The 461,373-nt window shown below is 42.3% G+C and carries 342 protein-coding genes and 4 tRNA genes (1 of these 346 only partly in view); 207 read left to right on the top strand and 139 right to left on the bottom strand.

Annotated features, from left to right (window positions below; genetic code table 11):
- Positions 1-115: 115 nt before the first annotated feature.
- From IZT61_RS03915 to IZT61_RS03890, 6 genes are all read right to left on the bottom strand, one after another.
- Complete coding sequence (locus IZT61_RS03915; protein WP_196099892.1) at positions 116-2,899, bottom strand: MSCRAMM family protein; 2,784 nt, start codon at positions 2,897-2,899, stop codon at positions 116-118.
- Positions 2,900-2,907: 8 nt separating this feature from the next.
- Positions 2,908-3,921 carry a hypothetical protein gene (locus IZT61_RS03910; protein ID WP_196099891.1) on the bottom strand — a complete coding sequence of 338 codons (1,014 nt, stop codon included), beginning with the start codon at positions 3,919-3,921 and terminating at the stop codon, positions 2,908-2,910.
- Positions 3,914-4,708 (bottom strand): fimbrial biogenesis chaperone, encoded by a 795-nt coding sequence (locus IZT61_RS03905; RefSeq protein ID WP_196099890.1) that lies wholly within the window; start codon positions 4,706-4,708, stop codon positions 3,914-3,916. Before IZT61_RS03905 ends, IZT61_RS03910 begins: the two co-directional genes overlap by 8 nt.
- Positions 4,709-4,786: 78 nt before the next feature.
- Positions 4,787-5,323: a hypothetical protein gene (locus tag IZT61_RS03900; RefSeq protein ID WP_196099889.1), complete on the bottom strand. Its 537-nt coding sequence runs from the start codon at positions 5,321-5,323 to the stop codon at positions 4,787-4,789.
- A 352-nt stretch (positions 5,324-5,675) separates the two neighbouring features.
- Positions 5,676-6,062, bottom strand: a complete 387-nt coding sequence (locus tag IZT61_RS03895) for a hypothetical protein (protein ID WP_196099888.1) — start codon at positions 6,060-6,062, stop codon at positions 5,676-5,678.
- 573 nt (positions 6,063-6,635) lie between these two features.
- A complete protein-coding gene (locus tag IZT61_RS03890; RefSeq protein ID WP_196099887.1) occupies positions 6,636-7,514 on the bottom strand; it encodes a helix-turn-helix domain-containing protein in 879 nt (292 codons plus the stop codon).
- 225 nt (positions 7,515-7,739) lie between these two features.
- Here IZT61_RS03890 and IZT61_RS03885 point away from each other — a divergent pair, with 225 nt between their 5' ends.
- From IZT61_RS03885 to IZT61_RS03865, 5 genes are all read left to right on the top strand, one after another.
- Positions 7,740-10,655: a triple tyrosine motif-containing protein gene (locus IZT61_RS03885; RefSeq protein WP_196099886.1), complete on the top strand. Its 2,916-nt coding sequence runs from the start codon at positions 7,740-7,742 to the stop codon at positions 10,653-10,655.
- 258 nt (positions 10,656-10,913) lie between these two features.
- Complete coding sequence (locus IZT61_RS03880; RefSeq protein WP_196099885.1) at positions 10,914-14,054, top strand: SusC/RagA family TonB-linked outer membrane protein; 3,141 nt, start codon at positions 10,914-10,916, stop codon at positions 14,052-14,054.
- 10 nt (positions 14,055-14,064) lie between these two features.
- Positions 14,065-15,594, top strand: coding sequence for a RagB/SusD family nutrient uptake outer membrane protein (locus IZT61_RS03875; RefSeq protein ID WP_196099884.1), 1,530 nt, complete (start codon positions 14,065-14,067; stop codon positions 15,592-15,594).
- Between the two features lie 472 nt (positions 15,595-16,066).
- Positions 16,067-17,470 carry a glycoside hydrolase family 30 protein gene (locus tag IZT61_RS03870; RefSeq protein ID WP_196099883.1) on the top strand — a complete coding sequence of 468 codons (1,404 nt, stop codon included), beginning with the start codon at positions 16,067-16,069 and terminating at the stop codon, positions 17,468-17,470.
- Between the two features lie 15 nt (positions 17,471-17,485).
- Complete coding sequence (locus IZT61_RS03865; RefSeq protein WP_196099882.1) at positions 17,486-19,240, top strand: cellulase family glycosylhydrolase; 1,755 nt, start codon at positions 17,486-17,488, stop codon at positions 19,238-19,240.
- A 37-nt stretch (positions 19,241-19,277) separates the two neighbouring features.
- Here the strand turns inward: IZT61_RS03865 and IZT61_RS03860 are convergent, their stop codons facing one another.
- Together IZT61_RS03860 and IZT61_RS03855 are read right to left on the bottom strand one after the other, a co-directional pair.
- Positions 19,278-19,841, bottom strand: a complete 564-nt coding sequence (locus tag IZT61_RS03860) for a PPC domain-containing DNA-binding protein (protein WP_196099881.1) — start codon at positions 19,839-19,841, stop codon at positions 19,278-19,280.
- A 77-nt stretch (positions 19,842-19,918) separates the two neighbouring features.
- Complete coding sequence (locus tag IZT61_RS03855) at positions 19,919-20,407, bottom strand: DUF421 domain-containing protein (RefSeq protein ID WP_196099880.1); 489 nt, start codon at positions 20,405-20,407, stop codon at positions 19,919-19,921.
- Positions 20,408-20,593: 186 nt separating this feature from the next.
- Between IZT61_RS03855 and IZT61_RS03850 the strand changes: the two genes are divergently transcribed.
- The 5 genes from IZT61_RS03850 (at position 20,594) to IZT61_RS03830 (ending at position 24,315) form a co-directional block, all read left to right on the top strand.
- A complete protein-coding gene (locus IZT61_RS03850) occupies positions 20,594-20,785 on the top strand; it encodes a hypothetical protein (protein WP_196099879.1) in 192 nt (63 codons plus the stop codon).
- A 125-nt stretch (positions 20,786-20,910) separates the two neighbouring features.
- A complete protein-coding gene (locus tag IZT61_RS03845; protein WP_196099878.1) occupies positions 20,911-21,675 on the top strand; it encodes a DUF72 domain-containing protein in 765 nt (254 codons plus the stop codon).
- A 65-nt stretch (positions 21,676-21,740) separates the two neighbouring features.
- Positions 21,741-21,917, top strand: coding sequence for a hypothetical protein (locus IZT61_RS03840; protein WP_196099877.1), 177 nt, complete (start codon positions 21,741-21,743; stop codon positions 21,915-21,917).
- Between the two features lie 397 nt (positions 21,918-22,314).
- Positions 22,315-23,463, top strand: coding sequence for a prolipoprotein diacylglyceryl transferase (locus IZT61_RS03835; protein WP_196099876.1), 1,149 nt, complete (start codon positions 22,315-22,317; stop codon positions 23,461-23,463).
- Between the two features lie 60 nt (positions 23,464-23,523).
- Complete coding sequence (locus IZT61_RS03830) at positions 23,524-24,315, top strand: inositol monophosphatase family protein (RefSeq protein WP_196099875.1); 792 nt, start codon at positions 23,524-23,526, stop codon at positions 24,313-24,315.
- 115 nt (positions 24,316-24,430) lie between these two features.
- Here IZT61_RS03830 and IZT61_RS03825 read toward each other — a convergent pair whose 3' ends face one another.
- The 6 genes from IZT61_RS03825 to IZT61_RS03800 all read right to left on the bottom strand — a co-directional run bounded on the left by IZT61_RS03825 (position 24,431) and on the right by IZT61_RS03800 (position 28,235).
- A complete protein-coding gene (locus tag IZT61_RS03825) occupies positions 24,431-24,982 on the bottom strand; it encodes a NifU family protein (RefSeq protein ID WP_196099874.1) in 552 nt (183 codons plus the stop codon).
- Positions 24,983-25,424: 442 nt separating this feature from the next.
- Positions 25,425-26,771: an adenylosuccinate lyase gene (gene purB, locus IZT61_RS03820; protein WP_196099873.1), complete on the bottom strand. Its 1,347-nt coding sequence runs from the start codon at positions 26,769-26,771 to the stop codon at positions 25,425-25,427.
- 124 nt (positions 26,772-26,895) lie between these two features.
- Entirely contained in the window at positions 26,896-27,087 is a 192-nt protein-coding gene (locus IZT61_RS03815) for a hypothetical protein (RefSeq protein WP_196099872.1), read from the bottom strand.
- A gap of 203 nt (positions 27,088-27,290) precedes the next feature.
- On the bottom strand, positions 27,291-27,509 hold the full coding sequence (locus tag IZT61_RS03810) for a hypothetical protein (protein WP_196099871.1): 219 nt from the start codon (positions 27,507-27,509) through the stop codon (positions 27,291-27,293).
- 140 nt (positions 27,510-27,649) lie between these two features.
- The gene (locus IZT61_RS03805) at positions 27,650-27,871 is read right to left on the bottom strand and encodes a hypothetical protein (protein ID WP_196099870.1); all 222 of its coding nucleotides are present in this window, start codon (positions 27,869-27,871) and stop codon (positions 27,650-27,652) included.
- A gap of 142 nt (positions 27,872-28,013) precedes the next feature.
- On the bottom strand, positions 28,014-28,235 hold the full coding sequence (locus IZT61_RS03800; RefSeq protein WP_196099869.1) for a hypothetical protein: 222 nt from the start codon (positions 28,233-28,235) through the stop codon (positions 28,014-28,016).
- Between the two features lie 204 nt (positions 28,236-28,439).
- Between IZT61_RS03800 and IZT61_RS03795 the strand changes: the two genes are divergently transcribed.
- From IZT61_RS03795 to IZT61_RS03770, 6 genes are all read left to right on the top strand, one after another.
- Positions 28,440-29,006 (top strand): RNA polymerase sigma factor, encoded by a 567-nt coding sequence (locus tag IZT61_RS03795; protein WP_196099868.1) that lies wholly within the window; start codon positions 28,440-28,442, stop codon positions 29,004-29,006.
- An 8-nt stretch (positions 29,007-29,014) separates the two neighbouring features.
- Positions 29,015-30,118 (top strand): S1C family serine protease, encoded by a 1,104-nt coding sequence (locus tag IZT61_RS03790; RefSeq protein ID WP_196099867.1) that lies wholly within the window; start codon positions 29,015-29,017, stop codon positions 30,116-30,118.
- Positions 30,119-30,508: 390 nt separating this feature from the next.
- On the top strand, positions 30,509-31,144 hold the full coding sequence (locus IZT61_RS03785; protein WP_196099866.1) for a peroxiredoxin: 636 nt from the start codon (positions 30,509-30,511) through the stop codon (positions 31,142-31,144).
- 206 nt (positions 31,145-31,350) lie between these two features.
- Positions 31,351-31,548, top strand: coding sequence for a cold-shock protein (locus tag IZT61_RS03780; protein WP_196099865.1), 198 nt, complete (start codon positions 31,351-31,353; stop codon positions 31,546-31,548).
- A 285-nt stretch (positions 31,549-31,833) separates the two neighbouring features.
- The gene (locus IZT61_RS03775; protein WP_230383839.1) at positions 31,834-33,018 is read left to right on the top strand and encodes a GAF domain-containing sensor histidine kinase; all 1,185 of its coding nucleotides are present in this window, start codon (positions 31,834-31,836) and stop codon (positions 33,016-33,018) included.
- Positions 33,018-33,212: a hypothetical protein gene (locus tag IZT61_RS03770; RefSeq protein WP_196099864.1), complete on the top strand. Its 195-nt coding sequence runs from the start codon at positions 33,018-33,020 to the stop codon at positions 33,210-33,212. Before IZT61_RS03775 ends, IZT61_RS03770 begins: the two co-directional genes overlap by 1 nt.
- Positions 33,213-33,214: 2 nt before the next feature.
- Here the strand turns inward: IZT61_RS03770 and IZT61_RS03765 are convergent, their stop codons facing one another.
- Together IZT61_RS03765 and IZT61_RS03760 are read right to left on the bottom strand one after the other, a co-directional pair.
- Positions 33,215-33,568, bottom strand: a complete 354-nt coding sequence (locus IZT61_RS03765; protein WP_196099863.1) for a nuclear transport factor 2 family protein — start codon at positions 33,566-33,568, stop codon at positions 33,215-33,217.
- Positions 33,569-33,625: 57 nt separating this feature from the next.
- A complete protein-coding gene (locus tag IZT61_RS03760; RefSeq protein WP_196099862.1) occupies positions 33,626-35,881 on the bottom strand; it encodes a glycoside hydrolase family 95 protein in 2,256 nt (751 codons plus the stop codon).
- Between the two features lie 159 nt (positions 35,882-36,040).
- Between IZT61_RS03760 and IZT61_RS03755 the strand changes: the two genes are divergently transcribed.
- Both IZT61_RS03755 and glgX read left to right on the top strand, forming a co-directional pair.
- Positions 36,041-38,194 (top strand): GH92 family glycosyl hydrolase, encoded by a 2,154-nt coding sequence (locus IZT61_RS03755; protein ID WP_196099861.1) that lies wholly within the window; start codon positions 36,041-36,043, stop codon positions 38,192-38,194.
- Positions 38,195-38,783: 589 nt separating this feature from the next.
- Positions 38,784-40,913, top strand: a complete 2,130-nt coding sequence (gene glgX / locus IZT61_RS03750; RefSeq protein WP_196099860.1) for a glycogen debranching protein GlgX — start codon at positions 38,784-38,786, stop codon at positions 40,911-40,913.
- A 5-nt stretch (positions 40,914-40,918) separates the two neighbouring features.
- Here glgX and IZT61_RS03745 read toward each other — a convergent pair whose 3' ends face one another.
- Both IZT61_RS03745 and IZT61_RS03740 read right to left on the bottom strand, forming a co-directional pair.
- Positions 40,919-41,104 (bottom strand): hypothetical protein, encoded by a 186-nt coding sequence (locus tag IZT61_RS03745; RefSeq protein WP_196099859.1) that lies wholly within the window; start codon positions 41,102-41,104, stop codon positions 40,919-40,921.
- 2 nt (positions 41,105-41,106) lie between these two features.
- The gene (locus IZT61_RS03740; RefSeq protein ID WP_196099858.1) at positions 41,107-41,328 is read right to left on the bottom strand and encodes a DUF3606 domain-containing protein; all 222 of its coding nucleotides are present in this window, start codon (positions 41,326-41,328) and stop codon (positions 41,107-41,109) included.
- 496 nt (positions 41,329-41,824) lie between these two features.
- Between IZT61_RS03740 and IZT61_RS03735 the strand changes: the two genes are divergently transcribed.
- The 5 genes from IZT61_RS03735 (at position 41,825) to IZT61_RS03715 (ending at position 47,046) form a co-directional block, all read left to right on the top strand.
- A complete protein-coding gene (locus IZT61_RS03735) occupies positions 41,825-41,998 on the top strand; it encodes a DUF3606 domain-containing protein (protein ID WP_196099857.1) in 174 nt (57 codons plus the stop codon).
- Positions 41,999-42,004: 6 nt separating this feature from the next.
- Complete coding sequence (ligD, locus tag IZT61_RS03730) at positions 42,005-44,704, top strand: DNA ligase D (protein ID WP_196099856.1); 2,700 nt, start codon at positions 42,005-42,007, stop codon at positions 44,702-44,704.
- Between the two features lie 188 nt (positions 44,705-44,892).
- Positions 44,893-45,189: a Dabb family protein gene (locus IZT61_RS03725; protein ID WP_196099855.1), complete on the top strand. Its 297-nt coding sequence runs from the start codon at positions 44,893-44,895 to the stop codon at positions 45,187-45,189.
- 449 nt (positions 45,190-45,638) lie between these two features.
- Positions 45,639-45,836, top strand: coding sequence for a hypothetical protein (locus tag IZT61_RS03720; protein ID WP_196099854.1), 198 nt, complete (start codon positions 45,639-45,641; stop codon positions 45,834-45,836).
- A 280-nt stretch (positions 45,837-46,116) separates the two neighbouring features.
- Positions 46,117-47,046 (top strand): NADP-dependent oxidoreductase, encoded by a 930-nt coding sequence (locus tag IZT61_RS03715; protein ID WP_196099853.1) that lies wholly within the window; start codon positions 46,117-46,119, stop codon positions 47,044-47,046.
- A gap of 129 nt (positions 47,047-47,175) precedes the next feature.
- On the opposite strand, the gene IZT61_RS03710 is transcribed toward IZT61_RS03715, so the two are convergent.
- Together IZT61_RS03710 and mgrA are read right to left on the bottom strand one after the other, a co-directional pair.
- A complete protein-coding gene (locus IZT61_RS03710) occupies positions 47,176-48,117 on the bottom strand; it encodes a cation diffusion facilitator family transporter (RefSeq protein ID WP_196099852.1) in 942 nt (313 codons plus the stop codon).
- 1,044 nt (positions 48,118-49,161) lie between these two features.
- Entirely contained in the window at positions 49,162-50,151 is a 990-nt protein-coding gene (gene mgrA, locus IZT61_RS03705) for an L-glyceraldehyde 3-phosphate reductase (protein ID WP_196099851.1), read from the bottom strand.
- Between the two features lie 180 nt (positions 50,152-50,331).
- On the opposite strand from mgrA, the gene IZT61_RS03700 reads away from it, so the two are divergent.
- The gene (locus IZT61_RS03700) at positions 50,332-51,504 is read left to right on the top strand and encodes an aldose epimerase family protein (protein ID WP_196099850.1); all 1,173 of its coding nucleotides are present in this window, start codon (positions 50,332-50,334) and stop codon (positions 51,502-51,504) included.
- 359 nt (positions 51,505-51,863) lie between these two features.
- On the opposite strand, the gene IZT61_RS03695 is transcribed toward IZT61_RS03700, so the two are convergent.
- The 3 genes from IZT61_RS03695 to IZT61_RS03685 all read right to left on the bottom strand — a co-directional run bounded on the left by IZT61_RS03695 (position 51,864) and on the right by IZT61_RS03685 (position 53,969).
- Positions 51,864-52,529, bottom strand: a complete 666-nt coding sequence (locus IZT61_RS03695) for an HAD family hydrolase (protein ID WP_196099849.1) — start codon at positions 52,527-52,529, stop codon at positions 51,864-51,866.
- 88 nt (positions 52,530-52,617) lie between these two features.
- A complete protein-coding gene (locus tag IZT61_RS03690; protein WP_196099848.1) occupies positions 52,618-53,262 on the bottom strand; it encodes a phosphatase PAP2 family protein in 645 nt (214 codons plus the stop codon).
- 356 nt (positions 53,263-53,618) lie between these two features.
- The gene (locus IZT61_RS03685; RefSeq protein ID WP_196099847.1) at positions 53,619-53,969 is read right to left on the bottom strand and encodes a hypothetical protein; all 351 of its coding nucleotides are present in this window, start codon (positions 53,967-53,969) and stop codon (positions 53,619-53,621) included.
- A gap of 991 nt (positions 53,970-54,960) precedes the next feature.
- Between IZT61_RS03685 and IZT61_RS03680 the strand changes: the two genes are divergently transcribed.
- Positions 54,961-55,653 carry a lysoplasmalogenase gene (locus IZT61_RS03680; RefSeq protein WP_196099846.1) on the top strand — a complete coding sequence of 231 codons (693 nt, stop codon included), beginning with the start codon at positions 54,961-54,963 and terminating at the stop codon, positions 55,651-55,653.
- Between the two features lie 51 nt (positions 55,654-55,704).
- Positions 55,705-56,961: a serine hydrolase domain-containing protein gene (locus IZT61_RS03675; protein ID WP_196099845.1), complete on the top strand. Its 1,257-nt coding sequence runs from the start codon at positions 55,705-55,707 to the stop codon at positions 56,959-56,961.
- 475 nt (positions 56,962-57,436) lie between these two features.
- Here the strand turns inward: IZT61_RS03675 and IZT61_RS03670 are convergent, their stop codons facing one another.
- The gene (locus tag IZT61_RS03670) at positions 57,437-58,249 is read right to left on the bottom strand and encodes an MOSC domain-containing protein (protein WP_196099844.1); all 813 of its coding nucleotides are present in this window, start codon (positions 58,247-58,249) and stop codon (positions 57,437-57,439) included.
- A gap of 965 nt (positions 58,250-59,214) precedes the next feature.
- Here IZT61_RS03670 and IZT61_RS03665 point away from each other — a divergent pair.
- Both IZT61_RS03665 and IZT61_RS03660 read left to right on the top strand, forming a co-directional pair.
- Positions 59,215-59,520, top strand: a complete 306-nt coding sequence (locus IZT61_RS03665) for a hypothetical protein (protein WP_196099843.1) — start codon at positions 59,215-59,217, stop codon at positions 59,518-59,520.
- A gap of 150 nt (positions 59,521-59,670) precedes the next feature.
- On the top strand, positions 59,671-60,534 hold the full coding sequence (locus tag IZT61_RS03660; RefSeq protein WP_196099842.1) for an NAD(P)H-binding protein: 864 nt from the start codon (positions 59,671-59,673) through the stop codon (positions 60,532-60,534).
- Positions 60,535-60,583: 49 nt separating this feature from the next.
- Here IZT61_RS03660 and IZT61_RS03655 read toward each other — a convergent pair whose 3' ends face one another.
- The 5 genes from IZT61_RS03655 to IZT61_RS03635 form a co-directional block, all read right to left on the bottom strand.
- On the bottom strand, positions 60,584-61,168 hold the full coding sequence (locus IZT61_RS03655; protein WP_196099841.1) for a PIN domain-containing protein: 585 nt from the start codon (positions 61,166-61,168) through the stop codon (positions 60,584-60,586).
- Between the two features lie 11 nt (positions 61,169-61,179).
- Positions 61,180-61,515: an STAS-like domain-containing protein gene (locus IZT61_RS03650; RefSeq protein ID WP_196099840.1), complete on the bottom strand. Its 336-nt coding sequence runs from the start codon at positions 61,513-61,515 to the stop codon at positions 61,180-61,182.
- An 87-nt stretch (positions 61,516-61,602) separates the two neighbouring features.
- Positions 61,603-62,478 carry a hypothetical protein gene (locus IZT61_RS03645; protein WP_196099839.1) on the bottom strand — a complete coding sequence of 292 codons (876 nt, stop codon included), beginning with the start codon at positions 62,476-62,478 and terminating at the stop codon, positions 61,603-61,605.
- A 201-nt stretch (positions 62,479-62,679) separates the two neighbouring features.
- Positions 62,680-64,860 carry a DNA/RNA helicase domain-containing protein gene (locus IZT61_RS03640; RefSeq protein WP_196099838.1) on the bottom strand — a complete coding sequence of 727 codons (2,181 nt, stop codon included), beginning with the start codon at positions 64,858-64,860 and terminating at the stop codon, positions 62,680-62,682.
- The gene (locus tag IZT61_RS03635; protein ID WP_196099837.1) at positions 64,861-65,184 is read right to left on the bottom strand and encodes a nucleotide pyrophosphohydrolase; all 324 of its coding nucleotides are present in this window, start codon (positions 65,182-65,184) and stop codon (positions 64,861-64,863) included.
- Between the two features lie 1,145 nt (positions 65,185-66,329).
- Here IZT61_RS03635 and IZT61_RS03630 point away from each other — a divergent pair.
- Positions 66,330-67,073 carry a hypothetical protein gene (locus IZT61_RS03630; protein WP_196099836.1) on the top strand — a complete coding sequence of 248 codons (744 nt, stop codon included), beginning with the start codon at positions 66,330-66,332 and terminating at the stop codon, positions 67,071-67,073.
- A 49-nt stretch (positions 67,074-67,122) separates the two neighbouring features.
- Here the strand turns inward: IZT61_RS03630 and IZT61_RS03625 are convergent, their stop codons facing one another.
- Together IZT61_RS03625 and mnmE are read right to left on the bottom strand one after the other, a co-directional pair.
- Positions 67,123-67,455, bottom strand: a complete 333-nt coding sequence (locus tag IZT61_RS03625) for a hypothetical protein (RefSeq protein WP_196099835.1) — start codon at positions 67,453-67,455, stop codon at positions 67,123-67,125.
- A gap of 218 nt (positions 67,456-67,673) precedes the next feature.
- Positions 67,674-69,032 (bottom strand): tRNA uridine-5-carboxymethylaminomethyl(34) synthesis GTPase MnmE, encoded by a 1,359-nt coding sequence (gene mnmE, locus IZT61_RS03620; protein WP_196099834.1) that lies wholly within the window; start codon positions 69,030-69,032, stop codon positions 67,674-67,676.
- Between the two features lie 546 nt (positions 69,033-69,578).
- On the opposite strand from mnmE, the gene IZT61_RS03615 reads away from it, so the two are divergent.
- Positions 69,579-69,860, top strand: a complete 282-nt coding sequence (locus tag IZT61_RS03615; protein ID WP_196099833.1) for a SelT/SelW/SelH family protein — start codon at positions 69,579-69,581, stop codon at positions 69,858-69,860.
- A gap of 4 nt (positions 69,861-69,864) precedes the next feature.
- On the opposite strand, the gene IZT61_RS03610 is transcribed toward IZT61_RS03615, so the two are convergent.
- Positions 69,865-70,077 carry a DUF6965 family protein gene (locus tag IZT61_RS03610; RefSeq protein ID WP_230383838.1) on the bottom strand — a complete coding sequence of 71 codons (213 nt, stop codon included), beginning with the start codon at positions 70,075-70,077 and terminating at the stop codon, positions 69,865-69,867.
- Positions 70,078-70,217: 140 nt separating this feature from the next.
- Between IZT61_RS03610 and IZT61_RS03605 the strand changes: the two genes are divergently transcribed.
- Positions 70,218-70,613 carry a DoxX family protein gene (locus IZT61_RS03605; RefSeq protein ID WP_196099831.1) on the top strand — a complete coding sequence of 132 codons (396 nt, stop codon included), beginning with the start codon at positions 70,218-70,220 and terminating at the stop codon, positions 70,611-70,613.
- Positions 70,614-71,294: 681 nt separating this feature from the next.
- On the opposite strand, the gene IZT61_RS03600 is transcribed toward IZT61_RS03605, so the two are convergent.
- Positions 71,295-71,501, bottom strand: a complete 207-nt coding sequence (locus IZT61_RS03600; RefSeq protein ID WP_196099830.1) for a hypothetical protein — start codon at positions 71,499-71,501, stop codon at positions 71,295-71,297.
- A gap of 6 nt (positions 71,502-71,507) precedes the next feature.
- Complete coding sequence (locus tag IZT61_RS03595) at positions 71,508-71,807, bottom strand: DUF3175 domain-containing protein (RefSeq protein ID WP_196099829.1); 300 nt, start codon at positions 71,805-71,807, stop codon at positions 71,508-71,510.
- A gap of 120 nt (positions 71,808-71,927) precedes the next feature.
- Between IZT61_RS03595 and IZT61_RS03590 the strand changes: the two genes are divergently transcribed.
- The 3 genes from IZT61_RS03590 (at position 71,928) to IZT61_RS03580 (ending at position 73,647) form a co-directional block, all read left to right on the top strand.
- Complete coding sequence (locus tag IZT61_RS03590) at positions 71,928-72,986, top strand: AI-2E family transporter (RefSeq protein WP_196099828.1); 1,059 nt, start codon at positions 71,928-71,930, stop codon at positions 72,984-72,986.
- 1 nt (position 72,987) lies between these two features.
- On the top strand, positions 72,988-73,350 hold the full coding sequence (locus IZT61_RS03585) for a response regulator (RefSeq protein WP_196099827.1): 363 nt from the start codon (positions 72,988-72,990) through the stop codon (positions 73,348-73,350).
- 111 nt (positions 73,351-73,461) lie between these two features.
- Positions 73,462-73,647: a hypothetical protein gene (locus tag IZT61_RS03580; RefSeq protein ID WP_196099826.1), complete on the top strand. Its 186-nt coding sequence runs from the start codon at positions 73,462-73,464 to the stop codon at positions 73,645-73,647.
- A gap of 1,000 nt (positions 73,648-74,647) precedes the next feature.
- On the opposite strand, the gene IZT61_RS03575 is transcribed toward IZT61_RS03580, so the two are convergent.
- Entirely contained in the window at positions 74,648-75,418 is a 771-nt protein-coding gene (locus IZT61_RS03575; RefSeq protein WP_196099825.1) for a response regulator transcription factor, read from the bottom strand.
- A 3-nt stretch (positions 75,419-75,421) separates the two neighbouring features.
- Complete coding sequence (locus IZT61_RS03570) at positions 75,422-78,583, bottom strand: ligand-binding sensor domain-containing protein (RefSeq protein ID WP_230383837.1); 3,162 nt, start codon at positions 78,581-78,583, stop codon at positions 75,422-75,424.
- Between the two features lie 604 nt (positions 78,584-79,187).
- Between IZT61_RS03570 and IZT61_RS03565 the strand changes: the two genes are divergently transcribed.
- The 6 genes from IZT61_RS03565 to IZT61_RS03540 all read left to right on the top strand — a co-directional run bounded on the left by IZT61_RS03565 (position 79,188) and on the right by IZT61_RS03540 (position 89,324).
- Complete coding sequence (locus IZT61_RS03565; RefSeq protein WP_230383836.1) at positions 79,188-82,319, top strand: SusC/RagA family TonB-linked outer membrane protein; 3,132 nt, start codon at positions 79,188-79,190, stop codon at positions 82,317-82,319.
- Positions 82,320-82,337: 18 nt separating this feature from the next.
- Positions 82,338-83,795 carry a RagB/SusD family nutrient uptake outer membrane protein gene (locus IZT61_RS03560; RefSeq protein ID WP_230383835.1) on the top strand — a complete coding sequence of 486 codons (1,458 nt, stop codon included), beginning with the start codon at positions 82,338-82,340 and terminating at the stop codon, positions 83,793-83,795.
- Positions 83,796-83,829: 34 nt separating this feature from the next.
- Positions 83,830-84,882: a glycoside hydrolase family 2 TIM barrel-domain containing protein gene (locus tag IZT61_RS03555; RefSeq protein WP_196099823.1), complete on the top strand. Its 1,053-nt coding sequence runs from the start codon at positions 83,830-83,832 to the stop codon at positions 84,880-84,882.
- A gap of 23 nt (positions 84,883-84,905) precedes the next feature.
- On the top strand, positions 84,906-86,621 hold the full coding sequence (locus IZT61_RS03550; protein ID WP_196099822.1) for an arylsulfatase: 1,716 nt from the start codon (positions 84,906-84,908) through the stop codon (positions 86,619-86,621).
- 751 nt (positions 86,622-87,372) lie between these two features.
- Positions 87,373-88,209, top strand: a complete 837-nt coding sequence (locus tag IZT61_RS03545) for an alpha/beta hydrolase (protein WP_196099821.1) — start codon at positions 87,373-87,375, stop codon at positions 88,207-88,209.
- Between the two features lie 107 nt (positions 88,210-88,316).
- Entirely contained in the window at positions 88,317-89,324 is a 1,008-nt protein-coding gene (locus IZT61_RS03540) for an LLM class flavin-dependent oxidoreductase (RefSeq protein WP_196099820.1), read from the top strand.
- A 32-nt stretch (positions 89,325-89,356) separates the two neighbouring features.
- Here IZT61_RS03540 and IZT61_RS03535 read toward each other — a convergent pair whose 3' ends face one another.
- Together IZT61_RS03535 and IZT61_RS03530 are read right to left on the bottom strand one after the other, a co-directional pair.
- Complete coding sequence (locus IZT61_RS03535; protein ID WP_196099819.1) at positions 89,357-89,737, bottom strand: transmembrane 220 family protein; 381 nt, start codon at positions 89,735-89,737, stop codon at positions 89,357-89,359.
- Between the two features lie 264 nt (positions 89,738-90,001).
- A complete protein-coding gene (locus IZT61_RS03530) occupies positions 90,002-95,581 on the bottom strand; it encodes an alpha-2-macroglobulin family protein (protein ID WP_196099818.1) in 5,580 nt (1,859 codons plus the stop codon).
- Between the two features lie 132 nt (positions 95,582-95,713).
- On the opposite strand from IZT61_RS03530, the gene IZT61_RS03525 reads away from it, so the two are divergent.
- Complete coding sequence (locus tag IZT61_RS03525) at positions 95,714-96,139, top strand: nuclear transport factor 2 family protein (protein WP_196099817.1); 426 nt, start codon at positions 95,714-95,716, stop codon at positions 96,137-96,139.
- Between the two features lie 117 nt (positions 96,140-96,256).
- The gene (locus tag IZT61_RS03520) at positions 96,257-97,408 is read left to right on the top strand and encodes an ATP-binding protein (RefSeq protein ID WP_196099816.1); all 1,152 of its coding nucleotides are present in this window, start codon (positions 96,257-96,259) and stop codon (positions 97,406-97,408) included.
- Positions 97,409-97,521: 113 nt separating this feature from the next.
- Here the strand turns inward: IZT61_RS03520 and IZT61_RS03515 are convergent, their stop codons facing one another.
- Both IZT61_RS03515 and topA read right to left on the bottom strand, forming a co-directional pair.
- The gene (locus IZT61_RS03515; protein ID WP_196099815.1) at positions 97,522-97,926 is read right to left on the bottom strand and encodes a hypothetical protein; all 405 of its coding nucleotides are present in this window, start codon (positions 97,924-97,926) and stop codon (positions 97,522-97,524) included.
- 189 nt (positions 97,927-98,115) lie between these two features.
- On the bottom strand, positions 98,116-100,662 hold the full coding sequence (gene topA / locus IZT61_RS03510; protein WP_196099814.1) for a type I DNA topoisomerase: 2,547 nt from the start codon (positions 100,660-100,662) through the stop codon (positions 98,116-98,118).
- Positions 100,663-100,861: 199 nt separating this feature from the next.
- Here topA and IZT61_RS03505 point away from each other — a divergent pair, with 199 nt between their 5' ends.
- On the top strand, positions 100,862-101,377 hold the full coding sequence (locus IZT61_RS03505; protein ID WP_196099813.1) for a glutathione peroxidase: 516 nt from the start codon (positions 100,862-100,864) through the stop codon (positions 101,375-101,377).
- Positions 101,378-101,614: 237 nt separating this feature from the next.
- On the opposite strand, the gene IZT61_RS03500 is transcribed toward IZT61_RS03505, so the two are convergent.
- Both IZT61_RS03500 and IZT61_RS03495 read right to left on the bottom strand, forming a co-directional pair.
- Positions 101,615-102,451, bottom strand: a complete 837-nt coding sequence (locus IZT61_RS03500) for an MBL fold metallo-hydrolase (protein ID WP_196099812.1) — start codon at positions 102,449-102,451, stop codon at positions 101,615-101,617.
- Between the two features lie 607 nt (positions 102,452-103,058).
- Entirely contained in the window at positions 103,059-104,075 is a 1,017-nt protein-coding gene (locus IZT61_RS03495) for a LacI family DNA-binding transcriptional regulator (RefSeq protein WP_196099811.1), read from the bottom strand.
- A 163-nt stretch (positions 104,076-104,238) separates the two neighbouring features.
- Between IZT61_RS03495 and IZT61_RS03490 the strand changes: the two genes are divergently transcribed.
- The 18 genes from IZT61_RS03490 to IZT61_RS03405 all read left to right on the top strand — a co-directional run bounded on the left by IZT61_RS03490 (position 104,239) and on the right by IZT61_RS03405 (position 134,905).
- Positions 104,239-104,379, top strand: coding sequence for a hypothetical protein (locus IZT61_RS03490; RefSeq protein WP_196099810.1), 141 nt, complete (start codon positions 104,239-104,241; stop codon positions 104,377-104,379).
- A 149-nt stretch (positions 104,380-104,528) separates the two neighbouring features.
- Positions 104,529-107,708, top strand: coding sequence for a SusC/RagA family TonB-linked outer membrane protein (locus tag IZT61_RS03485; RefSeq protein WP_196099809.1), 3,180 nt, complete (start codon positions 104,529-104,531; stop codon positions 107,706-107,708).
- Between the two features lie 4 nt (positions 107,709-107,712).
- Positions 107,713-109,425 (top strand): RagB/SusD family nutrient uptake outer membrane protein, encoded by a 1,713-nt coding sequence (locus IZT61_RS03480; protein ID WP_196099808.1) that lies wholly within the window; start codon positions 107,713-107,715, stop codon positions 109,423-109,425.
- A 36-nt stretch (positions 109,426-109,461) separates the two neighbouring features.
- Positions 109,462-112,536: a SusC/RagA family TonB-linked outer membrane protein gene (locus IZT61_RS03475; protein WP_196099807.1), complete on the top strand. Its 3,075-nt coding sequence runs from the start codon at positions 109,462-109,464 to the stop codon at positions 112,534-112,536.
- Between the two features lie 11 nt (positions 112,537-112,547).
- The gene (locus IZT61_RS03470) at positions 112,548-114,269 is read left to right on the top strand and encodes a RagB/SusD family nutrient uptake outer membrane protein (protein ID WP_196099806.1); all 1,722 of its coding nucleotides are present in this window, start codon (positions 112,548-112,550) and stop codon (positions 114,267-114,269) included.
- An 869-nt stretch (positions 114,270-115,138) separates the two neighbouring features.
- On the top strand, positions 115,139-116,968 hold the full coding sequence (locus IZT61_RS03465; protein WP_196099805.1) for a glycoside hydrolase family 2 protein: 1,830 nt from the start codon (positions 115,139-115,141) through the stop codon (positions 116,966-116,968).
- Between the two features lie 534 nt (positions 116,969-117,502).
- Complete coding sequence (locus tag IZT61_RS03460; RefSeq protein ID WP_196099804.1) at positions 117,503-118,594, top strand: endo-1,4-beta-xylanase; 1,092 nt, start codon at positions 117,503-117,505, stop codon at positions 118,592-118,594.
- A gap of 8 nt (positions 118,595-118,602) precedes the next feature.
- Positions 118,603-120,825 carry a glycoside hydrolase family 3 N-terminal domain-containing protein gene (locus IZT61_RS03455; RefSeq protein ID WP_196099803.1) on the top strand — a complete coding sequence of 741 codons (2,223 nt, stop codon included), beginning with the start codon at positions 118,603-118,605 and terminating at the stop codon, positions 120,823-120,825.
- Between the two features lie 1,355 nt (positions 120,826-122,180).
- Positions 122,181-124,823, top strand: coding sequence for a glycoside hydrolase family 2 TIM barrel-domain containing protein (locus IZT61_RS03450; protein WP_196099802.1), 2,643 nt, complete (start codon positions 122,181-122,183; stop codon positions 124,821-124,823).
- Between the two features lie 4 nt (positions 124,824-124,827).
- Positions 124,828-127,290, top strand: coding sequence for a glycoside hydrolase family 2 TIM barrel-domain containing protein (locus tag IZT61_RS03445; RefSeq protein ID WP_196099801.1), 2,463 nt, complete (start codon positions 124,828-124,830; stop codon positions 127,288-127,290).
- Between the two features lie 2 nt (positions 127,291-127,292).
- Positions 127,293-128,477: an alginate lyase family protein gene (locus IZT61_RS03440; RefSeq protein WP_196099800.1), complete on the top strand. Its 1,185-nt coding sequence runs from the start codon at positions 127,293-127,295 to the stop codon at positions 128,475-128,477.
- Position 128,478: 1 nt separating this feature from the next.
- Positions 128,479-129,648 (top strand): glycoside hydrolase family 88 protein, encoded by a 1,170-nt coding sequence (locus IZT61_RS03435; protein WP_196099799.1) that lies wholly within the window; start codon positions 128,479-128,481, stop codon positions 129,646-129,648.
- A gap of 386 nt (positions 129,649-130,034) precedes the next feature.
- Complete coding sequence (locus tag IZT61_RS03430; RefSeq protein WP_317193178.1) at positions 130,035-131,519, top strand: glycoside hydrolase family 30 protein; 1,485 nt, start codon at positions 130,035-130,037, stop codon at positions 131,517-131,519.
- Positions 131,520-131,540: 21 nt separating this feature from the next.
- Positions 131,541-132,365 (top strand): SDR family oxidoreductase, encoded by an 825-nt coding sequence (locus IZT61_RS03425; RefSeq protein WP_196099798.1) that lies wholly within the window; start codon positions 131,541-131,543, stop codon positions 132,363-132,365.
- 179 nt (positions 132,366-132,544) lie between these two features.
- Positions 132,545-133,714 (top strand): mannonate dehydratase, encoded by a 1,170-nt coding sequence (gene uxuA, locus IZT61_RS03420; protein WP_196099797.1) that lies wholly within the window; start codon positions 132,545-132,547, stop codon positions 133,712-133,714.
- Between the two features lie 84 nt (positions 133,715-133,798).
- Entirely contained in the window at positions 133,799-134,032 is a 234-nt protein-coding gene (locus IZT61_RS03415; RefSeq protein ID WP_196099796.1) for a hypothetical protein, read from the top strand.
- A gap of 88 nt (positions 134,033-134,120) precedes the next feature.
- The gene (locus IZT61_RS03410) at positions 134,121-134,561 is read left to right on the top strand and encodes a PaaI family thioesterase (protein WP_196099795.1); all 441 of its coding nucleotides are present in this window, start codon (positions 134,121-134,123) and stop codon (positions 134,559-134,561) included.
- 101 nt (positions 134,562-134,662) lie between these two features.
- Complete coding sequence (locus tag IZT61_RS03405; RefSeq protein WP_196099794.1) at positions 134,663-134,905, top strand: hypothetical protein; 243 nt, start codon at positions 134,663-134,665, stop codon at positions 134,903-134,905.
- 269 nt (positions 134,906-135,174) lie between these two features.
- Here the strand turns inward: IZT61_RS03405 and IZT61_RS03400 are convergent, their stop codons facing one another.
- The 12 genes from IZT61_RS03400 to trpS form a co-directional block, all read right to left on the bottom strand.
- Positions 135,175-136,446 (bottom strand): nucleoside recognition domain-containing protein, encoded by a 1,272-nt coding sequence (locus IZT61_RS03400; RefSeq protein ID WP_196099793.1) that lies wholly within the window; start codon positions 136,444-136,446, stop codon positions 135,175-135,177.
- A gap of 502 nt (positions 136,447-136,948) precedes the next feature.
- Entirely contained in the window at positions 136,949-137,461 is a 513-nt protein-coding gene (locus IZT61_RS03395; protein WP_196099792.1) for a hypothetical protein, read from the bottom strand.
- A gap of 127 nt (positions 137,462-137,588) precedes the next feature.
- Positions 137,589-140,447: a S9 family peptidase gene (locus IZT61_RS03390; protein ID WP_196099791.1), complete on the bottom strand. Its 2,859-nt coding sequence runs from the start codon at positions 140,445-140,447 to the stop codon at positions 137,589-137,591.
- Between the two features lie 1,390 nt (positions 140,448-141,837).
- Positions 141,838-143,628 (bottom strand): membrane protein insertase YidC, encoded by a 1,791-nt coding sequence (gene yidC, locus IZT61_RS03385; RefSeq protein WP_196099790.1) that lies wholly within the window; start codon positions 143,626-143,628, stop codon positions 141,838-141,840.
- Between the two features lie 21 nt (positions 143,629-143,649).
- Entirely contained in the window at positions 143,650-145,266 is a 1,617-nt protein-coding gene (locus tag IZT61_RS03380; protein WP_196099789.1) for a CTP synthase, read from the bottom strand.
- A 182-nt stretch (positions 145,267-145,448) separates the two neighbouring features.
- On the bottom strand, positions 145,449-146,207 hold the full coding sequence (locus tag IZT61_RS03375; protein WP_196099788.1) for a GLPGLI family protein: 759 nt from the start codon (positions 146,205-146,207) through the stop codon (positions 145,449-145,451).
- Between the two features lie 4 nt (positions 146,208-146,211).
- Positions 146,212-148,986 (bottom strand): outer membrane beta-barrel protein, encoded by a 2,775-nt coding sequence (locus tag IZT61_RS03370; protein WP_196099787.1) that lies wholly within the window; start codon positions 148,984-148,986, stop codon positions 146,212-146,214.
- 428 nt (positions 148,987-149,414) lie between these two features.
- Positions 149,415-149,876, bottom strand: a complete 462-nt coding sequence (locus IZT61_RS03365; protein WP_196099786.1) for an HAD domain-containing protein — start codon at positions 149,874-149,876, stop codon at positions 149,415-149,417.
- Positions 149,877-149,892: 16 nt separating this feature from the next.
- A complete protein-coding gene (locus IZT61_RS03360; protein WP_196099785.1) occupies positions 149,893-150,276 on the bottom strand; it encodes a hypothetical protein in 384 nt (127 codons plus the stop codon).
- A 215-nt stretch (positions 150,277-150,491) separates the two neighbouring features.
- Positions 150,492-151,034, bottom strand: a complete 543-nt coding sequence (locus IZT61_RS03355; protein ID WP_196099784.1) for a hypothetical protein — start codon at positions 151,032-151,034, stop codon at positions 150,492-150,494.
- 189 nt (positions 151,035-151,223) lie between these two features.
- A complete protein-coding gene (locus IZT61_RS03350) occupies positions 151,224-151,838 on the bottom strand; it encodes a deoxynucleoside kinase (protein WP_196099783.1) in 615 nt (204 codons plus the stop codon).
- 87 nt (positions 151,839-151,925) lie between these two features.
- The gene (gene trpS / locus IZT61_RS03345; protein ID WP_196099782.1) at positions 151,926-152,924 is read right to left on the bottom strand and encodes a tryptophan--tRNA ligase; all 999 of its coding nucleotides are present in this window, start codon (positions 152,922-152,924) and stop codon (positions 151,926-151,928) included.
- Positions 152,925-153,100: 176 nt separating this feature from the next.
- On the opposite strand from trpS, the gene IZT61_RS03340 reads away from it, so the two are divergent.
- The 6 genes from IZT61_RS03340 (at position 153,101) to IZT61_RS03315 (ending at position 156,344) form a co-directional block, all read left to right on the top strand.
- Positions 153,101-153,826, top strand: a complete 726-nt coding sequence (locus IZT61_RS03340) for a lysophospholipid acyltransferase family protein (protein WP_196099781.1) — start codon at positions 153,101-153,103, stop codon at positions 153,824-153,826.
- A 1-nt stretch (position 153,827) separates the two neighbouring features.
- Positions 153,828-154,118, top strand: a complete 291-nt coding sequence (gene gatC, locus IZT61_RS03335; RefSeq protein WP_196099780.1) for an Asp-tRNA(Asn)/Glu-tRNA(Gln) amidotransferase subunit GatC — start codon at positions 153,828-153,830, stop codon at positions 154,116-154,118.
- 115 nt (positions 154,119-154,233) lie between these two features.
- Complete coding sequence (locus tag IZT61_RS03330) at positions 154,234-154,992, top strand: ABC transporter ATP-binding protein (RefSeq protein WP_196099779.1); 759 nt, start codon at positions 154,234-154,236, stop codon at positions 154,990-154,992.
- Between the two features lie 168 nt (positions 154,993-155,160).
- On the top strand, positions 155,161-155,709 hold the full coding sequence (locus tag IZT61_RS03325) for a cob(I)yrinic acid a,c-diamide adenosyltransferase (protein WP_196099778.1): 549 nt from the start codon (positions 155,161-155,163) through the stop codon (positions 155,707-155,709).
- 84 nt (positions 155,710-155,793) lie between these two features.
- The gene (locus IZT61_RS03320; RefSeq protein ID WP_010603503.1) at positions 155,794-156,015 is read left to right on the top strand and encodes a DUF2795 domain-containing protein; all 222 of its coding nucleotides are present in this window, start codon (positions 155,794-155,796) and stop codon (positions 156,013-156,015) included.
- A gap of 170 nt (positions 156,016-156,185) precedes the next feature.
- Positions 156,186-156,344 (top strand): lmo0937 family membrane protein, encoded by a 159-nt coding sequence (locus IZT61_RS03315; RefSeq protein ID WP_109924584.1) that lies wholly within the window; start codon positions 156,186-156,188, stop codon positions 156,342-156,344.
- Between the two features lie 282 nt (positions 156,345-156,626).
- Here the strand turns inward: IZT61_RS03315 and IZT61_RS03310 are convergent, their stop codons facing one another.
- Together IZT61_RS03310 and IZT61_RS03305 are read right to left on the bottom strand one after the other, a co-directional pair.
- Positions 156,627-157,217: an HmuY family protein gene (locus tag IZT61_RS03310; protein WP_196099777.1), complete on the bottom strand. Its 591-nt coding sequence runs from the start codon at positions 157,215-157,217 to the stop codon at positions 156,627-156,629.
- Between the two features lie 31 nt (positions 157,218-157,248).
- A complete protein-coding gene (locus IZT61_RS03305; protein WP_196099776.1) occupies positions 157,249-159,321 on the bottom strand; it encodes a TonB-dependent receptor plug domain-containing protein in 2,073 nt (690 codons plus the stop codon).
- Positions 159,322-159,419: 98 nt separating this feature from the next.
- On the opposite strand from IZT61_RS03305, the gene IZT61_RS03300 reads away from it, so the two are divergent.
- Positions 159,420-160,367, top strand: a complete 948-nt coding sequence (locus IZT61_RS03300; protein WP_196099775.1) for a helix-turn-helix domain-containing protein — start codon at positions 159,420-159,422, stop codon at positions 160,365-160,367.
- Between the two features lie 6 nt (positions 160,368-160,373).
- On the opposite strand, the gene IZT61_RS03295 is transcribed toward IZT61_RS03300, so the two are convergent.
- Complete coding sequence (locus IZT61_RS03295; protein WP_196099774.1) at positions 160,374-161,396, bottom strand: LacI family DNA-binding transcriptional regulator; 1,023 nt, start codon at positions 161,394-161,396, stop codon at positions 160,374-160,376.
- A 159-nt stretch (positions 161,397-161,555) separates the two neighbouring features.
- Here IZT61_RS03295 and IZT61_RS03290 point away from each other — a divergent pair, with 159 nt between their 5' ends.
- Together IZT61_RS03290 and IZT61_RS03285 are read left to right on the top strand one after the other, a co-directional pair.
- A complete protein-coding gene (locus IZT61_RS03290; protein WP_196099773.1) occupies positions 161,556-162,908 on the top strand; it encodes a Gfo/Idh/MocA family protein in 1,353 nt (450 codons plus the stop codon).
- A gap of 395 nt (positions 162,909-163,303) precedes the next feature.
- A complete protein-coding gene (locus tag IZT61_RS03285) occupies positions 163,304-163,891 on the top strand; it encodes an RNA polymerase sigma factor (protein ID WP_196099772.1) in 588 nt (195 codons plus the stop codon).
- Here IZT61_RS03285 and IZT61_RS03280 read toward each other — a convergent pair.
- Positions 163,888-164,208, bottom strand: a complete 321-nt coding sequence (locus IZT61_RS03280; protein WP_196099771.1) for a hypothetical protein — start codon at positions 164,206-164,208, stop codon at positions 163,888-163,890. The genes IZT61_RS03285 and IZT61_RS03280 overlap by 4 nt on opposite strands.
- Positions 164,209-164,283: 75 nt before the next feature.
- Here IZT61_RS03280 and IZT61_RS03275 point away from each other — a divergent pair, with 75 nt between their 5' ends.
- The 12 genes from IZT61_RS03275 to IZT61_RS03220 all read left to right on the top strand — a co-directional run bounded on the left by IZT61_RS03275 (position 164,284) and on the right by IZT61_RS03220 (position 178,036).
- Positions 164,284-165,438, top strand: a complete 1,155-nt coding sequence (locus tag IZT61_RS03275) for a FecR family protein (RefSeq protein ID WP_196099770.1) — start codon at positions 164,284-164,286, stop codon at positions 165,436-165,438.
- 219 nt (positions 165,439-165,657) lie between these two features.
- Positions 165,658-168,888: a SusC/RagA family TonB-linked outer membrane protein gene (locus IZT61_RS03270; protein ID WP_196099769.1), complete on the top strand. Its 3,231-nt coding sequence runs from the start codon at positions 165,658-165,660 to the stop codon at positions 168,886-168,888.
- Positions 168,889-169,049: 161 nt separating this feature from the next.
- Complete coding sequence (locus IZT61_RS03265) at positions 169,050-170,612, top strand: SusD/RagB family nutrient-binding outer membrane lipoprotein (RefSeq protein WP_196099768.1); 1,563 nt, start codon at positions 169,050-169,052, stop codon at positions 170,610-170,612.
- A gap of 405 nt (positions 170,613-171,017) precedes the next feature.
- On the top strand, positions 171,018-171,236 hold the full coding sequence (locus IZT61_RS03260) for a hypothetical protein (RefSeq protein ID WP_196099767.1): 219 nt from the start codon (positions 171,018-171,020) through the stop codon (positions 171,234-171,236).
- A 145-nt stretch (positions 171,237-171,381) separates the two neighbouring features.
- Positions 171,382-172,476 carry an MBL fold metallo-hydrolase gene (locus IZT61_RS03255; RefSeq protein WP_196099766.1) on the top strand — a complete coding sequence of 365 codons (1,095 nt, stop codon included), beginning with the start codon at positions 171,382-171,384 and terminating at the stop codon, positions 172,474-172,476.
- Positions 172,477-172,522: 46 nt separating this feature from the next.
- The gene (locus IZT61_RS03250; RefSeq protein WP_196099765.1) at positions 172,523-172,885 is read left to right on the top strand and encodes a hypothetical protein; all 363 of its coding nucleotides are present in this window, start codon (positions 172,523-172,525) and stop codon (positions 172,883-172,885) included.
- A gap of 55 nt (positions 172,886-172,940) precedes the next feature.
- On the top strand, positions 172,941-173,729 hold the full coding sequence (locus IZT61_RS03245; protein ID WP_196099764.1) for a hypothetical protein: 789 nt from the start codon (positions 172,941-172,943) through the stop codon (positions 173,727-173,729).
- Between the two features lies 1 nt (position 173,730).
- On the top strand, positions 173,731-174,651 hold the full coding sequence (gene miaA / locus IZT61_RS03240; protein WP_196099763.1) for a tRNA (adenosine(37)-N6)-dimethylallyltransferase MiaA: 921 nt from the start codon (positions 173,731-173,733) through the stop codon (positions 174,649-174,651).
- Between the two features lie 126 nt (positions 174,652-174,777).
- Positions 174,778-175,293, top strand: coding sequence for an outer membrane beta-barrel protein (locus IZT61_RS03235; RefSeq protein ID WP_196099762.1), 516 nt, complete (start codon positions 174,778-174,780; stop codon positions 175,291-175,293).
- Positions 175,294-175,443: 150 nt separating this feature from the next.
- Positions 175,444-175,992, top strand: a complete 549-nt coding sequence (locus IZT61_RS03230; RefSeq protein WP_196099761.1) for a hypothetical protein — start codon at positions 175,444-175,446, stop codon at positions 175,990-175,992.
- A 96-nt stretch (positions 175,993-176,088) separates the two neighbouring features.
- A complete protein-coding gene (locus IZT61_RS03225) occupies positions 176,089-176,616 on the top strand; it encodes a DUF3347 domain-containing protein (RefSeq protein WP_196099760.1) in 528 nt (175 codons plus the stop codon).
- 130 nt (positions 176,617-176,746) lie between these two features.
- On the top strand, positions 176,747-178,036 hold the full coding sequence (locus IZT61_RS03220) for a citrate synthase (RefSeq protein WP_196099759.1): 1,290 nt from the start codon (positions 176,747-176,749) through the stop codon (positions 178,034-178,036).
- A 255-nt stretch (positions 178,037-178,291) separates the two neighbouring features.
- Here IZT61_RS03220 and IZT61_RS03215 read toward each other — a convergent pair whose 3' ends face one another.
- From IZT61_RS03215 to IZT61_RS03195, 5 genes are all read right to left on the bottom strand, one after another.
- The gene (locus tag IZT61_RS03215) at positions 178,292-179,410 is read right to left on the bottom strand and encodes a DUF3667 domain-containing protein (RefSeq protein WP_196099758.1); all 1,119 of its coding nucleotides are present in this window, start codon (positions 179,408-179,410) and stop codon (positions 178,292-178,294) included.
- Between the two features lie 20 nt (positions 179,411-179,430).
- Positions 179,431-180,780, bottom strand: a complete 1,350-nt coding sequence (locus IZT61_RS03210; RefSeq protein WP_394370734.1) for a nucleoside permease — start codon at positions 180,778-180,780, stop codon at positions 179,431-179,433.
- Between the two features lie 613 nt (positions 180,781-181,393).
- Positions 181,394-182,008 carry a bifunctional nuclease family protein gene (locus tag IZT61_RS03205; protein WP_196099756.1) on the bottom strand — a complete coding sequence of 205 codons (615 nt, stop codon included), beginning with the start codon at positions 182,006-182,008 and terminating at the stop codon, positions 181,394-181,396.
- Between the two features lie 71 nt (positions 182,009-182,079).
- Positions 182,080-183,048 (bottom strand): electron transfer flavoprotein subunit alpha/FixB family protein, encoded by a 969-nt coding sequence (locus IZT61_RS03200; RefSeq protein WP_196099755.1) that lies wholly within the window; start codon positions 183,046-183,048, stop codon positions 182,080-182,082.
- A gap of 111 nt (positions 183,049-183,159) precedes the next feature.
- Positions 183,160-183,897, bottom strand: coding sequence for an electron transfer flavoprotein subunit beta/FixA family protein (locus IZT61_RS03195; RefSeq protein ID WP_196099754.1), 738 nt, complete (start codon positions 183,895-183,897; stop codon positions 183,160-183,162).
- Between the two features lie 119 nt (positions 183,898-184,016).
- Here IZT61_RS03195 and IZT61_RS03190 point away from each other — a divergent pair, with 119 nt between their 5' ends.
- The 3 genes from IZT61_RS03190 to IZT61_RS03180 all read left to right on the top strand — a co-directional run bounded on the left by IZT61_RS03190 (position 184,017) and on the right by IZT61_RS03180 (position 186,793).
- Positions 184,017-184,352: a tetratricopeptide repeat protein gene (locus IZT61_RS03190; protein WP_196099753.1), complete on the top strand. Its 336-nt coding sequence runs from the start codon at positions 184,017-184,019 to the stop codon at positions 184,350-184,352.
- Between the two features lie 312 nt (positions 184,353-184,664).
- Positions 184,665-185,882, top strand: coding sequence for a chromate efflux transporter (gene chrA / locus IZT61_RS03185; RefSeq protein WP_196099752.1), 1,218 nt, complete (start codon positions 184,665-184,667; stop codon positions 185,880-185,882).
- A 293-nt stretch (positions 185,883-186,175) separates the two neighbouring features.
- Positions 186,176-186,793 (top strand): porin family protein, encoded by a 618-nt coding sequence (locus IZT61_RS03180; protein ID WP_196099751.1) that lies wholly within the window; start codon positions 186,176-186,178, stop codon positions 186,791-186,793.
- An 82-nt stretch (positions 186,794-186,875) separates the two neighbouring features.
- Here IZT61_RS03180 and dnaB read toward each other — a convergent pair whose 3' ends face one another.
- The gene (gene dnaB / locus IZT61_RS03175; RefSeq protein WP_196099750.1) at positions 186,876-188,441 is read right to left on the bottom strand and encodes a replicative DNA helicase; all 1,566 of its coding nucleotides are present in this window, start codon (positions 188,439-188,441) and stop codon (positions 186,876-186,878) included.
- A gap of 195 nt (positions 188,442-188,636) precedes the next feature.
- Between dnaB and rlmB the strand changes: the two genes are divergently transcribed.
- The 3 genes from rlmB to IZT61_RS03160 all read left to right on the top strand — a co-directional run bounded on the left by rlmB (position 188,637) and on the right by IZT61_RS03160 (position 190,187).
- Positions 188,637-189,404 (top strand): 23S rRNA (guanosine(2251)-2'-O)-methyltransferase RlmB, encoded by a 768-nt coding sequence (gene rlmB / locus IZT61_RS03170; protein WP_196099749.1) that lies wholly within the window; start codon positions 188,637-188,639, stop codon positions 189,402-189,404.
- A gap of 109 nt (positions 189,405-189,513) precedes the next feature.
- On the top strand, positions 189,514-189,861 hold the full coding sequence (locus tag IZT61_RS03165; protein WP_196099748.1) for a type II toxin-antitoxin system RelE/ParE family toxin: 348 nt from the start codon (positions 189,514-189,516) through the stop codon (positions 189,859-189,861).
- Positions 189,862-189,863: 2 nt separating this feature from the next.
- Entirely contained in the window at positions 189,864-190,187 is a 324-nt protein-coding gene (locus tag IZT61_RS03160; RefSeq protein ID WP_196099747.1) for a helix-turn-helix domain-containing protein, read from the top strand.
- A 120-nt stretch (positions 190,188-190,307) separates the two neighbouring features.
- On the opposite strand, the gene IZT61_RS03155 is transcribed toward IZT61_RS03160, so the two are convergent.
- Positions 190,308-191,399, bottom strand: coding sequence for a mannose-1-phosphate guanylyltransferase (locus IZT61_RS03155; RefSeq protein ID WP_196099746.1), 1,092 nt, complete (start codon positions 191,397-191,399; stop codon positions 190,308-190,310).
- A gap of 499 nt (positions 191,400-191,898) precedes the next feature.
- Between IZT61_RS03155 and recQ the strand changes: the two genes are divergently transcribed.
- Positions 191,899-194,088 carry a DNA helicase RecQ gene (gene recQ / locus IZT61_RS03150; RefSeq protein ID WP_196099745.1) on the top strand — a complete coding sequence of 730 codons (2,190 nt, stop codon included), beginning with the start codon at positions 191,899-191,901 and terminating at the stop codon, positions 194,086-194,088.
- A 721-nt stretch (positions 194,089-194,809) separates the two neighbouring features.
- On the opposite strand, the gene IZT61_RS03145 is transcribed toward recQ, so the two are convergent.
- Both IZT61_RS03145 and IZT61_RS03140 read right to left on the bottom strand, forming a co-directional pair.
- Positions 194,810-196,696: an OmpA family protein gene (locus IZT61_RS03145; RefSeq protein WP_196099744.1), complete on the bottom strand. Its 1,887-nt coding sequence runs from the start codon at positions 196,694-196,696 to the stop codon at positions 194,810-194,812.
- A gap of 35 nt (positions 196,697-196,731) precedes the next feature.
- Entirely contained in the window at positions 196,732-197,355 is a 624-nt protein-coding gene (locus IZT61_RS03140; protein WP_196099743.1) for a 7-carboxy-7-deazaguanine synthase QueE, read from the bottom strand.
- Between the two features lie 106 nt (positions 197,356-197,461).
- Between IZT61_RS03140 and IZT61_RS03135 the strand changes: the two genes are divergently transcribed.
- Entirely contained in the window at positions 197,462-197,797 is a 336-nt protein-coding gene (locus tag IZT61_RS03135) for a Rieske (2Fe-2S) protein (RefSeq protein WP_196099742.1), read from the top strand.
- A gap of 67 nt (positions 197,798-197,864) precedes the next feature.
- Positions 197,865-198,176 carry a hypothetical protein gene (locus IZT61_RS03130; RefSeq protein ID WP_196099741.1) on the top strand — a complete coding sequence of 104 codons (312 nt, stop codon included), beginning with the start codon at positions 197,865-197,867 and terminating at the stop codon, positions 198,174-198,176.
- Between the two features lie 126 nt (positions 198,177-198,302).
- On the opposite strand, the gene IZT61_RS03125 is transcribed toward IZT61_RS03130, so the two are convergent.
- Genes IZT61_RS03125 through ribD form a run of 4 tightly spaced genes read right to left on the bottom strand, consistent with a single transcriptional unit; the run spans position 198,303 to position 201,706 of the window.
- Positions 198,303-199,163 carry a nucleoside phosphorylase gene (locus IZT61_RS03125; RefSeq protein WP_196099740.1) on the bottom strand — a complete coding sequence of 287 codons (861 nt, stop codon included), beginning with the start codon at positions 199,161-199,163 and terminating at the stop codon, positions 198,303-198,305.
- Between the two features lie 23 nt (positions 199,164-199,186).
- Entirely contained in the window at positions 199,187-199,801 is a 615-nt protein-coding gene (locus IZT61_RS03120) for an IMPACT family protein (protein ID WP_196099739.1), read from the bottom strand.
- Entirely contained in the window at positions 199,791-200,654 is an 864-nt protein-coding gene (locus IZT61_RS03115) for a DMT family transporter (protein WP_196099738.1), read from the bottom strand. Before IZT61_RS03115 ends, IZT61_RS03120 begins: the two co-directional genes overlap by 11 nt.
- Complete coding sequence (gene ribD, locus IZT61_RS03110) at positions 200,651-201,706, bottom strand: bifunctional diaminohydroxyphosphoribosylaminopyrimidine deaminase/5-amino-6-(5-phosphoribosylamino)uracil reductase RibD (RefSeq protein ID WP_196099737.1); 1,056 nt, start codon at positions 201,704-201,706, stop codon at positions 200,651-200,653. The genes IZT61_RS03115 and ribD overlap by 4 nt, the downstream gene beginning before the upstream one ends.
- 20 nt (positions 201,707-201,726) lie before the next feature.
- Between ribD and prmC the strand changes: the two genes are divergently transcribed.
- Positions 201,727-202,635, top strand: a complete 909-nt coding sequence (gene prmC / locus IZT61_RS03105) for a peptide chain release factor N(5)-glutamine methyltransferase (protein ID WP_230383834.1) — start codon at positions 201,727-201,729, stop codon at positions 202,633-202,635.
- Here prmC and xerD read toward each other — a convergent pair.
- Complete coding sequence (gene xerD, locus IZT61_RS03100; RefSeq protein WP_196099736.1) at positions 202,632-203,531, bottom strand: site-specific tyrosine recombinase XerD; 900 nt, start codon at positions 203,529-203,531, stop codon at positions 202,632-202,634. The two genes, prmC and xerD, sit on opposite strands and share 4 nt — an antisense overlap.
- Positions 203,532-203,591: 60 nt before the next feature.
- On the opposite strand from xerD, the gene aroQ reads away from it, so the two are divergent.
- A complete protein-coding gene (gene aroQ / locus IZT61_RS03095; RefSeq protein ID WP_196099735.1) occupies positions 203,592-204,008 on the top strand; it encodes a type II 3-dehydroquinate dehydratase in 417 nt (138 codons plus the stop codon).
- A gap of 29 nt (positions 204,009-204,037) precedes the next feature.
- Complete coding sequence (locus IZT61_RS03090) at positions 204,038-204,751, top strand: TlpA family protein disulfide reductase (protein ID WP_196099734.1); 714 nt, start codon at positions 204,038-204,040, stop codon at positions 204,749-204,751.
- Positions 204,752-205,346: 595 nt separating this feature from the next.
- Here the strand turns inward: IZT61_RS03090 and IZT61_RS03085 are convergent.
- Both IZT61_RS03085 and IZT61_RS03080 read right to left on the bottom strand, forming a co-directional pair.
- Entirely contained in the window at positions 205,347-206,366 is a 1,020-nt protein-coding gene (locus tag IZT61_RS03085) for a glycosyltransferase family 2 protein (protein ID WP_196101201.1), read from the bottom strand.
- 4 nt (positions 206,367-206,370) lie between these two features.
- Positions 206,371-207,243, bottom strand: a complete 873-nt coding sequence (locus IZT61_RS03080) for a lysophospholipid acyltransferase family protein (RefSeq protein WP_196099733.1) — start codon at positions 207,241-207,243, stop codon at positions 206,371-206,373.
- A gap of 39 nt (positions 207,244-207,282) precedes the next feature.
- Here IZT61_RS03080 and IZT61_RS03075 point away from each other — a divergent pair, with 39 nt between their 5' ends.
- Entirely contained in the window at positions 207,283-207,894 is a 612-nt protein-coding gene (locus IZT61_RS03075) for a WbqC family protein (RefSeq protein WP_196099732.1), read from the top strand.
- Between the two features lie 3 nt (positions 207,895-207,897).
- Positions 207,898-209,019: a magnesium/cobalt transporter CorA gene (gene corA, locus IZT61_RS03070; protein WP_230383833.1), complete on the top strand. Its 1,122-nt coding sequence runs from the start codon at positions 207,898-207,900 to the stop codon at positions 209,017-209,019.
- A 336-nt stretch (positions 209,020-209,355) separates the two neighbouring features.
- Here the strand turns inward: corA and IZT61_RS03065 are convergent, their stop codons facing one another.
- Complete coding sequence (locus IZT61_RS03065; protein ID WP_196099731.1) at positions 209,356-209,514, bottom strand: hypothetical protein; 159 nt, start codon at positions 209,512-209,514, stop codon at positions 209,356-209,358.
- A gap of 225 nt (positions 209,515-209,739) precedes the next feature.
- Here IZT61_RS03065 and mgtE point away from each other — a divergent pair, with 225 nt between their 5' ends.
- Complete coding sequence (gene mgtE / locus IZT61_RS03060; protein WP_196099730.1) at positions 209,740-211,089, top strand: magnesium transporter; 1,350 nt, start codon at positions 209,740-209,742, stop codon at positions 211,087-211,089.
- Positions 211,090-211,112: 23 nt separating this feature from the next.
- Positions 211,113-212,114, top strand: coding sequence for a biotin synthase BioB (bioB, locus tag IZT61_RS03055; RefSeq protein ID WP_196099729.1), 1,002 nt, complete (start codon positions 211,113-211,115; stop codon positions 212,112-212,114).
- A gap of 93 nt (positions 212,115-212,207) precedes the next feature.
- Here the strand turns inward: bioB and IZT61_RS03050 are convergent, their stop codons facing one another.
- Positions 212,208-212,618, bottom strand: coding sequence for an organic hydroperoxide resistance protein (locus IZT61_RS03050; protein ID WP_196099728.1), 411 nt, complete (start codon positions 212,616-212,618; stop codon positions 212,208-212,210).
- A gap of 354 nt (positions 212,619-212,972) precedes the next feature.
- Here IZT61_RS03050 and IZT61_RS03045 point away from each other — a divergent pair, with 354 nt between their 5' ends.
- The 3 genes from IZT61_RS03045 to IZT61_RS03035 are packed head-to-tail and all read left to right on the top strand — an operon-like array spanning position 212,973 to position 216,856.
- The gene (locus IZT61_RS03045; protein ID WP_196099727.1) at positions 212,973-215,390 is read left to right on the top strand and encodes a gliding motility-associated C-terminal domain-containing protein; all 2,418 of its coding nucleotides are present in this window, start codon (positions 212,973-212,975) and stop codon (positions 215,388-215,390) included.
- Entirely contained in the window at positions 215,390-216,388 is a 999-nt protein-coding gene (locus IZT61_RS03040; RefSeq protein WP_196099726.1) for a PorP/SprF family type IX secretion system membrane protein, read from the top strand. The genes IZT61_RS03045 and IZT61_RS03040 overlap by 1 nt, the downstream gene beginning before the upstream one ends.
- A 3-nt stretch (positions 216,389-216,391) precedes the next feature.
- Positions 216,392-216,856, top strand: coding sequence for a hypothetical protein (locus tag IZT61_RS03035; protein WP_196099725.1), 465 nt, complete (start codon positions 216,392-216,394; stop codon positions 216,854-216,856).
- Here IZT61_RS03035 and IZT61_RS03030 read toward each other — a convergent pair.
- A complete protein-coding gene (locus tag IZT61_RS03030) occupies positions 216,826-218,985 on the bottom strand; it encodes an FUSC family protein (protein WP_196099724.1) in 2,160 nt (719 codons plus the stop codon). The genes IZT61_RS03035 and IZT61_RS03030 overlap by 31 nt on opposite strands.
- Positions 218,986-219,762: 777 nt before the next feature.
- Between IZT61_RS03030 and IZT61_RS03025 the strand changes: the two genes are divergently transcribed.
- Positions 219,763-221,112 carry a PhoH family protein gene (locus IZT61_RS03025; RefSeq protein ID WP_196099723.1) on the top strand — a complete coding sequence of 450 codons (1,350 nt, stop codon included), beginning with the start codon at positions 219,763-219,765 and terminating at the stop codon, positions 221,110-221,112.
- A 673-nt stretch (positions 221,113-221,785) separates the two neighbouring features.
- Here IZT61_RS03025 and IZT61_RS03020 read toward each other — a convergent pair.
- From IZT61_RS03020 to IZT61_RS03010, 3 genes are all read right to left on the bottom strand, one after another.
- Positions 221,786-222,997, bottom strand: a complete 1,212-nt coding sequence (locus IZT61_RS03020; protein ID WP_196099722.1) for a TCR/Tet family MFS transporter — start codon at positions 222,995-222,997, stop codon at positions 221,786-221,788.
- A gap of 37 nt (positions 222,998-223,034) precedes the next feature.
- Positions 223,035-224,459 carry an MATE family efflux transporter gene (locus IZT61_RS03015; RefSeq protein WP_196099721.1) on the bottom strand — a complete coding sequence of 475 codons (1,425 nt, stop codon included), beginning with the start codon at positions 224,457-224,459 and terminating at the stop codon, positions 223,035-223,037.
- Positions 224,460-224,696: 237 nt separating this feature from the next.
- A complete protein-coding gene (locus IZT61_RS03010; RefSeq protein WP_196099720.1) occupies positions 224,697-225,116 on the bottom strand; it encodes an acyl-CoA thioesterase in 420 nt (139 codons plus the stop codon).
- An 80-nt stretch (positions 225,117-225,196) separates the two neighbouring features.
- Here IZT61_RS03010 and IZT61_RS03005 point away from each other — a divergent pair, with 80 nt between their 5' ends.
- From IZT61_RS03005 to IZT61_RS02995, 3 genes are all read left to right on the top strand, one after another.
- Positions 225,197-225,457: a hypothetical protein gene (locus IZT61_RS03005; RefSeq protein WP_196099719.1), complete on the top strand. Its 261-nt coding sequence runs from the start codon at positions 225,197-225,199 to the stop codon at positions 225,455-225,457.
- Between the two features lie 43 nt (positions 225,458-225,500).
- Positions 225,501-225,965 (top strand): VOC family protein, encoded by a 465-nt coding sequence (locus IZT61_RS03000; protein ID WP_230383832.1) that lies wholly within the window; start codon positions 225,501-225,503, stop codon positions 225,963-225,965.
- Positions 225,966-226,029: 64 nt separating this feature from the next.
- Positions 226,030-227,184, top strand: a complete 1,155-nt coding sequence (locus IZT61_RS02995; RefSeq protein ID WP_196099718.1) for a serine hydrolase domain-containing protein — start codon at positions 226,030-226,032, stop codon at positions 227,182-227,184.
- A gap of 37 nt (positions 227,185-227,221) precedes the next feature.
- On the opposite strand, the gene IZT61_RS02990 is transcribed toward IZT61_RS02995, so the two are convergent.
- From IZT61_RS02990 to IZT61_RS02935, 12 genes are all read right to left on the bottom strand, one after another.
- A complete protein-coding gene (locus tag IZT61_RS02990) occupies positions 227,222-228,364 on the bottom strand; it encodes a ThiF family adenylyltransferase (RefSeq protein ID WP_196099717.1) in 1,143 nt (380 codons plus the stop codon).
- 2 nt (positions 228,365-228,366) lie between these two features.
- On the bottom strand, positions 228,367-228,651 hold the full coding sequence (locus tag IZT61_RS02985; RefSeq protein WP_196099716.1) for a MoaD/ThiS family protein: 285 nt from the start codon (positions 228,649-228,651) through the stop codon (positions 228,367-228,369).
- 2 nt (positions 228,652-228,653) lie between these two features.
- On the bottom strand, positions 228,654-229,064 hold the full coding sequence (locus IZT61_RS02980; RefSeq protein WP_196099715.1) for a Mov34/MPN/PAD-1 family protein: 411 nt from the start codon (positions 229,062-229,064) through the stop codon (positions 228,654-228,656).
- Positions 229,048-230,472 (bottom strand): polysaccharide biosynthesis protein, encoded by a 1,425-nt coding sequence (locus IZT61_RS02975; protein WP_196099714.1) that lies wholly within the window; start codon positions 230,470-230,472, stop codon positions 229,048-229,050. Before IZT61_RS02975 ends, IZT61_RS02980 begins: the two co-directional genes overlap by 17 nt.
- 498 nt (positions 230,473-230,970) lie before the next feature.
- Positions 230,971-231,043: transfer RNA gene (locus IZT61_RS02970), tRNA-Lys, on the bottom strand.
- A 165-nt stretch (positions 231,044-231,208) separates the two neighbouring features.
- Positions 231,209-231,907, bottom strand: a complete 699-nt coding sequence (locus IZT61_RS02965) for an NUDIX hydrolase (protein ID WP_196099713.1) — start codon at positions 231,905-231,907, stop codon at positions 231,209-231,211.
- A 2-nt stretch (positions 231,908-231,909) separates the two neighbouring features.
- Positions 231,910-232,581 carry an HAD family hydrolase gene (locus IZT61_RS02960; protein ID WP_196099712.1) on the bottom strand — a complete coding sequence of 224 codons (672 nt, stop codon included), beginning with the start codon at positions 232,579-232,581 and terminating at the stop codon, positions 231,910-231,912.
- A 231-nt stretch (positions 232,582-232,812) separates the two neighbouring features.
- On the bottom strand, positions 232,813-233,982 hold the full coding sequence (locus tag IZT61_RS02955; protein WP_196099711.1) for an alpha-hydroxy acid oxidase: 1,170 nt from the start codon (positions 233,980-233,982) through the stop codon (positions 232,813-232,815).
- A gap of 97 nt (positions 233,983-234,079) precedes the next feature.
- Positions 234,080-234,901, bottom strand: a complete 822-nt coding sequence (locus IZT61_RS02950; protein WP_196099710.1) for an amidohydrolase family protein — start codon at positions 234,899-234,901, stop codon at positions 234,080-234,082.
- A gap of 3 nt (positions 234,902-234,904) precedes the next feature.
- A complete protein-coding gene (locus tag IZT61_RS02945; protein WP_196099709.1) occupies positions 234,905-235,234 on the bottom strand; it encodes an L-rhamnose mutarotase in 330 nt (109 codons plus the stop codon).
- A 1-nt stretch (position 235,235) separates the two neighbouring features.
- Complete coding sequence (locus IZT61_RS02940) at positions 235,236-236,090, bottom strand: fumarylacetoacetate hydrolase family protein (RefSeq protein WP_196099708.1); 855 nt, start codon at positions 236,088-236,090, stop codon at positions 235,236-235,238.
- A gap of 486 nt (positions 236,091-236,576) precedes the next feature.
- Complete coding sequence (locus tag IZT61_RS02935; RefSeq protein ID WP_196099707.1) at positions 236,577-237,341, bottom strand: SDR family NAD(P)-dependent oxidoreductase; 765 nt, start codon at positions 237,339-237,341, stop codon at positions 236,577-236,579.
- 628 nt (positions 237,342-237,969) lie between these two features.
- On the opposite strand from IZT61_RS02935, the gene IZT61_RS02930 reads away from it, so the two are divergent.
- The 7 genes from IZT61_RS02930 to IZT61_RS02900 all read left to right on the top strand — a co-directional run bounded on the left by IZT61_RS02930 (position 237,970) and on the right by IZT61_RS02900 (position 254,087).
- Positions 237,970-240,702 carry an alpha-d-galacturonidase gene (locus IZT61_RS02930; protein ID WP_196099706.1) on the top strand — a complete coding sequence of 911 codons (2,733 nt, stop codon included), beginning with the start codon at positions 237,970-237,972 and terminating at the stop codon, positions 240,700-240,702.
- Complete coding sequence (locus tag IZT61_RS02925) at positions 240,699-242,270, top strand: MGH1-like glycoside hydrolase domain-containing protein (RefSeq protein ID WP_196099705.1); 1,572 nt, start codon at positions 240,699-240,701, stop codon at positions 242,268-242,270. Before IZT61_RS02930 ends, IZT61_RS02925 begins: the two co-directional genes overlap by 4 nt.
- Before the next feature lie 684 nt (positions 242,271-242,954).
- On the top strand, positions 242,955-244,532 hold the full coding sequence (locus IZT61_RS02920) for a glycoside hydrolase family 28 protein (protein WP_196099704.1): 1,578 nt from the start codon (positions 242,955-242,957) through the stop codon (positions 244,530-244,532).
- 1 nt (position 244,533) lies between these two features.
- The gene (locus IZT61_RS02915; RefSeq protein WP_196099703.1) at positions 244,534-247,341 is read left to right on the top strand and encodes a glycoside hydrolase family 95 protein; all 2,808 of its coding nucleotides are present in this window, start codon (positions 244,534-244,536) and stop codon (positions 247,339-247,341) included.
- A gap of 478 nt (positions 247,342-247,819) precedes the next feature.
- A complete protein-coding gene (locus IZT61_RS02910) occupies positions 247,820-251,305 on the top strand; it encodes a malectin domain-containing carbohydrate-binding protein (RefSeq protein WP_196099702.1) in 3,486 nt (1,161 codons plus the stop codon).
- A 227-nt stretch (positions 251,306-251,532) separates the two neighbouring features.
- Entirely contained in the window at positions 251,533-253,101 is a 1,569-nt protein-coding gene (locus IZT61_RS02905) for a sodium:solute symporter (RefSeq protein WP_196099701.1), read from the top strand.
- A 53-nt stretch (positions 253,102-253,154) separates the two neighbouring features.
- The gene (locus IZT61_RS02900; protein WP_196099700.1) at positions 253,155-254,087 is read left to right on the top strand and encodes a dihydrodipicolinate synthase family protein; all 933 of its coding nucleotides are present in this window, start codon (positions 253,155-253,157) and stop codon (positions 254,085-254,087) included.
- Between the two features lie 362 nt (positions 254,088-254,449).
- Here IZT61_RS02900 and IZT61_RS02895 read toward each other — a convergent pair whose 3' ends face one another.
- The gene (locus tag IZT61_RS02895; RefSeq protein WP_196099699.1) at positions 254,450-255,319 is read right to left on the bottom strand and encodes an AraC family transcriptional regulator; all 870 of its coding nucleotides are present in this window, start codon (positions 255,317-255,319) and stop codon (positions 254,450-254,452) included.
- Positions 255,320-255,558: 239 nt separating this feature from the next.
- Between IZT61_RS02895 and IZT61_RS02890 the strand changes: the two genes are divergently transcribed.
- From IZT61_RS02890 to IZT61_RS02870, 5 genes are all read left to right on the top strand, one after another.
- A complete protein-coding gene (locus IZT61_RS02890; protein ID WP_196099698.1) occupies positions 255,559-257,196 on the top strand; it encodes a fucose isomerase in 1,638 nt (545 codons plus the stop codon).
- A gap of 9 nt (positions 257,197-257,205) precedes the next feature.
- Positions 257,206-257,877 (top strand): DUF3826 domain-containing protein, encoded by a 672-nt coding sequence (locus IZT61_RS02885; protein WP_230383831.1) that lies wholly within the window; start codon positions 257,206-257,208, stop codon positions 257,875-257,877.
- A gap of 343 nt (positions 257,878-258,220) precedes the next feature.
- Complete coding sequence (locus IZT61_RS02880; protein WP_196099697.1) at positions 258,221-261,352, top strand: SusC/RagA family TonB-linked outer membrane protein; 3,132 nt, start codon at positions 258,221-258,223, stop codon at positions 261,350-261,352.
- A 26-nt stretch (positions 261,353-261,378) separates the two neighbouring features.
- Positions 261,379-263,214 (top strand): RagB/SusD family nutrient uptake outer membrane protein, encoded by a 1,836-nt coding sequence (locus IZT61_RS02875; protein WP_196099696.1) that lies wholly within the window; start codon positions 261,379-261,381, stop codon positions 263,212-263,214.
- Positions 263,215-263,243: 29 nt separating this feature from the next.
- The gene (locus IZT61_RS02870) at positions 263,244-264,188 is read left to right on the top strand and encodes a hypothetical protein (RefSeq protein WP_196099695.1); all 945 of its coding nucleotides are present in this window, start codon (positions 263,244-263,246) and stop codon (positions 264,186-264,188) included.
- Between the two features lie 237 nt (positions 264,189-264,425).
- Here the strand turns inward: IZT61_RS02870 and IZT61_RS22380 are convergent, their stop codons facing one another.
- Both IZT61_RS22380 and IZT61_RS02865 read right to left on the bottom strand, forming a co-directional pair.
- Positions 264,426-264,551 (bottom strand): hypothetical protein, encoded by a 126-nt coding sequence (locus tag IZT61_RS22380; RefSeq protein WP_262895707.1) that lies wholly within the window; start codon positions 264,549-264,551, stop codon positions 264,426-264,428.
- A gap of 239 nt (positions 264,552-264,790) precedes the next feature.
- Complete coding sequence (locus IZT61_RS02865; protein ID WP_196099694.1) at positions 264,791-265,297, bottom strand: hypothetical protein; 507 nt, start codon at positions 265,295-265,297, stop codon at positions 264,791-264,793.
- 819 nt (positions 265,298-266,116) lie between these two features.
- On the opposite strand from IZT61_RS02865, the gene IZT61_RS02860 reads away from it, so the two are divergent.
- From IZT61_RS02860 to IZT61_RS02825, 8 genes are all read left to right on the top strand, one after another.
- The gene (locus IZT61_RS02860; RefSeq protein ID WP_196099693.1) at positions 266,117-269,359 is read left to right on the top strand and encodes a SusC/RagA family TonB-linked outer membrane protein; all 3,243 of its coding nucleotides are present in this window, start codon (positions 266,117-266,119) and stop codon (positions 269,357-269,359) included.
- A 10-nt stretch (positions 269,360-269,369) separates the two neighbouring features.
- Positions 269,370-271,199 (top strand): RagB/SusD family nutrient uptake outer membrane protein, encoded by a 1,830-nt coding sequence (locus IZT61_RS02855; RefSeq protein WP_196099692.1) that lies wholly within the window; start codon positions 269,370-269,372, stop codon positions 271,197-271,199.
- Positions 271,200-272,430: 1,231 nt separating this feature from the next.
- Positions 272,431-274,086, top strand: coding sequence for a pectate lyase family protein (locus tag IZT61_RS02850; RefSeq protein ID WP_196099691.1), 1,656 nt, complete (start codon positions 272,431-272,433; stop codon positions 274,084-274,086).
- A gap of 164 nt (positions 274,087-274,250) precedes the next feature.
- Positions 274,251-275,882 carry a pectate lyase family protein gene (locus IZT61_RS02845; RefSeq protein WP_196099690.1) on the top strand — a complete coding sequence of 544 codons (1,632 nt, stop codon included), beginning with the start codon at positions 274,251-274,253 and terminating at the stop codon, positions 275,880-275,882.
- A gap of 823 nt (positions 275,883-276,705) precedes the next feature.
- Positions 276,706-279,861 carry a DUF6298 domain-containing protein gene (locus IZT61_RS02840; protein WP_196099689.1) on the top strand — a complete coding sequence of 1,052 codons (3,156 nt, stop codon included), beginning with the start codon at positions 276,706-276,708 and terminating at the stop codon, positions 279,859-279,861.
- Positions 279,862-279,863: 2 nt separating this feature from the next.
- The gene (locus IZT61_RS02835) at positions 279,864-281,264 is read left to right on the top strand and encodes a glycoside hydrolase family 140 protein (RefSeq protein ID WP_196099688.1); all 1,401 of its coding nucleotides are present in this window, start codon (positions 279,864-279,866) and stop codon (positions 281,262-281,264) included.
- Between the two features lie 478 nt (positions 281,265-281,742).
- Positions 281,743-282,678 (top strand): glycoside hydrolase family 43 protein, encoded by a 936-nt coding sequence (locus IZT61_RS02830; RefSeq protein WP_196099687.1) that lies wholly within the window; start codon positions 281,743-281,745, stop codon positions 282,676-282,678.
- Between the two features lie 221 nt (positions 282,679-282,899).
- Positions 282,900-284,732 (top strand): sialidase family protein, encoded by a 1,833-nt coding sequence (locus IZT61_RS02825; protein WP_196099686.1) that lies wholly within the window; start codon positions 282,900-282,902, stop codon positions 284,730-284,732.
- Here IZT61_RS02825 and IZT61_RS02820 read toward each other — a convergent pair.
- Entirely contained in the window at positions 284,704-285,270 is a 567-nt protein-coding gene (locus IZT61_RS02820) for a hypothetical protein (RefSeq protein ID WP_196099685.1), read from the bottom strand. The genes IZT61_RS02825 and IZT61_RS02820 overlap by 29 nt on opposite strands.
- On the opposite strand from IZT61_RS02820, the gene IZT61_RS02815 reads away from it, so the two are divergent.
- The 11 genes from IZT61_RS02815 (at position 285,245) to IZT61_RS02765 (ending at position 305,580) form a co-directional block, all read left to right on the top strand.
- Positions 285,245-286,600, top strand: a complete 1,356-nt coding sequence (locus tag IZT61_RS02815; protein WP_230383830.1) for a sialate O-acetylesterase — start codon at positions 285,245-285,247, stop codon at positions 286,598-286,600. The genes IZT61_RS02820 and IZT61_RS02815 overlap by 26 nt on opposite strands.
- Positions 286,600-289,377, top strand: a complete 2,778-nt coding sequence (locus IZT61_RS02810; protein ID WP_196099684.1) for a glycoside hydrolase family 2 protein — start codon at positions 286,600-286,602, stop codon at positions 289,375-289,377. The genes IZT61_RS02815 and IZT61_RS02810 overlap by 1 nt, the downstream gene beginning before the upstream one ends.
- A 391-nt stretch (positions 289,378-289,768) precedes the next feature.
- Positions 289,769-292,498: an alpha-L-rhamnosidase gene (locus tag IZT61_RS02805; RefSeq protein WP_196099683.1), complete on the top strand. Its 2,730-nt coding sequence runs from the start codon at positions 289,769-289,771 to the stop codon at positions 292,496-292,498.
- Positions 292,499-292,893: 395 nt separating this feature from the next.
- Positions 292,894-293,553: a DUF3826 domain-containing protein gene (locus IZT61_RS02800; protein ID WP_230383829.1), complete on the top strand. Its 660-nt coding sequence runs from the start codon at positions 292,894-292,896 to the stop codon at positions 293,551-293,553.
- Positions 293,554-293,802: 249 nt separating this feature from the next.
- Entirely contained in the window at positions 293,803-294,930 is a 1,128-nt protein-coding gene (locus IZT61_RS02795; protein WP_196099682.1) for a sialidase family protein, read from the top strand.
- A 194-nt stretch (positions 294,931-295,124) separates the two neighbouring features.
- Positions 295,125-296,525 carry an acetylxylan esterase gene (locus IZT61_RS02790; protein WP_196099681.1) on the top strand — a complete coding sequence of 467 codons (1,401 nt, stop codon included), beginning with the start codon at positions 295,125-295,127 and terminating at the stop codon, positions 296,523-296,525.
- A 152-nt stretch (positions 296,526-296,677) separates the two neighbouring features.
- Positions 296,678-297,580 carry a sugar phosphate isomerase/epimerase family protein gene (locus IZT61_RS02785; RefSeq protein WP_196099680.1) on the top strand — a complete coding sequence of 301 codons (903 nt, stop codon included), beginning with the start codon at positions 296,678-296,680 and terminating at the stop codon, positions 297,578-297,580.
- A gap of 152 nt (positions 297,581-297,732) precedes the next feature.
- Positions 297,733-300,234 (top strand): right-handed parallel beta-helix repeat-containing protein, encoded by a 2,502-nt coding sequence (locus IZT61_RS02780; RefSeq protein WP_196099679.1) that lies wholly within the window; start codon positions 297,733-297,735, stop codon positions 300,232-300,234.
- A gap of 99 nt (positions 300,235-300,333) precedes the next feature.
- Positions 300,334-301,419, top strand: coding sequence for a Gfo/Idh/MocA family protein (locus IZT61_RS02775; protein ID WP_196099678.1), 1,086 nt, complete (start codon positions 300,334-300,336; stop codon positions 301,417-301,419).
- Positions 301,420-301,582: 163 nt separating this feature from the next.
- Complete coding sequence (locus tag IZT61_RS02770) at positions 301,583-303,178, top strand: sodium:solute symporter family transporter (RefSeq protein WP_196099677.1); 1,596 nt, start codon at positions 301,583-301,585, stop codon at positions 303,176-303,178.
- Positions 303,179-303,414: 236 nt separating this feature from the next.
- Positions 303,415-305,580: an alpha-L-rhamnosidase-related protein gene (locus IZT61_RS02765; RefSeq protein WP_196099676.1), complete on the top strand. Its 2,166-nt coding sequence runs from the start codon at positions 303,415-303,417 to the stop codon at positions 305,578-305,580.
- 431 nt (positions 305,581-306,011) lie between these two features.
- Here the strand turns inward: IZT61_RS02765 and IZT61_RS02760 are convergent, their stop codons facing one another.
- The 4 genes from IZT61_RS02760 to IZT61_RS02745 all read right to left on the bottom strand — a co-directional run bounded on the left by IZT61_RS02760 (position 306,012) and on the right by IZT61_RS02745 (position 308,827).
- Positions 306,012-306,626 carry a tetratricopeptide repeat protein gene (locus IZT61_RS02760; protein WP_230383828.1) on the bottom strand — a complete coding sequence of 205 codons (615 nt, stop codon included), beginning with the start codon at positions 306,624-306,626 and terminating at the stop codon, positions 306,012-306,014.
- A 192-nt stretch (positions 306,627-306,818) separates the two neighbouring features.
- Positions 306,819-307,130, bottom strand: coding sequence for a helix-turn-helix domain-containing protein (locus IZT61_RS02755; RefSeq protein ID WP_196099674.1), 312 nt, complete (start codon positions 307,128-307,130; stop codon positions 306,819-306,821).
- Positions 307,130-307,474 carry a type II toxin-antitoxin system RelE/ParE family toxin gene (locus tag IZT61_RS02750; protein WP_196099673.1) on the bottom strand — a complete coding sequence of 115 codons (345 nt, stop codon included), beginning with the start codon at positions 307,472-307,474 and terminating at the stop codon, positions 307,130-307,132. Before IZT61_RS02750 ends, IZT61_RS02755 begins: the two co-directional genes overlap by 1 nt.
- A gap of 579 nt (positions 307,475-308,053) precedes the next feature.
- Complete coding sequence (locus IZT61_RS02745; protein WP_196099672.1) at positions 308,054-308,827, bottom strand: IclR family transcriptional regulator; 774 nt, start codon at positions 308,825-308,827, stop codon at positions 308,054-308,056.
- Positions 308,828-309,102: 275 nt separating this feature from the next.
- Here IZT61_RS02745 and IZT61_RS02740 point away from each other — a divergent pair, with 275 nt between their 5' ends.
- The 17 genes from IZT61_RS02740 (at position 309,103) to IZT61_RS02660 (ending at position 340,563) form a co-directional block, all read left to right on the top strand.
- Positions 309,103-311,862 (top strand): family 78 glycoside hydrolase catalytic domain, encoded by a 2,760-nt coding sequence (locus IZT61_RS02740; protein WP_196099671.1) that lies wholly within the window; start codon positions 309,103-309,105, stop codon positions 311,860-311,862.
- A 143-nt stretch (positions 311,863-312,005) separates the two neighbouring features.
- Positions 312,006-313,106, top strand: a complete 1,101-nt coding sequence (locus IZT61_RS02735; protein ID WP_196099670.1) for a glycoside hydrolase family protein — start codon at positions 312,006-312,008, stop codon at positions 313,104-313,106.
- A gap of 5 nt (positions 313,107-313,111) precedes the next feature.
- Positions 313,112-315,646: a beta-galactosidase GalB gene (gene galB, locus IZT61_RS02730; RefSeq protein ID WP_230383827.1), complete on the top strand. Its 2,535-nt coding sequence runs from the start codon at positions 313,112-313,114 to the stop codon at positions 315,644-315,646.
- Positions 315,643-319,368: a glycoside hydrolase family 2 TIM barrel-domain containing protein gene (locus IZT61_RS02725; protein WP_230383826.1), complete on the top strand. Its 3,726-nt coding sequence runs from the start codon at positions 315,643-315,645 to the stop codon at positions 319,366-319,368. The genes galB and IZT61_RS02725 overlap by 4 nt, the downstream gene beginning before the upstream one ends.
- Positions 319,369-320,170: 802 nt before the next feature.
- The gene (locus IZT61_RS02720) at positions 320,171-321,331 is read left to right on the top strand and encodes an ABC transporter substrate-binding protein (protein WP_196099669.1); all 1,161 of its coding nucleotides are present in this window, start codon (positions 320,171-320,173) and stop codon (positions 321,329-321,331) included.
- Positions 321,328-322,482 (top strand): CaiB/BaiF CoA transferase family protein, encoded by a 1,155-nt coding sequence (locus IZT61_RS02715; RefSeq protein ID WP_196099668.1) that lies wholly within the window; start codon positions 321,328-321,330, stop codon positions 322,480-322,482. Before IZT61_RS02720 ends, IZT61_RS02715 begins: the two co-directional genes overlap by 4 nt.
- Before the next feature lie 360 nt (positions 322,483-322,842).
- On the top strand, positions 322,843-324,006 hold the full coding sequence (locus IZT61_RS02710) for a CaiB/BaiF CoA transferase family protein (protein WP_196099667.1): 1,164 nt from the start codon (positions 322,843-322,845) through the stop codon (positions 324,004-324,006).
- Positions 323,999-325,237: an extracellular solute-binding protein gene (locus IZT61_RS02705; protein ID WP_196099666.1), complete on the top strand. Its 1,239-nt coding sequence runs from the start codon at positions 323,999-324,001 to the stop codon at positions 325,235-325,237. Before IZT61_RS02710 ends, IZT61_RS02705 begins: the two co-directional genes overlap by 8 nt.
- On the top strand, positions 325,234-326,316 hold the full coding sequence (locus IZT61_RS02700; RefSeq protein WP_196099665.1) for a Gfo/Idh/MocA family protein: 1,083 nt from the start codon (positions 325,234-325,236) through the stop codon (positions 326,314-326,316). The genes IZT61_RS02705 and IZT61_RS02700 overlap by 4 nt, the downstream gene beginning before the upstream one ends.
- A 128-nt stretch (positions 326,317-326,444) precedes the next feature.
- Complete coding sequence (locus tag IZT61_RS02695) at positions 326,445-326,888, top strand: MaoC/PaaZ C-terminal domain-containing protein (protein WP_196099664.1); 444 nt, start codon at positions 326,445-326,447, stop codon at positions 326,886-326,888.
- A gap of 459 nt (positions 326,889-327,347) precedes the next feature.
- On the top strand, positions 327,348-328,640 hold the full coding sequence (gene fucP / locus IZT61_RS02690; protein WP_196099663.1) for an L-fucose:H+ symporter permease: 1,293 nt from the start codon (positions 327,348-327,350) through the stop codon (positions 328,638-328,640).
- A complete protein-coding gene (locus tag IZT61_RS02685; protein WP_196099662.1) occupies positions 328,640-332,068 on the top strand; it encodes a glycosyl hydrolase in 3,429 nt (1,142 codons plus the stop codon). Before fucP ends, IZT61_RS02685 begins: the two co-directional genes overlap by 1 nt.
- A 264-nt stretch (positions 332,069-332,332) precedes the next feature.
- Entirely contained in the window at positions 332,333-334,354 is a 2,022-nt protein-coding gene (locus IZT61_RS02680) for an aceric acid hydrolase (RefSeq protein WP_196099661.1), read from the top strand.
- 86 nt (positions 334,355-334,440) lie between these two features.
- Complete coding sequence (locus IZT61_RS02675; RefSeq protein WP_196099660.1) at positions 334,441-335,868, top strand: sialate O-acetylesterase; 1,428 nt, start codon at positions 334,441-334,443, stop codon at positions 335,866-335,868.
- A gap of 246 nt (positions 335,869-336,114) precedes the next feature.
- Entirely contained in the window at positions 336,115-338,409 is a 2,295-nt protein-coding gene (locus IZT61_RS02670; RefSeq protein WP_230383825.1) for a DUF5703 domain-containing protein, read from the top strand.
- Positions 338,410-338,574: 165 nt separating this feature from the next.
- The gene (locus IZT61_RS02665) at positions 338,575-339,363 is read left to right on the top strand and encodes an SDR family oxidoreductase (protein ID WP_196099658.1); all 789 of its coding nucleotides are present in this window, start codon (positions 338,575-338,577) and stop codon (positions 339,361-339,363) included.
- Between the two features lie 180 nt (positions 339,364-339,543).
- Complete coding sequence (locus IZT61_RS02660) at positions 339,544-340,563, top strand: zinc-binding alcohol dehydrogenase family protein (protein WP_196099657.1); 1,020 nt, start codon at positions 339,544-339,546, stop codon at positions 340,561-340,563.
- A 356-nt stretch (positions 340,564-340,919) separates the two neighbouring features.
- Here IZT61_RS02660 and ctlX read toward each other — a convergent pair whose 3' ends face one another.
- Together ctlX and IZT61_RS02650 are read right to left on the bottom strand one after the other, a co-directional pair.
- A complete protein-coding gene (ctlX, locus tag IZT61_RS02655; RefSeq protein WP_196099656.1) occupies positions 340,920-341,831 on the bottom strand; it encodes a citrulline utilization hydrolase CtlX in 912 nt (303 codons plus the stop codon).
- A gap of 127 nt (positions 341,832-341,958) precedes the next feature.
- Positions 341,959-343,404 carry an arginine deiminase family protein gene (locus tag IZT61_RS02650; protein WP_196099655.1) on the bottom strand — a complete coding sequence of 482 codons (1,446 nt, stop codon included), beginning with the start codon at positions 343,402-343,404 and terminating at the stop codon, positions 341,959-341,961.
- Positions 343,405-343,661: 257 nt separating this feature from the next.
- On the opposite strand from IZT61_RS02650, the gene argS reads away from it, so the two are divergent.
- Positions 343,662-345,434, top strand: coding sequence for an arginine--tRNA ligase (argS, locus tag IZT61_RS02645; protein WP_196099654.1), 1,773 nt, complete (start codon positions 343,662-343,664; stop codon positions 345,432-345,434).
- Between the two features lie 145 nt (positions 345,435-345,579).
- Here argS and IZT61_RS02640 read toward each other — a convergent pair whose 3' ends face one another.
- A complete protein-coding gene (locus tag IZT61_RS02640) occupies positions 345,580-345,780 on the bottom strand; it encodes a YtxH domain-containing protein (protein ID WP_196099653.1) in 201 nt (66 codons plus the stop codon).
- Between the two features lie 118 nt (positions 345,781-345,898).
- A complete protein-coding gene (locus tag IZT61_RS02635; RefSeq protein WP_196099652.1) occupies positions 345,899-347,023 on the bottom strand; it encodes an AI-2E family transporter in 1,125 nt (374 codons plus the stop codon).
- 523 nt (positions 347,024-347,546) lie between these two features.
- On the opposite strand from IZT61_RS02635, the gene IZT61_RS02630 reads away from it, so the two are divergent.
- The 3 genes from IZT61_RS02630 to IZT61_RS02620 all read left to right on the top strand — a co-directional run bounded on the left by IZT61_RS02630 (position 347,547) and on the right by IZT61_RS02620 (position 352,858).
- The gene (locus IZT61_RS02630; protein WP_196099651.1) at positions 347,547-349,634 is read left to right on the top strand and encodes an FUSC family protein; all 2,088 of its coding nucleotides are present in this window, start codon (positions 347,547-347,549) and stop codon (positions 349,632-349,634) included.
- Positions 349,635-350,193: 559 nt separating this feature from the next.
- Entirely contained in the window at positions 350,194-350,427 is a 234-nt protein-coding gene (locus tag IZT61_RS02625; RefSeq protein ID WP_196099650.1) for a hypothetical protein, read from the top strand.
- A gap of 1,789 nt (positions 350,428-352,216) precedes the next feature.
- On the top strand, positions 352,217-352,858 hold the full coding sequence (locus IZT61_RS02620; protein ID WP_196099649.1) for a hypothetical protein: 642 nt from the start codon (positions 352,217-352,219) through the stop codon (positions 352,856-352,858).
- Positions 352,859-352,923: 65 nt separating this feature from the next.
- Here the strand turns inward: IZT61_RS02620 and pbpC are convergent, their stop codons facing one another.
- The gene (gene pbpC / locus IZT61_RS02615; RefSeq protein ID WP_196099648.1) at positions 352,924-355,305 is read right to left on the bottom strand and encodes a penicillin-binding protein 1C; all 2,382 of its coding nucleotides are present in this window, start codon (positions 355,303-355,305) and stop codon (positions 352,924-352,926) included.
- A 164-nt stretch (positions 355,306-355,469) separates the two neighbouring features.
- Between pbpC and IZT61_RS02610 the strand changes: the two genes are divergently transcribed.
- The 3 genes from IZT61_RS02610 (at position 355,470) to IZT61_RS02600 (ending at position 357,205) form a co-directional block, all read left to right on the top strand.
- Positions 355,470-355,841, top strand: coding sequence for a hypothetical protein (locus IZT61_RS02610; RefSeq protein ID WP_196099647.1), 372 nt, complete (start codon positions 355,470-355,472; stop codon positions 355,839-355,841).
- Between the two features lie 239 nt (positions 355,842-356,080).
- Positions 356,081-356,755 carry a competence protein CoiA family protein gene (locus IZT61_RS02605; protein WP_230383824.1) on the top strand — a complete coding sequence of 225 codons (675 nt, stop codon included), beginning with the start codon at positions 356,081-356,083 and terminating at the stop codon, positions 356,753-356,755.
- A gap of 87 nt (positions 356,756-356,842) precedes the next feature.
- Positions 356,843-357,205 carry a LytR/AlgR family response regulator transcription factor gene (locus IZT61_RS02600; protein WP_196099646.1) on the top strand — a complete coding sequence of 121 codons (363 nt, stop codon included), beginning with the start codon at positions 356,843-356,845 and terminating at the stop codon, positions 357,203-357,205.
- A gap of 60 nt (positions 357,206-357,265) precedes the next feature.
- Here IZT61_RS02600 and IZT61_RS02595 read toward each other — a convergent pair whose 3' ends face one another.
- The 4 genes from IZT61_RS02595 to IZT61_RS02580 all read right to left on the bottom strand — a co-directional run bounded on the left by IZT61_RS02595 (position 357,266) and on the right by IZT61_RS02580 (position 359,712).
- The gene (locus IZT61_RS02595; RefSeq protein ID WP_196099645.1) at positions 357,266-357,853 is read right to left on the bottom strand and encodes a DUF4142 domain-containing protein; all 588 of its coding nucleotides are present in this window, start codon (positions 357,851-357,853) and stop codon (positions 357,266-357,268) included.
- A 474-nt stretch (positions 357,854-358,327) separates the two neighbouring features.
- Entirely contained in the window at positions 358,328-358,537 is a 210-nt protein-coding gene (locus IZT61_RS02590) for a hypothetical protein (RefSeq protein WP_196099644.1), read from the bottom strand.
- 147 nt (positions 358,538-358,684) lie between these two features.
- Positions 358,685-359,401, bottom strand: coding sequence for a DUF481 domain-containing protein (locus IZT61_RS02585; protein WP_196099643.1), 717 nt, complete (start codon positions 359,399-359,401; stop codon positions 358,685-358,687).
- A gap of 59 nt (positions 359,402-359,460) precedes the next feature.
- A complete protein-coding gene (locus IZT61_RS02580; RefSeq protein ID WP_196099642.1) occupies positions 359,461-359,712 on the bottom strand; it encodes a hypothetical protein in 252 nt (83 codons plus the stop codon).
- A gap of 94 nt (positions 359,713-359,806) precedes the next feature.
- On the opposite strand from IZT61_RS02580, the gene IZT61_RS02575 reads away from it, so the two are divergent.
- Both IZT61_RS02575 and IZT61_RS02570 read left to right on the top strand, forming a co-directional pair.
- Positions 359,807-360,658 carry an SDR family oxidoreductase gene (locus IZT61_RS02575; RefSeq protein ID WP_196099641.1) on the top strand — a complete coding sequence of 284 codons (852 nt, stop codon included), beginning with the start codon at positions 359,807-359,809 and terminating at the stop codon, positions 360,656-360,658.
- A 36-nt stretch (positions 360,659-360,694) separates the two neighbouring features.
- On the top strand, positions 360,695-361,519 hold the full coding sequence (locus IZT61_RS02570) for an ion transporter (protein WP_196099640.1): 825 nt from the start codon (positions 360,695-360,697) through the stop codon (positions 361,517-361,519).
- Positions 361,520-361,590: 71 nt separating this feature from the next.
- Here the strand turns inward: IZT61_RS02570 and IZT61_RS02565 are convergent, their stop codons facing one another.
- Positions 361,591-361,908 (bottom strand): hypothetical protein, encoded by a 318-nt coding sequence (locus IZT61_RS02565; protein ID WP_196099639.1) that lies wholly within the window; start codon positions 361,906-361,908, stop codon positions 361,591-361,593.
- 147 nt (positions 361,909-362,055) lie between these two features.
- On the opposite strand from IZT61_RS02565, the gene IZT61_RS02560 reads away from it, so the two are divergent.
- Together IZT61_RS02560 and IZT61_RS02555 are read left to right on the top strand one after the other, a co-directional pair.
- Entirely contained in the window at positions 362,056-362,718 is a 663-nt protein-coding gene (locus tag IZT61_RS02560; RefSeq protein WP_196099638.1) for a DUF4142 domain-containing protein, read from the top strand.
- A 154-nt stretch (positions 362,719-362,872) separates the two neighbouring features.
- Positions 362,873-364,819, top strand: coding sequence for a glycoside hydrolase family 97 protein (locus IZT61_RS02555; RefSeq protein WP_196099637.1), 1,947 nt, complete (start codon positions 362,873-362,875; stop codon positions 364,817-364,819).
- 164 nt (positions 364,820-364,983) lie between these two features.
- On the opposite strand, the gene IZT61_RS02550 is transcribed toward IZT61_RS02555, so the two are convergent.
- Genes IZT61_RS02550 through IZT61_RS02540 form a run of 3 tightly spaced genes read right to left on the bottom strand, consistent with a single transcriptional unit; the run spans position 364,984 to position 366,903 of the window.
- Entirely contained in the window at positions 364,984-365,688 is a 705-nt protein-coding gene (locus tag IZT61_RS02550; RefSeq protein ID WP_196099636.1) for a DUF421 domain-containing protein, read from the bottom strand.
- Positions 365,685-366,386 carry a DUF421 domain-containing protein gene (locus IZT61_RS02545; RefSeq protein WP_196099635.1) on the bottom strand — a complete coding sequence of 234 codons (702 nt, stop codon included), beginning with the start codon at positions 366,384-366,386 and terminating at the stop codon, positions 365,685-365,687. The genes IZT61_RS02550 and IZT61_RS02545 overlap by 4 nt, the downstream gene beginning before the upstream one ends.
- A 25-nt stretch (positions 366,387-366,411) precedes the next feature.
- Complete coding sequence (locus IZT61_RS02540) at positions 366,412-366,903, bottom strand: BON domain-containing protein (RefSeq protein ID WP_196099634.1); 492 nt, start codon at positions 366,901-366,903, stop codon at positions 366,412-366,414.
- Between the two features lie 219 nt (positions 366,904-367,122).
- Here IZT61_RS02540 and IZT61_RS02535 point away from each other — a divergent pair, with 219 nt between their 5' ends.
- Positions 367,123-367,377 (top strand): hypothetical protein, encoded by a 255-nt coding sequence (locus tag IZT61_RS02535; protein WP_196099633.1) that lies wholly within the window; start codon positions 367,123-367,125, stop codon positions 367,375-367,377.
- Between the two features lie 104 nt (positions 367,378-367,481).
- Here IZT61_RS02535 and IZT61_RS02530 read toward each other — a convergent pair whose 3' ends face one another.
- Complete coding sequence (locus IZT61_RS02530; protein WP_196099632.1) at positions 367,482-367,739, bottom strand: hypothetical protein; 258 nt, start codon at positions 367,737-367,739, stop codon at positions 367,482-367,484.
- 196 nt (positions 367,740-367,935) lie between these two features.
- On the opposite strand from IZT61_RS02530, the gene IZT61_RS02525 reads away from it, so the two are divergent.
- The 4 genes from IZT61_RS02525 (at position 367,936) to IZT61_RS02510 (ending at position 374,288) form a co-directional block, all read left to right on the top strand.
- Positions 367,936-369,546, top strand: a complete 1,611-nt coding sequence (locus IZT61_RS02525) for an alpha-amylase family glycosyl hydrolase (RefSeq protein WP_196099631.1) — start codon at positions 367,936-367,938, stop codon at positions 369,544-369,546.
- A 2-nt stretch (positions 369,547-369,548) separates the two neighbouring features.
- Positions 369,549-371,357: a malto-oligosyltrehalose trehalohydrolase gene (gene treZ / locus IZT61_RS02520; protein ID WP_196099630.1), complete on the top strand. Its 1,809-nt coding sequence runs from the start codon at positions 369,549-369,551 to the stop codon at positions 371,355-371,357.
- Positions 371,358-372,231: 874 nt separating this feature from the next.
- The gene (locus tag IZT61_RS02515) at positions 372,232-372,486 is read left to right on the top strand and encodes a hypothetical protein (RefSeq protein WP_196099629.1); all 255 of its coding nucleotides are present in this window, start codon (positions 372,232-372,234) and stop codon (positions 372,484-372,486) included.
- 83 nt (positions 372,487-372,569) lie between these two features.
- Positions 372,570-374,288 carry an alpha-amylase family protein gene (locus IZT61_RS02510; protein WP_196099628.1) on the top strand — a complete coding sequence of 573 codons (1,719 nt, stop codon included), beginning with the start codon at positions 372,570-372,572 and terminating at the stop codon, positions 374,286-374,288.
- A 703-nt stretch (positions 374,289-374,991) separates the two neighbouring features.
- On the opposite strand, the gene IZT61_RS02505 is transcribed toward IZT61_RS02510, so the two are convergent.
- Positions 374,992-375,147, bottom strand: a complete 156-nt coding sequence (locus IZT61_RS02505; protein WP_196099627.1) for a hypothetical protein — start codon at positions 375,145-375,147, stop codon at positions 374,992-374,994.
- 138 nt (positions 375,148-375,285) lie between these two features.
- Between IZT61_RS02505 and IZT61_RS02500 the strand changes: the two genes are divergently transcribed.
- The 8 genes from IZT61_RS02500 (at position 375,286) to IZT61_RS02465 (ending at position 385,873) form a co-directional block, all read left to right on the top strand.
- The gene (locus IZT61_RS02500; protein WP_196099626.1) at positions 375,286-377,490 is read left to right on the top strand and encodes a hypothetical protein; all 2,205 of its coding nucleotides are present in this window, start codon (positions 375,286-375,288) and stop codon (positions 377,488-377,490) included.
- A 127-nt stretch (positions 377,491-377,617) separates the two neighbouring features.
- On the top strand, positions 377,618-378,130 hold the full coding sequence (locus IZT61_RS02495; protein WP_196099625.1) for a (2Fe-2S)-binding protein: 513 nt from the start codon (positions 377,618-377,620) through the stop codon (positions 378,128-378,130).
- Positions 378,123-379,136, top strand: a complete 1,014-nt coding sequence (locus tag IZT61_RS02490; protein ID WP_196099624.1) for an FAD binding domain-containing protein — start codon at positions 378,123-378,125, stop codon at positions 379,134-379,136. The genes IZT61_RS02495 and IZT61_RS02490 overlap by 8 nt, the downstream gene beginning before the upstream one ends.
- Positions 379,137-379,147: 11 nt before the next feature.
- Positions 379,148-381,385, top strand: coding sequence for a xanthine dehydrogenase family protein molybdopterin-binding subunit (locus IZT61_RS02485; protein WP_196099623.1), 2,238 nt, complete (start codon positions 379,148-379,150; stop codon positions 381,383-381,385).
- A gap of 446 nt (positions 381,386-381,831) precedes the next feature.
- Positions 381,832-382,923: a PQQ-dependent sugar dehydrogenase gene (locus IZT61_RS02480; RefSeq protein WP_196099622.1), complete on the top strand. Its 1,092-nt coding sequence runs from the start codon at positions 381,832-381,834 to the stop codon at positions 382,921-382,923.
- 298 nt (positions 382,924-383,221) lie between these two features.
- Positions 383,222-383,917, top strand: coding sequence for a CoA transferase subunit A (locus tag IZT61_RS02475; protein WP_196099621.1), 696 nt, complete (start codon positions 383,222-383,224; stop codon positions 383,915-383,917).
- A 204-nt stretch (positions 383,918-384,121) separates the two neighbouring features.
- The gene (locus IZT61_RS02470; protein WP_196099620.1) at positions 384,122-384,784 is read left to right on the top strand and encodes a CoA transferase subunit B; all 663 of its coding nucleotides are present in this window, start codon (positions 384,122-384,124) and stop codon (positions 384,782-384,784) included.
- Between the two features lie 360 nt (positions 384,785-385,144).
- Positions 385,145-385,873: a sterol desaturase family protein gene (locus IZT61_RS02465; RefSeq protein ID WP_230383823.1), complete on the top strand. Its 729-nt coding sequence runs from the start codon at positions 385,145-385,147 to the stop codon at positions 385,871-385,873.
- A gap of 16 nt (positions 385,874-385,889) precedes the next feature.
- Here IZT61_RS02465 and IZT61_RS02460 read toward each other — a convergent pair whose 3' ends face one another.
- Complete coding sequence (locus IZT61_RS02460) at positions 385,890-386,531, bottom strand: uridine kinase family protein (RefSeq protein WP_196099619.1); 642 nt, start codon at positions 386,529-386,531, stop codon at positions 385,890-385,892.
- Entirely contained in the window at positions 386,528-388,033 is a 1,506-nt protein-coding gene (locus tag IZT61_RS02455; protein ID WP_196099618.1) for a muramidase family protein, read from the bottom strand. The genes IZT61_RS02460 and IZT61_RS02455 overlap by 4 nt, the downstream gene beginning before the upstream one ends.
- Positions 388,034-388,310: 277 nt before the next feature.
- Here IZT61_RS02455 and IZT61_RS02450 point away from each other — a divergent pair, with 277 nt between their 5' ends.
- Positions 388,311-388,790, top strand: coding sequence for a Dps family protein (locus IZT61_RS02450; RefSeq protein ID WP_196099617.1), 480 nt, complete (start codon positions 388,311-388,313; stop codon positions 388,788-388,790).
- A gap of 207 nt (positions 388,791-388,997) precedes the next feature.
- On the top strand, positions 388,998-390,833 hold the full coding sequence (locus IZT61_RS02445; protein ID WP_196099616.1) for a UbiD family decarboxylase: 1,836 nt from the start codon (positions 388,998-389,000) through the stop codon (positions 390,831-390,833).
- A gap of 139 nt (positions 390,834-390,972) precedes the next feature.
- Here IZT61_RS02445 and IZT61_RS02440 read toward each other — a convergent pair whose 3' ends face one another.
- Genes IZT61_RS02440 through IZT61_RS02430 form a run of 3 tightly spaced genes read right to left on the bottom strand, consistent with a single transcriptional unit; the run spans position 390,973 to position 401,948 of the window.
- Positions 390,973-393,093, bottom strand: coding sequence for a fibronectin type III domain-containing protein (locus IZT61_RS02440; protein ID WP_196099615.1), 2,121 nt, complete (start codon positions 393,091-393,093; stop codon positions 390,973-390,975).
- A 3-nt stretch (positions 393,094-393,096) separates the two neighbouring features.
- Entirely contained in the window at positions 393,097-400,242 is a 7,146-nt protein-coding gene (locus IZT61_RS02435; RefSeq protein ID WP_196099614.1) for a hypothetical protein, read from the bottom strand.
- A gap of 2 nt (positions 400,243-400,244) precedes the next feature.
- Positions 400,245-401,948, bottom strand: coding sequence for a hypothetical protein (locus IZT61_RS02430; RefSeq protein ID WP_196099613.1), 1,704 nt, complete (start codon positions 401,946-401,948; stop codon positions 400,245-400,247).
- Between the two features lie 164 nt (positions 401,949-402,112).
- On the opposite strand from IZT61_RS02430, the gene IZT61_RS02425 reads away from it, so the two are divergent.
- From IZT61_RS02425 to IZT61_RS02405, 5 genes are all read left to right on the top strand, one after another.
- Positions 402,113-402,973 carry a LytTR family DNA-binding domain-containing protein gene (locus tag IZT61_RS02425; RefSeq protein WP_196099612.1) on the top strand — a complete coding sequence of 287 codons (861 nt, stop codon included), beginning with the start codon at positions 402,113-402,115 and terminating at the stop codon, positions 402,971-402,973.
- Between the two features lie 510 nt (positions 402,974-403,483).
- A complete protein-coding gene (locus IZT61_RS02420; protein ID WP_196099611.1) occupies positions 403,484-404,398 on the top strand; it encodes a LytTR family DNA-binding domain-containing protein in 915 nt (304 codons plus the stop codon).
- A gap of 65 nt (positions 404,399-404,463) precedes the next feature.
- Entirely contained in the window at positions 404,464-405,330 is an 867-nt protein-coding gene (locus IZT61_RS02415) for an AraC family transcriptional regulator (RefSeq protein WP_196099610.1), read from the top strand.
- Positions 405,331-405,455: 125 nt separating this feature from the next.
- Entirely contained in the window at positions 405,456-406,100 is a 645-nt protein-coding gene (locus IZT61_RS02410) for a hypothetical protein (RefSeq protein WP_196099609.1), read from the top strand.
- Positions 406,101-406,846: 746 nt separating this feature from the next.
- Positions 406,847-408,049, top strand: coding sequence for a thiol-activated cytolysin family protein (locus tag IZT61_RS02405; RefSeq protein WP_196099608.1), 1,203 nt, complete (start codon positions 406,847-406,849; stop codon positions 408,047-408,049).
- Between the two features lie 67 nt (positions 408,050-408,116).
- Here the strand turns inward: IZT61_RS02405 and IZT61_RS02400 are convergent, their stop codons facing one another.
- On the bottom strand, positions 408,117-409,628 hold the full coding sequence (locus IZT61_RS02400; protein WP_196099607.1) for an OmpP1/FadL family transporter: 1,512 nt from the start codon (positions 409,626-409,628) through the stop codon (positions 408,117-408,119).
- Positions 409,629-409,653: 25 nt separating this feature from the next.
- Complete coding sequence (locus IZT61_RS02395) at positions 409,654-410,619, bottom strand: hypothetical protein (protein ID WP_196099606.1); 966 nt, start codon at positions 410,617-410,619, stop codon at positions 409,654-409,656.
- 198 nt (positions 410,620-410,817) lie between these two features.
- Between IZT61_RS02395 and proS the strand changes: the two genes are divergently transcribed.
- The 9 genes from proS to IZT61_RS02350 all read left to right on the top strand — a co-directional run bounded on the left by proS (position 410,818) and on the right by IZT61_RS02350 (position 424,882).
- Entirely contained in the window at positions 410,818-412,290 is a 1,473-nt protein-coding gene (gene proS, locus IZT61_RS02390) for a proline--tRNA ligase (RefSeq protein WP_196099605.1), read from the top strand.
- A 57-nt stretch (positions 412,291-412,347) separates the two neighbouring features.
- Positions 412,348-413,526 carry a cystathionine gamma-synthase gene (locus IZT61_RS02385; protein ID WP_262895718.1) on the top strand — a complete coding sequence of 393 codons (1,179 nt, stop codon included), beginning with the start codon at positions 412,348-412,350 and terminating at the stop codon, positions 413,524-413,526.
- 119 nt (positions 413,527-413,645) lie between these two features.
- Positions 413,646-414,497 (top strand): TIGR02757 family protein, encoded by an 852-nt coding sequence (locus IZT61_RS02380; protein ID WP_196099603.1) that lies wholly within the window; start codon positions 413,646-413,648, stop codon positions 414,495-414,497.
- A gap of 121 nt (positions 414,498-414,618) precedes the next feature.
- Positions 414,619-415,233, top strand: coding sequence for a Crp/Fnr family transcriptional regulator (locus tag IZT61_RS02375; RefSeq protein WP_196099602.1), 615 nt, complete (start codon positions 414,619-414,621; stop codon positions 415,231-415,233).
- 464 nt (positions 415,234-415,697) lie between these two features.
- Complete coding sequence (locus IZT61_RS02370; protein WP_196099601.1) at positions 415,698-419,252, top strand: beta strand repeat-containing protein; 3,555 nt, start codon at positions 415,698-415,700, stop codon at positions 419,250-419,252.
- Positions 419,253-419,259: 7 nt separating this feature from the next.
- Positions 419,260-421,830, top strand: coding sequence for a DUF11 domain-containing protein (locus tag IZT61_RS02365; protein ID WP_196099600.1), 2,571 nt, complete (start codon positions 419,260-419,262; stop codon positions 421,828-421,830).
- A gap of 10 nt (positions 421,831-421,840) precedes the next feature.
- Complete coding sequence (locus tag IZT61_RS02360) at positions 421,841-423,133, top strand: gliding motility-associated C-terminal domain-containing protein (RefSeq protein ID WP_196099599.1); 1,293 nt, start codon at positions 421,841-421,843, stop codon at positions 423,131-423,133.
- Positions 423,134-423,141: 8 nt separating this feature from the next.
- A complete protein-coding gene (locus tag IZT61_RS02355; RefSeq protein WP_196099598.1) occupies positions 423,142-424,113 on the top strand; it encodes a PorP/SprF family type IX secretion system membrane protein in 972 nt (323 codons plus the stop codon).
- Between the two features lie 121 nt (positions 424,114-424,234).
- The gene (locus IZT61_RS02350) at positions 424,235-424,882 is read left to right on the top strand and encodes a response regulator (RefSeq protein WP_196099597.1); all 648 of its coding nucleotides are present in this window, start codon (positions 424,235-424,237) and stop codon (positions 424,880-424,882) included.
- Between the two features lie 14 nt (positions 424,883-424,896).
- Here IZT61_RS02350 and IZT61_RS02345 read toward each other — a convergent pair whose 3' ends face one another.
- The gene (locus IZT61_RS02345; RefSeq protein WP_196099596.1) at positions 424,897-425,082 is read right to left on the bottom strand and encodes a hypothetical protein; all 186 of its coding nucleotides are present in this window, start codon (positions 425,080-425,082) and stop codon (positions 424,897-424,899) included.
- 326 nt (positions 425,083-425,408) lie between these two features.
- On the opposite strand from IZT61_RS02345, the gene IZT61_RS02340 reads away from it, so the two are divergent.
- From IZT61_RS02340 to IZT61_RS02325, 4 genes are all read left to right on the top strand, one after another.
- Positions 425,409-427,370 carry an OmpA family protein gene (locus IZT61_RS02340; protein WP_196099595.1) on the top strand — a complete coding sequence of 654 codons (1,962 nt, stop codon included), beginning with the start codon at positions 425,409-425,411 and terminating at the stop codon, positions 427,368-427,370.
- An 810-nt stretch (positions 427,371-428,180) separates the two neighbouring features.
- A complete protein-coding gene (dinB, locus tag IZT61_RS02335; protein WP_394370733.1) occupies positions 428,181-429,455 on the top strand; it encodes a DNA polymerase IV in 1,275 nt (424 codons plus the stop codon).
- Between the two features lie 80 nt (positions 429,456-429,535).
- Positions 429,536-432,550, top strand: coding sequence for a DNA polymerase III subunit alpha (gene dnaE, locus IZT61_RS02330; RefSeq protein ID WP_196099594.1), 3,015 nt, complete (start codon positions 429,536-429,538; stop codon positions 432,548-432,550).
- Between the two features lie 114 nt (positions 432,551-432,664).
- On the top strand, positions 432,665-433,138 hold the full coding sequence (locus tag IZT61_RS02325; RefSeq protein ID WP_230383822.1) for a YdeI/OmpD-associated family protein: 474 nt from the start codon (positions 432,665-432,667) through the stop codon (positions 433,136-433,138).
- Positions 433,139-433,218: 80 nt separating this feature from the next.
- Here IZT61_RS02325 and IZT61_RS02320 read toward each other — a convergent pair whose 3' ends face one another.
- From IZT61_RS02320 to IZT61_RS02285, 8 genes are all read right to left on the bottom strand, one after another.
- Complete coding sequence (locus tag IZT61_RS02320) at positions 433,219-433,959, bottom strand: polyprenol monophosphomannose synthase (protein ID WP_196099593.1); 741 nt, start codon at positions 433,957-433,959, stop codon at positions 433,219-433,221.
- A 456-nt stretch (positions 433,960-434,415) separates the two neighbouring features.
- Positions 434,416-435,909, bottom strand: a complete 1,494-nt coding sequence (locus IZT61_RS02315; protein ID WP_196099592.1) for a peptide MFS transporter — start codon at positions 435,907-435,909, stop codon at positions 434,416-434,418.
- Position 435,910: 1 nt separating this feature from the next.
- On the bottom strand, positions 435,911-437,470 hold the full coding sequence (locus IZT61_RS02310; RefSeq protein WP_196099591.1) for a peptide MFS transporter: 1,560 nt from the start codon (positions 437,468-437,470) through the stop codon (positions 435,911-435,913).
- Positions 437,471-437,616: 146 nt separating this feature from the next.
- Positions 437,617-438,507 carry a hypothetical protein gene (locus IZT61_RS02305; RefSeq protein ID WP_196099590.1) on the bottom strand — a complete coding sequence of 297 codons (891 nt, stop codon included), beginning with the start codon at positions 438,505-438,507 and terminating at the stop codon, positions 437,617-437,619.
- A 74-nt stretch (positions 438,508-438,581) separates the two neighbouring features.
- Positions 438,582-439,757, bottom strand: coding sequence for an acetyl-CoA C-acyltransferase (locus IZT61_RS02300; RefSeq protein WP_196099589.1), 1,176 nt, complete (start codon positions 439,755-439,757; stop codon positions 438,582-438,584).
- A gap of 191 nt (positions 439,758-439,948) precedes the next feature.
- Complete coding sequence (locus IZT61_RS02295) at positions 439,949-440,143, bottom strand: Arc family DNA binding domain-containing protein (protein ID WP_196099588.1); 195 nt, start codon at positions 440,141-440,143, stop codon at positions 439,949-439,951.
- A gap of 1 nt (position 440,144) precedes the next feature.
- Complete coding sequence (locus tag IZT61_RS02290; RefSeq protein WP_196099587.1) at positions 440,145-440,663, bottom strand: hypothetical protein; 519 nt, start codon at positions 440,661-440,663, stop codon at positions 440,145-440,147.
- Position 440,664: 1 nt separating this feature from the next.
- On the bottom strand, positions 440,665-441,522 hold the full coding sequence (locus tag IZT61_RS02285) for an SPFH domain-containing protein (protein ID WP_196099586.1): 858 nt from the start codon (positions 441,520-441,522) through the stop codon (positions 440,665-440,667).
- Between the two features lie 322 nt (positions 441,523-441,844).
- On the opposite strand from IZT61_RS02285, the gene IZT61_RS02280 reads away from it, so the two are divergent.
- The 7 genes from IZT61_RS02280 to IZT61_RS02250 all read left to right on the top strand — a co-directional run bounded on the left by IZT61_RS02280 (position 441,845) and on the right by IZT61_RS02250 (position 449,647).
- On the top strand, positions 441,845-443,851 hold the full coding sequence (locus IZT61_RS02280) for an HD family phosphohydrolase (RefSeq protein WP_196101189.1): 2,007 nt from the start codon (positions 441,845-441,847) through the stop codon (positions 443,849-443,851).
- Between the two features lie 80 nt (positions 443,852-443,931).
- A tRNA-Ser gene (locus IZT61_RS02275) sits at positions 443,932-444,018 on the top strand.
- Positions 444,019-444,116: 98 nt separating this feature from the next.
- A tRNA-Pro gene (locus tag IZT61_RS02270) sits at positions 444,117-444,190 on the top strand.
- Positions 444,191-444,245: 55 nt separating this feature from the next.
- A tRNA-Pro gene (locus tag IZT61_RS02265) sits at positions 444,246-444,319 on the top strand.
- Positions 444,320-444,667: 348 nt separating this feature from the next.
- Positions 444,668-445,777 (top strand): glycoside hydrolase family 130 protein, encoded by a 1,110-nt coding sequence (locus IZT61_RS02260; protein ID WP_196099585.1) that lies wholly within the window; start codon positions 444,668-444,670, stop codon positions 445,775-445,777.
- A gap of 92 nt (positions 445,778-445,869) precedes the next feature.
- Complete coding sequence (locus IZT61_RS02255) at positions 445,870-447,096, top strand: sugar MFS transporter (protein ID WP_196099584.1); 1,227 nt, start codon at positions 445,870-445,872, stop codon at positions 447,094-447,096.
- A gap of 265 nt (positions 447,097-447,361) precedes the next feature.
- Complete coding sequence (locus IZT61_RS02250; RefSeq protein WP_230383821.1) at positions 447,362-449,647, top strand: GH92 family glycosyl hydrolase; 2,286 nt, start codon at positions 447,362-447,364, stop codon at positions 449,645-449,647.
- Between the two features lie 16 nt (positions 449,648-449,663).
- Here the strand turns inward: IZT61_RS02250 and IZT61_RS02245 are convergent, their stop codons facing one another.
- On the bottom strand, positions 449,664-449,867 hold the full coding sequence (locus IZT61_RS02245) for a hypothetical protein (RefSeq protein WP_196099583.1): 204 nt from the start codon (positions 449,865-449,867) through the stop codon (positions 449,664-449,666).
- A gap of 419 nt (positions 449,868-450,286) precedes the next feature.
- On the opposite strand from IZT61_RS02245, the gene IZT61_RS02240 reads away from it, so the two are divergent.
- Positions 450,287-451,711: a glycoside hydrolase family 125 protein gene (locus tag IZT61_RS02240; RefSeq protein ID WP_196099582.1), complete on the top strand. Its 1,425-nt coding sequence runs from the start codon at positions 450,287-450,289 to the stop codon at positions 451,709-451,711.
- A gap of 697 nt (positions 451,712-452,408) precedes the next feature.
- Here the strand turns inward: IZT61_RS02240 and araA are convergent.
- The 5 genes from araA to IZT61_RS02215 form a co-directional block, all read right to left on the bottom strand.
- Positions 452,409-453,899, bottom strand: coding sequence for an L-arabinose isomerase (gene araA, locus IZT61_RS02235; RefSeq protein WP_196099581.1), 1,491 nt, complete (start codon positions 453,897-453,899; stop codon positions 452,409-452,411).
- A gap of 582 nt (positions 453,900-454,481) precedes the next feature.
- Positions 454,482-455,183: an L-ribulose-5-phosphate 4-epimerase gene (locus IZT61_RS02230; protein ID WP_196099580.1), complete on the bottom strand. Its 702-nt coding sequence runs from the start codon at positions 455,181-455,183 to the stop codon at positions 454,482-454,484.
- A complete protein-coding gene (locus tag IZT61_RS02225; protein WP_196099579.1) occupies positions 455,180-456,880 on the bottom strand; it encodes a ribulokinase in 1,701 nt (566 codons plus the stop codon). The genes IZT61_RS02230 and IZT61_RS02225 overlap by 4 nt, the downstream gene beginning before the upstream one ends.
- Positions 456,881-457,546: 666 nt before the next feature.
- Entirely contained in the window at positions 457,547-457,792 is a 246-nt protein-coding gene (locus IZT61_RS02220) for a hypothetical protein (protein WP_196099578.1), read from the bottom strand.
- A 140-nt stretch (positions 457,793-457,932) separates the two neighbouring features.
- Complete coding sequence (locus tag IZT61_RS02215; protein ID WP_196099577.1) at positions 457,933-458,616, bottom strand: hypothetical protein; 684 nt, start codon at positions 458,614-458,616, stop codon at positions 457,933-457,935.
- A 618-nt stretch (positions 458,617-459,234) separates the two neighbouring features.
- On the opposite strand from IZT61_RS02215, the gene IZT61_RS02210 reads away from it, so the two are divergent.
- Both IZT61_RS02210 and IZT61_RS02205 read left to right on the top strand, forming a co-directional pair.
- Positions 459,235-459,573 carry a DUF3140 domain-containing protein gene (locus tag IZT61_RS02210; RefSeq protein WP_196099576.1) on the top strand — a complete coding sequence of 113 codons (339 nt, stop codon included), beginning with the start codon at positions 459,235-459,237 and terminating at the stop codon, positions 459,571-459,573.
- A gap of 113 nt (positions 459,574-459,686) precedes the next feature.
- Positions 459,687-460,139 (top strand): VOC family protein, encoded by a 453-nt coding sequence (locus tag IZT61_RS02205; protein ID WP_196099575.1) that lies wholly within the window; start codon positions 459,687-459,689, stop codon positions 460,137-460,139.
- Between the two features lie 85 nt (positions 460,140-460,224).
- On the opposite strand, the gene IZT61_RS02200 is transcribed toward IZT61_RS02205, so the two are convergent.
- A complete protein-coding gene (locus IZT61_RS02200; RefSeq protein ID WP_196099574.1) occupies positions 460,225-460,794 on the bottom strand; it encodes a dihydrofolate reductase family protein in 570 nt (189 codons plus the stop codon).
- 157 nt (positions 460,795-460,951) lie between these two features.
- Positions 460,952-461,373, bottom strand: the 3' portion of a protein-coding gene (locus IZT61_RS02195) for a DUF305 domain-containing protein (RefSeq protein ID WP_196099573.1). 31 nt of this gene lie beyond the right edge of the window; the window shows 422 of its 453 coding nt (coding positions 32-453); its start codon lies off the right edge, out of view; it ends in the stop codon at positions 460,952-460,954.

The following is a 461,373-nucleotide window of genomic DNA, read 5'->3' as shown; positions in this document are numbered from 1 at the left end:
AAATCAACCTACTTCTTCCCAATGCAGCAATCATTTCGACTACAGCGTACTTGAACCAATTTTTTCGGTAGCGTGACGGAGAAATATCAACTCCGCTTTTTACAAGAAATAAAGTCTAATTTTTGAAACGCTTAATTTCAATCTTTTTCTCGCGAACCTTCAACGTTAACGTTGGTATTGTTGCTTCTTTGCCTGCCGTTACTACAACCGCTGCATTTTTACCATCATAATACACGTTTTCCGGCAACTGCGAATTGTCGGGATAAATTTGATAAGCGCCTTCGGGTAGGTGTAGAGAGTATTCTCCATTTTCTCCCGTTTTTACGGTATGGATTGAACCGCTGGCATTTTGAACCAAAAGGGTAATCCCCGCCAATGAAGCATCAGTTTGTAAGCTTTTTTGCGTATTAAAGGCGATGGCAATTTTACCAACAGCGTTGCCACTTTTTTGCATTGGCACGCTGATCTTACTATTTTTCTGATCAACATTCACTGTCAATGGGCTTATCTGGTAACCGTCTTGCATGGGCATACTCAGCTGATAGTTGCCGTAAGGTACCTTAGAATACACTATTGTGCCGTTGGCTGGAATGATGAAAATAATGCCGTTAATTAATAAAGTGCCCGAATGAGCCGCTTCTTCGCCAGCATCAAAAACGCCGTTGTGGTTATTGTCTTTAAAGAAAAAGATTTCCAGATTACCCTTTTTTCCAGGCGTTTGCTGCTTCGGAGTGGGCAGCTTTTGTGTAATTCCGGCCTGCAAACTGCTAAAAGAAGAATTAATATATGAGGTGTTGTATCGATACTGGTAAGTACTTACATAAAAGATCGTTTTTGGCGTAATTGCGTATTCGCCCTTAATGGTATAAGTGAGGTTGCTTCCGTAAAGGCCGTCGTGATAATAAATCAACCCAGCATCGGCACGCAGTTTCTTATTAAAAAAGTACTTGTAAAGCGAGGGGTTAACGCTGTAACGATAGATCTCAACCTGATTTACGGCACCATTAAAAGCCTCGGCTAAAAGAAAGTTGCCTTTTTGAACGTACGTGCTCAAGTTAAACCAGCTTCCCGACCAATTGGCATTTAAACGCAGTTGAAGTTTACTATCTCCATCAAGCCCTTTGCTTATGCCGTTATCAAGAGAGAGATACACATTTTGCTTAAAATTGGTGCTGTGCCAATTTACCGATTCATTTAACCGGTACGCCGTCATTGTACTGGTTTGTTGGTTTATTGTATTATAAATGGCACTTTCCTGATCTCTAGAGGCAGTAACTGTAATGTTCAGGTTAGTGTTTAATGGTTTGGCCCAGCCAATTTCTGCACGCTGCAAAGCATATTCTCTTTGAAAGAAAAAGGTGTTGCGCTGATAGGCAGGGTTAAAAGAGTAATAACTAAAGCCCGCCCAGATGTTTTGCGTGCCCAAATAGCGACTAATACGTTCATTGAGTTGTATTACGCCTCTTCGGATACCAGGGTAATAGCCACTAGAATAAAAATTATTGCTGCTAAAATTGAATTTTCGGTAACTGCCACTAAAATTGGTTCCCAAAGAAAGGGAGGGTTTGATGTCGGTGTGGTCAAGCAAATTCTGCGATAGCCCTGCGCCGAGGTTTACGCTCATTAAAAGATTCCGTTTATTAAATAACGAAACTGAGTTCGAAGAAAGCAAGCTTCGGCTTTGCTCTAAAGGGGCATAATCAAAAATTAATGTATTGCTATATTCGCGACCGCTGCTATCCTTTAAATTGGTTTTAACATAGGCCGAATAGCCATAATCCAAATTGTCGCCGAGTAAATTGTACGATTTTTGAACCATAGAAGCCTCAAATCGATGGTTGTCCTCGTCGTTTCTCGAGTATACTTTAACGCCCCGTCCATTAAAAAAGCTTTCGAGGTTTTCGGATATGTTTCCCGCCGTTATCCCCGCATTCTTGGTTTCATAATTGATCCACGTATTGCTCAGCAGCGGCTTATTATTGATGCTGTTCCACTGATACGCATCGACGCTGATGCCCATTACGCCGTTTCCAAGCTGGGTTGTGGCGAGGCCGTTCAGTTGCCACGACTGCGAATCGCTAAAGAGATTTTGCCCGCTAAGCGATACGTGATTGTCTACGCCTATATTAACAATGTTCTGCTGAACCTGTGCATTAACAAACTGGCGGTTAGCGGAAGCATTTTGCACATGGCAAATGCCATTGCCAAACAGTTCTCCGTTTTGATACAGCCCGGCAACGTTAATGTAAAAATTGCCCATCTGGTAAAGGTCTCTGTTGATGATTTTTGCAAATTGAACTTCCTTGCTGGCGCCCGGCGAAAGCTGAACATCTTTTTGAAGCATCTGTTTCCCCTGTCCGTTATCACCTGGAAAAGAGGCAACCACCTTTAAAACCTCTATTTGATTGCCTGCATTTCGGACCATCACCTTTACGTTAAGCGAATCGCCAACCTGCTTAAGCAAGACGCTTGGGCTCAGTATCGATAACTCAACCGCACGCTGGGGCAGCATATTTACCTTCGCTTTAAACAAGGCCACAACTTTGCCTGTGCTGTCTTCGAGCTGAAACGACATCTGGCTAATCTTGATATCGGCATTTTGAAGAACCAAAAACCTAAAGGGGTAAAAAGTATGGTCGTTTCTGGCAACATTTACCTTAATCGGCTGATCTGATACAAGACCAAATCCATTCGGTAATATGGGCGTAATTTGACCCTTAAAAGCGGCGGCGCCAGCGTTTACCCGAATGCTTAACGAAACCAGTTTTTCTGTACCGATATGGATTACGCTATCCGTGCTAATTTTCACGGCAGCATCGTCTTGCGCTTTCGCTGTTAGGCAAAAACCAAGCACCAAAAGGCTGCAATAAAAAAATGTCTTAAGGCGAATAAGTTTCATCAGCTCATTTATTGCGGAATAATCTCGTAAACGAGAATTCCGCTATAAGTATCCGGAACAGCATTGATCAGGCGGCTGTCGTTGGCCTTTGTAAAATAACGGATATGATACTTGTAGCTTACGGCGCTAGTTGTTGCTGTGCTTCCACGGCCTATGGTTTGGGCTGTTTCGGCCAGCGGAACGGTTACAGCGGCGGAAGTGGTAGCCGATGTAAGCTGTAAGTTGGCTACCGAAACCGGGAGCGTCTTGGTGCCAGCGACAAAATTAGCGCTGTTGGTACGCACTTGTATGGCATAGGGCGTAGCGGCGGTTACAATTAATCCGTTACTATAGGTTATCGAAGCACCATTTACATAATCGTTCATGGTTTTAAGTTCGAGCAGGCCCGATCGGGCATTGTCTTGTACCTGTATGGCATAGGTGGCCGCCGGGGTGTAAGTTCCATCGGGGCGAATTTGAATGCCATTTGTAGCACTGGCCCGACTAAGCTCTGCTTTTCGGCTATCGAGTAAATTAAACGCCAGGTTAAGCGAATAAGCCTGCCAGGTTTTAAGTGCATCTATGTAAGTGCCTCCTTCGATAATTACATCAACAGTAAATACGATTTGTGAATAATAATCGTACAGCCCATTTCTGATTGGGTAATTTGACGTATTAATCAGCAATGCGGTATTACCCGGAGCGCTTAAGGGAACTGCGGTGGTGCCACTGCCTATTTGTTGAAACGTAGCGCCGTTAACTGCGCTTAGCCTCAGTTTAATTTTACTATAGGGCAGCGTTTTTCCTTCAGCGTTAGTAATCGGCTGATTGAGAATAGCGCCCAAGCTCCAGTTAGAATAACTTTTGTTATTTCCCTCGAGCGTAATCTGAACCTGAAATGCATTGCTAAAGGTATGGGTTTGCGAATTGGCAATTTCCATATACATCTGGTTACTTGCGGTAAGCCGTGGCTGACAAAAGCCTGCGAATGAAGTTAAAAGCACCAACAAGGCGGTGCCAATAAAAATAATAAATCTATTCATTCTTAAACTCCAATTCTGCAAGTTTCACCGTAGCTTCATCGCCGTAATTGAGCACTGCCGAGGCTACGTATTCGCCCTTTTCGAGCGTTGTGGGTAAAGAAAAAAGTATTTCACGCTTATTATTGGGCAACGAATAGAAGATCACATCTTTCAGTGTTTGCTTTTTGCCCGTTTGTCGGTTTAATAATTCGCAGCTTGCCGTACCATCGGCCCATACGTTGCCAATATTGGCAAAGCGAAGGATCAAATCGTTCTTCAGCTTGGAAAAATTTTGGATATCCAGATTGGGATTACGTGCAACAGGCAACCGTTGGTAAAGTTTTATCCCCGTACGCACGGCTACTTTAATATTGGTGCCTTTCTGGTTTACATCATCAATTGGGTTAAGCTGGCTAACATAAAGCATGGCCGTATGCACAGCAAGCGTATCTTTTAATGATGAAGGGGGTGCCATTTGGAGCTCAACGTCGCGGTGCTCGCCCGGAGCGAGCGAAAAAAATGATGAAGGTACAATGGATACCCATTTTGCACAAGATGATGGCGTAGTGCCCGCTTCGTAAATCTCGTTATTTCCTCTTTCATCGTAAGCCCAGTCGTTTAACGAAATGCTGAGGTCGAGTGTTGAGGTTTTACTTACATTGCTTACCGTTATTTTTTGGCTCTGCTGTTGTCCTGCCGCTACAGTAAAGTAAACCCTTGGCGGGGTAACCGATAAACCGGTTTGTGCAGTTACGTGCAACGAAAGCACAAAAACTGAAAGCAAGATGATGTAAAGAGATTTTTTCATTCGGGACGATTGTAAGGGCAAATATACAAAAAAGGCAACTTCGAGAGACCTCGAAATTGCCTTGTACTAATTTTTTAATTAGTTAGCCTCGATAGTGTAGGTAACTGTAGTAGTATAAACTGTTGGGTTTTCAGTTTTGAAATATTTATCTACATATTTCTGAGAACCAGCAGCTTTGTATGTGATGTTGAAGTTTTTATTTACACTACCGGTGTTGCTTGAAATAATAGTTTGATCGGTATTGCTCAGGTTACGGGCCGTGTAAGTTGCGTTTGCCAATTGGTTGCTTGTACCTGCCAATGGGCTAATGCTAACGTCGTTTGCGTCGATGTTTGATTTTGCACCAGTTAAGGTAGCAGCTGCAGATTTAACTTTAACGATAAATGCACCTGTGCTGTATACGGTTAAGTGATCGGCCTGAGCTAAACTTACTCCGTCTGCATAATCTGCAGTAGTTTTATAATCTAAGTTAACTGTTTTTTGTGTTGGGTTAACAGTAATGGTTTGAATTGGATACAAACGAATGTTTAGGGTTGCATTGTCTGTTTGTGCCGAAGCGGTTTTACCAATGATAGAAAGAATTACTGTTGCAAAAACTAATAGGGATGATTTCATGACTAATTGATTAATTTGTTTGTTTTTTTAAAATATTTTTTATTAAGTTTGTTTTCTACTCAAACGAAAGGCTATTCAAGTCTGTCTTTCTAACGTAACATCTTTGTGGCACTCCCGAAGAATTATGACGCAAAGGTATGGTCGCTACCATCTCCAAAAAATATTAAAAATCACCTAAAAAGTATTAAAAATTACCGTTGCTATAAAAACGTCTGTATTTATTTTTAACTTATTGATAATCAGTGATTTTGTTTTTTGTGTTAGTTGTTGACAAATGTCAACAGAAGTGTATTTGTCTATCTAGTTATACTAATTTTTCGGTTTTTTGACATTTTTTTTATTATTCATAGACTTACTTTCTGCGTAAAATCCGAGTACATGCACGTAAATTTTCACTCATAGCCATAAGTAACAAATGTGGTACAGTATGTGGAGGCTGTTTCGCAACTGCAGGTGCCAGGTTATTAAATGTAGGTGCTAGGTTATTAAATGCAAGTGCCAGGTTATTAAATGCAAGTGCTAGGTTATTAAATGAAAGTGCTAGGTTATTAAATGTAAGTGCTAGGTTATTAAATGCAAGTGCTAGGTTATTAAATGCAAGTGCCAGGTTATTAAATGCAAGTGCTAGGTTATTAAATGCAAGTGCTAGGTTATTAAATGCAAGTGCTAGGTTATTAAATGAAAGTGCCAGGTTAATAAATGCAAGTGCCAGGTGGGGCTGTTCATTAAACTGTGTCAAAAAGAAAATTAATAACTTTAAACACAGGAATTATGTCAGAACAACAAATTTGTAATCTCGTCTTAGCTAATACTGGATTTGAAATCCAGAGCTAGGGGAGTCAGGATTACAAATCCTGACTAGCGGGGATGCTTCCGCAATTTGCAATCTCGTCTTAGCTAATACTGGATTTGAAATCCAGAGCTAAGGGAATCAGGATTACAAATCCTGACTAGCGGGGTTACAAATCCTGACTAACGGGGTTAAATCCGATAGCTATCGGATTTGCACTGCTTTCATAACCTCTCCCTATGAACGTTCGGGTTAAAAGCAATGCCTCTGCGTTCCCTCTCCTCGAGGAGAGGGATGTACAGACAGCGCAAAAACCACCGACATTAAAAGGGAGAGGTTTAAGACGCCAAATTTAACACTTCCGTGATTTGCAATCTTGTCCTAGCTAATACTGGATTTGAAATCTAGAGCTAGGGGAATCAGGATTACAAATCCTGACTAGCGGGGATGGCGATTTGGCATGAGCGTCGTCATCCTGATACCGATAGCTATCGGTATGATTTTAGCCTTGCGGCCAATCCCTTATTCTGCGTTTATACTGTGTTGCAGGTTTCTGTATTTTTTTGGGCTGAAGCCGGCATGCTTGGTAAAAAATGCACTGAAATTGTTTTCTTCAGTGAAGCCCATGTCGAAGCTTATTTCTTTAATGGTGAGGTCGGTATGGGCAAGTTTACTTTTCGCTTCCTCAAAAATCTTTTCCGTTACCAGTTGCTTCGCCGAGCGGCCATATATGTTGGTAATGGCTTGATTTAAGCGCCGAGGAGTTGTGTGCAGCGCATTTGCATAATAATCGAGCTTTTTTTCGTTGCGGTAATTAAGGTGAAGAAGTTCCCTAAACCGAATCGCAATTTTTTTATCTTCGAGGTTATCGAAATGAACATCTTTACTGTGCAATCCCTGCGATAAAAATGCAGATCTGATCAGCATGGCCTGCACGGCGTTATGTACAATATCGCGTACCAAAGGAGCCTGAGAACTGCGGATTAGCTTCTCTAAAAACTCAAACTGCAACGTTACATATTCAGCAATATCAATGGATGGGCTGCTTAGGTAATTTTTGCTTAAATCGAAGAATAATGGGGTGTTTTGAATAAAATAGGCATCATTCGGGCTCCGGGCATAAAAACCATAGTCGAAATAAATCACCCAAAAATCATCGTTTTCTGCATTGATAAAAGAATGAAATCGATCGGGTCCTACAAACAGAAACTGGCCTAACGGAACGGTAAACTTTTCATTCTCGATACAGTGCTGTGCATCCTCGGTAAGTGCGTACAGAATAAAGAAATACGGCCATCTTCGGGAGATGTCGATGTCTTTAATTTGGTTATTTAAAACGGATGAACGACAAACATGGATCTGGTCTTTGGTGGTAAGATCAACCCTTTCACTACTACTCATTCTTGAAACAATCTAATCACGTACAAAAGATGTACGCCGTTTGCTAAGATAGTACTTTATCAGAATTTGGATAAACATTTTTACGATTTAAAAATATAAGTTGTTGGTTTTACTAAAAGTAGTCGAAATTGTATCACATAGTTTAATAGGTAAAAACATCGGGAATTATTTGGTAGGTGGTTTAAAATTATATCTTTATAATTGTGTAAATCATGCCCTAACCAAATGATCAGATTCTTTTTTTTCCTGGTGGCTTTTTTGACCATAGAAAGCGCTGTTGCTCAAGATTTGATGGGAATACCACAAATCAAAAACTATAATAATGAGGATTATAGGGCAGGGGTTCAGAACTGGGACGTAAAGCAAGGCCGCAACGGAATTTTGTACTTCGGCAATAATGAAGGCTTACTCACTTTTGATGGGCGTTATTGGAATTTATACCGTTTACCAAATTTTACCGCTGTCCGTTCGATTGGTATCGATGCCAAAAACCGGATTTACGTTGGTGGACAAGACGAATTCGGCTATTTTTTTCCGAATGCTCAGGGCATATTGAAATACACATCGTTGCTGCATCTGCTTCCAGAAAGCGCCAGAAAACTTGCTGACATCTGGGACATTTGTGTTGCGAATGATGAGGTTTTCTTCCGATGTGGCAATGCCGTTCTTCAATATAAAAATGATGTGGTAAAACAGTACAAACCGGCAACCAGCTGGCTGTTTTTGGGCCAGGTAAATAAAACGATTTTTGCGCAGGTTAGGGGGAGCGGCTTAATGGTTTATAACCAGGGTGTTTGGAAAACATTTTGCACGGATGAAGTGTTAAAACAGGCATCGGCTACGGCGATTATGCCTTTCGGCAGCGACACTTTGCTGATATCGACATTAAAACGGGGATTATTTCTGTTCGTTAATGGAAAGCTAAGGGCTTTTAAAACAAATTTTGATCAAATTTTGCTGAACGACCGGATTTTCTTCGCCAGCGGAATCAACGCAGAGCAGTACGCGATCGGAACAACCTCTGGCGGCATGTACATCATGAATAAATCTGGCGAACTGGCGCAAAAGTATAATTACCGGGAGGGCCTGCAGAATAATAATGTTCGCGGCATCTTGCTGGATAGGGATAAAAACATCTGGCTGGCTCTGGATGATGGGGTATCTTTTGTTGCAATCAATAGCGCTGTTAAAAATATTTATCCCGACCGCAATAAGCAGGTTACGAGTTATGCTTTCAGAAAATATGATCAATCGCTTTACATCGGCACGTCTAACGGCCTTTATGTATCGAAACTTTCGTCGGAAAGCAGCGATTTAAGTTATTCGAGCTCAAATTTTGTGGAGGTTAAAAATACCAAGGGGCAGGTGTGGGGCTTAAATGAGTTTAATAACCAACTGCTTATGGCTCACGAAGATGGCACTTCGATAATAAAAGACAATGTGGCAATGCCCTTGTATGCCCTGCCCGGAACGTGGATGTTCGAGCCTCTGGAAAACGTTTACCCGATTACCGATGTCATCGCAGGAACTTACAATGGCCTGCAAAAACTTTCGTTCAGCAACAACAAGTTCAACAATCTGGGTAAAATTGAGGGCCTAACGGAAACCCTGCGCTTTATTGTAGCCGATAACAATAACCCTGATATGATCTGGGCATCGCATCCTTATCATGGCGTTTACAAAATTGTTATGAGTCCGGACCATAAAAGTGTGCTAAGCACCAAAATGTATACGGATAAGGATGGGTTGCCGCTAAAGCTGTACAATTATGTTTATCGAATAAAAAACCGGGTGGTTATTGCCACCGTTAAAGGGATTTACGAGTTTAATGCAAGTAAAAACAGGTTTGTGCGACTAAAGATGTTAGGAAACGCGTTGAATCAAACCTCGATACAATACCTGAAAGAAGATAACGAGGGCAACATTTGGTTTGTAAGCAACAAAAAGGTGGGCGTTATCGATTTTAGCAGACCGGCAAAGGGCAGGGCCTTTAGCATAATTTATTTGCCTCAGCTTGATGGTAAAGTGGTGGGTGGCTTTGAATCCATTTATGTTTTGGATAGCAAGAATATATTTATTGGCGCCAATAAAGGGGCTTACCATATTAATTATAGTAAATACATTCAGAATATAACCCGGCCCAATGTTGTGCTCAGTACCGTTAAGTTGGAGGGTAAAACCGATAGCCTTGTTTTTGGTGGTTATTTTGTGAAAAACGATTCGATAACTGACAAACAAGACCGCTCAAAAATACCGGTATACACCTACAATTTGAACTCCATTCATTTTGAGTTTTCATCGACCATTTTCGAGCACGATAAAAACCTGAATTTCAGTTACCAGTTAAAGGGTTTTGATAACGAATGGTCGGTTTGGAGCAACAAAAGAGAGAAAGGTTATACGAATTTACCGGCTGGATGCTATACGTTTAACGTAAAGGCACGAGCCGAAACAGGTAACGAATCGAAAGTGGTAAGCTACACTTTTGAAATTTTGCCCGCATGGTACAATACTATTTGGATGAAAATGATTTATATCGCCTTAATTTTGCTGGTTGTTGTTTTGATAATCAAGTGGCAAAAAGGAAAACATAAAAAAGAGCAGGCCCGAATGACGTATCTGCACCAGTTAGAGCTGGAACGGAATGAAAAAGAAATTGTAAGGCTTCAAAATGAAAAATTGGAAGCGGATGTAAATTATAAGAATAAAGAACTCTCTACAATGACCTTACACCTGGTACAACGCGGAAGGGTGCTGGCCAAAATTAAGGAGGTAATTTCTACGGTGGTAAAAAACCACGATATAAACGAAAGCTCGCCGAGTTTTAGGCACCTTATTCGGTTGATTCGGGATGTTGAAAAGAAAGATCAGGAACTGGATCATCCAAGTGTGCATTTTAGCCATCTAAATACCGAATTCTTCAACAAACTCAAACATCAGTTTCCTGAGCTGAGCCAGAACGACCTGAAGTTTTGCGCCTACTTATCGATGAATCTTTCATCAAAAGAAATGGCACAACTGATGAATGTTACTATCAAGGCGGTAGAAGTTGGCCGATATCGCCTGAGAAAAAAGCTTCACCTTAAGCCCGAAACCAATCTGTACGAATTTTTAACCGATATTTCGAACCACCGGGCCTAGTAAACCTATGCTTTTGTCACATTTTCAGTTTAATGGGCCAGGTTTTGCATGTATCTGATTTTTAGCAGCTTAAAATCTGTGTGTAGGGCTGATGTAGGGCCGTATTTCTCCATTTTCTGAGTAAAAAAGGGCTTTTGTATGGTTCGTGTAGTAGCCGCAAATTGTGCTAATTTTTTTTCCGTCTATAGATTTGATTTTAGGATTTGGCCACCCAGCCGAATACTCAATTAACCAAATATTAACCTAAAACTAATTTCTATGAGAAGAAGATTTACGATCGTATTCTTCGTGTGCTGTATCCTGGCATTTCCACTTACTTTGTTGGCGCAGGACATTCCAGTTACAGGAAAAGTAACGGATGAAAAGGACGGTATGCCCTTACCAGGTGTTACTGTAAAACTCGATGGCACTTCGCGAGCGGCATCAACAGATGCTAATGGTGTTTTTTCTATTCAAGCCCCCGTTGGCGGTACACTTACGCTAAGCTTAATTGGCATGGCGGCCAAAAAAGTAACTGTTCCGGCCGGAGGAAGAATTAATGTGGCCCTTTCGGCAAGTACACAAGATTTAACCGATGTAGTTATTATCGGGTATGGTGTTCAAAAGAAAAGCGTGGTAACTGGAGCAATCTCCAGTGTAAGGGCGGCCGACCTGGAAAACCAACCGACTACCACTCGTTTAGAGCAGGCATTACAAGGCCGTACGTCGGGTTTAACAATTGCTGCCCAATCTGGTCAGCCCGGTTCAGCAGCAACGGTTCGGTTAAGGGGTTTCACCTCGTTCGGTGGTAAAAACGATCCTTTGTGGGTTATCGACGGCGTTGTGGTGGATAATGGCGGTATTGGCTATTTAAATCAGGCCGATATCGAATCGATTGAAGTATTAAAAGATGCAGCCTCCGCGGCCATTTATGGCGCAAGGGCGGCGTCGGGTGTAATTTTGGTAACCACTAAAAAAGGTAAGCTCGGCAGAGTTTCGTTAAGTTACAATGGATATTATGGCATTGCCAATGCGGCTAAAAAACTAAACCTGCTGAACGCCACCGAATATGCAACTTTAAGAAACGAAGCTTACACCAACGATTTTGTTTCGGGAACATTTACATTGCCTTATCCAAATCCGGAGTCGCTGGGTGAGGGAACCGATTGGCAATCGTATGTTTTTAACGATAATGCCGCACGCCAGAATCACGAACTGTCGATTAGCGGGGGCAACGAGAAATCGACTTTTTATTTATCTGCAGGCTATTTTAAAATCGATGGTATTGTGGCGAAAGAGGTTTCGAAATTTAACCGGGCAAACATCCGGATCAACTCTCAACACAAGTTGTACAATTGGTTAACCATTGGAGAAAACCTGGGTTACAGCCATGCTATTACCAATGCGGTAGGCAATACAAACAGCGAATTCGGCGGTCCGTTAAGTTCCGCAATCAATTTAGATCCGATTACGCCCGCCATTATTACCGACCCGGCCGTAGCAGGTGCCGCACCTTACAGCACGCAACCTGTTTTCAGAGATCAATTCGGTAATCCTTACGGCATTTCGACACGGGTAGCGCAGGAAATTACGAATCCACTTGGCGATATCCGCAGAAGAATTGGTAACTACAGCTGGGACCACAACATTGTTGGAAACGCTTTTTTAGAAGCGGAACCGATTAAAGGCTTGCGTTTCCGATCAACACTGGGCTCTAAACTGGCCTTTTATGGTAGCGACGGTTTTAACCCGATTTACTATTTAAACTCATCAACGTCAAATACCCGAACACAATTTGCGAGAAACATCAATTACATAATTACCTATAACCTCGAAAACACATTGACGTATACCCGATCGTTGGGCAACCACAATTTGAGTTTATTACTTGGTCAGGGCTCGTACAGCGATGGTTTCAGCCGAAGCGTAAGTACCACTTTCTATGATGTTCCGGCGCAGGATTTTTACTCGGCATCGATGCGGTTTAAGCCCGTTGCCGCCAATAGAACTTCAGATGGCAGCGAAGGAACTGATCATAAAGTGTTCTCGTTGTTTTCTCGTTTAACGTATGATTATAAAGAGAAATATCTGTTTTCGGCCTTAATCAGACGAGATGGTTCATCGCGCTTCGGTGCAAACAATAAATACGGATATTTTCCTTCTGCACAAATTGGGTGGGTACCTACAAAAGAAGATTTCTTTCCGCAAAACAATATTGTAAACTTCTTAAAAATCAGAGGAAGTTATGGCGTTACTGGTAACGATGGAATTGGCGATTTTGCTTATGTGCCACTCGTTGGCAGCGGCAGAAATTACACTTTCGGAAACGAGAACATTGTAAATATCGGCTACAGCCCGGCTGCTTCGGCAAATCCGGATTTGAAGTGGGAAGAAACACGTCAAACCAATATTGGTATCGACGCCACGTTATTTAATAACCTTACCCTCGTGCTCGATTGGTATAAAAAGAAAACCGTAGGTATTCTTCAAAACCCGCCCGTACCCGGTTATATCGGTAGTGGTAGCCCGGCAGCAAATATTGCCGATATGTCTAACTCAGGTTTCGAATTCGAACTCGGCTATCGTCAAAAATTTGGTGAGTTTAATTTTGGCATCAGTGGCAACGGCTCGTTCTTGAAAAATACAATCGACAAATTAAGTCCGGGCGTCAACTTTATCGATGATAGTCAGGCCACTTTTCAAACGCTGGGCAACATTACTCGCACCCAAATTGGCCATTCTTATAATGAGTTTTACGGCTATGTAAATGAGGGTATTTTTCAAAGTCAGGCAGAAATAAATGCCTACAAAGGTCCTAACGGCACCATTTTGCAGCCGTTAGCCAAGCCGGGCGATGTTAAGTTTGCCAACCTGAACAACGATGAGGTGATTGATGTTAACGACAGGGATTTTATTGGCAACGGCCTGCCGAAATTTACTTATGGCATTACCTTAAACCTATCTTACCGCAATTGGGATTTGGTTGCCTTTGGCAGCGGTGTTGCCGGAAACATGATTTTTCAGGGCTTGAGACGTCTGGACATTCCGAATGCAAACTATCAAACGTCGCGATTAAACCGTTGGACGCCCACAAACCCGTCAACTACACAACCGCGTTTAACCGATGCAGATCCTAACAAGAACTTAACGAAATTCTCATCGCTCTATCTCGAAAAGGGCGATTACTTTAGAATGAGGACTTTTCAGATTGGTTACACCTTGCCGAAAACTATTGTAAGCAAAGTTGGCCTGCAAAAATTTAGAGTGTATGTACTATCAGAAAATTTATTTACGGTAACAAAATATACAGGCTACGATCCGGAGCTGGGGTCTAACAACAGTGGAAACGCTTTCAGTATCGACAGGGGTTTATATCCTCAGGCTCGCTCTTTTGTATTTGGTATCAATGCTAATTTTTAATAGAATTAAAATGAAAAGAAAAATAACTTACGCAATTGTAATCCTGGCTGGGCTACAATTATTCGGGGGCTGTAAAAAATACTTGGAAATAAGTCCGCAGGAGCGTATTCTGCTCGATAATTATTATAAAACACCAGCCGAGGCTAAAGCTGCACTGGTGGCTATTTATGATCGTTTTGGTTTCCAAACTGGCGGTTTGTACGATAAAGTGGCCATTATGTGTGCTGCTTCTGACGATCAGATTGCCGGCGGCGGCGGGCCTTCAGATATTAACGATTTGCAGGTGGTAAACAACTTCACTTTAAATGCAACCACGGGCCCGCAAGGTTATCTTTGGAACAAGGGCTACGCTGGCATTTTTAGAGCTAATGTTTTTCTTTCCAAAATTGGCGATATAAATATGGATGCTACTACCAAGGCCAGCTACATTGCGGAGGCAAAAACGCTGCGGGCAATATTCTATTTCGATTTGGTACGCTTCTTTAAAAATATTCCCTTGCTTACGTCAGCTGTCGATCCCAAGGAGATTTATAATGTAGTGCAAGCACCGCCAGCTGAGGTGTATGCACTCATCGAAAAAGATTTGACCGAAGCCATTCCCGGTCTTCCCAATACCGTTGTTGCCCGTACCGATGGTGGTCGTATTACCAAGGGCGCTGCACAGGCTATGCTTGGCAAGGTGTATTTGTGGCAAGGAAAAAACGCACAGGCCGCAGAACAACTGGCCATTGTTAATGGTGCCACGCCGGGGCAGCCAAACGCAGTTTACGGTTACAGATTGTTACCAAATTTTGGCGATTTGTTTAAGGTGGCTAACAAATTTAACAGCGAATCTATATTAGAAATTGTACACGCCAACTCGTCAAATGGTGGCTGGGGCGATGCAGGTGCTTCGGAAGGAAACTTGTTGAACATTATTGTTGGACCTCGTGGTTATAAGCCCGGTCCGGGTGCGCCCGATTACTATTCGGGATACAGTTTCTTGTTGTTTACTAAAGAATTCTTCGATTTCATCCATTTCGACCCACGTAATAAGGCGACGGTTGCTAATTTAGACAGCCTCGAGAAAAACGGCATTGCAACCTACGAAAAAGGCTATCAGAATACGGGCTACTTTTTAGAAAAAACCATCGGCAGGGTAGCAGACAAAGCACCAACCGGTCAAACAGAATTGAATTTTCCTCAAAATTCTTACGAGATCCGTTTGGCAGATACGTATTTATTAGAGGCCGAGGCACTATTGAATAACAACGCCGCGGTTGGCGCCGGAAGCCGTGCTTACCAGTTGTTAAATGCAGTGAGGGCACGTGTCGGCCTAAACCCTGTGGCGGTAACGCTCGATAATATTATCAGAGAACGAAGACTGGAGCTCGCGGGCGAAGGACACCGTTTCCTCGACCTCGTGCGGTGGGGCAAAGCGGCAACAGTTTTAGCTTATAAAGGCTTCAAATCGGGTAAAAACGAGATATTTCCAATTCCTCAAGCCGAGTTGGCCAATACCAAGCTGGAACAGAATAAAGAATATGGAGGGACTAAGTAGTTGCATTAGTGGACGCTAGGGTTTAAGAGCTCTCCTGCCGACGCTTTTAAGCGGGGACTTCTAGAAAAGGTCGTCATTTCGAGCGCAGCCGAGAAATCTCTATCTAAGGTTCAAATCCGAAAAGTAATTTAAGTTACATAGCAATCCCTTTGGGACATCTGTAACCTACTCTTACCGTCCTTGCCCACTCGCTCGCCCTCTTTTGGCACTGGGGTTTTGGCGTTCTGCATCCGATAGCTATCGGATTCATCGCTTGGGGATCCTTCCGTTACACTCAGGATGACAGCGTTAATAAACCTGTCATCCTAACTCCTTTATTTTTTCAAAAAACTGCCCTCTGAGGATGACGACGCTTTTCAGAGGAGGACACATAGAAAAGGTCGTCATTTCGAGCGCAGCCGAGAAATCTCTATCTAAGGTTCAAATCCGAAAAGTTATTTAAGTTAGATACAATCATTTTAATACCATCTGCATGTTGAAACATAAAATCCCTATTTTAATAACAGCCATTCTCTTTAATTTTTTCAGCCCTGTTTTTGCCCAAAAGTTGGTTGAACAGTGGCTTACGAAGGCAGATCGATCGGCTTTGTTTGCTTTGCAGGATGAGAAGCTAAGTTTTACTGCCACCCGAAACAACCTGCCGGCAATAGTAGTTGATGATGACGAAAAATTTCAGTCGATTGATGGTTTTGGTTTTGCATTAACCGGTGGAAGCGCACAGCACCTTGTTAAAATGTCGGCGCCGGCCCGGGCAAAATTATTGAACGAGCTTTTTGGTGTTGATGGAAACAATATCGGCGTAAGCTACATTCGTTTAAGTATTGGGGCCTCAGATTTGAACGAGAAAGTTTTCTCCTACAACGATCTGCCGGAAGGAGAAACAGATTTAAACCAGTCGAAATTTGATTTGGGCCCCGATAAACTTGATGTGATTCCGGTAATGAAGGAAATATTGACTATTAACCCCGCCATAAAAATTATGGGTTCTCCGTGGTCGCCTCCGTTGTGGATGAAAACCAGTTACGACGCCCGGGGCGGCATGTTGAAGCCAGAATGTTATGCTGCTTATGCCAAATACTTTGTGCGCTACATTCAGGAAATGAAAAACGAGGGCATCACTATCGATGCGATTACGGTACAAAATGAGCCACTGCACCCGGGTAATAACCCCAGTTTATTGATGGTTGCGCCAGATCAGGCCAGCTTTATTAAAAACCATCTAGGCCCGGCTTTTCGAAAGGAAAATATTAAAACGAAGATCATTATTTACGATCACAATGCGGACCGGCCCGATTATCCGATCAGTATTTTTGATGATCCGGAGGCCAGTAAATATATTGATGGTTCGGCCTTTCATCTTTACGGTGGTAAAATCGAAGCGTTAACGGATGTTCACACGGCGCATCCTGATAAGAACATTTATTTCTCTGAGCAAATGGTGGTTGAACCGCCTAACGTCAAAACCATTGCCATTGCCAATCCGGTGGCGCGGCTTATTATCGGCGCAACGCGAAACTGGAGCCGAAACGTACTGGAATGGAACCTGGCTGCCGATCCTGAAAATAAGCCTTATACAGATAGGGGAGGGTGCTCCATGTGTCAAGGGGCGGTAACCATAAACGGCGATGAATACACCAAAAATCTGGCGTATTATTCTGTTGCCCATGCTGCTAAATTTGTGCGTCCCGGCGCCGTACGCATCGGCTCGAACAATCTGAGCAATCTGCCGAATGTTGCGTTTAAAACGCCCGGCGGTAAAAAAGTACTCATTGTAAGTAACCGATCTAAAGAGGTCTTAGCGTTTAATATCAGCTACAATGGCAAAAACCTTGTTACGAGCCTCGATGAAGGCGCAGTAGCAACCTATATTTGGTAATTAAATCACAAAATCATGTCTCGATCATATTCAGTTCTTTTCATTTTACTATGCAGCATCTTTAGTTTAAAAGGGTTTAGTCAAGGTTTTTTAAAAGTCGATGGCAAGAAAATCGTTGATGAAAAAGGCAACAACATCTTGCTTCGCGGGGTTGGTTTGGGCGGCTGGATGCTGCAGGAAGGGTACATGTTAAAAATTAACAAGGAAGCGCAGCAATATCGAATACGCGAACGTATAACGGCGTTGATGGGACCGAAGCAAACGCAAGAGTTTTATGATGCCTGGCTATCAAACCATATGCGCAAAATCGACGTAGACTCGATGAAACGTTGGGGGTTTAACTCCATTCGCTTGCCAATGCACTATAACCTGTATACGCTGCCCGTTGATGAAGAACCGGTACCGGGTAAAAATACGTGGCTCGAAAAAGGATTTGCACTTACAGATAGCTTACTCGCCTGGTGCAAGGCGAACCAAATGTATCTGATTTTAGATTTACATGCTGCGCCCGGCGGTCAGGGGAATGATTTAAATATCGCCGATCGAAACCCTTCAAAACCTTACTTATGGAATAGCGAGGCCAACCAGCAAAAAACCATTGCACTTTGGAAAAAACTTGCCGAGCGATATAAAAACGAGCACTATATTGGAGCTTACGATATCCTGAACGAGCCAAATTATGGTTTTCAAAATCCTGATGAAGATAAAAATGGAACGAAGGAAAAACTGAATGCACCGCTCAGGAAGCTGATGGTAGAGATTACAAAGGCCATTCGTGAAGTAGACCAAAACCACATTGTGATTATTGAAGGAAACGGTTGGGGGAATAACTACAACGGCATTTTCCCGCTATGGGATAACAATATGGTTTTAAGTTACCACAAATACTGGAATTTTAACGATCAGGCATCGATTGGGCATATTATAAAGGCCCGGGATGAACAAAATGTTCCTGTTTGGCTTGGGGAAACGGGCGAGAACTCGAACGTTTGGTTTACAGACGCGATTCAACTGCTCGAAAAGAACAACATTGGCTGGTCGTGGTGGCCACTGAAAAAGATTGGTTCTAACAATCCCATGGAAATTAAATCTAACCCGAATTACGATGCATTGGTGCGGTACTTAAATAATGGCGGCAACAGACCGAAAGATAGCAATGTGTATAGCGGCTTAATGGAACTGGCCATTTATTCGAGATTAGAAAATACAATCATTCACAGGGATGTAATTGATGCAATGATTCGCCAGCCTTTTAGCAATGAGACCAAGCCTTATAAACAGAATTTGATAAAAAATGGAAGTATTATTTACGCAGTCGATTACGATTTAGGACGAAACGGACAGGCATATTTTGATCATGATACAGCCGATTATCATGTGTCCACAGGAAAAAGATCGGTAGGTAACAGCGGCCGGATTTACAGAAACGACGGAGTAGATATTGCCAAAGATTCTACACAGTACGAAAAATATTATGTAACCAGAATTGAAACAGGAGAGTGGCTGCAATATACCGTTAACGTTGCCAAAGCGGGCAAGTACAGCTTAAGCATTAATGCCGCCGCAAATACCGACTCAGGAGCGATTACATTGCATATTGATGGAAAACCGATTGCAGCGCAGATCAAGATTGCCAAAACAGAAAGTGAAAAGAAATTTGATTCATTTGTTGTGCAGAATATTCCGCTTAAAAAAGGGGTACAGAAGGTTAAGGTTTTAATTGATAACGGCGGGTTTAACCTTGCGTATCTTCAGTTTGTAAGGGAGTAGCTTGTTGTAATGATTTCATTTGTCTTTCAGATGTAATTCATTTTTCCTGATCAGGATTGATAAAGGCGGCGCCAAACTCCGGATCGAGCTTTTTGTAAAGTGCTGTGGGTTCCGTTGTAATCACCAGTTCCATTGTTGGCCCAATAATCAGTTCCAAAAGATGACCGCCATGCACAATACCATCGCTTGTTGCGGCACTGAAATGCGTATGAGCAACAGGCTTTCCGTTGAATATTGCAATGTCGCCAATAAACGACGTAATTTCTGCCGTATCGATTGGGATAATTTTAAATTCTTTTCGTTTGTAATCGTACCAGCCTGCTTTTGCAGAAATTGCATCGCCGATAGCGGTATAATGTGCACTTTTTACGTTGTACTTCTGGGCAAACTCCGTCAATCCCGATACCACTTCATCCCCTTTAGAAAAAATTACCATGTACGTTTTCGCCTGGCCATTGGTACTGAGCAGTTTTACTTTCATTTTTGGTGCCCTGCCCAGTTCCACTGGCTTTGTTGGCGATACATACTGCTGCGCCTTAACCTGAAAAATACAGGTGCACAGTAAAACTGAAAGGCAAATGCTAAAAGTGCTGATTTTCATAACATCGATTTTAGGTATAACTACTATAAAAGGAACATTGTTTTGACTGAACGATCATTGCCTTGCCCATTCAAAGCCTACGAATGAATCAAAATGCTGATGCGGCCGTTCCGTTCCATATAAATGCGGTCAATTTTGGTCAATTCATCAGTGTGCAGGGTGTTGCGCACCTGTTCTATAATCTCGTCGCGACCAATTAACCCCTTTTTTAATGCTTCATTTAAAAATTTACCATTGCTGTAAAGTAGAATCCGCCGACCAGATATCAAACGGCCAAACAGCGGATGAGCGCTGGTTAACCAGGCCAATAACCGATGCAGGATTACGATGAGCAGACTGGAGACAATGATCGGAAGAAACGGAGAGGCCCCAACAACGCCCCGGCTCAGGATGGCGCCCAACAAAATAACAATGATATTATCAAGCGGACTTCGTAAAGCAAACGACCTTCGTCCAGAAATTCGAATAAGGACATAAGCCAATAAGAAAACAATTAGCGCCCTTACACACATTTGCAATGAAGATAGATCCTTTCCATGTCCGATGAGTTCTGCTACAGTTTCCATGAGAGTAATTCATTTGTTTCCGCTTAATCAACATCGTTTGCCGCTTTTTGGTTTGGCTGGCCTTGCTTACACCATCAGGTGGAGATCAATAAGTTTTTAAAACCTTTTCTTTTTCTGTATGGTTCTTTTAACATCTTAGCGTTAAGCTGAGCATTTTTTAAATGATTTAACTAAACATAAATAACAATGAAAGTACTGAGAACCTATTCAATAATGGCACTATTGGCTTCAAGCTTAGCGATTGCTTGCACAAATCCATCAGATCGGGTGGTTAAGGGCAATTCTTACAAAGATGAAGAAGATACGACCAAAAAGAAAAAAGATTCCATTCAGCCACAGGAGCGTGTAAACCCCGAAGATACCATCCGCAGGTACTAAAGCGGACTCCAAATGCAGCGGATGCTACTTAAATGCCTCCAGCTAATGAAGCTAGGCTGCCTCAAAACAGAGCCTAATTTTTGCTTTGGTCGAAAACCTTTTCCATGTCATTTGGTTGAAGGGATATGGAAAATACGACTGAAAATTTGTATTTGGGAACAAGCGGACTGGTATTACCCGTACCCAATAAAAGCTTTTATCCCGACGAGTTTAAGGCAACATCGAGGTTAACCTACTACGCCTCGTTGATGAACAGTATAGAAGTAAACAGCAGTTTTTACAAAATCCCGCAGGCGACGACAGTAAAAAGATGGGCGACAGAAGTACCCTCGCGTTTCCGTTTCACTTTTAAGCTGTTCAAAGGAATTACACATTGTCCAAACCTTGAGTTTGACCCATCGTTAGTGGCTGATTTTATGACGGCTATATCGCACGTCGAAAACAAATCGGGTTGCATTCTGGTACAATTTCCACCAAGCGTAAAGATCAGGCACCTTTTACCGATTTACAGGTTGATACAAACATTAAAAGAAGACGAGCGATCGTCGGCATGGAAGATTGCATTTGAATTTCGCGATGAATCGCTGTACGTTGAAGAAATTTACGATGAATTAAACGACGCCGGATTCATTTGTGTATTGCATGATAAAGGCAAGGCGTCGAGCCCTTTGCAGGCGGCCGCAGGAGCAGACGCTATTTATCTTCGTTTTCACGGCCCTGATGGAAACTATCGGGGAACTTACTCAGACGAGGTACTGTATGAGTATGCCGGCTACATCAATGAGTGGCTGGCCGAAGAAAAAAAGGTTTTTGTTTATTTCAACAATACCATGGGAGCAGCTTATCAAAACTTAAAATCTATCCAACAATACGTCGAGAATTACGATTAAATCGTTCAAATACCCGAAACAATGCCCAAACAAATCGTGTTATCAAATAAAAAACACTTACCGATATGAATACAGATCCAAGAGAAAACGAACAGGACGACGATAACAGTCAATTAAAAAACAGTCCGAACCAGCAAGAAGATGCTGATGATAACGATGTGCAACGCGGCCTCACCGGCGAAATAGACGATGAAGAAGACGTAAGCGGCGATTTGGCAGGAAACGCCGGTGGCAATACCTAAACTACGGCTCAGTTTAAACAACAGCCTAACCGGCACCCGGGTATAGTTCTGATAAAGACTGTTTCGGGTGACCGGCCAATTTCCACGCTCAATACCACTATTTATGTTCACTATTCCTTTCCGGTGAAGCCATTGCCGCTAAGCCACCGAAAAAACCCGTAGTCTCCGCTCATACAGTTATCTTGCTCCAACAATCTTTGCTATTCACTCAATCCGGTTTTCAAAGCATCGTGCTTATCCCATTTTTTCAACTTAAGATATTAGCTTGCATGTCGTCCATCATTTAAATTGCAAATATGGTGATTATTGCATTTTTAGGGCAAACCTTTGATTTTAGCGTCATTTTAAGCCTTTAGTCTCTCAACTTTCTTTGCTATCTTCGCAACAAATTATTTGTATGTTTCCTACTGTATCGCACTTTTTAGAGTATCTTTTTGGCATCAATTTACCCCTGCCATTTAACACGTTTGGCGTTTTTGTAGCGTTGGCGTTCGTTGCAGGTTATTGGGCGTTTACACAAGAGTTAAAGCGTAAAGAGGCTTTAGGTATTTTGCATCCAATTAAAAAGATGATTACCATAGGCAAGCGGGCAACAACCACCGAGCTCATTACCAACGGTATTTTTGGCTTTGTAATCGGCTACAAGCTCGTTTACGCCCTGGTAAACTATCAAATGTTTGTAAGCGATGCCCAGGGCATTTTAATGTCGGCAAAAGGAAACGTTCTTGGCGGTCTGTTCTTCGCAGGGTTGTTTGCCTATTGGGACTACAAGGAAAAAGATAAAAATAAGCTCGATAAACCTAAAGAGGTACAGGTAACCGTTCACCCTTACCAAATTATGAGCAATTTAATTGTTTGGGCTGCAATTTGGGGCTTTTTAGGTGCTAAGTTTTTCGATAATCTGGAGTATTGGGACGATTTTGTTCAACATCCGATAGAGCGATTACTGTCTTTTAGTGGATTGACATTTTACGGCGGATTGATTTGCGGAGGTGCTGCGGTATTGATCATTGCCAAAAGAAATGGTATAAAACCTCTGCATATGCTCGATGTGGGCGGCCCCGGAATGATGCTTGCGTACGCTGTTGGCCGTATAGGCTGTCACTTATCGGGCGATGGCGATTGGGGAATAGTCAATCCCAATCCGAAACCGTTCACGTGGTTGCCAGACTGGCTATGGTCGTACAAATATCCAAACAATGTGGTAGGCGAGGGCATTCCTATACCGGGCTGCACAGGCAAGTTTTGTAATGAGCTGGCTCAGGGTGTTTACCCTACGCCAATTTATGAAGTGATTGTTTGTTTGCTGTTGTTCGCTTTTCTTTGGAGCATCAGAGATAACATAAAAGCACCCGGACTGATGTTTGGAATCTACATGATATTAAACGGAATTGAGCGTTTCTGCGTCGAACTGATCAGGGTGAACTCAAAATACCACGTCTTTGGCCTTTCATTCACTCAAGCGGAAATGATTTCCCTGTTTCTGGTTATCGGCGGGATTGCCTTAAGCGTCTATGCCTTAAGAAATAAGAACGAACTGGCCTAAGCATTGCGCATAATTTCATATTTATGCCAACAACCTTAATCGGTTTTTTGTTAAAAAGTTATGAATTACGAATTACTATGCAACAAGGTAATATCAGTTGTAAGGCTTACGGGGAATTTTATCCGTAAAGAATCTTTGCAATTCGATGCCACGAAAATTGAGTACAAGGGTTTAAACGATATGGTCTCGTATGTTGACAAAACAGCCGAGCAAAAATTGGTTCAGAATCTGGAGAAATTGATTCCCGATGCTGGTTTTATTACAGAAGAAAAAACAATCTCAAGGACCGGGAAAACCTTTCAGTGGATAATCGATCCTTTAGATGGTACAACAAACTTTATCCACGGTATTCCGGCATACGGAATCAGCGTTGCCTTGTATGAGGATAATATGCCCGTAATCGGCGTAGTTTACGAGTTAAACCGCGGCGAAATGTTCTACTCATATAAAGGCGGAAATGCTTTTTTGAATAAAAAGGAAATCAGGGTCTCTGTAAACCCCGATTTAAAATCGAGCCTGTTGGCCACGGGTTTTCCATATTATCAGTTTGATAAGCAAGCGCAATATTTACGTCTTTTAGAAGAGATGATGCAAAAAACGCATGGCCTGCGTCGTATCGGCGCCGCCGCGATCGATTTGGTATATACCGCATGCGGGCGCTTCGATGCTTTTTTCGAATACAACCTGCAGCAGTGGGATTTTGCAGCCGGATGCTTTATCGTTCAACAAGCAGGCGGAGAAGTGTACGATTTTTCGGGTGGTAACCAGTACTTCGATAAAAGGGAAATTTTGGCAACAAATGGCAAACTAACGGCCGAAATACTAGAAGCAGTTACCAGGCACTTTAAATAATGCTATTTAGTTTGGAGCTGCCAATCTTAGCTTCGTAACTATTGAACAAAACAAAAAAAGCATGGCTAAATACAGCCATGCTTTTCATATCTATTAAAAAATGAAAAATGCTCAATTATAAAGCCTCAGAAACCACTTCGGTAACCTCGGGCACCATTCTTTGAAGCAGATTTTGAATGCCCGATTTCAGGGTAATTGTCGACGACGGGCAGCCGCTGCAAGAACCTCTCAACTCTACTGTTACTACTCCTTCATCAAAAGATTTATAGGTAATTGCTCCACCATCCTGTTCAACCGCAGGACGCACGTAATCGTGCAAAATCTGTTGAATTTTAATTTCTGTTTCCGACCCTTCAAAATTCGGGGCCTCATCTGCAGTTGCTTCCTTTATTTTTAGTTCAGATTCTACCGCACCTTTAACAAACTCTTTTAAAATAGCTTCGATATCCGTCCATTCCGCATCATCAGTTTTAGTAATCGTTACAAAATTACTGGCGAAAAACACGCCCGAAACGAAGTTAAACTTAAACAGCTCTTTAGCAAATGGCGAGTGTTCTGCACTTTCTTTAGTCGCAAAATCTTCACTTCCGTTTATCAACAGCTTGTTCACCATAAATTTCATGGTAGCCGGATTCGGAGTTTGCTCTGTATATACGTTAATCGTCATGTCTCAATCAATTTGAATTACACAAAATTAATAATAAGTAGCCAACAAAAAAGGTACACGCTGTCTGTTTAGCGTCAATTTAATCGTTTCGTTCTAAGCTTAAAATAGAAACATTTACATAAAAAACTCTTTAACGTAATTTGTATCGATTTTTATGCTACAGATTAAAACCACTATTGAGGTTTCGTGTAACTTGATAAACAACATCATCATATAACCACGCTCAAGGGGCTGTATCAAAAGGCAAAACGACGCCCTAAGCTCAGATCCGATAGCTATCGGATTCGCCTTGCGACTTGAGCTTGTATTAAGCGTCGAAATGCTCAAGATAAACTCAGTTGAAGACCTTTTCTGTAGAAAAAAACAAATAAACTTCGCCCTTGGACTCAGCTTGGGGTGACAATGTTTTTTTCCTAACTAAATGACATTGGTGCTGCTCTCACTAAAAAACACCCGTATAATTAAAAGGAGTAATTGTTCTTAATTGTGCCTTGATCGGTTCAGCAACGTCCAGGCCGCTAATAAAATCAGCAATGCTCGCCGCGTTTATTTTTGAATTCGTGCGGGTCAACTCTTTCAGCGCTTCGTACGGATTTGGATAATTTTCTCTGCGCAAAACCGTTTGAATCGCCTCTGCAACTACCGCCCAGTTATCTTCCAAATCGGCGTTCAAAGCTGTTTCGTTCAGCAAAATCTTGTTTAATCCACGCAAGGTTGCATTTATGGCAATCAACGTGTGTCCGAACGGTACGCCAATATTTCTCAGTACAGTCGAATCCGTTAAGTCCCTTTGTAATCTCGAAATTGGGAGCTTCGCAGCAAAAAATTCGAATAATGCATTGGCAATTCCGGCGTTGCCCTCCGCATTTTCAAAGTCGATCGGATTAACTTTATGCGGCATAGCCGATGAGCCGATCTCACCAGCCTTTATTTTTTGCTTAAAATAATTTTTTGAAATGTACGTCCAGATATCGCGATCTAAGTCGATAATGATGTTATTTATGCGTTTCAAGGCATCGCATTGGGCCGCAAACTGATCGTAATGCTCAATCTGCGTGGTGTACTGGGCCCGTTTTAAGCCCAAAGTATTGTTAACAAAGCCATTAGAAAAATCTACCCAGTTAACTTGTGGATAAGCAATGTGATGTGCGTTGAAATTACCCGTGGCACCGCCAAATTTGGCACTATTTGGTATTGCCTTCAACGCTTCAACCTGTATTTTTAAGCGTTCAGCAAAAACCAAAAATTCTTTGCCCAGTTTAGTCGGCGAGGCCGGCTGTCCGTGGGTATGAGCCAGCATCGGAATATCTTTCCATTCGGTAGCCAATGCGTCAATTTTCTCAATTAAGGCTGCAATTGCCGGGTAATAGCTTTCGTTTAGAGCCAGTTTAATTGAATAGGGGATGGCGGTATTGTTGATATCTTGAGAAGTCAATCCAAAATGGATAAATTCTTTGTATTCCTGAAGGCCAAGCCCATCAAACTTGCCTTTAATGAAATATTCGACTGCTTTAACATCATGATTGGTTACCTTTTCAGTTTCCTTGATCGTTAAAGCATCTGTTTCAGAAAAATTTTGGTGTATGCTGCGAAGTTCTCCGTATAAATTTTTATCAAACTGCGCTAAGCCCGGCAAATTAATATCGCACAATGCAATAAAATATTCTATCTCTACAAAAACGCGGTATTTTATTAACGCTTCTTCTGAAAAATAGGACGACAATTGCTCGGTTGTTTTTCTGTAACGACCATCAACTGGTGAAATTGCTTGTAGCGATGTTAAATTCATTATGCGGATTATAATTTTGCCGCAAAAATACGATTATTTGATTGAATTATGGTCTACCAATATCCGTAAAAAACAAAAAGGCTTTAGGTTTTACCTAAAGCCTTTTTGTTTAAAGAGCTAAAAACTACATTTTGGTTGCAGTGGTATCCATTGTAGTAGTAGTGTCCATTGTAGTTGAATCTTGCATTGTGGTATCAACAACAGTGCTATCACTCATGGTTGAATCAGCGCCATCAGCTTTCTTGTCTGAACCGCAAGCAGCAACTGTTAAAGATAAAGCTAAAGCTAAAAAGCCTAATTTGAATGAATTTTTCATTTTTTCTTGATTTTGTTGTGGGTTTAATTAATTACTTAATCGTTTATACCCGAAAAATAAAAAGGTAACCCGAAAAAGTTCATAAAAAAGTTAAATCACCGTTGAAAAGATGATCAAACACAGAAAAAAAAGCTAAACGAAAATGTTTATAAACAAAAAAGGCTCTAAGCGAACTTAAAGCCTTTTTGTATTGGTAAGTTAAATTAGTGTTTAACTTCAGTTTTTTCTGTAGTTACAGCAACAGTAGTATCTTTAACTGTAGAGTCAGAAACAGTAGTGTCCATAGTAGTGCTGTCAGTAACGATAGCTGAAGAGTCAGTTAAAGTAGTATCAGCGCCATCAGCTTTTTTTTCTGAGTTACAAGCAACAACTGATAAAGATAAAGCTAAAGCTAAAAAGCCTAATTTGAATGCATTTTTCATTTTTGAAATTTCTTTTAAGTAATTAATTACAGCTTAATACCGTAAATGCAAAAAGGTAACCCGATAAATAAAAAAAAGTAACTAAAAAAAAATGGTCTTAAAAATTAATTTAAGACCATTTCTTATAACTGGATTTAAAACTAGTGTTTAACTTCTTCAGTAGTTGTAGTAGTAGCTTTTACAGTAGTATCTTTAACTGTAGAATCATTAACCATTGTATCAACACCAGTTGTGTCAGTAACGATAGTAGAAGAATCAGTCATAGTAGTATCAGCACCGTCTGCTTTTTTTTCTGAGTTACAAGCAACAACTGATAAAGATAAAGCTAGAGCTAAGAAGCCTAATTTGAATGCATTTTTCATTTTGTAATTTCTTTTAGTAATAAGTTTAACGGTTAATGCCGCAAATAAGAAAAGGTAACCCAATAATTTTTTAAAAAAAACCGATAAAATAAAAATGGGCCTCAAAGTTAACCTGAGGCCCATTTTTTATAACAAGTTTAAACTAGTGCTTAACTTCTTCAGTAGTTGTAGTAGTAGCTTTTACAGTAGTATCTTTAACTGTAGAATCGTTAACAGTTGTATCAACTGAAGTAGTATCAGTAACGATAGTAGAAGAATCAGTTAAAGTAGTATCAGCGCCATCAGCTTTTTTTTCTGAGTTACAAGCAACAACTGATAAAGATAAAGCTAATGCTAAGAAGCCTAATTTGAATGCATTTTTCATTTTTCGAAATTTTTTAGTGGATAATTTTAGTTTTAATGCCGCAAAGGTAAAAAGGTAACCCGATAATTATAAAAAAAGTGAAAATATTTTTTCGCTTCCACAAGGTTACCGTTAACCTTCCGAATGTATTAAGGAATACATAGCAGCATTAATATTTTTTTTATCTAATATTGGGTTACTATTTAAAGAAAAATGTATTAACTAGTGAATAATAGTTTAAAGAGTTCAGTTCCAACAGATAGAGAGGTTATTTTAGGGATTCTAAATAACTCGGAAGATACACTTAACAAATTGTATAAGGCCAATTATGCAATGATTTTGCAGTTTATCCTTAACAACAATGGCGATGAGGATGATGCAAAAGACGTTTATCAGGAGGCTATAATCATCTTGTACAATAAGGTTAAGAAAGGAGATTTCGAACTAAGCAGCAAGTTAAAAACCTACATTTATTCGGTGTGCAGGCGCATTTGGCTAAAGAAACTAAGCCATAACAGCAAAAAAACCGGCAACATTACCGATTATGAAGATGTTTTAATTGTTGATGAAGATGTAGAACAGCACGAGGAGCGGGATTTGCACTTTGTTAAAATGCAATCGGCGCTTGAGCACTTAGGCGAGCCCTGCAAAACCATTATTCAGGACTTTTATATACACAATTTATCCATGCAGGATATTTGCGAAAAGTTTGGCTATACCAATACCGACAACGCAAAAACACAGAAATATAAGTGCCTGCAAAGATTAAAGAAAATATTTTTTCAACCATAGTAATTGAAATGAGAAACGATTTGGAGTTAGATGCAATTATTGAAGACTATCTTTTGGGTAAACTTAATCCTCAGGAACAAGAAGCCTTTGAACAATTACGCAGAAATGATGCTACGGTAGACCATAAAGTGGTTTCGCACAAGTACTTTTTAGAAGCTATGGAAATGTTTGCCGCACAGCTTCGCCTGAAAGAACAATTGAACAATATACACGAAGAAATCGATGTAGAAACACTCGCAAACGCTTTAAAACCGCATCCATCTAAAGTGGTGCAGTTGTGGCGCAAACACCAGTCGGCAATTGCCATTGCCGCATCTTTTCTTATTTTATCTTTGGTGTCTGTTTATTCAATTCAGCACAATACCAAGCAAGATATTCGTTATAGCCAAATGAGCAGGGAGCTTTCGCGGGTAAAAACCTCAACAAAAGATCTTATCAGAACCATACAGTCTACAAACTCGAACGATACACAGAACAAAAACACCAGTCCCGCCAATTTCGGAGGTACAGGGTTCGCTATTTCATCAAATGGTTATATTTTAACCAATTTGCATGTAATTAAAGGCGCCGATTCACTTTATGTGCAAAACAGCAAAGGCGAATCGTTTAAGGTTAAGGCCACTTATACCGATCCGCAGAACGATATAGCCATTTTAAAGATTAGCGACGAAAGTTTCAGTACACTTTCTGCCATTCCATATACTATTAAGCGAAGCACCAGCAGCATAGGCGAGGTTGTTTACACCCTCGGCTACTCTAAAGATGATGCCGTTTTGGGAGAAGGATATGTGAGCTCTAAAAATGGTTTTATTGGCGATACGACTCAATATCAGGTGTCTATCCCGGTAAACCCAGGAAACAGCGGAGGGCCGCTTCTTGATAACAACGGAAATTTGGTCGGAATTATTAGCGGAAAGCCCGACCAGACAGAGGGTGCTGCTTTTGCCATCAAATCGAAGTACATTTTAGAGGCCATGCGGGCAATCCCTCAAGATTCGTTAGGTAAGAATAAGCTTTCGGCCAGTAAGAAAAGCGCTTTATCAGGTTTAAAACGGACCAAGCAAATCGAAAAATTGCAAGATTATGTTTTCATGATCAAAGCATATAACTAGTTTAACCCCCAATAATTAATATTCTTGAAACCCTGTTGATAAATATCTTCAGGGTTTTTTTGTTAAAGCCGCTACCGCTGCGGAGTGCTCGTTTTCCAATCGCGGCGGTATACTTAATCGACTTCAGCACGGCGTGGCAGCCAGGCAAAGCGCAAATAAATGCCTGCAATGAACGCTCGCCCTCACCAACATGATTCGTGATCTTTATATCATGAACATCAAACCAGAAAAATGCCGCATCAAGCTTTGCATGCCGTGGCCGCTAAGCAAAGCTTACATTTAGCGCCAATTATAACGGTTTATAATTTTTCTGTCTAAATAATAGAATATCTATGTATTTAGTATGGTATTGATTAGATTTGTTTATATCAACATTAAAACAATAATATTATGAGTATAAGATTAGGCGATGTAGCCCCGAATTTTACGGCCGATACATCAATTGGAACAATCGATTTTTATGAATACCTCGGCGATAGTTGGGGAGTTTTGTTTTCGCACCCTGCAGATTACACACCAGTTTGCACTACGGAGCTCGGACGTACCGCTTCGTTAAAAGATGAATTTGCAAAACGCAATGTAAAAGTACTGGCGTTAAGCGTCGATTCGGCAGAATCGCATAAAGGCTGGATCAACGACATTAATGAGACGCAGAACACGAATGTTGAGTTTCCGATTATCGCCGATCCCGATAAAACGGTTGCGAATTTGTACGATATGATTCATCCAAACGCTTCAGAAACGTTGACTGTAAGATCGCTTTTCGTAATCAGCCCCGATAAAAAGGTAAAACTAATGATCACATACCCAGCATCGACCGGGCGAAACTTTAATGAAGTGTTAAGGGTGATCGATTCGTTACAACTTACTGCAAATTATAGCGTAGCAACTCCGGCCGACTGGCAAGACGGCGACGATGTAATTGTGGTAAACAGCATAAAAACTGAAGAAATAGCGGGTAAATTTCCAAAAGGACACAAGGTTATCAAACCATACCTGCGTACTACGCCGCAACCAAATAAGTAAAACCATTTTTTTTACGTTTTAAAGAGAATTTTTTTCAAAATATTTCGGCCGGGTTGAATTTTTAAAGCAAATTATTATATTTGGTAGGTTTTGCTTCAATATTCGTCCTTAATCTGGTTGTTTTTCCTGAAAATAATAATTCGATTGAATGAAATACCTGATCAAAACTTAAGGGTTTAATTATTTTATACAATTTTTTTATTTTTATGGCAACCGGAAAAGTCAAATGGTTTAACACCGAAAAAGGTTTTGGATTTATTGTTCAAGAAGACAATAAAGATTTATTTGTCCATTTCAAAGATGTTTTGGGCGGAATAGATAGTTTAAGAGAAAATGATAGCGTAGAATTTGAAGTCGCTGAAGGAAGAAAGGGACTACAAGCTGTTAACGTGAAGAAGATATAGCTGGAATAGTAGAATTCCGCTCAATAGAAGCTGTCTTGAAAAAAGGCAGCTTCTTTTTGTTTTTGTGCTATTGTATTCTTTTTTTGCGAATACCAGCATCTAAATTCAGTTAATGAGGTTTAAATTGGTGCGCTACATCTGGTTACCAAAAACGGAAGACGCTCTTTTTCCCGCATTTCTACACGGCATTTATACGATGATATGTAAAACAAATGTTAGAACTTTCCATTTTGTTCTTTTCGTGTTTAAATGTTTGTAAATTAACCGCAATAATAATTACAGACTTTGCAAAATCTCCCTGAAAACATTCTCGCAGACATAGAATCCATCGGTAAAATCCCTGCCGTGTCGCATATTTTAGAAATCGTATGCCGCAGTACGGGCATGGGCTTTGCGGCCGTGGCCCGGGTTACTTCCGACCAATGGATTACCTGTGCGGTATTAGATAAGATAAACTTTGGGCTATTGCCTGGTAGCGAGTTAAACCTCGAAACCACCATTTGCAACGAAATAAGGGAACATCACAAAGTGGTGGTGATTGATCATGTTGCAGAAGATGAGGAGTTTGCCAATCATCACACGCCTTTACTTTATGGCTTTCAGAGCTACATCTCGGTGCCGATTATTTTAAAAAACGGCGAATTTTTTGGTACGCTGTGTGCTATTGATCCCAGTCCGGCCAATTTGAAGAACACTTCTGTTGTTGGCATGTTCAAAATGTTTGCAGACTTAATCGCCTTTCACCTAGATGCCTTGCAGCAAATTGCCATTTCCGAACAAACCTTGCAAAAGGAGCGGGAAACGGCCGATTTCCGCGAGCAGTTTATCGCCATTCTCGGTCACGATTTGCGCAATCCCCTAAATGCAGTGTCGAGCAGTGCGCAGTTACTCGCCAGACTTAGCCATGAAAATCGGGCGCAGCGGTTGATCACTATCATTAAAGACTCATCGTTCAGGATGAACGGCTTAATTGAAAACATGCTCGATTTTGCGAGTGGCAGGTTGGGCGATGGCATTTCGATTACAAGAACGCCGAATGAGGATTTAGAACAAGTGCTGATTCAGGTAATTGAAGAAATGCAGGCGATATCGCCAACAAGAAAAATCAAGATTGATTTTAATACCGTGCATCCGGTTAGTGTTGATGGAAAACGCATTGCACAACTTTTTTCGAACTTGTTGGGTAACGCCATAACTTACAGCCCGGCTGATGCCACCATCGAAATTACAGCATCGAGCACCGAAGATGAATTTAATCTTTGCGTGGCCAATCCCGGTAAGGCCATTCCGCCAGCGGCTATGGAACGCCTTTTCCAGCCATTTTCCAGAGGAGAGGTGGAGCCAAGCCAGAAAGGACTCGGCCTTGGCTTGTACATTGCATCAGAAATTGCAAAGGCACACGGCGGCGGTTTAACCGTATCGTCCAACGTAGAAAAAACGTGTTTTACACTTTCAATACCTTCAAAGTAATGGTTATAGTAAACGAAGATACGCCAACTACCAGCTTGCTCGATTTGCAGGCTGGCCATCAAATTAGCAATGGCCTGATTAACGGTACCATTTCGCAAATCGATATTCAGGAAACCGACAGCTATTTAATGTTTTTGTTTCTGCTCGATAACGAGCAAGAGATCACCGTGAAGAAAATAAGGCAGGTTTGCTGATTTTACAGCACGGGCCTGGGATCGAAAATTACCTCGAAAGATTTGATCTTTTCATCTTCAATTTTATACCATGCGCAACAACGGATGGTTTTGCCCGCCATATCAATATCGTACCACGTACAAACATCGTTACCTTCGGCAAAAATCTTTTGTACGCGATATTTAAGCTTCATTTTTTGCATATCGGCTATGTAAGCTTCAGCGCCCTTGCGTTCGGCCATTACACCTTTAAAATGCATATCGCTGGCTAGCTGTTCTTTGGCGAGGTCGAAATCCTCATCGTTTAATGCGTTTAAAAAAGTTTGAACTACAACCTTTGCATTGTGTTCGTTCAGGTTTTGCGTTTGTACAGCCATAGTAATATACAAATTTAATAATAACGTTTGTTGTTTTCTGTATTGCTGCAACAGCCGCTAATCTGCCGATAATTGATAAGTTTTGCCTTTTTCTGTGTTAAACTGATATAAAAAACCTTTCTCGGAGCTTAAATCCTTAAATGATTTAGCCGAAGCAGATAATTTATTGGGGCTTCGAACGGTACAATCCCCTCCGGATAGCGACTTGATAATTACGACTTTTATCTTTCCATTTTGCCACTGCAGATCCTCGATTTCGAAATTACCTCTGCCGCGTAAGCCCTGTACGTTTCCACTGTTCCACGCATCGGGAAGTGCAGGCAGCAAATGTAGCTCGCCCGATTGGCTCTGTAACAACATTTCGGCAACGCCTGCTGAGTATCCTAAATTGCCATCAATTTGGAAAGGCGGGTGCGCACAAAGGAGGTTCGAATAAATTCCACCGCCCTTCGTGTAGCTTGTTCCACCTATGCCCACAGGCGTAATAAAATGCTGCAAAATTTTGTAGGCATGATTTCCGTCAAGCAGTCGGGCCCAAAAATTCATTTTCCATGCCATCGACCATCCGGTTGATTCATCGCCACGGGCCGTTAGCGTTATTCGGGCCGCTTTCGCCAATTCTGGTGTTTTTACCACACTAATTTCTCTGCCGGGATGCAGGCCAAAAAGATGCGAAACATGCCTGTGTTGATCTTTCGGGTCATCACGATCCGTTTCCCATTCTTGCAACTGGCCCCATCTTCCAACTTTTGGTCTTAACAAATGCGCCTTTAAATCGGCAATATGATTTTTATAAGCGCTATCGATGCCCAATACCTCTGCAGCCTCTATGTAGTTGGTAAACAGATCATAAACAATCTGCTGATCGTGGCTAACACCATCCTCCGTAGGCCCATGTTCGGGCGACCAACCCAACGGAGAAACCAGCGTTCCATCTGGTCTTCGCTTCAGGTGATCGTCCCAAAACTCGCAAATCTCTTTCATAACCGGATAAGCAAAATTCTTTAAGTAAGCCGTATCTCTTGTAAACGAATAATGCTCCCACAACGCCTGCGCATACCAGGCGCTGCCAGGCGTGTTCCATAAAAAACTCATTCCGCCAAAAATGTTGTTCTCCGTTTTAACCGTCCACCCCCGGGTATTAGGGAACTTTTTTTGCGTTTGTATTTTTCCTACTGCTCGCATGCTATTAATGTAATCGAGGTAGGGGATGTGGCATGCCGAAAGATTAGTCGGCTCAGCAAGCCAATAATTCATTTGAACGTTAATGTTCGAGTGGTAATCGCTTCCCCACGGCGGTGTATTGCTTTCGTTCCAAAGTCCTTGCAGGTTTGCCGGCAGGCCGCCCGCCCGCGATGAACTGATGAGCAAATACCGACCGTACTGAAAAATCAGTGCCTCCAGTTCTGGGTCGCCCTTTGTTTTATAGTTAACAAGGCGCTGCTGTGTTGGCAACGAACTTTGGGCCAATGGTGTCTGCCCAATATTGATAGCCATTCGGTTAAACAAAGACTGATAATCGTTAACATGAGCCTTTAATAATTCGGCATATTTCTTTTTCGATACAGGGTTGATGATGTTTGCTATTTTGCTTGCGGGCGCTTCGCCCTTCCAATTTTGCTCCCTTTTGTTACTATAATCCGTTGCGGCAGTGAGGACTACCGTGATTGCGTCGGCATTTTCTACTTTAATTTTTTTGCCATCTATTGCCTTCATGCTCCCGTTTTCGATGGTAATTAGCGCTGTTGCCTGATAAGCCATTCCGTTTGCAAGTGTTCCCTTAATTTCGATGGTCGACTTTTTTGCACTGACTAGCCCTTCATGCGAATCGGTAAGGCTTATGACTGCGTTATAGACCCGTTTTTTGTTTGCCGAAAGCTTCAGCACCATTACCTTATCCGGGAAACTACAAAAGTATTCGCGGTTAAACTTTGTTCCGTTTTGGGTATATTCAACCTCATGAACCGCCTTTTTTATATCGAGCTTGCGGCTATAGTTCGAAAACCGTTCGCCACCATTTTCAAGGTTGATAAACAAGTCGCCAAAAGCCTGGTACATCCCTCTATCATTTTCGTCGCCGGTCCATAACGTGTTGTCGTTAAATTGAATGTGCTCTCGGTCAACGCCGCCAAAAATCATTCCCCCAATCCGGCCATTTCCTATTGGATAGGCTTCCGTCATCCAGTTTTTGGCAGGTTTATCGTCCCATAAAACCAGCTTGGCTTTTTTTTGGGCATGTAAAGCATCATTTAAGCAACATAAAATAAAGATTAACAGGACAATATGACAAGCAGGTTTGGCGAAAAAACACATAGATTTATATTTAGTAAAATCAAATATAATATTATTTAAACGAGATTTTTTCCTCGTTACTTGTCTGCGGGGCATGTTAGTAACGTTTATGATATTTTCTGATGGCTAAATTTTTGAATTTCTATATTTGGCTTACACACACTAAATCGATTTAGAATAATGAAAACTCTAACCAAACATTTTTCTATCGCATTGTTAATGCTTTTATTGGCATTGAGCAATGCGCAGAGCCAGCAAAAAACAGCATTTACGAAATATGTAAACACTTTTATCGGAACAGCGCCACTAACTGATCCCAAAATTTTAGGATACGAGCTACCGGAAGGATGGCGATCGTGGGCGGGACTTTGTTTTCCAGGCAGTTCGTTGCCCAATGCAATGGTACAGCTAAGCCCGATGACGGAGTACGGATCTGGTGCTGGTTACGAGTATGAAGACGACACCATTTTGGGTTTTACGCACACCAACAAGGGGCATTGGAACCTTTGCAACATTCCGATTTTGCCCATGTCCAAACCAAAGCCAAAATTCGGATCAAAGTTTTCGCATCAGAAAGAGCATGCCGCACCCGGTTTTTATCAGGTTTATTTAGATGATTATCAAATCGATGTGAGCTTAACCTCTACGCTTCGTTGCGGATATCATCGTTATGAGTTTAAGGATAACAGCGACAGGCAGATTCTTTTTGATATGGGCAAGGCCAACAGCCGGGTTTCAAGATGGAACTTATCGCAGGATGGCGACTTTGCCGTTCAAGGCTTCCAAAGTGGCGAGAATGTTTATTTCTACGCTGTTTTGAATACCAAAATTGCCAAACTTGATAAAATTGACGATGGCAAAAGAACAGGCTATGCCATTCTTCATTTGGAAAACGGTGCAACGCAACCAGTTGAGCTTAAAATTGGCTTATCATTCGTGAGCACAGAAAATGCAAAGCAAAACCTTGCAGATGAGATCGGAGGGCAGAGCTTTTCGCAAATCAGAACTGCTGCAACTAAACAGTGGGAAGCCTTGCTTTCTAACATCCAGGTAAAAGGTGGCACCGCTAAACAAAAAGAGTTGTTATACAGCAGCTTATATCGCTCATTTTTATGGCCAGCTTTAAGGAGCGATGTAAATGGCGAATATAAGGATGCCAAGGGACAAATAGTAAAAGGGGAGTTTAGGTATTACACCGAGCCATCGCTTTGGGATACTTACCGCAATAAAGATGTGCTGCTGGGTTTGGTTACACCGGATGTAACTTTGGACGTGATCAAATCGATGATCGACGTTGGCGAGAAACGCGGATTTATGCCTACATTTTTTCATGGCGACCACGGTACATCGTCGGTTGCGGGAGCGTATTTGAGGGGAATAGACAATTTCGATATTAAAAGTGCTTACCGCGTTTTTTTACGAAATGCCAATGTGGAGGGTGGCGCCCGTCCCTTTATCAGCGAATACATCGCCAAGGGTTATATTTCTGATCCTGATGTTAAAAACCCGCATGTAGAAACCAAGGCAAAAGCTGGCGTATCGAAAACGTTGGAATATGCTTATGATGATTATTCGCTGGCGCAGATTGCGAAGAAACTTGGCGATTCGGCCAATTACAAAACGTTAATGGCCCGATCGAAGAATTACAAAAATGTATTCGATCCGGCTACACGATTTATGCGAGGAAGATTAGAGAATGGCGATTGGATCACACCCTTTAATCCGCAATACCCGTATTACGAGTATATGTATCGCGAAGCAAACGCCTGGCAGGTTTCTTTTTATGCGCCGCACGATATGAAGGGGTTAATTGAACTTTACGGCGGGCCGAAAGGGTTCGAATCCAAGTTAGATTCGTTGTTTACCGTTCCGTGGAACCCCAAATACATTGCACGCAACGTAGAAACAATGATTGGCCAGTATTGCCAGGGAAACCAGCCAGACCACGAAGCACCATTTGCTTACACCTTTATTGGAAAGCCCGAAAAATCGCAAAAAATAATCGATAAAATCTTAAACGAACTTTATGGAATAGGCAAAGAGGGATTGGCGCTTTCGGGAATGGACGACGCCGGAGAGATGTCGTCATGGTATGTGTTTACGGCGCTGGGTTTGTATCCGTTTTCCGCTACCGACCCAACCTACATTGTTACCGCTCCGCTGTTTGATGAAGTGAAATGGAAAACAAGCACCGGAAAAATAGTTACGATAAGTAAACCGGGCAAGGGCAGGGCAATCACTTCTATACAGGTTGATGGCAAAACAAACAACGGCTACTTTGTATCACACGATTTATTTAAAAACGGTGGAAAAATAATAATTAATACGAAATAGTTAGCTGTATAAGTCGTGTTGATTAATAGAGGTTTGATTTTTGGGTTGTTTATGTAATAGTTGAAGATTCGTCTTCATCGGAAGCTGTCATTGCCAGTTTTAATCATTTTTTTTAAAACTGTTGTTGCTTCTTAGAAGAATGGCTCTTAAGAAGGGTCGTCATTTCCAGCCTAGCCGAGAAATCTTTGGCTACCGTTCAATGATTTGTTCTCCAACGGAGCTTCTGTAGAACTCTTCGGTTCAGCGGACGATTTCTATATTGTTTTATGGAAAAATTTCCACCACATAGATAACATAGATTTTAGTTCGGCGAAGCTTGTATGAGCAGAAGCAATCTGATTTTACGAGAAAAGATGTACCTCGCATCCGAGAGCTATCGGATGAAGATTGTTCAGATTTTAACAATCAAACTGACGTTAGAACTACCCGAATTAAAACTTAAACGGCGTTTTCTCGGCTCGGGCCTGCCTCAATTTTGCAAGCGTCGTTTAAATTTCTAATATCTAAAACTATTCTGTAGAACATCGGATTTATATAGGTGTACATTGCTGTACAGAACAATTTAACAACGATTTTTTATCTAAATAAGATGCCTGAATATTTACAATTTCCTGGAGACGCTTATCCCCTGGGTGCTACATGGGATGGCAACGGCGTAAATTTTGCCATATACGCAGAGAATGCAACTGCGGTCGATTTATGTTTTTTCGATCACGAACACTCAGAAACCGAAACGGTGCGAATCAGTATTCAAGAGCGCTCACACCAAATCTGGCACGCCTATATTCCCGATATTCAACCCGGTCAGTTGTACGGTTATCGGGTATACGGCCCTTACAAGCCTCAAAACGGCCATCGGTTTAATGGCAATAAGGTGCTTTTAGATCCTTACGCCAAGGCGGTTGCCGGAAACATTCAATGGAACCCGGCATTGTTCGGCTACCAGCTCGGCTCAGATGAAGCCGATTTAAGTTTCAGCGAACTCGATAATGTAGCTTTTGTACCCAAATCTGTCGTTGTCGATCCGAGTTACGACTGGGAAGACGATCGATCGCCGAAAACCGATTATCATCAAACCGTTATTTACGAAATGCATGTTAAAGGGTTTACCAAAACTCATCCCGGCATCCCCGAAAATATTAAGGGAACCTATGCCGGGTTGGCGCACCCCACATCCATCAATTATTTAAAAGAACTGGGTGTAACAGCGGTTGAGCTTATGCCCGTTCATCAATGTATTTCCGATCATCATTTGGTTGAAAAGGGCCTTTCCAATTATTGGGGCTATAACACCATCGCTTTCTTTGCACCCGATTCACGTTTTGCATCGTCTGATATTCGCGGTGGCCAGCTAAATGAGTTTAAAGATATGGTTAAGGCGCTGCATAAGGCGGGTATTGAGGTAATTTTGGATGTGGTGTATAACCATACCGGCGAAGGCAACGAGCTTGGTCCCACGCTATCGTTTAAGGGTATAGATAACAGCTCTTATTATCGTTTAGAAGAAAACAAGCGTTATTATACTGATTATACAGGTACCGGAAATACGCTTAACTCGATGCTTCCCAATGTGTTGCGCTTTATGATGGACAGTTTGCGCTATTGGATTACGGAAATGCATGTAGATGGCTTCCGCTTCGACCTGGCTTCAACACTGGCAAGGGAATTACACGAGGTTAACCGCTTAAGCGCTTTCTTCGATATTATTCATCAAGACCCGATTATTTCGCAGGTAAAGCTCATTGCCGAGCCCTGGGATGTTGGTGAGGGTGGCTATCAGGTTGGCAAGTTTCCGCCCGATTGGGCCGAATGGAATGGCATGTATCGCGATGTGATGCGAGATTACTGGCGGGGAAACCCGAATATGCTCGGTGAATTTGCGCAACGCTTTTTGGGTAGTCCCGATCTTTACGAAGGAGATTACCGCAGGCCAACCGCCAGCATTAACTTCATTACGGCGCACGATGGCTTTACGCTTCACGATCTGGTTTCGTACAACCATAAGCACAACGAAGCAAACTTAGATGACAATACCGACGGTGAAAGCCACAACAAATCGTGGAACTGCGGTGCCGAGGGCGAAACCGACGATGTAAACATCATTAATCTCCGTAATCAGCAAAAGCGGAACTTTTTAGCCACTTTGTTTTTATCCCAAGGTATTCCGATGCTTGTTTCGGGCGATGAAATGGGGAAAACACAACACGGAAATAACAATACCTATTGCCAGGATAACGAAATTTCGTGGCTCGAGTGGAGCAATGTAGACCAGTCCTTACTTCATTTTACCAAAGAATTAATCAAGCTGAGACTAAATCATCCTAGTTTAAGGCGCCGAAAATGGTTTAAAGGAAAAGAAGTTGGCGACGACGGCGTGAAAGATGTTGCCTGGTTTACACCCGATGGGAACCCCATGAAAGGGCATAACTGGGAAAAAGATTTCGCCAGATCGATAGGCATATATTTTCATGGCGAGGGCATTCAAAGTAAGGGGCCAATGGGAGAGGACATTTACGATAATCATTTCTTCATTATATTCAACGCCCATTTTGAATCGTTGGAATACAAATTGCCTAAAGAAGATTACGGAAAAACGTGGCGTAAAATAATAGATACCGCAAACAACGAAATCTCACCATCAGACCTCGAAACCTTTAGCGCCACAGAAACGATAATTACAAGTGGAAGATCGGTGGTGGTATTAAAATCGGAGGAATAAAAATGTTAAAGTAAATTCGATAAGCCATTTTTTGGATGGGGAATCTTTAAGATCCGGATTTTTGCTGCCGGATTTTTTAAAGGATTCCCTTTTTCCTTCACATTGAATACTTCGGTGTTGTGGGGTAAATCTAACAAATGTGCAGAATCGACAATTGGCTCGCTACCTTTTTGCTTTTTTAAGGTACTCATCGTTACGAGTTTAAAAAGTGTTGATACGAACTGCCGGATTTGATTTTCTCCATTGTTAAAAATTCTTTTAAACGCGTAAATTCCATGCTTTGAATTGCTTTAATGGCCGATTTAAGTTTTTCGCCACTAACACCTAATCTGGTAGCCCAGTAATTTCTGTCTTGCTCGTCAGCAATCTCAATAAACTCTTTCCTGGCGTTCATTGAAGGGAGTTGATGTTCCATACTGTTTATATTTAGTTATTGATAAAACAATTTAGCTCATATTTGGTTTGCCCAATCTGGCAAATTTTTTAAATTTTTATAACCGATAAATTGGATTCGTTTTTAAGGAAACAGCTACTCCAAAAGCTTTTAATTTATTTGGAAATGAGCGTCGGTATTTCATCGGTTCTATAGTCCCGTACCGAAGGCATTCCTTTAGAGCCATCCGCTGTAGCCCTCACCGAAAAGGTTTCGGGGCTGCCGCTGCTGTCGGGTTTATTAACAGTGGTTCTGCGCAGCGGCTTTTGTAGCTAAACCCGATTGGAACGGATGCCAATCCGATAGCTAAATACACTGCCCGTTCATTTCCCAAAAAAAGCTGCTATACATCCGGCTCCCTACGCACTTGCCGTGTTTTACCAGCCCCGTTTAGCCCATCCGCTTAGCTACAGACCAATAACCAAAAACTTTTTGCCTTTTTTCGCTGTTTCATACATAAATTCTAATCAAGTAAAACATGGATAATAAACTAAAAACCGGTGCTGCTGATCGCGGAAGGATCAACATCAACGAAGGGTATGAAGTAGATTATTGGTCTAATAAATTCGGTGTGAGTAAAGATAAACTGAAGGCAGCTGTGCAAACGGTGGGTACTTCTGCGTCTGCGGTGCAAGAATATCTAAAAAAATAGTTGCCAATGAGCCTTGAGAAATATACTGCAAAACGAGACTTCACCAAAACCGCCGAACCGAAGGCCGGACGAAGTAAGGACAAGAATAAGCTGCTTTTTGTAATTCAAAAACACGATGCAACCCGCCTGCATTACGATTTCAGGTTGGAAATGGATGGTGTTTTAAAAAGTTGGGCGGTGCCAAAAGGTCCGTCTACCGACCCTAAAGTTAAGCGCCTGGCCATGATGGTTGAAGATCATCCTTTTGATTACAGAAATTTCGAGGGAATTATCCCCAAAGGGGAGTACGGCGGTGGAACCGTAATTGTTTGGGATGAAGGAACGTACGAACCTATTGAGGAGATTAAGGGCAAAAAAGCGCAGGAAAAACACTTGCTTAAGCAACTGAACGAAGGCTCACTAAAGATTAAGCTTCACGGTGAAAAACTCAATGGCGAATTTGCATTGGTAAAAACGCATGGAATGGGCGAAAACGGCTGGCTGTTAATTAAACATAAAGACGATTATGCCTCAACTAAAGACATTACCAAGCAAGATAAATCCATTCTATCTGGCAAAACCATAGAAACGATGGAGAAAACATCAGAAAAGGTTTGGAAGGATGGTAAAGAGCAGAAAGTTAAAAAAAAACCAAAAGCCGCAGTCAAAACGGATAACAAAAACGAAGAGGCCGTTGGCGCTGATGTTAAGCTGAACGTTCAGGATATTTTGAAAAAGGCGCCCAAATCGGCCATGCCAACCGGAATGAAACCGATGTTGGCCACGCTGGTTGACGAACCTTTTGATAATGAAGACTGGCAGTATGAGGTAAAATGGGATGGCTACCGGGCGCTTGCTTTCTTAAATAAGGGCAATGCAGAGCTATTTTCGAGAAACAATAAATCGTTCGACGATAAGTTTTATCCCATCCATAAGTTGTTAAGCAAGTGGAAACTGAACGCAGTTTTCGACGGCGAAATTTTGGTGCTCAACGAAAAAGGAATCTCAAACTTTGGCGCTTTACAAAACTGGCGAAGCGAGGCCGATGGCGAGCTGGTCTATTATATTTTCGATTTGCTGTGGTACGAAGGGAAAAATTTGATGGACCTTCCGCTTGTGGAGCGACAGGCTGTTTTGAATGAAATATTGCCAACCGACGATGACCGCGTGCGCTTGGGCAAAGTCTTTAAAGCCAGTGGAATCGACTTTTTCGCGGCAGCCCAAAAAATGGGTCTCGAAGGAATAATTGCAAAAAAAACCGATAGCCTGTACTCACCCGATCGCAGATCGAAAGAATGGCTAAAAATTAAGGTACACAAGCGTCAGGAGGTTATTATTGGCGGCTTTACCAAAAATGAAGATACGTCTAAATCGTTCAGCTCCCTGTTGTTAGGCGTTTACGAAGGAAAAAAATTGCGGTATGTAGGCAAGGTTGGAACGGGTTTCTCAGATAAGGTGCAAAAGGAAATGATGAAACTTTTTAAGCCATTGATTATTGATGAAACGCCTTTTGAAGAAATTCCTGATGTCAATAAGCCATCGCGATTTAGGCCCAATCCGCCCCGGGCCAAAGCCACCTGGTTAAAACCCGAACTGGTTTGCGAAGTAGCTTTTACCGAGGTTACCGACGATGGTGTGTTCAGGCACCCTTCCTTTCAAGGCATGCGTGAGGATAAAAAAGCCACTGATGTAGTACGCGAAAAGGAAGCAGAAACCGACGAAATTATCGAGCAGGTTGAAAAGGAAGAAGATAAACACCATACTGCCGTAAAGCCCCCCAAAGGCAAAGAGCCGAAAACGCTTTTAAACCCTAAAGAACAAACGCAGGTAAGGAAGATAAAAGGGCACGAACTTAAATTTACCAACCTGAGCAAAGTGTATTGGCCTGAGGATAAGGTGACCAAACGCGATATGTTTAATTATTATTATCAGGTTGCCGAATATATAATGCCTTATTTAAAAGATCGGCCCCAGTCGTTAAACCGATTTCCCGGTGGCATTCACGGCCCGAGTTTTTACCAGAAAGATGTGAAGGGCAAAGCGCCCGATTGGGCAAAAACCTTCCCTTACCATACCAGCGATGGCGAGGATAAAGAATATTTGGTGGGTACTGATGAAGCCTCGTTGCTTTGGATGGCCAGTTTGGGCTGCATAGAAATGAATCCCTGGTTTAGCCGCGTTCAAAGCCCCGATAACCCTGACTATTGCGTTATAGACCTTGATCCCGATAAGCATACTTTCGATCAGGTTGTGGAAGCCGCACAGGAAACCAAAAAAATTCTTGATGCCATTGATGTTCCCAGTTTTTGCAAAACCTCCGGCTCAACCGGCATGCATATTTACATTCCGCTCAACGCAAAATATAGTTACGATCAAAGCCAGATGTTTGCCAAAATTATAGTCAGCCTCGTTCATCAGCAAATACCTGAATATACATCGCTCGAAAGGATGATTTCGGCACGTAAAGGAAAAATGTATCTCGATTTTCTGCAAAACAGACCCGGCGCAACTATTGCCGGGCCGTACTCTTTAAGACCTAAAGTTGGCGCTACGGTGTCTATGCCCTTACATTGGGACGAGGTGAAGCCGGGCCTAAAAATGAAAGACTTTAACATTTTTAATGCCATCGATCGGTTAAGGGTAGAGGGCGATTTATTTAAGGGTGTATTAGGCAAAGGAATTGACCTCAAAAAAGCGATAGAAAAGGCGAAAACGGTGTTTGGTTAATTGAAACATTCGTAAACTGGCCGTTCCAACCATAGTTGGGGCGGTGTTTTACCGAGTCATCCAATGAATATAAGCAGTAAACAGGTATTCATCGGATCACTTATTTAGCGTACCACGCTGTTTGCTTACTTTGCATTACACCGACTTCGATGTTATCACTTTCATTATATTTGAGAAAAATATAAAAAATGATAGCTCACCACGTACTATTCTGGCTAAAGGCCGATACCACCGAAGCTCAAAAAGCAGCTTTTCGCAATGGATTACAATCATTAGAGAAAATAGAAGTTGTTCAGCAATTTCATGTTGGCACCCCCGCTCCAATTGAAAGGGCTGTTGTAGATACGACTTACAGTTTTAGCCTGATCTTATTTTTCGAAAATTTACAAGCACACGATGTTTATCAGGTTCACGACATACACAAGGCTTTTCTCGACGAATTTAGAGAACTATTTGAAAAGGTAATCATTTACGACGCAAATTAATATCAAGAGGCTGTCTCCTAAATAGAGTTTGTTATCCTGAGCTTGTCGAAGGATTATCGAAATGCCTAAAAGGGCGCATCGACTACTTATCCCGACTCTTTTTAAAAGCTCAAACTGATAAATCGCGATCGGATTAACTTTATGAGACAGCCTCTTTTTTTCGTCAATAACCGCTTTGAAACCTTTGCTGCGTTAACAGACACAAGTGCATACCTCGTGATTTGCGCTTGTTATTCGCGCTTTGTTTCCAGTGATTACTTATGCGTGGTAGATGTTATCGCTAAAAAGCGATGCTAGCCGATAATGCAGCATTTTTTTTACACAGAAAGCGGTTTGTGGCTCCGGGAGGCTTTTAAACAACATAATTATGTACTTACTTTTAAGTATTTTTAAAACTACTTAGAGTAAGAAGATATTTTGTAGCGTTTATTATCGTATTATTACAATATATGAAAAAATCGCCCATGTTAATTAAAAGATGTTTAGCCAACCGAACGCAATTAGAAAGAATAAAAGTTGGTGATTTGATAGCCGATGAATTTGGCAAATATGGAAAAGTTAATAATATAGAAAAGGTTCATTACAAAAAGGAACTGCACTACTATTTTTACCTCGATAAATCGGGAACTATTTTTTTTATAACGTAGCTGTAAGTTGTACAAGATCAGCTAAAATCCAATATCATTGCAGTTTTCATTTTTAATGAAGAACTCGCTTATCTAACCAAACGATTAAACTTTGTTAACACAAATGATTATGCTCATTTGTTAAATGCATATGAGCATGATTTCAATTCTCCCTCACCAAGGGGAATCTTCTTTTTTTAAAACAGCATTACGGTAAGCATCAATTGGCGTATTAACGTCGGTTCAAATCTGCTCAGCTTATTAATGCCAGAAATTAAAGTGTGTTACAAAATAAATCGCTATGAAAGCAATCAGAATCCACGAATTTGGTGGCCCCGAAGTTTTATCAATCGATGAAATTCCTGTACCGGTGCCAGCTAAAGATGAAGTATTGATCAAGGTTCACGCCACAAGTGTAAATCCTGTAGACTGGAAAATAAGAGAAGGACTACGGAAAACGAAATTCCCATCAAATTTACCCCTTACGCTCGGCTGGGATGTTTCGGGCGTTATTGAGGAAGTAGGCGAAAAAGTGGGCGGCTTTAGAAAAGGCGACGAGGTTTACGGGCGGCCCGACCCAACAAAAAACGGTGCCTATGCCGAGTACATCGTGGTTAAGGCGAACCAAATTAGCATTAAGCCAACCACGATTGGCCATACCGAGGCTGCGGCTGTGCCACTAGCCGGATTAACCGCCTGGCAAGGATTATTTGATTACGGTTTGCTTAAAGAGGGGCAAAGGGTGCTTATACATGCCGCTGCAGGCGGGGTGGGTACTTACGCCGTTCAATTCGCAAAATGTAAAGGCGCTTATGTAATCGGTACAGCTTCTGATCAAAATATCGATTTTCTGAAACGCCTCGGCGCCGATGAAGTCATCGATTACAATATGGAAAGCTTTGAAACCGTGGTAAAAGATATAGATTTGGTGTTAGATACTTTGGGTGGAGAAACGCAGTTAAAATCGCTCGAGGTTTTAAAGCCCGGCGGAAGGGTGATTACCACATTAGCACCAGACCATGCTGCCGAGGCAAAGGCTAAGAAACTACACCTCGTAGGTTTTATGGCTCAATCGATACCCGATCAATTGACGGAGATTGCCAAACTGATTGATAGTGGTAAGGTAAAGCCGATTATCGAAAAAGTGTTAACCCTCGAAGATGCAAAAAAAGCACATATAGACAGCGAGCAGGGACACACCCGGGGGAAAATTGTTTTGCAGGTAATTTAAAACCATATTGCTTAAAGCTTGTCGCTCGGATTTTACCCTTGAGGGCAGAGAAAAGAGGCTGGGAAAGCGTGAATTTGGTTACCAGAACTAAATCAGCACTTATCCCAGCCTTTTGTTTAAATTGCTTTTTCACAGAATGTAAATATCCTCAGATTGATCACGTTCCGGAATATTAACAGATTGCGGCTGAATGATGACGAATTTGATGATATCGTATTCGTGTTTTATTTTGTCACGCAGTCTATCGATCGCATTCGTCAAATCCTCAGTTGTCAAATCCGCCTGAAACGTTAAAATCATCAGCAATAGCACCTCTTTTGGCGATTGATAGGTAGATAGTAAGCTCTTAAGCGCAATTACATCTTCATCCGCCTCTACCAATACTTTCAGTTTCTGTTGAGTTTCAGGCGTCAGGCCTTCGCCCATTAAAAGGCTTCTGCTTTCTCTGGCAAGAATAAACGAAACAAAAATCAATAATATACCCACTAAAACCGAGGCCAAACCATCCAGAAAGGGCATGTTTAAATTATGACTCAGCACCATTAAAACGAAAACAATTAACAGACCGAGTACCGCCGCACCATCTTCGAACAAAACAAGGAAGCCCGATGGATCTTTGCTTTTGATAATCGCTTTCCACCACGGCAGGCCTTTTCTCGTCTTATCGAACTCTTTGATCGCAACAACAAGCGAGGCGCCCTCAAACACAAACGATAATGCCAGTACAGCATAATTCCAACCCGGGTTTACTAAGGTTTCGGGATGACGCATATGCGTGATGCCCTGCGAAATGGAAACCACCCCACCCAAACCAAAAATCATTATCGAAACGATAAACGACCAAAAATACAACTCTTTACCATAACCAAAAGGACGGTATTTATCCGGCGGTTTAACACTTTTTTTGAGTCCGTAAAGCAACAAAAGCTGGTTACTCGTATCAACCGTAGAGTGGATGCCCTCCGCAATCATCGAAGAACTGTTTGTAAAGGCACCGGCAATAAATTTAGTAACTGCAATTAAAAGGTTGGCCGCTAATGCGCTGTAAATGGATTTATTGGCTCTGGCCATAGTAACGATGTAAAAGATTTATTCCTACAAAACGAAATAAATACCATTTGGTTTCAGGGAAGATAAAACAAAAATAGTTATCAGTTTTGTAGTTTGCTCAACAAGCCGTCAGTGCTATGATTATTGTAAAATACCATTAAAGTAGTCACCCTAAGCGTAGTCGAGGCGCAATTTCAGGTGTCACCCTGAGCGCAGTCGAAGCGCAATTTCAGGTGTCACACTGAGCGTAGTCGAAGGGCAAACGTAAGAAGCTTCCCACATCCCCAAAGCATTGACCACATAGGCATTCCCTCTTAATGTTTAACCACATAGACACATAGTTTTATCAAAAACGCCTCTATGTTCTATATGCCTTATATGGTTTCCCTTAATCTTTAACCACATAGACACATAGTTCAACCAGTTTTATCAAAAAAGCCGCTATGTTCTATATGCCTTATATGGTTTCCCTTAATCTTTAACCACATAGACACATAGTTCACATAGTTTTATCAAAAACGCCTCTATGTTCTATATGCCTTATATGGTTTCCCTTAATCTTTAACCACATAGACACATAGTTCACATAGTTTTATCAAAAACGCCTCTATGTTCTATATGCCTTATATGGTTTCCCTTAATGTTTAACCACATAGGCACATAGTTCACATAGTTTTATCAAACACGCCGCTATGTTCCATATGCCTTATATGGTTTCCCTTAATCTCTAACCACACAAACACATAGTTCACATAGTTTTATCAGAAACGCCTCTATGTTCTATATGCCTTATATGGTTTCCCTTAATCTTTAACCACATAGACACATAGTTCACATAGTTTTATCAAAAACGCCGCTATGTTCTATATGCCTTATATGGTTTCCCTTAATGTTTAACCACATAGGCACATAGTTTTATCAAAAACGCCTCTATGTTCTATATGCCTTATATGGTTTCCCTCAATCTTCAACCACACAACCACATAGTTCACATAGTTTTATCAAAAAAGCCGCTATGTTCTATATGCCTATATGGTTCACTTCACGGCGATGAAAATTAAAGTACTACTTCAATATTTGGTCAATCAGTTGAATCTCCTCAGTGGTAAAACTGGTATTGCCCAGCGCTTTAATTGAATCCGTAATTTGCTCTGGTTTGCTCGCACCAATTAATACCGTTGTAATCCTTTCGTCTTTTAAGATCCACGAAAGTGCCATGTGTGCTAACTTTTGTCCACGAGATTTTGCGACTTCATTCAGCTTCGAAACCACCTCAATTTTTTCTGGCGTGATGTTGCTTTCCTTTAAAAACACTCCGCTCGTGGCCACGCGAGAATCCGCCGGAATTCCGTGAAGGTATTTATCAGTCAGTAATCCTTGCGCCAGTGGCGAAAATGGAATGCAACCTACACCGTGATTATCTAGCACATCCAGTAAACCATCTTCCACCCAACGTTCAAACATCGAATATTTTGGCTGGTGAATTAAACAAGGCGTTCCATTTTGTTTTAAAATCTGGATTGCTTTTTCTGCCTCTTCAGCACCGTAATTCGAAATACCAACATACAGCGCTTTGCCTTGCTTAACTAACAAACTCAGTGCACCCATAGTTTCTTCAAGCGGTGTTTCAGGGTCGGGCCGATGATGATAGAAAATATCAACATAGTCTAGTTTCATCCGTTTCAAGCTCTGATCCAGGCTCGAAACAAGATATTTCTTCGAACCCCAATCGCCATAAGGCCCATCCCACATCGTGTAACCCGCCTTGCTCGAAATGATCATTTCATCACGGTAACCGTTGAAATCTGTAGAAAGGATCTTCCCAAAAACCTCTTCTGCCGAACCCGGAGGCGGACCATAATTATTTGCCAGGTCGAAATGGGTAATTCCGTTGTTGAACGCCGTATAAATTAAATTCTTGCTATTCTCGAAATCATTTACATGACCGAAGTTATGCCACAAACCCAAAGAAATTGCCGGTAATTTTACACCGCTTCTCCCACACCTGCGATACTCCATAGTAGCGTATCGGCTCGCCGAAATATTGTTGTTCATATCATTTTAAATTTTTCGACAAATTAAGCAGTTTATATCAGAAACAATAATACCAGACCCAGGTTTTTCGCCAACGCTTTGCAGTTTCGATTTTTTGCATAAATCGTTTTATTTGTAAACTTGACAGTTATCTTTTATATTTAAAAAAATTAAATAAAAATCAACCAAATATTCATTTCTATGAAATTTAAATCATTAGCCAGTTTAGGCGTAATTGCAGCAATTGGCTTTGCCGCTTGCCAATCTGAAACGAAAAAGACTTCTTCCAACGATAGTGCAGGAACCGATTCTGTAGTTGTAGTAAAATTGAACGCCGATTCTTTTAAAAGAGAAATAGACGGCAAACAGGTAGGGCTTTACACCTTGAAAAATAAAAACAATGCCGAGGCAATATTTACAAACTACGGCGGTCGTTTGGTAAGTTTGCTTGTGCCAGGCAAAGACGGGAAGATGGTTGATGTTGTGGTGGGCTTTAAAAGTCTGAGCGACTATGAGAAATCTACCGAGCCTTACTTCGGCGCCACCATCGGAAGATTTGGCAATCGCATTGCGAAAGGAAAATTCACTTTAGAAGGTAAAACCTATTCGTTGTTTACAAATAATGGTCAAAACACACTCCACGGTGGTAAAAAGGGTTATCAATATGTAGTTTGGGATGCTACCCAGCCAAACGACAACACCCTCCAATTGCACTATTTATCAAAAGATGGCGACGAGAACTTTCCCGGCAATTTAGATGTTAAAGTAACCTATACGTTAACTGATGATAATGAGCTGAAGATGGATTACGAAGCCAAAACCGATAAAACCACAATCGTAAACCTAACCAATCATGCTTTCTTCAACTTAAATGGCGATGGTAGCGGAACAATTTTAAACCACGAAGTGCAGATTTTTGCTGACGAGTACACTCCGGTTGATTCGAGCCTTATTCCCACAGGAAAAATTGAGAAAGTGGCTGGCACGCCTTTCGATTTCACCAAACCAACCACAATTGGTGCCCGAATTGAAGATAAAAACGAGCAACTTACCTTTGGCAAAGGTTACGATCATAACTATGTGTTAAACAAAACTAAGGGCATGGGTATGTTTCATGCAGCTACCGTTAAGGGCGATAAATCTGGTGTTGTTATGGATATCTACACCCAGGAACCCGGTTTACAGTTTTATAGCGGAAACTTTATGCAAAGTAAAAACACATTTAAAAGCGGCGCAAAAGACGATTTCAGAACTGCAATTGCCATGGAAACACAGCATTTTCCAGATTCTCCAAATCAGCCAGCATTTCCGAGCACCGTGTTAAAACCCGGTCAGGTGTACAAAACCAGTTCGATTTATAAATTCTCCAATTAATAATCTCAGTTCGAATTATTTTTGTAAAAAGGGATTAAATAACCCCGAACTGAGCACCACGTCATTCCCACGCAGGTGGGAATCTTAATGCGTTGGGGCTATCTTTTGCATTAAGATCTCCTACCGATAGCTATCGGTAGGAGATCTTAATGACAGAATAAGAAAGATCGTCATTGCGAGGCACGCAGCAATATCATTTCGTAAACCAGATTGCTTCGGCTCGCACGAACCCGGCCTCGCTACAAAGTAGCCCCTTTGGGGCAATGACGATTTGCTGGAAAAACCTGTCATCCTAACTCCTTTGTTTTTCTAAAAATCGATTATAGCAAAGCTATTTTGAATTTAGACGACAACCTCTTTTAAAACAGATCAGTTAAAACAGGATCATTATAATCTTCAATAAAGGCAATAACATTGTCGCTAACCGTAAACTCTTCCTGAGTATGCATTGTGGTTAGCGCAATACACTTCATTCCGGCGTTTTTTGCCGCTTCAACCCCTTTCGGTGCATCTTCAAATACAATACAATCCGCAGGCGACACCCCAAGAATAGCAGCGCCTTTAGTAAACGTTTCCGGATCGGGCTTGCTGTTTACTACATCCTCTGCACTAACAATTGCGCCGAAATAATGCCTGATGTTTAAATTATCCAGTACAAAGTTAATGTTAAACGGAATTGCTGCAGAACCGATTGCCATTAATATTCCATGTCCTTTAGCCCTTTCCAAAAAAGCTGCTAAGCCATCAATCAACCGCAGGTGTTGCTTGTAATCTGCCTGATATCTTCTTTCTTTTTCGATTGAAATCTGATCGATCTGCTCCTGCGAAAAATGGCCTGCGCCGAAAACCCGTTCTAACAAATCCTGATTCTTACCGTACATTTCCTTTTTAACCGCCTCGAAGCTAATGCTTGCCCCTAAATCCTTAGTAAGAATATTGTGCCACGCATGGTTATGAAAAGCCATGTCGTTAATCATTGTACCGTTTAAATCAAATAAAAATGCTTTTGCTTTGGTAGTTATCATAGGTTGAAAATATTAGATTTTTTTTTCATAACAGCAATTAACATTCGAAAATGATTAACAGGTGCCGAGCCATAATGTGCTAAATGCATTAGCGGGTTTTCTTCACCTGTTTAAAATAGAAATAGCAAAGGGGATAAAGGCAAATCAGGCCAAGTAAAAAGCCGCCCAAAGTATCAGTAAACCAATGCGCCCCCAGGTATATTCGCGAAGGGGCCACCATTACAATTAAAAAGGCCGAAATGCTGGTTACAATCCACTTCGTCGTTTTTGGTATCCCTTTTAAATGAAACATTAAAATAATCAGGAAGCCGAAAAACAGCACATACGAAAGCGTATGGCCACTCGGATAGCTCTGAAAGCGGTAAACGTCTACCAGTCGCACGTAAAACGAAGTGGGTCGCGGGCGATTGATGATGTTTTTAACGCCCAGAATAATCAAGCCAGACAGCAAGGTAGTGGAGATAAACAAGGCTTCACGCTTATATTTTTTCCAGTAAAAAATGTATGCCACAATTAACACCGAAATCAACGAAAAAGGCAGCTCTCCAAAAAAGCTGATTCCCACCATCACCTTATCCAGCCAATTGGCCTGGTAGTGCTGAATAACCAGAGAAACCTGAGTGTCAAATTTCCAGATCAAGTGGTGATAAATGAAAACGCTTAAAGAACCAAACGCAACAATAAGAATAATCAATACAGCTATTAAGAGGTTTCGGTTTAATATGGTCGGCATGTTTTTGCTAAAATTCCAAAACTATACAAATTACCTTAAATCGAACAATTATCAGCGTAATTTTTTAGCCGCAGGCAATTAAGCGCTGGATGATGGCCGCCCGAAAATCGGTGATTAAGAAAAATACGGAGTTCCCGATTGAACGGAATAGGCAACGCCGTAGCAGGTAAATGAAGTTTCGAACTGAAATGGTTACATCATGACGTGCTTTTCGGGACACAAATTAATGGAAAACCTATCAAAATGTGTAAGCCAGGTTGTCCTCTTTTGGTGAGGCGGCACAAAAAATACCGCTTTCCGTAATCCGTTAACGCATTGTTAACAATGAATCCAGAAAAGGAAGTTTCATTATCGGATTATTTTACAACAATTTGCTTCGGGTCGGTAACCACGATTTGCTTTTTGCCCTTAAAATCTGAAACTACACCAGTTACGCAAATGTTGTTGCCAATAAACATGGCAGAAGGTTCAGAAGGAAACTTTTCCTGATCTTCCTTATTAATTACCACCGTAATCAGCTCTTTCGGATAGGCACCCCCCAAATTAATCAAACTTAATTTGTCCAGCGCCTTTGTGCTATAAACAGAATCGCAAATGGTAACCGTTTTGCCAACATACTGCGCCGCATCTTTCGCTAAAACCAGCGTTTGGCTTTTTGCAACGTAGCTTACAGAAACGAGTAAAGAAAGTAGGAATAACTTTTTCATAACACGGGATGTATAAATGCCAATAACGAAAAAAACTTTGATTTAGCGTCACAAAGCTAAGCACCAAATAAATATAAAACAACGCCTGTTATTAAATATTTAAGAAAAAACTGAGCGTAGAAGCTGCTAAACGGGTTTGTTGAACTTGTTATCCAGAGTTTTAATTTTTAGCAAAAAATCAATATGGCATTATGTAAAATACTGAATGGCTAAATTTTCTGTCATTCTGAACGCAGTGAAGAATCCCCAAGCGATGGAATGCAAAACTTCAATTACCCACTGCCCAAAAAGGGGGGCGGGTTAACTAAGGCCAATGCGGAATCGGTAAGAGATGCTTCGTGCCTCAGCATGACAAAAGCATTCAATGATAATGTGTTACAAAAAAAATGTTAATGTTAGTGCAACGCGTGTTCTGATACTTCATATGGTGTAGACACAACTTTCCGGTTAATGACTGCTTTTAACGCTGTCATCCTGAGAGTATCGAAGGATCCCCAGGCGATGAAACGCCGAACGCCAACAAACCACTGGCAAAAAAGGAGAGTGGGTTAACTAAGACCAATGCGGAATCGGTAAGGGATGCTTCGTGCCTCAGCATGACAAAGAATTCAATGATAATGTGTTACAAAAAAAAATGTTAATGTTAGTGCAACGCGTGTTCCGATACTTCATATGGTGTAGACACAACTTTCCGGTTAATGACTGCTTTTAACGCTGTCATCCTGAGAATATCGAAGGATCCCGGGCGATGAAACACCGAACGCCAACAAACCACTGGCAAAAGAGGGCAAGTGAAAGAGGGCAAGGGCGGTGAGACGTAGGTTGCAGATTCTTCCTTCGTCAGAATGACAAAACTGGCGGCATAACCTTTGTTCTGGCTGCCCTTCTCACATTTACTAACCATTTGCGACCAATATCAGCTAACATTTGCGTGCATTCAGTTAATATCCGTATTTTGGTTTTACAATTCACACAAAAACAATTCCCATTAATGAAAACTAAACTATTTGCTTCCATTTTTGCGTTAATCTTCATCGTTCAATTGTATGCCGAAGCGGTGGGCAATATTCCCCTTCGTAACTTCTCCAAACCGTTAATCGCAGTTTCGCTATTGGTATGGCTTTATTCCGCAACCAGGTTAAGGGGCAGGTTTCATAAACGCATTTTCATTGGTCTTGTGTTTGCACTCATTGGCGATTATTTGCTGATGTACCAATCCCAAACCTCAGGTTATTTCATGTTCGGCCTCGCCGCATTTTTAATCTGCCATGTGTACTACATTCGTGCTTTTGTGCTCGACCATAAATCGAACCCCCACCTAAAAAATTCTTTCTTTTTATGGGCTGTAGGTGCGCTGGTTATCTTTTGCGTCGGTTTATTCTTTTACCTGCAGCCATTTCTTGGTGCCATGCAATTTGCCGTGTTAATGTATGCCATCATCATCACCGTTATGGCTATTATGGCCGTTAACCGTTACGGCAAAGTAAATATCCTCAGTTACAAGCTCATTCTGTTCGGTGCTTTGTTCTTTTTGCTTTCTGATAGTGTTTTGGCCGTTAACAAGTTTGCACGACCGATACCGCAAAGCGGCATTTTAATTATGGCCACGTACATGATTGCGCAGTATTTGATTGTTTACGGCACAATAGAAAGAAAGCTGGTGGTAACAAAAACCAGTGTTTAAGTGCTTACAATCAAAGCAGTTTGAAATTGAATTTACACTAATTGAGATCGCATGAAACGCATTATCCTAACCATTCTGATCAGTATCGGCTCGCTGCAAACCTTTGCACAAGTTGCAACAAGCAATACAGGCTTTTATGCCGACCGCCTAAACCGCATCGACAAGGTGTTTCAAGCCGCGGTAGATAGCAACTGGATTGTTGGTGCCGTTTGCCTCGTGATGAAAGATGGCAAGCCGGCTTACTATAAAGCTTTTGGTATGGACGATGCTGAGCGACGTAAACCCATGCAAAAGGATGCCATTTTCCGAATTGCCTCCCAAACCAAAGCCATTACCAGTACAGCCGTAATGCTACTGTGGGAAGAAGGAAAGTTCTTACTCGATGATCCCATTTCAAAGTACATTCCATCCTTTGCCGCCCCAAAGGTGATCCAAACATTTAATGATACCGACTCGAGCTACACCGCCGTTCCGGCCAAAAGGGAGGTAACCATCAGAGATCTTTTAACCCATACTTCAGGGCTCGGCTATGCACAGATTGGTTCGGCCAAGATGAGAGCGATTTATGCCAAAGCCGGCATTGAGGCAGGTTTTCTCGATCATAAAGGCTTACTCGCCAACTCCATCGACAAGCTCGGCAAACTGCCGCTCGAGTTTAATCCCGGCGAACGTTTCAACTACAGTTTAAGTATCGATGTTTTGGGTCGGCTGGTTGAGGTGGCCTCCGGCATGCCGCTCGATCAGTTTCTTAGCAAACGAATCTTTGAACCCCTCCAAATGAAAGATACCTACTTCCACCTTCCACAAAGCAAACAGACACGATTGGCCAATGTGTACACAGAAGACCGAAGTTCGCGAAAGCCCGTAAAATGGAAAAGAAATACCTTTCCCGGCAGTACAATTGATTACCCAATTAACCACAACGGTTACTTTGCCGGTGGGGCAGGGCTGGTTTCCACCGCGAGCGATTACGCCAATTTTTTACAACTCTTTTTAAACAAAGGTACATTTAACGGAAAGCAGCTGCTTGCCCGCCATACCGTTGAGCTGATGACAGAAAACCAGATCGGCAATTTATCGCTGGGCGATGATAAGTTCGGACTGGGATTTCAAATTACTACCGAAAAGGGGAGTGCCAAACTCGGCCTCTCGCCCGGAAGCATTTCATGGAGCGGCTTTTTTGGTACCTTTTACTGGGCCGATCCCCGCGAGCACTTATCCGGTTTGCTCTTTATGCAGCAATCGCCCTTAACCCATACCGAACTCGATCATAAATTTAAGGTACTGGTTTATCAGGCACTAAAATAGTTGAGGTATTTACGTTGCCTCGCTGAAAAAATATTGTCATCCTGAGTTTTAATTTTCGGGAAAAATCAATATAAAGTGACGTCATTTTTAAGAAGAATGCTTCTAAGAAGCGTCGTCATTTCGAGCGTAGCCGAGAAATCTTTATTCAAGGTTCAAAGATTTCTCCTCCATAGGAGCTCCCTTGGAGCGCTTCGGTCGAAAGGACGATTTTACGGTATTCAAAAAAAACGTCAATGGTAGGGGTAATTATTGGAATAAAATCAATATGAGTGACGACAAGGGGTTGGAGGGATATTAAGCGTTCTGATTAACCGCCCCGCCACCCTGAATTTTTCATATAACTTTATGTTTTCAATGGCATTCAAGAGGGCTACGCCGTTTATTTCAGGGCATTTATGGACTTAACTTAATAGCATTGATAGGCGTATAACGGTTGCGCGTTGCCAAAAGGCTTATTTTATCGAAGCCTAAACACTTATTTCCATTTTTCAACCACAAGTTCGTCGCCAACCCGAACGACACCCGTTCCCTGGTGAAGTAAATTTTGCCCGAACATGATTTTATTGCCCTTCTTGCGATAGGTGGCCAATGTTTTTAACGGTTCGGCGCCTTTTGCTCCCGTTTGCTGATCAATAGTGGTTAAAACACACCGTGCGCAGGGCTTTACCGCATTAAATGTAACCTCGCCGACTGAAAAAGTGGCAAAATCATCCTCAACGTGTGGCTCGCCCCCCGTAAAAACAAAGTTCGGGCGAAAACGGTCCATTCCGATAGCGCTATCCAGTTTCGCGTTTAGCCCATCCAATGCCGATTGTCCGATCAGCAAACAGGGGTAACCATCCGCAAAGCTCACCACTTCATCATGATGTGCATAGTCGGTGTCCACAAGTCGCCTGGCATCTTCGGCAATTTTAACCAGCCTCACATTCATTTGCATAAAATCCGTAAACCACGCGCTAACCGCAGGGTTCACTTCATGAGCGAAAGTCGCGTCATCCCAAATCGTAACTGAAATTAATACGTCGCTATGTTCGTCAATACCAAATTTAACCGCTTTACGGGCTTCCATTTTATGGCTCACCTCCAAGCAATCGGCGTTCAGTTGTACATCTAACAGCGAAAGTTCCGCATACTTTCTTTGCGTAATAAACGTGTTATTTTCGTCAACCAACATCCATCGGCGGTCGTAGCGAAGCCCCCTTTCTTCAACCACAGCAGCATCGACACTGATGCCGCCCAACGATTTTATAGGATAAATAAAGATGCCCGAAATGGGGTAATTGTTCATTACGTAAAGATAAAAAAAAGATCGGCTCGGGCTTATCATCGTCTCATAACTATTGGCTTGCCAACTTAGCTTTGCGATGAATGAAAGATTTTTTAGGCTTTTTGTTCCATGGCTACCCTATAGTCTGCACACATTTCGAAAATGGTCACGGATTTTGTGGCGCTCTCCATGAACGGTCGTCATCCTCAGAGATCAGTTTTTGAAAAAACAAAGGAGTCGGGATGACAGGTTTTCACCGAATCGTCATTTCGACCGAAGCGCTCCGCAGGAGCTCCTTTGGAGGAGAAATCTTTGAACTCCGCATCGAAAAAAGGCTTCAAAGATTTCTCCGTTCCGCTGCGCTACAGTCGAAAAGACGAGCACATTTTAAATCTGTCATTGGTAGCTTGTCCGATAGCTATCGGTAGGGGATCCTAATACATAAGATTAGGCACCTTGCGTTAATCCCGAAGTTTAGGGACCACCTGTCTGCCCGTCCGTTAAAGCGGGCGGGCATGCCGATAGTTATCGGATACCGAACGGCCGAAAGGAAATGTGTCCACACCATAGATTGAGATCGGATTCCCTAATATAAAAACGACAATTTAGTTGCAACGCTTAATAATTTCTTAACAATCGAATGATTTTATTCTGCAAAATGACTTTTGTTCTGAGAAAAATTTCTTTAATAAGCAATATGTAGTCAAAAGAGGAGTTTTTTACTAAATACCCTATCAAAAATCGGTAAATGACAAAAAACTAAAGAAAAGTTTAGTTGTAACTGTAATTGTTGGAGTTGATAAGTGAGAAAAAAGTGCGAAAGTTGTTGAATAATTGCGCAAAAATATGAATTGTGCAATTACTCACGTGCCGATGTCTCATTTTGGCGTGCCATTTGATTACCTTCAACGGAAGACAAAAATAAACGAAACTACAAACATCTTTTTTGGTTGTAGTATTGATTCAACGGAAAAACGAAAAATAATATGGATTACTTCAACAGCAGCTCCAATAGCGAAATTGCAAAAGCGATTAAGGAAAAAACCTTGACCTACCTTTACTATCAAAATGCGCCCCTGCATTATCGTTTTAAAGAATTTGTTTCTATCTCGAGCCATAAACCAGGTGCCGCTGTTAACTTCGACACCGCCCAGGCCATGGCAAATTACAACATCAGTTCTCGTTCGCCCGAAGAAAAACAACGTTTCAACGATGATCTTCAACATTACCAAAACCTGCTTTTTAATACTTACAAAAGGGTAAAAAGAGATATGCTGGCGCTTTGTAACTAAAAGCGAAGCACAGATTAACGCCCAATTTGTTCGGGTAGTTTAAAGGTTAAAAAAAATTTCAATTGCCCCGCTGCCTTTGCTTTTTTATGCCTTAGCACAAATGCAAACTTTATTTTGCCCGAGTTGTTCTTTTTGAAAAAGGAGACACTCATGCTGCTAATAACAGGTGCTACAGGTAATATCGGCCAACAGCTAATTGATCAACTGACGGCAAAACAGCGCAAGCCGGTTATCGCCCTAACCCGCGACGCTTCAAAAGCAAAGGAATTGTTTCCTGTTTCTACGGAAATAAAGGAAGTTGACGTACTCGATACCCCACGGCTTACGGAGGTGTTTGCTGAGGCTGAAGCGCTTTTTATTCTCAATCCGCCAGCCGATGTTTCTACAGACATTGATCTTGAGGAACGAAAAACAGTCAAATCGATACTCGAAGCGCTCAAAAGCATTCCGACGAAAAGGGTAGTGGTCCAATCTACTTTGGGCAATCAGCCCGGCGAGCACATCGCCGATCTTGGCGTTCTCTACGCATTGGAACAGGGAATAAAAACAATGCATCACGATTATCATATCATTCGCCCAGCTTATTACATAAGCAACTGGAAACCCGCCATTGCAACCGCAAAGGAAAATGGTTTTATTACGTCCTTTTATCCTGAAGATTTCCGCATGCCGATGGTGGCCCCCAGAGACATCGCCAAACTAGCAGCCGAGTTGCTTACACAGGAGCGGTCCGAACGAATCAGCAACATCGTGGGGCCAACCGACTACTCGCCAGCAGATGTGGCCGCTGCTTTAAGCAACATATTTAACAAGGAAATAAAAGTTAAAGTGATAGATGAAAAGGACTGGGAAGGTGTTTATCAGTCGCTGGGTTTTTCGCCTCAGGCGGCCCACAGCTACACGAACATGACGCGGATAACGCTGAAAGGCGGGGTTGAATATCCAGAGGATGCGGTTGTTGGGGAGACTTCGATTGAGGAGTATTTGAGGGGGTGTGAGGGGCTGTTAAAATAATTGAACCGTGTAGTAGCGGTATACTTGAGGGACAAAAAGGGCAGTGGACTTACTTGGCCTGCATGCTATTTTTAAATGCTTTGTACAGCTTTAAATTAAATGTTGCGACATTAACCTCTAATCCAAAAAAGTCTGCATCATCGGTTACAATTGTTGCGTCGTTCTCTTGTGCTAAAAGACAGAAATAATGATCGTTAAAGTCCATCTTATTTGCCTTAAAGCTTGTTAATGCTTCAAACTCGAATTGTCTGGGTTCTACCATTTTAAATGCTGACGAATATGCAGAAATATCATCAATGATAGCATCATATTTTAACTTAAAATCGTTGCTACACCTGTATTCTTCCTTATAAAAAAAGGTAAAATTTGGCACACTTCCAGTCTTACCCTTATATCGCCTGTCAAAAACTTTTCTTGCATCAAAACGTAATAACCTGTTTAAAATTTCACTAAGTTGAATTGCGCTCATCAATATTTGGCAGGTTTCTTTTTTGACTAATTTGTCAAAAAAATCATGATAATGCATACTTGTTGGTGCATCGTCTAATCCCAAAATTGGGAGCCAAACATTACTGTCTAAAATATAATAGCAGTCTTTTGGACTGCTATCTGTATATAAATTGATGATGTTCAAAATCGATGATGTTAAGCGAACGCTTCTTCTCTGTATGCTTGATAATTATCTTTATTGATAAAATTATCCCACATATCCTGATATTTGTACATGAAATTTAATATTTCTGTATAACTTGATGGGTGAATACATTTTTTAACAGTTTCTTCACCATATTCGGCTAATAATTTTCCGAATGAAGCGTTTAAAAAAAGAGTCGAACAACGTTTAATATTTGTAAAATCAACTTCAATCTGCTCACTTCTATTATTGTCGAAAGATTTTTTAATTGCATTGAAAACCTGAATACCATCGGTATGCAACGAAGCATTTCCGCTATTCAATATATTATATACACTGATTTTCATTTCTAATTGGTTATTTTTCAATAGTATAACGATTGTTAAATCGGTTTGTTTTAAGAGGTTGCAAAGGTATAAATATTTGATAATACCTTAAACATTTCTGAAATTAAGATTTTTTGTATTAAATTCCAAATTTATTGTAGCTCCTAAATAATTATTCCGTAATAAACTAATGCCATCAGGATAGAGTACACTATTAACTGTTTTACTGCACCAGCCTGCATCACCTGTGTAAATTTGCATTGCTCCATTGTTATCCCGTAAATATGCATTTAAGTTTCTTAAGCCACTGCCCCCAGGCGCATCTTGTTTAGTGCTATTGCCTGCAATGGCCCATAATATGGCATCACCGCATGATTTTACATTTATAGGTTTTTGCGCATTAATTTTCTTAAAAAAACCTACACCCAAATCGCTTATTGTGAAGTGTAAAGCATTTTTTGATGGGTAGTATTGCCCACACACAAAAAATGGAAGTTCCGTTTCTGCGTGTTTATCGATATTGCCGTAAACTTCTCCCAGATAATCTATTAACTGTTCTTGAACTTCTGGCAAGAGCTTTGGCATAGCATTATGCGCAAAAAGATCGTTTTCTAAATAATTGTAAAACTCATCCTTTTGTTTAGGCAAAAACCCTCTAAACGGCAAACATGATTTTATTTTATAATGGTTTTCGTTTTGTGTAATGGGAAGAAAATCATTAGCAAAAAGTATGTTGCATTTAGCGGAAACTTGTTTTGAATCCATCAAAAATGCTAATTTATTTTCAATACTTAATCTATACATCAATGCGCCTAAAAATGCACATAAGTTACCATCTATCCATTCTATATTATCTAAATTGATATTGATGGTATAATTTTGATATACTTTACATTCATAGTAAAAGCGAAGTATTTGGCGAATACCTGTAGCGTCAGTATAAATTCTATCTTGCCCTAAATAAATTGTAACCTCGTTATTCAAATTTTATTTTTTATACACTATAAAAAATCGGCCAATGCATAACCAGCCCGGGCAATTGCCCAGGTAAGCATGGTTGGATTGATATCGATTTCTGTACCCATTTTACGAAAATAAGAATTTGATTGGTTACAAAAGTAATGTAAAGAACATATGCTCAAGTCAAAATGCGCCTCCTAGCTTTAAAAGGACATCTGGACTCGTCTACAAAACCCTCACGAATTCACCAATTACCTTAAAATCGATAGTCTCTTCGTCTCTTAAAACGATTGTCTCAAAATTCATGTCTGTAGATAGTGGATGTAGAGAAATTTCCTCATGCTGCCAGCTATCTTCAGTGATTGTTTTCCGACTCCGGTATTCCTTTATTGTGTATTGACCACCCAGATCTTTATCATATATATTTGTAGACTCTACTAAGCAGATCAAGCCATTACGAGAACCACCTGTATACTTTTTAAATAATGCTATAGCTCCGTTGGGTATAACCTTATTCATCGATTCGCCTACTATTTTGCAAGCGAAATAATCAGTATTTGCTTTCAAGTTATCAGGCAGCTCAATGTATTTAACATTCTCAACCTGCTGGTATTCAGAGAAAGAGCCTGCAGCAATGCTCAAATCATAAAATGGAATACATTGTTCATTAAGTTTGTAGTTATAGGTTACGAGTTCTTGAACATCTCTTTCAAAACGTTTCAAAGTCCAGTAGTTTTTGAAATGATTTCTCAATTCTAAATCGCATACATAAATAAACGTTCCTCTAATTCCCCGTAATAGAACTGTCTGATAAATATTAATGATGTAGTTTTTTAAAACTTCGTAATCCTTGATCGAATTTTTACCGTTTTTATCTTGATAGAACTTTTCATTTATAATAATCTCACCTTTTATGGGATCATATCCGATTTCTGGTCCTATAATTATACCTGCATAATTAAGGTCATAACCTTGTATGGTATGGATGCAACCCACCTCATTAACGGCATTCGGTGTATGCATCCAGTCAATAGTTACCGAGTTCCACTGCAACCGGGTTTCATTAATAACGATATCAAATTTACTTTTATCCTTGCGTGAAATCCATTTCCAGGCAAATCCTGCGACTAACCTAGCCAGACCAAATTGTTGATTTTTCAATTTAATGTCGCTAACCATCTCATCCAATGATTCATATAGAAAAGCCTCGTAACTTAAGCCGCCGAGGTAAGGTTTCGAAATTTTGTTTTCCTTATGGAATAAATTATGAATGAAATTTATGTACTTCGGACCACCTTTAATTCGAAGTTGTGTTTTTAATGTTTCATAACGAGTAGATGTCGATTGTTTTAATCTCTTAAATTGCTCTGAATCGACATCCGATGGTTTTATACTTTGCTGCTCATCATAAAATAGGATAGACTTATTGGATTGACTTAAAACCCAATCTAGTTCGCTACTACTCATTTTATCAAGCCCTAATCTTTTACAATTTTGGTCAAACGCATAAAAGTAAGAACCTAAATTTACCCGCTGTCTTAAACGGTGAGACTCGTCAACAATCAAAAGATCATACTTTTTTCTTACCACCTCAGCAGGACCGATTACCATATTGGACTTTAATCCCTTAATCCCTTTAAAAACTTTTGATATCGTTTTTCTAAACGAAGACATGGGTATAACTAAAGCCATTTCCAAATGAAGATACTTCGCTTTAACTCGTTTAAATAAGTCAAAAAGTTCTAAGTCAGTTTCATCAAAATCGCTTAAATCAAAATCTTCTAGCTCCGAATTCAATAGCTTAAATAAAAAAATTGCCAAGATACTTTTTCCTGTACCTGCTCCGCCTTCAATTAAGCTCACTTTTGCGTTGTCATCCAATAAGCACTTAAGTATTGTTTTTAAACCTTCAACCTGTTCAATTGATAAGCTTTTGTATGGAGAGTACTTAAAAAGATCCGAATTATCGAGATGATCTAATGAATGTCGAGTAATCCCAAGAGTCCTGAGTTCAGACCATATATCTTTAAATAAATCCCAATAAACCTCTTTTTGTTGGTAAAACTGATGATTAGCAATGCCTAGATTACCATTTTTTAACTGATATTTCCCGTCGGCAGCCAAATATTTAATCAAGTTGGCCTCTATGTCAAGCGTTGCAGATTTATTAAAGAGATCACTTAAAATTAAATGGATTGATTTTAAATCGCTTTTCTTGTCGCTTTTTAGGTGCGCTCGCATGCGGGTGACTAAATCTGTAGTTTCGCCCACATAGGCTTCGTGTTTTTTATCTTCACTTAAAAAATAAACTAATGGCCAAGTGGTATAGTTGCTATGTTTTAAGCTTAAATCTGTTATGCTATTTTCGGAAAAATCGGATTGACTAATTAAATAACGGTTATTCATTTATAGCTCGTTATATTTTTTTGCAGTGCCTTTTGCCTTGTCAATAGGATACTTGTGGTTATTAAGTTTGATCTTATCAAGAATGATTTGGTTCACATCTAGATTGTATTTGTTAGCCAACAACAGTGCATAAGAAAAAACGTCAGCAAGCTCTTCTTTAATCTTGTCAAGGTTTGCATGCTCAGGATCTTTCCATAAAAACAACTCGAGCAATTCTGCTGCTTCAATATTTAAGGCAATTGCTAAATCTTTAGGATTGTGAAACTGTTCCCAATCACGCTCATCTCTAAACTTCAATAATGCTGCTGTTATTTCTTCGGTCATAAGGCTAATCACGGCCAATTTAGGGATATACTATTGATTTAGAAAATCTCAGGCCATAAAGATTTAGTTATATTTTGTCTATTTAAACACTTCACTTCAGGATGAAGAAAGTAATTTTTCCTTACATATATTGCCATGCAGGTTAAAATTGAACATTATTCGTTTAAATCGATTTTTTAAAGATCGCTATAAAAAATTTAAACTATGCACGAGAAGCTTGCGAAAGCAATGTCATTATGGCAAGTTCAACTAGAGCGCCAAAATTACAAAGTATTTAGCATATACACTATTAAACAGTATATCATAGACGAAATTAAAAATAGATAGGTTCCATATCGTAGTAAATGTTTAATAGGTGTTTTATCAGGGAAACTATTCGATCTAATTATAATTTTACTAGCTATGGATTCAATAGCTTTTGACACAAGGAAAGGTAACAGATGACAAACCGCATACAGGATTACAATAATCGCGATAGTGCAAATCCAAGCATTCAGAATATACTTGGCCATGATTTCCTCTTCGAATTGGGTATGTATGTTTATTCCATTTTTCAAGTGGCAACCTGCCGTATATATGGCCATTAAAGCCAAAATTATAGACCGGTTTTTAAATATTTTATTGAAGAATTTTTTGGTACCCACAAAAAAATCATTTTGTGTTCTCAAGCAGATGGTTAATGTTAGAATAGTGAGAAATTCGGCTTTAAAAAAGTCTTGTGTATAATCGTTGATGTATCTAATTAAAAAGCTATAAATAAATACTTCAAAAATTAATAAAATTATTAAACAAGATTTGAATGCTTTGATGAGCATTTCTGGATTCTCACTGCATTTGTCACACCACAGCGCGAAATTGTTTTCCGCTTTAAGTTTTAAACTTGCCGCCATATCACTATTAATGTCTGTTCCTATTGCAGAATAAAGAAGAGAAAGTACTTTAAATAGAACTTTGACCATTGCGAAAATTTTTATTGATTTAAACTGGACTGAATATTATTGGCAAATGAGGATACTTTACTTAACGATAACGTTACTTATAGACAAATATGCTAAAAATATTTCGCTATTACTCCTAAAAGTTGTAGAACATTCCCTATCTTATACCTCAATTTACTCAATTATAAACTCATTTAAATTAACGTTATGTCATCAACAAGCGAAACCGGCCATGCCAAAAATGTGGCCAATTTTAAAACACTCCTTACTTTTATTACGGGCTTTGGTAACAGTTACAACCCCAGTAATGAAAGCATTACATTGGCCATCTTATTAGAGAAAAGCCAGAAAGCCCAAGCCGTAATGGAAGAACTCAACAATTTGCAGGCACTTTATGCCAATGCAATTGCAGCCCGAACAACCAGTTTTGCGCCATTAAAAAAGTTAAGTACACGATTGCTTAATGCCCTCAAAGCCACCAATGTTTCCCAAGCCACCATAGAGGCGGCCGCTGGCAACAACCGTAAATTACAGGGAAAACGAGCTAGTGCCATCCCCACCGAAGCAGAAAAAGAAGCCCTATCCAACGATGGAACCACGGTAAACAACATTTCAGCATCGCAGCAGGGGTACGATAACCAGCTAAACTTTTTAGACAAGCAAATTAAGCTGCTCCAAAGTATACCCGAGTATGCCCCGAACGAGGCTGAGCTGCAAATTGCATCGCTCACCAGCTTGTACAATGATTTGCTTCAGAAAAATTTGGACGTAGTAACTCAAACCGCTGCAATGAGCCAGGGGAGGCTTAAGCGAGATGAAATATTGTACCACGCCGAAAGCGGAATTGTGGCTCTGGCATCAGACGTAAAAAACTACGTCAAATCGATCTTTGGCGCCCAACACCCACAATATTTATCAATTTCGAACATCGCATTTAAGACTTCGGCATAACCGTAGACGATTTAATCATCCCTATTTTGCGATCTTCTTAAAAATTTCATCAATTAGATCCACCGCTTCCGCATTTAGAATTATCGCTTCCCGCATTTAGGATTATTGCTTCCGCATTTAGAATTATCGCTTCCGCACTTAGGATTACCGCTTCCGCATTTAGAATTATCGCTTCCGCATTTAGAATTATCGCTTCCGCATTTAGAATTATCGCTTCCGCATTTAGGATTATTGCTTCCGCATTTAGAATTATCGCTTCCGCACTTAGGATTACCGCTTCCGCATTTAGAATTATCGCTTCCGCACTTAGGATTAATGCTTCCGCATTTAGGATTATTGCTTCCGCATTTAAATTATTGCATACCCTGTTTATTTTATGCAACCAGTCATCCGATGAATATAGGCGTGTAGTACAGTATTCATCCGATGACTAAACGATCCGCAAAAGTTCAAACCACATCCCAGCACAAATCGACCCTGCTCACAACCGCTGATAGGGAGAGGCCCTACGCTTTCCGCCCTAACGCTTTCTGCTTTCTGCTTTCCGCTCTCTGCTTTCCGCTTTCTGCTTTCCGCTTTCTGCTTTCCGCTTTCAGCTCTCTACTTCCCAATGCAAAACTTGGTAAAAATATTTTCCAGCAGATCATCTGTAGTCACTGTACCTGTAATTTCGCCCAGGTAATGCAGCGCCTGTTTAATATCCATCGCCAAAAAATCAGAAGTAACCGGATTGTCTACATTATCCATCACCCTTTGCAGCGCATTTTCCGTCTGCTTTAGCGCCTCAACATGGCGAACATTTGTAACCAGCGTTTCATCCGTATTAATGTGGTGCAAATTCACCTGTTCAAGCAAAGTAACCTTCAGCTCTTCGATCCCCACTTTGTCGCGTGCCGAAATCAGCACCGCATCCATGCTTTCCAGCGCCTTGCGACGGTCTGCATCAATCAAATCAGCCTTATTTACAATAATCAGATAAGGAATCTGCAATTGTTTCAGGCCCTTAACCTGCTCCTCAATTTCCGCAATGGTTTGCGATGCATCCGCCATGTAGATAATCAATTTCGCCAGTTTCATTTTCTCCAGCGTACGCTCCACACCAAGTGCCTCAATAATATCTGCCGTATCGCGAATCCCCGCCGTATCAATAAACCGAAACACCACGCCGCCAATCGTCAGTTCATCCTCAATCGTATCACGCGTAGTACCCGCAATGTCCGAAACAATTGCCCTTTCCTCGTTCAGCAAGGCATTTAACAACGTCGATTTACCCACATTTGGCTTGCCCGCAATCACAATCGGAACCCCGTTCTTAATCACATTCCCCATCTCAAACGACCCGATCAAACGTCGCAAAACAACGCTGATCCTGTTCACCAGGTTCTTCAACTGCTCGCGATTCGCAAATTCAACATCCTCCTCCGCAAAATCCAGCTCAAGCTCAATCATCGATGCAAAATGAATCAGTTGTTCCCGCAAGCCCTTCAGTTCAGTGGCAAAACCACCACGCATCTGCTGCATCGCCACATCGTGCGAAGCCTTAGAGTTAGAGGCAATCAAATCGGCCACCGCCTCTGCCTGACTCAGATCGAAAGCCCCGTTTAAAAAAGCACGCAAAGTAAACTCACCCGGCTTTGCCGCCCGGGCACCCTTTGCTACCAATAAATTGATAATCTGCTGAATAATATAATTAGAGCCGTGGCACGAAATTTCCACCACATTTTCCTTCGTGTACGATTTTGGCGCCACAAACAAACCCGCTACCACTTCATCAATCAGCTGCTCCCCATCCTTAATCAGCCCAAAGTGCAACGTGTGCGAAGCTTGTTGTTCCAGATCTTTGCCTGCAAAAACGCTGTTTGTTAGCGCAATAGCGTCTGGCCCCGATAAGCGAATTACGCCAATAGCACCCGAGCCCTGCGGGGTAGATAAAGCAATGATAGTATCCTGATTGTTCATGTCGCGATTATAAAGACGGCAAAAATACAGCTAATCTACAGATGTAGCGTGTTTGCCAAGTAAAATTTTTCCTTCAATGGTCAAATAAATAGCTGCTCAAAGCAACTATAAGATCTATATGTTTATGGTCAATTAGTTACGCCAGCAATAAATAGGCTTAGATGTCGTCGCGAGACGCTACCAATGCTATTAAGTTTAGGATCAAACGAAGAAATATTGTCATCCTGAGCGGAGTCGAAGGACAGATATTTTTCGTTTTATCCTATAGAAAGGGCCTTCGACTGAGTTTATCTTGAGCGAAGCCGAAAGGCTCAGACTGACAATTGACAAGCTTAACTTAATAGCATTGGAGACGCTACAACCAGGTGAGAGAACAATGAACATCATGAAGCTCTTTGCCGTTGGTTTCAACCAACGGACCAATTAAACAATTAAACAATCCAACAATTAAACAATTAAACAATTAAACAATTAAACAATCCAACAATTAAGCAATTCAACAATAAAACAATCATTTAACCTAAATTTGCTCTAAAATTAAACAATATGAACAAACCCTTGATAACGATAGAATATTGCCCCAAATGCGGCTGGATGCTCCGGTCAGCTTACATGGCCCAAGAACTGTTAACCACCTTTACCGACGAGATTAAAGGCGTTACCCTTATTCCCAGCGAAACTGGCGGAACGTTTTTAGTCAGCGTAAACCAGGCAATCATCTTCGACCGTAAACAAGAACAACGGTTCCCCGAAATAAAAGAATTAAAGCAACTCGTACGCGATTATGTAAGCCCAGATAAAGATTTGGGGCACAGCGATCGCAAATGAAAGCTTAGCCGTTCGCCTCAATCAGCAGTTTCAGCATTTTTAAACGGTGTACCAATGGCTGGTTCACTTTCGAGGTAAGATCCGCTTTGAGCGGTTGAAAATGACTTTGAAGAAAATAATCATAATCAGTTATTTCAGTGGCCTGATTCAGAAAAATCGGAACCTGCTGCTTTCCTGCCTTGGTAAAGAAATCTTCTAACGCTAATAACTCTTGCATTGTCATGCCCCAAAGTTAATCCGAAAACAATACAATCCCCAGCAATGTTGATAATAACCTGAAGATGCTTAACGAGGAATCTTATTAGGTTGATTTGGAACAACAAACGTCAAATTAAAAGGACAATAAAAACTATGGAAATGAAAAGCATAGCGAGGGTTTTACTCGGGGCAGGATTAATTTTTGCAGGAATAGGGCATTTAACTTTTGCCAGAAAGCCATTTCAGGCACAAGTGCCCGATTGGGTGCCATTAAAAAAAGATGACACCGTAGTTTACTCAGGCTTCGTAGAAATACTAATGGGTGCCAGTTTAATTTTTGCCCCCAAAAAGTACCGTAGCCAGGTTGGTTTATTAGCCGCCGCTTTATTTGTGGCCGTTTTTCCCGGCAATATTTCTCAATACCTCAACAAAAGAAGCGCCTTTGGTTTAAATACCGACGGAAAAAGATTCGCCAGATTATTCTTTCAGCCTGTGCTGGTGTACTGGGCCTTAAAAAGTACGAGTAGAGGAAGGAAAGTACTAAAAGCCGGGTAACCTCCGACAAATCAGATTGCTCACCTTGAAAAATTGGGGCAGGTAGGCATGCACAACGCCTGCCTTGCTACAAAGTAGCCCCTTTGGAACAATGACAAAATGGGGATGAAAGACTTTTCCTCGAACAGCCCTTGGTTTTTTAATAATGCTTTTTAGAGGAGGCCCCTAGAAAAGGTCGTCATTTCGAGCGCAGCCGAGAAATCCCTATATAAGGTTCAAAGATTTCTCCTCCAAAGGAGCTCCTTCGGAGCACTTCGGTCGAATCCGATAGCTATCGGATGACGATTTGCCGGAAAGAACTGTCATCTGATAGCTCGGATCTATTTTAGCATCTTTCTTGCTTAGGGTTCATGCTAAACAGATCACCGCCAAGCTACAATGACAGAAATCACAAATCTCGTCATTGCGAGGTACGAAGCAATCTCATTCCGTTAATCAGATTGCTTACCGATGAAAAATCGGCACAGGTAGGCACTGACGATTCCCAACCTCGCTACAAGGTAGCCCCTTTGGGGCAATGACGAATTATCGAGGTAAGACTTCGCACCAGAATGATCCTGCGGTTACGATAGGTTCGGTGCCCTTGGGTTAGGGATTTACTTCGTAGCTGCTTCGCGGTCTTCACTGCGTTCAGATCCGATAGCTATCGGATGACAAGCGACTTATTCGCAACAATTACCATTAAGGCCGCGGATTTTTCGCATTCCCCAAGCTGTCTTGCATGTTCCGGTTGGTGGTATCCCTTACAGCCGACGAATCCGTACTTGCAGAATCAATAATCGTGGTATCAACATCTACCCGGCCAGTTTCGCCCTCTCTGCTTTTAGACGTACAGGCGCCTATGCCAACAGCTACCGCCATTGCGGCCATTAAAAATTTCGTTTTCATCTTCTTTTATTTTTTCGGTTCACGGTCAAACACTTTTCTCAACTCGTCTTTCGCATCCTCAAGCACTTTCTTTTGGCTATCCGGCAGGTTTTTCCCCGCACGGTTAATATAAAATGTTAACATCGACATCGCCGAGCGGTAAGGAGATGACTTCCGCCTATCGCTATCTTCGGCCGACTTTTTTAAAGACCGGGCAATCTTTTTTGGATCTTTCGACTCAAAAATATGTTCCTTAAGGTCTAGCGCATCACTATGTTCTGTTACTTCTCCCGACCACTTTTTGCTTGTTTTTTTCGTGCTGCTCATTTTTTATCCAATTGATACCTAAACAACATTTTTCTACCCGCTACAGTTTACTTAAATTTCCATTAAGAAAGCGAGCTCGCCAGTCCCTAAACTTTTTTGCCTTTTTCCTGTTAAACCATCATGCATAAACTTCAACAAAGCGTTTACATTGTTTTACTCTTAGTACTCGTTTTCGGCGGGCTGTATATTGGCAGTAGTTTCCTTATTCCCCTGGCACTTGCAGGCGTTTTCTCCATGTTGTTTATCAAACTATGCAACTTCTTCGAAAGGCGTGGAATGAACCGTGGCCTCGCCGCCTTTCTCTGTATTTTTGTATTTATTGCTGCCGTAGCCATAATTGCCGGCCTTTTATACTGGCAAATGGGTAGCCTGACCGAAAACCTCGATGCCATGAAATCGCGACTCACGGGAATGATAGAACAGCTCCGATCATGGGTTAATCAAAAAGTCGGCATAGATAAAAAGCAGCAAAAAGAAATTATCCAGCAGGGCAACAGCCAAACCGGAGCCATGCTGGCCGGTTTTGCAATGAATGTGATGAGCATTGCCGTAAATACCGTTTTGGTCCTCGTGTATATGTACCTCAGTTTATATTATCGGGCACACATTAAACAGTTTATTTTAAAACTTGTACCAAACGGCGACGAAAATAAGGCAGCCGGAATTGTACACGAAAGCGGCCTGGTAGCCCAGAAATACCTCAGCGGTTTAGGTGCTATGATCGGCGTATTGTGGGTAATGTACGGAATCGGTTTTAGCCTGGTAGGTGTAGAAAGCGCTATCTTTTTTTCCGTACTCTGTGGCATTCTCGAAATTGTTCCCTTTGTGGGTAACCTAACCGGAACATCAGTAACCGTTTTGGCCGTTATAGCGCAAGGTGGCGATTCCAAAATGATTATTGGCGTTTTACTCGTATATGGAATAGTGCAATTGGTACAAACCTATATCCTCGAGCCCCTAATTGTTGGCGAGCAGGTAAACATTAACCCCCTGTTTACCATTCTGGCCATTGTTTTAGGCGAGTTTATTTGGGGCGTTGCAGGTATGATTTTGGCTATTCCCATCCTTGGCATTGTTAAAATTATTTGCGATAGGGTAGAAGTGCTTAAACCTTACGGCTTTTTAATTGGCCCCGCAAAAGCCCCCGTACGCAGGAAAAGCCTATTTAATAGAAAATAATATGAAGAAAAGAGTACTTATTATTGATGATGACAATGAGTTGCAGGAAGTATTCCCATTGATGTTTCAGCACAAGGAATACGAGCTCAAGGCCCTGCTCAACATTCAGGATATCGATCAGATATTGGCAGATTTTAAGCCAGACCTCATTTTGCTCGATATCTGGATCGGGAAGGTTGATGGCAGAGTGGTGTGCAACTATTTAAAGAGTCACCAGCAAACCGTAAACATCCCCATTATTTTAATTTCAGCAGTTAAAATAGATATCGACGATGTACATTGTACCCCCGATGCCATTTTGCACAAGCCCTTTGAAATGGATGAGCTCATTGAATTGATGGACGAACTGCTCCACACTTCCTAAGCTGTTAATTGCGAGCGGTTTTGTAAAATACCTGATAGATAAAGGATCTGACGCCCCCTTTGGAAAACATTTTTATTACTGCTACGTTCAAAATATATTAGAATGCTAATTATGGAAATACATACATCGAAAAAAGATTCGTCGAATTTACAAACAGAATCAGCCAACAAAGCCCCATCTGGTCAGCAAAGTGGCCTTGCAAACGAAGGGATAGAACGCATTTCTCAAGCCCTTTGGAAAGTAATTAATGCACAGATAGCGGAAAACGACGCCAGCCTTTGGAAAATGTGGCGGTAATAAAGCTTCCCTCACGAAAACATTCCCGCCTGAACGGACAGGTTTGGAAACATAGGTCACATCTTTTAGCCACATAAAAACTATGTTTTCTATGTGCCTATTGGAAAGTAATTAATGCACAGATAGCGGAAAACGATGCCAGCCGTTGGAAAATGTGGCGGTAATAAAGCTTCCCTCACGAAAACATTCCCGCCTGAACGGACAGGTTTGGAAACATAGGTCACATCTTTTAACCACATACAAACTATGTTTTCTATGTGCCTATTGGAAAGTAATTAATGCACAGATAGCGGAAAACGACGCCAGCCTTTGGAAAATGTGGCGGTAATAAAGCTTCCCTCACGAAAACATTCCCGCCTGAACGGACAGGTTTGGAAACATAGGTCACATCTTTTAGCCATATAAAAACTATGTTTTCTATGTGCCTATTGGAAAGTAATTAATGCACAGATAGCGGAAAACGACGCCAGCCTTTGGAAAATGTGGCGGTAATAAAACTTTGCTCAGGAAAACATTTCCGCCTGAACGGACAGGTTTGGAAACATAGGTCACATCTTTTAGCCACATAAAAACTATGTTTTCTATGTGCCTATGTGGTCGACAAATTTAGCAGGGCGCTCTTTGTTGGCCAGTGGTTTGTTGGTGTCTTGCGTATCATCGCTAGGAGATCCTTCCTGCCCGTCCCAACGCTATTACGTTAAGCTTTGTTGTCATTATAAGAAAAATTTAGACTTAGCTTAATAGGAATGACCTCTATTGTTGCTGTCTTTCCCGCGCAGGCGGGAAACTCAAGATTATGAGCCTTTCATTAAGATCCCCAGCCAAGCTGAGGATGACGACCGTTCATAGTTGGTGCTCAGGATGACAATATTTTTTGTTTTATCGGCAACTCAATAGCATTGCTGCTCGTCCGGTCAGGCGGGAATTAAAACTCAGGATGACAGCATTTAAACTTTTTATCCACTAAGCTATCACTTTGGACGATGTTTGATCTATAGACTCAAGACTCCCTACTCTTCAACTGCGCCGCGTATTCAATCGGTGTCATGCCATAATGCTTTTGGAAATTCTTACCAAAAATACTTTGCGAGCTGTAGCCCACCATTTGTGCAATTTCGAATAGCTTGTACTGATTTTCGGCAATTAAACGAACTGCTTTCTTCAATCTGGCAATGTTGACGAGCTCTTTCGGCGAAATTTTGGATATGGCCTTCACCTTTCTGTAAAACGTCGGACGGCTCATGTTCATGTGGTAGGCCAGCTGATCGATATCTAAATTGAGATCGTCGATGTGCTGTTGAACATACTCATCAAGCTTTTTTAAAAATAGCTCGTCACTTTTCGAGTGTGCCATTACACGCGTATCTTCAAATGGAGCACTGGCAAAATGCGCACGGATTTTAACCCGGTTTTTAAGCAGGTTGGCAGCCTGTAGCATTAAAAAATCGGGCGAAAAGGGCTTTTGCACATAAGCATCGGCGCCAACTTCCAAGCCGTCGATTTTAGCTTGGTACGTGTTTTTTGAGGTTAGTAAAATCAACGGAATGTGGCAATAATCGATATTCGATTTTACTTCCTTGCAAAATTCGAAGCCATCAATTTCGGGCATCATAATATCGCTAATGATTAAATCGATCACATTTTCGCTTAACATTGTTAAAGCTTGCTTGCCATCCTCGGCGGTTAATACCTCGTACTTCTCACAAAATATTTCCGACAAGAAATCCAATATATCTTCGTTGTCATCAACAATTAAAATCAAATCGCTCATAAGTTATAGTTTTTTCCATTTGTTTAGGCTGAACTCAATAGAATGATGTATCGGCAAGGTTAATTCAAATACAATAAGTAATTCGTCGCTGTGGGCCAGTGTTAACGATCCGGTGTGCAGTTCCGCCAGCGATCGGGCAATGGGCAGACCGATGCCGGTGCCAGGCTTATCGGTATCCTTATGAACCCTGTAGAAAGGCTCAAAAATCTTATCTCTAACCTCAAACGGAATGGGATCGCCATCGTTAACGAAACGGATTACAAACCTGTTATCTTCATTTTCGACTAGGAACAGCTCAACCCTGATGCCCGATGCCGCATACTTGATGGCGTTAGACAACAGATTACTTACAATTTTAGTAAAGGCTTCGTAATCTACAAAGGCAATTAACCCTGTTTTTGGCACATCAAGTTCAAACTTAATCTTTCGCTTTTCCAGCTCTGGTTTAAACACACTAATTTCTTGTTTAAGCACTTGCGTAATGTTCAGTTTCACGAAGCTCAGGCCAAACTGGTCAATTTCTGTCTTTCGAAAATCCAACAACTGCGATGTTAAAGAAAGCAGGCGATTGGTGTTCTTATCAATCATGTTTATGCTCCGCTTTATTGTGGGTACTTCATCAATGCGGTTCAATATCCGCTCTAACGGGCCCTTTATTAACGTTAGTGGCGTTTGTATCTCGTGCGCAATGTTGGTAAAAAACTCAATTTTTGCCTGGTAAATTTCTTTATCCTTTTCAAACTGAAAAAGCTGAAGTTTCCTCTGGTTCCTTGCTTCGAGCACTTTGCGATAGTAGCTCGCCGAGAGGTAAAATGCCACTGCAATCAACAGAAAGTAGATGATGTAGGCCGGCAAGCTCTTCCAAAATGGCGGAAGGATTTTAACGACTAGCTTTCGCTCTTTGCTGGCCCAGCCGCCCACACCGTCGTGCGCCTTTAGCACAAACGTATAAGTGCCCGGCGAAAGGTCGGTAAAATAGGCTCTTTGGTTATTTTTTACCCGCGTCCATTCATTCGTACCTATTCCCTGCATTTGATATTGATAGGTAATTGTTCTCGGAGAGATGTAACTGAATGCGGCAAACTCGATGTTGAAACTCGATTGATTGTAATTGAGCGTTACCGTATCCGTGTACAAAATAGAACGCTTCAATACCGTTCCCTTTGTATTCGGCAACATCTCATCGTTATTTAACTGCAGCCCCGTTAAAAAAATATCAGGTGCACCCGTTCGTGCCAAAACATCGGCCGGATTAAATACAATTAAGCCCTGTACCGTACCAAAATATAAGTTTCCGGCTACGTCTTTGTAGGCCGAATTATAATTAAACTGATCCGTAATTAAGCCGTTGGCCCGGGTAAATACCTTTAACTTTTTTGTTTTTAAGTTCATGCAGATCAATCCTTTCAGCGAACTGATCCAAAGATTGCCCAGGTTGTCTTCCAACGTTCTGAAGATATAATTGCTCGGCAGACCGCTCTTTGTAGTCATCTTTTTAACCTTGGTACGTGTAGAATCGATTGCTATTAAGCCACCGCCTTCCGTAGCCAGCCACAGGCAATGCCTGCTATCTTCAAAAATGCCCTGAATCTGGTATTCATAGTCGCGGCCCGAGCTGAATTTAATGTTGCCCCGAACACCCGTTTTTGGATTATGATAAAATACACCGTTTTGCAGGCTTCCCGCCCAAATCGTTCCGCTATGATCTTCCATAATGTCATAAACGTTAGAATTATTCGGCATAAACGACACACGAACAAAACGATCTTTGTCTTCCTGGTATTCGAACATTCCGCCATTCACCGTTCCCAGTAATATTCTCTTATCCGAAGTTTGATAAATGCACATCACAAAATCGCTCGTTGGCCCATCCGCCGCACGTATTACCGAGTAATTTTTGAGGATCTTGCCTGTTTTGATATCCATTACGTTTAGCCCATGCAAAAACGGGCCGATATACAACCTGTTTTTCGTGGCAAACAGACCATGAATATTCGGATAAGAAATGCTGTTCTTGTTTCCCGTTGAAGTGTATTGAGTAAACTTTCCGGTTTCGGTGTTCAGCTTATTTAATCCGGCATCTTCCGTGCCGATCCATATATTTTTATTATCGTAGCTGCAAATTTCCCGCACGGCATTGCCCGAAATCGAATTGGCTCCTTTAACGCTGATATATTTATTGAACTTTACGTTTTCTGGCGAAAGATAGTTGAGGCCGCCAAAGAAAGTACCCGCCCAAAATCCATTTTCCTTATCTTTTAACAGGCAGTAAACTGCGTTATCAGAAAGTGCATAACGATCTGCAGGCGTTTTTTTTAGGTTAACGAACCGATGGCTGAGCAAATTGTACACATAAATGCCCGATTCCGTAGCTACCCAGTAATTGTTGTTTTCTGCCGCAATAATATCACGAACATATACATCCGTATGGTCGTCGGTTTTGGTTAATAATGGCCTAACCAGCCCCGTTTCGCAGCCGTAGCTTAACAAGCCCTTCTTTCTGGTACCCACCAGAATTTCATTATCCAGCACCAGTAACTTACTGATTAGCTTTTGGTTGTCGGGCAGACTGCGATCTAACAGCTGAACTACTTTGTTGATGGTATTTGTTTGAGGATCAAATTTAAACATCTGTCCCTTTTCGTTTCCTATCCACAATTCGCCGGCTTTATTAAACCGCATGCAGGTTCCCTTTACCGCACTAAAATAGGTGAGCTTTTTAAGCCTTTGGTTGTATCGGTAAAGCATAAAGCTCTTTAAAAACCACACATTGTCGTTTACATCTACAAGAATGTTTTCGATACCCTCCGAACCCTTTAACGGAAGTTGAAAAAATACCTCTGTAACCGGATTAAAGCGGAAAAGGCCGCGACCCGTTCCAATCCAGATCATACCCTTTTTATCCTCACATAGCGAATTGATAAAGTTGTTGCCTATCGTGCCAAAGCTATTCGATTTGTTGGCATAGGATTTAAAACTGTAACCATTGTAAGCGTTCAAACCACCTTTCGTTCCAATCCAGATCATGCCATTGCGATCCTGCAAAAGACTAATAACGGTGTTGTGCGATAGGCCCTCGTCAACCTGATAACGTTTAACATAGTACGGTTGACCTAAAGCCACTGATGCCGTGAACAAGAAAAGGGATAAGAGGAAGATTCTCATTTGCATTGGCTCATAATAGGTAACCAAAGTTAAAAATTGCTACCAAAGTTCCAAACGCGGTTTGCTTGTAAAGCCGTGCAATGCTCACCTGTGAAGAGTTGTGCATATGGCCGGCTGAAAAATGAGACATTTCCGCTAATAAATGATCAGATTGTCACCGTCGAAATGTTTTTATTTGAAGTAACAAATTACAACCAAATATTAAACAGTTATGAAAAGAACTTTACTTAAGCGGCCTGCTTTCAGGCCCCAACCCGATGAAGTAGGTTTAATGGCAATCAGAAAGAAACCCAATTAATTTAAAGTAAAATCGGTTTAGCTGGGAGGGAAGTTCAGACGAATGGACCCATCGGAAATAAAATCTATTAAATCGGTAGACTTTATATTGTTTTTATATATTTGCGCATCAATCCTTATTTATATGAACATTTTCGATCTGCCGATGGCCACCTGCAAATTATTTCCCTCCGAAATTAATTATCGGTTACTGACCAGTTAAGCCAAGTTATTTTTTATTAATCAATGTTTCGTGTTGCATCCACTGTGCTGCAACAGGCTGTTTGTGCCAATTTATTATTAACCAAACAATTAACCATCCTTAAAAATGAAAGAAAAAATAAAAATCCGAAAGTTTAGTTTTTCGCCAATGGATTTTGTCCGTCCGCTAAAAAGCAAAAATCAGCTGCTAAAAATGTTGAGTTTGCTGCTTATCCTCATCGGCAGTTTATCAAACCAGGTTACTGCGCAAACTTCGCGCATCAGCGGTACCGTTAAAGACGAAAAAGGCGAAACCATTGTTGGGGCTACCGTAAAAGTGAAGAACCAACCCATTGTGGTAAGTACCAATGCCGCCGGGGCATTTACGCTCGAAGCAGCGCCAACTGCGGTTTTACAGATTAGTTTTGTGGGCTATAAAAATGTAGAGATTGAAGTAAATAAAAGAACATCGGTAAATGTTACGCTCGAACCGGAAGCAGGAAACCTGGATGATATTGTGGTGGTGGGTTACGGTACGGTGCGTAAAAGCGACCTTACGGGCTCGGTAACTTCATTAAAAGCCGGCGACATTACCAAAGGGGCTAACGTAAACGTTCAGCAAGCCCTGGTAGGACGCTCATCCGGCGTTCAAATTTATCAGAAAAGTGGTGAGCCCGGAGCCGCAATGAGTGTGCAGGTTAGGGGTGTAACCTCAATTACCGGAAACAACAGCCCGTTATATGTTGTAGATGGTTTACCCATTAACGACGCTGCGGCAGTTGGTGGATCGGCACCGGGCGGAACAACGAACAACCCGAACCTGCGCTCGGCGATGAACAATTTAAATCCATCAGATATTGCTTCAATTGAGATCCTCAAAGATGCGTCGGCAACGGCAATATATGGCTCACGCGGTGCAAATGGCGTAGTAATCATCACCACAAAAAAGGGCGATGCGGGTAAATTGAAAGTAAACTATAACGGTTCTGTAGGTACGCAAAAGGCTACTCGCTTGCTCAACTTCATGACGGGCGACGAATATACGCAGGCCATTAACGGAATCATCGATTTGGGCAGTCTTTCTACCGCACGCGTTACGGGCGACAATGCCAACACCGATTGGCAGTCGTTATTACTAAGGAGGGCTTCACTGCAAAGTCACGATATTTCCTTTTCTGGTGGCGGCGGCAATACTAAATTTTACATCTCCGCTGGTCTTTACGATCAGGATGGGATTATGCTCAACTCTGGCAACAAGCGGTATAACGGGCGTGTAAACGTTGAACATGCGGTGGCGCAGAAATATGCTGTTGGCATCAGCCTCGAATCATCGTACACCAGAGATGATTACAACGCAACCGGCGTGGGTTTAAACGACAATGCAAGTGCGCTGTATATGGCTCAAAACTACGATCCCACCGCTGCACCTTATACGGCTACTGGCGGGTACAATCGTTCGCCCTTAATGAATCCGATGGATAACCCCCTGGCGGTGATAAACGGACAATACGGAATGAGCGATACTTACCGAACCATCGGGAATATTTATGCTGAATACTATTTTATTCCATCTTTATCGGCCAAAGTGAGAGCAGGGGCAGATGTAAACGATAGCCAGCGTTACTTTTGGATCGACCCAACAACTTTAACAGGTGCATCGTACAACGGCTATGCCGATGTGCGTGATGGTAAGCGTGCTTATTATTTGGGTGAGGCCACATTGAACTTTAATAAAACCATTGGCGATCATAGTATTGCTGCCGTTGCTGGTTCTACTTACGAGCGTTACACTTCGAGTGTATTGATTGGAAACTCGAGATCGTTCGCCTTGCCAGATTTAACTTACGATGGATTGGGAACAGGCGATAATACCTTAAACGGGGTAAGCAACAACAGGCAGGAAAACATTTTAGTTTCTTTTTTAGGTCGTGTAAATTACGCCTACAAAGGCAAGTACCTGTTAACTGCTTCGTTAAGGGCTGACGGTTCGGCCAGATTTGGCCCGAATAAAAGATTTGGTTATTTCCCTTCGGCCGCCCTGGCATGGAAAATTAGCGATGAGGATTTCTTAAAAGACAACAATACCATCAGCGAGTTGAAGTTACGGGCAAGTTACGGTGCTACCGGAAATCAGCCCAATGCCAATTACATTTATTTCAGTACCTATTCGGCAGGGCGAAACGCCATTTTTGGTGGCACGAGATATAGCTCATTAAATCCTACCCGCAGTGCTAATGCCGATTTACAATGGGAATCGGCTAACCAAATTGATTTGGGTATCGATTTTGGGCTCTTCAACTCGAGGTTGAGCGGAAGTATAGAATACTATAACCGTAAAACCTCCGATCTGCTTTACGATATTCCACAGGCGGCAAGTACGGGCTTTGGCTCGCAAACGCAGAATGTTGGCAGTATGCGCAACACAGGAGTTGAATTTTCGGTAAAAGGATCGATCTTGAACAAAAGCGATTTTACCATCGATGCAGGTTTCAACATTACCACACTTAAAAATCAAATCTTAAGCCTTGGCGAGCTCAATCAGGTAATTTATGGCGGCGTAGGCTCCATTGGTTCAATCGGAATTTTAAGACCGGGCGAGTCGATAGGATCTTACTTCGGTTATATTGTTGATGGCGTTTGGCAAACAGGCGATGATTTTTCTACAGCGCAAACCGGTGTTCGTCCCGGTGATTTAAAATACCGCGATTTAGACGGCAACAAAATCATTGATGCCAACGACAGAACAATTATTGGTAAATCGATGCCCAATTTCTATTACGGTTTTAACACCAGCGTGGGTTATAAAAAGGTTAGCCTTGATGTTTTCTTCGAGGGATCGCATGGTGCGAAACTATTGAACAGCAGCCTTGTTGATGCGCTTTATCCGGTCGATCTTCGCAGAAATAAGTTGGCAGAACCTTATTTAAACCGCTGGACGCCAACCAACGCCACAAACGATTATCCATCTTTCTTGCCAAATGATGTACAAGGTCAACGTCAGGTAAACACCCGCACTGTAGAAAATGCATCGTACTTAAGGTTGCAGGCCGTAAGATTGAGCGTTAGGGTTCCGCTGCCGAAAAACAAATTTGTAAGCAGCTTATCGGTGTTTGCAAACGGATCGAACCTCTACACCTGGACTGATTATTCAGGGTCTGATCCCGCGGCAAACTCGTTGGGAGATAACATTCTAAAAGTAGATTACAATTCTTATCCGCTCTCCAGAACTTACACTTTCGGAATCAACCTTCAGCTTTAATCCTAAAAATCGATCAACATGAAAAAGATATTCACTTATATATTAATCTCCGGGATGGTGTTTTCTATCAGCTCATGCGAGAAATCGCTTGAAGTGTCGCCAAACTCAGAGTTTTCGCCCGATAACGTTTTAAGTACCGATGCAGGTATTAAATCGCTACTGTTTAGTGCCTATGCACAGGCGCAAACCCAAACCAATTCGCGTTGGGTAATCAACGGGGCAGAAATGTGTACCGATGTGGGTTACGATACCGGCGGCGCAGAAAACGGCGGCTTGCTCACACTGATCAATTACACCTGGGACCCAACCACGGCTACTTTTTTCGACGACCTTTGGGCACCAAACTATCGGGCAATTCGCGATGCAAACAATGTAATTCAGAACATTGATGCCGTAAACACAACCGATGCAAACAAGAAACTATATACCGCCGAGGCCAAGGTAATCAGGGCACAAGCGTATGCCATTTTGTACAATAATTTTGGCCCTGTTCCGCTCAGAACTCCCGAAACGCAAACCGGGGCATTGGCAAGGGCAACCAACCAGCAAATGTTGGATTTTATTGAATCTGAAATCACTTCGGCCATTGCCGATTTACCCAATCCGGGTGCCGAAGCAGCGTTTGGCAGGTACAACAAAGGCGTTGCCAATGCAATTTTGGCCAAATTTTACCTCAATAGCAAGCAATGGCAAAAAGCAGCCGATGCTGCAAAAGCAGTGATTGATTTTAACTATTATAGCTTGTTTCCTTCTTTCGAAGGATTATTCAGGGTAGAAAACGAACGCAATAAGGAAATTATTCTGGCCTTGCAGTGCCGCCCCGAAGATCCGTTCGGCAACTGGTTTCAGGCCGGGGCTTTACCGCCGGCTTATAAAAGCAGCCCGCAGTTTCCCAACTACGTTTACACTTCATCGATGTCGAATTTTGCCACCATGTATCGCTTAAGAACGGCGTTTACCAATACTTTTGCGCCAACAGACAAGCGACTTTCGTTAATTTTAACAAGCTATGTAAATACCAGCAACGCAACTGTAAGCCTCGCAACCGGCGATAATGCCCGGAGTTTTAAATATTGGGATAATGCTACGGTTGGTAACAATAGCGGAACGGATGTGCCTGTTTTGCGCTATGCAGATATGTTGCTTACCCGTGCCGAGGCGCTGAACGAACTGAGCGGCCCAACAACCGAAAATTTGGGATTAATAAATCAGGTAAGAACCAGAGCAGGATTGGCAAATCTTATCTTAATCGATGTTCCATCGAAAGAGTTATTCCGCGATGCCATTTTAAGAGAAAGGGGATGGGAGTTTGTATCGGAAGGCAAACGCCGCGAAGACATGGTTCGCCAGGGAAAATTGATCAGTAATGCCATTGCCCGTGGAATCAGCAATGCGAAAGAACACCGCGTATTGTTCCCAATTCCGCAGTCGGAACTTGATGCCAACAAACTTTGCACACAGAACCCGGGATATTAAATCGTTTTAGTTAAATTAGCAAATATTATAAATTATGAGAAACCTATTGATTTTTATTGCATGCTTTAGCATCAGCACTTCTTTTGCGCAAAGCAGATGGACACCAGAACAGGCGAATGCCTGGTACAAAAAGCAACCCTGGATGACGGGGTGTAACTATCAGCCGGCATCGGCCATTAACCAGTTAGAAATGTTTCAGGCCGATACTTTCGATCCCAGACAAATTGATAAAGAACTGGGTTGGGCGCAAGAGCTGGGCTTTAATACCATGCGGGTTTTTCTTCACCATGTGGCCTGGACATCAGACAAAGCGGGGTTTAAAAAACGCTTAAACGAATATCTGGATATATCAGCTAAACACAACATCAAAACGATGTTAGTCTTTTTTGATGATTGCTGGAATGATAAATACGCCGCTGGGAAGCAGCCAGAACCAAAAACAGGTGTGCACAACAGCGGTTGGTTAAGAGATCCGGGTACGGACATCAGAAACAATGCCGACAGCTTGAAAATGTTGGAGGCTTATGTGAAAGATATTATCACCACACACAAAGATGATAAGCGCATTGCCATGTGGGATTTATACAACGAACCGGGAAACAACGGCTATGTAGATAAAAGCCTCGACTTGTTGAAACAGGTTTTTGTATGGGCGAAAGCCGTTAACCCGAGCCAGCCAATTACCGCAGGCGTTTGGAATTACAACGATAACTTCGCTAACCTGAATAAAGTTCAGCTCGAAAACTCTGATGTGATCACTTACCACCATTACGGTTATGTAGATCGTCACCTTGGTAAAATAAACGATTTAAAAGCCTACAACCGTCCTTTGGTTTGTACCGAATATATGGCCCGAAGAAACGGAAGCTTATTTCAAACGATTATGCCGATGTTAAAAGCTGAAAATGTTGGTGCCATTAACTGGGGCTTTGTATCGGGCAAAACCAATACTATTTATGCATGGGATACACCAATGCCAGGCGGCAAAGAACCCGAATTGTGGTTTCACGACATTTACAAACAGGATAAAACCCCGTTTAGCGAAAATGAAGTGAAAACGATTAAAGCCCTGAATGGCAAGAAATAGTTGCGTTAACAAATACACTAAACATGAAATCAAAAAAACTATTCCTTTCGTTGGCGGTTGTTTCCGGATCGGCTTTGATTTTTCTGAGCGCTTTTGATAAGAACCCGAAAAAAGCCAAAACTGAAGTCAAGGCAGAAAGGCCAAATATTGTGGTTATCCTGGCCGATGATATGGGTTTTTCTGATGCCGGATGCTACGGCGGAGAAATCAATACACCGAATATAGATTTTCTGGCAAATAATGGCCTGCGATACAGAGAATTTTATAACACCTCGAGGTGTTGCCCAACCCGGGCTTCGTTATTAACGGGATTGTATAATCAGCAGGCCGGAATTGGCAAAATGACCGAGGCGGAAAATGAGCCGGGTTATTTAGGCCGCCTTGCAGATAATAGCGTAACCATTGCCGAAGTTCTAAAAACAGCAGGATACAATACCGCAATGTCGGGCAAGTGGCATGTTTCAAACACATTTGTACAGAACGACCCGAAAGAACAACTGGCCTGGTTAAATCACCAAAAAGATTATGGCGATTTTTCGCCAATAAGCCAATATCCAACCAGCAGAGGTTTCGATCAGTTTTTTGGTACCATTTGGGGCGTGGTCGATTTCTTCGATCCATTTAGTTTGGTGAGCGGAACCAAGCCGATTAAAAATGTTCCCAAAGATTATTATCAAACTGATGCCATCAACGATACGGCCGTTGCATACATCAATTCATGGAAAAAGTCGCAAAAGCCGTTTTTCCTTTATGTAGCTCAAAATGCGCCGCACTGGCCGTTGCAGGCTAAGCCGGAAGATATCGCAAAATATAAAGACACCTACAAAGGCGGTTGGGACGTAATTCGCGAAGCACGGTATAAAAAAATGGCTAAACTTGGCCTGATCGATACCAACACCACCAAATTGTCTAAACCTTTGCCTCGTGCCACCAGCTGGGAAAACAATCCCGATAAAGTTTGGGATGCAGAGGCAATGGCTGTTCACGCCGCCATGATCGATAGAATGGATCAGGGAATTGGAAGAATTATCGATGCCTTGCGTAAAACAGGGAAGCTGGACAATACGATTATTGTGTTCCTTTCAGACAATGGCGCAAGCCCCGAAAATGCGGCGGCCTATGGTGCGGGCTTCGATCGCCCAAGCGAAACGCGAACTGGCTCACCAATTATTTATGCCACCAAAAAACAAGCTATGCCGGGTCCGCAAACCACCTATAGTTCTATCGGTAAGGTTTGGGCAAACGTGGCTAACACGCCATATCAGTACGCCAAAGCCGAATCGTTTGAGGGAGGAATTCACACGCCGATGGTTGCTTTTTGGCCAAAAGGTATAAAAGCTCAAAAAGGCGGTTTCAGCAACCAACGCGGCCATGTGATGGACTTTATGAAAACCTTTATCGACTTGGCGGGGGCAAAGTACCCTGCAACTTATAAAGGCAAAACGATTAAGCCAACACCGGGAATCAGCCTTGTTCCATCGTTCGAAGGTAAAGACAATGCAGGCCACGAAGTGCTTTTTAACGAACATTTTGGTGCCCGATATGCAAGGTCTGGAAATTGGAAACTGGTTTCACTCAGTAACGATACCACCTGGCACCTGTTCGACCTCTCGAAAGATAAGACAGAAGTGAACGATGTTGCAAAGCAAAATCCACAAAAAGTTGCGGAACTTAAAGCGCTTTGGAAAGATTGGGCCAATACCAACCAGGTGTTCCCAAAACCGGGCCGCGGGAAATAATGGCGGGTATTAGCCGATAAAAAGGCGTATTGCGCTCTAAAAACAACTGTTTATAAATTTACTTAAAGAAGTCAAGCTTTTAAAGCTTGACTTCTTTTTAATAGATTGTTGCATTCATCCGATGAATAATTAGGCGCTTTGCAGGTATTCATCGGATGACTTTTACCCTCAAACCAATCACAACCTGTCGTCGTTCCCACGTTTTTCGGTTCAACCCTTCTAATAAGGTCGAAAAGATCTCCAAAGAGGGACAATAAGATGCTGCTTTAAACCCAAATACCATAACGTCAATGGTGGCGCCAACTATGAACTGTCGTCATCCTCAGCTTGGCTGGGGACCTTAATACAAAGGCTCATCCATTTGCATTACGATTCCCGCCTGTGCGGGAAAGACGGCAAAAATAAAGGTCATTCATATTAAATTTATACCAAATCTTTCTTATAATGACAACCAAAGAGCTTAAGTTAGCTTGGAATGGGCAGACAGGGGTTTAAGAACAGCGGCCTGCACAGCAGAAAGCAGGCGTATTGCGCTTAAAAAATTTTACTTAAAGAAGTCAAGCTTTAAAAGCTTGACTTCTTTTTAATAGGTCGTTGCAACCATGCGATAACTAACAAGCACTCATCGGATGACTTTATAGGACGAAAACCCCTATATGTTCAGCATTTTGCTCAACAGCGTTTACACAGAAAATTAGCATGATAATTGAAGTTTTTCTATATTTAATGGCACAAACATCCTAAGTTTAAAATGAAAAGAAACCTATTTTTAAAAGCCTTTTTACTTGTCTTAACAATTTTTTCTAACGTTGCATCTGCGGCCACTGTCGATACCGTGCTCACGCATAGCAAAGCGATGAAAAAAAACATTAAGGCGGTTGTTATCAAACCAGAAAGTTATAGTAACGACAAACGGTTTCCGGTGCTGTATCTGCTTCACGGTGCCGGCGGAAAATATGGCGAATGGATTAATAAAACGCCTGATAAAGAAACTGTTAAACGGCTTGCCGATCGATACAATATGGTGGTTGTTTGTCCGGATGGTGGCGTAACAAGCTGGTATTTTGATAGTCCGGTGGATCCGACTTACAAGTATGAAACTTATGTAGCTTCTGAGCTGGTTGAATACATCGATGGGCATTACTCCACAATAAAGGATCGTGCCGGTCGGGCAATTACGGGGTTAAGCATGGGCGGACACGGTGGCCTGTATCTTGCGTTTAGGCATCAGGATGTTTTTGGCGCTTGTGGTAGCATGAGTGGTGGTGTCGACATTCGGCCGTTTCCCGAAAACTGGGATCTTGCCAAAAGACTGGGAAAGTACAGTGAACATCCCCAGAATTGGGAGGCCAATACAGTGATCAATTTAACGCATTTGCTAACGCCGAATAAACTGGCCATTATTTTCGATTGTGGCTACAGCGACTTCTTTTACAAGGTAAATGTCGATCTTCATAATAAATTGCTTGATAGAAATATCCCTCACGATTTTACGGTGAGACCGGGCGGTCACACCTGGGATTACTGGCAAAATGCTGTTGCTTACCAAATGCTATTTTTTAGCAATTTCTTCAATAGAACGAACTAGATTTGTCATAGCAATATTTCAATGTTGCTCAAAGGTCATTTGTAAAAATCGAGGCGGTAATTGCTTTTCCATTAGATATTTTTGTGGGATAGAATAGCTACGCATTTATGGATACTTCGATATTAAAAAATATACCTTACTCAGTTTTAGACCTGGCCACCGTTTTGGATGGTCACACTGCCGCCGATACTTTTAAAGCCAGTTTGGAGATTGCACAACAATCAGAACGATTAGGTTACAAGCGTTATTGGTTTGCAGAACATCACAATATGGCGGGGGTAGCCAGTTCTGCAACGTCTGTTTTAATTGGTTTTATTGCGGGCGGTACCTCAACAATCCGCGTAGGGTCGGGTGGCATTATGTTGCCCAATCATTCGCCACTTATTGTTGCAGAGCAGTTCGGCACGTTGGCATCACTCTATCCCAACCGGATCGATTTAGGACTCGGCAGAGCCCCGGGTACCGATCAGGTTACGGCCATAGCCATAAGAGGAGAAAACTTTCAGGCTGTACACAATTTTCCGAGAGATATCGACAGACTTCATCAATATTTTTCTGCTGATAATGCCAAATCGAGCGTAAGGGCAATTCCGGGTGAGGGGTTGGATATCCCGATCTGGGTTTTAGGATCGAGTACCGATAGTGCAAGGTTAGCTGCAGAAAAGGGGTTACCTTATGCTTTTGCAAGCCATTTTGCACCAACTTATTTTGAGCAGGCTATTGCCATTTACCGCAATAACTTTAAACCTTCGAAGTTTTTAAGCGAGCCTTATGTAATGGCTTGTGTAAATGTGGTTGCTGCTGATACCGATGCCGCCGCCGAACGGTTATCTAGTTCGGTAAAAAGAATGTTCCTCGGCGTAATTACGGGTAGGAGAGAGATGCTGAAACCCGCTGTCGATAATTTTGATGCACAATGGGATAACCTCGAAAGAGATGCGGTTGAGCAAATGCTTTTTTATTCTTTTATAGGAAGTAAAGAAACGATAGCAGCAAACCTTAAAAGTTTTGTGGCCAAACATGGCGTAAATGAAGTAATGAGTACCTCGCACATTTACGATCATCAGGCAAAACTGCATTCCAATCGCCTTTTTGCAGAAGTGTTTGATGTTTAGTTGCTGAATTGAAGAGTCATCTTGACGGTAACTCACTTTGCCTTCGTGTCCGGTTTGGACGCGAAATAATCGACAGCCAAAACAACAATAAGGATGAGCAGGCCGCCAAACTCACGGGTTTCTTCAATCCAAGGCTTCGATGCTTTCATGCTCATTGCAATGTTTTCGGCCTGATGATCTTCATACCAGTTAATTACGCCCGTTTTATCAAAAAATAAAAATGCAGCATAAATGAGGTAAACAGAAATCCCCAATAGATAGAGCTTGGGATAATATTTCTGTCTGCTATACTCAAAGCAAAGCCATGCACCATACAGGTAAATAGGCACCCAAACATACGGATCAGGATCGTTGTACTGCAAAGCTGCAGAAATGATAAACAGGATGCAGAAAAGAATATTAATGATTTTCAATGTGTCCGCAGATTTGAGCGATAAAGTTATAAAAGATTATTGAAATGCGATTTGTTGGGGATTGTCGTTATGCTATTGGTCGAGATTTACAATCTCGGGTTTTGATGAACGTCGTCATTGCGAGGCAGGAAGCAATCTTTTTTCGTAGAATCAGATTGCTTCGCCTCGCACCAGTCCGGACTCGCAATGACGAATATCCAGTTACTAGTCGTAGCGAGACACTACGACCAGTTTTCAGACGCTACGACCAGTTTCAGCTAAAACCTACTTCACTACCTGAACCCACTTGCCATTTTGTGTGGCAGATATATCCTTATTGTACATGGCTTCGCATTGAACTGCCGACAAATAAAATTTGCCGAGATACGACGCGTTCAATAACACCTTGTAAACTAAGCTTTCACCTTCTCGAATGTTAAAATAAGTAAACACCCTATCGTCCCTGATATCCTGATAGGTGTACGGTGACGAGGCCAGAATGCTCTGATTGTCGTTAAGGCGTGTATTGATGATTTCCCATCCCGAGGGGAAAATCTGTGTTAACGCCATCTGTTCATAGTAACCCATTTTACCCGGGTTTTTAATCGTTACTTCGGCATAAAAATCAGTTCCCTGCCTTAAGATTGTTGGATCCAACGGTTTGCCATTTAAACGTTTATAAGTAATATCCATATCCAAAACCTCTGGTCTGTTCGGCAAAAAGTCGTTCTGACCAGCAACTGGTTGTCCTTCCAAAACAAGGCGTGCAAACAGTACATTGTTGCCGTTGTTGGTAACCGATGCGGTATTTCCTTTAAAGTTAATGGCAGTGCTGTTTAAGTACTGGTTTGAGTTTATTACAGCCGATTTCTCATCAAGCACATATTGGTATTGCAACTTGCTGGCAGACTGTGTGCTTCCACAGAACTTAGCAATGGCCAGTAAACTGTATGCGGTAGTTTGTGTGCTGTACCAGTTATTTTCGCCCAATTTGGCGGCAAGTGGCTGTAATAAACCTGCGGCCTTCGCCTTTTGACCAAGCAGGGTCAGCGTTTCCAAAATCATGGCCTGATCTCTAACATCCGAGCCATACGTGCCGCCCAATTGTTTGTAAGGTTCTATAGCAGTGGGCAGGCCAGCAATCATATTTTGAGCTACACTACTTTGGCCAGCTAATTTATAGGCGGCCGCTAATCGCCATTTAGAAGCCACAGAAAGGTATTCAAAGGCTTTGAGGCGGTTCATTGCTGCCATTTCCGGTTTTTTGGCCAGCGCCAGAACATATAACCGGTAAGCTTGCGATAAATCGCCTCCGTAAAAATTATTGCTGTTTGGTACCCAGTTGGCCGCTTTGGTTTTTTGGTAACGTAACAGTTCATCGAGCAAACCGACAGGTAAGGTGTAACCCGCATTTTGCGCCTCAACCAAAAAATGTCCGGCGTAATTGCTTCCCCACTCATCGGCGCTGCCCTGACCGGGCCAGTAAGATAATCCACCATCGGTGCTTTGGAACCCTTTTAACCTTTTAATTCCTGCCCTGATATTCGCCTCAGTTTTTGCCTTTTGCTGTTCACTCAGCGGGCTCAAGCGGTCTAAATAGAGTTGTGGGAAAACGCCCGAGGTAATTTGTTCGATGCAGCCATGAGGATATTGTATCAGATAATTGAGTCGTTTCGTTAAGTTTATCGGCGGAATGGACGACACCTCGAGCGACCCCGAGTTAGTGCCTGCCATACCGATGCCCTGATACTTTACAGCCCATTTGGTGTGCGGCTGAATGGTTGCCGACACAACATTTGTAACGTAAGGATTAGGGTTTCTGATATCCATTTCAACATCGTAAACCGTTTTCTCAGCGCCACTTTGTGCAATTACCTTCACTTTGGCAATGCCCACGGTATTTGGCGCCTGCACCTCGAAATAGGCAACTTGTTCGCCCTTTTGTTTATAGTAAAGCTGCTGTTTGTTAGTGCCCTGAACGATTAAGTTGCTGGCCTGTAATTGAACAGCAACATTTTTCAGGTTGTTTTCCGTCGCGAAAACCGTAACGGGCAGTGTAAAGCGCTCACCAGGGCCAATAACCCGTGGCAGCGTGGCTAGCACCATCAGTGGTTTTTTAACCTGAACAGATTTTTCGGCAAAGCCGTAGGCCGCGTCCTGTCCTGCAACAACCATCGCTCTAACAGCACCGATGTATTGCGGCAGCTTAAATTTATGGGTTTTGTGTTCGCCCTTGCCCAAACTAAACGGACCGAGATATTGTACCACCGCCTTAAATCGGTTGGCCTTCGCCGGGTTGAGGTTCCTGTTAATGTTTCCGTCTCCACCGATACTCAAAATGCGCTCTAAGTTACCTCCCCAGGCGCCCAAAACATAGTCGAATAAATCCCATGTTTTAACGCCCAGCCCTTCGCGGGCATAAAAAGCACTGTGCGGATCGGGTGTTTTAAAGCGGGTAAGATCTAACAAACCTTCGTCCACAAGCGCAATAGTGTAAGTCATTGCTTTGTTGTTCTGTTCGCCTACGGTAATGGTGTTTTCGGTTTCTGGCTTAATCTTGTCCAACATTTTAATGGTTGGCTTCAAAATAGTTTGAGGGTCTTCAACCGAAAGGGGAATGGCGCCATACATTCTGATCGGCAAATCGTTAACTGTTTGTGCATGCGGCTGCAATAGCGTAATGTTTGCAAAAACGTTCGGTGCCATCTCTTTCTCGGCCTTAAATTTATATTGCGTTTGCCCGGCCTTGGTATCAATCCAAAAAGTTTTTAAAACACGACTTCCGTTTTCAATGGAAATTAACGCCCGGCCGTTTTTACCGGTGGGGACGGTTAGCGTAATCTCTTCGCCAACGGTAAACTTTTCTTTGTTGGCAGTAAACGAGAGCATCGATGCCTCGGTAGGGTTAGCGCCCTGCTCACGTTGGGCCCATCCCGGCCAGTCTACATAAACAGATTTCCCCGTAACATGGCCGCCGTTCAAATCACGAACGAGGATTAAATAGCGGCCCCATTCAGGTTCGTCGACGCGTAAATTCCAGCTCCCTTTGCCGTTTGAAAGCATGATCTGATGTTTTTCGACCAGTTTATTGTATTGGTTCTGCGTAAAATTGGCGTAGGTATATTGGTTATCCTGTTCCCACCACCAGCGCCACTGCGTTTTATAAAGTTCTATCTCAACGGCTTTGCTGCCACCAATTAATTTCCCATCGGTGTTAACGTTTACAATTTCAATCTTATGGTCTTTTCCTGTTACCAACATGCCGCTCAGGCGATCGCCAGCCGGTGGCCGAATGCCTAAATAGCTTTTATAAACATGATAGGGGATGCTAAAATTGTCAATACTGAAATTGCCTCCCGGTTCGAACACTTTTGTGGTAAAATTTGCAAGCAAAACGCCGGGGGCGGTGTTGTTTTCATTTAAATTAGTATTAATCTGGGCAGATCCGGTAGCATTTAAAGTGCCTTCGAAAATTGTTTTTACCTGCGATTCGAAAACCACTGTGGGGTTATCGAAGCTAAAGCCATCAAAGCCCTTAAATTTTGTTTCGGTAGTGTTCAGGTTTACATCCACCTTGGCCTTTAAGTTTTGTGCCGGGGCTCCAAATAGCCAGCTTGCCCTAAGCGTAGCGGCCGATGTTCCCGTGGTTAAATACGACCTGTTGCCAACGTTGAAATCGATTTTTAGACGATTTGGCATTACGGTCTCAATCTTTAATGTCTTGCTAAACGTGGCGCCGCCGGCTTTTACTTTGGCTAACCAATTTCCGGTGGGGGCGGTACTTTCTGTTGCGGTTTTAAATGCATAAAATCCATTCAGCGGTTTGCCGTTTATCAGGCGTTTATAGAGCTGTCCTTTTGGGTTGTAAATTTCCATGGTTACCGGATAATTCGCAGGCAACTTCTTTAGCTTATCTTCAAGCACAAACGAAATGAACAAGCTGTCGCCAGGTCGCCAAACGCCCCGTTCGCCATATATAAATCCTTTTAAACCGCTTTGTACCACATCGCCTCCAACATCGAACCGACTCAATGGCAGTGAGTTTCCATCATCAAGCTTCAGGTAACCGCGTTCGGTGCCTTTTTTGGCAATTAGCAAGAATGGCTGGCGTTTTAAATCAAACTTAGCAAAGCCATCACCATCTGTTTTCGAGGTAAAGATAATTTGCTTTTGGTAATCCATTAGCTCCAAATCAACTCCGCTCAGCGGCTTCGCAGTAAGTAAATCTGTCGCTACAATGAGCATGCTGTTGTCGTTGCCACGCTTGGCTACCAAACCAATATTTGATGCAAGTAAATTGCGACTTGCCCAGCGCTCATTGGTGTAAAATGATGGTGTGCAGGGGTTATCGCGGTCGTTCCAACGGTAATTTCTGGGGTAATAATTATTATAACGCTGCCAAAAATCATCGTCTTCATCAATTTTTTCGCCATAGCCGTCGTAGTCATCGTATTCCGCGTTGTCCGTTTCTTCATCGCCAGCTTTGCAGTTGTACGCATTGTATTCTTGCCTAAAAGCAATGGTAACCCGATACATGGCGCCTGGTTCAGTCTTGATCAGCTTATCCAAATCGAGTGTAAAGCGGTTCTTTTTATGAAGATTTAACGATTTATCTTCATCTAAACGCACTGTTTTTTGTAAAATGGGTTTGGCAACACGGCGGAGTTCGTTCCCGTCTTTGTAGCCATTGGACTGGAAAAATTGAGGGATGTTGTTTTCGTAGATTTTTATTACGGTTACATCAACTGCTTTCAAATTTACCGCCTCAAAAGGCAACACCAGCTTTTCTGAATTAGGTAAAATGGTTCCGGCACCGGCAATGGTTACAGCCGGGAGTTTATCTTCGAATACCAATTGGGCGGTTTTTCCACCCGATAGCCTTTTGCCGTTAATATTTTCTACGCCGCTGTTTACTGTCAGCGTATAATTGCCTTTCAACTCCTCGGCCGCATACACCTTTACCTGGCTGGCATCAATCGTAAACCTGAGATCGCTCAAATTACCAAGCGCAATGAGTCCGGCCAAATCCTGACTTACGCTAACGGGCTCCGAAAACTGAACTAGAGCGTAATCTTCTTCGCCCTGAATGGCTTTCATATCCAGAATTTCAAACTTGTTCAAGGCGGGAATCCGGATTTCTTCCGAACCTTTTTGCTCGGCATTGATTGCGTCGCCATCCCAGTTGATTTTAAGGGTTTGGTCTGCCGCAGTTTTTTTGATGCTATCGATGGTAAATTTTGAAGTGTTATTGGCAGGATTGTGTTGCCATTTGATGTTCAATTTCTGCTCAAAATCGAGTTCGATGGTTTTTTCAATCTTCGCGGTTTCCTCAACATCGGCGGTGCTAAGTTCGCCCGTAAGCTTCATGTAATCTAAAGAAGTGTTGTTTTGTGATACCAGGCCATTTTGGGTAAGCATTACACCCGGTGTAATTACCTTAAATTCAAAGTCGAAATCTTCCAACCCTTTCTCAGTCGGCGCAACTTCCGATAACTTGAACGTAGCTTCATATTCCTTGCCCGGCTTCAGGTTTTCATCAGGACGAAACTCGATGGTTTGTGGATCAATCCAGTACGTTTTCCCCGAAATACCGGGCGAAAAGTCGAATAACTTTCTTTCATCGGCCTTTCCCAAATCGTGCATGCCAGTTGCCGCATTGGCCAAATGAACACGAATGAAGCTCTTTTTTGAGATCGTTCCTGAGGTATAAGCTTCGATGTACTTCGCGTATTCCTGGTTATAATCGCTCGTTTTTTTCTTTTTATTAAAGTAGATAAAAACAATTGCCGCGATAGATAAGGCAAACAAAGCGATAAAAATGAATTTCTTTCTTGGTGACGATTGATAGGTTGAGGGTTGTTCCATCTTGAGATTTTAGATTGACGTAGGGAAATTAACTAAAAATTGCGTTAAAATGCATGATGTGGAAAATTACTGTTTCGATTTGTTCCTTAACTCCGATTTAGATATGTTTACAATATCAACCCAATTTTTGATATGATAATTAAGAAACTGTTAATTTTCTCGAGTTTGATATTGGCCTCAAACCTATCGTTCGGACAAAAGACTGAAGTAGAAGCGGCCGTTAAAGCGTTGACCGCCTTAATGGTGACACCGGATAGTGTGGCTTTGAATAAACTGATTTTAAATGATTTGAGTTACGGACACTCGAGCGGGAAGGTGCAAACGAAGCAAGAATTTATGCATTCGCTATTGTCTGGAGAATCTGATTTTGTAAATATTAATTTAACCGATCAAACGGTAATTGTTCAAAATAAAACCGCTTTGGTTCGCCATATGTTAAATGCAAAAACGAACGATAAAAATGTTCCGGGAACGGTTAAATTGCAGATTTTATTGGTTTGGAGCAAAGAAAAGGCAGGCTGGAAGCTGCTCGGTCGGCAGGCGGTTAAGGTGCCTTAGGGAGTTTGGAGTATTGAGTTTGGAGTGAGGAGTTTGGAGTGAGGAGTTGTGGGTGCAGAACATCATTGCTGATTCCTTACAATTTCGGAATTCAATTCCTAAGTTGTAATATTGCATATGATTGATAGGATAGCCAAAAAAGAATTATTAGCATTATGTGATCAATTTAAGGCCGTAGCAGTTATTGGCCCTCGTCAATCGGGCAAAACAACATTAACAAGAAATGCCTTTCCAAATAAGCCTTATGTTTCCTTAGAGAATCCTGATACTCGATTATTTGCTCAAGATGATCCTCGTGGGTTTTTGAGCCAATTTCCTGACGGAGCAATTTTAGATGAAGCACAAAAAACACCTCAACTATTTTCCTATCTGCAACAAATTCTTGATGAATCGTCAACAACGGGAAAATTTATTATAACAGGTTCCAATAATTTTTTGTTACAAGAAAGCATTGTTCAAAGCTTAGCCGGTAGAATTGCTTACATAAAACTTTTACCGTTTTCAGTTTCAGAGTTGAAAGCCGCAGATATTATCCCTGATAATGTAAATAACTTTCTGATTAAGGGTGGATACCCACCAATTTATGACCAAAATATCCCCCCTTATAAATGGCATCAAAACTATATCAATACTTATTTAGAAAAAGATGTCAGGCAAATTAAGAATATCATAAATCTGTCTCTGTTTGAACGGTTTCTAAGGTTATGCGCTGGTAGGGTGGGGCAACTGTTAAATATGAACAGTTTAGGAATAGAAGTAGGGGTAGATAGTAAAACAATAGCTTCGTGGATTAGTATTTTAGAAAGTAGTTTTGTTGTTTACCTGTTGAAGCCTCACCACCGAAACTTTAATAAAAGGGTTGTTAAAATGCCTAAATTGTATTTCTATGATAGTGGATTGGCTGCAGCATTGCTTGGCATACAAAATGAATCTCAACTCGATACACATCCGGTGAAAGGAAGCCTTTTTGAAAATATGATTGTTGTAGAAATGCTAAAAACCAGATTTAACTCTGGCTTAAGTGATAATTTATTTTTTTGGAGGGATAATGTTGGAAATGAAATCGACATTTTAGTCGACGAGGCCGGGGCACTATACCCGATTGAAATTAAAGCAGGTAAAACTATTAATAACGATTATTTTAAGGGCATTGCGTTTTGGAATAAATTAACAGATAGCACAGGCGGCCAGATTATATATGCAGGAAATGAAAAACAGTTAAGAAGTAATAAAATAAATGTTTATCCTTGGAATAATACAGAATTTTAACTCACTTAATCTAAACTAATGACTTTTGGCCTATAATTTAAGTCCTTAGTGGTTAGTCCATAATCTAGGGTTCAAATGCACAACCCTGCCAAATGAACCAATGAACCAATAAACTATTTTATCATCACACCCGGCCGGTTAACCAGCGGGATTTTTATTAAATTGGTATCGATTATACTTTCTGGTAGGAAGATGAATTTTTTGTCGTAAATCGTCGATCCGATATAGTAGCTTAACCAATATTCGTTTGTTAAACCAAAAACCTCCGGATCTATCGCTTCAACGCCTTTAAAATCATTTGCATTCATATCGCCAATAAAATGCCTCAATACCGATGTTTTCACTGGCTTGCCATCTTTCTCTCCATAGCCTTTCGAACTGATTAGTACATTCGTAATTGGCTCGTTCTTAAGGTTGATCAAATACACCGTCCAGTTTTTTACCTCTGGCGTTTCGCCCATCAATACGACGGCCATCGCTATATCCTCAACTGTATTTTCTGGTAAATCTGCTTTCAATGTTGTAATTATTGAATTATTGAATGAGTAAATGATTGAATGAGTGAATGATCAAATTATTGAATGGGTTAATTGTTTAATAGCTTTATTGTTAAATTGTTTTACTGCTTAATCGGTTAATTGCCAACTGAAAACTGTAAACTGTCAACTGAAAACTCCCAACTCAAAACTGTCAACTCCGAACTCCATTTACTTCTTCTTCGCTACAGCTTTCTTCTTCGCGGGTGCTTTTTTCTTTTTCTCGAAAGCATTTGGCACTTGCTCAACAATCATTTTCTTAATCACCTCCAAATCCACATCGGCCAATTCTTCTGCAGTGTATTTCTGTTTTGTTGCTTCATTGTTTCTGAGTTTAAGCATCAGTTTTCCGAAACGGATAAACGGTCCCCATCTGCCATTTTCGATCGAGATTTTCTCTTCATCCCAGGTTTTAATGTAGCGATTGGCTTCTTTTTCAACCTTTTTACTAATCAAAGCATCGATATCGGCTTGCGACAGATTTTCGAAATCATATCCCTTTGCGGGCACATTGATAAACAAGTCGTTCCATTTTATAAACGGGCCGAAGCGGCCTTTTCCTTTGGTTACCCCTAAGCCCTCGTAATAGGCAATAGGCGCATCAGCGTCCATTTTTTCCTGAATAATCTGCCCCGCACGCTCGTAGGTTACCGAAAGCGGATCTTCATTTTTAGGCAGCGAGATAAATGTTTCGCCCCATTTAACGTAAGGACCAAAGCGGCCCACACCTACAAGCACTTCCTTGCCTTCAAAATCGGGCAGCGAAAACGGCAGCTTAAATAGTTCGAGCGCTTCTTCTAAAGTAATGGTTGCTACCGATTGGTTGCGCATTAAACTGGCGTAGGTCGGCTTTTCTTCTTCGTCGAGCTCGCCGATTTGAACCAGCGGCCCAAACTTACCAACCTTGGTATACACGTTTTTTCCGCTTGCCGGATCCGTTCCTAACAAACGTTCGCCGGTAGCACGCTCAGCATTTTCGAGGGTGGTTTCAACTTCCGAATGGAACGGGTTATAAAACGAGTGCAACATTTTGGTCCACTCTTGCAGGCCCTGCGCAATCTCATCAAATTCTTTTTCTACTTTGGCGGTGAAATTAAAATCGACAATTCCCTTAAAATGTTCTACCAGGAAATCGTTTACCACTTCGCCAATATCAGTAGGGAAGAGCTTAGACTTTTCGGCACCGGTAATTTCGCTTTTTATTTCCTTTTTTACATTGCCATCAGCTAACACAAAAGAGGTATAGTTTCGTTGCTTGCCATCGCGATCTTCTTTAACTACATAACCACGATTTTGAACGGTTGATATGGTTGGAGCGTATGTTGATGGACGACCAATACCTAATTCTTCGAGTTTTTTAACCAGGCTAGCCTCGGTATATCTTGCCGGCGGACGAGAAAAGCGCTCGGTAGCCTGCATTTCTTTTAAAAATAATTCTTGCCCTTTGGCTAATGGCGGTAAAATGGAGCTGCTTTCTTTATCATCGCTGTCTTCATCATCTGTCGATTCTAAATAAACCTTTAAGAAACCATCAAATTTCAATACCTCACCCTCGGCCACAAGATATTCTTTTCGGGTTGATGCCGTGATTTGAGCAGTTGTTTTTTCGAACAGGGCTTCGCTCATTTGCGATGCAATGGAGCGTTTCCAGATTAAATCGTACAAGCGTTTTTCCGAAATATCGCCGTCAACACTATGCTTATCGAAATAAGTTGGTCGTATTGCCTCGTGCGCTTCTTGGGCACCTGCCGACTTGGTTTTGTAAACCCGTTGCTGGTGGTATTGGTTGCCGTAAGCAGATTTAATTTCGGCAGCGGCAGCATTTAAGGCCGTTTCTGATAAATTAACAGAGTCGGTCCTCATGTATGTAATCTTTCCGGCTTCGTATAAGCGTTGGGCAACCTGCATGGTTCGGGCTACAGAAAAACCTAATTTTCTCGATGCTTCCTGCTGTAGTGTAGAGGTGGTGAAGGGTGCAGCGGGATTGCGTTTTGCGGGTTTGGTTTCTAGACTGGTAATGTCAAATCTGGCATTTAAACAGTCTTTCAAATATTTTTCAGCATCAGCCTCGCTTTCGAAACGTTGCGGCAACTCGGCCTTTACGGTTTCTTTACCCTTACCTGTGGTAAACTGAGCGGTAATTTTGTAGGCAGCAGTGGCGTTAAAATGTTGTACTTCTCTTTCTCTATCTACAATTAAACGTACGGCAACCGATTGAACGCGGCCGGCAGAAAGAGAGGGTTTTACTTTTTTCCATAAAACAGGAGAAAGCTCAAAGCCAACCAACCTATCTAACACACGACGTGCCTGTTGTGCATTTACGAGATTATAATCTATGGTGCGCGGGCTATCTATTGCCTTTAATATAGCCGGCTTGGTAATTTCGTGAAAAACGATTCTTTTTGTTTTTTCCTGCTTAAGCCCTAAAGTTTCGAACAAGTGCCACGAAATGGCTTCACCCTCACGGTCCTCATCGGATGCGAGCCATACCATTTCGGCTGCCTTGGCAAGTTTTTTGAGCTCGGCAACCAGCGCTTTCTTATCGGCCGGAACCTCGTATTTCTGTGCGAAATCGTTTTCAATGTCGATAGCCATATCACCCTTTGCCAAATCACGAATATGGCCATAACTAGATTTTACCAGAAAATCCTTTCCGAGATATCCTTCTATAGTTTTAGCTTTTGCGGGTGATTCGACGATTAATAAGTTTTTGGCCATGAAATACGATTTTGTGCAAATAAAGCTATAATTAAAGGATAAATCCAAACCTGAATAGATTTTTATGGATTTTTTGATGTTTTACTGAACAATGAGATTTCGAAATGGCTTTAAAAGTGATTGTTTTTATTTTAATTTACACCAAAACCACACAAGTGAAAACTATTTGTAGCTATCTTCGTATATAAAAATTAAAAAAATGATAAACACAATCCTTATCCTATTGAACTTTTTGGTAACTGCGCCCCCAAAAAATGTTTACGATTTCAGCTTCAAAACAATTGATGGCAAAGAAGTCAAATTATCGAAATTTAAGGGCAAAAAAATCCTGATTGTGAATACAGCTTCTAAATGTGGTTTTACCCCGCAATACGAAGATTTAGAGAAATTGCATAAGCAATATGGTAAAAAGGTGGTGGTTATTGGCTTCCCGGCAGGAAATTTCGGCGGACAAGAATTTTCGACAAATACGGAGATTAAGGAATTTTGTACTGGAAAGTATAACGTTTCGTTTATGATGGCCGAAAAAAGCAGCGTTAAAGGCGACGACATCAGCCCGCTGTTTAAATACCTTACTACGCAAACGAATACAGAGGAGCAGGGCGACATTAAATGGAATTTTGAGAAGTTTTTGATCAACGAAAAAGGGGAGTTGGTGCACCGTTTCCGCTCTAAAACAAAACCGTTAGATGCAGCACTTGTAAAAAATCTTTAGTTATTAATTGCATCTTTTGTGATGCACGAATGGGCATTGGTGAGTTGCGTTGGGCTTTTTAGCACAGGCGATACATCCTTTGCCCATTCTTTGTTTAAGGCTGCCGCACAAAAAAACAGGCAAAAAGAAAGGGGCCTAAATCCATAAGCCCCAAATAAACCAAACAAACTATTTATGAAGTATAGATATAAACCAACTACGAGAAAAAAAGTTTCGACGGGGAAAGATTTTTTTTAATTAAAACAGGTTTAATTGTTCTGGTTGGTATGCGCTCGGATTAAAATGATAAGCTACACTGGCTTCAACACTGGCGCTTACAAAATACACTTCAGTTTCTTCAAACCTCGAGGCCACCTTAATCAGCGTTTCGCCAGCTACCTGTTTAAATAGATTTTCGACTAAAACGGGGTCGTTATTGTCTTTTGATAAGTGACTAAGCAATAAGTGGGTCATATACTCCGGTCGGTGGTTTAAAAACAGTGCTAATGCTTGTGCATTGCTCAAATGTCCGTGGCCGCCCATAATCCGTCTTTTTAAAAAATAGGGGTAACGCCCGTTTGATAGCATGTCCGAATCGTAATTGGCCTCCAAAAATGCGGCATGGCATCTTTTAAAGTGTGTAATTAAGCGATCGCAAACCGAGCCAATGTCGGTAAAAACCCCAACCCGCACACCGCTGTGCTCTACGGTAAACGAATACGGATCGGCCGCATCATGAAACTTCGAAAAGGCCGTAATTTGCAGGGCCCCGACTTGTATGTTCTGACTATGGGCTAAATCATAAATCAGGTGTTCGCTTAAAAGAAGCCTGCTGCTTTTAAGCGTAGCTGCGCTGATGTAAACGGGTAGCTGATACTTTTTGGCAAAAACAGCCAGTCCTTTAATGTGATCGCTGTGCTCGTGAGAGATAAAAATAGCCTTAACCTTCGCAATGGGTAAGCCAAGTCTGGCCATCCGCTTTTCTACCTCTTTGCAGGTAAGCCCAACATCTACCAAAATAGCTTCATTATCGTTACCCACATAGTAACAATTGCCATTACTGCCCGAATTTATAGAGGTGAAATAAAGTGCCATTAAGTGTGCAAGTTACAGCTAATTTGAGTAATGAGAAAGTAAAAACGAATGATTCAGTTGGCAGTTAGCAGTTTTCAGTTAGCAGTTTTCAGTTCGCAGTTGATGAAATGTAACGCTGTCATCCTGAGTTTTAATTTATTGCATAAAAATCAATATGAATGACGTTTTTAAAGCGGTCGTCATTGCCCCAAAGGGGCTACTTTGTAGCGAGGCACAGCCTGTCCCGACCTTTCGGGGAAGCAATCTATTCTGCAATAAAGTTGCTAATGAGATTGCTTCAATCGATAAAAAATCGATCTCGCAAAGACGAAACGTCAATGGTAGTATAGCGAAATGAACTAATGAACCAATTCACAATTAAGTCATCCGATGAATATGTACAGCATGCCGATATTCATCGGATGACTTCAAATGAACTAATAAACCAATTCACAATTATCAATTCACAATTAAGTCATCCGATGAATATGTACAGCATGCCGATATTCATCGGATGACTTCAGTGAACTAATGAACCAATTCACAATTACCAATTCACAATTAAGTCATCCGATGAATATGTACAGCGTGCCGATATTCATCGGATGACTTCAAATGAATCAATGAACTAATGCACCACCAACTTACAATCCACCATTACCTTTTGATAATCTTCTATTTGTATTTCTTTATTAATTAATTGCAACAGTAGCCTCATGGCGTTTTCGCCAACCGATTCGGGGTTTTCCTCTATGGAAGCGATGGGCGGAGAATCGAGATAGCTGATAAAAGAAGTATTGCCAAAACCGATGCACTCAATGTCGCTAAACTTAGGGTAATTGATCGATTTAAGGTATTTAATGGCATCGAATAATATCGGTTCTTTAAAAGCAACCAGCGCTGTGGGATTTTGATCTTCGTTTGCGAACAGGTTTTTTATAGCCGAAATGGTATTTTCCTTATCAAAATCGGTGTAAGCAACCAGTTCCGAAGAGAAAGGTACATTGTTATCTTTCAATGCGTTGATATAACCATTAAAGCGGTCGTGCGTAAAATTGATCATTTTTGGGCCGCCCAGATACGCGATTTTCTGGTGTCCGCGGTCGATCAGGAATTTTGTTGCCTGGTAACAACCCTGAAAAGTGTTGCCCAACACCTTGTGGCAGTTGAGGTTAAAGCTCGGGTTTCGGGTATAATAAACCACCGGAATGCCCATGTTTTCGAACTGATCGAGGTGCGAGAAATCTTGTGTGTGCTTTGAAATGGCTACGATTAAGCCATCCACGCGACTTCGGAGCAGCATATTGGCCGATTGAATTTCTTTTTGCAAGTCATCGTGCGTTTGACTGATGATAATATTATACCCATTTTGGGTGGCAAACTGCTCTACGCCGTAAATGCTCCGCGTAAAAAAATGATCCAAAAGATTTGGTAAGATGATACCAATAATCCGCGATTTTTTTTCCTTCAGATTTATGGCCGATTTATTTGGGGTAAAATGTAAATCCCTGGCCATTTCCTGAACACGTTTCTTTGTGTACTCGTTAATGGTGGGATAGTTATTTAATGCCTTTGATACCGTTGATACCGACATCTTTAACTTCTCAGCAAGAAATTTAAGGGTAATGGGCGTGTTATTCTTCATCTTTTCCAATCTCAATGCATAGATAAGAAAAAAAACGCAATTATTTCAAACGTTTGAAATGTAGTTTCAGGTCGATTTGTGCTGTTTTAAGCTATTTTAAAACGATTTTATGTATTTAGCTTTCCTAAATTCGTTTTCCCTAACATATGCTAACCAAATTAATATGATGAAATCATTACCTGCACATCCCGATTTACGAAATTCCATGTTTTACGAAACAGATCTTGTTAAGTCACTAAGCGTTTTTCTGTATCCAGAATATTACGTTTCTACGGTAAAATCGTATCATTTTTACGATTCTTAAATTCAATTTTTTTTGTCTTTGATGTTGCGCTCCAAACCGCAAGATAATACAGAATTTTGCCCATTTCGAATGGTTCATCCGCCGTACAAATGATCGCAATCTTTTTAACTACGCATTAAACTTTTAACTGAATATATTTTTTTAAAATTATGGATAAACTTTACATGTTGAAGCAGGATTTTCCATACGCCGCACTCTTAAAGGTTAAGCGGTCAAAGATCCTGTATTCGTTAACCTTCCTTTTATTCATTACCTTTTCTGCCTTTGCGCAATCGACAATTACAGGTACGGTAAAAGATAGTAAGGGAATTACCTTGCCGGGCGTTAGCGTTCGCGTAAAGGGGACGGCCGTTGGCGCCGTTACAGATAACGATGGAAAGTTCTCGATCAGGGCTGCCGATAACAGCACCTTAACCTTTACCTATATTGGTTATGTAACTAAAGAAGTTGCCGTTGCCGGCAAAAGCACTGTAACCGTTGTGCTCGACGATGACTCGCAAGGGCTTGATGAAGTGGTGGTTGTGGGTTATGGTGCGCAAAAGAAATCGACCCTGACCGGGGCAATTGCTCAGATTAGTAGCGAGGAGATTATGAAATCGCCAACGCCCAACCCAACAAACAGTTTAGTTGGTAGGTTGCCGGGTTTACTAGCTACGCAAACCAGTGGCCAGCCGGGTGCCGATGGTGCACAGCTAAAAGTGAGGGGGGTAGCTACGTATGGCGCAAATAATGCGGCCATTGTTGTGGTAGATGGGGTAGAAAGACCGAGCTTTTCTGACGTTGACGCCAACGAGATCGAAACCATTACCGTGTTAAAAGATGCCGCCTCAACTGCCATTTATGGTATTCGTGGCGCAAACGGAATTATCGTAATTACTACAAAGCAGGGTAAAATTGGTGCGCCGAGAGTTACCTATACCGGAAATTATGCACTGCAAACCTATACCGGGCTTGCCGTTGGGTTGCCTGCGTTAGAGAACGCTACATTGCTCAATCAATCGTATATCAACGACGGAAAACAGCCGTTTTTCTCTGATAGTGACATTCAGAAGTTTCGCGATAAATCAGATCCGATTGGTTATCCCGATGTACAATGGTTCGATTATCTGACCAAAAAATATTACAGCCAAACGCAACATAACATCAACATCAGCGGCGGTACAAAAATAGCCAAATACTTTGTTTCGGCGGGTTATGCCTTTCAGGATGGAATTTTCAAAAAGTTCGATTCGCCGTATGGAATAAACACGGTACCGAATTATAACCGTTATAATTTCCGTTCAAACATCGATTTAAACTTGAACAAGGATTTCACCGTAGGCATTAAACTGGGCGGGCGCTTTGCCAACCGTTATCAGCCAGCCGGCTTGTTATCATCATCTGCTTTCTCTTACGATACCATTGAGGGGATGATTTCTCGTATTCTTCAGGTGCCTGCGTATGCTTATCCGGTAACGCTGCCGGATGGACGGATTACCGCAAACCCGAATATTGGTACCAATATCTGGAATCCTTACGCGGTGTTAACCCGCTTTGGAACCCGTAACGATGACAACAACACCATCGAAAGTACCTTTAACTTAAATTATAAGCTTGGCTTTATTACCAAAGGATTGGGCTTTAAAACCGTATTCGGTTACGATTCTTATTACAACAACATTGAGCGCAGAAACGCCAACTGGGCTGCTTATGTATATAATCCTGCAACTGGCCAGGCCACATTATCAACCGATACCCGTAACCGTGATGAACCTTTGGGCGCTGTGCAGAACGGCGGCGTAACCGAGGGAAGTACAAACATGAACTTACAGGTTGGTTTTGATTACAACCGCGATTTTGGTAAACACAACGTGGGCGCTTTGCTTTTGGGTACAAGGCAGTTGATCAAATCTACAGGTACAACAGCGTTTACTGCGCCGCCAAGAGCATCGCAAGGTATTGCCAGTCGTGTTACTTATAATTATGGTGAGCGTTATTTTGCAGAATTCAACGCCTCATACAATGGATCGGAGAATTTTGCGGCAGGTTTGCGTTATGGTTTCTTCCCGGCGGTGTCGGCAGGATGGACCTTAACAAACGAGGCTTTTTGGAAAAAGAACAACATTTTAACCTACTTTAAGGTTAGAGGTAGCTACGGTTTGGTGGGTAACGACAGGATTTCGGAAAGTCGTTTCTTGTTCCTAACGAATTATTCTACCTATACCACAACAACCGCCGGGGGGCAAACTGCACCTTTCGGTAACCCACTTTCAATTACCAATTATCCAACTTTGTTAATCAGAGACCCTCAGTTTTTTGGTGCAAACGGCAACGATTTAGGTAACGACAAGGTAACCTGGGAAACGGGAACCAAGCGCAACATTGGTTTTGAGGCCCGAATGTTGAAAGACAATTTAAAGTTAACCGTCGATTTCTTTGATGAAACCCGTAGAGACATTTTAACCCAATCGCTAAGCGGCCTGGCGCTGTTTGGTCACACTTATCCGAACCTGAACAAAGGAATTGTATATAACAAAGGATATGAGGTTGAACTCGATTATCAGAAACAGATTGGAAGTGTAACCGTGGGCTTAAATGCGCAGGTAAGTTATGCCAAAAACAAGATTTTGGAAAACGATGAGCCTGACGGCCTTCCTTTTTCTGCAGCCAGAAAAGGAACAAGCGTTGGCCAGTTCTTTGGTTATAAAACCGATGGATTTTATCAATCGGCGGCCGATATTGCCGCTTCGCCAAAATTGCAGGGCTATAGCCCAATTCCCGGCGATTTAAAAATGAAGGATTTAGATGGCGATGGAGTGGTTACCAGTTTAGATCAGGATAAAATTGGCTATACCAACACGCCCGAATATGTGTACAGTTTCAGCCCGCGGGTTATTTACAAGGGATTTACCTTTTCGGTATTATTTCAGGGCGTGGCCCACGTAAGTTCGAACGTAATTTTAAGCGAGCAAAACAACGGCCAACAGATGTATGAATTTATGCTCAACGCCTGGACACCTCAAAATGCAGCTACCGCAACCTGGCCAGCTTTGCACGCCCGCGGAACGGCATCATTAAACTATGCCCTTAACGATTTCACGCTGCAAAATTCTGCTTATTTGAAAATCAGAAACGTTGAGCTGGCCTGGAATCTGCCAAAGCAATGGTCGTCGGCCATAAAGCTCAGCAACGTTCGCCTCTTTTTGCAAGGCCAGAACCTTTACACCTGGACCAAGTACCGGTTTTATGTCGACCCGGAGAACGTAAATACCATTAACACGGCGTTCCCGCTTCAGGCCCTTTATCCAACTTCGAAGGTTTACAATTTTGGTTTAAATGTTCAATTCTAAGAAAATGAAAAACTACAAAATATTTACAGCAATCGTGCTTTTAACGCTCTGTTCGCTTTCTTGTAAAAAAGATTACCTCGAGCGTACACCCGGCGTTGCGATTAGTGAGGATGAAATTTTTGCTGATCCCGCTTTAGCTGCCCGCTTCGCAGATAACGCTTACAATTACCTGATTACCAAATATGTGCGATTTAACGATCACCGTGGGAGCACTTCACAGGCTTCAGATGAGGCAGTTTCAGGAAACTCCGAAGGTTCGGTAACGTCGTTAAATCGGGGTTTATATCACGATCATTCTAACGGCCCATCGTTAAACGATATTTATGGCGTATGGAAACTGATGTACGCCGGCATTGCCGTTCAAAATAAAATGCTGGCCAGAATTGGCGACGTGCCGCCATCTCCGAATGCAAGTGTGCCAATTTTCGACCCGAAAAGGGTAGAGGGCGAGATGCACTTTTTAAGAGCCTTATCGTATTTTGAACTGACCAAAAGGTTTGGCGGCGTACCTATTGTTGATAAGGTGTATAGCGTAAATGATGACATTAACCTGCCACGCAGCACGTTTGCAGAGGTTACGGACTTTATTCTTAAAGATTTAGAAGTAGCGCTGACAAAATTAGGCACTGACGCCGATTACGGCCCATCAAACTACGGCCGCCCAACCATCGGCGCAGCACAGGCCTTAAAAGCACGGGTTTTATTGTATGCAGCAAGCCCGTTAAATAATCCTTCGAACGATAAATCGAAATGGCAACTCGCCGCAGATGCTGCCAAAGTTTTAATGGATGGAAGATACGAATTGCAACCATCGTACACCGATTTATTGAACCTGCCATCGTCTCCCGAGTACATCATGATCAGAATTAAGGGAAATACTCCGCTTTCGGGCGAAATGATGCAGGATTTTTCAATGTCGCCCGGCTCTGGTGGTGCGCAGGGACAAATGAACCCAACGCAGAACCATGTCGATATGTACGAAATGGCTAATGGAAAGCCAATCAGCGATCCAACTTCAGGTTATAATCCACAAAAACCATACGAAGGTCGCGAGCCACGTTTTTACGATAACATTATTTATAACGATAGACCGTGGCAAGGTGGCAAAATCGAAATGTGGTCGACGCTAACCGCCGATGGCAAAACGGTTTACGGTAAAGATTATAACCCAACCATTACCTATACCGCCACACGTTACTATTGCAAAAAATACTGGCCAGAGGTTTACCGAACTGTTGGCGGCAGTACAACTTTGCTAAACTACATTTATTTCCGCTATGGCGAAGTAATACTGAATTATGCAGAAGCGCAAAACGAGGCCGTTGGGCCCGATCAATCGGTTTACGATCAGTTAATCGCGATCCGCAAAAGGGCAGGCATTTTACCCGGAAGCAATAATCTTTACGGCTTGAAAGCCAACATGACGCAGGATGAAATGAGAACGGCAATAAGACATGAGCGTGCCATAGAACTGGCTTTCGAAGATCACCGCTGGTACGATATTATGCGCTGGAAAATTGGCGCACAAACCATCGCCGTGCCAATGAAAGGAATGGATGTGTTTAAAAATGCAAACGGAAGTTTCACGTACACGCCAATTGTGTTAAGCTCAACATTTCAAAAAACGTGGACTGAGGCGCAAAATTTATACCCGATTCCGCGTGCCGAGATTTATAAAAGCAAAGGTGTATTAACACAAAATCCGGGTTGGGAATAATTGATTGTATCGTATCACGCTAAAAGATTTTTCAAAATGAAATATATAAAATCGAAATATTTGATTTGCCTGTTACTCATGGCGGCAGGAATGCTGAATGTTTATGGGCAAACACCTGATGAAAACCTCACCGTAATTGGTAAGGTTGTAGATCAGGATAAAAAACCGTTACCTGGAGTGACCATTTCTATTCAGGAAGACAAAACCAATCGCTCGGTTAATACCGATGCCAACGGAAGCTTCACCATCGAAGCCACTTCGAGCGATGTGCTGGTGTTTAAATTTGTGGGTTACGGAACTGTACTTAAGCCAGCCGGAGAAGTAACCAAAGCCGATGTAGTGTTAACTAAAGCTTTAATTAACGCAGGCGACGACGATAACGTGTACATTCCGTTCGGTGTGCGCAAAAAAAGGGAAGTTACCGCTACCATTAGCACCATTACCACCGAAAACCTGCCTCAAATTCCATCATCATCATTAACCAATGTGTTTACCGGGCGCTTACCAGGGCTTGCGGTTTACCCCAGCGGCTCGCAGCAACCGGGTTACGATGTATCGAGTCTTTTAATCAGAGGCCGATCATCGTACAACAGCAATCAAGAGCCGTTAATTTTGGTCGATGGAATTGAAAGAGATTTCACAGCAATGGATTTGGGCGAAATTGAAAGCGTAAGTGTTTTAAAAGATGCGGCTACCCTGGCATGGTATGGCATGTACGGCGCCAATGGCGTAGTGTATGTAAAAACCAAACGCGGCAGTGCAACCAGCACCAAAGTTACGTTCGATGCCCAGGCCGGCTTACAGGCGCCGCTTCAAGTAACTGCACCCTTGGATGCCTATTCGTACGCAACCTTATATAATGAAGCTTCGATAAACAGCGGCGGAACAGCAGTTTACGATCAAACGGCGTTACAGGCTTACCAAACAGGTTCTGACCCGATTAAATACCCCAACAATAATTTTGTAAGGGATTTTACAAAACAAGTGGCGCCAACTCAGCGTTACGTGGCCTCGGTAACCGGCGGAAATGCATTTATTAAATATTATACTTTATTAAGCGCCTACCAGCAAGGCGGTTTTTACAAGGGCGGAAATAACGAAACTTACGATGCCAATACCGATTTTAACCGGTACAACCTGCGCACCAATCTTGATTTGCACGTAAACAAAAACTTGGATGTAGCCTTGGATATCGGCGGAAGGATTACCAATTTAACCTTCCCCAATGCCGGAACAGGAACGTTTTTAAACACCGTTTACTCAACGCCAGCTAACGCCTTTCCGATCTTAAATCCCGATGGCTCTTACGGTGGAACTTCAATTTTTACACAGAGCAACCCGTTGGCCATGTTGCAGGCACGTGGTGCAAGTACCGATTTAATGCGCAACATGATTGCCACCATTAGTGCCCGCCAAAAAATGGATGGCATTTTGAAAGGCTTATCGGCCGAGGTTTTCTACGCTTATGATATTGCTGGCTTGTACCGTTCGGGCTTTGCCGAAACCTACGCCACTTCAGTATTAAACGCCGATGGTTCATACTCGTCATTTGGTACCGCAAGCAAGGTAAACTACCAGGGCAACGCATTTTCGGGCAATGTTAAAAAAAGCGAGTTATGGGCAGGTTTAGATTATAACAGAACCTTTGGACAAAGCGACATCAAATTTTCAACCCGTGTTTCAAGAGCCAACTATTCTACTTTTGGCAATTTAGATATTCGTAGAGAAGGCTGGTCTAACCGCCTGTCGTACGGCTTTAGGCAGCGCTATTTTGTCGATTTGACCGCCAATTACTCAGGTTCTGAAAACTTTGCGCCGGGCCGGAGATACGGTTTCTTCCCAGCGGCATCTGCAGGCTGGATCTTATCTGATGAAAGCTTTATGAAGGGATCGACCACGTGGTTAGATTTCTTAAAAATCCGCGGATCGTACGGTTTGGTGGGCAACGATGCCATTGGCTCGGCCAGACGTTTTGCCTTTAACGATTTCTTTAGCAGAAGTACAACAGGCTACACTTTCGGCACCTCGTATACCGGGGTTGGCGGAACAGGTCAACTGGCTTTGGCAAACCCATATTTAACCTGGGAAAAAGCTTACAAAACCAGTTTGGGCTTTGATGCAAAATTATTTAAACAAGCGTTATCAATCAGTGCCGATTACTTTTACGAAGATAGAAAAGACTTAACCACAACATCGCTTTTGCCAAGTTTATTGGGACAGAGCTTAATTTATGTAAATGAGGGAGAGGCAGAATACCGCGGCTTCGAAACCGGAATCAACTATAACAAAAAGATAGGAGCGGTAGACCTCAACATTTTCGGAAACTACACGTATAATGTAAGTAAAATCCTTGCCATTAACGAGGCGGCGAACTTACCAGCCTATCAAAAACAATTAGGCCACCCCATTTCGAGCGTAATTTCTCCGGCAGCAACCGCAACAACAGCAGCTGGTTACATCAGCACGATGTTGATCTCTGATGGAATTTTCCAAAATCAGGCACAGATTGATGCATCACCAAAACAATTGCTATCGAGAGATGTAAAACCAGGCGACATTAAATATGTTGATCAAAACGGCGACGGTTTAATTAATGATCTGGATAGGGTTAGAACCGATTTTAACTTTGTGCCGAAAGCTTATTTTGGTTTGGGTGCTTCGGTTGCCGTTAAAAACTTCGACTTAAACTTTTTATTTCAGGGTACAAGCGGTCGCTCAATCAGTATTCAACAACTCGTAAATGCCGGAAACACCAACAACGGTTATTTAAACCAGTTTAGTGTAGACCGGTGGACGCCAGATAATCCGGGTGCAGCATACCCACGGTTGTTGCTAACCGATCGCGGCAACAATACCGCCAACTCCGATTTTTGGATCCGCTCGGGCGATTATATCAGGCTTAAAAATGTTGAGCTCGGCTATTCACTATCATCAGCGTTTATTAAACGATTAAAAATAGCACAGTTGCGCTTTTATGTAAGTGGATTGAATTTGTTAACATTCGATAAATTAGGCGATTTGCCTATCGACCCGGAGTTGCCAGAATCTGGTTATAACTCATCTTATCCATACATGAAAATTTATTCATTCGGGTTAAACCTCAAATTTTAAAAGAGAAAACAATGAAAAAAAATATATTTTATCTGGCGCTTGCCCTTGTAGCACTACAAATTGCAGGATGTAAAAAAGATGGATTTCTTCAAGATGGATCTTTTAGCGGGGGAAATGATATTACGCAGGCGCAATTGTGGGCAAACCCCGATTATGCACGAAATTTCCTCAACAACGTTTACTCGGTACTTTCCGATCGCTACAATGTAGATAACGGTGGCGCCATGTTTGCCTCCGCATCAGATGAGGCGGTAAATTCGAATCAAAACTCATCGATAACCACCATAACTAACGGAACATGGAGCCCGGTAAAAACATTTGATGATGTATATGCAGACATGTACGTCGGCATCCGCAAGGCCAATATGTTTTTAGAAAACGTTGATGGAAGTGCTGTTATTCCGCTCGATGAAACCTTGCCGGCAAATAATCCTGCTAACCAAACCTATGCTTCACAGGTAGATCGGTTAGAGGGGCAGGCCTATTTTTTAAGGGCATTTTTCCAGTTCGAATTATTGAAGCGTTACGGAAGTTTCCCTATCGTTACCCGCACATTAACTGTTGATGACGATTTGGATTTACCACGCAATACCTTCGATCAATGTGTAGCGCAAATTTCTGCCGATTGTGAAGAGGCGATTTCTCGTTTGCCACTGTCGCCTTCTGAATGGAGCACTGCCCACAGGGGAAGGGCCACGCAAACCGCCGCAATGGCCTTAAAGGCCCGGCTTTTACTGTATGCCGCCAGTCCGCAATATAACCCAAACAACGATTTAACCAAATGGCAAGCTGCTGCAGATGCTGCCAAACGTTTAATGGACACCGGAAAGCACAGCATTTACAGCTCTTATCCTAACATTTGGTTATGGAACAATGGCGCCTTCAATTCTGAAACCATTTTTGCAACACAAACATTAAATACAAATACTATTGAGCAGAACAATGCCCCAGTCAGTTACGATGCCGCAAACGGAAGAACCAATCCAACGCAAGAATTGGTAGATGCCTTTGAAATGAAGACAACAGGCAGATTAATTTCTGATGGTGCTTCGGGTTATGTAGCCACCAATCCGTACGCCAACCGCGATCCGCGTTTAAATTTCGCCATTATGTACAATGGTTCGACCTTTAAAAGCAAACCTGTAGAAACTTTTGTAGGTGGCAAAGATGGGCTGAACTTGAATGTAAACGCCACCAAAACCGGTTATTACATGCGCAAATATTTAAGTGAAAATGCCGCCTGGGCTTCAACCACAACCAATGTTCGTCGCCCGTGGATTTTCTTCAGGTACGCAGAAGTATTGTTAAACTATGCCGAAGCACTTAACGAAGCACAAGGCACCGCGGCTCAGACCGAAATTTTACGCTTGTTAAATTTGATCAGAAATCGAGCAGGTGTAGCTATGCCCGCTTTACAAACTACCAATCCGGCAGGAAATGGTTATGTAATTTCTTCACAGTCCGAACTGAGAAAAAGAATACATAATGAGCGCCGCGTAGAACTTTGTTTCGAAGAACATCGTTTTTACGATGTACGCCGTTGGAAAGAGGGCGAAACCACCTTTAATAAACCGGTAACCGGAATGCGTATTGCCAAAACGGGCGCAACAACCTATACTTATACGCCCTTTACGGTTGAAAACAGGGTTTTTACGGCTAACAACTATCTTTTTCCAATAGCACAAAACGAATTAAATAAAGCGCCGGGTTTAGGGCAGAACCCGGGTTATTAAGCCTCTCCCTGACAAAGACAGTGGTTGTTGTTCTGGCAGTACAAGTCCCTCTCCGGGAGAGAGGGAAACAAAGGACAGAAGTAAAAAGCCGTAACGCAGAGAGGAAGAGGTTAAAGAAAGTGGTTTGGGGCGGAATCGGGGTTATCAAAAACCTCTCCCTGTTAAAGAAATTGGGTTGGCTTGTTACTCCTTCTCCCTCTCCTTGAAGAGGACCTGTCCCGACTTTTCGGGAGGGATGAACAGACAAGAGTAAAAGCCGTGCGTTCACAGACAAGCCCAAAAGTGAGCGTGTGCGGGCAGGCAGAGTTCTGTGGCAGTAGTAAACAGATTCTTCGCTATGCTCAGAATGACAAGGAGTTTAAAACTTCACCCTGTTAAAGTTTGGGTTAAAAGCAAGAGCCTTTGTTCCCTCTCTTCAAGGATAACTTGTCCCGATTCTTTATTGGGAGGGATAGTACAACAGAGATAAAGCTGTAACGCAAACAGGGAGAGGCTTAAACAACTTCGCTACCTCGCTGCCGGTAGCGGGACGCTTTCATAGTAGTTATGAAACCTCGCTGCCGATAGCGGGAAGCTTTCATAGTAGTTATGAAACCTCGCTGCCGGTAGCGGGAAGCTTTCATAGTAGTTATGAAACCTCGCTGCCGGTAGCGGGAAGCTTTCATAGTAGTTATGAAACCTCGTTGCCGATAGCAGGAAGCTTTCATTATAGTTTTGCCATTGACGTTGTTATTTAGCTTTAGTTCGCGTAGCGGCTTACTAACAGTTTGTGAAACCAAAATAATTCAGCGCTCTGATTAACTTTCGAGACACTTAATTAATTGTTAGTTTTGAAAACGATCAATTAATTACATATTAAAAAATACATTATGCTTAAATCATCCTATAGCCTACTTTTAATTTGCTTATCGCTTCTTACTTCAGCTAGTTATGCACAGGTCGCTGCTATACAAAACATTCAGGGCCGTAAAATCCAAAGTTTAAACGGAAAGTGGAACTACATCATCGATCCGTATGAAAATGGTTATTACGATTATAGGCACGACCCGTTCGATCAATCGAAGACGGGAACCGGGGGTTATTTCGACGATAAAGTGCAGAAAGACAAGTCGGAATTGATTGAGTACGATTTCGATCACTCCCCACAAATGAACGTTCCCGGCGACTGGAATTCTCAATCGGAAAGACTCGAGCTTTACGAAGGAAATATCTGGCTGCGCCGGAAATTTGATGCAAAACCCGAAAAGGGAAAGAAATACTACGTTTACTTTGGTGCCGTAAATTACGAGGCGCACGTTTACTTAAACGGTAAAAAACTGGGCGTACACAAAGGCGGTTTCACCCCGTTTCAATTTGATGTGACCGGGAACCTCAAAGCCGGAGAAAACTCAATCGTACTAAAGGTTGATAACATCCGCAAGCAAGATGAAATTCCAACCGTAAACACCGATTGGTGGAACTATGGCGGCATCACCCGCGATGTGTATCTGGCCGAATTTCCAGATCATTTTATCAGCGATTATAAACTGCAATTGGTAAAGGGAAACAACAATCTGCTAAGCTTTACCCTAAAATTGAGCGATGCTACCGCCAATCAAGATGTAACCCTCTCTATTCCGGAGTTAAAGTTGGAAAAGAAATACAAAACTGATTCCGAAGGAAAAATTGCCGACGATTTCACTTGGAACAACCTCAGCTTCTGGTCGCCCGAAAGCCCGAAATTGTATGCCGTAAACATCAAAACAGATAAAGAAGACATTAACGATAAGATCGGTTTCAGAACCATTCAGGTTGATGGCGACAGCATTTTGCTAAACGGTAAATCGGTTTTTTTACGTGGCATTTCTATTCATGATGAAAACCCTTTGTTGGCAGGTCGTTTACGCTCAGAAGGCGATATGCGCATGATGTTGCAATGGGCAAAAGATATGAACTGTAATTATGTTCGCCTGGCGCACTACCCGCATAACGAAGAAATGATTCGTTTGGCCGATGAAATGGGTCTTTTGGTTTGGGCCGAGGTGCCGGTTTACTGGACCATTAGCTGGACCAATCCTGCAACTTACGCCAATGCCAAACAACAGCTTACCGATTTAATTGTTCGCGATAAAAACCGGGCAAGTGTTATTGTTTGGTCGATTGGCAACGAAACGCCGCTGAGCAGCCCACGTTTGAGTTTTATGACCAACCTTGCCGAAACCGCACGAATGCTAGACGATACGCGTTTGGTTGCTGCCGCTTTGGAGGTTCACCGCGAAGGGAATAACATTATTTTGAATGATCCTTTGGGCGAAAAAATCGATTTGGTAAGCTTTAACGAATATGCAGGCTGGTACTGGGGCGGAAACCCATCAGAAATTACTAAATACAACTTCGATATTAAGTACAAAAAGCCGGTTGTAATTACTGAATTCGGTGGCGACGCTTTGGGTGGCTTCCATGCCGATGAAAATACCCGCTGGAGCGAGGAATATCAGGAGGCCTTATACAAAAATCAAATCACCATGTTAAGTAAAATTGGTGCCTTACGCGGAATGACGCCCTGGATTTTGGCCGATTTTAGATCGCCAAGGAGACAACATCCCATTTACCAGAATTTCTGGAACCGTAAAGGTTTGATCAGCGAAACCGGTAAAAAGAAAAAGGCCTTTTATGTGCTCAAAGATTTTTACGATCAAATGCAGGTTAAATACAAATAAGATGAGTATGGAATGACGTAAAAAGGAACCGCCCTCCCAACGGGATGCCTTTGGCACTTGCCTCCCGAAGAAATCGGGAGGACTTGGACAGTGCTAATCTGAAGCTTTTGCAGAACCAAATGTTTGTGCAGTTGCTACTCCCCTCCTAATTTAGGAGGGGTTGTGCCAAAGGCATCCCTTTGGGAGGGGTGGTTAGCCTGTAGCGCTGCTTCTCAGTGTTTTGCAAAATAACATCAATGGTAGTTTTAATTTATTAGATAAAAACAATTTGGAATGACGTTTATTATTCTTTCCGTCTTTCCCGCGCCCGCCTGAACGGACTGGCACGCAGGCGGGAATCTTAAAGCTAAGCTAAGGCTTTTCCTTTCGCTTTAGGATTCCCAATTAAATTGGGAATGACGACCGTTCATGTAGCGCCTTATACAACAACGAGACGCATAAAAACGTCAGTGGAAGTTTCAGGCTCGGACAAGATTTAACAATAGGAGATAGTATCAAAGACAAAAAAATGAGAAACAAAAACGCAGGAAAAAAATGAAAACATCAACGAAAATTAGTCTCGCTTCAGGTTTATTACTATCTATTTCCCTTTTGAGCATCTCTTGTGCCAAATACAAAAGTACAAGCATCGATCCCGGCACGGTAACGCCAACCAAAACCGAAGAAGTTACATTAAAAAGCGCCATGCCATTTCCAATGGGTGCTGCGTTAAATGTAAGCTTACTCAAGTCGAACACTAATTATCGGAACCTCACAATAAAAGAATTTAACAGCGTAACGGCAGAAAATGCCATGAAATTTGCATCGCTTCACCCCAGCAAAGATACTTACACCTGGAGCGATGCAGATTACCTGATTGATTTCGCCAACGCCAACGGCATGCGTGTTCACGGCCATACTTTAAACTGGTACAAATCGTTGCCAGATTGGGTAAACAATTTTCAGGGCACAACAGCCGAATGGGAAAACCTCTTAAAAACCCACATTCAAACCGTAGTCGGCCACTTTAAGGGCAAGGTAGCCTCTTGGGACGTAGTTAACGAAGCCATTGCCGACGACGGAACAATCAGAAACAGCATTTGGGTGCAAAAACTCGGGGCAGATTATATCGGCAGGGCTTTTCAGTACGCACACGAGGCCGATCCGAATGCGCTGCTTTTTTATAACGATTATGGACATGAATTTGGCCCCACCAAACGCACAGCGATTTTAAATCTGGTAAACAGTTTAAAAAGCAAGGGCATTCCGATTGATGGAATCGGGCTGCAAATGCACACCAGGGTTACCCAAACCGATGCCAATCTGGCGACGGCAATTACAACCGCTGCAGCAACAGGTTTGAAAATCCATATTTCTGAAATTGATATTGCCCTAAACCCCGATAATACAGCCGGAGCTACCTACACAACTGCGTTGGCCGATCAGCAGGCCGCAAAATACAAAGCCATCGTAAAAGCCTATAATTCCATTCCAAAAGCACAACAATTTGGCATAACCCAATGGAATGTAACCGATGCCGACAGCTGGATTCCGTCTAACTACAATCGCCCCGATTGGCCGTTGCCGTTTGATGCCCAATATCAACGCAAACCTGCTTACCAGGGGATTTTAGACGGTATTAAATAGAAAAAAATATGAAAAGATATATTCCTTTAGCCTTTATATTAACCTTGCCTTTCTCGGCTGCTTTGGCGCAAAACAAAAAGATCGAAAGAAAAGTGGATTCGGTGTTAAAACTGATGACGCTTGATGAAAAAATCGGTCAGCTTAACCAATACACAGGAGATCGGGATGCCACGGGGCCGATAACCAATAATCCGAACAAACTAAAAGATATCAGAGATGGTAAACTAGGCTCGATGCTCAATGTTCGTGGCGCCAAAGAAACCCGCGAAGTACAAGAAGTGGCTATGCAATCGAGAATGAAGATTCCCTTGCTTTTTGGTTTAGATGTTATCCACGGCTACCGCGTGACGTTCCCAATTCCCTTGGCCGAGGCCGCAAGTTGGGATTTGGCAGCGATGGAAAACGGGGCGAGGGTTGCAGCGAGAGAAACAGCCGCTTCAGGCGTACATTGGACATTCGCTCCGATGGTTGATATTGCCCGCGATCCGCGTTGGGGAAGGGTAATGGAAGGCGCCGGAGAAGATACTTACCTCGGATCGAAGATTGCGTTCGCCCGCGTAAAAGGTTTTCAAGGTGCTGGTTTGGGTAATCTCGACGCCATTATGGCCTGCGCAAAACACTTCGCCGCTTATGGCGCTGCAATTGCAGGGCGAGATTACAATGCTGTTGATATGAGCGAGCATACCCTTTGGGAAACCTATTTGCCGCCATTTAAAGCCGCACTTGATGCAGGAGCGGCTACATTTATGAACTCCTTTAACACCTTGAACGGAATTCCTGCAACGGGAAACGCCTATTTACAACGTGATATTTTAAAAGGTAAGTGGAAATACACAGGCTTTGTAGTAAGCGATTGGGGCTCGATCGGCGAAATGGTAGATCATGGCTTTGCAAAAGATAAGAAACAGGCCGCAGAACTTGCCATAAACGCCGGGAGCGACATGGACATGGAAAGCAGAAGTTATCTGCCGAACCTTGCCAAACTCGTAGCCGAGAAAAAAGTTTCCGTGGCGTTAATTGATGATGCCGTTCGCAGAATCTTGCGCAAAAAATTCGAATTGGGTTTGTTCGATGATCCATACCGTTTTAGCAACGAGGCCCGCCAGGAAAAAGAGTTAAACTCAACAGAAAATAGAAAGGCTGCTTTATCAATGGCCGAAAAAAGTATTGTGCTTCTTAAAAACGAAAAACAGCTCTTGCCTTTATCAAAAAGCCTGAAGAAGATTGCCGTTATCGGTCCGTTGGGCAAGTCTGAAAAAGATATGCAGGGTTTCTGGTCTATTGCCTGGGAAAATGATCAGCTCGTTTCGTTATATCAGGGATTAAAAAATAAGCTTGGCAACAACACCGAGTTGCTTTATGCAAAAGGTTGCGAAATTGCAGATTCTTCGAAAACAGGTTTTGCCGAAGCGGTGCAGGTGGCCAAACAGGCCGATGTAATTGTAATGGCCGTTGGCGAAACTTTAGATATGAGCGGTGAGGCCAAAAGCCGGGCGCACATTCGCATTCCAGGCGTTCAGGAAGATCTGATTAAGGCCGTACAAGCCACCGGAAAGCCCGTTGTGGTGTTGGTAATGGCGGGCCGTCCGCTTATTTTCAATTGGACAGCCGACAACGTTCCCGCCATTATGTACACCTGGTGGTTGGGAAGCGAAGCCGGAAACGCGATGGCTAATGTGCTGTTCGGCGATTACAACCCAAGTGGCAAATTGCCAATGACTTTTCCGAGGGATGAAGGGCAGATTCCGATTTATTACAATTACTTAAGCACAGGCCGCCCTGCTAAAAACGATAAAGATACCCGCTACCGCTCGGCTTATTTAGATATGCCGAACAGCCCGAAGTTCGCATTCGGTTACGGCTTGAGCTACACCACTTTCGATTACTCAAACCTAACGTTAAATAAAACGCAAATGGGAATGAATGATAAAATTGAGGTGAGTTTTACACTTAAAAATACAGGAAAATATGATGGCGAAGAAGTAGTTCAGTTGTATCTGCAAGACAAGTTTGCGTCGGTTGCCCGCCCGGTGAAAGAGCTTAAAGACTTTCAAAAGGTGATGTTGAAAGCGGGTGAGAGCAGAACGATAAACTTTACGATAGACAAAGAGAAACTGTCGTTTTACAACCAGAAACTGCAATGGGGAGCCGAAGCAGGCGATTTCAAATTGATGATTGGAACAGCTTCGAATAATATTAAACTGGAGAAGGATTTCAGCCTGACCCTTTAAAAGTTAGTGGCTTTTGTACTGGCAATGCAGGCGCCAACCATGAACGGTCGTCATCCTCAGCTCGACTGGGGATCTTAATGCAAGGTAGGAAGTTACAGGCATTACTCCCGTACGTACGGGACCGCCTGCCTGGGAATGACGAAGGTGGCGGTGCCGTTAGAGAGTTTTGTGCTAAAGGAAAGCGAAACGAAGGATTTGGGATGACAGGTTTTTCGCCGAATCGTCATTGCCCCAAAGGGGCTACTTTATAGCGAGGCCGGGTTTGTGTGAGCTGAAGCAATCTGATTTGCGAAATGAGATTGCTTCGTGCCTCGCAATGACGATCTTTCTAATTTCTGTCATTGGTAGCTTGTACCGATAGCAATCGGTAGGGGATCTTACCGCGAGGGGGGAAGTTACAGGCATTACTCCCGTACGTACGGGACCGCCTGCGCGGGAATGACGAAGGTGGCGGTGCCGTCGGAGAGTTTTGTGCGAAAGGAAAGCGAAACGGAAAGGGCGTAGCGCATAAACGCCAACCATGAACGGTCGTCATCCTCAGCTCGACTGGGGATCTTAATGCAAGGGGGGGAAGATATAAGCATACGATTCCCGCCTGCGCGGGAATGACGGAGGTGGTAGTGCCGTTGGAGAGTTTTGTGCGAAAGGAAAGCGAAACGGAAAGGGCGTAGCGCATAAACGCCAACCATGAACGGTCGTCATCCTCAGCTTGTACCGATAGCTATCGGTAGGGGATCTTAATACAAGGGGGGAAGTTATAGGCATTACTCCCGTACGTACGGGACCGCCTGCGCGGGAATGACGAAGGTAGCGGTGTGGTTGGAGAGTTTTGTGCTAAAGGAAAGCGAAACGAAGGATTTGGGATGACAGGTTTTTCGCCGAATCGTCATTGCGAGGCCGGGTTCGTGCGAGCCAAAGCAATCTGATTTGCGAAATGAGATTGCTTCGTGCCTCGCAATGACGATCTTTCTAATTTCTGTCATTGGTAGCTTGTACCGATAGCTATCGGTAGGGATCTTAATGCAAGGTAGGAAGTTACAGGCATTACTCCCGTACGTACGGGACCGCCTGCGCGGGAATGACGAAGGTGGTGGTGCCGTTGGAGAGTTTTGTGCGAAAAGAAAGCGAAACGAAGGATTTGGGATGACGGGTTTTTCGCCGAATCGTCATTGCCCCAAAGGGACTACTTTATAGCGAGGCCGGATTCGTGCGAGCCAAAGCAATCTGATTAACGAAATGAGAGTGTCTCCTCGAGAAGTCGGGTCAGGCTGTGCCTCTCAATGAAAGAGAAAAGGAAAGGCACATTACGACTGCAATTTGTACAGAAATGACATTAAGAGATTAAAATTAAATAAATGTTAAAAGCGAAATCACTTTTATTGCTGGTTACCATCGCACTTGCGACAGTAGCCAGTTATGCCCAGGATGCCGGTCGAAAAACGATCAGTTTAAACGATCAATGGACTTTTCAAAAAGAAAATGGCCCCGTTGAAAAAGTATCCATTCCCCACACGTGGAATGATAAAGATGTGTTGGACGACACGCCAGGTTACTACCGCGGTTTAGGTATTTACAAGCGTAAACTTAAGCTAAGCGACGACGCGAAAAACAAAAATATCTTCCTCGTTTTTAATGGCGTTGCGCAAGAAACAGAAGTGCTCGTAAACGGTAAATCCGCCGCCAAGCACATTGGCAGTTACACCCGTTTTATCGTTCCAATAACTGAATTTCTTAATTACAAAGATGATGAAATTGAGGTGCGTGCAAACAACCGCTTCAACGAAGATATACCGCCATTAACAGCCGATTTTACTTTTTTCGGGGGAATGTATCGCAATGTTAGCCTGCTGATAACCAATCCCGTTCATTTTTCGCAAAGCGAGCAGGGAAGCGCTGGGGTGTTCATCACCACGCCACAAGTATCGGCGGCAAGCGCAAACGTAAAAATCAACAGCGTTATCGAAAACACATCGGCGCAAAGCAAAAAAGTACACATTGTTACCACCATTTATAATACAAACGGGCAAAGTGTAGCCACCCAAACCTCTGCACTAACTTTAAATAAAGGCAACGGAGCATCAATTAATCAAGACATTAAATCTGTTAAAAACCCTGAATTGTGGTCGCCGGAAAGTCCCTATCTGTATCGTGTAATAACGAAAATCATCGACGCCAAAACCAAAGCTGTAATTGATCAGGTTTCCAATCCGCTGGGCTTTCGCTGGTTTAAATTCGATGCCGATAAAGGCTTTTTCTTGAACGATAAGCCAGTAAAATTAATGGGGGCCAGTCGCCATCAGGATTATGAAAACTTAGGCAATGCCACACCCGATGCACTGCAGGTTAAAGATATTGAGCTGCTCAAGGCCATGGGCGGCAATTATTTGCGGGTAGCCCATTATCCACAAGACCCATTGATTTTGGAAACCTGCGACCGTTTGGGCATCCTCGCTTCGGTTGAAATTCCGGTAGTAAACACCATTACAGAAAGCCAGGCCTTTACCAACAATTGTTTGAACATGCAGACCGAAATGATCAGGCAAAACTTCAATCATCCAAGCGTGATTATTTGGGCCTATATGAACGAAATCCTGCTGCGGCTGAAATTCTCCAACGATAAGCCCCGCCAGCAGATCTACTTCGATCATGTTCGGGAACTGGCACAAAAGCTCGATTCATTGACCGGAAAATTAGATCCATCGCGTTATACTTTACTGGTTAATCACGGTTCGTGGGATCTTTACAACAAAGTTGGCTTAACCAAAATACCAATGATTGTTGGCTGGAATCTGTATTCGGGCTGGTATTCTGGCGTTCCGGCAGATTTTGCCAAATTTTTAGATCGTCATCACAAAGAATTGCCCAATACGCCGTTTATGGTAACCGAATACGGAGCAGATGCCGATCCACGCATCCGGTCGTTTTCGCCAATCCGCTTCGATAAAAGTATCGAATATGCCATTCAGTTTCATCAGGTGTACCTAAATGCCATGCTCAGCCGGCCATTTGTAGCGGGCGGAATGGCCTGGAACCTTGCCGATTTCAACTCCGAAACCCGCGAAGAAACCATGCCGCACATCAACAACAAAGGTTTATTGACCATCGGGCGCCAACCGAAAGATACTTATTTCCTTTACCAAGCCTATCTTTTAAAAAAGCCCTATCTAAAAATCACTTCGGCACAATGGAACGACAGAACCAGTGTAGCAGATTCAGGTCTTCTGGTTAGCACGCAGCCCGTTCAAGTGGCCACCAATCAAAAATTGGCCGAACTGTTTTTAAACGGAAAAAGCCTCGGTACAAAAGAAGCTGTAGACCACATTATCACCTGGCAGGTGCCTTTTGCAAACGGCAAAAATCAGTTAAGCGTAGTTTCTGGCGAACTTAACGATCAGGCAGACATCAATTTCCAGTTGCAGCCCTTTACCTTTGCCGATTCGCAGATTCCTTTTACAAATATGAATGTGCTTTTGGGAGCCAAACGGTTTTATATCAACGAAAAAGAACATACTTTGTGGATGCCCGATCAGCCCTACCGAAAGGGCGCATGGGGTTGGATTGGCGGCGAACCCTACAAAGGCACGAACAATCGCATCACCTATGGAAGCGATAAAAACATTTTAGGTACGGATCACGATCCCATTTATCAGACACAGCAAGTGGGCATAAAGCAGTTTAAATTCGATGTTCCCAACGGCGAATACGAACTTACCATGCATTTTGCCGAGCTCGTTGGCGGCGAAACCAAAGAAGCATTGGCTTACAACCTCGATAACAACCACAAAAAAGAAGTAGAAGAGAAGCGGATTTTCAGCATTGCCATAAATGGTTCTTCCTTTATGGAAAACGTAAACCTCGCAGCCGATTTTGGTTATACCACAGCGGTAGAAAAGAAGACCCGCATTACCGTACAAAATGGAAAAGGCATCGCCATCGACTTCACGGCAATTGAAGGGAAGCCTGTTTTAAATGCAATACAACTAAGAAAAGTGTACTAACCAAATGTTTAAAAGAACTAAATATCTATTTATCATAATTGCACTGTTTTCCAGTCAATTAGTATTCGCACAGAAAAGTGCCCGTTTAAGTCAGGACTGGGAGTTTTTGAAGCAAGATTTGGGCGGTATCTGGGAAGCCGTTCGGCCTGTGGGTTTGGGCAATCCCGAATCGGTGCCACTTTGGAGCAAGGTAAACCTACCACATTGTGTTAACGCCGAAGACGCTGTAGATCCGGATGTGAATTACTATCAGGGCCCCGCCTGGTACCGAACCCAATTAGCGATAGATAATCCTTACAAACAAGGTCGAACCATTTTGCATTTCGAAGGCGCAGGGCAAAAAACCGATGTTTACGTTTACACCATGAAGGTAGCTACTCATGTTGGCGGTTACGACGAATGGAAAGCTGATATTACCGATGCCGTGGCAGAATTTAAAAAGACTGAAGCTTTTAAAAAGCAGTTCAAAGGTAAAGTGCCCATTTCTATCCGTACCGATAATTCGAGGGATCTCGAAATGATCCCGTCCGATTTGTCTGACTTTAACCTTTATGGAGGCATCTACAGGCATTTGAACTTAATTTATAACCCAGCGCTTTCGCTCGATCAAACCTTTATTAAGGCAGAAGTTGATCAACTTGGTAAAATCGGTAAGCTCTCTATAAAAGGACGTTTTTATAATCCCGATAAAGTGAATGATGCCGATGTTCAGTTCAAGATCTTCGACCCGAAAGGGAAATTGGTCCTCAAAACCACAAAGAAATTGAGCAATCTTTCTGGCGACGTCGACCTTTGGAGCACCGAAATTAAGAAACCCCAATTATGGTCAACAGAAAGCCCTTTGCAATACATTTTGCAATATGAAATCAGCGCTGCGGCAGGAAATTATAAGGGCGAAGAGAAGTTCGGCTTTAGAAACATCGAGTTTGTAGAGAAAGGGCCATTCAACTTAAACGGTAAGCGCTTGTTGCTGCGGGGAACGCATCGGCACGAAGACCATGCAGGCGTTGCTGCCGCGATGACCGATGATTTGGTTCGCACTGAAATGAAAATGATGAAAGAAATGGGCGTAAACTTCATCCGTCTAGGTCATTACCAACAATCGCGAATGGTGTTGAACCTTTGCGATAGCCTTGGCATTTTGGTTTGGGAAGAAATTCCCTGGTGCAGAGGCGGCCTTGGCGGCGATGTTTACAAAGAGCAGGCCCGCCGGATGCTTACTAATATGGTTGAACAACATTATAACCATCCCTCCATTATCATTTGGGGAATGGGCAACGAAAACGATTGGCCAGGCGATTTCCCGGAGTTTGACAAGCAAAAAATCAAGGCCTTTATGAAAGAACTCAACGATCTTTCCCATCAGTTAGATGCCAGTCGCTACACTGCCATCAGGCGATGCGATTTTTGTGCAGACATTGTCGACGTATATTCGCCATCCATTTGGGCAGGCTGGTACCGCGGCGCCTATACTGATTATAAAAAAGCCACTGAAGACGAGTTTGCAAAGGTAAAGCGGTTTTTGCATGTAGAATGGGGCGGCGACAGTCACGCTATGCGGCATTCAGAAAACCCCGATAAGGCCTTAAGTAAGATTAAAACAGGCGGCAGCGCCGATGAAAGGGCAGGAGACGCCTCGCTGTATGGTGGTGCGGCCAGAATTTCGAAAGATGGCGACTGGAGTGAGTCTTACATTACAAACCTGATCGACTGGCATTTAAAGGAGCAGGAAAACATGCCCTGGCTCAGCGGAACTGCGTATTGGCCATTCAAGGATTTTTCTACACCTGTTCGACCGGATAACCCCGTGCCGTACATGAACCAGAAAGGCGTTATAGAAAGAGATTTTACAAAGAAAGAAGCCTATTTCGTGTTTCAATCTTACTGGACGGAAAAGCCGATGGCTCATATTTATGGACACACGTGGCGGGTGCGATGGGGCGATGAAGGAGAAGAAAAAATGGTTAAAGTGTATTCGAACTGTACCGAAGCTGAGATTTTTCTCAATGGAAAGAGCTTTGGTACAAAGAAAAGAAACAGTCAAGATTACCCCGCTGCCGGTCTGCGTTGGAATCTTCCATTTGTAAAAGGCGCAAACATCGTTAAGGTGATTGCTAAAAAAGGGAAAGAAACGGTTAGCGACGAAATTCAGTTCACCTATCAAACCGCCAAATGGACAAAACCTGTAAAAATGACTTTAACAAAAATCGATCAGCAAGCAGACATCGCCACCGTAGAAGCAAAACTGTTTGATGCTAATGGCGTGCAGTGTTTGGATGCCATAAACTGGATAAGTTTTGGTTTAACTGGTGATGGTAAATTAATTGATAATCAAGGCACATCGTCGGGATCGAGAAAAGTGCAGAGCTACAACGGCAGAGCCATTATAAAGGTGCATTTAAACAAAGGACAAAGTGTAGTATCGGTTGCATCTGAGGGATTAAAAACAGTATTTTTAGAATTATAGCGATGAGAAAACTAATTTTTATTTTGGTTCTGATGGGCTTGTATCTGGGCGTTACCGCGTTCTCGGCGGGAAAACCGTTTGCACCCGTCACTATGCAGAAAGATGCAGAAAAGTTGTTAAAAAAGCAGATTTTAACCGAAGCGGCCTGGGCAATGAAACAAGAACCCATTACCGTTACCGCATCTTCTTCGCCAAGAAGCGCCGGAAGAAAACACGATTTCTTTTCAGAAGCCGATTACTTTTGGCCCGATCCGAAAACCCCCGATGGGCCATACATCAACCGAGATGGTTTAACCAACCCGGATAATTTTGTGGAGCACCGCAAAGCAATGATTCGTTTCAGCAAAGTAATCGGGGCGCTCGCGTCGGCATATAAGCTTACCGGCGACGAAAAGTACGTTTTGCAGGCGGTAAAACATTTCAGGGCCTGGTTTATCAATGCCAAAACTTTAATGAACCCCAATTTGCTGTTTGCACAGGCCGTGAAAGGAAAGTTTACCGGGCGCAATTACGGCATCATGGACACCATTCACTTAATGGAGGTGGCTCAGGGTGCGCTCGTGATGCAGCGTGCTAAAACTTTCGATAAAAACACATTAGCAGGCGTAAAGCAGTGGTTTGCCGATTATACTTTGTGGCTAAACACCTCAAAGCCCGGCATTCAGGAAAAAACGGTGAAAAATAATCATGCCACCTGCTGGGCCATGCAAGCAGCATCGTTTGCCAGGCTTTGTGGCGACGAAAAGATGCTCGATTCTTTGCGAAACAGGTACAAAACTATTTTGTTGCCCAATCAAATGGGTACAGATGGCAGTTTTCCCTTAGAAACCGCAAGAACCAAACCTTACGGCTATTCAATCTTTAACCTTGATGCCATGACGATGCTTTGCCAGATCTTATCAACGCCACAAGATAACCTTTGGACTTTCGAAACGCCAGACGGAAAATCGATAAAAAAGGGCATTGCCTACCTTTATCCCTTTGTGGCCGATAAAAGCAAGTGGACATTGCAGCCCGATGTAATGTACTGGAACAACTGGCCCGTTGCACAGCCATTTTTATTATTCGGTGCCGTTCAGTTCGATCAAAAGAACTGGTACAGCACATGGGCTAAATTAGATCATCAACCGCAGGTAGAAGAGGTGATCAGAAACCTGCCAATCCGTAATCCCATAATCTGGTTTTGATATGAATTTAAAAATTAAGATAACAATAATAAGTGCCTTGTCTATCAGTGTAGTAAAGGCCCAAAAAGTGGATGTTAAAAAGGCTATCTCTGCCGCGGCCAAGCAAACCGAAGTTTTGATTAAGAACGTAGATTCTGCCCGGCTGGCCAATCCAAAACAGGTATCGCCCAGAACGGTAGAAAAAGGCCAGTTTAAAATGGTCGGTTCTAAAGATTGGACCAGCGGTTTTTTTCCGGCCGAGCTGTGGTATTTTTATCAGTATACTAAAGATAAAAAGTGGCGCGATCTGGCCAAAAAATATACCGAAGACATTAAAAAAGAACAATACAATAAGGGAACACACGATTTGGGCTTTATGATCTACTGCCCGTTCGGTAATGGCTATCGTTTGACAAGCGATACCGCTTACCGCGGAGTTATTGTTCAGGCTGCAAAATCTTTATCTACCCGTTTTAACAAAACCGCCGGTGTAATCCGGTCGTGGGATCACAATGGCGATAAGTGGCAGTTTCCTGTAATCATCGATAATATGATGAACCTCGAGCTGCTGTTTGAAGCAACCAAATTAACAGGCGATTCCGCGTTTTATAAGATAGCCGTTTCGCATGCCAACACTACCATAAAAAACCATTTCCGACCCGATTTCAGTTCGTATCATGTTGTAGATTACGACCCGGAAACCGGAGATGTGCGCAAGAAAAATACGGCTCAGGGTTATGCCGATGAATCAGCATGGGCTCGCGGTCAGGCCTGGGCGCTTTACGGTTACACCATGTGTTACCGCGAAACAAAAAATAACGCATACCTGGCTCAAGCTGATGGGATTGCGGGTTTCATCTTAAATAATAAGATTACGCCTGCAGATGGCGTTCCATATTGGGATTACAATGATCCGAAAATCCCGAATGTATCCAGAGATGCTTCTGCAGCCGCCATTACCGCTTCGGCATTGTACGAGCTGGCAAAGTACAGTAGCAACGGTAAAAAATACAAGGCAGCTGCCGATAAGATTTTGTATTCGTTGAGTACGAAATATACCAGTAAGTTAGGCGATAATTATGGTTTCATTTTGGAACACAGCACGGGGCATAGGCCGGCAAATTCGGAGGTTGATGTACCAATTAATTATGCCGACTATTATTATTTGGAGGCGCTTTTGAGGAGGAGATGACATCATTGACCTAAGCCTGATTAAAAACGTGCTTCCTTTGGGTTTGTACCGGACATTGTATGAGCGGTCGTCATCCTCAGCTTGACTGGGGATCCTAATGCGCAAAGATTGCGAACCTTGCATTAAGATTCCCGCCTGCGCGGGAATGACGACCTACGAAAGGAAATGTGTTCAGACGATAGAAAAATCGGGACAGGCTGTTCCTCAGCATGACAAAACCGCTCTTACACAGCTAAACGCTAAATTGTTAGCTCCGGCTTTTTACTTGCAATGGAAAAATATACGTAATAATGATTGTTTTTATGAGTTTTATGATGGATTTATTCGGAAATTCGAACCGTAAAACAAATCAAAATATCCCTAAAGGTATTTAACGTAAATACATAATGATGATGAAACAAAATTTGAGCACCCTATTGGTTTTGGCAACCGCCCTAACGGCAACTGCACAAACTAAAAAACCCGCAAAAGCGCCAGTAAAAACGGTTCAGTCTTATACTGTGGCCGATAAGAACGTAACGGTTTATACCACGGCGGAAAAATCGGATTACCGCATTAGTAAAACCGAAACGTTAACTTTTGTTGATAACAAGCAACCTTTTGAAACAGAGCCGTGTATATTTGTCGATCCGACGGTAAAATATCAAACCTTAGTGGGCATTGGTGGCGCCTTAACCGATGCTTCTGCGGAAACATTCGCCAAACTTTCGAAGAAAAATCAGCAGGAATTACTTACTGCTTATTACAGCAAAGATAAAGGTATTGGCTACAGTTTGGCCCGGACAAACATCGCCAGCTGCGATTTCTCAAGCGGAAGTTATACCTATGTTCAAGACAACGACAAAGATTTAAAATCTTTTAGCGTGGCACACGACGAGCAGTTTAAAATTCCGTTGATTAAACAAGCCACCGCTGCAGCCGGGGGAAAGTTAACTTTGTATGTAAGCCCGTGGTCGCCACCAGCATGGATGAAAGACAACAACAGCCTGCTGCAAGGTGGGCATTTATTGCCCGAATACCGCCAAAGCTGGGCAAACCATTATGTAAAATTTATTAAAACCTACGAAGCAATGGGTATGCCGATTTGGGGGCTTTCCGTTCAAAACGAACCAATGGCTAAGCAGAAATGGGAATCGTGCATTTATACCGCCGAAGAAGAACGCGATTTTATTAAAAACTTTTTAGGTCCAACTTTGCAAAAATCGGGTTTAGCCTCAAAAAAATTAATTGCCTGGGATCATAACCGCGATCAGATTTTCCAAAGGGCCAGCACGATCTTAAATGACAAGGATGCTGCTAAATACGTTTGGGGAATCGGTTATCACTGGTACGAAACCTGGACAGGAAGTGGAATGCAGTTCGGAAACGTGAGGCAAACGCATGAAGCTTACCCGGATAAGGCCCTGATTTTTACCGAAGGCTGTAAAGAAAAATACGATGTAAATAAGCTTGACGACTGGACTTTGGGCGAACGCTACGGCTATTCGATGATTAACGACTTTAACGCCGGAACTGCAGCCTGGACCGATTGGAATATTCTTTTAGATGAAAAAGGCGGGCCGAACCACGTAGGCAACTTTTGTTTTGCACCCGTACATGCAGATACCAAAAACGACAAAATTGTTTATACAAATGCTTATTATTACATGGGCCACTTTTCTAAGTTTATCCGCCCCGGTGCAAAAAGAGTAGGTACAGCATCGAGCCGCGATATGCTGCAGGCCACCTCGTTTTTAAATACCGATGGTAAACTTGTTGTTGTTGTAATGAATCAGTCAGATGAGAAATTAAAATATAGTTTATGGATAAAAGGGAAGGCCGCTACAACAACGAGCCTGCCGCATTCCATCGCCACATTGGTGGTAGAGTAACCAAATAAAAAATCTAAACAAATGGTAAAAGAAATCGAAAGTCTGTTTTCGCTAAAAAACAAAGTTGTAGTCGTAACCGGTGCAACGGGCGTTTTAGGCGAGGCTTTTATTAATGGATTGTGCGCCGCTAAGGCAACAATTGTAGTTATTGGCAGAAATGAGGACGCCGCTAAATTAAGGGTTGAAGAAGCAAAAAGTGCTGGCTGTGAAGCCATTTACATTCTTGCCGATGTGTTGAACGAGCAAAACCTGATCGACGCACATGCTGAGATTATCAAAAATTTTGGTCAAATCGATGCCCTGGTAAATGGCGCAGGGGGTAACATTGCCGAAGCCGTTGTTCAACCCGGAAGCGATGTTTTCAGCTTAAACATTTCCGCTTTAAAGCAAGCTTTCGATTTAAATTTGTTTGGCACCATTGTACCTACGCAGATCTTTGGTAAAGAAATAGCAAAAAACGGAGGAAGTATTGTAAATATTTCTTCCGTTTCTGCTACCCAGGCCGTAACTAGGGTGTTGGGCTATTCGTTGGCTAAAACCGCGATCGATAGTTATACCAAATGGATGGCTGTAGAGCTGGCGAACAGGTATGGCGATAAAGTGAGAATGAACGCCATTGTTCCGGGGTTTTTTATCACCAACCAAAACCGGGCCTTACTCACCAACCCCGATGAATCGCTGACGGCGAGAGGCGAGGCCATAATCAATAAAACACCGTTCAAGCGTTTCGGATCGCCGAATGAATTAATTGGTGCACTGGTTTATTTATTAAGCGATGCCTCGAAATTTGTCAACGGCGAAAGCATTACCGTTGATGGTGGATTTTGCGCCTTTTCGGGAGTTTAAGGGAATTAGTTCTTTAGTCATCCGATGAATCTTGGCGTGTTGCATATATTCATCGGATGACTATCAAATTCCGAGTCGTCCGATGAGTCTGGGCGTGTTGCGTATATTCATCGGATGACTATTTTTGCCAATTAACCTCCCGATAGCTATCGGGATCAAACATTTAACCAAAATAAAATATGAAATATAAGAAATTAGAACAAACATGGCGATGGTACGGTCCCAACGATCCGGTAAGTTTGCAAGACGTTAAACAGGCCGGAGCCACTGGAATTGTAACCGCGTTACATCATATTCCGCATGGCGAAATTTGGCCGGTTGAAGATATTCAGGAACGCAAAAATATTATCGAAGCAGCAGGACTCACATGGTCTGTGGTAGAAAGCGTACCCGTTCACGAAGCCATAAAAACCCGCCGGGCAGATGCCGAAAAATACCTCGAAAACTACAGAATTTCACTAAAAAATCTGGCACAATGCGGCATTAAAACTGTTTGCTACAATTTTATGCCGGTTTTAGATTGGACACGTACGCAGCTCGATCTCGAAATGACCGATGGTTCAAAAGCACTTTATTTCAACTGGATCGATCTGGCTATTTTCGATTTATACATCCTAAAAAGAGAAAATGCAGCCGCCGACTACAATCAGTCAATTTTACAACGTGCCAAAGATAAACATGCCCAACTGAGCGAACAGGATTTGGTAGACCTGCGCATTAATGTTTTGATGGGAATTCCAAACGAAAAGGAAATTGAACTCGAAACGTTAAGAAACAGCATCAACGAGTATGCAGCCATTGGAACACAAGGTTTGAAGGAAAATTTAAAATTCTTTCTTTCCTCAATCGCTGATGTATGCACCGAAGAAGGCGTAAAAATGACCATTCATCCAGATGATCCGCCGTATCCAATTTTGGGTTTACCGCGGATTGCAAGCACTTTGGAAGATTTTAAATACATTATTTCTGAAGTTGACCAACCATTTAACGGCGTTTGTTTTTGCACCGGATCGCTCGGCGCTGGTATGAAGAATAATGCACTCGAAATTTTTGATGTAGTAAAAGAGCGGGTGTATTTTGCGCACTTACGCAATGTAACGAAGGATGAAGATGGAAGCTTTTACGAAGCCGATCATTTGGGGGGCGACGTAAATATGTATGAGATTATGAAAGCAATATCAAATGAGAACGCAAACCGCGACATCCCGATTCCTTTCAGGCCAGATCACGGTCACCAAATGTTAGATGATTTGGCGAAGCAAAGTAACCCCGGGTATTCAGCAATTGGTCGTTTAAGAGGCCTGGCCGAACTTAGGGGTTTAGAACTGGGTGTAACTGGAAACTATTAAAGCTTGCGGGCGCTGTATCCACAATAGTTTTAAAGATTTGATGCGTTGCTTAAACTATGGCTTGAATTTTGATAATTGACTGATATGGAAGAAAATGAGCACCCCGAAAAGAAAATATTAAAGCCATCAGTGATCCATGATGACTTGCCTGAGGTTAAAAAGCCCGAACATTTGCGTAAATCTATTCCAGATCATGAGCAGGTGTTGCCAGAAAACCCCGAGCGGCATTATCATCACGATGAATTTAAAAGTCCATCAGCTAATAATGATCAGATTAAGCATGCAGATGATGATGTTTGGAATGGTGAAGATGCTTAAACAGCTAAATAACATTTATAAGAAGTCAAGTTTTTTAAAAACCTGACTTCTTTGATTTTTGACCATTCCATTTTTATACCTTTATTTAATGGAAAAATCATTGAGCGAAGAACGATTAAATGTGCTTAGGCAATCTGTCGGGAAAGTAATTACCAACTCGCCATCTAATTTTATGAACTGGTTGGCGCCAGTACTTATTAACGCCGAAAACGGTGTATTAATCTGCCAATATACCATCCGCAAAGAGATGACCAATTCCTACCAAATTTTACATGGTGGCGTAACCGCAGGCATTATCGACGACCTGATCGGCGCAACGGTGTTTACTATGGGCCTCAACAGCAAATACACAACGGTTAACAATTACATTGATTACTTTGCGCCGGCTTCGGAAGGTGATGAGATTGTGGCCGAAACTTCAATCGTAAAGAAAGGAAGAACAATTTTGAACCTGCAATGCGAAGTATTTTTGCCAGCTAAAAAACGACTGATAGCCAGAGGATATTCGAACATGTTAAATATAGGTTAAGCATTTTCGGCGGGCTTAAGAAAAATTTGTTAATTCCTTTAAATTAACAAAACATTCTCATTGCTATGTTGTTGTAACTTAACCGAAAATATAAATGAGCCATGTTAGAAAACTATTCAACCCTGCAATTTATTGTTAGAGGCAAGATCTTTAAGGGATTTTGCATGCGTATTCAAGATGACTTTCATGAAACTTATGCCGTGGTTTTAGATGGCTACCATTCTTTTTGTATCTGGCTGGATAACAAAAATGAAAAATGGTGTGCATCAAAAAACGTAACGATCGATCCGGATGCTATTGACGAAATTATCCACAGAATTTCATTACCGGCGCAGGTTTCTTAAAGCCAGGTTCATCTACCCTAATGCTCATAAAAAAAATCCCTGAGAGAAAATTTTCTCTCAGGGATTTTTTGTCTTATATCATGCTAACAAACAGAATAGCACAAATTATCAGGGCGGTTTATATCAGCCAATGCTATGAGCGATTTTGGTAATGAGGCCATTTGTATTTAAACCTAATGTTGCCAGGTAGCTCCCGGTTCTGTACCACCTGCTTATATCCACTTGCTTTATTTCTACATGGATCAAAAACAGGGTATTTCTGAATATCCCTATCCGAAGAACAAATAGCAGATTCCAATTGCGGTACAAACGCCAACCAAATCGGCCAGCAACATGGCGCCAATAGCATATCGGGTATTTTTTATTTGTACCGAACCAAAGTAAACGGCGACAACATAAAATGTAGTATCGGAAGCGCCTTGAAATATGCCGGAAAGTTTGCTTGCGAAAGAATCCGGCCCGTAGGCTTCCATGGTGCTTACCATCATGCCTCTGGCGGCGCCACCACTTAACGGCCTGATCAATGCTGTTGGTAAGCCCTCTACAAATCTCGTATCGGTTCCGAAATAAACGAAAACGCTTTTAATTCCGTTGATAACAACATCAAAAGTACCACTTGTGCGCAGTAAGCTAATGGCCACCAACATACCTACAAGGTAAGGAACAATGTTAATGGCCGTGTTAAACCCGCCTTTTGCACCATCGATAAAAGCATCGAAAACGTCGATTTTCTTATATAATGCACCTAATATGATAATGAGGAAAATCATTAAGATCAATCCGTTGCTAAGCACGCCAGAAAAAGATTGGATGCCCGAGGCACTTAGCGAATGTAAATAAAGTACAAGGGCGGCAATGATAACAGATAAGCTGAGCACCCACCCAATTACAACCGGCTGAAAGAGATTAATTTTTTGCTTAAAAGAAACGATCAACATGGCCGCCATGGTACCAACAAAGGTTACAATAAGGCAGGGAATAAAAACATCGGTTGGGTTGGAGGCATTTTGCGATGCACGGATGGCAATTACACTAACAGGAATGAGACTTAAGCCTGCGGCATGTAAGCACAAAAACATAATCTGCGCATTGGATGCAACAGCTTTGTTCTCATTCAATTCCTGCAGGCTTTCCATCGCCTTTAAACCGAACGGGGTTGCCGCGTTATCTAAACCGAGCAAATTTGCAGAAAAGTTCATAATCATATGACCCATTGATGGATGGCCTTTTGGGATATCGGGAAAAAGCTTCGAAAAGAATGGTGCAACAATTCGCGATAATAAGCGGATTCCACCTGCTTTTTCCGCAATGCTCATCAATCCCATAAATAAAGCCAAAATACCAATCAGCTTTAGGCAAAGTTCTACAGCAACCCAGCAGGTTTCGATAATGCCATCCAATTTCAAGGGGTTCGCCGGATCGTCGGCCTTCCCAATAACCATCCAGTTGAAAATATCACTTTGTCCAAAAAAGAAACATTTTATACTGGCTACTACAATTGCAACAATAAAAAATGCGGACCAAATTCTGCTTAATGCCATTAGCGGTTTTCGTTTTAATTTAAAAGGATGAAATTAGGGTTTTATTTCAATAGTTTTATTTTTAGTCTGTAGTCTGTAGTCAATAGTCTGCAGTCCAAAGTCTGCAGTCGGTAGTCTACAATCTATAGTCGCATGCTAAGACGCTTTTTCACCAACATGTTAGGCGCTTTTCTGCGTGTTTGCCCTTCGACTACGCTCAGGGTGACAATCGCGACGGATGTAACGACGTTTTCCACCAACATGTTAGCATGAGTCTTTCTGAGTGTTTGCCTTTCGACTACGCTCAGGGTGACAATCGCGACGCATGCTAAGACGCTTTTTCACCAACATGTTAGGCGCTTTTCTGAGCGTTTGCCCTTCGACTACGCTCAGGGTGACAATCGCGACGCGTGTAACGACGTTTTTCACCAACATGTTAGCTTGAGCCTTTCTGAGCGTTTGCCCTTCGACTACGCTCAGGGTGACAATCGCGACGCATGTAAAGACGTTTTTCACCAACATGTTAGCTTGAGCCTTTCTGAGCGTTTGCCTTTCGACTACGCTCAGGGTGACAATCGCGACGCATGCTAAGACGCTTTTTCACCAACATGTTAGGCGCTTTTCTGAGCGTTTGCCCTTCGACTACGCTCAGGGTGACAATCGCGACGCGTGTAACGACGTTTTTCACCAACATGTTAGCTTGAGCCTTTCTGAGCGTTTGCCTTTCGACTACGCTCAGGGTGACAATCGCGACGCGTGTAAAGACGTTTTTCACCAACATGTTAGGCGCTTTTCTGAGTGTTTGCCCTTCGACTACGCTCAGGGTGACAATCGCGACGCGTGTAAAGACGTTTTTTACCAACATGTTAGCTTGAGCCTTTCTGAGCGTTTGCCCTTCGACTACGCTCAGGGTGACAATCGCGACGCATGTAAAGACGTTTTTCACCAACATGTTAGGCGCTTTTCTGAGTGTTTGCCCTTCGACTACGCTCAGGGTGAAAATCGTGACACATGTAAAGACGTTTTTCACCAACATGTTAGCTTGTGCCTTTCTGAGCGTTTGCCCTTCGACTACGCTCAGGGTGACAATCGCTGGCGTAAGACTATGGACTTAAGACTTAGGACTCCCGACTCAAGCCTCAAGACTCAAGCCTCCCTACTTCCTATGGTTTATCGTCGGTTAATTCGAATCCCCAGGTTTTTCCTTTTTCAGTTGCAGGAACGCCAGCTGTCATCCAGGCCGGAGCTTTAGCGCCTTTTAAGTAATAGTCGAAGAACTGCTGCTCGCGAATTTGGATGTCTTTGCGGTTTTGGCGTTGAACAAGGTTGTGTGCTTCTCCGTTGTAGTTTAGCAACCAAACAGGCTTACCCAAGCGGCGCAATCCGGTAAACATTTCAATACCCTGGTACCAAGGCACGGCTCCATCAGCATCGTTAGCCATAACCACCACAGGCGTATTTACTTTTGGGAACATAAACAGTGGTGAGTTTTCAATATATAATTCGGGTTTCTCCCAAAGGGTTGCGCCGATTCTACTTTGTGTTTTTTCATATTGAAACTGGCGGTTCATACCTGTTTCCCAACGGATGCCACCGTAAGCCGAAGTCATGTTGGCAACAGGAGCGCCTGCCCATGCCGCTGCATACATGTCGTTTTGTGTAATTAGATAAGCCACCTGGTAACCACCCCAACTTTGACCCTGAATACCGATTTTTGTGCCATCAACCCAACTGTTCTTTTTTAAGTGCTCAACACCAGAGTTGATAAATTCTACCGCCGATTGCCCCGGGTGGCCAGTTTCGTAACTAATATCCGGTGCGAAAACCAAATAGCCATTACTTACAAAAAACGAGATGTTTAAACGCGATGGAGTAGGGGCCGGTGCCTGGTAACTATAGAGGCCGTCAGAAAGTTTCTCATAAAAATAAGCGATCATCGGGTATTTTTTGTTTGGATCGAAATTTTCTGGTTTATACAAAATCCCTTCCGCACTGAAGCCTTTTGGTGTGGTCCATTTTACCAATTCTGCCGTTCCCCAGTTGTAATTCTGTTGTTGTGGGTTGGTATTGGTTAGCTTGGTTTCCGTTTTAAAATCGGCAGTTACATAAACATTTGGCGATTCAACATAGTTGCCTTTGTCGTAAATGAACACATCTTCGGCCTTTGATGTTAACAGGTTAGAATATTTGTGTTTGCTCATTACCACTAGTTCTGGTGCTTTAACAGAACCAACGTTAGTGCGGTAAAAACCATTTTCTTTCGTTACATTATTAAAAGCCTCGAGCCAAACCAGTTCATTGGCCTTAACAAACTTGCTGTCTGCGTTTCTTTCAAAACGGTTTTCTTGCTGAAGTCTTTGGTAGCGGAAAGTAATTTTGTTGCTTTTACCAAATCCGGCCGTGATGTTTTTTGGCTGCGACTTGCCATCGGGAGAGAACGACCAGATGTCGTACCGATCGTTCAATAAAACCGCTTTATCATCTTCCGTCCAGGTGGCAAAGCCATACGAATTTGGTAAATCCGGAACATCATTTTCCTCGTTTACAAATTTTACGCTCATTCCCTCAGTCAAGCTCGTTACCTTGCCCGATGCAATGGTGTAAGTATACCAGTTTCCTGCCTTTCTATCGAAATACAATACATACTTTCCGGCTGGAGAGGCCATGGCATAGCCGCTTAAGCCAGAGATAATTTTTTTTCTTTGCCCGTTCTTCGTGTCAACCAGATAATAATCTTTAGAGGTGGAGCCGCTCCATTGCGATTCAATTCGATGACCGTAATCGGTTGATGCCAAAACGAAGTCTGCATCGCCGCGAGCCACCAAATCCGCATCTGGCAAGGTGAAGTCTGTTAAAGGAATAACTTTAGGATCGCTGCTAAATACGTCGATTACTGAAAGATAACTTTTTTTACTATCACGATCAGCATTTTTCAATTGCATTGGTTGCAAATAATCATCTTTGTAATTCCAGATGTCGACTTTAGCAACTTCAAAATCAATAATTGTAGTGTCTTTTGCCTTTTTAACAGGGGCGATTCCGAAGAAAAGCTTCTTGCCATCTTTGCTGAAAGTTACTCTTCCGTCGCCACTTACCGACCATTTTTCGGGCAATCCCGGCATGTCATAATCAACAATTACTTGCGCTGTATCTAATGATGTTGATGCATAATAAACATTAAAGTTCTTAATTTCTTGCTTTTCGGGGTCTTGTTCGCCAACGAAGGCAAGGTGTTCGCTTTCTTCGTCAAAAGTAAAGTTCTTGAAATTACCTTTTCCGTTGATCAGTGTTTTTAGTGTTCCCTTTTCGGTATTCAGCAAGAAAACACCTTTTTGCGCACTTTTGTCCTTTTTGGAGCCGCTGGAGGCAAAAACCAGCTGTTTACCATCTTTGCTGAAATAATAGTCGGTAACATATTTATACGTTTTGTCGGCTCCCGTTAACAGGTTCTTCACTACAAGATCAGTCCCCTCATCTGCTTTTCCTCTTCCGGCAGGTTCATCGTCGGCAAAATCTTCTTCACCATCTTTCTTGCTCGACGGGCTGGTTGTTTTTTTTGCCGTATCGGGTTTTTCTGCAAGGTAGGCCATTACGTCAAATCCATCTTCTGGGAATTTGAACGATTTTACTCTGGCTACCTTTGTAATGGCATTTGTAGTGAGGTTGGCAATTCCCAGCGAATCTTTCGGCGTTTCGTCGGCCTTTTTCTTTTTAATTTTTGCCAATCGGATGTCCTTGTAAAACGGGCGGATATTAAAGGCCGCAAATTTTGAATCGTTGCTAAACTGGGCATTCATTCCCCGCGGAATGTTTAATTTACTCTTGGTTTTTAAGTTGGAAATATACAACTGCGCATCGCCCTCTTGTTGTAAAATGGTGTACAAAGCCCATTGGCCGTTGTTCGATAGCTGTTTAGAACCTACTGATTCCCAGGCGTCATAAACGGAATGATCTAATGGTTTTTTTTGTGCGTAAGCAAAGCTGACAACGAAAAACAGGATAAATGTTAATCTCTTTTGCATCTTTATAAATAAGTTAATTTGTTGGTTGAATTTTGAGTTCCTAAAATTGGAATTTTTTAGGTCATTTAAAAGCTTGTACGGCAAATATTACAATTAAGCGTGTTTTTTATTGCGGAAACGAGTAGCCTGTCGGTGGGCACTGTCATCCTGAGCGTAGCGAAGGATCCCTAAGCTATGAAAAAGTAACGTTAACAAAGCACGGGCCCACATTGTTCAGCGCCCGTAGCGAACAGATTTCTCCGCTACGGTCGAAATGACGATTGATGAGTAAAATTGACAAACATGCCCGGTTCCGCACCCTGCTCTCCGGCCTCGGAAATGATGGAAGGAGAAAACGTTAAAGCTTCTGCACAAACTTTCATACCCCACAGAAGCAAGGCAGCGCGTCCTCCCGACATTTTCTGTCGGGGCTTGCGCTGCCGCCATTAAAAGCTTTAACGAATTTATCCAAACATCAGATCCAAGCCTTGAACTTTTGTTTCTTTTGGTTCAAGCCAAAAGAAAATAGCCTTTCGGCGGCCAGCCGAGGCAAGGGTGAGCGGAGGCCCACCGGTACTGAAAAGATTTCTCCTCCATAGGAGCTCCTGTGGAGCGCTACGGTCGAATCCGATAGCTATCGGATGACGATCTTGAAATAATCACGACGCTAAATTGTGAACGTGCTTGGGCGATCGCTGTCATCCTGAGCATAGCGAAGGATCTCTAACCTATGGAAAGTTAACTTTATCAAAGCACAGTCCCACATTATGAACGGATGGGACTAATTCAACGGTTCAGCGCTCGTAGTGAACAGATTCTTCACTGCGTTCAGAATGACAAATTGGAAATGGAATAAGATTAAAGGTTCGGTGCTCGCAAGAACAGATTCTTCACTGCGTTCGGAATGACAATTGGGGCCAGGCTGGTTTCATCGGGAACAGATTTCTCCCATACGGCCATAATGACGGTTGATGAGTTAAATTGGCAAACATGCCCGGTTCCGCACCCTGCTCTCCAGCCTCGGAAATGATGGAAGGAGAAAACGTTAAAGCTTCTGCACAAACTTTCATACCCCCCAGAAACAAGGCAGCGCGTCCTCCCGACATTTTCTGTCGGGGCTTGCGCTGCCGCCATTAAAGCTTTGACGAATTTATCCAACATCAGATCCAAGCCTTGAACTTTTGTTTCTTTTGGTTCAAGCCAAAAGAAAATAGCCTTTCGGCGGCCAGCCGAGGCAAGGGTGAGCTGAGGCCCACCCGTACTTCAAAGATTTCTCTTCCATAGGAGCTCCTGTGGAGTGCTACGGTCGAATCCGATAGCTATCGGATGAAGGTTGTTGCTATTCATCGGATAATGAAAAGCAAAAAGCCCCGGTTGCATCGCAATCGGGGCTTTTTTATAAATTTTTCTGTTATTTTTTTGCTTGCTGTTGTTGACGCATATAATCATCTAAACGCTGTTGAAATTTCGATTTTTTCTTTTTCTCATCAGCCGGTCGTGCCTTGTTTTGTTGAATCAACGCATGAATTTTATCATCATCAACCATTTTGCGGATTAAAATCTGCTGACCGAACGTCATTAAGTTGGCTAAGAAATAATAATAGTTTAATCCCGCTGGGTAACTGTTCAACACACCCAAAAAGATTATTGGCATAATGTAACCAATATATTTCATTTGTCCTGTGGCGCCAGAAGTTTGATTGTTGAAATAAGTCATGATCAACGTTGAAATCGTCATCAATACGCACATCAAACTTAAGTGATCGCCAATAAATGGAATTTTAACGCCAAATTTAATAAACTCATCGTAAGTCGAAAGATCTTTCATCCACAAGAAACTCTCTCCGCGTAACTCGAATAAGTTAGGGAAGAAGAAGAAAAAAGCCATTACCAACGGCAACTGTAAAACCATCGGTAAACAACCACCAAGCGGATTTACGCCAGCTTTTTTGTACAGCTTTAAATATTCTTGCTGAACCAGGGTTGGGTTGTCTTCGCCAACTTTAGCTTTAATTTCATCCATTTCAGGTTTCAAAACCCGCATTTTCGCCATCGATAAATACGATTTGTAGGTAAGTGGCGATAGTGCAACCTTTAACAAAATGGTTAATACCAAAATGATCAGGCCGAAGTTCCATCCGAAATTGTTAAGAAAGTTAAATACAGGCAACACGATGAAACGGTTAATGTACTTTAACGGCCAGTAACCTAAATCTACTTGTTTTTCTAAATCGTATCCCTGCGCTTTCAGAGTAGAAAACTTGTTGGTTCCGAAATAGAACTCCATATCGTAGCTTTGGTTAGCTGTGTGGGCGTATGGCAGTTGCATATTAGCATCGTAAAACTTAATCTGACCGGGTGCCGTAGGAATTTTCACTTCCAAACTACCTTTTTCAAACCCTTGTTTTGCAATTAAAGTAGCCGAGAAAAAATGCTGCTTAAACGAAAACCATTGTATTTTGCCTTTGGTTAATTCTTCTTTTTCATCTTTGCTAACACTTAGGTGATCGACATCTTCATTAACATATTTATAATAAGGCGCAGAGTAACGGTGTTCACTTTCAATTGATTTTTCTTGTTGCAACAGTGTGGTTTGCCAGTTTAATCCAACAGTATTGCCCGCAATAACCTGCTGTAAGCCAACTAAATTAACCTTAAAATCTACTTTATTACTCGAAGGTTTTAAATCGTAAACATATTCAACGTATGCACCATTATTGTAATTTGCACGCATGGTTACCGTGTTTCCGGTCTTCGTTGGTGTAAAATAAAGGTCGTTTGTGTTTACTACTTTCCCGGCTGCGTTAAGGTTAAGGCCAAACCTGGTTTGATCTTCTTTAAACAGTATTAAAGGTTTGCCGGTAAAGGTTTTTTGGCCCTTTACTTCTACCGATGCAATTTTACCGCCCTTATTGCTTAAAGTAATGATTAATTTGTCGTTTTCCAGAAGAACGCTCGAGGCTGTACCCGTCAACGCTGTGCCAAAAGGGCCTTTTACAGCCAACGAATCAACAACAGGGGAGGTGCTTGCTACCTGAGTAGTATCTTTTTGTATTGGTGCAACACCAGCTTTTTTCAGAGAATCTATATGCGCTGTTTCTTGGGCTTGTTTCAATTCAGCCTCGTTAGGCTTTAAGAAGTAGAATGATCCTGCCAAAATGATCATAATCAGGAACAGTCCTGTAAAGGTATTTCTATCCATTATTTATGTATGTACTGCTTTTTAATTCGTTTTCTTTTTCGCAAACTCCATCGCAGCGGCGACAAATTTAACAAAAAGTGGGTGAGGATTAGCTACTGTTGATTTTAATTCTGGGTGAAACTGGCCACCAACAAAAAAGGGATGGTTTTTAAGCTCAACAATTTCTACCAGATTTGTTTGTGGATTGATGCCTGAAGCAATCATTCCTGCTTCCTCGTATTGCTTTAAATAGTCGTTATTAAACTCGTAACGATGGCGGTGGCGCTCATTAATGTGCTGCTTGCCGTATATAGCAAACGCCTTTGTGCCTTTTTTGATATCGCAAGGATAGGAGCCTAAACGCATTGTTCCGCCCATGTTTACGATGTTCTTCTGCTCCTCCATCATGTTGATCACAGGATTTGCGGCTTCGGGATCAATTTCGGTGGTATGCGCACCTGTTAAGCCCAAAACGTTACGTCCAAACTCAATAACCGCACACTGCATGCCGAGGCAAATACCGAAGAAAGGGACATTGTTTTCGCGTACATATTTAATGGTATCGATTTTTCCCTCAATACCGCGGCTACCGAAGCCCGGAGCAACCAAAATGCCTTGTAAATGACCAAGTTTTTCTTTTACGTTGTCAGGAAAAATCCCTTCCGAGTGGATGTATTCAACCCTTACCTTGCATTCATTTTTCGATCCGGCGTGTACAAACGATTCGATAATCGATTTATAGGCGTCGGGCAATTCTACATATTTACCCACCAACCCGATTTTAACCTCAGCAGTCGGGTTTTTTAAGCGACCAAGAAAATCCTTCCAGCTTTCCATATCCGGATCGCTTTTGGTTGGCAACTTTAATTTCGATAACACCGTTTTATCTAACTGTTCTTTCAACATCAACAAAGGCACATCGTAAATTGTGGATGCATCCATCGATTCGACAACCGCATTGATGTTAACGTTACAAAATAGTGCTATTTTTTTTCTCAAATCGGGCCCAAGGTGGTGCTCGGTTCTACAAACCAAAATATCGGGTTGAATTCCGTATTCCAATAAAGCTTTAACTGAGTGTTGTGTCGGTTTCGTTTTTAATTCGCCGGCAGCGGCCAGATAAGGCACCAATGTTAAGTGAATTACAATGGCATTAGAGCTGCCTTCTTCCCATTTAAACTGACGAACCGCTTCGATAAACGGCAACGATTCGATATCGCCAACGGTACCGCCAAGCTCCGTAATTACAATGTCGTAATCGCCGCTTTCGCCTAATATGCGCATATTGCGTTTAATCTCGTCGGTAATATGTGGAACAACTTGTACAGTTTTGCCCAAATACTCGCCCTTACGCTCTTTGCTAATCACGTTTTGATAAATACGACCGGTAGTGATGTTGTTTGCCTGCGATGTTGGAACGTTTAGGAAACGCTCATAATGACCAAGATCTAAATCGGTTTCTGCACCATCTTCAGTAACAAAGCATTCGCCATGCTCGTACGGATTTAAAGTTCCGGGATCGATATTAATGTAAGGATCGAATTTTTGAATGGTTACACGATAGCCTCGTGCCTGCAAAAGTTTAGCTAAAGATGCGGAAATGATGCCCTTACCCAAAGAGGAAGTAACACCGCCCGTAACAAAAATATACTTAGTCATGTTTGTGATTTTTTACAGCAGATTGTATTAATTGCTGCTTTTTGTACGGGATACAAAGGTAGGAAAATTCCTTGTTTGAACAGATTTAAAATTGAGATATTTTAAAAATGATAATGGCGTGTTTTTCAGAAAATTAGATGTTTGGAGAAGGGATTTGATTACAGGGAGGCTCTTGATGTTACTTAAAGCAGAAGATTATAGATCTGTTTTTTGATGTCTTCTATCTTTGAAGGGTTCTTTTTATCATCGTAGCGGGTGTAAAGATCTACCATTTTTTGAAAATCTTTCTCGCTGGTTGTTTTTCTGCCTTTCTCCGGGGGCGAAATGGTTAATACCGGAACATTTTTGGCCTCTATTTTGGTGGCAAACCAAGTGGTATTATATCTTGGGATAGCGAGCCCCAATATCATTCCGGGTAAACCGGTAAATCCCTCCGGGCCGCCTTTCAATAGCATTTCGTCGGTGTAAAACGCTACAACGGTAACGGTATCATTAATTACGGCTATTGCCTTGCGGCATTCGTAACCTGCAATAGTGCGTACATCGTGCATAATTTTCCAATGGAGCTGTGGTATCGTATCATTCAAAATAAAATCTTCCCCTCTAATGGTTTTTCGCAATATTCGGTTCTTCTTACCAAAGTTGGTATAAAGTTCATTGGTATTATCGTTCGAAAAAAAGAAGCTGTTGTCACTTAGCGTTTCTTTAGGCTTGGCTTTGTAAATAGAGGTGCTATCGTTAAAAACGTACTCCCAATTAGAGATCAAATATTTGTTCATCTTATCTTTAGCGTCATCAGGAATCCAGGTATTTGCGGCCAGCCGCTGTTTTTGGTTTATCTTTTTTTCAAAAGTGATTTTGGCGCTTTTTATAAAGACCGTTTGCGCCTCGGCCATCGTAACTGTTAAACTCAGTAAAATAAGCAATGTTAGTTGTTTCATCCCTTTATTTTTTGTCTTGTTGAGTGAAATTGCCCGTTAAGTTATAAGTAAGCCCAATTAAAACATAACGTGGAATAAAGCTATTTGTGCTTTCACTAATGGTGTTTCCACCCACATAGCGGTTATAGCCAATTTTTTCGGCCAGAATATCCGAAATCGATATTTTGAGCTCCAATTCTTGTGCTTTGAGCATCTTTTTTGATAGATAGGCATTCCACAGTGCAATATTTACGGGCCTGCTAAAAGATGAGTTTGCCGGCTGGTATGATAATGAAATCGAGGTATCGAACTCGAAATTGTATGGGAGCTGTATATTGCCCGAAATTTCGTGATCGTGATTAAAGTTTTTTCCGTCATTTATAGATCCGATCGATGAGCTGCTGTTTGAAAACATAAACGTTGGAGTATATTGTATCCGAACCTTATCTCCATAATAGCTAAAACGAGGGCTCAGGCGCAAGCTGCTTCTTTCCTGTTTATTGAGTTGGCTGTTCAAAATAGAAACTGACGTCGATTTGTTGTAACTGCCATTAAAACCGGTGCTAAAGTGTAATTTACTGAAGGTTTTATTAATGCTTGCACCGCCATAATAGCTGTTTGTGCCATCCAGATTGATATAACTGCTGGTGGTTTTATTCACATCGTCTACTATCCTCGAGCTCACGATTGCATTTTTTGTGAAGTTGTAACCACCATAAAATGAGGCAAACATTTGCGATTTTTGCTGGTAGGTATTCAGGTTGAAGTTGACGTTGTTATTAAATGAGGGCTTCAAATTCGGATTGCCCTTAATTTCGTAAAGTGGGTTATTAATTTGCCTGAGGGGCTGCAGCTGATCTAAGCTTGGTTGGCGGGTATTGCCGTAATAATTTATGTAGGCGTTTGTGTTTCTGCCAAGCTTATAGGTAAAGGTGCTTTGGGGAGCCCAATTGATGTAATTGCGGTTAAACTTATTGTTTCTGTCTAAATCGTTAAACTCGAAAGTGGTTTGTATGGCTTCTGTACCGCCAGAGAGGGTAAACTTTTTTGCCCTGAACTGTAAGACCGCTTTGCCAATGTTCGAAAAATTATTGAAATCGAAGTTATTACTTAACGAATCGATTCGTTTGTTGTTCATCGATTTATCAAAAACCAACTTGCTGCTGTTTGAAGTTACGGTTTTAAAGCTGTAAGCGGTTTGCAAAGTAAACTGCTTGCTTAAGGGCTCAGTGTACGATATTTTACTAGCTAACGAAGTCTCGCTGCCCGAATTGTCGTTCAAAAAGTCCTGATTTACAGTTCTGTTGTTTACGCCGTTTGCATCGTAGTAATTGGTAACACTTAAGCTGTTTCCGAAGCTGTTACCTCTTTTTGTCTCCGGTTGCAAATCGACAGACAGCGTTCTACCTCGTTTTAGAAATTTCTTTGTGTAGTTTATATTGCCGTTGAACAGTTGATCATCATCTTCGTTACGATTTAGCTGCTTACTGTTGTTTACAAACTGGTCTGTCCCGTTTTTGGTTTCGTTATTGCTCGCAAAGTCGTTATGGCTTCTGTTTTTACTTCCGGCGAACGATATTTTCAAAGTAGATAAGGAATCCAGGTTTAAATCGACACTTCCTTTAAGGCTTTGTCTTTGGCTTTTAACGTTACTGTTGGCATTGCTGGCGCTGAAAAAATTGGTTCCGTCAGGTAATAAAGACTGGCTGTTGGATGTCGTTCTATCTGTAATATCCTTGCTGTTGCCACTAAAATTCAGTTTTAGGCCGACTTTGTTTTCGTTCCATTTGTCAGAAAAATGTGCGCCATAATTCGTTACATCAGGCAAGCCATTGCTAGGAGAAAAACTATCGTCATCTCTTCCGCCATAACTGATCATCACCGTACTGCCGTCATCGCCTACCTGAATAACATCATAGTCATTGCCTTTCAGCTTGCTCATTGCCGCACTTGCTTTCGAGTTTTGGTTTGTATTCGAATTAAACCCAAATGCCGCTGCCTTGAGCTTCCCTTTATAAATGCCCGCCATTCCACCAATATTTCTGAAATGTTTGAGGTCACTGTTTGCGTCGATGGTGCTCAGGTAGCCATTCTTGGCGTTATCCTTCAGTTTGATGTTCATCACCTTTTCCTTTGAGTCTCCGCTTTTTATGCCCGTTAATTCTTCTTCTTTAGTTTTTTTATCGTAAACCTGCACTTCTTTAACAGCGTTGGCTTTTAAATATTTAGAGGCCAGGAGGGGATCATCACCAAAAAATTCTTCACCATCAACCAAAAGTGTATTCACGTCTTTTCCGCCGGCTTTAATTGCACCATCTCTATCAACTTCAATTCCGGGCAGGCGCCTCAGCAAATCCTGAACATTGGCGTGCGGTTTTACGGCAAAGCTGTCTGCCTGATAGGTTATTGTATCGCCCTTCATGCTAATCGCCTGCTTTTGCGCCTTAATTACTACTTCATTTAAAAGCGTTGCCCTACTATCCATTGCAATATCGCCCAGGTTAAATTTTGAGGTGTCTGATAGCTGGATATCTCTTATATAATCGGCCATTTTAGGGAAGGTAACTAACAAGGTGTAGGTACCTTTTTGTAAGTTGGCGAGCTGAAACGTACCATTGGCACCGGCCCGAACATCTTTAACTAAAACCGAATCTTTACTCCTGATGAGTAATATGGAGCTGTTCTGTAGCTTCCTTTTCTCAACCGTATCAATTACCACACCTTTAATACTTGCTTTTTGAGCCAGACCGGGAAGAAAAAAAATAAACAAGAAAACAACAGTGAGGAATTGCTTAAGCATGCTTTGTTAAAGAAACGTTAATAAATAGTTTGTTTGGCTTGATTAAGTGAAGTTAAAACTATTTATTTAGTTATCCAAGTAATATGAGGTTTATTTTTAAAAAGGTGAAGGATAGATTAAGTTGGTAGAGGTGAAGTAGCCCACGCTGTCATCATTATTTATAAATGCTTAGAAATAAATTGATTGGTAATTCAGAATAAGATACCAACGGTCGCCATGCTGTCCCGAAGCTTCGAGATCAGCACCTTTCTTGCTATAAAGACGCTAATCCCGCACGTACGTGACAGAGTGACGAGGCGGTTAACCAGGACGCTTAAGATTTTTTCCGCCATTAACGTCACTGCTATTGATTTTTTTTCGGAAAATGAACACTCAGCACGACAAAACTTCCGCTGTCATTGCTGGCTTGATTCTGAAATGTCGTATACTTAAACCAGGTTGGGATTTGCAAGCGCTATTACCTCATCGGCAATGTCTTGCGTTAAACCAACAGAGGCACTTGTTTGTACCAACCGACTTTTAATGAGTGCGGGTAAGTCGTTTAACGATTTGTCGTCATCTAAAATAATAAAGTTATCGAGATCTGCTTTGGTGTTGAACCAATTAATGATTTCGTTTTTTTTATTGAGGTTGTTGGTATTATCGTTTAGCCTTTTTACCGTATTTACATTAACACCCCTCTTATTAAAAATCTCCCGCCAATCGGCCAAAGTGTATTTAAATTTATGCGAGGTTGTTAAAACGATTTCAAAAACGTGTTCTTTAAGAATTTTATTCAGGGCTTCAATTGCTTTCGGACTAAACTCAACAAAGCCATCCTCTAAAATCTCAGGTCTTCTCCACGAGTTAGCAGGCACCATCACTCCGTCAATATCCAGTAATAAAAGCATAACTCAAATTTACGTTTTATTTCGTCATTTCGACGATCTTTTCCAGAGGGATGTCGTTGTACTTAGCATCCATTAAATTTATTCTTTTTATTTTGCTGGCACGGTCCCAATCTGTAGTAACAAACTTCACTTCGCTCCATTTATACATTATTGTTGCCTTGTTTTTCCGGGTTTTGGTTTTTCCGATTTCAATGTTGGCTATAATGGAGCTTACATACCTATGATGACCATCTATTATTAATTTACCACAAACTTTAATCTTGTTAAAGTCTATCCCAAGAACCATTTTTTTATAAATTCTGTTGATAATAGGTATTGAAAGTTTGGCCTGCGTTGGAGCTAGCTCAACATTGTGTTTATTTAAAATTTCGTGGATTTCAATAGCTGTTAATTTTCCCATTGTGTTTTTGTTATAATTTTTAATGGGATGTTTTAAGGTAGATCAACTTGAACATATCATGTTGAAATTGAGGGATATTAGAATGATTGGGTTTACAATTGCATTAAGCGCCTTTATCTGTGTAAAATGTCGTTAATAAGTGTCGCCCTAAGCGGAGTTAAGGCCAATGCGATAGGCTTCGACTCGCTCAGTCTAACAAAGCATCGTTAATAACACTAACAACACTTGTAATAGATTTTTACCTTTTTATCTTTTTCACTCCAGGCAATATAGATATTATTTTCTTTGCCCAGGCGATATTTGAAACCGTTCAATTCAGATTTTTTGAGTTCCTCGTAAAGTCCTTTATCCGGTACATAGTTGTCGGCCTCATTATCCGGTAATACCGCTGGCTCTAAAAAATTATCCTCAGCAAAAAAGTTATCGGCAATAGTTTTTAAGAAAACGATCTGGTCTTTCTCTTTCGATAAATCGACATTTGGGTCGGTACTTCCGAGCAAATCGGTACCCTTTATTTTGGTGTTGTATATTTCGGCCCCTTTAGCGTTTTTGATGGTGAAGTTGAACACCATTTCTTCGGGTTTTCTTCCTGTTAATTCTAATTTGAAAGTATCAAGCGTCGCCAAATCCGAAAAAGACTTAGCCATGCGCTGGTCTACGTTCTTAAATTCGATCCCATCAGCTTCTTTTTTGCTATCCGTATTGCAGGAAACGGCAAATAAAGCACTAAAAACAACGAAGAGCAGTAATTTTCTCATAAATCAAAACTACAAATTTTCTTTAAGTTGAAGAGACTAGGTAAATTGTTTCAATCGCAGAATTGGTTAATTGTTTAATTGCTCATTGCCAACTCCCAACTCTCAACTCCCAACTCCCAACTCCCAACTCCCAATCGCCAACTCCCAACTCTCAACTCCCAACTCTCAATTGCCAACTCCCAAACTACCTTAAAACAATCCGTTTATTTCAGCTTCGATTGCTTGAATAACCGTTCCCAAATCTTCCGGATTATTTGTGAAATCGAGCTTGTCTTTATCTAAAATCAATAATTTGCCCAGTTTGTAACCCTTTATCCAGGCTTCGTATTTTTCATTCAGTTTAGATAAATAATCGATTCTGATGCCTGCTTCATACTCACGGCCGCGACGTTGAATATTGTTTACCAATGTAGGCACAGAAGCACGAAGGTAAACTAGTAAATCAGGAGGTTTGATAAACGAGGTGATGTTATCGAAAATAGCCCGGTAATTATCATGATCTCGAGTGGTCATCAAAGCCATATCGTGCAGGTTTTCTGCAAAAATGTGCGCGTCCTCGTAAATCGTCCTATCCTGAATAACATTGCGTTTATTTACTTCAATATCAGTGATTTGTTGGAAGCGGCTGTTTAAAAAGTAGATTTGAAGGTTAAAGCTCCAGCGTTTCATGTCGCTATAAAAATCTTCCAGATAGGGGTTGTTGTCTACAGCTTCGTATAAAGCTTCCCATCCATAATTTTTTGCCAATAAGCCAGTTAAAGTGGTTTTACCAGCGCCAATATTTCCTACGATTGCTATGTGCATACTTTTAGATGTGAGATTTGAGATTTGAGACGTGAGATTTGAGATTGGTCTCAAATCTCCAATCTAGCTTCTCCAATCTATTTTAAATTAAAAACTTTTGAAACCTATTAAACTGCGTACTTGTTTAATGGTTTTCTGTGCGCTTTCGCGAGCCTTTAAGGCACCATGCTTGGCCACCTGCCTCAAGTAAGAATCATCTTTGGCAATATCCTGAATGCGCTCGCGCATCGGCGCCGTTGCAATAATCATATCTTCGGCCAGTTGTTTCTTAAAATCGCCATAACGGATCTGCATTTTGTTATACAAGTCGTCGAAATGCTGGTGTGTATCAGCGCTTGAAACCACTTTCATTAAGTCGAAAAGATTTTGAATGGGCTCTGGTTTGGCCTGGTTTTCTTCGGTCGGGCCAGCATCGCTAACGGCTCTCATTACCTTTTTACGAATCGTTTCGGGATCATCAGACAAGTAAACCGCATTGCCTTCGCCTTCAGATTTGCCCATTTTGCCTTTTCCATCCAATCCCGGCACTTTTACCAGTTTGTCGGCATAAGTAAAGGCGTAAGGCTCAGCAAAATATTCGGTGTTATACAATCGGTTGAAACGGTTGCCAAAAGTACGGGCCATTTCCAAATGCTGTTCCTGGTCTTTCCCAACCGGAACCTTTGTAGCCTTATGAATTAAAATATCGGCGGCCATTAGCACCGGGTAGGTTAACAATCCGGCATTTACATTATCCGGGTTTGCCCTCACTTTATCTTTAAATGAAGTACTGCGCTCCAATTCGCCCATATAGGCATTCATATTCAGGTACAAATAGAGCTCGGCAATTTCCGGAACATCGCTTTGAATATAAATGGTGCTGTTTTCAGGATCAATTCCGCTTGCTAAATATTCTACCAGCACATGCTTAATATTTCCATGTAAATCGGCAGGGGTAGGGTGGGTTGTTAGTGAGTGTAAATCGGCGATAAAAAAGTAGCAATTATAATCGTTTTGCATTTGCACAAAGTTTTTTACTGCGCCGTAATAGTTCCCTAAATGTAATTTTCCCGTTGAGCGAATACCGCTAACCACTGTTTCTTTCATAATGGCACGAAATTAAAAATAAAAAGCTTCTTATGCATAAGATGTAGGCAATTTTTATCGGCCTGCTCATTCCGTAAATTTTTCTTAGCCGGTAATAACATCATCTTATTTCGTCTGCTACAAAAACAGAACAGATAAATTGATATTGTGAAGGGATTTTTTATTTTTGGATGGTTATGGTTCATTTTCTACGACAAGCGCACAGAGTTTGGTTTCTGTTTTTGATATTCCTTCTTTTTGCCCTTTTTTATCCTTTTTATTACCTGTTTTCTCGTAACGAGAAGTATTACGGGTTACTCAACTTTTGCAGAAAAGCAAACAGCTTTCTCAGCAGCTTTTTTTCGGGCGTTTATTTTTCGTTTACCTTTGAAGAAAGGCTTAGCGATGACCAAACGTACATTTATTGCGCAAACCACAGCTCCAATCTCGATATCATGATCTTCTGCATTATGTGCAGTGGAAAGTATCATTTTATGGGAAAAGAGGAGTTGCGCAATAATCCGGTTTTAGGGATATTTTTTAAAACGATCGACCTTGCGGTAAACCGCGAGAGCAAGATGTCGGCATTTCGGGCGTTTAAAAAGGCCGGCGAAAATTTGGAAAAGGGCATGAGCCTGATCATCTTCCCGGAAGGAAAAATTGACGATCATTATCCGCCAAAGTTGTGCGAATTTAAGAATGGTCCTTTCCGTTTGGCCATCGAAAAGAATATTCAGTTGGTGCCGGTAAGTATAACAAATGTGTGGAAAATAAACTGGGACGACGGCGCAAAGTATGGAAGTAAGCCGGGAATTTGCGATATTTACGTCCACAAGCCAATCAATACGGCAGTTTTAGCCATCGAAGATTCGGATGTATTGAAAGAAAAGGTTTTCCAATTGATTGATAGTAAGCTGGTATAGCATGAATTTAGACGAAAAAACGATATATAAAATAGCCGATTTGGCCCGCATCCATATCGACGAAAAAGAGGTTGATGCACTGATCCCTGAAATGAACAAGATTTTATCGTTCATGGAGAAACTGAACGAACTTGATACTTCAAATGTTAAGCCGCTGGTTTATATGAATGAAGCGACCAATGTTTGGCGTGAAGACGTGGTGAAACAGGAAATTTCGACTTTCGACGGTTTGAAGAACGCGGCAAAACATAACGATCGCTTTTTTATGGTTCCCAAAATTATCGAGAAATAACAATCAAATTGTGGCGAGGGGAGTTGTTGTTTCCGTCACCCGGCGCTTCGTTGTTAATATTATCATTGCCCGATGTAACATCTTCACCTTTGTGCGTGTCTAAAAAAGAAAAAACATGGAGAAACCCCTAATTACCATTAAAGAAATTGGCCGTAAATACGTAATCGGATCAGAAGTTATCCATGCTTTAAAATCGGTTTCTTTAGATATCAATAAAGGTGAGTTCGTTGCTTTAATGGGTCCTTCGGGATCAGGAAAATCGACGCTGATGAATATTTTGGGTTGTTTAGATACGCCCACAACCGGAACTTACATCCTAAACGGCACCAATGTGAGCCACATGAGCGATGATGCCTTGGCCGAGGTAAGAAATCAGGAAATTGGTTTCGTTTTCCAAACCTTTAATTTACTACCCCGCTCAACCTCGTTAGATAATGTAGCATTGCCCCTGATTTACGCTGGTAATAGTAAGAAAGACCGCGAAACCAGGGCAGCTAAAGCCTTAGAAAACGTTGGCCTGGGAAATAGAATGGACCATAAACCGAATGAACTTTCTGGTGGACAACGTCAGCGTGTTGCCGTAGCCCGTGCCTTAATCAACGATCCGTCGATTATACTTGCCGATGAGCCCACAGGTAACTTAGATACCAAAACTTCAATCGAAATTATGGGCTTGCTCGAAGAAATTCATAGCAAAGGAAACACCATCATTTTGGTTACCCACGAGGAAGATATTGCCCAACACGCCCACCGAATTGTGCGTATGCGGGATGGCTTAATTGAAAACGATTACGTGAACACCGATGTTAAGAGCGTTTCGCCGCGACTGCAGGCACTAAAAGACAGTGGCAGCGACTGGGAAAAAATTAGTTAGGGTTTAGGGTAGAGGGTATGAAATATAGGGTAGAGGGTTTACGGCTTTGAGGCCTGCGCCTTACGCGTATTATCATAAAACTTCGACCCCTTTAGCGTTAAATTTAAGTCTTTAAGACCCTACGCCTTAAACCTTACGCCTTTTACCTTAAACCTTTTACCTTAAAACATGAAGATTTACACCAAGACCGGAGATAAAGGTCAAACCTCGTTAATTGGCGGTACGCGGGTGCCAAAGTTTCATTTGCGCATTGAAACCTACGGAACGGTAGATGAGCTGAACTCGCATATTGGTTTAATTAGGTGCCAGCCGATCGATCCCAGCTATCAATCTGTTTTAAAGGAAATTCAAGATCGGTTATTTACCATTGGTTCATCGCTTGCCGCGGATCCCGAGCGTTCAAAAATGAAAATCCCTGATTTGAACGACGAAGACATTACTTTTCTCGAAAATGAGATGGACGCAATGAATGCGCAGCTGCCCGAGTTGAAGCACTTTGTTTTGCCCGGCGGAAATACCATTGTTTCTTACTGCCATATTGCTAGGTGTGTATGCCGGCGTGCCGAGCGCTTAACTGTCGAACTTGCAGAAAATAGCTTTGTAGATGAGCGTGTAACAGTTTATTTGAACCGTTTGAGCGATTATTTATTCGTTTTGGCACGAAAACTGAATAAGGATTTCGGCGCAGCAGAGAACATTTGGATTCCCCGAATTTAATAGTTGAAAAATAAGTTTGTTTTGCTCAAAAATTTTAATATACTTTGCGCATTGTTAAAAGCAAGAATTTAATAGATTGAATATATGTATTGGACATTAGAATTGGCATCGCACCTGGAAGACGCTCCATGGCCTGCAACTAAAGACGAATTAATTGATTACGGTATTCGTTCTGGTGCCCCTGTTGAAGTTATCGAAAACCTACAGGCATTAGAAGATGATGGCGAACCTTACGAAACCATCGAAGAGATATGGCCTGATTATCCTACTAAAGAAGACTTCTTTTTTAACGAGGATGAATACTAGCCATTACAACCTATAAAAACCGCTTAGCTTTTGTTAAGCGGTTTTTTTGTGTTCTTATTTTTAAATTCAAGGTACTGTGAAACAGTCGTTTAAAAATATAATTTACATTTTTTAAACAAAAGTTTGGTCACTGTGTTAATACTTCAACATTTACTTAAAAAATTAACACTATGGGAAATTTATTGTATTTAGTCGCAGTAGTATTGGTAATATTATGGGTGATCGGATTTGTGTTCCACGGCTTCGGCGATGTGGGCGGTATAATCCATGTTTTATTGGTTATTGCAGTTATCGCAATCTTGCTTAAAGTAATTGGCAGAGCGGCGTAAGATATAGAACGAGCAATATTGATTAGTAGGATTACTTAAAGATCGATAGAACTTAAAAGGGGATTTTCTTAACAGAAAGTCCCCTTTTTTTGTTAGCACGCTACTGTCATTCTGACGAAGGAAGAATCCCTAAGCGATGAAAAGCAGAACCCTGAGTCTGAAGAAATCCGTCATGTGCGACTAAAATATCAGCATCCCCCAAAAAAGATAAAGCTCCCCATCGCGGGGAGCATTTATCCAACTAACAAAACATATTTTTTTAAAATTTGAGGGCTATCTATTTTATTTCAAATTGGTTGAACCATCAGGTTGGTAAACATAATTGAAGGTGTAGTACTGAGATGCTGGTCTTTTTCCAGGAGTCATATAATCAGCAAAATCCGCAGTACTTGTATCTGGATTCCCCTTATAATAGCTTATCATTTCTACTTTTGCATATTTTCCATCTGTAGTTTTAACTATGATAATTTTGCCTGCTATTGGTAAAATGGCGTGATTGGGTTTTGCATCCGTGCTAGTATATTTGTACCAACCAGCAACAGCGCCAGTTGCAAAGCCGGTTGTAGGAGCCGTGGTATAAGCGCTAAAAACACCATTTACGAGTTGAGCGGAGCTACCGGCGCTCGTTGAAATAGTTGTACCCTTAAAGCTTAAATCCCAGGCGTCTGTATCTTTTACTTGCTTATTTAAAGCCAAATTATAATAAACTGTGGTTTCGCCTTTATTCTTATCGGCAGTTTTGTCGGCCACTTTATTAACCGTTAAATCTGCCTTAACCTCCGGTTCAGTAACCTCATCTTTTTTACATGAAGCAAAACTCATAATTAACAGACCTAATACTAATCCTGAAGAAATTTTTGTAAACGTTTTCATTGTGTTATCTGATTTATATTTAATTTAATTTTTAATTATTCAATGTGTAAGTAATGCCCCCATAAAAAAGTCGGCCGGGCAAGTTGCTTATGAAATTTACATCCTTATAGTTGAAGATGTTATCAACGGTGAATTGTAGACGTAATCGTTCTTTTATTAGCAGCTTGCTAACAGAGCCATTAAACAGGGTATAACCATTAACATATTCACTATCCATATTCACAATGTTGTTGCCGTCTAAATCGCTTATCCCATATCGGCCTCGATATATTGCCCTTAACGAGCCAAAAATGCCATGCTTATTGTTATTGTAAGCTATTGCCGCATTTGCCATATATCTCGATCGGTTGTACAAACCACCATAATCGCTCAGCTTTACCAGCGTTGTTTCATTTGTAGCCGGATCACGGGTGTAAACGTTTCCTTGTTTTATCGCGTTTACATGATCTTGATTAAAAGCATCTAGATACTGAAATCCAGCTGAGAGTTGCACAGCTTTAAAAGGCGTATAACTCAGATCCGCCTCTATCCCTTGCGTAACTACGCGATCTTCGTTGCGGTAAGAAAATACCGATTGGTCATCGGTCTTGATAGCAACGGTTACCGTATTGATGAGGTTTTTAATATTGTTCCTAAATACATTAGCGTTGAGCCTCAATTTGGGCGTAATTGCGTATCTAAACCCGGCATTATAAGACAGTGAACTTTCTGCATTTAATTTTTCAAAAGTACTCGGGTTGATTAAAACTTTGTCAATTTTGCCGGCTTGTTGCAGCTCCGTCAATCTTTCAGCTAAATCAACATAACCAAAAACGCTATAACCCACCACCGGATTTGTAAAATTGAGGTACAGTTGCCTAAAATCGGGCGCTTTGTAGCCCTTGCCAACCGATGCAATAAAAGTGAGGTTATTTAACAGCTGATAACTGGCAGCAAGCTTGGGGCTAAATTGCGATTGGTATACACTATGCAGATCATACCGTCCGCCCGCAATCACATTTAATTTTTTAATTGGCGTATAATCCGCCTGAAAGTAAGCGTAGCCCGAATTAAAAGATCGTAACGTTTCGTATCGCGTTGCTTGTACCGTTTCGTATTGTACGCCCAGGCCACCAGTTAATTTCAGGTTGCTTATTACCGAATAATCGGTTTGAAACTCGCCGCGGCTAAAGTTTTGAGTAAAAAAACTGTTGTCGTAAGTAGAATAGTCGTCTTTGTATTGTAAATCGGATCTCGTGGCATACCTGGAATAATAAAACCTTAAAGCTGCTTTTACCTTTTCGTTGAAATCGATATTGAACGAGGGATTAATGTTGAGGTTACGTTCTGAATCATCCGCACTCACTGGTCGATTGTTGATTAAATAATCGTAATGCGGATCAGTTTCGTAATAGCGGACCGATAAATTGAGGTTCGACTTACTACTTATTTGATAACCAACCTTTACGTTACCTGTATAACTTGAGAAGGGCACAACCGTTGGCGAGCTGCTATTTCCAAGGGTATAACCGCCGCTGCTGTAGCGATTTAAAAAGGTAGAAATACTCAATTTATCGGTTTTCGAAGCCAAATCTAAACTTACATCAGCATTATCATTTGTGCCATACCGTGCAGCAAGTGAGGTGCTAAGCCCGTTTTTTTGTTTCGCGGTAATGATGTTAATTACCCCCGCCATGGCATCACTTCCATACAGAGATGAAGTGGGTCCTTTAACAATTTCGATTTTTTCGATATTGGCCAGCGTAATTCTCGATAGTTCCAAAGTACCTGCCGTACGGCCAATAAAAGGTTCGCCATCAATCATGATCATCGTGTATTGAGGATCGAAACCCTGCATTTGTACCCCCTGGCCATGATCATTTACAATTGTTAAACCTGTTTGCTCGGCCAGTATTTCGTTTAAACGGACCATGCCGCGGTTTCTAATTTCCTCTGCTGTGATGCTTACTATGGGTACTGGTACTTTCATCATGGTCTTTTCGGTACGGGTAGCGGTGATTACTACATCCTTCAAATCATTTGCCTGAGCGGTATCGATCTTGCCAGTCTGTGCAGCAGCTACAAATCCACAAAACACTAAAGCAAATAATAAATATATCTTCATTTATTTAGACTAATTATAAATAATTGTGCAAATTTGTGCATAATCAATCAAACCAGATAACGCCAAACGGATATTTAATGCCGTAATACGGATTAATAATGAAAATAAAGTTCTCCGAATACCAAACAGGCCAATTAATTTATAGCCACGAGTTGCCCAAAGATTTTGAAACCGATACTGATATCGCTGTGAAGGTTAGTGATTTAACTATGGACGGCTACGCTATCAAGTTAACAGAGAAATGGTTTGCCGGAATCCATTTATCGATTGCAGAAATCAGAAGCAATGGTGTGGTCGATTTCTCTTTCGAAGCTTCGCAAAATCATATTTGCTTTCTTTTTTGTTTGAGCGGCGGTTTAAATTACTATACGCCAAATAAGACAACGCATTTGTTATCGCTTAAAGCGAACCAACATAGTGTTACCTGCGGCGAGTTGAATAACGCCGTGTTTAGCGTGAGCGAGAGCACACAATACATTTATATACAGCTTACCACCGAATACTACAAGAAAATAACCAACCAGAATTTTAACGACCACCGGAAAATATTCTTCAATCAGGCAACATCGCCCCAAATGGTTATGATTTTAAAGAAGCTTGCCCAGTGTAATTATTCGGGTAGGGTAGAGCGGATTTATTTGGAGTCTAAAATTCTTGGCCTCATTATTTTCTTTATCCAAAAGCGAACGAGCAAATTAGCTACGCTTAAAACAGAGGATTTAAATAAAATTGCTTTGGCGAAAAAAATAGTTGAGGATAATTTACAAAAACCGTTTTCTTTGATCGAGTTGTCGCGTAAGGCCGGAATAAATGATTACAAGCTAAAAAAAGGCTTTAAAGAGGTCACCGGGTTAACTGTATTTGGTTACATTTTTAAGTTACGAATGGAAAATGCCAATTATTTATTGCTTCAAGAGCAAAAAACAGTAAACGAAGTTGCTTTTTTAGTCGGTTACAAAAACGCCCAGCATTTTATTGCAGCATTTAAGAGACATTTTAATATGCTGCCCGGCGCATTGAAAAATAAAGCCAACGCAAACGTTTGAGCAGTTTTAATAGCCGTCCGTTACGTCACTCACAATCAATTCCGATTCTACAATGGTATTATAGAAGGCCTGGTTCTCTTGTTTCGGACTATTAATCAGGTCTAGCAGAATGTTTGCTGCTTTTTGTCCCTGCAAATACGGATGTTGCTCAACAGAGGCAACGGGCGAGTTATCTAAATAGCTGATAATTGGCAAATTGGCATAACTTACCACATCGAAATCATTAACTACGTTCAGTTTTTTGAAGTACTTGATTAAAAACAGCGCTACGTAATCGTTAAATGCAACAATGGCAGTTGGTTTTCTTTTATAATTAAGCAATTGGTCGGCAGCATCAATAGTGCCCTTTTCAGTTAAATCGCAATTGACAACGAGTGCGGGATCGAATTTTAAGCGGTTAAAGGTAATGGCCTGGATATAACCTTCTTTGCGTTCTTCACTTGCGTACAACGTAGTCGGGCCATTAATCATTCCTATATTTCTATGTCCTTTTTTCAGGAGATAATTGATAGCCTCAATAGTTGCACTTTCGAGGCTGCAAGCTACATAATGTACGTTTTTAAACGGGGGTATTCTATCGAAAAAAACAACGGGAATATTAAAGGCGTTTAGTTTTTCAAAGTGGTCAAACTTAGAAGTATCTTTACTTATCGATACCAACAGCCCATCTACTCGTTGCATTTTCATTTTTTCGACCAGTTTCACTTCCTGATCGTAATTATCGTGCGATTGCGCAAAAATAACGGTATAGTTCTTTTTAAGCGCTTCATCCTCAATTGCCGAAATGGCTATTGAAAAGAAATGCTCCGAAAGCTCGGGCAAGATTACGCCGATGGTATACGTTTTCCCCTTCTGAAAGAGAATAGCAGCGTTGTTTGGCTCGTAGTTTAGCGATTTGGCCAGTTGTTTAATCTTTTCTCGCGTAACAGCTCCAATACTCGGATGATCGTGTAAGCCTCTGGATACACTAGACGGAGAAATATTCAAGATTCTGGCAATTTCTTTAATTGTTGTTGGTTTCGACCCCATTTCGTTGCTAAACTACATTATTTTCTTCTATTGGTAATAATACAAAATTAATCAAACGTTTGCGTTGATTTTTTTGATTCATTTCCTTTAAAGCCACCTTAAATATCAATATATTCGATACCTTATCCAGATAATCCCTTAAAAAAACAACTAAACAAAATGAATAGAAGACAATTTGTAAGAAATGCTGGCTTAACCACTGCAGCTTTTGCAACCATTCCCGATCAGTCTATCTTTGCCTCGCAGGCCGCTGAGAAAATTAAAGTAGTGATGATTGGAGTGGGGCTAAGAGGTCAGAACCACCTCGACCTTTTACTTAAAAGAAATGATGTAGACCTTGTTGCCATTTGCGATGTAGATGATAAGATGTTGCAGATGAGCAAAGCGATAATTGCCAAAAGCGGAAAGCCGATGCCGAAGATTTTTACGGGCGATGAAAACGCGTGGAAAAAGATGCTTGAAACCAAAGGCGTAAAAGCAGTAATTATTGCTACTCCCTGGGAACTACATAAGCCGATGATTTTAGCAGCCATTGATGCCGGCATAAAGTACGTTGCTACAGAGGTTATTTTAGGCATAAACCTGCAAGATCACTGGGATGTTGTGCATGCGGCAGAGAAAAACGACGCACATGTGATGATGCTCGAAAACGTTTGTTATCGCAGAGACGTTCTTGCTGCACTGAACATGGTACGCCAGGGCATTTTTGGCGAAATGATTCACTTTCAGGGTGGCTACCAACACGATTTAAGAGAAGTTAAATTTAATGATGGCGTACACCCGTACGGACACGGTGTTGAGTTTGGCGAGAAAGCCTTTTCTGAGGCCAAGTGGAGAACCAATCATTCCGTTTACCGCAATGGCGATCTTTATCCTACCCATGGCATTGGCCCTGTTGCGCAATGCATCGATATAAACAGAGGAAACCGATTTTTGAAATTGAACTCTTTCGCCACTAAATCTCGTGGCCTGCATAATTATATCGTTGAGAAAGGCGGTGCATCACATCCAAATGCAAAGGTTAATTTTAGATTGGGGGATATTGTTACCACAACAATTGGTTGCGCCAATGGCGAAACGATTATTTTACAGCATGATACAAATTTACCACGTCCGTATTCGTTAGGCTTCCGTTTTCAGGGAACCAAGGGTTTGTGGATGGATGTAAACAAGAGCGTATATGTTGAGGGTGTAAGCAAACCGCATACCTGGGATGATGCCAAACAATGGTTGGAGAAATACGATCACCCGCTCTGGAAAAAATATGGCAACGATGCGCAAGGCGCAGGCCACGGCGGTATGGACTTTTTTGTGATACATGCATTTATTGAGGCGGCAAAACGAAATGAGCCCACACCATTGGATGTTTACGATGCAGCAGCATGGAGCGCAATTACTCCATTAAGTGAGCAATCGATTGAAATGGGCAACGAAACCGTCGATTTCCCTGATTTTACCGGAGGGAAATGGATGAGCAGAAAACCGATTTTTGCCTTGAATGACGATTATTAAAGTTGTGCTGAAACGTCAATGGTAGCGGAGTCGAAGGACAGATACTTTTCTTTTATTCTATAAAAAAGGTCTTCGACTCCGCTCAGACGGACAGCTAAGGGGCTTAACTTCATTAGGACGGGCTGTGCCTCAACACGATAAGCTATTGAATTTAAGAGAGATGCAATATAACGTCGATGGTTGGATAACGGATCTGTAAGCTTTACAACACGGCGCAGGAAATATTTCAGGTTAATTTTTTACAAATACTTAATCGTCAAATATTTTATTAAATTTACAATAGGTTAATGCCGGGGTTGTTAATTTGTTTAATGATAACAAACCCGGCAATTTTCCGATTAAGTCTTTCCCAGTTACCAAATATATGTTGTTTAACCTGCAGTTTGTAGCGCGATATGAATGGAGAATTAGAAAGTAATTTTTTCCTTTTGGTAAGATCGGATAAGGCAAAAGCGTTTCAACTCGTATTTGATGCCTATTGGGAAAGCCTTTACAAGCAGGCTTATAAAAAAATTCATTCCAGTGACCTCGCACAAGATTTGGTTCAAGATGTTTTTATCTGCCTTTGGGACAAGATAGACCTGCTGGATGCTGAAAAAAGTGTACTCGCTTATCTTTATGCCATTTTAAGGAACAAGATTTTAAAAATCTACGAAAAGGACGAGGTTAGGTTACGTTATGCTATTAATGTAACCGCTAAGGAAGTGGCTTGTGATAATTATTCGCAAAACACACTGCTCGAAAAGGAGCTTAAGAAAATAATCGACCAGGAGATTGAGCTCATGCCACCGCGAATGAAGGCAATTTACATCCTCAAAAAAGAAGATGAGCTTTCTATTAAAGAGATCGCCGACAATCTGTCGCTCTCCGAACAGACCATAAAGAACCAGCTTCAAAGTGCTTACAATCGGTTAAGGAATCGAGTGAAAGACTATGATTCATCGTTGGCTTTGCTCACAATTTTGATCACCAAATATCTTTAGCGTAGTTTAACGCTGTCATCCTGAGTATAACGAAGGATCCGCAAGCGATGGAATGCAAAATGGCGACCAGATCGGCGTGTTTTCATCGTTGCGAGGCTGGGCTTGCGCCGGCCGACCTGTGCCAACATTTCATCGGTAAGCAATCTGATAAAGAGATTGCTTCGTGCCTCGCAATGACGATCGTTCTTATCCTGTTGTTGGTCGAGATTTGTAATCTTGACCAAAATGAGATTGCTTCGTGCCTCGCAATGACGATCGTTCTCATCCTGTTGCTGGTCGAGATTTGCAATCTCGACCAAATGGCTATGGATTTTCAATCCATTCAAAAAAAATCAACTCCTCATATAGTACTTTTCAATTCAATATCGGATAACCAATAAACGCCCGCTATTTTGAACCAAGAAGAACTACAACATTTATTGCGCAAGTACAACAATCACGAAGCTAGCCCCGAAGAAAGGAGGATGGTAGAAGATTGGTATGAGCGTGTAAATGGAGATACCCCAAACAACGAAAGTTTCGAACTTTCGGCGCTTAAAGAAACGATGTTTGATCACGTACAATTAAGAATAGGTTCAGGGCAAACACCTCCGCAAAAAAGAACTTTCAAACTTTACCAGTCATGGTTGTTTAAAGCAGCCATTCTTTTTCTCGTTCTGGTTGGCGGTACTTACCTGTATTTTGCAAAAACAGACACAAACTTTGTAGCCTCCAATCAATTCTCAAAAACCAAACAAATTAAACCCGGGGGCGATAATGCCATTTTGCATTTGGCCGATGGCTCCCAGATCGTTTTAAATGAGGCCGCCGATGGGCAGGTGGCCGATCAGCCCGGCGTTGAGATTACAAAAACAAAAAGCGGCGAACTCATTTACAAATTTACAGGGCAGAGCAATACACAAGAAGTCAAATACAATACCATAACAACGCCAAGGGGAGGGCAATATCATTTAATTTTAGTCGACGGTACCGATGTTTGGTTAAACGCCAATTCATCGATCAAGTTCCCGACAATTTTTGCAAACAATACCCGTAAGGTGCAAATAACAGGTGAGGTTTATTTCGAAGTTTCTAAAGATAAGTCCAAACCGTTTATCGTTAATACCAATCAAACAAGCATTAAGGTACTGGGAACCCATTTCAATGTTAATGCGTACGACGATGAAGAATGCCAGCGCACAACGCTGCTCGAAGGCTCAATTGAGCTGAGCAAAGGCAAAGAAAAGCAACTTATACTGCCTGGCCAACAAGCGAGTACTTACAAAACATCCGATCTGATTAAACTTAAAGAAGTGGATGACCTCGACGCCGTAATCGCCTGGAAAAACGGATATTTCCAATTTGAAAGGGCAGATTTGCAATCTGTTATGAGGCAAATTTCTCGCTGGTATGATACCGAAGTTACCTACAACGGCAAAATACCTACCAAAGAATACAGCGGAAAAATGCCAAGAAACGCAGAGGTAAACAAGCTCATTGAAATGCTCGCCTACACTGGTATTCACTGCAAAGTTTATCAGGGCAAAATCATTGTAAACCCTAAATAACAACCATAAACAAACTAATCTCTAAAAACAACAACCAATTATGAAGAAATAATACCCAACAGCCAATCAAGTTAATCTGCCACAAACAAAAAAAACGAGAAGTGTTCGTACCACTTCCCGTTATAAAATTGGGATTAACCATCCTGTGCCAATAATTCGGCAGCAGGAAAACAATAAGTTATCTAAGCTATAATGTTTTTTAAACCCAAATTCAAAGTTATGAATTTTAGTACATTCTTTAATACGGTATTTAAGATACCGTATAAACCAAATCAATTCCTATTGGTAATGAAGCTAACGACAATACTTTTACTCACAGCCCTCTGTCAGGTCAGTGCAAGTGTTTATAGCCAGAATATCACCCTCAAACAAAAAAACGTTTCGATGGATGCCATCTTTAAATCCATTGAAAAACAGAGTGAATATGTTTTTTTATACGATAATTTAGAACTCTCCAAAGCCAAGAAAATATCTATCGATGTAAAAAATGCACCAATTGGCCGTGTTCTCGATCTCTGTTTTAAAGATCAACCCTTAAGTTTTAAAATTTTCGACAAAACGATTGTACTTAAAAAGAAAGATGCAGTTAGCCAGCCAATTGCATTCGATTTAATTCGCGGTAAAATTTTGGACGAAAAAGGCTTGCCCATTGTTGGCGCAAGTGTGATGGTAAAAGGTACAAAAATAGGCGCTACAACCGATGTAAACGGTGTGTTTTCGATTAACGCACCCGTAGGTTCAACATTGGTAATATCGTATATTGGCTATACCCCGCAAGAAATTGTTGCTGGCGAGGGCAAAGATTACACCATTAATTTAGAGCCGGCCACAAACAGTTTAACCGATGTGGTAGTTACCGCATTGGGTATTAAACGATCAGAAAAATCGCTGGGTTATGCCGTTCAAAAGGTGGCTGGTAAAGATTTGCAAACCGTTAAGGGCGTAGATGTTGCCACCTCATTAACAGGAAGAGTATCCGGCCTGGTCATAAAAAACTCAACAGAATTTAACGCCCGTCCCACCATCGAGCTAAGGGGCGAAAGTGCCCTGTTGGTAATAGACGGTGTTCCATACGGAAACCTGACACTAAGAGATGTACCGACTGATGATATTGAAAGTATGGATGTGCTAAAGGGCCCAACTGCCTCGGCCTTATACGGATCAAGAGCATCAGGAGGAGTACTTTTAATCACCACCAAAAAAGGAGCCGCAAACAAGGGCCTCGCAATCGACCTCAATAGCAACACCATGGCCTCCCTGGGCTATTTGGCCATTCCTAAAGTGCAAAGCTCTTATGCCAGGGGCCAAAACGGCGTAATTGATAATGATTATGTATGGGGACCGAAGCTCGATGCAGGCAATACCGCTCGCGATTATAATCCCTTTACAAAACAGTTCGAAGATAACATGCCGCTGGTTTCTAAAGGAAAAGATAACCTGAAAAACTTTATGTCGACCGGTATTATTTTAAATAACAACCTGAGCATCGCCCAGTCTGGCGAAAACGGTGGCTTTCGAATCGGCTTAAACAACATTTACAATAAAGGGCAATTTCCCAATCAAAACCTCAACATGCTTAATTTGACCATGTCTGGCGAGATGAAGATAAACGATAAGTTTAAGCTCGAAGGACACATGGGCGTAAGCAGGCGCTGGGCCGATCAAATTTGGGGCAGCGGCTACGGCAACCAGGGCTACCTTTACCAATTAGTCATGTGGACAGGTTCGGAATACGACATTCGCGATTATCAGGATTATTGGAAAGAACCTAACAAAACACAAAACTGGCTGTACAGCAACTGGTACGATAATCCGTATTTAATTGCTTATGAAAAGTTGAATGGCATCCAAACCAACACCGTTAACGCCAATGTTACCGCCACTTATCAGTTTAATCAGGATTTTAGTTTATTATTTCGTTTAGGTTACGATAACTACAATAATAAAACTACTTTTCGCAACCCAACAGCAAACATTTACTCAACAAGAGGCGGAGCAGTAAACGGAAGCGGATGGAACGCAAAAGGACTTTACTCGGTACAAGATACGAGAGGATTTAGCACCAATGATGATGTAATTCTCAACTATAAAAAGAAAATAAGCAAGTTCAGCATCGATGCCCTTGCCGGCGGAACCATTTATTATTGGATAGATGAATCGCTGAGCGGAACTACCAAAAACGGACTCATTTCGCCAACTTTTTATTCGTTGCAAGGCTCCGTTGAGGCACCCACAGTTTCACAATCGTACAGTTCAAGACAAATTAATAGTTTATACGGCAGAGCCTCAATCGGCTATAACGATGCCATCTTTTTGGATTTTACAGGCAGAAACGACTGGAACTCGGCACAACCCAAAGAATCGAGATCCTATTTTTATCCATCCATCGGATCAAGCGTCGTGATTTCCGAACTCGTTAAACTACCGCAGGTTATTGATATGTTCAAAATTCGCGGTTCATGGGCCGTATTTAAAACTGCTTTAGATGTTTATGCAACAAACCGGACTTACGGCACCACCACAGCAGCATGGAATACACTCAACTCCGCCAGCTATCCGTCATCGTTATTGGGTTTAAACTTGCTGCCAAGCTCACAAAGAACTTACGAGGTCGGTGCTGCGGCCTATTTGTTTAAAAAACGCCTGCATTTCGATGTGGCTTACTTTAACAAGTATTATTACAACCGTCAGGTAAGCACGCCTATTCCATCTTCATCAGGTTTTTCATCTACACTCGTTAATACAGAAGAAACATACGAAAGGCGAGGACTTGAGATTACGGTTGATGGATCGGTTGTGAAAAACAAGAATTTTGAATGGTACTCAACCATCAACTGGTCTCAACAACACCGCTACTATGTCGATTTAGATCCCGTTTACTCAGCAGATAATTTATGGGTTAAAAAAGGCGAGCGTTTAGATGCCTACACCGATAACTATTGGGTAAAAGACCCCAATGGGAATGTAATTCACGAAAGCGGCTATCCGGTGTGGAGCGATTATCAAAAACAAATCGGGCTCAGCGACCCCAAGTTTAGCTTTGGCTTTATTAATAACTTCACCTATAAAAATTGGAGCCTTGGCGTTAATATTGATGGCCGTATTGGTGGTTTGATGTACAATTACGTGTACGATAAGATGTTCGATTCCGGAACGGCACCCGAAACAGATAATATCTACCGGTATAACCAGGTAGTTTTAGGCCAGAACAACTATGTGGGGGCAGGGGTAAAGGTGATTTCGGGAGGTGTAACCTACGATAAATATGGGCAGATTACAAGCGATACCCGGCAATACGCCGTTAACGATGTGCCCATTGGATATCAGGACTACGCCCAGTGGTATCGCGGTGGCGATGATCGCGTGCAAAACAAATCTTTTGTCAAACTCCGCGAAGTGTCGTTAGGGTACAATGTGCCCTCAAAATTTGTGAACAAATTGGGTTTATGAAACGCATCTTTCTCCCTCACAGGACAAAATTTGTACATGTGGACAAATTTTAAATATTCAGACCCTGATGTAGACGGTGAAGATCTCAATTCGCCCTCAACACGAATGGTTGGATTTAGTGTAAGAGTGGGTTTCTAGTTAATTATTTTAAAGGAATTTTTATGAAAAGTAAATTTTTAAGATATTTTATCCTGTTGCCAGTTTTGGTAATGATAAATAACGGTTGTTCCAAATTCGATTCCATTAACACGAATCCCAATGCAACAACGCAGGTTACCTCGGCCATGCTCGCCACAACTATGATTTTGAATATCACCCGGAGCGATATCAGTACAAGCAAATCTTTTATGCAGCCGTTTTTGCTCGGCAAATATTTAACATGGGGCGAGGGGCAGGAGAATTTCCAGTACAACAGAATCAGCCGAACAGATTTTAGCCGGATTACTTTGCTGCGCAACATTGCGCCAATGGAGAACTATGCAACCAGCGAAGGATTAAAAAAATCCTATCAGGGATTGGGGCACTTCATCAGGGCATGGCAGTTTTTTATGACAACGATGCAAGTTGGCGACATTCCATACACTGATGCCGTTAAAGGCGAATCAGATGCTGTTCTTCAACCGAAATACGATACACAAAAAGCTGTGTTTATAGGCATCTTAAACGAATTAGACGAGGCAAATACGCTGTTTGCAGCAGGGAGCACCTTTGAGGGCGACCCAATTTATGCTGGCGATACCGATAAATGGAGAAGGCTTACCAACAGTTTTGAGTTACATGTACTGATGAACCTGTACAAAAAGACCGGCGATGCCGATTTAAAAGTGCTCGACAGGTTTAAAGAAATTGTAGCCAATCGCCCGTTAATGCGCAACTACAGTGATAATTTTGCCCTGGCGTACAATGCTGTTGCAGGTCAAAATTACCCATGGAGCGATGTTCCTGCCGGTTCAGGCAATTCATTCGTAAAATCGAATTATACCATGCTCACCAACGTTTTGTTAGAGCCGCTGAAAGCCACAAACGATAGGCGGTTGTTTTATTATGCCAAGCCCTCGCCCGTAAAAATTGCCGCTGGTGTATCAGCAGCAGACAACGCCGCTTACCCGAGTATCGAGCCATCTGACTCGTTCTCGAGCCTCCAAACACGTAGAGTAAATAAAGATTACAGCGATATCAACAATCGGTATGTGCAGCTCGTAAATGCCGAACCGGTTGGCGTATTCAATTATTGGGATTTGCAGTTCATCCTTGCAGAAGCCACGCTCCGCGGATGGATAACAGGAACAACAGCCCAAGCCTATTATGCCGCAGGTATAGCCAGTTCAATGACGTTTGTAGCTACCTACACGCCAGATAATGTAGATTATAACCACAATATGAAAATGGACGCCGCCTACATTGCCGCATTTCCATCTACACCTGGCGTAGCATTGGCGGGCACAACCGAACAGCAAATAGCGCAAGTAATTACACAGAAGTATTTAGCAAGCTTTTTACAGGGCAGCAAGTATCAGGGCTGGTTTGAAAACCGCAGAACCGGCTACCCGGTGTTTAAGCTGAACACCACAACAAACCTGAATACCCCATCAACAAACTTCCCCTTAAGGTGGCTCTATCCCTCGAACGAGTTAAGCTATAACGGCGATAACCTGGCCGCTGCGGTGGCGAGTCAATACGGCGGTAGCGACGACCAAAATCAAGCCATGTGGCTGTTGAAATAATTTCCAAAATTAATGCATAAGAAAGTCCTGATGAAAATCAGGGCTTTTTTTGTTGTGCTCGGAAAATACGGCAGCCGCAACCAGCGATCAAGGCGTTGTGTATGTTATTGCCCCCGTCAGTTGAAACTGACGGCAATGAATTGACAGGCAAATTGTAAACTGAGCACGTAGTGAAAGGTCTCGGGGAATCGGTTGGCGTTGTGTATTCATTGGAGGCTGTCTCAAAAAGACAAATTCAATTTAAATTTGTCACGTTGAGCCTGTCGAAACGCCCTTTCAAGCATTTGGGCTAGTCCTTCGACAAGCTCAGGATGACAAGTCTTCATTTTGAGACAGCCTCTTACAAATGGAATAAATTTTTTATCTGATTATAGATACCTCCTCGGCAAAAGTAAAACAGACCGTGTGCTGATTAAACAAGACCATGCGCCGATTAAACAAGACCGTGTGCTGATTAAACAAGACTATGCGCTGATTAAACAAGACCATGTGCTGATTAAACAAGGCCATGTACTGATTAAACAAGAGCATGCGCTGATTAAACAAGAGCATGTCCTGATTAAACAAGGCCTCTCCCTGTTAGCGTCTGTGGTTTTTGTACTTTTGGTGCCTCCCTCTCCTTGAAGAGAGGGAAAGGGAGGGCATCGCTTTTAACCCAAACGAATAAAAATTCGTCCTTTTTAACTCATTTAAGTGAGAAGCACAAACTTTGATAGGGTGAGGCTTGAGCGGCTTTTTAATTCGTACATTAGCAAACTAATTTTTCAGAATGACCTTCCTTTATATTGTTATCATCGTAGTGGCAGTTTTTCTCATCATCATCAACCTGCCCGTATTTGGCCGATTGCCCCGGGGTTTAAGGCTCGATAAAATACATCAGCTCCAAAACTATCGTGATGGCGCAATACAAAACCTTTCCATTACAAAGATGCAAGCCGAGGGAGTAAGTTTCTTCACCGTTTTGAAAGCGTTTTTCTTCGAAAACCACCCAAACAAAATACCTCAAACCGCCCTTCCGAGCGTGCAGCCCAGCGTAAACAGCATGCCCAACCACCATTTGCCAGAAATTATTTGGTTTGGCCATTCCTCCTATCTCATTAAAATCAAAGGCTTACGCGTTCTCGTCGATCCCGTATTTAGCAAAGTACCTTCACCGTTTTCGTTTATCGGCAGCCATGCATTTAAAGGTACTGACTTTGTAGAAGCGGGTGATTTTCAAAATATCGACGTGCTCGTAATCACCCACGATCATTACGATCATTTAGATTATAAAACCATTCGGGAAATTGCGCCCAAATCTAAAAAAATCATTACCTCTTTAGGCGTTGGTGCCCACTTAGAAAGATGGGGAATCGCTACCGAAAAGATTGAGGAATTGTGCTGGAACGAGTCGCGTGATTTAGCTAACGGATTAAAGTTTACTGCCGTACCTGCCAGGCATTTTACCGGCCGCAAGTTTAAAAGAAATCAAACCCTCTGGTCCGCGTTTATATTACAAAGTGAAAACCATAAGCTCTTCCTTGGCGGCGATTCAGGCTATGATACCCATTTTGCCGCAATAGGCCAGGAGTTTGGCCCCTTCGATTTAGCACTATTAGAGTGCGGCCAGTACAATGCCTATTGGCCATATATTCATATGTTTCCTGAGCAAACAGTGCAGGCGGCAAAAGATTTGAACGCAAAGATACTGATGCCCGTGCATTGGGGTAAATTCAGTTTGGCTACCCATCCGTGGGATGAACCCATCAACAGGCTAGTCGAAGCCGCCGAAAAAGCAGCATTGCCCATTGTAACACCCAGGCTCGGCGAAACGGTGATACTAAACAAGCATTTGCCAACAACACAGTGGTGGCGCTCGGCATAAAAACAAATTATACGATTTACATGTTTAACCCATAAATTAAACTCATATGAAAACCGATCCTGTAGAAATTTTCCAAAGCATAAGAGCCAGCGTGCAACCTTACGGCGTGCTAGGGTACACCGTTCACGAGAATTCTGAAAAAGGATACGATTTGTACAGCGAAAAGAATGTACAGACCGAAAACGGTAAAACCACTGAACGCTTTTTTGTAGGCATTTATATTAATGATCAGGCCGTTGATGTAAAATTGAATACTGAGGAGTTCACTACATCAAATCAAGAACTGATCAATTTTGGCGATAACCGCGCTGGCATGACCATTACTCAGCTCGATGATGCCAAACTGAAAGAAATTGCAACCTTTGTTGAGATCATTCACCAGAACTTTAAGGAAAAAGACTGGATTTGATAATGTTTGGCTAAATTTGCCCATCGTACCCCGATAGCAGAAAAAATTTAGCTTGTTGAAAATAGAAACCCCATTAGAAAACTACTGGCATAAAGCGTTAACCCTTGCGCTGGCAGAGTTAAAAGTACCTTGCCGTGCTATTTATGATGGGCCGTTCGCCATCATCCTGGTACACGACTGCCAGTTGGCCATACACCTTGTAAACATCAATAATGGTTTTACGCCCGACGATTTAACCTCACTTCAACTTCAATATCAGAACGAAAATATCCACCTTGTGCATTTGTGGGAAGATGTTTGGTGCAGCAGCGCAAAACAGGTACTTGCCCGGCTCAAATCATTACTCGGTTTAAACCTTAAAATACATGGCCGCCAAACGGAAATCCGTAAAATAGATAAGCCCACCGCCGACCAATTTCTCAACAACAACCACCTTCAGGGCGCTGTGAGTAGCCGCTATAAATTCGGTTTATACAAAAACGATGAATTGATCGCTGTAGCCACGTTTTCAGCATTACGAAAAATGAACTTTGCCGAGCATTATCGTTCCGCAGAACTTATTCGCTTTGCCGTTAAAGCTGGTTATTCTGTATCCGGAGGCTTAAGCAAATTACTTAAGCACTTTAAGAATAACTACCAGCCACAAGATATAATGACTTATGCAGATAAAGATTGGTCGACTGGAAAAGCATATGAAAAGCTGGGTTTTGTGTGTAAAGACAGCATGGTGCCCCAATGGTTTTCTTTAGATCAATCGCTCAGTAGAAGCATAAATAAAGGCGGACGTACGGCAAAACCCCAGGTTTTCAATACCGGAAGCATAAAGTTTGTTTTACCCTTATAATATGAGCGATTACAACCTAATCATCATTTTAGGTGCCACTGCATCAGGCAAAACCAAACTCGCCGTTGAGCTGGCGGCCGATATAAATGCAGAAATCATCAGTGCAGATAGTCGCCAAATCTTCAAACGCATGGACGTTGGAACGGGCAAAGATCTTCAGGAATATAGCATCCGGCAAAAACAAATTCCCCATCACCTTATCGATATTTTAGAACCGGGCGAGCGCTACAACGTCGATGCATTTAAAAACGATTTCTACCAGGCATTCCAATCCATTACGCAAAGCAATAAAATGCCAATTCTGTGTGGTGGAACCGGAATGTACATCCACAGTTTACTGCAACAGCAAGATTTTACCGCAGTTCCGGTAAATGAGGCATTAAGAATGGCTTTAGATACATTAGCCAAAGAAGAACTGATCGCCGAACTTCACAAATATCCTGATGAAACCACCCAACACGTCGACCGATCCTCGAAGAAAAGGTTAATCAGAGCCATTGAAATTGCAGATTATTTGAAATTCAATAAACTCCAAATTCAAAACCGGCCGCAACTGAGGCCAATCGTATTCGGCTTGAAATCGGAGGTTGAAGAAACGCGGGCGAAAATAATAAACAGGCTGCATCATCGACTGAACAACGGCATGATTGAAGAGGTGGAGCAGTTATTGAAAGATGGCGTTGATAAAGAAACACTAATCTTTTATGGTTTGGAGTACAAGTTCATTGTAAACTATCTCGACGGAATTTTAAGTTACGATGAGCTGAAACTGCGGCTTGGCATAGCAATTTGTCAATACGCCAAGCGTCAAAACACATTTTTCAGGAAGATGGAAAAGGACGGTGTGCCTATTATTTGGCTTCATGCCGGCCAAAACATTAACCAGTTAAAACAGTACATTCTTAATAAAGTTTTAGAATAATTTTAATTCGTTTTAAACACCTAATTTAAAGGCTTGTATGGCCATTCCGCTATTCAAAGGCAGTATTTTGGCACACGTTTTGTAAATGAGGACATATAGTTTAACTCAAAAAACAACTATCTTAAAATGAAAACAATTACTAAAATTATTGCTACCTCAGCAGCTGTTGTAGCTTTATTCTTTACTACTAATGCAAATGCACAATCTAGAAACTTTGGAATAGGACTTAATGTTGGTGTGCCAACAAGCGATGCTTATAATGTTGCTATCGGTGGCGATTTACGTTATCAGTTCAATGTAGATAAGCAATTATCAATTCCGGTAACAGCTGGTTATACTCATCTTAACGGAAAAGAAATCGGGGATAGCGGTGTAAATTATCCTAGCTTCGGGTACATTCCGGTAAAAGTAGGTGCTAAATATTTCTTTAACGATTCAGGCGCAGGTGCTTATGGCCTGGCAGAATTGGGTGCTGGTTTCGGTACAAACGAAGGTAGCGGAACTTCATTCGTATATTCACCAGCAATCGGTTATGCCTGGAGCAACGGATTGGATTTAGGTATTAAATACGAAGGTTTAGCTCAAGATGGCACAAGTACAGGTTATGTGGGATTACGTTTAGCTTACGGCTTCAAATTATAAGCTCAGATTATACTCAGCAAAAGGCTTCAGCGCTCGCTGAAGCTTTTTGTTTTATAGTCATTTCTGAAAAAAATGAAAATATTAAATCCAAGCGACAACCATTATCGTATATATTTCAAAAACCCTAAATATTAACTTAAAATAGCTAACATGAAAACAATTACTAAATTTTTTGCTGCAGCAGCGGCTGCAGTTGCTTTATTTTCGGCAACAAGTGTAAATGCCCAAACAATGACAACAACCGACGCAACCATGATGGATAGCGGAATGGCCTTTAAAGTAGGAGTAGGGGTTAGCGGCGGTATTTTTAGAGATAAATCTCCAATGGATTACGCTTATGGTGCCGACCTAAGGTTACAGTGGGATTTAACCCCTTACGTAGCCATTACAGGTTCTGGTGGTTACACCAAATTAATGTCCAAAAACAACACTGTTGATCCTGATTTTATTCCCGTAAAAGGTGGTGTTAAGGTGTTTCCAATTAAAAGAATGTACTTAGCTACCGAACTGGGTGCTGGTTTTGGCATTCAGGATGGCGCAAAAACCAACTTCATTTACGGCGGTGGTTTAGGATATGAGTTTGGAGGCTTCGATTTAGGTTTACGCTACGAAGGTTATACCAACGATAGTGGTTCGACAACCTATTTTGCCAAAACAGGTCAGTATGCCCTTCGCCTCGGCTATAATTTCAAATTATAATTAAAACATCATATATTTTGAAGGCCTCGCAAATTGCGGGGCTTTTTTTATTTATTTAATATTAAAATCGCTATTTTGACCCGAAAACCAAATACAATGAAAAGAATTTTCGGAATTGCCATATTAGCTGCCTTAATGGCCTGCAACCAAACTGCACAGAAATCAACCGATGGCGCAGATACTACACAGGCAAACGCAGAAAGCACCGCCGATGTAAAGATTAAGGATAGTAAAAAATCAGAAATTTTAGCCCAGTACATTGCCCTTAAAGATGAACTCGTAAAGTCTGATGCCGCTGCTGTGCAAAAATCAGCCGCTACACTTAAAACCAGCCTGGCCAATTACGAAGGTTGCGAGCCCACCGCAGAAGTTGCCGGTAAAATTGCATTAGATACCAATCTGGCCGCACAACGAAAACATTTTACCATACTCAGCGCAGATGTGATAGCCCTACTCAAAAACGCAGAGATCCAAAATGGCAAAATCTATGTTCAGCATTGCCCTATGGCCAATAACGGCGATGGAGGCGATTGGTTATCAGTGGATAAAAAAATCCGCAATCCTTATTATGGCGATGAAATGCTCGAGTGTGGAAGCGTGGTAGAGGAGATCGCAAAAAAATAAGGTTCCGATCCGTTTGTTAATCATGATTGTTACGTCATTCTGACGGTTATTTCATATTAATTTAACAGATTTGTTATGCATGTATATTAATTTTATCTAATTTAGAAAGCTATAAACACAATACAATAATATGTCAGATATTGCAGAGATTAAAGTTGATGGTAAGACAATTGAATTGCCAGTAATCACAGGAACAGAGGACGAGAAAGCGATAGATATTTCGAAACTGAGAGATCTTACCGGCTTTGTTACCCTCGATCCAGGTTTCAAAAATACAGGTTCGACTAAAAGTAAAATCACTTTTTTAGATGGCGAGAAAGGCATCTTAAAATACAGAGGCTATTCAATTGAAGAACTCGCCGCAAAATCGAGTTTCCTGGAAGTAATTTACCTGATCATTTACGGCGATCTGCCAACAGAAAAGCAATTAACCGACTTACAAGCCGAAATTAGCAAGCATACGCTTATTCATGAAGACATGAAGAAGTTTTTCGATGGCTATCCGTCGAAATCTCACCCAATGGGACAGCTGGGCTCTTTAATATTTTCTTTATCAACTTTTTATCCCGAGTGCTTAAAGCCCAATCAAACTGCCGAAGAACAAAACTTAACTATCATTAAGTTGTTGGCAAAATTCCCAACCATCGTTTCATTTGTTTACAAAAAATCGTTGGGGCACCCACTTATTTATCCAAAAAATAAATACGATTACGTTACCAACTTCCTTTGGATGACCTTTGGGCAACGTACTGAAGATTACGATGTAAACCCAATCGTTGTTAATGCAATGAATAAATTGTTGATCTTACATGCAGATCACGAGCAAAATTGTTCAGCATCTACGGTTCGTATTGTTGGTTCATCAGATTGCAACTTGTACGCTTCTATCGCTGCCGGTATTGCTGCACTTTGGGGTCCGCTGCACGGTGGTGCAAACCAGGCGGTTATTGATATGTTGGAACTAATTAAGGCCGACGGTGGAGATACAGAAAAATGGATCAACAAAGCGAAAGATAAAAACGACCCTTTCCGTATGATGGGATTCGGACATCGTGTTTATAAGAACTTCGATCCACGTGCAAAAATCATCAAAAAAGCTTGCGATGATATCTTAGAAAACCTTGGCATCGACGATCCGATTTTAGAAATCGCCAAGAAACTGGAAGCCGCTGCGTTAACCGATCAGTATTTCATCGACAGAAAACTATATCCAAACGTAGATTTTTATTCAGGTATTATTTACAGAGCATTAGGCTTCCCTTCAGAAATGTTTACCGTGCTGTTTGCACTCGGCCGTTTACCCGGATGGATTGCGCAGTGGAAAGAAATGCACGAAAATAACGATCCAATTGGCCGTCCACGCCAGATTTATGAAGGCGAAACGGATAGGGAATTCGTCGAACTTAAAGACAGAAAATAATTAAAATATAAATTTTTAAAAAGCCTCGGAAGAAATTCTGGGGCTTTTTTTACGCTTTAGCTATTAAGACGGCAGATTTTCAGTGGGAAAACATTTAAGTTGAGGACAAACTAAAGATACTGTCATCCTGAGCGAAGTCGAAGGACAGATATTTTTGTTTTATCGTAAAGAAAAGTCTTCGACTCCGTTCAGACTGACAGCTCATGGAGCGTCCTGCTGAACTCGATTCAGCATCATTATGGATAGAACAGCCCGTTACGTCGCTACGTAATAAATCAGGTTTAACATGATATTCTCAGTTAAGGCCAGCGCCAAAGCGTACAAGATAAAAATCATCACCATTTTACCGATTACTTTTTTGCGGTTGTAAAAAACCTTCAGCGCATTATACATATACCAGCAAATCCAGATGTACACACCCACTTGAATAATGGTCGACATCACCGAATCTGCACCAAAAACGTATTTAATAAACGGCTTGGTAAAAATTGACACCACAAAATAGGCCGTCATTCCGTGTATAGTAAAAATAAGGTGGTCGAGGTAATAAATGTGGTTTTTCCTAAAATTCCACATAATAAAGAGCGCCAAAAGCGGCATCAACAGAAAATATTGCTTTGGTCGGTTATGCTCGAGTGTTTCCTGGATCACTTCCGATTTTTGACCTAGGTTTATCGAACGTTTTTTTACTATTCTTTCAAACCAATTGTCCTTTTCAAGTAGAGGCAAATTCTTTTGTCTGCTTAAATATGCTTCGTAAGTACTATCCTGACGATTATTATGGACAATGCTAAATTTATTGATAATTTTGCGTAACGAATCTGACTTATTTGTTTTGCTGAGTTTTTTTAAATCGTTTAAGATCAAAGCTTGTTTTTGAAAGCTCAATCCCCTAAACGTTTCTCTGTCCATTTCTTCCTGAATACCTTGTTTTGTAATGCTTACAATCGGGTTTGTTTTACGATTAATCCCCACGGCATTTAGCACTTTGTCAACACTATCTAAAGTAGCTTTTTGTTCGGTGTTAGTTTTGGCAACGTTATGTTCACTTTTCGTTATATGCTTCGGGGAATAGGCCACTAAAAAGTAAACAATAGATACAAAAATGTACATGCTTACCGGATTGATGTAACGAGCACGTTTTCCCGCCAGATAATCGAGCGTTACCTGCCCCGGTTTAGTGAGCAGCGGTGTAAGCGTTTGGAAAAATTTATTGTCGAAATGAAAATAATGCGCAATGCTATGACTGATAAAAGCCCAAAAGCTTTCTTTGAGTTCGAGATTGGGCTGACCGCAACTGCTGCAATAATGCGTTTCTACATGCGAACCACAGTTTAAGCAGTTGTGTTCTTTTCTATATTTTCCGGCAGACATAGGGGAGTGGGAGGTTAATTTTAATGGATGATCGCGTCGATGGCCTTTTCTTCGGCCTTGGTATGTTTGTGCTTAAATATAATTACGAAAACGATGGCGATAACGAGCACATAAATCGTGAACGACAGCCAGATATTATGCCAGTCTTTTACATCCAGCGCCCGGCTTAGATCGCCATTCTGCAATACGCTAATTCCTTTGTTCTTCAAAAAAGTTAGCAAATGCCCATTGTTCACATCGCTGTTAACATGCTTTGCCAAAGGACCGATATTGGTATAGTAAGTAGTAAAATATTCGTTAATGGCCCAGCCTGATATCAAACTGCCAAGTATAGCGCCAAAACCGTTGGTCATCATCATAAACAAACCCTGTGCCGACGAACGGATTTTCGGCGCAGTTGAGGTTTCAACGAATAACGAGCCAGAAATATTGAAGAAATCGAAAGCCATGCCGTACACAATGCACGAGATAATGATCATCCATAAGTTTGTAGATGGATCGCCGAATGCGAACAGTGCAAAACGAAGCACCCAGGCAAACATGGCAATGGCAATTACCCACTTAATCCCAAAACGCTTTAAAAAGAAGGGGATAGCCAAAATGAAAAGTGTTTCGGAGATTTGCGATATCGACAATATGATGGTTGAATAGCGGATCACAAACGAATCTGCAAAAACCGGAAATAGTTTAAACTCATCCAAAAAAACGTCGCCGTAAGCGTTGGTAAGCTGTAACGCGGCACCTAAAAACATCGAGAAAACAAAAAACAAAGCCATTTTATAATCGGCGAAAAGCTTAAACGACTCTAAGCCCAGCTTTTGTACAAATGTTTTCTTCTCGCCAATCAGGTTCAACGGCTTACAAGCCGGAAGCGTAAACGAATATAAACCTAAAAACAAGGCACTTATGCCTGCTATATAAAACTGGTTCGCACTGGCCTTGTTGCCCGTTAAATTGGTAATCCACATGGCTACAATAAAACCTACCGTTCCCCAAACCCGTATCGGAGGGAAGCTCTTTACCACATCTAAATCGCTGTTTTTTAACGTGGTGTAGCTAATTGAATTACTCAATGCAATGGTTGGCATGTAAAAACACATGGCCACCAATATTACCCAAAAAAACGCGTGAGGATCATCTACCTGTGGCAGATAAAACATGGTTGCCGCGTAAAGCAGATGTAAAACGGCGTAAAGCTTTTCGGCATTGACATATTTATCAGCGATAATTCCGGTGATGGTCGGCATAAACAGAGATGCGATGCCCATTGTAGAAAAGATGATTCCGAAGTTTGCACCGTCCCACTGTTTGGTGCCAAACCAATAGTTTGCAATCGTAATTAACCAGGCAGCCCACACAAAAAATTGCATGAAACTCATTATAGTTAAGCGAAACTTAACATTCATAATAGCAGTTCAGTTTGATTTGAAAGTAAGGCGTGAATATAGAACTATTTTAAAACATTATTGAAGAATGCGTATAAATAATTTAACCGTTTTAGGTGTAATTTGTCGTTACTTGCTAGGCAACGCACATTTATGTTTTTTGAACGGTGCATGGGTTTAAGTTTTGGGTTTCATCGGTTGGGGATCCTTCGTGGCGCTATGATTGAGGTTATTGTAATCACTTGAATTAAAGATATCTTAATCTGAAACAGGAAACAACTAAACCGCTAATATGAGCGGTCGTCATTCCCAATTTAATTGGGAATCTTAATGGTGATGCGCTCGCTTTAGGCTTCCCGCCTGCGCGGGAATGACGAAAGCCTTGAAAACTTCATATTTTTTTTTGCTAAGAGGTTACGAGTCAGTATGAAAGCTAATTCAGTAGGGGTTTAGCTAGCCCACACACATTCATAATTTTGGGCCTGTGCCTGGTTTTAGTTTCGGATTTCATCGTTTGCGGATCCTTCGTTGCGCTCAGGATGACAGTCGCGGCATTAATTTTTGTCATCCGATACCCATCGGATGACAAAAAATTTCATTAAGATTGCCCCCTTTTGTTCAATTCATCACGTAATCTGGCCGCCTTTTCGTAAGCCTCATCAGCGATCGCTTCCTGAAGCTTCTGCTGCAACTCTTCAGTGGTGAAATCGCCAAAACCTTGCTGTTTGCCTGAGGTGGGCACAGTATCGGCATCGGGTTCTTTAGCGATTGAATCCATATTCTCCAGAAACAGAAAATCGTTTCCTTCAATTACGATTCCCGCCGAGGCGAGGATAAACTCGTAAGTATAAATTACCGCATTGAACCGAACTGCCAAAGCAATGGCATCTGAAGTGCGGGCATCGATCTCACGAATATTTTTACCGTCGTTACACATTAATTTGGCATAGAAAACGCCATCAACTAGGTTATAGATTATTATTTCCTGAATATTGATATGAAAAGTGTCGGCCATTGATTTAAATAAATCGTGGGTTAACGGCCGACTGGGGGTCATTTTTTCAATTTCTATCGCAATAGCCTGTGCTTCAAAGGCGCCAATAATGATGGGCAATCTTCTTCGCCCGTTTACTTCGCCCAAAACAAGGGCATAAGCACCAGATTGCGTTTGGCTGTAAGATAAACCTACAATATCTAACTTAACTTTTTTCATATTTGCTGCTGTCATGTTGGGCTTGTCGAAACATTTTATGTAAATCTTCGACAGGCCCTGAACGACAAAATTTATCCTTTGTGCGCTTTTAATGCTTCAATTAGTTTCGGAACAACTTCAAAAGCATCGCCAACAATACCATAATCTGCAACCTTAAAAAAAGGCGCCTCCGGATCTTTGTTAATTACCACAATAACCTTCGATGAACTTACGCCGGCTAAATGCTGAATAGCGCCCGAAATGCCAATTGCAATGTAAAGGTTAGGGCTAATAGCAATACCCGTTTGGCCAACGTGCTCTGAGTGCGGTCTCCAATCGGCATCCGAAACCGGTTTCGAACATGCCGTTGCGGCGCCCAGCAAACCAGCTAGTTCTTCAATCATTCCCCAGTTTTCGGGGCCTTTTAAGCCTCTGCCTGCAGAAACTACCAGTTCTGCATCGGGTAACGATACTTTATCCGTTGCCCGTACAATATCCTTAATAACCGTTGCCAGGTCTGATTGTTTAATATCTGCTGCAAAATTTTCTATCGTTGCATCAGTGGCATTTTCCTTTACTCCAAACGCATTTGGGTTTAAGGCAATCACCTTATTGGCCGAAGTTAGTTCGGTAATGGCAAAAGCCTTTCCTGAAAAAGCTGTTTTCTTAACCCTGAAACCACCGTCGGTGCTTGGCAATTCTACCGCACCATCAATTAAGCCGGCTTTAAGTTTTACGGCAATGCGAGGTGCTAAACCTTTTCCAGAGAATGAATTAGATAGCACAACAATATCAGCCTGCTCTTTCTCAGCCGCTGAAGCAATTACACTGGCGTAGGCTTGGTTTACAAAAGATTTTAACTGATCGGCATTCACATTTAAAACCTTCGCTGCACCGTATTTACCCAGTTCTTTCAATTCACTTTCAGCTACATCGCCGATAGAAATCGCGGTTAAATTAGTTGATTGCTGATCGGCAATTGCCCTGGCATACGAAACCGCCTCGAAAACCGATTTCTTAAATTTACCTTCAGCTTGTTCTACATATACTAATACTGACATATATTTTCCCTTTAAATCCCGATTTAAATCGCGACTTTTTTGATGTGTTTAACTTATTTATTATTTAATTATTCGGGAAGCTGGCCTTTAACTTCCAACTCAAAATACCAACTAAATTACCTTCGCCTCGCTGTGTAAAAGGTCAATTAACGATTCGGGCTGATCGGCAGGGATCAATTTTACGGTGCCACGTGGGGGAGGAGTTTCAAATTTGACCACTTTAGTTACTTCTTCAATAGCAACGGCTTCAACAACATTCAAAGGTTTGGTTCTTGCACTCATAATACCACGCATGTTTGGTATTTTTGGTTCAGCAACGCCTTCGGCGCAGCTTGCCACAAATTTACCCGAAACAGAAACCACTTCCTTTCCACCTTCAATTTCTCTTTCTAAGGTGGCCGTACCGCCGTCGATCTCAAGTTTTTTAATGATAGAGATAGAAGGGATATCTAAAAACTCACCAACCATTGCTGCAACCTGATTTCCGTTGTAATCGATCGATTCGCGTCCCATCAAAATCATATCAAAATCTTTGTCCTTTGCATATTCTGCAATTTGCTTCGCAACAAAATAGGCATCGCGGGGCGCAGCATTAACACGAACGGCATCATCGGCGCCAATAGCCAGGGCCTTTCTAATGGTCGGGTCGTTCGCCGCTTCACCAACGTTAATCACCGTGATGGTACCTTTACCTCCTTCGGTAAGTTCAATTGCCCGCGATAAAGCGATCTCGTCGTACGGGTTAACAATATATTGAACACCGGCCGTATTGAATTCGGTATTATCGTTGGTAAAAGTTATTTTTGTCGTCGTGTCGGGCACGTTACTGATACAAACTAATATTTTCATATTTTAATATTGATTTTAAATATCATGAAGCCAAATAAACCACGTTTATCAAGTTTCATAATTATTTGAATTATATTTAAGGTCTTCTGCAAATTTAATTAAAAAAGCAAGGAAATAAAATGTCATCTACCCGTTTAACCAAGTTATTGGAGTTTTTAGAAAGCGACCCCAACGATCCCTTTATACTATATGCCTTAGCCACAGAGTATAACACGCTAAACGATAAGGAAAAAGCCTATTCTTTTTACCTTCAATTAACCGAGAAGCATCCCGATTATGTGGGAACTTACTATCACCTGGGAAAACTTTTGGAAAAGGATGGCGAGAAAGACAAAGCGATTGAAATTTATCAAAAAGGAATGGTTGCAGCCAGAAACAAAAGAGATATGCATGCATTTTCGGAATTGCAGGGCGCTTATAATTCTGCTGCAGGTTTAGATTATGAGGATGATTGATGGCGGTTTTCAGTTGGCAGTTGGCAGTTTTCAGTTTGCAGTTGACAATTAGCAATAACCAATTTGCAATAACCAACTGTCATCCTGAGCGGAGTCGAAGGACAATTAACAATACCCAATTAAAACAATTAGCAATAACCAACTGTCATCCTGAGCGGAGTCGAAGGACAATTAACAGTACCCAATTAAAACAATTTGCAATAACCAACTGTCATCCTGAGCGGAGTCGAAGGACAATTAACAATACCCAATTAAAACAATTCAACAATCCAGCAATTAAACAATTTAACCAACAACCAGTTACCGTACTAAATGCAGAATAAACCGATTGGGGCCAAAAGGCAGTGGCTATTTATTAGAAACGTTGTGTTTTTTACTTTTACATCTTTCGGGGGCGCACAAGCCCACCTGGCCTTGCTGTTGAAATATTTCGTTCAAAGCACCAGGTTTATTTCTGAAGAGGAATTGCTGGAACTAAATGCATTAGCGCAGGTGCTGCCCGGCCCTGCATCTACACAAACGTTAGTTGGTATTGCCTGGAAAGTAGGTAGACTAAAATTGGCCATCATCACATTTCTGATCTGGATTTTTCCTACAGCGACGATAATGACTTTTGCTGCAATAAGTTATGCGTTGCTTGATCAAAAGCAAAAGTTTAATGATGTGTTGGAATACATACAGCCAATAGCGCTGGGTATTGTTGCTTACGGTGCATGGAAGTTGGGCAAAAAGGTGTTATCATCGCAAGTATCTATTTTTTTGGCAGTTGGTTCTGTTGTTGCCACATTTGTACTCAGAAATGCTTATGTTTTTCCACTCGCCATTTTAGTTGGTGGCATTATTTCATCGGCCATAGAAACACCAAAAGAAGAAACAGACCTTCGCGTAAGGTTGTTTTCGAACATTAACCCGCGAAAAATGATTTACTTTTTGGGTGTATTGTTATTGTTCGCTTTGGTGGGGGCCATTATTAACCGAACGTCGCCATTTAGTTTACCCATTCGTTTACTAGAAAACTTTTACCGTAACGGAATTTTGGTTTTCGGTGGCGGGCAAGTGCTCGTTCCATTGATGTTTACCGAGTTTGTAGAAATGAAACATTACCTGCATGCACCGGGCTTTTTATCAGGGTTTGCACTGCAACAGGCGTTGCCAGGGCCAACCTTTTCATTTACGAGTTATCTTGGTGCACTGAGTATGAAAAACTTCGGCTACGGAATGTGGGGCCAAGTATTGGGTGGCTTAATCGGTGTTATCGGCATCAATTTGCCCGGATTGATACTGGTCCTTTTTATCGTCCCGTTTTGGGACGACTTAAAGAAAATCAGCAGGATTCGCCACAGTTTAAAGGGGATTAACGCGGTTAGTGTTGGCTTTATCATTGCTGCGTTTATTCTTCTGCTCATTCCCATGGGCTTTAACTGGATTTTCCTTGGGATTATGCTTGCCACTTTTTTATTACTCACCTTTACCAAAATCAGTCCGCCAGTAATCGTTTTGGCTGGAATAGTGATCGGGTTTTTGTTTTAAGTATTTATTTTTCGGCAATCGATTTAAACGCTATTTCGAAATACCGAAGAACGACCTTATAATCATCCTGAGCAGTAAGACAGGTATCTAACAAATACTCTTTATAAAAAAAGCTTGCTTCTGCCGCTGTTGCATAATAATTAATAGCCGGATAAACTATAAATAGTATTTCGCTCCTCACGCGTGCGCATCAGAAAAAGGCATACAACGAATTTCTGACACAAAATATTCTCATAAGTAGTAAAAAATTAAGAATTAGTTTTAACTTGGCCGCCATATTAACCAAACAGATTATGAGAAAACTATTAACGCTTCTATTATTAAGCGGGCTTGGAGTTAGTGCGCAAGCTCAAGAAAAAAACAGTTTCGAATTTGGCGGGCACGTTGGGCTCAATGCCGCAACCGTATCAAGCAGCAACGCTGTAAACAGCGATTCCAGAATCGGTTTCAACGTTACCGCCGTGGGCGATTATTTCTTTTCGGATCGGTGGAGCATCAAGGCCAAAATTGGTTACGACCAGAAAGGGTGGGATAACGGTTATCTAGAGAATTTTGATACCGGCGATACCTTCGAAACGGACTACCGAACAGATTATATCACCATCCCAGTGATGGCAAATTGGCATTTTGGTAAAAAACGAAACTGGTACTTAAACTTCGGACCCTATGTAGGCATCTTAATAAATGCTACCGAAACGAAGTTAGGTACAGACTTTAAAGATTTTTTTAACACTACCGATATCGGGATAGATTTAGGGATTGGGGTAAAGGTGCCCGTGGCAAATAAACTGAAGGTATTGTTTGAATTGGACGGACAGGCTGGCATTACTGATTTAGTCCGAAATAATCAGGGAAGTACAATACAAAATTCCAGATCGAGTTTCAACGTAGGTTTGGTTTACGGTATGTAAATGGTACCTGTTACCAGCAATTAGTCATCGGATGAATCTTAGCAGATTGCACTATTCATCCGATGACTTATACCTATCGCGGTTAAAACGGCGGCTCATCGTCGCTATAATCGTCCATTTTAGATGGGCGGATGATCACATTGCTTTGTTTTTCGAAATCTTGTGAGGGGTACATTCCCGCCGATGGATCGGCAGCTGCAAACGAACTCGGGGCGGTAAAATCTTCTTCCAAATCGGTAAACTTTACAAACTTACCCACAAAACGCAGCGGCACAATCCCGGTTTCACCATTACGGTGCTTCGCAATAATTACCTCGCCAATACCAGCTTGCGAGCGGCCTTGCTCATCTTCAGTAATGCCGTAATATTCAGGTCGGTAAAGGAATAAAACCATATCCGCATCCTGCTCAATTGAACCCGATTCACGCAAATCGGATAACATTGGCCGTTTACCCTGCAAACCAGGACGGCTTTCTACCGCACGACTTAACTGCGAGAGGGCAAGTACAGGCACATCAAGCTCTTTTGCTACCGATTTTAAGGCTCTTGAAATACTACCAATTTCCTGCTCACGGTTTCCGCCGCCCTTACCGCCTTCACCTTTACCGTGCATCAGTTGAAGGTAATCGACAATGACCAATTGAATGTCGTATTGCGACTTTAAACGACGGCATTTTGCCCTGAATTCGAAAATGTTTAATGCTGGCGTATCGTCAATTAGCAGCGGAGCCTCAGTTAAACGCCCAATTTTGCTATGCAGTTGTTGCCATTCCCACTCTTGTAAATTGCCTTTCCTAATTTTTTCCTGTTCAATTTCGGCTTCACCAGAAATTAAACGATTCACCAACTGTACAGACGACATCTCGAGCGAGAATACCACGGTTGGCTTCTGGAAATCGACCGTTGCATTTCTGGCGCAGGTGAGTACGAAAGCCGTTTTTCCCATCGCCGGACGGGCAGCAATAATTACCAGATCCTGCTTTTGCCATCCCCCGGTAATTCTATCGAGCCCTGTAAAACCAGTGGGAACACCCGTCAAACCGTCGGTTTTTGTTCTCAGTTCTTCAAGCGTGGCCAGCGATTGCTTGATGATATCATCCATCTTTTGTGTATCTCTACGCAAGTTATTTTGGGCAATATCAAATAAGCCTTTTTCGGCATGATCTAATAAATCGAAAATGTCGGTTGTATCCTCGTAGGCATTCGTAATAATATCTGTCGAAATTCTAATCAGTTCCCTTTGAATATATTTTTGGGAAATGATACGGGCATGAAATTCGATGTTTGCTGCCGAAGCAACACGATTGGTGAGGTTAGTAATATAATAAGCGCCGCCAACCATTTCGAGTGTACCCATTTGGCGTAGTTCGGCTGTTACCGTTAAAATATCAACGGGCTTCGATTTCTCGAACAGCATGTGTATGGCAGCAAAGATTTTTTGGTGTGCCTCCTGATAAAAAACCTCTGGTTTTAAAATGTCGATTACCGCAGAAAGTGCATCTTTTTCGAGCATTAACGCACCCAAAACGGCTTCTTCCAAATCCAACGCTTGTGGCGGAAGTTTACCCATTGTGTTTACTGTGGTGTTTAATCTTGCTTTTCGGGCAGATATACTGTTTTTTCCGCCTTGTTCATTATCAATACTCATTCAACAAAAGTAGTTAAATTTTAACGCCATTGTTTTAACAAGTTACTAGTAGTTTGTTAACAAATTGATCGTTAATCGGATTAATTTTCGAACTTTTAGAAAATCGAAAATCTTTTAAACAAGTAATTGTTAATAAGCCAAAATTGATTAGGGCTAAAGTTTTTAAATGAATACTTTTGCCTAATATTTCAAAACATGGATAAATTTAGAAGACCACAACGCGCAAAAGAGAACAATGAATTTGTATTTGGTATCAGAGCCGTTATTGAAGCGGTTAAAGCAGGTAGAGATATTGAAACAATTTATCAGCAACGCGGCCTGGGTGGCGATTTATTTCTTGAACTGAAAGCCCTTTTGAAAGACACGCTTATTCCGCTAAACTCGGTTCCGGTAGAAAAGCTGAACAGAATGTCGACAAAGAACCATCAAGGTGTAATTGCGGTAATTTCGCCGATAACCTATCAAAATATCGAAGACATTGTTCCCTCGATTTTCGAGAAAGGGGAGGTTCCGCTTATTTTGGTGCTGGATAGTGTAACTGATGTGCGCAACATGGGCGCTATTGCCCGTACGGCTGCATGCGTGGGTGTTCATGCCATTGTTGTTCCGCTTAAAAATGCTGCTCAAATTAACGCCGATGCAATTAAGACTTCCGCGGGGGCGCTGTTTAGTATTCCAATCTGCCGACACGCAAATCTCCATAAAACGTGTTTGTTCTTGCAAGACAGTGGATTGCAACTTGTGGCTTGTACCGAGAAAACAAATGATTTGATTTATGCACCCGATTACACGATGCCAACGGCTATCATTATGGGCTCGGAGGATGAGGGTATTTCGAACGATTTATTAAGAATTGCAGATCATTTGGCGAAAATACCGATGGCGGGCAAAATTGAATCGCTAAATGTTTCGGTTTCTGCAGGCGTAATCTTGTACGAAGCGGTAAGACAGCGTACGGTGTAGGTTTTCAGTTTTCGGTTATCAGTTTCCAGTTTTCAGCTCCATTAGATAGAAAATTTCAGGCGACAATTTGTTTCCTTATTGGGAAATCTTTACCTTTAACAACAAACAAATGAAGCCGAATTTTGAGATAGAGTTATTGCCCGAAGCAATTGAGTTTTTAGAGAACCTTGATTCCAAAGCGAGAGAAAAGATTTACTACAATATGAAAAAGGCTCAGTTTTTAAGCGATAGTGAAATTTTCAAAAAATTGAACGACTTCATCTGGGAATTCCGAACGTTAAGCAACAGTAAGTCATACCGGCTTTTTTCGTTTTGGGATAAAGTAAATGGGAACAAAACTTTGGTAGTGGCGACGCACGGAATTTTGAAAAAAACCCAAAAAACGCCGGCAAAGGAAATTAAAAAAGCCGAAGAGATAAGAAATCAGTACTTCGATAATAAGACGAACAACAGATAGCAATGACAGCAAATAAACTTAAAACCGTTTCAATCGATGTTTTGATTGACAAGCATATAGGTGAGCGTGGCACCGAACGGCGTGAGGCGTTTGAGAACGAATTAAAAATTGACTTGTTAGGCCAAGCTATTAAACAGGCTAGACAAGAACGCAACTTAACTCAAGAACAATTAGGTGAAATTGTTGGTGTACAGAAGGCTCAAATCTCTAAAATTGAAAACAGTGTGAAAAATGCAAGGTTCGAAACCATTTTAAAGGTATTTGATGCGTTAGGGGCTAAAGTGAGCTTTAATGTAGAGTTAAATAATGAGAAATTGGCCTATTAAGAAAAGCCTGTCTACAGCGTGCAAAATCTAGTCTTCCGTTTTTCCTCTCTCCATTCTTGGTAACGTTTAAAAGAAGTCAAGCTTTTATGCACATTGCATAAAGCTTGACTTCTTTGTATACTAAATAAACTTGTTGCCAAATCTCGATTTTACTTCGGCCACAAATTCTTTTACTTTTTGTTCGTCATCTCTCGGGCAAACCATCAACATATTGTTATTTTCAACTACAATATAATCGTGTAAGCCGTTTAAAATAACCAGCTTATCTTTCGGTACGTTAACCATGCAGTTTGACGAATCGAACATAATCACCTGTTCTGATGGGATAACCGCATTGCCCACATAATCTTTTTCGGCCATTTCGTAAATAGAGGCCCAGGTGCCCAAGTCACTCCAACCAAAATCGGCGGGCAGCACGTAAACATTTTCCGCTTTTTCCATAATGCCGAAGTCGATAGAAATGTTTGTACACTGAAAATAGGCGTTGTTGATAAACTCTTTCTCGCCGCCCTTATTCAGTTCTGATCTTCCGACATTAAAAATTTCGTACATATCGGGAAGGTGCTTTTCGAAAGAAGCTAAAATCGATTTTGCCGACCAAATAAAAATCCCCGCGTTCCATAAGAAATCGCCACTTTGAAGAAACGATTTGGCCAATTCCAAATTTGGTTTCTCGGTAAAAGTTTTCACTTTGTGGAGGTCGTTATCAGTAGAAAGCACGTAGTCGGTATGCTGAATGTAGCCATAGCCTGTATCGGGGCGGTTTGGTTTAATTCCTAAAGTAATCAGGCAATCGTTCTTCGAGGCCGCATCAAGCGATTGTTCGATAGAGGCAATAAAACCATCAACATTGGCAATGGTATGATCGGAAGGGGCAACAACAATAGTGGCATTCGGGTTCAGCTCATATATTTTTAAGCTTCCGTAAGCAATACATGGCGCTGTATTTCTCATCAGCGGCTCTGCCAAAATCTGGTTGTCGCCGATGTCCGGCAATTGCTCTTTTATCAGGTCCGAATAAATTTCATTCGTAACTATAAAAATGTTTTCTGGCGGGCAAACCTTCAAAAAGCGCTCATAAGTGCTCTGGATAAGTGTTTTTCCAACACCAAAGAAATCAATAAACTGTTTCGGATACTCTGTTCTACTAACTGGCCAAAAACGGCTTCCAACGCCGCCCGCCATAATAAGTGCGTAATAATCTTTATTCATTTTAGCTTTTAAGTTACACTAATCCCCTGCTTGGGCGTGGTGCAAATGGATGATGCCAAAGTAAGTATTTTGTTTTAGAACTGGCAACAGTGTAATGTTATTTTGTTTAATTATGTGAACCCGATGTTTTTCTGGTGTTTCGATTTAGTGCGCTGCTTTGAAGTAAAGTGTGCTGGTATGACGGCTTGGTATGCTGTACACGCCACACGGTATTGTGATTTTTCTGTGCGTATTTGCATCGCAACAGTCCCAATTGGCGCTCCTTGCGGTTTCGGCGTTGCTGCAACATAGTAGTTACAATTGCTGCAAAAAGTTTTAGGTTGGTTGAATTGCAAATCTCCAAATTTTGATCGTTTGCCCTATAAGCAGCCTGTAAACGGACCTGATGACGCATTTTTTACTTTTAACAGAGAAAAAAATTGTTGGCCGATGCTTGAAATTATGCTAAAATTATGTTATTTTGGATAGAAAAATAGCATCGCATATTTTAATACACAAAATGGACGTGAAAAAGTCGTTATTTGATAACCTGCAAAATTTCTTCGGGTTTGATAATTTCAAAGGTGATCAGGAGTCGATCATTACAAATATTTTAGAAGGCAATAACACATTTGTTATCATGCCAACGGGCGGAGGAAAGTCTATTTGCTATCAATTACCAGCTTTAATGAGCGAAGGAACAGCAATTGTTATTTCTCCATTAATTGCATTAATGAAAAACCAGGTGGACCAATTACGGGCCTTTGGTGGAAATGACAGTATTGCTCATTTTCTAAATTCATCCCTAAACAAATCTGAAATTACTCAGGTGAAATCTGACCTTTTAAGCGGTCAAACGAAGTTATTATATGTGGCGCCCGAATCCCTGGCAAAGCAAGATAATATTGAGTTTTTAAACCTGATCAAAATTTCGTTCGTTGCAGTCGACGAAGCGCATTGTATATCGGAGTGGGGCCATGATTTTAGACCGGAATACCGTAAAATTAAACAGGTAATTGCTGGCTTAGGCAACAACATTCCGATTATTGCTTTAACCGCTACGGCAACGCCGAAGGTTCAGCAAGATATTATGAAGAACCTTGGCATGTCTGAGGCGACCCTCTTTAAGTCGTCGTTTAACAGGCCAAACTTGTTCTACGAAATCCGCCCGAAAAGGGATGTAACCAAGGAAATTATTAAGTACATTAAGTCGAACCCGGGTAAATCGGGCATTATCTACTGCCTCAGCCGCAAAAAGGTGGAAGAGGTTGCAGAGGCGTTAAACCTGAATGGCATTAGTGCACTGCCTTACCATGCGGGGCTTGAGCCAAAAGTTAGGGCCGAAACGCAGGATAAGTTCTTAATGGAAGATGCTGAGGTTATTGTAGCAACAATTGCCTTTGGTATGGGGATCGATAAGCCTGATGTTCGCTTTGTAATCCATCACGACGTGCCAAAAAGCATGGAAGGTTACTACCAGGAAACGGGTAGGGCCGGACGCGATGGCGGCGAAGGGGTTTGTGTTGCATTCTACTCGCAGAAAGACGTTGATAAACTGGCGAAGTTTATGAAAGACAAGCCTGTTTCTGAGCGTGAGATTGGTACGCAGATTTTAAAAGAGGTAATTGATTATGCCGAGTCTGGTGTTTGCCGTAGGAAGCAGATTCTTCACTATTTTGGTGAGAATTTTAATGAAACGGGCTGCAACTGCATGTGCGATAATTGTAAGAAGCCGAAAAAGCAGTTCGATGCGGAAACGCAATTATCAACTTTGCTTCAGTTTATTGATAAGGCGGGAGAAAAATTTGATGATGCACATCTTTTAAACGTTTTCTTAGGGCTGGAAACGGCACAAACCATTGCTTATGAGCACAGTAAAGTTCCTGAGTTTGGAATAGGAAAGCAAGAGGGTGAGTTGATGTGGAAGTCGATCATCCGCCAGGCCGTTTTAAATAATTTCTTATTTAAAGATATCGATAACTACGGTTTGCTTAAGCTTACCAAGCAGGGCCGCGAATTTATTGCTAATCCGTATCACCTCAAATTCATTTTAAATGAACCGATTGGCGATGGTGTAGAGGAAGAGGATGACGATGCGAAGCACGGAACGGCTGCATTAGATACCAACCTTTTATCGTTGCTTAGAGATTTGCGCAAGAAGATTGCGAAGCAGAAAAATGTACCTCCGTTTGTGGTTTTCCAAGATCCATCGTTAGAGGAAATGTGTACGCATTACCCGATTTCGATGGAAGAGCTTCGACAAATCTCGGGCGTTGGCTCGGGCAAGGCCATGAAATTTGGTGCTCCTTTTATCGAGTTGATTAAGAAATATGTGGAAGATAATGACATTGAGCGTCCGATTGACCTGATAATAAAAACCCAGGCCAATAAATCGCAGATGAAAGTTTCTATTATCCAAAATATCGACAGACAAATTGGGTTAGAGGACATTGCCGATTCGAAGGGCATTACTTACGAGGAAATTTTGAAAGAGGTTGAATCGATTGTAAACTCTGGCACAAAGCTTAATTTAAACTATTTTATCGACGAAGTAATCGATGATGATCGGCAGGATGAGGTTTTTGATTATTTCAGGGCGGCCGAAAGTGATTCGATAGATGCTGCACTTAACGAACTTGGAGAAACAGATTACACGCGGGAAGAGATTCAGTTGATGCGCATTAAATTTATGTCTGAGCTAGGAAATTAAGATGGACTTGAGATACTAGATATGAGATTTGAGAGAATTTGCCACTCAGGTCTCATTTTCAAGTCTGGTACATGATATTTTCTATATAAGCTGAAATTAGGGTTTTAAACCGTTGAGTTGAAGTGTCGTCATTGCGAAGGCGCCGCAGTCAAGCTACCAATGAATAAAAGTTCGTCATTGCGAGGCACGAAGCAATCTCATTTCGTAAATTAGATTGCTTCGGCTCGCACAGACCCGGCCTCGCTACAAAGTAGCCCCTTTGGGGCAATGACGCTTCGCCAAAAAAACTTGTATCCCAACTGCTTTGTTTTTTTAAAACTGACCTTTGAGGATGAGGACCGCTCATAGTTGGCGTTCCACGCTAATCCATTTATATTTATCAGTGAATTTTAATTTCCTTGCGCTCAAAAGGTAAAAACGAATTCTACTTCTTCCTTTTTTTGAATAATGCCAACACGTTCCGGATATGCTTTGCCACTTCCGCATTTTGCCGGCTTTCACCCGTTTCAATATATCGATTTACTTTTCCCTCGCATTCTGCACAAAATCCTTTTAGTATAATGTCATTCAAGTTATTTAAAAAAGGTTTGTAATCAACAATCGTCGATGCTCCCCGGCAGGTTGAACAATATGAATTTTCAAATAAAATATACAAGTTTTTGTATTGGTCGGCCATTATAAGTTCAACATCATATTCTTCTTATTACTATATCCATTTTTTCTAGATCTTGGTAATCACGAACGAAGTTCTTCGGTTATTTTTTCTGCCACTTTCAGTTTTATTATCGGCAATTGGCTTGCTTGCGCCGAAGCCTTTAAAGGTAAGTCTGTTTGGTTGGATGCTGTTTTTGATCAGGTATTCGTAAACGGCATTTGCTCTGCGTAGCGACAGTTTTTCGTTCAATTTTGCATCGCCGACGTTATCGGTATGCCCCTGAATTTGGATATTTACATTTGTGTTTTGCTGCAAGAAATCGATCAGTAGGTTAAGCTCCCTGATTGATGCGGGCAAAAGGTTGAATTTATTGGTATCGAAGAAGATATTTCTTAGCGTTACGTTACCACCTTCTTTTATCTTTTCGATATACACCTCCAGTTGGTACGGCTTGCTGATGTCGCTGGCTTTTAATTCAAAATTTTCGGAATAAAATAAATAGCCGTCGGCATTAACGTTGAACAAATAGTCGCTTCCGATTGGCATCACGGCTAAAAACTGTCCGGTTTCCGAATCCGTATAATCATCAAACACGGTTTTATTGGTTTTTAAATCGATAACCTGAACGTTACTTTCAATTGTTTTCTTAGTGTCTTTATCGCGAACAATCCCTTTAACATACGAAACCTTTAACGGTTTGGCGGCTTCGGGCATCCCAAAGCTATAAATGTCTTGACTGCCGAAGCCATCCTTTAAGTTGGAAGAAAACATCCCAAAATTTCCGTTGGCGCTCACAATCAACCCGTTTTCATCTTCGAAGGAATTAAGTGGGTAGCCCATGTTTACGGGCTTTTTAAAGGCTCCCGCATCGTCCATTCTACTGTAATAAATGTCTTTGTTTCCGAATCCGGGCCAGCCGTCTGACGAGAAATAAAGCGTTTTTCCATCGGCATGTAGAAACGGGGTATTTTCATCGTAAGCGGTGTTTATTTCGGGGCCGAGATTGATTGCGGGGCCCCATTTTGCATCGTCGGTAATGGTACTTTTCCAAATGTCGTAACCGCCAGATCCTCCCGGCCGGTTGCTAATGAAATACAAGGTTCTGCCATCGGGACTAATGGCGGGCTGGGATTCCCAATATTCTGAATTAACAGGCTTCCCAACATTATACGGCTCACCCCAGCCTTTTCCTTCGCGGTGCGACACATAAATATCGCATCTGCCAAGTCCATCGGGTCGATTGCAGCCGGTAAAAAACAGATATTTTCCATCGGGCGAAATCGTTTGAGCACCTTCATTATAGCGTGCAGTGTTTATATTGTTAGATAAGGGGCTGGCCAGCGTCCACGCATTGTTTTTAAACTGCGAGGTCCAGAAATCTTCATTTCCGTTTACCTGACGGGTAAAAATCAAGGTTTCGCCATCGGCGGTTAAGGCGGGAAAATATTCGGCATCGGTTGTGTTTACTCCATTGCCCAAATTGGTTGGCGTATATTTCACAGGGCTTTTAATAGCGACCTTAGCAAAATCGCAGTCGAGCAAGTATTTTTTTGCCCTTTTTACTCTGTCTGAAGCACTATTGAGCGCTAAAAACTCATCGAAATGTTGCCTGGCCTTATCATAATCCTGCATGGCAAATTCCATTTCGGCAAGGTTATAAATTACGGGGGGTGCAACGTTTTTATTTATCGAAATTGCTTTTTCAAACGCATTCTTTGCAGCACTATATTTTTTTTGAATGCGATACACGTCGCCCAAAAGAATATGTGCGGACTGAAATTGCGGATCTTCTTTAACTGCGTTCTCCAGGTTTTGAGCTGCGGAAGCATAATCCTGTTGCTGAACAAACTGGCCTGCTTTTTCGAAAGCAATTTGCGCTTTTCTGTTTGTTGAGCTTTGCGCAAGGCACAAAATACTCGAGATGCAAAAAACTAAAGAAAACCAGTATTTCATTACATTAACATTTGGTTAAAGCTAATGTATTGTTTTTAAGGAATATTTAAAAATTTATGGGTTTGCAAAGATATCTCCCATTTGGGGTTGGCCATTACATAATCGATAATCATGGGCGTAATTTCCTTCGATTTAGACCATTCTGGCTGAAGATATAATTTGCAGTTCGGCGATACCATTGCGGCATATTCCTCTGCCCATTTAAAATCGCTTTTGTTGAAAACAATTACCTTAAGCTCGTTGGCAACTGGTGTAATATCGGGCCGAGGTGCTTTGAACTTTTTTGGCGATAGGCAAATCCAGTCCCAATTGCCCGAAAGTGGATAAGCGCCAGAGGTTTCAATAAAGGTCAAAATTCCACGCTCTTTAAGTTTCGCGGTTAAATAATCGAGGTTATAAATTAAGGGTTCGCCGCCTGTAATTACTACGGCCTTACCGGGGTGCTGATCGGCATTAGCTACAATTATGTCGGCTGGGGTTAACGGATGCATCTCGGCATCCCAGCTTTCTTTTACATCGCACCAGTGGCAGCCCACATCGCAACCACCTAAGCGAATGAAATAAGCCGCTTTCCCCGTGTTAAATCCCTCGCCCTGAATGGTGTAGAATTCTTCCATTAAAGGAAGCAATGTGCCGTCGTCTGGTATGTGTTGTTTCATTTTTGAGGATGCAAATATCTTAAAAAAATATGGTGTAGCCGTTTCTCTTTCAAAAATTAGTGGAAAGATGAAATAACACTGATATTTAAATACTTAAATTAGCGCTATGAAGTGGTTTAAAGCGCTGAATAAAGTCCAACTTCCGGGGTTGAATGCCATTAAGACCGTAAATGTGAACGGTAAACAACTTTGTATTATTAATAATGAGGATAACATGATAGCTACGCAGTCTTCATGCCCGCATGCGGGTGGCCACTTTTCTGGTGGATGGTGCAAGAACGGCCATTTAGTTTGCCCGATTCACCGCTACGAATACGATTTGGAAACGGGAAGAGGAGCGGAGGGGCAAGGCGATTATATCGATATTTACCCTACCGAGGTGCGTGAGGATGGTTTGTATATCGGTTTTGAAGAAAGTTGGTGGAGCAAGCTTTGGGGGTAATGTTTCCTTATAAAGTACAAGCCGTGTATCAGTTTTTAGGTGGTCGCTGCGTCGGCATTTCAGTTTAATGAACCGGAGTGTTAGTTTAATGAACCGGGGTGTTAGTTTAATGAACCAGGATGGCAGTTTAATGAACCGGAGTGATAGTTTAATGAACCGGGATGGCAGTTTAATGAACCAGAGTGATAGTTTAATGGACTGGGATGGCAATTTAATGAACCGGAGTGATAGTTTAATGAACCGGGATGGCAGTTTAATGAACCGGAGTGATAGTTTAATGCATCAGGGCGCTCAATGTCATTTAGTTAAGGATAAAATTATAGAACATTGTCACCCTGAGCGGAGTCGAAGGGCGGATGTTAATGGTTTTATCCAATAAAAAAGGGCTTCGACTGAGTTATCTTGAGCGAAGTCGAAAGGCTCAGATCCGATAGCTATCGGATGACACGGAGCAGGCTCAACTAAATGACACTGGGCGGGCGCTCAGGGTGGCATCGCCACTAAATCAAAGCCTTTCTAAAACCAATTTTATTGCGTTTTCTACAACTTTATCGGGTTCGCTGCTAAACTGGAAATTTACGCGGCTGGCTAAAATGGCATTAATTGATAGTGCTTTATGCCCTAAAACGTTGGCTAAGGCATAGATGCCTGCGGTTTCCATTTCGAGGTTTGTAATTCGATACTGGTTGCTTTTAAAACTGCTTACGAGATTTATAAAATGGGGAACAGCGTTTTGCGCCCTCACCAGGCGACCCTGCGGTGCATAAAAACCGGGGGCTGTAACAGTAATCCCCGTGGGTAAATCTTTTCCGATGGTATTTAAAAGGTTTTCATCAGCAGCATTTAAATAAGGATTAATCTTCTGAAAGCCTTTAAAATGAACTTTAATCTCTTCGAGCAAGGCAGCGTTACTATTCAGTTCGGGGGGTAGATAGTAGTTCATCAGGGCATCCATACCAAGGCCGTAAGCGGAGGCCAAAATGGTTCCCATGGGGATATCGGGCTGTACTGAACCGGAAGTGCCAATGCGGACAATATTTAATGAAGTAAGTTCTTGCTTAATTTGGCGAGCGTTGAAATCGATATTAACCAAAGCATCCAGTTCGTTAAGAACAATATCGATATTATCTGTTCCTATACCTGTAGACAGGACAGTGACCCGTTTTTTGCCGACAAAGCCGGTATGGGTAATAAACTCACGCTTTCCCTTTTTTAGCTCAATAGTGTCGAAATGTTTGCTTACCTGGCTTACACGATCAGGGTCGCCGACGGTAATCACCGTTTCTGCTACATCGCCGGGCAATAGGTTGAGGTGGTAAATGCTGCCATCGGGATTGATGATCAAATCACTTTGAGCTATTTTCATAGGTTGTAACGGCTTTGGTTTGCTTAAATCGTTTGTATATACTTCTGTTTTACGTTTTCGAGCTTATCGAATCTGGCCAAAACATGATTGAGTTGCGCCTTTCTAATCTCAATTCGCAGTAAACAGTCCACGTCAAATTGTTGTTTTAATACATCAAGGTTTTCGTCTTTGACCAGTTTCATCACATGGTTCATTTGCAAGTAGTTGAAAGTAATCTCATATACATCGTTAATGGTTTTTGTAATGACATTTGCGGATGCGAGGGCCTCTAAACTCGCATTTTTATAGGCATTGATTAAACCTGGCACGCCCAACAATGTTCCGCCGAAGTACCGAACCACAACAACCAATACATTTGTAATGTCGGCTGAGAGCAGGCAATTGAGAATTGGCCTGCCAGCGGTGCCGGATGGCTCCCCATCGTCGTTTATCCTGAAAACGGAGCGATCGGGCGTTAACCGGTAAGCGTAACACCAATGTCGTGCTTTTGCATGCTCGGCCTTTAAATGGGTTAAAATTGGCTTTACCTGATCTTCTGAGCGAATGGGGTACGCGTAGGCGATAAACTTGCTTCCGCGATCGCGAAATATGCCTTCTGATGGGCTTTGGATAGTTTTATAGGAGTCGTCAAACAGCATCTTGCGATAGTTTAATAAAGATGATGGCCACGAGGGCGAGGATAATTCCGGCGTAATTCAATTTCGTCAATCGCTCTTTAAACACCAGCACGCCTATTAAGGTGCCTACAATGATTACGCCGAGGTTCATAGCAGCAAAAACCGTCGATGGATTCTGCGCCAGTGCTTTATGTGCCTTCATATAAAACAAGATGTTGCCGAAGTTAAAAATTCCCAATATTGCGCCGCAGGCTACATTTACCAGTTGAAGTTTAGTTTTTCGGGTAATTGCCATTGCAGTAACAATGAATAGCGATAGGATAAACGACAGGCAAAAAACAAGAAAAAGCGAAGTGGTGTAGGGTGCGGCCTTATAAAGTGCTATTTGCTTAAAAAGAACGTCGATAACGCCAAAACCAACAAAAACCATAATGGGGTAGAGCCACCTGCGATTGTTATTGCCCTGATCGGATTTTCGGATAAAGGTGAGCACTATGGCCGGAAAACCGATAGCTAAACCAATTATTTTAAGGTTATTAAAATCTTCTTTAAAGATAAAATAGGCAGCGAGAATTGGAATAAACAAAGAAAGCCGTTGGGCAATATCGGTTTTAACGATGCCTAGATTTTTTATTGAGGCGGCCAAAAACAGAAATATGGAGGGAAGTAAAATGGCAAGCGAAATGTAAACTGGCCACGGGGAATCGACATTTATCGCCGACACTTCGGGCTTAAAAAAGAGGAAGCAAAGAATTAATGCTACGAAGTAATTTACGGTAACGGCTTGTATAATGCTGATTTGATAACGTTTCGCCAGCTTTAATAATACAGCTACTGTAACGCTACAACAAATACTTAAAAGGATAAAAATCATGGGTTTATGCTATTAATATAAATCGATAGTTTATCGGGCCCGATCTGGATTTGTTCGGTGAGGTTGCCGCCTATGCTTGGCGAGGCAATTCCTTCCGTCCAGCTGTTGGCAGATGAAAATATGCGGGCCTCATCCCAAAGATTGGTTTCTAAAAACTGTTTCAAAATGTTAACGCCGCCTTCGATGATTACCGATTGAATATCCATGAGATACAGTTGAAAGGCAATTTTTTGGCCGAGATAGAAATGCATGTCTTCCATTTGGATATAGTGAATGTTATCCACTAAATCGGTTTTAATCTCATTAAAGATGATTGTTTTGGCTTCGTTATTATAGATGTGGTTGCTTTGTGGAACCTGCAGATTTTTGTCGATTACGAGCCTGATCGGGTTTTTCCCCGGCCATTCTCGTGCAGTCAATTGCGGATTATCCATCAATGCGGTTTTTTTACCGATTAAAATGGCATCTTCTTCTGTGCGCCACTGGTGAGCGAGGCGTTTTGCCAAATTGCCGCTTATCCATTTCTGATGGCCATCGGCAGTGGCAAAAAAGCCATTGGCGGTTTGGGCCCATTTTAATATAATGTAAGGGCGTTGCTGTTTAATCCGGGTAAAAAAGCGACGGTTGAAGTGTCGGCATTCGGCATCTAAAATTCCACTTACCACCTCAATGCCTGCGTTTTTAAGTTTTTCAATCCCTTTTCCGTCGACACTGGCAAAGGGATCGCGGTTGCCGATAACCACTTTTTTAAGTTGGTGTTTTACCAATAAATCGGCACAGGGGGGCGTTTTTCCGAAATGGGCACAGGGCTCTAAATTTACATAAGCCGTGGCTTTCTTCAGCAGCTCCTGGGCCTGGTTGCCGTATTTTTCAATTACTGAGCTGATGGCGTTGGGCTCTGCATGTGGTTTTCCATAGTGTTGGTGGTAACCCTGGCCAATAATCTGCCCATCGGCAACAATTACGCAGCCCACCATGGGGTTGGGGCTCACATTGCCCATCGCAAGTGCAGCCAGTTCTAAACAGCGTGTTATGTAAAATTCATCGCTCATTGGGGCAAAAGTAGTAAAAAATGGCCGATGGAACTGATAAAATAGGATTGTTATCGCAGCAAATAAGTAATTTTGCAAAAATGAAAATTGAAGCACTTAAGGAAGATTTTATCATCGAACTGGAGCCTTTGTACGATGTGGATGAAACGAAGAATTTGTTCGGTTTGGCGCTTGAACACGTTCTGGAAATTCATTATAATAAAATCAGACTGCTTGGCGACCTGGATTTGAGTTACCTGCAGGTGCAAAAGCTGTTAACGGTACTTAACGATCTGAAAATCGGTAGGCCGATACAGTACATTTTGGGCGAAGCTCATTTTTACGGTTCAGTTTTTAAGGTTAACGAAAGTGTATTGATCCCGAGGCCAGAAACGGAGGAGCTGGTAGATTGGATCATTAATGAAAATTTGCCGGATGTAAGGGTTCAAAAAGGCCTGCTCGATATCGGCACCGGCTCGGGCTGTATACCAATAGCCCTGAAAAAGCACTTGCCCAACTTTGCTGTTTCTTCAATAGATATCTCTGGAAAAGCGATAGCTGTTGCTGTACAAAACGCGAAAGCCATTGGGGTGGAAATCGATTTTATTGAGGCAGATATTCTTGGTTACGAAAGTGAACAAAAATTTGATGTGATTGTTAGTAATCCGCCTTATATCAGAGCTTTAGAAAAAGTTGAAATGCATGCCAATGTATTAAAGCATGAGCCGCATCTGGCCTTGTTTGTTGCTGATGATGATCCGCTGGTTTTTTATAATGCTATCGCAGCCTTTGCTAAAACGAACCTCAAAGCTAAAGGACAACTTTACTTCGAAATAAACGAATATTTAGGTAAGGAAACAGTTGAGCTGCTAAAGGCTAAAGGATTTAATGATATTGTGTTACGGAAAGATATGCATGGGAAAGATAGAATGATAAAGGCGAAGGTTTAAGACCTTGGGTGAAACTGGGTAATTACCTCTCTCAAATAATCTCGATCTACGTGCGTGTAAATCTCGGTAGTGGTAATACTCGAATGCCCTAACATTTCTTGTATTGCCCTTAAATCGGCGCCGCCCTCAATTAAATGGGTAGCAAACGAGTGCCGGAGGGTGTGGGGACTGATGCTTTTCTTTAATCCGGTAGCTACGGCCAACGATTTAATTAAATTAAACACCGAAATTCGTGAGAGCTTTGCCCCAAACCGATTTAAAAAAACGTAATCATCATTGCCTTTCTTAATTTTAACGTGTACCCGCACCTGACTAAGATAAATATCCAGGAGCTTCAACGCCGTGCCGCCAATGGGTACCAAGCGCTCCTTGTTTCCCTTACCGATAACCTTTATAAACTCGATTTGCGGATAGATATTGGATATTTTAAGTTCTGTTAGTTCGGTAACGCGAAGCCCACAACCGTACAATACCTCGATAATGGCCTTGTTGCGCATTCCTTCTGGCTTTGAGGCATCGATGGCAGAAATAAGATCGTTAATTTCGTGTATGTTGAGGGTGTCGGGCAGCTTTCTGCTCAACTTGGGTGCTTCGATCAAAGCCGTTGGATCGTTTTGAATTTCATTTTCCAACATCAGGTAGGTAAAAAAAGCTTTTAAACCCGAAATTACCCTTGCCTGGGTGCTGGGCAGCATGCCCAATTGATTCAGCCACGATAAAAAGGACCGTAGATCGCCGACATTTATCGCAGCGAGCGAAGGCGATTGATTTATGGATTGAAAATATTGTTGCAATTTATCAATGTCGCTTAAATAAGCATGTACCGAGTTCGACGATAGGGAACGCTCGAGCTTTAAATAAGTTGTAAACCCTTTAATATGTGACTGCCAAAGCATGTTTTATTTAAGATTTTTTATAACATTGCAACGTTACAATAAATAATGTTGCAAGATATCATGAAAATACAAATTATTAACGGTCCGAACTTAAATTTGCTTGGTGTACGCGAACCATCAATTTATGGCAGCACGAGCATTGAAGATTATGTGAAGGAGTTGAGGTCGATTTATTCGATTATAGAGATTGAGTACTTCCAGAGTAATGTTGAGGGCGAGATCATTAACAAACTGCACGAAGTGGGATTTAGTTACGATGGTATTGTGCTGAATGCGGGGGGCTATACGCATACCTCCGTAGCAATTGCCGATGCAATCGCCGCCATTAAAACGCCTGTGGTAGAGGTGCATGTATCAAATATTTACGCCCGCGAGGAATACCGCCATATTTCGTTAACCGGGAAAAACTGCCAGGGCGTACTTACCGGATTCGGAATGAAGGGCTACCGATTGGCCATTGAAAGCTTGTTGATGTAGTCAGCTTAATAACCTTTAAATCTAATATCATGAAAAAATTAACGTTCTCCCTATTGTTTTTTTTCAGTGCTTTAGTGGTCAACGCTCAGTCTGCACCCACAAAAACCGTATTAAACGAAGCTACGGTTGTTAGGGGCGAAGATGGAATGGTTTATCCGTATGCGGTATGGCGAAAGTTGATGCAAACAGGCAAGTATGCGATAAAAAACCGGAAAACGGTTACTGATAGCGGTAAACCGGAATACCTGATTTATAAATTGAACGAGGAGGAAAAGGTGGCCTACTTTAACCGAATGCCGAAACCAAAACCAAGTGAATCTTTTAAAGAAGAAGATGAGTTTAAAGGTTTCAAGGTGACCGATATAAACGGAAACAAGTTCGATTTAAAAACAGCAAAGGACAAGGTAATTGTTTTGAATTTTTGGTTTATCAATTGCCCGCCATGCAGGCAGAAAATTCCACAGCTTAATGAACTGGTTGCGGCATATAAGGATAATCCAGACGTGATATTTTTAGCCATTGCAACCGACAGCAAATATGAGCTGAATAACTTTTTAAAGTCGAACCCTTACGCGTACAATGTTGTAGATGGAGGGCGCTACATTGCCGATAAATTTAATGTGAGGCTATACCCAACGCATGTGGTTGTAAACAATGGTAAGATAAAATTTAGCACTGTGGGTTTGGCGCCGAATACCATTCATTGGATAAAGAAATCGATTGATGAAGCTTTGGCGAAGTGAAGTTTTTGAGTTGGGAGTTTGGAGTTTTGAGTTGGGAGTTGCGAGTTTGGAGTTTGGAGTTGTGAGTTTGGAGTTGCGAGTCTGGAATATTGAATTGATCTTACAGTATAGCGCTAGGTAGGAAGGATGCTGGATCAGGCCCAGCATGACGAGGTGGCTAAGCTAAAAAATTGAGTCTTGAGTCCTGTGTCTGGAATGTTGATTGGATCTTTATAGCATAACGCCAAGCTGGAAGGATGCTGGATTAAGTCCAGCATGACGAGGTGGCTAAGCTAAAAAATTGAGTCTTGAGTCTTGAGTCTTGAGTCCTGAGTCTGGAATGTTGATTGGATCTCTATAGCATAACGCCAAGCTGGAAGGATGCTGGATCAAGTCCATTATGGCGAGGTGGATAGGCGAAATGACGAGCCAAAGCGCAATTAAATGCCAACTATGAACGTACGTCATCCTGAACTTGTTTCAGGACCTTCCTTATACTCTGAATTTAAATTTAGCATTAACTAGGACGAGATTGCAAATCTCGACCAACACTGAAGGATCTAATAAACAAGTCAAGTTTCAAAAAACTTGACTTCTTTGCCAGTTCACAAGGCGATTAAATTTTGCCCAACTGGCTAAAGTATTTAATCTTCTTTACAAAAAACGCCCAGACTACGCTTTTATGATACACGCCTGTATGTGCTGCAAAGGCTTTTTGGTGGCCGCTTCGCTTTTTGTTTGTTTTAGCAATCGCTTTAACAAAGTGCCAATGCCCCTTGCTTACCGCTAATGTAAACTTTGGCTTGCCCGATAAAAGAAAATGCCACCAGGCAACAAAATCGATCGCCATTCTAATCATTATCCTAAAAAAAGCATCGCCCGCAGGCAGATTCTTTTGCATAATAATTAAGTTGTTCCTAAAATTTAAATAGGTTTTAAACGGGTTTTCAGCCTGTAAGGTGCCGCCGCCAACGTGGTAAACCTCAGCTGCCGGGCAATACACTACTTTGTAGTTCATGTTTTTTAATCGCCAACAAAGATCAATTTCTTCCATGTGGGCGAAAAGATCGGCATCTAATCCGCCCGCTTCTTTCCAGCACTTGCTTTTAATAAAAAATGCGGCTCCGCTTGCCCAAAATATTTCAGTTTGCTGATTATACTGACCGTTATCGGTTTCAAAAACGTTAAATAACCGGCCACGGCAAAATGGAAATGCATGAATATCTAAATAGCCCCCGGCGGCGCCAGCATATTCAAACTGGTTTTTGTTGGCCTGCCATTTAATTTTCGGCTGTGCTACTGCGATTTTGGCATCGCTTTCCATCAGGTCTATTACGGGCTTGATCCAGTTGGGCGGTACTTCAACATCCGAATTTAACAACACGAAATAATCGGCCTCCACTTGCTCTAATACCTTGTTGTAGCCACCGGCAAAACCGTAGTTTGCTTCATTCCTTATCACCTTAACCGTTGGGAAACTGGCTTCGAGGTAAGATACTGAGTCATCTGTTGAAGCGTTATCGCCCACAATGATCTGCAGGTTATGGTACGATGACAGTAAAAGGGATGGTAAAAATTGCGCTAAAAACGCTTTTCCGTTCCAGTTTAATATAACAACAGCTACTGAGGGGTTCATTTTGTTATTCGGGCTTAAACTTCCAGCGTTTGTGGCTCCAGAGCCAATATTCGGGATGTTCATTTATAATATCTTCTAAAAATTTAAACTGCAAGTTAGTAATTTCATAGTCTTTCGTTAGCGAGGGCTCCATACACATCGGCAAAATATCGACATGGTAATAGCCCTTTTCAATTACGTTGACTTTAAAATAGTAAATGGGCCGATTGGTTGACTTAGCAATTTTTTCGATACCGAGAAATGCGGCTGTGGGCTGGTTTAGAAAGTTGACATAACAGTTTGATTTCTCTTGTTTTGGGGTTTGGTCGCTCGCGAAACATAACAGTGTGGGTTCGTTTTTATAGGCGGCCATTCCTCTTAAGGTTTGTTTCATGGCGATAAAGACGTTGCCATAACGTGTCCTCAGTTTATCAAACCAGGTTTCGAAAACTTTATTGTTAATGGGTTTATAAATAACGAGTGCTTTTGCGGAAATACTTGCGCCGAGTGCCAACATACCCATTTCCCAGTTTCCATAATGCCCGGTGCAAGCCAAAACGCTTTGGCCGGCTTTAAAATGATGCTCTAACTTATCGAGGCCCGAAAACTTCACGCGTTTTAACAGCTGCTTTTCAGAAATAGAAGTGAGCTTAATGATCTCAAAGATCAGGTTGGCCAAAAATTTGAAAAACTTCTTTTCAATAGCGGCGATTTCCGTTGTCGTTTTCTCAGGAAAGGAGCGAACCAAATTCTCGCGAACTACTTTTTTTCGATAGCCAATTACGTAATAAAGCAGATAATATAGTAATCTTGCAAAAAAAAACAAAAGGGGCAGTGGTAACAGCGATATCAGGTACAAAAAAAATACGCCTAAATGCGCAATCCCTCTTTTAATCATTATTTTTAACACGTTTCAGCTACAAACATAAATCTTCAAATGCATAATACAGCTATACTTCCTTTATTTTATCTTCCGCCGGTTGGTTACTTTAGCTTATTACAACAAGTTGCGCCGGATTTTTTGATCGAAAAAAACGAACATCTGGTTAAGCAAACGTACCGCAACCGGGCCAGCATTTATTCGCCCAACGGGAAATTGGATTTGACTGTGCCGCTTGTAAAAGGCGCTAAAACACATACGAAAATGAAGGATGTAAAGATTAGCAACGATTATAACTGGCAGCGCCTGCATTGGCTGAGCCTGGAAACGTGTTACCGCAGTTCGGCTTATTTTGAATATTACGAAGATGAACTGTCGCGTTTTTATACGCAAACATTCAATTTTTTGTTCGATTATAATTTCGAGCTCTTGCAATGGCTTACAAAAAAGCTCAAATTAACTATCAACTTGGAAACCACTGCAACTTATGAAGACAATGTTGCGGCCGAGCTTGATTTTAGGGCGATGATGAACCCGAAACGGAAAGAGGATATTGTAAACAATAAGCCATATTACCAGGTATTTGAAGACCGGCACGAGTTTTTACCCAACTTAAGTGTAGTGGATTTGTTATTTAACCAAGGCCCGCAAGCCAAACTGTACTTGTAAACAATGAAAAAGGAGAAACCAAGCAGTAAACGTAAGCGTTATAAAATACCCGAGCCCGGCACCAGTCCTGGTTTATATATTATTGATGGCGAAGCGCTTAAACCCAAAATTGTTCTGCATACCTATAATGATAAGTCTTACAAAAAGGAGAAGATAAAAAATATCAGTAATCTCGATAAATTAATTGAGGACAAAGATTTTTTTTATTGGTTGGATATCAGGGGCCTGGGCGACCCGAATATCTTCGAAACACTTTACTCGAAGTTTGACATTAGCAGATTGGTACTTGAAGATATTACGAGCTCTTACCAACGCCCAACGATAGATGAATACGACAACGACAATTATATTTTTGCGGTAAGCAGACACTTATATTTGGATGAAAATGATACATTGATTAATGAGCAGGTTTCGTTTATTCTTTCAGATCATACGCTAATCACTTTTCAGGAGACTTATGTAGACTGTTTCGAGCCGGTTAGGAAACGCCTGGAAATAGGTAAGGGCAATATCCGGGTTGGCGGAAGCAGCTATTTAATGTATGCCATTATGGATGTAATCGTGGATCAGTATTTTTCGCTGCTGAATTTTTGGGGCGAGGAACTGGATGCGATTGAAGACCGACTGTATGCGCATCCGGATAAGCGCATTATGCACGATACGCAGGCCATAAAACGATCGCTGATTACCATTAGGAAAGCGGTGTGGCCTGAACGCGACAAGTTGAATGACATTATCAGATCGGACAGCCCCTTAATTTCTGAGCTGACCAAAACGTACATGAAAGATGCTTACGACCACTGCATCCAAACCATCGATTTTATTGAATCGCTAAAGGAAATTGCCTCGGCCAATATCGATATGAATCTTTCGATTATTAGCAACCGGATGAACGAGATTATGAAAGTGCTAACCATTATTTCGTCTATTTTTATTCCCTTAACATTTATAGCCGGTATTTACGGCATGAACTTTAGCAGGGAAGACCCGGTAACAGGCAAGGTAATGCCCGCTAATATGCCGGAGCTTTATAGCCCCCACGGTTACATCTGGACCTGGGTAGTGATGGGTGTAATTGCAGTTGTTCAGATTATTTATTTCTGGCGAAAAGGCTGGTTTAAGTAGAAGACGAGTTCGGAGTTTTGAGTTGAGAGTTGGGAGTCTTGAGTCCGGAGTTGGGAGTTGGGAGTCCTAAGTCGGCAGTCTTGAGTTGGAAGTCCAGAGTCCCGGGGGTGGAATTTTAGGAGCATATTCTTAGCGCTTTGTATTTCGTTGCCGCTCATTGCCGTTGACTTTAGTCAACGGGTAAATGGTTAAGGAATAGGCGCATAACCTATGTACGCGTGCTTAGCGCTTTGCATTTCATTGCCGTTGACTTTAGTCAACGGGTAAATGGTTAAGGAATTAGGCGCATAACCTATGTACGCGTGCTTAGCGCTTTGCATTTCATTGCCGTTGACTTTAGTCAACGGGTAAATAGTTAAGGAATATAGCCGCATAACCTTTGCCCGAGTGCTTAGCGCTTTGCATTTCATTGCCGTCGACTTCAGTCAACGGATAAATGGTTAAGGAATTAGGCGCATAACCTTTACCCGCGTGTTTAGGCGCTATCCATTTCATTGCCGTTGACTTCAGTCAACGGTTAAGGAAGTTTGAGCGTATAACGCTATCCATTTCATTGCCGTTGACTTCAGTCAACGGATAAATAGATTTTATTTTTAACAAATGCGCCTGTTCTTATGCAAAATCTAGAAAAATTATTAAATTGATCGGATGATCAGCATCATAATGGCTTATTCACTTCGCCATGCTCCAGACTGATCTAGCCCAATTTAACACACATCAATGCAGTCATTCGAGATAGATAAAACCGACGTACAAAAGGTTAAAAAAGCGATTTTAGCTGGCGATGAAACTTTAAAGGAAGTTTTAGAGGAATATCATGCCTCAGAGATCGCCATCTTATTTGAGCGTTTAGCCAAGTCAGAGCAACAATATATTATTAACCTGCTTCCTGCCGAAATTGCCTCCGAAATTATTTCGGAGATGGATGAAGAGTCGCACCCCGAGGATCTACTGTTTCAACTTCACCCCGACAAGCGTACGGAAATTGTTGAGGAGCTCGATTATGACGATGCTACCGACATTATTTCGCAGCTTGAAGATCATGAGCAGCGTGAAATTCTCGAAGATTTAGAAGATGATCACGCCTCAGAAATTCGAAACCTCTTAACCTACGACGAGAAAACGGCGGGTGGTTTAATGAATACCGATTTAATTTGTGTAAACATTAACCTGACCAAAAAAGACGCCCTGGATGAAATTATTCGTCAAAGCGAGGAGATGGAAGAGTTTTACACCATTTATGTAATCGACGACGAGCAAAAATTCAGGGGAATTGTATCGTTAGAAGATATTGTTAAGGCGAGGCACAGTGCCAAGATTGTAGATCTGGTAAAAATGGATGCCGTTTACGTCCATCCCGATACCGATCAGGAGGAAGTTGCCGATCTCATTTCGCAATACAATTTAACCAGTATCCCGGTTATTGATAATTATGAAAAACTTTTGGGCCGCGTTACTTTCGATGACGTGATCGATGTACTTGAGGCTGAAAGTACGGAAGATATTTTAAAAATATCAGGGGTTTCAGAAGATGAGGAACTGAGCGGTAACTGGGTGGAGGCCGTAAAATCGCGTTTGCCATGGTTAATTATCAATTTAGGCACGGCCTTTTTAGCTTCGTCGGTTGTGCGTTACTTCGACCCCACCATTAAGCTGATTCCGTCTTTGGCGGCCTATATGACCATTATTGCCGGGATGGGCGGAAATGCCGCCACTCAGGCGCTTGCGGTAACAGTAAGGCGTATATCACTTTACGATTTGACTGATAAACAAGCCTATCGAACCGTGTTAAAGGAATTTACCGTTGGATTGATCAATGGTGCCGCAAATGGAATAATTGTTTTTGTGTTTGCCTTTTTGTTCGACGGAAATCCCATGCTCGGATTGGTTATCTTTTTGGCAATGACAGGGAATTTGGTGATAGCAGGGGTAACCGGCGCCGGCATTCCACTAATTTTGAAACGTGTTGGAATTGATCCGGCCATTGCATCATCTATTATTATTACTACTTTTACCGATGTTTTTGGTTTCCTTTTAATTTTAGGGTTATCCAGTAAACTATTATTATAGCATAAAAAGAAATCTTGATCCCGATGCAAACAACACGACACGATTGGACAAAAGAAGAAATATACGAAATTTATAACCGGCCATTTCTAGATTTGGTTTATGAGGCGGCAACCATTCACAGAGAAAATAAAGATTATAACGAAGTACAAGTCAGTTCGTTAATATCCATTAAAACAGGTGGCTGCGCCGAAGATTGTTCATACTGCCCGCAGGCAGCACGTTACCATACCGACTTGGAGGTTCAACCCTTAATGCAGGTGAGCCAGGTGGTAAGTGCGGCAGTTAAAGCTAAAGAGGGTGGGGCATCGCGTTTGTGTATGGGCGCTGCATGGCGTGAAGTACGCGATAACCGCGATTTTGACCGCGTTATTGAAATGGTAAAGGCTGTTAACGATATGGACATGGAGGTTTGTTGTACCCTAGGTATGCTAACCGAAAACCAGGCTCAGCGCCTCGCCGATGCAGGTTTATATGCTTACAACCACAATATTGATACCTCTGAAGATGATTATAAACGCATTATCTCTACCAGAACTTACGACGACCGTTTAAACACCATTAAAAATGTGCGTAAGGCCAAACTAACTGTTTGTAGTGGCGGTATTATTGGCCTGGGTGAAACGGTGGAAGACCGTGTTTCGATGTTACAAACCTTATCAAACATGGAAAAACATCCGGAATCTGTTCCGGTGAATGCGCTGGTTCCGGTAAAGGGCACACCTTTAGAAAACCAACCACGGGTACCGATTTGGGATATGGTGAGAATGATTGCCACCGCACGCATCGTAATGCCAAATTCGGTGGTGCGTTTATCTGCGGGAAGAAACGAAATGAGCACGCTTGAACAAGCTTTCTGCTTTATGGCCGGTGCAAGCTCTATTTTTGCGGGCGATAAGTTGTTAACCACACCAAACCCGGCATTTATTGATGATATGGCAATGTTTGAATTGCTGGGGCTCAAAACCAGAGATGCTTTTAAAAACGGTAGACCAGAAAACACCCGCATTGAACAAGCGGTTGTTTAAAATAGACCATATGTTATACACAAAAAGCGGCTAAAGCCGCTTTTTGTGTTTTATCGTAAGAAAAGAGATGTGTGCACCCCACAGCAGATCCTTCTAAACCGCTGTTACGCGTACTTCGATATTTCCTTTAGTGGCTTTAGAGTACGGGCAAACGGCATGTGCTTTATCGGCCAACGATTGTGTTTCCTCGGCGGTTATCCCTGGGATATGCACATCCAAATCGGCCGAGAGTCCGTAACTGTTGCCATCTTTATTAAACGATACCAAAACTTTAACATTTGCGTCGCTTACATCAACTCCCGCCTTGCCAGCAATTGTTCCGAGTGCACCTAAATAACAGGCGCCCCAGGCTGCCGCAAACAATTCTTCGGGGTTAGTGGCACCACCTTGTCCGCCAAGTTCCTTTGGTTTTCTAAGTTGAAGATCTAATACTCCATCACTCGATTTAACATGTCCGTCTCTGCCTCCGGTTGCTGTAACCTCGGCGGTATATAACTTTTCCATAATTTCTGTATAGTGACTTGTTTGTAAACTAAAGTAACGTTATCACCTCGTTATTGTTTGATATTACTGTTAGCAGACGGCTCGATATTGATCTTCCCTTCCTTTTTTCTTTACAATAGCGATTTCGTTTCGTGTAAAAAACCAATTGTTGGTGCAATTGCATTTTGTGCTAATACGGACATGAAAAAGCTCGTCTACGTGCGGAAAGGGTCGGTTCGGCAGCGATTTGACTCCATTTTAGCTGATAGACACTTTTTAGGAATATTCCTATTTTGTGTAAAAAAGCTGTTATACTCCTTTTAAGAATACATCAAAATTGTATTTTTGTTATGTAACTATTTAAAATCCATCCCGTTGATTAATAGATTATCCCTACGAACTGCAATTGCCGCGTTCGCTATTTCCGCGAACTTGTGTGCTCAACCCTGTCCTGAAAATGTGGGTTTCGAAAATGGTAATTTCCAAAACTGGAAACTTTACACAGGCATAACAACTGCTGTAAATCATATTAACTCGATAGAAACCCATCGGGTAAGCCGCCCTGCTAATTCCCGACATGCCATGATAAGTGATAAACGCTTGATAGACCCTTATGGAAAATTTAAGGTAATTCCGCCTACAGCTGGTAATTTTGTGGTGAAACTGGGTAATGATGGTACAGGTAATCAGGCCGATGGCATCTCTTATCTAATTACAGTACCCGAAAACCGGCCCGAATTTACGCTTACTTACCAATATGCGGTTGTATTAGAGGAACCGAATCATTTACCTAGCGAGCAGCCCCGATTTGTAGCACGTGTAAAAGATGTGGAGAAGAACGAGTATATCGGTTGTGTATCATTTGAGTACATCTCCACATCCAGTTTGCCTGGTTTTCAAAAATGCAAGCCGAAAGAAAGTATCATTTATAAAGACTGGACACCGGTAACCATGAACCTTTCTGGCTATCAGGGTAAAAAACTTGAGCTAGAGTTTATAAGTGCCGATTGTACGCTTGGTGGCCATTTCGGGTATGCGTATGTCGATGTTGGCAACCTCTGCGGCGATATGGTTATTGGCAATAACCTGTGCGAAAGTGCAGATCATTTATCCGTATCAGGTCCACGCGGTTTCCAAACCTACAATTGGTATAACGAAAATCGCTCCATTCAATATGGCTCCGGTCAGTCTATTGATATTAAGCCGGCGCCTGCAGATGGATCGAAAATAGTGCTCGACTTGATTCCATACGATGGCTTCGGTTGCCCCAGCACAATTAGCAGTGTAGTGCGGCGGATAAATTATCAGCTTCAGGTACTGGAGAAAAAAACGGTATGTAAGAATAGCGCTATTGATTTTGCCAGCGATGAATTTATTTTGAACAAATCAGATGACTTTAGTTATCTGGTATTTGAAGATAAAGACCTAACCCGCCAGGTAAAGGGAAAAGCAATTGTGACCAAAAATTCGACTTATCACATTGTGGCTACAAATTACGAGGGTTGCGAAAGCTTTGCAACTATCGATGTATCTGTTGATGACATTTCAAAAATGACCGCCCACAATCCTCCAGCAGTTTGTTATGGCGAAACGGTCGACATTACTGCCGAAGCGCTTTATAAGGGCAGTTTAGAGGGAATAGAAAGATCGTATTTTACGGATGCCAATGCGAAGAAAAAGCTTCGAGACCCGGTACATATTTCCGTCGCGGGCATTTATTATGTCAAGCTTACCAACGCATTCGGATGCAGTAACATGGTTCCCATTGAGGTTAGCGTAGTGCCCAAGCCAGTTCTAAAAATTACCAATCCAGCTGCGGCCTGCTACCCGGGTACCGTTGATATTACAGCCGCCAACATTTTTACAGGTAGCGACGACGATCTTCGGTTAAGCTTTTTCGAGGATCAGTTTCTTACAATCGCTGTTACTAACCCACAGGAAATTGCAAAAGCTGGTTCTTATTATGTAAGCGCCATAAACACAAATGGATGTGTGGTAAGCCACGAAATTGAGGTTGTAATAAACGACTTGCCGGTTCTCGTTGTTAAAAACCCGGAAAAGGTGTGCTACCCGGAAACAGTGAATCTTACAGCTTCGCAGTTGTTTTCCGGTTCGGCCGCTGATTTAGAATATTCGTTTTTTAATGATGAATTACTTACCGACAAGGTTGTCCGGCCAGAAGCAGTAAGCAAATCGGGAACTTATTTTGTAAAGGCAACCAACGCTTCAGGCTGTTTCGTTTCGGGCCAGGTTGAGGTAACTATTTATGGCCTGCCCAAAATTGTAGTCAATGTGCCGAAGCCAATCTTGTCTAACGCATTTGCAGACTTAACAGCGGCAGAGATTTTAGCGGGTAGCGAGAATTACTCGACAGTGGCCTATTTTGAAGATCGGAATTTAAAGCGGCCGCTCCAAAATCCAAAATCAGTTGGCAAGGCTGGCCAATATTATATTTCGATAACCAACAACAACGGTTGTTCTGCATCGGCAGCCGTACAGATTAGCGTTTTGCCCGAACCAAAAATTGTTGTACCTACCGCGTTTACCCCACAAAAACAAAACAACAACAGACTGTACCCCTTTTTGGTGAGTATGAAGAAGCTAAACAGCTTTAAAATATTTAATAAATGGGGAATTTTGGTTTACCACACCACCGATATGCACGCCGAAGGTTGGGATGGACAGTTTAAAAGTAAAATGCAGCCTTTAGAAACCTTTTCGTGGTTTGCCGAGGGCATTGATGTATTCGGACAGAAATATCAAACTTCAGGAAAAACTATATTAATATTATAATGTACAAAAAGCTAGTAACTTCATTCCTGTGCTTTGCAGCATTATGTTGTTCGGCGCAAGATCCAAAATTTTCGCAGTATTTTGCCTCACCGCTAACATTAAACCCTGCTTATACGGGTTTCTTCGATGGTGAGTATAGAATTGCCGTAAACACCCGGCAACAGTGGGGTAATGTGGGCGATGCCTACAACACCTACAGCATTTCGGGCGATGTTAAGCTGGTGGCCGACGAAAATTTTACCAATCATGTATTCAGTATAGGCCTGAGTGGCCTTTTTGATGAATCTTTTAACAAAGCCTTAAAAACGCAATATATCAGTGCAAGTTTCTCGTACTACCAATATCTGGATGTAGCGCATAAATTCAAATTCGGTTTGGCCCCGCAGGTGTCTTATGCCTCGCGTTATTTGGATCATAACGCCTTAACCTTTGCTTCGCAATATACCAGCAATGGCTCTTTTGATTCTGCTCTGCCCAATCACCTCGATTTGAACAGTCATAAAGCATCCTATTTTGATGTAAATATTGGCGCCAACTTTTCGGGCACATTCGATCGCTGGAGCATTGCCCTCGGCTTTGCCCATTATCATCTTGCCAGGCCAAAACAAAGCCTGTTAACCAACAGTTTTGAGGTGGTGGCGCCAAGGAGCACGATACACATTGGTGCACTTCATCAGATTAATAGATTTACCGATCTGAATTTCACCGGTATTTATAATGCGCAGAAAAAGAATAACGATATCCTGTTTGGGGCCGTTTTAGGCTTAATGCCCAACGAGGAGACTAAATTTAAGCTTAACCTGGGGATGTGGTATCAAGTAAATCAATCTTCATTTTACCCATATCTGGGCATTAACATCGGCGACTTTAGTGCTGGCATAAATTACACCTTGTATGGCAACAAGGTAATTGATTCGACACCCCGTACGTATGAATTATCGTTAATATACAGACACAATAACTTCAAGGGATTTAAGGTTCCTTGTCCCAGATTTTAAATAATGAAACAAACCCTATTAATTACCATTTTTGCACTTTGCACCAATTTACTGTTTGCACAACAGATTAGAAGTATCGATTATCAATACGAACGCAAACAAGAAAAATATTATGCCTTTGAACTTTTCGAGAGCGATACTTTTGGCGTCGACAGCCGTTTATTTATAGATTTCGCCGCTAACGATGCGTTTAAGAAGGTAAAAAAGATTACGCTGAGCGACGGCTCTAAAGAATTTAAGCTAAAGTTCGGCTTTCGCGAAGAGCAGATTAAAACAGACAATCCGGCGCTGAATTTTTACCCGATCGTTATTGCTTGGAACGATGTTACAGCAAACGTCCTGAGCTGTGAAGCCAAAATCACTTTCGAACTGGATAACGGAGCAGCTTACAGTTTACCCTTTGATGTGTGCCTGATTAATGAAATTTTGAAAAGCGATCAGAATTTGATTTTCGCCGAAAGCTTATAAATGTCGTAGGCCGCCTTTTGTATCAGATCAAATTGTTGCGGAACCAGATCCTGATCCTTGTTTATCTTAAATCCTGTATCGGCAACCCTGATCAGGGGCACATTATCAACGGCGTTTTTATCTTTTTCCAGGTTTTCTATGGCCATATCGAAAAGATAATTGGTGTTTTTCGACATCGGTTTCAGCGGATCAAAACTTTCGAAAGTGAATCGATGCTCCTTATTATAAAGGGAAAGGGTAGCAATGTACGACGACAGCAAATGGTTCAGCGTTGTAAACTGATGAACCTCTTTTATAAAAAGCTGCTTGCTTTTAGGTTCAGAAAACATTCTCTGAAACAGCGACGCTAAGTTTGCGGTGCTCACGTACACTTCTTTGCGGGCAAGTTTATATTCGGTACGATTATAATTTTTATCGAAATACAGGCCAACAACCTGTCCGTAATAAGCTTTGTTGGCGCTTAAAACATTCAGCATGGCTTCTTTCAGTTTTTCATATTCCCAGGTCGGAAAAAGCGAATAACTGGCCAAAAGTGCAATACCTGAGCCGATAAAGGTATCGTAAATCCTCTCTCGTGCCAAGGCGATTGAGCCCATGCCCAAAAAATCGAAAAGGATAAGGATGTAGGGCGTCATAAAAAGTACGCTTACAACATAATTTTTCCGTTGAAAGCTGTAGCTGCCGATCATGCACAGGAGCAGGATGGCAAACAGCGTATTTTTATCGTGGATGTAGGTAAGCACGCCCATACCCACAAAAGCGCCGACTGTGGTACCGATTAAACGCTGATAGTTGCGTTGTTTGGTTAAGCTGAACCCGGGCTTGGAGATTACCAGAATAGTAAGCAGGATCCAATAGCTGTGCGAAAAATTTAACGCTTCGGCAACCACATAACCCAAAAGCATCACCACGGTTACCCTGAGCGAATGCCTGAACGTAGAAGAGCTGTACGTTAAGTTTTCGGTAAATAGTTTTATGTCGAGCCGTTGTCTGTTTATGAACCGTTCGGTATCAACATCTGCCGATTGAATATCTTTGCTGCTCCTGATGGTAAAGTAACTGTATATGGTTTTGACCCTGGCCAGAATGTTCTCGATATTTACCTCAATATTTTTCAGTGCAATGATGCCAATTGTGCTGTATTGCTGATTAACGTTATCACTCTCTAGCTTATTGATTTTTGTTTTTAGCCGTTCAATTTCGATTAAGAGCCTTTTGGAAAGCACAGGCTTGCCGCCGCTTTTCAGGGCAAAGGCCACATCATCGAGGGCATAAGAAATCCGTTTGATGGCCATTTCGTAATCTTTCAAAATCCCGGCTTTATCGAACTGCTCGTGCAGCTGCTGGTAATTGTAATAAGTCGACATTACCTGTTCAAACAAATCGACCATATCTACAAAAACCAGCATTAAAAACCTGCCTTCGGGGCTCGAATCCCGAACTATTTCCCTTGTTCTGAACAGCAATTCCCGTACGGCATCTTGTTTTTCGTGTACTGAAACCTGCAAGGGCAACAAATCGGCAAACGTTTTTTCATAATCAGTGTTTTCATGGTAAAATTTAGCTTTTTCTCTTAGAAAACTCGCCACTTCCAAAATCGAATCACTCAACGATTGCTGAACAAGCCGAAACGGCCTTAGCCGATACACAAAGTAACTTAAACCCGTGTACCAGACGCTTCCTGCCAAAACCAAAAGCGCATGCATCATTACATCTTGCCAGGGGCGAATATCGTCTATGCTCAGTACAATAATCAACAATACGGCGGTGCCGACTGATGCTGCTCTGATGCCATAGATATAGAACATCGAAAAAACAAAGCTCGAAACCGCCAAAAGAAAGCCAATAAAATAATGGTTTTTGTTGGTTAGTCCTGTTAAAATAGAGAAGATGAAAATCAACGCCGTTGTTACCAGCATCGCATTCCGGCGGTGTACCATCGGCCCGGGGCTATCTACCACGCTTACGCAAAGGGCGCCTAAAGATAAGGTCATGCCATACTTTAGCAACCCGAATTGGGCGAAAATTAAAGAGGGCAGGAGCACCCCAATTGTGATACGAAGACCATCCGCAAAATAGGTACTCAATAAAAAGTCTTGAATATTTCTGATCGGTCGCCTGATTTGCATACTACAAAAATAACATAATCGCTAGCTTTTTTGTTACTTAAACAACTAACTTTCGTTTGAGGGGTAACCATTTGTGCCGATTTTAGTTATTCGCCTGATTATCAAAAAACTAAAAATTGTTAGTAAGGTTGTTTTGCCCAAATGTTAACAAACTACAGAAAAGGCTCGCTGTTGCGCTTAAGGGTGGATATTGTAATTATAAGCTGTTGATAACCAGTGTTTTTAGGTGAATAACTTTGTTGGTAAAATTGGTGACTATTAACTTGACAGTGGAGGTTTAATGGCGTAAATTAGATGATATCAAATACGAAGTACTTTGAATTCTGAGAAAGCAGTCCAAAAGAGACAAAGAACCGAAAGGGGAAATGTTTCGGATTTGTTTACAGGGAAAACGATTAGTTTCTGAAAGGGTGAAACCGAATAAGAATATATAGCTCTTTTGGAAAGAAAGGAGATAAGAAGATCGCACAGGCCCAAACAGAGATTATTCATAACGCTGAAGTTTACGAACGGATGGTTGGAAATAAATTTTCACGAATCGAAAAGATCACGAGACTTATCGATAACGGAAAAATCAAAGTACGAAGAATTAGATTCCTTAAATGCAACTATGGTTGTTTTTAAGGGTAAAACGGGGAACTGAATCGAAAGACGAGGAACCCCGTTTTTGTTTTAACGCTGTCGGGCAATGTCGGCATTACTATATTGCGCTGTGCTGATTATTTTAACCTTTTAAATGTCTCATAATAATTGCAGTATAAACCATAAATTTACCTTATGACCAAAAAAGGTAAGATTGCTTCCGGCTCAAAAAAGATATTCGTATTAGACACATCTGTTATACTTTACGACCATGATGCGATAAACAATTTTCACGAACACGATGTTGCCATTCCGATTCAGGTGTTAGAGGAGTTGGATAATTTTAAAAGTGGCAATGATACGCGTAATTTTGAGGCAAGAAGTTTTATCCGGCTGATTGATCAACTTTCGCGGCAACAGCTGATTAGTAATTGGGTAAAGCTTAAATCGGAAAATCTGGGCATGTTTAAAGTGATTCTAAATGAAGCTCAGCTTAAAATTAATGCAGAAGAGGTTTTTGGAAAGGGCAAAACGGATCATAAGATATTAAATGCGGCCTTAGGTTTAAAAGAAGAAAACCCCGGCAAAAAGGTAGTTTTGGTATCGAAAGACATTTGTTTACGATTGAAGGCCAAGGCGTTAAACTTGTTTGCGGAGGATTATGAAACGGGCAAAATCAAAAACGTTGATGAGCTTTACGCAGGCAAAACAGAACTGACCAACTTTCCGGAGGCGATTATTGAGGAAGTGAAAAAACAGCGGTTTTTAGATGCTACTGACAGTGGTATTCTACCACGTACGGGCAATCACTTTTATGTGCTTAAGCATAAGCGCAAAGTGGCCAACGTATTTTATAATCAAAGCTTAAACACCATTTCTGCGGTTTCTACAGATCAGGTTTTTAAAATTAAGCCCAAAAATATCGAACAAGCCTTTGCTATCCATGCCCTGCTAGATCCTGAAATTAAGCTTGTGAGCATTCAGGGAAACGCGGGCACCGGGAAAACGCTCCTGGCATTGGCCAGCGCACTGGAACAGCGCAAAAAGTTTAGACAGATTTTCGTAACGAGACCTATTGTTTCATTAAGCAACAAAGATATTGGCTTTTTGCCGGGTGATGCCAAATCGAAAACGGATCCGTTTATGGCGCCTATTTGGGATAACCTCAGGTTTATTAAAGATCAGTTTGTGGGTGATGCGAAGATGCTGGAAAAGATAGACGAATTGATTGCAACGGAGAAGATCGCGATAGCACCGCTGGCCTTTATCAGAGGGCGAACATTGGCCAAAATCTTCTTTATTATTGATGAAGCACAGAACCTGACGCCTCACGAGGTTAAAACGATTATTTCGAGGGCTGGCGAACATACAAAAATTGTTTTCACTGGTGATATTTATCAGATAGACACACCTTATTTAGATGCTGAAAGTAACGGTTTATCGTACCTGATCGAGAATGCAAAAAATCATCCGCTATATGCACATATTACCTTACAAAAGGGCGAACGAAGCGAATTGGCCAATTTAGCGAACGAGCTGTTGTAGAAAAACAAAGCTTACCACATAGATACATAGTACACATAGTGACAACGCTTACAAAGCTATGTTTTTCTATGGGCCTATGTGGCTAATATTGATCTGATTTAGCGAACGAGCTGTTGTAGAAAAATAAAGCTCACGACCATGATACCACAACTTACGGTTTTTATAAGCCTCTACACGAACGGTTGTCCTGCTGTCCCGAAACTTCGGGACCAGCATCTTTCATGCTATAAAGGCCCTGATCCCGTACGTACGGGACAGGGTGACGAAGCGGTTAACCAGAACGCTTAAAATTCTTTCAACCCTTAACGTCATGCCACATTGATTTTTTCCTGAAAAATTAAAACTACGATTGACGTTTTATTACTTTGGGTTTAACGTACTGTCTCATCGTCCCTCTTTGGAGAGGGTTGAACAACCGAAAAACACAGGAATCCATACAAAGGGAGAGGATTTTTTGGGAATCATCCCCTCCCAAAGGGATGCCTTTGGCACTGCCCCCTTCAAGGGGGACGCATAGCGCAAATAGCGGCCGAATAAATTCCAAACGTCACACATACCGATTTTTTTTGAAAAGTTAGAACCCAGGGTGACAGCATTGAGAAACCTGTCATCCCAACTCATTTGTTTTTTCAAAAATTCATCTCACTTTGTGCTAAATCCTTTCCTCCCCCCGCTAATGATACTTTCTCAACGACTTTATTGCAATTAGAAGCCCCACGAACGTTAAAACTGCACTTAAAATAAACGGGGCACCCGGGAAGTAAACCGATGCATGGCCTTCAATAAAATAGGCAAAAATGTGTGTCATTACCCAAGGCGCAATAATGGCTGCCAAACTTTGCAAACCTGTTAATACGCCCTGCATTTCTCCTTGCGCATTACCTTCAACCTGGTTGGAGATTAATCCCTGCATAGCGGGACCTGCAATGCCTGCTAAGCCGTAAGGGAGCATAAATACAAACATCATCCAGCCTGCGCTTGCAAATGCGAAGGCCGCGAAGCCGATGATGTATAAAGTTAGTCCAATATAAACAGCTCGTTTTTCGCCAATTTTCGGGAGTATGATTCGGATAAGCCCGCCCTGTACAATACCGATTACCAAGCCTACAAAACCCAACGAATAACCTACCCAAGCAGCATCCCAGTCGAACTTTTCCATGGTATAGAAAGTCCAGTTCGATTGAACGGAATGACTGGCGAAGTACAGTAAAAACAATGTTCCCATCAGGCCGAGCAAGGCGGGATATTTACCGATGCTAACGAGGGAGCCAATGGGGTTTGCCCTTTTCCAATCGAAGGCTCTGCGCTTTTCGACTGGGAGCGATTCGGGCAAAATAAAGTAACCGTAAAGCCAGTTTACTAATGATAAACCAGCGGCAATCATAAAAGGAACACGGGTGCCGAAATGACTAAATGCACCACCAATTACAGGCCCCAATATAAAACCCACACCAAATGCAGCGCCTACAAGGCCAAAGTTTTGCGCTCTTTTTTCAGGGGCCGAAATATCGGCAATATAGGCTTGTGCGGTGGTGAAACTTGCACCTGTTACGCCTGCTATAATGCGCCCCACAAATAACCAGGCGATTGATGGAGCAAATGCCAGAAATATATAATCGACTCCCAACCCGAATAGCGAGCTTAACAAAACAGGTCTTCGCCCAAAGCGATCACTCAATGCGCCAATAATTGGCGAGAAAACAAATTGTACAGCCGCATATGAAAGCGTGAGCCAACCACCATATTCTGCGGCCAAACCGTAGCCACCGCCGGTAAAATCCTGAATCAGTTTTGGCAACACGGGGATAATGATTCCAAATCCTGTAAAATCAATGAGCAGGGTAACCATAATAAAGCTCATTGCCGATTTTTTCTGTGCTGCCATTTACGAAAGTTTTTTCAAAAATATCATTATTGCGTTGCTAAACAATCGTTTTCTTCCATTTGCCTTTTTTAAACAAAATGAAGGCCGCCAAAGCGATGCCTGCCTCGGCGGTGGGTATAGCAATGAACACCCCTGTTGGGCCCATTTCTAAATATTTTGCCAGGAAATAAGCAAAGGGAATTTGAAACAGCCAGAAAGCGAAAACATTGATTTTGGTTGGTGTCCACGTGTCTCCGGCACCATTAAAGGCACTGGTTAACACCATTCCCATACCGTAAATGATAAAGCCGAAACTTAAGATTTTGAGGGCACGGCTGGCGATTGCTATCACCTTAACATCGGCTGTAAAAAATGAGGCAAATAAATGTCCGCAGGTTAAAAAAAGCACGCTTACAACAGCCATAAAGATTAATGTAAATTTCATGGTTTGGTAAACAGATTTTTCTGCACGGTCGATGTGGCCGGCGCCCAGATTCTGGCCAACCAAAGTGGCTGCGGCATTGCTTAAGCCCCAGGCAGGCAATAAAAAGAACATCATTAACCGGAGTGCCGTTTGATAACCTGCCGATCCTTCATCGCCGCCTGTTGTAGCTACAAGCTCGGCAAGGAATACCCAGCTGCAGCTCGCAATTACGAACTGAAAAATAGCTGGTGCAGCCACTTTAACAATCGCTTTGATCTGTCCCAGATCGGGGATGAAATGGCTAATGTGAATTTTAAGTATGTTTTTGCCGTTAAATAAATTAAAAATTTGATAAGAAACGCCCAGGCCGCGGCCGATGGTGGTTGCAATTGCAGCACCAGTTAACCCGAAGGCAGGAATAGGGCCGAGGCCATTGATAAAAATGGGACAAAGAATAATATTTGCCAAATTGGCAATCCATAAACTCCGCATGGCAATAGCTGCATTTCCGGCACCCCTAAAAATTCCGTTAATTAAAAACAGCAGCACAATGATGATACTTCCGCCCATCATAATGCGGACAAACGGCGTTCCGTGTGCAGCGGTTTCTGCCGATGCGCCCATCAAAATCAAGATGTCGCGGGCGTAAATTACACCCAGAATACTGATCAGAACATTAATAGAAACCGCAATTACAATGGTTTGCATCCCCGCACGCGATGCAGCTTCGGGATTTTTCTCGCCAATCCGCCGGGCAACAACCGCCGTTGCCGCCATGCTTAAACCAATGGCCAGCGAATAAATAATGGTTAAAACAGATTCTGTTAAACCCACGGTTTGTATGGCGTAGCTGCTGTTTTCTAAATGCCCTACAAAATAGAGATCGACAAGCGCAAACACAGATTCCATAGCCATTTCCAACATCATCGGGATGGCTAATAAAATGATGGCTCTTTTTATACTTATGGCGGTTAAATCGACCTCGTGTCCCTTTAATGATTGTAGAAGTACAGCAACAAAAGAAGATAGCTTGCCCTGTGCCTTTAAAGACTGTGACATAAAATGAAGTATTGATGTGAATAATAATGGATACATGCGAACTGGCCGCAGGTATCGAAAATTTAAACAGGAGGGAACCCTCGGTTAGTTAAAACCTCAAACGGATTGCTGGTACTATCATGGGGCTGTCGTTTTGATGGAGTTAAAGATAGGGAATGATTTCGTAGTTCTTAAAGGATTTTTTTATTTTTCAAGATCAAATTAAATAAATCCGGCGTTTTAAATCGATTTAACCGACTAAATGCTATACGCCTTAATCATTTCTTCGGTAACTTTTGTTCCGCGGCTGGTGTTCAAATCAATCAACACATAATCGAAGGTGCCATCTGATGCCACTTTACCTGTTTTCTTATTGATGATTTCGAACTGAACGGAACAGCCTTTATCGTGCATGGTTAAAATTCCGGTTCTAATCACCATTTGATCATTCATTAAAAGCGGACGCTTGAAGTTAATATTAACGTGGCTTACTACCCAGCCCAAGCCTTGTTTTGTAAAATGTTCCCAGGGCATGCCGTAAAATTTCTCCATCTGCTCGTAACGTGCCGCCAATACATAATCTAAATATTTGCTGTTATGTACGTGGTTAAACATGTCGATATCATCGGGGCGCACGCGTAATTCGCTTTCGAAAATGCTAAATTGATTCTTTTCCAAGGGTAAATGTTTTTTGCAAAAGTAAGGTATTTAATGTTGGCAAAGTGTATTAATGCTTGCATTTTCGTATGTTTGATAGGATGGGAAAACTTACATTTTACGATACTGATATTCCACACGAAAGCATTGTTAAAGAGCGTGACCGCGTTTATTTAAACCGTACAGCCAGGCAACGCTTTTTTAGTCTGTTGGAGCTGAACCGTATTGCAGTAATGATGAACGGTGGTCGGCCATTAAAGTCCCTCAGGGAAAAGGCATCATCATCCGTCGTCCGAATGCTTAGTTCAGATGAATTATCCTTCTACTGTTTTAACCAGGAAAACTTACATACTATCAAGTAAAAAGTAATATATTTTCCACTAAATTTTAAATTTAACTCAGCTCATGAAAAGACTGAAAATTACAATCTTGTCTTCCATTATTTCTTTAATCTTCCAAACCAGCATGGCTCAAGAAAGCAAACAAGATCAACCGGCGGTGCTGAACCACATTGCGGTTTACGTTGATAATCTTCAAACATCTACCGAATTTTATCAGCAACTTTTTAATCTGAACATTATTCCCGAGCCATTTAAAGATGGAAAGCACACCTGGTTTTCGTTGGGTAGCGTTGGGCACTTACATCTCATATCGGGCGAAGGGGCCAGTGCTACGTTTAATAAAAATAATCACTTGTGTTTTAGTGTGCAATCAATCGATCGCTTTATCGAAAAATTGAATGCGAAAAAAATTGCTTTTGAAGACTGGCCAGGTAAAGCGGGTGCGGTAACGAAAAGGGTAGATGGCGTTAAGCAAATTTACTTTAAAGATCCTGATGGGCATTGGCTTGAAGTAAACGACGACAAGTAATTTTTTTAGTACGTGTGTTAAAGCGGTCGATCAAATGCTATATTTAGCGCTAAGTCCCTTAAATATGAAACTAAAATTATCAAGAGCAGTACTTGTTGCGTTTTCATTTATCTTTTTAAACCTTGCCTCATTTGCACAGGAAACTACTGTTGAGCAGGAGTTTGAAAAAGTAATGCAAAAATATAGCGCCGTAGGCGCTTCGGTTGCGGTAGTAAAAAACGGTAAGATTATCTATACGCATTCGTTCGGCGTGAAGAATCTCGAGGATAAGACTCCTTTATCAGACAGCGATATTTTCCGGATCGCTTCTATTTCCAAGTCATTCTCGGCAACTTCGATCATGCAATTGGTAGAACAGGGCAAGTTACATCTTGATGATGACTTCGGCGATTTAGTGGGTTTTAAAATCAGAAACCCAAAATTTCCGGACGAGAAGATCACATTGAAAATGGCACTTTCTCATACCTCGAGCTTAAACGACAGTCAGGGATATCTTAATCTCGACATTATTAATCCTGAGAAAAATCCGAACTGGGCTAAATGTTATAACGACTATAAACCGGGCACCAAATTCGATTATTGCAATTTGAACTTCAATTTAATTGGGACTATAATTGAAAAAACTTCTGGCGAACGCTTTGATAATTATGTTAAAAAACACGTTTTAAACCCGCTTGGACTTTATGCAGGTTACTGTGTAGACTCGTTGGATAGTAACCGCTTTGTTAATTTGTACGAGTATCACCCCGATAATAAATCGTTTACACTCGCCGCGGCCGCTTATGCACCGAGAAGAGCGGAGATTAAAAACTACGTAATGGGGTATTCGACGCCAATTTTCTCGCCCACTGGCGGTATGAAGATCTCGGCTACCGATTTGGCGAAATACATGATCATGCACATGAACTACGGCACCAGCAATGGGGTTAAAATTATAAGTAAGAAAAGCGCAAAACAAATGCAAACCGCTCTTACTGATGATGAGGGTTATGGTTTGGCCATCCGCAGTGCTGACGACCTTATCCCCAACGTACAGCTAAAGGGACACAGCGGCTCTGCTTACGGCTTGTATAGCACCATGTTTTTTTCGCCCAAGGATAAATTTGGTTTCGTAACCATCACCAATGGAATCAATGCAACCTATACCGGCGATTTTCCGGATTTTAGCAGGGCGGCGATCAACTGCCTTTACAATGCTTTTATCAAGAAAAAACCTTAGTTAAACCGCTTGCTGGATCGATGTAGGCTACTTTGCTTTAGTAAATTGGCATGTCTAATTCAAGCTCCCGGATGTAGTTAACAATTCCGCCTTTTAAGTTATACAGGTTGGTTAACCCGTGTTTTTCTTCTATTAATTTAATAGCGGCTGCACTTCTGCCACCCATTTTACAGTGAATAATTACCTTTTTATCGGTAGAGATTTTGGCGTACTCTTTTTCGATGGCTGAAAGCGGAATCAGCTCGCCGTCTATATTTACAATATCGTATTCGTAGGCTTCTCGTACATCGATAATTTGTATTTTCTCACCGCTTTTTTGCCATTCTATGAGTTCTGCGGGCGAAACCTCTTTTAGCTTTTTTTCGATTGCCGGTACGCCACAAAACTGTTCGTAATCAATTAAACCACCTTTGATGATCTCGTCGTTATCAAAATTCTTCTTGATGTTGTACGTCATCGATTCGAACGATAATGCATTAAAAGTATAAAGCTTTCCGCTCAGCGTTTCACCCACATTGGCTACAACTTTAATTACCTCGAGCGCCTGCATGCTGCCAATTATTCCGGGCAATACGCCAAGTACGCCGGCCTCCGAGCAGTTGGGTACCGATCCTGGTTCTGGTGGAAAGGGAAAGATATCCCTGTAATTCGGACCACGGCTTCCATCGGCCATTAAATTGTTGAAAACCGAAACCTGTCCCTCGAACTGGTAAATTGATGCATATACACTGGGTTTTCCCAAAATTACACAAGCATCGTTCACTAAATAGCGGGTGGGGAAGTTGTCAGTACCATCCGCAACAACATCGTATTGCTTTAAGATTTCTATTGCGTTTGAAGCGGTGATCTGAGTATTGTGCACTTTGATCTCGATATACGGATTTAGCAATTCGAGTCGCTGTTTGGCTTCGTCGGCTTTTGGTTTGCCGATGCAATCTATCCCGAAAACAATTTGACGTTGTAAGTTGCTATCGTCAACAACATCACAATCGAGGATGCCAATTTTGCCTATTCCGGCGGCTGCCAGATAAAGCAACATGGGGCTGCCCAAGCCGCCAGCACCAATTACGAGTACGCTCGAAGCTTTGAGCCTTTCCTGTGCCTCAATTCCAAAATCGGGCATGATGATGTGGCGGTTATACCGCGATTTTTCAGCTGCTGAAAATGTAATTTTAGACATGGTTATTTTTTATAAATGCCACCAGCAATGGCGGGTACAATACTGACGATGGAGTTCGTTTCAACCTCGGTTTCGGTTCGATTGAGGCTTCTTACATCTTCCTGATCAACAAAGATATTAACGAACGACCTGATGGTGCCTGCGCCGTCGAATAAATACTTTTTCATGTCGGGATAGGTCGACACCAAATCGTTCATAATTTCAGCGACAGTATGCCCAGAGGCATTTACCTTTGCGGTATTGTTTGTGTATTTTCGAAGGGGAGTGGGAATTAAAACAGTTGCCATGGTTAATTTATTGTTTTTATAAGTTGTTCTTCAAAGGCATTTTCGTGATTGAGTTTCCAACCTTTGAGTTCATTAATTTTAGTTTTTGATAGTGATAGTATAAGGTACAGGAAATTGGGAAAGGCAGCTTCGTGGTCTTCAACGGAAGGCATTGCTGGCTCGTTAGGGTGGGAGTGATACACACCAAGCAGTTTCGCATCTTTCTCCAGGGCCAGTTGCTCTGCGGCTATATAATCGGTTGCGCTGATTTGAAAAGATACTGTTTTTCTTTTTTCGCTCGTATTGATTACTTCTGTTGCAAAGGCGATATTCGATTCGTTGCCGAACAAGAACCCGCAACATTCATTTGGAAAACTGTTTTTAGCGCTAATTTGTATGGTTGAGAGCGCTTCTTCATCAATAGATATGTGCATGCTCGAAATTTGCCTTTAAATTTTGTGCCTCTTCTTTTAGTGTAACCGTTTGTATGCTGTCGGTCAGTATCTGAATAATCTCTTTAAAGCTTTCTACTTCGCACTGCTCGTGAGAGAGGTAATTCTCATCAAGGCCCCACTTTAAAATCTTCAATGTATCAGTTTCATCGGCCTTCTCGAGCGACGACGCTACACAACGGTACAGCGTTGAAGTAAGCCAGGCTTTTGCGTCAGCGTTATTTTGAAGGGACGATAATTTAGCCAGATCGGCGGTTAGAATGTCATCCGCAATGGGTAAAATAGACGATGTAATGATATCTTCTGTACCGCTGATACTACGCTCATTGTTTTCGTAAACATTGATCAAGAGGTTTAGATCGTGCGGTTGAGACCAGTCTAATTGCCCGCGAAAGAATTTTTCTTTATATCCGGGCGGATTTCCCCTAAATATTACCGGTATGGTTTTGCCTCGTTTTTGTATATAATAGAGGGCCACTTCGAGGCTTTCTACCGGCCACTCGAGATTTCTGACAATGAGAAAAGCTGATTTTTTCGGCTTAGCGCAAATAACCGCGTTTAACATGAGGTGAACCGCCTCGTTAACATTTTGAGCGGTTACATATTTGCCGGGGCTATGAATGGCCACATGATCAACTTCTTCATTGTTTTTTAGCTCGGTGTGCATTAGGCTATTATCGAGGATATGCGTAAACCGTACCATTGAATACAGGATTTCGCTCCTTTTTGCATAATGGTCGAAAATAAATTCACATATTTTTTTGCTTGCCGCATAAACCTCGCTGGTAAAATATCTGCTTGCCTTACCTGTAGATGAGAAAACGCAATGTTTTACAGAACCGCTTAACTCGCACGCCTGAACAACATTTAAGGTGCCAATTACGTTGTCGTTAATGGTTTCAAACGCATGATCTTCGGCGTAACCGGGGTTGCGCTGCGCTGCAGTATGAAACACCAGGCCGGGCTGATGTTGTTTAAAACATTCGATCAGGTGATCTCGATCAACAATGTCGCAATTGATGATTGTTACGCTTTCATCGGAGAATGGATTTTCGGATATTTTTGTTTTATCAATGATAACAATTCGTTTTGCGCCGAACGTGAGTAGCTTATTTACCAGGTTGCTGCCTACGCAGCCAAGCCCTCCGGTTACTAAGCAAACCTGACCGTCAAGAAGGGACTTCATTTCGTCCTGGGGCAGACTTAATGTTCTGTCGGCTGTGGTAGCGAAAGGATTCTCATCTAATCTGCCATTTTCCTTGTAAGCGGCAATAAGTTGATCTGTTAAGTCTGTAAGCGTGTTGTAAGTAAGCGGATCTTTATATTTTGGTGATAATTGCCATACTAGATCATAAATTGAAGCGATTTCTTCATGGTTAATTTTATTCATGATCGATAGTCCAAATTTTAAATTCTGTTAACCCAGTAGGTAAATAGTGATATTTATTTACAGGTTATGAGCGAAATTATAGACAATAACGACGGCGAACAATAGCCCTTTAATACTACAGCTTTGTAAGGATTTACAAGTCAGGCACAGTGGGTAAAATGCGGTGTAGTATTTTTTTTGCTCTTTCAGCTTTTTATTCCGAATAGCGTAATCACTCGCCAAAGCTAAAGGTCGACCGTACGAGTGTTGCAACAGAACTAATGATGATAATTGGAACGATTTCTGGAGGCATTTTATGTAGGTGATGATGGTTGAAATGTGGGCAGAAGCCTTGCAAATCTGTCTTCGCAATTTACGAAATTCTGCCCTGAATTAGCGTTTTTATTGCTGATTAATGTAAAAGATCGGGTACTTCGGTAGGTTTTTGGGGGGGGATTTAGGGTGTGCGGCGTTGGGATTAAAAAACAAAAAAGCCTCACATTTCTGTGAAGCTTTCTGTGATCCCGCTGGGATTCGAACCCAGGACCACTACATTAAAAGTGTAATGCTCTACCAGCTGAGCTACGGAATCATTTCCTTGTTGTTTAAGGAGGTGCAAATATAGGGATAAAAATTAATCGTGCAAATATTTTTGCCATTTGTTTGCAGTGCTTTCTACAAGCTGAAAAAAAATATTTAACAAGTGGTTGATTTATAATTTTGTAGGTTCGAAAAAAAAAATGATTTTTTTTTAAAATTATTTATTCGACTTCGGTATAAAATTTAAAAACGACTGAAATTGGGCCTTGTGTTTGTTCTTGTCGAGCTTAAAATAAAAGGCACCGCGTCGCGAGCTTGATTTGTCTTTTTCGGTTTGTTTAATTAATAGTCCACTTGCGGTAATTTTCCTGATAAAGTTGCGGTTATCAACGGGGGCGTCATACACCTGTTCGTACAAAGCCTGAAGTTGGGGAATAGTAAACTTTTTTGGCAGCAGCTCGAACAATATGGGGTGTAAAGCCGCCTGGTAACGAATTTTGTCCATTGCGGCCTTAACCATTTCATTGTGGTCGAATATCAACGCCGGCACCTCCTTCAGTTTAAACCATTCCGCATGAAACTGATCGTTGATTTGCTTGCTGTATTTGTTGATATCGATCAGCGCAAAATAAACCACTGAAACCGTACGTTCAATTGGGTCGCGGTCGGGGCGGCCATAGGCATGGAGTTGTTCAAGATAAACATCGTGCAAACCAGTTAGCTCCAACAAGATGCGTTTAGCGGCCCCGTCAAGGTCTTCCTGCTCGCCGATAAACCCGCCCATTAAGCTCCATTGATCTTTTACCGGTTCTATGGCTCTTTTAATAATCAGTAACTTTAGGTCTTCGCCATCGTAACCAAAGATGATACAATCTACCGCAACAAGAACAGGTTTCTGGTTTAAGTATTTAGCCATTTCTAAAATAAAGAGTTTAATTTTTGATCGTTATAATTCACAATGTAGCCTAAAATGTTCGGATACCCTTCAAATTCGGCGGCAGAATGCGTTGTGCAAAGTACGATACATTTCATGCCCGCATTTAAGGCCGATTCTACACCTTTCGGGGCGTCTTCAAATACCAAACAGTCATTTGGCGAAACATGAAGCGCATCGGCCGCCTTTAGAAAAGTTTCTGGATCGGGTTTGCTATGTTGCACGTCGTCGGCACTCACAATCGCCGCTAAGTAATCGCGAATCTTTAATCCATCGACAACGAAATCGATGTTGAAGGGAATGGCCGCAGAAGCTATGGCCATTAAAATTCCATGTGTTTTTGCTTTTGCTAAAAATGCTGACAAGCCATCTAAAAGGGCTAAATGCGGTAAATAGCTTTGCTGATAACGTCTTTCTTTTTCGATCGACAACCTGTCCATCTGCTCCGTATTGAACCGACCTCTACCGAAAACGCGTTCCAAAACCTCGTGATTTTTTCCATACATCTCTCTCTTTACCGTTTCGTAATCGAGATTTTCGCCTAAGCTTTCGTTCATTACAAATTGCCAGGCCAGCGTGTGGTATTCCATGTCGTTAATCATGGTCCCGTTCAAATCGAACAGAAATGCCTTTGGTTTAAAGTTGAAGTTTTGCATCGAATGCGAAAATAGATATGATTTTTTTAAACACGTCAAAAACAGCCCAATATTAAAAGAATTAAATCTATAATCGTTATAACAACGCTAATTTATTTGTGTGAGCTTTGGACGAAAGATGGATTTTTGATGGTCGATTGCTTGATATTTTAGAATAGTTTTAAAAGAAAGAGGTCAAGTTTTTTAAAACTTGACCTTCGTTTTCGACTTAGTATTTCTTTAAGCCCTCATTTAAGGCGTTAATAGCCGATCAGGAAATTGAGTAATTTTTTCGATGGTTAATTGTTGCATAATTTGGTAGAGGTGGGTTTTGAACATGTTGATCGTATGTTCTCCTCCCTGATCGCCCAGGGCGCCAACACCGTACATAAACGGGCGACCCATAAAATTAAACTCCGACCCGACGGCGTGCGCTCTCGCCAAATCTACACCTGAGCGGATGCCACCATCGAGCATTATTTTAAGCTTTGACTTATACAACGGGTTGTTGGCTAGTTTAATTAGTGAGTTTATTGATGATTCGCCAGCATCGATTTGTCTTCCTCCGTGGTTTGAAACAATCACACCATCTACGCCAATTTGGATAGCCGCCTGCATGTCTTCGTCGGTGGCAATACCTTTAAGCACCAATGGACCTTTCCACAGATCGCGTATGGCCGACACTTTTTCAATATCAACCTTTCCGGTAAAAGTTTTGTTCATAAACTGCCCGAGTTGCGACATGTCCATGCCTTTTTCCATGTAAGGTTTTAGCGTAGCAAACGATGGAATGCCATGTTGCAAGGTCTTAATTCCCCATAAAGGACGAGCAAAGGCCTGCAAGATGTTGTTTATCGACATTTTGGGCGGAATAGATAATCCGCTCTTAATTTCCTTGTAGCGAAGGCCAAATGCGGGAACATCGACCAGAACAACCAAAACAGGACATTCAACAGCCTTCAATCTATTCAAAATGTCGTCCCTTAAACTATTTTCCGTTGGGTGGTACAATTGAAACCACGCTTTTCCGTCTGAAACTTCTGCAATCCGCTCAATGCTGCTGGTTGATACGGTGCTTAAAGTATACGGAATATCGTGTTTAGCAGCCGCTTTGGCCAAAATTTCTGGTGCGTTGGGCCACATCAATCCTTGTAAACCGATGGGCGATATTCCAAATGGGGCGCTATATTTACGACCAAATAGTTCGACAGACATATCAATATCTCCGCCAACGCGTAAATAATTTGGTTTTAAGTAGATATCGTCGAAATCGTTCTCATTTCGGGCTAAGTTGAGGCCTTCATTACAGCCGCCTTCCAAATAATCAAAAGCAAATTTGGGAATTCTCGTTTTTGCCTTTTTTCTTAAATCGGCAACGGAAGGGTATTGTGAATGGTAAGGAAATGTAATCTTTTTACTCATATTTATTTGGTTATCTAACTCAGACATCTGTTTGAAAGGCGAAAACTAGTATTTTGTATTCAGCTTTCCATCCTGCACTATCTGCTATTTGAACAGGCTACACCTTGTAAAAAGCTTTGGCATTTGCGTTAAAAATTAGTTTCCTTTCCTGCTCGGTAAATCGCTCAACATATTTGCTTACCAAGTTAAACCAATCTAAATACGGTCTGCTAATTAGCATTACAGGCCAATCGCTTCCGTACATAACACGGTTTGGACCGAAGTTTTCGAAAATAACATCGAAGCAATTAAAAATTTCTACCTCTTTCCAGTTTTTCCAGTCAGCTTCTGCCAACAGGCCAGAGATTTTGCAGTACACACGTGGATTTTGAGCAAGTATTTTAATATTCTCGGCCCAAGCGCTTAAATCCTGCGATTTTACATCAGGTTTGCCGCAATGATCTAACACAAAAGGCTGCTCGGGAATTTGATCGACCATTTTAATGATGCTTTCCAATTGATTGTGGTAACATAGCAAATCGTATGTGTAACCGTAATTTTTCAGCTGTTTAATACCATCGATAAATTTGGGATCGAGAATAAACTCAGCGCTTTCGGCCTGAAGCACATGTCGCCAGCCCTTAATTTTCTTAAAGTTGTTCCAATAGTATAATCGCTCAATCAAATTCGGGTTTTTCAGATCAATCCATCCTACAATTCCCTTAATAATATCGTTGTGATTAGCTAAGGAGAGCAGAAATTCGTTCTCTGCTTCTGTCTGACTGGCCTGCACGGCAATACATCCCGAAATTTTAAGCTCACCGTAAATTCGCATCAGGTTTTTGGGCGAAAAATCTTTTCGGATAACTTTCATGTCATCGGTAATCCAACTATCTCTAACGGGATCAAAATTCCAGAAGTGTACGTGCGTGTCAATCATAAATTAAAGTTTAAAGATTTTATCCATCATTCTCCATTTTTCGCCCGCTTTTGCACCGGGAAGCGCTTGCTGGTATTTCCACATCAAAGTTTCCCATTCCTGCACTTTAGTATTTTTCAAATCGGCCTTCGCTTTTTCGTCAAAAGAGAAAGCCTCGTTCGTGTCCATAATCATAAAGAGGCGGTTTCCACTGAGGTATATCTCCATATCGGTAATGCCAGCGGAGGTAATGCTGTCTAAAATCTCAGGCCAAACCGCTTGATGATACTGCTTGTACGCAGCAATAAGTTCGTCATCATCGATCAAATCGAGTGTAAAGCAGTATCTTTTCATATTAGTTTTCTTGATAGGCCTTAACCGTTTGTTTGCTGCTGCCCAATCCGTCAATTCCCAACTCCACCACATCGCCAGCTTTTAAATACCAAGGTTCGGGTTTTTGGCCTAAGCCTACACCAGCAGGAGTTCCTGTTGTAATAACATCGCCCGGTAAAAGCGTCATAAACTGGCTGATGTACGAAATCATAAAAGGCACATTAAAGATCAAGTTCGATGTATTTCCATCTTGCAAGGTTTCTCCGTTTACGGTTAACCAAAGGCGAAGGTTATGTACATCGGCAATTTCATCTTGCGTGGCAATAAATGGCCCGATGGGTGCAAATGTATCGCAGCTTTTGCCCTTTACCCATTGTCCGTTTCGCTCAATCTGAAATTCGCGTTCGCTATAATCGTTATGCAAAACATAGCCGGCAATATGATCCAAGGCGTTTTCTTGGCTAACGTAGCTCGCTTTTTTACCGATTACAATGGCCAATTCAACTTCCCAATCGGTTTTTTTACTGTTTTTTGGGATAATAAGATCATCATTAGGACCAACGATGGCCGAAGTAGCCTTAAAAAACAAAATGGGTTCGGCCGGAATCGGCGCATTGGTTTCGGCAGCATGATCTTTGTAGTTTAACCCCACGCAGATAATTTTAGATGGACGAGCCAAGGCAGGACCTAAGCGAACGCCTTTGTCTACTTCGGTTAAAGTGGCCGATTCGATGTCCTTTTTTAGTTTTTCAAGTCCATCGCCGCCAAAAAATGCCTCGTCGTAATCGTTTACCAATGCCGAAACATCAAAATATTTCTCATCTATAATTACACCCGGTTTTTCAAATCCCGGCTCGCCAAATCGTATTAATTTCATTTTTAAAGGTATTTATATTGATTTAAATTTGTATTCGTTAAAATAAGAAGGTGCTGGTGCTAAAACAAAAAATTAAAGCCCTTATTTTTTTTGGGGTTGTTAAGTTCTTCAAACCGATTAATTTCGGTTTGTAAGGCCAGTAACGTAAGGCTGTTTTAAAAAGCTCAATCCGATTTGTATTTCTCATGTTGAGTTTTCCAAAACGCCTTTTTAAGCACTTATACAAGTCCTTTCGACCACTTGTCCCGACTTCTCGGGAAGTTACCATTGAGTTTTTTAAAAACAATTCAAAACCGTCATTTCGAGCGCAGCCGAGAAATCTTTGGACCTAACTTTGCGCTAAGATTTCTCCTCCGTGGGAGCTCCTATGGAGCACTTCGGTCGAAATGACGACTTCTTTTATAGAAACCCCCGCGATTGATTCTATAAGCATCGTCATTCCATAGTGATTTTTTGCTAAAAATGTGTCGTTAGCCCTTATCGGCATTAATTATTCAAAGTTGTAAAACCACCATCAATAGGGTAGTCGCAACCAGTAATAAACGATGCTTCATCGCTACATAAGTATAAGGCCAATGCACCAATTTCCTCGGGTTTGGCCATTCTGCCGATGGGTTGTGTTTTAGATAGTTTCTCAAACATTTCCTCAATATTATCAGGATAGTTCTTTTGCAAAAAGCCATCTACAAACGGAGTATGCACCCGGGCAGGCGAAATGGAGTTACATCTAATATTTTCTCCGATATAATCTTTTGCCACACTCATCGTCATCGCTTTTACCGCACCTTTTGCCGTGCTATAAGCAAAGCGATCAGGGAGGCCAATTAGCGAGGCAATGGAGGCCATGTTAATAATTACACCGCCGCCTGCTGCCCTAATTTGCGGAATGGCAGCGTATAAACAGTTATAAACCCCTTTTACGTTTACCAGCATAATGCGGTCAAAATCAGATTCTTCAGTGGTATCGGCCTTGCCAATATGTGCAATACCGGCGTTGTTTACCAAAATATTTATCTTGCCAATTTGTTCAAAAATATTTTTAACAGCTTGGTGGTCGGCCACATCGCAGGCATAACTGAAAGCTCGTCCGCCAGCGCTGCTGATTTCGGCTAGGGTAGATGCTGCCTGCTCAATACCCAGCTCTATAATATGAACCTCGGCGCCCTGCTTTGCAAGGGTAGTTGCAATGGCCTTTCCAATTCCGCTTCCACCGCCGGTAACTACTGCTTTTTTATTTGTTAATGAAAACATGTTCTTGCTTTAAATAATGTTCAATTGTATGATGAAATATATGAATTAAAATGGTTCGTCTTCCAAAAAACTATAAATTTAAATGCGTTTGCCAGCATGTTGCACCAGCCGAAGATTATAATTGATTAGAATTGGAATACAAATAAAATAAATATTGTTGATTAAAACCTTTCCGTTTTTATCAAAATCTGAGCCTATATTATCAAATCCGTTTCTGGCGTTTCAGCGGGCTTTACCTTGCAGAAATTTTACACAATGGTTAATCTGTTTTTCTTATATTTGAATGTTGTTTTTATATGTAAATAATAGTTGAGGGGTCATCGGATGAATCTAGGCGCATTGCAAATATTTATCCAATGACTATTGCATAGAATAACTGAGAAGTCATCGGATGAATCTGGGCGCATTGCAAATATTCATCCGATGACTATTGAAACCGAGAAGTCAGCGGATGAATCTAGGCGCATTGCAAATATTCATCCGATGACTATTGCATAGAATAACTGAGAAGTCATCGGATGAATCTGGGCGCATTGCTAATCTTCATCCGATGACTATTTTACAAAAAATTTTAACCAAATATTTTAAAAAAAGCTTCTGAACGGAGCTTGTTATTAAAGCCATGCGAATGAGAAATTTTCTGATCTTTACCATCTGCTTAATTACGTTTCCCATTTTTTCCGAAGCACTTACCATTGATAAAAAGCAAAAAACAATCGTTATTTCCAACGAGGATCATTCGCGGATAAGTTTTGGCGTTGAAAAGCTATCAAAAGCGCTATCCACCATCGGTTATACAATAAAGATTGCGAAAAAACAAAGATCGACTCAGGCGAAGGGCTTGATTGTGGTTGGCGTTTTAACAGATAACGGTTTTATGGCTGGTGTTCCGCAGGCCATAAAAAGCAAGGTTGCCAGTCAAAAAGAAAGTTTTGTGATTTCGAAAACGCAAAACGGTACGTTATATATTATTGGTTACGATACTTCGGGGGCACTTTACGGCTGTATGGAACTGATAAATCAGATTGAAGCGCAAAAGCAGCTGCCCGAAACTTTATCGCTGGCCGATCACCCAGAAATGGTTTTGCGGGGCACTTGCATCGGCCTCCAGAAGCCCGATTATCTTCCCGGGCACGATGTTTACGAATATCCCTACACATCCGAAACCTTTCCGTGGCTTTACGATAAAAAACTGTGGATCAAGTATCTCGACATGATGGTCGAAAACCGTTACAATTCGCTTTACCTATGGAACGGACATCCATTTTCGTCGCTGTTAAGGTTAAAGGATTATCCCTATGCGGTAGAGGTTGATGAGCCAACATTGAAGAAAAATGAGGAGATTTTTCAGTTTTTAACCCACGAGGCCGATAAACGTGGCATTTGGGTAATTCAGATGTTTTACAACATCATTATTCCGAAGCCTTTTGCAGATAAACATGGGTTAAAAACACAAGATCGCAATCGCCCGATTATTCCGCTGATTGCCGATTACACCAAGAAATCGATTTCGGCCTTTGTAGAGAAATACCCGAATGTAGGCTTAATGGTTGCTTTGGGCGAGGCAATGGAAGGCGTGGGGCAGGATGATATCGATTGGTTTACGAAGACGATTATCCCCGGTGTAAAAGACGGTTTGAAAGCCGCCGGAATTAAGGAAGAACCGCCAATTGTGTTGCGGGCGCACGATACCGATGCACCGAGCGTGATGAAAGCCGCCTTGCCCTTATACAAAAATCTTTATACCGAAAATAAATTTAATGGTGAAGCTTTAACCACATACGAACCACGTGGCGATTGGGCGGAACTGAACAGAAAACTGGCCGCTATCGGAACTATTAATATTTCGAACGTGCATATTTTGGCCAACTTGGAGCCTTTTAGATACGGATCGGCCGATTTTATCCAGAAATCGGTTCAGGCGATGAACAAAATATACAATGCCAAAGGGTTGCATTTATATCCGCAACATAGCTATTGGGATTGGCCTTACGCAGCCGATAACGTACAGGGAAGAATTTTGGAGGTTGATCGCGATTGGATTTGGTACAAGGAATGGGCACGTTATGCGTGGAAATCGCAACGCGATCGGAATGAGGAAATTAATTACTGGGGCAAGGAACTGGCCAATAAGTACGGCGCTGATTTAGCGGGCGGCAAGGCGATTTTGAATGCTTACGAAGAATCGGGAGAGATATCGCCAAAGTTGTTGCGCAGATATGGCATTACCGATGGCAACAGGCAAACGTTGACCTTGGGCATGTTGATGACGCAGTTGATTAACCCCTTTAGATACGGCTTATTTACTTTAATGTACGAGTCGGAAGCGCCTGAGGGCGAAATGATTATCGATTATGCCGAAAAAGAATGGAAGAAGCAAGGCCACATCGGCGAAACGCCCGTTCAAATTGCAAAAGAAGTAGTTGAACATGGAAAAAAGGCCTTGGTATCAATCAATTCGGTTAAGGCCACAAAAGATGTTGAGGAGTTTAATCGCCTAAAAAACGATATGTACTGTTACGACGAAATGGCCAACTTTTATGCCGAGAAGGTAAAATCGGCACTTTGGGTATTGCGTTATAAATATTCGAACAATGTGGCTGATTTAGAACAAGCCTTGCCGTTTATTCAAAAAAGTGTAGATCATTATGCAAAATTGGTTAAGTTGACGGATAGCAGCTACTTATACGCCAATAGCATGCAAACCAAGCAGCGCAAAATACCGATGCGTGGCGTAGATAAAACCTTTATCCACTGGCGAGAAATGTTGCCCGTTTTTACCCGCGAGCTCAATCATTTTAAGCAAAGTATCGATTCACTAAAATCGATAAAAGGAGGTGCGGTTGCTAAGATTGTACCTTACAAAGCGGCCAATGTAAATGTGCTTAACGTAACCGAAAGCTATGGTGTTAATAAAGGCGTAAATGTTTTTGCCGATACAACCGTTCAAATTAAGGAAGTGGCTGAGCAACTGATCGGTTTAAAGGGAGTGAAGCTTTCGAGGCAAAAACAACTTAAAACAGGAACGGAGATCAAGTTTACTACCAAAGTTCCGGTAAAGTTATTGGTAGGTTTCTTCAATCAAAAAGACGCTAAGTTTTTAGCGCCACCACAATTAGAAACCGATGCAAGCGCCAATAATTACGGCCAGTCGGAAATAAAGATCTCGAATGCGCTCGTGTTAAATGGCTATCCGCCTGCCAATGTTCATGCTTACTCTTTCCCAGCGGGAACACATACCTTAAATTTGGGCAAGGGCGAGTGTTTGGTATTGGGTTTTATTGATGATAAACAAGAACTACGCATTTTTAATGCAGGTTTGGATGGACGCGGAAAGGATATAGACTGGTTATTTGAATGATGATAAATACAAGAAATTTAATTGCAACCGTTTCATTGTCGGTAATGACCATGACGGGTTTTGCGCAACAGCAAGCCATTTTAGGAACAGCTAAATTGAAAAAATATGTCACGTATTTTAATTCAATTGATACCGAAGCTGTGAAGAATTATGTTCCAAATAGTGAGGCGTTTAATTGGCTGGCTGAGCAGGCACCGATGTTCGAATGTCCGGATTCGGTATTGGAGCAAAATTATTACTATCGATGGTGGACTTTTAGAAAGCACCTCGTTAAAACGCCCGATGGATTTATTTTTACCGAGTTTATTGAGCCTGTAAAACATGCCGGAAAATACAATTCGATAAGTTGTGCCTTGGGGCATCATATTTACGAAGGGCGGTGGCTGAAAGATAACCGTTACTTAAAGGATTACATTAAATTTTGGCTTTATAAGGCCGATGTTGGGCAAACTAAGCAGCGGTTTCATCAGTTTAGCAGCTGGATTGATGATGCCGTTTATCAAAATTATCTGGTAAAGCCCGATCAGGCATTTTTGAAAGAGATACTTCCGGCATTAGATGAGGATTATGCCAAATGGGAAACGCAAAGGCAGCTTAAAAATGGCTTGTTTTGGCAAAATGATGTGAAGGATGGCATGGAAGAATCGATCAGCGGTTCAAGAAGAGATCAGAACCAGCGCCCAACGATTAACAGTTATATGTACGGAAACGCGGTTGCCTTAAGTAAAATCGCCGAAATGTTTGGCAATCGACCCTTGGCGTCAAAATACAGGGACAAGGCCTTAACGATTAAAAGTTTGGTGCAAGATAGTTTATGGAATACTTCAGCGAATTTCTTTGAGACGAGAAAGGCAAAAGGCGGTTCATCAAATGTACGTGAGGCGATTGGTTTTACGCCATGGGATTTCAACTTACCTGATGATAAAGCGATGTATGCCAAAGCTTGGGATCAAATATTAGATACCGCTGGCTTTAATGCACCTTGGGGCTTAACCACTGCCGAAAGGAGAGACCCCACTTTTAGAACCCGGGGAACGGGGCATAGCTGCGAATGGGACGGTGCGTTATGGCCTTTTGCAAGCTCACAAACGCTAAAGGGCCTTGCCAATTTGCTTACCAATTATAAAAAGCACGGTAAAATGAATGCAAATGTGTTTTACGATAAATTGCATCAATACGCTGCATCGCATTTTAAGGATGATAAGCCATACATCGGCGAATATCAAGACGAAAAAACGGGCTATTGGCTAAAAGGGGATAACCCAAGAAGTACTTTTTACAATCATTCTACATTTAACGATTTGATTATTAACGATTTGATAGGGATAAAGCCCCGTCAGGATAATGTACTCGAGGTGGAGCCCCTAATTCCGAAAAATAAATGGGATTGGTTTGCCTTAGATAACTTGACGTATCACGATAAAGCAGTGTCGATAGTATGGGATAAAACCGGTGAAAAATACAATAAGGGAAAAGGCTTCATGATTTTTGTAGATGGGAAAGAGATTTATCATGGCAATAAGATAAAGCCTGTGAAAGTGGAGATGAGCCTCTCCCCATCAATGTAAGTAATAGGGCTAAAATGTGTGGGTAAAAAAATGAGCTGTCATTCTGAGCATAGCGAAGAAACCCCAAGCGATGGAATGCAGGCTTTAAAACAGCACAAACCAAAAGCGAGCGTAGGTGGGTAAAGGAGGGCAGTGCTAATAGGAAAGAGATTTACTTTGTAGCTGCTTCGCGGTCTTCGTGCCTCAGAATGACAACAAGATTCGTCTTCAGTCAATTGAAACTGACGGCAATGAATGGACAAGCGAGATGTATGTGGCGCTTTACAAGTAAGCAACCTGCATTTCATTGCCGTTGACTTCAGTCAACGGGTAAGGGCTGGCAATGAATGGACAAGTGAGATGTATGTAGCGCTTCACAAGTAAGCAACCTGCATTTCATTGCCGTTGACTTCAGTCAACGGGTGAGGGCTGGCAATGAATGGACAAGCGAGATGTATGTAGCGCTTCACAAGTAAGCAACCTGCATTTCATTGCCGTTGACTTCAGTCAACGGTAAAGGGCGGCCGGTGGCAATTAGGCGACAGATTTACTTTGTAGCTGCTTCGCGGTCTTCACTGCGTTCAGAATGACAAGCCACAGGGTTTAAACCAGAGACATCAAAACCCTCTCTTCAGGAGAGGGAGGTTACAATAGTTGCCTCACTACTGCCTTTCAAAGGGTGAGGCTTTTAAACAAACAAAACAAATGAAACACATCTTCAAGTTCCTCTTTTTCGTCTCCATCGCTTTCGCGGCATTAAAATCCGATGCGCAAACCTTTTACAATGTATTAAAATACGGTGCAAAAAACGATAGCAGTAAACTCGCTACAACAGCGATAAAAAACGCCATTGAGGCCGCTTCAAAAGCAGGCGGTGGTACGGTTTATTTTCCTGCGGGAAAGTATTTAACGGGCGCAATTCACTTAAAGAGCAACATCACCATTTTTATTGATGCCGGGGCCGAACTCCATTTCAGCGATAACTTCGATGATTATTTACCCATGGTAAAAAGCCGTTACGAGGGTGTTGATGTAACCAGTTTTTCGCCTTTATTTTATGCTTACAAAGCCGAAAATATCTCCATTATCGGTCGGGGGATAATTGATGGGCATGGCAAAAAATGGTGGGATTTTGTTGAGGGCTACAAAGAGGGCCAAGCCAGATCGAAATGGCAAACTATGTTTGACGGCTTGAACAAGGACATTCTGTTGCCCGACGACCCCAAACAAATGAAGCGGGGATTTATGCGTCCGCCGTTTATACAGACAATGTTCTGCAAAAACGTGTTGATTGATGGCATTACCATCCGGAACTCGCCCTTTTGGACGGTAAACCCCGAGTTTTGCGAAAACGTGAAAGTACATGCAGTCACCATTAACAACCCACATTCGCCAAATACAGATGGAATCAACCCCGAATCGTGCAAAAACGTACACATATCCGATTGCCACATCAGCGTGGGCGACGATTGCATTACCATTAAATCAGGGAAAGATGTGCCCGGTCGAAAAATGGGTGTTCCCGCAGAAAACTATGTCATCACCAATTGCACCATGTTATCCGGCCACGGCGGAGTAGTAATCGGCAGCGAAATGAGTGGCGATGTTCGTAAAATTACCATTTCAAATTGCGTGTTTGACGGTACCGATCGTGGCATCCGTATTAAAACGGCGAGGGGAAGAGGCGGTGTAGTTGAAGAGATCAGGGTTAGCAACATCATCATGAAAAATATTGGCTTACAGGCCATCGTTTTAGATATGCAATACGCTAAAACGGAAGTTGAGCCCGTTTCTGAACGGACACCTAAGTTTAGGAATATTCATTTGAGCAACATCACCGGGCAAGTGAATCAAGCAGGTTATATTAATGGGTTGGAAGAAATGCCTGTGGAAAACATCACGTTTAACGACATTAATCTGGAGGCCAAAACAGGCTTCGATATCAAAAATGCCAATCGAATCGAATTTCATAACGTTGAGGTAAACACCGAGTTGGGCGCATCAATTCAAGCTTCAAAGGTCAATCGATTAGTTATCGACGGCGTCAAAACCTACACACCGCATTCAAATTCGGCTGTGGTAGCGCTTAACAATGTTTCTGATGTGTTTCTGTACAACGCTTTTCCAACAAAGGAAACGGTTAATTACCTTAAAGTTAGCGGTAACGAAACAAAGAATATTATATTAGGGAACAATTATTTCAAAAACATAAGAGAAGCTGTGAAGCGAGAAAAGGAAGTATCCGAAGATGTTTTCTCAATTGCTGGCGATAAAACACCGTAACATGAACCTCAAAACCGTATTAATAGTCTTGTTTAGCTTAGCTTTTTTCTCAGCTTTTGCCCAAGATAAAAATCAAATGCTTTGGTACACCAAACCTGCCGAAAAATGGACGGATGCCTTGCCTATCGGGAACGGAAGATTGGGTGCGATGATTTTTGCGGGTGCGGAAAATGAGCATATTCAGTTTAACGAGGAAACATTATGGACAGATAAGCCACGAGATTTTAACAAAACAGGTGCTTATCAATATTTGCCCCAAATTAGACAATTACTAGCGGAGGGAAAACAAAAGGAAGCTGAGGAGTTGGCTCAAAAAGAGTTTATGGGGCTAAAAAGTGAAACCGGCGACCGTGCAGCGTGGGTAAACGCAATGAAAGCCGCAAAGGGAATGAACGGCAATGCTGCTTCGGCAAGTTACGACGATAAGCTTTGGAAAACGATTCCGGTTCCGGCTTATGAGGGTTGGGAAACCGTTGGCCTGAAGAATTTAGACGGCGCAGTTTGGTTCAGAACTACTTTCAACGTTCCCGAAAATTGGTCAGGCAAAGATTTGGTTTTGGAGCTGAACAAGATTTTCGATCAGGATTTTACTTACATCAATGGAAAATTGCTCGGCAATACCGAGGGCGCCGAACCACGGAAATACAGCGTTTCTAAAAACTTGATTCATAAGGGGATAAATACCATCGCCATTCAGGTGCTCAACTATTACGATCGGGGCGGAATTGGCGGGTACAAAGATACTTCTAAAAAAATCGGCATTTATCCGGCAGGTTCAAATGTTGATGCGGGAATTTCGCTGGTAAAGGACTGGAAATACAAGATTCAAGATCAAAATCCGCCAGCAATTGGGCAGTACCAAGCCAGTTATCAGCCCTTTGGCGATCTGAATTTGCAGTTTTCTCATCGTGGAAAAATCACTAATTATAAACGATCGCTTGATTTGGCTACGGCCGTTGCAAAAACGAATTACACCATAAACGGCATAAATTACACCCGCGAATATTTTGCCAGCCAGCCGAACCAAGCTGTAATTATTCATCTAACGGCCGATAAAACGGGTTCAATCAGTTTCAATGCCGCGTTGTCCAGTCTTCACCAAAACTCCAGCGTAAAAACTTTGGGCAACAATACCATTGCGCTTTCGGTGGAGGTAAAAGATGGTATTTTGAAAGGCGAAAGCAGGTTAACAGCAATTGTTAAAAATGGCTCGGTTAAAGTGATAAACAATCAGTTCAACATTGCTAAAGCCGACGAAGTAACCTTATATTTAACGGCGGGAACGAATTTTATCGACGCTCATCACGTTTCAGGGAAACCAGAAACAGCCAATATCAATTCGATTAAATCGCTTCAGGGAAAATCCTTTGCTCAGGCCAAGCAAGATCATATCAACGAATATCAAAGCTATTACAATACCTTTAAGGTCGATTTTGGAAAATCGGAAAACGAAAACCTACCAACTGATCAGCGATTGGAAAAATTTGGAAGCTCAAACGATCCTGCTTTTGCCGCACTTTACATGCAATATGGCAGGTATTTGTTGATTTCGAGCTCTCGTCCGGGTACACAACCCGCTAATTTACAAGGCATTTGGAATGATTTATTAACGCCGCCATGGGGAAGCAAGTATACCACCAACATTAACATGGAGATGAATTACTGGCCAACCGAAATCCTCAATCTGTCGGCAATGAACGAACCGTTGTTCACTAAAATAAAAGGAGTGGCAAAAAACGGGGCTGAAACGGCGAAAGCCTATTACAACGCAAAAGGCTGGGTGTTGCACCACAATACCGATTTATGGAACGGAACAGCGCCAATTAATGCGTCAAATCATGGCATTTGGGTAGGTGGCGGCGGTTGGTTGAGTCAGCATTTGTGGGAACATTATTTGTTTAGCAAAGACCAAAAATTCCTGAAAAACGAGGCTTATCCCTTAATGAAAGAAGCGGCTTTATTTTATACTGATTTTTTGGTGAAAGATGCAAAAACGGGTTGGTTGATTAGCACGCCGTCAAATTCGCCCGAAAATGGCGGGCTGGTTGCAGGCCCAACGATGGATCATCAAATTATCCGCTCGTTATTTACAAACTGCATTGCAGCGGCCGACGTGTTAAATGTTGATGAGGCATTCAAAAAATCGCTGCAAGAAAAGGTAAAGCAAATAGCGCCCAACCAAATCGGTAAGTACGGCCAGTTGCAAGAATGGCTTGAAGATAAAGACGACACCACAAACAAGCATCGCCATGTGTCGCATTTGTGGGGCGTTTACCCGGGCAACGACATTACGTGGGATGCCGACTCAAAAATGATGAATGCAGCAAAACAGTCGCTCATTTACCGTGGAGACGAAGCTACAGGATGGAGCCTGGCATGGAAAATAAACTTTTGGGCAAGGTTTAAAGATGGTAACCACGCCATGAAGATGATTAAAATGCTGTTAAAACCAGCCCGCAATGGCGCAGGATCGTACGTTAACCTTTTTGATGCCCACCCGCCGTTCCAAATTGATGGCAACTTTGGCGGCGCAGCAGGAATTGCCGAAATGATTGTTCAGAGCCATCAGGGTTATATTGATATTTTGCCTGCTTTGCCAACCGCAATTGCCGATGGAAAAGTGGAGGGAATCAAAGCCCGCGGAGGTTTTGAGTTGGATTTAAGTTGGGAGGATGGAAAGTTGACTGCTTTAACTGTTAAATCGATTGTTGGCGGAAAGTGCAAGGTGAAATATCAGGGCAAAGAAATTGAGTTTAATACAAAAGCTGGCGAAAGTTATAAAATGAATGGGGATTTGAAACTAAAATAAATCGTGGTTGGTTTTGTCATCCTGAGTGTAACGAAGGATCCCCAAGCGATGAGATACAAAACGCCGCTAACCCACTGCCAAGGGGAAGTGAGAGGGCAAGGACGGTGAGAGGTAGTAAACAGATTCTTCGTACCTACCATTGACGGTTTTGTGCAACTCGCTGTTTATAAGCCTCTACATGAACGGTCGTCCTGCTGAATTCATTTCAGCATCTTTCTTGCTATAAAGACCCTAGATCCCGTACATACGGGACAGGGTGACGAGGCGGTTAATCAGAGCGCATAACATTAACGTCATTCATATTGATTTTTATGCAATAAATTACAACTCAGAATGACAAAAAGCTTCGGAACACAAAACGCGAACAGGCCCACTGCCAAAGAGAGCCCGCGAGTGGGCACAGGCACACAGCCGATGCAAAAAAGGGAAGTCAAGCTTTTGAAGCTTGACTTCCCTGAAAAAAATATGATACATTAATATGAATAAAACATTCCTAATCACTTTTTTACTGTTTTTAGTCACGAGAATATATGCTCAAGGCATTCGGAAAGATGTTTCCTTAAACTCAAACTGGGAAACCATTGCGGATGAAAAGAGCAAAGACGCTTACAAAGGCTTCGAATTAGGCAGCTATCAGCCATCAAACTGGAAAACAGTAAATGTTCCGCATAATTGGGATCAATACGAAGGCTATCAACGTAAGTTACACGGTAACAAACATGGTTACGCATGGTACCGCAAAACCTTTAAAACCGACGGAGTAAAAGCAGGGAAAAGGTTTTTTCTTTATTTTGAAGGCGTAGGTTCATATGCTACAGTTTGGCTAAATGGCAAAAAAGTTGGCTATCACGCTGGCGGACGGACAACCTTTACCTTAGATGTGACGGATGCAATTAAGCTCAACAATCAGGAAAATGTTTTAGCCGTTCGGGCAGATCATCCCGCAAATATTCAAGATTTGCCTTGGGTTGATGGCGGTTGTTCAACCGAACGTGGCTTTTCAGAAGGTTCGCAACCAATGGGCATTTTCCGCCCCGTTCATTTTATTACAACGAACGAAACACGCATTGAACCGTTTGGCGTTCACATTTGGAATGATCACAAAATTTCTGAGAAATCGGCGGTGCTAAATCTTGCTACAACCGTTAAAAATTATGGAAACAAGCCCAAATCGATCACCATTTCGAACCAGCTACTCGATGCCAATGGAAAAATCATCAAATCATTAAAAAGTAACTTTAATATCGCCGCAGGAAAAGTAGTTGAGATTTCGCAAAAAACGGATGAAATTTTAAATCCAAAACTTTGGTCGTTAGAAAGCCCGTATCTCTACACCTTAAAAACGTCGATAAGTGAGAACGGACAAGTAGTCGACGAGGTAAGAACCCCCTACGGTATCCGTTGGATTAGCTGGCCCATAGGCGAGCAGGCCAACCAGAAAGTGTTTCTGCTCAATGGAAAGCCCGTTTTTATTAACGGAATTGCCGAATATGAACATTTAATCGGGCAAAGTCATGCCTTTACAAACGAGCAGGTTTCATCAAGGGTCAGGCAAATCAAGGCAGCCGGTTTCAATGCATTCCGTGATGCCCATCAACCACATAACTTACTGTATTCTGATTATTGGGACAAGGAAGGAATCCTCTGCTGGACGCAAATGGCGGCGCATATTTGGTATGATACGCCCGAGTTTCGAAAGAATTTTAAGACACTTTTGATCGACTGGGTAAAGGAGCGCAGAAACAGTCCGGCGGTGGTTTTATGGGGCTTGGAAAATGAAAGTACCTTGCCCGAGGATTTTGCCAAGGAATGCACCGAACTGATCCGCAAGCTCGACCCAACAGCATCATCGCAGCGAAAGGTAACCACCTGCAACGGCGGCAAGGGAACCGATTGGGACGTGCCGCAAAACTGGACAGGCACTTACGGTGGCAACCCGCAAACTTACGCAGAAGATTTACAAAGGCAGGTTTTGGTAGGGGAGTACGGGGCTTGGCGCACCATCGATTTGCATGATGTTGATGCCAACGGAAAGGGTTATACTGAAAACAAAATGACCGATTTAATGGAAACCAAAGTTCGCTTGGCCGAAACCGCCAAAGATAAAACTGCCGGGCATTTCTTTTGGTTGTACAGTTCGCACGATAATCCCGGTCGGGTGCAGGGCGGCGAGGGCTTACGCGATTTAGATCGTGTTGGACCCGTAAATTACAAGGGAATGTTTACCCCATGGGAAGAACCGACCGATGTTTTTTACATGTTCAGAGCTAATTATGCACCGAAACAAACCGAGCCGATGGTCTATATCGTATCACATACGTGGCCAAATCGCTGGAAAAATCCCGGCATTAAAGATAGCGTTGTGGTGTATTCCAATTGCGATGAAGTGGAACTGTTTAATGATGTTGATGGACAATCTCTAGGTAAGCAAAAGCGTGGCACAATCGGAACGCATTTCCAGTGGGAGAAGCCAAATATCAAATACAATGTGCTTTATGCGGTGGGTTATGTAAATGGAAAAGCCGTGGCGAAAGATCAGATCGTGTTGAATAATTTGCCGCAATCGCCCAATTTCAATCGACTATACACAGAAAAGCATGGCATTACGCAACCTGTAAAGGGCTACAATTATCTGTATCGCGTGAATTGTGGTGGGGCCGATTTTGTTGATCAAAACCAAAACAAATGGTCGGCTGACCGCAATTTGACTGCGAAAACTCGGTTTGGCTCAACTTCGTGGTCAGCAAATTTTCCCGGTATTCCTGCTTTTTTCGCAAGCCAAAGGCGAACTTTCGATCCAATTAAAGGCACATCCGACTGGAAGCTTTTTCAATCGTTTCGCTACGGGAGAGACCAATTGAAATACCATTTTCCCGTTCCCGATGGCGAGTATTTAGTGGAGCTGTACTTTATCGAGCCGTGGCTGGGCATCGGCGGCGGCATGAATGCAGAAAAGATGCGGCTATTTGATGTAGCTATCAACGGGAAAACCGTTCTGAAGGATCTGGATATCTGGAAAGAAGTCGGTACAAATCGGCTGCTGAAAAAAACGGTAAAGGCGACCGTTAAAGGCGGAAGTTTAGATATTTCTTTCCCACAAATCAAAGTTGGGCAAGCAGTTATTTCGGCCATTGCTATAGCCAGTTTAAATGCGGAAATTGAGTCCGCTCAGCAAAGCGATTCGATTGTAAAAGGAACATTAACAGCTGATTATAAGCTCAACAGCTGGATGGATATTGGCAACAAGCAATTTGCAGCCGATAAAATCGAGTTTACATCCCTTCCACCAAATTTGTATGGTGCCGAATGGATCCAAAAGTCGACGGCGAAAGGCCAGACGGATTTGAAGTTTACCGTGAGCGATGAAGCGGATGTTTTTGTTGCTGTGAATGCAAATACGAAACCATTGGAAGGTTACGAAGATACCAAAACGCAAATCGAAAATAGTGCTGGTGAGAAGTTTACCGTTTATCGCAAACGCTATAAAAAGCACGATGACGTCAGCTTGAATGGCGATTTTGCTACCATTGCCATCATCCCGCCAAGCGATTTACCACCGGCCTATGATTTAAAAACGGTGAGCACCTACAAAGCGGTCGATGCAACTTTGCGGGGTATCAGCATCGTAAGGGAAGAATTAATGGATAAACAACGCGTTACTTTTAAGGCTGCCCAAGGTGGTGTTTTAGAATGGACAATAGGCGTTGGTGTGGCCGATACCTATTCGCTTACGATTAAATACCACAATCCGTTTGAGCAAGTTTTAAAAGGAAAACTAGAATTTTTGGCCGCCGACGGAACGTTAATGAAAACGGAAGAAGCCGAGTTTGCACCCACAAAAGCCGGAAAATGGAACTATTTAAATACAAACACAGGTAGCATGATTAACGCCGGAAGTTATAAAGTTCGGCTAATTGCAACGGAAGCGAAAGGATTGTATATTGATGCATTGGATGTGCAGTAAGATTTTTCGTCATTGCGAGGCTGGGTTCGAGCGAGCCGAAGCAATCTCTCTCGAATTAGATTGCTTCACTCCGTAGCAAAGCCCATTTCTTTGTTCGCAATGACGATTTTTGATAGAATTCACTATCAAGATAAAATCCTATAAGATGTAGCCAAAATCTTATATGAATACAGAAACTTAGTCATGCATATTTGCTTAAACCAAATTAATAACCGAGCCAACAAATAATGAAAGGTCTTCCAATTTTCGATCTTGCGATTATCTTCATCTACCTTGTTGGAATGATATTGGTTGGGGTTTATTTTTCGAGGAAGAATAAAAACTCCGAACAGTTTACTAAAGCTTCCGGCCTGATTCCTGGCTGGGCAATCGGATTATCCATATATGCCACGTTTTTAAGTAGCAACACCTTTTTGGGCGTTCCGGGCAAAGCATTTGGAAGCAACTGGAATGCATTTGTATTCAGCATTTCGATGCCTTTAGCCGCTTGGATAGCCGCAAAGTACTTCGTTCCCTTTTACCGCAACACGGGCGAAATATCGGCTTACACACATTTCGAGCACCGTTTTGGCGCATGGGCAAGGGTTTATGCCGTAGTCTTTTTTCTGCTCACACAGCTAGCTAGAATGGGTTCCATTTTCTTTGGTATTGCGTTGAGTTTGCAAGCCCTAACCGGGTATTCTATGCAGATGATCATGATCGTAATGGGCATCTGCATCATCATTTACACCGTTCTGGGCGGAATTGAAGCGGTAATATGGACAGAAGTAGTACAAGCGGTGGTGAAAACCTTTGGCGCTTTACTTATTCTGTATCTGGTGGTTAGCAACATGGACGGTGGCGTTTCAAAAATCATCGAAATTGGAAAGGCATCCGATAAATTTAGCTTAGGAACGTTCAATTTTGATTTCGTAGGCTCGTCGTTTTGGGTGGTACTTTTATATGGCTTTTTTATCAATCTCAACAACTTTGGGATGGATCAAAACTATGTTCAGCGTTACCACACCGCATCATCGAGCAAAGCCGCTTCCAAATCAATTTGGTTATGCGTATGGTTATACATTCCCGCGTCGTTACTGTTTTTTATTATAGGATCTTGCTTATTTGCCTATTACGAGGTTAACCCCGAACTGGTGCAATCTATCAAGCATCAGGTAGCAATAGAGCGTTTGCCCTTAAACGCTTCGGCTGCCGAGATTTTGAAAGTTCAGAACGCTTTGCAACCGGCAGATTACGGCGATAAGATCATGCCGCACTTTATGGTTACAAAGATTCCGGTGGGATTGGTGGGCTTAATTGTTTCAGCAATTTTATCAGCAGCCATGAGCACCATAAGCTCGGGCATGAATGCCTCGGCCACGGTATTCTCGGTCGATATTTACAAGCGCTATTTTAAGCCAAACATCAACGAAAAACAGAATTTATCGCTGTTGCACATCGCAACAGTCGTTTTTGGCCTGCTGGGAATGATTGCGGGCATTGCCATGATCGGTGTAAAAAGCATCTTGGATGTTTGGTGGCAATTGTCGGGCATCTTTGCAGCAGGCATGTTAGGTTTATTCCTTTTGGGGATTGTAAGTAAAAAGACCAAAAACCACGAAGCCATTATCGCCACCATCATTGGGATATTGGTAATTATATGGATGACTTTTTCGGCGCTGCTGCCGCCAGAATATGAGGCCTTTAAAAATCCTTTACATCAAAACATGATTATTGTAATGGGCACATTAACCATTTTCTTGGTCGGGATTTTTCTGACGAGAATAAAAAAACAGCACATACAAAACACTTCTTGATCTCTCCAACATCCAATCAATTAGCTAAAGAAAAATTTATCCAATAAAACACAATGGAAAACTCACAAAAAGGGTTCATCCCGGTAATGCTTACGCCTTTTTTAAACAACGGAGATATCGATTATCCCGCAATGACCCAGTTAACCGAAATTTATCTGCAAGCTGGCTCATCAGGTCTGTTTGCCAACTGCCTGTCGAGCGAAATGTTCGAACTTACAGATCAGGAGCGCATCCAAATCATCAAACATGTGCTTAAAGTGGTAGATGGCGCTGTTCCGGTGGTTGCCACGGGCACTTTTGGCGGCCCCATAGCACAACAAGCCGACTTTGTGAAAAAAGTAGGCGATTTGGGGGTTGAGGCCGTGATTGCCATCACCAGTTTGTTGGCCGATGAACATGAAGCTGACGAAGTATTAAACGAACGGGTTTTTCAATTGCTCGATCAAACGCAGGATATTCCTATCGGTTTTTACGAATGTCCGGTGCCATACAAAAGGGTGTTAAAACCGCAACAATTGGCCGACTACGTTGCAACAGGGCGAGTGATCTATCATAAAGATACGAGCTTAGATCTTGGCCAAATCAAGGAAAAGTTGAGCCTTACCGATGGCCACGCTTTTGGCTTGTACGATGCATATATGGTTCACGCTGTAGACTCGTTAAAAGCAGGGTCTTCGGGCTTATCATGCATTCAGGGTAATTACTTTCCAGAGTTAATTGTTTGGTTATGCGATCATTATAACGATGAAAGCCTAAAAGATGAAGTTGTTGCCGTTCAGCAATTTATGATCGATAATATGGATGTAATGCATAATGTTTACCCGATCGTTTCCAAGTATTTTCTACAAAAAAGGGGATTAAATATTTCAACTTTTACCCGTAGAGACGTGGGTTCATTTACGCCAGAAGTCGCAAAAAATGTTGATCGACTGTTTGAGGATTATACCGCTTTGCGAAGTGATTTGAATATTCAGGTTTATATATAAATTAGCCCGTCAGGTCTCAACCGTAAATAATCCGTCATATCGGAAACCGATTTTTCATCGGTTGAGATGTCTCTGCCTGCGTTGGGCAGGTGTTTCCGATTAGCACATGCTGAAAGGAGGTAGTGCTTAGGTAAGAGATTTCTCCTTGAGCTGTGCCAAAGGCATCCCCTCAGGAAAAAAGCTTCGGTTCGAAATGACGTCATGTCCTTCGCCAACCTTCGTCATATCTCAACCGATTTTTCATCGGTTGAGATATCTCTGCCCACGTCGGGCAAGTGTTCCTGATTAGCAGAAAGTGATTGGTTCCAAGAGATTTCTCCCGTAGCCGAAAAGGCTCCAGTTCGAAATGACGACCTGAGTTGCTAGCTCAAATACTTCCGTTTATAATCCAACGGCGTCATTCCGGTTACCTTTTTAAAGTGCCTGTAAAAGTTCGATACATTGTTAAACCCACAGTCGAAACAGATCATTTCAGTAGGTAACTTGTTCTCAATCAAAAATCTGCAAGCGTGACTTACCCTAATTTCGATTAAAAAATCGTAAAAAGTCTTCTTCGTCATTAGCTTAAAATACCTGCAAAAAGAAGTCACGCTTAAATTGCTCAACGAGGCAACTTCTTCCAGTGTAATCTCTTTCTTGTAGTTACTGAGCGTATAGTTGCAAATTTTATTAATGCGCAACGTTTCAGATTCGTTCGATTGGTAAAAGGTATTCTTACTGGTTACAATGGTTGCAAATTCATCCGTTTCGGCCAAGGTTTTCAATATCGAAAGCAAAATAATGATGCGATCCAAATTGGTGGCATCAACCGCTGTTCGCATTAAATCAATCAATTTTTCCTTTGCTTTCCCATGAATAACCATTCCGGCCTTGGCCTTTTCAAACAATTTCGGAAGCAGGTAAGCCTCAGGTAAGGTGAGCAGGTATTTTCCTAAACAATCGGGAGAGAAGTGAATCACCATCGCCTCCGTAGTCAAATCCGGGTTATGCTGAAAATATTCGTCTTTACAGCGCCAGGTGTGCGGCAAGTTTTCGCCCAATAAAATCATTTCATCAGGTTCAAAATTGCTGATGTTATCGCCAATAAAGCGCACCCCTTCACCCTTAATTACATAATGAAGCTCCAACTCGGGATGGTAATGCCAAATGTTGCCAAAATCGGGCTTAATATCATGCCTGATACTAAACGAGCTTTGCAGCGTAATGGGAACTTTATGAAAATGGGGTTTCATCTCAAGCTAAAAATATTTGGTTAGAAATTGTAACAAGGAAGCGATGTGCTAATTGCGAATCATATCCCTTGTGGCGCTAAAGTTAAAAGCTTTTATGCTAATATCCTATATTAATTTGATAAAAACTACCAGAAAATAGTGTTTTTGATTGTTGAGTTTTGTATAAAGCCTACTAGGCGACGACCCAAATATAAACAGACAAATTATTTTTATATAAAATTTTTGTTCATTAATAAATTATGAGGCAAGGCAATCAAGAAGAAGTTCTATTGGTTTCAAGTGGCGATTTACGCCTTTCGGCAAATCAAAACTGTTGGGCAGCACAAGTTGAGATGGAGAAGAAATTAACCTCGGCTATCGAAAAGCTGGGGCGTAAGGTTAAGCGTGCCCATGCCTATGATGCATCAAAAAAACATGGCTTTATCGATTCGCAACGAATGGGGATGGATATTTTCAGAAATATCGATCCAAATCAGCCTTTAATCGTTGCCGAAAGCGTTTGGCAATACTCGCACCACGTGCTGGCGGGCTTAACTACCCACAAGGGCCCAATTTTAACGGTAGCCAACTGGAGCGGCCAATGGCCCGGCTTAGTGGGCATGCTAAACCTGAATGGTTGCTTAACCAAGGCCCAAATACCCTACAGTACTTTATGGAGCGAGGATTTTACCGATGAGTTTTTTACCGATAACCTGCAAGAATGGTTGTTAACCGGAAAGGTGCGTTACGATCAAACGCACGTGAGGAATTTTATGTTAAGTAAGATTCCGAAGGCCGATGATAAAATAGGCAGAACATTTGCCCGCTCATTAAGAGAGCAGAAGGTGATTATGGGCGTGTTTGATGAGGGCTGCATGGGCATGTATAACGCCATTATTCCCGATGAGTTGTTGCATAAAACCGGTTTCTTTAAAGAGCGCTTGAGTCAATCGGCGCTATATGCCGCCATGCTCGAGGTAACCGATAAAGAGGCCGAAGCCGTTTTAAATTGGCTGCTGGACAAGGGAATGACCTTTAATTGGGGCAAGAATGAAGCCACCGAACTGACCAAGGGGCAAACCCTCGAACAGTGTAAAATGTATATTGCCGCCTTAAGGATTGCCGACGATTTTAGCTGCGATACCATTGGCATCCAATATCAACAGGGATTAAAAGACTTAACGGTTGCGAGCGATTTGGTTGAGGGCTTGTTGAACAATGAAGACCGTCCGCCGGCTTTTTCCAAAACGGGGAAAGAACTTTATGCCAAAAAAGCATTGCCGCATTTTAACGAGGTTGATGAATGTGCCGGATTGGATGCTTTGTTAACTTACAAACTGTGGAATGAGCTGGGAATGACGGGCGAAACTACTTTGCACGACATCCGCTGGGGCGAATATTATAAGGACGAAAATGTAGATGGCTTTGTGTGGTTGTTCTTGATTTCGGGGGCAGCGCCCGCCGCACATTTCGTTAACGGCTATGCCGGGGCTAGCAGCGATAGGCAGCCGGCCATGTATTTTAGGTTAGGCGGCGGATCGTTAAAGGGAATCAGCCGGCCGGGTTTTATCGTGTGGAGTAGGGTGTATGTGATGGAAAACGAGCTTCATTGCGATTTAGGCGTGGGCGAAGTTGTTGCCCTGCCCGATGAGGAAACCAAAAGGCGTTGGAACGGCACAACTCCTGAATGGCCGATTATGCATGCCATTTTAAAGGGCGTAAGTAGAGATCAGTTGATGGCCCGGCACAAGGCCAATCACATTCAGGTGGTATACACCAATTATGAGGCTGCTGCCCACGAGGCCTGCCGCATTAAGGCCGCCGCCATGGACGAACTTGGCTTAAAGGTTCATTTTTGTGGCGACGTTAACTTAACTAAGAAAAGTAATTCACTATAAAATATTAAAATGATGAAAGCATCCATATTAATTTTACTATTAACCTGCTCGAGTGTGATTACGGCCTTTGCCCAACAGATGACGCCTGACGAAAAAGCAAAGTATGTGAAGGTAATTACCGAACGTGCCGATAAAATTGTGGCCAACCTGAACATTGCCGATACGAAGAAATACGAGAAGGTACGAAACATCATCAGAGATCAATACAGCAACCTGAACGATATTTATACGGTGCGTGATGCGAGGTTGAAGGAAATTAAGGCGAAACATCAGGATAATAAAGCTGAACGCGACACGGCCATTGCGAAACAAAGCCGTGCGACTGATGCTGCCTTGGCGAAGCTGCACAAAAAGTACATTGGTAAACTTTCTGCGGAGCTGAGCACTGAACAGGTTGATTTGGTGAAAAACGGAATGACCTACAATGTTTTACCGATTACGTATAAAGCTTATCAGGAACAAATTTTAACCCTTACTGAGGCACAGAAAAAACAGATCTTGATTTGGTTAACCGAGGCACGGGAGCACGCCATTGATGCCGAATCATCAGATAAAAAGCATGCCTGGTTCGGAAAATATAAGGGACGCATCAATAATTATTTATCGGCTGCTGGCTACGACCTCAAAAAAGAGGGGATAGAATGGGAGAAAAGAAGGAAAGCCAAGGCTGCGAGCAACTAAATCGTCAAAAAAAATAACCGTAACATTTATAAAATATGCCTATGCCATAAATTTACTTGTAAGGATAAATTAACCTCGTTTTGCTTTCTAACTAAGAGCGAAATACCTTTCTAACCAAAAACTAAAAAACAAAATTATGAAGAAGAAACTGCCTTTATCAGTGTGGCTACCTATTTTGCCCTAGCGTCTTCCCTTTCAGATATATCACGTTATCATCAATTATACGCGGAGTCGATCTCAATTATCGATTGAATTTGGTGTATGGTTTCAAATAAAATTAGCACTGCAAATCGCTGTTTACAAGCTCTTTTGCTTAAAAATGGCACTAACCAAATAACAAACTATGAACTTAAAATTTTTACGCAAAATTGCTTGGGTTTTAACACTCATGACAATTATCAGTGCCTCGGTAATTGCCCAAACACGGCAGATTACGGGTAAGGTTGTCGATCAGCAAGACGGCAATCCCATCCCTGGGGTAAGTGTCGGCATTCGTGGCAAAACCAATAATGTGAGCACAAACGATAAGGGTGAGTTTTCTTTAATTGCAGATCCTGCAACCGACGAACTTGTTTTCTCCTACGTTGGCTATGTGCGCCAAACGATCGCACTTTCAGGAAAAACTACGTTAAGCATCAGCCTTGCCGAAGATAAAAAGGACCTCGAAGATGTTGTTGTAATTGGATACGGAACCAAAAAGCGGAGCGAGATATTGGGCTCGGTTGCTAAAATTGATGCCAAGGAGATTGAAGATTTACCGGTGCCAAACATCGCGGCAGCATTACGAAATAAACTGCCCGGAGTAGGGGTAAATACCGTATCTGGTAAGCCCGGCTCATCCATTACGATCAACATCAGAAACTCGGCTGCTTCAGAGCAATCGCAACTATACGGCGTAACTTCCGAACCGCTTTATGTAATTGATGGGATAACTGTTACCAGAGATGAGTTTGATAACATCGATTTATCAATGGTCGAAAATATTTCCTTTTTGAAAGATGCCTCGGCAGCCATTTATGGCGCTTCGGGTGCAAAAGGTGTAGTTTTAATTACCACCAAAAGAGGATCGAAAGGTAAGCCAAAAATCAGTTATACAGGTTATATTGGCTTTCAAGATAATACCAGCGATGTAAAAATGCTGAGCGCCTATGAGCACGCCATGTTATTGAACGATGCCAACATCATTAAAAATGCCCCTACTTCATCTTTGTTCTCAGATCAGGATTTGGAAACCCTAAAAAACAATCCGAATAAAAGTTGGTTTGATGAACTTTGGAAAGTTGCCGCCACCAACCGTCACAACATTAATATATCAGGCGGCTCAGATGCCATTACATTTTTTGCCGGAGGTAACTATTACAACGAAACCGGAAATTATGGCGGTATTACCTACAGTAAGTATGCCTTTAGATCGGGTATGACGGCGAAAATCCTTCCTGGCTTAACCGCGGATGTAACGCTCAACACCGACTTCAACAAAAAAAATAGCGATACCTATAAAAACGGTGGCGAAAACGATCAGGCTTTCTTTCAGCAACTGATTACTACTCCGCTGTGGGTTCCTATTCAAATTGACGGCAAACCCGTAAACTACAATAACAACACCAACCCGCTCGCAGTTACCAGCTCGGGCAACAACATTTTTAGTAAATCGCAAGGTTTAAACATCAATGCATCCTTAAACTATAGCCCTACTTTTATACAAGGCTTAACCGCAAGCGTTCGCTTTGGTAAAAATAACCGTAGCGGAAGTGGTGGCCAGTACATTCCACCATATACGGTTTATAACTTCAAAATGACCGGGCAAAATGGCCTGTTGTATACAAATGAGGTATTAAATACATTAACTGCTGTTGGCGTGGCCAACACCTTGTTGTTAAAAAGTACAGACATGGCATCGAGCTATCAGGCCATCGGATCATTAAACTATAACAGGCAGTTTGGCAAGCACAGCATTAGTGCTTTGGCCGCTTTCGATCAATCGGAGAATAACAGCGAGTCGCTAACAGTTTATTGGCGTAACCAGGTGTTAGCCAATGTAGATCAGTATTGGGGCTTTGACCAGTCGACCTTTACCATGCAGGAAAATACCTTCGGTGAGGCCGTTCAGCGATCGTTTATCAGCAGGTTTAGCTACGATTATGACAAGAAATATCTGGTTGAAGGAATTGCCCGGTGGGATGCTTCATCCAATTTTGCGCCCGGAAACCGTTGGGGATTGTTTCCCAGTTTAGGTTTAGGTTGGGTAATTAGTCAGGAAGATTTTTTTAAGGATAATATAAAGTTTGTAAACAGCCTGAAACTACGTGCCAACTACGGTTTGGTGGGAGAGGCCAGGGTAGATGCCCGTTTATGGCAGTCGCGCTACAAGGTAGATCCTAGCGGCTATTCATACAACGAATCGCTTTTTGGCGGATTAAACCCATCTATATTGCCAAATCCAGATATTAGCTGGGAAAAGTCGAGAACATTGAACCTCGGTGTCGATGCCAGCTTGTTCAACAACAGGTTAAACGTTACCTATGAGTTTTACAACAGGTACTCTTACGATATGTTCGATAAGGGAAACAACGAAAACTTCCCGATGTATGCAGGTTTCGAAGCGCCAATTCTTAACTATCAGGAAAGAACGGCATGGGGACATGAGATTTCAATCGGATACAGAACCAAATTGGGTAAAGATTGGGGCCTCTCAACTGATGTGCTGTTTGGCTTCGGCAACAGTAGGATCAACAGGATGTTTTATAATGAGTTTCAGTTGTGGGATATTACCTATCCCGACCTGAAGTACCAGTTCGGTACCAACCCGAACACTTACAACTCATCCAATTACGGCTTAATCTCCAAAGGGATGTTGCGTACGCAGGCTGATCTAGATGCGCTGTTGAACAAATATCCAACCTATACCATTAATGGTTCTGTGCCACAAGTGGGTTGGTTGTATTACGAAGATATTAACGGCGACGGCAAGATTACGGAAAAGGATCAAACCATCATGTTCGACAGAACAAACTCGTTCGGCATTGGGTTTAACGTAGGGCTAACCTGGAAATCGTTCAGTTTAAATACCAACTTTGTAACCCGTTTCGGAGGTAAAGTATTCTTCGATGCAAAATCGAAAGCGCCTGCAAGTACATCTGTAAACGTACCTGCGTATTGGAAAGACCACTGGACACCAGAAAATCCGAATGCCGAATTTCCTCGCTATGACGACGCCTCAATTGCCGCCGGCTGGAACTCTACCTTCTGGGCAAGAAGTGGTACGCTAATTAGAATAAACAATATGACGCTGACCTACAAGATGCCAAGGAACTTTATGAACAAGATCGGCATAGCCGACTCGCGACTGGTTTTAACAGGCAACAACCTTTGGACGATTATTAATCCGCTCGACTACAAAGACCCATATTCGTCGACCATTTATGATTACCCTACATTGAGGACCATATCTGTAGGTTTAAATATTAGTTTGTAATGCTGTTTAACTTAATCAAGGTAAAAATGAAATTTTATAATAAACCGACATTGTTTATTGGGATAATGGCAATGCTCACCATATGCATTTCTTCTTGCAAAAAGGACTTCTTCGATTTGAAAGATAGAAATGGAATGGACTCGAGAATCTGGGACAACGAAGGCTCAATTCAGTTTCTGCTAAACGATACCTACGATGTGATCATGCCAGATTATCCCTACGAGGTAACCGCAGATAACGTACTGTTTGCCAGCGACGAGGACAAGTTTTCTTCGTCAGAATCGATTATGAGGAAGGCCATTGGCGTTAACGGGGTGCTCACTTCAAACGACGTAAAATATATAGCCACTAAATACCAGGGAACCAAAGGCGATAACCGCTATTTCGACATTGCCCGTTGCAATACCGCAATTAAAGAAATCAGCAACGGATCGCTGCCTCAAACCGCGAAAGATAAGCTTCGCGGGCAATTTTTTGCGCTCAGGGCATTAACCTATTTCCAGTTAACACGCCTGTATGGCGGTGTGCCATTGGTTTTAGAGCCACAGAACCCCGATAACCTTACCTTAACCGGAAGGGCAAAAGCGGCACAGTGTATCGATGCCATTGTTAACGATTTAGATTCGGCGATGAAATTATTAGATGGCGTAACCTGGAATGATGCCACTGAACGTGGCAAATTTACACGGCGTGCCGCGGCGGCATTAAAAGCCCGCGTATTGTTGTACTGGGCAAGTCCCCAATTTAACCCACTCGATAACGCGACACATCCTTTTGATCAGAGCAGGTGGCAGCGGGCCTATGCGGCCAGCAAAGAGGCATACGACATTTGCAAAGCCTCGGGAAGTGCGTTAATGCCCAATTATTCGGATGTATTTTTAAAAGAAGGCACAACAAATACCGAAGCTATAATTGTGCGCTCGTATTCGAGTAAGCTGGCCAAGCGAGGGCAGAATGTAGAACAAAAAAGCAGACCAACTGAAGAGGGCGGAAACGCATCGGCATATACCCCGACGTTACAGTTAGTAAATGCTTATACGATGAAAGATGGTGTGCCAGTTGGTCAGGCCAGTTCTTTTACATACGATCCGGTAATTTTTTGGGCCAACCGCGACCCGCGTTTCGATGCTACGATAGCTTATAACGGAAGCACGTGGAAACTGAGCGGCATTGCCAACAGACGCCAATGGAACTATGTTAGCGGGGTAACAGAAGCATCGCCACAAGGGTTCTATCTAAAAAAGTTTACTGATCCCGATTTGGCGAAAGGTTCGGTAATTTATGCCAATGATTTCGGTGGCAATGGCCTCGACTGGGTAGAACTCCGCTTTGCCGAGGTAATTATGAATTATGCAGAATGTGCAAACGAAATAGGCAACCTTCAGGAAGCAAAAGACCTGATTAAACTGATCAGGATAAGGGCAGGCATTGTGCAGGGTACGCGAAACTATGGTTTGGATCTGGCCACTTCTAAAGAGCAAATGCGTGATTTGATTTTGAACGAACGCATGGTCGAGTTCTGTTTTGAAGGGAAAAGAAGCTTTGATTTGCGCAGAACCCGTAAGCTGCATTTATTGAGCGGCAACATGCAAACCATACAATGGAGTGTGAAAACTGCAGCATTAAAAACCGAACTGGAAACCGTAAATTCAAATGGTGTTCGCTTTAGAGAAAGCATCAACATTAATGATAAAACTACATTTAACAAGTATTTTACCACTGCCAATGTAAACCTCGGTGCAACTGGTTTTGGAGCGTTAGATACCTACTACTTTTACGCCCTGCCATCTACATTTATGAACTCGAGCCCGCTGCTAGATCAAACTATCGGATGGGATGGCGGCACTTTCGATCCTTTGTAAACCACGTATCACTCATAAATAAAATGAAAATGAAAAGAAATTTAAAATACGTTGGCCTGTTGTTTCTGGGAGCACTCGGCTTCTCGGCCTGCAAAAAAGATACCGAAAACATATTTAATATGTTTGATGAATTAAGTGTAACCTACACCGCAAACAGCCCTTATGCGGTTACCGAGTATAAGGATGTAAATGTTGGCGATAGTGTATATATTGAGTACACTATCGAATCGGCAAAAGAGGACATGTACGTAGCTTGTGTTTTTGAAACATCCGCTGCAATACCCACAAAGATACCGTTGAACGATTCGCAAAGACGAAAATACTCTGGTGTGTTTAAACTTAAGATGGACAACCGGGTGGGTAAGATCACGTACCGGGTGTGGGCGCTGGATAAGGCGGGGATTTACCTGGGCGACGGCTACAAAAGCGTTACCTTAAATGTACTGCCCGATTACAAATACTTTGCTTCAAGAGAAATATTTATTCCCGATTCGGTAGGCAAAACATCAAACTCTTATATTTCGTTAACTAGTGGCGAGTTGTTCAGCTATGCCAACGGGAGGGATAATACCAGTAAAATTGATTTGGGTCTCTACCGTTCTGTTTTAACCGGTAGTAGCGGTACAGTGGCCAATGGCTTTATCTACGGCGTATATGCCCTCGATGCCAATCCGCTGCCATTTACAGCTTACGACATTAGCTCATGGACAAACAAAAGGGCGACCCTTGTGGCTGCCCCTAAAACCGGTCAGCTATCGGCTTTTACAAATCTCAGAACCGGAGCGCAAATCGGTAGTGCTGGTAAGAGCGCCAAGCCTACACTTAAAGCAATTACAACAGGTTTAATATCGGGAAGTTTGTTTTACTTTTTAACCCCCGAAGGAAAATACGGCGCAATTTATGTAAATTCCGTATCGAGCAATAATTCATCAAGAGGCGTTTTTCTCAATATCGATGTGAAAATCCAGAACTAAAGAGGTAACCTCAGTTTGGTTAGATAAGGAAGCGATTTATCGCTTCCTTTTTTTGTGCTTTGTGGTTTATAATATTGCTGCTAACCGTTGACTGAAGTCAACGGCAATGAATCCGATACTTTTTCTTATCGGCTGGTGTACTCACCCGCCAACATAGAAAAAGCTTTGATAGAAGCAGTTTAGGCACTCAAACTTTAGATTTCTTGTCCCTCGACTATTGGAACGTGGTCTACCACGTCATTTGCCCCGCTGTTGGGGTAGGGTAACGTGGTCAACCACGTCGTTTACTCCAATGCCGGGGTGTGCAACGTGGTCTACCACGTCGTTTACTCCGTTGCCGGGGTGTGCAACGTGGTCAACCACGTCGTTTACCCCGTTGGCGGGGTAGGGTAACGTGGTAAATGGGGTTCCGAACGTGGTGTACCACGTAGGGTAACGTGGTAAACGGGGTTCCGGACGTGCTCTACCACGTAGGGTAACGTGGTAAACGGGGTTCCGAACGTGGTGTACCTCGTGTACTAACGTGGTAAACGGGTAGTATAACGTGGTGCACCACGTTATACTACGGGGTTAATGGATTGTTGAACGTGGTTCACCAAGTGCTAAGCACCTGTAAAGCCGTTTTCTGGAGGTATAGGCGATTGGGCAGAACCACTACCGCCGCCAGCAAAAAACTGCGCCAGCTCACTTACCTTGGTATTGAAACCAAGGGCGCCCCTCGTGTTTTTGTACTTGGCAAACTCGTAATCAGTAAGCGCCGCCTGATAATTGTCCCAGTCGTGCAAAACCTTGGCGGCATTCAGGCCGTCAATCGTACTTTGAAGCCGTTGTATAGCATTTTGTAGCACCATGCGGGTGTTATAGTCACGCTCAAATTCCTCCCAGTCTACATCGTTGCTGCTCAGGTTCGCTTCGCTGTTGTGGTAATCCCTTACCTTGTTGATGATAAGTTTGTTCTGTTCATTCACGCTGCCATACTGGCGGCGCTCATCGGCCGATAGATTGGCCAGTTTGCCGGTTAAGGCGGCCTCAAGCGTGTTCATAGCCGCTGTTAATGCCGTTTGTTCCTTAGCGGAAAAATGACGGCTGTCGAAATTGTTAAATGCCATAAGGTTTTATATTTGGTTTAATTGGTTTTCGATTTTAAAAACCGATCTAAATGTAATTAAATATTCCTAAAAGAGGTATTTTTTTAATTACAGTGTTGCTATTCATCTTGTCTACTGTCTTCAATAATCGATTATCGAAATTCAAAGCTAACGATGCTAATGAGGCTGTAGCCAAGCCTCCCTTTATCATTCCTCTCAGGTGTAGTATTGCATAGCTTTACATACCTGTACCTATGAGCGTTTGGGTTAAAAAGCCAATATAAAGAAGTCAAGCTTTTAAAGCTTGACTTCTTTTGGTTATAAGCTGTGTGAAATCAAGTTCCGCTTGTAGATACAAGTGAATTTATATTTTTCCTACCGGCTGGTGTCATCACCCGCCGACAATAAATCGCTTCCTCTTTTTTACGCCCAACCCCACCTAAAGTAACAATTTTACGATTTAACATTTTTATTTAAGAATGTTGTATTTATATATGAATAATTATTTTTACCTTGTATGCTAGTTTTTAGTTATACCCTGTTTGTCTTTTTTAAATATTTTTAATCCCTAAATAATTTAAAAAAACCTCTCCTAAGACATTTCAAGAGTATATTCTAACACAAGAAGTAGATTTTCAATATAATCTAACCAAAAAATATTTTATAATAATCAACCCTAAAATGAGCCTTATTATGCATCCCCATCGATCAAAAATCGCTAAGCGCAAACCTATCTTGAGCAAAACGCTCCATTAATCAAAATCTTTAATCAAGTAAAATTCATTATTCGATAAAAATCGGGTGATACCGAGTTGAATTAACAACTAACCAAATAATAAAATGAACATTAAAATTTTAATTAAAATTTCTATGTCCTTACTACTCCTATTGGTAGCAAGTACAGCGCTGTTTGCACAAGACCGTAAGGTAACGGGCAAGGTGGTAGATCAGGCAGATGGGCAGGGCATTCCCGGCGTAAATGTAAGTTTAAAAGGTGTTCCGAGCAATGTAAGCACCAATGGCAACGGCGAGTTTACCATTCAGGTAAGAAGCAATAGCGATGTATTGGTATTCTCTTACATTGGCTATATTCGCCAGCAGGTAACTGTAGGCACGCAAACCAACATCGCAGTGAAGCTCGTTTCGGAGAACAACGATTTGGAAGATGTGGTAATTGTAGGTTACGGAACACAGAAAAAAGCCTCGCTAACGGCGGCCATATCTCAGCCCGATTTGAAAAAGGTAGAAGATGTACCTGCCCTTAGCTTAAGTGCCGTTTTACGTGGTACCATGCCGGGTGTAACCGTTGGTGGTGGCGTTCAGCGCCCCGGGCAAGCCGCTACAATTACGGTACGGAACCCGACGGTACTTTCAAAAGATAGCCAACAAGGTACCAATCCAATTTACGTAATTGATGATGTAGTTCGAAGTCAGCAAGATTTTGAGCAACTAGATCAAAGCATGGTCGAAAGTATTTCGGTGTTAAAAGATGCCGAAGCCGCAATATTTGGGGTTTCAGGATCGAACGGTGTAGTCTTAGTACGTACCAAACGCGGTAGAACGGGTGCGCCACGCATCAATTTCAGCTCAACCGTTGGTTTTTCTAACGCCACAAAGCTTCCCGAGTTAATGTCGGGCTTACAATTGGGTAACTACGTTAACGATTATTTAAATGCTTCAGTTTATGCACAAACCGCTTCTGGCACGCCAAATAACAATTATATCAACGCCGATGGTTACCGCGTAATTAACGGTGTGCCCGATTTAACACGTCAAACACAATGGTACACGCCAGATGAGCTTGAATATTTTACCAACAACAATCACAACTGGTTAAAAGAAGCTTTTCAAACCTCAACCTTGTTAAGAAACGCCGTTAACATTAGCGGCGGTACCGATAAGGTAACCTATTTTATTGGTGGCGATTACGTTACGCAAAATTCAAACTTTAAAGGTATCAATTCAGATAAATACGGTTTGCGGGCATCTATCGAAGCCAAGCTATCAAAGCGTTTAACCGTTTCGGGTTCAATTAGTGGTGATGTGAACTCGACAAAAAGTTATTTCTATAAACTGAACAGCACATCAGAGAGTTTGGATAACGATGTGGCCAGTTTGCAAAACGTTAACCCATGGTCAGAATATTACATCAACGGCAATCCCGTTATCCTCGGCTCAAGCAATACCGGCGGTTTAGATAACGTAAATTTCTTTCTCGTGCAAAACTCCGACAACTTTACCGGGGGCAAACGGTACAACATGAACTTTTTGGGTAAGGTTACTTACGATATTCCGGGAGTAAAAGGCTTACAGGCTACCTTTACCGGAAATAAAAATATCAACTCAACCAACAACAAGCAGTTCGGCACCACCTTTACCTATTATAAATATGCGGGCGAAGGTGCCAACAACCACATCCCCGGAGGCGCTTTATTAGGAACCTATACCATTAAAAACGGCGATCGCGTACGTTTAAATCCTGTTTTTGCCGAAAATTATCAATTGAACGCAGGTTTCAATTATAACCGAAGCTTTGGTAAGCACAACATTTCGGCACTAGCCTTGGTTGAGCAACGAGAAAGCAGCTCGGAAGGGGTTGCAGCCATGACGGAGGGCGTAGTTGCGGGAGGTTTACCCTATCAAACCTTTACCGTGGGCACGCAAACCTCAACCCAATCATCGCAATTGAGTCAAGACGGATTTCAATCCGTAATTTCTCGTATTAACTACGATTACGACAATAAGTACTTATTACAGTTGGTATATCGTGCCGATGGTAGTGCAAAATTTAGCCCCGGAAACAATTGGGGAAGCTTCCCGGCAGCATCAGTGGGTTGGGTAATTTCCGAAGAAAACTTCTTTAAGGATAACGTAAAATGGATCGATTTCTTAAAATTTAGGGCAAACGTAGGCTTAACCGGAACCGATGCAACCAAGGCCTACCAATTTTTACGTTCGTACAATTTGGGTACGGGCAGTAGCGGTGGCGCCGTATTTAACGAAGCCGATAGAACCATTGCCATTAAAACGAACGTAGCCATACCGAATGATGCTGTAGTGTGGGATCATGCCTTGAAAACCAATTACGGTTTCGATATGCAATTGTTAGGTGGAAAGCTGAGCTTATCAGGAGATTATTTCTGGAACCACAATTACGATATGTTGGCCACTTTACAATCGTCGGTATCATTCCTGATCGGTGCAGCCGTACCAACCGAGAATTACGGCGAGGTTAACAATTTTGGTTACGAGTTTTCGGCCACATGGAAAGATAAAATAGGAGACAAGTTCACCTATAGCTTTAGCCCGTTTTATACATGGAACGATAATAAGATCATCAAATACGATATCGCCTCGGGTAAAGTGGGTACACTTGAAGATTTAACAGGTCAATCGAGCGATGCAGGCTATTTCGCCTATAAATCATTAGGCATTATCAGAACCCAAGCCGATGCCGATGCCATTATTGCGCAAAGAGCGGCAGCAGCTGGCGGTGCAAATAAGGTGAAAATTTTAGATAACTTTTTACAACCCGGAATGATTAATTACGAGGATGTAAATGGCGATGGTATGATTACTGTGGCCGATAAAAAGTATGTAACCAACCGTCAAAATAACCACAATAACCTCGGTTTAAACTTCAGCTTGGGCTACGGACCGATAAATGTGAACGTAATTGCGGGCTTATCATGGGGCGGATATACCTCCATTGGCGGATTAAAGGCGAGCGGTAACGGCTCAACGGTTTACAACAACAGGGCTTCGTACTGGGTTGATCATTGGACACCAACAAACACCAATGCCGCGTACCCGAACCCATATTTCTCAAGCGCATTAGAGGATAGCGATTTCTGGCTCGTTTCGGCCACACAACTGGGTATAACCAATGCCAACGTAAGCTACACCGTACCCAACAAGCTAACCAGTAAAATCGGTATCAACAGCATCAGGGTATTTGCACAAGCTACCAACCCCGTACAGTTTATTAATCCATTCCCGAACAATTACAGAGATTTTCTAACGCCAATGGGTGCTTATCCTACCTTACGCACCATTTCATTTGGTTTAAATGTTGGTTTATAAAAACATCGTCATGAAAAAAATTATCATATTATCATCCTTAGCGCTAAGCACCGTTATGTTTTTCGCTAATTGCAAAAAGGTTTTAGAAAAGCAAGATCTGGGCAGTTTCACCGAAGATCAGGTTTATAACGATTCTACCACCGCAACGCTGAGCATTAATTACGTGTATAGCCAAAATCAGCCCGGTTGGTTTGGCAACGTTGGTGGTTTGAGCGCTTCGGTTAATGCCCTATCCGATGAGCAATCGGGCGATAACGTATTTACAAGAGGAACCGCAACCATCGAATCGGTTACCGATTTGGGGAATGTAAGTACGCAGGGCAACTACTTTAAAATCCGTACCATTAATATGTTTATCCGCGATATTAATGCCGGAACGTTGGCGCCTGCCGTAAAGAATAGATTTGCATCGCAAGCCATTTTCTGGAGGGCGTTCCGCTACTTTGAGCTCGTTAAGCTATATGGTGGCGTGCCGCTGGTATTAACGCCTTTAGATGCTGTTGGCGATGAGGCCAAACAAGCCGCACTTTTACCACGCAACACCACAAGCGAAACCTTTGCCCAAATTGTAAAGGATCTCGATACCTGTATCAAGTACCTTCCTAACAAATGGCCCAACAATGCCGATTACGGTCGCATAACTAAAGGTGCAGCGATGGCCTACAAAGGCAGGGTGCTACTTTATTGGGCAAGCCCAGAGTTTAACCCAACCAACGATATGACCAGATGGCAGGCGGCCTACCAAGCCAACGCCGATGCGGTAGCCAACCTAACTGCAAACGGATTCGGCCTTTATAACAAATGGGATTACTCGATGTGGACTACAGAAGGTAGCGCTGGTGGAAGCACCCCACGTAACCCCGAGGCGGTTTTAGCTACCCAATACAATACCAGCCAAACCGATATCGGTCAAAACAATTCTACCTATCCTAATTCAACCGTTCCAAAGTATATTGGTACCAGTGGCGGCTCAAATCTGCCAACGTGGGATATGGCTATGGCTTTCCCGATGAAGGATGGTAAGGATGTTGGCACTTCGACGAAATATCCGTACAGCATCAACACGTTTTATAAAAATCGCGATCCACGCTTCGATCAAACCATTGCCTACAATGGGGCAAACTGGCCGCTGTTGGGCAATACCAGCTACCGTTTATGGACGTATTACTACACCAAAACCACGGGGCTTACCTCTACAGAAAGCGCTGCAACATCATCAGGCTTATACCTTAGAAAAGGAATTGACCCTACGTTAACCTTAACCAGTTTCCCGAATGCGGGCACCGACTGGATTGAGATCCGTTACGCAGAGGTATTGTTAAACCTTGCAGAATGTGCGGCAGAGATAAGCAACATTGGGCAGGGTCAAGAAGCATACGCCAACTTAATTGCCTTAAGAAAAAGAGCGGGCATTGAGGCTGGTACCGATGGTTTGTACGGTTTAACCGCCGGAATGTCTAAAAATCAATTAATTGCTGCCATTATGAGAGAGCGACAAATTGAACTGGCTTTTGAGGGCAAACGTTTTTGGGATTTGAGAAGAAGAAAATTGCTGGAATCGACATTGAACGGCAAGAGAAGAACTGGCGTAACCATCACCTTAAAAAATACCGGCACCAATAGCGATTACATTTTAGCCACCAGAGATGCAGCCGCGAATACCGATTTGGATGCTTTGTACACATCGAGCTTCACGGTAACAACGAAGACACTCGATTCTTATAACATCAACTATCAACCGGGCGTTTACTTCTTCGGGATACCAACGGCATCAATGCAGAGCAATATTAATCTGTTACAGAATAACACCTGGGGCGGACCATTTGATCCGTTGCGGTAATACAATGATTTTTTAAAGGTGGTAGCTCGCCACCTTTAATTTTGTTTGGTTTCAATAAAGGGTGCCTGAAAGTTTGGGCATCCTTTTTTTATTGATGTGAGTTATAGATGTGTGGTTTTGGATATCCGTTAAGTAAAAAAAGTAAAGTCGTCATTGCCCCAAGGGGGTTGCTTTGTAGCGAGGCACACCCAATGTCATTTAGTTAAGGATAAAACAAAAAGCATTGTCACCCTGAGCGGAGTCGAAGGGCGATGTTTATTTGTTTTATCCTACAGAAAGGGTCTTCGACTCCGCTCAGACTGACAATGGACAAGCTCAACTTAATAGCATTGGAGGGCTGGTGAGTAGGCAAGGACAGTAAGCTGTAGGTTGCGGATGCTCATTTTCCACCATTGAGGTTATTTTGCAACCCGCTGTATTGTAAGTCGCTATACGAACGGTCGTCCTGCTGGATTTATTTCAGCATCTTTCTTGCTATAAAGGCCCTGATCCCGTACGTACCTATGGTGTGGACACATTTTTGAAATATCGTTTTACAAGCTGAAATCATCAAAATGCCAACACATTTTATGGCGTTTTCTAAGAACGGTCGTCATCCTCAGCTTGACTGGGGATCCTAATGCGCAATAAATTGGGCGCCCAGCATTAAGATTCCCGCCTGCGCGGGAATGACGGCGCATAAAACGAGATGTGTCCACACAATAGGTACGTACGGGACAGGGTGACGAGGCGCTTAACCAGAACGCTTTAAGATTCCCCCCTTCGCGGGAAAGACGGCAAGAATACTAAACGTCATTCATATTGATTTTTTTTTCAAAAAATCACCCTCAGCATAACCAAACCAGTGCTGTTATTGATACCTTTCACCGATAGCAATGATAGGCTGGCTTAGTGAAAAGGAGAACGTTTAAACGCTCAATTTTTTCATTTAAGAATGTTACATTTATATATGAAAATTTTGGCTACCTTGTAACGTGGCTGTGATAATCAACTGAGATTGTTACCATGATTTCCGTCCGTTGATAATATTGTACAATAGATGGCGAAAATTATACAGTAAATACCCTATTTTAGATTGCAAATTTGAAAAACAATATACTTTCTAACCAAAATTAGTAACCAAAGATCGGAAAAGAGATGCGCTTAAATTTTTAAATTACGGATAAAATTGATCTGTAAAATTTAGATATTCAGCTTAATTTTTTTTACATCTTCAACGAGCAACACACAAATGAAAAGAAAATTTTTAAACCTGTTGGTAACAACGGCGTTAATGTTCTCCGCAAATTCTTCCTTTGCCCAATATCCCAACATTCCCGATAATGTTAAAAAAACATCCGATTCGATGATGAAGGCAGCTTATCACCAATCTGATATCGCTTGGGAAAAAGCCAAACCTATTATTGCCAAAGAAGCGGCACAAGGAAAACCTTATATTCCGTGGGCAGGTCGCCCAACCGATTTGCCACAGTCAGAATTGTTGGCCTTTCCGGGTGCCGAAGGTGGTGGCGCGTATAGCTTTGGTGGACATGGCGGTAGAGTAATTGTTGTGAAGAACCTAAACGATAGCGGACCGGGTTCTTTGCGTGATGCGTGTGAGCAAGGTGGTGCCAGAATTGTAGTTTTCAATGTGGCTGGAATCATCCGACTAAAAACTCCATTAATTATTCGTGCTCCATACATTACCATTGCAGGCCAAACTGCACCGGGCGATGGCGTTTGTGTAGCTGGCGAATCAGTTTGGTTAAACACCCACGATGTGATTGTTCGCTTTATGCGCTTTAGAAGAGGCGAAACCTTTGTTGGTCGCAGAGATGATGCCATTGGCGGAAATCCGGTAGGCAATATTATGATCGACCACGTTTCGGCAAGCTGGGGCTTAGATGAAAATATGTCGATGTATCGCCACATGTATAACGATAGCACGGGCAAAACCGAAGAGAAATTGGGAACGGTAAACATCACCATTCAAAATTCAATTTTTTCTGAAGCTTTAGATTATTGGAACCATGCTTTCGGCTCAACGCTGGGTGGCGAAAACTGTGCTTTTGTGCGCAACCTTTGGGCCGATAACGGCGCCCGTAATCCATCAATTGGTTGGAACGGCATCTTCAATTTCGCTAATAACGTGGTTTTCAACTGGAACAACCGATCGACAGATGGCGGCGATTACACCGCTCAATACAATATCATCAACAATTTTTATAAACCCGGACCTGTAACCGATATTGGCGATCCGATTTCGTATCGGATTTTGAAGCCTGAATCGGGAAGAAGCAAGCTGCCTTATGTAGTTTTTGGCCGTGCTTATGTAAGCGGAAACATTATCGATGGAAACGAAAAAGTAACCCAAGATAACTGGAACGGCGGCGTGCAAATGGAAAATAAAAAAGGCAACTTAATGAGTTTAGAAGAAGCGGGCAAATATTTCCCGGCCATGAAAGCAAGCAAGCCTTTTCCGATGCCTAAAATTTCAATCATTCCTACTTTACAGGCCAAGGCTTACGTTTTGGCAAATGCCGGCGCAACACTGCCTAAAAGAGACCCGGTTGATACCCGTGTAATCAAACAAGTGGCTACAGGCAAAATTGAAGTACATCCAGATGCCAAACCGTCGGCATTTCAATTTGAGCACCGTCGCTTGCCGGGCGATTCATACAAACAAGGCATCATAACCGAGGTTTCGCAGGTTGGCGGTTATCCAGAATATAAAGGAACGCCATACAAAGATGCCGATGATGATGGCATGCCCGATGCTTACGAATTGAAGAATGGCTTAAATCCAAAAGATGCGACTGATGCAGCGAAAATTACCAAAAGCGGTTATTCAAATATCGAAGTGTATTTAAATAGTGTAGTTCCAGTTTCAATTGTTAAGCCTATTTAAGAAGTATTCTTCATTTCGAACTGAAGCGAAGGCCCGAGGCTTCGGGAGAGAAATCTTTTACAATAAGTAAAAGTCCAAAGATTTCTCCACTTCGGTCGAAATGACGATCCTGATAATTAATATATATGATCAAGGTCTTTATATATAAAACCAAGACTTTTCCAATGAAAAAATATTCTTATATAGCGCTACTAATAGCCACTTGCGGCTGGGCGAATTCGGCTTTTGCCCAATACCCCGTAATCCCGGAGGCGATGGAAAAAAGGGCCGATTCGCTGTTGAAATCCATTGAAGATAAATCAGAACAACAGTTTCTAAAGGTAAAGCCGATTGTTGATGCAGAAGCAAAACAGGGTAAGCCGTATATTCCGTGGGCAGCAAAACCAAGCGATTTACCACAAGCTAAGATGGTGGCCTTTCCCGGTGCCGAGGGCGGTGGCGCTCATGCTTTTGGTGGTCGTGGCGGCAAAGTTTATGTAGTAACGAACCTGAACGATTCTGGAAAAGGAAGTTTAAGGGAAGCCTGCGAACAAGGAGGAGCCCGAATTATTGTTTTTAACGTTGCCGGAATTATCAAGCTGAAAACACCGTTGATTATCCGTGCGCCTTATATCACCATTGCGGGTCAAAGCGCTCCGGGCGATGGCGTTTGTATAGCAGGCGAATCGGTATGGATTAACACGCACGATGTAGTAATTCGTTATATGCGTTTTCGTCGCGGAGAAACCGACGTAACCCGCAGAGACGATGCCATTGGCGGTAATCCCGTTGGGAATATCATTATCGATCACGTTTCGGCAAGTTGGGGATTAGATGAAAACATGTCGATTTACCGCCATGTTTACGATCCGAAAGACGGTTCGAAACCAGTGAAATTGCCTACTGTAAATGTCACTATCCAAAACTCGATCTTTTCAGAAGCTTTAGATACCTATAACCATGCTTTTGGTAGTACCATTGGCGGTTTGAACTCTACGTTTATGCGCAATCTGTGGGCATCCAATATTAGTCGCAACCCGTCTGTTGGCATGTATGGCGATTTTGGCTTTGCCAATAACGTCATCTTCAACTGGTGGAATCGCAGTGCCGATGGCGGCGATAATGCTTCATTTTACAGTTTCATTAACAATTATTACAAACCGGGGCCGATTACGCCAGCGGGCGAGCCAATTTCTTACCGCATTTTGAAGCCAGAATCGGGTAGAGACATTAAATTCAGAAATGAATTTGGTCGTGCCTACGTTACCGGAAATATCATCGAGGGCAACGAAAAAGTAACCAAAAATAACTGGGATGGCGGCGTTCAGCCCGAAAGTAAACGCGACAAGCAGAAGCTGTTGGATTCCATCCGTACCGATAAACCTTTGCCAATGGCGAAGATCTCGATCATCGATACCAAAAAAGCTTACGACTATGTTTTGGCCAATGCCGGAGCAAGTTTGCCCGTTCGCGATGCTGTGGATAAACGTATCATAAGACAAGTGACTACTGGTAAGATTGAGCATGTTGAAGATGGAAAATTGCCAGCGAAGCAAGGTTACGTAAAGCGTCGTTTACCCGCCGATTCGTATAAAAAAGGCATCATTTCGGATATCGCACAAGTGGGTGGCTATCCTGAATATAATGGAACGCCATACAAGGATTCGGATAACGATGGAATGCCTGATGCTTATGAGCTGAAAAACGGATTAAACCCAAAAGATGCTACCGATGCGGCAAAAATTACTAAATCGGGTTATGCAAATATCGAGGTTTATTTGAATAGTTTAGTGGATGTAAGTAAGGTGAGACCGTAAGAAAGCTTAAAGGTTAAAGCCGAAAGCGAAGAGGAAACAAGGCGCATAGTATAGCCATCTCGTCATTGCGAAGAACAAAGCAATCTCCAAGCGATGGAAAACAAAACGCCAATAACCCACTGCCTAAAAAGAGGAAGTAAGCAGGCAGAGACAGTAAAAATGGGCAAGGGGTTCTTCGTTGCACTCAGAATGACAAACGGTCTAGCAAACCCGTCATTGCGAGGCCGGGCTGTGTGAGCTGAAGCAATCTCTAAGCGATGGAACGCAAAACGCCAATAACCCACTGCCTAAAAAGAGGAAGTGAGCAGGCAGAGACAGTAAAAATGGGCAAGGGGTTCTTCGTTGCACTCAGAATGACAAACGGTCTAGCAAACCCGTCATTGCGAGGCCGGGCTGTGTGAGCTGAAGCAATAGCCAAGCGATGGAAAACAAAACGCCAATAACCCACTGCCTAAAAAGAGGAAGTAAGCAGGCAGAGACAGTAAAAATGGGCAAGGGGTTCTTCGTTGCACTCAGAATGACAAACGGTCTAGCAAACCCGTCATTGCGAGGCCGGGCTGTGTGAGCTGAAGCAATCTCGAAGCGATGAAAGACAAAACGCCAATAACCCACTGCCTAAAAAGAGGAAGTGCGTAGGCAGAGACAGTGAGAAGTAGGCAAGGGATGCTTCGCTATGCTCAGCATGACAAAACCGTCTCGTCATTGCGAGGAACAGCCTGTCCCGATTTCTCGGGAAAGCAATCTCTACTTGCAAAGTTAGATTGCTTCGGCTCGCTCTAACCCGGCCTCGCAATGACGACCATACTAAAAAAATAAGTATTTAATGCCAAAAACTAACCACATATTAACACAACTAAAAACCCTACCAATTTTGGTCGCGTTGCTTTTTGTTGCGAACTTTTCTTTCGCTCAGAACACGAAGCCCGTTGAGCCACCGAAGCCAATTTTTAAAGGCAAGGACGGTAAAATGGCTTACACGCCTGACGGGCAAGGCGATCGAATTCCCGATTTTTCTTATGCTGGGTACATGGCAGGCGAAAAGGCGATTCCCGATGCAACGATAAAAGTTATTGTGCCCGTTACAACAGGCGATGCCACTTTGCGTATTCAATCGGCCATAAATTATGTATCGAAATTACCCATTGGGAAAGATGGTTTGCGTGGTGCGGTATTGTTAGAAAAAGGAACTTACGAAGTAGCGGGCACCTTAAAATTATCGGCTTCGGGCGTGGTGCTTCGTGGAAGCGGAATGGATGAAAACGGCACAAAGATCTTCGCCACAGGTTTAGATCGAATCGGCGTAATTCGGATCTTGGGCAAAAAGGATCGCAAAGAAGAGACGCCGATTGCTATTGCCGATAATTATGTTCCGGTTAATGCCACTAAAATAACGCTATCCAATATCGGTGGCTTAAAAGTTGGCGATAAAATTATCATCAATCGCCCATCAACCAAAGAATGGATCGAAACCCTTAAAACGGTGGAATTTGGCGGTGGCGAAAGTACCTTGGGGTGGAAACCGGGAACAAGAGACATCCATTGGGATAGAACCGTAACAGCAATTAACGGATCAAGCATCACCTTTGATGCGCCAATAACAACCGCTTTGGATGCAAAATTTGGTGGCGCAGCAGTTTCAAAATATCAGTGGGACGGAAGAATTTCGCAATCGGGCGTAGAAAACCTAAAACTAGAATCCGATTACCACAAAGAGAATCTTAAGGATGAATACCATCGCTGGACAGCCATTTGCATGGAAAATGTTGCAGATGCCTGGGTTCGTCAGGTAGTTTTTGAGCATTTTGCAGGTTCGGCCGTAAATGTTTTAGAAACCGCAAAAAGAGTTACCGTTGAAGACTGTAAGTCGCTTGCGCCAATTTCAGAAATTGGTGGCGAACGCCGTTATACATTTTTAACCACAGGGCAGCAAACGCTTTTCCAAAGGTTATACGCCGAATATGGTTATCACGATTTTGCCGTCGGTTTTTGCGCTCCGGGGCCCAATGTTTTTGTGCAATGCCAATCGTATTTACCTTTCAGCTTTAGTGGTACAATTGATAGCTGGGCATCGGGTGTGCTGTTCGATATTGTAAATGTAGATGGCAACGCGTTGAGTTATTTAAACCGCGGGCAGGATGGGCAAGGAGCGGGCTGGAGTGCTGCAAACAGTGTTTTTTGGCAATGTAGCGCTGCCCGAGTAGATAATCCACAGCCACCAACCGCACAAAACTGGGCTTTCGGAACCTGGGCCCAATTCTCCGGAAACGGTTATTGGGACATGTCGAACGAGCAGATTCAACCGCGAAGCCTTTATTATGCGCAGCTAAAAGATCGAGTTGGCGAAGAAATTGACAGGCGGGCATTTGTGCTTCCCGTTGAAACCGAAGCTTCAAGCAGTCCGCCCGTTGATGTGGCTATGAAACTAACCAAACTGGCCTATACGCCTGCTATAACCGTTTCAGCATATATTGATTCGGCAGCGGCAAGAACTAAAATTCCGACAGCAGCAAATCAAGCAAAATCCATTGATAAAATAGGTTTAGATCAAGTTATCCAGCCTAAAAATGCAGCCGCAATGGCCATCAGAAATGGCTGGTTGGTGCGAGGCAACGAACTGGTGGTGGGCAATAGACAGGAAGTTCCATGGTGGAACGGAAGCGCCCGTCCGCATGGATTGAAAAACACAAGGTTTCACATTACGCGTTTCGTTCCCGGCCGTGAAGGCAATGGCTTAACCGATAATTTAGATGCCATTACCGATGCTATGGAAAACGGTTCGGTTAAAATCATCGATCACAATTATGGCCTTTGGTACGATAGAAGAAGAGATGATCACGAGCGTATTCGCCGCATGGATGGCGAAGTTTGGGCGCCATTTTATGAGCTGCCTTTTGCCCGTAGCGGACAGGATAAGGCTTGGGACGGGCTGAGCAAATACGACATTACGAAGTACAACCTTTGGTATTGGGACAGGCTAAAAACATTTGCCAATCTGGCCGATCAAAAAGGACTGGTGCTTATTCACGAAAACTACTTTCAACACAACATTATCGAGGCCGGGGCGCATTATGCCGATTTCCCTTGGCGTACGGCCAACAACATCAACAATACTGGTTTTCCTGAGCCCGTACCTTATGCGGGCGATAAGCGAATCTTTATGGCCGAGCAGTTTTACGATATCAGCAACGAACATCGCAAAGCGATACATAAGGCCTATATCCGGAAATGCTTAGAAAACTTTGATGGCAATACGGGCGTAATCCAGCTAATTGGCGCTGAATTTACAGGTCCTTTGCATTTCGTTCAGTTTTGGATTGACACGATAAAAGAGTGGGAAAAAGAGACGGGCAAACACCCAATTATTGGTTTAAGTGTAACCAAAGATGTTCAGGATGCCATTCTTGCTGATCCAAATCGGGCAAACGTTGTCGATTTAATCGACATCCGATATTGGCATTATCAGGCCGACGGAATCGCTTATGCCCCTAAAGGCGGCTTAAATTTGGCACCTCGTCAACATGCTCGTTTGCTAAAACCCAAAAAGACTTCATTTCAAGAAGTGTATCACGCTGTTGCTGAATATAAAATCAGGTTTCCTGAAAAAGCGGTTATTTATTCTGGCGACAATTTCGACAGCTACGGATGGGCGATTTTAATGGCTGGCGGTTCATTGTCGAATATTTCCAATTTAGATGCCTCGATTCTCGACCTTGCCTCAACGCTAAAGCCGTTTCTTCCGGCAGGTGAAAATACAGCACAATACGGACTGGAAAACGCAGGCAAGGCTTACTTGTTATACAATGCATCTTCAAGCCCTATTCAGCTGGATTTAAGTCAATCGAAAGGCAAATTCAATGTTAAAGTATTGAATCCAAATACGGGAAAAGTCATTAAAGAGGAGCGCATTAACGGTGGCGCTGTGGTTAAACTGAATAAGATTGCATCGGGCGACGAGGTGATCGTCATCAATAAAATTTAATTATGAACACTAAATATAAAATATTTCTGTTTGCGGTGGTTGCTTTGCTCACTTTTGGCTGCAAGGAAAAAACCGAATTCGGCGATAAAAGCCTTTCGGTCTCCAAAAATGGCAGATATCTGGAAACGGAGGACGGAAAGCCGTTTTTTTGGCTTGGCGATACGGGCTGGTTGCTGTTTAGTAAATTAACCCGCGAAGAATCGAATACCTATTTAGAGGATCGGAAACAGAAAGGTTTCAACGTTATTCAGGTGATGGTGTTACACGATGTAGCCGCGAAAAATGTGTATGGCGACTCTGCCTTGGTAACGAGTGATGTTTCGAAACCCCTTTTAACCGAAGGGAATAATCCAAAAGATTCGGTGGCTTATGATTATTGGGACCATGTAGATTATATGGTTGATAAAGCTGCCGAGAAAGGGCTTTACATGGCTTTGGTACCCGTTTGGGGAACAAACGTAAAGGAAAAGAGAGTGGATGAGGCGCAGGCCAAGGCTTATGCGGCATTTTTGGCTAAACGATACAAAGATAAATGGAACATCATTTGGCTGAACGGAGGCGATATTAAAGGAACGGATGGCTTGAAGGTTTGGTACACCATTGGCGAAACGTTGAGGGCAAACGATCCCAATCATTTAATCACTTTCCATCCAAGAGGACGGACGGCTTCATCGCAATGGTTTCATAACGCCAAATGGAACGACTTCGATATGGTGCAATCCGGTCACCGCCGTTACGATCAAGACACATCCAAGAATGAAAAATTACATTACGGAGAGGACAATTGGAGGTATATGGAGGCCGATTATAAACTGAAGCCAACGAAACCGACGATTGATGGCGAACCCTCGTACGAAGATATTCCGCAGGGCCTGCACGATACCCTGCAGCTGCGTTGGACGGATGCCGATGTGAGAAGATATGGTTATTGGTCGGTTTTTGCAGGTGCTTTCGGCTACACCTATGGCCACAATTCGGTGATGCAGATGTACAAGAAAACCGATCCGAAACCCGCTTACGGGCCTAAAGACCAGTGGATAACGGCGATAAATGCTCCCGGTGCCAAGCAAATGAAGTATTTAAAAGAGCTGATGCTATCTCGCTCGTATTTTGATCGGATTCCAGATCAAACATTGGTTGCAGGTAAAAACGGCGAGAAATATGATCGTGTTATGGCAACAAGAGGCGAAGAGTTTGCTATGCTCTACACGTACACGGGAAGAAATTTTAGTGTGCAGATGGGCAAGGTTGATAGCGATGATGTAAAAGCATCATGGTTTGACCCAAGAACGGGAAAGTTTACAACAATTGGTGAATTTGAGAATAAAGGAATTAAGGAATTTGACCCACCGGGCGAACCTGCAAATGGGAACGATTGGGTTTTGGTATTGGATAAGATATAAGACTAAATCGTCATTGCGAGGCACGAAGCAATCTCATTCTATAAATCAGATTGCTTCAGCTCGCACAAGTCCGGCTTCGCAATGACGATTTGCCAAGTTTGTCATCCGATAGCTATCGGATCTGAGCATAGCGAAGAACCTGCAAGCGATGAAAAACGAACGTTAATGAACCATTGCCAAAGAAAAGCAGGTAGGCAAGGTAGTGAATAAAATACATTTCATTTGGCTCTCCGTCAGTTGAAACTGACGGCAATGAATGGACTAGCGAACATCATTGAGCCAATTACATTTCATTGCCGTTGACTTTAGTCAACGGTTTGAAGAATAGAAAAGTCGTCATTGCGAGGCACGAAGCAATCTCATTAGTGGAGTCAGATTGCTTCAGCTCGCACAAACCCAGCTTCGCAATGACGACCACCTAAACGAATTGCATTCATTGCCGTTGACTTTAGTCAACGGAGATTTAAATAAAAACAACATGTTAAAAGCAAAATACATATCAACATTACGCTTAGCCATTATTGGCCTGGCTTTGTGCGGATTAACATCTTGCTCAAAACAAGCGTACATTTTTACCTCATTTCATGAACCTGCAAACGAGGGCCTACGACTTTTATACAGCTACGACGCCTACCACTGGACCGATTTAAACAAAACGTTTTTGAAGCCCGAAGTTGGAACGCAGAAAGTTTTACGCGACCCGTCAATGGTCCAAGGGCCCGATGGAACATTCCATTTGGTGTGGACATGCAGTTGGAAAGGCGACAAAGGCTTTGGTTATGCCAGTTCGAAGGATTTAATCCATTGGAGCAAGCAACAATTTATCGAAGTAATGAAAGATGAACCTAAAACAGTAAATGTTTGGGCGCCAGAAATTTTTTATGATGACGAGAAAAAGGAATATGTGATCATTTGGGCATCAACAATACCCTTTCGCTTTGACAAAGGAATTGAAGAAGAAGAGAACAACCACCGGATGTATAGCATCACAACGAAGGATTTTGTGAGTTTTTCTCAACCGAAGTTATTTTTAGATCCGGGTTTCAGCGTGATTGACGCCGTAATTGTGAAACGCAAACCGAGTGATTATGTATTAGTTTTAAAGGATAACACAAGGCCAAACCGGAATTTAAAGGTCGCCTTTGCGAAAGATGCTTTAGGGCCATACGAAAATGTTTCTGAGACTTTTAGCCCTAAATTAACGGAAGGGCCGACAGTTGTTAAAGTTGGTAAAGAATGGCTGATTTACTTTGATGCTTACGGGCAAAAGGTTTATTCAGCTTACAAAACGGCTGATTTTAAAACGTTTAAAGATGTGACTTCCGAGGTTTCAGTTCCCGAAGGGCATAAACACGGAACGATAATAAAGGTGAAACGAAAAGTAATTGAGGAGTTGAAGAAGAATGGAAATTAACATAGTGCCGTCATTTCCCCCGGTTTGTCATCCTGAGGAACGAAGGATCCCCAGGCGATGGAAAACGAAACGTTAAAAGACCACTGCCAAAAAAAGGGCAGTGGGTGGGCAAGGGCAGTAGATAAAAACGAATAGATGCTTCGTACCTCAGCATGACAACAAGTGGTTTACATTGCCGTTGACTTCAGTCAACGGTTAAGGAAACTCAAAAAACGTTAAAAATGAATAAATTTAAAATACTTTGTTTAACACTGCCTTTTGCCTTTGCGATATCTTCTTCGCAAGCGCAAGATACAGTGCGTTATACAGGAAAAACATTGGTCAATGCCGATTACCATCATGGGCAACTTTCGCCGGTAATGGGCGTTCACAACATCCAAACTTTTAGGGCGAATAGAGAACACCCCGAACTGGCCGAAAACTTCGGTTGGACGTATAACCACGCCCCAATGTTGGCCTACTGGAATAATAAATTTTACGTCGAATATCTAAGTGATAAAGTGGGCGAGAGCATTCCGCCGGGGCAAACATTTCTGCAATCTTCGTCAGATGGCTACACCTGGACCAAACCCGACGTTATTTTCCCGATTTACCGCATTCCTGATGGAACGACGAAAAAAGGCAGAACCGATGTAGCAAAAGATCTTGATGCCGTAATGCACCAGCGCATGGGCTTTTACGTTTCCACTAAAAATGTGTTTTTGGTTTTGGGCTTTTATGCTATCAGTTTCGATGCTAAAGACGACCCGAACGACGGTAATGGGATTGGTAGAGCAGTAAGGGAAATTCAAGCCGACGGAAAATACGGCCCGATTTATTTTATTCATTACAATCCGGGTTATTCAGAAAAGAACACCAAGTATCCATATTTCACAAAAAGCAAAAACCAAGCTTTTGTTGAGGCTTGTAAAGAGTTGTTAGCAAACAGGTTAATGACGCAGCAGTGGAACGAAGAAGCCGACCGCAAAGACCCTTTGATTACGCTGCAAAAACAATACAAAGCCTTTAGTTACTACCATTTACCCGATGGAAGAGTGGTTGGCTTATGGAAAAATGCATTAACGGCGATCAGTACTGATAATGGAAAAAGTTGGCCAGAAAGTGCTTTCCGAGCGCCCGGTTTTGTTAACAGCAACGCTAAAATTTGGGGGCAAAAAACCTCGGATGGAAATTACGCTACCGTTTATAATCCATCAGAATATCGTTGGCCTTTAGCCATTTCGACCAGTAAAAATGGATTGAATTATACCACTTTGTTGCTGGTTAACGGGGAAATCACGCCGATGCGATACGGAGGAAATTACAAATCGTACGGCCCGCAGTATGTTCGTGGCATTATTGAAGGTAACGGAAAGCCCGCCGATGGGAAACTATGGGTTACCTACAGCATGAACAAAGAAGATATTTGGGTTTCTTCGGTGCCTGTTCCGGTTAATAATAAAGCCACAATACATGTAAATGACGATTTCGGAAAGCTGCCGAAAGGCAAGGAGCTCGAAAACTGGAACATTTACAGTCCGCTTTGGGCGCCAGTGAAAGTTGAGAATGGTAGTTTGATTTTACGAGATAAAGACCCGTTCGATTATGCAAAAGCTGAACGATTGTTTCCAGCCTCAAAAAAAGTAGTTACTTCGTTTTCGGTAACACCAAAGCAGAAAGATTTCGGTTTGTTGGAAATTGAATTACAAGATGAAAAAGGTACAGCAACTGTTCGTTTGACTTTTGATACCGCAGGCGTTTTAAGCGGAAAAGCGGGCGCCCGTTATAAAAACTTTATGAAATACGAAGCTGGTAAAACCTACGACATTAAGTTGAAGCTTGATGCACATAGCCGTTTTTACACCGTAACTGTAAATGGAAAAGACGCCTTAACCAGCTTGGCATTTCAGCCCGTTACAGCAGTTTCGCGGATTGTTTTCCGCACTGGTGATGTACGTCGTTTTCCTGATGTTGATACGCCTGCCGATCAAACTTACGATTTGCCCAATGCTGGTGAACAAGAGCAAAAGGAAGCAGTTTATTCGATTAAGTACTTAAAAACGGAGGGATTTTGAGACAGTTAGCAGTTAATAGTTTGGAGTTTTCGGTTTTTAAACATATCGTCATTGCGAGGAGGAACGAGGAAGCAATCTCATTCAACAGATCAGATTGCTTCAGCTCACACAAGCCCGGCTTCGCAATGACGACCGCCTTAACGGAGAAATCCTTTCCATTCGTCATTCCCAACTCGATTGGGAATCGTAATGCAAAGTGCTTTAAGATTCCCGCCTGCGCGGGAAAGACGACCTTGTTGTCAAAACGTACCGTCATTTTGAGCGCAGCCGAGAAATCCTTTCCATTCGTCATTCCCAACTCGATTGAGAATCGTAATGCAAGTAGCTTTAAGATTCCCGCCTGCGCGGGAAAGACGACCTTGTGTTTAGAACATACCGTCATTTCGACCGTAGCGGAGAAATCCTTGAACCTAGTGGAAAAGATTTCTCGGCTTCGTTGCACTTCGCTCGAAATGACGACTCTAATTATTTTATTTTCCCTATTCTCCTTTTCCGCAAACGCAAAAATCTTATTGCCGCAAATCCTGTCAAGCGACATGGTGCTGCAACGCGATAAGGCGATCAATATTTGGGGCTTTGCCTCGCCAAATGAAAAGGTTGAAGTTGCTTTTGCTGGTCAAAAGAAACAAGCTATCACCAACGAAAAAGGAAATTGGTCTGTTGTTCTCTCGCCATTGAAAACGTCGGCAAAGCCACAAACGATGACCATTTCCGGCGCTAACAAAATCGAACTGACAAATATTTTGGTCGGTGAGGTTTGGGTTTGCTCAGGTCAATCGAACATGGTTTACGAAATGCGCAAGCTTGTAAAAATTCCGAAACCTAAAAACGAAGCAATGGGTTTCCCATCTGATGAAGTGGCCAAAGCGCATAATCAGCAAATCAGGATTTTTCTGGTGAACCGTAAACAATTAACAAAACCCGATTCCATTCATAAAAGCTGGGCTGTTGCACAGGATTCTGCTTTGCGGGCATTTTCCGCTGCCGGCTATTTCTTTGCGAAAGAAGTTCAGGAAAAACTGGGCGTTCCTGTTGGGATGATCTGTTCTGCCGTTTCGGGTAGTGCAATTGAACCATGGATTTCGCCCGAGGCCTTTGCACAGGAGCCGTATTTTAAAACGCAGAAAGTAAGCAACGATCCCGGTAAATTTTATACCCCAATGATTGAGCCCCTTTCGAAATTTAAGATCCGCGGATTTTTGTGGTATCAAGGCGAAACCAATTGCTTTTTAAATGAAGACATCAGCTATGCGTATAAAATGAAAACGTTGATCAACCTTTGGCGCAAAACCTGGGGCGAGCAACTGCCATTTTATTATGTGCAAATTGCGCCTTTTGATTATAGCAAGCAGAAAAGTGATAAGGTGGTTTTAACTGCTGATACCGAGCCGAAGTTTTGGGAGGCACAGCAGCAAATTTTGCGCATGCCCAACACCGGAATGGTGTCGACAACTGATTTAAACGATAATGGCGGCGATTTGCACCCAACCTACAAATGGGAAGTGGGTAGGAGACTGGCACTTTTGGCGTTGGCTAAAACCTATAATAAAGACATTCCTTTTTCGGGCCCCGTTTACCAATCGGCTTCCTTTAAAAACGGAAAAGCGGCGCTCACTTTTCAAAATTTGGAATTAAACAACGAACCCATTACTGGATTTACAATCGCCGGAAAAGACGGCAAATTCGTCGATGCCAACGCTATTGTAAGGGATGGTAAGGTTGTGGTTTCTTCAAAAGGAATTTCAGCGCCAACAGCTGTTCGTTATAACTGGACAGAAAGCCCAACCGGAAACTTTAGCACCTATGGTTTGCCCGCCTTGCCATTTAGGACCGATAATCCTTTAACCGCCCAATTTAAACCCAATTAATGAAACGCAGATTTATACTTTTTTTAGGTTTAATGACCATGTTTTGCTTCGTAAAAGCACAGCAAACAGAGAAATTATATCTATCAGGAACCGGAAACGACAATACTGTTAACTGGGATTTTTTCTGTACGGCAGGAGCAAATTCGGGTAAATGGACCACCATTCCGGTACCATCTAACTGGGAATTGCAGGGTTTTGGGAAATATAATTACGGTTTCAACAAAGAGGAAAACAAGGGAAAAGAACAAGGGCTTTACAAATTTAATTTTAAGGTTCCGGCCGATTGGAAAAACCGAAAAATTGATATCGTTTTTGAGGGCTCGATGACGGATACCGAAGTTAAAATCAATGGAAAATCTGCCGGAGAAACGCACCAAGGCTCATTTTATGTATTTAGGTACGATGTTTCTAAGCTGGTAAAGTTTGGTAGCGATAATTTACTCGAAGCAAAGGTTTCAAAACATTCGGCCAACCAATCCGTTAACGAGGCCGAGCGTAAAGCCGATTTCTGGATCTTTGGCGGTATTTTCAGGCCAGTTTATCTCGAAGCATTACCACAAACGCACATCGAGCGAGTTCAGATTGATGCAAAAGCCAACGGCACTTTAAATACAGCGCTTACTTACACGGGTGATGCGGATAAAGTTGAAGTTGAACTTGCAACTCAGGACGGAAAACGTTTTGGCGATAAATTTACGGTTTCAATAAAAAAAGGATCACCGAAAAAAATAGTATTAAATCATCAGTTCTCCAATCCTGAATTGTGGTCATCAGAATTTCCAAATCTTTATACCGCAACTTTCACCTTAATTAAAAACGGCAAAGAAATTCATCAGTTATCTAAAAAAATTGGTTTCAGAACGGTTGAGGTTAAAGAACGCGATGGCGTTTACATCAACGGTGTAAAAATGAAATTTAAAGGTGTAAACCGCCACTCGTTTTACCCATCATCGGGCAGAACAACGAGCAAAAAGATCAGTATTGCCGATGTTTTGTTGATGAAAGAAATGAACATGAATGCCGTTCGCATGTCGCATTACCCACCCGATGGCCACTTTTTGGATGTTTGCGATTCGCTCGGCTTATTTGTAATGGATGAATTGGCGGGCTGGCATGGCACTTACGATACGCCAACCGGAACGAAGTTGATGAAAGAAATGATGCTGAATGATGAGAATCATCCTTCGATCGTATTTTGGGCAAATGGAAATGAGGGCGGGCATAACCGCGAACTCGATCATCTTTTTTCCGAAGAAGACATTCAAAAGCGTCCTTTAATTCATCCATGGGAAGTTTTTGGTGGATTTGAAACCACACATTACCGCGAATTTAATTATGGAATTGGCAATTACGACCACGGCCACAACGTTTTAATGCCGACGGAATTTCTGCATGGCATGTGGGACGGCGGGCATGGTGCGGGTATTGAAGATTATTGGAACGCGATGTGGAACAATCCACTTTCTGCAGGTGGTTTCCTTTGGGATTTTGCCGATCAGGCGGTGGTGCGTACAGATAAAAATGGTGAACTTGATACTGATGGAAATCACGGACCCGACGGAATTGTTGGTCCTTATCATGAAAAAGAAGGAAGTTTCTATACCATTAAAGAGGTTTGGAGCCCGGTTTTTGTAGAGAAAAGAGAAATGACCGCAGGTTTCGACGGTTCGTTTTTGTTAGAGAATCGTTACGCATTCACCAACCTTAATCAATGTACTTTTGAGTGGAAACTAAAGCGATTTAAGACTGGCGATGATGCTGAATTTAAAGCCGGAAAAGCTGATGCACCAAATGTGAAGCCCTTTGAAAAGGGAAAGCTGCAAATCAATCTTCCGACTGATTGGCGAACTTTCGATGCTTTGTACCTCACCATTAAAGATCATTTCGGTAAGGAATTATTTACCTGGAGTTTCCCGATTGCCTTGCCTAAAGAAGATGCAGCGAAAATGGTAACGACAACGGGCACATCGAAAGTGATTGTGAAAGAAGATGCCAAGAATTATCGTGTATCTGCAAATGGAATTGATTTGATCTTCGATAAAACGACAGGATTATTGCAGCAAGCAAAAAACGCAAAGGGGATAATTCCATTCTCAAACGGCCCGATTTTGCAAGAGGGCGTAAATAACTTCAAAGGTTTTACAGCCAAAATGGATGGCGAAAAGCTTATAATTTCATCCAAATTTGATAAAAAGGAGAGTTGGAACACCCTGCAATGGACCATTTATCCCTCGGGTTGGTTAAAGATGGAGGTAAACTACTTTCCATCGGATTATTTTACAACGTTTGTCGGATTAAATTTCTCTTACCCGGAAGCGGAAATGAAATCGGTGCAATATAAAGGGAATGGTCCGTACCGTGTTTGGAAAAACAGAATGAAAGGCACTGAATTTGGCATTTGGAAAAAGGATTATAACAACTCGGCAACGGGCGAAGCGCCTTGGCAATACCCCGAATTTAAAGGTTATTACTCCAATATGTATTGGTGCGAGTTTGTGGGCAAGCAGCAATCGTTCAAAGTGGTTACCGATCGGGAAGATGTATTTTTAAGGTTGTTTACCCCTAAAAAGTCGAAAGATACGGAGTACGATAACATGAGCCCGACTTTTCCTGACGGTGATATTTCGTTTATGAACGCAATTTCGGCAATTGGGACGAAAACGCAGAAACCAGAAACAACAGGACCGATGGGCATGAAAAACATTTATTACGATTTTGATAAGGCGCCAAGCAGGGCATTGAATATGACGTTGTATTTTGATTTTTCGGGGACATAGTGCGGCATCCGTTAGCTATCGGATGCGAGGGACCTCCGTTTGCCGTCATTGCGAGGTACGAAGCAATCTCATTCCGACAAATAAGATTGCTTCAGCTCAGTTTATCTTGAGCGAAGTCGAAAGACTCAAGGCCGGCTTCGCAATGACGACCGCCCTACTGGCAAGTAGAAGAAAGTCCGAAAGTCGGCAGATAAAGAAATGGGGAAAGGCTGCACATCAGTACGAGAGCAAAGGAGCGCTTAGTTTGCCGTCATTGCGAGGTACGAAGCAATCTCATTCGACAAATAAGATTGCTTCAGTTGAGTTTATCTTGAGCGAAGTCGAAAGACTCAAGGCCAGCTTCGCAATGACGACCGCCTTAACTGGCAAATTGAATAAATAAAACAAAAAAATGAGCATTAAAATCTACATAGCAATCATCATCTCCTTGCTACCTTTTACAAAGGCGGTGGGGCAGATTTCGTTGCAAAATACCACCTGCGAGATGCTCGAAAATCCTTTGGGTATTGATGTTCAAAAACCTCGTTTCGCATGGCATATCGTTTCAAACGAACGCAATGTAATGCAAACCGCTTATCAAATTTTGGTTTCATCTTCAGTAGAAAAACTAAACGCTAACGAAGGCGACTTGTGGGACTCTGAAAAGGTAAATTCTGCGGAATCAATCCATTTGCGATATAACGGAATGGCTTTGAAAAGCCGCATGAAAGCCTATTGGAAAGTTAAAGTTTGGACAAGCGCAGGCGAAAGTGAATGGTCTAAAACCAACTATTTTTCGATGGGTTTGCTTTATTACAAAGATTGGCCAAAGGGCTGGATTGGTTTCGATCGGGCTTTCCCATGGGATAACATTCAAACTGCTTCGCGTTTATCGGCCCGCTATTTTAGAAACGAATTTCAGAGCACAAAAGAAATCAAATCTGCCACGGCATCTATCATTGGCTTAGGTTTATATGAGTTATTCATCAACGGCAAAAAAGTAGGGAAAGATGTATTGTCGCCGTCGCCTACAGATTACAACAAAAACGTAAAGTATAACACTTACGATGTGACGGATTACATCCAAAAAGGCAAAAATGCGGTTGGTGCAGTTTTAGGTAATGGACGTTTCTTCGCCATGCGCCAAAATGAAAAGCCTTATAAAATAAAGACATTTGGTTTCCCCAAAATGCTGATGAACATCAATATCGTGTACACGGATGGAACCACCGCAAACATTGATACCGATAACAGCTGGAAAGGTACCGCCGATGGGCCAATTAGAACCAACAACGAGTACGATGGTGAAGAATATGACGCAACAAAAGAATTTTTGGGCTGGAACAAGGTCGGTTTTGATGATAAAAGCTGGCTAAAGGCCGAATTTGTGCAAGAACCGAGCGGAACGATAGAGGCGCAGATGAACGAAAACATGCGGGTGATGAATACGCTGAAACCAGTTACCATTACCAAACTTTCGGGTGGCCGATATATTTTGGATATGGGACAGAACATGGTGGGCTGGTTGCAGATTAAAGTTAAAGGATTAAAGGGCAAGCAGATTAAAATGCGCTTTGCAGAATCGTTGCAAGATAACGGCGAGCTTTTTACGGCCAATCTTCGCAATGCGAAATGCACCGATTTGTACACCTTGAAAGGTGGAGCGCAAGAAACCTGGGAGCCTACTTTTACCTATCGTGGGTTTAGGTATGTCGAGCTTTCGGGCTACACGTATCGGCCTTCGTTGAGCGATTTTGTTGGCAAAATGGTTTACGATAACATGCAAACAATTGGCACTTTTGAAACTTCGGATGCTTTGACCAATCAGATCTTTAAAAATGCATGGTGGGGAATCGCAGGGAATTACAAAGGCATCCCAATCGATTGCCCGCAACGGAACGAGCGCATGCCTTGGTTGGGCGATAGGGGCGCAGTTGCTTACGGTGAAAGCTTCCTTTTTGACAACGGTCGGTTTTATGCAAAATGGTTACAGGATATTCGGAATTCGCAAAAAGAAGACGGTGCCATCCCTGATGTTGCGCCTGCTTTTTGGCGGTATTACAGCGATAACATGACTTGGCCGGGCGCTATGTTGTTGGTTACAGAGATGCTGTACAAGCAAACTGGCGACGTTTCTGCGGTTCAGGATAATTATCCGGCGATGAAAAAGTGGCTCGCTTACATGCAAGACCGCTACATGAAAGATTACATTTTGACCAAAGATAGTTATGGCGATTGGTGTATGCCGCCCATCACAATTGAGTTCGGTCGAGGCAAAAGCGCCGATAAAAAATATCCATCAGAATTGATCTCGACCGCCTATTATTATCATTTCACGCAGTTGATGATTCAATTTGCTAAAGTGGCTGGGCATGAGGAAGATGTGAAAAGCTATGAAGTGTTAGGCGACAAAATTAAGGATGCCTTTAACCAGAAATACTATAACGACAAAGGTTATTATGCCTCGAACGCATTGACGGATAACATCATTCCGCTGTATTTTGGTATGGTTCCGAAGGATAAAGTTTCGACGGTTTTTAAGAACATTACTTATACCGTTGAGGTAACCAACAAGGGGCATTTAAGTAATGGTTTGGTTGGCATTCAATGGTTAATGCGCTGTTTAAACGATTACGGTCGCCCGGATTTGGCCTACACCGTAGCCACGCAGAAAACGTACCCCAGCTGGGGTTACATGATCGAAAACGGTGCCACAACAATTTGGGAACTGTGGAACGGCAACACCGCCGACCCGAAAATGAACTCGCAAAATCACGTGATGATGTTGGGCGATTTGTTGATCTGGTATTACGAAAACCTCGCCGGAATTAAATCTGAAAGTTCGGCTTTTAAGCGGATTATTATGAAGCCTGAAATGATTAACGGATTGAATGCAGTAAATGCCAGCTATAACTCAGTTTACGGAATGATAAAAAGCAGTTACAATAAAACAGGCAATCGGTTTGATTGGAAAGTAACCATCCCGCCAAATACAACCGCCGTAGTTTACATTCCCGCTAATAATAAAAATGCAGTTTCAGAAAAGTTGAAATCAATTAAGGAAATAAGATTTATAAAGATGGAAGAAAAAAGAGCGATTTATGAGATTGGATCTGGAGATTATGAGTTTGTGGTTGACTAGAAGTAAAATTAGATAAATCAGATTGCTTCGGCTCACACAGCCCCGGCCTCGCTGCAAAGCAGCCCCTTTGGGGCAATGACATAAGAACAAGATGGTTTGTCATCCTGAGGAACGAAGGATCCGCAAGTGATGAAAAGCAAAACGTTAATAACCCACTGCCCAAAAAGGAAGTGGGTAGGCAAACGCAGCGAATAATAGGTAACAGATTCTTCGTTACACTCAGAATGACAGAAAGGCCTTGTCATCCTGAGGAACGAAGGATCCGCAAGCGATGAAAAGTAAAACGTTAATAACCCCCTGCCCAAAAAGAGATGTGGGTAGGCAAACGCAGCGAATAATAGGTAACAGATTTTTCGTTACACTCAGAATGACAGCAAAATAAAAAAACACGAATTATGAAAAACTTTTTAAAAACATTAATGCTACTCACCTTACTGCTAACCACGGTAAATGCGTTCAGTCAAACCAAAGGTGTTGTCGTGCCTGAGGAAATATTGGCTAAGGCAAAAGAATGGGTTTCGGCGTTAAATTTAACCAATGCAGCTAACAAATCGGCCGTAGAAAACGTTATCGCCGTTCATTTAACTGCCGTTAGAGATTGGCATAACGAGCACCCATCCTCAACGGTTCCCGACGGAATAAATCCGGTTACCGGAAACAAGTTGAGCGATTTGGATAAACAGATCATCGCCGATTCTGCGATGCCCTCAACGGTTCATCAAAGTTTAATGAATGGATTAAATCAAAATTTATCGCCCGAGCAGGTAGAAACCATCTTAGATAAATACACCATCGGCAAAGTAGATTTTACGATGAAAGGGTACAAAGCGATCGTTACTGATTTAACAGCTGATGAGGAAGCTAAAATTTTGGCGTTTTTGAAACAGGCCAGAGAACAGGCGGTAGATTACAAAAACATGAAACAGATCTCAGCAATTTTTGAGATTTATAAAACAAAATCAGAGCAAATGTTGAACAACAATGGTCGCAGTTGGAGAGCGCTTTATAGTGCTTATACGAAGAAAATTAAGGAAGAAAAAGCGAAGAAACAGTAGGGAGTTTGGAGTCCGCAGTTTGTCATTCTGAACGCAGTGAAGAATCCGCAAGCGATGGAAAACCAAACGCCAATAACCCACTGCCAAAAAAGCAAGTGCGTAGGCAAAAGTAGTAAGTAAAGGGAACAGATTCTTCACTCTGCTCAGAATGACAGCACTTTTAAGGCGCCTTGTTTTTGTCCCCCTTTGGAGGGGGGAGCGTAAGGCGGTGATTTGGGAGGGGGAGGATTTTAAAAAAAAAGTACAATTATGTTAAAGACAATTTTATCAGTATCAATCGTTTTATTTACGTTAACCGCCAAAGCCCAAGTAGAAAAATGGCAAACAGGCGTCGTAAAACAAGAATTTCTGTACGATGAAGCACCGTTTCCGTCGTGTCATTCGGCAACCATTGCCGAAACGCCAACTGGTTTGGTAGCTTCATTTTTTGGAGGAACAAAAGAGCGAAATCCCGATGTGGAAATCTATATCAGTCGCTATGTTGGTGACAAATGGCTAGCGCCGGTTTCGGTTGCAGACGGTATTCAGCCCGGTGGAAAAAGATTACCCACGTGGAATCCGGTTCTCTATCAGGTTCCGGGTGGTGATTTGCTGCTGTTCTACAAAATTGGGCCTAAACCCTCTGAATGGTGGGGAATGATGAAAACATCAAAAGATGGAGGTAAAACGTGGTCTGATGCCACGAAATTACCTGATGGAAATATCGGCCCAGTGAAAAATAAACCTGTTTTATTAAGCAATGGGAATCTTTTTGCTCCATCGAGCAGAGAGGGCGATGGTTGGAAGGTTCATTTCGAGGTAACCAAAGATAACGGCAAAACGTGGCGCACAATTGGCCCAATTGCAGGCAATGGCTTAGATGCTATTCAACCGAGTATTTTGCATCACAAAAATGGCAAACTGCAAATATTGGCACGCTCAAGAAACAGGGCAATCGTAGAGTCGTGGTCTGCCGATAATGGAGAGACTTGGTCGCCTCTTAGCAAAACTTCCTTGCCAAATAACAACTCCGGAACAGATGCAGTAACCATGCAAGATGGTCGTCAGGTTTTGGTTTACAACCACGTTCTGCCTCCCGGCGACTTAGCCAAGGGAGCTCGCACGCCATTAAACGTATCTATTTCTAAAGATGGAAAGAACTGGTGTGCCGCCTTAATTTTAGAAGATTCGCCGATTAGCCAGTATTCTTATCCAGCGGTGATTCAAACCTCCGATGGCTTATTGCACTTTATTTACACTTGGAGAAGACAAAAGATTAAACACGTGGTTGTTGATCCGTCGAAGTTGAAGTTGAAGAAAATCAAAAATGGTGTTTGGCCAAAATTAAAAGGTTACACAGCGCCAGTGCTTACGGAAACTAAAAATGAAGAGCCATGAGAATTGTAAAAGATTTATTTTTAAGGTTCGTCATTTCGACCGTAGCGGAGAAACCTTCTAGGCTAGGTACAAAGATTTCTCGGCTGTCGCTCGAAATGACGGCTACTCCCTTTGTTCGTGCTTTATCTACGCCATGCTGTCCCCCTGTGGAGAGTTCACTCCGATTTTTTATCGGAGGGGCAGGGGGAGGATTCATGAAAAAATTTCTTCTGGTCGTATTAGTGGGCTTTACTTCATTCACAAACCTCTCCGCACAAACGCAAAATAGCGATGCGCTTTACAAAAAGCCGCTTGTAGATGTGTTAAAGGAAATCCAAACCAAGTTCAAGGTGCAAATCAAGTATTCCGAGCCGCAGGTAAAAGACAAATGGGTGAACTATGCGGAGTGGCGTTTTCGGGCAAATGTTGATGAAACGCTTGCCAACGTGCTTGCGCCGCTGGATATGAAAGTGAACAAGGAAAAACCCGGCGTATACAAACTAAAAGAATATGAATATTACCGTTGGGAGGTTCAGGATGGCTGGGCTTATCTCGACAGTTTAGCGACGAAATACCACGATAAAGCCAGTTGGGAAAAACGCAAGGCAGAAATTAAGCCCGAATTATATAAAGCGCTATTATTATCGCCATTGCCTGCAAAACCAAATTCGAAGCCGATTATCACAGCGAAAAGAGTTTTTGATGGTTATTCGGTAGAAAATATTGCTTTGGAAATCCTCCCCGGTGTTTGGATAAATGGCTCGTTGTACAAACCCTTAAAAATCAAAGGCAAAATTCCAGTGGTTTTAAGTCCCGATGGGCACTGGGAAAAGCAGCGTTACAGACCCGATTGCCAAATCCGTTGCGCAACGGTCGCCCGAATGGGAGCGATGGCTTTCAGTTACGATTTGTTTGCCTGGGGAGAATCGATGCTTCAATTTAAATATGAAGATCACCGGCGAAGCTTAGCCCAAACTGTTCAAACTTTGGGCGGAATCCGAATTTTAGATTATTTTTCTTCGTTAAAAGAAACCGATACAGCCCGAATTGGCATCAGCGGTGGTTCGGGTGCCGGAAGTCATTCGATTTTAATGACCGCAATGGATGATCGGATTAAACTCAGCGCCCCCGTGGTTGCAATGTCCTCATACTTTTATGGCGGTTGCCCTTGCGAAAGTGGTATGCCGATCCATCAATGTGGCGGTGGAACGGATAACGTAGAATTGGCGGCAATGGCTGCACCGCGGCCACAGCTATTGGTTTCAGATGGAAGCGATTGGACGGCTCACACGCCTGAACACGATTTTCCTTATCTACAAAAAATGTATGGTTACTATGGGGTGAAAGATAAAGTCGAAAACGTTCATCTTCCCGAAGAAAAACATGATTTCGGAATCAACAAGCGCATTGCCCTTTACGATTTTTTAATCAAGAACTTCAAACTGAACGGTGCTGCAGTTAAAGACAAAATAGGAAAATACGATGAAAGCAAGGTAACTATTGAAAAGGAAAAAGCGCTATATGTTTTTGGCGATAACGGCGAAAGATTACCTAAAAATGCAGTAATTGGATTTGAAAATTTAGAGAAGTTGTTTCCTTTAAGCACAATAAAATAAAGTTTAATTCTTGCCGTCATTCCCACGCAGGTGGGAATCCTAAAACCCAAAACAAACCAGGCATTAAGATTCTCAGTCAAGCTGAGAATGACGACCGGTCATAGTTGGTGTTTTATCACTCTAATAAAAGATTATTTACACGATAATAGAATATGCAACATCAAAATAGAAGAAGTTTTATCGGTAACATGGCGCTAATCACTGGTGCGTTGATGCTTCCCAGTCAATTGCTTTCGGCAGCAGGGAAGAAAAGCAGGTACAAAATTGCTGTAATTGATTTGATGATTTTGAAGCGTCAAAAGATTAGCGCTTTACCGCTTGCCAAAGAAATTGGTGCCGATGGTTTGGAAATTGACATGGGCGGTTTGGGCAATAGAGAAACTTTTGATAACAGACTGTCAGATCCGACAGTTAGACAAGAGTATATAGCTAAAGCAAAGGAACTGAACATCGAGTTTTGTTCGTTGGCTATGACAGGTTTTTACGCACAATCGTTCGCTAAACGACCGACCTACAAAAAAATGATTCAAGATTGCCTCGACACGGCCAAAGCGATGAACATTAAAGTGGTTTTTCTTCCGCTGGGCATTCAAGGCGATTTAGTTAAAAACCCTGAGCTACGTGCACCGATTGTTGAACGCTTAAAAGTGGCTGGTAAAATGGCCTCAAAAGCTGGAATTGTAATCGGAATTGAGAGTGCTTTAGATGCAAACGGGGAGTTACAATTACTAAAAGATGTGGGGTGTAAACACGTTAAAAGCTATTTCAATCTCTCTAATGCCATAAAAAATGGAAGAGATTTACATCAGGAGTTAAGGATTTTAGGTAGAAAGAACATTGTTCAGATCCATGCTACTAATGAAGATGGAGTATGGCTTGAAAACGACCCAAAAATCGATTTAAACAAAGTAAAAGAAACGCTCGATGATATGGGTTGGAGCGGCTGGCTCGTAGTGGAAAGAAGTCGCGATGCAAAACAGCCTACAAATGTGAAATACAATTTTAGTGCGAATACAAGGTATTTAAAGTCGGTTTTTTGCAAAGACAGGAGTTAAATCGTCGTCATTTCGAATCCCGATTTTTTCTATCGGGAGAGAAATCTGTTCACTAAGCACTGCTGGCTTCAAGTTCGTACCAATAGGTTGGGGACATCTCAACCGATGAAGGATCGGTTATCGATATGACGTTTTTTGTTGAAAATATAACTATGAAAAAAATTAGTTTAACCTTTTTATTGATGATCACTTTACTGTACTTCAGGGCAAGTGCAATAGATATTTACGTGTCGATGAATGGTGCTGACACTGATTTAGGTACCAAAGAAAAGCCCTTGGCAACGTTGCACTCGGCTATCAGAAAAGCGAGAGAATTAAGGCGATTGAACGATCCAGCTATTAAAAACGGAATAAATATATTCATCGAAAAAGGCTTTTATCAGTTGTACGAACCAGTTGTTCTGCGTCCCGAAGATTCTGGGACAAAAGAAAGTCCGACGGAAATTATAGGCAATGGTCACGTGGTTTTAAGCGGTGGGGTGCATGTAAAAGGCTGGAAAAAATTGAATGGAATAGTTGCCGGATTGCCGAAAACATCTGCCGGAAAGGTTTGGGTAACCGACGTTCCGAATTTCGGTGGCACTGACTTACAATTTCGCCAACTTTGGGTGAACGGAACCAAGGCCATTCGAGCCAAAAGTTACAATGGCGATGCAATGGGTCGCATTCTTTCGTGGGATAAAAAAAACCAAACTTGTAAAATTCCGTTGCAGAAGAACATCAATATTGCCAACATCAAAGGTATGGAAATGCTGATTCACCAGTGGTGGGCCATTGCTAACCTCCGTGTTAAATCGGTTAAAATCAGTGGTAATTCAGCTGAGCTTTCTTTTTTGCAGCCCGAAAGCAGAATCCAATCTGAACACCCCTGGCCGGCGCCATGGATTTCGGAAAAAACAGGAAATTCTGCATTTTATTTATCAAACGCAATCCAATTTTTAGATGAACCCGGCGAGTGGTTTGAGGATTTAAAAAATCACAAGCTCTATTATTGGCCAAAAGCAGGCGAAAATATGCTGGATGCTGAGGTTATTGCTCCTGCTTTGGAAACACTTGTAAAAATTGAGGGAACAATTGATCGCCCGGTTTCCTTTGTCCATTTTAAAGGTATTTCGTTTAAACATTCAACATGGTTGAGGCCATCGCAACAAGGCCATGTGCCGCATCAGGCGGGCATGTATATGCTCGACGCTTATGCCCTCGAAAAAGCGGGAACGCCAGATAAGCCAACTCTAGAAAATCAGGCTTGGGTGGGTCGACCAGCCTCGGCGGTTGAGGTAACCTACGCACACAATACTTCGTTTGAATCTTGCCGTTTCGAACATTTGGCCTCAACGGGCTTAGATTACAAAAAAGGAACTTCAAACAGCCAAATTAAAGGGAATTTGTTTAAGGATATTGGCGGTTCGGCCATCTTGATCGGCACTTTTTCTGACGAGGCAACCGAAGTGCATTTGCCTTACAATCCATCGGATGAGCGAGAAATATCAACCAACGATAAAATTGAAAACAATCTGATTACCAACGTTACGAACGAAGACTGGGGCGCTGTTGGTATTGGAGCAGGCTACGTTCGTGGTATTGAAATTTCGCACAATGAAATTAGCGGTGTTTCCTATTCGGGCATCAGCATGGGTTGGGGCTGGACGAAAACGCAGAACGCGATGAAGAATAATACCATCCGTGGCAACAAAATTCATCATTACGGAAAGCACATGTACGATGTGGCCGGGATTTACACTTTATCGGCCCAGCCGAATTCATTTATAACGGAAAATGTAGTTGATAGCATTTATAAGGCGCCTTATGCCCATCTTCCTGAGCATTGGTTTTACCTCTATACAGATGAGGGTTCGTCGGATTTTACAATAAAAAACAATTGGACACCGACCGAAAAGTATTTACAAAATGCAAATGGGCCGGGTAACTTATGGAAAAGCAATGGCCCGAAAGTGAGTCAATACATCAAACAAAACGCAGGATTAGCGCAACCATTTCATTATCTGCTTAAAGAAAAAGCTGCGCATTCAAATCGTACAATCAATCAAGCTGAAGATAAATCAGTCGTTTTCGAGCTGATTTTCAAGGATAAATTACCGGGCGATAAGGCGTTGAAAAGCTTTGCGGAAGAAAATAATCTTTTGTCAAGTTCGATATATAAATGGGACAATCGCTTGGTCTTCTATACTTCAAGCCTAAAGGTCGAAAGTTTGCAACAGACCTTAAAACGTTTGGGTGCAACGGAAATTAAGCTATACGATAACATGTTCTACGATTTTAACAGGGAAAAGAATTGTGGCGACCAAGCTGTGGCAGAATGGGATAATATCATCCTTTCGGCCAATTTGGTTAAGGACGAAAAGATGCAAAAGGAATATTTGGGTTACCATAAAACGCAGTTTGAAAAGTGGCCAGAAATTTCAAAGGGATTTTGCAATGCAGAATTTCAGCGATTGGCAATATTTAAAAAGGACAGGCAATTGATGCTGATTATCAGCATCCCGAAAGGGAAAAGCCTGGATGATTTAAACCCAAAAACAACGGAGAACAATCCGAAAGTGGATGAATGGAATGCGATTATGAAAAACTATCAGGAAGGAATTGAAGGCACAAAACCGGATGAGGTTTGGGTGTTTTTTAAACCGATAGAATGATAAAAAAATCGTCATTGCGAGGCACGAAGCAATCTCACTAGAAAGATTGCTTCGTGCCTCGCAATGACGGCAAGAAAATATAGAAAAAAAAACAACAACATGTTAAGATTAGGAATTTTAGGTTTAGGAGAGGGCAGGAGCACCATCTCCGCTTCACTGGCCAGCAAAAAGTTCAGGCTGATTCAAATTTGCGATGCCAACGAAAAGCTTTGTAAAGAACGTGCGCTGGAATTCGATTTTGAAAACTGGACAACCCGTTACGAGGATATGTTAACCAGTGATAAAATCGATATGATAGCGATTTACACGCCCGACCATTTGCATTTTGAACACATTAAACTGGCCTTAGAACATGGTAAACACGTAGTTTGCACAAAGCCGTTCATTGATGATCTCGCTCATGCAAATGAGTTGTTAGAACTGTCGAAGAAATCGAGGAAAAAAATCTTTGTAGGACAAAGCTCACGTTTTTTTGAGCCCGCTATGCGCCAACGAAAGGATTTTGATACAGGCTTAATTGGAGAATTGATCACCATCGAAAGTCATTACCATGCCGATCATCGTTGGTTTTTAGAGAAAGGCTGGTCACTAAAGCAATCGTTTAAATGGCTTTATGGCGGTTTAAGTCATCCGGTCGATTTTATCCGTTGGTACATGCCCGATATCGAAGAAGTAATGGGCTACGGCATGTTGAGCAGCAACGGTTTAAAGGCTGGGTTAAAGAACCAAGATACCATGCACTTCATTTTTAAGGGGAAAGATGGTCGAATTGCAAGGGTGAGTGGTGCTTATACTGGGCCAACGCAGCCTGCAAGTCGCGATAGTGGAATGAGCGTTATTTTACGCGGAACGGAAGGCGCAAGTCAGGCCGATTACCACGAGCTGCGCTACGCCATCACCGATAAGACTGGCGAGGAAAAAATTGTGACCTGGGGAGATGCGGCTTTAAAGCATTATTTCCGCTTCGAAGGACAGAGCCACCATGCTGGAGAGTATCAAAACTACCTAGACTATTTCGCGGACAGCATCAATAACAATTTTACGGCTTACCCCGATTTGAAAGAAGGAATTGGAACGGTTGCATTGCTGCAAGCCATGGATAAATCGATGGAAACTGGCGTGCCGGTAAAAATTGATGACATATTGAAAGCGAATGCTATTACAAGGGAATCGATTGGGATGTAGAGAGTTGGGAGTCGGGAGTGAGGAAAGTCTCAAGAAATAACCTGAAGACCAAATAAGAAAAGTCGTCATTGCGAGGTACTAAGCAATCTCATTCGACAAATCAGATTGCTTCGGCTCGCACTAGCCCGGCCTCGCAATGACGGAAAGATAAAACCAAAACTAAATGAATAACATTATAGAGCGTTTAACCAGCTTAGATTACCTTATCGTAGTCGCTTACCTCATCATCTTGATGATTATCGGCTATCAGGCCAGTTTTTCGAAGAAAAATAAAAAGGCCGAAGATGAAACCTTATTTTTGGCCAATAAATCCTTAAACTGGTCGAGCATTGGTTTTAACATGTGGGGCACAAACGTTGGGCCGTCCATGTTGCTGGCCTTTGCTAGTATTGGCTACAGCACGGGCATTGTTGCTGTAAACTTCGATTGGTATGCTTTCATCTTTTTGTTTTTACTGGCAATCGTTTTCGCACCGAAATACCTCGCTGCAAAAGTGAGTACCATGCCCGAATTTATGGGCAACCGATACGGCGATTCGACACAGAATATTCTAGCTTGGTACGCTTTGGTTAAAATTCTAATCTCTTGGTTATCGTTAGGTTTGTTCGCCGGAGGCTTCTTGGTTCGTCAAATTTTGGGCATCCCCATGTGGCAATCGGTTACGGTTTTGGTAGCCTTTGCGGGGCTTTTTACATTTTTTGGCGGCTTAAAGGCCATCGCCAAAGTCAACGTTTTCCAAATGATTTTACTCATTGCCGTTTCGCTCTCACTGATGTTGTTGGGCTTAAACAAAGTCGGCGGAATTTCTGCCCTGTATGCCAAAACACCGCATCATTTTTGGAACCTGATTCAGCCCGCCAGCGACCCGAAATATCCTTGGTACGCTATTTTATTGGGCTATCCCGTGGCAGCAGTGGCGTTTTTCTGTACCGACCAATCGATGGTTCAATCGGTTTTAGGCGCTAAAAATCTGAAGCAGGGGCAACTGGGCGTGAGTTTTATCGGCTGGTTAAAAATCCTGTCGCTGCCCTTATTTATCGGAACGGGAATACTTTGCTACGTGTTGTTTCCAGACCTAAAAAATCCCGATGAAGCCTACATGACCATGGTTACGAGCCTTTTTCCGCCGGGCATGAATGGATTGGTGATCGTGGTTTTGATAGCCGTTTTGGTGGGTACCATCGGCTCATCGTTAAACTCCTTAAGTACCGTTTTTACGATGGATATTTACGTTAAAAAAATCAATCCGCAGGCTAGCAATAAAGAGATTATTAAAGTTGGAAGATGGTCCGTTGTTGCAGGCTGTATTTTCGCTGTCATTGTGGTTTTGGCCATCGATAACATTAAAGGACTAAATCTGTTTGATGTTTTTCAATCCGTTTTAGGCTTCATTGCGCCGCCACTTTCCGTCGTGTTCTTGTTAACCGTTTTTTGGAAACGAACAACTAGAAAGGCGGTAAACTTCACGCTTTCAATCGGTTCTATTTTGAGCCTGGGCGTCGGCGTTACTTACCTGTGGGTTTTGCCGCCAAGCGAATATCCCTTTTGGCCGCATTACCTGATGCTTTCCTTTTTGATTTTTGCCGGGCTTTTGATTATTGCAATTTTGATTTCAGTATTGGATAGAACACCGAGTATTTATTTGATTAATGAAGAACACCAGGCCAACATCGAGAAGCCAGATCGAACTGTATGGATTTCGTGGATAGCACTTGCCATTGTAATGGTTGGATTATATATTTTCTTTAACGGACATTGAGGGAGTCGGAAGTCGGGAAGTCCGAAGATAAAGAGCGTAAAGTCTAAAGTTTAAAGACTAAAGCAAAAAGCAATAATAGTCATCGGATGAATATAGCTAACGGGCTAGGTATTCATCCGATGACTGATGTAAGGTGGCAATAAATGTCGCATCGGTTGTCACCCTGACATAGCAGAGGAAAAAGTATACATGATACTGGCAAACTAACAAATTATAAATGAACTAATTACCGACATATGAAAAATTTAAAAACATTACTTTTACTTACCATCCTAAGCTGTTTGGTGGCTCCGGTTTTCGCCCAAGAAGCATCATGGATTTGGTATCCGGGCGACTTCGACATTTACATGAGCAATGTAATGCAGAACCGAAGAACAGAACGTGGTTCCTTTTTTCCGGTATTTTGGAAAATGGACAGCCACTACGTTTTGGTCGATTTCCACAAAGAGTTTACCCTCGCCCAACCGGAAGAAGTGAAGCTTTTTGTAGAAGGAACTTATAATGTCAAAATTGATGGGCAAGCGATTTCAGGTTTTCCAAAAACGATCAAAATCCCTGCCGGCAAGCACAAGTTGAGCTTAAAAGTGTACAATCAAGCCCATGTACCCGCTATTTTTGTTCAAGGTAAAACGGTGGTTTCTGATGAAAGCTGGTTAACCACTTTTGAAGATAAGGAGTGGATTGATGCCAGCGGAAAAACCTCCGATAAATCGGGAACTACTTTCGTATCAGCAGGTTCGTGGAATTTAACCGATCCAAATCAGCTGCCATCGCAGTTTAAGTTGCCTGTTGTAGCCCAATTTGCCGTAAAAAAAGAGCAAGTTAACAAGGGCCACGTTGTCGATTTCGGAAAGGAAACTTTCGGCTTCATCAAAGTTCACGGTTTAAAGGGTAAAGGACGTTTTAGTATTTACTACGGCGAATCGAAAGAAGAAGCTTTATCAACCGATAAATGTGAAACTTTGGATTATCTGGATATTAATCTTCCAGTAAAAAAAGATTCCATTATGCCCTTATCCAAGGCTTTTAGGTATGTCAATTTTCAGCCGGAAAACGGCGTTTCGGCTGATTCCGTTTCCATGCTTTACGAGTATGCGCCCGTTACCGAACGGGGTAGTTTCAAATCATCCGATACGGAGTTGAACAAGATTTACGATGTAGCAAAATATACCTTTCAGCTGAACACACGAGAGTTTTTTATCGATGGTATTAAACGCGACCGCTGGGTTTGGAGTGGCGATGCTTATCAAAGTTATCTGATGAATTATTACTCGTTCTTCGATGCGCCAACAGTTAAACGAACATTGCTCGCTCAACGTGGCAAAGATCCTGTAACGGCCCACATCAACACCATTATGGATTATTCTTTTTATTGGTTTTTAGGTATTTACGATTATTATAAGTTTACTGGCGACCAAAAATTTGTGCAGGATATTTACCCTAGAATGCAATCGTTAATGACATATATTGACGGTCGTAAGAACAAAAACGGCTTGTTGGAATGGATGCCCGGCGATTGGATCTTTATAGATTGGGCTGATAAATTAAGCAAGGAAGGCGAGGTGAGTTTTGAGCAGTTATTGTACGCCCGAAGCTTAGAAACAATGGCCTTATGCGCTAAACTTGCAAACGATGCGAGTGGTGCAACCCAATACGATAAGCAGGCAAAAGCGCTAAAAACCAAGATTTTTGAACTCTACTGGAACCAAAACAAAAACGCATTGGTGCACAGTAGAATTGATGGCAAGCAAACCGACAACGTAACCCGATATGCCAATATGTTCGGTATTTTCTTCGATTATTTCAGCCCTGAACAAAAGCTGGCTGTAAAAAAGAATGTGCTCTTAAATGATCAAGTAGCGAAGATTACCACGCCATACATGCGTTTCTACGAACTTGAAGCCTTATGCGCCATGGGTGAACAAGCTTACGTATTAAAAGAAATGAAAAACTATTGGGGCGGCATGTTAAAGCTTGGCGCAACTTCCTTTTGGGAAGAATACAATCCCGATAAACAAGGAACCGAACATTTGGCCATGTACGGTCGCCCGTTTGGCAAAAGCCTTTGCCATGCTTGGGGTGCAAGTCCCATTTATTTGTTGGGGAAATATTATTTGGGCGTTCAACCCACAGCTCCCGGTTACGCAACATACACCATTGAACCCATGTTAGGCGGTTTGGATTGGATGGAAGGAAAAGTGCCAACCGCAAATGGCGATATTGTAGTGTATTGCAGCAAAAAGGAAATCAAGGTTTCATCCGCTGTCGGAACAGGAAAGCTCAGATTCAAAAGCAAAACGAAACCATCGTTAAAAGGGGCCGTTGTAAAAGTGGTATCAACGGGTGTTTATGAAATCGTTATCGAGAAAGGTAAAGAATACAATGTGAAATATTCAGGGTAGGTTCGGTTTCCGTTATTGGGCTGCCTGGAAACTCAAGATACGGATTCGTCACGTTGAGCTTCCCGAGAAGTCTAAACGGGTCATCATCCTCAGAGTTTAGTTTTTGAAAAAACAAAGGAGTCGAAGGATAGATATTTTTCGTTTTATCCTATAGAAAGGGTCTTCGACTCCGCTCAGACTGACAATTGACAAGCTTAACTTAATAGCATTGGAGATGTGTCCACACGATAGGAAAAGTGGGGACAGGTAGTCGAAACGCCCTTTAAAGGTCTTAGATAAGTCCTTCGACAAACTCAGGATGACAAGTCAATATTTATAAGACCGCCTTAATATTAATATCAGATACGTTAATTTTTTGTAAATCTAAATAAACTATAAACCTATAAGGTTTTCAAATCCTTATAGGTTGCAAAGACAGTTCTAAACCTCATTTATTTCTTTTTGAGCAATGCTCTAAGTTCAGGATTAATAGCCTTTGGATCGATCTTATCCGTTAGATTTAAATATTTATTCGCACTGTCTTTTTGATTAAAATAAAAATAGGCGGTGGTGAGTTGCGCCAATATTCTGGCATTGTTTTTATCTAAGCTATTTGCTTTTTTCAAACTTTCAATGGCCTTATTGAGGTTGGTGGTTTTTTTTGTGGCTACAAATAATTGACCATAACTTGTTGCCATAGATTCATGAACTTTGGGGTTATTGGGTGAAAGTTTTAAAGATTTTTCGAAGTAGGGAATAGAAGCCTCAAATTGATTCTTTCTCCCTAATAAATTACCAAAACCCCAGTAAACATCTGCATTTAAACTGTCTAAAAGCCAGGCTTGATTGAAGCGTTTCATTGAGGTTTCGAGATCGTTTTTGTAGAAATAGTTCCAACCCGATTGAACGGACGACAGTGCTGCGGTTTTTCTATCCTTGAATTTCGAATCAATAAAAGCAAAGAACTTTTCGTCCGCTTTGATCTGCTCTTCACATTTAGGCGCATTCCCGTACATGGGAAGCAAGTTGATGCCTTCGTTACACTCTTGAGCTGAGGAGCAACTCATAAAAAGGGAACAAATGAAAGTGAGTTGTAAGAGTTTATACATGGTGGAGAGTGGGTTAATTAAACGATTATTCAATTGTTGATTTCGACTTTATTATTATAGCACAAAGTTAGATCGAATTGTCGAACCTTGCTCAAATACCAATTTAAGCCGTTGAGCCCTTTTTTAAAAAGACCTTGTAATATGCCTTTTTTATCCTACCTGGAATTGCATATCGGAAAGCTCAACCTTAAATTTCACTTTTGCTTTTAATGCTGTAAAAACTCTCAACAATGTATCCAGAGTTACATTGCCGGCATTGTTTTCAAGCCGTGAAATTTGTGCTTTCTGAACACCTACAAGTTTGCCCAGTTCTTCCTGTGTCAAATTACGCTCCTTTCTTGTCTGCTTTATTGCGGTGCCAATTAAGTCCATTTGGAGCTCATACTCAAAAAGGTCGCGTTCTGCTGTTCCTACTTTCCCAATGAGTTCGTCTTTTATCTCGTCAAATGTGTATGTTTTCATTACTTTTTTAATTTTTCCTCAAAATATTTTGCCCTACTTTGAACCGCTTTTTGAATTTCCTGTTTGGGAACATCGCTCCGTTTTTTGATAAATCCGTGTGTAGAAACTACCAATGTTTTTGTAGTGGAAGTTTTATCCCAAAAGACAAGAAGTCGATACTGCGACCCTTGATATATGGTTCTAAATTCCCAGATGTCATCAGATAATTTTTTGAAAAGCTCCGGGTCATTTTCTATTTGTACCTTACCAATGTTGTAAAGTATCTTTTTATAATGCTTTATCTCCAAACTTTTCAAAAACGCATGAACTTCTTCTAAAAATATAATTTCAAAACGGTTAGTCATTTATTGGGCGTTAACGTTATAAAGATAACTAAAGTTTCGTTAAAACGAAACTCTTTTATTGGTAGTGTAATGTTACTTCTCCGGGAAAGCAACTCATAAAAAGAGACAGATCAAAGTGAGTTGTTAGCGTTTATACATGGTGGAAGGGTTCGTTAAATTAGATTTAGTGATTTGAGAGGGACCTAGCTTTTAGCCTAATACATACAACATAGCTGCCAAGTTTGCAACCTGTGCTTCATTGAAGCTAGCATTCCATAGCCTGGGGATTATTCATAATTGTTGTTGTTTTTCAATTGTCTTCATGCTTGCTTCGCAGGTCTTCGCTACGCTCAGAATGACACCCACGAGGGGACGGTCGAAACGCATTTCATTGCCGTTGACTTCAGTCAACGGGCGGGAATTATTTTTATAAGACAGCAGGAGGCGTTGGGTAAGTAGCATTTAGGAGACAGATTCTTCGCTACGCTCAGAATGACACCCATGGGGGACGGTCGAAACGCATTTCATTGCCGTTGACTTCAGTCAACGGAAAGAATGTGCGATAAAAAGTAAAAAGCCCCCTTTGGGGGTTTGGGGGATTTAAACCCCTATCCTTTGCTCTATCTTCTTCACACATTTGTAGGCCTCAGCAAGAATCACCTCGCTTTGAATAGCCTTATCCGCATTCAATGCATTTAACATCGAAATGGTTAAGCACGCAATAATGCCGCTGTTGTTTTCAATGCCAACCGGCACCGAAATATCGGTTACGCCAGATACCGTATCACTGTTTTTAAAATACGAACCTGCTTGTTGAATTTCGGTTAACGAACTTAAAAAATTTTCTTGTTGCGCCTTGTTGTATTTTTTATAAATGCTGTTGTTTTTCAACGTCGTTTTACGTTCTCCCTCGGGCATAAAAGCCAACAAAACCTTGCCAGATGCCGTTAAAGGCAGCGGAAATAAATTCCCTTCTTCAATAGAAAGCGCAATCGGCCCCGGGCTTTTGGCGTGAATAATAACCATCACCTGGTTCATGTACAAAATACTCAAATGGCACGATTGGCGCACCGTATTGGCCAATTCCTCTAACGGAAACTGGGCCGCCTTGCGCAGCTCGTCCATCGGCGAGTGCCTATGCGAAAGGTAAAAAAGTTTGAGCGAAAGCCTGTATTTTCCCGAAACCTCATCACGTAAAATATAACCCCGACTTTCTAAGCTCATCAGCATGCGATAGATTTCATTTGGCGTTTTTTCGATACCAATGGCAATCTCAGTTTGCGATAATGGGATAGATTGCGCAGATAAATATTCCAATATATCAAGTCCCTTATCCAAGGCGGGCGCCTGATACTTTGATTCTTTTTCGTTCATACGGGTTTAAATTTGGCTGTAGCGTATTTTTTACAGTTTCAAACATACAAAATGCTTTCTTAATTAGCGATTACAACATCTTGTACGAATATAAAAACGAATATATGTTTTCATATTTAAAAAAAACATTTATATTTGAATTGATGCTGCTTAATGCACTAAATCGGTATTAAAATCGGTTTTTACAGCAATTAAAGTAATCATTAACCATTTATAAACCCAAATTTAGTTTCGCATGTGTGTAAAAAAGTTAACACAATGCCAGTTAAAAACCGATGAGCAAAATCCTAATCTTTTCGTGGTGTTACTTCATGAGCCTTTCGCTTTTTGCGCAAGAGATTAAGGTTGTCGACTTGACCTGTGGCTACCGGAAAAACCCGATTGGTATCGATCTTACTTCACCCAATTTGAGTTGGAAGTTGCAATCGGCGAGGCACAATGTGATGCAAACGGCTTATCAAATTTTAGTTTCGAGCAGTTTAGGTCAATTGAACAAGAACGTTGGCGATGTTTGGGACAGCAAAAAAGTAAATGCCAATCAATCTATTCAGCTACAATATAAAGGAACTGAGCTTTTACCAACCAAAACCTATTACTGGAAAGTTCGGGTTTGGGATAATTTCGGTCGTCAATCGGCATGGAGCGATTCCAATTTTTGGCAAATGGGCTTACTAAGCACTGAGGATTGGAAGGGAGCCAAATGGATTGCTTACGAAAAGCTGGCCGATTCAAACGTAAACGTATTGCCTGTTGATGGCAAAAAGGATCAATACCAAGGCAGCAACATCTTGCCCATGTTTCGCAAAAAGTTTGGGGTTGCCAAAACGGTAAAAAAGGCTACGGCTTTTATCTCTGGCCTCGGTCATTTTGAGATGAGCTTGAACGGTGAAAAAGTGGGCGACGATTTCCTTGCGCCCGGCTGGACCAAATATGATAAAGAGGCTTTATATGTTACTTACGATGTAACCAAACAGCTGAAAAAAGGCGAAAATGCGATAGGGGTAATGCTTGGAAACGGATTTTACTATATTCCGCCAGTTAAAGCACGATACAGAAAGTTAAAGATTGCCAACGGTTATCCAAAGATGATCTGTCGCGTTTTAGTCGAATATTCAGATGGAACTTCAACAAACATCATCAGCGATCAAACTTGGAAAACTGCCCCTTCGCCAGTTACTTTTTCAAGTATTTATGGCGGCGAAGATTATAATGCAAACCTCGAGCAAAAAGGTTGGAATTCCGCTGGTTTTAACGATTCAAAATGGAAGTCGGCCTTATTGGTTGAGGGCCCAAAATTGAATGCACAAAAGGAAGAGCCAATTAAAACTTTCGAAACCTTTTCGGCTCAAAACATCAGCGTTACAAGCAATGGCGAGTGGGTTTACGATATGGGGCAGAATTCATCAGCCATTATCGAATTAACGGTACGCGGTAAAAAGGGCGACACCGTTCGGATTACACCAGCCGAGTTACTAAAAACAGATGGTTCGGTAACACAGAAAAATATTGGCGGCCCATCGTATTTCACCTACATACTAAAGGGCGATGGCTTGGAAATCTGGCGACCAAAATTCTTTTATACCGGATTCCGTTATCTGCAAGTTAGGGGCGCTGTTCCGAGCGGCAGGGAAAATACCTCTTCTACGACGAAAATCGACGATTTAAAAGCCTTGCACATCAGAAATGCTGCCGAACAAGTTGGTCAATTTGCCTCTTCGAGCGAGCTGTTCAACAAAACCTTCAACTTGATCGATTGGTCGATCAAAAGCAACATGGTAAGTGTTTTTACCGATTGTCCGCACCGCGAAAAGCTGGGTTGGCTAGAGCAGCTGCATTTAATGGGCAACTCGGTAGTTTACAACTACAACGCAGCGCCATTGTTTAAAAAAGCGCTGGCGGATATGAAAAATTCGCAATTGCCCAACGGGTTGATTCCAGAAATTGCGCCCGAATATGTAAAATTTGAATGGGGTGGAGATATGTTTCGCGATTCGCCAGAGTGGGGAAGCAGCGGTATCTTGTTGCCTTGGTATTTGTATCAATGGTATGGCGATAAGCAGGCCATGGTCGATTATTATCCGATGATGCAACGCTACCTTAATTATTTGGCAACAAAGGCCGATAATTACGTTTTATCGCAAGGATTGGGCGATTGGTACGACTTAGGCCCCAAACCGCCGGGCGTTTCTCAATTGACGCCAATGGGTGTTACCGGAACAGCAATTTATTATTACGACTTAGAAATTATAACCAAAATAGCGGCGCTTTTAGGCAAAAAGGCAGATGCCTTGGCCTATTCAAAATTAGCCATTGAGGTTAAAAAATCGTTCAATAACAAGTTTTTCGATCTCAAAACCAAGCAATATGCAACAGGTTCGCAGGCCGCAAATGCAATGGCGGTTTACATGAACTTGGTAGAAGAAAAAGATCGAAGTGCCGTAATTGATAATTTGGTTCAGGATATTCGCAATCGGAAAAACAGTTTAACAGCAGGCGATATTGGCTACCGCTATGTGCTGCGGGTTTTGGAAGATGCGGGAAAATCGGATGTGATCTTCGATATGAACAGTCGCTCAGATGTGCCCGGTTACGGCATGCAACTTGCCAAAGGCGCAACCGCCTTAACCGAAAGTTGGGCAGCATTGCCAACCGTTTCAAACAATCACTTTATGCTTGGGCACTTAATGGAATGGTTGTATAGCGGCGTTGGCGGCATCCGTCAGGCAGAAAACGGAATTGCTTTTAATCAAATTGAAATTGAACCAGAAGTGCTGGGCGATTTAACTTCTGCCGATGTGCGTTATAATGCTCCATATGGCCAAATATCAACCAAATGGAAGAAAACAGGTACGAACTTTACGTTGGAGGTAAATATTCCCGCAAACACAAAAGCCGTCGTTTATTTTCCGGCTTTGCCGAATGGCATCATTTCCGAAGAAAACAATGTCGCTTTTGCAAACTCAGGCATCGAAAATGGGAAAGCAAAAGTTTCAATAGGTTCAGGGCACTACAAATTTAATTTAAAGTACCAATGAGGGAGATAATGGTAATATTGCGTCAACACCGCTTTTTCATTCAGTTTGTCAGGCTGAGCGGAGTCGAAGCCCGCTATAACACCCTTTCAACAGAGCCTGCATTGAGCTTGCCGAAATGCTCTGGGGGACAACCGATGCGTGATATGATTCGTTTAATCCTCGCTCTTTTCCTTTTTGTTTGTGCTTTTAAATCACATGCGCAAAATGCCAATTCCGTTTCTGCCGAAGAGATGGAAAAGATATATGAGGATGTAAAAACGCCTTATAAATATGGCTTGATGATGGTACCAAATGATCGGGAACATAAAATGGATTGCCCAACCGTATTTAGAAAAGGTAAAGATTGGTACATGACTTACCTCATTTTTAGCGGCCGGGGTTACGAAACCTGGTTGGCGAAAAGTAAGGATTTATTGCATTGGGAAAAACAGGGAAAACTAATGTCGTTTGGCGATGCAGGCCATTGGGATGATAACCAAAAGGCAGGTTACAACGCTTTGTTGGATATCAAATGGGGTGGAAGTTACGGCGTTAATCCTTACGACGGCAAATATTGGATGTCGTATTTTGGCGGAAAGGAAAAAGGTTACGAAGTGGAGCCCTTATCTATCGGCATGGCTTATGCGACCGAACCTCCGTCTGTTGTTCAAGAATGGAAGCGCTTAGATAAACCCGTATTAAGCTCGGTTGATGCTGATGTGCGTTGGTGGGAAAACCGAAATAAGTTGTTTAAAAGTACGGTGATTGAAGATAAGAAGCGATTAACCGGACATCGTTTTGTGATGTATTATAACGCCGTTGGCGATTCGCTAGCGAACAATAAAAAAACGCGGTGGTACGAGCGAATCGGTATGGCAGTTTCTGATGATATGGTTCATTGGCAGCGCTTTAATAAAAATCCTGTTGTGCATCATCCGGCGGGAATTACCGGCGACGCCGTTATTCAGCAAATTGGCAAAAACTATGTCATGTTTTATTTCGGTGCTTTTTGGCAAGATAGAAAAGGTTCGTTTAACCGTTTTGCAGTTTCAAAAGATTTGGTGAACTGGACGGATTGGACAGGCAATAATTTGATTGAATCATCAGAAAAGTACGATGAATTATACGCCCATAAATCGTTTGTGCTGAAATATAAAGGCGTGGTTTACCACTTTTATTGTGCAGTAAACAAGCAGGATCAACGTGGCATTGCCGTAGCCACATCAAAGGATTTGGGTAAAAGTAAAGTGGAATTTGTTAAATAATTGGAATGAAAGTGTTCAATAAATATAAGGTCTTAATTTTTTTGATGGCGCAATTGAGTGCGCTTTTGTCGCTTCATTTTGTGGCCAAGGGCGGCGTCATTGCGAGGAACAGCCTGTCCCGATTTCTCGGGAAAGCAACCTCATTCGACAATATAGATTGCTTCGGCTCGCACAATCCCGGCCTCGCAATGACGACTCAGTCCGAAGGACCCCGCACCCGAACCAACTTCAACAAAAACTGGAAATTCTTCCTCGGCGATGAACCCACTGCAAAATCGACCAATTTCAACGACTCAAAATGGCGCAAACTCACCTTGCCCCACGATTGGAGCATTGAAGGTAAATTTGACGAGAAAACCCCCGCAAAACCCGAGGGCGGTGGTTTACCAACCGGAATTGGATGGTACAGAAAAGAATTTACGGCGCCTGCCAATTTGCAAAACCGATTAATTACCATCGAATTTGATGGCGTTTACAAAAACAGCGAAGTTTGGGTTAACGGCAACTGCCTCGGCAAGCGACCTTACGGTTACACCTCATTTTTTTACGAGATTGGTCGTTTTTTGAAACCGGGGAAGAATATTATTGCGGTAAAGGTTGATAACTCCGCTCAGCCCGATTCACGTTGGTATTCAGGCTCGGGCATTTATCGGAACGTTTGGTTAACCTCAACGGCGAAGGTGGCGGTCGCAAAATGGGGAACTTTCGTAACAACCGAAAACACCGGAAAGGTTAATGTGCGTACACAAATTGAGAACAAGACTTTAAGGCCGCAAATTATCGCGATCGTAAACAGCGTGTATTCGGCCGATGGAAAGTTAGTGGTCAAAGGCCAAGCACAAGCACTAAAAATCGATACTTCGGGAACAACCGTAACCGGCGATTTGAGCATTAATAACCCTGTGCTCTGGTCTGTTCAAAATCCTTATCAATACAAATTGGTTACTGAGATTCTTCAAAATAATCAGATAATTGATCGTTATGAGACCAAATTCGGCGTTCGAGCATTCAATTTCGACGCAGAAAAAGGATTTTCGTTAAATGGCAAGCCGATGAAGATTTTAGGCGTTTGCCTGCACCATGATTTGGGTGCATTGGGTGCTGCCATCAACGTTAGGGCCATGGAACGACAGCTCGAAATGATGAAGGCCATGGGTGTAAACGCCATCCGTACGGCGCACAATCCGCCAGCGCCCGAATTTTTAGATTTATGCGATAAAATGGGCTTCCTTGTTATGGACGAGGCTTTCGACATGTGGGCGAAAAAGAAAACCAAAAACGATTACCATTTACACTTCAAAGCGTGGCACAAAAGAGATTTGGAAGATATGATTCTTCGAGATCGCAACCATCCATCAATTATCCTTTGGAGCATCGGCAACGAAATCCGCGAGCAGTTTGACAGCACAGGCGTGGCGATTACCAAGGAACTCGTTGGCATTGTTAAAAATTTAGATCAAACACGTCCTGTACTTTCGGCATTAACCGAAACCGATGCCAAAAAGAACTTCATTTATCAAGCCAATGCGCTCGATATTTACGGGTTAAATTACAACCATAAACTGTATAAAGATTTTCCGAAAAACTATCCGGGCGTTAAGTTTTTGGCAACAGAAACCACTTCTGCATTAGCAACCAGAGGTTTTTACGATACTGCAGATACCATTCGCCGCTGGCCTAAAGATGGAAAAACCAAATTTGCCGAAGGCAATAAAGAATGGTCTGCCTCGGCTTACGATAACGTGTCGGCTTACTGGGGTTCAACACACGAAGAAACTTGGAAAGAAGCCAAAAAATACGATCATGTTTCAGGCTTATTTGTGTGGACGGGCTTCGATTATTTGGGCGAACCCTTACCTTATCCTTGGCCAGCCAGAAGTTCGTATTTCGGAATTGTGGATTTAGCGGGTTTCCCAAAAGATGCCTATTATATGTATCAAAGTGAGTGGACAACTAAGCCTGTACTGCACATTTTACCACATTGGAACTGGGAAAAAGGAAAAGCCGTTGAAGTTTGGGCCTATTATAGTAATGCCGATGAAGTGGAATTGTACCTCAACGGAAAATCGTTAGGCAAAAAATCGAAACAAGGCGAAGACTTGCACGTACAATGGAATGTGGATTTCGAGCCGGGAACATTAAAGGCAGTTTCGAGAAAAAACAGCAAAGAAGTGCTCGTTCGAGAAGTGAAAACGGCGGGTGCAGCTGCAAAAATTGAATTGATTGCTGACAGAAAAAACATCAAAGCCGATGGTACCGATTTATCTTTCATCACGGTTCGGATTTTGGATAAAGACGGAAATATCGTGCCTAACGCCGATAATATGGTCGATTTTAAAGTAGCAGGTGCCGGATTTATTGCTGGCGTTGATAACGGATTTCAGGCTAGTCTCGAGCCCTTCAAAGCAGCTTACCGCAAGGCATTTCACGGTTTATGCTTGGCCATTCTTCAAGCAACCGAAAAAGCGGGAACAATTAAATTAACGGCAAGTTCAGCAGGCTTATCTTCATCATCAATCACAATTAATACAGCGAAATGATGAGAAGAGCTTTAAATGTAAGAAAGATTGTTCCGTGCCTTTCAATGATGTTCCGGTTTTCGTCATGGCGAGGTACAGCCTGTCCCGATTTCTCGGGAAAGCAATCTCATTCCAGAAAAACAGATTTGCTTACCGATGAAAAATCGGCACAAGTCAGCTCGCTCAAGCCCGGCTTCGTAATGACGACCGAGTTAACATCCTCCGTCATTCCGACCGCAGTGGAGGAATCTTTGTCGTTTGTCCCACAACGTTCAACAATTTCTCTTCCAAAGGTTGGTGACTTTGCTTTAGTGGCAATGACGACCGCTCATTCCGTCATTGCGAGGAGGTACGACGAAGCAATCTCATTAGACGAGTTGGATTGCTTCAGCTCGCACAAACCCGGCTTCGCGACAAACAGTAGTCCCTTTGGGGCAGTGACGATTCTTTCTTTGTGCGGCTTGTGCCTTTGCGGTTTGCTATTTACCAAACAAGCCTCCGCCCAACTTGTTGATAAAACCCCAACGGCCGTTCAAAAAGTTCCTGAAATTTACAATAAAGAGCCTTGGGAAGATCAACTCGTAAGCGGCATCAACCGTGATGCCTCTCGGGCAACAGCTTATTCATTTACGACCATTGAAGAGGCCAAAAGCGGCAATCGCGATAAATCAACCCGAATGATCTCCTTAAATGGTAATTGGGATTTTTCCTTTGCCATTAAACCTGCCGATGCACCAAAAGATTTTTATAAATCTCGCGTAAGTGGTTGGAAAAAGATAGAAGTTCCCTCAAATTGGGAGATGAAAGGCTACGATAAACCCATTTATAAAAGCGCCGTTTACCCGTTCCGTCCCGTAAACCCACCCAACCCGCCGATGGATTATAACGGTGTTGGCAGCTATCAGCGAACATTTTCTATCCCTGCAAACTGGAAGGATATGAACATTACCTTGCACTTTGGCGGTGTTAGTTCGGGCTATAAAATTTGGGTAAATGGAAAGTTTTTAGGCTATGCCGAAGATAGTTTTCTATCATCAGAGTTCAATATTACGCCATATCTGCAAGCCGGAGAAAACATTTTATCGGTTCAGGTGATGCGTTGGACGGATGGAAGTTTCCTCGAAGATCAAGATCATTGGCGTTTAAGTGGCATCCATCGCGAAGTAATGCTTTTGGCCGAACCAAAATTGCGGATTGCCGATTTCTTCGTTCAAACCAAGTTAGATAAAGATTATAAAGACGCCACATTAAGCATTCGCCCGAGAATTGAAAACTTAACGGGTAAGGAAGTTAAAGGCTATAAAGTTAAAGCAGCGCTGTTTGATAAAAACGGTGCAGCAGTTTTAGATAAACCCTTAGAAAGAAGCGCCGAGAGCATCATCAACGAAATCTGGCCGCGATTGGATAATGTGAAGTTTGGCCTGCTCGAAACTAAGATTAAAAACCCTGCAAAATGGAGTGATGAAGTACCAAATCTGTATACGCTAACCATTTCACTAGAAGATAGTTTAGGCAAAATTCTCGAGGTTAAAAGTTGCAAAGTAGGTTTTAGAAGCATCGAATTTTCAAAAACAAATGGCAAACTTTTGATTAATGGAAAGGAAACCTATTTATACGGCGTCAATCGCCCGGATCACCATCCAACTAAAGGAAAAGCCTTAAGTCGTGAAGATATTTTGGAAGATGTGCGCACCATTAAACGCTTCAACTTCAACTGCATTCGCACCAGTCACTACCCAATGGATCCTTATTTATACGATTTGTGTGATGAGTATGGAATTTTAGTAATCGATGAGGCCAACCTCGAAACCCACGGTTTAGGGGGCAAATTAAGCAACGATCCAACTTGGACTTCGACCTATTTGGAACGCAGCAGCCGAATGGTGATGCGTGATAAAAATCATCCGAGTATTATTATTTGGAGCTTGGGCAACGAATCGGGCAGAGGGCCAAATCATGCGGCAATGGCGGCGTGGATTCACGATTTTGATATTACCCGACCCGTTCATTACGAGCCAGCGATGGGCAACCCACGTTTAGAGGGCTACATCGATCCGAGCAATCCGGCCTACCTAAAAGCGAACGACCATTCGCACCGTTTACAAAATCCGCAAGACGAACCTTATGTTGATATCGTAAGCCGAATGTACCCAAGCATTTACACACCAAAAATGCTTGCCGAGCAGAAGAATGGCGATAACCGTCCGATTTTTTTTGTGGAGTATGCACACGCGATGGGGAATTCAGTAGGAAACATGAAAGATTTTTGGGATGTGTTCCGTTCTACGCCTCGTATTATTGGCGGCGCAATTTGGGAGTTTAAAGATCAGGGAATTTTGCAAACCGATAGCGCAGGCAATAAGTTTTACGCCTACGGTGGCGATTTTGGCGAGAAATATTTTGATAATTTCACCATAAAGGGCGTTGTAAATTCGGATGGAAAACCAAAATCTGCTATGTACGAGTGCAAGCGGGTTTATCAAGGTGCTGAAACCGAATTGGTCGACCAATCAAAAGGACTTGTGAAGATTACCAATCGCCATGCGGTTAAAAATCTGAATAATTATACCGTTACGTTATTCATTCGTAAAGATGGAGCCATTGTAAGTCAAAAAGTGCTGCCTGCCATCAATTTAGCAGCGGGAAAGGATACTTTATTAGCTATTTCGAAGTATTTACCAAAAATGGAAGCCGGTTCTGAATATTTGGCTGATATCCATTTTACCTTAAAGCAAGATGAACTTTGGGCAAAGAAAGGTTTTGAAGTGGCATCAAATCAGTTTGCGTTAACAGGTTTGGCTGTACCACAAATGAAAGATAAAATCAGCCCGCCGAAATATACCACTAAAGCTGATTTGAATATTTATGCTGGTCAAAATTTTGAGATCGGAATCAGCAAAAACAATGGTGCCTTGGTTTCGTACAAATGGAAAGGGCAGGAACAATTATTTGCGCCCTTGCTACCGCATTTTACCCGTCCGTTAACAGATAACGACAAACGCGGCTGGAAATCGAATAAAAAACTAAAACAATGGTACGCCAATGATTTGAAGTTTGTATCGAGCGAAACAGGGAGATTTGATGATAAAAACGGTTCGGGATTGACGATTACGAGCGAGTACAGTTTAATTAACGATGGCGCAAAGGTTAAAGTAAGCTACCAAATTACATCAACGGGCGTAATTAAGGTTGATTATGCTTTACAGGTGAAGCCGGGCTTGCCAAACATCCCAAAAGTGGGCATGCAGCTGGGTATTCTTCGCGATTACGATCAGATAGCTTGGTACGGGAAGGGCCCGATGGAAAACTATATTGATAAAAATTATGGCTTTGACGCCGCCATTTACAGTCAACCGATAAACGATTTTATGGAACATTATGCCGTTCCGCAAGAAAATGGAAACCGTACCGATGTGCGTTGGATGTACTTTTCAAACCCAACGAAAAAGCAAGGCCTGGTTTTCGTAGCCGACAGTTTGTTGAGCATGAGCGCAAGCCCTTATACGGATGAAAATGTGCAAACGGCCAAGCACACCAATAAGTTAAAAGAGGCAGGCTACTTAACGGTAAATGTAGATTTGATACAAATGGGTGTTGGTGGAAATGACAGTTGGAGCGATGTTGCAGCGCCATTGCCGCAGTATCAAATTCCGGCGAAGGATTATAATTATGGGTTTTATCTGATGCCTTTTGAGGGTAAAAAGGAGGATGTTAGTGGTAAAGTTAGGCGCTTGTCATTCTAAAGAATCTGCAAGCGATGGAACACAGGCCCTAAGGAGGCAGAAGCTGGCGCTGGGCTTGCGGTGCTTGGATTGGAGATTCTTCGCGAATGCTCAGAATGACATGCAAAGATGGATTAGTGAATTCAATTGCCGTTGACTTCAGTCAACGGTGAAGGGTTTGTCATTCTGGGCGATGGAACACAGGCTCTAAGGATGCAGAAGCTGGCGCTGGGCCTGCGGTGCTTGGGTTAGAGATTCTTCGCGAATGCTCAGAATGACATGCAAGGAATGGAATGACAAAGTATTTCATTGCCGTTGACTTCAGTCAACGGATAACGATGGAACACAGGCTCCAAGGATGCAGAAGCTGGCGATGGGCCTGCGGTGCTTGGGCTGGGGATTCTTCGCGAATGCTCAGAATGACATGCAAGGATGGATTAGTGAATTCAATTGCCGTTGACTTCAGTCAACGGATAACGATGGAACACAGGCTCTAAGGATGCAGAAGCTGGCGTTGGCCTTGCGGTGCTTGGATTGGAGATTCTTCGCGAATGCTCAGAATGACATGCAATGAATGGAATGACAAAGTATTTCATTGCCGTTGACTTCAGTCAACGGTGAAGGGTTTGTCATTCTGAACGCAGTGAAGAATCCACAAGCGATGGAACACAGGCCTTAAAGATGCAGTAGCTGGCGCTGGGCTTGCGGTGCTTGGGTTAGAGATTCTTCGCGAATGCTCAGAATGACATGCAAGGAATGGATTAGTGAATTCAATTGCCGTTGACTTCAGTCAACGGATAATAGATTTAAACAAAATATTAAAGTGGAAAAGATAATTAATTTAAAAGGAATAACGTGGAACCACAGTCGTGGGCTTTTGCCGATGGTGGCAACGGCGCAGCGGTTTTCTGAATTATACCCAAATGTTCAAATCACTTGGGAAAAGCGAAGTTTACAGCAATTTGCCGATTTTTCCATTCAGGAATTAGCAGAACGGTTCGATTTATTGGTCATCGATCATCCTTGGGCAGGTTTTGCCGCCAAAACCAAATCAATTGTGCCCTTAGATTTTTACCTGTCCGATGCCTATTTGGCAGATCAGGGGCGCAATTCCGTGGGCCAATCGTACGAAAGTTATCTCTACGACGGACATTTATGGGCGTTGCCCATTGATGCGGCGACCCCGGTAGCGGCATCACGGCCAGATTTACTTGCAGAAAAAGGATTGGAATTGCCGAAATCATTTGAAGATTTATTGGCCTTGGCCGAGCAAGGGCTTGTCGCATTTGCAGGCATCCCGATAGATGTTTTGATGAATTTCTACACACTTTGCTGCTCTTTGGGCGAAGATCCCTGTCAAGGCGACAGAGAAGTTATCTCCAAAGAAACCGGCATTCGAGCGTTAAAAATGTACCGCGAACTGGCATCCAAAATGGACAAAGCAAATTTCGACAGAAATCCCATTCAGGTTTACGAGGCCATGACGCTAACGGATGAAATTGCTTACTGCCCTTTCGCTTATGGGTATTCAAACTACTCGCGAAATGGCTATGCACGCAAGGCGTTGCATTTTCACGATATGATCTCACTAGATGGAAAAACCAATTTAAGAAGCACCTTGGGGGGGACGGGCTTGGCTATTTCATCGAAATGTGAGGAGCTTGATGTTGCAGCCAAATATGTTGAATTTGTAGGCTCACCATGCTGCCAATCAACCCTATTTTTCGAAAGTGGTGGCCAGCCCGGCCATTTAGCCGCGTGGAAAAATGAAGAAGTAAATCGCCAAAGCCAAAACTATTTCCTCAATACGTTGCCCGCTTTGCAAAGAGCATTTCTTCGTCCACGCTACCATGGTTCCATGTATTTTCAAGATCATGCAGGCGATGTCGTTCGTGATTATTTAATGAACGGAGGCGATGAACTTCAGGTTTTATCCACCTTGAACGAAATTTATAAAAAATCTAAAAGTTTAGTGCAATCATGAACAGGCCATTAGAGGGACTTTTGGTTTTAGAGTTTTGCCAGTTTCTGGCAGGCCCATCCGCAGGTTTAAAACTGGCCGATTTAGGCGCCCGTGTCATTAAAATCGAGCGGCCAAAAACGGGAGATGCTTGCCGTCAACTATCCATCAAAAATCTTTTTGTTGATGAAGACAGCTTGCTTTTTCATACCATTAACCGCAATAAGGAAAGTTATGCCGCCGATTTAAAAAATCCAGCAGATTTAGAAAGGCTTAAGAAATTGATTGCTAAGGCCGATGTAATGACGCATAATTTCCGCCCCGGGGTGATGGAAATAATAGGTTTGGATTATCAAACGGTACAACAGATCAATCCTAGGATAATCTACGGCGTGGTAACAGGCTATGGAAACGAAGGCCCATGGAAAAATAAACCGGGACAGGATTTGTTGGTACAGGCCGTGTCAGGCTTAACCTTTTTATCGGGCGTTGATATCGATGGACCAGTGCCTTTCGGGCTTTCGGTTTCGGATATTATGTGCGGAAACCATTTGGCGCAAGGTATTATGGCGGCGCTAATCAAAAGGGCAAAAACAAATCAGAGCGTTCTGGTTGAAGTGAGCTTGCTCGAATCGATTTTAGATGTTCAATTTGAAGTACTCACCACCTACCTAAACGATGGCGGGAAATTACCCGATAGGAGCGGCGCAAAAGGTAGTGCACACGCTTATTTGAGCGCACCCTACGGCATGTACGAAACGAACGACGGTTATATTGCGATGGCGATGGGCAACCTCCCGAATATTTGTGCGATCATTAAATGCGATATCGCCGATTTGTATGTGGAGGCAGGTTCGGCGTTTGAAAATCGGGATAAATTAATTGTGCGTTTGGCAGAACGATTTAAGCAAGAGCCTACAAATTATTGGGTTACGCTGTTAGAAGAGCACGGAATTTGGTGTGCCGAAGTGTTGAATTACCAAACGGCGACTGTTTTGAGTACGTACAAAGACCTTGAAATAGAGCAACATTTAGATTTAACCAGCGGTTTAAAAATTAAGACGACGGTTAGTCCTATTCGCTTGGATAATAAGAAATTATTTGCCGCCAAGTCCGCACCAAAATTAGGCGGAAACACGGCAGATATTAATAAGGAGTTTGAGTTAGAGACTTAAAAATAAACGGTTTGTCATTCTGAACGCAGTGAAGAATCTGCAAGCGATGAAATACTTCCTTTAATAATGTAGTAGCCGTCGCAGGGGCTGTGGTGCTGAGTCTAGGGATTCTTCGCTGCGCTCAGCATGACAGCAGGGGCTAATGAATGGATTGGCAATTTGCATTTCATTGCCGTTGACTTTAGTCAACGGGGGAAATGGAATCAAATTAATAGAATGAAATAAAAAATCGGTCGTCTTTTCGACTGGAGTGCAACGAAACGGAGAAACCTTTGAACTTTATTTAAAAGTTCTCTCCGCTACGGTCGAGATGACGACCGCTTCATGCAAAATGACGATTTTTTTAAATAAACAAAAATTATGAGACCGCTTGAAGATTATTTAGTTATCGATTTCAGCCAGTTTCTTTCGGGGCCATCGGCAAGTTTACGCTTGGCCGATATGGGCGCCCGGGTAATCAAGATTGAGCGTTTGGGCGTGGGCGATATTTGCCGTACGCTCTATACTTCAAACCTGATTATGAATGGCGAATCGTCGGTTTTTCATGCCATCAATAGAAATAAGGAAAGTTTCGAAGTCGATTTGAAGAACGAGGAAGATTGCGAAATGGTTCGCGAACTGCTGAAAAAGGCCGATGTGATGATTCACAATTTCCGACCCGGCGTAATGCAACGCTTAGGTTTCGATTATCCTTCAGTTACCGCCTTAAATCCAACAATTGTTTATGGCGAAATTTCGGGCTACGGCACAAAAACAGCATGGAAAAACAAACCCGGTCAGGATCTGCTTTTGCAGTCGGTTACCGGCTTAACTTCCTTAACCGGGAATGCCGACAGCGGCCCTGTTGCAATGGGGCTATCTATCGTTGATATGCTGGCTGGCGCACATTTGGCGCAAGGACTTTTAGCCTGTTTATACCGCAGGGCGATTAAAAACGAGGGCGGTTTTGTGCAGGTAAGTATGATGGAATCGGCCTACGATTTTCAGTTTGAAACCATTACCACCTTTATGAACGATGGTGGGAGCTTGCCCGAGCGATCAAAAAAGAACAATGCAAACGCATATTTGGGCGCTCCGTATGGGATATATCAAACAGAAAACGGATATTTAGCCTTGGCAATGGGCTCAATTCCCCAGCTTGGAAACTTGTTGGGATGCGAGCAATTGGAAGATTACGTTGAAGTGAGTGAGGCATTTGATAAACGGGATGAAATTAAAGCTATCTTAGCCGAACACCTGCTATTGGCAACTACCGAAAAATGGCTCTCGGTATTAGAACCTGCCGATATTTGGTGTGCCGATGTATTGAACTGGAATGCGTTAATGGCTCATGATGGTTTTAAAGTGCTGAACATGGTGCAAGAAGTAAAAATGGTTGATGGTTATACCTACCAAACCACCAGATGCCCGATTCGTATTGATGGAGAATTGTTAACTTCATCAAAAGGTTCGCCAAAATTAGGACAGGATAATGAAAAAATTATCAACGAATTTATAACACAGAATAGCACTGCAAATGCATAACCAAATAGAAACCTTTAAAATAGCCGTTCGCAAATTTGCGCCCTTTGAAGCTGCTATGCAGTATTTTTGGGATCAATATTGCCAAATTTCGGGCTGTAAACTAAAGTTGGAGCTTGTGGTGATGGATTTGCACGAACTTCATGCTCGTACAATTGCACAAAAAGGATTGGCAAACGGCGACTTTGACATTGCCCACATCAGCACCGATTGGGTTTTAGAGGGCTACGCCAATCACGATTTCGAGGTTTTAAATCCTTATCTCAATAAAAATATTCCCGAAGGTTTCCCAAGAGGATGGAGTAAGTCGCTTTTAGGCTTGCAGCGCTTCGGCTGGGAAGTAGTGGGATTGCCCTTTCACGATGGCCCCGAATGTTTCATCTACCGGAAGGATTTGTTTGAAGATGAGACCGAAAAGGCAAACTATTTAACCCAATTTGGCAAGGCTTTAGCAGTGCCGAAGACCTGGGAAGATTTTCATCAGGTAGCGCAGTTCTTCAATCGCCCAGCGGATAATCTGTACGGAAGTATTTTCGCCTGTTATCCCGATGGGCATAACACCGTTTTCGACTTTTGCCTGCAATTGTGGACGAGGGGCGGAGCCTTAGTTGATCAAAATGGATTTATCAAAATTGATACACGGGCAGCAATCGATGGCTTAGATTTTTACCGTAAAATTGTGAACGATAAAACCGCGGTACATCCACAGTCGCCCAAATTTGAGTCCGTTGCCGCCGGAAATGCTTTTATGCAGGGCGAAGCAGCTATGATGATCAATTGGTTTGGCTTTGCGGCTATGTGCGAAGTAGATTCAAATTCGAAAGTAAAAGGTAAGGTCGATGTTGAACTCCTGCCAGCCGCTGAGGGGAAAAAATCAGCGTCGCTAAACGTTTACTGGCTTTATACCATCGGAAAAGGAAGCAAAAACAAAGCTATTGCTTACGATTTTCTTCGCTTTGCATTGGCTGAGGAGCAAGATAAACAACTGACGCTAGCGGGAGGAATTGGTTGCAGAATCTCAACTTGGAAAGATCAGGAGATTAACGAAATCATTCCGTATTACCATAAATTGGAAGCCTTACATGAAGTAGCCAATATGTTGCCCCAGAAAAAAAACTGGGCCGAAATAGCCGCAATAATCGACCAAATGGTTTTGCAGGCAATGAATACCGACACACCAACTGAAGATTTGATTAAAGAGGCGCAGTATAGGATTAATGAAATTGACAAATGAGTATTGACATAAAATATAAGCCCGAATTACCGAAAACGAAGCAGCCGATTATCATTATTGGCGCAGGCGGAATTGTGGCCGACGCCCATCTGCCAGCATATCGGATTGCTGGTTTTGAAGTGCATGGAATTGTAAACCGAACCAAGGAACGGGCGCAGAAACTGGCCGATACCTTTGGTATTCCGAATGTATATAACTCGGTTGCCGAGGCCGTGAATTTGGCGCCAGAAAACGCCGTTTACGATTTAACGATCATGCCTGAGCAATACATCGAAACCTTGAAACAGTTGCCCGACGGAAGCGCAGTATTGATTCAGAAGCCCATGGGCGATGATTTTGCGCAGGCAAACGAGATTCTTGATTTATGTAGAAAAAAGAATTTAAAGGCTGCAATCAACTTTCAACTGCGTTTTGCGCCATTTGTAAGCGCTGCAAGGTATTTGGTTGTTCAGGGGTTAATTGGCGAGTTGTACGATATGGAAGTACGCGTAACGATTAAAACACCTTGGGAGATTTTTCCACATGTAATTATTCACCCTCGGCTGGAGATTCAATACCACAGCATTCATTACGTCGATTTAATTCGTTCATTTTTGGGCAATCCGAAACGTGTTTTGGCAAAAACCTTAAAACATCCTGCTAAGAATTTATCTTCATCCCGCTCGACCATTTTATTGGATTATGGCGATACCCTGCATGCCGTGATTAATGCCAACCACGACCATGATTTCGGCTCCAAACATCAGGAAAGCTTCATCAAGTGGGAAGGAACTAAAGGCGCAATTGTAGCAAAAATGGGTCTGTTGATGGATTATCCGCACGGCGTGCCCGACGTTTTTGAGTATTGTATTTCGAAGGAAGGCGAAGTACCTGATCCGATAACTATCGGATGGCAAACCGTTAAACTCGAAGGTTCTTGGTTTCCCGAAGCGTTTATCGGCACAATGGCAAACCTAATGCGCTATAACGAGGGTTCGACAGACGTTTTGCATACCAGTGTTGAAGATGTAATCCAAACGATGGCGGTTGTAGAAAGTGCTTATCAATCGAGTGATAATGGAGGAATAAAGGTTTTTTAACCACTTCGCCATTGCGAGGCAGGGAATGAGCGAGCCGAAGCAATCTGTATAACAAGAGAGATTGCTTCGTTTCGATGAAGAATCGAAAACTCGCAATGACGGATTTTTAAATTAAAAAAAAAATCAAGATGTATTTCAAATCAATATTTTTTGAAGATTATAAATTAGAGGATAAACGGGTTACCTTGGGGCGGACGATAACGGAAACGGATTTCGTGGTTCATGCAGGGCATACCGGCGATTTTTTTCCGCATCACATGGATGCAGAATGGTGCGCCACACAGCCCTTTAAGCAGCGGATTGCACATGGAACGATGATTTTTAGCATTGGCATCGGCTTAACTGCGTCAGAGATCAATCCCGAGGCCATGAGCAAAGGCTACGATAAATTACGCTTTGTAAAACCAGTTTTCATTGGCGATACGATCCATTCAGAGGTAACGATTGCCGAAAAAGGAGAGAGCAAAAGACCCGAATATGGAACGGTGACGGAACACGTAGAGATTATTAACCAACATGGAGAAGTCGTTTTAGTGTGCGACCATCTGCTGGTAGTTAAGAAAGCTCAATAGTTCGGTTTGCAGTAACCAATGAACTAATGAACTGAGTCATCGGATGAATCTAGCGAGCGTGTTAGGTATTCATCCGATGACTAATGAACTAATGACCAATGAACTAATGAACTAAGTCATCGGATGAATCTAGCGAGCGTGTTAGGTATTCATCCGATGACTAATGAACTAATGAACTGAGTCATCGGATGAATCTAGCGAGCGTGTTGGTATTCATCCGATGACTAATGAACTAATGAAATAAAGTCATCGGATGAATCTAGCGATCGGGTTAGGTATTCATCCGATGACTAATGAACTAATGAACTAATTAACTAAGTCATCGGATGAATCTAGCGATTGGGTTAGGTATTCATCCGATGACTAAAGAACTAATGAACTAAGTCATCGGATGAATCTAGCGATTGGGTTAGGTATTCATCCGATGACTAATGAACCAATAATAAACCAAATATAATAATGAACCACAACACACAACCAGAAATTGTAGCTGAAGGCGATCCATCAGCTGGTAGGAAGTATCTACTGCCCTTTATACTTGTAGTCAGTCTGTTTTTCCTTTGGGGGATGGCACATAATCTCGATTCGATATTAATTCCCCATTTAAGAAAAGCGTGTAATCTAAACAACAGACAATCGACGCTAGTGGATTTTGCTGTATTTTTCGCATATTTTTTAATGGCTATTCCAGCGGGAATGATCTTAAAGAAATGGGGGTATAAAGCAACGATGATTGCCGGGCTACTGGCCTTTGCTTTCGGCGCTTTCCTTTTCGTTCCGGCAGCAAATAACCTATCGTATATCACATTTTTGATTGCCCTTTTCATTATCGGTTGCGGATTAACCATGCTCGAAACTTCGGCAAATCCTTACGCAGCCGTTCTGGGCGATCCTGCAAAGGCTACCAGTCGTCTAAATTTAGCAGCATCCTTCAATGGTTTAGCGGCAATGATTGCACCCGTTATCGGCGGTATGTTTATCCTTTCTGGCAAATCGCATACGGAGGCCGAGTTGGCCGCTATGACAGAAGTCAACCGAAATAATTACTTTCTCGAAGAAGCAGCAGCCGTAAAAACACCATATATCACCTTGGGAGTTATTTTGGTGGTTATCGCTGTAATATTTTATTTCATTCATCTTCCCGAGATTAAAACAAAAAGTATAGACGGAGAGGCAAAAGGAAGCTTTTTTGGCGCATTACGTCACAAGCACCTGAAATGGGCAGTAATAGCGCAATTTTTTTATGTTGGCGCACAAGTTTGCGTAACGAGTTTCTTTATCAGGATGGCAGAACAAGGTGGCGGATTCGACGAAAAAACAGCCGCATCTTATTTAGCAATATATGGTTTATTGTTTACGCTGGGTCGTTTTGCAGGAACAGCTTTATTACAATTCGTTTCATCGAACAAATTACTCACAATTTATGCAGTAGTGTCTGTGTTGCTATGTTTGGTGGCTATTTTAGGTCAAGGCGCTTACGTGGTGTATGCTTTGGGAGGACTTGGTTTCTTTATGTCGATTATGTTTCCAACAATTTTTGCCTTAGGAATAGAAGGAATTGGCGACGACACCAAACCCGGTTCGTCGTGGTTAATTATGTCCATCGTTGGCGGCGCAATCCTACCGTTTGGTATGGGAACCCTAATCGACTTATATGGTGATGATATTCAAATCGGCTACACTATTCCATTAGTTTGCTTCTTGTTCGTGCTCTATTTCGGAATCAGAGGTTACAAAATCGCTCATAAATAATGCAAAGATTGAAATATTACAAGGTTATATGTTTTTTCCTGTTGATCAGTATTATATTGTCAACAGGCGTTTCTGCACAGCAGAATGAAAATGCAAAGCCTTGGGTATTTTGGTATTGGGTTAAGGGAGCAGTTTCAAAAGCTGGCATTACGGCCGATTTAGAGGCGATGAAATCGAATGGAATTGCCGGTGCATATTTGATGAGCATACAAGGGCCCGATAAAACGCCCGTTTACACGCCTCCTGCGGTTCAACTTACGCCCGAATGGTGGAAATTAGTCGAGTTTGCCATGAGCGAGGCTAAGCGTCTCGATTTAAAAATCGGTATGCATGTAAGCGATGGCTTTGCCCTTGCCGGCGGACCTTGGATTACGCCCGAACTTTCCATGCAGAAAGTAGTTTGGTCGAAGATAAATATTAGCAAACCAACCAGTAAAATAACTTTACCTCAACCCCAAACAAAGGAAAATTATTATCAAGATATTGCGGTGTATGCCTACCCATCGCCGATTGGAGAAGGAGTTTCAACCCGAACCATCGTACCGAAAGTTACCGCCAGCAACGGTGCCGATGCTACTAGATTGGTGCAGCCCGGCAATAAGAAAAACTTTACTGCAAACGAGCCCTGTTACATCCAATATGAGTTTGAGAAGCCGTTCACTTGCCGAACGGTAACGATAAAAATCAGCGGGAATAATTACCAGGCGCAACGCTTAGCCATTGAGGTGAGCGATGACGGGAAGCGTTTCCGTTCAATCGGGCGGTTAGCGCCGCCTCGGCACGGCTGGCAAGATACCGATGAAGATGTAACGCACTCCATTGTACCCACAACGGCGAGGTTTTTCAGGTTCGTTTACGATAAAAAAGGATCCGAGCCCGGTGCAGAGGATTTAGATGCAGCCAAGTGGAAGCCAACCTTAAAGCTTGTAAATCTCGAGCTCAGTTCTGCGGCACAGATTAATCAATTTGAGGGCAAAAACGGCTCAGTTTGGCGGGTAAGTAAAAGAACCACCGACGAACAAATAGCGAAGAGCCTGTGCGTTCCGCTCAATAAAATCATCAACTTAACCAACAAGTTTACCGCAGACGGAACCTTAAACTGGAAGGCTCCAAAAGGCAACTGGACCATTTTAAGGGTTGGACATACCTCCACCGGACATACCAATGCTACTGCAGGCGGTGGAATGGGCTTAGAATGCGATAAATTTAATCCCGAAGCCGTAAAGCTCCAATTCGATAACTGGTATGGGCAGGCCATAAAGCATGGCGGGCCAGAAATTGCCAAGAAAGTATTAAGCGTTTTCCATGTAGATAGTTGGGAATGTGGCAGCCAAAATTGGTCGCCAGTATTTAAGGCCGAGTTTTTAAAGCGCAGAGGCTACGATTTAACACCTTATTTAGCCATAATGACAGGATTGCCAGTCGAAAGCGCATCGCTATCCGAAAACTTCCTGTACGACATTCGAAAAACCATTTCTGAACTTGTTGTCGATCAGTTTTACAAAACGTTGGCGAAGCTGGCCAAGGAGCAAGGCGTAACCTTTACCGCCGAAAGTATTGCGCCAACCATGATGAGCGACGGCTTAATGCACTACAAAACGGTTGATGTGCCCATGGGCGAGTTTTGGCTCAATAGTCCCACCCACGATAAACCAAACGATATGCTCGATGCTATTTCGGGCGCTCACATCTACGGTAAAAACATCGTTCAGGCCGAAGCTTTTACAACGGTACGCATGGATTGGAACGAAAATCCCAGCAATATGAAGACTTTGCAGGATCGAAATTACGCCTTGGGAATAAATAAACTGGTTTACCACGTTTTTGTACAAAATCCATTTACCGACCGTAAACCCGGAGTAACATTAGATGGCGTTGGCTTGTACTTTCAACGTGATCAAACTTGGTGGAAAGCAGGCAAGGCATGGATAGACTACGCCACCCGAACGCAAAACCTATTGCAGCAAGGCAAGCCCGTTGTAGATATCGCCGTTTTTACCGGAGAAGAGTTGCCCCGCCGATCTGTGTTGCCCAACAGGCTGGTTAGTACCTTACCGGGTATTTTTGGTGCCGATGTAGTGGAGGCCGAAAAGAAGCGTTTGGCAAACGTGGGCGAGCCATTACGGCAAATTCCTGCTGGCGTAACACATTCAGCAAACATGGCCGATCCCGAGAACTGGGTAAATCCTTTGCGTGGCTACGCATACGATAGCTTCAATCCTGATGCCTTAAGCACGGCGACAGTAAAAGATGGTGAAGTGGTTTTTGCAAGTGGCGCACGTTATAAAGTTTTGGTTTTTCCGGGCGACATGAAAATGAATCCGAATTATCAATTTATTAGCTACGAAACCCTTGAAAAACTCTCAGCACTTGTTAATGCGGGAGCTAAAGTGATTATTGCAGATAAACCCTTGTATCAATATGATATAAAGCAAGTTAATACAAAATATTTTGATCAAGTTGTAAATGAAATTTGGGGCGGAGCTTTTGAGACCATAAAAGGCAATGGTTATTCCTTAATAATGAAGAAACGTGGCCTTGGGCAAGTGATTAAAGCGCCATTTTATGCTGATGATTTTACGCCGTTTGGAGTTGAAAAGGATTTAGCAGTACGCTATCTACCATCTGTAGTCAGTTCTGTCTTTCAGCAGGCAAAAAACGTGGCTTACGTACATAGAGAAACTTCTACTAAGGAAATATACTTCATTTCAAATCAGGAGGATAAAGAGCGTGTATTAAATTTTTCATTCAGGATAAGTGGGAGGGTGCCGCAACTTTATGATCCAGTTACCAATGATACCATACCGTTAAATCAGTGGTCTATTTACAATGGAAGAACGGAGGTTGTTTTAAAATTACCAGCAAATGGATCGGTGTTCGTGATCTTCGAAAAGCAAACCGAATCAAAACAATTGCAAGCCGGGTCGAATTGGAGCAACTTTAAGACCACTCAAGATATCTCCAGAAACTGGCAAGCGAAATTTGATACAGCCTACGGAGGGCCATTAAAACAAGTTATCTTCAACGAATTAAGCGACTGGACAAAAAACGCTGACAGTTCGGTAAAATACTATTCGGGCACGGCGGTTTATACCAAGAACTTCATTTTTAATGGTAACGCGAAAGATAAAGTGTGGATTGATCTAGGCGAATTCGCGAGCATTGCTGAAGTTAAAATCAATGGGATAAACTGCGGTACCTTATGGACTACACCGCATCGGTTGGAGATTAGCAAAGCCTTAAAAAAAGGCGAAAACAAGATCGAAATTGAAGTTACAAACACTTGGGCTAACCGTTTAATTGGCGATAGTAAATTAACTCAGGATAAACGAATTACAAATACGACTGCACCTTTCCGATTGGAGGGTAAACCGTTAAACCCAGCAGGGTTGTTAGGGCCTGTGGTGTTAAAGGTGGAAGAGAAATAAAATTAGCTGTTGTCATCCCGAGGTAGATTATTGAATAAATCAATGCAGGTGACGTTTTTAAGTCGGTCGTCATCCGATAGCTATCGGATCCCGCGCAGGTGGGAATCTTAACGCGAGAGCAGAAGCCGTAGCATTAAGATCCCCAGTCAAGCTGAGGATGACGACCGTTCATGGTTAGCGTTCTAGCCTTTCGCATTCAGGCGTTCAGAATGATAAAAAAATAAGTTCAGTGTAAAAACTGATCATTAATAATAATAAAAGAACATGATCAAAAAAATTGCAATCATCATCACTTTGGCCACAGCCTTTTTGCAGGTTAAGGCCCAAGATAAAGCATTGGTCAACAATTCGGCCTCACCTTACGCCAAGTTGCACAGCATCAATATGACCGATGTAACGTGGACGAAAGGCTTTTGGGCAGATCGATTTAAAGTGGCGGCTGAAACCATGGTGCCGAATATGTGGGCCATTTACAACGATCCAAAAATCAGTCACGCCTTCGAAAATTTCAGGATTGCCGCCGGATTAGATACCGGCTCGCACGCTGGCCCGTCTTTCCACGATGGCGATTATTACAAAACCTTAGAGGCTGTGGCGGTGCTGTACGCGTCGACCAAAAACCCGAAACTGACTAAAATGATGGATGATGCCATTGCAGTAATTGGTAAATCGCAACGCGAAGATGGCTACATTTACACCAAAGCAATGATTGAGCAGCGTAAAACCGGCGATAAAAATCAATTTCAAGATCGGTTAAGCTTCGAAGCCTACAATATTGGCCATTTAATGACAGCGGGCTGCATTCATTATCGTGCTACGGGCAAAACGACGCTGCTAAACATCGCCAAAAAAGCAACCGATTATCTGTACAACTTTTATAAATCCGCTTCGCCCACTCTGGCTCGGAACGCCATTTGCCCATCGCATTACATGGGCGTAGTAGAAATGTATCGTACCACAAAAGATTCACGATATTTAGAACTCGCTAAACACTTGATCGCCATAAAAGGTAAAATTGATGATGGAACAGACGATAATCAAGATAGAATCCCATTTTTAAAGCAAACCAAGGCGATGGGGCATGCCGTAAGGGCCAATTACCTTTATGCAGGTGTGGCCGATTTGTACGCCGAAACAGGAAAAGATTCCTTGTTGAAAACCCTAAACCTGATGTGGGATGATGTAAATCAGCATAAAATGTACATCACGGGCGGTTGCGGTTCCCTTTACGACGGCACTTCGCCCGATGGAACTTCCTACAATCCTACCGATGTGCAAAAAATCCATCAGGCTTTTGGTCGCGATTACCAGTTGCCAAATTTCACCGCCCATAACGAAACCTGCGCAAACATCGGCAACGTACTCTGGAACTGGCGAATGCTGCAAATTACGGGCGACGCCAAGTATGCCGATGTAATGGAACTGGCCTTGCATAACAGTGTTTTGTCGGGCATTAGCCTAGATGGAAAGAAGTTTTTATACACCAATCCGCTGGCACAATCTGATGATTTACCTTTCAAGCAACGCTGGTCTAAAGATCGCGTACCTTATATTGCGCTGTCCAACTGCTGTCCGCCCAACGTTGTGCGAACCATTGCCGAGGTAAGTGATTATGCCTACAGCATTTCCGATAAAGGATTGTGGGTCAACTTATACGGCGGTAACAACTTAACAACCAAATTAGCTGATGGAACGCAGATTTCATTAGTTGAAGAAACCAATTACCCATGGGATGGCAAGATTAAAATCATCCTTAAAAAAACAGGCAACAAAGCGTTTTCACTGTTTTTAAGAATCCCATCATGGGCGCACAACGCTCAGCTGTCGGTAAATGGAAAAACAGCACAAGTTGAAGCCAATTCCGGAACTTATGCGGAGCTAAACCGCGTTTGGAAAAAAGGCGACATTGTGGAGTTAAATCTTCCAATGGAAGCTACCTTGATCGAGGCGAATCCCTTGGTAGAAGAAAATAGAAATCAAATCGCGGTAAAACGCGGTCCGGTTGTTTATTGCCTTGAATCGACTGATTTGCCGGGAAAAGATATTTTCAATGCATTTGTACCCACAACTACGCAATTTGAGGCTAAGCCCATTACTATTGATGGTGCAGAAATGATGAGCTTGGTTGGCAATGCAAAAATTTTAGCACCGAATAGTTGGAAAAATGTGCTTTACAGGCCAATTGCGAATAAAAACACAGAAACAGAAATTAAGCTGGTGCCTTACTTTGCTTGGGGAAACCGCGGGCATTCAGAAATGTCGGTATGGCTGCCGGTGAGTAGGTAAACAATCGTCATTGCGAGGCACGAAGCAATCTTATTTGGTGAGTGAGATTGCTTCGTGCCTCGCAATGACGGCAAAAAAAAGAAAAAATGAAACTAAAAATCCTCTTGTTATTAAACCTTGCCTGCTGCATCATCGCATCGGCAACGGTTAAACCCGCATCAATCTTTACCGATCACATGGTGCTGCAACAACAAAGCAATGTGGCCATTTGGGGCTGGGCGAAACCATCAACCAAAGTGAAAATATCCACCTCGTGGAATAAGGAAAACTATTCCGTTATTTCCGATGAGAATGGAAAATGGCGAACAAAGGTAGCAACTCCAGCCGCAGGCGGACCGTACGAGATTGAATTTAACGATGGCGAAAAACTGGTTTTAACCGACGTGCTGATTGGTGAAGTATGGTTTTGCGGTGGTCAATCGAATATGGAAATGCCGATGAAAGGTTTCAAGGGGCAGCCGATTATCGGTTCAAACGAGGCCATTTTAAGATCGACCAATAAATCATTGCGACTTTATACCGTTCCCCGGTCGTCGGTTACCGAGCGGCAAGATAACAGCAAGCCCTCGCCTTGGAAACTGGCAGCACCAGAAACCGTTGCCAATTTCAGTGCAACCGCTTATTATTTCGGCGCTTTATTAAGTGACTTGTTAAACGTTCCGATCGGAATGATCAACGATAGTTACGGCGGCTCGTCCATTGAAGCGTGGATGTCGCCCGAAGATTTGAAAGCCTTTCCAGAGGTAAAAATTCCGTTAAAAGGCGATCCGATTAAAGAAGTAAGCAGAACGCCCACAACGCTATACAACGGCATGCTTTTCCCGGTAATCGGCTATACAATAAAGGGTGCAATCTGGTATCAGGGAGAATCAAATTATGAACGCCCTGATCGCTATGAAGCGCTGTTTCCGGCCATGGTAGCATCGTGGCGAAAAAATTGGGATAATGGCAACTTTCCGTTCTATTATGCTCAAATTGCGCCCTACAATTATGCTCAGTTGCCGCCTTACCACGTTGGCGGGAAATACAATTCTGCCTTCTTGCGAGATGCCCAACGAAAGTCACTCGCCAAAATTCCCAATTCGGGGATGGCCGTTTTATTGGATATCGGAGAAGAAAAATCGATTCATCCGGCAAATAAAAGACAGGGTGGTGAGCGGCTGGCCTATCTGGCACTTTCACAAACTTATGGCATCAATGGCTTCGGCGCTGTAAGCCCGGGCTACGAATCGATGACGATAGAAAACAATAGCGCAATTATAAAGTTTAACAACGTACCAAATGGGCTAACGTCGTTCGGCAATGAATTGTCTTTGTTTAAAATTGCAGGCGCTGATCAAAAATTTTATCCAGCAAAAGCAACCATAAAAGGCAGTAGCATAACGGTTTCGGCAGATGAAGTGAAAGCTCCGGTTGCGGTTCGCTATGCATTTGATGATTTCGTAACAGGCGACTTATTCGGAAACGATGGCTTGCCGGTTTCATCTTTCAGAACCGATGATTGGGAGAAATAGTACTCGGCAATGCGCTGTTTGATAGAATTCGTCATTGCGAACGAAGAAATGGCATTTGTGGTGGCGTGAAGCAATCTCTATAGGAATAGAAATAAAAGATTGCTTCGGATCGCAAATGTCCAGCCTCGCAATGACGACTTTTTTAATTAATGCATAGAAAAATTAATTGGATTAATGATTTATACCACCAAGAAACAAAGGCCTACAAATATTTTGATTAAGAATTTAAACATTCTTATATATCTGATGTGGTCGACTATTTCGCACCTAAAAATCCGAAGTTTTTTCTTCATGCTTTTTGTGTTTTTGTGGTCAACTTCGACGCAAGCACAACAAAATGTTCTTTGGACTTCCCAAAGCAAAAATTCCGCCGAATCGATGCCTGTTGGCGGGGGCGATATCGGTTTAAATTTGTGGGTAGAGCGTGGCGAAGTGTACCTCTACCTATCCAAGAGCGGAACATTTGACGAAAATAATACCTTGCTTAAGCTCGGGCGTGTGAAGCTAAAATTGAGCCCAAATCCATTTGCGGGAGAAACCTTTAAACAAGAACTCATCCTTAACGATGGTTACGCCCAAATTTCGGGCACAAATGGCAAGCTGAATGCTCAGATTAACGTTTGGGTTGATGTTTTTAATCCCGTGATTCACTTAGATGTAAGTTCCAATCAAAAAATAACAACCGAGGCAAGTTACGAAAGTTGGCGCTTTGAAGATCGAATCACCAAAGGCAAGGAAAACAATCAAAATTCGTACAAATGGGCACCACAGGGCATTGTAAAAACCCGTAGGGATGAAATAGCTTTTAACAACAACGCGGTTCAGTTTTATCATCAGAATAAACCTGAAACTGTTTTCGATGTGGCCGTAAAGCAACAAGGCCTAGAAGATCGTAAATCTGAATTAATGAATCCGTTGAAAAACCTGATTTTCGGCGGTGTAATGCAAGGCGATAACATGGTTGCAGCAGGAAACTACACAGGAACTTATTTGGGTACCCCATTTAACGGTTGGACAATCAAAACCAAAAAGCCATCTAATTCTGCTCAGATTACCGTTGCCTTAAATACCTCGAAAGTAGGATCAATAGCGATTTGGGAAAGGGATTTGAACAAAATTTCTCGGGCAAGCAACCATAAAGCAAGTATAAAATGGTGGAATGAGTATTGGAAAAGAAGCTTCATTTTTATCCGTTCTAAAGATGAAGCCGCCAATCAAACCGCCCAAAATTATCAATTGTTTAGGTACATGCTGGGTTGCAATGCATTCGGTTCTTATCCCACGAAATTTAACGGCGGCTTGTTTACGTTCGATCCTAAGCTTACAGACTCTACGCTTAAATACACGCCTGATTTCAGGAATTGGGGCGGTGGGACGCACACTGCGCAAAACCAGCGTTTGGTATATTGGCCAATGCTAAAGAGCGGCGATTTTGAGATGATGAAGCCACAATTTGATTTCTATCTCCATAACCTGAAAAATGCAGAAATTAGAACAGAAGCCGCTTGGGGGCATCAGGGCGCAAGCTTTACCGAACAACTGGAAAATTTTGGTTTGCCGAACCCTGCTGAATATGGTTGGAAACGCCCGGCAGATTTTAACAAGGGCATGGAACATAATGCATGGCTTGAATACGAGTGGGATACGGTTTTAGAGTTTTGCATGATGATTTTAGAAACCGAGCGGTATAATGGCAACAACATCGACGAGTATCTCCCCTTGATAGCAAGCTCGCTCACTTTTTTTAAGGAACATTATACCTATTTAGCCAAGCAAAGGGGCGCAAAAAGTTTAGATGCCAATGGGCATTTGGTTTTGTACCCCGGTTCGGGAGCCGAAACGTATAAAATGGCCTATAACTCAACATCAACCATTGCGGCCTTAAAAACAGTGTTAGAAAGATTGATCGAACGCCCGGGCACAGCCGAAAAACAAAAAGCCGCTTGGAGCGAGATGTTGAAGTTGATCCCGCCGATAAATTTTAGAACCTTTGATGGCCACACCACGATATCGCCTGCAAAACTTTGGGAACGAATTAACAACACCGAAAGTCCGCAGTTATATCCCGTGTACCCTTGGGGGCTTTATGGTATTGGCAAACCCGGTTTGGATACGGCAATAAATACGTTTAAATACGATACGGACGTGCTAAAGTTCCGAAGCCATGTAGGGTGGAAACAAGATAATATTTTCGCGGCCAGATTAGGGTTGACCGATGGAGCGGCAAAGTTAACCACGGCCAAAATGAAAGATTCGGGACGAAGGTTTCCTGCATTTTGGGGGCCGGGCTTCGATTGGACTCCCGACCACAATTGGGGCGGATCTGGAATGATTGGTTTACAGGAAATGTTAATGCAGGTTGATAGTAAAAAGATTTACTTGTTTCCAGCATGGCCAAAAGATTGGGATGTTCACTTTAAGTTGCATGCACCTTACAAAACAATAGTGGAGGGTAAATTAAAAAATGGTAATTTAACAGACTTAAAGGTTGTACCCGAAGCTAGAAGAGCGGATGTAATAAATATGATTGGGAGAGAATGATTTAAATGAGAGAGTGGCTGAATGAGAGAATGATTGATTGAAAGAATGATTGATTGACTGAATTAGGAAACCTTAAATCAGCTGAATAGCATCAAGACATTTACCATTCAAAATTCACTCATTCAAAATTTACTCATTCTCTAATTCAATAATTAAAAAAAAGATATGAATTTAGAATTAAAAGAAAAAGTTATCGTGATTACAGGTGCCGCAAAGGGCATTGGTAGAGGTATTGCAGAAGTTTTGGCCCAAGAAGACGCCATTGCAGTAATTGTAGGCAGGAAAGCGGCCGATAATGAAAAAATTGTTGAGCTAATTGAGCAAAACGGTGGAAAAGCGGCTCAATTTGTGGCCGAATTATCGGAGCCCACAGAATGTGAAAAAGTAATTAAGGAAATTGTTGCACGGTTCGGCCGCATAGATGCTTTGGTGAACAACGCAGGTTTGAACGACGGAATCGGTTTAGAAAATGGCTCGTACGAGGGCTTTATGGCTTCTCTGCACCGAAACGTAGTACATTATTACCTGTTGGCTCACTATGCCTTGCCTCAACTGATCGAAAGTAAAGGTGCAATCGTAAATATTACTTCTAAAACGGGCGAAACCGGACAAGGAAATACTTCGGCTTATGCGGCATCGAACGGCGCACGAAATGCGTTAACAAGAGAGTGGGCCGTTGAGCTATTGAAATATGGTATCCGTGTGAACGCGGTTGTGGTTGCCGAATGCTGGACGCCTCAATATGCCAACTGGATTGAGACTTTACCAAATGCGGAGGAAAAATTAAAGGAAATTACCTCTAAAATTCCGTTGGAGAACAGAATGACAACTGCCGAAGAAATAGCCAATACAGTTGCTTTCTTAATTTCGCCAAAATCGAGCCATACTACTGGGCAAATTGTATACGTTGATGGCGGTTATGTGCATTTAGATAGGGCTTTAGCGAATGCATAGATAGTTTGCAGGTGGGCAATTTGCAATAGGCAATCAGCAATCAGCAGTGGGCGATTAGCAATAGGCAATTAGCAATGGGCAATAGACAATGGGCAATAGGCAATTAGCAAACAATTCAACAATTCAACAATTCACCAATTTCAACAATTCACCAATTAACCCGAGAACAATTATCATTAAATGAAAACCCTAACTTGTACCATCCCCGGAACTTTTGACTATTCGGAAACTGAAAAACCTGAATTGAAGAAAGATCACGCCATCATTAAAATAAAACGGATTGGCATTTGCGGAACCGATTTACACGCCTTTGAAGGCACACAACCGTTCTTTAATTATCCGCGTGTTTTAGGTCATGAGCTTTCTGGCGAATTGGTTGAAGCCGATGGCGCCGACGGTTTTGAGATAGGAGAGGCCGTTACTTTTATCCCGTATTTTAACTGCGGTAAGTGCATCGCCTGCCGCATGAACAAACCGAATTGCTGTGTAAACATGCAGGTCTGTGGCGTCCATGTTGATGGCGGCATGCGAGAATATTTGCAGGTGCCCTCAAAGACGCTCTTACATGGCGAGGGCTTAACTTATGATGAGCTTGCTTTGGTAGAACCCTTGGCGATTGGTGCACACGGCGTTCGAAGGGCAGATGTTCAACCGGGAGAGTGTGTGCTCGTAATCGGCGCCGGACCAATTGGCTTAGGAACAATGGAATTTGCCCGGATTGCCGGAGCAAATGTGATTGCTTTGGATATTAACGAAGACCGTTTGGCATTTTGTAAGGAAAAACTTAAGGTTGCACACGTGGTAAATGCGCTTAATGATGACGTAACCCAACAGCTTAGCGAAATTACCGGCGGCGATATGCCAACCGTTGTAATTGATGCAACGGGCAATCAGAAAGCGATAAACAACGCAATAAACTACATGGCTCATGGTGCCAGATTTGTATTGATTGGCCTTCAAAAAGGCGATTTGATTTTTAATCACCCCGAGTTTCATAAAAGGGAATCAACTTTGATGAGCAGCAGAAACGCAACCATCGAAGATTTTGAGCATGTCATCAAATCAATGAAAGCGGGCTCTGTGAACCCTACAAACTACATTACGCATCAGGTAAAGTTTGAAGATGTGAAAGATGAATTTGAAAGCTGGTTAGATCCTAAAAATGGAGTGATTAAGGCAATGGTGAAAATGGAGGAGTAGCTGATAAGTTCCCATCATTGCTGACTTTTGGACCGTCAGTTGAAACTGACGGCAATGAAGTGAAAGAGATTTCTCGGCTGCGCTCGAAATGACGACCTTTTCTAGTAGTTCTTCTCTAATAAACAACATCACTCTCATTGATCTTTTTGTACAAAAATTATTCTTCAGCATGACGATGTTCTGATTGAGGTTCATAGCCAGTGATGCCCTGTACTTCATTGCCGTTGACTTCAGTCAACGGTGAAATAACAATGAATTGACAAGCGGATTGCAAATTAAGCGCCTTGAGGGGATTCGAGGAACGGCTTAGCACCCTGTATTTCATTGCCGTTGACTTCAGTCAACGGTCATCTATATCATTTAGCAGGTAAATGAATTTCAGCAAGCATACACCGTGCGCTTCCACCACCATTTTGCTCAATAACATAAAGCGGGCTATAAACAATGCGGCAATACTTTTCAAGCACGGTGACTTGTTCTTCAGTAAGCGACAAATAAGCTTGTTCTGACATAACCAATAAACTTTCGCCACTTGTGTTGGCTACCTGCAACATATTTCCAGCGAAATGGTTCATTTGATCTAAACTGATAGCAATAATTTCCTTGCCTGTGCTCGTTAAACTCAGTGTTACTGCTAGTCTTTCTTCCTGATCAGGTATCGAATCTAAACAAACTACAGCAAACCGATCGCCTACGCACATCATCACATTGGTATGGTAAATTGGAAAATTTGCGCCATCAACTGCTTGAAATGATACAGGCTCGTAACCCGTAAGCATGCAAAAGTTATTTAACACCTCCTCATCCGTGCGAACGCTCAAACCTGCATAAGCGATTTTATGATCACGATCTAAAACCATACTTCCCGTTCCCTCTAAAAACGCATGTTGCTGCTCGTAGAAGCTGAGGTCGGCGACATGATTTACTTCAAATTTTTCTTTTAAGCCGTCGATGATTTCTTTTCTCCGTTCCAAACGACGGTTTTCCGAAAACATGGGGTAAAGGTAAACTGATCCGTCATCATGAAGTGAGATCCAATTATTCGGAAAAATAGAATCAGGTGTTTCAGGTTGCAAAGTATCGTCAACTACCGTAACATCGATATCGTTTGCGCTTAACAACTTCACAAACCCATCAAACTCCTTTAAGGCCCGATCCTGAACGTCGTTTTCGGTTGACGCTTCTTGAAATTTATTGTTTGCCGCTGTTTGTTCGTTGAATTTGAAATCAACCGGGCGAATCATTAAAAGGTGATTGGTTGTCTGCATTTAAGGTAAAAGCTAAAAGGCGTAAGGTTTAAGGTAGCACAACGCCTGAAATGATATTTTAGTTTTATAAGTTATTGGCGTGGTATAAGCACATTCGCCTTAAACCCTATACCTTACGCCTCAAACCTTACAAATTGTCTCTCAAAATTGGCAAGCTCATGCAATGGAAACCCCCACGGGCACGAGACAATTCGGCCGAGGGCATTAGAATTAAAGTATCCGTTATCGTTTCAATATCAGTTTTGCCACCTTCCAAATCCTGAATCAAATCCTTTACATCCACCACGTTAAAACCAGCAGCTTTAAAAGCCTCAACGGTTTTGTCGTTTCTATCGTAGCCTAAAACCACGCCCTCCTTAATAGCCAACAGATTGCAAGAATCCGTCCATTGTTCTCTCGAATCGTAAGGGAACATGTTGTTGCCACTATAAATAATGCGGGTAGGTTCGGTACTTTTCAAATCGTTTTGGCTAATATCATTTAATAAAGCCTCAACATGCTCAAAATGTTTGGGCTCCTGCGGATTTGCTTTTGTAAACTGGATGGCCGTGGTCGACTCCAGTTTCTCAGGCTCCTTTAAAAAGTTGATCGGCTCATACGGATTAAATTTAGGCGAGTGTGCAATGGAGTTTAAAATAACCCATGTGTTGCGTTTTACCTGAGTAAAAACCGTGTCTAAATGCATATAATCGCGTTTGCTCGGTATTTTTACTACCGTTACCTTTTCAACCACATCGTTATCAAACAGCAGTTTTATCGCTTCGTTAGCCCCGTGTTCAGATGTTCTTTCGCTACAACCAATTAAAACGTGGTTCGGGCTCACCATCATCACATCGCCACCTTCAAGCGTAGTGCTAAATGCCGGCTCATCTCCCGGGCGCAAAAAGTGCATCGTAACATCAGGAATCTCGAGTACGTTGTTTTGATAATCAGCAAACAGCGGATGATTAAAAAAAATGTACCGCATCAAAAGCGTTTCTCGTACTCGAGCTTTTTTTGCGGGTTTGTTTAATAAAATGTGGTTGTTGATGGTTGTGCCTACATCTCTGGTGAAAATTAAATTTGGTATTGGCGCAAAAATCATCGTGTCGTTGCGCAAAGTTCCAGAAATAAAAATTTCTGCCAGTTCTTTTGGGTCGGTGTTGGTTAACTCCAATTGCACTTTGTAGGTACAGCCCTCAATTGCGCAAACGGCAGCAACCAACTTTTTACGAATCGATTCATTTTCCAGTACTTCACTTAGCAGGTTTTGAATTTCGATTACTGAATCAGAATTGTGAAAATCGGGATGATTAGGTTTAAAGAAGCTTCGGTTTGCTTCATCAGAATCGATTTGAGCCAGTTTGCCCTTAATTTTTTCAGGATCCAGAAAATACATCAACAACTTGATATAGTAATCGTATTCTCCCTTACGGATGGTATCCAAGTGCACAATATCCTCAAAAAGCCAGTCTTGAGCCTTCGAAGGTACTACCTTTCCCAAGCCACTATCAGGGCTATGAATTAACAATTTTCGCAATCTACCGATTTCGGTATTAACGTTCACTCTGAAATTTGGATTCTGCTCGTTCATAAATAAGTTAGTTGTACAAAGCTATTAGATTTTTTTGAAAGTCGATTAGTCCGAAAGTCGATTAGTCCGAAAGTCAGGAAGTCGGAAAGTCCGAAGATATTGTGCGAAATCAAGTGCCAAAGATATAATGAATAGGAACAAGTGCTTTTACAGCTGGCTTCAGCACCCAAACCTCTGACCTCGGACTTTCCGACCCCGGACTCTTTTAAGCAAACTTCGGTCTTTCCGACCTCGGACTATTTTACTATTTTTACGCCATGAATTTTATTATTTCCGAAACACGGAAAGCTATTCTCGAGCTTTATAAAGAAGAGGTTGCTGAAAGTGTGATTAATATACAAGAGACCCGAAAAGAATTTGAGGGCCAGGCTACCATCGTTGTTTTTCCTATAACAAAGATTTCTAAAAAGTCGCCTGAGCGAACCGCTACTGAGATTGGCGAATATTTGATATCACACGTAGAAAATGTGACCAAATTTAACGTAGTAAAAGGTTTTTTAAATTTAAGCATTGCCGAAAGTTACTTTTTAGATCAATTTAATAATCAAATTTTAGCGCCAGCTTTTGGTACTTTCCCTTCAAATGGCAAAAAGGTAATGGTAGAATATTCTTCGCCAAATACCAATAAACCGCTGCACCTGGGCCACGTTAGAAACAATTTACTGGGCTACTCGGTGTCCGAACTGCTTAAGGCTTACGGCTACGATGTGGTGAAAGTTAATTTGGTTAACGATCGTGGTATTCATATTTGTAAATCGATGTTGGCCTGGCAAAAATGGGGCAACGGCGAAACGCCCGAAAGTTCTGGCTTAAAAGGCGATCATTTGGTTGGCAAGTACTACGTTATTTTCGATAAGGAATACAAAAAGGAAATTGAAGCATTAAAAGCCGAGGGCTCAACTGAGGAAGAAGCAAAGAAAAATGCGCCTTTAATTAGAGAGGCACAACACATGTTGCTGGCGTGGGAGCAGGGCGATGAGGCTGTAGTTTCGTTATGGAAAATGATGAACGAGTGGGTTTATGCTGGCTTTAACATCACGTATAAAAACCTCGGTGTAGATTTCGATAAATTTTATTACGAAAGTAACACCTATTTATTAGGGAAAGATACCGTTGACGAGGGACTGAAAAAAGGTGTTTTCTTTAAAAAAGAAGATAGCTCGGTTTGGATTGATTTGACTGCCGATGGCCTTGACGAAAAACTGGTTTTACGTGCCGATGGTACTTCGGTTTATATTACCCAGGATTTGGGGACTGCTGAAATGAAGCACGACGACTTCAAAATGGATGAATCCATTTATGTTGTTGGTAATGAGCAAGATTATCATTTCAAGGTGCTTTTCTTGATATTAGAGAAACTAGGTAAAGAATGGGCAAAGGGCTTGTATCACCTTTCGTACGGTATGGTCGATTTGCCAAACGGAAAGATGAAAAGTCGTGAGGGAACAGTGGTTGATGCCGACGAGTTGATCGAAAGCATGGTTGCAACCGCTCGCGAAAAAACGGAGGAACTGGGTAAAACAAACGATTTCCCAGAAGAGGATAAAGAAGAATTGTACAAAAACATTGGGCTTGGTGCATTAAAATACTTCTTGTTAAAAGTTGAGCCTAAAAAACGCTTGTTGTTCAATCCTGCCGAAAGTATTGACTTTCAGGGAAATACAGGCCCTTTTATTCAATACACACACGCCAGAATCAAATCGTTGTTGGCAAAGGCAGCGTACAAGTCCGAAATACAAAGTCCAGCTTCGGGACAGTTGCTTCCTGTAGAACTGGAAATGATTTTGCAGCTAGCCAAATATCCAGCCGAGCTTGAAATTGCAGCAAAAGCCTACAGTCCCGCAAGCCTCGCCAATTATTTGTACGAGCTGGCCAAATTGTTCAATAAATTTTATCACGAGATACCACCAATAGTTAAAACAGAGGAGGCAGATGTAAAGCAATTTCGATTAAACCTCTGCAAAAAAGCAGCAGATGTAATAAACGCCGGTATGTCGATTTTGGGAATTACCTCTCCGGAAAGGATGTAATCATCAGTTCTCACATCGGCAAAATGCCTTTAATGCATCGGACGGCCACTTAAACTCTTGTCGGTTCATCCGATGAATATTTTAAACAAAAAAGCATCGTTAGGTTAACCCAACGATGCTTTTGTCTTTTGATCGAGACCTGAAGTTAAATCCCCAGGTTTTCGCCTGCGTATGGCGATCGGCCGTCGAATTCGCGTTTATAATCCTTTGCCTTTTCCATCCATTCAGGCGCTTTTTCTTTAACATCATCCACTATAGATTTACCTGTAGCTGGATCTTTTTTAGTTAAATATTTGAAGCCCGCATAAACTGCGGCGCCTATTATTGCTGTTTTTAATAGTCCCATGTTGCTGTAGTTTTATATACTATTAACAGCAAATAGGTAACAAAGGTTTTGCTTAATCTTATTTTTTACTAGCTCAGTTCGTAAATCAAGCGTTCTCCTGGAGCTGCTAATCACTCAGCTAGCCTTTTTCGCTGCCGGGCTTAACCTCAACATTTCTCTTCCGCCTGAACTTGGCAAACGACATCGGACTTTTTGCCGGGCGCTCATCGCCAAACAAAATGCCCCATTGTTTAAACATCGTGGTGCGATCGAATATAATTTTTAGCACCGCAACAATAGGCAAGGCAAGAAACATGCCCGATACACCAGCGATGCTTCCACCGATAAATACCCCCAAAATTGCAAATAGTGCGTTAATTTTAACTTTCGATCCTACAATTCGTGGCATCAAAATGTTGTTATCCAAAAATTGAACCAGAGCAATTACACCGAGCACCGTAACCACTGGCCATAATTCTTGAGACGAGGTTAAGGTAAGCAGTACACCGATCAGGTTACCAATAAGGGCGCCCACGTAAGGAATCAGGTTTAAAATGGCGAAGATGACACCGATTAAAAGTGCGTGCTTTATTCCGATCAGCAATAAAATTCCACCTAGCAAAATCGTCATGTAAGTGATTTGGATGAGCAAACCGATCAGGTAGCTTTTTATGATAGATTCAGTTTCGTAAATGGCCTCTTTAACCTTCGGATGATCGTCGGCTTTAAACCACATAAATACAAAACGCAATAAAATATCTTTGTAAAATAGCATCAGGTAAATATAAATTGGCAATAAGCCGATAAATACGAAAACACCACTCAATGTAAGTGCAGCACCACCCGCCAAAGATGTTGCCATGTTCATAATGTCGTCGCTTTTGTCCTGTATAAACGCCTTTTGCTGCTTGTCGTCGAAATTTGTAATTCTGCTGATCCAATCGCTTAGCGAATCGATGTGCTGTTTTACGTTTTCCTTTATCTGGGGAAAATCCTTCACCAAAATTCCAATCTGGTGCGAGAAAAACCATACAATTAATGCTACAAAAACAGCCACAAGTAATATAGGCAATACGATCGACAGCGTTTCGGGAACTTTTCTATTCCTTAAGAAACGATATATTGGCAATAATACAATACTGATAAAAAATGCCATCAGTATCGGCATAATTATATCTCTGGCGATCACCATTACGGCAATCAAACCAATTAATCCTAAAAGTTCAATTGATCTTTTAACTGTTAGCGGCAAATTGTTCGTCATCTGTTTAGTATGGTTTGAGGTTTAAACACCATGTGGTTAAAAATGTTTTAAGGTAATAATTTCTAATCGGATTAAGGCTTCGTTAAGTAGTTAATATACCATATTCTGCCGATAAAAGCAGAAGAGTTTGATGCAGTGACGCTAAAATTTTAACCAGCTGGATAAAAATCAATATGGCCTGATAAAAAACACCTCCCCAAAGGGATGCCTTTGGCACTTGCCTCCATAACAAATTGGGAAGAACAGGGCAGTGCTGTCATTGAATATTTCAGAAGCTTAAGGGCTTTGTAGTTGCTACTTCCCTGCTAATTTAAGAGGCGCGGAGGTGGTTCGCTTGTGGTGCATACCGACCTTGCAATGACGACTCTGAACCCAACTCTTTATTTTTTTTAGAAACTCGCCTAAGCATCGCTACCGTTTATGTAGATTATTAATAAATTGGGCAATCACTCGCTTTTCCGTCAAAGAGTGTACCTTTGCTGCCGATTACACCAGGTTAATCCTTACTATTCATTTTTTATCTATGGGCAAATCGGCCTTTCGAACACATATTTCACTTTTTTTTCTTGGCGAATACTTTTCCGATGCGGTGCGAAATACCCTTTCGGTTGTGTTGCCCATCACCTTATTTTTTTATCTGGGTAAGCCCGAAGCCGCTACCGGCATAGGCATTGGGGCGTTACTAATCAGTTTAACCGATCTGCCCGATCATCGTGCTAACAAAGTCAAAGCCGCCATTTACAGTATTGCGCTGTTCTTTCTATCATCGCTCACTATGGCTGCCAGCCTAACGTACTTTTATCTCTCGGCAGCAATATTGATCGGTTTTGCTTTCGTTTTTTCCATGTTTACCGCATTTGGGGCCAGAATGGGCCTCATTGGTACAATGTGTCTTGCGCTGTGTACTTTCATTATTGGTGTACATCCAGCACATCCGTTTATGTTCAGCATATACGTTTTGCTAGGCGGGTGCTGGTACTATGCCTTAAGCTTAATCCAGATTCTGTTGCGACCGTATCGTCCGCTTCACCATGCTATTTTTGAATGTTTGATCAGCAGTGCAGCCTTTTTACGCTCGCGTGCCACACATTACGATCCCGAAATACCTCTTCAAAGTCTCCAGTCGTCGTCGATCAGGCTACACATCAGGGTTAACCAAAGGCACGAGCTAATCAGGCAGTTGCTTCTTACCGATAACCGGGCAATGCATCCTGAAAACAAAAAAGGACGAGTTTTACTAAAGCGGGCGGGCCTGATTATCGATTTATACGAACAGCTAAGCGCCGTGCACTACGATTACCAGTTTGTTCGCCAAATTTTACCAAAAAAAACGCTGATGATTATCGGGTTACTCATTAATTGTCTGGCCAACGAACTCGAAGTATTAAGCAGCGATTTCCGCAAAAAGAATGGCACAGGGCATTACGAAATGCCAGAATATGATGCATTGGAAACAGAACTTGCCGATTTAAGCGCCACGCTTTCGACGGTTCAACAGAACGTTGTGCTAAAAATCCAGGCAAATACCAATGCCATTGCGAAACTAATTACAAAAATGCGGGATAATCTGGAGTCTGGCGAAGATAAGTTTGTTCCCTTACAAGAAGATATTGCCTATCCGTTGTTTGTAGCGCACGAAAATACCTCCATCGCGAGCCAATTCTCGTTAGCATCGCCCGTGTTTCGGTTCTCGTTGCGCCTGGCACTTTCGTTTTTTAGCGCTTATGTGCTGCTATCGTTTTTTGCACCAAGCCGATACAGTTATTGGGTTTTTCTTACCCTGCTGATTGTCGCCCGTCCACGCTTTTCGCTCACCTGGAAAAGAAATGTGCAGAGGATTTTAGGAACGCTCCCCGGCATTGCACTCGGTTTAATTATAGTTTCTTTGGTAAAACAACCGGTTATTTTACTCTCGCTATCCGTAATCTTTCTGCTGGGTTTTTATGCTTTTAACCGATTAAATTACGGCGTTTGCGTAGCCTTTATAACTGCAGCGGTTATTTTAACACTTGGCAGCTACCACGGGCAGTTCGATCACATTATACAAGAACGCATTATTTACACGATCCTGGGCTGCTGCATTGCCATTTTGGCCAGCTACCTTTTTCCGGTATGGGATAGCAAAAAGCTCGAGAGTTATATTGCAAAAACAGCCAGGGCCACGGTGCATTATCTAAATATCGCTGTTGCACGTGCCAGCCAGGCGCACATTGACCCGACCACGGGTCGAATGGCCAGAAAAAACGCCCACCTTAGTTTGGTAGAATTATCAGATGCAATTGGTTCGGCAAGGTTGGAACCTGTTGGTGGCTCGATGGATTTTGCCTCGCTTAATGCCATCCAGTTTTCTATTTACCAAATTATGGCGCTAACCACATCCATTTATCTTAGTAAAGAGCAGCCGCAAGCATATCCACAGCTTCAAGAGGTGAACGCTATGCTGAAGCAAGTGGGGGTAACGGCCACAAATAAACAACAACCTGCCCAAAAGTTTACCATTAGTGATGATTATTTTAATAGCGACGGTGTGAGCAGCGTAAACCACAAGCTCGATGAAATTTTGAAGTTGAGCCAGGTACTTTTATTTCATTTAACTAAGTTAAGAAAGTGAGTAGTACTAAAAGGCTATTTTATAGCTGTTCAAAAGGAGGTAATTTAGCATTGTCATTTAAAAATGGCACTTCATATTTACTAGGGAGCATTTAGGCCAGGATTGGGTGAATGCTTTCAAAAGAAAGCTCTTAGAGCTCCATTAACATAAGCTTATTCGGTTCGGGAGAATAGAATAATTTAAAGAGCCTTTCGATATTGGAGAGGCTCTTTTTGTATAGTGCCATCCAGTATGGCAAGGCACGCTCGATCCGCATAAAACACATCATTTTTCGATCAAAAATAATTCATTCGTCTGTTATGCTATTTGTTTCAGAATACGAAAAAGATAAAATTTCGGGAAAAGCAAAAAAAATTAAAACAAATTATTCAAATTGCTGTCTACATTCTACATTACTCAAATTTTAGGTGATTTAAAACTTTGGTTAGTTGAAATCAGGAAAAGCTATCGTTTTTACGGTAGCTTTTTTTACAAAAATTCTATCTTATTTGTAGATTTAGGTTAGAAGATGTAAATTCATGCTAATAATCTGTTTTTCGTCCCCACTAAGTTATTTTTCATGAGAACAGGAATAGTGGTTTCTTATAATACAATTGAAAGAATCGGACTTATTAAAGATTCTAACAATCAAAAAATCAGGTTTTACAACGAAAATTCAGCGATCTTTTTCAGAAAGAACGATGTAGTTAATTATTCAGTAGCCCTTACCAATCATGGTTTGAGAGCCGTGAACGTAACTACCATCCTCGATGGCAACGGCGCAATCGTTAATCTCGACATCAATGTTAATTAGTATTTGAACCGCGTCCAATCAGCTGCTTTTTTGCGGTGGTACCAACCTGCACTTTAGCGGCAATTCACAATCTTTACCGCGGGCAGGAGAGGAGACAGTCAATTTCCATTACTGAGTGTGATTTTTAAAACAGACAGTTGAAGAAGTCTTATCTGCATTCTTTCTTCTACAATGCGCTTTACATCTTATCAAAATACACAAAATAATTGCTGATACTACAAAACAATTGCAAATGAATATTGTCTTTTCGATGTGTAACTCAAATTACGGGAACATTTGTTTTACAACTTTAGGAGGAATTGATTTCTCTTAGATTAAAAAGAAGAGCAGGTAGTTTAACTACCTGCTTCTTTATAACGCACACGCCCCATATTGAAAACGTGTGAAGGTTAACGTGGTGTAAATCACGGGAACGATATATGTGTCAACCTCGAATATCTTTATTTGTTTTGTTATGCAAACATAATAAGATTTTACCATTATATAATTATTCAGTTTGTTCAGCGCTACACGTTGTAGCTATTTTTGGCATTTTTAATGAACATGGCAACAGAAATTTTCAACGCCCACATCCCCTGGTAAAACATCGTTTGTATTCAACTTTGTGTCTATTTGTAGTATTATATATACTACGTTAGCTACCGTATTATTACCTTTTACTTAAAACTTAGTTAAAATTCATTTACTTTTGTCACAGTTAAATTAAATCAACGGGACGATTTAGATTTGAATTGTAGTCACTTGGATAAGTGTACTTAAAAAAGAGTTCATCTTTTTTTACAAGCCATAATGCGGGTAGTTTACTACCCGCATTTTTTATGACCCAAAAGTACTATTGCCGGCGGCAGTTTTTCTCAATAAGTTTGCATTGTAAAGTTAAATCAACGGGACGATTTAGATTACAAACCAACCTCTCAGGAATGCAGACAGCTAAACACTGGCTGCATTTTCTTTTTAAAACGCTACACAAACCCTTTCTGGCAAAAAGCCACTTCGCTGGCAAATTATACCGAAACGCCTGGCGTCTTCAGCCCAACAAAAACCCAATTCGCAAAATAGCAAGAATGTAAGTTTCAAGGCTATTCATTTTGGTCAGGCGTTAAATACCGTACTGAGGCAAACGTTGTTCTTGAATATTCGCTTTATCCGCTACCATTCCAGTTGAGTAAATGTATTATGCCTCGTTCAACAATTATTTTCGGCAATAACATAGGCTATATGTTGTTTCAGCGCACTTGCAAAGGGGTATAGCCCAAAAAGGCTATTACATTTCACCTTTATTGTGTATACTTTTGAGACTTCATATATTTTAAATCACGGGAAGATTTAGATTAAAAATTAACGGCTCTTCAGGATTGTTGACCTTTAATCAATTACGACGTATTATGCGCCACTAAATGCAGTTAGAAATTGAGACTAACTGCATTTTTTATAAAAGCTAAGTGCATTTCAGCGATTATGGTTCCTTTGACTTTGATTATTTGTTTTATTTAGTTAAATTGGGAGTGAATTGACGTTGAAAGCATGCATGCAAATCAATTGTATGTTATAAATCCAATCCGAATTTTTTACACATTTGATGAGCGCTTCAAGTTCATCAGAAAAATACTTCCCTAATTTAATCATTCTATGCAGTTCATCCCACTAAAAAGTGGCCGACGATTTTTGCAAGCTTGGTTACACCATTAATTTTATATGAAACCAGTTGACAATGATGTTGTAAACATGATTGTACGACGATTTTACGCAAAGGAAACAACAGTAAGCCTAATTTTACTGTGCCAATGATATGACCATGAAAATAAACTACTTATCAGCACTTTTTTATGCAACCAGCCTCATTTTTATGAGTACTACTGTTGTGGCACAGGTTACCGAACGGCAGCCAGTGAGTGAAGAATACGTACAAATGGAGGGTATAGATGGCGACAAAATAATCAAAGACCTGGCTAATAATCGCTATCTTTATAACAAGAGCCTGATTAGCCATACAAAGCAGCCTTTGGAGCTTCCGAAGCCGCAATCGATCATTGATGCTCAGGCAACAATTAACTTCGGCGGGTACGATTATGTTATCGTAAATAAAAAAGTAACACAGGTTAAGGGGCTTGTACTTTCTACCGCAACGCTTGCTTTGCTTAGCGACAAATTGAATCTGCTCGATCGTTTCCAGCACCGCTGTGCAGATAGGGTAAACGCCGAATATGCACAGCCCAATCGGAATCTGCAATACATTAAAACCCTCGATCGGCAGTATTTTTCTGCGCTCAATCAATTTACCGAAATTACACAGCATATTGCACAGTTGAGCAAAAAACGCAACGCTTCTATTACCATCGAATTGGCGCTCAGAAAAATTGAAGGTCCATCAAATGATGTTTTCCTTGCTAACAATAGGCAAGTTATGGTTGCCGAAGTTGCTCAAAAGTAGCAACCGCCTTTTGGTAAGCACCTGCCATTGAGCAATTCGCCCGATTACCTGGCCGTTCAATTGCACTATTTCGGAGCCTTTTTCTCTTTATCTAAAACCGTAAAGTATTGCACCAGCCTTTGGCCATTTTCGTCGACCAACGTTAAGGTGTGTTTCCCTGGCGATGGACTTACCGCCAATTGGTGATAATTTGTTGTGGTGGCCACATACTCATTATCGATATGCCAGTAAATTTTTGAACTTTGGTTTCGGTGTGCGGCATTTAAAACTATTTTGCCTCTGCTACCGTCGAGTTCTAACGGAATGTAAACCGTTGCACCGTTTTTAGGATAAATCAGCTCCATCAAAGCATTTGCATCCGAAACATCGCAACCAGGCATAAAGGGAGGCAGGCTTCTGTAATCTCCGTTTTTAATCTTATAATAATATTCCATTGCTGGCGGTAAAATAAACCAGCTTTTATGTTGCATTTTGGTTACGCTTTCGCATTGGTCGGTTACGCGGAGGGTTCCCTCGGCGTTTAAGTGCACAAGTTTATGGAAAGGGCAAACGCTGGTTTTCTCTCCCGAGGTTGGTACAAGTTCATCGATGACATCCACACAGTATTCACCCGCTTTATAACCGCTTTGTTTGCAAACCTTAATGCGCCTGAGCTTTGTAGCCGGCGTTGCAAACCATTTTCCATTAGGCAGTAATTTAAAAATATCAAACAATACCGGCGCTGCAGTTTCAACGCCTACTAATCCGGGCCGACCTTCGCCGTCGGCGTTGCCTACCCAAACGCAAACCACATAATCGGGTGTGACGCCAACTGCCCAGGCATCGCGGAAGCCAAAACTTGTGCCCGTTTTCCACGCTACCCTTTGCGATGACGAAAATTGTTCCCAAAGGCCCTCATCGCCGGGGCGCATCACTTCTTCCATGGCATTAAAGGTGGCCCAAATCGAGCCATGATCTAATAGCGAATTGAGCTGGTAATTTTTGTTTTCCCTTTCGTTTGTTTCAATGTAATTCGCAGCCCGGTAATCATTTGGGTCATACAAGCCTTTGTACCTGTTAAAGTGGTTCAGCGTTCGCACCATGCCCATATAGGTATTGGCCAAATCCCACATTGTAACTTCGCTTCCGCCCAAAATAAGCGATAAACCGTAATGATCTGCAGGTTGGTTTAGCGTTCCTATTCCAAGCTTCTTTAATTTATCGTAAAAGCGCTCGTACTTGTATTGCTGCAGCATTTTAACCGCCGGAATGTTCAATGAACGACTGAGCGCCTTGTCCGCAGAAATTGCACCGTCGTAGCCCAGATCGTAATTCTGTGGCGAATATCCGGCAATCTGGGTTGGAATATCGGGAATAAGGGTATGCGGCAAAATAAATCCATCGTTAAGCATGCTTGCATAAAGCAATGGTTTAAGTGTACTGCCGGGGCTTCGCGGCGCTTTAATCATATCTACATGGCTTTGCAAATCGGCATTTTCGGGTTGATAGCTATTGCCGACATAACTAACCACGGTACCGGTTTTTGCGTTTAAGATGAGGGCAGAAATGTTGTTGATATCATTAGCGCGGTAACGGTTATTGTATCGTTTTAAAATTGCATTTAGCCTGAGCTGAATGTCTTCATCAAGCGTAGATTTTATTCTCGTTGAGGCAACCTGAAGTGTTGTGCGTTCGGCCTTGAAGCGGTTTAACAAGTGCGGCGCATTTTGAGGCAATGGCAATGGCTTCCCCGGGATAGGTTCTAATTTGGATAAGTTTGCCGTTGATTGATCTATGAAATGCAGCGTAACCAATTTATCAAGCAAGTCGTTTCGCTTTTTGATCAGTCGAGGGGCATTTTTACCGGGATGAACGAGCGACGGGCTATTTGGCAGAACGGCTAATGTTGCGGTTTCGCCCCACGACAGGGTGTTGGCTGCCCGTCCGTAATAGCGCCAGCTTGCCGCGTCCAAACCAACAACATTGCTTCCGAAAGGTGCATTTGCGGCATACAATGCCAAAATTTCCTGTTTAGAATATTTGAGTTCTAAACGCAGGGCGAGCAATACTTCGATCGCCTTTTGCCATACTGTTCGGTCTTGTTTTCGCGATAAACGAATCACTTGCATGGTTAAAGTGCTGCCACCGCTCACAATCCCGTTCGCTTTAAGGTTTTGCCGCATGGCTCTGCTCATGGCTAAAAAATCGACGCCAAAGTGGCTGTAAAAGCGCTTATCTTCAAAAGCGATGATGCAATCTCTAAATTTTGCAGGAACAGTATCGACAACTGGAAAACGCCATTGGCCATCGGCGGCAATTGCGGCGCTCAATAAATGCCCGTTACTGGCCTCAACAACGTACGATGTTGGCGTTTTAAATAGCTTACCCTGAAGCAAAAGGAAAAAAACAGCGACTAAAACAAGGCAAGCGATGTCTGCAATCAGAAGTGTTTTCAATACCTTGTTCATGTTGGGCTCATTTATTTGTTTTTCAGCTCCACCCGTTACAGGGGGCGCCTACTAGTTTTAAAGAGAATTGGGCTTAAAACTATAAAAAAAACGCCTCAGTTGAGAAAAAAAGAAGCTTTGCAAAACCTTATTTTTTTTATATTGTTCATTTTAAAAAGAAGATTATGACAACAAACGATACAAAAAAAGCTGTTAAAGGGGGATTAGTGCTTGATGGATTGAAAGCGGTAGGAGACGCAGCGGGCGTAAAGGCAAGCAGGCCAAAAATTAAAAAAGAAATGGAAGTGGGCGTGAGTATAGTAAACCAACTGCTCGAAATGTTATTTACTAAACGCGGTAACAATAACAAAAGAGAGGTGGAGCTAACGGCCCTGGGCTTAATGGCTTTTTATAATGTTTACCGCGGAGTAAGGGAAAGAAAGAAGTCATCGTTGGTAAAAGGCGTTTTCCTGAGCGCAACGTTAGTGGCCAGCCTCGTGGCTTATGCAAAGCTGCACAACCAACAAGCAAGGTACAAAAAACTGGCCATGCGCTAAGTAGTTTTTATAAAGAACGAAATACAGCACCAACCAAAACGGCGAATGGAGCTTGCGGTGCGCAGGTTCCTGTGATAAATAGGTAAGGGATTCTTCGGGATGCTCAGCATGACATTTATTCTTGCTGTCATCCTGAACGCAGTGAGGCTGATATTGAAAATTTTTTTTTGGAATGCTGTATTTAACTTAAATTTGCTGGTGCTCAATAAAGCGAAATTAGTTATCGACAGCAAGCTGGAATGGAGATCAGGGAAATAAAGGAACAGGCATTGGTTTCGGAAGTGGCCGAGAACGAGGTGCTTACCGTAGCCTTTTACCGGAAGGAGACCGTTTGGCACAGAAACTGGAAGCTGGCTTTCCCCGAGTCGTTCAGAGAAGTTGGCTTTAGGGATGTACATAAAGGCGATTTTCATCGTGCCGACATATTCACGCCTTCCGGGCACACCATCGAATTTCAGAACTCACCCATTAATTTGGCGGAACTGCGGAGCAGAGAAGCGTTTTATCCCAACCTGATCTGGGTTTTGAACGGCAAAAAATTTAAGGGCTTCAAAATTTTAAAGCACCTGCCTGATATCGACGACCCGAGACTGAAAGATTATGAGTTTCGCAGCGCTGATCATCTCTCATTAGTGAGAAAATGTGATGTTTTAAGCGGAAAACAACCCCTGAAAGTGCTTAATTTTTATCACCCTGAACTAAAGGACATCAAATTCAGTTCAAATTATTACTCTTTTTGCTGGAAAAATTCGCATAGTGTTTGGTACGAGGCTACTGTACCCATAATTATCGATTTGGGCGGCCATTTCCTGTACGAATTAAAGACAAGGCATCAATTGTCTGGCGATTATTACTACCTAAAACTACTTCATCGCAAAACATTTATCTATCGTTATACTCCACCTGAATACTAATTTCGTATTTTCGGCCCAAATACCTACGCAACTACAGGCGTGGAGCTAACCATTTACTTTACCAAAAACGCTAAATAAACACTCAAAATGTATAACTGTGTAATTATCGACGATGATCAATTAAGTATTGACATATTAAAAACACTGATTAGCCAACATCCCGCCATGAGCACGTTGGCAACTTATACTAACCCGGCAAGGGCTATAAATGAAATGTTGGTTGGGGAAGAGATTGATTTCTTGTTCCTTGACATACAAATGGAAATCTCGGGCATAGATGTTGCCAGAAAACTACGGGATAAGGTGCGGTACCTCATTTTTGTAACCGCATACGAGCGGTACGCCATCGACGCTTTTAAGGTTCACGGCGATAAATTTTTGCTCAAGCCCATTACACCAGAGAAGTTCTCGCTGGCAATTGATCAAATTTTGATGAAGGAAAGGAGATAACGGCATTTTAGCGCATAAAAAAATCCCAGCGGAGCTGAGATTTTTTATGCGCAGTGTATATTATTTCATACTGTCATCAATTTTATTAATTGTGGTCAGGTGACCCTGAACAATCGGAGCGGTTTTGCTGGCGAAGGCCTTAAGGTCGGCGTCTTTTCCGTCTCTCGCTTCATCTTCCATTAATTTTAAAGTCGATTTATGACCGCTCACCATCGCATCAACATAGGCCTTATCAAAATCGGCACCAGTTTTTTTGCTTAAATCATCCATTTTCTTTTTGTGCTCCTCATCAACAGTGCTCGGAAGCGTAATGTTTTTTTGCTGAGCAAGTGTCATCAATTCGGTATTTGCCATTCCGTGGTCTTTAACCATCATACTGGCAAAATCTTTTACTTGTTGGCTAGTGCCTTTTTCAAGCGCTAATTTGCCTAGTTCTACTTCGGCCATTCCGCTTACGGCGGCCTCAGTTGCAAATTTCGAGTCGCCCTCATCTACCGCAATACCACCGGTTGAGGCTGTGCTCGATGAGGTATCTTTAGCCATATTTAAACTGTCGGCAGTTTCCTTGGCGTCTTTATTGCCTCCGTTACATGCCTGAAATGTTAGCGCCGATAATGAAACGGCCATTACATAAATTAACTTTTTCATATTTATTGGTTTTTGTTATATTAAGGGAAACAACACCAATTTGAAATAGTTTTTAAATGATTAAAACGGACGGTGTGCAGTTAAGGTACCCATCAAGCGCCAGCGATTAACGGTCATCCTCAGAGGTAAGTTTTAGAAAAACAGAGGAGTTAAGGTAACAGGTTTCAATGCTGTCATTCTGAGTTTTAATTTTTGTTAAAAAAAATCAATATGGTATGACGTTCTTTTTTAGAAGAATGCTCCTAAAAAGGCTCGTCATTTCGAGCGCAGCCGAGAAATCTTTATGCAAGGTTCAAAGATTTCTCCACTTCGGTCGAAATGACGATTTTTAGATTGTTTCGAAAAACGTTAATGGTAGCATAGCGAAGACCGCGGAGCAGCTACGAAGCAAATCTCCAAGCTATGAAACGCAGAACGCCAAAACCCCAGCACTAAAAAAGGGTGCTCTGTGTGGGCAAGGATGCGATGACCTGATTAATTGCTTTGAATTTTTGCTCTTTTTGATTTAGTTTCTGCTTTTTCGGGAAGCTGGATTGATAAAATTAAATCGATGCTTTCTGAATTGGTTTCATAATCAGCAGCAATTTTCTCCCACTTTTTCAATTCGGCTTGCAGGGCTTCAATTTCTTTACCTAAGGATTCTATTTTATTTTGGATCGATTTTCTAACGTTTGTATTTGCCATAGCCACAAAATTACTACATGGCTTTCACTTCTTTAAAGTGTGCAATGGCAAAAAATGGAAATAAAACCGTTAGTTACTGATAACCAATAGCTTTTAATGCGTTATTTTTTTTCCACAAAGATTTCTTAGGTGAGCACAGCGTTGCACTTAAAAATACTTATCGAGGCTTAAACCGTAGGTTAGGTTTAAATTTTCGCTGTTTGTAATGTTTAACCTGTTGTAAGTTAATGTTGTGGTAAAGCTCAGCCATTTACGAAGCTTAAGGTTTAATGAGGTGTTCGACCGGATGATATGATCGCCTTTTCTGCTGAACGAATTTTGAAGGAAATGATTTCCATCTAATGTTAACCACTCCCGCACATCGAAATGATATTGCAACCGGAGCGAATTGCGGTACGTGTGGTAACTTTCGCCCACAATAAGGCTACTCTGATCAAAAAGAACCCCGTCGCTGATGTTTACATAAATGTGCTCGCGATCAACAACGCTGTAAGCCAGGCCCACCCCGGCCAGCAATTGGTTTTTCAGCTTTAGCGAGTAACTGGTATTGTAGTTGGCGAGGCCCCAATAATAAAAATGCGGAAATGTTTTGTAAAGGTTAAAGTTGAGCGTGGTAGAAAAATCGTTGTTGCTCAAAATGTTGTTTTGCTTGCCGTAAAGCCAGGCTGATGATGAGTTTAAAACAATGCTTTTCTTCTTAAGGCCAAAGTTTAGGGCATTGTTGAGCAAATAGGCCCGTTCGTTGTTGGCCCTATTAATTGAGCCGCCCGAAGTAACAAGCAGATGGTAATTTGTGGTATCGTTGTATTGTGAAAAGGCATTTACCTGCGAAATGACGAAAACAAAAATCAGCAAAATTCTCATAAAGCTTTAACACTTTAATTTGTTGCTATGTTTGGCAGCAGCCGACATAATCCCTGGCGTCAGTTCTTTTCAAACCATTTCGGAATTTCAATCAGGTTTCGATCGTAAATAATTTTGTCATCTTCATCTTTGTAGCCCGCAGAAATAAAATCGACCTTGGGGATATCTTCAGCAACATCCTGCTTAAACTGGTAAGCATCGATTAAGAGATAATGATGGAGCTTTTTTTGCTCTTCCTTGTTTTCTGCCAGCAAAATCAACACTTTATCGCCGGTATTTAATGTTCTGATATGCGTTCCTGTTATTTTCATCACCTGTATTGTTGTTGGTTCGATTGATTTAATTCAAATTATGCCTAAGCAAAACATTCGATGTTTTTTTAATGTTTTAGCTAAAAACGGAATTATGGAAGAACAAAAAACACCAGCTAAGCAGGATACACAGCCAGGTATTGAAGCAGAGATGAATCCGGCACCTGAAGTCATAAAATCAACTTATAAAGGATCGGAAAAGCTTTCGGGTAAGGTGGCCCTTATTACGGGCGGCGACAGCGGCATCGGCAGGGCAGTGGCTGTTCACTTTGCCAGAGAAGGTGCCGACATTGCTATTGTGTATTTAGATGAAGATGTGGATGCGAACGCCACCAAAGAAATGGTTGAGAATGAAGGACAGAGTTGCCTGTTGATTAAGGGCGATGTAAAAGACCCCGAATTTTGTAAAGGCGCAGTTGAACGTGTGGTTGAAGAATTTGGCAAAATAAACATCCTTGTAAACAATGCAGGCATGCAGGTGCCACAAAAAGATCCAAAGAAAATAGACGACAAGCAGCTGGAAGATACGTTTAGGACGAACATTTTTGGCTATTTTTATTTTGCGCACGAGGCGCTTGAGCATTTTACAACTGGTGATGTAATTATTAATACCACCTCGGTAACGGCCTATCGCTCTTCGCCCAACCTGATCGATTATTCATCGACAAAAGGCGCCATTACCTCATTTACGCGATCGCTTGCAACCAACCTGGCTAAAAAGGGCATCAGGGTAAACGCGGTTGCACCGGGCCCGGTATGGACACCGCTAATTGTTTCGACGTTTGATGAGGAAAAAATTAAGTCGTTTGGTACCGAAACGGCAATGGAACGAGCAGGTCAACCCTCTGAATTAGGTCCTGCCTACGTTTTTCTGGCGTCTGAAGACTCATCGTACATCACAGGCCAGGTAATTCACGTAAACGGAGGCGATATTGTTAACGGCTAAATTTTATATATTGCCGAAAATTAAGGGCAACATATAATGATAAGACCGGGTGCTGACGATTGGCGTTTTAAGCTTCATGAAATTATTTACGAAACGCATACGCCTGCAGGCAAGGCTTTCGATGTAAGCTTGTTAATTGCCATTTTCGCGAGTATTACGGTGGTGATGCTCGATAGTGTTGCAAGCATACATCAACATTATGGCGGGCTTTTTCACATTACAGAGTGGGTTTTTACGGTACTTTTTACCATAGAATATATTTTGCGGTTAATTTGCATCCGCAGGCCCATAAAGTATGTAATAAGTCCGCTTGGCATTATCGATTTTGTTGCACTTATTCCATCGTATTTAAGTATATTATTTATTGGCGCACAATCGTTACTTGTTTTCAGGGCGCTTCGTTTATTACGGGTATTCAGGATTTTTAAGCTTGGTCAGTTTTTAACCGAGATCAATTTTTTAACTCAGGCGCTTAAAAACAGCTTTCGCAAAATCAGTATTTTTCTGCTTACGGTGTTAACCATTACGGTAATTTTAGGGTCGATCATGTACCTGGTTGAGCAGCGGGAGAACGGTTTCTCAAACATTCCTGAAAGTATTTACTGGGCAATTGTTACCATAACAACCGTTGGCTACGGCGATATATCGCCCATTACACCGTTGGGCAAATTTGTAGCCTCCGTTGTCATGCTAATCGGTTATGCAATTATTGCGGTGCCAACAGGTATTTTAACGCACGACATTGCGATTGCCGCCAGCAAGAAAAAGGAGCTGCAGGAAGCCTGCCCGAGTTGCGGCCGAGAGGGGCACGAAAGCGATGCGATGTTTTGCAAGTTTTGCGGGTCGTCGTTATTTAGATAGGCGAGCGACGAGGCAAGCGCAAAAAAAAGTCAGGTTTTATTCAACCTGACTTTTTTGTAATTGTTACCTCATTATAACATTTCACTATCATCTTCTTCGTAGGCGTTAGGATCTTTGTCCAATTCTTCCACATCCGATTCGTTGTAATCATCATCTTCGTTCAAATCCACATCCAAATCATCATCGTCGTCTTCATCCTCATCATCCGGTCCAAGCTGATCGTTTAAGGCAGTACCTTCACCATCTGCATACTGTATTTCATCTGAGGTGTACTGGTCATCTTCTTCTGGTGCGTGGCCATCAGCTGCATTTCCTTCTGAGCGTCCGACCTGGAATTGATCAACGTTGCTGATCTCTTCTTCTGGTTGATTATTTTCTTGATTTTCCATAGTAGTGTTTTAATAGAAGAACAAGGCATTCTCGAAATAGGTTTTAACAAAAATTATTTATAAAGCCTGAGTAATGGTTTTGGAATAACAAAAACTTTTGGCGTTTATTGCGGTTGTACTTTCAGTAATAATCAAAAGTAAACACCGATGAATTTTTATATAAGAACAACTTTAAGAGCGGGCATTGCATTGGCTTTATCTGCTTTTGCTTTCAGCGACAATGCCTTTGCAAATGGGCGGGTTAACGGTAGCGCCAGCTATCAAACGGATAGCCTTACCAATGAGGTTTTGTTACGGCGGGCATCATCAATCACCACAAAACAGCTGCTGGCTGCCAACCTTGCGATTGAAAAAGGAGGTGCGAGAGCCAAGAAAATCGGCAGAACGATGGTGCTTCAACTCTCGAAGGTGAATGAAGAAATTAGAACGCTGGCCAAAAGCAAGAATGTTGCACTGCCGATGAGCAGCCCCAACGAAGGCCAGCGCCCTGATGGGAGGGTAGATGCAACGCCTGAGAACCTTAAAGATACAACCAGAAATAAGACTGGCGGCGGTGAGGCCGGAAACACAGGTCAATCAGTAACTGCAGCCAACGAAGCTGGTGATGTAGCGTTGCTGAAATCGATAGACAATTTGAAAAAACTTTCGGGAACGGCGTTCGATGAGGCTTACTTAAATATGATTGCGCTCGATAGGCAGAACGCTTTACCGTTGCTACAAAACGCCTCCAAATCGTCGGATACCGCAGTCAGGAAATTTGCGGCAAAGTATCTTACCATTTTGAAAAAGCCAGTTAAACAATTGTATTAAATAAGCGGTGGGCTGACTCCGCCAATATACGTCACATTTGTGTTTCGGTACTGGATTTTGGTAATTTCTAAATAGCTTTCGCTTTATAATCTAAATCGATTTACTATTTTAGACGATCGATAATGATCGAATTACCTAACCTATCCGAACACAAATGAAAAAAAACCTTTTACTTGTCTTTCTCCTCTTGCAATCGGCCATGCTTTTTGCTGCAACAATCGACCTTTCATCGCCCGATAAAAGGATTAAAGTTGCAATAAACGTTAAAGACCGCATTAGTTATGGCGTTACCTTTAATGGAAACCCGTTCATCGCCGAATCCTATTTACAACTCAATCTGAGTAACGAAAAGTTGGGCGCCAACGCAAAGCTGCTCAAAAAAACTTTGTCAACAGTAAACGTAAATTCCAATCCGGTTGTTCCATTAAAAAATGCAACGGTAAATAATCACTATAATTTATTGCGCCTGGATTTTAAGGGTAATTTTAGCGTTGAATTTCGTGCCTACAATGATGGGATTGCCTATCGTTTTATCACCAATAGACAAGATTCGATAACGGTTACTAATGAAGATGTTCACATTGGATTTAGTGATCCGGTAAAAGCGTCCTATCTCGAAACTGGTAGCTTCAAAACGTCTTACGAGATTCTTTACCGTCAGAACGAACTTGGAAAATTGAATAAGGAAAAGATGAGCGTTCTGCCCATTCTTTTTGATAATGGCAAATATAAAGCGCTCTTATCTGAAGCAGATTTATACGATTATCCTTGCCTGTTTGTAAAAGCGTCAGACGATAAAACAATAAATGCTGTATTTCCAAAAGTTCCTCTGGCATTTGGTGAGGACGGAGACAGAAGCCAGAAAATTTTAAAGGAGGGTGATTATATCGCCCGGACTTCGGGTAAGCGATCCTTTCCGTGGCGCTTTATGGTGATTACTGATCAGGATGCACAGCTCGCCGCCAATCAAATGGTTTATAAACTCAGCACGCCAAACCAGCTGAAAGATGTAAATTGGATAAAGCCGGGTCAGGTAACCTGGGAGTGGTGGCATAATGCTTACGTTTACGGTGTAGATTTTAAATCGGGATATAATCAGGATACCTACAAATACTATATCGACTTTGCGTCGAAATTTGGTATTCCCTATATTATTATGGATGAGGGATGGGCAAAAACTACACTGAACCCGTTTGAGCCGAATCCAACAATCAACCTGCAGGAGCTCATTGCTTACGGAAAACAAAAGAACGTAAAAATTGTACTTTGGTTTACCTGGCTGGCGGTTGAAAACAACTTCAACATTTTCGAAACGTTGGAGAAATGGGGAATAGCGGGAATGAAAATCGATTTTATGGACAGGAGCGACCAGTGGATGGTAAATTATTATACCCGCGTGGCTAAGGAAGCTGCAAAGCACCACATTCTTGTCGATTTTCATGGTGCATTTAAGCCGGCGGGATTGGAAGTGGCCTATCCCAATGTACTTTCGTACGAAGGGGTGATCGGGATGGAACAAAACATTGGCGGCGGCTTGGCTACGCCCAACAACAATCTCTTTTTGCCATTCCTTCGAAATGCAGTTGGCGCAATGGATTATACGCCCGGCGCTATGCGTTCGGCACATAAGCAAGATTATAAGCCAAGTTGGGTAAACACCATGAGTATTGGCACGCGGGCGCACCAGCTGGCAATGTATATCGTTTTTGAAAGTGGATTTCAAATGCTGGCCGATAATCCCTTTAACTACCTCAAGGAACCTGAAACTACTGCTTTTATAACGAGCATACCAGTAACCTGGGATGAAACAAAAGTTTTAGATGCCCGGGTGGGCGAATACATCGTAACGGCCAAGCGCAAGGGCGAAAAGTGGTTTATTGGCGCAATGGGCAACGATCAAAAACACGACCTGAAAGTGAAAACCGACTTTTTGAAACCTAATGTAAATTATAAAATTACGTTGATAAAAGATGGTATTAATGCCGACTTTCAGGCCATGGATTTTAAAAGAATCGAACAATCGCTTAAAGCGGGTTCAACGCTCGATATTAACATGGTTAAGGATGGCGGTTTCGCCGCCGTTATTGAGCCTGTTAATTAAGCTTATTGCAATTTATAATTAAACGACTACATTGGGGAAGCGGTTCCTCGGTGTAGTCGTTTTTTTTTTTGGGATTAGGGCGGCAATTATAAGTTGTTAGATAAAGCCGTAAAACTTGTTCTTTTACACGCACGAACAACGTACAATCATACATCTTTCCGCCATTAAACTTCCACCAATCTCACTGCACCGGTCCATTCATCTTTATTACAATTTTCGCACCTTACATTCTCATCATTAGTGTGCTCGGCCTTCCTGTTTCCACAATAATTGCACACCATCACATCCGTTATCGCATGAACTTCGTCACTGAATTGTGTATCCCATTCAGGCAATACTGATAAGCCCGGTTGTGGATCGGGATTGTTTACGAAACTGAAAAAACCACCAGCCTCAAAATACAAGCGGCTCACCAAGCCCAAATGGCTGATTCCCTGAGAGCGCAATTGAGCAAACACACGGGCCCTGCTTATTCGCGTGGCCACCATTGTTTTAACATTTAGCACACCATCCTTAACTATTATATCAAATTTATCCTGGGTAATGGATTCAAACTTCCGGTCAACTGCGGCTCTCCGGGCGATAACCATCTGGTAGGTAATAATCACGGCTGCTATAACAATCGCAGGTAGCAACCCGCGTTCCGGGCTCATTAAAGGTACGCCAATAGCAGCGGCTAAGGAGGCAACCGCCGCCATTTCGTTTCTGCTCAGTTGCGACGACATTCGCTTGCCCATTAACCGCATCGAAACCATCAACAAAAGGTAAACAACCGAAATCCGCAGTATCACCTCCATATAAAAGTGATAGGGCACATCGCCAAACAATATCCGGTGAAGATCACCAAGTTTAATTTCGTACTCTCTCATGATAATTTAGAAATAACAGCGTTAGTCCAGTGTTTAGAACCACAGTTCTTACAGTTGTTTTGCGCCTCATCGTGGGTTGAAGCACGGTTTCCACAATCGAAACAAACCATGGAGCCGGCAATGTCCGAAAATTGTTTTTCAGCAGTTTCTTCGCCAATCGGTAGGAGCGAAAGTCCGGGCCGGGGTTTCGGGTATTTAAAGATAGAAAACAATCCCGACGCCTCCAGATATACACGCCTTACCTCGCCAAGGTTGTAAATATTTTGACATCTTAGTTCCGCTGCTAATTGTTCTCTCGAAATCTTCATCCGTGCAAGTTGGGTCGCGGCAATCACACCATCCTGAACCAACAGGCTTTCCTTACCTTGCGTAAACCGTTCAATTTTGTTGTATTTAACAGCAAAATAGTTGAGGCCACGCTGAAATACAACCGCACAAACCAGCACCAATAAACCCTGTAATAGTCCTCGCTCCGGAATTTGCATTGGCACCGAAATGATCGCACCAAGCGTAAGCATAACCGCTAGTTCAGAGATCGTTAGCTGGCCGCCCATCCGCTTGCCAAGAAACCGCAAAGTGATTAATAAAAGAATGTAAACTATAACCGTTCTTACCAGTACCTCAATCAAAAATTCGGCAGGAACCATCCCGAAAAGGATTCTGTGCCAGTCTCCCCAGTGTATTTCTTCTTGTTTCATAATGAATAATGCAGTGAAAATAAAGTTACATTGTTACCGCTAATCGATTAATAATTACCGCCTCCGGCTTAATGTGGCTAACCGACTCGAGTAGTTTGGCCAGATACTGTTGCTTAACCACGCCGTTTAATTCAATGCTATTCGTATCTATCTTTCCAGTGGCCCGGGGATATTCGGCCAAAACGCTATCGAGCTGTTGTTTTAGGATATAATTTGTGTTTAACTCAACCGGGCCGATCATCATCTTATCGTCGATTTTTTTGATTAGATGAATCGTAGAAAGCTTCTGTTTTACCATCATTCTCGATTTCTCGGTAGGACAAATGCCCCATAGCGTAACGTTTCTATTGTACACCGTAAATTGAACTCCCGCGAAGCTTGCGTCTTCCTTTGCCTTTAGCACCAAATCCGCTTTAATCTGTTGATCTCGCTTGTAAGGGCTACAAGCAGCGGTAATGCTCAATAATGCAATTGCCAAATACAGTTTCAGTGAGCAGGCATGTTTTATTGCTTTCATTTTCGAATTAAAGATCTTTTTTATTCATTAAACACATTGGGAACTGCTGAGCGCTTCCAAATTTCTTAGTTTCTTAAACTTTTAATTAGTTGCGACTGTTTTTTCGATATAGTTACGATTAAAACAATTGCAAAACGGCCGCGGTTTTTCGTAACAAAAAAATAACCCAGAACTTCAGTACCTAGCCATAAAAAAACACATCCAAAATCAGTAACCGATATGAAACTGAAAGATCCGATACTAAACATTCTCAAAAAGAACTACGAACCATCTGCCATGATCGAGCAGAAATTTGGACGATACGATTTAAGCATAAAAACTGACATTGAGGGGAGGCCCATTTTGTTGTTTATGGGCAAAAAGGACGAAAATGGCTTCGTTCGTGGCGAGCGGTACGCCAGAACCCTGAAGTTTAATTCCGCCGGAAGCATCATTAAAGACCATTGGGAGCACAAAGGCAAAGCTACGCCGTAAGTGTCGAACCAAGCCCCCACCACGCTGATCTATTTTGAGCCAGACTAAAACAAAAGGCAGCGATTCTTCATCGCTGCCCCTCACTTTCGATATTAGTCTGCCGCCTACAAAAGCTTCGAAATTCCGTTCGTAGGTACGTGCCATCTCAATGTTGAAATTTTCCCCTTTACGGAGTTGGCTCCATCCATTTTTCGATCGTCAGCTGGCATTGCCTGTGGAGCATTGCTAACCTCATTCAGCCAACTTGCCTCCTTACCATCTTTTCCGTTAAGTTCCTGTTTATCATCGCCGCGGTTGTCAGTACCGACTTGCTCTGCTATGGACATCCGATCCCTTCGAGCAAGCTTCCTTTGCTGTTCCATAATCTTTTTTTAATATAAACCACCCGGTTTGCCCACTTGTTTAGCGTACTTAATTTTTAGGTATTTGTTCCGCGTAAAAAAACGTACCTGCGTATTTACCGAAATAAAAAAAAGGTAGTGCCAATACAAACTGCCTCGTTAAACTCTTGTTATTAGATAACGATCCCTTTGGAAGAAAAGAATACAACATTATAATATGGATACACACAACGATGCGCAATGGTGGAAAGGAACAATCATCTATCAAATCTATCCACGATCATTTAAAGACAGTAATGGCGATGGAGTGGGCGACTTGAACGGAGTAATTGAAAAGCTCGATTATCTTCAACATTTAGGAATTGAAACCATTTGGATCTCACCAATCTACCCGTCGCCAATGGCCGATTTTGGCTACGATATCTCAGACTATTGCGGTGTAGACGCTCTTTTCGGTACCCTCGAAGATTTTGATAGGCTGATGAACGAGGTGCACAACCGGGGCATGAAACTGCTTCTCGATTTTGTGCCCAATCACTCCTCAAATCTCCATCCATGGTTTCTCGAGTCCAGGTCGTCAAAAGACAATCCCAAACGTTCATGGTACATCTGGAAGGATGCTGCACCCGATGGTGGGCCGCCCAACAACTGGTTGGCCATGTTCGGCGGAAGCGCCTGGCAATGGGATGAAACCACCAGTCAGTATTACTATCACGGTTTCCTTAGCGAACAACCCGACCTTAATTGGCGAAACGAAGCGGTACAAGAAGCCATGCTAAACGTAATGCGATTTTGGCTCGATAAGGGCGTAGACGGTTTTAGGGTAGATGTGATTTGGCATATGGTTAAAGATGAACTGCTTCGCGATAATCCTGTCAATCCTGATTATACCCCCGAAATGGCAACTTACAACCAGCTACTGCCGGTGTTTTCGACCGACCAGCCTGAAGTTCATCGAATTATAAACAAAATGCGCACCCTGTTAGATCATTATAAAGACAAGGTAATGATCGGCGAAATTTACCTGCCCATACAGCGATTAATGGCCTATTACGGGCAGGACGACAGTGGAGCACACATGCCCTTTAACTTTACCCTGCTCGAAACACCATGGGATGCTAAGGCCATTGGCTTAGCGATAGACCAATACGAAGGAGCGCTACCCGCGGGTGGCTGGCCCAACTGGGTTTTAGGAAATCACGATCAACACCGCGTGCTAAGCAGAGTTGGCGCCGCACAAGCCAGGGTGGCCGCGGTTTTATTGCTTACATTAAGGGGAACACCCACAATGTATTACGGCGACGAGATCGGAATGAGCGATGTGAAAATACCACCGAATGAAATCCGTGACCCGCAGGGATTAAATATGCCCGAAAAGGGCCTCAGCCGCGATCCTGCTCGTACGCCAATGCAATGGGATGGCACTACTTTTGGCGGATTCAGTACCTGTCAGCCATGGCTCAGGCTTGCCGAAGATCACAAAGACAACAACGTAGCCAGCCAAATGGCTTACCCCCAATCAATGTTAAACCTGTACCGCAAACTGATTGCTTTAAGGCAGAGTTCGCCATCTTTAAAATATGGAATTTATCGCCCAGTGCTGGCAAACAGCCAACTTTTGGCTTATATCAGGCAAGCAGAAAACGCTCCCGGCTACTTGATTATCCTCAATCTGAGCGATAGTCCTGCGCCATTTTTGCCTCCGGTTAACCTATCAGGCGAAATCATATTTTCTACAAACGATGCCGGGGTCGGCGAATTTTTAACACAAGGTTTCGAAATGGGAGCAAACGATGCCACAATTGTTGAGATAAAAGAAAGGCCATAGCGATGGAAACAGGGATATATTACGAAGACCAGCACTGTTTGTTCCGTGTTTGGGCACCAGAAAGGGAGCGGGTACGACTAAAGATTGTGCACCCGTTTATGGGAGAGTTTCAAATGGTCAAGGTAGACGGCGGTTATCATCAATTGGAGTTCGACGATATTCCCGGCGGTACCCGATACCTGTTTAGTGTTGACGGCGGCGAAAAGTTTCTGCCCGACCCAGCTTCCCATTTTCAACCCGAGGGCGTCCACGCCGAATCAGAAATAGTGGATCATGAAAGTTTCGATTGGCACGATCGTTTTTGGAAAGGCATTTGTTTTGATAAGTTGGTTTTTTACGAGCTGCATGTGGGTACCTTTACCAACGAAGGCACTTTCGAAGCCATCATTCCACGGCTTGATCAACTTGTTGACCTGGGCATTAATGCAATTGAGCTGATGCCTGTTACACAGTTTTCGGGAACGCGTAATTGGGGTTACGACGGTGTTTACCCTTATGCCGTACAAAACAGTTACGGCGGGCCAATTGGGCTTAAAAAACTCGTAAATGCCTGCCACGAAAAAGGTATCGCCGTGTTTTTAGATGTGGTTTACAACCATTTGGGGCCAGAGGGAAACTATTTGAAAGAATTTGGCCCATACTTTAGCAAGAAATATTGTACCCCCTGGGGAGAGGCGATCAACTTCGACGGAGAATGGAGCGACGGCGTTTCTGCGTTCGTTGTCGATAACATGCAGCATTGGTTTGAGCACTACCACATCGATGGCTTGCGGTGCGATGCAATCCACGAAATTTACGATGCCAGCGCAGTACATTTGTGGGAAAAGGCGCATTGCAGATTAAAAACGCTAATGGAAAAACACGGCCGGCTGATTCATCTGGTTGCCGAAAGCGACTCCAATAACCCAAGGGTGGTAATGCCCGTTGAGTTGGGCGGAATGGGTTTTCGGGCGCAGTGGCTTGATGATTTTCAACACGCCTTATACGTATTGATCGATCCCGAAGGCGCAAGCCGTTATTCAGACTTTGGCTCGATTGGTCAGCTTGCCAAAGCTTTCCGCGATGGTTTTGTACACAGCGGCGAATTTGTCAACTTCAGGAAAAAACGGCACGGCGCATCTTCTGCAGGCATTTCACCGGATCATTTTGTGGTTTTTAACGAAAATCACGACCAAACGGGCAATCGGGTGCAAGGGAAAAGAATGGCCTCCTTTCTCGATCCCCAACGCTTAAAACTTGCAGCGGCGGTGTGCATACTTTCACCCTATGTGCCCATGCTGTTTATGGGTGAAGAATATGGCGAAACCGCCCCGTTCCAGTATTTCGTCGATCATAGCGATCCTACTTTATTAGAAGCCATCAGAGCGGGGAGAAAAGCAGAATTTGAGCGCCTGAACGGTAACGAGGAACCGGCCGACCCAAAATCGTTGCAAACATTTTTACAAAGTAAACTCGATTGGAAATTACGCCAAAGCGAGCAAGGCAGCGATTTACTGGCATGGCACAGAAAGTTGATTGCGTTGAGGAAATCCCTTCCGGCTTTACAGAGTAAAAACAGGCAAAATCTGCAAACAAATATCCTAAGTGATGCGGTGCTTGAAGTGGTTAGATTTAGCGATGATGGAAAACAAACCATAACCTGCGTATTCAATATTTCGGCCACAGAAAACGAATATCCCATTGGGAAGAAATTTGCCGCTTTTGATACGATTCTGTCTTCTAATGGCAATGTCGATGGAAAGCAGGGGCGGAGTGTCTCGCCCGACGAGTTACTTCATCTGGCGCCGTGGAGCGTCTCTGTGTTGTGCTAACGCTGGATTGAAAATCCAGAGCTATCGGAGTCAGGATTAGAAATCCAGCGGGTGTGGACACACCTTATCGAACTCAAATTAACAAAATCAGAAGCGGTTTAATAGCTGTTGAGTTTTGATAAAAGTGCCTCCACGGGCATTTAAAAGTACCTCGGAGGACTAATTTGGTGCTCCGAGGACTAATTTGCTGCTCCGAGCACTAAATTAGTGCTCCAAGATAGAAAAAGGTATCTCCGAGATAGAAAGAAGCATCTTTTAGATAGAAAAAGGTATCTCCGAGATACAAAGAAGTATCTTTTAGATAGATTAATGTATCTCCGAGAGCTGTGTTGGTCGAGATTTGTAATCTCGTCCTGGCTAGAACTAGATTTTAAATCCAGAGCTATGGAAGTCAGAGCTAAGTGAGTCACAATTACAAATCCTGACTAGCTCGGATGCTGGGCGAGATTTCTAATCTCGCCCTAATTAATACTGGATTTCTAATCCAGAGCTGACTGGAGTTAGAATTACAAACCCTGCCTAGCTAGGGGCAGCTAGCGCGAATGCTGGCGAGATTTCCAATCTCGCCCTAATTAAAACTGGATTTGAAATCCAGGGCTAGAGCAGTCGGGATTGGAAATCCCCGACTAGCGGTTGTAACAATGCTGGGTTGCGACAATGCTGGTCGAGATTTCCAATCTTGCCCTATTTGAAACTGGATTTGAAATCCAGAGCTAAGGGAGTCACAATTACAAATCCTATCTAATGAGAGGATTAGAAATCCTGATTAGCGGGAGTTAAACTGGGCGAATTTGAAATAGAAAGAACTTTCTTTTTTTTAAGCTGTTTTTTAGAAAGAATGTTCCCGATTTATCTAATCCCTAAAATTCGAGATATGAGAAAGAGACTTTTGCTAGCGATCATGTTTTTGGCGCCATTTTACCTGTTTGCACAAACGCCGTCAAAAAAACAAAACAAGAAAAAAATGGATACCACAGCGAAGCGTACCGCTGTTCCAAAACCAGAAAAATATGACCCCAACGCCACGCAATGGCCAAAAAAAGACAGCCTAAAAACAATTGAAAACCGCAACGATTCATTAAAAAGGAAAAGCAAATCTGGTAGAACAAAGAAACGGAATGGCAATTGACTCTCTGTTTTATAAAAATGCATTACTGTATTTAAATTCTAATAAAATTACAGACCACCAAATTGATGTTTTGTTCCAAGCCTATGACTATTAAATTTATGACCATTCTGCTGGCCGGCCGCCGATCAGCTTTCCTATATTCGTTTTTACTATCATTATCACTTTTCGGATGTAAACAAAAACCCGAAGTAAAAGAAACGCCAATCCCCGATAGGTGGTATCGCAACAGCATTATTTACAACCTCGATGTAGACAGCTATCAGGATAGTGACGGCGATGGAATAGGCGATTTTAAGGGGCTCATTTCAAGACTTCCTTATCTCGAATCGCTAGGGGTAAAAGTAATTTGGCTCTCGCCGTTTCAACCCACACCAGATCGGGATGACGGCTATGATGTGAGCGATTATTATGGCATTGACAAACGACTGGGCTCGATGGAAGACTTTGAGCGTTTTATGAAAGCCGCAAACGCACATGATATTAAGATTGTAATGGACATGGTGCTGAACCACACCTCTATCGATCACCCATGGTTTCAGGCAGCCCGGGCAGATAGCAGCGGAAAACTGCGTTCCCGCTATGTATGGAGCAATACGCAACCAAAAGATTACGACAAGGGCATGGCATTTGAAGGGGTACAAACAGAAACGTGGACTTATGATGAGATCGCAAAGCGCTATTATTTTCATCGGTTTTACGATTTTCAACCCGATTTAAACTACAGAAACAAGGCCGTTCAGTTAGAGGCAATTAAAATTTTAGCGTACTGGACAAAAAAGGGCATTTTAGGATTCCGGCTCGATGCTGTACCCTTTATTATTGATGTACCTGAAGATGGGGCCGACAAGCCATCGCATTTGTATGGCGTACTCGATTCGCTGGTTAGGGGTGCAAAGCAAGCAAATCCCGAGGTTTTACTTTTGGGCGAGGCCAATGTTGAGACGAAGGAAAACGTTGCATACTTTGGCACAAAAGGCGAACGACTTTCGATGATGTTTAATTTTTATGCCAATCAGTTTCTGTTTTATTCACTTTCGAAAGAAGAACCATCGAGTTTTGTAAAGGCATTAGAAGATACCCGAAGTAAACCAGGAGCATCGCAATGGGCATTCTTTTTACGAAATCACGATGAAATCGACCTCGGGCGGCTAAGCAAAAGGCAGCGTGAAACCGTTTACGATGATATGGGGCCCGAACCCAATATGCAACTTTACAACCGCGGAATAAGAAGAAGACTGGCACCGATGCTCCACAACGATGCCAAACTGAAGATGGCTTACAGCCTGCTTTATTCGTTGCCCGGAACGCCCGTAATTCGCTCGGGCGAGGAAATCGGAATGGGCGACGACCTGACGTTAAGAGAGCGACTTTCGGTACGCACGCCGATGCAGTGGGATACCACGGCCAACGCAGGATTTACAACCGCCAAAAAGGCGTTTCGTCAGGTGATTTCCCTCGGCGATTACGGCTATAAGAAAATTAATGTGCAGCTGGAACAAAAAGACAGTGGTTCGATCTTGAACCACATAAAAAAAGTAATTGACCTGCGGAAGAAATGTCCCGAAATTGGCACTTCTACGTGGACCTCAATCGCTACCGGAGATAGGCATGTAATGGGCCTCGAATATCAGCCAGGTTCAGGGCGACTAATTGTCTTGCATAACTTTTCTGCCGAACCAGCCCAGGTAAATTTGGCATTATCTGCAAAAGCTACTGATCTGTATAACAACAAATCACTTGCTGCCGGAAAGCAAACTATTCAGTTGGTGCCTTATGGTGCCGCCTGGATAAGAGAAGATTAATATAATAACGTGTTTTGCATGCATTAACGATAGGGGGCTGTCTCAAAGACTTTTGCGTTCTGCGTTTCATCGCTTGGAATGCTTCCGTGAAGCATCTTACGGTGTGGACACATCTCGTTTTGTGCGCCGTCATTCCCGCGCAGGCGGGAATCTTAATGCTGGGCGCCCAATTTATTGCGCATTAGGATCCCTCCCGAAGCTTCGGGAAGGATGACGACCGTTCTTAGAAAACGCCATAAAATGTGTTGTCATCCGATAGCTATCGGATTTGATGATTTCAGCTCGTAAAACGATATTTCAAAAATGTGTCCACACGATAGGAAAAGTCGGGATAGGTTCTCCTCGAGGAGAGAGAAAGAAAAGGCTGTGCTTTTAACCCAAACGTTAATAGGGAGAGGTAATAAAAAACAATCCAAAATCGTCATCCGACAGCTATCAGATTCGACCGAAGTGCTCCATAGGAGCTCCTTCGGAGGAGAAACCTTTGAACCTTGGATCGAGATTTAGCTTCGCTGAGCACTCGTGGTTCTCGGCTACGCTCGAAATCTCTTAGGAGTATCTACCAAATAACAACGTCACTCATGTTGATTTGTATGCAATAAATTACTCCTCAGAACGACAGCGTTAAACCAGTCATTAACCGGACGAATGTCCACGGCAAGCTCAACGTGACAAATCGGGATCGAACAAAGCTTCTAATCGGCTAAACGTCATCGCTATCAACCTCGTTGCCTTCTTCATCAATCTGCATGTGCTCATCCCAATTATCATCAGCCGAATTTTCGTCCTGATTCGATTCATCTGGCATTTCAATTTCCTCGTTTGCTTTTTCCGGTTGTTCTTCTTTTGGGTCTATCATAATTTTAAGGTTTTAATTCCTCATAAAAACACCCTTAAGCGGCGAAAGGTTTTGTGCGTCATCGTTAGGCGGGTAGTAAAACAAAACCGCAACAGCGCATGTTTATTCGAATGTTATTGCATCTAAATTGAGAAAATTATGAATGGAGTATCACCCTGGGCTTTATCAGCGTCGACCGAACTAGCGGCAATAGATGAGGCGCTCTACGAGTTTTCAGTTAATAATTTCTGCTTCAAATTATACAATACGCACGATTCTGTTTGGATAGTTGCTTTAACGTCAACTGGTTCGCAAATTTGCTTTCGGGCGGTCTTTAGTCCCGGTGCCTTTTTAGAAATCACTAAAATCAGCGAACGTACAACGGGTGTCGATCTTAAGCTCGCCAGCGATATTGGCAATTTGCAGTGCACAATCAATGTCGAACCCGGAGATACACCCATTCTCCGCTACACCACCTCTTTGCAGCCAGAAAAAGATCTGTTTATTCCATTTTGGCCAAAAGACATTTTAGCGACCGGAAAAAGCGGACGATTAACCAACGACGAAGGAGAAATTCACGCCAGCCAGTGGGGTACGAGGTCGGGCTTTATTTACATGACCCTTCCAGAAGCCAACGCCCTGTCAGTACTTTATCTGCAGAATTTAACTGCTTTAAACGATTATTGCGAACAGACTCAAACGAGCCTCGCCGATACTGTCGGCGGCAATTGGCCGGAGCTGGGGTTTTCCTTACCATCTGCTATGCAAGCGCCTTTGCCCGCCGGAAAACGCTTTGTAATTAACGATGCCATCATCGCCTTAGACGAGCAGATACCGCAAAAGGAAAGTGAAATGATCAGGCAATACCTTAACCTGTTATCGAAAATTTACCTGCTTTTGCCGTTGCCCGAAACAAAGTATCAAAACTGGCCTGAGATTTTGCGACTTAGCCAAAAAGACCTGCTCGATAGCCCAGGCTGTTGGACACAGGTAGCAGGGCATCAATACTTCAATGCCTATGTAAGCGACTATCAAACGCCGCCCGAAGTAATGGTTCAGTTGGCCGTGCTGCTGCCGTTAGTCGATTACGAGGAATGGAGCGGAAAAACGCTAAAAGTAACGAAAACCATTAAAGATGGTCTCCCTGCATTTTACGATGAAAAACTGGGCACCATCAACCGCTGGTTGCCAGCATCAGAAGATCAGCTCCAGATGGAAGAAGAACAGAAAAAGCCGGGCGTTATGGATAGCTGGTACCTTCATCATCCCTTGCTAAACTTATCACGATTGGCGCTAAAAGGCGATAAAGTTTGCGAGGAACTCTTCTTAAATTCGATAAAATATGCGATAAAAGTTGCCCATCATTTCAATTACGAATGGCCTGTATTTTACAAAATGGATACCCTTGAGGTAATTAAGGCAGAAACCGCAGAGGGGCAGGGCGGCGAAAAAGACGTGGCCGGAATTTATGCCCATGTGATGTTGCAAGCCTGGGAGCTTACCAAAGAAAAGCGTTATTTGAACGAAGCAGAAAAATCGGCGAGAACCTTAAAAGGCAAGGGATTTCAGGTGTTTTACCAGGCAAACAATACGGCATTTTCTGCCGGGGCGCTGCTTCGCTTATATAAAATTACCAACAAGGATATTTACCTCGAGCTGAGTTACATGTGCCTCGCTTCGATTTTTAGGAACACCAAGCTTTGGGATTGCAATTACGGCTATGGCAAAAATTTCCCAAGTTTTTTTGCGCTGTTTCCGTTGAACGATGCGCCCTACACGGCGGTTTACGAGGAGCAGGAAGTATTTTGTGCTTTCCACGATTATTTGATGCATGCCGATGGTGTAGAAGTTTTACCCGCCGTACGGCTGCTAATTGCAGAATATATTCGCCAACTGGTTAACAGGGCCAAGTATTATTATCCGGTAATGTTGCCGAAAGAGATGCTCGAAGAAAAACCCAAAGTGGGAGAGGTAGACCCTAAACTGTGGATCGCCCTGGAAGACTTGCAGGACGGTTGGCTAAAATCGGGCACCGTGGGTCAGGAGGTTTATGGCGCCGGAAATGCCTTCGGGATTTTGCCTCGTCACTATCTCCCCGTTCCCGACGAAGAATTTATGGTGTATGTCGATTATCCAACGTCGAATTTCACAGCAAGAAAAGGAAGTGATATTCATTTCAAGGTTTTAGGCGATGAGCGATTGACCTGCCGGATGATGATTCTTAAAACCGGAAAAACAAAACTGCCGGAATTTTCGGTACGTACGCAAAAAAGTAAGGAATTAGCGCCAACAAATTTGAAAGATGGCCATTTAGAATATCAGCTAAACGGTAATCAGGAAGTGGTAATTGCCTGGAAACATTAACCCTAAAAGCGTACCTTTTCAGCGCCGCCAAACAACATCCATCAAAATAATACAAAGAATTAATGCTTCAACCTAAACATATCGCCAACAGATGGTGTTTCATTACAAGTCAACTAACAACAGATTTATGGCAATTGCGAACCAAATCGACGCAGATTCTACCGACAATGCGCAAAATATTACGCTTGAAATTAATGGAAAATCAACCGAACTAAGGTTAAAACCCTGGGTAAGCTTATTAGATTGCCTTCGCGAGCGGCTCGATTTAACGGGTACAAAAAAAGGCTGCGATCACGGTCAGTGTGGCGCCTGTACAGTAATTTGCGATGATAAGCGGATTCTGAGTTGCCTTACCCTTGCCGTAATGCACGATGGTGCGAAAATTACAACAATAGAAGGACTATCAAACGGCGAAGAACTGCACCCGCTTCAGCAGGCATTTATCGATCACGATGCTTTTCAATGTGGTTATTGCACACCCGGCCAAATATGCAGCGCAGTGGGTATGTTTAAAGAAGGTAAGGCCAGAAACAGGTTAGATGTAAAAGAACTGATGAGCGGTAATTTGTGTCGCTGCGGAGCCAACACCAACATCATTGATGCCATAATGGAAGTTAAAGAAAGGATCGATAATGAATGATTTAGCTTATTTTAAAAGCAATAGCAGCGCCGAGGCCATTGCACAAGTAGCAGCCGATGAGCAGTCGAGATTTATCGGCGGCGGGACAAATATTATCGATCTGATCAAATACAACCTGTTTTTTCCTTCGAGCCTGGTCGATATAAACGGCCTTAAAAAAGAAATAATTACCAAAACCGACGATGGGATTTTAATCGATGCCTTTGCTAAAAATGCCGATCTGGCCTACCACCAAACCATCGAAGATCAATATCCATTGCTATCGAAGGCCATACTCGCCGGAGCCTCGCCCCAAATTCGCAACATGGCCACAAACGGAGGCAACCTGTTGCAGCGTACACGTTGCTATTATTTTTACGATGCCAATACGCCCTGCAACAAGCGCGAACCCGGATCTGGCTGCTCGGCCCTAAACGGGTATAATCGAAACATGGCCATTTTAGGAACCACCGAACACTGCATAGCCGTATTTCCGTCGGATATGTGTGTCGCACTCGCCGCACTTAATGCAAGCGTTCATATTGCAGGCCCGAACGGTAACAGAATATTGCAATTTGCCGATTTTCATCGCCTTCCCGGCGATACCCCCCATCTGGATAATAACCTGCAACATGGCGAACTGATTATCGGTATCGAACTTCCCAATCGTGGATTTAATAAATATTATTCTTACCTAAAGCTTCGTGATAGAAATTCGTACGCATTCGCACTCGTTTCTGTCGCAACGGCGTTAGAAATTGAACGCGATGCAATTACCGAGGCCCGGATAGCGCTTGGCGGGGTTGCCCATAAGCCATGGAGGATAGGCGAAGCTGAAGCATTTTTAAAGGGCAAATCGCCTACCAGAGCAAATTTTTCACTCGCAGCAGATATTATTCTCGAAGGCGCAAAAGGTTATGGGTTTAATGATTTTAAAATCGGCCTGGCAAAAAAGGCCATTATCAGAAACTGTATGATGGCGCTCGATCCATCGAGCCAGTTGCCCGGTGCACAACCATCACTTTAATCAGCAAGAACATGTCAAAATTATTAAAGGGACAGCCCATCAGCCGCTTAGAGGGCCATTTAAAAGTAACCGGACAGGCGAAATACGCGGGCGAATACAACGTACCCGATTTGCTTTACGGCTACGTGGTAAACAGCACCATTACGAAAGGAAAAATCACAGCTATTAACAGCGAGGAGGTAAAGAAACTGCCCGGAATTGTAGCGGTGTTTTCTCACCTAAACCGCCCTTCCTTAGCTTGGTTCGACATTCAGTATTCAGATATGGATGCGCCGCCCGGCAGTCCGTTCAGGCCCTTGCACAAGGGAGATGTGATTTATAACGGGCAACCCATAGCGCTAATTGTTGCCGAAACCTTTGAACAGGCCAGGCACGCGGCATCGGTATTAAAGGTAACCTACGAAACGGAAGAATTTAACACTGATCTTGAAGCCAACCTTTCAACCGCCCGCGATCCGAAAGTAGGCATGGCCACCGCATTAAAGCCGCTGCCACCAAAAGATAAAGGAAACGCCGAAGAAGCTGCTTCGTTGGCTCCTCACAGTGCCTCAGGGTATTTTGTGCATGGAACAGAGCACCATAACCCGCTCGAGCTTTTTGCTACGACAACGGTTTATGATGGGCCGGGCAAAGTTACCATTTACGATAAAACGCAAGGAACGATTAATTGCCAGCTTTACGTTGGAAACGTTTTCGGGCTTCATTTTAAAGATGTAAGGGTAATTTCGCCCTACGTTGGTGGTGCATTTGGCTCAGGGCTGCGGCCACAATACCAACTGTTTTTATCGGTTATGGCAGCGCTCGAGTTAAAAAGAAACGTTAGGGTAACGCTAAGCCGGAGCCAGATGTTCACGTTCGGGCATCGGCCGCCAACAATACAAACAACTCGCTTCTCGGCAAATGCCGATGGCAAAATCACCTCACTTTACCATAAAGCCGTTGCAGAAACATCAAGGAACGAAGATTATACCGAGGTAGTTGTCAATTGGTCGCCCATGCTTTATCCAAGCCCAAATTTCGCTACCGAATACCAGCTTGTGCCGCTCGATGTGTTTTCGCCTTTGGATATGCGTGCGCCGGGAGGAAGCACAGCCCTGCACGCCATCGAAAGCACCATGGACGAGCTTGCTTACAAAGTAGGAAAAGACCCGCTCGAAATGCGACTGATCAACTATGCCGAAAAAGATGAGAGTGCCGGCAGACCATTCTCGAGCAAAGAACTTCGTGAATGCTTTGCCCAGGGCGCCGAAAAATTTGGCTGGGATAAGCGCAACCCGATGCCGAGAAGCATGAAAAAAGGCAATAAACTGGTGGGCTATGGAATGGCGACAGGTGTTTGGGAATCGATGACGCTACCTGCAAGGGCAGAGGCTACAATAAGAACCGACGGCAGCCTGTTGGTGAAAAGTGCCGTTACCGACATTGGTACAGGAACGTTAACTGTAATGACACAAATTGCCGCCGACGAACTGGGCTTGCCGCTGGAATTGGTAACATTTGAATATGGCGATAGCAAGATGCCGTTTGCACCGATACAAGGAGGCTCGTTTACAGTTTCTACAGTAGGTTCGGCTGTAACTGCGGCCGTTAGGGCCTTGCGCAAAAAGATCTTTAAAATTGCCGCAGGAATAACCAACTCTCCGCTCGACGGCTATAAACTGGATGAAGTAACATTTAGCGACGGATATGTATTTGCAAGCGATGCGCCCGATAAAAAACTCTCTCTTTTCCAAATTGTTAGCGCAAATAAGGGAAAGGTAATCAGCACAAAGAAGTTAAATGTTCCAAATCCCTTAAAACTAAAAAAACATACAAGAGCAGCCCACAGCGCAGTGTTTGTAGAAGTTGAAGTAGATGAAGAACTGGGAATGGTAAACGTTACCCGGGCCATCACTGCCGTAGCCGCAGGAACAGTTATCAACCCGAAAACGGCCAGAAGCCAAATATTGGGTGGAATGGTATGGAGCATCAGTAAGGCACTTAGAGAGGAAACCATTCCCGATCACCGGTTTGGGAAGTACATGAACCAGAATCTTGCCGAATACCATATTCCGGTTCATGCAGATATTCACGACCTCGATGTAATTTTCGTAGAAGAGAAAGATGAGATTGTGAACGAACTTGGAAGTAAAGGGTTGGGTGAAATTGGGTTAGTAGGGATGCCACCAGCAATAGCCAACGCAATATTCCACGCCACAGGAAAAAGGATAAACAAATTCCCGATCCATTTTGAGATGCTGATTGATTAGGGGTGTTTGTTTTAACCGAAACATGAAGCTGCCATTGATGTTTCGTCATTCCCACGCAGGTAGGAATCGCAATGCAAGCCATTGAATTTAGGACTTGTATTAAATCTTTTTCCTGAACAATCAAAACTACCATTGACGTTTTTCGGAACAATTCAAAATCGTCATTTCGATCGAAGTGCGCCGTAGGAGCTCCTACGGAGGAGAAATCTTTAAACCTTGGATAAAGATTTCTCGGCTGCGCTCCAAATGACGACGCTTCTTAGCGCATTCTTTTGAAAAACAACACCCTAGTCGTAGCGTCTCGCTATGATAATAGACAAGTTTATCGATGAATAATTTAATGTGCGCAACCGAAACACCTGCGCCAGATATCCCAACCAGCGGTTTTCTTAACAATTTTAAAACCAACTTACTCTAAGTGTGTTGTTTATAAAATCACCAAGGTTATGAAAAGAATCCTGATCTGCCTTTTTGCCGTGTTATTGACAGCAACCTGCAAAAAAAACACCAGCGGCGGTAATGACCAACCCGGAACATTGCCCGATGTAGCACTTAAAACAAAAGTATTGGCTTCGGGCCTGTCCTTTCCGTGGGAAATCGTTTATGGACCTGATAACTTCATTTGGTTTACAGAAAAGGCGGGTAAAATCAGCCGGTTAAATCCCGCTAACGGTCAGGTAAGTACAGTGCTTACCATCGCCGATGTTCGCGTAAACGGCGAAGGCGGATTATTGGGACTGGCATTACACCCCGATTTTTCCACAAATCCATACGTGTATGTTATTTATGGTTACGGAAGTGCATACAAAGCCAAAGTAGTTCGCTACACCTATGCTGGCGGAACACTGTCAAGCCCACAAATATTACTCGATCAAATTCCCGGATCTTCCATCCACAACGGATCACGCCTGATGATCAGCGGAGGGAAGCTGTTTATCAGTACAGGTGATGCCTCCGATACATCGTTACCTCAAAATCGAAATTCACTGGCGGGGAAAATCTTGAGAATAAATCTTGATGGCACCATTCCGACAGATAACCCATACGCCGGCAGTCCGGTATGGTCGTTAGGGCACCGCAATGCACAAGGTTTGACCATGGTAGGAGAGAAAATATTTTCGTCGGAGCATGGGCCCGATTCTGACGATGAAATCAACATCATCGAAAAAGGAAGAAATTATGGCTGGCCAAACATAAAAGGTTTCTGCAACGAACCGGGCGAGCAGACATTTTGTTCGGGCAATAACGTAGCGGAGCCGTTAATTAACTGGACACCAACCATCGCCCCAAGCGGAATGACTTATTATAATTCGGATTACATTCCACAATTTAAAAATTCGTTGTTACTCGCGGTATTAAAAGGGACAAAATTGATGCAGCTAAAGCTGAACGATAACCAAACGCAGATAGCGGAAACGAAAGATTTTTATGTAAACAGTTTTGGAAGGATCAGGGCAGTTTGTCAATCGCCGGAAGGAAAGATTTACATCTGTACAAGCAATGGAAGTGACGATAAAATCGTGGAGATTGCAAAATAATTTTATTTTTTCTTTTTATTGGCGGGGCACTTTTTGCAGCGCTTACCTTTTTTAAACTTTTCGCAACATTTTTTGTGCTCTGCTGTGCAGCTAAAAATATATCCCATGCCTTTTTGAAACTCAGGGTCGGTGGGTAGGATAAATGTTGCTTCGTCTCTCTCGTAAATCATTGCAAAACAAAGGTAAGCCTTGTTTAGAACAAATCCAATTAAAAATCATTCCTGAAAGATTTAAAGGTAAACATGCACAAATTTTAAAGGCAATTGTTATTTTAGCGAACTAACCAAAAATTCGTAAAATGATAAACAAAGTAGTATCGGGTGCCGATGAGGCCATTAAAGATCTATCAGACGGTGTTACCATTATGCTCGGCGGTTTTGGCCTGTGCGGCATACCCGAAAATTGCATTGCTGCCTTAGTAACAAAAAACGTTAAAAATCTTACCTGTATCTCTAACAATGCCGGCGTTGATGATTTCGGTATCGGGCTGATGTTAAAGCAGCGGCAGGTAAAAAAAATGATCTCATCGTATGTAGGCGAAAATGCAGAATTTGAACGACAGCTATTGAGTGGTGAGCTCGAGGTCGACTTGATTCCCCAAGGCACACTCGCCACTCGATGCCTGGCCGCGGGTTATGGAATGCCAGCCATATTTACTCCTGCCGGAGTGGGTACGGAGGTTGCTGAGGGAAAAGAAACCCGCAATTTTAATGGAAAGGATTACCTGATGGAATACGCTTTTGATGCCGATTTTGCCATTGTTAAAGCGTGGAAAGGTGATACCGCCGGAAACTTAATATTCAGGGCCACCAGCCGAAATTTTAATCCGGTAATGGCCATGGCTGGCAAAATCACCATTGCTGAGGTAGAAGAACTTGTTGAGGCCGGAGAATTGGATCCCGATCATATCCACACACCCGGAATTTACGTGCATCGAATTTTTCAGGGCAACAACTACGAAAAAAGAATAGAACAAAGAACGGTTAGGAAGTAGGTAGGGAGTTGGGAGTTGGGAGTTGGGAGTTGGGAGTTCGGAGTCGGGAGTCGGGAGTCCAAAGTCTCAAGTCTTAAGTCAAAGGTATATTTACCACTCACTCTTCAAATCAATCATTCTCTAATTCTATCATTCAATAATTCACTCATTCAATATTTGCTCATTCATTCATTCAAAACTCACTCATTCTATAATTCAAAACAGATGTCGTTTTCAAAAGAAGAAATTGCCCAGCGTATCGCTAAAGAAATAAAAGACGGTTATTATGTTAACCTCGGGATAGGCATACCCACTTTGGTGGCCAATTATATTCCAAAAGACATTAATATTGTGCTTCAATCAGAAAATGGGCTTTTAGGTATGGGACCTTTTCCTGTCGAGGGCGAAGAAGATGCTGACCTCATCAATGCAGGCAAGCAAACCATTACCACGTTGCCCGGCTCATCAATTTTCGATTCAGCGATGAGCTTCGGCATGATCAGGGCGCAAAAAGTAGATCTGACTATTTTAGGCGCTATGGAGGTATCGGAGAATGGCGACATTGCCAACTGGAAAATACCCGGCAAGATGGTGAAAGGTATGGGCGGAGCAATGGATCTGGTAGCCTCGGCCAAGAACATTATTGTTGCCATGCAACACGTAAATAAGGCAGGGGAGAGTAAGCTTTTATCCAAATGCACTTTGCCTTTGACTGGCGTAAAATGCATCAAAAAAATCGTTACCGAACTTGCTGTTTTAGCTATTTTACCGCAGGGCGGTTTTAAACTCTTAGAGCGTGCACCGGGTGTGAGCATCGATTTCATAAAGCAATCGACCGCAGGCAAATTGATTGTGGAAGGCGAAATCCCTGAAATCAGCCTAAATTAGTTGCTTCAAATACAAGCACGGTTGTTTTAGCATGTTTTATAAGCCTAAGTTCTAATTTCTCCTGACAGGACTGGCAGATTTTGAATAAAAAACCACATGAATGTTTCAAGGCTCCGGCAGTTGGTAACCATCGCATCACCCGGTCTGGCAGTTCATGTGGTGTGGACATATCTTTGTGACATCGCTTTTGACCTGATGTTTGTCATCATCTCGACCGCAGTGGAGAGATCTTTAGTTTAGGGATTGCCAACAAGAAGTGACGCAACCCGCAGACAAATGAACTCAAATTCTTCGCTGCTTACCAAAATATAAAACAACCTCAGCCGCATAATTTTTCGACCTCAACAAAACCAACAAAAAATGAAACTTGTTTTATTAGTTGTCGGAAACAAACAGAGAAAGATGATGCGCTACAACAAAATTGACAATAGGGGACAAGCACGATTATTTACAAACAACTTCTTAGAGCGCTTAACAAAAACACGTCCCTGGGTAATTTACGGGCTGTATATTCCCCTCTGTTCATATATGGTTTATTACGCTCACAGCGTTCTTGAAATCGATCCCGTTACTATTGGCTGGCTGTTTGTTTTTGCTATGTTTAGCTGGACGTTGTTTGAATATCTGGCCCACAGATATCTCTTTCATTTCGATGCTTCCTCAAAAATGGGCAAACGGATTGTCTATATTTTTCACGGAAATCACCATGAATACCCGCGAGATAAAATGCGGCTGTTTATGCCGCCCTTGCCCAGTGTAATTATTGCGGGCGTTGTATTTTCGGTGTTTTACGTATTTAGCTACATCCTTACCGGAACAGGCCATTACAGCCTTATCTATTTTCCCGGCTTTATAACCGGCTATTTAATGTACGTTTCAATGCATTACGCCATCCATGCTTATAAGCCGCCCAAATATTTGAAAGCGTTATGGCGAATCCACCATTTACATCACTATAAATATCCCGAAAAAGGCTTCGGGGTTAGCTCAACGTTTTTGGATTACGTTTTCCGAACCTTGCCACAAAAAGAGCAGCCAGATTACAAGGCCGATCAGGAAAGTAGCTTGAATTATCGCTCAGATGGCTAAAAACTACTAAAATCGATCAACTAAAATATTTTTGCCGAAGATCGTTTGAAATCTCCTCTGTTACAGCGATAATTTCATCCGGTTCGTTCGTATTGTTCATTACCACCTTATCACACTGCTCGCGGTAAGGCAATAAATATTCTTTGTATGCCGGAACAACGTGGTTGTGCCATTTATAAAGCACATCATCTTCGGGGTAACCACGCTCCAAACCATCACGCTTAATTCGGCGATCCAGTGCAATCTGCTCTTCCGAATCAACAAAAATCGTATGGTCTAATAAGGCCGCAATTTCTTTAAAATGGAGAATAAACAAGCCTTCAACGATGATGATTGGAGCCGACTTAATTTCAAGAATCTTAACCACCGCAACCGGGTTGTTAAAGTTATATTCCTTTTTGTAAACTACTTCTCCGTTAATCAGTTGCTTGATGTCTCTTAAAAACTGCTCACTGTCAATTGTCGACGGAAGATCGAAGTTGTACAACTTGTTTTCTTCCTGAGTCATTTCCCCTGCAGGGATGTAATAATCATCCTGAGAAACCAACGTTACCTCGTCTTGTTTAAAATGGTGCAGAAAGCAGTTTAAAAAAAATGTTTTACCCGAACCGCTACCTCCGGCAATACCAATTATAAAAGGTTTCTTGTTTAAACTCATTGAGCGCTATAAGTTAAGTTGCAGAAAAAACGCTTGTCTAAAGCACCTAAAGAATCGGCAACGGCTTTGGTCATTACAATAATAACATCCTTTGTCGATTCGTTTTCAGTAAACTTACCAACCACTTTCGCAAAAGTCGTTTTATTTGTCATCGGGTTAGTAATTTTAATTACCCTGCCAACTGGTGCCGTACGGTGTAAAACCAACATTTTGCTGCCGTCTAAATCTGCATCGGCAATCCACATTGCAGCTCCTTTTTCCTCAATTTGGCTCAAACCGTAAACACTTGGGTCGCGGCGCAGCTTAGGATCAGTAATCGTAGTGCTATCTGGCTCATTCACCTGTTCGGCTTTCGATTGTTCATTTACCGAGCGGGGCTCTGGCGGCTTCGGAATAATCAATTTTTGATTCACCTTTATCGTGTTATCATCCAGCTTATTGGCAGTTCGGATTTGATAGGCTGTTAAATTATATTTTTTTGCAATCGTGAAAATATTCTCTCCGCGGGCAACTGTATGGATAAAACCTTCGTCGCTCGAAGTTGACGTTGTTGTTGCCGGCGCCTCCTTTGCCTGCTCTGCTTGTTTCTCTAACGGTACCTGTACATCGGTAACAACGCCACCGGGTACAATTAAAACCTGACCAATAGAGATCGCATTATCTGGCAGATTATTCAGTTTTCTTAATTGATAAGCCGTAACACCATATTGCTTGGCAATGGTAAAAATAGTTTCGTTTCTTAACACGGTGTGCTTTCCGGCCACATCGTTTCCTTTTGCCGTTTCGGTTGGTGCCTGTTCGGCAACGCTCACCACTTTACGCTCATCAACATTTTTTGTAGCGGGAATAATCAGCTTCTGGCCAATTTGCAGGTGGTTAGTCGTTAAATGATTTGCTTTTTTTACCTCTTCAACCGTAGTTCCGTATTTCTCGGCTATTTTGCCCAAAAATTCTTTAGGGGCAACCGTATGTTCAACCATTGCACCGGTCGTAGCCGAATCGTCTTTAGGTGTTGCTGCTGTACGGGTTTCGGTTTGTTCGTTATTGGCCGATTCTGTATTCTTCTTAGCTGGTATTTTTAATAGCTGGCCAATGCTCAGGCCATTTCCCGAAAGGTTGTTTAGCTTTTTAATTTCATTTACGGTGGTTCCGTATTTCTCGGCTAGCATGTTCAGGTTTTCCTTCGCCTTAACAGTATGTTCAATAACCGTTTCATCGCCCGGCCCCGAACCGCTGCCCGTTTGCCACGGAATATTGGTCGGCACCTTAATAATTACACCAATCTGTAAGTATTTATTGTTGTTAAAAGCCATGATTTCCTTGGGCGAAACATTATATCTTCTACCAATGGAATAATAGGTGTCTTTTGCTACGATTTGATGAACAATTAATTTCTTGCCATTATTATTCTCTACACCGATCGAATCTCTAGCTATGTTTGCTTTGGCGGCTGCTATATTCAGAGCAAATAAAGCCACAGCACTTAAGTATATTTTATGCATTTAAATTGTATAAATTTCTAAGTCAAGAAAGCAATTATACGAATAATATTGTTAACGGATTAAGTTCAAACAAACGGTCGCTATCAAAAAAACGATGGCTAAAAACCGATCCAATTTGTATTTTATTCATTCACAATTATTTGTAAAAGCTAACCTTTTGTGTTATTGTTATTAAACGAACTAACATTTAAGGTATTGTTTAATACGCGTATTTAGATTAAAACATTTATATATTTTAATTGTTACTTTGCATATCACAAGAAATAAACTAAATAAAATGGACGCTAAAGAAATAAGCTTAAACGAAAAAGAAGTAAAACCAGTTGTTGATCTTTTAAATGATTATTTGGCAAATTACCACATCCATTACCAAAAATTGCGTGGTTGCCATTGGAATATTAAAGGACAAAACTTTTTTACCCTTCACGTTAAGTTTGAAGAATTATATACTAATGCGCAGTTAACGATTGATGAGATTGCCGAACGCGTTTTAACGTTGGGCAAGCCACCACACAGCCGTTTTGCCGATTACATCAGCGAATCGCAGATTCAGGAAATTGATACCATCGGAATGAAAGATCTTGATATGGTTGATGCCGTTTTAGATGATATGGCAAAATTAATTGAAATGGAGCGTGAAATACTCGATGCTACTGCCAATGCAGGCGATGATGGCTCAAACGACATGGTAAACCGCTTTATGCAGTTTAAGGAAAAGAACACCTGGATGTTACGTTCCTTCGCAGGAAAAAAATAAGCTAAGCCTCTCCCTATAAAAGATTGAAGCGTATGTTGTTTTACTGCAAGTCCCTCTCCGGAAGAGCGGGAAACAAAGTAAGTGGTTGAACCTTTGGATTAAAGTACTGCCGTTCACTCCCTCCCCCCGGGGAGGGATTAGAAAGATTAGCCCTCTTACTGGCTTTCAAACGGTGGGGCTTTTTGGCTTTTTATTTATCTTTGGCCCATGGCTTATAAAAGTTTAGCAGAATGCGTAGCAGACCTTGAAAAGAACGCTCATTTAATCAGGATAAAACACGAGGTAGATCCCCACCTGGAAATGGCAGCCATCCATTTACGGGTTTACGAAAACAAAGGCCCGGCGCTCTTATTCGAAAATGTGAAGGGAAGTCCCTTTCCGGCGGTGTCTAATCTATTCGGCACATTAGAACGATCAAAATTTATCTTTCGTGATACCTTACCAAAGGTGCAACAGTTGGTCGCCTTGCGTAACGACCCGATAAAAGCGCTCAAAAATCCATTTAAATATGCAGGTTCGGCCATGTCGGCACTCTCGGCATTGCCCATGAAAACGCCATCTGCTAAAAGCAAATTCTTAAAAACCAACATCAGCAGTTTGCCACAAATTGTAAACTGGCCAATGGATGGGGGTCCTTTTATTACGATGCCGCAGGTTTATACTGAAGATGTAGAAAAGCCGGGTGTTTTAAATGCCAACCTGGGCATGTACCGCATTCAGTTGGCGGGCAACGATTATATTCAAAATCAGGAAATCGGTTTACATTATCAAATTCACCGCGGCATTGGCGTTCATCAGTCGAAGGCAAATAAGCTCGGCCAGCCCTTAAAAGTGAGCATATTTGTAGGCGGGCCGCCGTCGCATCCACTTGCGGCAGTAATGCCCTTGCCAGAGGGATTATCGGAAATGACGTTTGCGGGTGCGCTGGGCGACAGGCGTTTCAGGTATTTTTACGATGAGGAAGGGTTTTGTATCTCTGCGGATGCTGATTTCGTAATTACGGGAACGGTTTACCCTAACGAAAATAAGCCCGAGGGGCCCTTTGGCGATCACCTGGGTTATTACAGCTTAACTCATCCGTTCCCTTTAATGAAAGTGCACAACGTTTACCATAAAAAAGATGCCATTTGGTCATTTACCGTGGTCGGTCGTCCGCCACAAGAAGATACCAGTTTTGGCGCTTTAATTCACGAAATTACAGGCAGCGCTATTCCGCAAGAAATTCACGGCTTAAAAGAAGTGCATGCCGTTGATGCAGCAGGCGTTCATCCCTTGCTTTTTGCCATCGGCAGCGAACGCTATACACCTTACTTAAAACAACGCCGACCGCAGGAAATCTTGACCATTGCCAATCACATTCTAGGCAAAAACCAGCTCAGCCTGGCAAAATATCTTTTTATAGCGGCAAAAGAAGATGATGAAAAATTAAGTACGCATAGTATTCAGAATTTTCTGACCCACATGTTACAACGGGTAGACTTGAGCCGCGACGTTCATTTTTACACCAACACAACCATCGATACGCTCGATTACAGTGGCGACGGTTTAAATAGCGGCTCCAAAGTGGTAATCGCTGCAGCAGGGGAGAAGAGACGCGATTTGTGGGCAAAAGTTCCCGAAAACCTCAAACTTGGTGATGGCTGCTATCAGGCAGAAATTGCCATTCCCGGAATTATGGTATTAGAATGTGATAAATATATTAATCACGACAAAACCGCTGTAGAAATGGCGCTGCTTAACAGTTCGCTTATAGATCAAGACCTTAGCGGCCTGCCCTTAATAATTATTGCCGACGATGCCAAATTTACTGCCGCCAATATTGATAATTTAGTGTGGGTTAGCTTTACCAGAAGCAACCCGGCGGCCGACATTTATGGCGTTAACGATTTTACGATCAATAAACATTGGGGATGCAAAGGGCCGCTGATTATTGATGCGAGGAAAAAACCGCATCATGCACCTGAGTTGATCAGAGATGCAGCGGTGGAAGCAAAAATAAATAAATTGGCAGAAAACGGAATGCCGCTCCATGGAGTGATTTAATTGTTTGCTATTTCTCCGGAGCGGCTATTCCTGGCTTTGAGCATCAATCGCTTAGCTTTGGGCATCAATCATGGAACTTTGGGCATGAATGCTATCAAATTAATGAAAAGAAACACTTTTATTAATCGAACTTAGGTTTTTAATTAACCTTTCGGATGGCGCTGAACGGCGAAACCCTGCCATCCTGATAAAACAATTTACAAGTATACTCATATTGTTTTCCGGGTTCAGTATTTTTGTCTTCGTATTGTGTACCCGAATCACTAAGGGTTGCTAAAGTTTCGAATGCAGCGCCATTTACAGCCCGATATAATACACAGCGAACGCCATCACTTTCTTTTAAGGTCCACTTAATTAGTGCATTGCCATTTGCAGATCGCGTTACCGTGAAGCTGCTCGGCCCTTTGGCAACCAAATTTGCCAGTGTACGTAGGTTTACAATTGCCGATTCAGGAGAACGTAAGCCTGCATCATCTGTTGCCTGTATTTTATACGCATATTTCGTATTTGCCTTAAACAAGGTATCTACAAATTGCGTTTTTATGGCTTCAACAGGTAAAGATGCAATTTTTTCCCAGGCTTCAACTCCTTCCGCCCGTCTCGAAATTTCATGTACTACAACATCTTCACTACTGCTTGGAACCCACATTAAGGTTACCTTGTTTTCTTCGACCTTAAAATCTCTAAACTGGGGGGCTACAGGTGGTATGCGATCTGGTTTTTTTACTTTAAGTATCGCTGATTCTTTAGAGGTGTTGTCGTTATGATCTACAGCCCTTACCCGATAGAAAATATCCTCGGTAAGTGTCGATAGGCTTAACGAGTCGGTGAATGTAGAGTCAGGAATTGCTTCTTTTACAGCAGAAGTGAAAAAGTGGGTCGAGTCGTTCGCATAAGATACAATATATCCCTTAACGTCTTTTTCAATGCTTGGTTTCCACGAAAGTTTCAAAATGCCCAGGGTATCTATTTCGGCCTTCAATGCGGTAGGGGCACTAGGGGGTATGCTATCTAAAAAAGCCACATGCGCTGCCATAGAAATTGAAGCATTCTTCGCGGTATCTGTAGCGGCCACAATATAATAATTGGGGGCGTTTGTACGAGGTGCGGTGTCTACATACCGCCTGGTGTTTTTTGGTAGTTGCTTATCTACTAATGGCTTGAAACCCGTTAGCGAGTTTTCGGCACTCCGCCCGATAAGAAATCCCGCCAAATCGGCATCGTTGTTATCGGCTTCCCAAGTAAGTTCTACCGAACCATCTTTCAAAATAGCAGTTTTAAGGTTTACGGGTTGCTTTGGCGGTGTTTTATCTCTACCCATGGCTTTTACGGCTGGGCTGGGTTGGCTAAGCTGCCCAAAATTGTTTATGCCCACCAAACGGTACCAGTGGGGCACGTAATTTTTCGACAACGAGTCGGCAAATGTAAAGTTTTCATTGTCTGCCTCCAGCGCAGGATTATCAAATTGTAGGTAAGGTTTATCATTAATCCGGTAGTAACTTTTCCCATCGTCCGATCGTTCAATGTAAAAGGCAGTATATATACCCTGGTGAACAGCCCTGCTCCAGGAAAGTGTAACCACATGTTCTCCTTCATTGGCCAGCGCCCAAAGGGGTTTTATTTCGTTTAGGTCTTTTTGAGTTTGTTGGCTAACATAGCCCGTATCTATTGGGAAATAGTTTTTTGGCTGTTCTGCTGCAAAAACCCGATAAGTATATAATTTTCCCGGCGCTGCTGTGTGGTCGGTAAAGCCTAATCCGGCAAATACCGCTGTTTCGTACGATAAATCGGCTGCCAAAAGGGTAAACGAGAAACGGTTGGTTAGTTCATCAGCTTTATCGGCCAGGCTTACCGCCGGCTGGTTGCCAAAATCCTTGCCGTAAATGGCCTGTGCGGCAACCAAAGGGTAATCATTTGTGCTACTTTCGTTATCAAACCTTTTCCAATCATCCAATGGCCGTGGTTTTAACGGCTTTGGGCTAAGGTTTATCCACTTTGCCGCTGTTGAATCCGTGTTTAATTCAGAACGCTGTACAATATATCCGGTGCGATTAAGCAGTGACCATGCGCCTGCTTTGGTAGGCCCCCAACGCAGCAGTACTGAATCTCCTGTATACATGGCCCTGAGCGCAATGTGTACCGATGCACTATCGTTAAAGGGCTGATTGATAAGCGCAGTATCTATTTGTTGCGACTGGGCCAGTTGCGATACACCGGCCAGTAGCGTAATTGTTAATATGATATTTAGCAATTGTTTCATTTTCTATGGATTATAGGTGAATTGTTTTCGCACTGTCGACGTAGTGGTTGGACGGGAGCGCGATGGCACCGGTATGCGGTATTCAAAATCTAATGGATACATAATAGGTCTACTACCAATAACCATTGATGGAAGCGGGCGAGATAAAAAACCCTGGAGTTGGGCACGACGTGGTGGATTAATCCCGTCAAAACGCACCTTTGTTAGATATGCTAAAATATCCGTTTCAATTCTAACATCATTTTGTAACTCGGTTTGGCGGGTAGTAACAACAGAATTGTAAAAAAGATCATTTGCTTCACGCTTCATTTTACTCATTTGTGAAGCGGCCAACCAGGTGTAGGCATCATTCAAAGTGTACTGGTTATTGTGCACAGAAATATTGGGCATTGTGGCAAACTGTGATAAGTTTCCTACTGTTTGATAGCCCAGGCTACTATAATTTGGTTCATTACTGCTTGCGGGCACTACATTTGGATCTAATAATGGAATAAAATCGCCGCTGATGTTAAGCGTTTTCGCCGGCAACTTATATTTTCCAAGTTCGGGGATAAACACCAGAGTTAAAGCTTCCCGGGGGCTGTTACTCATCGAAATGATCATGTTTTTGTTGGGCTTTAGGTAACCTTTGTATCTCCTATTCCTAGGAGTCGGGGGCAAATTTGTGGTCCTAGCTTGCATTTTGCCCAATTCCTTAAACTCGCGATAAAAGTTGTTCATAACGCTAAGTCGAGGGTCATTTGAGATGAAGCGATTGCCTTCGGTAGCATGTGAAACCTGAATTAACGCCGACTCATTATCAAAGCCTGGTTTTTCCAGTACATCAAAACCTTCCCGGCCCATATCTATTTTCGTTGCAATCATCCCATAACTGGAGATTGAGGTTCCAAAAGTTATACTGTTCATTTTTTCGGCAAATGAGTTGAAGGTACTGGTACGGAAAGGAAATTCGTACAACAAGGTGATTGTAGTTTTCTTGCTGGTTGCTGTTGCCCCAAATTCGCGATTAGCGATGTTTACGGTGCTTTGGTAGTTATTTAATATTGCATTTCCTTCTTCGTCAAGCTCCTCTATGTTAATGAGGCCAACAGTTCGCTGCTCAAGCCGCTGTATAGTAGTGTAAGGGCGAACGAATTTCAACTTTTCTACAACATCAAGCATTGGATTTGGCGTGGTTTGCTTTACAATTTGCAGGGTATAGGTTTGGTCGTTTGCCAGCGTAGGTATCTTAAAGCTCACCAAATCTGCCACAGTATTATATTCAATTGGCGTTTCGCGTGTTTGGCCTCCGTTTACGGGAATAAATCTAGCCAAAAAGCTATGCACATATGGGCTAGAAAAGTCTGCACCAGTCTTTACCTTGCTCTCTGTTTGGAACAAGTAATCTTGTTTCTTGATTAACACATGACCCTTACCCGCACGGCTGCCAAGTTTGGGGTTTTTTCCTTCGTTTTGCAAGAAATTTGGTTGACGAACAATTGGGTACGTAGCTATTAAGTTTTCGGGCACAATATGGCTGGGTCGTTCTCCGGTCTTAAATTCTAGTTCGCGGGTTTCGTTAGCTATTTGCCCGTTTACCACCAGATCGTGTTGGCTGCCATTGGCAGCATATTCTTTTACCCTAACTTCAACGTAGGCTTTGTAATTGCTAAGTGGCTCCAGGGCCTCTGTAGTTTGTAGAGTAGATGTATAGCCGTCTTCGGGTGTTATTGTCTCAACCGGTGTTAATCTCGAGGTATCGGCTTTTTTCAGGATGTGTGCATAAACATAAGGCTTAAACCTTCTAATTACATAACCTTCGGTAGCCTCTTCCTCAATTTCTATTACCTTATCCATCGGAAAGTTAAAGGCCGTTTGTACATCGGTAAACACATTGGTTGGCGTGCCTTCTTCAGTGGTTCGCATATCGCTAATAAACTCAATGCCCGCTAATGGATCACTGCTTACAATGGTACATGGGTCGCCAAATTCCATATTAAAATTGCAACGGCCCTCTACAAGCCCGCCGAGTACGCTGTACTGAAATGCCGCCCTGCCCTGAAAGTAGTTGGGGTTTGGTAGTTTAGCTCTTAAAACCAATGCTGCGGCCGCTTTCAATATGCTAATTCTGTAGGTTTTGATAAAGAGATTTATCTTAATGCCGATATCGCCCTCAATGCCCGCATAGGCCTGCCCCTGGGCATACCAGCCGTTTATGCCGGGTGGCCTACCACTTTCGGCACAAACCCGGGTACTGTTTTGCGAAATATTAACATCAAAGCCCAGCATCCCCCGCAGTTTGGCATAAAACATTAAAAATGAAAATTCTGCCCTTATATCTAAGCTTGCCCCAAAGGCAAAGCCCTGCCCGGATTGGGTGGTCGCAGTGCTTCGTACCCGCACAACATCACCTTCCGTTAAGCCATTATCCAACGGCTGTTCTCCTCCATTTAAAATGGTAGTGATAAATTCGGGCAATGGAGGTAAATCGGCCGGTATGCCGTAGCCTACCATAATATACGATTTGGCTTCTGTTTGAAATATTTTTACATCAACATAAAGCCCAGCTCGTTCATTCACAGGCCTGTCTTTGCCCATGTGAAACCACCATTTACCAGCGTCTTTTCCACTTATGCAGGCAAACAATTCGGCACCTACCAGCCAATCTTTTTCACCAGTGTCTGTTGTTCCAGCACCTTTTATTACATCATACACATTTAAAAACACATCAAAATTGCCTCGAACTTGTTTGTTGCCTTCTATATTATAATATCCAAACTTCACGTTGGCCCGTACTGGCGGGGTGCCGTTACGCTCGTTCAGCCCACTCATTACATAACCGTTACCCTCAAATTCAATAAGCGTTAACCCGTTACTTTCGCTAAATTCGGCACGTAAGGTAACATCCATGTTAAACACCTCTTTTTTTGGTTGGGTGGCCAATAAAACGGTAGCCATAAAGCCTAAACTGGCATCTTTATTAGGGGTGTATATGTTTCCGGAGGATTGGCTATCAGAGGGTAATTGTGTAGCCTGGGCGGCCGATGCTTGCGGTGCTCTATTCAAGGTCATGTGGTGATATGCCCCTCCACCAAAGCCGTAAATGGCAAAACCACTAAAAATTGTAACTCCCGGGTCAAATTTGATAAGCCCATCTACATACCAGTAATTGTAATAGGAATCTTTGATTGCCGGATTGCCCTTACTACCGAAACGAGCTTCTAATTGGCCTGCAATACCCATGGGGAGTGTTGCTGAAATTTTACCATGAACACCATCGCCGTAAGTGGCATCGTCTTGATAGAAATTGAGCGAACCGACTAACTTAAAGCCGCTAAACTCACATTCTATACCGATCTCTGTAACATTTACATCTCGAACGGCGAAGCTAAATGATGGCGATAGTGTCATTTCGCCAACAACTTCTAGTCCCGCACGTCCCTTAAACCCAATGTTGGAAAGCGTTAATTCGGTAAGGAAGCCCAACTTTGGGAGAACCTTTCCATCTTCCTGTCCCATACCAAGCGATATATTTCGGATATTGAGTGGAAAACCTCCTGCACTGTGCTGTGGCGAAGCGAAAGAAAATACCATTACACCAGCGCTGTCTTTTTTGCTTACATTCTCAAAGGTAAAGAAGTTTGGATCCTCGGTGTCGAAACCAAATTTCTCAAATTTAATTCCTTTTAAGTTTAGGCCGGGTACATTGCTAATTCGGGTATTATCGAGGCTGATATGTCCATTAAATAACCCCTCAAATCGGGCAACAGAAATGTTTTGGTTGCTCAAACTAAAACGCAAAAACGAGGAACTTTCCAAAGTCATGGAGGCTTTCCACATTTTCATTTTCAGTGGTTTATCCGCGGGCACATTTATTTGGAAATTGTAGGCTATTTTGCCGTCGGTACCCACCGCCAACATAGATGAATAATCCAATCGGCTGTCTTCTTCAAAAAATGGGGCGCCCAAACTTCCTGCTAAACGGCCATTAATTGATCGGGTTTGCACAATTCCTACGCTTACGGTATCTAAGCTGATCCGCCAGCCGCTGCTGGATGCTTCTGCGATGTTTACGGCGCTTACAAAGCCGGTAAATCCGCTATTATCAATAAGCATATCGGTAATATTAAAGCTTCGCCTCGGGCCGCCGGTATCTTCGCCATCGGTAAGTGCTTTTGGTGTGCTTACCTTAATCGTTTTTAGGTAGAAACCTTTCCAGGTGTTGCGCAAACGTTCGTCTCCAGTAGCACCGCTACCGCCCAACAGCGCCATGTCGTAGCCTGCGGGGAACCGCATGCTCGCGTCGTTGAGGCCCTCAGAGAAATCGAATACGGCATCTTGAACTTTAAAGCCCCAGCCCGGCCAAAAGCTAAACTGGAAAGATTTTGGGAAATTAATAGTTCCAATAAAACCCCACTGTTCGCCCCTGGTAAGCCTTTCCCGATCTAACGAGAGCGAAAGTTGCCCGGCTACCTGGCCCGTTGCTTCCACTTGTCCCGTTGCCTCGTCTTCAGGAAGAACAGTTTCTCGTGGGAAACGTACTTCCATAGCCAGTTTAAGCGACTTAAAACCCTGACAATCCCAAGATAGTTTGGTTATTTCACTTGGGTCGCTCGCTGCGCCTTCGCCTACCCGTGTGCGGCCTTTAAATACCAACGAATGCTTATCAACACTTACATTGCCAATAACGAGGTCCTTTTCTAAATAGATATCGAACGATTCACTGAACCCACCGGGTACAATGCAGGCTTCGCCTGCAAAAACAACTGGATGGCCCGCAAACTCGCCGGGCATTTCGTAGCCTAACACCAGTTTGGCACGTGCCTCGGTTGGGCTAAAGCCAATTGAATCGATCTGGGCGGTAATTTTGTGCCCTTGAATGGATTGGTCCCAGCCAAAGGGAACCGATAGGGTTGAAGGCCCCGAACCGATTTCGGCCAACCCGGCCGGGCCAACCTTTGAGGCGCCTGCAATATGGAAGATATTGGAGGCCAGTCCGCCGCCACTCCCTTTTACCGAGCCACTGAAAATCCGCTTGCCGGTTGTGCTGTTGGCTACCTTGATGTTGGTAAAATTAACCAATACCCGATTAACAATGAACCCAAAATTTGTAATAACGCCCTTGCCACTATAAGTTGTTGCGTTGCTGGTAGAAATTTCGGTTATCTCCATGGTAAACAAACCTACATTTACCTGTTCGCCAACGTTTACGGCAATGGCTGTTGGCGTTGTACTTTCATAATTCCAAACTTGCTGGCAATTTAACTCGCAGGCATTTCCAATTGGCGGTGTGCTTGCTGCTATCTGTTCGCCGTCAGGATTAGGGCCAACTGTAAATTTCCAGGTTGGGCTCTGATGGTATTCTTTTCCTTTCCACGTTCCTTTTGGATACATAAGCCAACGCACACGCCAGTAATAGGTGCCAGTATCCAAAATTTTAAACTGTACCCGCTCATTGCGGTACACTTCGGCTAACACAGTATTCCAGTCAACTTTTTCATTATTAGCAGTTGAAGATAAGAACTGCTTATCTAGCATAAACTCATAATGGTTTAATACCTCTTCAAATGTTTGTGATTTTGAAACCTCCAATACACCTTTTTCTAAAATACTGATGTTAAAGCTTCCTTCGCCAGATGTACGGCTCGCCTGAACAACATCAAACGGCGAAAGGGTTTGCATTTTAGGTGGATCCGCCGTTTTAAAGTCAAATGCTATCGTGCCGGCTTTTTGAGTACTATTGTTTCTGGGATTATTGAGTACCGGAGTTCCCATACCCGCAATAAACTCACCATTTATGCGCTGCGAAAGGCTTCGTCCGCCAGCATCTTCTAAGCTAAGTTGCGCATTCCAGTGATGTGTAACCCCACGGTCTTCGAAATCAAAATAGCGGTATCTATCTGGTTTAGATGTAGATGGGCTTATTGGCAGATGCTGCGCTTGCTCTTGCGTCATCGACAGGTTGCCGGTGGCATTTCGCTGAGCGATAAGCGGGCCAAAAGGCCAGTTGTTCACCCCTTCATTTAAAACAGTTTCGCCAGTTGTGCTGTTTGTGATCTCAAATTGTGCTCTCGCTTTGCGATAATCATCGCTATATGGCGAATATACCACAATTACAGGCATCCCCCTGAAAGGCATATAGGCGGTGTTTGATGGGTAAGACTTGAGCTCAAGTGCTTGTGAGGAAGCTTGCTCGCCCCAAACAAATGCGTAAACAGGGCTTTGGCCATTGTTTTGAATAGGCAGGGGGTTAAAAGGGTCTGTTGATTTGGCAATAATTTGTAAGGCATAGGTATTGCCCACCTGAAGTGGAGAAACAAAGCCCACAGGCATAATTTGGTGGGTTACCACTCGGGCGGCATCGGGAAAGCTATAACGATAAAAAGCCAATGGTTCGCCCGGAATGTTGATGGCCTGCATTACCTGGTTAGGGTCGCGATGGTCGTTCGGCAAAAGCTCCGCCATTAACACCGTATACTCAATGTTTTTCCCTGGAGGCAAACCCGCAGGTGCCTGCCAACGAAGCAAAAGTGACCCGTCTGCGCTTGGCTTTAATTTTATTTGTGTTGAGGCATCTAAAATACTGCTCACGGTATTTATACTTTGCAACAGGGGAGGTTCATACGTTCGTGCCAAAATAGTAGCACATTGATTGGCATCTGTATTAACGGGGTTTTGGTAATTGGGCATATTTATTTGAGGATCTACCTCAAAAGCCTCAAAGCATAACTCGTAGGCACCTTCGGGAATACGTCCGCTACCATCGGCCACCGAAAAGTAATTTGAGGGAGGAACACTTCGCCCACCTTCAATAATTTCTACATTATCGAAACTATAAATGGAGCGTAAACGATCGCCTGTAAATACCTCTGTGGCGTTAGGGCCGAGGTTAATATAATTTGAGGGCGTGGTGCTGCTACGTTTTGTTTGTACGGTGAGCGCACTTCCCGTCAACCTGCCTTCCAGCACAACTGTTACGGGGTAGTTTCTTTGGTTGGTTACCCGCAATAGCGTACGATCTACTAATCCATTCAAATCGTTAAGTTGCGCAGCAATTTCATGCCCGCCCGTCAACGTTGTATTTATCTGTACAAATGAGTTCTGCTGCGCTACTAAAACAGGCGCATAAAGTACAAGCAGTAAACTGATAATAAATTTTATTTTTTTCATGGCTAGAAGCGTATCGAGTAACTTAAGTTGGTTCTAAATTCAGAGAAATTGGGGTAGGGCCCAATGCCCGCCTTATAGCGGTTGGTGAGGTAGCCGCTGTTAAGAGAGACGGTGTGTCTTTTAAAAGTATAGCCAGCAGCTATTGAGGTGTTTGATGTTAAGCCGTCTCCCTGGCCCTCGCTTTTTCTAAACTGGATGCTTTCGCTCAGCGTGGTACGTAGCTTATTGTTCAAAAACATTTTCGTGAGGCTTAAATTTGGGCTAACATTGATGATTTTACCATTGTAAACCGCTGTATTGTTATAAGCCACGCCGGCACTGGCGTTAATTTTTTGGCTAGGCCATGATAAATTATAATTTAACGAGCCGATAAACGTATTGGCATTGGTGTACGCTTCGGTAAAACGGTTAAGATCGTTGGTGTTTTGATAGTTGCTGCTTAACGTAAACTGATGAGAAAGCCCACTTTTAGGACTGATGCGGTAACTTACTACGGCACCATAGTTGGCATTTACCACTTTTAGGGCTGTAGAATCGTTAAACAGATCGCCCACGCCTTGATTTTGGCTCGTTCCGAAGTTTCCATAATCCAGGTTGATGTTCAAGCGATCGGTGGCGACGATATTTACGTTTGCCGAATAAATTTTGCGTACAGTAGTTGCGTAGCGTGTATCGTTTAGGTTGTCTCGCCCGCCACCAAATGAAAGGTTTACCGACACTTTTCCCTGCCATAAATTAAGCGATGGCGCAATAGTAAATTGTTCCATATCGTTTTGAAAGTAATAAGCACCCAGCGAACGGTACCCGGGATCTATCCGCTTATAAACCCCACGTACATTGCCGAGGCCAAAGCTGTAGCCCAACGATGTATTTATGGCCTTGTAAAAGCCACTGCTTGCATTAACAGTTGCAAAACGATCTAAAAATTTAGCCAGCGGAATGCTTGCCGAATCGAGAATTGAAGCCTGCCGGGTATCTCTGGTAAGGAAGCTTCCGCCAATATCAAGATCGAAGTTTAAGCGATTTTTAAAAAAGGCGAGGTGCGATTTAAGGCCGATGGCAATGTTTTCTTCGGGCTTTATCTTCGATTTCGAAGAAACTGAATCAATTGAAGTGACATCATCCCAGGCTTTGAAAAAAACCAAGTCTACAAATTTGCTTTTACTGCCAAAGCCTAATTTAGCAGCATAACCCATTCGTTTATAGGTGGGCCTAATGTACCCGAATGAACCCATTGCTAAGGAGTCTTCTTGTACGGCACGGCTAAACCGCCCGTAAATAAAACCGAAACGAAGCCATTTGGGATTAAGCTCAACGCCGCCCCCTAAAAAATTAGCGCCAGCTAGTGTATAATCTGAGAATTTTACATTCCGATAGCCGGCATGTACAGTTATCCACTTATAATAAGGACTTACACCATATTGATTAAAGGGTTGCGAAAACCGCCGCTCTTGTTCACTAATTACAAAAGAAAAGGGAAACGTAATGCCATAGAGCGTAACTACCGGAGCACCTGTAATATTCCAGAAAAACGGTTGCCGGCGGTTGGCAATTCCCCAGGAGTTATAAAAATTGGTGCCCACGGTTAGCGAGCCGTTAAAAGTGATCGGTTTTTGATCTGGCAGGCGCTCCAAATCCTGTCCTTTAGCTAAATGATGAGCCAGAATAAATAAAAATATTTGTATAATGGTAATGTTTTTTTTCACGCCTCGATTTGGTTAATTTTCTTTAATACTTGGCTGGCAAGTAAATAAAAATGGAAGAAACCGACCTGTAAATAGCCGACAGAAATTACATTGCCAGCTTAAACGGAATGAATTCAAATACTAGATTTATTGGTTAAAACATCGATTTAGTTTATTTTTGAACCATGCGAAGGCTTATCAAGCTACTAAACGAAACTCACCCTGCCCATGATAATCCGGTTGGTTATTTAAAAACAATTACCATCATCGGCATCGTGCTGTTTGCAATTTTGTGGGTATTTAAACCCTTTAACTTCCACCACCTTCAAGAGGATCGAATATTTGTAATGGCGCTACTTTATGCCGGTACTGCTTATGTTACGATGTTGATTTGTTTGATCTGGATTATTGCCTTTCCGCGCATATTTGAGGCAAAAACCTGGACCCTGGGTAAAGAATTGTTAATAATTTGCTATCAGTTTACCACCATTGCATTTACAGTTTGGTTGTTGACGCGATATTTGGGTGGCTGGAAGCCAGGGGGCCAGAGCTATTGGACTACGTGGTTTATGGTTGCCAAGGGGGGGATTTTGCCTTATTTTGTAGCTACCTCAATTAAGCATGTTTACTTACTTAAGAAACATGTGAAGGATGCTGAACTTATGCAGCAGCAGGTAACTGAACACAAGGCTTCTGTAGCCGAGCAGCGGCTCCATATTCCGCATTTGTTGCCACCAGTAAACTTTAATGAATTTCTTTTTGCTGAATCGGATGGCAACTATCTGAAAATCCATGTTAGCCGCTCAAATACATTACTCAACTACACCGTAAGGCTTACGCTGAAGCAATTTGAAGCCGATAACTCGAGCTTTACAAACCTGTTTCGTTGCCATCGAATGTTCTTAATTAATTTGGCACACATCAATCAAATAGCAGGTAATGCCGCCGGATACCTCGTTACTTTAGGAGATGATTTAACACAAATACCAGTTTCGAGGGCAAAAGTTCCATTGCTGAAAACAAAATTGGCCGAACCGAGCGAATAGGCCTCATAACATTATGCAATTGTTAAAAGCCATTCCTAATTAAAACATTTATTTGCGTTACCAAATGCCGTAGAAGTATTGCAGGGGAATTGCGCTTTTCTTCGTTAACTTTTTTCTGTTCTGTTTACGCTAACCCCAAAACTATGCATTTGTATTTGCTACCGAAGCACGAAAAACATGAAGATTTTAACTCGTTGCCGTGATTTATAATATTTCGAAGGTTAATTTATTTATACGGTAGCCTTGTTTTTGAGCGGATTTCTCTGGTAAACGTTTCAAACTTTGAAAATATAAAAAAAAATAGCTATATTATACGTGAACTCGCCGTTTCAATGCAGTATAGTAACTAAGGCCAAAATTTACTGATCATTAACGGTGGTTCGGTCCCTACAATTATCAAATTTATTAACTGACAACCAATTACTGCGCCACTTTAGGTAGCGAGGGGGCTCTCTTTATATTTTATTGCGAAAGCTCTTTTTGTAAATGTAGGCTCATTAATTGGGTTAAATGGATCTAGCTTTTTTTATGCACAAAATCACTGCGTTCTTCAATCAACATCACCCCGCACACACTAACCCGATTGCCTATTTGCGTGTCATTTCGATCATCAGCATACTGGTTTTTTTTATCCTGTATATTTTTAGGCCATTTGACTGGGCTTTTATAGCAGATGCACAATTATTTATCGCAGCGCTCGTTTCGTCCGGCGCTACATTTTTGGGCTTATTGCTACTTTACCTGTGGTTTTGGTTGTTTCCACATTTCTTTGACGAAAAAAACTGGAGCCTCGGGAAAGAGCTGCTTTTGATCATTTATCAGTTCACTGTTGTATCAGCGTTTATTTGGCTGGCAAGACACTTTTTCGGCCATTATTGGGGATTGCCGCAACGGAGTTATGCTTTTACATGGTGGACGGTCTGTATTACGGGTATCATTCCTTATTTGCTGGCCACTTCAGTAAAACACATTTTCCATTTTCGTAAGTACATACGCCAGGCCATATTAATAAACAACAACTTGCCGAACAACGATGTTACCCTAAGCGGCGAATTATATTTAACGAAATCGTTTGATAGCCTACGAATAGTTGGTTTTCTGTTTATGGAAGCGCACGGCAATTATGTCACTGTTCATTGCATAGAAGGCGTGGGCAATCAACTTAAGCAACACAACATCCGCTGCACTTTGGCGCAGGTAGAAACAAACAATAAGGAAAACCTCATCTTGTTCCGTTGCCACAGAGCATTTATCATTAATTTGAATTCAATATTACAGGTAGATGGAAATGCAGCGGGCTACCAGTTAACATTACATCCCGATTTGCCACAGGTGCCTGTTTCACGCTCTTATGCTAACGAATTTAAGGAACGACTGGCCTCAAATTTTTGCCATTCATCACAAATATCTGCTAAATATCCCTAAATAAGCCATGTAAGGGCACATTTATGTACCATTGTTAAGTTTTTATTCAACACCAAACTTCAACTATGTACAAACAGTTCGACCCGCCTGATGATTTAAAACATCTGGTTTGTTTTTTTTACATGATGGAATACAGCTGCCTCGATGAGCCTTTACAACCTATACTGCCGTCTGGTACCGAAATTATGGGCTGGCAATACGCCGGACATTGGCGAGTTCAATATTGTAATGGATATGAACCTTGCGATTTTTTACTGCCCGAGTTTTATACTGCAGGGCAGCAAACCAGCTGTTACCATTTAACGGCAACAACAAAACATACAGGCATTATAGGCGCTGCATTGCAGCCAGGAACATTATGGCAGATATTTAAACAACCCGCTGAACAATATACACAAGCCATAATAGAAACCGGCGAATTATTTGCCTATAATTTATTAAAACCGGCTATAACCTATTTCAGAGAAGCCAACGATGTACAAACGCGGCTTCAACGGCTGATCGCTTTTTACCGCGAATTAAACAGCACCATACAATTTGAACATAGTTTGGTTAACCAGGCGCTTGAATTTATATTCGATTCGAAAGGTTGTATCACAATGGAAAAATTGTGTGTACGCATGGGCGTAAACGAGCGCTATTTACAAAGACACTTTAAAATGCGAATTGGAGTAACCACCCAACAATACATTCAAACCATCCGTTTTAACAATGCTTTTGCCAGTTTGATGTTAACACAGGGCTGCAAAAAAGCAGAAACAACCGCAATGTTGTACAATTACTATGATATTTCGCACTTTAATAAAGATTTCAAACGTTATTTTGGCGAGGCACCTACTACCGATTTACTCACTAAATTTTCCCTTCTTGGCGACTTGATGCTCGAAACGCCCTATCCTTTACAGGTACAAGATAGATTCAGCCCCATGTGACGAAAAAGACATTTAACATTTTGCACCGATGCAAACGGTTAACAGGCTCGTAACTACCAGATTAAAAAAGAACAGCGATTTACGGCCTTTTAACCGGCATTTTTATTCAACATTAAATAAACATTATGAAAAATCTAAAAACACTATTTACGCTTTTAATCGCCGTTTTATGCTATAGCTGTACCGGTTCTACAGGAGGCGAAGGTGATAAAACCGGTACTGAAACACCGAAAGAAACACCTTCGGGCGAAACGCAAAAAGGTGACTATACCCGCCTTTATGCCATGGGCAATGAGTGCAAAATTACGACCGAGGAAGTAGCAAACCTCTTTGATGTGGATGCTAGTAAGATTACGACCAGAGTTTTTCCTGCCAACAGAAGTGCTGATGTGAGGTGCGAATATCGTTTGGCGCTTGGTGATAACACGGTTGTGTTTAAGGTTTCAGCATTCCGGTCTACGATGGATCAAGTTACAAAGTCATTTAAAGAATGGACCGATCCCACTTATGTTTTTTATGACTACGTCTCACGTAGTGCTTCTGGCGACCAGTTGATCGAGAAGCATGTCAATCAGGAACGCTTGTTCGTGTTAAACCCAAATTATGAAAACGAGCTTTTTATTGAATACGGCATTGATTTTAGTGCCCGCTATAAAGAAAAGTTAAATGCAAGTGAAGCGCAGAAGGCCAAATGGAGTGCGGAGGAAGAGAGAATAAAGCAGATAGCATACAAAGCAATCGATTTTCTTGAGGAAAAATATCGCGATTAGTACTTGCAAAATCGCGACTTAAGGTTCCGATTTTGGTTTTTATCAGAATAAACGGGTTTGACTATTTAAATTTTAGTAACCATGGTTTAAGATAGCGTAATTAAAAAATGAGGCCGTCTCAGCAAGACGGTCTCTTTTTTTATGATTATTATTACTGAGCAGTCTGTTTTTATCTAAAATATCCTCGAAGCGTTGCTTCGTGGTCATTGATTTATCAGTGGCCGAAAAAACCGCATCAGGAAACAGAGTTGATCAAAGATGCTCGAATGGAGAAAAGGATAAATTGACAGGCCGAAAAAAGCGGATACCACAGGATGGGATTGCTAAACCAGGAAATTTCAGGTGAGGTTAGCATCGTAAAACATATTTTAGCGACGATCACATTTAGTGCTTTTCAAGATTGCATTTTTATAGCACCAACTTCATCGCTAGCCAGCAATCGTTCGCAATCTATCAAGAGCATACCTCACAAGAACAAGGCATTGGAAACATGAACCAGGAACTGGCAAAAAAATCGTTCACCAAAACCACGTGAATTCTGTATTATTTTTTCTACCCTGCACTTGCAATTTCCGAGCATGAATTATTGCAATCAGTATTCCTTCCGAGATTAGCGTGTTTTAAAGAATAACCATGTAATATTTATACTACAAATTAGAGCGATGTGCAATGAAATAGGATATCCGGAAGGAATTTGCTTCAAAAATATTTGTCTTTATACTTGCGATATCTTTAAAAACAATGATATGAAAAAAACATTATTAATGCCCTTAATCGCAGCCGTTGTGTTAGTTGGCTGCAAAAAAGAATCAACATCAACTGCGCTCGCCCCAACAAAATTACAAAACAGTTATGGCAACTTACCTAAGTTTAAACCAGAAGCAATTACAATAGGTGATGTAGGCTTTTCAATTAAGCAGAATCTATTTTCTTCCTTAACTGTGCTTAATACAGAAACATTTAATGTTTATTCCGGTTCTGGCAGGCCTAGTAGAAATAACGGTTCAACTACTTACAACAGATTAACTGTGCAAACAGATGAGCAGGTAGTTTTGGATAACCATCAAAGGTTAATTTACCCTGGTTCACTTATAAAAGGTGCGTCAGTAGCTAATCTGAATTTCGATCCAGTTGTCGGGTTTGAGAAACTACCAATCACTGTTTCGGTTTCGATCCCTGCCATAAATGGCGTGGTAAGCAAAGTAATCACGAATCCTAACCTTTCCACATCCAGAACAGCAATTAACGAGATCTTAAACCAGAACATAAGCGGCGACCAACTATCGTCATTCACCTTTGATTTAAACAAATTTACCACTTATGATGAGTTGAAATTATCATTTGGCGCCAATGTAAGTATTGGAACTATTTTCAAAGCGGCATTTAAGGATAGTACAACTCGTATAAGCTTGAAAACTGGATTAATTGCAAAATTTGTACAAAGAAACTTTACACTCGATATGGATATACCGACTAATGGCCAATTACTGGCAAACAACGTCGATCCTGCTACGCTCGGCGCTTATTCTCCGGTATACGTTTCCTCAATTACTTACGGAAGAATGGCAATTATGGCTATAGAATCTAACTACGATTATAACGACGTTTATACCGCTTTTAATGCTACCTTGTCATTTATAAAGGCTGGCGGCAGTATCAATATCACCTCAAGTCAGAGAAAGATTGTTGAAGAATCGCAAATTAACATCTACGCCCGAGGAGGAGAAGGACAGGAAGTTGTAAAGTCGATCAAAGGATACGATGAGTTTGTAAATTATATTATTAGCGGAGGAAAATTCTCAGTGAATACACCGGGTGTTCCATTATTCTTTAGTTTGAATTATCTTACTGATCATACTTTATTCAAAACAACTTTCAAAGTAACGCAAGAAGGTTCTTCATCTAGTTACGTACCGGGAACCGACCGGGGTAGCAGGGGAGGTCGATAATGCAGATGAATGTCGCATAAAAAAAGCCGATTCTTAACTGAATCGGCTTTTATAGTATTTACTTGTTTTAAAATCTTACTCCAAAAGTTAAGAATACGTTGTTTCTGTTATTCTTGGTTTCAGCAATAGGTTCCGAATAATCGTTTAAGATATATGGGCTCGAGTTGAGCGATTTGATCTGATAATTTTGATACGTTAAATCAAAATAGTAATTATCAAAACGGTACCCTAAACCACCGCTATAAATTTCGGCTTTAGAGTTGCCAAGGAATTCATCTTTAATTCCGTTGCCGTTAACGCCATAACCTGCTCTTACGCTAAACGCATCATTTACCTTTACTTCGGCGCCAACTCTATAATTAACGGTTTCTTTGTATGAGTTTTTTATCAAGGCATTACTGCTGTTAATCTCCGAAATATTTGAATTATCATTTGCAGAAAACCGAATAGATGAATAATCGATATAATCAACATCTGCAGAAATCAATGCTCTACCACCAATAATGTAACTGATACCGCCAGAAGCCTTTGATGGAGTACGTAAATTGTATGACGAATAGAAATTAATAGGCTCGTTGTCCGACTGATAATCAATCAGCGTATTGTTAACCTGGGCAAAGGTGTTTTCCTCTACATTCATCCAGGTTGGCGTTTGAAAGTTAATCCCAATCCGCAATTCATTAACTGGCCTAAAAATCAAACCAAGTTTCATATTAAAGCCCGAACCTTTAGTTTCCTGATTCATCGATTGAATCATCGAATAACTTTCGTCACCACCAAATGCGTCGGCATCTTCATCATAGAAATTTAGAATTCCGGATTCGCGAAATACCATATCGCTAATATATTTTACATTAACGAAACTCGCAGTTGCACCGATATACAGTTTGTTTGAAAAATTAAGTGCTCCTGCTACGTTAAACTCAGAAGTTGATCCTAATCTAGTTTCAGCAAAATTTTGATCAAATGCTGGATTAGCAGAATATGGCTCGGCAGAAAATTTTGTTGGCGACCCAGGAACATCCCTGTTAATCAAATAGCTTCTATAAGCTTCGCCTCCAACACCTCCATCAATGCCGTTACGCTCGGCATCTTCAACGTAAAAATCTCTAATCGAAGTATTTGTGTTCGTTCCACCATATTGGAAATTGTTTAGGAAATCGTTATTGCGATTATAGCTTAACCCGAACACCGTACTCACCAAACCGTTAGAAACATCAGCGCCCTTTGCCTTATAAGCCGGACTATAAAATACTACGCCAACGTTGTTTAAATTAATTTGACTTTTATCGCCCGTTGTAGTATTGCCCAAAAATGTGCTCTTGTTTGATACACTGTTGAACTCTGGTGTTAAACTGAATTCTGATTTGGTAAATAATCCTAACCCTGCAGGATTGGAACTTATTGACCCAATGTCACCACCGACGCCAATTTGTGCACCACCCATTGCTTTAAAACGGGCAGTGCTTCCATAGTTCATTTGCGAAAAGTCAAATGCGTTTCCTGCTATGGTTTGGGCATGCAATGCCCCCGAAGTGGCTGCCGTTGCCACTAGTATCGACAAAATATATTTTCTCATGTTGTGTGTGTTTATTTAAATTGACCTAACCTCTTCCGCCTCTTGTTGGTCTTGATGCGCCGCCACCGCCGCCGCCACCTGATGACCCGCTGCCACCTCCGCTACTTGTTGGTGGAGGTGAGTAAGTAGGTCTACTTTCCGTTCTTGCTGGCGGAGTATAGTTTTGATTTCTTGTAGGTCTGCTGTCTTGTTGTTGTGGCGTATAGCCCGAGTTTCTTGTAGGTCTGCTGCTCGCATTATTATTTGGAGATACTCTGTTTCCGTTTTGATCTACATAGCCACTTCTGCTTGGTCTGCCATAATTTGGAGTCGAGGTAACCCCTCCGTTTCTCGGCATACGATTGTCAACACCACCAGGCCTAGCTCTCCGGATGGTATTCGTGTTGCTATAAACGCCGCCACCATAGTAGCCGCCGCCTACGCCCCAGCCACCACCGTACCAGCCGCCTCCCCAACCATAACGATCGTAATAAGAGTAGGGGCCCCAGTTGTTCCAACCGTAAGGATTATTCCAGCCGTAACCGAAATTGCCATAATAAAAAGGATTATTCCAAATACTTCCGTATCCATAGCCTATGCCAAGGCCGCCGCCCCAGCCACCTAGGCCGTAGCCGTTATACCAGCCATTGCCGTAACCAAGATAGTTGGTAGCGCCGTAGCTGTTGCCATAATAATAATTATCAAAATAGGGGTCGTAGTAGCCTTGCCAGCTATAGCCGTTGTAAAAGCGATTGATCCTCGAAGAATAATCCATATCGTAATACGGGTTACTTGTACCGTAATACTCATCATATTCTTGCTGCCCCTGCTGGCCCTGTTGTGCCTGCGCCTGATTTTGAGGCGGAATGTATGGCTCAACCTCCTTAGCTTTCGCTACGGTATTGTAAACATCGTCAGAGGTGCTGGTTGTCGCCAATTTCGATGTACTGCACGCTGCCACCAACCCTGCGGCAGCGATCATAACAATAGGTAAAAATTTAATTGGTTTCATTGTGTTTATATTTAGTAGTGTGTGTGCACTAATTTAACAAATAACTTCAAAACTAAAGAATTATTAACTAATCGGTAAGTCATAAAATGATATAAATTTTTAGCTAAGGCATCTTAATCGTTTCTTAGGCATAAATTTATAAATTTGTGCGCTAATCTTCCAGTTTTTAACACACAAATTACGTTCCAAATACATTATATGAGCAAAGAAATTACAAGCAGAGCAGCCGATTATTCGCAGTGGTACAACGATATTGTTTTAAAGGCCGATTTGGCTGAGCACTCGGCCGTTCGTGGCTGTATGGTAATCAAGCCCAACGGCTATGCCATATGGGAAAAAATGCAGGCTGTACTCGATAAAATGTTTAAAGATACCGGACACCAGAATGCCTACTTCCCGTTGTTCATCCCAAAGTCATTTTTTTCTAAGGAAGCCTCTCACGTAGAAGGTTTTGCAACCGAATGCGCCGTTGTGACACATTATCGCCTTAAAAATGACGGAAACGGCAACATTGTTGTTGATGAAACAGCTAAACTAGAGGAAGAACTCATTGTTCGTCCTACCTCAGAAACAATTATCTGGAATACCTACAAAGGCTGGATCCAATCTTACCGAGACCTGCCGATTTTGATCAACCAATGGGCAAACGTTGTCCGCTGGGAAATGCGTACACGTCTGTTTTTACGAACCGCAGAGTTTTTATGGCAAGAGGGGCACACAGCCCATGCTACAGCAGAGGAAGCTATTGAAGAAACCGAGCGCATGCTTCATATTTATGCCGACTTTGTCGAAAACTGGCTGGCCGTTCCTGTAGTAAGGGGCCGAAAATCGCCAAACGAGAGGTTTGCCGGTGCAATTGATACTTATTGCATTGAGGCGCTAATGCAAGATGGTAAGGCGCTACAAGCCGGAACATCGCACTTTTTGGGGCAAAACTTCGCAAAGGCATTCGATGTTAAGTTTACCGGAAAAGATGGAAAGTTAGATCACGTTTGGGCTACATCGTGGGGCGTTTCTACGCGTTTAATGGGTGCACTTATCATGGCCCACAGCGATGATTCAGGTTTAGTAATTCCACCAAAGCTAGCACCAATTCAGGTAGTTATTGTTCCAATATACAAAGGCGAACAAGAACTTGCCAAGATTTCTACTTATGTAAACGAACTTTCGATGCGCCTTAAAGGCATGGGCGTTTCGGTAAAATACGATGATCGCGACACGCAACGCCCGGGTTTTAAATTTGCAGATTACGAAATGAAAGGTATTCCCGTGCGCATAGCTATTGGCGGCCGCGATATGGAAAACAAAACCGTAGAAATTGCCCGGAGAGATACCAAGTTAAAGCAAACCATTCCTCAGGAGGGATTGGATATTTACATTGTTAAATTGCTCGAGGAAATTCAAACCAGCATGTTCGAAAAGGCGCTTGCCTACCGCGACGAGCACATTACTGAGGCCAACACTTACGAGGAGTTTAAAGCGCTTCTTGATGGTAAAGCCGGTTTTATTGCCGCCCATTGGGATGGAACACCAGAAACGGAACAAAAGATTAAGGAAGAAACAAAGGCCACCATTCGCTGCATTCCATTGGATAACAAACTGGAAGAAGGCAAATGTATTTATTCCGGAAAGCCATCAATACAAAGGGTACTTTTCGCGAGAGCATATTAATTAGTCTTGAGATACGAGATGTGAGATAGGAGACTAATCCCTCATGTCTCACATCTCATATCTGTTAGCTCACAACTTAAAAAGAAAGAAATGAAATTCGCAACTAAAGCAATACACGCAGGTCAAGAGCCTGACCCTACAACCGGCGCAGTAATGACGCCGATATATCAAACGTCTACCTATTGGCAAAAATCGCCTGGCGATAACAAGGGTTTTGAGTATTCGAGAGGTACAAACCCTACCCGGAAGGCTTTGGAAGACTGTTTGGCGGCACTTGAGAATGCAAAATATGGTTTAGCCTTCTCGAGCGGCATGGGCGCAACCGATGCCGTTTTAAAGTTGTTACAACCTGGAGATGAAGTAATTACGGGCAACGACCTGTATGGTGGCTCTTACCGCATGTTTACCAAAATTTTCACTAAATACGGCATCAAGTTCCACTTTATAGACCTCACCAATCCCGAAAACATACGTCCTTTTATTAACGATAAAACAAAATTGGTATGGATTGAAACGCCTACCAACCCAACCATGCAAATTATCGATATTGAGGAGATTGCCAAAATAACAAAGGAGAAAAACCTGATTCTTACGGTCGACAATACCTTTGCATCACCTTATTTACAAAACCCGATAGATTTGGGTGCCGACATTGTAATTCATTCAGTAACCAAATACATTGGCGGCCATTCAGATGTAGTAATGGGCGCATTGGTCACCAATAACGATCAGTTGTATAAAGACCTTTGGTTTATTTATAATGCCTGTGGCGCTACACCTGGTCCTCAAGATTCATTTCTGGTGCTACGAGGAATAAAAACACTGCATTTGCGTATGAAGGCGCACTGTGAAAACGGAGAGCGCATTGCCCATTTTTTAAAGAACCACCCGAAGGTAGATAAGATTTATTGGCCCGGTTTTGAAGATCACCCCAACCACGATGTGGCCAAAAAGCAGATGCGCGGCTTCGGCGGCATGATTTCAATCACTTTAAAAAACGCCGACCTTACCGAAACATTCAGGATTGCATCGAACTTTAAGGTTTTTACACTGGCCGAATCACTGGGCGGCGTAGAGTCTTTAATCAACCACCCGGCAACGATGACACACGGCTCAATTCCGAAAGAAGAAAGAGAAAAAGTGGGCGTTACCGATAATTTACTGCGTTTGAGTGTTGGCGTTGAGGATATTGAAGATCTTTTAGAAGATTTGGGCAATGCTTTGGCTGAGGTTTGAGGTTTGAGATTTGAGATGGGAGATATGAGATTTGAGATGCCAGGTGTATAGAATAGCGACATTATATCCATTGTCTTATAGCTCATATCTCACCTCAATTGTCTCCTATCTATTATAAAATGCAGTTTCTGGAGTTGAAGAATTTTCTGGATAGTAAGGTAGCGCAGTACAATCAACCGGGATTTATTGCGAACGATCCTGTGTGCATTCCCCATCTTTTTACCAAAAAACAGGATATTGAAATTTCGGGCTTTTTAGCCGCGGTTTTGGCCTGGGGGCAACGCAAAACCATCATCAGTAAGTGTCGCGATTTACTTAATCGGATGGATAATGCGCCATTCGATTTTGTGCTTAACCATACTGATCACGATTTAAAAGGCCTGCTGGATTTTAAGCATCGTACCTTTAACGATACCGATTTGCTCTATTTTATTGCTTTTTTTAAAGCGCATTACGCCAAATACCACAGCCTCGAAGATGCATTTATTCCGCAAGAAAACATTTATCAGCCGGGTTATCTCGACAGCGCATCATTAGCGAGCGAAGGTTCGCCTGCTTCGGGTGTTTGTTTTGAAAGCGAGCTTCATTTCACCCTAGAACAATCGTTAAATCATTTCAGAAGCTATTTTTTCTCGCTCGATGATTATCCGCACCGCACAAAGAAACACATTTCATCGCCATTGCAAAAATCGACTTGCAAGCGCTTGAATATGTTTTTACGGTGGATGGTGAGGCAAGACAATAATGGCGTTGATTTCGGCCTGTGGAAAACCATTAAACCCGACAGCCTGATCTGTCCTTGCGATGTTCACGTAGATCGGGTTGGTCGTTTGCTTGGGCTTATTAAACGGAAGCAAACCGACTGGACCACCGCTGTTGAGCTTACCCAAAGCTTAAAACAGTTTGATGCCGGCGATCCGGTAAAGTACGACTTTGCGCTTTTTGGACTTGGCGTTGAAGGCATTTTGTAACTATTTTGGAATGATTATAACGAAAAGTAACTCAAAATTCTTTTTTTTGAATCTATCTTCATATCATTACATATAATTCTGTGCGCCAGTACAGAAAAGTCTATCCCTAAGTTTATTACAAATGATTGCAGTTACTCTATCTGATGAAGAGAGGTGGAAGAAGTATAACAATTTTTCTCCCTTGATATCAATTTTTAAGAAATTTCATCCGCTCAACGATGAGATCGAACGACGTATTAATCAGCATACTTTTCCGATCAGTTATAAAAAAAACAAATTCCTCGTATCGCCGCTGGATAGGAACAGATATCTTTTTCTCATTGTAAAAGGAGTGGTAAGGGGCTACATAAAAGATGGCGACTCAGAGATTACCACCTGGTTTGCAAAAGAGAATGAAATTGTTGGAACGATAAGAAATTTGTGGGTAGACGGCGATTCTGAAGAATACTTGCAGGCGTTAGAAGACGTAGACCTCATTGCAATACCACATGTTCTCTCAGAATATTTATATGAAAATTTCGCCGAGGCAAATGTTGTAGGCCGAAAAATGATGGAACTATATTATCGATCTGCCGAAGAACGTGCCTTTTTATGTAGAATTTCATCTGCAGAAAAAAGATACAAGCGTTTTCTAATTTCTTTTCCAGATCTGATAAATCGCGTGTCGCTAAAACACATTGCCTCGTTTTTGGCCATACGTTTAGAAACACTGAGCAGAATAAGAGCTAAAATATAAGACAACAAGTGCAACTTTTTCCACAGGTCAATCGTAAAAGGTCGACCTTTTTTTATGGGAAAATTTTCAAATTAACTCTAATAATGTATGTCTAATAATACAATTTAACTGATACTTGTTGATTAATATCAAAAAAGCGGCCATTTTTTCGGTTTTATTTCCAGCGGCTCGTTAAAAGTAATTCATATTGCTTTACTTTGTAGTATATATAATACGATTTAATAAAGTTTTTGTTCGGTTCGTATTCCCGACGACCCTTTAAAAAAGATTTTTAAAATACTTTCATTAAGCCCCTAACTAACGAGTTGTAGCTAATAAAATGTTAACCTAAAATCATCTTGCTTAGGAAATTGAACTTAAACTAATAATCGAAATTGTATATAAAAGCTTTGTTTCTGTGGAGTAGTTCCCGGATTAAGCTTTAAAAACAAGTAAACAAATTTAGTCACTCATCCCTTATTAAAATGAAACGCATCTCAATCTGTGTGTCTCCTAACAGAGGCCGTATCCGGAATTTTTGTGCTCAAAAAAAATCGCTACTATTAGTTTTTGCGCTTACGTGTACCGTATTTGGTGCTGTAGCTCAGCAAAAAGTTAAAGATGGCTCGATTTCGACAACCAATTTACCCAACAAAGATGCCATTGTTGAGTTAGAAAGTGCTAACAAAGGTATGCTCTTCTCCAGAATTGCACTCGAAGGTACGATGGTTTCGGCACCGCTGTCTGCCCACGTTGCAGGTATGATGGTTTACAACACGGCCAAAACCTCCGATGTGGTACCAGGCATTTATTACAACACCGGATCGAGGTGGATTTTAGCGGGTGCTGGTAAAGCCTCAAACATTAGCTACAATCCGACTACGTTCGAAATTTCATTCCTTAATGCAGATAATAAGCCAGTTGTAATCAATCTGGGCGATGTAGTAAGACAAAATCAAACCATTACAACCCTTATCGATAATAAGAATGGCACGTATACTTACACTGCTGAAGATGGTAAAATAACTACTATAAATGTTCCGGCGGATGTAATCAATCAGTTTGAGCAAATTGCCAATAATACAACGGTACGGCAAATCATTCAAAGCATTGTAACAAAGACAGGTGGCAATGTTTACTACGACGGAAAGACCTTTACCTACATTGACAAGAACGGGGTAACGCAAACCATCAACATTGCGCAGATTGTTAAAGACAACGAAACCATAACAACACTTGTAAATAACAATAACGGCACTTATACCTACACTGCCGAAAATGGCAAAACAACAGTTATTAATGTACCGGCCGAAGTGATCAATAATTTTCAATCGATTGCTAACGACAACTCGGTAAAGCAAATTATCGAGAACATTGTTAAAAACACCGCTGGAAATGTATTTTACGATGGTGCAAACTTTACCTACATTGATGTTAATGGTGTTAAACAAATCATCAATATCGCTCAACTGGTACAGGCTAACGAAACAGTTACCACATTGGTTAAAAATACTGACGGTACTTACACCTACACCAACGAGAAAAACGAGAAAGTAAACATCGATGTAATTGGCGATGCGGTAAACAATATTGTTAACCTCGGCAATTTATATACAACCATTAAAAACCTGTTCAACAAGTCGGAAACCGTTACCAGTTTGGTTTATAATGCTACCGACAACACGCTTACCTATACAGATGAAGCGCATGTTGCCAACGTGATCGACATTGTAACGCTGGTACGCAAAAATCAGTTGACTACGAGTTTGACCAACGGCATTACTACCGAAGTTAGCTCGACCAGTTCGGCTTCGAATGCCAGCAATACGGAATACAAGGTTGAGGTAAAAAACGGAGCCATAACTACCGAAAAACTTGCTGATGCTTCGGTAACTAATGGTAAAATCGGTGCAGACGCCATTACAACCGACAAAATTAAAGACGGAGAAGTTAAAACTGCTGATATTGCAGATGCTGCAATCAGTACCGAAAAAATAAATAACAAGGCAGTAACTGCCGCCAAGCTCGATGCGGGAACCGGAACAAATGGCCGCATTGCCGTTGCTGATGCCGCGGGTAATGTGAGTTATTCAAACACCATGCCGGGTACATCGATTGCTGGCGAAGATGTTACGGCAGCAAGCAACAAGATCATTTTGGGCGGAACACCTGCCGGCGCAGCACTAAAACGCTTTTCGGTTGATGTAGATGAAACCAAACTGAACCTTAATGCCAACCAGATTAAAGGCGGTACTGCAGGCCAGGTAATGGTTGTTGGTGCCGATCTTAAAGGTGCCTGGGTAGATCAATCTGCCGTTACTTCGGTAAGCAACAATTCATCAGCAAACGCATTAAATACGACAGTAAACGGAAAAACTGGTCAGGACGTTAAAATCATTAATTCAAATGTTTTAACAATGGATGCAGCAACCAAATCTCTAACCAGTACGGTAAACGGTGTTGCAAGCAACGCGTTAGATCTGTCGGCGGCCATAGCTGCAAGCCAAAAAACCACAACGGTATCAAACGGCACAAATACCACAGCCACAGGCACAACAACCGGAAATGTAACGGATTACAAAGTAAATGTAAACAATGCAAGCGCAACTACAACTGGTGCTGTTAAACCGGGTTCGGGGCTTGCTATTGATAACGATGGTACTTTATCTGTCGAGGTTTCTACAATCACTTCCGGAAAGGCGCTTAACTCTACCGATCTTTCAATTTCTGCAGGTGGTGCAACTTCTTTATTAAAGGATGTAACTGTAGATATTAAAAGCGGTGCCGTTAACAGCGATAAAATTGCCGATGGCAGCGTTACCGGAACCGATATTGCGCTTAAAACAGTTGCCGCTACAAACTTAACGGCAGCGGGTGCGGCCACAGGCGATGTTGCAACAGCAAATGCCGATGGAACAGTTACTTATCAAGCCGTAAACGCAGCTAATGTAATTAATGGCAAAAACCTTACTGCTGGCGATGCATCAATCGTTATCGGCACCGGAACGGGCGCAACCCTTGTTGATGCCAATGTAAAAGTAGCCGTTGGTGGTATATGCACCGATAAAATAGCCAATGGTGCGGTAACGATCAATAAAATTGCAAACGCAGCGCCTTATAATGTAATGACTACAGACGATGCCGGAACGCCAGCGTGGGTACCTCAATCGTCGTTAATTCCTGCTACAACCGTGTCTAATCTATCAGCCGTAAATACACTTACTACAACCGTAAATGGGGTTACTGGCAACGGAGTTGAAATAATTAATTCGAACGCATTATGTTTAGATTCAACAAGGCGCTTCCTTACCAGTATTGTAAATGGCTATATAAGCGGTGCAATTGATATTTCGCCAGTGGTTACGGCCACTCAGAAAACCACAACACTATCTAATGGTACAAACACTTCGGTGGCATCCACCACAACAGGTAATGTTACCGATTATAAGGTAAACGTGCCAACGGCCTGTATAGAAACATTGGGTGTTGTTAAACAAGCGCCAACCAACGCGGCAGTAACCATTAATGCCGCCGGAGAACTGGTTGCAAACGCCAACAACGGCTTAACAGTAGCAAATGCAAACGTACAGTTGGGTGGCCAGTTAAACCAGGCAACCACCATTACAACAACAGCAAATAATACCCTTGCCGTTGCGGGCCTGCAACCCGGCACAATGACCGATAAAATAGTAGCAGCCGATGACAATGGAATTTTGAGAGTGGTGAAGGCTGCAATGCCGAGGTTTTTCTACATGCCATCGATGCTGTTAAATACCGAAACCGTTGGTGCTACTTACACGGTAAACTTATACAACGAGTATAAATCGCAGTTTACCAATATTCCGGCTTCGCAGCGCAGCTCAGCTACATCCAACATCCCATTTATACCCACGGCAGCAGAGCTCGATTATTACGTTACCTACTTTGATAACACGGTGATACAAATTGTAAGCGTACAGGCCGATGGAACTTTAACCTACAAGGTTACCGCAAACGCCAAAATGTCATCATTTGTGAACATTGTATTTGTTGTTAAATAAATAAACAATGACAAACTTAGCAACAACACGATTGTGGAGCGTCAATCTCCTGATCGTACTCATATGCTCATTGTTGGGAAACAAGGCATTTGCACAGGCTACAATAAAGGTTCCGTTTTCGCAGCGGATATCGGCAATGGCTCCGGGCGATTTCAAGAACAAGCAAACGTATAGCCTCCAGGGCGATTTTACGATGCTTGGAAACTCAAACGCCTTTGTCGATCCCTACAGCGATGACGAGAACAACTCAAGCGCAATGAAATTTTACAAATTGCCTGCAGACGCGAACAACCCGGCCATTAGAAATTCATCAGCAGCAGATTTTAAGCTGCCAGCGGGACTTAATTCTTCCTGCACCAAAATTGTATTTGCAGGCTTGTACTGGGCCGGTCGCGGAGATAACAACTCAGCCGATGTTTTAAGCAAAAGCGGAAATGCCGGCGACGGAATGAACAAAAAGAAAATCAAGTTTAAAGCTCCGGGCATGGCAAGTTACACCGACATTACAGCTACTGATCTTTTTTACGGTTCGTCTGATGTTTCGGGAATGTACACCGGCTATTACGATGTAACCAATTTGGTTCGCAATGCTGGCGTAGGAACCTACAGTGTGGCAAACATCGCCACTTTTGAAGGCGAAGACAATCTCTCGAATCCCGTTATTGGCTATTACGGTGGCTGGGGCCTGGTAATTGTTTACGAAAACACCTCTTTAAAATGGAGAGATATAACCGTTTTTGATGGCTTTGCACACATTAAAAATGCCAACGGCGGAGCATACGGTCAATTAGATGTTGCCGGTTTCAGGGCTTGCCAAAACGGTAGCGTGCATATTAGAATGGGCATGATGGCAGGCGAGGGTGATAGAGATCTTGCAGGCGATTATTTTCAGATTCAAATGCGCAATTCGTCGGCCTACCAATCTTTATCCCATGGCGGAAACACCGCGGGCAATTTCTTCAATTCATCGGTATATACCGGAGGCAATACACGCATGCCAAATCGTACCAACAATTATGGTATCGATATTAGCATGTTCGATTTACCAAATACAAACAATTCGCTCATCAGCAACAACCAAACAAGCACATCGTTCCGTTTTGGAACTACTCAGGATGTGTACAACATTTTCAATATCACTTTCGCAGTTGATGCCTATGTGCCACAGGTTGAGTTACTCAATGTTTCTAAAAGTGGCGTAGCCAATCAAGGAGACGTTGCGCCGGGGCAGGTATTGGATTTTGATTTAAATGTGTACAACAAGGGAACCGAGGCGATAAAGAACGGAAAGGTTGAAGTGGTTATCCCACCGAATCTTCATTTTGTAAAGGCTACCTCAGCGCTTGGTGGCGGAACCGTTACATGGACGCATCCGTACAGTACCGATCCAGCTGCTACACCGGGGGGCAAAATTGTTTGGGACCTGGGCACTATTCCGTTGCCTGCCGATCCATCGGCGATTGTAGCCACCTTAAAATATAAGCTTAAGGTAACAGATGATTGTACCTTACTTACCACGAGCAACAGCAATTGCGAATTATCGGTAGAGCTGAATGGAAACATCGCAGGGCAAGGCGCAATATCAAACAGCAATGTTCGCGGCAGCTTTATTATTGGTTATAACGACGGCGCTTGCATGGGCAACCCCATAAGAGAACCCTTTACAATGAACATTAAAGTAGGCGGAACCCAACTTAAAAACTGTCCGCGTGAAACCGCCAATGGTGTAAGGCAATTCGCCGCATTTTGTTCGGCCACAGGCAATGTAATACCACGGTTGCAGATTGCTTCAGCCTATCCGGCAGGCACTAAATTTTATGCACAGGTTCCTGGTACCACAGGCTATACCAGCAGTTTGGTAACGGGCGATTTTGCTGTAGCAGCAAACGGAACATCGACCAAATACTATGCAGTTTTAGAAGGCGCACAAGACAATTGTTACCTCAAGCTAGAAACGCTTATTGATAAGGTAACCACCCAGCCAACCGCACAAGATATTAATTATTGCTTTGGCAGCACAGCACCGTTAAATAATCAACTATCTGCTACTGGCTCGGCCAACGGTTATCAGTTATTTTACTTTGCCGATGCCTCAACGCCAACGCCACTTTCGGCCGCTCCGGCGCCCACTGCCGCAGGAACATACACCTATTATGTTGCCGAAGGTATTTTAAGAGATAATGTTTTGTGTATCGGTTCAAAGGTTCCGTTTATCATTACGGTAAATGCAGTTCCGGTGATTACTCAAAACATCGATGATTTTTACGTGTGCAATAAAGGCAACAAAACGGTTAGCGTTCAGGCAACAAATGGCGCATCGGTCGAATGGCAATATTATAACAAGAGCGCCAAAGGATGGACGCCCATAACCAACAGCACTTTCTCAGGCACAATTAGCCCAGGCGGCAACAACCTTAATATTACAGGTGCGTCAATCGATATTGATGCTTTGAAAATCAGGGCGATGTTTACCTCCGCAGGTGGTTGTGTTGCTTACACAAACGAGGCCATTATTCAGGTTAAAAACTGCATGATTATGACCAACCCGATGATTCCTGCAAAATTTAAGAAAAACTAAACCTGCTGATATGAAAAAGAACATAAAACATATTTTGCTCTTTATTTTTCTGATCATTATCGGATCAGAAAGCTATGGGCAAACTGGAGCGGGAAGTATGACGGTTGACGATTCAAACGTTAATGTGGCCGCAGGAACAACCGAAATTCGTTTTTCTGAAAACACTTATTTTGGCCCCCAAGCAAAATGGATAATTAACGGCACGCTCGAAATATATAGCAAAAACGTTTGGATTGCCAAAGAAGCGTCGTTTACCGGAAGCGGAAAAATTGTAATTTATAATCCCGGCGACAATCCTTTTTATACGGATATGCCTTCAAGTTCAACCTTTATTGATGGAAACAACAGCAATTTCATTAATCTGCTTGTTGAACACAGAAACTATAACAACGTGATTTTGGGCGATATTGCCGATCCGGGTTACAAAACCACCAACCCAACAGGTGCGCAGGCTGCTGCCCTAAATATTGGCGGCACTTTAGATTTAGCAGTAAACAAGGCCAATATTATTTTGAATGGCAATAATCTTTCGTTCAATACCGATGGCAAAATAAACAACTATGGCCAATCGCGAATGGTGGTTACCGGCAACAGCATTATTGGGCATATGGCCAAGGAATTTGCTGAGGGTACTACCTTCGTTTTCCCCGTGGGTATTGCCGAGCGTGATTACACACCGGCGACTATTACTGCCACAAAAACAAGTAAAATCAGCGTAAGCGTACAAGATTACGCGGCGGCAAACATTCCGGGTGTTACCACAAGGCAAAACATCGATCGCATGTGGAATATTTATTCATCCGTTCCTGTGGCCACAAACATTACCCTTCAGCACAATATTAGTACCGATGGCATCGATTTTAAAGAAGAAACGGCCACCGTTTCCCAATATCTCGGAAATGCCAAATGGGATTTTACTGCAGGCGGGATGGTTAGTTCGGGCGTACACGCTAGAAACAATGTGTTAATTGCTGCCGATATGGCGGCCAACGGCGCCTACTTTACAAAACACGCCGTAACTGGCAATAATGTCTTTATTCCGAACCTGTTTACGCCAAATGGCGATGGCATCAATGACGTTTTTGAGATTCGCGGAATTAGTCTGTTTAGCCAAAACGATCTGGTTATCGTAAACAGATGGGGAAATGAAGTTTACAAATCGAAGAACTATCAAAACTCGTGGAGTGGCGAGGGCTTAAATGAGGGCACCTATTATTATTTGCTTCGGGTAAAAGAAACCGCTTCGGCACCGTGGCAGGTATTTAAAGGATATATAACGCTGATTAGGGCTTTTAAACAATAGAAAAGACAATGAAGAAATTAATATTACTACTGATAGCCTCTTTTCTACTGACCGTTAAGCAGGCTTCGGCACAGCAAGACGCACAATTTAGTCAGTACATGTTCAACGGGATTTACATTAACCCGGCCTATGCGGGCTACAAAGAGGTGTTAAATTTGCACAGCTTTTACCGCACACAATGGACAGGTATTAACGGCGCCCCGAAAAGCATTTCGCTGGCTGTAGATGCCATAGCAAACAACGGAAATGTGGGCCTTGCACTCCAGGTGGCGAGCGATAAACTCGGGGCACAATCTAACCTGAATGTTTACGCAAATTATGCCTACCGCATCCGCATGAACAACGATGGCAGCTCGCGATTGGCCTTTGGGCTTGGCGTGGGTATGGCACAATTAGGTATTGATGGGGCCATGCTTAACCCGAACGATCCCGAGCCGTTTCAACCGGTAGGCGTTCAGAGCACCATCGTGCCTGATGCACGGGCAGGAGTTTATTTCGCCAACGATCGCGTTTATGCCGGCTTCTCGGCCGATAACCTCATTGCTACCTTCATTAACATCGATCGGTTTGCGTTTATTCCACAGCCACGACCACATTATTACCTCACCGCAGGCGCACTCGTACCCTTATCTGAAGATTTTCAGTTGAAGCCGTCGTTTTTACTGAAAGATGATAGGGGCGGGCCGACAAGTTTGGATGTAAATGTCTTTTTAATGATTAGAGACCTCGTATGGATTGGCGGTTCATACCGAACAGGGGTAAAGCTCTATAACAAAAACTACCTTCAAAGAGACCTCAGTTCGCGAAACTCGGCAGTTGCGGCCATACAAATCTTTCCCTCAAGCAGCGTTAGGATAGGTTATGGCTACGATTTCTCCGTGGGGCCGCTTCAGGGTTACAGCGGCGGAACACACGAAATTTCTATTGCGTACGCTTTCAGCAGGCCCAATTTCAGGATGGCCACGCCGAGGGTCTTTTAAATAAAAAACACCAAAACGTGAAAAAGTGTATAATAACATTTACAGAAAAAGACAAAAAATTCACTACATTCACGTCATTTAGTTTAACTTTTTAGTAAATTGCAAAATATTCAAACAAACAATGAAAACGAAGAACACAGTTAGTACATTCACCATCCTTATTGCCGACGACCATGAAATCATTCGTAGGGGCTTAAAAAGCCTCATTTCTGACTTTTGGACCGGAGTCGATATCATTTGTGTTTCAACACTGGAAGAAGCGCTCACAGAGACGGAAAAGTTCCCCAGTCTGGTCATTATCGACGTAAACTTACCTGGAGGAAATAACCTGAAAGTGATCGAGCAAATTAAGTTGATTCAACCGAATGCTAAGATTTTGGTGTTCTCATCGTTGAATGAAAACATTTACGCCGTACCGTACCTAAAATCAGGCGCAGCCGGTTACCTTACAAAAAACGCAGAAGAATCTGAAATTGTAACTGCAATTACGACCATTTTGGCCGGAAGCAGGTACTCGAGCAGAAATGTTAAAGAAAACATGTTCAACAGCATTTTAGGTAACGATGCCGATAACCCTTTTACCAAACTTTCGGGCAGAGAACTCGAGGTAGCTGAATTGCTTACAAAAGGTGTTGGCGTACTCGAAATATCTAACCAGCTAAAACTACGCATGGGTACAGTAAGTACCTATAAATTGCGCTTGTTTCAAAAACTAAAAATCAAGAGCATCATCGAATTAGCCGAAAAGATGAGCATTTACGAAAAATAAAAAGGATAAGTAACTTATCCTTTATTTTTCTTGTTAACGTTTGTCGTGCCAGGTGCATCATCTTCTCCCGCTTCGTTCGGTGTAGATCCAGCCTGCCCAAACTTATCAGATGCTCCCTTACCATTTTGGTCAAAAGACGCTTTCTCCTCTGACGTACCTTTGGTTTTTTTATCTGTTTTTTGTTTATCTGAAGTGCTCATAGTGCTATGTATTTGCTTTATAAACACATTTTAAGCAATTATGGTTTTTGTAAACGACTACAATATTGAACGCCGCAGTCAGCAACGTAAATTTCAAACGGTTACTCTGCCCGAGGAAAAAGTACGCTGAACACGATTGCAGCGGGTGGAAGTTGCTGTATCAGTTAGCGATCAATAGTAGAAAGAAATATCGTAATATCGGGTGCCTTAACGGGAAAAAGAGACTTATTTTGATGCTTAGAATTCGTTGAATTCACTTATTATTAGTAACTTATCGCATATTTTAAAATTTATTTTTTTATTTTAGACTCAAATCAAACCATATAATGGGAAAAAATTTACTCACTAAATGCCTTTTCATGTTGTGCTTGCTTGCCATAATTATTCCGGTAAGAGCACAGTTTGTGATTAAAGAGGCCGACAAGCAGTACGAATTATTTAACTATAGCAAGGCGGTAGATTTGTATGAACAAGCCTATAAAAAGAAAGAAACCTTACATGCCGCAGAGCGTTTAGCCAATGCTTATAATTACATGTTCAATTATAAGCAGGCAGAAAGCTGGTTTGCCATTGCTTCAAAATTTCCAAAAACCGACCCTGAGAATATTCTGGGCTATGCCAAAGCTTTACAGCAAAACTCAAAATATACCGAGGCGAAAATTCAATACCAGAATTACATTGCGCTGAAAAAGGATGCACCTGCTGCGGAACAAGCAATGTGGCTCAACTCGTGCGACTCTGCCCTGAAATGGATTAAAAATCCGAAAATGGTTGAGTTGACCAACAAAAAAGAGTTAAATAGCAGTCAATCCGATTGGGGCGCTTTTAAATACGAAAACGGCGTAGTGTTTACCTCAGATCGACCTCAATCCGGAACCGAATCCAAAGAGGGCAAACCATTTTTGAAGTTCGACGGCGCCAACAAACCGAGTACAACAGTTTACGGCTGGACAGGTAACGGCTATTTAAAACTCTATTACAAGCCATCAGCCGCAGATAGCGTACAATTGTTCCCCTTAAATACCGGAACGAAATATCATGTTGGTTCGGCAAGCTTCACCCGCGATGGCAAGACGATGTACTTTACCTTAACCCGTATAACGAGCGAATTAGAGCGTTTAAAGAAAAAACCAAGCACCGTAAACATTGAGATTTTCAGCAGCACTAAGGCGGCCGATGGCACCTGGAGCGAACCGGTTGCTTTCGCATACAACAACATCAATAAATATTCAGTAGGCGATCCGTTTATTACTGCCGATGGTAACAGCTTGTATTTTAGCTCAAATATGCCGGGCGGCTTGGGTGGAACAGACATTTATGTAACCTTAAAAACCGATGCCGGAGATTGGGGAAGACCGACCAACCTAAAAGAAGTGAATACCGCCGGAGACGACCGGTGTCCTGTGTTTGATAATCAGGATAATTTTTACTTTTCGAGTAATGGGCGACTAGGAATGGGCGGTTTAGACGTTTTCAGGGCTTTGAAAGAAGGCGGTGGCATCAGCAAGATAGAGAACCTCGGTTATCCGTTCAATTCACCACAAGATGATTTCGGATTCAGCATTGATGAAAAAGGTGGCATTGTTTACCTTTCATCAAACCGTGAAGGCGGACTTGGAAGTGATGACATTTATTCCATCGATCAGACCGCTATTTTAGCTTTCAAACTTGAAGGAACCGTTTATAACAAAAAGACCAATCAGCCCTTAACCAGTGCGTTGGTTAGCTTAGCAAAGGTAAATGGATCGGTTGTAAAAACTGAAACCGACGAGAACGGTCGATATAAATTCAATCTGGCCAAAGAATCAGAGTACAACGTATCGGCCGATAAAACCGGCTACCGTAGCGATACCGAAAATTTGGCCACGATAGGGTTAACTACTTCGCAGGTACTTAAACAAGATTTATATTTAGAACCAATTGTTCGCAACGCGGCCATCAGGTTGGAGAATATTTATTATGATTTCGACAAGTGGAACATTCGCCCCGACGCGGCCATTGAGCTCGATAAACTAGTGCAAATCATGACCGAAAATCCAACCATTTGGATCGAATTGGGTTCTCATACCGATAGTCGTGGTAAAGACGCTTACAACCTAAGCTTATCGCAAAAAAGGGCCGAGTCTGCTGTAGCCTATATCATTTCGAAAGGTATCAACAGAAACCGTATCGAAGCAAAGGGATATGGCGAAACGCAGCTTTTAAACCGCTGTGCCAATGGCGTAAAGTGTAGCGAAACAGAGCATCAGTTAAACAGAAGAACTGAATTCAAAATAGTTAAAGAGTAATTGTATTACACATCGTAAAATGCCCCGGCAAAACGCCGGGGCATTTTTTTTTTCGGATTTTTAAGATCTTGGAAATGTCGGGGTAGCGTCGGGCGTCATTTAGCGGCTTGCTGTCTCCTTAACGCCCGTCTAATGCCATTTAGTTAAGCTCGACGGGTGTCATCCGATAGCTATCGGATCTGAGCCTTTCGACTTCGCTCAAGATAAACTCAGTCGAAGACCTTTTTTATTGGATAAAACCATTAACATCCGCCTTCGACTAAGCCTGTATTGAGCCTTTCGTCTACGCTCAAGATAAACTCTAGCCGAAATGCTCAGCGTGACAATGTACCAGTAGGACCATCGCTCTCCCGACAAAAAACGTTTTCGACATGACGGGGGCTTCATTTAACGGTTTGCTGTCATCCTGAACGCAGTGAAGGATCTCCAGCCGATGTAACACTTGCTTCAACAAAGCACAAACTTTTACACCGCTGCCAGTAGGCACATCGCTCTCCGTTAAAAAACGTTTTCGACATGAGGGGGGCGTCATTTAACGGTTTGCTGTCATCCTGAACGCAGGGAAGGATCTCCAGCCGATGTAACACTTGCTTCAACAAAGCACAAATTTTACACCGCTGCCAGTAGGCACATCGCTCTCCCGTTAAAAACCGTTGTCGATATGACGGGGGATGTTTTCCGCTTCACCTCAATAATTTATAAAAACTAATTTAATTAGCAACTGTTGATAAATCAGCACGCACAACATCATTATAAAACTAATATATTTAGTAATTTTGTTCTACTGCGATTACATAAAACGACAACGGGATGATTGACAACAACAAACATATTATTCATATGGATCAGGACGCTTTTTTCGTATCGGTAGAGTTACGAAAAAATCCGAAACTAATTGGACAGCCTGTAATTGTTGGCGGCGGTTCCGATCGTGGTGTGGTTACCTCATGCAGTTACGAGGCTCGCAAGTTTGGTGTGCATGCCGCAATGCCGGGAAGAATGGCCAAACAGCTTTGTCCACAGGCAATTTTTGTTCGGGGCAACATGGATGATTATTCAAAAGCCTCGCACGAGATTACCCAAATCATCGCCGATCGTGTTCCGTTGTTTGAAAAGGCCAGCATCGACGAACATTATATTGACATGACGGGGATGGACAAATTTTTTGGCTGCATGAAATTTGCTTCCGAACTGAGGCAAACCATTATAAAGGAAACCCATTTACCCATCTCATTCGGCCTTTCGGTAAATAAAACGGTTTCCAAAATCGGCACCAATGAATGCAAGCCAAACGGCGAACTCGAGATTCCCTTTCCCGGCGTCAGAAATTTTTTAAATCCGCTGGCGGTACATAAAATACCCGGAATTGGCGAGGCCACTTATAAAAAACTGAGTGAAATGGGTGTTCGAAGAATCCAGACACTGGCCGAGATCCCAAAAGACTTAATGTTCAAAATATTGGGCCAACACGGGCTGGCGCTTTGGCAAAAAGCCAATGGCATCGATCTTTCCAACGTTGTTCCCTATCGCGAACGGAAATCCATTGGTACGCAAACTACTTTCGAGAACGACAGCATGGATATCTCGAAAATGAAAGCCATTTTAAGCGGAATGGTTACGAATTTGGCTTACGAGCTGCGAAGTCAGCAGAAGTTAACCGCCTGCATCACCGTTACTATTCGCTATTCAAACTTCGAAACCGTAACTCAGCAATCACGCATTCCTTACACATCGCTCGATTCGTTTCTGATTGCCAAGGCGCACGATTTGTTTAAAACACTATACAAAAAACGGATGTTACTGCGGCTAATCGGCGTTAAATTATCGCATCTCGTCAGCGGTTTCGAACAAATTGGTCTGTATCAAACCTCCGAAGAAGAATATGATTTATATCAGGCCATGGATAAAGTTCGCAACCACTACGGGATAGAATCGGTAGTGAAAGCCTGCATTGTTAAACGGCCCGAGCGTGATGAAAATGGCAAGGTTATAAAGTATAATCCGAGGAAAAAAAAGGCAGATGAAAGTGAGCATCCTCCAGCTAGTAAAAAATCGCGAATAAGAACATTTATCAATACCGAATAGTGCAGCTGTAGCGGGTTAAAGCCTGACAGCGGGAATAATAAATTAGCAAAACATCCAAATCATCAAACCACAGACCGAACATGTTCCTCAACGTACACTCTACTTACAGCCTAAAGTACGGGACGATGGATATTCCGAAAATCGTTGAAACTGCACGTGCCATGGGCATCCGCCAGTTGGTTCTAACAGATATCAATACGTCAACCGGTGCAGTTGAGTTTATCAGAACGTGTTTTAAACAGCAAGTTTTTAAGGCAGCAGATGAGGTTCAAAAAGGTAACATTCCTTACCAAATTAAACCAATTGCGGGGATTGAGTTTCGCGAAGACACAAGGCTTTTGTATATCGGGATTGCACAGAATAAAGAGGGAATGCGGGCGCTCAACGAGTTTCTGAGTCATCATAACATCGAGAACATGCCATTGCCCGAAGATGCGCCCCAGCTGGACAATACTTTTTTTGTTTATCCCTTTGGGCGAACGTTTAAACGAATTTTAAAAGCCAATGAATTTGTTGGCATCAGGAGTTCGCAACTCAATTACCTTTACAAGCACCCGTTGCTTGATGAACGAGATAAGTTGGTGGTTTGGCATCCCGTTACCGTGAACGATAAAATCGATTATCGTTTACACGAGTACTTAAGGGCCATTGAACTAAACACGCTTTTAACTATGGTGCCGGATGAAGCGAAGTGTGCGAAGGATGAATTTCTGATTCCCGAAGAAGAATTAAAGCTTAAATTTAAACAGTTTCCTTTTATTATCGACAACACGCAACGGCTGATTGATGCCTGCGACCTGAGCATGTACTTCGAACCTGAAACGCAGTCAAAAAACAGGTTTTCGTATTGCAGGGAGGGGGAGCGGTTAGACAGGGCACTACTCCGACGAATTGCTTTTAAAGGCCTCGAATATCGTTACGGCAAGCATAACGAAGTGGCCACTGAGCGCATGGAAAAGGAACTGCGCATTATCGAACTTAAAAATTACTGTGCTTACTTTCTCATCACTTTCGATATTGTGCGTTATGCAATGGGAAAATGCAATTTCTATCATGTGGGCAGGGGCTCGGGCGCCAATAGCATTGTTGCCTATTGCCTGCGCATTACCGATGTAGACCCGATTGATCTGGATTTATATTTTGAAAGGTTTTTGCACGAAAAGCGAACCACCCCGCCCGATTTCGACATTGATTTTGCCTGGGATGAACGCGAAACCATTCAGCGCTACATTTTTAATAAATATCCGAAATGGCATGTCGCATTTCTGGGAACAATCAGCACGTTTAAAGACCGGGCTATTATTCGCGAGATTGGAAAAGTACTTGGCTTGCCGAAAGATGAGATTGACAGTTTTACCGACCCAACGAAGGAGCGGGAGAATCAAAAAAACGCCACCTACCATAAGCTGCTTGCCGTTCATCAGCATATGAAGGATATGCCAAACCAGCGATCGATTCATGCCGGAGGGATTTTGATTTCGGAAGAACCCATAACGTATTACACCGCATTGGATTTGCCCCCAAAAGGGTTTCCTACCGTTCAATGGGATATGTATGAGGCCGAAGCCATCGGCTACGAGAAATTCGATATTTTAAGCCAACGGGGCATCGGGCATATCAGGGAGGCGGTGCAGATCATCAAACAAAACCGAAATGTTGATATTGACATTCACGATTTCAAACGATTTAAGGATGATCCAAACCTGAACCGGATTTTGGGTGATGGACAACCAATCGGCTGTTTTTACATTGAATCGCCAGCGATGCGGCAATTACTTAAAAAATTGAAATGCAGCGATTATCTCACTCTGGTTGCGGCCAGCTCCATCATCCGTCCGGGCGTAGCAAGTTCTGGAATGATGAAATCGTTTATTGAGCGCTACCATGCGCCAGACCGCGTAGTTTATTTATGCGAAGAAATGAAAGAGCAGCTAAAAGAAACCTATGGCGTAATGGTTTATCAGGAAGATGTGATTAAGGTTTGCCATTACTTTGCGGGCTTAAACCTGACCGATGCCGACGTGCTGCGAAAGGCAATGAGCGGAAAATATAGATCGAAACTGGCGTTTGACGAGCTTGTAAACAAATTTTTTATTTCCGCACGTAAAAAAGGGCATTCCGAAGAACTGATTACCGAGGTTTGGAGGCAGATTTCATCATTTGCCGGGTATAGTTTTTCAAAAGCGCATTCAGCGTCGTTTGCGGTAGAGAGTTATCAAAGCCTTTATCTAAAAACCTATTATCCCAAAGAATTTATGGTGGCTGTACTGAATAATTACGGCGGTTTTTACAGCAGATGGGTCTACGTTCACGAATTGCAAAAAACGGGCGCAAAGGTGCACTTGCCTTGTGTAAACCACAGCAACGAAGCGGTAGTGATACGAGGCGATGAAGTGTATTTGGGCTTTGTTGGGGTACAAGGGCTCGAAAATAGATTTATCGACGGAATTCCACGCGAAAGGAGAATGAATGGTCCGTTTAAAAGTTTGGAGCACTTTGTAAAAAGGGTGCAGATCACTTTGGACCAGGCGATTTTATTGATTCGTTTGGGTGCCTTCAGATTTACTGGAAAAGATAAAAAAACATTGTTGTGGGATATTTACAACTACCTTGGCCATAAGCAAAAAAGACCCAATATGGCCGAGCTTTTTAATGTAGAACATAAGGAGTACATTTTGCCAGCACTCGAAAACTCGACAATGGAAGATGCTTACCTCGAGCTGGAGTTGTTGGGTTATCCTTTAAACTATAACATGTTCGATTTTTTGAAAACCAATTACCGGGGCGACGTAATGGCTGCCGAAATGGATAAACATATAGGCAAAACCGTTAAAATGGTTGGCAATTATGTCTGCGAAAAAACAGTGCGTACCGTAAAAAACACAAAAATGTGGTTTGGAACTTTTTTAGATGCCAATGGCGACTTTTTTGATACCACGCACTTTCCCAATACGACACCAGTATATCCGTTTAAGGGCAAGGGCTGCTATTTAATTTTAGGAAAAGTTGTAACCGAATTTGGCTTTCCAAGTATCGAGGTTTTAAAGTTTGCCAAACTGGATATACACATGAATCCATTAGCGGTTAAATCGTGAGCCGAATAATTAAGCTAATCGGCTCATAATTTGGCTATTTTATGAGCCGAATAATATTTTTCTTACCTTTAAATCGTAATTCACCTAACCGCAGAAATAGAAAAATTCGAAAAAATGGGCGAAAAAACTGGCTGGAGCTATGTTTTTATCCCTGCTGCGCTTGCCGACGCAATCAAACCCGGTTGTAAAACAAGTTTTAGAGTTAAAGGTAAGATTGATGAGGTAACAATTGACGGAATGGCAACAATACCAATGGGAGAGGGCGATTTCATCATTGCATTAAAGGCGCAATTGCGCAAAAAACTCAAAAAAGAAGCAGGGGCAAAGGTAGAGGTTTGGCTAGAAGAAGACAAAGGATTTAAGTTGGAAATTCCTGATGATTTGGCGCTTTGCTTTGCGGACGATGAAAAGCTCATGTCCCAATTTTTGAAACAGCCGAAATCTCATCAAAATTATTTCATTAGGTGGATTAACGAAGCAAAAACGGAGGCTACCCGAACCAAACGTTTGGTAATGACTGTGAACGCAATGGAAAAGCAGCTTGATTTTGGTGCAATGATTAAGGAAGGGAAGGAGTTTAGAGTCTGAAGTCTCGAGTCAAGAGTCCGAAGTCGTTAGTCTGAAGGTTGCAATTGGCAGTTAACCAAATCAAACAATTAACCAATAAATTAATGAACCGATTTACGGCGATAATCCCTGAACCAGCTGCTCACCTTCATTTGAATTACGCCTAAAAATGCTTCTCTAAAAATACGGGTACTCATTTTCGAAGTTCCTTCCGTTCTGTCGGTAAAGATAATCGGAACTTCGACTACGTTAAATCCAAATTTAATGGCCGTGAATTTCATTTCTATTTGAAAAGCATAGCCCACGAAACGAATTTTCTCTAAGGGAATTGTCTCCAACACTATTTTGCGGTAGCACTTAAAACCAGCGGTTGCATCTTGAATGCCAATTCCGGTGACAAACCTAACGTACATTGAGGCAAAGTACGACATTAAAACGCGGCCCATTGGCCAGTTAACCACATTTACTCCCTTAACATACCTCGAGCCAATGGCAAGATCTGCTCCCTGAACGCAGGCCTCACGCAAACGGGCCAAATCATCCGGATTGTGAGAAAAATCAGCATCCATTTCAAAAATGTATTGGTAACTGCGTTGCAGCGCCCATTTAAATCCATAAATATAAGCGGTACCCAAACCTTGTTTTCCTGCTCTTTCTTCGATAAAAAGACGGCCCTCAAACTCCGGTTGCAGTAACTTTACAATCGCCGCAGTGCCATCAGGAGAACCATCGTCGATAATCAATACATGAAAAGGCTGGATTAAAGAAAATACTTTTCTGATAATCTTTTCAATGTTTTCCTTTTCGTTATATGTAGGGATAATTATTAAGCTGTCTGACACGTTTATGGTAGTTATTAATTTCTTCGTTTATAGTCTGCTTTCTGACTGCGAAAGTAGCTATTAAATATGAAAAAACCCGTATCGACCTCACGTTGATTCGGGTGTAAAATCTAGTCTTTAAGCTTTATCTTCCGACCTTTTCACTTTCTGTTTCAGTGCGCTGCTTTTGCACTTTATCCTCGGCCTTTCGGACTCGCGACTTCGGACTTCGGACTTTTTCACTTTCCGCTTTAGTCTTTCCGCTTTAACCTTTCAGCTTTCTCCCTCATCTTCGGACTTCCGTACTCCCGACTTCGGACTTCTTCACTTTCTGCTTTAGTCTTTCCGCTTTGCACTTCATCTTCGGACTTCCGGACTCCCGACTTCGGACTTTTTCACTTTTCACTTTTCGCTTTATGCTTTCAGCTATAGTCTTTCCGCTTTGCACTTCATCTTCGGACTTCGGACTTATTCACTCTACCTCACTTCTTGCATCAGCTTTTTAATCAACTGCGAAAATACAATTAAGAACAAACCGGCAATTAACGAATAGATTGCGAGCGATTTATAGCCTTCGGTGTACGACAACAGTTTTGTCATTAAAGATGCGTTCTCTACGCTCGACATTTCTGCACCCAGTTTTCCGGCAGCAAGCTGCCCAAAGGCACTAAACAGGAACCACAAGCCCATCATCATGCCGAACATTCTTTTAGGAGACAGCTTGGTGATAATAGACATCCCGATTGGCCCAATACAAAGCTCGCCTAAAGTGAGCAATAAGTAACCAAGCGTAAAAATATTTAATGAACTTATGCCCTGATCGTTAACGAAAAACCTTGTGGCGTAGAAAACATAGAAACTTAGGGCCAGCAAAATGAAGCCTAAACCAAACTTAACCACGGTATTAGGTTCAATTTTCCTTCGGTACATACCAATCCACAACAAACCAACCAAGGGGCTAAAAACGATAACGAAGAAGGAGTTTACACTGTTATTAATTACGTTCGGATCGGCTGAGAAGAACAATAAATTGTGATCGAGGTTATCTTTGGCAAAAAGGGAAAGCGAACCGCCACTTTGTTCAGAAATGGCCATGAACACAAAATAGCACATGATAAAAATGAACGCCGCAAGCAGCTTGTATCGGGCCTTGATTTCTTTGATGCTAAAAGTTTCGTAAAGGAAGTAAATCAGTGCAATTACACCGATGGTGTACATGAAATAATCGGTGTAATCCGTATTTCTAACCATGATGTAGATTAACGGAATGCAAACCAGCGAACCGACATAAACAGCAATCTCTGACGCTTTTTGCTTTGTTTTTTTGAGGTGCAATAGCGGTGAATTTCCAATGGGCCCCAAATGTTTTTTGGTAACAAGAAAAGTTCCCAGGCCAAAGGCCATTACTACGGCCGCTGATAGGAAGCATAAATGCCAATTGTAATATTTGCCAAGATAGATGCACATGGCGCCGCCCAGTAAACCGCCAACGTTAATACTGGCATAAAACAAACCATAGCCTGCATCTCGTCTGTTATCCTTTTCATCGTATAACTCGCCAACCATCGAAGAAATGTTGGGCTTAAAAAAGCCGGTGCCGATGATAGACAACGTGATGCCGATATAAAACAAATCGTGCGGCGAAAAAGCAAGGATCAGGTTTCCGACAATCATTAGCGAGCCGCCCCAAAACAACGATTTCCTAAAGCCTAAAATTTTGTCGGCGAATATACCACCGATAAATGTAAAGGCATAAACGAAAGCTTGTATGGCCCCGTATTGTAAATTGGAACTTTGATCGCTTAATCCGAGTTGATCGACCATGAAAAAGGCCAACACGCCACGCATTCCATAAAAGCAGAACCGCTCCCACATTTCAACCAGCGACAGGTACCACAACTGTTTGGGGTACTTGCCTTCGAAGTTTTGTATTTCTTCTAATGTGATCGTTTTTTCTGTGCTCAGTTCCATCTTACTTCACGCCGTGCATTAGTTTTTTCAAAATTGGATGCAAAGCGGCGATTAATAATCCAGCTGCGATAGGCACAATTGTAAAAATTAAGAAAAATGTTGTCAAACTGTATTTATGTGTAATCTCCTCAATCATACTTCCAGATACGCCCGCCAGCTTATTACCCATTGCCAAAAACAGATAGTAAACGCCAAACATAAAGCCGATCCATTTTGCGGGTACCAATTTACTAACGTAAGAGAGACCTACGGGTGATATACAAAGTTCGCCAAGGGTGTGAAACAGATAGGCAAAAACAAGCCATGCCATACTTACCTTTATTTCTGGCGAGGTAATGGCTGTTGAACCGTATGCCAGGAAGCCGAAGCCGAGACCCAATAGAACAAGGCCTAAGCCAAATTTTAGCGAGCCGGGCAAATTGTATTTACTTTCCCACCATTTCGAAAACACCGGAGCGAAACAAATGATAAATAACGAGTTTAAGATATTAAACCACGATGCAGCAATTTCTGTGGTATTTGCAGAGAACTCGCGTTCCACCTTCCACAAAACAATGCCCCAAATAATTAGAAAACTCGAAGCGAGGATCAGATTGCCAAGCTTAAACCGTGAAATGGTTTTAGAGAAAAGCTTAATTAGTACAAACGAAATGATGCCGAGCGGCACAATGGTTAGCAAGGCATCGACAATTTTAAACGTCAAGCCAGCACCTCCCGTCAATATTCTGGTTGTATTTTCCTTTGCAAAAATCGTCATACTTCCGCCTGCCTGTTCAAATGCAGCCCAGAAGAATACTGTAAATATTGAGAATACAAAAACCACTATTAAGCGGTCTCTGGCAATGTTTTTTGGCACGTTTTCTTCTTCAACAACATCAGTAACTACATTTTGTGCCTTCTGTAACTTCTTTTCTTCGCTGGGTAGCAACCCGATGCTGCCAAAAATATTCTTGGTAAAATAGAATTGTAACATACCTAAAAACATGAAAATTCCGGCCAGACCAAATCCCCAGCTCCATGAAACTTTCTCGCCGATATAACCACAAATCATAATTCCCAAAAACGCTCCTGCATTTACACCCATATAAAAAATAGAATAAGCACCGTCCTTTTTTTCGGGATGATCTTTATACATTTTAGATACGATTGATGTCATGTTGGGCTTAAACAAACCGTTTCCGAGCATTAAACATCCTAAACCGATATAAAGGAAAATTGGCGTTTCGAGCGCCATACTGGCATGACCGAGGGTCATAATAAATGCCCCTAAAATTACCGCCCAACGGTAGCCCAACAGCCTGTCGGCAATTAAACCACCGATAACGGGTGTAAGATATACGCCCATGGTATAGGTGCCATAAAGCGATAAGGCATCGGCCTTGCTCCATTCCCAGCCACCGGCCGCAATTGTAGATGTTAAAAACAGAACGAGCAATGCCCGCATACCGTAATACGAAAATCTTTCCCACATCTCAGTAAAGAAAAGCACAAAAAGGCCTGCGGGATGACCCAATACTTTGTTACTAAAGAAATCGTCTTTGGTTTCAATAGATGTTTGCATAAAACATTTGTTGGTTTTAGTTTATGAATTCAGAATCTGTGTGTTGTTTAAGCTAGTTTGCAAGGCGCAATATAGTCAGTGAATGTTAAACTCACAAATTTTTGGCTTGGCCGAACGGTAATGAAGTTGTTAAGTTTTGTTAAATGCTAAAATTTGCGGTTGGGTTTCAGATTTTTGCTTGGATCAGCGTACAACTCGTCCATAGCCGTTGGGTCGTTATTAAGCGTTAAATTTTCCTGCAGCTTTAATCTTCCACCAATAACCTTGAAACCATCAAATGTGCCATCCGAGCCGTAAAACTCAAACCGACCAACCATTTCGGGATCGAAAGGAGCAAGGTGATCAAAAACGATCATTCCGGCCTTCTGGTCGGTTTTGAGGTACATCGCATTCGATTTTGTATACTCAAAAATGATGCGGTTCTTGCCCTTCAGCGCTTTACCATCAAACACCGGAGCGCCGAACACCACGTTATTGTTGTTGAACGTCAAAACTTCTATAATCTTCTTCGTAGTACTTTCAGTATTGCCTTTCCAGCCGAGTAAAATATAATACGGAAGCCTATTACCACTTTTTATGGGCACAATTTCATAATACCGGGCACCAAGCCATTTTTGGTTATCGGTGATGCTATTTTCGTCGGCAAGGTTTTCCGTTTGATCGATCAGCGGGTACAGCTTCAACGGGCCGTTATTGGTATTCATCTGAATAGTGCCATAGTAACGGTAAGTTCCGTCACTTTGTTGGATGTACCAACTGAGGATGCGAAAAGCCTGATCGGGCGATTTAATTACGGAAACGTTTTTCAGTGAATCGAAACCGTAGGTGAATGAGTTCGGCGTTTTTAAAGCTTCAACCATCGTTTTTACAAAACGGCCGTTCACCTCAGCCTTTTTTTCGTCAGTTGCAGCGGCAATGGTCGATGTAGAAAGCTTGATCAATGAATCCTGAAAAACATCGAGTTTATTTTTCTGCTGAGCAGACGCACGCATTCCAAGAAAAGCAACTACCAAAAGGATATAATATTTAATCTTCATTCGCAAAATTTCTTTTGGCCTTGGTGTGTATCGATTCGCAGATGATTATCCATCACCATAAACCTTTCCATCCTCTACCTCATTTCAATAACCAACGCACTTGCCCCACCACCGCCATTACAAATGCCTGCAACACCTATTTTACCATTGTTTTGTTGTAAAACCGAAAGCAACGTAACCACAATTCGTGCACCCGAGGCACCCAGCGGATGACCTAACGAAACCGCACCGCCATTAACATTTACCTGTGCTTCGTTGAGATTCAGCTTTTGGTTGTTTGCAATCGATACCACCGAAAAAGCCTCATTAATCTCAAAAAAATCTACCTCCTTAATATCAATATTGGCCTTGTGTAACGCCAGTGGGATGGCTTTAGATGGCGCCGTTGTAAACCATTCTGGTGCCTGCTGAGCATCAGCAAAACTTAAAATTTTTGCCAACGGCTTAATTCCGAGCTCCCGGGCCTTATCGGCACTCATTAATACCAATGCCGCTGCACCATCATTTAAAGTAGAGGCATTTGCAGCCGTAACTGTTCCATCTTTCTTAAAAACTGGTTTCAGGGATGGAATTTTGTCGAATTTTACTGCCGTAGGCTCATCATCAGTATCAACCAGGGTAACTTCGCCTTTTCTATCCTTAACTTCAATGGCTACGATCTCTTCTGAGAACTTTCCATTTGCCTGGGCGGCCTGCGCTCTTTTGTACGATTCGATAGCAAACTGATCCTGATCCGCTCGAGAAATATTACAATCTGTTGCACATAATTCAGCGGCCGAGCCCATGTGATAATCATTGTAAACGTCCCAAAGGCCATCTTTCACCAAACCATCGGTTATTTGTCCGTGGCCCAGGCGATAACCATTTCTGGCTTTATCCAAATAATAAGGAACATTGCTCATACTTTCCATTCCACCCGCCACAATTACATCGTTATCGCCATTGGCGATGCTTTGTGCAGCCAGCATAATGGCTTTGGTACCCGAAGCACATACCTTGTTTATTGTTGTTGCGGGAAGATCGGGCAGGCCGGCAAATTTTGCAGCTTGCGTAGCCGGTGCTTGTCCTAAATTTGCCGATAGCACGTTGCCCATGTAAACCTCCTGAATTTGATCTGGCTTTAAGCCAACCTTTTCAATAGCGGCCTTTATAGCGAAACCGCCCAACTGAGTAGCCGAAAACTGGGCCAACGACCCGCCAAAACTACCAATAGGGGTTCTTACTGCTGATACAATTACAACTTCTTTCATGAATTAATTTTTCTTATGAACTTTTGGTTAGGCTACTAAGTTATCAATTTTTAACCGTTTAGGTAACGAAGAATAAGTCATTTTATGATATTCGCTGGTTTATTGGTTCACTGGTTAGTCGTCGAGCCATCCGATAAACAAAGGCAATACGCAAGTATTCACCGGACGACCAGATTTATAAGACTTACGTCTCAACATCGGTCTTCGGACTCCGGACTTTCTGACTTTTTCCCCCTTTTTCGCGATTTAATGGCCTGTGTAAGCAAGAACTCAATTTGCCCATTGGTACTTCTAAATTCCTCGGCAGCCCAGGTTTCTACTTCCCTCAACAACGCCGGGTTAATCCTTAATACAAAAGCCTTTTTATCTTTCTCTTTTTCCGCCATGCTATCGTATTGCTTCTATATTATACTTTATTTTCAAATTAATGAGGAACAGCTCCATTTCATCAATTTTATTCGAACTGAACAACAACTTCTTGCCGTTTTTTAGCTCGAGTTGTAGTCCTTTGTTCTTATCATTTAAAATGTACGCTCTGTCGCTAAACTTAAACCAAAGTCTTATTCCGACCCCAAAGCCGCCATATTCCGAAAATGCATCGTACTTTCTGATGTACGCCTTTTCTATAGCTGCCCAATCCAAAACTTTTGTTTTTATATGAAAAGGGAAGTATCGGTAGGAGAAGCCAGCCTCAGTAAGCTTTAACTTAAGCTTACTTTTCTGAATGAGAAAAACAATTAAAAAAGGAGAAAGAGCGGCAAAAACCGGAGCAAAATACATTTCTTTCATGCCTTCAAGGCCGGGCCCATACTTCGAAAAAAGGATGGCAATGGTGGGCAAAGTGGTTGCGCCCATAACCAAATATAGCCACCAGATTTTTAACGCTTGTTTTTCCTCAAATTCCATATTAGTTATAAAGCGTGCCCGTGTTTACCACCGGTTGTACGTGTTTATCGCCACAAAGCACTACCAGCAAATTGCTTACCATAGCCGCTTTGCGTTCTTCATCCAACTCAACAATTCCTTTTTCCGAAAGCTTTTCGAGCGCCATTTCAACCATCCCTACGGCGCCTTCAACAATAAGCTTTCGAGCGGCAATAACAGCTGTGGCCTGCTGACGCTGCAACATAGCGCTGGCAATTTCGGGGGCATAGGCAAGGTGCGATATACGTGCCTCCAACACCTCAATTCCTGCCCGCGAAAGGCGCTCGTTTAACTCGTTTTCTAACAGCGCACTCACTTTCTCTGCACCGTCTTTTAAGGTAATGCTTTCTTCTTCGCCCTCGGCATGGTCGTAAGGAAATATATTGGCCAAATGCCTAACCGCGGCCTCACTTTGGATGCTTACATATTGGATGTAGTTTTCGACAGAGAAAATAGCCTTTGCCGTTTCGTTTACCTTCCAAACCACAACGGCAGCAATTTCTATCGGGTTTCCCTGCTTATCGTTCACTTTTAGCTGTTGGCCATTGAGGTTGTTAGCCCTTAATGAAACCTTTCTTTTTGCAGTTAGCGGATTTACCCAGAAAAACCCATCGCTCTTCACCGTGCCCACGTATTTTCCGAACAATGTGAGTACTTTAGATTCATTGGGGTTATTGATGATCAGCCCCGGAAGAACCAGAAAGAAATCGAAGGCGAGGAGGCTGCCGCCCCAGATGAAGCGTTCGGTTACAAAGCAAAAAACAGATACACCTAGCAAGCCTAAAAATAAGGCGAAGGTAACATACCCCGATGGAGGATTGATAATTTTTTCTTGATACATGATTGATATTAATTTGATATCATAAAGTAAAATAAAAGTTTTGGTATTTACAAATATTTTCAGTTGGCGGTTTTCAGTTTTCAGTTGGGAATTAGCAGTTTTCAGTTGGGAATTAGCAATTAAGCAATTCATCAATCAAACAATTCACCAATTAAGCAGTTAAAACAACTAAGCAGTAAGCGTTGAACAATAACGAATTCAAGTTATTAGATAAAAATGTTAATTTTGAAAGCACAATAATTTTATCGCTTTGGCAAAAATCAAAAGAAATTCACACAAAATCCTTTATCGTAAGTATTCATCCAATCTAAAATATGTGATGATGATATTTACTGTCTTCATCATTACGCTCTTTTTACCGAAACAACCACGGTTTAGGTACGAGTTTGAAAAGAATACGGTGTGGAAGAACAAGGATTTGATTTCGCCCTTTAGCTTTGCGATATTAAAAACCAACCCACAGGTTAGTATCGATAAGAAAAATGCATTGAAAGATATTCTTCCGGTGTATCAGTTTGAAAGCGACGTGATGGAAAATTCGCTTGAGGAATTTTTGAATGAATTTGACATCAAGTGGAAATCAACCCAGCTGGGCGAGAAAGATAGGCTCAACTATAGAACACAGGCGTACAAGATCCTGCAAGCTATTTATCAAAAGGGAATTATTGGCTTAAATGTTAAACACCAGGCGGGAGATAAGAATTACGATTTCTCTTTGGTACAAAATAACGTTTCGCGGAAAGTGAACACACAGGATGTATACACCGCCGAATCGGCCTTAAACCATTTTAAGGACACATTTAAGGCGTCGAACCAGGTAATTGCCGACTTGATCAATAATTTAGCGCTCGATCACATCACACCTAACATCATTTTTGACGAACGATTAACCCAAACGATACAGGAGACTACTATAAACAACATATCCACTACCCGTGGAATGGTGCAAAAAGGGGAGTTGATTGTAGCAAAGAATGATGTAATAGACGAGGAGATTTACCAGAAACTAGAATCGTACAAGGCCAATTACGATGCACAAACCAAAACCATCGGCAGTCGGGCACTGGTTTATTTGGGGCAGGTGGTTTTGGTAGCCTTTATACTGGCCATACTGATGTCGTTTTTGTTTCTATTCAGGAAAGATATTTTTGCCGATAACCGCCAGCTTTCGTTAATACTAATTGTAACCACGGGCATGCTGCTGGCACTTACCTGGGCCATCAATCTGGAGATTCCGAGCCTGTACTACATTCCTTTTTGCGTGGTACCGATTATTATCCGGATCTTGTTCGATACCCGATTGGCCCTCTACCTTCATATGCTCGTGATACTTATTGCAGGCTTTTTTGTGGCCAATAGTTTCGAATTTGTATTTTATCAGGTTACAGCAGGCATGGTGGCCATATTCAGCATTAAGAATTTTGTAAAAAGAGAGCGATTTCTGGTTTCAGCCATGTTTATCCTTTTCGCCTACTTTGTGGCGTTTGTAGGCATAGCCTTATTACGCGAGGGCTCATTCCGAGAGATCGAATGGATCAACTTCGTTCCCTTTATTTTTAGCGTTTTGCTATCGTTGCTGGCCTATCCATTAATTTATTTGTTCGAGCGCATTTTCGGAATCACCTCTGATGTGGCCTTAATTGAATTGACCAATACCAACAACAGGCTGCTGCGAGAACTTGCCTTTAAAGCCCCCGGAACCTTTCAGCACTCTTTACAGGTAGCCAATTTGGCCGAGGCAGCAATATTTAAAATCGGCGGAAACTCCGTTTTGGTAAGGGCAGGGGCGCTGTACCACGATATTGGCAAAGTAGACAATCCACAATATTTTATAGAAAATCAAAACACCGCGGTAAGTCCGCACGATAAGTTGCCTTATGAGCAAAGTGCACAGATTATTATTCAGCATGTGCATAAGGGAATTGAGATCTTGCGGAAAAATCAAATTCCCGAAGCCATTATCGATTTTATCAGAACGCATCATGGCAATACCCGGGTAGATTATTTTTATCAATCTTTCTTAAAAAACACGCCCGAAAAATTCGTCGACGAGAACATTTTCCGTTACCCCGGACCCATACCTTTTAGTAAGGAGCAAGGGGTTTTAATGCTTGCCGATTCGGTCGAAGCAGCGTCAAGAAGTCTGAAAAATCCCGATGCGCAGAACATAAATGACATCGTTGAACGGATAATTAACTACAAATTAGAACAAAATCAGCTTGATGATTGCGATTTAACGTTAAAAGATATTGAAACTATCAAATTGATTTTCAAGACGATGCTCATGAGTATCTATCATGTGCGAATAGATTATCAACAAGTTTTGTAATTTTTTTTTGTAGAATAGGTTGTTTTACTATATTTGCAGACCTCAAAACAAGGTCGGTAGGACAAAAAAATTGAGGAAACGGAGAGGTGCCTGAGAGGCCGAAAGGAACAGTTTGCTAAACTGTCGTACTGGTAACGGTACCGCGGGTTCGAATCCCGCCCTCTCCGCTGAAATAAAAAAGTGGCAAAACATTGTGATTATAAAATATTAAATTATAACTTTGCCCACCCTCGAAAAAGGGTTTAAAAAAAGAAGATACCAAGTTCGGGATGTAGCGTAGCCCGGTATCGCGCCTGCTTTGGGAGCAGGAGGTCGTAGGTTCGAATCCTGCCATCCCGACAAAAAGTTCAAAACCACTTTTAACAAAAGGTTTTAAAAAGGTGATACCACAGTTCGGGATGTAGCGTAGCCCGGTATCGCGCCTGCTTTGGGAGCAGGAGGTCGTAGGTTCGAATCCTGCCATCCCGACTTAAAAGAATACAATTTCTTTTTGAAACCTCTAAATATAGCATTTAGAGGTTTTTTTTTGCTTTTTGAAAAAAATCTTCATGCTGAATAAGCAAAAGGGACCGGCTACTATTTCTCTTTCCATACCAAAGTCGGGCATAAGAACGATAAAGATCCACCTGTAAGTGCGTATTTGTTTTTGTTACACATCACGAATTTGGTAAATCGTTTTATATAGCTATTTTTAAAAAATCAAACCAAATATAAATATCAGTACCGCTGTAATGCTTTTTGATTGGAAGGCGAGGATGCGGTCAATAGATCAAATCCGTTTTAAGTATCGAAAACATTATCTGCCAACATAAATACATGAAAAAGCTATTCACCTTATGTTTATTGTTTGTCTTCATCCAGGTCGATGCGCAAACAAAACTTCCGAGCTGGTCTTTCGGTCCCTTTGTTAGGCCACCAGGCGCAAACCCTGTAATTTCGCCCGATACAACAAGCAAGTTTTTTGACCCGATAAAGCAAGAGCAGGTAGATTGGGAAAGCAATGACACTTTCAATCCGGGCGCCACGGTAAAAAATGGTAAGATCTATGTTTTATACCGTGCCGAAGATAGATCGGGGATAGGAATTGGAAAAAGGACCTCAAGAATTGGTTTGGCAGAAAGCAAAGACGGATTGAAAATGAAAAGGTCAAAAACACCGGTTGTTTTTCCGGGCAATGATGATCAAAAGGAATTTGAATGGACAGGCGGATGCGAAGATCCACGGATTGCGGTAACGGCCGATGGGACTTACCTTATGCTTTACACACAATGGAACAAAAAAGTGCCGAGATTAGCGGCAGCAACATCTAAAGATTTAATTCACTGGAAAAAGAATGGCCCTGCCTTTCGGAAAGCCCATAATGGCAAGTTCTTTAACCTGCCCACAAAATCGGCCTCCATTGTAACCACTCTGGTTAACGATAAACTGGTTATAACCAAAATAAATGGAAAGTATTGGATGTATTGGGGCGAGGCGAGAGTATATGCAGCCACATCGGATGATTTGGTTAACTGGGCACCCATCGTTGATGAAAAAGGCGATCTAAAAGTGTTGTTCTCAACCCGAAAAGGTTATTTCGACAGCCAGTTTACAGAATGTGGCCCACCGGCAGTATTAACTTCCAACGGAATTGTGTTAATGTACAACGGCAAAAACTCAGGCGGTAAAAATGGCGATGAAAATTATACTGCAAATGCCTATTGTGCCGGCCAGGCGCTATTCAGTGCCGAAAATCCCGGGCAACTGATTGCGAGATTAGACAAGCCATTTTTAGTTCCGGCTGAACCTTTCGAAAAAAGTGGCCAATATCCCGCCGGAACCGTATTTATCGAAGGTTTGGCCTATTTTAAGCACAAATGGTATTTATATTATGGATGTGCAGATAGCAGGGTGGCGGTGGCCATTTATGATCCTGCTAAAAAATAATTTTCTATCGCAAATTGCAATGATAAGCGCTGCGATCTTTTTCGTCAAAAGAAGAAAGCGCAATTAATAATACTATCTAACCAAAATCAACTATGCAAAAGGTTCCCTTTACCGAGAAAAGATTCCTGACTACCTTAATTTTCGTTACCTCGTTGTTTGCCTTGTGGGGAATCTCCATGACTATGGGCGATGTGCTAAACAAGCACTTTCAGGAAGTGTTAAATGTATCGAGGGCACAATCGGGGCTTGTACAGTTTTCCATTTTCGGCGCCTACTTTGTAATGGGAATCCCAGCCGGGCTTTTCATGAAGAAATTCGGGTACAAGAAAGGGGTATTGCTTGGTTTGTCGTTATATGCCATTGGTTCTTTTCTGTTTTTCCCGGCGGCAAATGCGGCTTCATTTGGTTTTTTTAGATTTGCGCTGTTTATCCTGGGGTGCGGCATGTCGACCTTAGAAACCGTTGCACATCCTTTTATGGCCTCGCTTGGCGATCAAAGAACCAGCGATCAAAGGGTAAATTTTGCACAGTCGTTTAATGCAGTTGGTACATTAATTGGCCCGGCGTTGGGTTCTTACTTCATTTTTGGTGTCGATAACAAGGGGGGCGGGCTCGACTCAGTAAAAATGCTATATGTGGCAATTGCCATCGTAATTACCCTTATCGCCATTTCGTTTTCGTTCGTTAAAGTGCCGGACACAACTGATCCGCATGTTACTGCTGATTTACCAACCGACGGATTAAACAAGGATACCGCACCTGATAAACCGCTCTTTGCACATACTCACTTCAAATGCGCAGTTGTAGCACAGTTTTTCAATGTAGCAGCGCAGGGAGGAACATGGGCCTTTTTTATCAATTTCGCCACCGAAAAAATGGGATTTTCTAATGAGAAAGCCGGCTATTTCATGATCGTGTTTATGGCCATGATGCTTGCCGGAAGGTTCTTAGGAACATACCTCATGACATTTATTTCGCCAAATAAATTGCTCGCCACTTTTGCAGCCGGTAATGTACTGATGTGTTTAATTGTTGCCCAGGATTTGGGATGGATTTCTTTCATCGCCTTACTCATGATCAATTTCTTTTTCAGCATTATGTTCCCCACTATTTTTACCCTCGGGATAAAGAACCTCGGGAAAAGAACACAGCAAGCCTCATCCTTTATATCAATGGGTGTAGTTGGAGGTGCGGTGCTGCCGTTTTTGATGGGATTGGTTGCCGTGCACGATGTTGCAACAGCGTATTATTTGCCAATTGTTTGTTACGCTGTTATTTTCTTATTTGCATGGAGATTCAGCGCCCCGACAAGGCAATGAGGGGCTTTGTAGAAGCTCAATGCGCAAGGGCCTAGGCTATGCCAACCAGATTATTTAATCGCAAAGCATGTAAACTATCAGCCCTGCGCTTTATCTCGAACTTGCAGACTCCCAACTTTCGGACTTCCTTAATTTCCACTTTAGTATTCGAGTTACTACCTTTGTATTTTTTTAGTTGATTAAACGATTTAGTTATAGAATTTTTACAGATTTGCAATTAAATTAATACCTTAGAATTTTTAAAATAAAAGCTAATTTTTAAAACATGATCAAAAAGATTATCCTGCCTTGTTTTATGCTTTCGTCCTTACTGGCATCGGCACAGCAGAATTTGGTGCAGTACGTTAAGCCGATTATAGGCACATCAAAAATGGGGCACACTTATCCCGGTGCAACGGTTCCATTTGGTGCTGTACAATTAAGCCCCGAAACCGATACCATATCGTACGAGGTTAACGGCAAGTATAACGGCGATGTTTACAAATACTGCGCAGGATACAAATATGAAGATAAAACGATAACGGGTTTCAGCCATACGCATTTTAGTGGCACAGGTCATTCAGATTTGGGCGATTTTTTAATTATGCCTACACAGGGCAAACTGCAGTTAAACCCGGGTACGGCCGACAATCCAAAAGGAGGCTACCGTTCGGCTTACTCGCACACCAACGAAACTGCTGAGGCGGGCTACTATAAAGTGAAGCTCGACGATGATAACATTACGGCCGAGTTAACGGCAACAAATAGGGTGGGCATGCACCAGTACACCTTCCCAAAATCCGATCAATCGCACATCATCCTCGATCTCATGGCCGGAATTTATAACTACGACGAGAAAACCGTTTGGACTTACGTTCGTGTGGTTAACGATACCTTGGTTACCGGATACCGCCAAACCAACGGCTGGGCCCGAACCAGAACCGTTTTCTTCGCCATGAGCTTCTCCAAACCATTTAAAAACTATGGCCGTAAGAGTTACGATGCCAAGCAGGCGTACAGAGGATTTTGGGGCAAGTTTAACCAGGATCAAAACTTCCCCGAAATTGCTGGTAAAAAGCTGAAGATGTATTTTGATTTCGATACGAAGGAAGGCGAGAAAGTAAAGATCAAATTTGCCTTGTCTCCAGTTAGCCAGGAGAATGCACTCGAAAATATGCGTGCAGAGATTTCGGGATGGGATTTTGAAAAAGTAAAAACCCAGGCCCAAGCTACATGGAACAACGAGCTCAACAAAATTCAGGTAAGCACATCAAACACTAACAAAATCAACTTTTATACCGCCCTTTATCATGCTTTTATAAACCCGACTACTTACACCGACGTTAACGGCGAGTATAAAGGGTTAGATCAAGGTGTACATAAAGCAGATGGTTTTACCAATTACACCACCTTTTCGTTGTGGGATACTTACCGGGCTTTGCATCCTTTCTTTAATATTATGCAGCCAAAGCGCAGTAACGACATGGTCAAATCGATGATGGCTCACTTTGATCAAAGCAGCCTGCACATGTTACCCATTTGGTCGCACTATGCCAACGATAACTGGTGCATGAGCGGTTACCATAGTGTTTCAGTTTTATCTGATGCCATTATAAAGGGGACTTACACGGGCGATGCCAACAAAGCCCTTGATGCTTGCGTTACAACTGCAAAACATCGCGATTATGAGGGTATTGGCTATTACATGGATAAAGGATACATTCCTGCAGAAAAAAGCGGTGTATCTGTCTCAAATACATTAGAATATGCCTATGATGATTGGGCGATTGCACAACTGGCTAAAAAATTAAACCGCATGGATGTTTACAACGAGTTTATCAAACGTTCTGAAAACTGGCGGAACAATTATGATAAGGCTTCGGGCTTTATGCGTCCCCGCTTAGCGGATGGTAGTTTCAAGAAAACATTCGACCCTAAAGATACGGAAGGACAGGGTTTTATTGAAGGCAACAGCTGGAACTACAGCTTTTTTGTACCTCACGATCCAGCTTCGTTAATTGAAGTAATGGGCGGTAAAAAGAAGTTCGCAGCCCGTTTAGACACTTTGTTCAGCATGCATTTGCCCGATGAATTTTTTGCCCATACCGAGGATATCACCCGCGAAGGAATTATCGGTGGTTACGTTCACGGAAACGAGCCTGCGCATCATGTGGCTTACTTATATAACTGGACTGATGAAGTTTACAAAGGGCAGGCGCAAATACGCCACATTTTAAATATGCAATACAAACCTACTGCGGATGGATTGGGCGGAAACGACGACTGTGGCCAAATGAGCGCCTGGTACATGTTCTCGGCAATGGGATTTTATCCTGTAGCGCCAGGTTCTGATGTGTATTCGCTGGGTAGCCCGCTGGTAAATAATGCAGTGATTAATTTAGAGAACGGAAAAACTTTTACCATTGAAGCAATCAAACAGAGCGAAAAAAACGTTTATGTTAAAAAAGTGCTTTTAAACGGCAAGGAAATTACTAATCACCAAATTAAACATAGTGATATAAGAAATGGTGGTAAACTGACGTTCTATATGAGTGCGACACCAAAGAAATAACCTATCATCCCAATTGTTATGGTTTAAACCGCTGGCTCTTTTTGCTGGCGGTTTTTTTTTGTCGCTGAAACCGTGCTGCGAGCAATTGTGGAGGCAAAAACGCAGGAATTGTGAGGACAGTTTTTTTTACGCTGTCATAGATTTTGACCCTAAAGAGCTTCTTTTGAAAACGTACAAGTGCGCTGCAGTCGAAAAGACGAGCAAATTTTAAATCTGTCATTGGTAGCTTGTACCGATAGCTATCGGTAGGGGATCTTAATGGGCAAAAATTTGATGCTTCGCATTGAGATTCCCGCCTGCGCGGGAAAGACGAGCGGGGGAAAGGATGTGTCCATATGACAAGAAACATCGGGACAAGTTGTGCCTCGCTACAAAGTAGCCCCTTTGTGGCAATGACGATCGTTCACCTTTCATTGCTTTAGCCGCTTGAAAATACCAGATCCAAATACTGTACAAAATCGATTTAGCGATCGTTTTAATCACTATTTTATTTTGATGTTATCAAAATAATCCTAATATTTGTTTAGCTCTAACCAGATTATGTTCGCGATCAAAATCCAACCCGATGGTTTGATTCTGCCCATAAACCTTGTTAATTGCATCAACGGAAACCTTAAAAATCTCAATAACACATAAATAATGAAAAGAAGAAAATTTATTCAAAGCACAGGAATGCTTGGTGCAGGCGTAGTCGCGTCGAAATTTTCCTTTGCCGCAAATCTGGTTCCGGAATTTCCTGTTGTGCGGGTTGCCGCCGGCAAGAGGCATTTCCAGAGTAAAGCTGTAGATTCGGCAATTAAAACTTTCCAGGCCAACGTTAAAAATCCCGAACTGGCATGGCTTTTTGAAAACTGTTTTCCAAATACACTCGATACCACAGTTTATTACGAGGAAAAAAATGGCAGACCTGATACCTATGTAATTACCGGAGATATTGATGCCATGTGGCTACGCGACAGCTCGGCGCAGGTTTGGCCGTATTTACAGTTTGTTAACGAAGATGAACCACTTAAGAAACTAATCGCAGGGGTAATTATCCATCAAACCAAATGCGTTTTAAAAGATCCGTATGCCAATGCTTTTTATGGCGACCCGAATAAGGTAGGCGAATGGAAAACCGATAAAACAGACATGCAGGCCGGTGTGCATGAGCGCAAATGGGAAATCGATTCTCTATGCTATCCCATCAGGCTGGCCTATAACTACTGGAAAAAAACCGGAGACAAAGCGCCTTTCGATGCCGATTGGAAAAAGGCCATTGAGGCAACTTTAAAAACATTTAAGGAACAACAGCGAAAAACAGACAAGGGACCTTACCATTTTCAACGTGAAACCACGCAGCCTACAGATTCGCTTCCAATGGCCGGATATGGTTTCCCTGTAAACCCGGTAGGCTTAATTTGTTCTGCGTTCCGCCCAAGCGATGATGCAACGATCTTTCCTTTTCTGGTGCCCTCGAATTTCTTTGCCGTATCGAGCTTAAAACAAGCTGCAGAAATGATCAAAGCAATGCACCCTGATAAGGCTTTAGAAAGCAACCTGCTTAATCTGGCCACTGAGGTAAGTGCAGCCTTGCAGAAACATGCTATAATTAACCATCCTAAATACGGTAAAGTTTACGCCTTTGAGGTTGATGGTTTCGGCAGTGCTTATTTAATGGACGATTCTAATGTGCCAAGCTTACTGAGCCTGCCTTACCTTGGCGCTATGAGTGCCGAAGACCCGATTTATAAAAATACCCGGAAATTTGCGCTGTCTAAAGACAATCCATACTTCTTTAAAGGAACGGCGGCAGAGGGGATAGGCGGTCCGCATGCTGGTCAGGATATGATTTGGCCAATGAGTATTACCATGAGGGCGCTTACTTCGAGCAATGAAGCTGAGATTAAATACTGCATTGAAACGCTGCAAAAAACACATGCCGGAAAAGGCTTTATGCACGAATCGTTTCATAAAGATAACCCGGCAAAGTTTACCAGATCGTGGTTTGCATGGTCGAACACCCTGTTCGGTGAGCTGCTGTGGAAGACCTACCACGAAAAACCGAATTTACTGAACGGCTAATAGCGTAAGGTATTTGCGGCGCAACGGGAAAAAGAAGTCAAGCTTTAAAAGTTTGACTTCTTTGTTATTAGTTATGAAAATGTTTATCAGACTTCTCCGCTAGCTAGCCGTAGATTTGTAATCCCGACTCAGTTTTTATCTTCAGTGGATTTGAAATCCACAATTTTTCAAACGGAATGAGTCGCATGAGTTTCTCTAAAAGGAGTCGTCATTTCGACCGAAGTGCTCCATAGGAGCTCCTACGGAGGGAGAAATCTTTGCGCTAGGTTCAAAGATTTCTCGGCTACGCTCGAAATGACGATTTTTGTATTGTTGTCAAAAAACGTTAATGGTAGCTTCCCGAAAAGTGGGGACAAGTAGTAGAAAGACTAGCCTAAATGCGTGAAAGGGCGTTTCGATAGGCTCAACGTGACAAATCTAAAATTGAACTTGTTTTCTGAGAGTCTATTTGGTTATTAGCTATAAGAAAATGTTTAATAGATTTCTCCTCCAGCTCTGCTAGCTGGTTGGATTTTGTAATCCCGACTCGGCTTTTATCATCGGTGGATTTGAAATCCACAATTTTTCCACTCGAGATTGCAAATTTCGACTAACGGAAAGTTTCCGAAAGGACGTTGGCTATCGGTTGATTGGCGTTAAGATGTACGCAAAAAGAAGTCAAGCTTTTAAAGCTTGACTTCTTTGGTTATTAGCTACGTTATTTATAAAAAACCTCGTTCCAGTGCAATTCATTTCTGAATTGGTTAATTTTTGTATCAGCACCAATGTTTACATATTCTAAACCAGCGATGTTAGCAAAGTCTGACAGATGCTCGGTAGTTAGGTTTTGGCTATAGGCCGTGTGGTGTGCGCCACCAGCGTATATCCATGCTGCACAGCCGGTTTTCATATCCGGAAGCGGTTTCCAAAGTACACGGGCAACGGGCAGGTTAGGCAAATCGTGTTCGGCTTCAACGGCCTTTACTTCGTTCACTAATAAGCGGAAACGGTTGCCCATATCAATTAAAGATGCATTTAGCGCATCGCCACCAGAAACATTAAAAACCAAACGTGCAGGATCGGCCTTGCCACCAATGCCCAACGGATGAACTTCGAGGCTGGCCTTGCCTTTGGCTAACGAAGCATCTACTTCGAGCATGTGAGAGCCTAAAACCATTGCATTTGCAGGATCAAAATGGTAGGTATAATCTTCCATAAATGCATTTCCCCCTGGCAAACCAGCGCCCATAACCTTACAGGCACGCACCAAAGCAGCAGTTTTCCAATCGCCTTCGCCAGCAAAGCCATAACCATCGGCCATTAGGCGCTGGGCGGCAATTCCCGGCAACTGAATCATGCCGTGCAAATCTTCGAAGGTATCAGAGAAACCTTTAAAGCCTCCATCCTCAAGAAATTTCCGCAAGCCCAATTCAATTCTTGCAGCTTCATAAACAGACGAATGTCTGGCGCCGCCAGTTTTCAGGTCATCAGCCATTTCATAAGTCTGCTCGTATGCCTTCAGCAGCGTTTGAATGGCATCTTCACTTATTTCATTAATTACAGCAACCAAATCGCCTATACCATAAGTATTTACCGAAAAACCAAATTTCATTTCTGCTTCAACTTTATCGCCATCTGTTACGGCTACGAAGCGCATGTTATCGCCAAAACGAACGAACTTGGCACCTTGCCAATCGTTCCACGCAGCAGCAGCACGAGCCCAAACATCAATTTGCTTCGCCACTTCTTCATCCTGCCAGTGGCCAACCACCACCTTGCGGTCTTTACGCATCCGCGAAACCATAAAGCCAAATTCTCTGTCGCCGTGTGCACTTTGATTTAGGTTCATGAAATCCATGTCGATGCTATCCCACGGAATATCGCGGTTAAACTGCGTGTGTAAATGCAGCAAGGGTTTTTGCAAGATGTTTAAACCTCTGATCCACATTTTAGCGGGCGAGAAAGTGTGCATCCACGTAATTACACCAATGCAATTTTCATCAATATTCGCCTGCTGTAAAGTTTCAAAAATTTCTTCAGTAGTTTTCACAATCGGCTTGTACACCACCGAAACAGAGATATTTCCGTTCTCGTTTAACGAATCGGCTACCTGCTGTGCATGCGTTGCCACTTGTTTTAGGGTTTCATCGCCATATAAATGTTGTGTTCCGGTGATGAACCAAACTTGTAATTTTTTTAAATCAATCATTTTTTATTTAGGTTAATTGTTTATTCGTTTTAATCGGTTAATTGCAGTCAGCAGTTGCCCATTTTTTTGTTCCTTTTTTGGTGAAGCAGGTTGTGGTTTTTCATCGCTTGCAATAGCCTTGCTTTCCGTTTTCTTTCGGCCTGGAAAAGTTCCACAATGCGCACTATAATCAGGTTTAGTTTACTCGGGCAATCCTTTCTATCTTAAACCGACAGTAGCGCCAGCCCGATGTTATTTGTTAAGATAAAACTAAAAAACATGTCACCTGAGCATTTCGACTTGAGCTTGTATTGAGCGTAGTCGAAATGCTCAATACAGGCTCAGCCGAAGGGAGATGTTGATAGATTTATTTCATAAAAAAGGTCTTCGACTCCGCACAGACTGACACCCCCATGCTTAACTACATGGCATCGGCGGATTGCGAACGGAGGGTTCCTGCTTATTTCTAAATACTGTTAATTAGTAACAGATTCTTCCCCGAAGTATCAGAACATGCACTGCGCTCAGATCCGATAGCTATCGCACCACAAACAGGAAACCTCTGCATCCAACACTCCAAACTCTCAACTCCAAACTCCAAACCTACTTCTGCCCGTAATAGGCTCCTGCACCATGCTTTCGCTCATAATGCTTTTCTATCAATGAGTCCTTCAATTTAGGCGCCTGGGGATTAATTTGCTGCGTTAACAGGGCCATTTGTGCCACGGCCTCCAAAACTGCGCTGTTATAAACGGCTTTTTCGGCAGTTTTGCCCCACGTAAATGGCGCATGATTACCTACCAAAATCATTTCTACCTCTTTGTGGCTCAAACCCAGATCGGCAAAATGATTCATGATCTGAAAACCAGTTTCATATTCGTAGTTGCCCTTAATCATGGCGTCATCCATCGGCGGTGCGCAGGGAATATCGACCGTTAAGTGGTCGGCGTGCGTGGTTCCGTAAATTGGTATAGCCCTTTGCGCTTGCGCCCAGGCCGTTCCGTAAGTTGAATGGGTGTGCACTATGCCGCCAACATCTTCCCAGTGCTTGTACAAAACGGCGTGCGTTTTGGTATCCGACGATGGTCGTAAATCGCCCTCGATGGTATTCCCGTCAAAATCGACAATCACCATCTTCTCAGCAGATAATTCTTCATACGGAACACCGCTTGGCTTGATCGCAAAAACCCCTTTATTTCGATCAGCGGCACTTACGTTTCCGAAGGTGAACAGCACCAAACCCAGTTTTGGCAACTGCATATTGGCCAGATAAGCTTGTTCTTTTATGTCTTCGTAATTGCTCATGACAGATAAGGTTTGATGTCTTTTTTGTTGTAACGTTCTAAATATCGCCCCAAACCAAGGTATTGCTGGTAATGCATTCTGTACATCTTCTGCTTCTTGATATTTGGCTTATATTCCTTTTCGAAACCGGTTCCCATGGTCGCCATTGCATCTTCTATGGTGGGGTAGATACCCGCCGCAACGGCCGCAAACATGGCAGCACCAAGAGCGCAGGTATGCTCAAAGCGGTGAATCCGAATCGGCATTTCCAAAACATCGGCCATCATTTGCATAATATAAGGCGATTTTTTGGCCACACCACCAATCCCAATTATTCCTTTTACGGGCACGCCCTGTTCCTTAAAACGATCTACAATAGCTTTAGCGCCAAAACAGGTTGCGGCGGCCAGTGCCCTGAAAAAACGCGGTGCATCAGTGCCCAATCCTAAACCTGTTATTGCCCCTTTAAGTTCCTGATTAGCGTCTGGCGTTCTCCGGCCATTTAACCAGTCGACGGCCAATTCGGCATAATCCTCATCATCCAGTGCGTCAGCCTGCTTGCTCAGGTTCGCAATAATTTTATGTTCTAATTCATCTCTTAGCGCAATTGCCGTAGCTTCATCTATTAGATCAGATTCGGTCAGTAAATTAGCTAATGGCCAGCTGATTAAGTTTTTAAACCAGGCGTAAACATCTCCGAAAGCCGATTGCCCGGCCTCTAAACCGGCCATGCCCGGAATTACCGATCCATTTACCTGCCCGCAAATTCCGTTGATCAGTTTGCCATGTAAATCGCGGTTTGGTGCCACTAAAATATCGCAGGTACTTGTACCCATTACTTTGCTTAAATAATAGGGTTCAATTTGGCCGCCAACAGCGCCCATATGTGCATCAAATGCGCCCACGCCTACAACAACCTCAGTACTTAGGCCAAGCTGTTCTGCCCATTCGGGGCACAAGGTACCTGCGGCAACATCAGAAGTGTAGGTATCAGTAAATAATCGGTCTCTAAACCCTGCCAGCAGCGGATCAAGACTGCTGAAAAAATGTTCTGGCGGTAACCCGTTAAATTCCTCTGCCCATAACGCCTTGTGGCCCGCGGCACATCGGCTCCTTTTCATCTTTGACACGTCAGTACCGCCACAAAGTAAAAATGGAATCCAATCGCAATGTTCAACCCACGATTGTACGCTATTTTTAATGCCTGAATCTATCCGTAAAATGCGCAACAATTTCGACCAAAACCATTCTGAAGAATATATTCCGCCGACGTATTTTAAATAGTTGACCGGGAATTTGGTTGCATGCTCGTTAATTTCGGCAGCTTCTTTAACCGCGGTATGATCTTTCCACAGCACAAACATAGCATTTGGGTTCTCTTCAAAACCGGGTGTTAGCGCCAGGGGAGTGCCCGAGGCATCAACCGCAACGGGACTGGAGCCCGTGGTATCAATAGAGATTCCTTTAACTAAATGAGCAATTTCAGATCCGCCTGCTTTAGCCAGGCATTCTTTAATGGTGTGGGTTAAGCCCTCGATATAATCTAATGGATGCTGCCTGAACTGATTAATGGACGGTTTGCAGTATAAACCTTTCTTCCATCGGGGATAAAGAAATACGGAGGCCGAAATTTCTTCGCCGTTTTCGGCATTTACCAAAACAGACCGAACAGAGTCCGTTCCGTAATCTACGCCAATTACATAGTTTGCTGTGCTCATAACAATTTATAATCGTCTAATTAACGTTTATTTTTTTGAAATAAAAAATTTAGTTGCATTTTTAAGGAAAGGTTTTTTGTTGCGTTTCGATGGGAGTTAATTTGTGTAGTAAGTTAGCTTAGATTGTTTAAGTTTAGCCACGGAATAGGGAAAACACGGAAATAGGTTGTTCTGCTGAGGGGTAATTTTTTTGCTTTTATAACCTCTCCCTATCAACGTTTGGGTTAAAAGCAATGGCTCTGCGTTCCCGTCCGACTTCTTCGGAAGGGATGTACAGACAGCTCAAAAACCACCGCCATTAAAAGGAAGAGGTCTAGGGCGCCAAATTCCTCATTTTTGGATTGTTTCGAAAAACGTCAATGGTAGCTTTAATCGGATAGCGATGGGTTTTCTGCAAGGCATTATTGAGTTACGATCTAATGTTTGTGGCGTCGTAAGACGGCGCTACGTGGTGTGCCACGTCATTTGCCCTATTGGTGGGGTGGGGTAACGTGGTGTATCACGTTGTTTACTGCGTTTGTGGGGTGTGCAACGTGGTCAACCACGTTGTTTACCCCGTTGGTGGGGTAGGGTAACGTGGTCAACTAGGTGCTGAACGTGCTCTACCACGTGTACCGACGTGGTCAACGGGGTGCTGAACGTGCTCTACCACGTATACCGACGTGGTCAACGGGGTGTTGAACGTGCTCTACCGCGTGTACCGACGTGGTCAATGGGGTGCTGAACGTACTCTGGCAGGTATACCAACATGGTAAATGGGTAGTATAACGTGGTCGACCACCTATACCACGGGGTTCGCGGCCTTAAAGACCTGGCTGACCACGCTTTAAGCACCTGTAAAGCCGTTTTTCTGGCAATGGATGGTTGGGCGTTTGTTTCTTCGCTTGCACCTGTCGTCTGTTTATGCGGCATTATTGTATTATCGTAGCGAGACGCTACGAGGAGGTAGAGAGACAAAAGCGTCCGTACGCTTATTAAAGTGCAAAAAAAAATGAGCCTCCGGGTGGAGGCTCATCGTCATCAATGGCATTTGCTATTATGGGTTATTCAAATTAATAGATGGTGTAGGTGTTGTTAACAGTGGCACCTCTTTGAACGGTAAAATTTGAATAATAGCCACCATAGCCACTATAGCTAGCATTAGTTACCGTATTATAAACATACACATAGTAGCCCATATCGGATGGAACTTTGAAGCTAACTACACCAGCATCATTGGTCAGCCCTGAAAAATGAGCAACTTTCAATTGATTAGCCGTGGTCGAGTTATAGCTATACCTCGCTGATGGAATCAGTAATACACCAACATTCTTCAATGGCTGAGAATTGTTAGAAGATTTAACTGACATTACATACGTTCCCGAAAAATCTGTCACTTTGGTTTCTTTGGTTTTAGCAGCGCCAGCAGTTACCTGCACGAGCTCCTTAACCAGGTACGGGATGTTATTCACCCTGGCAGAATCTGAAACGACCTGGTAATTTCCAGCGTTAAGATCTCCAAAATCAGCCTGACCGTTGCCATCTGTTACCCTTGAGTCTAAAAGAACGTAATTCGAATAATGGTCGTTATTGACAAGCAACGATACCTTAACATTTGGGATTGCCTTGCCAGCATCGTCAGTTAATTTGTAGGCGAGTTTTCCACTTGTAGATAGTTCGAGGTCAACATTTGTGGTTTTTTTACAAGAAAAAAGCACTGCTAAAAGGAGAGTTAAAAAAGTTAATTTGGATTTCATGTTTTTTTTAAAAATTGTTTAAAGTTTGTTATTTAGGTCACAAATATATTACAATAAACGAAATAACTACCCTTTTTTTAAAAAAATAACTAGCGAATTAGTTCATTCGAATTTTTGCCTCAATTATAGTTTGAATAATTCAATGATGCTTACCACGCAAAACTTCATGCTTAATTCATCATCAAAAAGATAAGCGGTTTTTCTCTTAAACCTTATCTTATTGTCGGGATTTTACCCATCTATTCGAAAAAACAGGGTATTGAATTAATTGAAAATTAAATGGTTTAGGGGCCATATTACCGAAAACACCAACCCTTTGCATTAAGAAGGAACAAAAGCTAAACATCAGCCCTGCAGAATGACTTGAATTTAAACCCAAATGGAATTGCCTCGAAATAGGAATCATAAAGATTGTATTTATCATTTAATTCATCGGAGAAATTACTGTTTATTAAATCGTATGCTTATTGTTAATAGGTTGAGCTTCGAAGTTTCCATTGGTCGGAAATAGTGGCAAATGAAAAACGTACCCAAACCAATAAAAGTGTAATCTGTTGTATGGTATAGGTTGTGCGATTACGCCAACCAACTTGCGCAACCAGTAACCGGTAATTGAGTATGGAAAATGATGAAACACAAGAAATCTACGCAGATTTTAAAAAAAATGTAAATATGAGCCCCTCAAAACTGGAGAAATGGCTGGACACTGAGCAGTCTAAATCTGTTGGATGGGACAGTGGCGACGGGGAGTCGATTGGGCACAAATCAGGAGAAAAGATTATTCGCATCCTGCAAAAAAAGAAAGCAGATTTAACTACTTCCGACTTCAAACACATGCAAAAAGTGAATGGTTATATCAAACGTCATCTGGCACAGCGGCCTGATGGCGACGTTTCTGAAACAAACTGGAATTATTCGCTAAAAAATTGGGGGCACGATTACCATTCGAAGGGATAAGTGAAAATTTGGTGCATGTTAATTTTAAGTGACGGTTTAAAACTTTGACTTGATATGAAGTTACCCATTAATTATTGAGGTTCATTGCCTTGATAAAATTAAACACTAAACAGATGGCAAAAAGCAAGTTGATAAGAATGGACAACATCGGCATCGTTGTAGAATCGCTCGACGATGCAATCTCGTTTTTCACCGAGATCGGTTTGACCTTAGAGGGACGAGCGAAGATTGAGGGAGAGTGGGCCGGAAAAGTAACCGGATTGGGTGCACAATCGGTAGAAATTGCCATGATGGTTACCCCGGATGGCCATAGCCGGCTTGAACTTTCAAAATTTATCAGCCCGGCGGTAATCTCCGATCACCGGAATGCGCCGGTAAACGCCCTGGGTTATTTGCGGGTAATGTTTGCTGTTGATGACCTTGATGAACTGATTCCACGACTGCTTGCGCACGGTGCTGAAATAGTTGGCGAAGTGGTGAAATATGAAAACTCGTATCGCCTTTGCTATGTTCGGGGAGCTGAAGGTATTTTGGTCGGCCTGGCAGAACAACTTAATAATAAATAAATAGTGAAAAGCTTAACGAAGGCTGCCGGAAGGACAGCCCTGAATATTTTAATTTAAATACAATGATGCCGGTTTCGAAGAAGCTTTATTTTTTCAGTGGCCCCAGGTGTTTGTAAGTATTAATCAGCAAGCCTGTGGCAGTACTTTTCGAGTCGACAAATTCGAGTTCTCTTGCATCTATCGTGTCAGCAAGCAGGCGTTTGCCGCGACCAAGTAAAACAGGGTAGGTAATGAGCACTACTTCGTCGGCGAGCCCTTCATTAAGTAGAACCGAAGTAAGGGTTGAACTGCCTATCACAATCACATCACGTCCTTCGGTGGCCTTTAGCTTACGAATCCCATCGATAACATCGTCACTTAAATCTTTTACCGGGCCCCACCCAAGGCTATCGGGCCTGTGCGTTGCAATGTATTTTGTAGCCGCGTTTATGGCATTTGCCATCGGAAAATCTCCGGCATTTGGCCAGAAGCTGCTGAATATATCGTAAGTTTTACGGCCGAGCAACAGGTCGAAATCGCCTCCATAAGCCTCAAAAAGCATTGCTGCTCCGGCAGGACTCCGATAAGGCGTTGTCCAGGCGCCATAAATGTAGTCGCCGTCGTGCTCGATCACGCCGTCAAGCGAAATGTGTTCAAATATTCTGATCTTCCTCATTTGTCTAATGATTTAATGTTCTTCAAATTTAAAGATGCAGAATAACACCTGTGGGGTGCAATTGCGACAATATGAGGATGCCTTTTTACCACTAGCCGTTCGGCGGTAGTCCTTTTTTAATTTTTAATTGTGGGCGAGAGACAACCGAACAGGTTTCTTACTTGTCCATTCGTGCAAGGATGCGTTTCATTTCAGCAATTTCCCTTTCCTGTGCCTCGATAATGCCTTGAGATAGTTTTTTTACTTCGGGATCTTTAATGTCTGCACGGGTACTGGTCATAATGGCGATCGAGTGATGGGGAATCATTCCTTTCATATATTGCACATCGCCAACAAGCGTTTGGGTGCGAACACCCGCCAGCGCCAGCCCAAACACAGCGATACTGCATACCACAATTATTGTGTTAACTGTTTTGTTTTTATACATCGATCGCATCGCAATAAGCATAACAAGGGCCATGGGGCAGATCATCAACAAAGTCATATAAAACCGGGTCATGCTCAGGTAGATGTGATCCGCTTGGTATACATTGAGGTACATTACCGCATACATAATTACAAAGGACAAGGCCAGCATCA

This window comes from Pedobacter endophyticus, from assembly GCF_015679185.1.
In the GTDB taxonomy this organism is placed as follows: domain Bacteria; phylum Bacteroidota; class Bacteroidia; order Sphingobacteriales; family Sphingobacteriaceae; genus Pedobacter; species Pedobacter endophyticus.
This window is presented reverse-complemented; position numbering and strand designations above follow the sequence as displayed.

Bases quoted from the DNA above. Each gene is read 5' to 3' on its own strand.
- IZT61_RS03915 (WP_196099892.1), bottom strand. From the start codon at position 2,899: ATGAAACTTATTCGCCTTAAGACATTTTTTTATTGCAGCCTTTTGGTG.
- IZT61_RS03910 (WP_196099891.1), bottom strand. From the start codon at position 3,921: ATGAATAGATTTATTATTTTTATTGGCACCGCCTTGTTGGTGCTTTTA.
- IZT61_RS03905 (WP_196099890.1), bottom strand. From the start codon at position 4,708: ATGAAAAAATCTCTTTACATCATCTTGCTTTCAGTTTTTGTGCTTTCG.
- IZT61_RS03900 (WP_196099889.1), bottom strand. From the start codon at position 5,323: ATGAAATCATCCCTATTAGTTTTTGCAACAGTAATTCTTTCTATCATT.
- IZT61_RS03890 (WP_196099887.1), bottom strand. From the start codon at position 7,514: ATGAGTAGTAGTGAAAGGGTTGATCTTACCACCAAAGACCAGATCCAT.
- IZT61_RS03885 (WP_196099886.1), top strand. From the start codon at position 7,740: ATGATCAGATTCTTTTTTTTCCTGGTGGCTTTTTTGACCATAGAAAGC.
- IZT61_RS03880 (WP_196099885.1), top strand. From the start codon at position 10,914: ATGAGAAGAAGATTTACGATCGTATTCTTCGTGTGCTGTATCCTGGCA.
- IZT61_RS03875 (WP_196099884.1), top strand. From the start codon at position 14,065: ATGAAAAGAAAAATAACTTACGCAATTGTAATCCTGGCTGGGCTACAA.
- IZT61_RS03870 (WP_196099883.1), top strand. From the start codon at position 16,067: ATGTTGAAACATAAAATCCCTATTTTAATAACAGCCATTCTCTTTAAT.
- IZT61_RS03865 (WP_196099882.1), top strand. From the start codon at position 17,486: ATGTCTCGATCATATTCAGTTCTTTTCATTTTACTATGCAGCATCTTT.
- IZT61_RS03860 (WP_196099881.1), bottom strand. From the start codon at position 19,841: ATGAAAATCAGCACTTTTAGCATTTGCCTTTCAGTTTTACTGTGCACC.
- IZT61_RS03855 (WP_196099880.1), bottom strand. From the start codon at position 20,407: ATGGAAACTGTAGCAGAACTCATCGGACATGGAAAGGATCTATCTTCA.
- IZT61_RS03850 (WP_196099879.1), top strand. From the start codon at position 20,594: ATGAAAGTACTGAGAACCTATTCAATAATGGCACTATTGGCTTCAAGC.
- IZT61_RS03845 (WP_196099878.1), top strand. From the start codon at position 20,911: ATGGAAAATACGACTGAAAATTTGTATTTGGGAACAAGCGGACTGGTA.
- IZT61_RS03840 (WP_196099877.1), top strand. From the start codon at position 21,741: ATGAATACAGATCCAAGAGAAAACGAACAGGACGACGATAACAGTCAA.
- IZT61_RS03835 (WP_196099876.1), top strand. From the start codon at position 22,315: ATGTTTCCTACTGTATCGCACTTTTTAGAGTATCTTTTTGGCATCAAT.
- IZT61_RS03830 (WP_196099875.1), top strand. From the start codon at position 23,524: ATGAATTACGAATTACTATGCAACAAGGTAATATCAGTTGTAAGGCTT.
- IZT61_RS03825 (WP_196099874.1), bottom strand. From the start codon at position 24,982: ATGACGATTAACGTATATACAGAGCAAACTCCGAATCCGGCTACCATG.
- purB (WP_196099873.1), bottom strand. From the start codon at position 26,771: ATGAATTTAACATCGCTACAAGCAATTTCACCAGTTGATGGTCGTTAC.
- IZT61_RS03815 (WP_196099872.1), bottom strand. From the start codon at position 27,087: ATGAAAAATTCATTCAAATTAGGCTTTTTAGCTTTAGCTTTATCTTTA.
- IZT61_RS03810 (WP_196099871.1), bottom strand. From the start codon at position 27,509: ATGAAAAATGCATTCAAATTAGGCTTTTTAGCTTTAGCTTTATCTTTA.
- IZT61_RS03805 (WP_196099870.1), bottom strand. From the start codon at position 27,871: ATGAAAAATGCATTCAAATTAGGCTTCTTAGCTCTAGCTTTATCTTTA.
- IZT61_RS03800 (WP_196099869.1), bottom strand. From the start codon at position 28,235: ATGAAAAATGCATTCAAATTAGGCTTCTTAGCATTAGCTTTATCTTTA.
- IZT61_RS03790 (WP_196099867.1), top strand. From the start codon at position 29,015: ATGAGAAACGATTTGGAGTTAGATGCAATTATTGAAGACTATCTTTTG.
- IZT61_RS03785 (WP_196099866.1), top strand. From the start codon at position 30,509: ATGAGTATAAGATTAGGCGATGTAGCCCCGAATTTTACGGCCGATACA.
- IZT61_RS03780 (WP_196099865.1), top strand. From the start codon at position 31,351: ATGGCAACCGGAAAAGTCAAATGGTTTAACACCGAAAAAGGTTTTGGA.
- IZT61_RS03770 (WP_196099864.1), top strand. From the start codon at position 33,018: ATGGTTATAGTAAACGAAGATACGCCAACTACCAGCTTGCTCGATTTG.
- IZT61_RS03765 (WP_196099863.1), bottom strand. From the start codon at position 33,568: ATGGCTGTACAAACGCAAAACCTGAACGAACACAATGCAAAGGTTGTA.
- IZT61_RS03760 (WP_196099862.1), bottom strand. From the start codon at position 35,881: ATGTGTTTTTTCGCCAAACCTGCTTGTCATATTGTCCTGTTAATCTTT.
- IZT61_RS03755 (WP_196099861.1), top strand. From the start codon at position 36,041: ATGAAAACTCTAACCAAACATTTTTCTATCGCATTGTTAATGCTTTTA.
- glgX (WP_196099860.1), top strand. From the start codon at position 38,784: ATGCCTGAATATTTACAATTTCCTGGAGACGCTTATCCCCTGGGTGCT.
- IZT61_RS03745 (WP_196099859.1), bottom strand. From the start codon at position 41,104: ATGAGTACCTTAAAAAAGCAAAAAGGTAGCGAGCCAATTGTCGATTCT.
- IZT61_RS03740 (WP_196099858.1), bottom strand. From the start codon at position 41,328: ATGGAACATCAACTCCCTTCAATGAACGCCAGGAAAGAGTTTATTGAG.
- IZT61_RS03735 (WP_196099857.1), top strand. From the start codon at position 41,825: ATGGATAATAAACTAAAAACCGGTGCTGCTGATCGCGGAAGGATCAAC.
- ligD (WP_196099856.1), top strand. From the start codon at position 42,005: ATGAGCCTTGAGAAATATACTGCAAAACGAGACTTCACCAAAACCGCC.
- IZT61_RS03725 (WP_196099855.1), top strand. From the start codon at position 44,893: ATGATAGCTCACCACGTACTATTCTGGCTAAAGGCCGATACCACCGAA.
- IZT61_RS03720 (WP_196099854.1), top strand. From the start codon at position 45,639: ATGAAAAAATCGCCCATGTTAATTAAAAGATGTTTAGCCAACCGAACG.
- IZT61_RS03715 (WP_196099853.1), top strand. From the start codon at position 46,117: ATGAAAGCAATCAGAATCCACGAATTTGGTGGCCCCGAAGTTTTATCA.
- IZT61_RS03710 (WP_196099852.1), bottom strand. From the start codon at position 48,117: ATGGCCAGAGCCAATAAATCCATTTACAGCGCATTAGCGGCCAACCTT.
- mgrA (WP_196099851.1), bottom strand. From the start codon at position 50,151: ATGAACAACAATATTTCGGCGAGCCGATACGCTACTATGGAGTATCGC.
- IZT61_RS03700 (WP_196099850.1), top strand. From the start codon at position 50,332: ATGAAATTTAAATCATTAGCCAGTTTAGGCGTAATTGCAGCAATTGGC.
- IZT61_RS03695 (WP_196099849.1), bottom strand. From the start codon at position 52,529: ATGATAACTACCAAAGCAAAAGCATTTTTATTTGATTTAAACGGTACA.
- IZT61_RS03690 (WP_196099848.1), bottom strand. From the start codon at position 53,262: ATGCCGACCATATTAAACCGAAACCTCTTAATAGCTGTATTGATTATT.
- IZT61_RS03685 (WP_196099847.1), bottom strand. From the start codon at position 53,969: ATGAAAAAGTTATTCCTACTTTCTTTACTCGTTTCTGTAAGCTACGTT.
- IZT61_RS03680 (WP_196099846.1), top strand. From the start codon at position 54,961: ATGAAAACTAAACTATTTGCTTCCATTTTTGCGTTAATCTTCATCGTT.
- IZT61_RS03675 (WP_196099845.1), top strand. From the start codon at position 55,705: ATGAAACGCATTATCCTAACCATTCTGATCAGTATCGGCTCGCTGCAA.
- IZT61_RS03670 (WP_196099844.1), bottom strand. From the start codon at position 58,249: ATGAACAATTACCCCATTTCGGGCATCTTTATTTATCCTATAAAATCG.
- IZT61_RS03665 (WP_196099843.1), top strand. From the start codon at position 59,215: ATGGATTACTTCAACAGCAGCTCCAATAGCGAAATTGCAAAAGCGATT.
- IZT61_RS03660 (WP_196099842.1), top strand. From the start codon at position 59,671: ATGCTGCTAATAACAGGTGCTACAGGTAATATCGGCCAACAGCTAATT.
- IZT61_RS03650 (WP_196099840.1), bottom strand. From the start codon at position 61,515: ATGAAAATCAGTGTATATAATATATTGAATAGCGGAAATGCTTCGTTG.
- IZT61_RS03640 (WP_196099838.1), bottom strand. From the start codon at position 64,860: ATGAATAACCGTTATTTAATTAGTCAATCCGATTTTTCCGAAAATAGC.
- IZT61_RS03635 (WP_196099837.1), bottom strand. From the start codon at position 65,184: ATGACCGAAGAAATAACAGCAGCATTATTGAAGTTTAGAGATGAGCGT.
- IZT61_RS03630 (WP_196099836.1), top strand. From the start codon at position 66,330: ATGTCATCAACAAGCGAAACCGGCCATGCCAAAAATGTGGCCAATTTT.
- mnmE (WP_196099834.1), bottom strand. From the start codon at position 69,032: ATGAACAATCAGGATACTATCATTGCTTTATCTACCCCGCAGGGCTCG.
- IZT61_RS03615 (WP_196099833.1), top strand. From the start codon at position 69,579: ATGAACAAACCCTTGATAACGATAGAATATTGCCCCAAATGCGGCTGG.
- IZT61_RS03610 (WP_230383838.1), bottom strand. From the start codon at position 70,077: ATGCAAGAGTTATTAGCGTTAGAAGATTTCTTTACCAAGGCAGGAAAG.
- IZT61_RS03605 (WP_196099831.1), top strand. From the start codon at position 70,218: ATGAAAAGCATAGCGAGGGTTTTACTCGGGGCAGGATTAATTTTTGCA.
- IZT61_RS03600 (WP_196099830.1), bottom strand. From the start codon at position 71,501: ATGAAAACGAAATTTTTAATGGCCGCAATGGCGGTAGCTGTTGGCATA.
- IZT61_RS03595 (WP_196099829.1), bottom strand. From the start codon at position 71,807: ATGAGCAGCACGAAAAAAACAAGCAAAAAGTGGTCGGGAGAAGTAACA.
- IZT61_RS03590 (WP_196099828.1), top strand. From the start codon at position 71,928: ATGCATAAACTTCAACAAAGCGTTTACATTGTTTTACTCTTAGTACTC.
- IZT61_RS03585 (WP_196099827.1), top strand. From the start codon at position 72,988: ATGAAGAAAAGAGTACTTATTATTGATGATGACAATGAGTTGCAGGAA.
- IZT61_RS03580 (WP_196099826.1), top strand. From the start codon at position 73,462: ATGGAAATACATACATCGAAAAAAGATTCGTCGAATTTACAAACAGAA.
- IZT61_RS03575 (WP_196099825.1), bottom strand. From the start codon at position 75,418: ATGAGCGATTTGATTTTAATTGTTGATGACAACGAAGATATATTGGAT.
- IZT61_RS03570 (WP_230383837.1), bottom strand. From the start codon at position 78,583: ATGAGAATCTTCCTCTTATCCCTTTTCTTGTTCACGGCATCAGTGGCT.
- IZT61_RS03565 (WP_230383836.1), top strand. From the start codon at position 79,188: ATGAAAGAAAAAATAAAAATCCGAAAGTTTAGTTTTTCGCCAATGGAT.
- IZT61_RS03560 (WP_230383835.1), top strand. From the start codon at position 82,338: ATGAAAAAGATATTCACTTATATATTAATCTCCGGGATGGTGTTTTCT.
- IZT61_RS03555 (WP_196099823.1), top strand. From the start codon at position 83,830: ATGAGAAACCTATTGATTTTTATTGCATGCTTTAGCATCAGCACTTCT.
- IZT61_RS03550 (WP_196099822.1), top strand. From the start codon at position 84,906: ATGAAATCAAAAAAACTATTCCTTTCGTTGGCGGTTGTTTCCGGATCG.
- IZT61_RS03545 (WP_196099821.1), top strand. From the start codon at position 87,373: ATGAAAAGAAACCTATTTTTAAAAGCCTTTTTACTTGTCTTAACAATT.
- IZT61_RS03540 (WP_196099820.1), top strand. From the start codon at position 88,317: ATGGATACTTCGATATTAAAAAATATACCTTACTCAGTTTTAGACCTG.
- IZT61_RS03530 (WP_196099818.1), bottom strand. From the start codon at position 95,581: ATGGAACAACCCTCAACCTATCAATCGTCACCAAGAAAGAAATTCATT.
- IZT61_RS03525 (WP_196099817.1), top strand. From the start codon at position 95,714: ATGATAATTAAGAAACTGTTAATTTTCTCGAGTTTGATATTGGCCTCA.
- IZT61_RS03520 (WP_196099816.1), top strand. From the start codon at position 96,257: ATGATTGATAGGATAGCCAAAAAAGAATTATTAGCATTATGTGATCAA.
- topA (WP_196099814.1), bottom strand. From the start codon at position 100,662: ATGGCCAAAAACTTATTAATCGTCGAATCACCCGCAAAAGCTAAAACT.
- IZT61_RS03505 (WP_196099813.1), top strand. From the start codon at position 100,862: ATGATAAACACAATCCTTATCCTATTGAACTTTTTGGTAACTGCGCCC.
- IZT61_RS03500 (WP_196099812.1), bottom strand. From the start codon at position 102,451: ATGGCACTTTATTTCACCTCTATAAATTCGGGCAGTAATGGCAATTGT.
- IZT61_RS03495 (WP_196099811.1), bottom strand. From the start codon at position 104,075: ATGAAGAATAACACGCCCATTACCCTTAAATTTCTTGCTGAGAAGTTA.
- IZT61_RS03490 (WP_196099810.1), top strand. From the start codon at position 104,239: ATGATGAAATCATTACCTGCACATCCCGATTTACGAAATTCCATGTTT.
- IZT61_RS03485 (WP_196099809.1), top strand. From the start codon at position 104,529: ATGGATAAACTTTACATGTTGAAGCAGGATTTTCCATACGCCGCACTC.
- IZT61_RS03480 (WP_196099808.1), top strand. From the start codon at position 107,713: ATGAAAAACTACAAAATATTTACAGCAATCGTGCTTTTAACGCTCTGT.
- IZT61_RS03475 (WP_196099807.1), top strand. From the start codon at position 109,462: ATGAAATATATAAAATCGAAATATTTGATTTGCCTGTTACTCATGGCG.
- IZT61_RS03470 (WP_196099806.1), top strand. From the start codon at position 112,548: ATGAAAAAAAATATATTTTATCTGGCGCTTGCCCTTGTAGCACTACAA.
- IZT61_RS03465 (WP_196099805.1), top strand. From the start codon at position 115,139: ATGCTTAAATCATCCTATAGCCTACTTTTAATTTGCTTATCGCTTCTT.
- IZT61_RS03460 (WP_196099804.1), top strand. From the start codon at position 117,503: ATGAAAACATCAACGAAAATTAGTCTCGCTTCAGGTTTATTACTATCT.
- IZT61_RS03455 (WP_196099803.1), top strand. From the start codon at position 118,603: ATGAAAAGATATATTCCTTTAGCCTTTATATTAACCTTGCCTTTCTCG.
- IZT61_RS03450 (WP_196099802.1), top strand. From the start codon at position 122,181: ATGTTAAAAGCGAAATCACTTTTATTGCTGGTTACCATCGCACTTGCG.
- IZT61_RS03445 (WP_196099801.1), top strand. From the start codon at position 124,828: ATGTTTAAAAGAACTAAATATCTATTTATCATAATTGCACTGTTTTCC.
- IZT61_RS03440 (WP_196099800.1), top strand. From the start codon at position 127,293: ATGAGAAAACTAATTTTTATTTTGGTTCTGATGGGCTTGTATCTGGGC.
- IZT61_RS03435 (WP_196099799.1), top strand. From the start codon at position 128,479: ATGAATTTAAAAATTAAGATAACAATAATAAGTGCCTTGTCTATCAGT.
- IZT61_RS03430 (WP_317193178.1), top strand. From the start codon at position 130,035: ATGATGATGAAACAAAATTTGAGCACCCTATTGGTTTTGGCAACCGCC.
- IZT61_RS03425 (WP_196099798.1), top strand. From the start codon at position 131,541: ATGGTAAAAGAAATCGAAAGTCTGTTTTCGCTAAAAAACAAAGTTGTA.
- uxuA (WP_196099797.1), top strand. From the start codon at position 132,545: ATGAAATATAAGAAATTAGAACAAACATGGCGATGGTACGGTCCCAAC.
- IZT61_RS03415 (WP_196099796.1), top strand. From the start codon at position 133,799: ATGGAAGAAAATGAGCACCCCGAAAAGAAAATATTAAAGCCATCAGTG.
- IZT61_RS03410 (WP_196099795.1), top strand. From the start codon at position 134,121: ATGGAAAAATCATTGAGCGAAGAACGATTAAATGTGCTTAGGCAATCT.
- IZT61_RS03405 (WP_196099794.1), top strand. From the start codon at position 134,663: ATGTTAGAAAACTATTCAACCCTGCAATTTATTGTTAGAGGCAAGATC.
- IZT61_RS03400 (WP_196099793.1), bottom strand. From the start codon at position 136,446: ATGGCATTAAGCAGAATTTGGTCCGCATTTTTTATTGTTGCAATTGTA.
- IZT61_RS03395 (WP_196099792.1), bottom strand. From the start codon at position 137,461: ATGTTGGTGAAAAACGTCTTTACATGTGTCACGATTTTCACCCTGAGC.
- IZT61_RS03390 (WP_196099791.1), bottom strand. From the start codon at position 140,447: ATGCAAAAGAGATTAACATTTATCCTGTTTTTCGTTGTCAGCTTTGCT.
- yidC (WP_196099790.1), bottom strand. From the start codon at position 143,628: ATGGATAGAAATACCTTTACAGGACTGTTCCTGATTATGATCATTTTG.
- IZT61_RS03380 (WP_196099789.1), bottom strand. From the start codon at position 145,266: ATGACTAAGTATATTTTTGTTACGGGCGGTGTTACTTCCTCTTTGGGT.
- IZT61_RS03375 (WP_196099788.1), bottom strand. From the start codon at position 146,207: ATGAAACAACTAACATTGCTTATTTTACTGAGTTTAACAGTTACGATG.
- IZT61_RS03370 (WP_196099787.1), bottom strand. From the start codon at position 148,986: ATGCTTAAGCAATTCCTCACTGTTGTTTTCTTGTTTATTTTTTTTCTT.
- IZT61_RS03365 (WP_196099786.1), bottom strand. From the start codon at position 149,876: ATGCTTTTATTACTGGATATTGACGGAGTGATGGTGCCTGCTAACTCG.
- IZT61_RS03360 (WP_196099785.1), bottom strand. From the start codon at position 150,276: ATGGGAAAATTAACAGCTATTGAAATCCACGAAATTTTAAATAAACAC.
- IZT61_RS03355 (WP_196099784.1), bottom strand. From the start codon at position 151,034: ATGAGAAAATTACTGCTCTTCGTTGTTTTTAGTGCTTTATTTGCCGTT.
- IZT61_RS03350 (WP_196099783.1), bottom strand. From the start codon at position 151,838: ATGCACATAGCAATCGTAGGAAATATTGGCGCTGGTAAAACCACTTTA.
- trpS (WP_196099782.1), bottom strand. From the start codon at position 152,924: ATGAAAGAAACAGTGGTTAGCGGTATTCGCTCAACGGGAAAATTACAT.
- IZT61_RS03340 (WP_196099781.1), top strand. From the start codon at position 153,101: ATGGTTCATTTTCTACGACAAGCGCACAGAGTTTGGTTTCTGTTTTTG.
- gatC (WP_196099780.1), top strand. From the start codon at position 153,828: ATGAATTTAGACGAAAAAACGATATATAAAATAGCCGATTTGGCCCGC.
- IZT61_RS03330 (WP_196099779.1), top strand. From the start codon at position 154,234: ATGGAGAAACCCCTAATTACCATTAAAGAAATTGGCCGTAAATACGTA.
- IZT61_RS03325 (WP_196099778.1), top strand. From the start codon at position 155,161: ATGAAGATTTACACCAAGACCGGAGATAAAGGTCAAACCTCGTTAATT.
- IZT61_RS03320 (WP_010603503.1), top strand. From the start codon at position 155,794: ATGTATTGGACATTAGAATTGGCATCGCACCTGGAAGACGCTCCATGG.
- IZT61_RS03315 (WP_109924584.1), top strand. From the start codon at position 156,186: ATGGGAAATTTATTGTATTTAGTCGCAGTAGTATTGGTAATATTATGG.
- IZT61_RS03310 (WP_196099777.1), bottom strand. From the start codon at position 157,217: ATGAAAACGTTTACAAAAATTTCTTCAGGATTAGTATTAGGTCTGTTA.
- IZT61_RS03305 (WP_196099776.1), bottom strand. From the start codon at position 159,321: ATGAAGATATATTTATTATTTGCTTTAGTGTTTTGTGGATTTGTAGCT.
- IZT61_RS03300 (WP_196099775.1), top strand. From the start codon at position 159,420: ATGAAAATAAAGTTCTCCGAATACCAAACAGGCCAATTAATTTATAGC.
- IZT61_RS03295 (WP_196099774.1), bottom strand. From the start codon at position 161,396: ATGGGGTCGAAACCAACAACAATTAAAGAAATTGCCAGAATCTTGAAT.
- IZT61_RS03290 (WP_196099773.1), top strand. From the start codon at position 161,556: ATGAATAGAAGACAATTTGTAAGAAATGCTGGCTTAACCACTGCAGCT.
- IZT61_RS03285 (WP_196099772.1), top strand. From the start codon at position 163,304: ATGAATGGAGAATTAGAAAGTAATTTTTTCCTTTTGGTAAGATCGGAT.
- IZT61_RS03270 (WP_196099769.1), top strand. From the start codon at position 165,658: ATGAATTTTAGTACATTCTTTAATACGGTATTTAAGATACCGTATAAA.
- IZT61_RS03265 (WP_196099768.1), top strand. From the start codon at position 169,050: ATGAAAAGTAAATTTTTAAGATATTTTATCCTGTTGCCAGTTTTGGTA.
- IZT61_RS03255 (WP_196099766.1), top strand. From the start codon at position 171,382: ATGACCTTCCTTTATATTGTTATCATCGTAGTGGCAGTTTTTCTCATC.
- IZT61_RS03250 (WP_196099765.1), top strand. From the start codon at position 172,523: ATGAAAACCGATCCTGTAGAAATTTTCCAAAGCATAAGAGCCAGCGTG.
- miaA (WP_196099763.1), top strand. From the start codon at position 173,731: ATGAGCGATTACAACCTAATCATCATTTTAGGTGCCACTGCATCAGGC.
- IZT61_RS03235 (WP_196099762.1), top strand. From the start codon at position 174,778: ATGAAAACAATTACTAAAATTATTGCTACCTCAGCAGCTGTTGTAGCT.
- IZT61_RS03230 (WP_196099761.1), top strand. From the start codon at position 175,444: ATGAAAACAATTACTAAATTTTTTGCTGCAGCAGCGGCTGCAGTTGCT.
- IZT61_RS03225 (WP_196099760.1), top strand. From the start codon at position 176,089: ATGAAAAGAATTTTCGGAATTGCCATATTAGCTGCCTTAATGGCCTGC.
- IZT61_RS03220 (WP_196099759.1), top strand. From the start codon at position 176,747: ATGTCAGATATTGCAGAGATTAAAGTTGATGGTAAGACAATTGAATTG.
- IZT61_RS03215 (WP_196099758.1), bottom strand. From the start codon at position 179,410: ATGTCTGCCGGAAAATATAGAAAAGAACACAACTGCTTAAACTGTGGT.
- IZT61_RS03210 (WP_394370734.1), bottom strand. From the start codon at position 180,780: ATGCAATTTTTTGTGTGGGCTGCCTGGTTAATTACGATTGCAAACTAT.
- IZT61_RS03205 (WP_196099756.1), bottom strand. From the start codon at position 182,008: ATGAAAAAAGTTAAGTTAGATATTGTAGGTTTATCTTACAGCCAAACG.
- IZT61_RS03200 (WP_196099755.1), bottom strand. From the start codon at position 183,048: ATGTCAGTATTAGTATATGTAGAACAAGCTGAAGGTAAATTTAAGAAA.
- IZT61_RS03195 (WP_196099754.1), bottom strand. From the start codon at position 183,897: ATGAAAATATTAGTTTGTATCAGTAACGTGCCCGACACGACGACAAAA.
- IZT61_RS03190 (WP_196099753.1), top strand. From the start codon at position 184,017: ATGTCATCTACCCGTTTAACCAAGTTATTGGAGTTTTTAGAAAGCGAC.
- chrA (WP_196099752.1), top strand. From the start codon at position 184,665: ATGCAGAATAAACCGATTGGGGCCAAAAGGCAGTGGCTATTTATTAGA.
- IZT61_RS03180 (WP_196099751.1), top strand. From the start codon at position 186,176: ATGAGAAAACTATTAACGCTTCTATTATTAAGCGGGCTTGGAGTTAGT.
- dnaB (WP_196099750.1), bottom strand. From the start codon at position 188,441: ATGAGTATTGATAATGAACAAGGCGGAAAAAACAGTATATCTGCCCGA.
- rlmB (WP_196099749.1), top strand. From the start codon at position 188,637: ATGGATAAATTTAGAAGACCACAACGCGCAAAAGAGAACAATGAATTT.
- IZT61_RS03165 (WP_196099748.1), top strand. From the start codon at position 189,514: ATGAAGCCGAATTTTGAGATAGAGTTATTGCCCGAAGCAATTGAGTTT.
- IZT61_RS03160 (WP_196099747.1), top strand. From the start codon at position 189,864: ATGACAGCAAATAAACTTAAAACCGTTTCAATCGATGTTTTGATTGAC.
- IZT61_RS03155 (WP_196099746.1), bottom strand. From the start codon at position 191,399: ATGAATAAAGATTATTACGCACTTATTATGGCGGGCGGCGTTGGAAGC.
- recQ (WP_196099745.1), top strand. From the start codon at position 191,899: ATGGACGTGAAAAAGTCGTTATTTGATAACCTGCAAAATTTCTTCGGG.
- IZT61_RS03145 (WP_196099744.1), bottom strand. From the start codon at position 196,696: ATGAAATACTGGTTTTCTTTAGTTTTTTGCATCTCGAGTATTTTGTGC.
- IZT61_RS03140 (WP_196099743.1), bottom strand. From the start codon at position 197,355: ATGAAACAACACATACCAGACGACGGCACATTGCTTCCTTTAATGGAA.
- IZT61_RS03135 (WP_196099742.1), top strand. From the start codon at position 197,462: ATGAAGTGGTTTAAAGCGCTGAATAAAGTCCAACTTCCGGGGTTGAAT.
- IZT61_RS03130 (WP_196099741.1), top strand. From the start codon at position 197,865: ATGAACCGGAGTGTTAGTTTAATGAACCGGGGTGTTAGTTTAATGAAC.
- IZT61_RS03125 (WP_196099740.1), bottom strand. From the start codon at position 199,163: ATGAAAATAGCTCAAAGTGATTTGATCATCAATCCCGATGGCAGCATT.
- IZT61_RS03120 (WP_196099739.1), bottom strand. From the start codon at position 199,801: ATGCTGTTTGACGACTCCTATAAAACTATCCAAAGCCCATCAGAAGGC.
- IZT61_RS03115 (WP_196099738.1), bottom strand. From the start codon at position 200,654: ATGATTTTTATCCTTTTAAGTATTTGTTGTAGCGTTACAGTAGCTGTA.
- ribD (WP_196099737.1), bottom strand. From the start codon at position 201,706: ATGAGCGATGAATTTTACATAACACGCTGTTTAGAACTGGCTGCACTT.
- prmC (WP_230383834.1), top strand. From the start codon at position 201,727: ATGGCCGATGGAACTGATAAAATAGGATTGTTATCGCAGCAAATAAGT.
- xerD (WP_196099736.1), bottom strand. From the start codon at position 203,531: ATGCTTTGGCAGTCACATATTAAAGGGTTTACAACTTATTTAAAGCTC.
- aroQ (WP_196099735.1), top strand. From the start codon at position 203,592: ATGAAAATACAAATTATTAACGGTCCGAACTTAAATTTGCTTGGTGTA.
- IZT61_RS03090 (WP_196099734.1), top strand. From the start codon at position 204,038: ATGAAAAAATTAACGTTCTCCCTATTGTTTTTTTTCAGTGCTTTAGTG.
- IZT61_RS03085 (WP_196101201.1), bottom strand. From the start codon at position 206,366: ATGAACCCCTCAGTAGCTGTTGTTATATTAAACTGGAACGGAAAAGCG.
- IZT61_RS03080 (WP_196099733.1), bottom strand. From the start codon at position 207,243: ATGATTAAAAGAGGGATTGCGCATTTAGGCGTATTTTTTTTGTACCTG.
- IZT61_RS03075 (WP_196099732.1), top strand. From the start codon at position 207,283: ATGCATAATACAGCTATACTTCCTTTATTTTATCTTCCGCCGGTTGGT.
- corA (WP_230383833.1), top strand. From the start codon at position 207,898: ATGAAAAAGGAGAAACCAAGCAGTAAACGTAAGCGTTATAAAATACCC.
- IZT61_RS03065 (WP_196099731.1), bottom strand. From the start codon at position 209,514: ATGAAATGGATAGCGCCTAAACACGCGGGTAAAGGTTATGCGCCTAAT.
- mgtE (WP_196099730.1), top strand. From the start codon at position 209,740: ATGCAGTCATTCGAGATAGATAAAACCGACGTACAAAAGGTTAAAAAA.
- bioB (WP_196099729.1), top strand. From the start codon at position 211,113: ATGCAAACAACACGACACGATTGGACAAAAGAAGAAATATACGAAATT.
- IZT61_RS03050 (WP_196099728.1), bottom strand. From the start codon at position 212,618: ATGGAAAAGTTATATACCGCCGAGGTTACAGCAACCGGAGGCAGAGAC.
- IZT61_RS03040 (WP_196099726.1), top strand. From the start codon at position 215,390: ATGTACAAAAAGCTAGTAACTTCATTCCTGTGCTTTGCAGCATTATGT.
- IZT61_RS03035 (WP_196099725.1), top strand. From the start codon at position 216,392: ATGAAACAAACCCTATTAATTACCATTTTTGCACTTTGCACCAATTTA.
- IZT61_RS03030 (WP_196099724.1), bottom strand. From the start codon at position 218,985: ATGCAAATCAGGCGACCGATCAGAAATATTCAAGACTTTTTATTGAGT.
- IZT61_RS03025 (WP_196099723.1), top strand. From the start codon at position 219,763: ATGACCAAAAAAGGTAAGATTGCTTCCGGCTCAAAAAAGATATTCGTA.
- IZT61_RS03020 (WP_196099722.1), bottom strand. From the start codon at position 222,997: ATGGCAGCACAGAAAAAATCGGCAATGAGCTTTATTATGGTTACCCTG.
- IZT61_RS03015 (WP_196099721.1), bottom strand. From the start codon at position 224,459: ATGTCACAGTCTTTAAAGGCACAGGGCAAGCTATCTTCTTTTGTTGCT.
- IZT61_RS03005 (WP_196099719.1), top strand. From the start codon at position 225,197: ATGGGAAAACTTACATTTTACGATACTGATATTCCACACGAAAGCATT.
- IZT61_RS03000 (WP_230383832.1), top strand. From the start codon at position 225,501: ATGAAAAGACTGAAAATTACAATCTTGTCTTCCATTATTTCTTTAATC.
- IZT61_RS02995 (WP_196099718.1), top strand. From the start codon at position 226,030: ATGAAACTAAAATTATCAAGAGCAGTACTTGTTGCGTTTTCATTTATC.
- IZT61_RS02990 (WP_196099717.1), bottom strand. From the start codon at position 228,364: ATGTCTAAAATTACATTTTCAGCAGCTGAAAAATCGCGGTATAACCGC.
- IZT61_RS02985 (WP_196099716.1), bottom strand. From the start codon at position 228,651: ATGGCAACTGTTTTAATTCCCACTCCCCTTCGAAAATACACAAACAAT.
- IZT61_RS02980 (WP_196099715.1), bottom strand. From the start codon at position 229,064: ATGCACATATCTATTGATGAAGAAGCGCTCTCAACCATACAAATTAGC.
- IZT61_RS02975 (WP_196099714.1), bottom strand. From the start codon at position 230,472: ATGAATAAAATTAACCATGAAGAAATCGCTTCAATTTATGATCTAGTA.
- IZT61_RS02965 (WP_196099713.1), bottom strand. From the start codon at position 231,907: ATGGCTAAATACTTAAACCAGAAACCTGTTCTTGTTGCGGTAGATTGT.
- IZT61_RS02960 (WP_196099712.1), bottom strand. From the start codon at position 232,581: ATGCAAAACTTCAACTTTAAACCAAAGGCATTTCTGTTCGATTTGAAC.
- IZT61_RS02955 (WP_196099711.1), bottom strand. From the start codon at position 233,982: ATGAGTAAAAAGATTACATTTCCTTACCATTCACAATACCCTTCCGTT.
- IZT61_RS02950 (WP_196099710.1), bottom strand. From the start codon at position 234,901: ATGATTGACACGCACGTACACTTCTGGAATTTTGATCCCGTTAGAGAT.
- IZT61_RS02945 (WP_196099709.1), bottom strand. From the start codon at position 235,234: ATGAAAAGATACTGCTTTACACTCGATTTGATCGATGATGACGAACTT.
- IZT61_RS02940 (WP_196099708.1), bottom strand. From the start codon at position 236,090: ATGAAATTAATACGATTTGGCGAGCCGGGATTTGAAAAACCGGGTGTA.
- IZT61_RS02935 (WP_196099707.1), bottom strand. From the start codon at position 237,341: ATGTTTTCATTAACAAATAAAAAAGCAGTAGTTACCGGCGGTGGAAGC.
- IZT61_RS02930 (WP_196099706.1), top strand. From the start codon at position 237,970: ATGAGAAATTTTCTGATCTTTACCATCTGCTTAATTACGTTTCCCATT.
- IZT61_RS02925 (WP_196099705.1), top strand. From the start codon at position 240,699: ATGATGATAAATACAAGAAATTTAATTGCAACCGTTTCATTGTCGGTA.
- IZT61_RS02920 (WP_196099704.1), top strand. From the start codon at position 242,955: ATGAAACACATCTTCAAGTTCCTCTTTTTCGTCTCCATCGCTTTCGCG.
- IZT61_RS02915 (WP_196099703.1), top strand. From the start codon at position 244,534: ATGAACCTCAAAACCGTATTAATAGTCTTGTTTAGCTTAGCTTTTTTC.
- IZT61_RS02910 (WP_196099702.1), top strand. From the start codon at position 247,820: ATGAATAAAACATTCCTAATCACTTTTTTACTGTTTTTAGTCACGAGA.
- IZT61_RS02905 (WP_196099701.1), top strand. From the start codon at position 251,533: ATGAAAGGTCTTCCAATTTTCGATCTTGCGATTATCTTCATCTACCTT.
- IZT61_RS02900 (WP_196099700.1), top strand. From the start codon at position 253,155: ATGGAAAACTCACAAAAAGGGTTCATCCCGGTAATGCTTACGCCTTTT.
- IZT61_RS02895 (WP_196099699.1), bottom strand. From the start codon at position 255,319: ATGAAACCCCATTTTCATAAAGTTCCCATTACGCTGCAAAGCTCGTTT.
- IZT61_RS02890 (WP_196099698.1), top strand. From the start codon at position 255,559: ATGAGGCAAGGCAATCAAGAAGAAGTTCTATTGGTTTCAAGTGGCGAT.
- IZT61_RS02885 (WP_230383831.1), top strand. From the start codon at position 257,206: ATGATGAAAGCATCCATATTAATTTTACTATTAACCTGCTCGAGTGTG.
- IZT61_RS02880 (WP_196099697.1), top strand. From the start codon at position 258,221: ATGAACTTAAAATTTTTACGCAAAATTGCTTGGGTTTTAACACTCATG.
- IZT61_RS02875 (WP_196099696.1), top strand. From the start codon at position 261,379: ATGAAATTTTATAATAAACCGACATTGTTTATTGGGATAATGGCAATG.
- IZT61_RS02870 (WP_196099695.1), top strand. From the start codon at position 263,244: ATGAAAAGAAATTTAAAATACGTTGGCCTGTTGTTTCTGGGAGCACTC.
- IZT61_RS02865 (WP_196099694.1), bottom strand. From the start codon at position 265,297: ATGGCATTTAACAATTTCGACAGCCGTCATTTTTCCGCTAAGGAACAA.
- IZT61_RS02860 (WP_196099693.1), top strand. From the start codon at position 266,117: ATGAACATTAAAATTTTAATTAAAATTTCTATGTCCTTACTACTCCTA.
- IZT61_RS02855 (WP_196099692.1), top strand. From the start codon at position 269,370: ATGAAAAAAATTATCATATTATCATCCTTAGCGCTAAGCACCGTTATG.
- IZT61_RS02850 (WP_196099691.1), top strand. From the start codon at position 272,431: ATGAAAAGAAAATTTTTAAACCTGTTGGTAACAACGGCGTTAATGTTC.
- IZT61_RS02845 (WP_196099690.1), top strand. From the start codon at position 274,251: ATGAAAAAATATTCTTATATAGCGCTACTAATAGCCACTTGCGGCTGG.
- IZT61_RS02840 (WP_196099689.1), top strand. From the start codon at position 276,706: ATGCCAAAAACTAACCACATATTAACACAACTAAAAACCCTACCAATT.
- IZT61_RS02835 (WP_196099688.1), top strand. From the start codon at position 279,864: ATGAACACTAAATATAAAATATTTCTGTTTGCGGTGGTTGCTTTGCTC.
- IZT61_RS02830 (WP_196099687.1), top strand. From the start codon at position 281,743: ATGTTAAAAGCAAAATACATATCAACATTACGCTTAGCCATTATTGGC.
- IZT61_RS02825 (WP_196099686.1), top strand. From the start codon at position 282,900: ATGAATAAATTTAAAATACTTTGTTTAACACTGCCTTTTGCCTTTGCG.
- IZT61_RS02820 (WP_196099685.1), bottom strand. From the start codon at position 285,270: ATGTCGCTTGACAGGATTTGCGGCAATAAGATTTTTGCGTTTGCGGAA.
- IZT61_RS02810 (WP_196099684.1), top strand. From the start codon at position 286,600: ATGAAACGCAGATTTATACTTTTTTTAGGTTTAATGACCATGTTTTGC.
- IZT61_RS02805 (WP_196099683.1), top strand. From the start codon at position 289,769: ATGAGCATTAAAATCTACATAGCAATCATCATCTCCTTGCTACCTTTT.
- IZT61_RS02800 (WP_230383829.1), top strand. From the start codon at position 292,894: ATGAAAAACTTTTTAAAAACATTAATGCTACTCACCTTACTGCTAACC.
- IZT61_RS02795 (WP_196099682.1), top strand. From the start codon at position 293,803: ATGTTAAAGACAATTTTATCAGTATCAATCGTTTTATTTACGTTAACC.
- IZT61_RS02790 (WP_196099681.1), top strand. From the start codon at position 295,125: ATGAAAAAATTTCTTCTGGTCGTATTAGTGGGCTTTACTTCATTCACA.
- IZT61_RS02785 (WP_196099680.1), top strand. From the start codon at position 296,678: ATGCAACATCAAAATAGAAGAAGTTTTATCGGTAACATGGCGCTAATC.
- IZT61_RS02780 (WP_196099679.1), top strand. From the start codon at position 297,733: ATGAAAAAAATTAGTTTAACCTTTTTATTGATGATCACTTTACTGTAC.
- IZT61_RS02775 (WP_196099678.1), top strand. From the start codon at position 300,334: ATGTTAAGATTAGGAATTTTAGGTTTAGGAGAGGGCAGGAGCACCATC.
- IZT61_RS02770 (WP_196099677.1), top strand. From the start codon at position 301,583: ATGAATAACATTATAGAGCGTTTAACCAGCTTAGATTACCTTATCGTA.
- IZT61_RS02765 (WP_196099676.1), top strand. From the start codon at position 303,415: ATGAAAAATTTAAAAACATTACTTTTACTTACCATCCTAAGCTGTTTG.
- IZT61_RS02760 (WP_230383828.1), bottom strand. From the start codon at position 306,626: ATGAGTTGCTCCTCAGCTCAAGAGTGTAACGAAGGCATCAACTTGCTT.
- IZT61_RS02755 (WP_196099674.1), bottom strand. From the start codon at position 307,130: ATGAAAACATACACATTTGACGAGATAAAAGACGAACTCATTGGGAAA.
- IZT61_RS02750 (WP_196099673.1), bottom strand. From the start codon at position 307,474: ATGACTAACCGTTTTGAAATTATATTTTTAGAAGAAGTTCATGCGTTT.
- IZT61_RS02745 (WP_196099672.1), bottom strand. From the start codon at position 308,827: ATGAACGAAAAAGAATCAAAGTATCAGGCGCCCGCCTTGGATAAGGGA.
- IZT61_RS02740 (WP_196099671.1), top strand. From the start codon at position 309,103: ATGAGCAAAATCCTAATCTTTTCGTGGTGTTACTTCATGAGCCTTTCG.
- IZT61_RS02735 (WP_196099670.1), top strand. From the start codon at position 312,006: ATGATTCGTTTAATCCTCGCTCTTTTCCTTTTTGTTTGTGCTTTTAAA.
- galB (WP_230383827.1), top strand. From the start codon at position 313,112: ATGAAAGTGTTCAATAAATATAAGGTCTTAATTTTTTTGATGGCGCAA.
- IZT61_RS02725 (WP_230383826.1), top strand. From the start codon at position 315,643: ATGATGAGAAGAGCTTTAAATGTAAGAAAGATTGTTCCGTGCCTTTCA.
- IZT61_RS02715 (WP_196099668.1), top strand. From the start codon at position 321,328: ATGAACAGGCCATTAGAGGGACTTTTGGTTTTAGAGTTTTGCCAGTTT.
- IZT61_RS02710 (WP_196099667.1), top strand. From the start codon at position 322,843: ATGAGACCGCTTGAAGATTATTTAGTTATCGATTTCAGCCAGTTTCTT.
- IZT61_RS02705 (WP_196099666.1), top strand. From the start codon at position 323,999: ATGCATAACCAAATAGAAACCTTTAAAATAGCCGTTCGCAAATTTGCG.
- IZT61_RS02700 (WP_196099665.1), top strand. From the start codon at position 325,234: ATGAGTATTGACATAAAATATAAGCCCGAATTACCGAAAACGAAGCAG.
- IZT61_RS02695 (WP_196099664.1), top strand. From the start codon at position 326,445: ATGTATTTCAAATCAATATTTTTTGAAGATTATAAATTAGAGGATAAA.
- fucP (WP_196099663.1), top strand. From the start codon at position 327,348: ATGAACCACAACACACAACCAGAAATTGTAGCTGAAGGCGATCCATCA.
- IZT61_RS02685 (WP_196099662.1), top strand. From the start codon at position 328,640: ATGCAAAGATTGAAATATTACAAGGTTATATGTTTTTTCCTGTTGATC.
- IZT61_RS02680 (WP_196099661.1), top strand. From the start codon at position 332,333: ATGATCAAAAAAATTGCAATCATCATCACTTTGGCCACAGCCTTTTTG.
- IZT61_RS02675 (WP_196099660.1), top strand. From the start codon at position 334,441: ATGAAACTAAAAATCCTCTTGTTATTAAACCTTGCCTGCTGCATCATC.
- IZT61_RS02670 (WP_230383825.1), top strand. From the start codon at position 336,115: ATGTGGTCGACTATTTCGCACCTAAAAATCCGAAGTTTTTTCTTCATG.
- IZT61_RS02665 (WP_196099658.1), top strand. From the start codon at position 338,575: ATGAATTTAGAATTAAAAGAAAAAGTTATCGTGATTACAGGTGCCGCA.
- IZT61_RS02660 (WP_196099657.1), top strand. From the start codon at position 339,544: ATGAAAACCCTAACTTGTACCATCCCCGGAACTTTTGACTATTCGGAA.
- ctlX (WP_196099656.1), bottom strand. From the start codon at position 341,831: ATGCAGACAACCAATCACCTTTTAATGATTCGCCCGGTTGATTTCAAA.
- IZT61_RS02650 (WP_196099655.1), bottom strand. From the start codon at position 343,404: ATGAACGAGCAGAATCCAAATTTCAGAGTGAACGTTAATACCGAAATC.
- argS (WP_196099654.1), top strand. From the start codon at position 343,662: ATGAATTTTATTATTTCCGAAACACGGAAAGCTATTCTCGAGCTTTAT.
- IZT61_RS02640 (WP_196099653.1), bottom strand. From the start codon at position 345,780: ATGGGACTATTAAAAACAGCAATAATAGGCGCCGCAGTTTATGCGGGC.
- IZT61_RS02635 (WP_196099652.1), bottom strand. From the start codon at position 347,023: ATGACGAACAATTTGCCGCTAACAGTTAAAAGATCAATTGAACTTTTA.
- IZT61_RS02630 (WP_196099651.1), top strand. From the start codon at position 347,547: ATGGGCAAATCGGCCTTTCGAACACATATTTCACTTTTTTTTCTTGGC.
- IZT61_RS02625 (WP_196099650.1), top strand. From the start codon at position 350,194: ATGAGAACAGGAATAGTGGTTTCTTATAATACAATTGAAAGAATCGGA.
- IZT61_RS02620 (WP_196099649.1), top strand. From the start codon at position 352,217: ATGACCATGAAAATAAACTACTTATCAGCACTTTTTTATGCAACCAGC.
- pbpC (WP_196099648.1), bottom strand. From the start codon at position 355,305: ATGAACAAGGTATTGAAAACACTTCTGATTGCAGACATCGCTTGCCTT.
- IZT61_RS02610 (WP_196099647.1), top strand. From the start codon at position 355,470: ATGACAACAAACGATACAAAAAAAGCTGTTAAAGGGGGATTAGTGCTT.
- IZT61_RS02605 (WP_230383824.1), top strand. From the start codon at position 356,081: ATGGAGATCAGGGAAATAAAGGAACAGGCATTGGTTTCGGAAGTGGCC.
- IZT61_RS02600 (WP_196099646.1), top strand. From the start codon at position 356,843: ATGTATAACTGTGTAATTATCGACGATGATCAATTAAGTATTGACATA.
- IZT61_RS02595 (WP_196099645.1), bottom strand. From the start codon at position 357,853: ATGAAAAAGTTAATTTATGTAATGGCCGTTTCATTATCGGCGCTAACA.
- IZT61_RS02590 (WP_196099644.1), bottom strand. From the start codon at position 358,537: ATGGCAAATACAAACGTTAGAAAATCGATCCAAAATAAAATAGAATCC.
- IZT61_RS02585 (WP_196099643.1), bottom strand. From the start codon at position 359,401: ATGAGAATTTTGCTGATTTTTGTTTTCGTCATTTCGCAGGTAAATGCC.
- IZT61_RS02580 (WP_196099642.1), bottom strand. From the start codon at position 359,712: ATGAAAATAACAGGAACGCATATCAGAACATTAAATACCGGCGATAAA.
- IZT61_RS02575 (WP_196099641.1), top strand. From the start codon at position 359,807: ATGGAAGAACAAAAAACACCAGCTAAGCAGGATACACAGCCAGGTATT.
- IZT61_RS02570 (WP_196099640.1), top strand. From the start codon at position 360,695: ATGATAAGACCGGGTGCTGACGATTGGCGTTTTAAGCTTCATGAAATT.
- IZT61_RS02565 (WP_196099639.1), bottom strand. From the start codon at position 361,908: ATGGAAAATCAAGAAAATAATCAACCAGAAGAAGAGATCAGCAACGTT.
- IZT61_RS02560 (WP_196099638.1), top strand. From the start codon at position 362,056: ATGAATTTTTATATAAGAACAACTTTAAGAGCGGGCATTGCATTGGCT.
- IZT61_RS02555 (WP_196099637.1), top strand. From the start codon at position 362,873: ATGAAAAAAAACCTTTTACTTGTCTTTCTCCTCTTGCAATCGGCCATG.
- IZT61_RS02550 (WP_196099636.1), bottom strand. From the start codon at position 365,688: ATGAGAGAGTACGAAATTAAACTTGGTGATCTTCACCGGATATTGTTT.
- IZT61_RS02545 (WP_196099635.1), bottom strand. From the start codon at position 366,386: ATGAAACAAGAAGAAATACACTGGGGAGACTGGCACAGAATCCTTTTC.
- IZT61_RS02540 (WP_196099634.1), bottom strand. From the start codon at position 366,903: ATGAAAGCAATAAAACATGCCTGCTCACTGAAACTGTATTTGGCAATT.
- IZT61_RS02535 (WP_196099633.1), top strand. From the start codon at position 367,123: ATGAAACTGAAAGATCCGATACTAAACATTCTCAAAAAGAACTACGAA.
- IZT61_RS02530 (WP_196099632.1), bottom strand. From the start codon at position 367,739: ATGGAACAGCAAAGGAAGCTTGCTCGAAGGGATCGGATGTCCATAGCA.
- IZT61_RS02525 (WP_196099631.1), top strand. From the start codon at position 367,936: ATGGATACACACAACGATGCGCAATGGTGGAAAGGAACAATCATCTAT.
- treZ (WP_196099630.1), top strand. From the start codon at position 369,549: ATGGAAACAGGGATATATTACGAAGACCAGCACTGTTTGTTCCGTGTT.
- IZT61_RS02515 (WP_196099629.1), top strand. From the start codon at position 372,232: ATGAGAAAGAGACTTTTGCTAGCGATCATGTTTTTGGCGCCATTTTAC.
- IZT61_RS02510 (WP_196099628.1), top strand. From the start codon at position 372,570: ATGACTATTAAATTTATGACCATTCTGCTGGCCGGCCGCCGATCAGCT.
- IZT61_RS02505 (WP_196099627.1), bottom strand. From the start codon at position 375,147: ATGATAGACCCAAAAGAAGAACAACCGGAAAAAGCAAACGAGGAAATT.
- IZT61_RS02500 (WP_196099626.1), top strand. From the start codon at position 375,286: ATGAATGGAGTATCACCCTGGGCTTTATCAGCGTCGACCGAACTAGCG.
- IZT61_RS02495 (WP_196099625.1), top strand. From the start codon at position 377,618: ATGGCAATTGCGAACCAAATCGACGCAGATTCTACCGACAATGCGCAA.
- IZT61_RS02490 (WP_196099624.1), top strand. From the start codon at position 378,123: ATGAATGATTTAGCTTATTTTAAAAGCAATAGCAGCGCCGAGGCCATT.
- IZT61_RS02485 (WP_196099623.1), top strand. From the start codon at position 379,148: ATGTCAAAATTATTAAAGGGACAGCCCATCAGCCGCTTAGAGGGCCAT.
- IZT61_RS02480 (WP_196099622.1), top strand. From the start codon at position 381,832: ATGAAAAGAATCCTGATCTGCCTTTTTGCCGTGTTATTGACAGCAACC.
- IZT61_RS02475 (WP_196099621.1), top strand. From the start codon at position 383,222: ATGATAAACAAAGTAGTATCGGGTGCCGATGAGGCCATTAAAGATCTA.
- IZT61_RS02470 (WP_196099620.1), top strand. From the start codon at position 384,122: ATGTCGTTTTCAAAAGAAGAAATTGCCCAGCGTATCGCTAAAGAAATA.
- IZT61_RS02465 (WP_230383823.1), top strand. From the start codon at position 385,145: ATGAAACTTGTTTTATTAGTTGTCGGAAACAAACAGAGAAAGATGATG.
- IZT61_RS02460 (WP_196099619.1), bottom strand. From the start codon at position 386,531: ATGAGTTTAAACAAGAAACCTTTTATAATTGGTATTGCCGGAGGTAGC.
- IZT61_RS02455 (WP_196099618.1), bottom strand. From the start codon at position 388,033: ATGCATAAAATATACTTAAGTGCTGTGGCTTTATTTGCTCTGAATATA.
- IZT61_RS02450 (WP_196099617.1), top strand. From the start codon at position 388,311: ATGGACGCTAAAGAAATAAGCTTAAACGAAAAAGAAGTAAAACCAGTT.
- IZT61_RS02445 (WP_196099616.1), top strand. From the start codon at position 388,998: ATGGCTTATAAAAGTTTAGCAGAATGCGTAGCAGACCTTGAAAAGAAC.
- IZT61_RS02440 (WP_196099615.1), bottom strand. From the start codon at position 393,093: ATGAAACAATTGCTAAATATCATATTAACAATTACGCTACTGGCCGGT.
- IZT61_RS02435 (WP_196099614.1), bottom strand. From the start codon at position 400,242: ATGAAAAAAATAAAATTTATTATCAGTTTACTGCTTGTACTTTATGCG.
- IZT61_RS02425 (WP_196099612.1), top strand. From the start codon at position 402,113: ATGCGAAGGCTTATCAAGCTACTAAACGAAACTCACCCTGCCCATGAT.
- IZT61_RS02420 (WP_196099611.1), top strand. From the start codon at position 403,484: ATGGATCTAGCTTTTTTTATGCACAAAATCACTGCGTTCTTCAATCAA.
- IZT61_RS02415 (WP_196099610.1), top strand. From the start codon at position 404,464: ATGTACAAACAGTTCGACCCGCCTGATGATTTAAAACATCTGGTTTGT.
- IZT61_RS02410 (WP_196099609.1), top strand. From the start codon at position 405,456: ATGAAAAATCTAAAAACACTATTTACGCTTTTAATCGCCGTTTTATGC.
- IZT61_RS02405 (WP_196099608.1), top strand. From the start codon at position 406,847: ATGAAAAAAACATTATTAATGCCCTTAATCGCAGCCGTTGTGTTAGTT.
- IZT61_RS02400 (WP_196099607.1), bottom strand. From the start codon at position 409,628: ATGAGAAAATATATTTTGTCGATACTAGTGGCAACGGCAGCCACTTCG.
- IZT61_RS02395 (WP_196099606.1), bottom strand. From the start codon at position 410,619: ATGAAACCAATTAAATTTTTACCTATTGTTATGATCGCTGCCGCAGGG.
- proS (WP_196099605.1), top strand. From the start codon at position 410,818: ATGAGCAAAGAAATTACAAGCAGAGCAGCCGATTATTCGCAGTGGTAC.
- IZT61_RS02380 (WP_196099603.1), top strand. From the start codon at position 413,646: ATGCAGTTTCTGGAGTTGAAGAATTTTCTGGATAGTAAGGTAGCGCAG.
- IZT61_RS02375 (WP_196099602.1), top strand. From the start codon at position 414,619: ATGATTGCAGTTACTCTATCTGATGAAGAGAGGTGGAAGAAGTATAAC.
- IZT61_RS02370 (WP_196099601.1), top strand. From the start codon at position 415,698: ATGAAACGCATCTCAATCTGTGTGTCTCCTAACAGAGGCCGTATCCGG.
- IZT61_RS02365 (WP_196099600.1), top strand. From the start codon at position 419,260: ATGACAAACTTAGCAACAACACGATTGTGGAGCGTCAATCTCCTGATC.
- IZT61_RS02360 (WP_196099599.1), top strand. From the start codon at position 421,841: ATGAAAAAGAACATAAAACATATTTTGCTCTTTATTTTTCTGATCATT.
- IZT61_RS02355 (WP_196099598.1), top strand. From the start codon at position 423,142: ATGAAGAAATTAATATTACTACTGATAGCCTCTTTTCTACTGACCGTT.
- IZT61_RS02350 (WP_196099597.1), top strand. From the start codon at position 424,235: ATGAAAACGAAGAACACAGTTAGTACATTCACCATCCTTATTGCCGAC.
- IZT61_RS02345 (WP_196099596.1), bottom strand. From the start codon at position 425,082: ATGAGCACTTCAGATAAACAAAAAACAGATAAAAAAACCAAAGGTACG.
- IZT61_RS02340 (WP_196099595.1), top strand. From the start codon at position 425,409: ATGGGAAAAAATTTACTCACTAAATGCCTTTTCATGTTGTGCTTGCTT.
- dinB (WP_394370733.1), top strand. From the start codon at position 428,181: ATGATTGACAACAACAAACATATTATTCATATGGATCAGGACGCTTTT.
- dnaE (WP_196099594.1), top strand. From the start codon at position 429,536: ATGTTCCTCAACGTACACTCTACTTACAGCCTAAAGTACGGGACGATG.
- IZT61_RS02325 (WP_230383822.1), top strand. From the start codon at position 432,665: ATGGGCGAAAAAACTGGCTGGAGCTATGTTTTTATCCCTGCTGCGCTT.
- IZT61_RS02315 (WP_196099592.1), bottom strand. From the start codon at position 435,909: ATGGAACTGAGCACAGAAAAAACGATCACATTAGAAGAAATACAAAAC.
- IZT61_RS02310 (WP_196099591.1), bottom strand. From the start codon at position 437,470: ATGCAAACATCTATTGAAACCAAAGACGATTTCTTTAGTAACAAAGTA.
- IZT61_RS02305 (WP_196099590.1), bottom strand. From the start codon at position 438,507: ATGAAGATTAAATATTATATCCTTTTGGTAGTTGCTTTTCTTGGAATG.
- IZT61_RS02300 (WP_196099589.1), bottom strand. From the start codon at position 439,757: ATGAAAGAAGTTGTAATTGTATCAGCAGTAAGAACCCCTATTGGTAGT.
- IZT61_RS02295 (WP_196099588.1), bottom strand. From the start codon at position 440,143: ATGGCGGAAAAAGAGAAAGATAAAAAGGCTTTTGTATTAAGGATTAAC.
- IZT61_RS02290 (WP_196099587.1), bottom strand. From the start codon at position 440,663: ATGGAATTTGAGGAAAAACAAGCGTTAAAAATCTGGTGGCTATATTTG.
- IZT61_RS02285 (WP_196099586.1), bottom strand. From the start codon at position 441,522: ATGTATCAAGAAAAAATTATCAATCCTCCATCGGGGTATGTTACCTTC.
- IZT61_RS02280 (WP_196101189.1), top strand. From the start codon at position 441,845: ATGATATTTACTGTCTTCATCATTACGCTCTTTTTACCGAAACAACCA.
- IZT61_RS02260 (WP_196099585.1), top strand. From the start codon at position 444,668: ATGAAAAAGCTATTCACCTTATGTTTATTGTTTGTCTTCATCCAGGTC.
- IZT61_RS02255 (WP_196099584.1), top strand. From the start codon at position 445,870: ATGCAAAAGGTTCCCTTTACCGAGAAAAGATTCCTGACTACCTTAATT.
- IZT61_RS02250 (WP_230383821.1), top strand. From the start codon at position 447,362: ATGATCAAAAAGATTATCCTGCCTTGTTTTATGCTTTCGTCCTTACTG.
- IZT61_RS02245 (WP_196099583.1), bottom strand. From the start codon at position 449,867: ATGACAGATTTAAAATTTGCTCGTCTTTTCGACTGCAGCGCACTTGTA.
- IZT61_RS02240 (WP_196099582.1), top strand. From the start codon at position 450,287: ATGAAAAGAAGAAAATTTATTCAAAGCACAGGAATGCTTGGTGCAGGC.
- araA (WP_196099581.1), bottom strand. From the start codon at position 453,899: ATGATTGATTTAAAAAAATTACAAGTTTGGTTCATCACCGGAACACAA.
- IZT61_RS02230 (WP_196099580.1), bottom strand. From the start codon at position 455,183: ATGAGCAATTACGAAGACATAAAAGAACAAGCTTATCTGGCCAATATG.
- IZT61_RS02225 (WP_196099579.1), bottom strand. From the start codon at position 456,880: ATGAGCACAGCAAACTATGTAATTGGCGTAGATTACGGAACGGACTCT.
- IZT61_RS02220 (WP_196099578.1), bottom strand. From the start codon at position 457,792: ATGCCGCATAAACAGACGACAGGTGCAAGCGAAGAAACAAACGCCCAA.
- IZT61_RS02215 (WP_196099577.1), bottom strand. From the start codon at position 458,616: ATGAAATCCAAATTAACTTTTTTAACTCTCCTTTTAGCAGTGCTTTTT.
- IZT61_RS02210 (WP_196099576.1), top strand. From the start codon at position 459,235: ATGGAAAATGATGAAACACAAGAAATCTACGCAGATTTTAAAAAAAAT.
- IZT61_RS02205 (WP_196099575.1), top strand. From the start codon at position 459,687: ATGGCAAAAAGCAAGTTGATAAGAATGGACAACATCGGCATCGTTGTA.
- IZT61_RS02200 (WP_196099574.1), bottom strand. From the start codon at position 460,794: ATGAGGAAGATCAGAATATTTGAACACATTTCGCTTGACGGCGTGATC.